This is a genomic window from Xanthomonas sp. MLO165 (genome assembly GCF_018831305.1).
In the GTDB taxonomy this organism is placed as follows: domain Bacteria; phylum Pseudomonadota; class Gammaproteobacteria; order Xanthomonadales; family Xanthomonadaceae; genus Xanthomonas; species Xanthomonas arboricola.
In genome coordinates, this window is the sequence record NZ_CP029263.1 from 2,296,777 (window position 1) to 2,758,149 (window position 461,373).

The window sequence follows — 461,373 nt, forward strand, 5'->3', positions numbered from 1 at the left end:
ACAACAGCTTGCCGCCGATGGTCTCTTCCACCTGCAGGAAGCGCCCGTCGCGCACCACCACGGTGGCTACGGTGACATCCGGATGCCAGCGTTGGTCGGAAGCGCTCATCGCTGCGGGTCCTGCGTGATCGGGGCGGCGCTCGCGCTAGCGGCGAACCGTACGGTTTGAAGCCAGGTCAAGCGGCGCTGCGACCCGGCAAGGTGCACGGAGCTGGACAAGTCGGCAGTGAACGACGGCGCCAGCAACCGCGCGGTCAGGGAATCGGTCATCAAGGGCCAGCCATGGAATCGGAGACAAATTGTGCGGGGCGCGGCGTAAATCGTCCAATGCGTGCGGCGATGAACCGTATAATGCCCGGATGCCTCGTAAGACCTCACACGAACACGATCACGGCCTCACCGTCGAAGCCAGCAAGCCTGAAGTGGCGCCACCGCCGCGCTACCAGGTGCTTTTGCTGAACGACGACTACACCCCGATGGACTTCGTGGTGACGGTGCTGCAGCAGTTTTTCAACCTCGATCTGGAGCGGGCCACCCAGGTCATGCTGCATGTCCATACCCGTGGACGCGGCGTCTGCGGGGTCTACAGCCGCGAAGTCGCCGAGTCCAAGGTGGCGCAGGTCAATGAATTTTCGCGCATGAACCAGCACCCGCTGCTGTGCACGATGGAACAGACCTGAGGCGTCAATCCGATCATTCCAGCAGCGCAACACTGTGGCTGCAATCACATGCTAACGCCGTCTGAACATGCCTATCCGATAGGGTTGTGGTAAATCCCAACAAAAGCCGCATATTGTTGGCAACAGCCGTTCGGAGTTACCAATGTTCAGCAAAGACCTAGAGCAAACCATCGGCCAGTGCTACAAGCGAGCACGCGAGGCGCGTCATGAGTTCATGACCGTCGAGCACCTGCTGCTCTCGCTGCTGGACAACCCGTCCGCCCAGGCCGTCCTCAAGGCTTGCGGCGCCGACCAGGTGCGTTTGCACAACGATCTGGAGCAGGCGATCGAGGCCTCGGTCTCGCGCCTGGCCGAAGACGATGGCCGCGACACCCAGCCCACCCTGGGCTTCCAGCGCGTGCTGCAGCGTGCGGTCTATCACGTGCAATCCTCGGGCAAGAAGGAAGTCACCGGCGCCAACGTGCTGGTCGCGATCTTCGGCGAGAAGGATTCGCACGCGGTGTACTTCCTGAACCAGCAGGACATCACCCGTCTGGATATCGTCAATTACCTCTCCCACGGCATCGCCAAGCTGGGTGAGGACGGTGAGCAGCCGTCCGCCTCCGATGGCGAGCCCAAGAGCGAGGGCGGGGAGGGCGAGGCCAAGGGCGATGCGCTGGCCGAGTTCGCCACCAATCTCAACGAGCAGGCCCGCAACGGCAAGATCGACCCGTTGGTCGGCCGTGGCGACGAAATCGAGCGCACCATCCAGGTGCTTTGCCGCCGCCGCAAGAACAACCCGCTCTACGTGGGCGAGGCCGGCGTGGGCAAGACCGCGATCGCCGAAGGTCTGGCCAAGCGCATCGTTGACAACGACGTGCCGGAGGTACTGGCCGATGCGGTGATCTTCTCGCTGGACCTGGGCGCGCTGGTGGCCGGCACCAAGTACCGCGGCGACTTCGAAAAGCGCCTCAAGGGCGTGCTGGCGGCGCTGAAGAAGGTGCCCAACGCGGTGCTGTTCATCGACGAGATCCATACCATCATCGGTGCCGGATCGGCGTCGGGTGGCACCATGGATGCGTCCAATCTGATCAAGCCGGCGCTGTCGTCGGGCGAGCTGCGCTGCATCGGCTCGACCACGTTCCAGGAATACCGCGGCATCTTCGAAAAGGACCGTGCACTGGCGCGTCGCTTCCAGAAGATCGACATCGTCGAGCCGACCGTGGGCGAGACCTTCGAAATCCTGCAGGGCCTCAAGCCCAAGTACGAGGCGCATCACGGTGTGACCTATGCCGATGACGCGCTGCAGGCGGCCGTAGACCTGTCGGTCAAGCACATCGGTGACCGCCTGCTGCCGGACAAGGCGATCGATGTGATCGACGAGGCCGGTGCGCGTCAGCGTCTGCTGCCGGAAGGCAAGCGCAAGGAACTGATCGATATCGAGGAGATCGAGACCATCGTCGCCAAAATGGCGCGGATTCCGGCCAAGCAGGTCAGCGCGACCGACAAGGACGTGCTGCAGCATCTGGAGCGCAACCTGAAGATGGTGATCTTCGGGCAGAACCCGGCAATCGAGACGCTGGCCGGTTCGATCAAGCTGGCGCGCTCGGGCCTGGCCAATCCGGAAAAGCCGATCGGCAACTTCCTGTTCGCCGGCCCCACCGGTGTCGGCAAGACCGAGGTCACCAAGCAGCTCGCGCTGCAGCTGGGGATCGAACTGGTGCGCTTCGACATGTCCGAGTACATGGAAGCGCATTCGATCAGCCGCCTGATCGGTGCGCCTCCGGGTTATGTGGGCTTCGATCAAGGCGGTCTGTTGACCGAGAAAATCGTCAAGACGCCGCACTGCGTGCTGCTGCTGGATGAGGTGGAGAAGGCGCATCCGGACATCTTCAACATCCTGTTGCAGGTCATGGATCGCGGCATTCTGACCGACACCAACGGGCGCGAGGCGAACTTCAAGAACGTGATCCTGGTGATGACGACCAATGCCGGCGCCACCCAGGCGTCGCGGCGGTCGATCGGCTTCACCAAGCAGGATCACTCCACCGATGCGATGGAGTCGATTCGCCGCGGCTTCACGCCCGAGTTCCGCAACCGCCTGGATGCGATCGTGCAGTTCCAGCCGCTGGGCTTCGATCACATCCTGCGGGTGGTGGACAAGTTCATCATCGAGCTGGAAATGCTGCTGCAGGAAAAGCACGTCTCGCTGTCGGCCACCCCGACTGCGCGCGACTGGCTGGCCCAGCACGGCTTCGATCCATTGATGGGCGCGCGCCCGATGTCGCGTGTGATCCAGGAGAAGATCAAGCGTCCGCTGGCCGACGAACTGTTGTTCGGCAAGCTGGTGGAAGGCGGTCGGGTCAGTATCGACGTCAAGGATGGCGAACTGGTGGTGGAAGCGCACCCGGAACCAGAGCGTCTGCTGCCGGCAACGGTCGACTGATCGCCTTGCGGTCCTGAAACGAAAGAACCGCTCGAAAGAGCGGTTTTTTTATGCCCTCAGAACTTGTGGCCCGAGTGAGGGGCGCGCAGAAGCCGGGCGGCGGTCGCGGCTCGCGAGGAGCAACGACAGCGCGCTTCCGGAGCTTGGGCAGGGTAGCGATCGAGGCGTAAGCGCCGGAGGCAAGGTGCAAGCGAAGACAGACGCAAGCCGACACTGCCGGATCGCCGCTGCCAACCCGATACGCAAATCTCGGGAACGACAAAAAGCGGCCATTGGCCGCCTCGCGTCTCACACCAGAACCGCTTACTTCATGCGGTAGGTAATACGACCCTTGGTCAGGTCGTAGGGAGTCATCTCAACTTTGACCCGGTCGCCGGTCAGGATGCGGATGTAGTTCTTGCGCATGCGGCCGGAGATGTGGGCGATGATCTCATGCCCGTTTTCCAGCTTGACCCGGAACGTGGTGTTGGGGAGCGTCTCGCTGACGCTGCCTTCGAATTCAATGGAGTCGTCTTTCGACATGTAATCCTGTGCAATCACGGCTGGCCCGGAAGGGCCGTAAGGGACGGCATTTTACGCCCCATCTCCCCGCGGTGCAAATTTTATGTTAAGCGGACTTCAGCGAGTGCGCTGGCAGGCCGCTCGCCGTAGCGTTCGGACCAACTGCCGGGTGCCGCCGCCTGGCCGACCTGCAGCCGCACCTGCTGCAGGAACTCTGCACGTGGCAGGCGTTGCGCCCCCAGGCGCATCAGGTGCGGATTTTCCACCTGTGCGTCGAGCAACGGCCACCCGCGGGAGTGCAGGTGCGCGGCCAGCGCCGCCAGCGCCACCTTGGAGCCGCCGCTGTCGACACTGAACATGCTCTCGCCGAAGAACATCCGGCCGACCGCCACGCCGTAGATGCCGCCGACCAGGCGTGTGCCATCGAATACTTCCAGCGAATGCGCATGGCCCAGCCGATGCAGTTCGAGATAGGCCTGCTGCATCGGCGTGGTGATCCAGGTGCCATTCTGGCCGGCACGCGGAATCGACGCGCAGGCATCGATCACCTGCGCGAAGGCGGTATCGGCGCGCACGATCCAGTGGCTGCTGCGCAGCTGGCGACGGAAGCGCGAGGACAGGCGCACGCCATCGGTGCGAAACACCGTGCGTGGGTCCGGGCTCCACCACAGGATCGGCTGGCCTTCCGAGAACCACGGGAACACGCCACTGGCATAGGCGTTGAGCAGGCGCTGCGGCGACAGGTCGCCACCGATGGCGAGCAGGCCGTCCGGCTCGCGCAACGCGGACTCGGCCGGCGGAAACGGGGCGGCCGGATCGGCCGCCAGCAGGTAGGGAAGGGCGCGGGACATGCGCGCAGTGTAGAGCGTGGCGTACATGCTGCACCCAGGGCGACGACCATCGCCGGCGCGACGAACCGCGTGTGTGGTCGACACACTTTGCGGCATGCGTCCGCGAGCACCGCGGTGCCGGGCGCGTGGTTCGCACTCGCCAGACGAGTGTTCTCTGGGTGGATTTGGCCGCCTTGCTCCGACGTCCGCAAGACGCCCGGCCGGCGATCAGCGGCGGCTACGCCCTACGTCGCCGCCGCGCGGCTCAGTCGCGAAACGGGCTGTGCTCGGACAGCTCGCGTGCGTGCCGGGCCACCGCCTGGCGCTCGTCGGCACACCATTGCGCCAGCGGCTCGCGGAAGCCGGGGTCGGCGATCCAGTGGCGGCTGCGGACCAGGGTCGGCAGAAAGCCGCGCGCGATCTTGTGCTCGCCTTGCGCGCCGGGCTCGAAGCGAGCCAAGCCCTCGCGCAGGCAGTATTCGATGCCCTGGTAGTAGCAGGTTTCGAAATGCAGCCCCGGAAGGGCTTCACCGCCCCAGTAACGCCCGTACAGCGTGTCGCGCCCGCGCAGACAGAGCGCGCCGGCGATCGGTTTCCCGTCCAGCTCGGCCAGAAACATCACCAGTTGGCGCGGCAGGTGCCGGGCCAGGTGATGCAGGAATTCCGGCGTCAGCGCGGGCGAATTGCCGTATTCGTTGAAGGTCTTGAGATAGAAACCGTACATCGCTTCCAGGTCGGCGTCGCTGGCTTCATCGCCATGCACCACGCGCAACTGCACGCCGGCCCGCTGCACCTTGGCGCGCTCCTGGCGGATGTTCTTGCGCCGTTTATGGTCCATCGCGGCCAGGAAGCTTTCGAAATCGCTCCAGCCACTAGCGTTGTGCCAGTGGTACTGCAGATCGTTGCGCTCCAGCCAGTCGGCGTCGAAGGCGGTGTCTTCGTCGGCCGGGTGGAAGTTGACGTGCGCCGACGACAGCCCGCTGCGCTCCACCAGCGTACGCATCGCCGCGAGCAACTGCGGGCGCCAGCGCGCTGCGCCCAGCAGGCGCGGTCCGGTCACCGGCGAGTAGGGCACCCCGCACAGCCACTTGGGGAAGTACTCCTGACCGTAGCGCGCATAGGCGTGCGCCCAGGCGTGGTCGAACACGAACTCGCCATGCGAGTTGTTCTTCAGGTACCCCGGCGCGGCGGCGACCAGCGTGTCGCCATCCCATAGTGTCAGGTGCAGCGGGTTCCAGCCCCAGTCCGGGCGCAGGCAGCCCTCCTGCTCCAGGCCTTCCAGGAACGCATAAGAAATGAATGGGTGCGCGCCGTCGTGCAGCGTATCCCAGGCCTCGGCCGGAAGCTCGTCCAGCCGGCGGCACCAGCGGGCGGTGACGCTCATGCGCACGGTCCGCTGGTTTCGGCGCTGCCCGCGCGGCGCGGCCGGCGGTCAGCAGCCACCTCAGGCGCTCTTGTCGAGGTAGCGCTCGGCATCCAGCGCGGCCATGCAGCCGAAGCCGGCCGAGGTGATCGCCTGGCGGTAGTGCTGGTCGGCGACGTCGCCGGCGGCGAACACACCGGCCACCGAGGTCTCGGTCGCCGCGCCGTTGAGGCCGGAGCGGATTTCCAGGTAGCCGTTGTTCATCGCCAGCTGGCCGTCGAACAGTTGCGTGTTGGGATGATGGCCGATGGCAACGAAGAAGCCGTGCGCGACGATCTCGCGGGTGCTGCCGTCGAGGGTGGACTTGACCCGCACGCCGGTGACGCCGGCATCGTTGCCCAGTACTTCATCGATGGCGTGGTGCCAGACGGTTTCGATCTTGCCGGCGGCGACTTTGGCGAACAGCTTGTCCTGCATGATCTTTTCGGCGCGCAGCGTGTCGCGGCGATGCACCAGGTAGACCTTGCGGGCGATGTTGGACAGGTACAGCGCTTCTTCGACCGCGGTATTGCCGCCGCCGACCACCACCACGTCCTGGTCCTTGTAGAAGAAGCCGTCGCAGGTGGCGCAGGCGGACACGCCGCGGCCCTTGAAGGCTTCCTCACTGGGGATGCCCAGGTACTTGGCGGTGGCGCCGGTGGAGATGATCAGTGCGTCGCAGGTGTATTCGGCACCGTCGCCGGTCAGACGGAACGGGCGCTGCGACAGGTCGGCGGTGTGGATGTGGTCGAAGATCACCTCGGTCTCGAAGCGCTCGGCATGCGCCTGCATGCGGCTCATCAGGTCCGGGCCCATCAGGCCGTGGGGGTCGCCCGGCCAGTTGTCGACTTCGGTAGTGGTCATCAGCTGGCCGCCTTGCTGCAGGCCGGTGATCACCACCGGCTTGAGGTTGGCGCGGGCGGCGTAGACCGCGGCGGTCCAGCCGGCCGGGCCGGAGCCCAGGATCAGCAGACGGGAATGCTTGGCGGGACTGGCAGAAGAGGCGCTCATGTATACTCGCGATCTAGGAATTGGCAGGGCAGGCGGGTGAATTCGCGCCCCTGTGGCGGCATAGAGTGGCGGTCCCCACCCGGTGAATCAAGGCGGCGCGATGGAACTGCTTGAACCGCAGATGGCATGGTCCACCCAGTACGCGTAATCAACGCCGCCCCGTGCGGCGTTTTTTGTTGACCATCGCATGCCTGGGCAGGCGATGCGCATGCAACAGCTGAAACCGTGGCCTCAGTCGTTTATTATCAACCACTAACAGCATTTTTCTAAGGTCTGGCTACAGGTGGCAAAGCAGGTTCCCGAACGCAGCAAGCCCGCTGAGGGCAAGACGTCCTCGCGCAAGACAGCGGCGGCGGACAATCCGCGTCGGCAAAAGCTCTGGCGCGATCTGGCATTGATCGCGGTGGCGCCGCTGCTGCTGTATCTGCTGGCCAGCCTGTTCACCTATTCGAGCGCCGATCCGGGCTGGTCGCAGACCGGCAGCGTGGTCGCGCCGGTGCACAACATGGGCGGCCGCGTCGGTGCCTGGACGGCCGACGTGCTGCTGCAGCTGTTCGGTTATGTGGCCTTCCTGCTGCCGGTGGTGCTGGGCGCGGTGGCCTGGATCGCCTTGTTCGGCATGGACAAGGAAGGACAGGCCGAGGCCGACCTGGGGCCGGCATTGCGGCTGGTCGGCATGGTGGGTTTCCTGATCGCTTCGACCGGCTTCCTGCATCTGCGCCTGTTCAGCGGCGACGTGGCCGCCGCTGGCGGGATCCTGGGGCGGTTGGTTAGCAATTCGCTGAGCGCCGGGTTCGGGGCCTTGGGCGCGAACCTGTTCGTGCTGGTGCTGCTGCTGGTGTCGATCACCCTGGCCACCGGCCTGTCGTGGTTTGCGGTGATGGAGCGCATCGGCACCTGGGTGCTGGCGCTGGGGCCGCTGATGCAGCGCAAAACCCACCAGGCCACCGAGTGGCAGCAGACCCGTGTGATGCGCGAAGAGCGCGAGGAAGTGCGCAAGGTCGATGCGGTCAAGCAGGCCAAGCGCGAGCCGGTCAAGATCGAGCCGCCGCCGGCACCGGTGGTGGAAAAGAGCGAGCGCGCCAAGCGCGATACCCAGATCCCGATGTTCCAGGGCGTGAGCACCGACGGCTCCGACCTGCCGCCGCTGGCCCTGCTGGACGACCCCAAGCCGCAGGCCAAGGGCTATTCGGAAGAGACGCTGGAGACGCTGTCGCGGCAGATCGAGTTCAAGCTCAAGGATTTCCGCATCGAGGCGCAGGTGGTCGGGGCCTATCCGGGCCCGGTGATCACCCGCTTCGAGATCGAGCCGGCACCGGGCATCAAGGTCAGCCAGATCAGCTCGCTGGACAAGGACATCGCGCGCGGGCTGTCGGTCAAGTCAGTGCGTGTGGTCGACGTGATCCCGGGCAAGTCGGTGATCGGCCTGGAGATCCCCAACGTCAGCCGCGAGATGATCTTCCTGTCCGAGCTGCTGCGCTCCAAGGAATACGACAAGTCGGCCAGTCCGCTGACCCTGGCCCTGGGCAAGGACATCGCCGGGCGCCCGACGGTGGCCGACCTGGCGCGCATGCCGCACTTGCTGGTGGCCGGCACAACCGGCTCGGGCAAGTCGGTGGCGGTCAACGCGATGGTGCTGAGCCTGCTGTTCAAGGCCTCGCACAAGGAACTGCGCATGCTGATGATCGACCCGAAGATGCTCGAATTGAGCGTCTATCAGGGCATCCCGCATCTGCTGGCGCCGGTGGTCACCGACATGAAGGAGGCCGCCAACGGCCTGCGTTGGTGCGTGGCCGAGATGGAGCGCCGCTACAAGCTGATGAGCGCAGTGGGCGTGCGCAACCTGGCCGGTTTCAACAAGAAGATCAAGGACGCCATCGACGCCGGCCAGCCGATGATGGACCCGCTGTTCAAGCCCAATCCCGAACTGGGAGAGGCGCCGCGGCCGCTGGAGACGCTGCCGTTCATCGTGATCTTCATCGACGAATTCGCCGACATGATGATGATCGTCGGCAAGAAGGTCGAAGAGTTGATCGCGCGCCTGGCGCAGAAGGCGCGTGCGGCCGGTATCCATCTGATCCTGGCCACGCAGCGGCCGTCGGTGGACGTGATCACCGGCCTGATCAAGGCCAATATCCCGACCCGCGTGGCGTTCCAGGTCAGCTCCAAGATCGACTCGCGCACCATCCTGGATCAGTCCGGCGCCGAAGCGCTGCTGGGCAATGGCGACATGCTGTATCTGCCGCCCGGCACTGCGCTGCCGGACCGCGTGCATGGTGCCTTCGTGAGCGACGAGGAAGTGCATCGGGTGGTCGAGCACCTCAAGGCCAGCGGGCCGGTGTCCTACGTCGAAGGCGTGCTGGACGAAGTGCAGACCATGGGCGATGGCACCGTGGTCGGTGCGACCGGTTTGCCGGAGAGCAGCGGCGGTGGCGGCGACGAGTCAGACCCCCTGTACGACGAAGCCTTGCGCATCGTCACCGAAACCCGGCGTGCCTCGATCTCCGGCGTGCAGCGGCGCTTGAAGATCGGCTACAACCGCGCCGCACGCCTGATCGAAGCGATGGAAGCGGCCGGCGTGGTCAGCCCGCCCGAGCACAATGGCGATCGCACCGTGCTGGCACCGCCGCCGCCCAAGTAATCGGCGGCCGGCGACGCGGCGCGTATCGGCCTGGTCGACGCCGCGTTCCGTGCTGATGCGGAGTGTGCGCGCGTATGCACATGCGCATGGATGCGGCAATGTTGGAGGCCGGTGCCTGACGCTGCGGCGCACACCGGCTACCCTGATGCCCGAGGGCCGCTCCGGCCCGCCGCGATCGAGACCCATGCTGCGTCGTTCCGTGTTGCTGTTGCTGCTGCTGATCTCACTGCCATTGCTGGCCCAGGCCCAGGCCCAGCAACAGCCCGCGCCTGCTGCCGCTGTGGCGCGCACGCAGGCCGACACCAACTACAGCTTCGTGCGCTATCGCGCCGACTACGAAGTGCGTGCCGATGCCAGCAGCGTGGAAACCGACGAGTACGAGATCCTGCTCAAGACCAAGTCGGCAGTGGAGCAGTTCAGCCAGGTGCGGCTGAGCTACAGCGAGAAGATGGAAACCCTGGAGGTGCTGCAGGCCTACACCGTCACCGCCGAAGGACTGCGCCAGGATGTGGCGCCCGACAAGATCTACACCCAGGAAAGCTACTCCAGCGCAGCGGCGGCGATGTATGCCGACCGCAAGGTCAAGGTGGTGGTGTTCCCGAATCTGGCCCCGGGCGCGCGCATCGTCTATCGCGTGCGGCGTGCGCAGAACACCCCATACTTCCCCGGCTACTTCAGTCTGTGGGAGACCTTCAGCGTGTTCGCGCAATACGACGATGCGGTGGTCACGCTGGTGGCACCGAAGGCATTGCCGATGCATTTGTCGGTGCGCGGCTTGCAGGGCGGGACCCGGCCGGTGGTGCGTGGCGATCAGGCGCGCTGGGAGTGGCGCTATCAGCGCACCACGCCGATGAAGAACCAGAACTGGAGCGCGGCGACCTGGGAGTTCAGCCCCACCTTGATGGCCAGCACCTTCGACAGCTGGGCGCAGATGGGCCTGGCCTATCACGTCAAGGGTGGCCGCGCCGCCGCGGTGACGCCGGCGATCCAGTCGCTGGCCGACGAGGTGACCCGCGGCATCGACGCGCCGCGGGCGCAGGCCGCTGCGCTATACGCGTGGGTGGCGCGCAATATCCGCTACGTGGCGGTATACCTAGGCAATGGCGGGCTGGAGCCCAACAGCGCCGACAGCATTCTGTCCAACCACTATGGCGACTGCAAGGACCACACCGTGATCCTGGAAGCCTTGCTGGCGGCCAAGGGCATTGCCAGCACACCGGTGCTGATCGGTGCCGAAGGCGGGCCGACGCTGCCGCCGATCCCGGTGCTCGGCCGCTTCAATCACGCCATCACCTACATCCCGGCGTTCGATCTGTATGTCGATTCGACCAATCCGTACGCGCGCTTCGGCCAGTTGCCGGCCGGCGACCTCGGGGCGCCGGTGGTGCATACGCTGGACGGCAAGGTCACGCATACCCCGCCCAACGACCGCAAGGTCAACCGCTACGTCGCGCGTACCGAGTACCGCTTTACCCCGCAGGGCGGGCTACACGGCCTGACCACGCTCGACAGCGGACAGACCGGCGAGGTGGGGCTGCGTGCGATGTTCGTGCAGCTCAATGCGCAGAACCGCAATCGCATCGAGGAGTCGATCATTGCGCAGTCCGGCTTCGACGGCACCGGCGATCTGTTGATCCAGGGCGACCCGCTGGATCTGGATGCGCCGTTCAACTATCGCTATTCCTTCCAGGCCGAGGATGCGGTGGATTTTTCGGTGGTCGGCGGTATGACCTTGCCCGATATGCCCGGTGCCGAATCCACCCGAGGCATCTATACGACCACCTCGGCCGACGACAACCTGACCCCGTTCTACTGCAACGACAGCGTGCGCGAAGAGACCTATGTGGTGAGCTTCCCGGCGACGGTGCCGATCATCGCGATTCCGCGCAGCAGCCGCTTTCGCAACGCTGCTGGCGAGTACGCGGTCGAGTGGGCGCGCCAGGGCCAGACGGTGACGGCGGTGCATCGCTTGCAACGCGCAGCAGTACGTGGGCCGCAGGCGCTGTGTCAGCCGCAGGATTACCGTGCGTTTCGCGAGCTCTACCAGCAGGTGCGGCGCGGCTTTCGCGGGCAGATCGTGTACGGCGATCTGTCCAGGGTACAGACGGCGCAGTGAGATGAATCGACTGGCAGCGGCCGCGATCTGAACGCCTTGTGCGATAGCGCTCGCCCATTCATCTAGGAAGTATCAGAATTCCCGCATACCCTTTCTGGAACACCGCGATGCATCGCCAGCTCCGTTATGCCGTTCTCGCCACCGCCCTGTTCGCCGGCACCGCGTTTGCCGGTGCGCGTCAGGAGCTGGACACGTTCACACGCGGCCTGAAAGGCCTGGACGGGCAGTTCAGTCAGCAGGTCTCCGATGCCAACGGCCGGGTCAAGGAACGCGCGAGCGGGCGGGTGGCATTGTCGGCGCCGCGCCAGTTCCGTTGGGAATACGCCAAGCCCTACAAGCAGCTGATCGTGGCCGATGGCAAGAAGGTGTGGGTGTTCGACCCGGACCTGGAGCAGGTGACCGTGCGTGCGCAGGGCAGCGAAGAACAGAACAGCCCACTGGTTGCATTGATCGACCCGGCGCGCCTGGACAAGCAATACGACGTCAGCGAAGAAGCGGCGCCACGTGACGGACTGCAATGGCTGTCGCTGACGCCCAAGGTCGACACCGAAGCCAGTTTCCAGATGGCCTCGCTGGGGTTCGGCAAGGATGGCCTGGCCAGGATGGAAGTGGTGGATGCGGTCGGCCAGCGCACTGCGATCAGCTTCAGCGGCTGGAAGCGCAATCCGGCATTCGCGGCCGACACCTTCCGCTACACGCCGGGCAAGGGTGTGGACGTGGTCGGCGACGCGCAGTAAGCCGTTGCTTGCAGCAGTCGTGCAGCCAACGGCCGTGTTCGCAGAAGGTCGTTGGCTGACGCGATACAATGCCGCGTGGCACGAACCAAGCTCCCCATCACTCCCGAAGCCGATCTGCTCAGCGTAGACGGCGAGCACCTGCGCCCGCTGGCCGAGCGCATGCGTCCGCGCACCCTCGACGAGATGGTCGGGCAGAAGCGACTGCTCGCGCCCGACAGCGCATTGCGACGCGCGGTGGAATCTGGCCGCGTGCATTCGATGATCCTGTGGGGTCCGCCCGGTTGCGGCAAGACCACCCTGGCGCTGCTGCTGGCGCATTACGCCGACGCCGAGTTCAAGGCGATCTCGGCAGTGCTGTCGGGTTTGCCCGAGGTGCGCCAGGTGCTGGCCGAGGCTGCGCAGCGCTTTGCCGGCGGGCGCCGCACGGTGTTGTTCGTCGATGAGGTGCATCGCTTCAACAAGGCGCAGCAGGATGCGTTCCTGCCGCATATCGAGCGTGGCACGATCCTGTTCGTCGGTGCGACGACCGAAAATCCCTCGTTCGAACTGAATTCGGCATTGTTGTCGCGCTGCCGCGTGCACGTGCTGGAAGGCGTTTCGCCGCAGGACATCGTTGAGGCCTTGCAACGTGCGCTGCATGATCCAGAGCGCGGGCTGGGGCAGGAGAGCATCCAGGTCAGCGATGCCTCGCTGCTGGAAATTGCCAGCGCGGCCGACGGCGACGTGCGCCGTGCATTGACCCTGCTGGAGATCGCCGCGGAACTGGCAGGCGGCGAAGGTGGCCAGATCACTCCGCAGACGCTGCTGCAGGTGCTGGCCGACCGCACGCGTCGTTTCGACAAGAACGGCGAGCAGTTCTACGATCAGATTTCGGCGCTGCACAAATCGGTGCGCAGCTCCAACCCCGATGCCGCGCTGTACTGGCTCACGCGCATGCTCGACGGCGGCTGCGACCCGGCCTATCTGGCACGGCGGCTGACCCGCATGGCGATCGAGGACATCGGCCTGGCCGATCCGCGCGCGCAGAGCATGGCGCTGGAAGCCTGGGATATCTACGAACGTCTGGGCAGCCCGGAGGGCGAGCTGGCGTTCGCGCAACTGGTGCTGTATCTGGCCAGCACCGCCAAGTCCAATGCCGGCTATGCCGCCTTCAACCAGGCCAAGGCCGAGGTGCGCGCCACCGGCACGCAGGAGGTGCCGCTGCATCTGCGCAACGCGCCGACCAAGCTGATGAAGACGCTGGGCTACGGGCAGGACTATCAGTACGACCACGACGCCGAAGGCGGGATCGCGCTGGACCAGACCGGCTTTCCGGATGCGATGGGCGAGCGGGTCTATTACAACCCGGTGCCGCGCGGGCTGGAGATCAAGCTCAAGGAAAAGCTCGACCGCCTGCGCGCCGCGCGCGAACAGGCGCGGGCTGACAAGGGCGGCAAGCCCACGGCATAATCGGCCGCACAGGAGATGGCATTCCTCCTTGAACCGCACGCACCTTGCGCGCTGATGATGCCTGCCCACCCCCGCCGGGGCGGCAGGTCTGTGCCCCGGCATCCTTTCTCGCTCAGAAAACCGGATGATGCCGACATGCACGACACCTTGTTGAAACCCCCTTTGGCCGCCTGCGGAGTGCGCGCATGAACGCACCGGTGTGGTGGCAGCAATTGCTGTTGGCGATGATCGGCGGTGCGCTGGGCTCCGGCCTGCGCTTTGCCATCGGTGCTTCGTTGCTGCAGCGCTTCGGCAACGGATTTCCGTGGGGCACGCTGACCGTGAATCTGCTCGGCTCGTTCGTCGCCGGCGTGCTGCTGGTCTGGCTGGATGCGCGCGGGCCGGCAAGCTGGCCGTTGCGGGCCTTGTTGATCGTCGGTGTGATCGGCGGGCTGACCACGTTCTCCTCGCTGATGATGGAATGCCTGGTATTCGCACGCACGGATCGGTCCGCGATGATCGGCGTGTATCTGGCCATCACGCTGGTGGCCGGGCTGGCGCTGGTGTTCGCCGGTGCGCGTGCCGGTCAGTGGCTGGTGGCGCGTTAGGCGCAGCTCTGCCGTGTAATCGCGGCAGTGAAGCCAAGGCCGGGATGCGGCGACGTTGCGAGCGTAGATACACGCCGACGATTGAATGGCTGGCATGTGTTGGCGCCGCCGGGCAACGGTCAACCTGCCATCAGGAGCCATGCTCGGACGCGACGCCTGGTCGCGTGCCTGTCGGGCGCGCCGACGGATGCATGGTGTCGCTGGCATTCGCTGACGACTGTTTGCACTGGCGCATAAAAAAGGCGTGCTCGCGCACGCCCTGATTGACTGACAGCCTGGTCGGCGTTGCGGGATCGGCCCGGCGGCCGATCCCGCAGTGCATGACTTACAGCGCTTCGATGATGCCTGCCGCGCCCATGCCGGTGCCGATGCACATGGTGACCATGCCGTATTTCTGCTGACGACGGCGCAGACCGTGCACCAGGGTGGCGGCACGGATCGCACCGGTGGCGCCCAGCGGGTGGCCCAGGGCGATGGCGCCGCCGAGCGGGTTGACCTTGGACGGATCCAGCTCGCTGTCGCGGATCACCGCCAACGCCTGTGCGGCGAAGGCTTCGTTGAGCTCGATCCAGTCGATCTGGTCCTTGGTCAGGCCGGCCTGCTTGAGCGCCTTGGGAATCGCCGCGATCGGGCCGATCCCCATCACCTCCGGACGCACGCCGGCCACCGAGAAGCTGACAAAGCGCGCCAGCGGGGTCAGCCCGTAATCCTTGATCGCCTGCTCGGAGGCCAGCAGCACCGCACCGGCGCCGTCGCTCATCTGCGAGGAGTTGCCGGCGGTGACGCTGCCGCCGAACTGGCCGTTGCGGAACACCGGACGCAGCTTGGCCAGGCCTTCGAGCGAGCTGTCGGGGCGCGGGCCTTCATCGGTGTCGATCAGCCGCTTGCGCAGCGCGATGACATTGCCGGCCAGGTCGGGCTGGTGCGAGAGGATCTCGTACGGAGTGATCTCGTCGCGGAATTCGCCGGCGGCAATGGCGGCAATCGCCTTCTGGTGCGAAGCGAGCGCGAATGCATCCTGATCCTCGCGCGAGACCTTCCATTCCTCGGCCACTTTCTCGGCGGTGATGCCCATGCCGTAGGCGATCGCGACGTGGTCGTCGGCAAAGACGTTCGGCGACATGGCGACCTTGTTGCCCATCATCGGCACCATCGACATCGACTCGGTACCGCCGGCCAGCATCAGGTCGGCATTGCCCAGACGGATCTGGTCGGCGGCCATCGCCACGGCCTGGATGCCGGACGAACAGAACCGATTGATGGTCTGGCCGGCCACGCTGTTGGGCAGGCCGGCGAGCAGCACGCCGATGCGCGCCACGTTCATGCCTTGCTCGCCCTCGGGCATCGCGCAGCCGATGATGGCATCGTCGATCCGCGACAGATCGATGCCCGGCGCCTGCGCCACGACTGCACGCAACACGTGCGCCAGCATGTCGTCGGGACGGGTATTGCGGAACACGCCCTTGGGCGCCTTGCCGACCGGCGTACGGGTGGCGGCGACGATGTAGGCTTCTTGAATCTGCTTGCTCATGGCTATCTCCGATAGCCGGGATTGGGGAGTCGGGATTGGGGATTCGCAACTGCGGATCCTGATTCCTGAATGGTCCTGCCCGGCGGATGAATTTGGTGGAAGCGAGAATGTTGGAGGGCAGGGGAGCCGCTGTTACGAATCCCCAATCCCGAATCCCGAATCTCAGTTCCTCAACGGCTTACCCGTCTTGAGCATGTGCCCAATCCGCGCCTGGGTCTTTTCCTGCTGGGCCAGTTCGACGAAGTGCTTGCGCTCCAGCTTGAGCAGCCATTCTTCGTCGACCAGTGCGCCGCGATCGACTTCGCCGCCGCACATCACCGTGGCGATGCGGGTGGCGATTTCATAGTCGTAGTCGCTGATGAAGCGGCCCTCCAGCATGTTGACCAGCAGCATCTTGAAGGTGGCGATGCCGACGTCGCCGGCGACCTGGATGCGACGTGCCGGCAGCGGGGCGCGATAGCCGCCTTCGGCCAGTGCGCGCGCTTCGGCCTTGGCGATGTGCAGCGCCTCGAAGCTGTTGAACACCACCTTGTCGGTGGCGCGCAGCAGGCCCAGCTCCTTGGCATTGACCGCCGAATTGGACACCTTGGCCATCGCGATGGTCTCGAAGGTCTTCTTCAGCTCGGCGAACACATCGCCGCCCGGACCTGCGGCCTGCGAGGCACGCACGGCGATTTCCTTCAGGCCGCCGCCGGCAGGCAGCAGGCCAACGCCAGCTTCGACCAGACCGATATAGCTTTCCAGCGAAGCCACGGTCTTGGCGCTGTGCATCTGGAACTCGCAGCCGCCGCCCAGCGCCAGCCCGCGCACGGCCGAAATCACCGGCACCTGCGCGTACTTGATGCGCTGGCTGGTGGCCTGGAAGTTGGCGACCAGCGCTTCGAATGCATCGACCTTGCCGGCCTGCAGCAGACCCAGCGCGCCGGCCAGATCGGCGCCGGCGGAGAAGGGCTCCTTCTGCTGCCAGATCACCAGCCCGGCGAAGTCCCTCTCGGCGCGGCCAACGACCTCCTGCAGGCCATTGAGCACGTGATCGGAGACGGTGTTCATCTTGGTCTTGAAGCTGACCACGGCGATGTCGTCGCCGTCATGCCACATGCGCACGCCGTCGTTTTCGAACACCGTCTCGCCCGGCGAGAACTGCTCGCCCAGCAGCGGATCGGGGAAGCGCTGGCGCTTGTACACCGGCAGTGCCGAGCGCGGCAGCTTGGCGTCGCGCGCCGGGCTGTACGAGCCTTCGGCCGCATGCACGCCGTCGCGGCCGTCGAACACCCAGTTCGGCAGCGGCGCGCTGCTCATGCTCTTGCCGTTGGAGATGTCTTCGGCAATCCACTGCGCTACCTGCTTCCAGCCGGCGGCCTGCCAGGTCTCGAACGGGCCGAGCGACCAGCCGTAGCCCCAGCGGATCGCCAGATCCACGTCGCGCGCGGTTTCGGCGATATCGGCCAGGTGGTAGGCGCTGTAGTGGAACAGGTCGCGGAAGGTGGCCCACAGGAACTGCGCCTGCGGGTTCTGGCTTTCGCGCAGCTTGGCGAACTTCTCGGCCGGGTTCTTGATCTTGAGGATCTCGACCACTTCCGGCGCCGCGCTGCGATCGGCGGTTCTGTAATCCTGCTTCTCCAGGTCCAGCACCACGATGTCCTTGCCGACCTTGCGGAAGATGCCGGCACCGACCTTCTGGCCGAGCGCGCCCTTGCCGATCAGCGCCTCCAGCCACTTGGGCGACTTGAAGTACTGGTGCCACGGATCGTCGGGCAGGGTGTCGCCCATGGTCTTGATCACGTGCGCCATGGTGTCCAGGCCGACCACGTCCGAGGTGCGGTAGGTCGCCGACTTGGGGCGCCCGACCAGCGGGCCGGTCAGCGCATCGACTTCATCGAAGCCCAGCCCGAACTCGGCGGTGTGGTGGATGGTGGACAGGATCGAGAACACGCCGATGCGGTTGCCGATGAAGTTCGGGGTGTCCTTCGCATACACCACGCCCTTGCCCAGCGTGGTGACCAGGAAGCTTTCCAGTCCTTCCAGCACGGCCTTGTCGGTGCCCTTGGCCGGAATCAGTTCGGCCAGGTGCATGTAGCGCGGCGGATTGAAGAAATGCACGCCGCAGAAGCGGTGACGCAATTGCTCGGGCAGCACGTCGGAGAGCTTGTTGATGCCCAGGCCGGAGGTATTGGAGGCCAGCACGGCGTGATCGGACACGAACGGGGCGATCTTCTTGTACAGGTCCTGCTTCCAGTCCATGCGCTCAGCGATCGCTTCGATGATCAGGTCGCAATCGCGCAGCTGCTCCAGACCGCTTTCATAGTTGGCCGGCGTGATCGCCTCGGCCAGGGCCTTGCTGGCGAGCGGGGCAGGGCTGAGCTTGCCGAGGTTGGCGATGGCCTTGAGCACGATGCCGTCGGCAGGACCTTCCTTGGCAGGCAGGTCGAACAGCACGGTGTCGACACCGGCATTGGTGAGGTGCGCGGCGATCTGCGCGCCCATGACGCCGGCACCGAGCACGGCAGCACGACGGACTAGCAACGGATTGGACATAGCGATGAGCCTTTGGTGTGAGCGACTACGGTGTGGAATGGGTACGGAAACCGGGTTCCGCAAAACGAATCAGTTCGCGCGCGGCGCGCGCGCGGTGGTCGGCCTCGCTGACCCCGGCCGGGCGCTTGATCAGCCCGAAATCGGCCATCGCATAGGTGAGCGCACCGGCGAGGAAATCCAGGCGCCAGTACAGCTCTTCCTTGCTCAGGCCCGGCACGCAGGCAGCGATGGCCTTGCCGAACTCGCGCAGCACATGCCCGTAGTGGTCGGACAGGAACTTGCGCAGGTTGTCGTTCTTTTCGGCGTAGGCGCGTGCGATCACCCGCACGAACGCGCCGCCGCTCTGGCGGTCCTGCGCCATTGCCAGGGCCGGCTCGACGAAGGCCGCCAGCACCGCGGTGAGCTCGCCCGGCTGTGACTTCCTGGCCGCCTCCAGTTGCTGCAGGCGCGCGGCGGTCATCTCGTCCATGCGGCGACGGAACACCTCGTTGACCAGGTTTTCCTTGGACCCGAAGTGGTAATTGACCGCCGCGATATTGACGTCGGCCTGGGTGGTCAGCTGGCGCAGCGAGGTTCCCGCGAAGCCATGCTGGGCGAACAGCTCCTCGGCCGCGCCGAGGATGCGGTCCTTGGTGGAGAAGTGGGCGGGCTTGGGCATGCGCGGGGCGGAACTCAATCAAACGATTGTTTGAGTCTACGGGCTGGACGCTGCAGCGGTCATGCGGCAACGCAGCACGATTCAGGGGGCGGTGTGCAAATGCAGCGACGAAGGGATAGAATTGACCATCGCAAAGAAGCCTAAGCCCGCGTTTTGACGCGGGTTTTTTTCATGATAACCTCGGGCCTTCAGTGGCCCGCCCAACGGAGATCCTCCCATGGCGCTGGAGCGCACCCTGTCCATCATCAAGCCCGACGCCGTTGCCAAGAACGTCATCGGCGAAATCTACAGCCGTTTCGAGAAGGCCGGCCTGAAGATCGTGGCGTCCAAGTACAAGCAGCTGTCGCGTCGCGAAGCCGAAGGCTTCTATGCCGTGCACCGCGAGCGTCCGTTCTTCAACGCGCTGGTCGAGTTCATGATCTCCGGCCCGGTGATGATCCAGGCGCTGGAAGGCGAGAACGCCGTTGCCGCACACCGTGACCTGCTGGGCGCGACCAATCCCAAGGACGCTGCGCCGGGCACCATCCGCGCCGACTTCGCCGACTCGATCGATGCCAATGCCGCCCACGGCTCGGATTCGGTCGAGAACGCTGCCAACGAAGTCGCGTATTTCTTTGCCGCCACCGAAGTGGTCTCGCGCTGAGGCCGAGAGAGTCGAATCGTGAATGAGGTCGTGATCCCCTCCGTGCTGCAGGACGTTCCCGTCCGTACCCCGGAACTGCGCAAGCAGAACCTGCTCGACCTCGACCGCGAGGGACTGGAGCGCTTCTTCGCCGACACGCTCGGCGAAGCGCGCTACCGTGCCCATCAGGTGATGAAGTGGATCCACCATCGCTACGTCACCGATTTCGACCAGATGACGGACCTCGGCAAGGCGCTGCGTGCGAAGTTGCACCAGCACGCCGAGGTCCTCGTCCCGAATGTCGTGTTCGACAAGCCGTCCACCGACGGGACCCACAAGTGGCTGCTGGCCATGGGTACCGACGGCAAGAACGCGATCGAAACCGTCTACATCCCCGACAAGGGCCGCGGCACGCTGTGTGTGTCGTCCCAGGTCGGCTGCGGTCTGAACTGCACCTTCTGTTCGACTGCCACCCAGGGCTTCAACCGTAACCTCACCACCGCCGAGATCGTCGGGCAGGTGTGGGTGGCGGCGCGCCATCTGGGCAACGTGCCGCACCAGCAGCGCCGCCTCACCAATGTAGTGATGATGGGCATGGGCGAGCCGCTGATGAATTTTGACAACGTCGTGCGCGCGATGAGCGTGATGCGCGACGACCTGGGCTACGGCCTGGCCAGCAAGCGGGTGACGCTGTCGACCTCCGGCCTGGTGCCGATGATCGACCGGCTCTCGACCGAAAGCGATGTCTCGCTGGCGGTCTCGCTGCATGCGGCCAACGACACGCTGCGCGAAAGCCTGGTGCCGTTGAACAAGAAATACCCGATCGCCGAGCTGATGGAATCCTGCGCGCGTTATCTGCGCGGCAACAAGAAGCGCGATTCGGTCACCTTCGAATACACCTTGATGAAAGGCATCAACGACCAGCCCGAGCATGCGCGCCAGCTGGCCAGGTTGATGCGTCAGTTCGACAATGCGGTGCAGTCCAAGGACGCCGGCAAGGTCAACCTGATTCCGTTCAATCCATTCCCGGGCACGCGTTACGAGCGCTCGGGCGAGACCGAGATCCGCGCGTTTCAGAAGATCCTGCTCGACGCACAAGTGCTGACGATGGTCCGGCGGACCCGTGGCGACGATATCGACGCCGCCTGCGGGCAGCTCAAGGGGCAGGTCATGGACCGCACCCGTCGTCAGGCGGATTTCCTGCGCACCCTGGAAGGGCAGGCCGGTCGAGATGCGGCAGCGTGATCTAGCAGCCATGGCGGCTGTGGCGATCGCACTGTGCGCGGTCGGCTGCGGTGGTCGCAATGCCAAGGCCGGCTCGGTCCAGACGGTCGAGGAGGTCGCGCAGGTGCATTCGTTCCGCGACAGCACCGCGACAAAGAATCGTCTGGCGGTGCAGGAGAAGCTGGGCCTGGCCAATAACCGGCTGCAGACAGGCGACTACGTCGCTGCCGAAGAGCAGGTCCGTGCAGCCTTGAAGAAAGATCCCCAGTCGGTGGATGCCATTGGTCTGCTGGCGCTGATTCAAGGCGCCAAGGGCGATGTTGCCGGCTCCGGTGCGTCATACCGCCGGGCCGCGGAGCTTGCGCCGCAGCGCGGCGATGTCCTGAACAATTACGGCGCGTGGTTGTGCGCGAACGGCTCGCCGGCCGAATCGCTGATCTGGTTCGATCGCGCCCTGACCGACAGAAACTACGCATCGCCAGCCTCCGCGTTGGGCAATGCAGGTGGCTGCGCACTCAAGGCCGGGCAGCCGCAGCGGGCGGTCGGCGACTTGCGCAAGGCGCTGGAACTGGATCCGCGGAATCCATACGCACTCGAGTCGATGGCGCGCTCCGAGGTAACCAATCGCAATTATTTCGAAGCGCGTGCGTTTATTGAACGACGGCTTGCGGCTGCACCGGCAACCGCTTCCGTGTTACAACTCGCCATTCAGATTGAGCAAGGGCTAGGCGACAAGGTAGCTGCCAGCCGTTATCAACAGCGGTTGGTCAAGGAATTTCCTGACGCAGCGACCGCTAACCCCGGGGCCAATGCATTGTGATCAGTGATTCCAATCCGAACCCTTTCGAGCAGGAAAAGGGCTGCGGACAGCATTTGCGCGATGCGCGCGAAGCGGCAGGTCTGAGCGTGGACGAAGTCGCCGGCAAGCTGCGCATGCCGGCGCATGTGGTGCGCTCGCTGGAGCAGGAAGACTGGCAACGCCTGGGTGCGCCGGTCTTCGTGCGCGGTCAGTTGCGCAGCTATGCGCGCTTGCTGCATGTGGACCTAGAGCCGCTGCTGCAGCAGGCGGCGATTGCGCCGATCGAGCCGGTCAAGCTGGTCAGCCACACGCATACGCCGCGGGCACGGCGCATCCTGGAAAGCACGGCGCGCAAGGCGATGTATGTGGTGATCACCGGTGTGTTCGCGGTGCCGGTGTGGTACGCAACCCGTTCGCATCTGGATGGCAAGGCGCCCAGCACGGTGTCGCTGGACAGCATGCCGGAAGCGCCCGGGACCGGCACCCCGGCCAACGCTGTCACGCAGCCGGCCAGTGCGCCGCGCGAGCAGCCGGCGCCTTACATTGCGTCGATGACGCCGGTGCCACGGGCCGCGCCCGAGGTCGAGACCCCTGCAGTGTCGGCCGCCAGTGGCGGCAGTTTGTCGTTGAGTTTCAGCGGCGACAGCTGGGTGCAGATTCTGGCACCGGATGGCAGCGCGGTCGAAAAGGCACTGGTGCGTGCCGGCGAGCGTCGCAGTTATTCGCCAGGGCAGGTGGGTCGCATCGTGCTGGGTAATGCGTCGGCGGTAGAGGTTCAGCAAGGCGGCAGTATCGTCGATGTGAAACCGTTCCAGCGCGCTAACGTGGCCCGTTTTGCGGTATCCTCCGACGGCTCCGTGGTACCTGCTTCCGAGTGAAGCGGACTGCGGTTTTTCATTTTTCCCTATTGATGTTCCGCGCCTCCGGGATGACGGAGCGAGAGTACGCATGGCGATCGACGATCTGCTGGACGAACACGAACAAGGCGAACGCGTTCGTTCCTGGTTGAGAAAGAATGGCGCAGGGCTGGTAGGCGGCGTCGTTGTGGGCCTGGCCCTGATCCTGGGCTGGCAGTGGTGGCAGAAGCACACCGCCACCCAGTCGGTGGAAGCCAATACCCGTTACGAGGCGGTGGTCAAGTCCATCCAGGGCAAGGACCTGGACAAGGCGGCCAAGGACATCGTGGCGCTCGATGACGGCAAGGGCGGTGTCTACGCCGAACTGGCTGCATTGCGTCTGGCCAAGGCCCAGGTGGATGCCGGCAAGCATGCCGAAGCGATCAAGACCCTGCGCGACGTGCCGGCCGAAGGCGAGCTCAAGCAGATCGTGCAGCAGCGCCTGGCGCGTGTGTTGACCGAAAGCGGCAAGCCGGACGAAGCGATCAAGCTGCTGGCCGATGCGCAGGACCACACCAGCCTGGAGATCCGCGCCGATGCGCTGGTCGTGCAGGGCAAGCCGGACGAAGCGCGTGCGCTCTACGCCAAGGCCCTGACCACGGTGGACGTGGCCTCGCCGCAGCGCCGTTTGCTGGAAACCAAGCTGATGGATGTGGGCGGCAAGGTGCCCGATCCGGCGGAGCAGATTTGATGAAGCAGGTTGATATGTACAAGCGCATTGCATTGATCGCCCTGATGGGCGTGTCGCTGGCTGGTTGCAGCACCATCAAGGGCTGGTTTGCCGGGAAGGACGCTGCTGCCAAGAAGGCGCAGGAACCTGCCGAGCTGGTCAAGTTCGAGCCGTCGGTCAAGGTCGACAAGATCTGGTCCACCGGCGTGGGCAAGGGCGAAGGCCATATCGGCGTGCGCCAGCGTCCGGCGGTGGCCGATGGCAAGGTGTACGCCGCGGCGATTACCGGCGGCGTGCAGGCGCTGGACCTGCAGACCGGCAAGCGCGTGTGGGAATACAAGCCCAAGAAGGAAGAGCGTAACGACCGCAAGTTCAAGCAGCGCCTGTCCGGCGGCCCCGGCGTCGGCGAAGGCCTGGTGGTGATCGGTACCCTGTCTGGCGACGTGATTGCCTTGAACCAGGCCGATGGCACCGAAAAATGGCGTGCCAAGGTGCCGAACGAAGTCATCGCCGCACCGGCGATTGCACAGAACCTGGTGTTGGTGCGCAGCAACGATGGTCGCGTCAGCGCCTTCGACGCGGCCACCGGCGAGCGTCGCTGGTTCCATGCCGAAGAAGGCCCGACCCTGTCGGTGCGCGGCAATGCGCCGATCGTGACCGGCCCGGGCGTGCTGTTCGTCGGCAACGACAGCGGCACCTTGAGCGCCCTGGCGCTGCAGGACGGCCGCCCGTTGTGGGAACAGGCGATCGGCGTGCCGGAAGGCCGCACCGAGCTGGAGCGCATGGCCGATGTGGACGGCGCCCCGGTGCTCGATGGCACCACGCTGTATGCGACCAGCTTCAAGAACGAAACCCTCGCACTGGAAGGCCCGAGCGGCCGTCCGCTGTGGACGCGCGATCACGGCGGCGCCGGTGGCGTTGGCGTGTCTTCGGCGGTGGTGGTGGTCTCCGACAACGCCGGCTCGGTGTGGGGCCTGGACAAGAGCAGCGGTGCGGCAATGTGGTCGCAGGCTGCGCTGGCGCGTCGCTCCCTGACCGGCGTAGCTATCCAGGGCGATTACGCTGTGGTCGGCGATTACAAGGGCTATCTGCACTGGCTGAAACTCAGCGACGGTGCACTGGCCGCGCGCGCTCGCGCTGGACGCGACACGCTGCTGGCGCAGCCGATCGTCGTGGACGGCATTCTGTTGGTACAAAACACCGATGGCGATATCACCGCCTTTCGGTTGGCACAATAAGGACTTCGCGATGCTGCCCCTGGTCGCCCTGGTCGGACGGCCCAATGTCGGCAAGTCCACCATCTTCAATGCGCTGACGCGCACCCGTGACGCGCTGGTCCACGACCAGCCCGGCGTCACCCGCGACCGTAACTACGGGGTCTGTCGTCTCGACGAGGAACGCCCGTTCATCGTCGTCGATACCGGCGGTATTGCCGGTGACGAGGAAGGCCTGGCCGGCGCCACCGCGCGGCAGGCCCGCGCCGCTGCCGGCGAGGCCGATCTGGTGCTGTTCGTGGTCGACGGCCGCGAAGGCGCCTCCTCGCTGGACGACGAGATCCTGGCCTGGCTGCGCAAGCTGGCGCGGCCGACCGTGCTGGTCATCAACAAGATCGACGGCACCGATGAGGAAACCGTGCGCTCGGAATTCGCGCGCTACGGGTTCTCCGATGTGGTGGCGTTGTCTGCCGCACATCGGCAGGGCATCGACGAACTGCTCGAGGAAGTCGGCGCACGTCTGCCCGAGGAAGGTGCCGGCGAGTTGCTGGATACCGACCCGGCGCGTGTGCGCATCGCCTTCGTCGGCCGCCCGAACGTGGGCAAGTCGACGCTGGTCAATCGCCTGCTCGGCGAAGAACGCATGATTGCCTCGGAAGTGCCGGGCACCACGCGCGATTCGATCGCCGTGGACATGGACCGCGACGGGCGCCAGTACCGATTGATCGATACGGCCGGCCTGCGTCGCCGCGGCAAGGTCGAGGAGGCGGTGGAGAAGTTCAGCGCGTTCAAGACGCTGCAGGCGATCGAGCAATGCCAGGTTGCGGTGCTGATGCTCGATGCCGGCGAAGGCGTCACCGACCAGGACGCGACCATTCTGGGCGCCATCCTGGACGCTGGCCGCGCCCTGGTGGTGGCGATCAACAAGTGGGACGGGCAGAGCGACTACCAGCGTGCGCAGGCCGAAGACCTGCTGGCGCGCAAGCTGGGCTTTGTCAGCTGGGCCGAGGCGGTGCGGATTTCCGCGCTGCACGGCTCGGGCATGCGCGAGCTGTTCCAGGCGATTCACCGTGCACATGCGTCGGCCACGCACGAATTCAGCACCAGCGAAGTCAACCAGGCGCTGGAAATCGCCTACGAGACCAATCCGCCGCCGAGCATCCGTGGCCACGTCTCCAAGCTGCGTTACGTGCATCCGGGTGGCGCCAATCCGCCGACTTTCATCGTGCACGGCACGCGCCTGAAGGTGCTGCCGGAGTCCTACAAGCGCTATCTGGAAAACTTCTTCCGCAAGCGCTTCAAGCTGGTCGGCACGCCGGTGCGTTTCATCTTCCGCGAAGGTGCCAATCCGTACGAGGGCAAGAAGAACACGCTCACCGAACGGCAGGTGGCGCGCAAAAGGCGGTTGATGAAGCACGTCAAGGGCAAGTAAGCAGGGAACGGCCCGTGCCTGGCCAATGATCATCAGATGGAGTGGCCACAGCGCCTGCACCTGCCGTGGTCCAGTGCCGCGAGCTACGCCAGGAAGGTGCAGTGATTCCTTCTGGCATCTGCACTGGCAGTGCCTGGCATTCTGAGTCGTCGTGGTGCACTGTTATCCTGCGTGCCATGACCGACTATCCCTCCCGCATTCCCTATGCACAGGCGCTGCAGATCCTGCAGGCCGTCGCTGCCAACAGCCGTCCGCCCGACGAGAACATCGCCACCTCGCGTGCCGACGGGCGGATCAGCGCTGCCGATCTGATCGCACCGATCGCGTTGCCGCCCTTCGCCAACAGCGCGATGGACGGCTTCGCGTTGCGGCATGCCGATGTCGCTGGCGGCGATGCGTCGTTGCAACTGGTCGGCGAGCAATTCGCTGGCGAGCGCTGGACCGGAACGCTGGGCGCCGGCCAATGCCTGCGCATCACCACCGGTGCGCCGCTGCCCGATGGTGCCGATACGGTGATCCCGAAAGAGGATGCGCAGGAACGCGATGGCGTGGTGCGTTTCCATAGCATGCCTGCGCCGGGTGCGGCGGTGCGCCAGGCTGGCAGTGACGTGCGCGCGGGCGATCTGGTGGTGCAGAGTGGCCAGGTGTTGACGCCTGCCCGGATCGGACTGGCGGCTGCGCTCGGTCTGTCGCGGCTTGCGGTGGCGCCGCGGCCGACCATTGCGGTGCTGGCCACCGGCGATGAACTGGTGGAGCCGGGCATGCCGTTGGGACCAGGACAGATCTACAACAGCAACCGCGACATGCTGATGGCGCAGCTGCGGGCACTGGGCTACGCGCCGACCGCATGGCCGACCCTGCCGGACGATCCGCAGCGCATCCGCACCATGCTGGAGGACGCGGCTGCGGCGTTCGATGTGGTGATCACCTGCGGCGGCGTGTCGGCTGGCGAAAAGGATTACCTGCCGCGCCTGATCCAGGAGCTGGGGCGGATCCATTTCTGGCGTGTGCGCATGCGCCCGGGCATGCCGGCGGTACTGGGCCAGATCGGGCGCTGCCTGGTGCTGGGTCTGCCAGGCAATCCGGTCTCGGTGCTGGCGACGCTGATCGCCTACGGCGTGCCGCTGCTGGATGGCCTGCAGGGACGTAGCGAGCCGCGCCCGCTGTGGCATGCGGCCCTGGCCAGTCCGTGGGAAAAACGCCACGAGCGCCTGGAGTTCCTGCGCGGGCGGCTGGAGTGCGGCGAAGACGGGCGTCTGACGGCGTTGCCGCATCGTGGCGATGCATCGCACCTGCTGCGTGGCGCGGCCGACAGCAATGCCTTGATCGTGTTGCCCGAGCAGGCACGGCGCTTCGAGGCGGGCGAGAGCGTGCGGGTGATTCCTTACGCGCTTTGAGCGTTTGGTACAGCACGCGCGACAAACAGCAGGGGCCGCGCTCGCCGTCAGGCGGGCGCTATCGGATGCAGGCCGGTCCTGAACGCCGACGGTGCGTGACGTGATGGCAGCCACGGAGGGCGCACGCAGTGGCGCACTGCCCCGTCCACGTCACGCGCAGGAACGTGGCGGCCTGATGCGAAGCGACAACCAGCGCCGATCGGTCGCGCTCAGCCGACGGCGCTGCCGCAGAAGGCGGCGTAATCGGCATATCCGGTGAATGCGACACCGGGAGCACACACCGGGCAATGCGGGTCGGGCGGCAGCCGGATTTCGCGAAAGCGCATTGCCAGCGCATCGAAGCTGAGCAGGCGCCCGGTGAGGGTATCGCCGATGCCCAGCAGCAACTTGATCGCCTCGGTGGCCTGCAGCAATCCGATCACCCCGGGCAGCACGCCCAGCACGCCGGCCTCGGCGCAGCTTGGCGCAAATTCGGGCGGTGGCGGCTCGGGAAACAGGCAGCGATAGCACGGTGCATGGCCGCGCTTGCGGCCGGCATCGAACACGCTCAATTGCCCTTCGAACTGCTGTACCGCGCCGTAGACCAGCGGTTTGCCGAGTTTGACGCAGGCATCGTTGAGCAGATAGCGCGCAGGAAAATTGTCGGCGCCGTCGACCACGACATCCACGTCCTTCAGCAGGGCTTCGACATTGCCGGCAGTCACGCGTGCCTGCAGCGCTTCGACCTGCACGCGTGGATTGAGCGCGGCAATGCGTTGCGCGGCCGAGCTGACCTTGGCAACGCCGACGCTGTCTTCCACATGCAGGATCTGGCGCTGCAGATTGCTGCGGTCCACCACATCGTCATCGGCGATCCGCAGGTGGCCGACCCCGGCGGCAGCGAGATAGAACGCCGCCGGCGAGCCGAGCCCACCTGCACCGACCAGCAACACGCGCGAACGCGCCAGACGCTGCTGGCCTTCCAGACCGACCTGTGGCAGGCGCAGATGGCGCGAATAGCGCTCGAGAAAATCCTGTTCGTCCGGCGGCAGGGTAGGGCGCACTAAGGGAAGGCCGGCGCTGGTCCATGCGGCGGTGCCACCGAGTACCGAAGACACCTGCGTATAGCCTTGCGCGCGCAAGATCTCCGCCGTGTGTGCCGAGCGCTTGCCGCTCTGGCAGATCAGCACGATCTCGCGCGCCTGCTCCGACAGATGCTGTGCGGGTGCGGTTTCCAGATCGTGTTGCGCAATCGCCAACGCGCCTTCGGCCTGGCCGCCGGCACGCTCGTGCAACTGCCGGATGTCGATCAGCAAGGCGCCTTGCAGAGCGCGCATGCGGGCATTTGCAGGGGAGATGTCGTGGCTGCTCATGGCGCCATTGTCGCGCAAACACAGGCGATGCGATGCACAGACTGCCATGTTGGCATCAGGCTCACCAGCACGGCGGTAGCGTGGGCACACAAGGAGACCCCCAATGACCCCCGATATCGACGCGCAATTGAAACAACTTGCCGATGCATTGCCTGATATTCGTCGCCAGCATCCGGACGATTTCTGGGATGTATTCCACGCACGTGCAGAGAAGATCACCGCTGCCGCAGAGTCGCAGGAGCAGGCGGCGCAAATCGTCAAACGCATCGACGAAATCCTGTCGGCGCATCAGCTCGGACCTGCGGATCCCGGTGCCTGACCCGGCGGGCCTCGCTTTACGGGCAGTCTTGCAAGTGCGCATTCGCGGTCCTGAATGCTGAGTATTCCAAGTCAGCCGGACGGCTCGAGCCATGGTCCTTCGAAACAGGAGCTGGTTGCTCAGTGTGCCAGCACCGTCCGAAGTCACCCAACACGGACGCCATGCCACCTTCACTCCATGTGAAGCGCACTGCGGTGCAGCACGGTTTCCTCTCCAGCTTTCGACGCCGGTACGACGATCGGGTCACGCGACGAGGTCCAGCATGCAGGCACACCTTCTGGCTGGAGATCCATATGGAAGTACGTCACCCGATGTTTGCGGCGCTGACCCTGTGTCTAGGCATCACCGCCGCTGCGCATGCGCAGAACGCAACGCAGGCCGGCATGCCCGCCACTGCCCAGCAACAGGCGGGCACTAATTCCCCGAGCGCGAAGGAGCGTGAGGCGCTAGGCACCCTGAGCGCCATCAACACCAGTGAAATCGGTGCGGCCAATCTCGCGCTGCAGAAGCAGGTGCAAGGTGGCGTGCGCGACTATGCGATGCAGATGGTCAAGGAGCATACCGACAACAATCAGAAGCTGGCCAAGTGGTCGCCGGACCTGTCTGCTGCCGCTGCCAAGGCGCAGATGAGCAAGGGCAAGACCGAACTGGCGATGTTGCAGAAGCTCGATACCAAGGCCTTCGAGGCTGCGTACGTCACGGCAATGGTCAAGGACCACACCGATGCGCTGGCGGCGCTGGACAAGCAACTGATTCCTGCGGCCAAGACGGCACAGGTGCTGGCGCATCTGCAGACCACGCGCAGCCATGTCGCCGAGCATCTGGCGGCTGCCAAGACGCTGCAGGCCAGCAGCAAGGGTGCTGGGCGCTGAGGCATGCCTGGCTTGCCGGCAATACCGGTTGCCGTTGTTGAAGACCCGATGCTGCGGATACGTCGCCTGATCATCCGGGCCGAGCCGCACCAGATCCTGGATGCGTGGTGCGATGCCAATGTGCAGCGACGCATCCTGCGTGGAGTGGCGGAGCTGGTCGCTGGCGATGGGCATGCATCGCGCTGGGCGCCGCAGGCCACCTGGTGCCGGCGCGGTATTGTCGGGTTGCAGCGTGGTGAGGCGCGCCTGGGTGAATCGGTGCGTTACCAGGTTGATGGCGGTCGCGGCCTGCAGCTGGGCGTGTTGCTGCATGTGCAGACTGCGCCTGGATGCGAGGGCAGTTGTGTCACGTTGAGCCTGCAGGGTGCAGATGAGCGAGAGCGCGCTGGGCCATCGGTCGAGCGCATGCAGCGTGTCCGGCATCTGTGGATGGGCAAGGCGTTACGGCGCCTGCGTGACGGTATGGACGTGTGAGATCGCGTCCGCTCGTCCGCACCTTGTCGATGGACTTCGAATGCCTGGCCCCGATTGCAGTTGCTACGGGCGGCCAGGTTTTGAGGGTTCAGTCGGATGGGGTACTTGCGTCGACCACCCCGGGGATCGGTTCGGCATTGCCGAAGTGCGGCCGCAAGGCATCCACTCCGTGCTGCGGCCTGGCCACCGGGGTCAGGTCCTGGCGATTGGCGCGACGTTGCGCGGTAGAGAACGTGGCCAGCTTGTCGCGCTGATCGATCAGCGGTTGCTGCACCTCGCCATCGCGATTGAACGACCAGGCCAGCATCGGCTCGCCCAGCGGCAATGCATCGCCCGCGGCGGTGCCGTTGCGCGAGTGCCAGGTGTGCCAGGTCTTGCCATAGCTGTTGAGCTTGCTGCGCATCAGTTCTTTCTCCGCAACCAGCGGCAGGTTGGGCGCGGATAGCTGGCCCGACAGGATTTCGCCATTGTGCGGATGCCAGAAGCTGCGCTCGTGCTCTGGCAACTGTGCGAACAGTTGTTCGGAAATGATGTACTCGATACCGGTGAGGTTGGCCTGATCGGTGTTGCCGTCGTAGAGCGCGCATTGCGCCAGGTCTTCATTGACCTGATGGCAGTAGTGATGCGCTTCCATCTGTACATCCGGTGCGTCTTTCATCGGATGGAAACCCACCAGGTAGATGTCGAGCTTGCCGACCGGCCCGGTCGGTTGCAGGACCCTGGCGCCGGCTTCCAGCACATTGGTCTTGGCGCTTTCAGGCGCGCCCGGCGGGGTAACCGAAGGCGGGCTGCGCGAGCAGCCGGCGCACAGCAGGGCAATCCAGAGCGCGGACTGTCGCATGCGATCTCCAACAATGAGTGGTGGGGCCAGCCTACGGAGGCTGATGGTTTGCGAGGCGTGAGCGCGTGCGCAGATATCCAACGGAGCTTCACCTCGCTTGAGCATCTGCTTAATGCCATGGCGGCGATGCTGCGCAGCTACGCATGCCTGGTCGCTCACCCATGTCCGCCACCGCCCGCAAGATCGCGACATTCAACGTCAATGGCATCACTAGCCGGCTGCCGCATCTGCTGGAATGGCTACAGCGCGAGCAACCGGACATCGTCGGCTTGCAGGATTTGAAAGCCACGCAGGACGCCTTTCCGGAACAGGCGATCCGCGATGCCGGCTATGGCGTGATCTGGCAAGGCGAGAAGTCGTGGAACGGTGTGGCATTGCTGGCGCACGGCGCCGATCCGGTGGAAATCCGTCGCGGGCTGCCGTGGGACTGCGGCGATACGCAGAGCCGTTATCTGGAGGCTGCAATTCACGGGGTGGTGGTGGCCTGCCTGTATCTGCCCAATGGCAATCCGCAGCCCGGGCCGAAGTTCGACTACAAGCTGGCGTGGTTTCAACGCCTGATCCGGCACGCCAGGACGCTGGTGGACTTACCGCACCCGGTAGCACTGATCGGCGATTTCAACGTGGTGCCGACCGATGCCGACATCTACGACCCCAAGGGCTGGCGCAAGGATGCGTTGCTGCAGCCGGAGAGTCGCCAGGCGTACCAGACCCTGCTCGAGCAGGGCTGGACCGACAGCCTGCTTGCAGTGCATGGCGAAACGCCGATCTACACCTTCTGGGACTATTTTCGCCAGCATTTTGCGCGCGATCGTGGTTTGCGCATCGACCACCTGCTGCTCAACCGCACCCTGGCGCCTGGGCTGCAGGACGCCGGCGTGGACAAGTGGGTACGTGCACTGGAAAAGGCCAGCGATCATGCGCCGACCTGGATCAGCGTGCATGTGCCCGAAGCGGTAGTCGAGCCAGCAACGCAGGCCGAGGCCGTGCCCAGGCCACGAAAACGTGCCGTGGCGAAGGCAAGCCCGGCACGCACGTCCACGACGAAGAAAACGCCCAAGACCGCGGCGAAAAAGGCCGCAACGCGGTCTGCCGCCAGCAAGTCAATCGTACCCGCCAAGCCGCGCAAGCTGGCGAAGAAAAGCGCCAAATAACGCGGCAGCGCTAGCCGATACTGCCCGCGTGACGCGCCATCCGACGCTGCTTGATCCGGTGCAGCACATGCCCGGTGAGGGCGGTCAGCAGGATCAGCACGTTGCTGACGATAAACACGGCATTGCCGACCAGGTAGCTGTAGAGGATGAACAGCACCGAGGCGCTGATCTGGCCGATGAACAGCCAGCGCGAAACGCCCTGTGCCGCATCCGAGCGCCATTGCTTGTAGATCTGGCGGATCAAGGTGGCAATCAGGACGGCACTGGCGAGCCAGCCCACAAGGTCAACGAGTTGCATGCGGCATGAATACCGTGGGGGAACTGGGTGTCACTTTGCGATCTGCCGTGTAGGCGCTGCGTTCTAGCGGCTTCAAGCGACGTGCGCCCTGGTCGAGACGAGGGAATGCGTGCAGCAGGGTGCGGTGATGCCGCGATCGCTGCGCCTGTACCGGCCACGTCGGGGGCCGGTATCCTAGCCAGGTCATCCACCGGTCGACCGTGCCTTGCTCATGATCAGCTACGCCGACGCACTTGCGATTGTCCATCGGCAGATCGCCGTGCTTGCCGGCGAGTGGGTGGACAGTGCCGATGCCGAAGGGCGTGTGCTTGCGCAGGCGTTGTCGAGCCCGGCGGAGTTGCCGGCGTTCGACAACAGCGCGATGGATGGATTTGCGTTGGTCACCGCCGGCCGTGGCGCGATCGCCGGCAGCGAACATGTGATCGGTGGCAGCGTTGCCGCAGGCGAAGATGTAGGTGGCATTGCGGCGGGCAGCGCGTGGGAAATCATGACCGGCGCCGGTTTGCCCGCGGGCGCCGATGCCGTAGTGCCGATCGAGCAGGTGGACGTGCTGGCGCACGATGACGCGCGGCCCGGTCGCGTCCGGCTGCGCGCCGATATCCGCGCCGGTCAGCATATTCGTCGACGTGGGGAAGATGTGGCCTTGCACGACCGCGTGATCGAGGCCGGCACCGTCTTGCGCGCCGCACACCTGATGCTGCTGGCCGGGCTGGGCTGTGCGCGGGTGCAGGTGGTGCGGCGTCCGCGTGTGGCCTTGATTGCGACCGGCCGCGAGTTGATTGGCGATCCGGCGCAGCCGTTGCGGCCTGGCCAGATTCGCGATGGCACCAGCAGTTATCTGCTCAGCCAGCTGCGGGCAGCCGGTGCCGAACTGGTCTGGCATGGACAGGTGGGCGATGACGATGCCGGTTTCGATCTCGCGCTTGCACAGGCGCGAGATGCGGGCGCCGAGGTGATTCTGAGCACCGGTGCGGTGTCGCGCGGTCGCTACGATTTCGTGCCCGATGCCTTGGCACGGCATGGCGCGGCGGTGCTGTTCCACAAGGTTGCGGTGCGGCCGGGGAAGCCGGTGCTGCTGGCGCGCTTCGCAGACGGTGCGTTGTATGTCGGTTTGCCGGGCAATCCGATGGCCAGCGCTGCCGGGCTGCGCTTTTTCGTGGAGCCGGCGCTGCGCGGTTTGCTTGGCATGCCGGCCGAGCGCGGCGTGCAGGTTGCGCTGGAAACCGCGATGCAGGCACGACCGCTGTGGCGGCAACACCTGCGCGCACGTTTGACCTGCAGCGCTGCCGGAGTGCTCTGCGTGCAGATCCTGCCCCAGCAGGAGTCGTTCCGCGTGGCGCCGTTGTTGCAGGCCAATGCGTGGGCGGTACTGGAGCCGCAGGACGAAGGCGCCGCGCCCGGTACGACAGCGCAGGTGTTCGGGCTGGGCCATCTGCAGCCGGCTGCACCGGCGATCGCGCCGTGAGCCAGCACTTGCACGTCGTGCGATGCCGTGCCGGCGAGCAGGCGGCATGAACGCGAGGCCTGCATGGACGGGCGTGGTGCTGGCCGGCGGCCGTTCCTCGCGGATGGGGCAGGACAAGGCGCTGCTGCAGTGGCGCGGACGTCCATTGCTGGAGCACATGCAGGCGTTGCTGCGCGATGCCGGCGCACATAATGTGGTGATCAGCGGCGATCGCCCGGACTACGCCGGGATTGCCGACGCGCAGCCGGACCTGGGGCCGCTTGGTGGCCTGGCCAGCGTGATCAATCAGCTGGCCGATGCAACGACACTGGTGGTGGTGCCGGTCGACATGCCGCTGCTGTCCCGGTCATTGCTGGAGCGGCTGCTGGCGCCACCGCATCGGCGCTGCGTTACCTTTGAAGACCAGATGCTGCCGATGCGCCTGTCCGTGGATGGCGTGGTGCGTGAGGCGCTCACTGCGCTGATGGCCGGCCCCGGTTCGTCACGTTCGCTGCGCGCTCTGCAGGCTGCGCTGCAATGCCATCGCATCGCTGTCACCGCCAGCGAACGCGCCGCGTTCGTCAATTGCAATACGCCCGAGCAGTGGAGTCAGCTCATTCATGAAAATCCAGATTGAAGCTCAGCAGCTGCGCTTCCGCATCGACGAAGCCGAATTGGCCGATTTGCTTGCCGGACGCACGGTCGAGAATCTGAGCCGCTTGCCGAGCGGGCAGGGCGCGCGACTGCTGCGCCACAGCGTCAGCCTGAGCGACGGTGACGCGGCCTGCAATTGCACTGCGGAGCATTGGCAGTTGTCGGTGCCGCGCCATGCGCTGGAACAGCATGCACGGCAATTGCCCAGCCGCGAGGGATTGCGCTTCAGCTTCGATGCCGGTGCTGGCGATGCCGAACCGACGGCGTTGCAGGTGACCTTCGATATCGATGTGCGCGACAGTGCGCGCAAGCGCTTTCCGAAGGCCTGAAGTGTCATCAGCGCACACGCGCAGCGCTCACGCGTTGATTTCAAGCCCCGCAGCAATGCCGGGCACCCGATCGCAGGCCAGGCCGCGCGCCTGCAGCGCCGCTTCGATGGCCGCAGCATCGGCATCGCTGTAACCGGCGCCACTGCGCAACGCGACCACATGCAGGCCTTCTGTGGCCAGTTCCAGCACCAGATGCTGTTGGGCGTCGGCCTGCTGCGGCAAGGCGCGGCGTGCGGCATCGCGTCTTGCCAGTTCCAGTACCGCGTCGGGGATGTCGTCGCCGATCAGCAGGACGTCGGCCAGATTCATCGCACGCAGCGCCTTGATGGTGAGCAGGCCGGGATCGCCCGGGCCAGTGCCGACCAGTTGCACGCTGCCGCGCGCCGGCACCGCGCCGGCATCGTCCAGCGCCGCGATGAAGGCGCTTTCGGCTGCGTCGTCGTTGCCGGCCTGCAGCAGCAAGGGCACGTCGCCGTCGATGACGCGATCGAACCAGCGCCGGCGCCGGTTCATGTCGGGGAACTGGCTGCGGATGCGCTCGCGATGACGCGCGAACATGCCGGCGAAGCGGCCGACCGAGACATCCAGTTCGCGTTCCAGCCGTTCGCGCAGGCGGCGCGCCAGCATCGGTGCGGCACCGGCGGAGGAAATGGCGATGACCAGCGGGTCGCGATCCACGATGGCGGGCACCTGATAGGTCGACAACTCGGCATCGTCCACCACATTGACCAGGCGCCGACGCGCGCCGGCAGCAGCGGCGACGCGTTGATTCAACTCGCCATCGTCGGTGGCGGCGACCACCAGCCACACGTCGTCGATCCAGGCGGGATCGAACTCGCCGTCCAGTTGTTCGAAACGGCCAGCCTGCATCAGTTCCGCCAGTTCGGGCGAGAGCGCATGCGCATACAGGCGGATCTGCGCACCCGCCTTGAGCAGCGCCAGCACCTTGCGCGTGGCGACCTCGCCACCACCGATGACCAGCACGGCACGTGCTTGCAGGTTTGCGAACAGCGGGAACAACGGCATCAGACGTACTCCGAAAGGATGGCTCGCACCGACGGCATGTTGCATGGCACCATCAGGCCACGTCCACGCCTCGCTGCCGCCAATGCGTGTCTTGCTGGTCAACGATACCGAAAAGCCGATCGGCGAACTGCGTCAGGCACTGACGCGCGCCGGTTATACGGTGCTCGACGATGTAGCCTCGGTCGGTGCATTGCTGCACGCGGTACAGAGCCAGCAGCCGGATGTGGTGGTGATCGATGTCGACTCGCCCTCGCGCGATACCCTGGAGCAACTGTCGATGCTGCATGCACATGCGCCGCGGCCGGTGGTGATGTTTTCCGGCGATGGCGACGATGCGTTGATCCATGCGGCGGTCGGTGCCGGCGTCACCGCCTATGTGGTCGATGGCCTGGCGCCGGCGCGGCTGGCGCCGATCGTGCAGGTGGCGCTTGCGCGGTTTGCGCAGGAGAGCAGCATGCGCAAGCGCCTGGACGATGTGCAGCAGGCGCTGCAGGACCGCAAGCTGATTGATCGCGCCAAGGGCCTGCTGATGGAAAAACGCGGCCTGAGCGAGGCCGATGCCTACGCGGCGCTGCGCCAGCAGGCGATGAAGCAGGGCGTCAAACTGGCCGAAGTGGCGCGACGCATCGTGGCCATGGCCGAGTTGCTGGGATGAACACATGAGCCAAGCCGACCTCCCCGTATTGCGCGTGGCCTACATGCCGCTGATCGATTGCGCGCCCCTGGTCGCGGCGCAGCGGCTGGGCCTGGATCGCGTCCATGGGCTGCAGTTGGACTTGCAGCGGCAGGCCTCCTGGGCCGGCGTGCGCGACCGTCTGCTGGCCGGCGAGGTCGATGCGGCACATGTGCTGGCCAGCCTGGTGTATGCGATCGACCTGGGCATTGCCGGGCCGCAATGCCCGATGGCGCTGTTGATGACGCTCAATCACAACGGCCAGGCGATCACGCTGGCGCCTGCGCTTGCGCAGGCCCTGGAGGAGGGGCAGAACTTGCCGCAGGCGCTGGCCAGCCTGGGCCGCCGCGCCGTGTTTGCGCAGACCTTCCCGACCGGCACGCATGCGCTGTGGCTCTATTACTGGCTGGCGGCACGTGGCGTGGACCCGATGCGCGACGTGGAGGTGCTCAGCATCCCGCCACCGCAGATGCCGGACGCCCTGGCCAGTGGCTTGGTCGACGGCTATTGCTCCGGCGAGCCATGGGCTGCGGTTGCGCAGGCGCAGGGCAGCGGTCGCCGGGTAATCCGCAGTGGCGAGCTGTGGGCTGGCCATCCGGAAAAGGTGTTGGCCTGCCGACGCGAATTCGCCGCGCTGCAACCCGAGTTGAGCGAACGCCTGACCGCGTGCGTACTGGATGCCTGTCGCTGGCTGGATGCGGACCCGGCAAATCGGGCGCAGTGTGCGCAATGGCTGGCCGAGCCGCAGCATATCGGGGTATCGGCCGCGCATCTGGCCGCTTGCCTGGATGCCGATGCCGAAGCCGAGGCACATGCGAAGGATGTGACAGCGCTGGCCTTCCATGGCGATGGCGCGGTCAACATGCCGTGGCTGTCGGACGGTGAGTGGTTCCTGACCCAGTTCCAGCGCTGGGGCTGGCATGACATCCAGGAAGACGACATCGCGCGGCTGCGCGACATTCATCGACTGGACAACTATCGGCGCGCTGCCGCACGCGTGGGCGTGGTTTCCCCCGAGGACGACCACCGCAGCAACCGGTTGTTCGATACGCCCTGAGCCCGGATGCCGAGCGCATCAGGCGGTAAGTCAGGCTGGGGTGCGCTGGATGCATTGGATCTTGCGGACAGAAGCCGAGGCGACGGCAACGGCGCGAGGCATGTAGTCTGCGGCTTGGTTGCAGGGCCCTTGCCTGCCCACCATCGCAGGACACGCCGCAAGTACGTCCCTGTAGGCTCTTACGCGGCATCCATGCCGCGTAAGGTCCCGCGACGGTGGGCGGGCAAGGACCAGTCGAGATGGTCGGTGTGCGTAGCTCTTCTCAAAGCAACCAGCAAAATCTCTGGTGCGGTGTCCTCGCCGATTGCGGGACCGTGTGGCGGCATGGATGCTGCCACCGAGCCTGCACGGACGGATTCACGCCGTGTCCCGCGTGCGGCGAGGGCACCGCGCGCTCGACTGACACGGCTTTTGACCTAGATATTTGATCGGTATGCACGCGTCCTAGATGAGGCTTCCGAGCACAGCCGTGCAGTAGCTCTGTTGGGCGCTGTTAGTCATGCCAAGCGACAGAGCCTGCGATACAGGGTGCACGCTGTTGGTGCAAGGCTGCACGAAAGACGGGACTGGTGAGCTGCAATGGCGTGTCGGTAGGCTGTCGCGAAATCGGACGAACTGCATCAAAAACGCTATTTTTCAATGACTTGTATCGTCGCGATGCTCAGGTGAGCAAGTTGGCACGTTGATTGCGTAGTCACTTCGTGCAGGTGCAACGGCGTGCCTGCCACAACACGAACACGATGCAGCGGATCAACGGCGATCCGCACGCATCCAGGACAACGGCGTCCTTCCGGTTTTACCGGAGGGGCGCCGTTTTTTTTTGGCCATCGCATTCGAAGAGGTCTCTATGCAGCGCTCGTTCTGGCGATCCGGGCACACGCCCACCTTGTTCGCATCCTTCCTGTATTTCGACCTGAGCTTCATGGTGTGGTATCTGCTCGGTCCGCTGCAGGTACCGATTGCGCAGTCGCTGGGGCTCGATACGCAGCAGCGTGCCTTGATGGTGGCGGTGCCGATCCTGTGCGGCGCGGTGCTGCGGCTGGTGCTGGGCATGCTGGCCGACCGTATCGGTGCCAAGCGCGCGGGCGTTGTCGCACAAGTTGCGGTGATCGCTTCGTTGTTTGGTGCCTGGCAGTTCGGCGTGCACAGCATGGGGCAGGTGTTGTTGCTGGGCGTGTTGCTCGGCATTGCCGGCGCTTCGTTCGCGGTTGCGCTGCCGCTGGCCTCGCGCTGGTACCCGCCCGAGCATCAGGGCACCGCGATGGGGATTGCCGGGGCGGGCAATTCCGGCACCGTGCTGGCGGCGTTGTTCGCACCGATGCTGGCGTTGGCGTTCGGTTACCAGAACGTGTTCGGACTGGCATGCATTCCGCTGCTGCTGACGCTGGTCGTATTCGCCCTGATTGCGAAAGAAGCGCCAGTACCGGTCGCGCGCAAGCGCTGGTCCGACTATGGCCGCGTGTTGGTGGCTAATTGCGACGCGTGGCGCTTCATGTTTTTCTATTCGGTGACCTTTGGCGGTTTTTCCGGATTTGCCAGTGCATTGCCGGGCTACTTCCACGACCAGTTCGGCTTCGATACGCGCACTGCAGGGTGGGCGACGGCTGCCTGCGTATTGGCGGGTTCGGTGATGCGTCCGTTGGGCGGCGTGATTGCGGACCGCATTGGTGGCACGCGCGCCTTGCTCACCGTCTATCTGCTGGTGGCTGCGCTGGTGGGCATCGCAGGCTTCGGCGCAGGCGGGGCAATGGTGACGCTGGCCTTGTTCGTACTGACCCTGTTGTGTCTGGGTGCCGGCAATGGCGCGGTGTTTCAGCTGGTGCCGCAGCGGTTTGCGCAGGACATCGGCGTGATGACCGGCTTGATCGGCATGGCCGGCGGCATCGGCGGGTTTGCGCTGGCTGCGGGCCTGGGCGTGCTCAAGCAGCACACCGGCAGTTATGCGATGGGCATGTGGTTGTTCGCTGCGTTCGCACTCGGTGGTTGGGCGTTGCTGGCCGGGGTCAAGACACAGTGGCGTAGCGAATGGTCCAGCGCCGGCGCGGCGCGGGTCTGACATGTCGACAGGAATCCAGGCAATGAAGCAACCCAGACTCGTCGTCATCGGCAATGGCATGGCCGGCATCCGCACCGTGGAGGAACTGCTCAAGCTGATGCCGGGCATGTACCAGATCACCGTGTTCGGGGCCGAGCCGCATCCCAACTACAACCGCATCCTGCTGTCGCCGGTGTTGGCCGGCGAGCAGGAGTTCGACGATATCGTGCTCAATCCGTTGCAGTGGTATCAGGACAACGGCATCCGCTTGCATCTGAACAAGGAAGTCACCCGCATCGATCGGGTGCGTCGCCGCGTGATCGCCGCCGATGGCACCGAGGCGGAATACGACCGCTTGTTGATCGCCACCGGTTCGGTGCCGTTCGTGTTGCCGATTCCCGGTAACGAGCTGAAGGGCGTGATCGGCTACCGCGATATCCAGGACACCCGCACGATGATCGAGACCGCGCGCAGCAAGCGGCACGCGGTGGTGATCGGTGGCGGTCTGCTTGGGCTGGAAGCGGCCAATGGCCTGAAGCTGCGCGGGATGGACGTGACCGTGGTGCATCTGGCCGGGTGGTTGCTGGAGCGCCAGCTCGATCCGGTAGCCGGCAATCTGCTGCAGCAGGCCCTGCGCGCGCGCGGGCTGGAGTTCAGGCTGAGCACGGCGACCAGTGCAGTGCTGGGCAATGCGCAGGGCGAGGTGATTGGCGTGAAGTTCGCCGATGGCAGCGAGATCCCGGCCGATCTGGTGGTGATGGCAGCGGGCATCCGCCCGAATACGCGGCTGGCCGAAGAAGCCGGCATCCACTGCGCGCGCGGCATCGTGGTCAACGACAGCCTGCAGAGCTTCGACCCACGCGTGTACGCAGTGGGCGAGTGCGCAAACCATCGTGGCATTGCCTACGGCCTGGTGGCGCCGCTGTTCGAGCAGGCCAAGGTGTGCGCGAATCACCTGGCGCAGTTCGGTATCGGCATCTATCGCGGTTCGGTGGCGTCGACCAAGCTCAAGGTCACCGGGATCGATCTGTTTTCCGCCGGCGATTTCATGGGCGGCGATGGCTGCGAGGAGATCGTGCTGTCCGACCCGGCCGGCGGGGTCTACAAGAAGCTGGTGATCCGCGACGACGTGCTGGTCGGCGCCTGCCTGTACGGCGACACCAGCGATGGTGGCTGGTACTTCAAGCTGCTCAAGGACGGCACGCCGATCCGGGCGCAGCGCGATCAACTGATCTTCGGCGAAAGCGCGCTGGGCGATGCCGGTACCGGCGGACAGGATCGCGCCAGTGCGATGGCCGACAGCGACGAGGTCTGCGGCTGCAACGGCGTGTGCAAGGGCACCATCGTCAAAGCCATCAGCGAGCAGGGGTTGTTCACCGTCGACGAGGTGAAGAAGCACACCAAGGCCGCCAGTTCCTGCGGGTCGTGTACCGGCCTGGTCGAGCAGATCCTGATGAACTGCCTGGGCTCCAACTTCCAGGAAACACCGAAAACCAAGGCGGTCTGCGCCTGCACCGATCTGAGCCATGGCGATGTGCGGCGCGCCATTGCCGAACACAAGCTGCTGACCCATGCGCAGGCCTATGCCTTCATGGAATGGCGCACGCCCAACGGCTGCGCCACCTGCCGGCCGGCGATCAACTACTACATGTTGTCGAGCTGGCCGCATGAGGCCATCGACGATCCGCAATCGCGTTTCATCAACGAGCGTGCGCACGCCAACATCCAGAAGGACGGTACCTTCTCGGTGATTCCGCAGATGAAGGGCGGGGTGACCAATGCCGGCGAGCTGCGCCGTATTGCCGATGTTGCCGACAAATACGCGGTGCCGATGGTCAAGGTGACCGGTGGCCAGCGCATCGACCTGCTCGGGGTCAAGAAGGAAGATCTGGTCGATGTCTGGCGCGATCTGGGCATGCAGTCCGGGCATGCGTACGGCAAGTCGATCCGCACGGTGAAGACCTGCGTGGGCAGCGAGTTCTGCCGCTTCGGCACCCAGAACAGCACGCAGATGGGCATCGACCTGGAAACCATGCTGGCCAATATGTGGAGCCCGCACAAGGTCAAGCTGGCGGTGTCCGGCTGCCCGCGCAATTGCGCCGAATCCGGCATCAAGGACGTGGGCATCATTGCGGTGGATTCGGGGTGGGAGCTGCATGTTGGCGGTAATGGCGGCATCAAGACCGAGGTCGCCCGCTTCCTGGTCAAGGTGAGCACCGCCGAGGAAGTGCGCGAATACACCGGTGCGTTTCTGCAGCTGTATCGCGAGCAGGCGTATTACCTGGATCGCACCGTGCACTACATCGCACGGGTGGGGCTGGATTACATCCGCGCACAAGTGGTGGATGACGCGGCCAACCGGCGTGCCTTGTACGAACGCCTGCTGTACTCGCTGGAAGGCCTGGTCGACCCGTGGAAGGCGCGTATCGCCGGCGAACGGAAGCAGGAGTACCAACCCTTGCGCATCGCCGCGCCGGCCGCAACGGTGGAGGAATGAGCATGCAGCAGACCGCGTGGATTCGCGTGTGTGCGCTGCAGGAGCTGCCTGCATTGGGTGCGCGCGTACTCGAGATCGAGGGCATTGCACCGATCGCCTTGTTCCGCACCGCCAGCGATCAGGTGTTTGCGTTGCGCGACCGTTGCCCGCACAAGGGCGGGCCGTTGTCGCAGGGTATCGTGGCCGGCGACACGGTGACCTGCCCGTTGCATGGCTGGGCGATCGCCTTGCAGAGCGGCCAGGCCTGCGCACCGGATGTGGGCTGCGCGCCGCGTTACCCGGTCAAGGTGGAAGCCGATGCGGTATGGATCGTGTTGCAGCCGGTATCGCTGCCGGATGCAGTCGCCGAGCCGGCCGCATGAGCGACGGCCAGCAGCTACCTTTGATCGCTGCGGCGGTACAGCCGCATACGTCTGCGCCGATGCATCGCATCACCCGGTCGACCTGCTGCTACTGCGGGGTGGGCTGCGGGGTGCTGATCCACAGCGAGCACGACACGCATGGCGAACGCATCGTCGGCATCGAAGGCGACCCGCTGCATCCGGCCAATCATGGCCGGTTGTGCAGCAAGGGCCTGGCCTTACCGCAGACCGCCGCCGGTACGCAGGGGCGCGTGCTCGCGCCGGAGCTGCGTCGTCATCGGCAGGCACCGCGGGCGGCGGTGAGCTGGGATCAGGCGCTCGATCACGTCACCGGCAAGCTGGCGGCGATCGTCGAGGAGCACGGCGCGGACGCGGTGGCGTTCTATCTCTCGGGACAGCTGCTGACCGAGGACTATTACGTCTTCAACAAGCTCGCCAAGGGCCTGCTGGGCACCAACAACATCGACACCAACTCGCGCCTGTGCATGTCCAGCGCGGTCACCGCCTACAAGCTGGCGCTGGGCGCCGATGGCCCGCCCACCTGTTACGAGGATCTGGAGCTGGCACAGACGGTACTGTTTGCCGGCAGCAACATGGCGTATGCGCATCCGGTGCTGTTTCGCCGACTGGAAGAGGCGCGGGCGAAAAATCCCGCCATTCGCTGGATCGTGATCGATCCGCGTCGCACCGACACCGCGGTCATGGCCGACCTGCACCTGGCGATCGAACCCGGGACCGACGTCGCCCTGTTCAACGGCATGCTGCACCACCTGATCTGGGAGGGTCTGGTGGATGCGCGTTTCGTTGCAGCGCACACCGAGGATTTCGACGCCCTCAAGCACATGCTGCGCGAGTACACCCCGCGCATGAGCGCCGAGATCTGCGGTATCTCGCACGAGGACCTGGTGCAGGCGGCCGAGTGGTTTGGACGCAGCCCGGCGGCATTGTCGCTGTACTGCATGGGCCTGAACCAGTCCGTGCAGGGCACCGACAAGAATCTGGCCCTGATCAATCTGCATCTGGCGACGGGGCAGATCGGCAAGCCGGGCGCAGGGCCGTTTTCGCTGACCGGCCAGCCCAATGCGATGGGCGGGCGCGAGGTCGGCGGCATGGCGACGATGCTGGCGGCGCATCGCGAGATCGGCAATGCCGACGATCGTGCGGAACTGGAACGTCTGTGGCAGTTGCCCGCCGGCCGTCTGAGTGCCACGGCCGGTACACCGGCCGTGCAGTTGTTCGAGCGTCTGCGTGCGGGCACGTTGAAGGCGGTGTGGATCGTCTGCACCAACCCCGTGCATTCAATGCCGGAGGTGGATGGCATTCGCGCCGCACTGGAACAGGCCGAACTGGTGATCGTGCAGGACGCGTTTTCCGGCACCGACACCGTGCCGTATGCCGACGTGCTGTTGCCGGCCGCCAGTTGGGGCGAGAAGGACGGCACCGTGACCAATTCCGAGCGCCGCATCACCCGCGTGCGCAAGGCGGTGGACGCGCCGGGCCAGGCGCGCGCGGACTGGTGGATCGCCCGCGAAGTCGCACGCCGGCTCGAAGCGCGTCTGGCACCTGCCAGCGGGGCGGGGCTGTTCGGGTTCGACAGCACCGTGCAGATCTTCGACGAGCATCGCGCGTTGACGGTGGGGCGCGATCTGGACATCGGCGGGCTGGATTACCCGCTGCTGGATGACGCGCCGCAGCAGTGGCCGTTCCCTGCCGGTGCCGCACACGGGCAGGCGCGGCGCTATACCGATGGCGTGTTCGCCACCGGCACCGGGCGCGCGCGCTTTCACGCCACGCCGTATCGCAAGGTGGCCGAGCCGACTTCGGCCCGCTTTCCGATGCGCTTGCTGACCGGCCGCCTGCGCGATCAATGGCATGGCATGTCGCGCAGCGGACGCGTGCCGGCAGCGTTTGCGCATAGCCCCGAACCCGCGTTGCGCATGCATCCGGACGACGCAGCGCGGCGCGGCCTGGTCGCCGGCGAGCTGGTGCAGATCGCCAGCAAGCGCGGTGCGCTGGTGCTGCCGCTGGAACTGTCCGACGAACTGCGCTCGGGCAGCGTGTTCGCCGCGATGCATTGGAGCGGGCAGCACCTGTCCAGCGGCGGCATCAACCAAGTGAGCAGCCCGGCGGTGGATGCGCGCTCGCAGCAGCCCGAGCTCAAGCATGCGGCGGTGCGGGTGGAGAAGGCGGTGTTCGGCTGGCATCTGCTCGCTGCCCGGCGCGGCGATGCGTTGGCCTTGCAACAGGCACTGCAGCCGCTGTTGCGCGATTGCGGCTATGCATCGCTGCGGCTGCATGCCGAGCCGCTGGCCGAGGCCGGCGGGCACTGGGCGGTCCTGCATGCGGCCTGCGAACGCGCGCCGGATGCGCATTGGCTCGATCGCCTGATCGCCGCATTGCAGTTGCCGGCCGGCGCAGACGTGCTGGAGTACCGCGACCTGCGCCGCGGGCTGCTGCGTCGTGTGGGCTGGCGCGTGCAGGACGGCCACAGCCATATCAACGGCCTGCTGCTCAGCGCGGCGCAGCCCAGCGAGGCGAATCAGGCGTTGCTGCACAGCGCATTGGCAGGCCGGCCCTGGCGCGGCCCGCGGCTGGCCGTGTTTGCGCAGACGCAGGGCGCACCCTGCGACCCGATCGTCTGCAGCTGCATGCAGGTGTCGACTGCTGCGATCCATGCCGCCATCGACGACGGCGCCGACCTGCACCAGCTCAAGCAACGCCTGGGCTGCGGCACGGTCTGCGGCTCCTGTGTTCCGCAACTCACCCGGCTGTGCCGGCAACCCCGACACGCCTGAGTGCCTGTCCCGACCTCCACATATTGCGAGACCTGCTCATGTCAGTCATTCCGTCCTGCGCGCGTGATGTGGTGTTGTTGTCCGCCGGCCCCGGCGATCTGGATCTGCTCACCATCAAGGCGGTCAAGGCGCTGGCTGCCGCGCAGGTGCTTCTGCTGGACGATCTGGCCAACCCGCAGATCGTCGAACTCGCACCGCAGGCGCGGGTGATCCGGGTCGGCAAGCGCGGTGGCTGCCGCTCGACGCCGCAGGACTTCATCTGCCGGCTGATGCGGCGCTACGCCTTGCAGGGCTTGCGCGTGGTGCGCGTCAAAGGCGGCGATGCACTGCTGTTCGGGCGCGCGGGCGAGGAGATCAGCTTCTTGCGCCGCGCCGGAGTGGGCGTGCAGATCATCAATGGCGTCAGTGCCGCATTCGCCGCCGCATCCGTGCTGAAAGTGTCGCTGACCCATCGCAGCCATTGCCACGGCATCACCTTCGTCACCGCGCATACGCACGATCACGGCGAGCCGAATTGGGGCGCACTGGCCGCCAGCGGCACCACGCTGGGCATCTACATGGGCCTGCGGCGTGCCGATGCCTTGGCCACCGCGTTGCTGGCGCATCTGCCGGCCAGCACCCCGGCGGCCATCGTGCAGGCCGCCACCCGGCCCGAGCAGCAACGCCGGCTGACCACCCTGGGCGAGCTGGGACTTACCGCCGCCGGCATGCTGCCGGGCTTGCCGACCTTGCTGCTGGTGGGCGCTGCCTTGTCCGAGGCAGCAATGCAGTGCGACGACCGCTTCGGCATGGCGCTGGAGCAGGCAGCGGGGTGAGCGCGATCTGCTGAGCGCCGCGTGCGGCGATCAGCGCACCATCGTCGGCGCGTCTCAACGGGCAACGCGGTGTGCGAAGCACGCCCGTGCGGGTGTCGCTACGTGATGCGCGCGCGCTACAGGCGAGAGATGTAGCCGCATCGCTTGCCGCTTCCGGTTCCGGTTTGCTGGCGCATTGGACAGCAGTGGACAGGGCAGGACAGTGATTGATCAGACCCATGCTGCATGCCCGGTGGAGCGGCGACGGCTGCACAGTCAGTTCGCCGTTATGGCCGCATTGGTAGCGCTACCGATGGATAAAACGCGGACCCTCACGCGGCGCGTGGCAGGAGTGCAAGATTTGCACAGCGAGCGCAGCTGTTTTTTCCTGCATTGTGGCGCTTGGCGCCGTCTCGCATGGCTGCACGGCTTGGCACGATAGTTGCGTTACCCCTCCTACCAGTGGCGTGATCGACGCATCGAGAGGAGGCACAGTGGAAGACGGACAAAGCAGTACTCGTAGCCGGCGCGGTTTTGCCGCATTGGATCCTGAAAAGCGCCGCGTGTTGGCGAGCAGCGGCGGCAAGGCAGCACATGCCAGTGGGAACGCACACGAATTCACCAGCGACGAGGCACGCGAAGCTGGCCGCAAAGGCGGCCAGGCCGTGAGCCGCGATCGCGATCATATGTCGCGGATCGGCAGCAAGGGTGGGCGTTCCAAGCAAGCCAAACCTCAGGAAGAGGCCGTCTAGGCGAGCGTGCGGCGCGCATCCGGCGCGCCGTTCTCGCTGCAGCGGACCGCAGGCCCTGCACGTCACGTGCAGGGCCTGCGGCGTTTTTGCGGACACCTCCGCCGCGTCAGCAGATCGGCCTGAACAATCGATTGCAGTTGTGTGTGTTCTTTGAAGCATCTGCGTCTTGCCTTGCTCGGCTAAGCAGTGGCGCAGAGGTTGATGTGCAATGCATCGTCAGAACCTCGGAAGTTTTTTCACTCGTCCTCGCGCGCACGCGATCGATTGCAGGGAAATATCTGCCCATTCCGCGGCGGGCTTACCCAGGCGACTGCAGGATTTGCATCCATTGCAGAATTTTCGTGATCGGCGGCCCGGCCTCGCTCCCTGGGGATTGATGGAAGGCTCGGGATGCCACCGCATGGCAGCGCGTCTGCGTTGGCCCTTGCGACCGACAAGCATTGCAGCCGTGTCATCGCATACGCAGCGTCAAGCCAACGACCGCCTCGTCACGACATTGCGCCTGCCGAGGGTGACGCGCCCGTTGTCGCGGGACTTGTCGACGCGCAGATTCGAAAAGTCGGCCCTGACCGGACTCGACCTTACGGGCGGTCGCCATCATCGGGTTCGTCGTCGAATGGACCGCCATGCACGGAGCGCTTACGCTGGCCGTCTTTCATTGGACGGCACCGGTAATGACACAGCGCATGGCGTATCCGATCGGCACACCACGGCAGCCCTGGGGCGCAGCAGAGCGCGCCGCATGGCGCGCACGCCAGCTACGTCAGCGCAGTCATGCTGACGATGTGGTGCAAGTGATCGATGCACTGGATGCCAGTTATGAGCGCGTGCATTACGGAACGATCCTGGCGGCATCCGAGCAATACCCGTTGATCGCGCTGCGCAGCGTGGCGTGGGACGCCGCTTTGCCCTGCGCGCTGGTGACCGGTGGCGTGCATGGCTATGAAACCAGCGGCGTGCAGGGCGCGCTGCAGTTTCTGCAGCAACGCGCGGCGGCCTATGCAGGCAAGCTCAATCTGCTGGTGGTGCCTTGCGTCAATCCATGGGGCTACGAGCGGATCCAGCGCTGGAATGCCGATGCCATCGACCCCAATCGTGCGTTTCGGCCGGACAGCCCGGCCGCCGAGTCGGCGGCCTTGATGCAACTGGTCGCCACAGTGGCCGGACAGATGCTGGTGCATATCGATCTGCACGAAACCACCGACAGCGACGAGAGCGAATTTCGTCCGGCCCTGGCCGCACGTGACGGCGTCGATTTCGTGCCCGGCAGCATTCCCGATGGCTTTTACCTGGTGGGCGATAGCGAGGATCCGCAACCGCAGTTTCAGCAGGCAATCATTGCCGCCGTCGCCGAGGTCACCCATATCGCACCTGCCGACGCGAACGGCCAGATCATCGGCGCAGCGGTGGTCGCTCCTGGCGTCATCAACTACCCGGTGCGGCGTCTTGGCCTGTGCGCGGGCGTCACCGACGCGCGCTATCGCACCACTACCGAGGTGTATCCGGACAGCCCGCGCGCAACGCCCGCACAGTGCAACGCCGCGCAGGTGGCTGCGATCTGCGCGGCGCTGGACTACGCGCTCGCCCAGCGCTGACAGCATGGACTGGCGCCAGATCGACGCTGGCGTCGCGGCGATGTCAGCCATCTGCAGCACGGCCCACGCATGCATGCCCTGAGCCACCGCACGGCTAGACTATGCAGTTCTTCAAGCGCATGGACGACCCCGAATGACTCACGATGCGATAGACGGTGCACGCAGACGCCTGCTGGGCGGCGCGATGGGAATGGCCATCAGCGGCGGCGTGCTTGCCAGGCAACCCAAGACGGAGAACACGATGGCGCAGGACACGCAGTGGCAGGACGGCAGCTGGCTCAATCGGCCACGGACCGTCGCAATCAGCGGCGGCACCTTGGACGTGGTTACCGACAAGGCCACCGACTTCTGGCGCAAGACGCATTACGGGTTCACGCGCGATAGCGGGCATTTTCTCGGTATCACCGCCGCAGCGCGCTTCACTGCGCAGTTGCGGGTGCGCGCGCAGTACGAGTCGCTCTACGATCAGGCCGGCATCATGGTGCGCGTGGACGAGCAGCACTGGGTCAAGGCGGGCATCGAGCTTAGCGATGGCCGTGCCATGCTCAGCAGCGTGTTGACCAACCCGGTCTCGGATTGGGCGACCGGCCCTTACGAGGCCGACCCCAAGGATTTCTGGATACGCGCCACCGTTGCCGATGGCGTCCTGCGTCTGCAGGTATCGGCCGATGGCCGGACCTGGCCACTGGTCAGGCTTTGCCCGTTTCCCGTCGCCGACGCGTACCAGGTCGGGCCGATGTGCTGCACGCCGGAGCGTGCCGGGCTGAAGGTGCGGTTTTCCGACTGGACGCTAGGTCCGCCGCTGGACAAGGACCTGCACGATCTGAGTTGATGGCCGCGTGGCAACGCAGCGTGCGCGCTGCGTTGCCACGCACATCACTGCAGGAGGCGAGGGCGGCGTAGTGTGGGTCGATCAAGGACGATGCACGCGCCGACTGCACGCGGGCAGCTCGGATCACGGCAAGCGCTGTTCTGCCACCGCGCTTGCCACATAGGCCGCCACCAGCTCCGCCTCCATCGGCCGGGCCAGCAGATAGCCCTGCGCTTCATCGCATCCCCAACTGCGCAGCAGCGCGATTTCGTCGGCGTGTTCGATGCCTTCTGCAACGGTGCGATATCCCAGCGCGCTGGCCAGGCGTACCACCGCCTCGGCGCGCAGCTGCATGCCGGTCTTGGTGGCGATGCCGGTCACCAGGGAGCGATCGAGCTTGAGCACGTTGACCGGCAGCTCGGTGAGGTAGCCGAAGTTGCTGTAGCCGGTGCCGAAGTCGTCGATGGCGACATTGACTCCGGCGTCACGCAGGGCGCGCAGCCGTGGCACGGCCTCCACATTGCTGCGCAGCCAGCGGCCCTCGGTGATCTCCAGCTCGATGCGCTGGGTGGGGATGGCCAGCTCCCTGCAGCGATGGATGACGTCTGCGGCGAGATTGCGGTTGCCAAAATCGCGCGAAGACAGATTGATCGACATGGAGAAGTCCAGCCCCTGCGCACGCCAGCTGGCCAACTGCACCAATGCGTTTTCGATCACCCAGTTGGTGACGGTGCACATCAAGGCGGTCTTTTCGAACAAGGGGATGAATTCGTCCGGACCGATCGGGCCGAGGCTGGCATGCCGCCAGCGCAACAGTGCCTCGAAGCCGGTCACCGACAAGTCTTCAAGGTTGATCCGTGGCTGGAACACCAGCCGGAAATCGCCTGCTTCCAGCGCCTTTTCGGCATCCAGTGCCAACCGGTACGAACGCTGGATCGCGTCGTCGTGCGAGGCGCTATACCAGCATACGATGGCGTGATTGCTGATCGCATCGCCCAGTGCCACCAGCCCCTTGCGCATGACGTCGTTGGTGTCCGGTTGTTGCGGTGCAAAGCGCACGACGCCAGCGTGAAAGGTCAACGACATCGGGATGCCGGCCGCGTCCATCGGCGCATGCAGCATGTCGCGCAGATCGAGCAACAGGTCTTCCATCTCGTCGGGCGCGGAATTCAACAGAAAAAACGCAAAGCGCATCGGTGCCACGTGATAGACGGTGGCCTTGCCGCGCAGCGCGCGCGTCAGTACATAGCTGGCGTGGCGCACCAGTTCTTCCAGCGGCTGCATGCCCAGTGCCTGACGTGCTTCATTGGCTGCCTGGGTGTCGTAGACCTCGATGAAGGCAGCGATGGTCGGTACGCAGTGGCTGCCGAAGGCGAGGGCATCCAGGTCCGACTGCAACTGGCGTGCATTGAGCAGGCCGCTGTGCGGTTCGCGCCGCCCGGCGCCGAACTGCAGTTCCAGTTGCGCCGCGGCCACATTGGCGAACATCAGCAGCTGTTGGTGTTCCTGGCTGGCCAGGCGACGCTCGCGCGTATCGATCACGCACAAGGTGCCGGAGACGCCGGTCTGCGGTGCACCGACCGGGACGCAGGCAATAAAGCGCGCCGGCAAGCCCGGGAAGGCGGCGTCGCCCAGTTGGATCGGGGCAAGGGCGGCAGGTTCGATCAGTTCCGTGACGCCATTGGGCGCCGCAGACGCATGCCGGCACAATTCAATGGCCTGCTCGACATGGGCGGCACTGATGCCGCGCGCCGCCAGCACGCGCACGCGGCCGCCCTCGACGATGGTTAGTGCGGCCGCAGGCGCAACCAGGGCATGGCACAGCAGACGCGCGATCTGATCGAGCGGCTCCATGCCACCCAGGTCGATCGGCACGCCCGACCAGTCGAACTGCTGTTGCTGCCGTTTGCTGTCCAAAGCGAGCGTCATGTCGTCAGTTTCCGTGTTGAAGATCACACACTGCCTGGCTACTACAAACAAACCGAGGTCGTTGACAGGTGACGATCATCGGGCACTAAAAACTTTTCGAATAAGCCGGCCTCTTCAATAAACTCCATCGCAGGATATCGAGCGCGACAATAAACTGGACGGGCGGAGTGGCTGCACACAAATACCGCAATCAATGAGCGGCGTCGACAGTTGGTGGTGGTCTTAATGGTAAAAGCGGGCTCATTAAATCAAATGACGGCACTGCATTGATCAGGTTTTTACTCCTGCACCGCAACATTCCACACAAAAGTTGTAGTCGAAATGGTTCGGCTCGCTAATGTTCGGGTGGCCGCATCAGATCGCTTTAAATCATTCGGACTCATCCAGCAATATTCCGCTTTACCGCTGAATTATGCCATGTTTTTATTTGAATTCTGCCGCACATGATCTGTGGCGCCTGCCGCATGAGGTAGCGCGATAACGCTGACGGGCACGAGTAAACCAGTCGACAGTTTGGGCGTGTGTCATGGATAGTTTCTTGGTTAGTGATATTCGGCACAGTTTCAGGCATGGCGCTTTCCCTATTAATCTCCCACTATTATTCGCAGGGAATGGTATTAAACGTCCTCATCCGTAGGCGATACCGGTTGGTACGGCACAAGCTGTTTTAAACCGACTCGACAGTAAATTTTAAACTGACTCGACAGTAAATCAACTTTCTGCTGTTGGAGAGCGCGTGTGTGTGTGCGTGAGTCTCTGCACGGCGATACAGGGGGAATAAAATGAATCGTGCATTTGCGCTGGTCTGGAACGCGGCGATTGGTAATTGGGTGGTGACGCACGAGCTGGTACGTCGGCGGCGCAAGCCCGGCGCAACCCGCCGCAGTGTGGCGAGCCTGGTCGTGCTGGCGGTGGGAGCCGCCGTACCGATGCTGGCCTGGGGGGCGTGCACACCTGCACTTCCAGCGGCGGGCGCCACCGTCACCTGTACGGGGTTGCCAATCACCAGCAACAGCTTCGCAAGCAGCGCAAACAACCTGACCATCAACGTTGCGGCAGGCACGCAGATGACCGCCGGGCTGCTGGGCGGCACCGCCATTGCGCTCACCGGCACCAATGCCACGCTCAACAACAGCGGTACGATCGATCCCTCGGCGCTCGGCCTGTTGTCGGTGTTGAGCACCGGCGTCAGCATGGGCAATGCCAGCTCCACCACGGTGACCGCCAATAATCTCGCCACCGGCGCGATTTACGGCACCGGCGGCCTGCTGGGGGCGAACCTGCTCAATCTCGATGGCATGGCGCTTGGCATCACCTCGGCCAGCAATGGCGTCGTGCAGATCAACAATGCCGGGCTGATCGATAGCCGTGCATTGTTGAACCTGTCGGTGCTGAGTGCGGATACGCCGGTGATAGCAGTCAGCGGCGGCGGTACCGTCAATGCGGTCAACACCGGCACCATCAACGGGCGCGTCGGCTTCCAGAGTTCGGCCACCGGCAACAGCTTCGTCAACGCCGGCACCATCAACGGCAGCGTGTCGATGGGGGCGGGCAGCACCAACAGCTTCACGGCGGTGACTGGCGGCAGCGTCAACAGCGGCGGCGGGCTGGCGCTGGAACTGCTTGGGCCGGGGGGCTTGCTGAGCTTCGCGCAGACCGGTGTGGTGGATGGCGGCGCAGGCGGCACCAATACGCTGATCCTGCAGAATTCGGCCACCGGCACTGGCAGCGGCAGCACCGGCGTCGGGACGCTCAGCACCGCGCAATACATCAATTTCGGCAGCCTGCGCGTCAATAGCGGCACCTGGTCGGTCGGGGGCGGAAGCAACTTCGGCAGCAGCGCGCTCAATGGCGGCGTACTGCAGTTCGCCAATCCTGCGCAGCTAGGCACTGCCATCACCGCCAATGGCGGTGCGCTGGAGGCGACAGCCGCCGGCCTGAGCCTGTCGCCTGCCGGCGGCATCACCTTGGGAGCAGGTGGCTTGACCCTGCAGGGCGCCAATGCCCTGACCATTGCCAGCCCAATCGTCGGTACCGGTGCGCTGACCAAGACCGGGAGCGGTGCGTTGGGCCTGACCGGCAGCAATACCTTCAGCGGAGGCGTCAACCTGCTCGGCGGCTCAGTGACGGTGGGAACCAATGGCGCACTGGGAACAGGCGCCGTCAACGTGTCAGCCGGCAGCGTGCTTTCCAGTGCGGCGGTCGACTTGCCGAACGCGTTCGTGCTCAACGATTTCATCGGCATCGGCGGCGCCAACACCTTGCGGATTGGCGGCGGCATCAGCGGCGCCGGCGCGTTGAACAAGATCGGCACCGGCACGCTCACCCTGGGCGGCAGCAATACCTATGCAGGCGGCACGACGCTGGGCGCGGGGACGCTGCGGATCGAAACCAATACCGCGCTCGGAGCGGGCACGGTGACAGCCGCCGGTGGGCAGCTGGATACCAGCGCTCCACTGACCCTGGCCAACAATGTTGCCTTGACCAATACGCTGGGCCTGGGCGCCAGCGGCAACGCGCTGACCCTGACCGGCACGCTTGCCGGCGCGGGTGGTGTCAACAAGACCGGCACCGGCACGCTCGCGCTCAACGGCGCCAACACCTTCGCTGGCGGAACCACGCTGGCATCGGGCACCTTGCAACTGGGCAGTACCTCGGCACTGGGAACCGGCGGCTTGAACGTCACCGGCGCGTCCAACCTCAGCAGCAGTGCGCCACTGACGGTGGCCAACGGCATCAGCCTTGGCGGACCCTTGAACTGGACCGGCGCGCAGGCGCTGACATTGAGCGGTGCCATCAACGGTGGCGGCAGCCTGATCAAGAGCGGTGCGGGCGACCTCACCCTGACCGGTAACAACGCCTACACCGGTGGCACCAGCTTGAGTACCGGGCGCCTGGTGGTGGGCTCGAACGCGGCCCTGGGCACCGGCACCCTGACCGCAAGCGGCGGCGAGCTGGATGCCATCGCTGCGGCAACCCTGGGCAACACGATTGCACTCACCGGTAGCTTGGGCGTGGGCAGCAGCGGCAATGCCTTGAACCTGAGCGGCGCCATTGGCGGCACCGGTGCGTTGAACAAGCTCGGCACCGGCAGCTTGACCCTGGGCGGCCTGAACACCTATGCCGGCGGCACCAACCTCACTGCCGGCACCTTGCAGGTGGCCAGCGGCACCGCGCTGGGCACGGGTGCGTTGAACGTCACCGGCAATGCGGCCCTGCAAAACACGGCGGCCACCTCGCTGAGCAACGCGATCGCGTTGACTCCAGGTGCGCTGACACTGAGTGGGGCGCAAGCACTGACACTGAGTGGCGCGATCAGCGGCACCGGGAGCCTGATCAAATCCGGCAGTGGCGACCTCACGCTGAGCGGCAACAATCTGTACAGCGGCGGCACCACGCTCAGCGCCGGCACACTGACGGTGGGCAGCGACACCGCGCTCGGTGTTGGCGCGCTCAGCGCAGCAGCCGGTACCACCCTGAACAATGCAACCGTCAGCACGCTGGCCAATGCCATTGCCTTGGCCGGCCTGGTCAACGTGGGTGGCAGCAACGCGCTCACGCTTACCGGCGCCATCACCGGCGTGGGCAGCCTGGACAAGCTGGGCCCCGCCAGCCTGACCCTGGCCGGTAACAATAGCTACACCGGCGGCACCCGCCTGAGTGCAGGCAGCCTGATCCTGGGCAGCGACACCGCCTTGGGTCTTGGCACCCTGACCGTCGGCGGCGGACTGCTCGACAGCACCGCCGCACGCGTGCTCGCCAACAACGTGGCGCTGGAAGCGGACCTGCAGCTCGGCGGCAGCCAGGATCTCACCCTCACCGGTGCGGTCAGTGGCGTGGGTGGCGTGGTCAAGGACGGCAATGCTGCATTGACGCTGGCTGGACCCAACAGTTTTGCCGGTGGCGTGGATCTCGATGCAGGCGCGCTGCTGATCGGCGACGGCGCAGCACTGGGCACCGGGGCGCTGACCGCTGCCGATGGCACGCAGCTGCAGGCCACTGCCGCGACCACGATCGGCAACGCTGTGGTGCTCAACGGTGCGCTTTCGCTCACCGGCAACAACGATCTGGGCGTCACCGGCATCGTCAGTGGCGCAGGCAGCCTGCTTAAGCAGGGCGCCGGTGCGTTGACCCTCACCGGCAACAATGTCTATACCGGCGGCACCTTGCTCGACACCGGCATCCTGTCGGTCGGCAGCGACAGCGCACTCGGCACCGGCGCGCTCACCGCTGCCGATGGCACGCAGCTCACTGCCAGCGCGGCGGTGACCTTGCAGAACGCGGTCAATGTCGCCGGCCAACTCGCCATCGATGGCCAGAACCTCACCCTCGATGGCGTGGTCGACGGCGCCGGTCGCCTGATCAAGAATGGCACGCAAACGCTCACGCTCAATGGCAACAACACCTGGGCGGGCGGACTGCAACTGCAGGGCGGCGCAGTGGTGGTCGGCAGCGACACGGCACTGGGCTTGGGCACGCTGAGCACCGCCGCGGGCACCACACTGGATGCCAGCACCGCGGTGACGCTGGGCAATGCGCTTGCCTTGAATGGCGCACTCACCTTGCCTGGCACGCAGGACATCACGCTCAATGGCGTCGTCAGCGGCAGCGGCAGTCTCGACAAGCAAGGCGCTGCCACGCTGACCTTGGCCAATGCCAATACCTTCAGCGGCGGCGTTGCGCTGAATGCGGGGCGTGTGGTGCTCGGCAACGACGCTGCGCTGGGCGTGGGTGCGCTGCTGGTCGGCGGCCCAGCCGAACTGGATGCCGCTGCCGCGCTGACGCTGGGCAATACGGTGCAGTTGAACGATCAGCTCACGCTGGTCGGCAGCAACGATCTCGGCTTGAACGCTGCGATCACCGGCACCGGCAGCCTGATCAAGAATGGCGCCACCACGTTGTCGCTCAACGCGGGCAACAGCTATAGCGGTGGCACCACGTTGACGGCCGGCACCATTGCGGTCGGCGCCAACGACGCACTCGGCACCGGCAGCCTGTCGGTGGTCGGTAATGCAGCGCTGAGCAATGCGATTGCGGTGGCGCTGGGCAACGACATCGCGCTTGGCGCAGCGCTCACCGTGGATAACGGTGCGGACATGCTGGTCAGCGGCAGCATCAGCGGTACAGGCGACTTGATCAAGACCGGTGCCGGCACCCTGACCTTGAATGGCAGCAACACCTACACCGGCCCGCTGGCGATCCAGGCCGGCACGCTGGTTGCGAGCACCGCTGCGTCGCTTGGCAACGCCAGCAATGTCGATGTCGCTGCAGGTGCGGTGCTGAATCTCAGCAACGGCGGCCTGATCAGCGCGCTCAGCGGCGCCGGCAATGTCAACACCGATGCCGGCGGCACGCTGCAGTTGGGCGGTGGCGTTTTTGGCGGCAGCCTCGGCGGTGGCGGCAATCTGGACAAGGTCGGCGCCGGCACGGTGCGCCTGCTCGGCAACAGCGCGATCGGCGGTGCCACCCAGGTCAGCGGCGGTACCCTGGATGTGATCGGCACCCTGGGCACCAGCGCAGTGAACGTGGCGCTAGGCGGCACGCTGACCGGCACCGGCACCACCGGCAACGTGGGAAGCAATGTGACCATCGCCGACGGTGGCCGGCTTGCATTGACCAGTGGCTCCTCGCTCAGCGTGGGTGGCCTGACCCTGGCACCGGGTGCGTTTTTGGATGTCGCACTGGCAGCGCCGAGCAATACGCGGCTGCTCGCGGTCAATGGCGACCTCACCCTGGACGGCACGCTCAACATTACCGACATCGGTGGGTTCGGCACGGGTGTGTACCGGCTGATCGACTACACCGGCCTGCTCACCAACAACGGTCTGGCGATCGGTCTGTTTCCGGGCAGCGTGGATCTCAGCCAGCTCGCACTGCAGACCGCCATCGGCCAGCAACTCAACCTGGTGGTGACGGCACCGGGCAGCATCGTGCAGTTCTGGGATGGCGCGCAGACCACCGCCAACGGCACCATCGATGGTGGTGCAGGGACCTGGGGGGCGGCGACCAACTGGACCAACCAGGACGGCAGCGCCAACAGCACCTGGCAAGGCGATTTTGCGGTCTTTGCCGGCAACGCAGCCGCCGTCGGCGTGGTGGGCACGCAGAGCATCGGCGGCCTGCAGTTCGTCACCGATGGCTATCAGCTGACCGATGCCGGCGCGGGTGGATTGGCTGTGACTGCGCCGTTGACCGCGATCCGTGTGGATCCGGGTGCAACCGCCAGCATCGATGTCGCTATTTCCGGCAGCGGTGGCGTGGAAAAGCTCGACACCGGCACGCTGGTGCTCGATGCGGCCAACAGCTATACCGGCGGCACCGCCCTCAGCGGCGGCACCCTGGTGCTGGGCGACGCGCAGGCGTTGGGCACCGGCACCCTGACCGCAGCAACCGGCACCAACCTCGATAGCAACCAGGCATTGGCGGTCGGCAATGCAGTGGTACTCGATGGCGCGCTCAACCTGGTCGGCAGCAACGACCTGCGCCTGTCCGGCCCGATCAGCGGCGCGGGCAGTGTGATCAAGAACGGCGCGTCCACGCTCACGCTCGACGGCGCCAACAGCTACGTCGGCGGCAGCGTGTTGAACGCAGGCACCCTGGCGGTTGGCAGCAACACCGCGCTCGGTGTCGGCAGCCTGTCGGTGCTGGGCAATGCCACCTTGAGCAACGCGATTGCGCTGGCACTGGGCAATGCGGTCAATCTCGGAGCCGATCTGACCATTGCCAGCGCGGACGATCTGGGCCTGACCGGAGTGCTGAGTGGCGCGGGTGCGTTGACCAAGACGGGCCTGGGCACCTTGACCTTGTCCGGCGGCAACACGTTCACCGGCCCGGTGTCGGTGCAGGCCGGCGTGCTCGCCACCGCCGCCCCCGGCGCGTTGGGCAACACCAGCGTCGTGGATGTGGCCGCAGGTGCCGGGCTCTCGCTCGGCAGCAATGCGGCCTTGGGTGCAGTGACCGGGCAGGGCAACGTCGCGGTGCTGGGCGGCACCACGCTGCAGCTTGGCGCCAACAACGTCGGCAGTACGTTTGCCGGCAGCCTGAGCGATGCAGGCAATCTGGACAAGGTCGGCACCGGCACCTTGCAGCTCACCGGCACCAGCGCGCTCGGCGGCACCACCCAGGTCACCGCCGGCACGCTGGACGTGGATGGCACGCTGGCCAGTGCAGGTGGCCTGACCGTGGGCAGCGGTGCCAGCTTGAGCGGCAGCGGCGTGGTCGATGCGGCGGTCACGGTGAATGACGGCGGCCGCCTGGTGGTGACCAGTGGCGCAGTGTTGACCACCGGCAGCCTGAGCCTGGCTCCCACTGCCACGCTGGACGCGTTCCTGGGCATCCCCAGCCAGACCGGCGTGTTGGCGGTCAATGGCGATCTCACCCTGGACGGCACGCTCAACATCACCGACATCGGCGGCTTCGGCACCGGCGTGTACCGCCTGATCGACTACACCGGTGGCTTGACCGACAACGGCCTGGGCATCGGCACGCTGCCAGGTACGATCGATCCCACCCAGCTGACGTTGCAGACCGCGCTGGCCCAGCAGATCAACGTGGTGCTGCTGGCGCCCGGCAGCAACGTGCAGTTCTGGGATGGTGCGCAGACCATTGCCAATGGCAGCATCGATGGCGGCGCAGGCGTGTGGGCCGCAGGCCCCACCAACTGGACCTCGATCGATGGGCTGAGCAACAGCGACTGGCAGAACAGTTTTGCCGTGTTCGCCGGCACCGCAGGCAATGTAGGCGTGCAGGGCACGCAAGGCATTACCGGCATGCAGTTCATCAGCGACGGGTATGTGCTGAGCGATGCCGGCGGCGGTGCATTGAGCGCCAATGCGGCCACCACCATCATCCGTGTCGACCCTGGCGTCACCGGCACCATCGATGTGGGCATCGGCGGCACTGGCACGCTGCAGAAACTCGACACCGGCACGCTGGTGCTGAGCGCCGCCAATACCTACACCGGCGGCACCGCGCTCGGCGGCGGCACGCTGGTGCTGGGCGATGCGCAGGCACTGGGCACCGGCACGCTGACCGCGGCAGCCGGTACCAGCCTCGATACCGACCAGGCATTGGCCGTGGGCAATGCGGTGGTGCTCGACGGTGCGGTGACGCTGCTTGGCAGCAACGATCTCGCCCTGACTGGCGCCATCAGCGGTGCCGGCAGCGTGATCAAGACCGGTGCATCCACGCTCACGCTCAGTGGCAACAACAGCTATGCCGGCGGGACCGCGCTGAGCGATGGCACCTTGTCGATCGGCAGCAACAACGCGCTGGGCACCGGCAGCCTGTCGGTGGTCGGCGCTGCGGTGCTGACCAACCCTGTTGCCGCAACTGTGGGCAATGCGGTCGTCCTCGGCGCTGCGCTGAGCGTCGACAATCCGGCAGACCTCACGCTTGCCGGCGATATCAGCGGCAGTGGCGCCTTGATCAAGACCAACACCGGCACGCTGACACTGGACGGCAGCAACAGCTACACCGGTGGCACGACGGTCAACGCCGGCACGCTGGTCGGCGACAGCGCCAGCCTGCAGGGAGCCATCGTCGACAACGCGACGCTGGTGTTCAACCAGGTGGCCGATGGCGTGTTCACCGGCTCGATCACCGGCACCGGCAGCGTGATCAAGGATGGCGCCGGCGCACTATCGCTCAACGGTGCGAACGGGTACACCGGCGGCACCACGATCACGGCCGGTATCTTGATCGGCGACACCACCAGCCTGCAGGGCGATATCGCCAACAACGCGGCACTGGTGTTCAACCAGAACACCGGCGGCGTGTATGCCGGCACGCTCAGCGGCGCCGGCTCCCTGCAGAAGGCCGGCACCGGCGCGCTGCAACTGCTCGGGCCCAACACCTATACCGGCGGCACCGTGATCAGCGCCGGCAGCCTGATCGGCAACACCACCAGCCTGCAAGGCAATATCGTCGACAACGCCACGCTGGTGTTCGATCAGGCCAGCGATGGTGTGTTCGCCGGCGCGGTCAGCGGCACCGGCAGTGTGGTCAAGCAGGGGACGGGTGCGTTGACGCTTGCCGAAGCCGGCAACTACAGCGGCGGTACCGTACTTGCCAGCGGTAGCTTGGTGCTGGGTGATGCACAGGCGCTGGGCACCGGAACGTTGACCGCCGCGACCGGAACCGCGTTGGATACCGATCAGGCACTGACAGTGACCAACGCAGTCGAGCTGGCAGGTGCAGTCGCGTTTGCGGGCAGCAACGATCTCACCTTGACCGGTGCTGTGACCGGCACCGGTGGATTGATCAAGAATGGGGTTTCCACGCTGACACTGGACGGCAGCAACAGCTACACCGGTGGCACGACGGTCAACGCCGGCACCCTGGTCGGCGACAGCGCCAGCCTGCAGGGAGCCATCGTCGACAATGCGACGCTGGCGTTCAACCAGGTGGCCGATGGCGTGTTCACCGGCTCGATCACCGGCACCGGCAACGTGATCAAGGATGGCGCCGGCGCACTAGTGCTCAACGGTGCGAACGGGTACACCGGCGGCACCACGATCACGGCCGGTACCTTGATCGGCGACACCAGCAGCCTGCAGGGCGATATCGCCAACAACGCGGCACTGGTGTTCAACCAGAACACCGGCGGCGTCTATGCAGGCACGCTCAGCGGCACCGGCTCGCTGCAGAAGGCCGGCACCGGCGCGCTGCAACTGCTCGGACCCAACACCTATACCGGCGGTACCGTGATCAGCGCCGGCAGCCTGATCGGCAACACCACCAGCCTGCAGGGCAATATCGTCGACAACGCCACGTTGGTGTTCGATCAGGCCAGCGATGGCGTGTTCGCCGGCGCGGTCAGCGGCACCGGCAGTGTGGTCAAGCAGGGGACGGGTGCGTTGACGCTGGTTGCGCCCAATACCTACAGCGGTGGCACCACCATTGCCAGCGGCAGCCTGATCGGCAACACCACCAGCCTGCAGGGCAACATCGTCGACAACGCGACACTGGTGTTCGACCAGGCAGGCGATGGCACGTTTGCCGGCAACATCACCGGTAGCGGTACGTTGATCAAGAACGGCGCGGGCGCGTTGACGCTGGATGGTGTCAACGCCTATCTCGGTGGCACCACGATCAATGCGGGCACATTGATTGGCGATACCGACAGCTTGCAGGGCAATATCGCCAATGCCGGCGCACTGGTGTTCCAGCAGACCGCCAATGGCACCTACGCAGGGATCCTGTCGGGTACCGGCAGTCTGCTCAAGGATGGTGTGGGCACCTTGCTGGTCACCGCAAACAGCAGTGGCTTCACCGGGCCGACCACCATCGTCGCGGGCACCCTGAGCGTGGGTAACCCGGCCAATCCGGGCGCCGCGTTGGGCGGGCCGGTCACGGTGGGCCCGGGCGGCACGCTCACCGGCAGCGGCAGCATCGGCGGCCTGACCTCCGGTGGCACCGTGGCGATCGGCGGCAGTACGGGCACGATCAGCGTCGGCGGCAATGTCGCGCTTGCAAATGGCTCCACCCTGCAGGTCACGCCGGGTGCGGGCGGCACGGTGACACCGATCAGCGTGGGCGGGGCGGCCACGCTGGCACCTGGCAGCACCCTGCAACTGGTACGTGCGACGGACCTGCCGTTGTTCACCGAGATCCCGGTCATCAGCGCCGCCGGCGGGCTGACCGGTCGGTTTACCAACGTCGTCTCCGACTACGCCTTCGTCACGCCGAATGTCAGCGCCAGTGCCACGGCGCTGTCGGTGTCGTTTGGCCGCAACACCGTGGCCATGGTCGATGCAGTCACCGCGCCAAACCAGCAGGCTGCCGCAGCTGCGGTGGATGGCTTGCCGACCACCAGCCCGGTCTACCAGGCAGTGGTGCGCCTGCCCGACGACCCGCAGGCGATCAGCACGGCGTTTGCCTCGCTGTCGGGCGAAAGCCACGCCAGCACGGCGACTGCATTGCTGGATAGCCGTTTCCTGCTGAGTGGCGTCGGCAATCATCTGCGTGGCGACAGTCAGGACGCGCAGGTAGGCGACACCACGGTCTGGATCACCGGCCGTAGCCTGCCCAATCGTGTCGATGGGGATGCCAACACCGCTTCGGTGCGGCGCGAGGACAACGGCGTCATGGCCGGTGCAGAACGGCGCATCGGCGAGCGCAGCGTGGTCGGTGTCGCGGTCGGTAATCAGGACATCGAAACCCGCTCGCGCGAATCCTTGGATCGTTCCGACATCGATGGCACCCATGCCGGCATCTATGCCCAGGCCGACTGGTCCGCGTTCGCTATGCAGGCTGCGGTCGACTATGCGGACTACAGCGTGGACAGCAGCCGCCGGGTGATGCTGCCCGGTGTGCTCGAAGAGCGGCTGACCAGCAACTACGATGCGAAGGCCGTCACCGTGTCGCTGGAAGCGGCCTGGAACCTGCGCACCGGCAATGCGGTGTACAGCCCCTTCGTTGCGGCGGACTACACGCACCTGAAGACCGATGGCTTCGACGAGCGCGGCGGCATTGCCGGGCTGTCGGTGGACAGTGCCAAGGACGAGTACACCACCAGCACGGTGGGTGTGCGCGGGCGTTGGCAGCTGGGTGCGGCGGCCGGGGTGTACGCCTCGGTGGGTTGGCGGCATGCGTTCGGCGACCGTGCCGTGGAGCGGTCGGCCGGCTTTGTCGGCAGCGGCTCGCAGTTCTCGGTGCAGAGCGTCACGCTGGCCAAGAACGCGGTGGTCGGCGAACTGGGCGTCAGCCTGATCACCTCGCCCAACAGCCGCATGGCGTTGTCGTTGCAGGGACTCAACGGTGATGGCCAGACCGCATACGGCGGCCAGGTCACCTGGGGCTGGAGCTTCTGATTCACCGCAGACCAAAAAGCCCCGGCATTGCCGGGGCTTTTTTTTGCCTGATGCACAGTGCTGCATGGCATCGGTGGTTACAGTGACCAAGTGCGGTCGGGTGCCGGTCGCGATCAGAACTGCCAGCGCAAGCCGACATTGGCATTGATGCTGTTGGCATCGGAACGACCGCGCTCGGCGCCCACATTGCCATAGATGGAGAAGGCATCGTTGAGCTGGTAGCGCACGCCCACCGACGCACGCGCCGACTGCTTGGACACCGGCTCGCCGGCCACGTTGAAGCGCGCTTCCGGCAGACCGGTGAACCAGGCGGTGAAGTCCGAGTTCGGATTGCCGAGCAGCGAACGGTAGGCGATCAAGCCATCGAAGCCCCACTTGCCGCGCACCAGATGACCGCGCACACCCACCTCGCCATAGCCGGCACGCAACGTGTCGCTGTTGGCGCTCAACCCCAGCCCGGTGGCCGAGGCTTCGCTGAAGGCATCCTGGGTCTGGCTGACCACGCCTGCGGCAATGAACGGCGACAGCCCTGCCTGCGGCATCAGGCCGACTTCGGCACGCAGCGACCAGTTGGTGTCGTGGCGGCGATCCTGCAGGCGCTCGCCGATGCTGCCGGCCTGCACCGTGCGTTCGGTGTCCACATTGCTCATGCCGTAGGAACCGATCCCCGACACATAGGCCTGGCCGATCGGTTGATACAGATACGCGGTCATCGCATAACGGTCCGAGCGCAGGCGACTGGCCGACGCATCGATGTGCGCACGGTCCTGACCCGAACTCAGCGCCGCACCCACGATGGTGCCAGCGTTGCCCATCGGCAGATCCACACCGACGGTGGTGGCCTGCTGGGTGTAATCGGCCGAGTCGAAACCCTTGCCGCCCAGTTCGCCGTCCAGATAGCTGCCCTGCATCCAGGTGGTCAGCGTGGTGGTGTCGGCCAGGTAGGGCAGGCGATCGGCCGCCACGCGTGCATCGTTGAGTGCCGACTGGAAGCCCAGCGTGCGCTCGATGCCGTGTACCTGGCCGGCCAGGGTCGGCAGCGATGCGGCAACCTGCGCATCGTTGGCGGCCAGCAGCGCGCCGGTGGCGCTGATCAGGCCACCCAGATTATCCGTATCGCCGGAGGCCACACGCGTATCCAGCACCTTGACCAGCGTATCGGCCTGCGTGGCACCGTTGACCACCGACTGCGGCGCACCGGCCGCCTGCGCGCTGGCAGCGGAGGCATTGCGGGTCAACGTGGCGGTGACGGTGGTGGGGTCGTAGGCGAGCGAAGCAGTCCAGAAGAAGTTGTTGGCGTACTGCACCCGGTCGAAGCTGCCCTGCAACGTGCCGGCCGTGACGATCTTCTCGCTGCTGCCGACGTTGTAGCCAGCCGCTTCCGGCAGCAACAGCAGGTTGCCCTTCAGGCTGGCCTGGCCGGTGACGGTCAAGCCCTTGCCCAATTCGATGGCGGTGGTGCCGGTGTTGTTGGCCAGGCTGTAGCCGCCGTTGATGACACCGCCGCGCGATTCGAACGTGGCCGAGTTGAGCACAATGACATCCGAACGCAGGCTGCCGGACAGTGCGAGCACGCCGTCGCTGACGCTGGTGCCGCCGGTGTAGGTGTTGTTGCCGCTGAGCGTGAGCCTGCCGGCGCCGTTCTTGGTCAGGCCGCCGGCGCCGGAGATGTCATTGCTGAAGGTGCTGTCGTAGCCGGAGGTCACATTTGCCGCCCAGTTGCTGGCGAACTGGCCCGGGCCCTTGATCGCCTTGGCCGCATTGACTAGGCCGAAGCCGTACAGCGCATCCACGCCGGGGTCGCCCAGGTCAGTGGCGGTGGTCAGCAGGGTCTGCTGCAGGTTGGAAGCGCTCATCCACGGATACACGCCCAGCACCTGCGCCGCGATGCCGCTTACAGCGGCCGTGGAGAACGAGGTGCCGGCGATCTGGCCCTGCAGCTCGGTGCCGGCCAGCGCGGGTGCGAAGTAGCTGCCCGGCGCCACCAGGCACCACTGTGCGGCGGCGCCGCAATGGTTGGAATAGCTGGTCAGGCCGGCGGCATTGCCGGCGCTGTCGATGTTGACCGCGCCCACGGCCAGCCAGTTGTTGCGCAGACTGGCTTCCTGCACCGGCGTCGCCGCCGGGTAGGAGGCTTCTGCCGCGCCTTCGTTGCCGGTGGCGGCCACGATCAGCGCATCGGCCTGCACCAGCGGGGTCAGCGCATACTTCCAGGCCAGTGCGGCATTGGCACTGCTGGCTGCATCTGCATACGAGGCGCCGATCGACAGATTGGCGATGCGCACGCCGGCTGCCGCCAGGTCCACCGCCGCGCGGCGGGTCTGCTGGGTACCGCAGGAGTTTTCGGCGCAGATGCGCGCATAGAACAGGTCCGCATCCGGCGCGACACCGCCGGCGAAGCCGTCCTGGGCGGTGCCCAGCACCAATGCCGAGACGACGGTGCCGTGGCCGCGCAACGCGTTCGATGCGGATTCCGGGGTGCCGGGGGTGTCGGTGTAATCGTTGGAGGTATCGACCTTGCCGCTGATCGGCGCGTAGCTGCCATAGAGGTTGTCGTCCAGCACCGCCAGCTTGACGCCCTGACCCTTGGCGCCGGCCTGTTGTGCCAGATCCGCATTGGTCGGCACCAGCAGGTTGCTGGCCAGGCCCTGGTAGCGGGCGGGGGCAGGTGCCGGCGTCGGCGCGGTGTTCGGCAGCGGGTCGGCCGCGGTGGTGTCCGGCGTCGTTGGAGTCGTTGGAGTCGTGGGCGTGGGCGTGGGCGTGGTGGGCGCTGGGGGAGTGGACGGCGTCGGGGCGACCACCGTGGTCTGCGGTGGGTCACTGCGGACATTGCCGCCACCGCCGCCACAGGCAGTCAGGACAAGGCAGGAGGCGATCGTGGTTGCGAGTAGCGAGCGATTCATGGGTTGGTCGATTCCGGTAATTAGCGCGCCGCAACTGCAAAAATTCTAAAATTTGGCGCAGACGATTCCAGCACCGGGAAAAGCCGGTGTGGCGTTGGATTTCACGCGTTATTCACTTTATCCGCCGCGAATCTGTCCCCTCAGATAAGCGCTCCGGATAACACGGTGATGCGCCGATGCATCGAACCATGTGCTTGCGAGATTGTTTAACGGCGCTACCGGTAAACTCTAAAACATGAACGGACAGTTGCTATTCAGAGAAAAATGTCCTGCATAGGACTTCACGATTTAATCCATAGCCAAAACAGATTAAAAAGCGCCTTATCAGGCTCGACTGCAAGGAAATGTCAGAGCGAACGCGACAATAAGTCGTCACGAATCTCCGGGGGCGGCAATCCTAAATGCGATGACTATCGCAGGTAATCAGGAAATGCGTCGAAGATGTCGGTAAATTGCCCACACGGTGTAGCGGATTCGACTGTAAGTTAGCAGCTCTAACGGACTCGTCTGTATCAGGCCTGATCGGATGAGTTTTATCGCAGTGACATCGAAGTTATATTAAATTTTCTGCTGCAGAACGAATATATCCACCGCATTTATATTGACCAAAATCGAGCGAACCCTGCCATTGTGCCCAATTCCCCGCTTTTCCTGCATGAAATGCGCAAAGGGACATGCTCGAAGAAACGCTGGATATTCAGTGCGCCGAATGAAACGTCGAGACAGGCACGTCCTCGCTTCAGGCCATCAAGCTGAATGCTGGGAGAATATTCAAGCCGATCTTTTTGGGGGAAGAACCAACATTCGGCGTTCCCCTACAGCCGATTCCTCTGATTCTGTTCTTATCGGCGCCGCTGCGTGCGCCACGCAAGGTGCGACATCGGTGTCATCGCTGCATGGCCGAGCCTGTTCAGGCCGCAGCGGTCTGTCGGGAGTGCGCCGCTGGCGCTGCGCTAGCGTCTGCATAAATTGTTCAAGTTGCCGCGCCGCCAAATTTGGGCATCACAGCTATGCTCGAGCCCGATGAGTACCCACTGCACCGAAAGAATGTCCACGGAAGGCACCGACCAGGGCCTGCCGTACCGCGTGGTCGCTCGACAGCTCGGGCATCGGCGCATCGTGTTGGAGACCTTGCAGGTCTGTGGGCATCCCGTACCGCTGCCGGCCGCGCCCACCTTCGGCTCGCTGCAGACCGCGCTGGAGATCGGCACCAGGCTGGCCGAGCAATACATCGGTCAGTTGATCGTCAAGCAGGCCGGTGGGCGGCCGGGGCTGGCGGCTGGCCCGGCGCCGCTTTAGCGGGGCCCGATCGGTTTCGACGTGCTGCCGTCGGCAGCCGCATTCGCGCCGGCAGAATGCGCTGCGGTTGTCGAACCCCGCCGCAGGCTCACTGGGCCCTGGCTTTGGCCAGTGCCGCCTTGGCGCGTGTGCCGGCGGCCGCACCGACGCGCTTGTCCAGCACCTGGGCCAGTTCGTGCAGCTGCGCCTCGGTCACGCCGATGTTCAAGCCGATCTTCAAATGCGATTGCAGTTGCGCCTCCACGCCTTCCAGGGCGGCGAGCACGCTGATCGTGGCCAGTTCACGGCTCACCCAATCCAGGTTGTCGCGGGCAAAGATGTCGCCGAACAGATGCGTCTTGAGGTACTGATCGATTGCCGGCGCAAACGCAAACAACGGCCCGGTCACCGGCGCACCGGCCAGACGGGTCTGGTTGGCGGTGCCCAGCGCCAGCAGCGCATCGCCGCTCGGTACCGGGCCGGGCTCGTGTCCCGGCGCATCGGCGATGCCGCGCTGCTTGCGTGCATCGACGACCTGCATCAGCGCGGCCAGTGCATTGAGGCTGCGCGGAAACCCGGCATATGCATACAGCTGGACCAGTACCTCCTTGCAGTCGCTGATGCTCAAGCCAGCATCGAGGCCCGCCTCCAATGCGGTGTTCAAGCGGTCGATATCGCCGGTGGCCGCAAACGCGGCAATCGGCGCAATGGCCTGCTGCCTGGGCGACAAGGTGGCGTGTGTCGTCATGGACGTGATCTCCGAAGGATGTGCTGCCGCGGGGGAGGGGGCAACAGAGAGCAGGGCAACTGCGCCCAACAACAGCGCAGCCATGGAGGGGAGCGCGCGGCGCAGCGCGCTCGCGCATGGCATCGCATCTCTCCACCGATCTAGGGGCAAGGCAACGCGAATCCAAGCATCCACTGCCGCATCCACTGCCGGACCGTACGATGCAGATGGCGCCCCAGCTGCGCGCAGACCTTGTCGAATCGAACGCACCACGCTTGCGTTCTTCATCGCCGTCTCCTTGCCGTACATGCCGGCAACGAGCATGACGCAGATGCAACGCCGCTCCATCCATCCAACTTGCATGGTCCTATGAATGGCGCTCATCACTGCGAACGCGCATTGGAATTCAAGCCATCCTGGATGCGTACTGCTGTGCGATCGAAAACGCAGTTGGTGCCGGAGAAGTTTTTCCGCGCCAGCCGATTGCTAAGGTTTTCATCTGTCTGTTCCTCCGGTGGATGGAGCCCAGCGTAGAGAGCGTCCTGGAGCACGCACATCTTTCTATGAAATAGGGTCATGGCAGCGGTCCAGCGGTCGCTCGGCAGGATGAGTGGTTTGGGGTCCCGATGCTTGTCCGTGCAGCCCATCGCGCAGAGAAGACCCAGCATCACCGCGCTCATCACGTGGCAGCTGGCAGCATCGGGGCACGTTTCACCAACGCGCCCAATGAGTCCGCCATGAATTCAACTGCCATGCCCGCCCGATCCTGGGCCATCCATCCGTTCCATGCAGCCGTGCTCGGCGGTGTGTGGCCGCTGTTTCTCGGTGCCTTGCTGAGCGACTACGCTTACTGGAGCAGTCATCAGATCCAGTGGGCCAACTTTGCTGCGTGGCTGCTGATCGGCGCGATGGTATTGACCACCATCGCCTTGCTGTGCGCGATCGTCGGCTTCGTTCGCGGAAGCCGCAACCTGATCTATGTGATTGCGCTCGGTGCCGCATGGATTGTCGGCTTCTTCGACGCCCTGCATCATGCACGCGATGCCTGGGCCATCATGCCGGCGGCACTGGTGTTTTCTGCGATTGCGACCGCATTCGCGCTCGTTGCAACCTGGTCGGGGCTATCCAGCCTGCGCGTGGGAGGTGCCCGATGAAGCGTCATGCCGTTACCGTCCTGTCGGTTTCCATTCTCGCCGCCGCACTCGCTTCCTGCGGCAAGGCGCCCGAGCTCAAACAACACGGCGCCAGTCCCGAGCTGCCTGCGCCGGATCGCGGCCTGCTGCCCGACATGACCATCGCCGAGCCGGCAGCCTGGGGCGAGCGCAAGCCCACCGTGCCCGCGGGTTACCGCATCACTGCAATCGCCACCGGTCTGGGCATCCCACGCCAGACGCTGGTGTTGCCCAATGGCGACATCCTGGTCGCCGAAGGCCGCGGCGGCAATGCACCCAACCTCAAGCCCAAGGACGTGATTGCCGGTGCGATCAAGGCCAAGGGCAACACCTCGGTCAAGAGCGGCAACCGGCTGACGCTGTTGCGCGATGCCGATGGCGACGGCACCTATGAACTGAAGACCGTGTTTGCCGACAAGCTCAATGCGCCGTATGGCCTGGCGCTGATCGGCAACGCGCTGTACGTGGCAAATCAGGACGCGCTGGTGCGTTTTGATTATCAGCAAGGGCAGACCAAGGCCAGCGCTGCACCCAGCAAGGTCACCGACTTGCCGTCGGCCATCAACCATCACTGGACCAAGGCCCTGACCGCCAGTGCCGATGGACGCTATCTGTATGTCGCGATCGGCTCCAACAGCAACATCACCGAGCGCGGCATGATTGCCGAAGTCGACCGCGCCCAGGTCTGGCAGGTGGATCCGGCAACCGGCGCCCACAAGAGCTATGCCACCGGGCTGCGCAATCCCACGGCATTGGCGATCCAGCCCGGCAGTGGCGCACTGTGGGCGGTGGTCAACGAGCGCGACGAGATCGGCCCGAATCTGGTGCCCGACTACCTCACCTCGGTACGTGAAGGCGGCTTCTACGGCTGGCCCTACAGCTACTGGGGCAAGAACGTGGACACGCGGGTCATGCCGCAGGATCCGCAGAAGGTCGCATCGGCCATCGTGCCCGATTACGCGCTGGGCTCGCATGTGGCCGCACTCGGTGTCGCGTTTTCGGCGGCCACGATGGGAACGCAGTTTGCCGACGGTGTGTTCGTCGGTGAGCACGGCAGCTGGAATCGCGACCCGCCGGTGGGCTACAAGGTGGTGTTCGTGCCGTTCCGCGATGGCCGCCCGGCGGGCGACCCGATCGACTTCGTCTCCGGTTTCCATGGCGACGATGGCCTGACCCGCGGCCGCCCGGTCGGCGTCACGCTCGATCCACGTGGTGCATTGATCGTCGCGGACGACCTGGCCAATACGATCTGGCGAGTGACGCCGGATGCGGCGCCCGTCGCGCCGCAAGCGGCTGCACAGTAAGCCTGCCTGTCTACCCGGTTCTGCAAAGAACCGGGCAGTATTTGATGCTACCTGCACCGGGCTGCGGGGCAGGGCTACCTGTAGGCCTTATCGGGAACAACCCAACTTTTCAGAGGCGCAGGTCTTCAAGGCACGAGCCTCTGTTGGCCGTCTATCAGCATCGCGATTGATCGGCCTCGAATGCAACTGTCAGGGATGTGCGTCGATGAATACCGAGCGCCGCACTGTCTTGGCGGACCAGCACAAGGGATAGGCATCGCCGTCCAGTTGACATACAGTGCCGGCCCCGCGTCGACCTGGACGACGCAGGCATCAGGGCAAGGGACCTCTAGTGAGCCAATCGGCTAGACGCAATCACCAAGGCAAGAACAGACGGACCACGCTCTGCCGATCACCCGAGGCTTGTTGTTGATGTTGTTCAGATGTTCGGTAGTTGTTGTCGTGGCGCTCTTCGCTTCACCTCTTATCGCAGCGGAGTTGGTCGGCCGGGCAACCGTGACCGATGGCGACACCATCACTGTCGCGCAGAAACGTATCCGCCTGTGGGGTATCGATGCACCGGAAAGCGCGCAGCAATGCACCAGCAACGCTGGCAGCGCATGGCCTTGCGGCCGACGTTCGGCTGCCGCACTGGATGGCTACCTGCTCGACAAGACGGTTCGCTGCCAACCCAAGGACACCGATCGCTATGGACGGATCGTGGCCGAGTGCTATGTGCAGGGGCAGTCGGTCAACCGCTGGATGGTGCAATCCGGTTGGGCGGTGGCCTACCGCGAGTACGCCACCGCGTTCGTTGCCGACGAGCGCAACGCGCAGCAACAACGGCGTAACCTCTGGGCCGGCAGCTTTCAGATGCCTGCTGATTACCGACGCGGCAAGCGCACGCAATCGGCACAGCGGGCTCAGGCCGCAGTGCAGACGCAAACGCCTGCGCACTGCGCCATCAAGGGCAATATTTCCAGCAAGGGCAGCAAGATCTTCCATATGCCCGGGCAACGCGATTACACGCGGACCAGCATCTCACCTGCCAAGGGCGAGCGTTTTTTCTGCACAAGCCAGGAAGCGATCAATGCAGGCTGGCGACGCGCGGCGCGCTGATGGCTGGCAAGGTGTGCGATCCAGCGTCGAGCAGCTGATCGCGACGCCTGTCGATCCTGCTGGGGTGTTTTGGTCAACCAACCCAGCGCGGCGCAATCACCACACCTGAAACATGCACATGCGCCGCAAGGTGTGAGCTGCGTGCTGACCGTCACGCCAAGAGCGGCTGACAAAACATAGCCAACGTTCGTCGGTGCTATGGACGAGGGACTCTGAACCCCAAGCGTAGGAGTGATGCCGATTCCGAGCACCGGGCGCGCCCGCCTGACGGCCGCGCAGTAGTTCTGTTGGCCGCTCTAATGCCCGACAAAAGCCTCGATATTCTGCACCAAGCTGCGGCGTGTGTAGGGCTTGCTTAAAAACGTCGTCCGGCTGGGTAACCCATTGGGGGAATGCCCCAGACCCGATGTCAGGATCGCCGGCAGATTGTTGCCATCCGCGCGCAGATACGAAATCAGGCCGTATCCATCCAATAGCCCCGGCATCTGCAGATCGGTAAAAACCAGCGCAATCGCCGGGTGCTTATCGATATGCTCCAGCGCGCCCTGCGCATCGGTTGCGGTGACGACCGCATAACCGCTCTCGGTCAGCAGCAGCGTGGCCAACTCGAGCGTGTCAGCATCGTCCTCGACGACAAGAATCAGTTTTTCGTTTGTAGAGCCCATAAAGCAGGTTTTCTGAGGATGCATGCATCACACTACGTTTCCCACGCGAAAAACACGTGATCGATTTGAGAACCATGAACAGCACGCAGGACTTTCCCGACCATCGCTACCGACAGGTCGTCGAGCTGTCGCTGGATTCCATCAAGGAAATTGCCTTGGACGGACGCGTCAGGTTCGTCAACGCGCATGGTCTGGCGCGTGTGGCGTTTGTCGATGCCGCCTCTGTGGTGGGTCTGCCCTGGGTGTCGTTATGGCCGAAGCGATTCAGGCCGCGCGTGCGGCAGGCGCTCGCTGCTGCCGAGCGCGGCGAGTCGCAGCAGTTCGAAACCGAATGTACGAATGCAGACGGGCAGCTCCAGAGCTGGTTGGTGTCGACAAGCCCGCTGCGTAACGCGGATGGCCGGATCGAGGGGGTGCTGGCGGTCAATCGCGACATCACCGAACGCCGGCAGTCGCAACTGGCACTACGCACGCTCAACCAGACGCTGCAGGCCCGCACCGAGTCTGCAATCCATCACGTTGAGCCTGCTGCAGCGGCGACGCACGACCAAGTACGTGCAGAGGCGCATTCTCCAAGCATCGAGGTCGAGCTGGATATTGCACGTGCCGCGCAGCGCCTGGCCAAGCGCGTGGCCGAGCGAGCGCAGGAGGGTGAGGCTGTGGGGCAACTGTTGGCCGGTGTCGTTCACGACCTGAACAACGTGCTGCAAACTGCGGGCGCTGCCATCGATGTGGTTCAGTCGCGCGGCGCCCTTGGCGAAGCGGATCAGAAGATTTTGCGCATGGCAGAGACCGCTCTGCAGCAGGGCTCGGTCATGGCGCAACGCCTGCTGGGCTTCGCGCGCAAGCATCCTTATGCTCCCGAACGCGTCGAGCTCAATGCGCTAGTCGCGCGCCTGCTGCCCCTGCTTCAACAGGCGGCAGGCGCTGCGGTATCGGTCGAGTGGGAGACCACGACTTGCGACAGTGCCGTACTGGCGGATCCACACACGCTGGAACGGGCCTTGTTGAACCTGGTGATCAATGCGCGCGATGTCTGCGCGGTGCGTGGCAGGGTCTGCATCACGGTGGCGACGCGGACGCTAGCAGATGTGGATGCTGCCGGTCGTCGCGCCGGCGATTATGTCACCCTCTCTGTCCAGGACAATGGCAGCGGCATTGCACCGGAGATCCGCGATCAGCTGTTCGACGCCTACTTCACCACCAAACCGGCAGGCAAGGGCACCGGGCTGGGCTTGGCACAAGTGGATGGGGCGGTCAGGCAGGCCGACGGCTATATTGAAGTGCAGTCGATGCCAGGGCAGGGCGCCTGTTTCACGCTTGGCTTCCCGGCGGCGGAGCCGACTGGTTGCTGACATCAGCGGTGACGGCGACGCCTAGATACTCTCGAGAATACCTAGCGGCGTTACGGTGCATCTGCCCATCCATTGTCTGGCATAGTGGTGCGCGGCAAGTTGCGTGTCGAATCGCATCTCGCGCCTGTGCCCATACAAGGTGATCCCATCGTCGAACGACACCAGAATCTCCGGGAAGAAGACGCCGTCCAACGGAACCGTATGTGCAGTCAATCGATAACGACCAATCTGCCGGAACATCGTGGAGTCCATCATGACCTCGGTAGCGGTAATGGCCGGCTTGAAGCGATTGCATTAAGCCGAGGAGCAATTGCACCCTGATCGCTATGTTTTCGATTTGCAAGCAGCGCGGATAATGATCTGCAGGTAGCCTGGAATCGGAAGAGCACAATCGCGGTGGTTTATGCACAGCCCGCTTATGCAAATAAATGCGGGCTCCAAAGTCGCGATTGCTTGTCGCGCCGAAACGATTGAGCAACGGCAGTGGCGGGGTTATCTGCGATGTTTCCGCGGGGCGTTCGTCTCCAGCACCGGCCATCACTACGTGTGCTTGTTGCTGGACACATCTGACGATGTACCCGATGGCTAGACCTGACGCTCCAGTACCGGCTCGCCAGCCAGGACGGCCATTTCCAGGCGGGCCAGGTGATCGCTGAATCCGCCGCTCGCGCGGGCAATACGGCGAGCGCTGGTATTGACGACCGGCTTGACCAGGCGGGCAATCTGCATGCCTGCGCGCTCCAGCGCCGAAACCAGCGCCACGTCTTCGCTGCACTTGAGCGCAGAAAACCCACCGGCGGTCACGTACGCAGCCACACTCATGCCGAGATTGGCGCCATGCACATGCGGATGCCCGTCGCGGCGGATTTCCTTGGCCAGGAAGGCCTGCCGTGTTTCGGGACGGAAATCGTGCCAGTCGGTCACCTCCACCACGCCGCAGAACACATCCGCCGCGCAATCGAGCTGCGCCGAAAGCCAGTCCGGCGGCACGCAGGTGTCGGCATCGGTAAACGCAAGCCAGCGTGCCCCGCGCGCAATCGCGGCCGATGCCGCCGCTGCACGGGCAATGCCGACACCGCCTGCGGTAGTGACGGTTCTTGCGCCGTGCGCGCGTGCAATTGCGCCGGTGCCGTCACTGCAGCGGTCGAGCGCGACATGGATTTCCACGCGCTCTCCCGCCAAATGCGGGTGCGCGGCTGCCACCAGAATGGACTGCAGGCACTTGCCGATCAGATCCGCTTCGTTATGCGCCGGAATGGTGACCGCGATCATCGCAGCTGCTCCTGTTGCGCAATCGACGGCCCGGACATCCAGGCCTGCAACACGAAGTCCGCATCCTGGTAACAGCACAGCGTGTCCATCGCCAATGCCTGGTTCAGCGCGCTGTGGACCTGCTCGGCGCTGCGCAACGCGCCATCGAAGTCGTGCCGCCAGTGACATGCCACAAGGCAGCCGTTGGCGGTGAGCGAGCGGGCGAACAACGCCACGGTTTTTTCGAAAGCTGCGGCGTCCAGGTAATACCCCACCTCACTGAAGACGATCAGGTCGAACAGCTCTTCCGGCCAGTCCGACGGATGCGCGGCCTGCTGCAGCGTGACCGCAGGCAGTGCCTGCAGCCGCACGCTCGCCAGCTCGACCGCCTGCTGCGACAGATCCGTCGCCAGCAGCGTGTCACAGCGCTGCGCCAGCTGCGCGGTCAGCTCGCCATTGGAACAGCCAAATTCCCAGCCACGCGCGAACCTCGGATAGGGCAGGGCACCGAGCAGGATGTCGCGCTTGCGCTGCTCGTACCAGCGCGAGCGATAACCGAACGGGTCTGCATCGGCGTACATCTGCTCAAAGTGCTCAACGCTCAGCGCGGTCATCGGATGAAGACCTCGAACGGCCGCGCAAAGCGCTCCAGCACCGGCGGCGGCAGAATCGGCTCTGCAACGGGTGGCGTGCAGTGGCCCAACTGGGTGGCAAAGCACGCAATGGCGCGCTGCTTGGCACTCAGCACTGCGGGCGATAGATCGAAGCGCACGGCAGCGCCATCGGCAAATACCCCATCTTCCGGACGCGACCAATGCCACGCCCATACCGGATATTGCAGACGCCGCGCCGACTGCGCCTTGCACGCGGCATGGGTCGCACGCGATGCGGCTTCATGATCCGGATGGCCATCGCGCTCCCAGGTCACCAGCACGGTGTCATGCGCAGTGATCAGATCGCCGAGGACCTGTGCCATGCGCGCTTCGCATGCCGCCAGCGCGCCATCGCCCAGTGCGAGGTGGGTCGATGCGCCAGGCAATACACCCAACTGCTGCACGGCGGCATCCAGTTCAAGGCGCCGCGCCGGGCCCAGCACCTGCGGCTGCCAGCCGGGTTCGTCGGGGTAGGCCTGCTCCCCATCGGTCAGCGCGACGATCATTACCGGTACGCCTGCGGCACGCGCAGCGGCTATCAACCCGCCACATCCAAGCACCTCGTCGTCCGGGTGCGGTGCCACCACCACCAGGCGCTGGCTACCTTGCATCAGTTGCGACAGCGTGACGCGTGGCAGCTCGCTCAGGTACGGCGCGGAGCGCCATGCTGTTTCCGGCGTGCCTGTGCCCTCGATGGGCTGCCCGGCTAGATCTTCCAAGGCGATGTCTCCTGTTGGCATAACTCGCCCAGCGCCTGCAGGTCGCGTTCTGCGTGATGCTGCCGAATGAACACCGACAGGTCGGCGCAACGCTGCGCATGTGCGCGGTTGCCGCACAGCGGGCCTGGCCCCAACGCACGCGCAACCCGATCCAGCGTGTCGCGCGCCACCGCTTCGACCACGCTGCGTACCTGCAGGACGCCACGCAGATGTGCCTGTTCCGGCTGCGCGTCGATGCGCGTTGCCAGCTGACGCAACAACGCAGCTGCAGATGCCAGGCCTGTATCGATGGCGCCCAGATGCGCGGCGGCATGCGGATCCTTGCTCACACGCGCAGAGGCACGCAGCACATCGGCAACCGCAACGGTGGCGCCGAACCAGCACGCGGCGATGCCGGCACCGCCGTGCCAGAATCCAGGTCGGGTCAAGTACGCATCACCTGCGCCAATCTGCCGCGCTGGCGTATCGGAGAAGCGAACATTGGCCGTCTCGATGCCTTGCATGCCGACTGCCTGCCACGCACTGCTGTCGATCTGAATGCCGGGCTGATCCAGCGCCACGGCAAACAGGCAACTGGCGCCTGCATGGCGCGTCGTCACCAGCGCATGCGTCACTTGGGCGGCACCCGAACACCATGCCTTGGTGCCGTTAAGCACTTGTCCGGAAAAACGCATATCCGAGCCAGGCGGCTCGGCCGCCCACACCGCCCAACGCTGGGTCGGCGTGATGAGGTCCACACCCAGATCGGCACAGATGGCTTGCGCGTCGTAATGCGCTTCCAGGAACTTGGCCGCGCACAGGTCGTCTGCCGCGATATCGGCAAGCGTCTGCCAGCGCCCCAGGGTGCGACCACGCCCGGGAAGTGGCAGCGTCGGATGTATGTGTAGCCACTTGTCCGCAATCGACTGCTTGAGTCCGTCGGTGCGGGCTGAGCCCGTGTGCGATGCAAAGGCAAGGGTGTGCGATGAAATACGTGCGCTCATCGGGCCACGCTAAGCAGCGCAAGGTGCAAGGGGTGTGACGCGTGACAACGGTTCTCGACGTGAGAAGCGAACAGAAGCGCAAGGAAATCACTGCAACTTGCTGCGCAAATCGATATTCAGAAGGCAACCGCGGCCCTGCCGCAGCCCGACGACGCGAGCGCATTCTCGGATCTGGATGGCGCTGCGCCCACCGCCGATTGGACGGTGCATGCCGGCGCGTCGATCCTGGTGCGGCCCGACGGCCGCATCGCCTTCTGCAGCCATGCCGATGCGCCGGAACGTCTGCACGTGGATTGCAGGCATGTCTTCGGCCAGGCGACAGAGGACGCTGCAAGTTACGCCTGCCGTGATCGGTTTCTCCCACCGCACGATGGCGCTGCGCAGGCGGGCACACCGGGAACGCTGCTCCCGCTTTGCTAGGATGCGCGCACATGCTATCCAGGAGGCCAAGCGCATGACGCCCACAGTGTTTCCCGAGCCCGAGCTGTTCCTGCCGCAGCGTGGCGAGCCAGCGTTGCGGTGGGGAGTGCTGGGGCCTGGAGCGATCGCCTCGGCGTTCGTGAGCGCGCTGCGCCGCCATACCGGGCAACGACCATTCGCAGTGGCCTCGCGCACGCGTGCGCGTGCCGAGGCCTTTGCGAGCACCTGGGCGATGCAGCGCGCCTATGACAGCTACGAGGCGCTGGTCGAAGACCACGATGTCGACATCGTCTATATCGCCACCCCGCACAGCGAACATCTGCAGCAGGGCTTGCTGGCGCTGCGCGCGGGCAAACATGTGTTGATCGAAAAGCCCATGACCACCTGCGCCGACGATGCACGCGTGCTGGTGCAGGAGGCGCGGCAGCGCGGTCTGTTCCTGATGGAAGCCATGTGGAGCCGCTACCTGCCGCATACCTCGGTGCTGCGGAAACTGCTGGCCGATGGCGCGTTGGGCGAGCTTCGCCATGTGTTCGCCGATCTGAGCCAACGCGGCCCTGACGATGCGACGCACCGCCAGCGCAATCCTGCGCTCGGCGGCGGCGCGCTGCTGGACCTGGGCGTGTATGCGGTGCAGTTCTCTTCGATGATCCTGGGCGCACCGACCGCGATCACGACCACCGGCGCGCTGACCGACACCGGCGTGGATGCCTTCTCGACCATGGTGCTGTCGCACGGCGGCACCGCGCAATCCACGCTGATCAGTTCCATCGTGGCCCGCAGCAGTTCCACCGCCTATGTCACCGGCAGCCAGGGCCGCATCGACCTTGCCGGCGAGTTCCACAACCCGACAGCGCTGAGCCTGGTCGGCAGCGACCACGCCGGCACGCCCGCAGTGTGGATGGATCCGACCGGAATCAGCGGCTACGGGGGCCTGTCGTGGCAAGCGACAGCCGCGGCGCGTTACATCGGGGAAGGGCGCAAGGAATCTCCACTCCATCCGCTGGATGAAGTGATCCAGATCATGACCACCCTGGATGCGGCGCGGGCACAGCTGGGGTAGCGGGCGGGGCGTCTGCAGCAGCCAAGGCGCGCTGGCAGAAGCGGCGTACGATCATGCACCCTGTTCACCGCCGCATTGCCAATGCAGCAGGTATTGCAGCTGATGCGAGCCCGCCTGTCTGCCAAGTTGCGCAGGCGAGCGACGATCAACGCGTAGCGTGCCGCAATGCGGTTTTTCACTAACAGGAAGGGATCGACGCTCTTCAAGCGCCGCCCGACGCGCAGGGCCGGCCGCAGCAAAAACAAAGCCCCGCGTCTGCGGGGCCTTGTGGTGATCTATGTGCTCGATGCGCGATGGACGCGCTTCGGCACTGCCAGGCGCGTTGTGTTGGCCGCGCTTAGGGCAGATCGCATTTGATTTTCGCGTCGACATAATAGGGCTTTGGGACGTCCGGGTTCTTGCTGGTCCTCTCGAACACCACCTCGAACGAATCCAGATCCACGGTACCGTTGCGCGACTTGCAGGCGTCCTGCAATTTCTGCTTTACCGCCGCGATACCCGCGTCGCGATTGGCGCCATCGGCGCTATTGGTCAGATTGGCGGTCTCGGCAAATGCAGGCGAACTCAGACCCAGCAGGCAACCGACAGCCATAAGCGTGTGCAGCTTCTTCATACAGTCTCCTTTGCGATGTCTATGATCTTCCGGGGGCATGGACGACAACGGCGATCGATATTCAGCGCAACAGAGCGCCGCGTGCGGTCCAGCCCGGCGCAGCATAGGCCGGGCGGGTTAAGGCCTCGTGCACGTGCCGTACCTGCGGTAATGGAGCGCTTTGGCGCATGGGTCGGTTGCAGATGCGCTCAGCGCTCAAACGCAAACGGCCCGGACGAGCCGGGCCGTTTGCGATGCCGCAGATCAGAACTCCTGCCAGTCGCTTGCATCGTGCGAGGTGCCTGCAGCCACTGCGCGTTTCGCTGCAGGTGCCTGGCGTGGCAAGCTTTTGACGGCGGCGGGCCGGCCGGCAATCTCGCTGAGCTTGGCCGCAACCGGCGGTGCCGGCCGCGTGGTGCGCGTGCTGCCCTCGCTGATCTTGAACACCGATACCGCCTGCGTCAGCTGCACGGCCTGCTCTTCCATCGAGCGTGCGGCGGCGGTGGCTTCTTCCACCAGTGCGGCGTTCTGCTGCGTGGTTTCGTCCATCTGCGTCACGGTGGTATTGACCTGCTCGATACCGGCCGACTGTTCCTGCGACGCCGCGGAAATCTCGCCCATGATGTCGGTCACGCGCTGCACGCTGGCTACGATCTCGGCCATCGTGGCGCCTGCGGTATGCACCAAGGTCGAGCCTTCGGCGACCCGCTCGACCGAATCGTCGATCAGGCTCTTGATCTCCTTCGCCGCAGCGGTGGAGCGCTGGGCCAGGGTGCGGACTTCCGATGCCACCACCGCAAAGCCGCGGCCCTGTTCGCCGGCACGTGCCGCTTCCACCGCCGCATTCAAGGCCAGGATGTTGGTCTGGAACGAGATCCCGTCGATGACGGAGATGATGTCGGCAATCTTCTTGGACGAGGCCTCGATACCGGCCATGGTGCCCACCACCTTGCTCACGATCTCGCCGCCCTGCGATGCCACGCCTGCCGCACCGATCGCCAGTTGATTGGCCTGACGGGCGTGTTCGGCATTCTGGCGCACGGTGGAGGTCAGCTCTTCCATCGACGCGGCGGTTTCTTCCAGATTGGCGGCCTGCTGTTCGGTACGCTGCGACAGGTCCTGATTGCCTGCAGCGATTTCGCTGGCGGCAGAATTGATCGACACGGCCGAGTGCTGGATACGGCCGACAATCTCGGCCAACTGCGCGGCAGTGGCGTTGGCATCATCACGCATCTGCGCGAACACGCCCTTGAAGTCGCCGGTCATCCGCGCGGTGAGGTCGCCTGCGGCGATGGACTGCAGCAGCGACGACAGCGATTGCAGGTTGCCGTCGGCAGTGGCCATCAACTGGTTGAGGCTATCGACCATCACATGGAAGTCGTACTGGAAACGCTCGGCATCGCCGCGTGCGCTGAAGTCGCCGTTGGCTGCGGATTGCGCCAGCTGCTTGATCTCGCGGTTCATCGCAGACAGGTTGGCCTTTACCTCGTCCATGGTCTGCGTCAGCACCGCCTTCTCGCCGGGCAGGCGGTCCATGCTCTCGCTGAGGTCGCCGATGGCGTAGCGCCCCATGATGCGTGCCAGGTTGGTCTGCACCGCCAGATGCGACGCCACCAGCGTATTGGTGTCCTTGGCCATGCGGCCGTAGTCGCCAGGAAACGCCGCGGCATCGATGCGGAAACTGGTCTGGCCATCATCGTGGCGCCTGGCCATGTCGCTCTGCGCGTCGAGCAAGGATTGCAACTGCTTTTGCATGCCACGCATGGCACGCAACAGGCGGCCGGTTTCATCCTTGGCGTCGCTTTCCACGTCGTTGTCCAGCTGGCCGTTGGCAATCGCCTCTGCGGCGTTGGTGGCGCGTGCAAGCGGCTGGGTCAGGCTGCGGGTGATGAGCCAGGCGAGCAGGCTGCTGATCACCACCACGGCAATGCCACCGAAGATGATCAGCAGCTTGCCGCGATTCATCGACGCCACCGCATCGGCATAGGCTTGCTGGCTCTGGCCTTCCTGACGGGTCACCAGTTCGCGGATCTTGTCCTGCCACGCCATCGTCGCCGGGCGTGCCTTTTCGCTGAGCAAGGCTTGCGCAGGCGCGTTGTCGTTTTGAGCGGCAAGCGCCATGACCTGGTCGTTGATCTTGCCCGAGATGGCGCGTCGCGCGTCCATCTCGGCGCGAATCTTGCGACCTTCCTCGGAGCTGGGCAGCGTATCGAGCTTGGCCCGCAGGTCGTTGTAGCGCTGGCGCTGCGCCTTGATGGTGGCCAGCGCTTCGTTGTTGAGTTCGTCGCTGGTGGCCATGGCATAGGTGCCCAGCGCGATCAGGATCGATGAGTTGGCATCCAGCATGCCGTTGCCGATCTGGATCTTGGCCATGCGGTCAAGCACGATGAAATCGAATTGCTGTCGTGCTTTGGCCATGGTGACCAGGCCGGTTGCCACCAGCAGGCTCGACAACAGAATCAGGATGCCGAAGGCGACGCCGAGACGGCGCCCGACGTTATAGCGTTGCAAATAGGCGGTCATGCGGGTCGTCCTGATGTCCAGTAGGTGGCACCGGCGGCAGGTCGCGTGATGTTCGCGTGAATGCCTCGGCAACGTGATAACGACGCAAGAATCGGAAACTTGAACCAATCATCTCGGCTCGTATTTAGCGTGCGTTTTTATTCACGCCGGTCAGGAAAAAACCGACTGGTAGCGCGACGACGTCAGCACGATACTGAAGACGCTGCTCGCATCCGCGCAGCTCTTGATGTCTGCTCTGTGCCGATTGACAGGCAGCCGCTGCATGAATGACTCATCTGATCATTCCGTCGTCGGCGGCGCGCGATGCAGCGTCCAGCGCAAGCGTTGCTGGCGCGATGCGCATCGATCTGCCGCTGCGTCGCCTGGCCGGCATCTTGTGTCTGCAGGCAGTGTCGGCAAAGGCGAACTCGCAAGGACGTCGGCAACGTTGCCGGCACGTCGGAAGAAACGTGCCAGTGCGGTTGCAACGGTTGGCACCATCGCTGGTGTCAGGCATGCGCGCTGGCCGGTGTCTCGATACGTTGGTCAGTCGGCGCTTCCGCTCCGGATGTCATGTGGTGCCATCACCGGCTCACTCCGCCACCACGTCCCAAGCGTGATCATGGTCGGCATGAACAGCAGTCAGATCACCGCGCGAACGATCACGGTCACCCCGGCAAGCACCGCATCTGCCGGCAGCGAGGTGATGGTGCAGTTGTCGGCCAGCCCGGACCCGCGCTGGCAGGCGTGTTTCCATTTCGTCGTGCAAGGCCGCGATGGCTTCTTCCTGCAGGGCAGGCCGGTATTCGACAACGCAAGCTTTCACGGGATCTTGCAGGCCGGGCAAGCCGAGGCCTTCCGCCAGGAACTGCCGGATCTGCTGGTATCGGCCAGCGCGCTCGCACGCGCGCAGGTGAACAAGGACGCAGCGCGATAGGCGTGCCGCTTCAGCGGTAGGAAATTCTCAGAGAGTCGTGTCCGGTGGCGGGCACTGGTGACCAGCCCAAAAAAGCGATGGGACGGCGAGGCTGCTTGTCTGCACGACCGCCGGGCATCCATACGCCGTGAACAACATCGCTACTGCACGGCCCCAACGCTACCTGCACGTGGCACGCAGCACGACAGATCGAGCGCCATATCCCAGCGCTCCAGTCCGGGCGCATAGCCGTCCACCGTCACTTGCTGCACCACAAAGCCGAAGCGGGCGTAGAACAGCCGGGTATGTTGACTGGTATCCAACAGGACACGCCGGACATCCGGCATCTGGCGCAATGCTTCAAGCCGGGCCAGGAGCAACTGCGTCCCCACGCCGCAACGGTGCAGACTCGGGTGGACCATGCCCCAGCACAAGCTCGCCGTGGTGCCATCGGCGCCGATCGCGTAGCCGGCGGCGCCAGCGACAGCGTTGCCGCGCTCCAGTAGCTGGTAGTGCCACGCCGCGGCGTGATGGCTCAGGAAGCTGGCGAAGTCGGCACGCTCCCCGGCGCTGAAGAACACCGGCACATTCGCATCGAAGAGCGCCATGCAGGCGTCGAAGTCCCGAGGTTGATACGGCCGAATCGTGTCCATCTGCATAGTCTGCCTCAGACGCGCAGATGCCATGCAGCGGCATGACATCCTGCCCCGTGACCGCCACGCCTGCCGCGCCACCTGCGCTCAGGCCCGGGCCGTCGCCTCGCGCACGAAGTCTTCGTAGGTGCGCAGCGGACGCCCCAGCATGGCCTGCAGCTTTTCTACCGCGCCGTCGGCCGCCCGCATGCCGTGGGTCTGGATGCCGGCCATCATCAGGCGCATGTCATAGGCCAGCCAGGAGGGGCCGTAGGCGGCCATCTGCGCTTCGAAGGCAGCCACGTCGTCGCCCGCGTAGGCGATCTCGCGCCCAAGCGCCGCACTCCAGACCTTCGCGGCGGAAGGGCCCGTCACTGCATGTGGGCCGACCAGTTCGAGCGTGACACGCTCAAGTGCGGCGGTGGCGCGGTCGCGGCGTAGCAACTCGGCAACCGCGATGTCGGCGATGTCGCGCGCATCGATCATGGCCACACCTGCCGAGCCGATCGGCATCGGGTAGACGGCGTACTGTTGAATCGTCTGCTGGATCATCGCTTCGTTCTGCATGAAATACGCCGGGCGCAGAATCGTGGCAGCAATGTCGAGGCTTTCGATCATGCGCTCGACCGTGTGCTTGCCGGTGAAGTGCGGCACGTTGGTGAACCTGTCGGCATGGATCACCGACAGGTACACGATGCGCTCGATCCCTGCTTCCTTGGCAAGATTCAAGGCGATCAGCGCCTGCGTCACTTCGTCGGGAGTGACCGCATTCAACAGGAACAGTGTGCGCGCCGACGACAACGCGGCGCGCATCGACGCGACGTCGGTGAGGTCTGCGACCACCTCGGTGACACCGGTCGGGAAAGTGTGCTTGCCGGGTTGGCGAACCAGTGCCTTGACCTTGGCGCCTGCGTCGGCCAAGCCCTGGGTGATCAGAGAACCGATGGTGCCGGTGGCACCGGTAACGAGAATGCTCATGTGAATCTCCTGCTATGGATGGAAAGAGGCGTCATTGCGACATGTCCGCTGCGCTTGGCGTTGCGGTGACGAGACGATAGGCCGTTGCATCGCCAATACGAAGACGCCAAGATGTAGACGCCTGGTTTCAAATCTGGAACACCATGGATCTCAATGCATTGATCGATTTCGCGCTGGTCGCAGCGAACCAGGGCCTCGGAAAGGCAAGCCGTGCCAGCGGCAGATCCAAGGCGACCCTGTCGCGTCGCATCGCCGAGCTGGAGGAGCAACTGGGAGTGCGACTGGTCGAGCGCAGCGCACGTGGCCTCAGGCTCACCGAGGCCGGGCAGCTGCTGATGGAGCGCACCGAAGTGCCGTTGAGCGAGGTGGCCGAGGCCATGGCAGCGGCACGCGAGGGGCTCTCGAGCCCGCGTGGGCGCTTGCGGGTGGCATCACCGGTGCTGTTCTCGCAACTGGCGATGGGACGTATCGGCGCAGAGTTCTGCGCGGCCTATCCGGAGATCACGCTGGAGGTGGTGGCCGAGGACCGCACGGTCGATCTGGTGGAAGAGCAGTTCGATGTGGCCATCCGCATCAACCCCAGCCCGGACAGCAGTCTTGTGGGGCGCTGCTTCGCCAAGGATCGGCTGGTGGTCGTGGCCGCCCCCGGCATCGCCATGCCGACCGGCAGCGCGGTCACATCACTGCCCGCCGTGGTGATGTCGAGCTTCCAGCCAACCACGTGGACGCTCGATGACGGGCGTCTGGTCCTGGAACCCATTCCAAGACTGCGGTTTTCCTCGTTCCTGATGGTCCGCGACGCGGCGATGGCAGGCGGTGGCATCGCGCTGATTCCGCAGTCGATCGCCTGGAACCAGCTCGCGCGTGGCGAACTGGTGCAGTGGGGCACCATCGCTGGCGCGAAGCCGGCGCTGTGGGTGTTGCACACGTCCAGGCGCCTGGCTGCCCCGAAGGTGCGTGCCTTCGTGGACTTCATGTGCGACAGGTATCCGGATGCGTCGCTTGTGTTGAAGGGGTAGGGCGCTGCATCCGGCTTATGCGCGCCAGCCTGCGTGGCGGCCAGCGTGGACGCGTTATCGCCTGGACAGATCCACCGCCGAGGTCCAGACAGCGTTGCGAAAGTGCTGATCGACAAGCCGGTCCACACGCTGATGGCAGGCTTTGCGCGTCCTCGAATATGCTCGTTCGGGGACGCGTGGCCGCGTCATGACTTCGGTAAAACCGCCTCGCGCTCAGGGATGCATGCCGCGATGAGGCAGGCTCTCCCTTGCACAGCTGACGACTGCAGATGCGCACTCAGCCGCGCGCCGAGCACTTGGTCCCTCACACGCGCAATAACCGCCTGGCCAGGCGGCGGCCGGGCGCGGCATCGGCGTGGTCGCTACCAGCGCCCAGGATCGGGCGGCGTAGATGGGGTGGCGGCAGGCAGATCAGCACGCATGGCGTCTTTGCCAGTGCCGACTGCAGCGAGGAACGCCAGACGCCACGGCGGACGACGGCGTCGTGTTCGACCACCAGCACGTCGGCGCAGGCGCGTTTAAGCAGGCCGGCGATCTCGCGCCGCGGATTGCCCACGGCGACGTGGATGCGCACGCGCAGGTCCTCGTCGGGCAGTTGCTGGACCAGGTCGCCGAGCCAGCTGGCAGCCGCGTCTTCGCTCAGCGGCTTGTCGTTGAACAGGCTGTCCACCAGCAGGCCTTCGCTGACTTCCGGCACGACGTGCAGCAGGTGCAGGTCGGCGCCGCGGCGACGCGCCAGGGCCGCGGCATCGCGCAGCGATTCCAGGCTGGTTTCGCGGCCGGTGATCCAGCAGGCCACGTGACCGCCGACAGCGCCATCGCGCGGGATCGCATCGGCGTAGGGCAGGGTGAGCATGGGCGTGGCCACGCGCTGCAGCACGCGCGCGCGCAGCGAGACATGCAGCGGACGCGGCAGGCCGGTGCGCTCGGACGGCGGCATGATCAATAACGCGTCGTCGCGGCTGCGGCAGAACGAGACGATGCCGGCGGCGGCGGAGCCACCGGCAAGTGCACGCTCGCAGCCCGGGTAGTTGGAAGCCTCGGCAAAGAAGGCATCCAGCGACTGCTGGGCCTGCGCACGCTTGCCCTTGGCATGCACGTGCAGGATGGTCAGGCGCGCGCGCAGGCGGTCCACCAGTTGCGCCACGGTCGGGATGGCGGCATGGCAGGTCTCGGAAAAATTGGTGGCAAAGATCAGGTGGGTGGGGGTGGTCTGCATGGCTGGCTCCGTGGTCAGTAGATGAAACCGTCGATGGCGCGCACTTCGCGCAGCGGTACGCGCTGACCCAGCATTTCGCGCAGGGTGAGTTCGATGCCGCGCGACAGTGCGGTCATCGGGGTGTCGTGCACGGTGTTCTCGAACGGGTCTTCGATGGCGCTGCTGGCGCTGTCGATGGCGATCAGGGTGAAGCTGATCAGCACCGAGGCGATCGGCATGGCCAGGCCCATGCCGGCGATCAGGCCCAGCGGCACCAGCCAGCAATACATGTTCACCAGCGTGCGCGGCAGCGAGGAGAACTGCCGCGGCAGCGGGGTGTTCTTGATGCGTTCGCAGGCGCCCTGGATATTGGCCAGCGTGGTGAGGTTGGCGTCCAGCGACGACCAGCGCAGGCTGTCGAGCATGCCCCAGTCGCGCGCCTGCTGCAGTTGCTGGCCCAGCCGCAGGGTCAGCGCGTTGGGGATGTTGGCATAGCCGCGCAGGTCGTCGGCGCGTGCCTGGCCGAGCAGCCCGGCCAGCTCGGGGAACGGGTTCTGCCGGCGCAGGTGACAGCGCAAGGCGTGCACGAAGGCGACCTGGTGCACCACGATATCGTCGCGCAGTGCGGCTTGGCGCGGGTCGGCCGGGTCCACATCCAGCGCGGTCAGGGCCTGGCGTGCGATGGCGCGCGAGGTGTTCACCAGCGCGCCCCAGAGTTGGCGCGCCTCCCACCAGCGGCCATAGGCCGCATTGGCGCGGAACGCCAGGAAGATGGTGAGCGCCGAGCCGAGCTGGGCCAGCGGCAAGGCTTCGATCGACAGCCACTGCCAGCCGAAGAAGGTGTAGAGCACGGCCACGGCGCAGTCGAACGCCAGCAACACCAGCAGGCGCTTGTAGGTCTTGGGCCAGATGCGTCGCAACGGAAACGTATCGCGGGTGATCATGGGAGAGGCAACATCGACGTGGGGTGGATGCATTACACCCAGCCTCCACGGTCGTGTCTGCCATCCTTGCGCCAGCGTTGGACAGTGCGCGCACCGTCCGAACGATGCGGCCGGCCTATCTTTCGATAGGTGAAATCCGCAGCCCTGGCCACGATGCTGTGGCATCAACCACCGCAATAGAGGAGCGGCATTGCAGCGCAGGTGCATGGGTAGGCAATGGACAGACTGAGACTGCCATTCAAGTGGCGCGGACAGGTGGTCAAGCTCAATCGCGGCCCGACGCTGTGGGCGTCGCTGGCGATGCTGGCCTCGCTGGTGTGGGCGGAGTGGTACTCGCACCTGGGCGTGTCGCTGGGGCTGCTGTACATCCTGCCGGTGGTGCTGGCGGCCACGGTGCTGTCGCGGCGCGACATCGTCATCGCCGCGATCGCCTGTGCAGTGCTGCGCGGCTTGTTCGTCACCGACGAAACCCTGGTCGAACAGGCACTGCGCTTTTTCATGGCGACGGTTGCCTATGCCGGCTGCGGGCTGCTCGTGGCTGAAATCAGCCGCACCCGCCGGGTGATCCTGGCCCATTACGTGCAGCTGCGTGCCGAACAGCGGCTGCGCCGGCGGCTGGAGCGGCAATTGCGGCTGCTTGCCGAGAGCAGCCCGGCGGCATTGCTGACCGTGGCCGGCGACGGCCGCATCGTGGCGGCCAACCGCGCCGCGCACGAAATCCTGGACATGGCCGAGGAGGGCGGGCTGGAAGGCCGCGCGGTGCGCGAGTTCCTGCCGCTGCTGGACGATGCGCTGAGCATGAGCGCCAATCTGGATGGCATGCGCACCTCCGCCAGCACCTGGGGCTGCCGCAGCGACGGCACCCGCTTTCCGGCCACCACCTGGTTCTCGGTCTACGAAGACAGCGCCGAGCGTCACCTGGCCGCGATCCTGGTCGACACCAGCGAGGAAGTGCGCGCGCGCGAATCGGCGCACTTCGACGATGTGCTGAAGAACAATCGCCTGCTGGCCGGCGCGGTGTCGCACGAGATCCGCAACCTGTGTTCGGCGGCGGGTGTGGTCACCTCCAACCTGGCGCGGCATCCGGCCATTGGCGCTGATCCGGACCTGGCCGCGTTGCGTAGCCTGGTGGCGGCACTGATGGAGCTGGCGTCCTTCAACCTGCGTCGGCAGTTGCCCGACGATGCGCATGAAACGCGGCTGCAGACGCTGTGCAGCGAGCTGGATGTGATCATCCGTTCGGACTGGGAGGACGTCGATGGCCAACTGGTGATCCAGATCCCGGCCGATTTCCCCTCGGTGCACGGCGACCGCCATGCATTGCTGCAGGTGCTGCTCAATCTGGCGCGCAATTCGCTGCGCGCGGTGCAGGCGCTGCCACCGCAACGCCGCCAGTTGATCGTCAGTGCGCGCCTGGAGCAGGAGCGTGCGGTGCTGAGCGTGCGCGACACCGGGCCCGGCATCGCCGAGCCGGGCCGCCTGTTCCAGCCGTTCCGCAGCGACAGCGACGGCTCCGGGCTGGGGCTGTACATCTCGCGTGCGCTGATGGCCAACCAGGGTGGTCTGCTGCGTTACGCGCCTGGCGGCGAAGGCGCCTGTTTCGAGCTGCATCTGCCGCTGGCGCACGCAGCATATGCGGAGGCGCTGGATGGATGAGTCGCGGCGCGCACCGGTGCGCCTCTATCTGCTGGACGACCACACGCTGTTCCGCGAGGGCCTGCTGCGCCTGCTCGGTGCCGACGCCCGCTTCGAGGTGGTCGGGCAGTCCGGCGCATTGGCGCAGGCCATCGTACAGATCGCCTCGCTGACGCCGGACGTGGTCATCCTCGACTACGACATGGGCGAGTACAACGCGCTGGACTACATGCGGCGCCAGGCCGAGCAGGCGCGCCGTCCGGCCACGCTGGTCGTCACCGCCGGCCTGCCCGAGCGCGACGCACTGGCCTTGATCCGGCTCGGCGTGTCCGGCATCTGCCGCAAGGATGTTTCCACCGATGAACTGATCGACAGCATCCATGCGGTGGCGATGGGCCGGGTGCTGATCGACCAGCGTTATCTGCAATCGCTGGTCGCCCAGGGCACCCAGGAAAGCCGGCCCAGTTTTACCGACCGTGAGCGCGAAGTGCTGCGTGGCCTGCTGCGCGGGCAGTCCAACAAGTTGATCGCACGCCAGCTCGGCAGTTCGGAAAGCGCGATCAAGGCCACCTTCCAGCAGCTGTTCAACAAGCTCGACGTGCGCTCGCGCAGCCAGTTGGTGATGGTGATCCTGCAGGATTATCGCGACCTGGTGTGAGGCGTCTTGTTCCTTTGAAAGACATCGGGCGAGCGATGCAGATGCAGATGCTTATCCGCTGAACCCGATGCAGTTGCAACGGCACGCTGGCATGTAGGGCGTGCGACAAGGCCGCATGTGTGACGCTGATCTGCCGCCTTGCAGGCATGCCGATCGGGATGCGCTGGGTGGTGTTCCCGGACAAGCGCCGAGCCTCACGTCATCACACGATGTCGGACTCATCTGCACGAGGCATGGACAAAGCGCCGGTCATCATGCGCGCCTGATGGAGAGAGGTGTTACATGGCGAAGCCGACGCTGTTCTTCCTGCACGCGCTTGGGTCCAGCAGCAACGAGTGGTCTGGCGTGATCCAGCGACTGGAGGCGCGTTTCGACTGTGTGGCGCTCGATATTCCCGGCTTTGGAGACGCGCCGCCGCTGCAGCATGTCGACACCGCCGCACTGGTTACCTGGTTTGTCGAAGAGGTAATCCGGCGGCAACCGACCTGCTGGTTTGTGGTCGGACACAGCATGGGCGGAAAGATCGCCACCCTGGCAGCGGCGCAGGCACGCGAGGGCGTGGCCGGGCTTGCCGGCCTGGCCGGCGTGATCCTGGTCGCGGCGTCACCGCCAGCGCCGGAGCCGATGGAGGAGTCACGCCGACAGACCATGCTGGCTTGGTTCGAAAAAGGCCATCCCACCCGGCAAGAGGCCGAGCAGTTCATCGACGACAACTGTGCGGCGAGGTTGCCTGCGCCTGTGAGGGACGCGGCCGTAAACGATGTGCTGCGAACCAGTGCAAAAGCGTGGATCGCCTGGCTCTCACACGCCAGTCGTGAGGACTGCAGTGCGCAGGCCGGCTGCATGCACGTGCCGGCGTTGATCCTCGCCGGCAGTGAGGATGGCGACCTCGGCGAAGCCGCGCAAACAACGCTGAACGCGCCGCATTATCACGATGCGCGTCTCGCCATCGTGGCCGATGCCGCGCACCTGATCCCCTACGAACAACCGCAACACCTGGCGCAGCTGATCGCAGCGCATGTGGAGCGCAGCAAGGACACGTGCCTGCCCGATGACTTCGTCAGGCTGCTCAATGCAGACCGGGTTGCCCCGCGCATGCGCAAGCTGCTGCTCAGCCGGCACGCTGGCCCACCCGCAGATGCGCAAGGCGTGCTGAGCCAGCATCAACTGGAGATACTCGGCGCAGTCGTTGCGCGCGTATTGGATGGGGAAAGCGATGCGCGCGCGATTGCACGGCGGATCGACGTCCAGCTTGCCGAAGGCGCAGGAGATGGTTGGCGCCATGCCGCGTTGCCACTCGATCGGCTGGCGATGCCGCTGGGGCTCGACACGCTCGACGCGCTGAGCAATGGCTTCGTCGGCTTGTCTGCCGATATCCAGGACCGTTGGCTGCGCGAGGTGTCGCGCGCGACGGCTGGTGATTCCTCGGCGCATGGGCTGGATGCAGCGCAGCTGGCGCATTGGTTCGAGGATGTGCGCGCCGAAGCAGTGCGGACCTGGGTCAGCCTTCCCGCCACGATGGCCGCATTGGGATACGACGGCTTTGCGGTTGGCGGTGTCGGTATCGACAGCCTGGGCTATCAGCACACTGCAGCCGACCGGCAAGAAGCCTGGCAGCTTCCCGCCGAAGGCCTGCGATGAGCCGGGGCATCAACGACGCTGCGGTCGATGTGGTGGTGGTAGGCAGCGGAGCAGGCGGCGGCCCGCTGGCCGCACGGCTTGCACAGGCAGGTCTGTCGGTGGTGGTGCTGGAGGCGGGTGCGGCCTTCAGCCCTGCCTCCCATCTGCCCGATGAGCTGACCACCGGCATCTACTGGATGGAGGAGCGCCTGAGCGGCGGGCAGACGCCCACCGCATTCGGCGCCAACAATTCCGGTTCTGGCCTGGGTGGTTCGACCCTGCACTGGGGCGCCTTCTGCCCGCGTCCGGACAAGCGCGATCTGAGCCTGTCGACGCACACCGGGCAGCGCAGCATGGACTGGCCGATCGCGCATGAAGAGCTGCTGTCCTATATCCGCCGCGTGGAGGAGTTCATCGGCGTCTCCGGGCCGGCGCACTATCCGTGGGATCCCGAGCGCAGCTACGCCTATGCGCCGCCGCAGCGCAATGCGTCGGCCAACGCAATGGAGCGCGGTTGCCGCACGCTCGGCATCACCGCCACCGACGCGCCTGCCGCGTTGGTGACCAGGGCGCATGCGCAGCCGCACTACGGCATGCGCGCGGCCTGCAACAATTGCGGCGCCTGTCATCAAGGTTGCAGCAATGGCGCCAAGGTGAGCGTCGATACCACCTGGCTGCCGCTGGCGCGCGCGCACGGTGCCCAGTTGCGACCCGGCTGCCGGGTCATCGATATCGAGCGCGATGCGCGTGGCATGGTCAGCGCGGTGGTCTATCAACAGCACGGACGCGAACTGCGCCAGCGTTGCACAAGCCTGTTCCTGTGCGCAGGCGGCGTGGAAACACCGCGCTTGCTGCTCAACCTGGGGCTGGCCAACTCCAGCGGTCAGGTCGGGCGCAATTTCATGGCGCATGTGGCCACTCAGGTGTGGGGAGAGTTCGATGCGGACATGCGCATGAACCGTGGCTACCCCTCGTCGCTGATCACCGAGGACATGCTGCGCCCGGTCAATGCCGATTTCATCGGCGGCTATCTGGTGCAGAGCCTGGGCGTACAGCCGATCACCCTGGCCAACACCCTGGCACGTGGCGCAGGCCTGTGGGGGAGGGAGCTCGTCTCGACCATGGCGCGCTACAACCGCCTGGCCGGCATCGGCATCAATGGCGAATGCCTGCCGCAGGACGCCAACCGGCTGACCCTGTCTGATGAGCACGATGCCTTCGGCCAGCGCAAGGCGCGTATCGACTTCAGCTACGGACCCAACGAACGCGCGATCGATGCCCACGCCCGCACATCGCTGCACGCAATCTGGGAGGCGGCAGGTGCACAACGCATCTTCGCCGCCGCCCGCTCCGCACACACATTGGGTACCTGCCGCATGGGCACCGATCCGGAGCAGGCCGTGGTCGACCCGGACGGCCGCGCATTCGATATCGCCAACCTCTACATCTGCGACAACTCGATTTTTCCAAGTGCGCTGGCAGCCAATCCCGCGCTGACACAGATGGCACTTGGCCTGCGCACGGCGGAGCGTTTTCTCGCCCGCTAGTTGCGTGCATACCACCACCTCTCTCTACCACCAGGAGTTCAGCATGGATCTCGGAATCAACAATCGGATCGCCCTCATCAGTGGCGGCGACTCGGGAATGGGCAAGGAGACTGCGCGGCAGCTGCTCGAAGCTGGCGTGCGCGTGGCGATCACTGATCTTCCGGACGGCACGCTCGACCAGGCAGTGGCCGAGCTGTCGGGCCTGGGGCAGATCATCGCCATCGAGGGCGATGTCACCCGCAAGCAGGACGTCGCCGCCATCTGGACGCAGGTGCGAGAACAACTGGGCGACCCCGACATCTACATCAACGCAGCGGGCGTCACCGGCGCAACCGGCGACTTCCTGGAGGTCAGCGACGCCGGCTGGCTTGAAACGCTGGACATCAACCTGATGGGCGCAGTGCGCATGTGCCGCCAGGCCATCCCCGCGATGCGCCGCAATCAATGGGGCCGGATCGTGCTGTTCGCCTCCGAGGATGCCGTGCAGCCTTACGTGGACGAGCTGGCCTATTGCGCATCGAAGGCAGGAATCCTGAGCCTGGCCAAGGGCCTGTCCAAGGCCTACGGACCGGACAACGTGCTGGTCAATACGGTGTCGCCCGCCTTTATCGCAACCCCGATGACCGACAAGATGATGCAAAAGCGCGCCAGCGAAAACGGAACCACGTTCGAGCAGGCGATTGAATCGTTCCTGGACGAAGAGCGTCCCGGCATGGTGCTCAAGCGACGTGGCCGCCCGGAAGAAGTGGCCTCGGCGGTTGCCTTCCTGTGCTCCGAGCGCGCCAGCTTCATCAACGGCGCCGGGATCCGGGTGGATTCGGGATCGGTCTTTACCATCGCGGGTTGAGGCGGGCGTCGTTCCGAGATGCGGTGAGCCCATAAGCTGCCGCGTCCTGTCTCTGCACCCGGTACCAGGTGCGGACAAGTAAGCGTATGTGTAATCGGCTGCAGGAATACTGCAGCCGCGTTGCCCAGGAAACCAGCTCGTTCAGCGGAGTGGGGCGCCTACGTTTACGGCGACGCGTTGCCTGCATGCTGGGCTACCACCGGCGGCGCGCGGCCGCTCAAAGCCCCTCGATACCCCTCACACGCCGCATCGCAGACATCGCCTTCGGCAAGGCAGAAGGCGCTACTTTCTGCTTCTCGCTGCGGCATCGCTCTCACCGGCCGCCGCCAACGCTTTCGGCGCGAACTGATACCCCATCGAGCGCCAGGACGATGCGATGCCCAGGTCATAGCCATAGACCAGGGTGACGTGGATCGCCGACATGGCGGCCGCCTTCTTGTCGTTGGCGAGGACGACTTTGGCAATGTGCTCCGCCAATGCTTTGTCGTCGATGCGCCGTTCGGACAGGTTAACCTGCACAACCACAGATTCGACATTCGGCGTGCCGAACACCGTGTTGTGCACGACGCGCGCGGACTGCACGCCCGGCTCGGCACTGACGGCTTCATGGGCCGCCAGCAAGTCCTTGAAGTAGTCACTCTGCGCAAGTTGCCCGGTAAACGCCGGGACTGCTGCGGCTGCGATCATCAACACAGCGACCACCACCAGGTGCACACGCCACACCGGCATCGGCCTGACGGCGGCGAGCGGTGTCTGCGCGGTGACCACCGTGCTTCCCACCACAAGGTCGTGCAACGACCGGCGGCCGTGGCGATTGAACAGATACAGATAAAGGATCGAAAGCGTCCCGCCAAAGATCAGCAGCGTCAACACATACTGCAGCGGCGAGAGCAACACATCGCGATCGAACTGTGCGCCGTTGAGGAAGAACGGGACACCCAATACCGAATAACGCAGCAGCGATTGCGGAAGTGCCAGCAGGGCATCGTCCCTGCCAGCGACGCGCACGCCCAGCAGGCGCTTGCCCAGGGTCTGCCCCTTGCAAAGCACGCTGTTCATGACCCCGAAGTAAGTCAGTGCAACGAAGAATCCGAACAAACGCCCATAACCGCCCATCCGCACGAACACATCCAGCAACGCCCAGCCAGCCAACGCGCCAGCCATGCCAAGCACGAGGCAATCGACCAAGAACGCAGCAGACCGCCGCCAAAAACCCGCCGCGCCAGGCGCAGTATCAACTTCCATGTAGTTCCCCGTCAGGTGTTCTCCCGGACGCGATGATGCCATGCTGCAGTCAAGGAGACCACGAGTCGGCAGCTTTACCTGGCGATTTCCGGAAATTTGGTGGCAGGCAAAATCTTCGTTTCTGGTCGACAGCGGGCGTGGCTGGGGAGAAAAGCTTGAGGAAATATGGCTATCGATTAGGGAGCGTTATCGGGGGTAGGACAGAAGTCAGCTGTTGGCAGGTGGCGCGTGAGGGCGCTGTGGGCCGAATGGGCAGTTGCGAGCGTTCACGACTGCTGCCTATGATTGCGATTTCCTTGGAGGCACTGGCCATTATGCTGAACCCCTATGCGATAGAAATGAGTAGGGATGCCTTGATAGACGCCCTGCGCTATCTGGACGGCTTGAAGTTTGGAAGCAAGACCTGCTACGCGCAGGTACCGGTTTCTGTGTCAATCGCCGGAAGGTGTTAATCGACATCGAATCCTGCCTGGTGCGATTCGTTCACGACACGAACCACCACAAAGTTCAGATCGACGACCTTGTCGATCATGACTTCTATGGCGAGTTCTCGGTTGCCTGGCAGGAAATGAGCTTTGATGAAGATGATGGCGTTCTGCTGATCGAAGGGACTGAGCAGAGCACAAAACAGAGGTACAAAACGTATCTCCACTTTCATGGCGAGCAGGCTTTTCGCAACCTCTGATATCTGACCGATTTCATCACCCAGCTTTGCTGTACGTGCTGTCGTCCGATTCAAGGTCAATTGCCGGTGCCGATGGCACGACGACAACATGCGCCCAGCCAAATGCCAACGCGGCACAGTCACAGAGACCTTGGGGGCGGCGCTAATACGCTCGAAAAATATCCTTCACTCGTCATCCCGCAGCGAATTCGACTTGCGGAGCAAGAATCGGTAGGTGGCAAATGCGGAAAGGGAATTGAACTTGAAGTGATTGTACTTCTTTAAGATGCCGCCTGTTCCTTTTTCGGACATTTCGAACATTTTCGCAGAATTTATTCGTTTATATTTCCGCGCAAGCTCTTCGCATTCACTGCTACCCAATACACCCTGAAAGTACGTGGGCAAGTCAATTTCGGAGCCGTCGGACAGGTTGCAGATATATGAGTGGTCGATGTCCTCACCGCCGTAGCTATCATCAAGCAGCACATACCACTGGAACGTACTGAAGAGATCCACGTGACAGTAGAGCAGGTGCTCTTTGCGTGATCCTACGAGCACAAGCGCATGGACAGGGTAGCTCGCACTCCTGAACACATTGACCTCAAAATTGAACTCAACCGGGCTAACTGGCAGCGACGGCACAAGGATAATCTTGTCCCGGAATGAACTTTTTTCAGCATCAATGACCAGCTTTAAATTATCGCGAGATACGCCATTGTACGTTGCAAATCCAGCGGCTATTTTTGCAAATCCCTGCTTGAATATTTTTTTATCAAAACCGAAGGGGAGCGTCACTTTTCCCGCCATGTCGTCATAGATGACAACATCTTCCCCTTGCGCAATCACATTAGTGTTTAGTAGGTGCTGCCTGTAGTTCCGTCCAGTCTTCATTGAATTCGCATATATCACTCGCTTGACCTTATCGAAGTAGGGTTTTCTCGGAAAGAATCTGTCATTCTTGAAGATGACGTCTACAAGATAGTCACCGTGCGAGCCTCGCGCGCTCGAAGCACCCGGCCGGTCCCTATCAAAACCAAGTCGCAAGGTTAATCCTTCAAAGATCTTCAAGAATTCCTTGTCGATAAGCTCATTGAGATCCTGGTTGGCGCGATGCGACAGTATTTTCCTTGAACTGAGCGTGCCGCTCAGCGCATTGTGGATGATGTGCTCGAGCGATTCGCAGTCGTCGTCGGTAGGATGATTTCCATGCGACATCTTCAGCTGCACGCCCCTGAGATAGCAGATTCCCGATGCTTCCTTCATGCTTGTCCTGTCACTCGGCCAGTGAATGCAATCTTCTCACGCTATTAAGCTGAGCTGCTGGCCATTGCGGACAACAGGAGTGCCATTGCCCGTGCAGAGCAGGTGCCTCTCGCCCGGCGCGTGACGATGACTTTTCTGGACGCTTCGTCGCGCACCAATGCTCGGCGAAAGAGCAGCAGCGACAGCATCTGTGCGGGCCATGGCTGCGCTGGCGTCGCAGCGACCTCCTGCAATGACGAACCCGCGACACGCATCTGAACCCAGCCGAAGATAGCTGTCGGGGCTGGGTGGTCATTAGGGAGGTTTATCAGTACTAGGAGAGGGGGAGCTTCCGACCCCTCGTGGACCTTGAGATTCGCAGCAGGTCCGACTCCTGAGTCGTACTAGCTAGCCTGGAGAACACTCTTGGCGCCAGACCATTCCTCACTAGGTGGACCGACTGAGGAACTCCGAATATCGAAGCCGCGTGGCGGATCAGCGAGGCGTTGTTGCGAAACATCACGGTGTCGATCAACTTGGTCGCGAACGCCATCTGCGACTGATGGTCGATCAGCACGAACGCGTGTTCAGACGGGTCGAGAAGTTACTGCGAAGGAACGGGATGGTCAGTTGGCATGGCGGCCTCCCGGCGCGATGAGCCAACCCTACGCCCGCAACACGCCCCGCATCGCTCGCTGCTAGCGCCGGCTGATGCATTCTTACGCCCTGATCGCGTCGCGTGATGCGGGCGCCGCGCGACCTAAGGGAGTTCGATCAGGTACCGGGACACCGGCACTGGCCGAACTGCGCCCCAAACTGATCCAGATCGCCGACGAATGTGCCTTCCAGCGCCGGGATGGATGCGAACTGCATCGGCACGAGGCCGGCCACGAGCAGGCACGACCTGATCTTCGGCGCCGCGACGCCCGTGAAGCGAGCGACAGCGGGCAGGTGAGAGGCAGCGCACTCCACCCGCATCAAGTGGCGCTTGAGCTTGTCGGGCTTGCCATTCTTGAAGCCGCCTTGGTAATCCGACAGCAGCGCTGCAATTTCAGAATAGTTCCGACGAAACGACAAGTCCTTGCACTCGACTACGAAGACATCTTCGCCGCCGGGGCACCAGGCGAGAACGTCCACATCACCGTAGTCACGGTCGAGCTTGGCATTGAGAACGGCCGTCAGCTCGATCCCGGCGCGGACCTCCCAGCCCGCTGCGCGAAGCTGATCGGCGACTAGGGCATTGAAGGTATGTCCCTCGTTGGCTTTTCCCCACCACGCGTCGCGCATCGCAGGGGTCTGGAAGAAGCTCTGGTCCAAGGTGCCATGAAATGCGCCGCGAAGAAGATAGAAAAAGCCGCTTCTGACCAGACGGGGGGCGAGCATATACAGGGCATCATCGTCGTCGTTCATCTGCACGATCGGGCGAGTGACGATCGAGAGGCGGCGCCCGAAGCGCCAAGGAAGAATTTCGCGCGACTTGAAGCCTTGGGGTGGCTGCGCCCAGCGAGGGCGTCGAGCTAGGAGGAGCTGATCGATGAATCTCTCGGCGGTCGCCGCGTCGCATCGGCTAGCCAGAAGCGCAACGAGCTCGCCGTGCCTGATTTGCAAGGTCGGGGCACGACGCTTGATCGCGTAGTCCTCGATCGCGTCGAGAAGGTGGCGTGCCTCATCAACGCCGAAGCCCATTTCCCCCTGCCAGGCTTCCAGGAACTCAGAGTCCAGGAGGTGTTCCGTGCGGTCGACACCCTCTTGGGGTCCGTAGTGGCGACGGAAGCCGCCGGCCGAGTCGACGTAGTTGCTGCCCACGGCCTGGCTGAGCATAGGGGCCACGACTTCGCGCCCGAACTCGTCGCGAAGGAGGATGTCGCCGAGCGCGGACACGCGCAGGTGTGGCCGCAATACCCCGTAGTGGATTCCGTCCGACAGTCCGCCCAACCGGGTCACGAGCTCGACCTGGGCTAGCAGCGCCTGAATTTGCAAGTCATCCGGCAGGCGCCCACCGGTGAGCGGTGCCTCGCAGGCGGCGATTTCAACAAGAACGCGGCTGGTGATCGCGGCCCCGGCCAACTTGGAAAGCTGCCCGACCACGGCATCGCGCACGTCCTGCAAATCGCCGTGCAGGCCAAGGACCGCCGCCGACGTCCGTTGCCACTGCAGCTCCCGGACATGGGCGGCTTCGTGGTTGAGCAGAAGCCGTTCAACCAACGCGGTTCGATCGAGCTCACCAAGGCGGCTTGTCAGGTCGCCCACCTGCGCGTCGACCAGCCGATTCAGCAGTCCGACGCAGGCTTCCGCGCCCTCGACGTTGTTATCGCCGTCATGGACTGACCAGCCTAGCCCGATGCGCTGCGTCGCGCTCTCGATCTCGTCGATTCCCAAGACCTCGCCCGGCAGCGCATCGCGGACGAAATCGGTGAAATCATGCGCGTGGAGAACGTGGAAGTGCCGGCCCGTCTCGTTGGGCAGAAGCGACGCCACGAGCCCGTCGACTTCCGCTTCGGAGTATTCGACGTAGTGGATCCGAAAAACCGCCTGGAGGATCGCGGTCACCAGAGCGCGCTCGCCGGCGTTGGTCGGTTCCCTCCATGCATTGAGGAACCCGCGTGCTGCGTGTACGGTGACGGCCTCTGTACCGACCACTTCAACCCGCAGGAGCTCGAGCGGATCGGTCGGGACCTGAGCGTCCACAGCGTCCAGTTCTGACTGGACGTCCTCGAATGCGATGGTGATCTCTACCGCACCTTCGATGTCGGTGCCGTCCTCGAGCGCTGCCGCGACCGACGCACCCCAACGGCCGACCATGTCCCAGAGCCGGAACTCGGTATCGCGCGAGGACACGCCCGGTGAATCGACACGGAGCCACAGCGTCGTGCGCCCCTCGCAGGCGGCCAACAACGTGCCGGACCGGAGGCACTCGGTGCATGCGTAAAGCCGCTCGGCTGCGGGATGGGAGAACAGCGAACCGCGATCGACCCGGTGTAGATGATGGGGTTCGCTCCGCGGATCGAGCCCGACGTGAGCGTCGACGTTCCGATCGGCGTCTGCCCTGAGATCCCGGAGCAGGTTCAGCGGCAGGGACACCATCAGCCGCTGCTCCGGGGAGATGCGCCCATCGTCGAGGTCGCCGTGCGGGACCAGGTGCCCGTCGTTCTCCTGCATCCAGGCGAAGAGGTTGAGCACGCCGTTGACGTTCATCAACTCGACGCCGGCGTCCACCAGCGCCTTCTCGGCGGAGACCAGGCGCCACAAACGCTGGATCGACATGTCTTCCACGCTGCTGGCGCGGACGAGGTCAGCCACCGACATCGCCTCGCCACGCCAACGCGCGTCGTCAGGGCGCGTCACCGGGACGACCATGCCCTGACCCCATCCGCACATGACGACGAGATGCATCCCACCCCGGAAGTCATCCTGACTCTCGAGTTGCTGGGTATTGGACGCGATCGAGTAGTTGAGGGCCTTCTGCAGCGTCGGATGGATGTCGATGGGACGCTTGAACCAGGTCAGCTCATGCGATGCCACGGACGGCAGCACAAAGTGGAGTACGACGAAATGGCCGCGGTCGAAGGGAACGACGACTCCGGCGAGCGCGCCTCCCTCGATTGGGTGCCAGAGCACCGGGCAGCCTGACTTCCATCCCAGCAACGTCGTGTCCGCGATAGCACTCGATAGTGCCCGCGCGTAGTGACCGTCGAAGTGCCCGACCTGACGGGTGCCCAGCACGAGGTCGATGACCCGTTGGCGGATCGCCACGCTGACGGCTGTAGGGAGCGCCAGAACCACGCCATCCGGCACGCTGATCAGCGGCCGACGTTCGAGCTCGCTGACTCCGGGTTCTTGGTCCATGAGCTCCGCGATGTGCTGGGACTGCAGCAAAAACGGCGCGAGTTCCTCGAGTGCGACGTCGCGTTCCTGTAGTTCCGCGTGCGTGATCGTGGCGCGGGCGCACAGGTCGCCGGCCGTGGGGAGGGAGGCGATGTCGAGTGCATCAGGCCGTGCATCGGAGCCAGTCTGATACCTCTGCAGCCCGGCTCGCATGCACATGATTTCTGCGACGCTAAGTAGTGCGCGTACGCTGTCGCGCACGCTTCGATAGATCCCCGTGTCCGGCATGCCGGACAGGACGTCGAGTACGCGCTGCGTGTAGAAACCGGCGGACTCCCACAAGCCCTCCAAAATTCTGAATTGCTCGCTTGAGGTGGTGACCAAGGTCACCATGACGTCCTCGGCCGCGTCCTCGCCTGCGGCGGCGCCCGATGCGCCGATCATCGCGAACCATCGTGCAAGGTCTTCGAGCGTCGCCCGGCGCTTGCCGCGTGCATGCAGCACCACGAGGCCGGCGAGCAGCTCGATCCTCAAGCCGGACGACTGGTACGCAGGTACTGTGAGCAGACCTGCCACGAGGGCAGAGCTGGTGTCCCGGTCGAAGGCGGCCATATCGGCCACTAGCTGCGGAACCACGTCGCTCAGGGCGCGAAATGGCACCTGCACACTGGCCCCGCGCATTTGCTCCTGCATGAACGCCTCGAAGGCGTGGATATCAAAGGGTGCGTCTTCGGGTTCGGTCACGGGGAAGGGCTCGCTTTGCTAGGTGCATTATGCCGAAGGGGACTGCGATCGGATCGGAGTCTGAGGTTTCCCCACTTTTTCAAGTTACGAACCGCATGTTCTGGCTGGCCTCCGGTGAAAGCTGACGTAGCGCGTGAAGCATGGCGTGGAGCGGTCGTTCCAACCATCTGGCACCGCGGAGCGCAACAGATGCCAGCGGCCATCGCCCTTAAAGCGACACCAATCGCCCGCGATCACCGGCGTGGATGAGCGCACCAGCCAGCGCACCATGCCGCCATACAGGCGCTCACGTTCGGCGTGCAAGCGTGGGTTGCTCAGCAACCGATCCAGTCGCTTCAGCGGCGCACGGATACGTTCGACTCCCAACCAGCTTCGGGCCAGATCGATCAGCACCAGGCGGCGACCCGCCAGCAGCGACTCGACCGCCTGCAGCAACGTTTGCCGGCGTAGTGCAAGCATCGGCGAAAGCGCCGACTTCAGGCATCTTTGCAATACTTGGCTCGAGCGCATGTCTCCGATCCTCATTGGTATGGTAAACGCGAAGATCGCGCCATGTGCGCGCTTTTGCAAACCAAAGCCGCTGCAAACTCTTGACTGCTAAGAACTAAAGCTGGGGAAACCTCAGGGTCGGAGTGATTTCCGATGGTCGAGAGCGGGCATCGGGAGGGGAAGGATTTAGATGGGTTTATCCGGAGTAGGAGGGAGCAGCTTCAAACCCAGAACGAACCCGCATGAATTTTCGGCTGCCTGCGGAAGGTGCTTGATATTCTGAAGCTCTCGTCTAGCCTCTAAACATCATTGGCTATTTGCTCGGCGCTCAAAATGCGACTGGTTAGGCGCCGGACATCCGCAGGATCATATTTTGGATCTTTTGATTCTTCAATGTGCCGAATGATTTCGTCACGTTCGCTCTCGAATTCTACGATGATGTAGTTGATGTCGTTAGGCTCAAAGTACAATGGAATCTTTCCGCATTCTCCGTTTAGATAAGCCTTCTTATCAGAGTCATCCATTGCCTGCGCCGCCGCAAGCGGCCAGACAGTGTTCCACGGCGGAACGAACCGCCATTCGCGCTCATCCGCGAAGCGGTAATTCTCGTTCTTGAGCTCTCCTTGCCTATACAGTGGAGCTTCGTAATTCTTCATGTAACGATGCAGCTCCATTAGCTTGGAGTGCGTGCCGTCCATATCAAACTGATCAGGCAGGGCAGGTGCTACCTGTTGGTTCTCTTGTATGAAGGGGGAATCCGAAGCCCTGGGGTGCAAGTGCTCTCGCAACCTCCAAATCTCCCGTACGGCTGCAATGTAGTCACCAGGAAGACTAGCTTGTGAGCTAATGTAATACACAGGATTAACGCCATTACGCGCGGCCCACTCCTTCTTCATGCCAAGGCCGTAGCATCCGTAATTCGTCATGTGACTTCGCAATTCCGACAGGCGAAGGTCACAGAAGGACACCATGGGGGCTGCAAATTCGATCTGACCCCCTCTATGTATGACTCGCTCGCGCGAGTATGCGATGCGGAAATTCGATTGGAGGATTCCGCGCAGTGCTTGCTTGTTGGTAAAATGAAAAAGCGTCTGCGGTGCAAGACCTGGAGCCTGACAGTTCTGGCAGATGGCGGGTGCTGCTCCCGTCTGTTGGATGTCTTTAGTCATCGTTCTCCCTGATTGTTTATTCGGCAACCGAATTCTATCTGGATGTTTGCTTTCCGGAAGAGCTTGTTTAGCGCATTCCATTAAGTATGCGGTACCCGCGGCCGGATGAACCGATACCGTAGCAGATATTCAAATTTACAAGTTTGATGCAACAATTACATGATCCCGACGATCTCCGACTTGAGTCATATGCGATTCGGGAAATTTATTGAGGGTAGGGGGGGCACGCAGGTTGCGTTACCGAGCAGAAATGAACAGTGATGACACAACTGACATTAACCATTATCGATTATGCGTTTGGTGAAGCCTTCAAGCTCCGCTTGCGCAGGGTAGTCAGGTCTTCTCAGGCTCGACAAGTTCCATCATGCTCAAGAATCGCACGAGCTCCCACTGCAACGTGCGCGTGATCGCAAATGTCGCCTCTTTGCGTTCTTCCGTTGAACCCCTCTCCATCAGTTCTGTGATTTCAATCGATGCATACACCGCCATTGAGGAGCTGAAATTCAGAAGCGACACTACTTCCTCAGGCGGTACATCGAACTCCCCTGATCTCCTGATGAGCGATTGGTAGGAGTGGTGCACATAGTTATGTAGGGTTTTCTTCGATTCCTGCCATATGGCAAGCATGTCGGAGTAGCGTGTCTCTCCCGAGCGAGCGACGATCAACTTGATAGCTTTTTCAAGGTTCAAGCTATCTTCGCCTTGCTGGAAACGATGAAGCTCGCTGTCGTCGGCCCATTGCAACCAAAGACCTCTGACGAATGCCTCAAAGGAAGGTCGCATTAGCGCCATCGCCGAGCCTAGAAGGCCAGAGTAGGTCAATTGGCAGCAGGCTCTTTGATGTTCATGAACGACCGTAAAGGCCGTAACGGCCATGTGCCCGGGATCGTTGGTGTGAATCTCTACTCCGTAGATTCGCTCAGCGTTCCAAATGGCCACGTCCTTGGCAATGCCAAGCGCCTCTTGTACGGCATCATCGGCAAGATACGGTGGCCATATCCGATTCTGTGCGTCGTCTGATAAAGACATGCTCACTCAGTCATCTAATGTCGTGGATGGGGCAGCAGATGGCGATTCCACCTGCAGCAGAAGCGGCAGGCTATTGGGCATTCTAGCCGAGAAGGACAATCGGGCGGTCGCTTCTGTTGGTGAGCAAGAATCTGAACAAACAGCGGCTTGGAAGATTTATCGGTGTAGGGATGTCTGCTTTCGACCCAAGGCAGACATCGATTGGGCGTCGGTCATGGGTCTAGGATGCTGGGTGAGGTCGATGTCCCTCCGTCAACCTTAGCTCGGACGACCTAAGGCCGTTGCTCAGCGTTTCTGCAACGCTTCTAGTGCTGCGTCTAATGCAGTGACGGACTCCACTATTGTGCGCACAGTGGCACGGTCAAATTCGTGGTCACGCTGGGCGTCGTGTACGCCGCTGTTGAGGTATCCCCACTCGATACTGGCGCCGTTGACATTGAGCAGTGCGGCGAGCGCGGCGACCGCCTGCGGCGCCCCGACGTGCTGTGCCGCGATCCGATCGACCGCCGATCGCAGCTTGCTGCACTTGTTGTTCAACTCCCAGGGTGAGCGGGGTCCACCCAGCGTGATCTCGACTCGACCGTCCGCCCGCCGGCGCAGCCAAGTCCAGAGGCGATCCGTCAGACTCTCCAGAGCCGGCCGAGCCTGGCGCAGTGCCTCGCGCTTCTCGTCGGCCTCTAATGCCTGCTGGGCCAGCAGAACATAGTTCTTCGTGGGCGGATCGCTGTCGACGCGCAGTTCGTGTTCCCCCTGATGCGGGAGGAACTTGTAGCGCTTGATGAGCGCGGCGCGGCGCGCGCCCAACTCCTGCTGGATGCGGTGCAGGAATTCCTCGGCGTGCGAGGTGAGGATGACCTGCTTGCCGTCGAGCAAACCGTCCTCGAAGAAGGTGCGCCAGATGCCGTCGCGGTGGTCGTCGTCGATCGCGTTGACGACGTCGTCGAATATGACCACGGGACAGCCCTGCGCGATGTTCTTGGCGAGCAGGATCGCCAACCCAAGGCATTTGATATGCCCTTCGCTGAAGATGATCAGCGCGTCGTAGCGCACGCCCGGCTCGCCGGCGAACTCCACCTCGATCTTGCCGTTTTCGGCCACAGGCAACCACAGCGCATGCAGTAGATCGCCGGGCGGATCGGCCCGATTGAATGCGTTATATAGATGGCGAGCCTGTTCTCCTAGCCCCTGCAGCAGCACACCCGGCAGAGCGGTCAGATAGGCCTGGATCTCGGGTAGAAATCCGTCGTAGGCGGCCTTTACCCGCTGGTGGTGCGCCACCAGCGGCACTTCGGCCGCGACGGCCTGGATCAGGTCGCGGTTTGACTCGTAGAACTGGGCCACGGTCTGGCGAGCGGCCGTCAAATCTTGATCAGCAGCCGTGCGCATGGTCCGTAGCCGTTCGATCTCCAGCTGATGCTGCTGCAGGCGGTCCCGCTCTTGGGCCAGCGCACCGCGCTGAGCATGCACCTCGCGCGCCTGCGCGTCGAAGCCCTGGATGGTTTCGGCGATCCGCAGCAAGGCTTGCCAGGCGCGCTGGTCTCCGTCGACCCAGGCCCCGAGCCAGTTGCCCGCAGCCGTGGGAGGCAGTAGCGGTAGGCCTGCGGCCTGCATTTCGGCAGGACAGGTGACCACAGCAGCCGCTACCACGCGTCGCATCTCGTCCCATAGTGCCCGGACCGCCTCGCTCAACTGCGTCCGAAGCCCGGCCTCCTGCTGTTGCTGGATGGCCAGCTGCTTGAGCTGCTCTAAGCCCGCCCGTGCCCTAGCGAATGGATCCTGCGCCACGGCAGCCAGCCCGGTTCCGCAAGCCGGACACGCGGTCGCCCCGTTGGCCAGCGCCAGCACGGCCTCGTAGAGCTTCGCGTATGACACTTCGCCGGCGCGGGCCGCGAGTTGTGCGGACGCCGTCTGCCACAGCCCCTGGACGCGGTAGGCCTCCGCCAGCGACATCTGCAGCCTGGCCTGGGTCACCTCGTGAATGACCGGCGGCCTGGCATCCAGCTGAGCCTGGATATACGGCAGCCGCCCCTGCTGTTCCGGCGTACCCAGCAGCCAGTCGACGCAAGCCTGATAGGTCGCGCCAGACGACACACGCTGCGCCAAGGCCTGTTCGAGACCCTCGACCGCTGCGATCTTCTGCGGGTAGGCAGCGATGGTCTGTTCAGAGTTCATCAACTGCAGACGACGCTGTGCCAGCTGCGCCGCCTGCACGCCCGCAAGCATCAGGTCCTGATCGAGGGAAGGATTGAAGCCACGCACGAACTCGCTGAACTGGTCCACGCCGAACAGGGTCGCGATGAGCTGACGCTGATCGCCTGGTGTTCGCGCGGCAATGCGGGCGAAATCGTCGAGGCGATTTTTCTCGATGAAGCAGAAGCGATACTCGGCTTCGTCGGGCTGGACGGCCTGTGCTTCCTCCGCCGACCTGGACGACAGAACCGGTGCGACGTGGCGGCGCAGACGAGCGTTGTTGCAGTAGATCCGCTGGTCGACCCGCTTGGCCTGCGCTTCGCTGATCGAGCCGAGCATCGCCACTTCCAAGGCTTCGCAGAAGCTGCTCTTGCCGGTACCGTTGGCGCCGTAGACCAGGGTGATGTCATGGCTGAGGTCGAATGTCTCCTGCCGCATGAATCCGCGAAACGGACCGACTTCGAGCTGATGCAGCCTCCCCAGAGCCGGCCCGGCATCGGGGTCGCACCCGTCCCTGTTGTAGGCGACAGGCATCTGCGCCAGATGCGCCACGGCGAGCGGTGCCAAGCGCGTTGATCGCCCGCGGCGCACAGCGCCAACCTCGGCCAGTGGCTGCAGGTGATAGAGCACTAGGTGCGCGAGCCGGCGCACGTCGTCGTGCACATGTTGCTGCGCCAAGTGCGCTAGAAAGCGGTGGTACTCCGAAGCGATGCTTGCCATGCAGCCCCCTTACACAGAAAGACGCTCTGTTTGGCGTCTTTGGCGGTATTGATCGGCCATCCGCGCCCCTGCGGCGGCTGGGTCGTGCTTCCCTTCGGTTATGGCGTGTGGAAGTTCTCTGTGAAATAGTCGATAACCTGGGCCGCCTGCGTTCCCTGGCGGAAGCGCTTCTGCTCGTCGAAATCGATCGAGGGCAGCATGTGGATCAGCTGGTGATCGGCATACAGCGCCATGACCTCCCGGGCGTCCAGCGCCCCGGCACGTTGTCCCGTGAGCGTGTTCGCCGCCTCGATGGCCGCGCCGATCATCACGTCCGCCAGCTGCACGGCGGGACAGTTCCGGGAGTCGACCTGCGTAACCAACTGGAGCTTGAGCGGGAAGGTGATGCTGGCGATCTCCGACTGGCGGAACGTGACCACGTCCTCGTGGCAGATGTAGCGCTGCAGTAAGTCGTGATAGGTCAGAAGGTTTTTCGACTGGTCGTGCTCGACCCGATACGGACCGTCAGCCATGGCCTCCATCCGGCTGACCAGGGACTGCAGCACCACCAGGGCAGCATCCGTGTTGACGCCGGGCGTGGCGATCGCTCGCAGGCACTCGGGGGCGGCATACTGCGCCAGAGGCCCCAGCGCTTCCGGTAGTTCCTGCCAGCGTGAGGCGCGCGCAGTCTGGACCAGGTCGGCGAGCGCCGACGGGCTCTTCTCCTTCACCGCTCGCTGAAAACTCGCCAGCAGGCCGTCGAGGGCGCCTTGCCCGAGCATCGTTGGCCCCACCGTGTACAACAGGGATGCCAGCGAGTAGTTCTGCCCGTCCTCGTAGAAGTCCATCCCACGCTCGTAATAGAAGGGCTCGACGGCGTAATCCAGGAACATCAGCAGCAACAGGTAGCGCTTGTCGCAGACGTAGGTCACGCACTTGTGGTGGCCTAGCAAGTCGCGTTGTAGCGCCATCAGGCGGGGCCGGTTGGCTGGCCGTCGCGCCAAGGCCCGGTACTTGAGCTCGTCCGCCTGCAGCTTGGGAAAGTGCTCCCGGATTAGTTGCCTGGCCTCGTCGTCATTGATGGCGATCGCCGTCGCACCTTGAAACCTCTGCTCCGGGTTCAGCAGGTCAAAGCCCGTGTAGCCGCTTTCGTCGATTCGGAAGCACTCCAAATTCTAGCCCCCTATAGCAAGACGGATTCAGATGATGATACGGTCATTAGAGACATCGGACTGCGTGCAAAGACCGCTCTTAGCCGGAGGCGGACATCAGCGGGGCAGGGGTTAGGGAGATCTATCGGAGTAGGGGGGGGCTGGGTTCGTCAACTGAGGCTGGTACCGAGGAATCAATCCCACCCGTTCGCCTGGCTTGGCCGCGTCACCCGCGAACCACTGATAGTGGACCTTCTCGGCCACGTCTTGGGGCGGTTCTTTGTTCTCGACGATGATCACTTGGATCCCATAGTCGAGGCGCGTGAGCGACTCCCAGAAGGAGGCCTCGATTCCCGGATCAACTGGGCCGTCGCCGCTGAAACTGGACTTACCTTTTTTGTAGCTCGTCAGCGGTGAGTCAATAATCAGCATGCCGGGGTGGGGCTTGCCTTTAGTCTTGCAGTAGCGAAGAAGCCCTATCGCGAAAGCTGCATAGAGGACCGCGCGAACGCCCTTGCCATGCGATTGACGAGACTGACCATCCACAACAATGTCGTATTCCTTTTGGTCAAAATCCACTCGCCCCGGACCCTTCCAGCTCCACTCGCCCAGAATGGCCTCAATCTCGGAGCATAGTTCTCGCAGTGCCTTTGCGGGCAACTGCTCCCAAGTTTCCTTCTCTTCCTTAACGCGCAACGCAGTCTCGATCTGACGCTTGAGCTCGCTTAGGGTGTGAATCTGATCTCGCTCAATACTGGCGCGCTCAAGCTCGATCCTCTGATTGATCAGGCTGTCGAGAAGGGCGGCGACTTCGGAGAAGGACGGAATCACTGCATGAGAAAGTCTATCTTCGATTCGCGATATGTTTGCCTTAGCTGAAGCCGCCTGCATGGCCCGGTCTTGCATGCGTGAAGTCACGGCTTCAATAGTCGCCGCCAAGTCCACGCGATGCCCGAGAATCTTTCCCGCTTCCGCCCGCGCTGACTGGTGGACGCTCTCCGCAGATACTTCAGTGGAGTGTTCATGAGCGTTGTCCATGACCTGATCGCAAAGCGGGCAATGCGTCTCCTGCAGCTCTTTGAAGTAGTGAGCACCCTCCGCCACGAAATCAAGGCGCTCCAAATCCGAGGCATAGCGGCCATCAAGCAAGTGGTACCGCGATAGCAGCTCATCCAAGGCAATGATCTGTGACTCAGTCCGGTTCAGCTCTTCGGCGGACGCCTCTTTCTCTAAATAGAGATTTTTCCTCCCCTCGGTGATCGACGTGATTTGATCACTAATCGTGCTAATTGCCTCCTCAATTTCTTCTGAAGTCGCGGGCCCGAAAAACTGACGTCTTGCCGCGCGCTCTTCAAGAGGTGCTAGAAGTTCCGTGATAACGCCAAGTTGCGCAGTAGAGCGCGCCTTTACGAGCTCCTGTTCTTCACTGGTTACAATTCCTGCGTCATCTTCCCCGGAAAGCATGAAGGAGAAAGTTCGCTTGTGTGCGGTCTCGCCAAAGCCACTCTTTCCAAGGACCGGCGACCGCTCATCAATTACAGCGATCTCGTCGACTAGAAGCACCGGAAGAAACATGCGCATGGAAAGGCGCTGAGTCACTCCGCGGTCATTCTTGCGGAGCACTGCCTCAGGGATCCCGGCGAAAGGAAAAAGGATAGACGAGATGTCTTTGACGCCTTTGCCATTTCCGCGTTTCGAAGTCACGGCTTCGGGTTGGGTTACGCCAATGGATTCGAACTTGGATCGGTAGACGGCGATCTTTCCTCCGGTCAAGCTGCGCTTGAGTGTAAGGAAGTCTGCGTTTGAGTTCTCAAGCTCAACAAAAATATCCGAATATGCATCGGCCTCGGGAATTCGCTTCCTTAGTTCATCTGCACCGAAGACGTAGTCAACGCAGTGAAGCAGGTAACTCTTTCCGGTGTCAGACTCCCCCGCAAGAATGTTTCCGCCAGGTTCAAAACTTTCCGTGGCATCCATAACGCCAGTGCCACGCAGTACAAGCTTTCGCAGCTGAAACATCGCTCTACAACTCCAAATCGCGTAGCGCCGTGAGCCGCTCAAACTCGGCCCCCCACTTGCCAACATTGGCCGACATGAAGGCATTTATCTCTTCGTCAGACTGGCTTCCGAAGTTCGATACGATCCACTCGGATCTGTGGCGAAGTGCTTTGGCATATTCGGACTTGAGCAGGCCTACAAAGGCTGTGGTTAGCGCGGTTGCTCGATACATGATTCCCGTGCGGTCGAAGCTCTTCATGAGCAACTCACGAGAGAACATCTGATTCAATCCGGCGCGCACCAAATCACGTTTAACTAGTAGCTCTGTTCCACGAAGGGGCACTGCTGGATGCAGGCTGGGCGGACCATCGGGTATGTCGCCAGAGTGAACAAGGAGGTAGTCATATGAAACGAGCCGCTGGAGATCTGACGGCGCTCCATTGGTCGCGTTCAGTACAAATAGCGTTCGAAGGCCGCATTCCAAGGGCGTGTTGAAAGGACGAGTGGACCGTGGTGAGTCTGGATCGTTGTTCATCATTTGCCGCACCACTTCAGAATACCCTCGTTCGCCATCTGGTGACACATGCCTTCGCGGTCCTTTGCTTGCACATGAGGGGCTAACACGTGCCCGCCAAGCTGCAGCGACTGCGCTGCCTTCACAGTGTCTTTGAGGCGATTTAATCCGGTCTGACCGCTTGTTGTGTATGTGTAATACAGACCCTCACGGAATTCGCCGAGCAACGTTTGAAAGAACGCTGGATCAGCCATCTGATCGCGGGCCAGCTCCTTAAGGCCTTCTGCGCAATAGAAGGTAATGCGAGAGCGCTCAAAGATGCCATTGTAAGAGGCCAAATGTGAGAAGTCGCTGGGATCGCTGATAGTTGTCTCCATGACTTCCCCGATAACTTCGAACAACTGAGTGATGTAGCCTGACTCTGTCGGTGCAGCGGATGACGGGGGCTCCGGCGGAGGCGGCCTTTCAATCAGCGGCGCACCGAATACTGTTAAGTGGTACCTGGTTTGCGCATGCTCGGAGATGAGTTCAAGCGGCTGCTTCGCTTTGAAAATGCTGAAATCAAACGATGCAATGTGGTCTTTCATCTCTTCAGTGAGGTCCACTGTCGCCTTGGAAGTGATTTCGCCCGCGCAATATTTATCCCAGTTCTCAGTTACGAAATCGCACAGCTTCTTTGGATCATCCAAGAGATCCTGAAGAGTAGAAGTCGTGCCCTTATGCGTGACAAACCAATACTCTTCAGGCGATGTGTAGTCGCCCTTGAGCGTGTAATAGAGAACTTTAGCAATCTCACCGGCTGCGACGCCGGGTCCCAGACGATCGCTGTAGTGCTTGCACTGATATAGCTTCCAGCGGCGCGACTCAGCCCCCGAGGGATCAAGCCACACGACGACGTCTCGTCCCTTATCGCCGGCACCGCCGCGCTGCTGAACCTCAACGACCTCGACTTGTGCAGAGAGGTAGTCAGAGGCCCATTCAAGGGTGAAGCGTTCGAAATTTGCCGCACTGAACTGAGCCAGCCGATCCAGCGGTTGTACGGGCAGTCCCGCTCCCACGCCAAGAAGGCGTGCATTGGCATTAGGCCAAGGGGTTGGCGGCGATAGCGCTGATAGCGGCACACCGGCTCCCTTGCTCGATTTACTTGAGGCCACGCCCCCTCCCTTGGTCGTAGTAATAAGTCCAGCGGCTGCAGGATAAGCCATTGGAAGACCCAAGGGCGCACCAGTTAACGCGTGTCCATAGTCCGCTCAGGCAGTCAGTCTTCCAGCAAACGGGCAGCAGGGTTTGAGGAAGTGCTTCCGGTCTGGAAATACCCCATGACACTCGACACTGACCGGTGCTCGGTCAGCTGCATGATCGCCGGAAGCGCCACGCCTTGGCGACTGGCCTCGGTCACGAACCCCGACCGCAGGCTGTGCCCGCCAAAATCCCCCTTCAGCCCAGCCAGACGCGCCCGTCGCTGCACGATCTCACCGACCGCAGCGGGGGACAGGGCAGGACCTACGCGCTGTTTCCATAGCCGTCGGAAGATCGCCCCTTCGGTGATGCCGGCCGCGCCTAGCCAGTCCTGCAGGGCGAGGGCGGCCCGATCGAGGACCGGCTTGTCCGGCGTCGAGCTCGCGGTGACGCCGGCCTGCTGGGTCTTGCTGTGCTCGAGTCGGTAGATATAACCCTGATCGCCGATCCGGCGCAGGTCACGTAAATCGGCGGCAGCAATCTCGCTGCGCCGACGTCCGCCACTGGCAAACCCGAAGCAGAGTAGGGCGCGGTCGCGGATCCCTTCCAGGTTGTCGTCACAGGTGGCCAGCATTGCCTCCAGCTCGGGCAGGGTGATCGCCGTCTTCTTGCGAGGCCGTTCACCACGTTTAACCGCCGCCCGGGCGGCCCGGCTCAGCACCGTGCGGATCGCCGGCTGCTCGCACGGGTTAGTCAGCTGCTTGAGCCGGTGCGCGGTCGACAGCACGGCAACCCGATGCCGCACGGTGGCCAAGGTCCAGGGCCCAAGCTTGGCCTTCAGGCCGGCCGCCACCAGGGTCTGGTCCACGATCGGCGGCAGCTCCCACGCCAGTTCACCGTCAGTCGAGCGGCGCTGCACGTGGTCGACCACAAACTGCAGCACAGTGGCTTCGGGCACCGGCAATGCGAGCTCGATGCCGTAGCGCGCCGCATGCCAGCCGGCCCAGTAGCGTAGGGCACTGGTGTAGCTGCGGGTGGTGTTCTCGGCCGCTGCTTCGGCTAGCAGCTCGCGCACCGCGTCCGCCGCCTGTTGCGCCAGCTGTTCGGGCAGTACTAGCTGGTGGACGGTCTGGACGAGGGCGGCACTAGTGGAATTGGCATTCATAGTATGTAATTTACGCTACGAATAAGTAGGCCTAGCCACGATAATCATCACTTATCGCGAGTACGTCAACTGCGGGGCAGGGCGCCAAGACGGGAGATATTTTTGATGGCCAGAGGCATCACCGAATCCGACGTGCACGGCGCTGCTGATGCGCTCGTTGCAGATGGCGAACGACCTACGGTTGAGCGTATTCGCGCCCATCTGGGTACAGGGTCACCGAACACAGTTGTGCGCTGGCTGGAGACTTGGTGGCAAGGTTTGGGGCCTCGCTTGGCAACGGACCGTCATGTCCGGATCGCAACGGCCAATGTGCCCGAGGCCGTCGCAGCCCTGGCAGGGCAGTGGTGGACGTTGGCGCTAGACCACGCCCGAGTCCAGGCCGATGACGCAATGGCTTCTGATCGTGCATCCCTCTTAGACGCCCGAGAAACGTTGGAGCGAGACCGGCAGGCTATGCAGGCCGAGCTTGCCCGGCTAGGAAGCGTAACCCACGCTGCTCAGCAAGCCGAACAACTCGCCGCCGCGCGGACGTCTGAGTTAGAGCGCTTTGTCGAGCAGCTGCAGCGTCAGCTGGCCGAACTTAGCCAGCAGCGTGACGCCTCAGCTTTACGCGCCCTCGGCGCAGAAAGCGCCAATGAAATGCTGCGTACCCATATCCAGGAATTGCAGGATGCGGCGCGTGCCGAGCGCGACACATTGACCCAACACATGCGTGCCACTGAGGACCGGGCCCACGCTGAGATTGATCGTGCGCGTCAGGAGTCCAAGCAGGACAAGCAACAGCTAGCTGCCAGCCAGCGAGAGGCAGCGCTGGATAAGCGCCGACTTGAGGAAGCGCTAGAACACGCGCAAGGCGATGTTTCAGCGCTCCGCCAAGACCTCACGATTCAGCAGGCACGGGCAGATGCACTTGAGGCGCAACTCGTCAAATTGAACGATCTGCCGGCAGCACTCGAAGCAGCGTGGCAGCAACATGTGGGACGGAGTCCACCTAAGCGCCCAAAACCCGAACGGTCTAAGCGAGATCGCAGTAAGGCGGTTAAGTAATGCACAGCAAGCGCCATTCCGTGTTACCTAGGAGCATGTCTAAGAGCTCGGTAACCAAACGCGGCCCGCCATTCGCGTAATCGCCGCTGGAACGCGAGCAGGGTCAAGCGTTACGCTAAGAATTCCTTAGCATTGGTGAGCAGTCACATGACCCTGCCTGACGAGCGCACTCGCAACCTGCTTCAAGCCGGAGCGTTTCTTAAGGAACTCGCTGGCAGCCAAGCCGTGCCCAAGTCTGTGCGCCAGGAAGCCTACCGGCTGTTGCGTCACTACCCAACACTCAGTGATGTGGAAGCCATCGCCCAGCATGAAGAGCGGTTGCTGGACCTCACCCAATCGGCGTTTGTGCGGCCGTATCTGACCTCGCAGTTCGAGGAGGACTGGTTCCGCGGCTACCCCAAAGGTCCTCATCGGATTTGAGTGACGGCGCGTATCCTCGTAGGTAATCCCCTGAAGCGCTAGCGCCACGGGCGCCTTCGCCTGCAAAAAACGCCTGGACGGGCAACTGGCGATTCTCGCTTGATAAGGGTGTCAACCCGCGGTCTCAAACTCAATGCGATCCAGCAACTCCTGCAGGACTGTAGTTGTCGACTCAAACTGACGGTCTTTGATCATAAATCTTGATCCTCGGAACGGCTCTTCACCGGTTGGTTTTGGTGCCACTTGGGGCACATGCTGGCTGCCAGTGGGGCGATTCAGTGTCCGCAATCAGCGTTGAAACTGGGGATTCCAGAGCGCGGCGTTAGGGCAAAAGCTAACGGGAGGCGCAAAACCTGTGACTTGCCCGAACTGGACGCCGGACCTGTGACTTGGCCGGTGGTGGGGTGAAAAGTCACAGCTTTACCGAGCCCGGTTAACGGGGGCATTTCCTCCGCGGCAATCACCGGTTGCAATGCGAAGATAGGCCGCCAGGGCGTACAGGAGCGTCAACACCACATTTCGCATAATGTATATTATGTCAAAACGCCTGCGGCGCTGGTTGCGTTCGTTTGCTGCTGCGGTCACGCCGCGGCGGCGACGATGGCACGCCAAATGGAGATTGGCAGATGCGTGATCGACAACTGACCGGCCCCTGGGCCGGTTTTTCGTTCGTACGGGGCGAGCTGGTGACCCCGGAGGGAAAGGCGTTCACAGCCACCCAGCTCACCTGGCTGGCGCTGACATCAAGCCTGGCGCGGGAATGGTCGGCGATGATGGACGAAGCAAAGCTAAGGACCTGTAACCCTCAGTACAGACGCCTGTACGTGCCCAGTCCGCCACATCGGTCATCAGCGGCCAACGTGATCTACCTTCGGGACGTGATCCAGCGCAAGCATGACGAGCGGTCATCAGTGGTGGATGGCGCGGGGTCCGCCGATCGAGCGCAGGTGGTGCGTAGAACGCGTGGGCCTCGAGCTCCACGGCGCGGGTGAGGCGTTATCCGTAGGGGCATTGCCCCTACACCCCTTTCTTGGCTGCTGCCAGGCGTCTGGCACGCCGGCGGTGCATCACGTTCTCGATCTCAGCCCACACGATGGCGATGATGCAGGCGGCGAGCCAGAACAGGCAGACAAACGTCAGTGCGTCCTTGTTGATCATCAGGGATACCTACGAGCGAGCTCGGCGACGTACCTGGCCACAGTGCGCTTGGTGGAGCCGTTAACGATGGTCTGGCGGATCTGCTCGAGCAAGAGCGCATCGGTCAGCTCCTGCAGGTTACGGCGACCCTTGACCAGGCGCTTGGCCTGGCTCTCACGGTAGCGCCTGGCGCGCTCAGCATCGGTCATGGCAGCCAGGCCGTTGGCAGGCGGCCGGCCTGGTCGGCCAGGCAAGGGCAGCTGCAGCGTGGATCGGTCCTTGTCGTCGCGCATGGGATCAGCCCTTACGCCGGCGGAGAGATGACAGCGGCCAGAAACACAAGACCAGCGCCAGCAGCACAGCGATCGCGAACAGTGTTTCGGTATCCATGCCCTACTCCCCTTGTTGATGAGTGAATCATATCGTGACGCGTCACGGAATCAAAGCTGCGCTGTTGTATCTGGGATGGTGGTCGAAGTTTGATACGGCTTCGACTCCGGGAACGTACCTGCAGCCCGCGACGTAGACCCGATGACAGTGCCAGGCACAGCGGCCACCTGGTCGTGCACCTGGTCAGCTGGCGGGACATACGGAGGCGGCGGTGCAACCGGCTGCTTATACGGGTTGTACGGCGTGCTGTTCCTGGCCACCGTGCGGCATTCTGGCTGGCTCATCTCGTACTTAGTGCCCTGCTCTGTCATGCAGCTGCAGGAGGCTTCCTGGTGCTTGCCCATGGCATCTGTGCCGGCGAGGCTGGACATGCAGTAGAGCTGGGGCTGACCTGCAGGAGATCCACCGTCATAAATCGGTGCTGTCCAGGGCATCGTAGCGAACCGCGCGACATGTGCCTTTGCGTAGTCGGTGGGTGTGTCGTAGGTACGCGGCCCCGGTGCGCCCTTCGCTGAAGCTCCAGTCACCCCGGTGCCGCTGTGTGTCGTGGCGGCTTCCTCGTTGATTTTCTCAATCTTCGCGCTGTAGCTGTGCTTCAGGTAGTACATCGCGGTGAGGATGATCAAAAGGCCAATGCCGACCATCTTCACCCAGGTCGGAATGCTGCGCTTAGTGGTCACCAGAGTGGTGGAGGTGTAGTAATCGAAGACGTATTTCGGCCTCACCCAATCGACGATATTCCCGCACGGGCCAGCGACGTTGCCCTGGTAGGCGTCCCACTTCTTCAGCTTGGTTTTGCTCTTCATGATCGAGGTCTGCCGCACATGGCAGTGCTCTTCGTAGAGGCCACGCAGGAACGGATCGAGCTGCAGGCCTTGCTGCGCGATCAAGATGAAGTCGAAGCCGCGATGACGATGGCGTGCCATCGGCTCAACATGCTCAGGCACCTTCGCACCTGGGTTGCGGTTCGGAAACACGGTGTAGCACTCGTCAAGGATGATCACCGCACCATCTGGGCAGTCCTGCCACTTGGTGGGGTCTTCGAGGTGCTTCCACCCTGCCCGCTCGTAGTCGAAGTCCTTGATGCCGTGGGCGTATATCTCGCGCCCTTCTTTCTTGAACGCGAATGCCTTGTCGATCGCGTAAGCGGTCTTGCCGTGGCCTGGTTGGCCGGTAACGAGGTAAAGGGCCATTAGGATTTCACCAACTTGGAGAGGATGGCTTTCTGCGACACCGCTGCGGCGATCGCGGACAGGATCATGGTGACGGACACGCCGATGCCGCTGGCGTCCCAGTAGGCGACGCCGACAGCGCCGAGGCCGGGCAACCAGCCGGCGATAAACGACTTGAGCGACGGCAGTGCAACTTCGTGTGCAACGAACCCGATGCCGAAGGCGATCAGCACGCGGCCGACGATGCCAGGCAGATATGTACGCAGACCCTGCAGGAGCGCGCTGATCAGCGCGCCGATGATCATAGGCATGTCAGCCCACTCCTCTAGCGAGAATGAAGACGGAGACGCACGCAGAGACGGCAATGAGGCCGGCGCGTAGGCGTGCGATGAAGGTGCACCACATCGGCGGTGGCGAGGCGAACGTGGCCGAGTAGGCGCTGGCGATCACACCACCGCTTGCAGCTTCGAAACCTGGGCAGGTACCACCGCCACCGAAGCCGGATTGGTCGAGGTCGTCGGTGCTGATCTTCTTGGTGGTGAGCACCTTGGTGTCAGCGTCAGACGCGCCTGCGCCCGGGTCCTGCGACATGCCGCCGACCTTAGTCCAAGCGGGTTGCTCACCATTGCTGCCGCCATCGCCGGTGCCCTTAGCGAGCAGCTTTTCTGCAGCACAGGCACTGCGCCACTGGAACAGCATGGAGTTGTACTCAACAGCGTCGCACTTCTCGCCAGTGCACACAGGCATGGCGGCGCAGGTTCCCCCGCTGACGTTGCGGTTCTTACGCGTGTTGCAGTCAATGCGCCACTGAATCCTAGCCTGGCCGCACATGATCGCGTCGCCGCTGCAGCTCGGAGGTGTATTGCAATCATCGCCGCCGGAGAACTGGCTCTTATCGGGGTCGCCCTCTCCATCACCTTCACCGTCTGGCTCGCCGTCACCGTCACCGTCTTTCTTGCAAGTGCCATCAGCGCCGCGCACCTCTCCTGCAGCGCACTGACCATCGCCAGGCAGGCAGCTGCCAGTGGGCGATTTGATCTGCCCTGCGGGGCACTCGTTATCCTTTGGCTTACAGGTGCCGTCCTGGCCCAAGACCATGCCCTCGGGGCACGCGTTAGGTTCGCAGTTGCCCTTCGCGTTCTTGGACTGCCCCTCAGGACACTTGTCAGGCGGCGTAGGCTCGCAGACGCCAAGGTAGGCGTTCCAGTTGTAACCCTTCATGCCCTCGCACGTCTTAGGCGGGTCATTAGGGCACACCGCTCCAGTGCCTTTCCAGGTCATGCTGTCATCAGCGTTGCCAAACCACACGCCATCGCATCCGTTTCGGCAACCAATGCTTCCAGACCGTGCCGAACCGACGTAGGTGCCCCATGGTCCACCGCCGGTGTAATCCGGTTCGTCCTCACAGCCTGCGAGGTACCTATAGTCGTTGGGAAAATCGGCATTGAGGTTGGCAGGGATGCGAGTGTCTGATGCGATTCGGCGACTCACCAGGGAAGACTCGTGGACGTCAATGCACAGATAATTGGCGCTGCCGGGATTTTCTGATTTCCACTTCGAGGTATCAGCGTTACACGCCGCGATAGCATCACCCACCTTTGGGTATGTGGCAGCCTGTGCACGACTGACGCCGCAAAAACCTAGGGCGATAGCGACCAGGGCATAGGCGAGTCGGCGCGCGATCGCAGACGCGAACACGCGGCCGAGAAAGCTCAACTGTCCAGTGCGAGCCATAGCGCCCCCAAGATGGCGATCATGACGAAGTAACCGACGTATTCCATAACTCCCCCTTTTCGTGTTGCGTCACAAAAAAGGGCGGGGAAATCCCCGCCCTGCCCTGTCTGCCTGGCTGGCCGATTACTTGGCCAGACGACGACCGAGGCCGATCATGGCGATCACGGCGCAGGCGCCGAGAACGATCACGCCACCGGCCAGCAAGTCGGACTTGTCGATGCCGTCGGTCATGGCTGCGGCGACTTCACCGGCAGCGAAGGCGGAGCCAGCCATCACCGATGCGGCGGCAGCAGCGACGGCTGCAGAGGCCTTGGCGGCGATCGAGGTCGAACGAGTGGTGTTGGTCTTCATGTGGTGCTTTCCTTTGATGGTTGGTTGGTCAAGCGAGAGAGATACGACGCCCCTGCCGAATCATGAAACCGATGGCCCAGCAACCCGCGATGATTCCGGAGATTGCCAAGCCCTCGCCCGCGTCCATCGGCGGAGGAAAATTGGACGCAGGTGCGTAAAACGGGGCCGCACATTGCTGCGTGGAAGCGTTGTAGTCGGCTTCCTTGCAGTGCAGGACAAAGACGGCCATAGCGGCTCCTTAGGCCGCCTTGACGGCGGGCTTGTCGACGCGGACCAGGGTGGGCTTGCGCGGCAGCTCGAAATCGCCGTAGCGATTGACGCCTACGTTGTCCTCGAGGTTGTACTCGTAGACGCCGTTTTCGTAGGGCGGTTCCTTGCCAAGATCCAGGCGGACCGTCTGGCGGAACTTCGGGGTTTCAGCACTGGCTTCCTGGGTGCGGATGATTCCGCTACGACCCTGCTTTTCCCAGTGTTTTTCGTTGACGTGCTGGCTGGTGATCGTGATCTTCATTGCGATGGTTACCTTGATGGTGATGGTGCGGAATTCCGTGACGCGTCACGGTGCGGTGGCGGTGAAGTGGTTGGGCCCCGCGCCGCAAGCGACACGGTGCCCCGGAGGGTTAGGCGCAGTCGGGGAATAGCTCGTCCAGCTGATTGCTGATGCGTACCTCTAGGTCGAGCTGCTGCAGGTTCTTGAAACGGCCAGGCACGCCGTCGTGGCTCAGGTAGCGCTGCAGGACTGACACGGCGTATTCGGGGCTGCGGCTGTTCAACGCGTTCCAGAGGACGCGGAGCGCTGTACCGGCTTGCGTGTCGATGAATTCGATCATGGCCTTGACCGAGGGGTTGACCATGCGTTCCTTGAGCTCGAGGCGTTCAAGTTCGCCAAGCACCAGGTCAGCGAGGATCGTGTAGGCACTGGCAAAGTGCTTGCCTGGATCGACCATCGCACTGAGCGGAAGAATCATGCGCTTGGCGTAGAGGCGCACCTCGCAGCGGGTCCACTCGCTTTCTGGGTCACCAAGCTGCTTGCCTTTCTCGTAGATGCACAGCTCTTTGTGGCCCTTCTGGCCGACGTAGAACGAACAGCCCTTATCGGTGCCTTCGTCGCTGATGTGCTTAGCGTGCGGAGGCCGGCCATTCATGGTGAAGCCACCCTCATGGTAGGCGTCGCGGAAGTGCTCCACGTCGAACCACTTGCCCATGTGGTCGTCGATAGCGATATCGATGCGGGTCAAGTGCGCACCAAGATCCTGCGCGACGCGCTCTGCATAGGCCCAATTGGGCACGTGAGTGCAGCCCTGCCCTGTCAGACTGATGCAGACCTCGCCAGCATCCGAAATGCCGATGCGACCACAGACGCTTGAAGTCTCATCGATGAGGATGGCGCTGCGCTGGTAGCGGAAGTTCCACAAGCGATCGACCAGGGCGCCGGCGACAATGCTGCCGGAGGTGCCAAAGACGTAGGAGACCATCTCCTGGGCGCTCATTCGCTTCAGCAGCTTGATGGCTTTATCGGTGTCGAACACCAAGGTGCAGAAATCGATGATCGGCTTCGAGAGACCTTCGAGGGTCTGAGACTTTTGGCCCGTGTTACTGCTCGGGCCACCCGGCTGCGCCGGGCCTGCACCGGCCTGATTGCAGGCTGCGACCGGTGAAAAGGGTAGGCAAAGGGCGAGCAGCGGGGTCACAGAGCCACCGCCGGGGTGTTGCCGATTAGCTGGATGCGCTGCTCGATGAGGGCGTCATAGACAGAGACCAGCAGCTGCTGGCGGGCAAGTGCGGCGCGAGCGCGCAGGGAGTAGAGCTCATGCAGCTTCGGACCGGGCAAATCAAGCACGGCGCACCTCACGCTTGGCATTAGCAACCAGGGCGGCGGCGCGGTAATCGGAGTCGAGGCGGTTGAATCGAGCCTGGCGGCGATAGGCGATCGACACGAACACGGCGCGCAGATATGCGCACGCGATCAGGACCAGCCAGATGGCCAAGATATTGTGATGCGTCACGAAATGTCCCCTGTTCCAGATCCCCTACCCTGACCCGTGACCCCCGGGGGGTACCGGGGGGCGGGGCGCTTAGCCACACTAAACGCAAGCGCTTGTATAGTTCAGCGAAACAGGAATGTAAAGGTCAGCTAAACATGAGCGCGGAAAACGAACTGATCGACCTGGTGCGAGCAGGCGGAAAATTCAGTTCAGACAATGCGTTAGCTCAAAAGCTAGGGGTGACCAGAGCGATGGTTAGTTCTTGGCGCTCGGGCAGATATGCCCTGCCAGACGAACGAATTGCGCAGCTTTGTGCGCTTGCCAAGCTGGACGGAGCGAGCTGGATGGCGAGGATTCACACTGAGCGTGCAGCCTCAGCAACAGAGCGTGCGCTCTGGCAATCGATCCTGGACAGACTGACCCCGATCACTGCGGTGGTCGGGGCGTTGATCCTGGCCATCGGCATGATGCCGGCGACGATTCAGAAAAAGCCAATTGAAATCAATAACTTGCACGCTCCTAGCGCGCATAGTCTGTATATTATGTCATATGCTATTTCGTGTCTGGGCTTTGGTTGCTGCCGTAACCACGCAGCAATGTCCGTGGATCCAGCAAATCTAAGTCCCTTCTGACCCCCATATCCACTGGCAAGCGCGGTCGGCACCTGGCTTAGGCTAGCTGGCGGTGACGACGGGTTCATCTGTTGGCGATAGTCTTGGCCGACAAAGCCAATCTTGCTTGAACTGCGGTCACAGCACCCCTGCGCCGCTTCACAGGGCCTGGTGGCTCGATCAACCTGAAAAAAGCTCCTTCTTGCTTCATAGGCCAAGTGCGGTCGCTCAAATCCGATAAGGAGGTCATGATCTGAGAGCACCGGTGGCAGAAGCCTCCCGCGCGGACCTCGATCAACCTGGACCGAGATGGACGGTCTTCTTGCCGTACAAGCGTTCGGCCGGAATTCCCCTCCCCTCGCAAGCTTCGAGCATGCGTCCTGTTTCGACCATCTGCGCGGAATGCTCGTCGTACTCGATCCCCATGAAGTACTTGTACCAGGGCTCCAGCCCCAGCGCGTAGAGAAAAATCCGTGACGGCTGAAGCATGTCGGCGATACGTGCGGCTTGTTCGTAGCCAGAACCGTTGAGGCGACGCGACTCCTTGATCTTGCGGCTGACCAGTTTGGTGTGCAAGGCGCCGTACAGCCAAGTGTACGGGGCGCCGACACATTCCATGCCAATCGCCATGATATCCAGCGCGCCAAGTTGATCGGCGATGTGTCGGTACATGCGCGGCTCTAGGTTGGACGAATCGGCCGCCAACAGTATTCGCTTTCCGCCAAGCTCGACGAACCACGCGGCTTTGGTGCGCACGTTGAGGTCGCCGTGCTCGCCCAGGAACGGGATGCTGACGATGCGTCCGCCCCGAACCGATAGTTCCTCCATGTCATCCATCTCGACTGCGTGGAAGCCAAATTGACGCAGCAGCAGGCGTAGCGAGGGATCGGCCAAGGTGCCGCCATTATTTCGCGGGACCAGCACCTTGCCGGTCTTGTGGCGCAGCTGCAGCAGCGTCTCCAAGTTGGCGTGGTCCTGATGATGGTGGGTGATGCAGATATAGTCGATGTGCGGCGGCAACTCACTAAAGCTGATGACGTCGTCGGCGAAGGATTCGCCACGTGAGGCGATCACCGGGTCGATCAAGATCGACACCTCGGCGGTTTCGATCAGAAAGCCGGCGTGGCCGAGATACTGCACACGTACGCCCTCTGCAACTGCCTGATGTTTCCGCTGTGGGGCTTGCGCGGTAAACAGCTCGCGATAATCGAGCCCGCCGCGCGTTGGACGATCGGCGAACAGTGCATCGACCTCCGCCGGGCCTAACGCTTCGGTACGTGCGCGGAACAGCTTATCGATCAGTGGATCGTTGTAGTCGGCTGCGAGCTGCAGATTGTCGCCGGCCGGCAACCTCGGCGTGCTCATTACGAACGGGCGATCGCCCTTGGCGTCGAGACGACCGAACAACAGATTCTGGAGTCGCGGTTTGTAATACCGGCTACGGTACAACAGGCCCTCGATCAACCGATAGGAGGGACGGTGTTCCAGATCCATGGTCAGTTCAACGTAGCCCTTCAGCGATTCGGGTACACGCTCGTAGAGCGGCTCGACCGACTCGCCGCTGGTGTGTTCGCGCAACATCTCGTCCAGCTGACGCACGGCGTCAGACAGTTCGACTAAGTCGGCATGATCATTGTCGATTGTATCCACCATTGCGCGGATAGCGGGGAGCTGATCCTCGCTGCAGTCCAGGTACTCGGAGCCGGCCATCCCCGGCTGCTTGACTGCCATCATGTGCAGCTTATGGTTCTTGACGAACGAGTTCATGATTCGGCGATGGGTGTGGACCATGTGCCGCGCGCCAGTCACTGGCGGCAGCAGGTAGGGCCAGGCATACCAGCCGTTGATCAGCGGTTCGAAATAAACGTCCTCGCGCAGGTACAGCGAGTCGGATGAATCAGACATGGGCATTGCCTTCCTGATGTTCTGACTGGTGTTCGAGCTTGTTTTCATGCCGGTGCTCCGGCGTGCGGTGCGGGTTGTGCGATGCTGGATCGGGCGAGAGTCGTTCAGCGCCTGCGATCTGCTCACCGCGCAGCGTGCGTCCGACGAGCGCGATCAGTTCGTGCATGTACCTGTGAATGAAGAAATGACCGCCGGGCATGCGATGCAGAGTTGCCGGTCGCAACAGCCTCTGTTGCCAGGCGCGCGTGCGCTCGATCTCGAAACTATCCTCTTTGCCGTGCACCAGCGTCGTTGCGACATCCAACGGGACCGGGTGCTCGAACCGGTAGCTCTGGCCTTGAGCAAAGTCTGCGCGCAAGCCAGGCATTACCACCTTCAATAGCTCACGGTCGGCCAACACCTCTTCAGACGTGCCCTGCAGTTCGCGCAGCACCTGCACGAACGCTTCGTCGGGTATCCGAAGATAGTCACGTTCTTGGATGCGCGTCCATGGCGCGGGACTGCCGGTCAGGATCAGGTGCCGTGGCATGGGCAGGCCACGTTGCTGCAAACGGCACGCCAGTTCGAATGCGATCACCGCGCCGTTGCTGTGGCCGTAGAAGCTAAAGCTACGCTGCGCCAGCATCGGTTCGATTACCGGCATCAGCCCGTCTATCAGCGCCGCGATCGTCTGGCATGGAGGCTCGAGGATTCGTGCCCCCTTGCCTGGCGCCTGCAAGGCGAAGAGCTCGTAAGCATGGTCCAGCAGGGCTGGCCATTCGCGGAACAGATAAGGGTTGCCGCCGGCATACGGGAAGCAAAACAGCCGTTCCCCTGCGCTGGGTGCTGAGCACCGCACCAGCCAGGATCCGGGAGCGCGATTGGCTGCCGCGTTCATGCGGCCGCCTCGTGCGGACGGGCCATGCCGACCAGAACCTGGCGGTTGCCGGCGAAGGTGCCGCGACCATGCGAATAAAGCATATTGTCGAGCAGGAGCAGATCGTTGCGTTGCCATTCGAACGCGATCTGGTGCCGCTGGTAGACCCCTCGCACTTGGTCCAGGGTCGCCGGGTCGATCGGCTCGCCGTCGCCGTAGTAGGTATTGCGTGGCAGCTCGCTCTCGTCCATGACGCTCAGCAGGCTGGCGCGCAGTTCCGGTTCCAAGTTGGTGACGTGGAACAGATGCGCCTGATTGAACCAGACCTGTTCTCCACTGTGCGGATGTGTCGCAGTGGCCTGATTGATCTGCCGTGTACGCAACCGTTCTTCATCGAGCCATTCCCATTGCAGACCGTTGGCTGCGCAGAAGGTCTCGACCTCGGTGCGGCTACTGGTCTGGAACACCTCGCCCCACGGGATGTCGATGTCCGAGTAGTTGCGTACATACATCACCCCATCGCGCTCGAAACGCACGCGCACGTCATCGGGAATATCAGCCAGCACCTTGCGGCTATCGCAGATTGGCGTTGCGCCGCCGTGGCTGGCCGGCATCGTGCAGAGAAAACCGATCCGCATCGCCCAGCGGTTCGAGTACGAGTTCTCGTTATGCTGGGGAATCACTTGATCAGGATGATATTCGGTCGCCGTATAGACACTGCCTCGTAGCTCGGTGCGCGGGGTGGACCGGTATGAGTATTGGATCAACTCTTCGCCGAACAGCGTCGTCAACACAGTACCGAACTGCTGGCTACCCAGAAAACGGAGCCCGCGGATCAGCAGCGCGCCATTCGCCTGGAGCAGGCGTTCGATCTGGCTGTGATTGTGCTCGGCCCAGTCGGTCACCCGCACCGTGCCGGTATCGACTTCTAGCAACAACCGGGTGCCCTGGATTGACTTCAGATCCTCGCATCCCACCTGACTCAGGTCTTGCATGTCTCTTTCCCCTAGCGGCCAGTTCCAAGTATCCAGTCCAGTGCGATACGCCAGCCGGAATTGTCGACGACGTCATTGCAGACAGCCAAAGCGCGGATAGACGTGAGCACGTGCTCATGCAGGCGCCGGCTGCGGCTGCAGCGCATCGAGCAATGCAGCGGCCAGGGCGTCGACGTAGGCCTCCTGCAGCATGCTCAGATGTTCACCGGGCACCACGGCGTGTCGTGGCGGACGAAGGAAATGGCTGCAATCCTGCCGCGCCAGCTCGTCACGCGGCAACGCGATCGCACGCCCCCGCTCGGCACGAAGGTGCCAAGCCACGCCGCCAAATCGGGTGCTTGGACGATAGTCCAGCATGATCTGTCGCTGGGCCTGATAAACCTGCGCGAGTTGCACAACCACCGCGTGCGCAAGCTCCGGCACTGCCCCCTGCTGCTCCTGCAGCCACTCTCGACGCAATTCCAGCACGCTGTCGAGGAGTATCAGCTGCACCTCGATGCCCTCGCGTTCCAGCGTGCATGCCAGTTCGAACGCCAGCGCCGCGCCGAACGAATGGCCGACCAAGACGATGGGAGCACCGCCAATGGCTGCTTGTGCGCGTAGCGCCGGTAGGCAGACCTCCAGCATCGAGATCAAATCCTCGTGCGGCCGGTGCGCACCATCCAGTCCGCGCGGTTCGAACACCTGCATCTGGACCTGTTGACCGAGCGCGCGTGCCAGTGCCAGGTAAGACGCCGCCCCCAGGCCAGCGGCCGGCAACATAAACAGCGGGCGGCCGCCATCGCCGCCGAACGACACCCATGCAGTCCCCTGCTCGCTTTGGGTGGGATGGTCCTCGCGCAAGCGCTCGGCCAGCTCGCGTGGCGTGGGATGCTGGAACACATCGCGTACCGACAGCGTATGACCGAAACGCGCTTCCAGCATCGCAATCAGGCGGATCGCCAGCAGCGAGTGGCCGCCAAGCTCGAAGAAATTCGACGTGGCGCCGACCGGTACCGTTTCGCCCAGCAAGGCCGCCCATAGTGCCACCAGCGTGGCCTCGTCCTGGTCGGCCGGCGGTTCAACATCGGCTGCCAGGGCGAAGTTCGGTGCCGGCAGTGCGCGCAAGTCGATCTTGCGGTTGCTAGTTAACGGAATGCTGTCCACCGGCACGATCGCTGCCGGCACCATGTACTCAGGCAACTGTTGGCGCAGCATCGCCTTCAGGCCCAACACAAGCCTCATATCGGCGCTCTCCTCGCCATCGCGGACGACATAGGCGACCAATCGCCGTGTTACTCCGTCGCCACACGCGGTGACGACAGCAGCTCGGACGCCATCGGCCTGGCGCAAACGGGCTTCGATTTCCCCCGGCTCGATGCGGAAGCCGCGGATCTTGATCTGGCTGTCGATTCGGCCAAGGAACTCCAACTCGCCCGTCGCCAGCAGCCGCACCAGGTCACCGGTTCGGTACATGCGCGTATGCAGCGCATCCGGGTCGTTGACAAAACGCTCTGTGGTCAGGTCCTCACGCCCCAGATAACCGCGTGCCAGTCCGGCGCCTCCCACCCAGAGCTCGCCGGCAACGCCGATCGGCTGGCGGCGCCCGTGCGCGTCGACCACTGCGCACGCGACGTTAGGCAGCGGCCGACCGATTGTGATCCGTTCGCCTGGGCGCACCTGCGCCGAGGTCGCGCAAACCGTGGTCTCCGAGGGGCCATAGGCGTTATGCAGCGGCACATACTGCGACCAGGCCCAGGCGTCGTGCGGATCACACGCCTCGCCAGCGACGATCAGACAACGTAGATCCGCGTGCGCGGCCGGCGACATCTGCGCGAGCAGCGCGGGTGGCAGGGTCGCATGCGTGATGCCGCCGTCCGCAACCAGGCGCTGCAATGCGCGTACCGAGAGCCGCTCATCCTCATCGCAGACATACAGCGAGGCGCCGTGTGCCAACGCCATCAGCCATTCCCACGCGGCGGCATCGAACGAGATCGAGGCAAACGCCAGTACCCGGCTGTGGGGGGCAAGAGCGTAAAGCTCGTTCTGCGCATGGGCCAGGTTGACCATGCCGCGATGTTCGACCAACACGCCTTTGGGGGTACCGGTGGAGCCGGAGGTGAACACGACATAGGCCAATGCATCGGCAGCGAGCTCGCGTTCCGGGTTCTGCGTAGATCGTCCGCCCAGCAGCGCGTCTCGTAAAGGCTCATCCAGCGGCAGCAGGCAGCGCTCGCCCAGGCACGGCAGCGCTTCGACCAGGTCCATGCGCGTGACCACGAATTCGGCGGCGGTATCCTCAAGCATTGCCTCGATCCGCTCTTCCGGATACGCGGGATCCAGCGGCAGGTAGGCGGCGCCGGCCTTGAGGATGCCGAGGATGCCCACCAGCAGATGGGGGCCGCGATCCAGGCACAGGCCGATCACCGCCTCCGGTTGCACGCCCTGCTCCAGCAGGTAGTGCGCGACTTGGTTGGCGCGACGATTGAGCTCGCCGTAGCTCAGTGACTCCTCGGCACCAAGTACGGCGACGGCATCCGGATCACGACGCACGTGTTGCTCGAACAATGCATGCGCCGTGCTATGCGGATATTCGCGCCGCGATGGTCGGGTCAATGCCTGCAGAGCCTCCATCCCCGGACCGTCCAGCAACGGCAGCGAAGCCACCGTGGCATCTGGGTTGCGTGACAGCGCATCGAGCAACACGCACAAACTGTCCGCCAGCCGTTGCATCGTTTCCGGCGTAAACAGGCTACTGGCGAAGAGCCAGCTGAACTCGATGCCGCGGTCGCTTTCGCTCGCGTGCAATTCAATGTCGTAACGGGCAACGTCCTCGCTTGCGCGCGCATCGGACACGTTCAGACCCGGCATCGCGAACTGCGGCGAGGCCAGGTTGTGCAGGGTCAGGCTGATCTGGAACAGGGGCGAATGGCCGAGACTACGTGCCGGATTGAGACGGTCCACCAGGGTCTCGAACGGCAGATCCTGGTGTGCAAATGCCGCCAGCGTGGTTTCACGGGTGCGCGCCAGCAGCGTATGGAAATCCGGGTCGCCCGACAGATCGTTGCGCAGTACCAACGTGTTGATGAAGAAGCCCACCAGCGCCTCGGTGTCGGCATGAGTGCGACCGGCGACCGGCGAGCCGATCACGATGTCGTCCTCGCCGCTGTAGCGGCTCAGCAGAGTGCAGAAGGCGGCCTGGATTACCATGAACAGGCTGGCGTCGTGTCGGCGCGCAAGCGCGTGCAGGCGCGCCAGGCAAGCGGCGTCCACGCGGGTACGTAGGCGGGTTCCGGCGAACTCGGGTTGTGCAGGACGCGGTAGATCCAGCGGCAGGCCGTGCACAGCGGGCAATTCGGCCAGCTGGCGCTTCCAGTAGTCCCACTGTCGGTCAAGGCGCGCGCCGTCGAGGATGCGTCGCTGCCACGCTGCGAAATCGGCGTATTGCAGAACAGGCGTTGGCAGCATCGACGGTCTGCGTTCTAGCGCAGCCGTGTAGATCTCGGCCAATTCGCGCACCAGCACGCCGACCGACCAGCCGTCGCAGGCGATGTGATGCACGGTAAGCGACAGCACGTGGCGGTCGTCGGCTTCGCGGCATAGCAGTGCACGCAGCATGAGGTCGCGTCCCAGATCGAACGGACGAGTGGCTTGTTCGCGCAGTAGCGCGCCTACCCGTTCGCCACGCGCCGCCTCGTCCAGTCCGCGCAGGTCGATCCGCTCCAGCACATGTGGAGGCACCGGCAACGGTTGCTGCACCGGCTCACCATCGTGCTCGGCGTAGACGGTGCGCAGGACCTCATGGCGTTCGACCAGACTGCGTACTGCGTGCGCCATTGCCTCGGCGTCGAGCACGCCCTGCAGGCGGACGGCGGTCGGGACATTGAATTGGCGACTATCGCCGCCGAGGCGATCAACGAACCACAGCCGCCGTTGTGCAAACGACAGCGGCAAGGGGCGCTCACGGCCGACCGGTTCGATCCGCCCATCGCCGGCTGTGGCGGCCTGTTCCAGCCGCTTCGCCAGCGCCCGGATAGTGCCGTCCTCGAACACTGCGCGAATCGGCAATTCCAGGCCCAGCACGGCGGCAACCTGGGCTGCCATTCGGGTCGCCAACAGCGAATGGCCACCGAGGTCGAAAAAATTGCTTTCCACGCCGACCCGTTCGATTCCAAGCAATTCGCGCCAGATGTCAGCCAGCGCATGCTCGGCGGGCGTGGCGGGTTCGACATGCGCGGTTGCGTCTTGAATGGCCGGTTCCGGCAATGCGCGGCGATCGACCTTGCCATGGCGGGTCAGCGGCAAGGCCGCCAACGTTGCCCATGCCGACGGCACCATGTAGGCCGGAAGGCGGCGGCGCAATTGTTCACGCCAAGGCCCGACCGCACCGCCCTCTCCCGCCGCATCGGTCGTCGGCACGACCCAGGCCGCCAACTGCCGCGATTCGTCGGCACCGACCACCGCGGCCACCGCATCGGCCACGCCGTCGCAGGCGCGTAGCGCGGCCTCCACCTCCCCCAGCTCGATCCGGAAGCCGCGCAGCTTGACCTGATGGTCATCGCGACCCAGGAACAGCAGGCTGCCATCGGCATGCCACATTGCGCGGTCGCCACTGCGATACACCCGACCGCCGCCGCTCTGCACGAAGCGTTGCAAGGTCAGTTCAGGCTGGCCCAGATAGCCGCGTGCAAGACCCTTGCCGCCAATGCAAAGCTCGCCCGGCACGCCCATCGGCACGCGCTGGCCATGCCGATCCAGGACCTGCACCAAGACATTCGGCAGCGGTCGTCCGAGCGTAAGACGTTCGCCGACCGCGACGTCGGTCCCGGTGGCGGCGACGGTTGCCTCGCTCGGGCCGTAAGAGTTGACCACGCGGCAGCGCTGCGCCCAGCGCCAGGCCAGGCGTTCGTCGCAGGCCTCGCCGGCGACTACCAGCACCTCGGGCACGTGTTCCAGAGCCGGATCGAGCTGGGCCAGCAGTGCTGGCGGGATGGCGGCATGGGTGATCCGGTTACGGACCAGCAGGTCGGCCAGCAGCGCTGGCGCGTGCCGGTGCTCTTCATCGCAGATGTGCAGCTCGGCACCAGAGGTCAGCGCCATCATCCACTCCCACACCGCGCCATCGAAGCCGATGGATGCAAACGCGAGCACCCTCGACCCGGGACCAGCGCCGTACAACTCGGCCTGCGCCAGCGCCAGGTTGACTATGCCGGCATGCGTGAGCTGCACGCCCTTGGGTCGGCCAGTCGAGCCGGAGGTGTAGACAACATATGCCAGACGCTCGTCGCCTTCGCGGTCGTCGACTGGCTCCGGCAACGACACCGGGGACGCGGCGGCGCGCAAGGCGCGCAGGTCCCAACAACGGCACATGCTGTGCCATGGCGGCGGCGCCCCCGCACCGACTAAATGCACGACGCCGGCGTCTTCGAGCATCGCTGCGGCGCGTTCGGGCGCCTGAGTCGGGTCGATCGGCAGATAGGCTGCGCCGGTCTTGAGGATGGCCAGGACGCCCACCGGCATCGTTGCATCGCGCGGCGTGCTCAAGGCGACCACCTGACCGGGCCCGATTCCCGCCGCACGCAGGTGCAGGGCCGCGGCCTCAGCCCAGCGGTCCAGCTCCGCATAGCTCAGCGAGCAGACTGCATCGACTACCGCGGTCGCGTTGGGTGTCCGTCGCGCAGCCGCTTCGAACAACGTCTGCGCCTGCAGATTGGGGCGCGCCGACACGGGACCGCACTCCAGCTCACGTAGCCGCGCCAGCTCGGCGGTGCCACATACCGGCAGACGATGCACCGGCTGCGTTGGGTTGGCGACGATCGCATCCAGCAGGACTTCCAGACCATCGGCCAGGCGCTCGACGGTAGCGCGCTCGAACACACTTTCGGCCCAGCTCCAGGTGAGGTTTAGACCATCGCCGGTTTCGGCGGCCACCAGCGCCAGTTCGCCGTCAATGCCGGCCGCGCCAAGTTCCCACGGTTCGATCTCCAAGTTATGCAGGTTCAGTGCGGCGCGTTCGTGGTTCTGCAGCGCGAAGGCGATCTGGAAGAGCGGACCATGACTGGTCGCGCGTTCCGGTGCCAACGCTTCCACCAGCGCCTCGAATGGCGTCGCCTGATGCGCGAACGCGTCGAGTACCATTTCGCGATTGCGCTGCAGCAGTTCGCTGAAGCTCGGTTCGCCCGACAGATTGCTCCGCAGCACCAGCGTGTTGACGAAAAAGCCGATCAACGGCTCGACTTCGGCCTGCAGACGGCCGGCAATCGGTGTGCCAATGACGATGTCTTCGGTGTCGCTCCAGCGACCCAGCAACAACGCGAATGCGGCTTGCAGAGCCATGAATAGCGTGGCATCGCCGTCGCGCGCGATCCGCTGCAACCGCTCGACGCGGTCACGGTTCAGTTGTCGCTGCAGGCGGCCAGCGGCGAATGCGCGTTGCGCCGGGCGCGGACGATCCAGCGGCAGCCCGTGCACCGGCGGCAGCCCATCGAGCTGACCGCGCCAATACGCCAGCTCGCGGGCAAGCGTCTCCTGATCGAAGGTCTCACGCTGCCATCGGGCGAAGTCGCCGTATTGCACCGGCAAGGGCGGCAGCGCGTTGTCGTCGCCTACGCGAAACGCTTCGTACAGGGTCACGAACTCACGCAGCAAGATGCCCTTCGACCAACCATCGGAGGCGATGTGGTGGGTATTGACCACGAGCACGTGATCGTCCTGGTCCAGATGCGCCCACAGCGCACGCAGCATTGGTGCCGCGGACAGGTCGAACGGCGCGGTCGCCGCCTCGCGTATTGCTTCCTGCAACCGAGCTTGGCGGATGTCGCCATCGAGTTGGCGCAGGTCGACCCGGCGCAACGGCGCTGGCATCGGCGCACGCACGATCTGATGCGCCTGCTCGGCATTGCCGGCAAAACTGGTGCGCAGCACGTGATGACGCTCGATCAGCGCATCCAATGCACGTTGCAGTGCCGTTGCGTCCAGCTCGCCACGAAGCCGCACTGCAATAGGCAGGTTGTAGTGCGCGCTGCCGCCTTCCAGGCGATCGAGGAACCATAGCCGCTGCTGCGAGAACGACAGCGGATGCTCGCTTTGATCAACGACCGGGCACACAGGCGGCAGCGCCGCTGCGGCTTTGTGGTCGACGTAGGCCGCCAGTTCGCGCACGGTCGGATGCTCGAACACCGCACGCACTGGCACCCGCCGTCGCAGGCGTGCAGCGATGAGTCCGGCCATGCGCGTGGCCAGCAACGAATGGCCACCCAAGTGGAAGAAGTTCGCGCGGGCATCGATGGGGCCGCTTGCAAGCAGTTCGTCCCATAATGCTGCGATGGCCTGTTCTGTGGCGCCGGCCAACGGGACCTCGCTCGCCGATGCCTGCGGCGGCGGCAGTGCGCGACGGTCGATCTTACCGTTGGCGGTCAGGGGCATGCGTTGCAGCAGTACGAATTCGGAGGGCTGCATGTAATCCGGCAGCCAGCCACGCAGGCTTGCGCGTAGGGCCTCGCTCCACGTCAGCGGATCGGTTGGCGGCGATTCCGCAACGACATGGGCCAGAAGACGCGCACCGTCGCCCTCCCCCACCACGCTCACCACGACCTCCCTGACACCGTCCGCGCGCAGCAGGCGTGCCTCGATTTCGCCCAGTTCGATGCGGAAGCCACGCAGCTTGACCTGGTAATCGGTGCGGCCCAGGCATTCGATGCTGCCGTCGTCCAGAACGCGGCCCAGGTCGCCAGTACGATAATGACGCAGCGTGCGGCCGGGAGCGATGTCGACGTCGACGAACCGAGCTGCGGTCATTTCCGCCTGGCCGAGGTAGGCGGCGGCGAGGTTGGCGCCGGCTACGCAGATCTCACCCGGCAGGCCGTGCGGCACTTCGCGCAGGCGCTCGTCGAGGATTCGGATCGAGGTTGAGTCAATAGGCCTGCCGATCGGCACGAACGCGCGTTCTGGAATACCGTCGACAACCTGGAAGCTGACGTCGGACATCGTCTCGGTCGAGCCGTACAGATTGCACAGCACTGTATCGGGCAAGGTTTGGCGCAGGCGTGCGGCAACGTCGGATTTCAACGGTTCGCCGCTGACGAACCAGTAGCGCAGTCCCTTCAGCCGTACGGAGGCGCCCCCCAACTCGGTTAGCGCGCGCGCTAGCGATGGCGCTGTCACGATCCGGGAGACGCCCTGCGCCGCAAGCAGATCGGCGAAGGCCTCCAGATCGATGACGGTATCGGCCGGCACTACCAGCACCGGCATCCCGGCGGCCAGGGGCACGAACAATTCCCACACCGCGCGCACGAAGGCAGTACTGGTGATCAGGCAGGCAATCTCATCGTCGGCAACCGGGAAGCGCCGGTGCATCCAGCCGATCCGGTTGGCCAGCGCGCCGTGGGTACCGAGCACCGCCTTGGGCTGTCCGGTCGAGCCTGAAGTGAACAGAATGTGCGATGCATCGTCGGCGGCCATCGTCGGCCACGGACGCGCCGGTCGGGCGTCCCGCGGAGAATCGACGATTACGATCGGCATGGCGACGGCGAGGCGCGTGCGCAGATCGCTCCGCACCAGCAGGGCGCGGACCCGCGCCTCCCCAAGCATATAACCGAGGCGTTCATCGGGCAGCTCCACCGCTAACGGCACGTAGACAGCGCCGATCCGCAATGTCGCCAGTACCGCAACGGCATAGTCGATTCCGCGCGGCGCGAATATCGCAATTGCGTCGCCGCGGCCCAGGCCGTGCGCATCGAGTTCCTGCGCCAGCGCCTCGACCCGCTGTTCGAGCTCGCCGCGCGAGATTCGCGCGTGCTCGTCGATCAAGGCAAGCGCGTCCGGCGCCTGCATCGCCAGCACACGGATCTGCGCATGAGCAGCGCCATCGAATGTCCGTTCCGGCTCCGCGCTCGACGCCTCCGGCGGTGTTGCGGGCGCCGGATTTGACTGCAGCGGCAGGTCGGAAATCCTCTCCGACGGATCGACGACTGCCGCCTCCAGCAGGCTTAGGAAGGCGCGGTTGAAACGGGCGATGGTCGCCTCTTCGAACAGCGAGGTGCGGTACGACCATTTCAGGACCAGGCGCTCTCCGACCACACGCGTGTACAGGGTCAGATCGGCCTTGGACAGGTCTTCTGCATCATCGCCTTGCAACGGCGACACTTCCAGATCTTCCGGCGACTCCGGTGACGGCGCGCTGGCCTCGAAACCGTTGATCAGAATTTGCACCAACGGCTGATGGCTCAGGCTGCGCTCGGGTCTGAGCTCGTCGACAAGCATGTCGAAGGGAATATTCTGGTGGCTGTGTGCATCGAGCAGCACCTGCCGGTTGCGGCGTAGCAGTTCGATGAATTCCGGATCGCCAGACAGATCCGAACGCAGGACCACGGTGTTGATGAACAGTCCGACCAGTCCCTCGAGTTCGTGGCGTTCACGCCCGGCCATCGGCATGCCAACAACGATGTCGCTCTCGCGACCGATCCGGCGCAATAGCACGGTAAAAACACTGTGCAGCAGTGCGAACAAGGTGGCATCGTGCTGCCTGCAAAACGCGCGCAGGGCCGCGGTCCACGGCGCGTCCAAGACCTCGAACAAGGTGCGACCGGCAAAGGATTGGCGCGCCGGGCGTGGCCGGTCCAGCGGCAGGCCGTGCAGGACCGGCAGCCCGGCCAACTGCTTGGTCCAGTACGCCAGTCCACCGGCTTGGGCCTGCTGCGCCAGTTCGAGGCGTTGCCACGCGGCATAGTCGGCGTACTGAATCGGCAACGGGGGCAGCGCAGCCGGTTCGCCACGCCGATGTGCGGTGTAGCTGGCGAGGCATTCGCGTACCAGCACCTCGTTGGACCAGCCGTCGGAAGCGATGTGGTGCAGGGTCAGCAACAAGGCGTGGTCCTCGCTGCCCAGGCGGACCAACGTGCAGCGCAACGAAGGATCGCGCTCCAGGTCGAAGCCGCGCCGCGCCTGCCCACGTGCCAGCGAGGCCAGCTCGCGTTCGCGCTCCGCGGCGGCTAGCGCCGTCAGATCGACACGCTCGATGCGCAGCGGACGTGCAGCGTGTACGACCTGTACGGCGCCATCGTCGACGGCATGGTAGGTCGTGCGCAGTATTTCGTGGCGCTCGACCACGCTGTCCAGCGCCGTCTGCAGCGCGACCGGATCGAGCGCACCACGCAAGCGCAGCTGCATCGGCATGTTGTACTGGGCGCTGTCGCCTTCCAGACGATCGATGAACCACAACCGCTGCTGTGCGTAGGACAGCGGCAGCGGCTGCGAGCGGTCGGCCCCGGGGATCGTCTCGGCGGCTGTCTCCGGAATCGCCTCCAGCGCCGCCGCGAGGGCCTGCAGGGTCGGGTGTTCGAACAACATGCGCACAGGCACCCGCCGTCGCAGCAGCTTGCTGGCTTCGCCGACCACGCGCATCGCCATTAGCGAATGACCGCCCAGCTCGAAGAAATGGGCGCCGCGACCGATCGGTGCGAGTCCGAGGACACGCTCCCAGATCGCCGCCAGCTCTCGTTCTATGGGTGTCTCCGGCGCTGCCGAGTCGTCCCGGGAGCGTTCCGGCGCCGGCAGGCGTTTGCGGTCGAGCTTGCCGTTGGCTGTCAGCGGCAGGCTCTCCAAGGGTACGTAGACCGACGGCTGCATGTACGTCGGCAAGCGCGACGTGGCCACCGCGCGAAGCGCCTCCTCCCAGCCCTCGCCCGAGACACCGCTTACCCAGGCCACCAGGCGTGCCGTAGCACCCTCCCCGTGCACCCCCACCGATATCTCGCGCACCTGCTCCCGCAGCACCGCCTCGATCTCGCCCGGCTCGATCCGGTAACCGCGCAGCTTTACCTGCCCGTCCATCCGGCCCAGGAATTCCAGCGCCCCGTCCGCTCGCCAGCGTACCCGGTCGCCGCTGCGATACATTCGCCCACCCGCCTCGAACGGATCCTCCAGGAACCGCTCTGCCGTGCGTGCCGCATCGTTCACGTAGCCGCGCGCCACGCCCGCACCGCCGATGTACAACTCGCCCGGCACCCCACGCGGCAACAACTGACCCGACGGCCCCAGCACGTAGAGCCGCGTATTGCTCATCGCTCGACCGATCGGCAGTGTGCCCTCGCCCGACAGCACTGCCTGGTCCAGCCGCTGCCATGTGCAGCCCACTACCGTCTCGGTCGGACCGTAGTGGTTCACCAGCCGCGCCTGCGGATACTTGGCCTGCAACGCACGCGCCAGCGACGCCGGGAACGCCTCGCCGCCGATCACGAACGCATGCGCGCCTGCACGTGGCGATGCGTCGGCCAGCTGCAGCAGCCCCTGCACGTGCGAGGGCGTCAGCCGCAGCAGCCATGCTCCGTCTGCCTGCTCCAGCCGCCGCGCCAGCGCCGGCAACTCCTCTCCCGCCGGCAGCAGCTCCACGCACCCGCCTACCAGCAGCGGCACGTACAACGACGGCACCGTCAGGTCGAACGCGTGCGAACTCGCCACCAGCGATCCATCCAGCGCCTGATCGTAGTAACTCTCGCGCGCGAATGCGCAATAGTCGGCCAACCCGGCATGGAACACCTCCACCCCCTTGGGTTCGCCGGTCGAGCCGGAGGTGTACAGCACGTAGGCAATCGCATCATCGGCCAGCCTCGTCTCCAGCGGCTGCGCGGGGTACTCGCCAAGCCAGTCCGGATCGGTGCCGGCGCCGTCCAGATACAGCATGTCCACCCCGCCCAGCGAGGCTGGCGCCGAGCTGCTTTCGACCAGCACCACGCTGATGTTGGCGTCGGCGATGATCCGTGCCAGGCGTTCACTGCCCTGCCGCAGGTCCAGCGGCACATACGCAGCGCCGCTGGAGAGCACCGCCAGCAGCGCCACCGGCAGTGCCAGCCCGCGCTCCATGCAGATCCCAATGCGATCGCCTGGGCCAAGGCCCTGTTCGCGCAACGCGTGGGCCAGGCGGTTAGCGTGCGCGGCCAGGGTCGCGTAGTCGGTGCTCTCCCCGCTCTCGGTCGCGCGCAGTGCAATCGCCTGCGGGCTCCGCGCAGCCTGGGCCTGGAACGCGTCGATGAGGCCATGTGCGCGCGTGCGCGCCTGTGACCTGCCGCGGCCCAGCGCCAGCAACTGTTCGCGCTCCTGCGCGTCGATCAGCGCCAGCGAGTCGATCCGCTGCTGCGGATCGGATAGCAGTGCCGCAAGCACCTGCTGGTAGGCCTCAGCAATACGGTCGATGGTTGCGCCGTCGAACAGGTCCTTGTAGGTCCAGGCCAGGGTCAGCCCGTCGCGGCCTTCGCCGACACTGAGATCCAGATCGAAATGCACCTGCTCGACATTGTTGACGAATGGTTCGATCTGCAGCCCGGGCAAAGCAAGCTCTCCGGCCTCGTGGTTCTGGACCACGAATTTCACCTGGCACAGAGGGTTGTAAGCCATGCTCCGTTCGTGGCGCAGCGTGTCGTTGACTAGGTCGAAGGGCACATCGGCCGCAGCGAATGCATCCAGCGCAGTGGTGCGTACGCGGGCGATCACCTCCACCAGCGTCGGATTGCCTGACAGGTCGCTACGCAGCACAAGGGTGTTGATGAAGAAGCCGATCAGCGGCGCCAGCTCGGCGCGATCGCGGCCGGCGTGCGGCACCCCGACCACGACATCGTCGGTCGCGCCGAATCGACCGAGCACGATTGCCAGTGCCGCCTGCAGCAGCATGAACAACGAGGCCTCATTCGCCTTCGCCAGCATGCGCAGGGCCTCGGTCTGGCTGGCGTCGACGCGGCGACTGGATTGCCGTGCATCGAAACGCTGGCGCGCTGGTCGCGGACGGTCTAACGGCAGCGAGTGCACGACCGGCAGGTCCTCCAACTGGCGGGTCCAATAGGCCAGTCCGCGTTGCAGCACACCTTGCCCCGCTTCTTCGATCTGCCAGGCGGCAAAGTCGGCGTACTGGATCGGCAATGGCGGCAGCGGATCGTCGAGCCCGGCGACGCGATTGCGGTAGAGCGCGACGAACTCGTTGACGAGCACGCCGCTGGACCAGCCATCGGAAGCGATGTGATGCAGTGTCAGCAACACCACATGGTCCGCGTCGGCCAAGCGAATCAGCACGCAGCGCAGCATGAGGTCAGCTGAAAGATCGAATGGCCGCGCCGCTTCCTGCATCGCTAGGTCGCGCGCGCGCGACAGCGCGACCTCGGGCGCCAGCGCCGACAGGTCAGTCTGCGCTAGCGGGATCGGCGCAGGCGCCAGCACTTGCTGCACCGGTGCGTCGTCCTGGAATCGATAGACCGTACGCAGGATCTGGTGACGGGCAACGATGCGGTCGAGCGCTGCCTGCATCGCTTGTACATCAAGCTGGCCACGCAGGCGCATGGCGGTCGGGATGTTGTACTGGCGGCTGCCGCCTTCGAGCTGATCGATAAACCATAGGCGTCGCTGCGGAAACGACAGAGGGGCTTGCCTGGCGTCACGGCGCGGAATCGGCACAAGGCTGCCTGCGCCGCTGTCGCTTTGCAGCCAGGTCAGGATCTCGGCTTTGTGGGTAACCAGCCGTTCGCGCAGCGCAGCGGTCAAGCGCTTATCCGGATCGTCCAGCAACAGCTTTCCATCGCGGGCCTTGACCCGAATTCCGCTGTCTACACACGCCTTCAATACTTCGCGAAAACTCATAGCTCGATAAATCCCTGATCGCTACTGTCGGTGTTGTCCATCACCAAAGCGTCACGCAACGCCGTCTCGCCCAACCGTTCGTCAAGATACGTCGCCAGTGCCGTGATCGTGGTCTTCTCGAACACGTCTCGGATCGATAGCTCAATGCCGAAGTGCTGCTTGATCTCAGCCAGAACCTTCACCGCCAGCAGCGAGTGACCGCCGATCTCGAAGAAATGATCGTATCGCCCGATCCTCTCCACCGCCAGCGTCTGCTGCCAAATCCTGGACAGCACGCGCTCGCTGTCAGTGCGTGCCGGCTCGAACGCGCGCGCCGCCGTGGCCGCGCCGTCCGGTGCTGGCAATGCGGCGCGGTCGAGCTTGCCGTTGATCGTCAATGGCAAGGCGTCAAGCACGACAAAGGCAGCCGGTATCATGTAAGCAGCCAACGTGGCGGCGAGCCGCTCCCGCAAGTCTGCGATCTCCAACGTCACGCCCGGCGCGGAGACCACGTAGGCGACAAGACGACGATCGCCGCGATCCTCGCGCACCGCCACCACCGCCTCGTCGACGTCCGGGGCGGCAGCCAGCGCCGCTTCGATTTCGCCCAGCTCGATGCGGAAGCCACGGATCTTGACCTGCTGATCGTTGCGACCGAGATACTCGATCGAGCCATCCGACAATCGTCGGCCGAGGTCGCCAGTACGGTACAGCCGATCGTTGTCAGGTAGCGTCAGGAAACGTTCGGCGGTCAGCGCTGCGCGATTCAGGTAGCCACGTGCGACACCGCCGCCGCCGACATAGATCTCCCCGGTCATCCCAAGCGGCACCGGCTCACCCCGATTGTCGAGCAGGCGCAGCGACAGATCCGCCAGTGGCAGGCCGATGGGACTTCCACTGCCGCCGCGTACCTCTGTCTCGCTGATCTCCCGGTAAGTCACGTGCACGGTGGTTTCGGTGATGCCATACATGTTGATCAAGCGTGTGCGATGCAGAGCGTTGCGCTCGATCCACTGCAGCAGCGCATGCAGCTCCAGCGCCTCGCCGCCAAAGATCACCATCCGCAGTTGGTGGTTGTGGCTCTGGTCCTGGGCGGCGGTCAATGCACGGAACGCGCTCGGAGTCTGGTTGAGCACGGTCACGCCCTCATCCGCCAGCAGGCGCAGGAATTCTTTCGGTGACTGCGCCACCGGCGCTGGCACGATCACCAGGCGGCCACCGTGCAACAAGGCCCCCCAGATCTCCCACACCGAGAAATCGAACGCGAAGGAATGGAAGAGCGTCCAGACATCGCGCGTTCCAAAGTCGAAGTGGCGCGCGCAGGCGGAGAACAGCCGAACCACGTGGCGATGTTCGACCATCACCCCCTTCGGTCGACCCGTCGAACCGGAGGTGTAGATGATGTACGCCAAATGCGTGGGATCCAGGCCCGGTACGCGCGGATCGTGTTCGTCCGCTGGCGCACCTGCCATGATCGTCAGCAGTGGACAGGACACGCCGACGTCCGCATCTGCTCCGTTGCCGGTGTTTTCGGCTGGCTCATCAACCAGCAGCGCGACCGGTGCGCTGTCTTCGAGCATGTAGGCCTGACGCGCTGCTGGGTAGGCCGGGTCGATCGGCACGTAGGCGGCACCGCTTTTCAGGACGCCCAACAGGCCGATTAGCATCGGCAGGCCGCGGGCCGCCCGAACCGCAACCCTGTCGTCCGGCTTCACTCCCAGGGTCAGCAGCCGGTGCGCGACCCGGTTCGCCGCGCGGTTCAACGCGTCGTAGCTCAGGCTGTGTCCCTGGAAGCGTAGTGCTTCAGCCTGCGGCGTGCGTCGTACCTGCGCCTCGAACAGCGCCGACAGGGTGTCGACGACCTCGAAGCGCTCAGCCGGTTGCTGCCACGCCTCAAGCTCGGCACGCTCGACAGCGTCGAGCAGGTCGATGCGGCAGCCGTCGCGCATGGCGGCCGGCAGTTGTTCCAGCACCCGTTGCATGTGGCCAATCGTCCGCTCAATCAGCCGGCTGTCGAAGGTCTCGCTGCGATAACCGAAACGGATCGTCAACCGACGGTCGAGCAGTGCGCTGAGCACCAGTGGATAACTGGTCTGCTCGCTGCTATCGGCGCGTTCGATCGTCAGTTGCGGCGTTGACGCATCCCTATCGCTGCGGTTCGCTTCCTCGACCGCATCCAATGGATAGTTCTCAAAGGCCAGCAGGCTTTGAAACATCGGTATGCCCTGCACCTCCGACATACCCTGGATCTCTGCCAATGGCAGGTAGCCATGCCCGCTGGCGCGAGTGAAGCCGTCGTGCAGCGTCGCCAGTGCCTGTTCGAGCGCTTGGCCATCGACGAAATCGACTCGTACAGGAATGGTGTTGATAAACAATCCGACCATGGACTCGATGCCCGCTACTTCGGCTGGCCGGCCCGCGACCGTCGCGCCGAATACCACGCTGTTCTCCCCGCTATAGCGGTGAAGCAGATAGGCCCAGGCCCACTGCACGAGCGTATTGGGCGTTGTGCGCAGTTCGCGCGCCAGCGCGCTGAGCGCTGCGGTTGCGGTCTCGTCCAGTTCCATCAGGCGTTCGCGGTAGCCAGCAACACCAGCCTCGGATGTCAGGCCGCGGCGATCGATGCTTAGCGGCGTCGGCGCCGAAATGCCGCCCAGATAGCCGCGCCAGAAGTCGCGCGCGACGTCGCGGTCACGGCTCTCCAGCCACGCGATATAGCGCTCGTAAGGCACCGCGACCGGCAGGCTTGGGCGCTCGCCAGCGATGCGTGCGCGATAACAGGCCATCACATCGCGGTACACCAGCGGCATGCTCCATCCGTCGAGCAATACGTGGTGGAGGCTCCACACTAGCAGATGGCGGTCTTCGCCCAGGCTCACCAGGGTCACGCGCATCAACGGTGCATGGGCGAAGTCGAAACCTCGCGCGCGATCGCTGGCCAGCAAATGGTCGATGCACTGCTGTTGCGTAGTCGCATCCATTCCCCTCCAGTCCTCTTGCCGCCATTGCAGTGGGGCCTGCTTCAACACCACTTGCTGCAGCGCCTCGCCCGCGCCGGCGAACGCAGTCCGCAAAATGTCATAGCGGTCCACCACGTCTTGCCAAGCGGCCTTGAAGGCATCGACCTCCAGCGGACCGCACAGCCGCGGATGCACCTGCACCACGTAGGCCGAGGCGTCCACCTGGGAGTGGAACCACAGACCGCGTTGCATCGGCGTCGCGGCGTACAGGCGGACCAGATTCGGATAGTCGTGCAGCACGGCATCCAGCGTCGATGCGTCGAGGTGCGCAAGTGGAAAGTCCGAGGGCGTGAAAGCGCCAACACCTGGCTCCTGGCAATGGGCGATGATCCGCCGCAATGCAGCCATCGCCGCGTCTAGCACCACGCGTACTTTCTGCTCGTCGTCGCGACGTCCATCGAAGTCCAGCGAAAGTTGCAGGCAGTTGCCGAACACCATCGCGTTGATCGCGTAGCGTGCCGAACGTTGACGCGATGCACTGCCCTGCACGCCGGCTGGTTCCGGTGCGATCTGGAATGCACTACCGGGGGTGATCACCTGATCAAACTGACCCAGATAGTTGAATGCGAGCAGGCATGCTCCGCCGTCGTCGCGACCACGCAGGCCGTGCCCGATTCCACGGTGCGGGACGGCGCGACAGCTCTCCTTGACCCCTTTGATGACCTCGCCCGTCGTGCCGCCGTGCCAGCGCAGCGGGAGTGGGTACACACTGGTAAACCAGCCGACCGTGCCGGTGGTATCAAGGGTCGGGAACAAATTCTCGCGCCCGTGGCCTTCGATCAGCACGTCGAGCGCGCCGGCCCGCCCAGGATGCGGCAACGCCATGCAGACAGCTGCTAGCAGCAGTTCGTCGACACGCGTGTGGTAAGCCGCATTGCAGGACTGCAGCAGCGCGGCGGTTTCCGCATCGTCGAGCGTATCGGTCAGCACGCGGCTGTCGCCCAATCGGCCATGGTCTTCGCGAGGTGCGGCTCCGGTTCCGTCGAGATGGGCATCCCACCAGGCAGCGTCGAGGCGGCCCGGTTGTGTCTCACGCCATTCCTGTAATGCTGCGCCCCATTGTGCGAAGGAGGAGGTTTTCGACGCCAGCGTCACCGTTCGGCCGTCGCGATGCAGCGACCACGCCTGTTCCAGGTCGGAGAGCAGGATGCGCCAAGACACCGCGTCGACGACCAAATGGTGCGCGACCAGCAGCAGACGACCCTCGCCTGCATCGGCCTGGAACCAGACTGCCCGGAACAACGGCCCCTGCGCCAGATCGAAGCCACGTTGCCAGCGGTCGCATTGCAGGACCAGATCCTCGCCCAACGGCTCCACCTGCGCAGCCTGCTCCAGCATTGCCGCGTCCCAGGGCCGGTAGCGGCCCTGCCAGGTGCCGTCGTCGTCGCGATAGAAGCACAGCCGCAGCGCGTCATGGCGCTTGTAGACGGCGGTAACCAGCACGTGCAGCGCGTCGGCGTCGAACGTTGCCGGCGCAACCAGCAGAAGCGCCTGGTTGAAGTGGTGGATCTGCTGGTCTTCGCCGGCCAGGAAATCTCGCTGGATCGGCAATAGCACTTGCAGGCCCTGCACCGCATCCTGCGGCGCATCGGCACGGGCCGCGGTACCGGCCACGGCGGCCAGCGCGGCGATCGTGCGCGCCTCGAACAGCTGGCCGGTGGTGATCGCGATACCGTCCTGGTTGGCACGCGCAACCACTTGGATCGCCAGGATCGAATCGCCGCCGCGTTCGAAGAAGTCGTCGTCAATGCCGACCTGCTCGACCCGAAGTACCTGCGCCCAGATGTCGGCCAGCGCCTGTTCGAGAGGATTGCGTGCAGCCACGAAGTGCGTCGCTGATGCGGTCGGCGCGGGTGCCGGCAGGCGACGCCTGTCGACCTTGCCATTGGCGGTGACCGGCAGACGCTCCAGCATCACCACCGCCGACGGCAGCATGTGATTGGGCAGGCGATGGGCCAGGCGCTGGCGTAGCGTGCGCGCCAGGTCCTCGCCGCCGTTTGCGGCGATCACATAGGCGACCAGGCGTTGTCCATGGCCATCGTCGTCGCGGGCAATTACCACTGCCTCGGCGACATCCGGTTCGGCGGCGACCGCGGCTTCGACCTCGCCCGGTTCGACCCGGTAGCCGCGGATCTTGACCTGCTCATCAACGCGGCCAAGGAAACGCAGCTCACCGGACTCGCTCCAGCAGACCCGGTCGCCGGTGCGGTAATAGCGTACTCCCTCGCTCTCGACGAAGCGCTCGGCCGTTAGTGAGGTGCGGCCGAGATAGCCGCGCGCCAACGCGACGCCCCCCAGCCACAGCTCGCCCGGTACGCCGCGCGGCTGCAGGGCCCCGTCCTCGGCGCACACGCGAAGATGCACACCCGGCAGTGGCGCACCAAGTCGCACCGGTTTGCCGGCGACGACGCGCGCGCAGGTCGCTGCGACGGTGTTCTCTGACGGGCCGTAGGCGTTGAACAGCGGCATCCGCACCGCCCAGGTCCAGGCCAGATGTTCGTCGCAGGCCTCGCCGGCGACGATCAGCACCCGCAACGCGTAATCTGCCTGCGGGTTGAGCTGGGCCAGCATCACCGGCGGCAGGGTCGCGTGGGTGATGCGCTGCTCGACCAGCAATTCGGTCAACGCCTGCGCCGACAGACGGGTCATCTCGCTGCACAGATGCAGGCTGGCGCCTGCGCCCAGCGCCATCAGCCATTCCCAGGCCGCGGCATCGAACCCGATCGAAGCAAAGCCCAGGACGCGGCTGTCGGGAGTGGTGGCATACAGGGCCTGTTGCGCATCGGCGAGGTTGGACAGGCCGCGATGCTCCAGCATCACTCCCTTGGGCCGGCCGGTCGAACCGGAGGTATAGACCACGTAAGCCAATCTGTCAGGGGTGGTGGCCACCGCCGGCGTCGAATCGGCAGCACGTGCGGCGATGCGTTCCAGCGCGACCACCGCGTGCCGGCCCGCCAGCGCCTCGCGCCCGGACGCATCGGCGAGTACCAAGCGTGCGCCGGCGTCCTCAAGCATGAAAGCGATCCGTTCGGCCGGATACGCCGGGTCGATTGGCAGATAGGCAGCTCCCGCAATCAACGCTCCGAGCATCGCCGCGATCGTGTCGGCGTGGCGCCCAGCGCAGATCGCAACGATCTGCTCCTGGCCAACCCCGCGACCAGAGATCTCTGCAGCGATTGCCATCGCCCGTGCGGCCAACTCGGCGTAGCGGGTCTGGTGCCCGTCGATTCCGATCGCGAGCGCATCGGGTTGACGCCGCGCCCAGTCGAGCACGCGTTCGTGCACTGCGTAGAACACCGGTGCGGGGGGCGCCACGGTCCCAAGCTTGAGCAAACCCGCTCGCTCCTCCTCTTCCAGCAGATCGACCGTGTCGGCTTTCAGCGCGTCCGGCAACCGCCGCAGCACTGAGCAAAGGTGAGCGATCAGGCGGGTGGCGGCGGCCGGCGCGATCTGCTCGGCGCGGTAGCCAAGGCGCAGCGTCAATACCCGTCCCAGACTCGCGCTGAGGCTGAGCTTGTAGCTGGTGCGTTCGGAATGACCGCTGCTCTCCATGCGCAGGCCGGCGGTCTGCGGAGTCAGCGCCGGATCGGCCATCGCATCCAGCGGGTAGTTGTCGAACGCCATGATGCTGTCGAACAACGGCGAGCCGGGCGCGATCTCGGACTCGCGCTGGATCTGCGCCAGCGACAAATAGCCATGGTCGGTGGATCGCTGGAACTGTTCATGCAATGCAGCCAGAGACTCGCCGATCGAGCCGCCGTTGAAGTCCACCCTGACCGGCAGCGTGTTGATGAATAACCCGACCATCTCGCCGATCGCCGCCACGTCGACGTCGCGGCCGGACACGGTCGCGCCGAACACCACCTCACGCTCGCCGCTGTAACGATGTAGCAGCCAGGCCCAGCTCCATTGCAGCAAGGTGTTGACCGTGGTGCGGCGATGCTGGGCCAGCTCGCGCAGCGCCTGGCTGGCCGCTGCATCCAGTTCGACGGTGAGCTCGCGATGGCCGCTCTGGCCGCTGTCTTCGCCGCGGTCGATCGCCAGCGGCGTCGGTGCCTCGATGCCGGCCAGACGCTCGCGCCAGTAGTCGCGCGCTTGGGCCGGATTCTGGCGTCCCAGCCACGCCACGTATTCCTCGTAGGGCGCCGGCTCGGGCAACGGTGCGGAGGCGACTCCACGCAACGCCGCGTAGGCGTGCATGACGTCGCGGTAAACCATCGGCAGACTCCATCCGTCCAACAGCAGATGATGCTGCGTCCACAGCAGTTGCCAGCGCTCATCGCCTACCCGCAAGAGCGTTACCCGCATCAGCGGCGGAGCCTCCAGCGCGAATCCGATCGCGCGGTCGGCTTCGCGGAATGCGTCGAAGCGCGCGCGCCAGTCACTCTCGTCGAGACCGCGCCAATCCAGTTCCTGCCAAGGCAGTTTGACGTCGTCGGAGACGACCTGTAGCAATCCATCGCCAGCGGTGTGGAAGCCAGTACGCAAAATCGCATGCCGGTCGACGGTTGCCTGCCAGGCAGCGCGGAAGGCGGCCACGTCCAACGCGCCGCACAGCAGAGGATGGATTTGCACGACGTAAGCGGAACGATCCAGGGCCGCGTGGTAATGCAGCCCCGTCTGCATCGGCGTCGCCGGATAGGCGCGGCGGAGGCGCGGATAGCGCGCCTGCAGCGCGTCGACCGCTGCCTGGTCCAGTGACAGCAACGGAAAGTCCGAGGGGGTGAACCCTCCGCTGCCGGCCTGCAAACAATGCGTGATGACCGTACGCAGGCCATCGACGATGCAGTCGAGCAGGCGCGCCGCGCTGGCGGAATCGTCGCGCGCCGGATCGTGGCCGAGCGAGAGGCGCAGGCGGTTGCCGGCAACCAACCCACTCAATGACCAGCGCGCCGAACGCCGCCGCGTTGGCGCCACCTGCATACCGGCTGCGCCTTCGGCGGCGCGCAGACCGGCCTTGCCCTGCAAAACCTGGTCGACTTGGCCCAGATAGTTGAATTCGAATTCCGGCTCGGCCATCGCCCGCAACAACGTATCGCCGCGCAGGTCGCGTAGCACGCCAAAACCCAGCCCGTCGCCCGGCACGGCGCGGCAACGTTCCTTGATTGCCTTGATCACCTCCGAAGGTTCGGTGGTGGCGGCATGCAGGGTCAGCGGATAGACGCAGGTAAACCAGCCGACGGTCTGGGTCAGATCGAATTCGCCGTCCGGCGCTGTGCGGCCGTGTCCCTCCATCCGCAGGGCCACTCGGTCGCAGCCACTCCATGCGCGCACGCCTAGATAGACTGCGGCCAGCAGGAGGTCATTGATGCGGGTACGGTAGGCGGCATTGCAGTGCTGCAGCAGATCGCGGGTGCTGTCCTCGTCCAGTACGTGGTTGATGCTGCGCGCAGTGCCATGGTCGCCATGGTCGGGCATTAATGCGGGAGCGTTCGCGTCCGTCCCAGCATCGCGCGCCTGCTCGCGCCAATAGTCCAGTTCGGCCGTGGCGGAATCACTTTGAGCCCAGTGCGTCAGCCGCTCGGCCCACAGCTGGAACGACCGCGTCTTCAGCGGTAACGTGATCGGCTCACCGGCACGCAGGCTCGCATGACCGCGTTCGATGTCTTCCAACAGGATGCGCCAGGACACACCGTCCACAACTAGGTGATGCGCGACGAGCAACAGGCGCCCCTCCTGGCCAGCCGGCGGCACGAAATGCACTGCGCGCAACAGCGGCCCGCGCTCCAGATCGAAGCTGCGCTGCCAGCGCTCGCAACGTGCGTCCAACCCGTCCAGTCCTGGTTCCAGCACGACCGCTGCATCCAGGAGTTCCGTGTCCAGCGGTGCATAGCGCGCGTGCGGCGTGCCGTCCACAAGCGTGAAGCGTAATCGCAGCGCGTCATGGCGGAGGTACAACGCTCGCATGATCGGCGCCAGCACGCTCGGATCGAAGTCGACTGGCGTAGTTAGCCAAATCGACTGGTTGAAATGGTGACGGTCGACCGGGTCGTCGAAGAATCCACACTGGATTGGCAGCAGGCGTTGAGAGCCTTCGCTATCGCCCTGCGGTACCGCCTGGGTCACGCCCTCCCGCACGCGCATTGCCAGGGTGGCGATGGTTTGTGCCTGGAACAAGTCGCGGGTGGTCAGCGCAAGGCCATTCTGGCTGGCGCGGGCCGCGACCTGAATCGACAAGATCGAGTCGCCACCCAACTCGAAGAAGTTGTCGTGGATGCCGACCCGCTCCACCTGCAAGATCGCGCGCCAGATCGAGGCCAGGGTACGTTCGGTTTCGTTCCGGGGGGCCTGATAGTCGCCCGCCGCCAGCGACGCGGCGTCCGGCTCCGGCAATGCGCGGCGGTCCAGCTTGCCGTTGGCCGTCAGCGGCAGTGCCTCCAGCGACACCAACGCCGAAGGCACCATGTAGTCCGGCAACTGTGTGGACAGTGTCTGCCGCCAGTCCGACACACGGCCCTGGCCGCCCACGACATAACCCACCAGACGACGCCCGCCCTGTTCGGTCTGCCCAACCGTTACCACCGCCTCGCGCACGCCCGGCAGCCGCTGCAGCGCCGCTTCGATCTCGCCCAGCTCGATCCGGAAACCGCGCAGCTTCACCTGGCCGTCGTTGCGACCGGCAAACACGATGGTCCCATCCGCACGCCAGCGCCCCAGGTCCCCGCTTCGGTAGTAGCGCCCCGGGCCGCCCAGCGGATCGGCCACGAACCTCGCAGCACTGAGCTGGGGCTGGTTCAGGTACCCGCGCGCCACTCCCGCCCCGCCGATGTACAGCTCCCCGATCACGCCTACCGGCACCGCACGCCCCTGCCCGTCCACGATCCGGATCGTCGTGTTGCCGATCGGGCGACCGATCGGAATCGCATGCCCCGCCAGGTCTGCCAGGACGATCTCGTGGGTGGTGGCGAACGTCGTCGTCTCGGTCGGACCGTAGCCGTTGATCAGCCGCCGCGGGCGCTGCGACCGCGACAGCAGTCGTCCCACCGTGTGCACGTCCAGCGCGTCGCCTCCGATCAGCAACTGGTCCAGCTGCCCGAACGCGACTTCCAGCGCGTCCACGTAGGCGTTGAACAGTCCCACCGTCAGCCACATCGCACTGACCCCGAACCGCGCCAGTGCCGCCGACAGCGCCGCCGGATCCAGCACTGTCGCAGGATCGATTACCGCCACCCGGGCACCGTTCAACAACGGTGCCCACAGCTCCCAGGTCGAGGCGTCGAAGGCCGGGTTGGCGCAGTGCGCCACCACGTCGTGATCGCCCAGCGGCGCAAACCCGCCGTTGACCGCCAGCCGCAGCACCGCGCCCTGCTCGACCATCACCCCTTTCGGTGTCCCGGTCGAACCAGAGGTATACATCACATAGGCCAAATCGCTGGCCTGGCCTGCCACCACCGGCGCCGTATCCGGATAGCGGGCCCACGCCGATGGCGCCAGCGGCAGGGTTGCTTGGAACCCCGCGCCTTCCAGCGCCCGGTCGGACAGCACCACCGTCGCACCGCTGTCGGCCACCAGGTCAGCCAGGCGGCCGATCGGTTGCTCGGGATCCAGCGGCACATAAGCCGCCCCGGCCTTGAGCACGCCCAGGAGCGCGACCACCAGATCCAGGCTGCGGGTGGCGATCAGCGCAACGCGCTGCTCGCGATCCACCCCATGCGCACGCAAGCCGTGGGCCAGACGATTGGCGCGTGCATCCAGCTCGGCATAGCTGAGCGCGTGATCAGCATCGCATAGCGCGATCGCCTCGCCGCGACGGGCCGCGCAGGCGGCAAACACCTCGGCGATGGTGGACTGGGCCGGATACGCACGGGCGGTGGCGTTGAAGCCGTGGACCAATTGCTCGCGCTCGCGCTCGGACAGCATCGGCAACGCCGCCACCGGCTGCCCTTCGGCATCGGGCAGTGCCTGCAGCAGCCGCTGCAGATAGCCGGCCCAACGCTGGATCGTTGCCGCGTCGAACAGGTCGGTGGCGTATTCGAGTACACCGCGAATACCACGCGCGTCGTCGGACAACGACAAGGTCAGATCAAAGCGCGTGCTGGCATGGGCCTGTTCGAGACTCGACAGGCTCAGCCCCGGCAACTCGCCTGTGGCCCCTTTGGGTGTGTTGTCGAACGCCAGCGCGACCTGGAATAGCGGGCTGTAGGCCAGCTGCCGCGAAGGTTTGAGCACATCGACGATCTGTTCGAACGGGACGTCTTGATTGGCCAGCGCGGAGAGCACGCCGGTTCTGACCTGCTCTAGCAACACCCGCACCGGGGCGTCGGTGTCGACCCTCACCCGCAGCGGCAAGGTGTTGACGAAGAAGCCGATCAGCACCTCGAGTTCTGGTGTCGGCCGGTTGGAAACCGGGCTGCCGATCACCACTTCGTCCTGCCCGCTCAGCCGCGAGAGCAAAATTGCCCATGCCGCGATCAGCGCCATGTAGGTGGACGCGCCATGCGTTCGCGCCCAATCGCGCAGACGTGTGCTCGCTGCCTCGCCCAGTTCGAAGGGCAACATCGCCCCAGCGTGCGAAGGCTGCCGGGGACGTTCGCGATCAGTCGGCAGTTCTAGCAGCTCCGGCGCTCCGTGCAGGTGCTCCCGCCAGAAGGTCAGTTGCGCTTCTAACGCGACATCATCGATCCGGCTGCGCTGCCAAGCCGCGTAATCGGCGTATTGCAGCGGCAGCGGCGGCAGGGGGTCGGACGCGCCCTTGACGAAGGCACGATACAGCGCGCTCAGCTCTTGGGTCAGGATGCCGTTGGACCAGCCATCGGACACGATGTGATGCAGGGTCAGAAACAGCGCATGCTCATGTGCGCCAAGGTGCACCAGACGCGCCCGGATCGGGCACCCAGCGCCTAGATCGAACGGAGTGAGTGCTTCCTCGCGTGCAATTGCGGCCAGGGCTTGAATGCGCGCCTCCGGGTCTAGCAGGCTCAGGTCGTCCTTACGCAGTGGCAGGCCTTCGTCCATGGGCGCGATCCATGGGGTCGCGCAACCGTCGGTCTCGGCGAAGCGCATGCGCAACACCGCGTGTCGCGCCACGATGCGGTCCAGTGCCGCTTGCAGTGCCTGTAGTTCCAACCGCCCCTGCAGATGCAATGCCGAAGGCATGTGATATGCCGCCGACGCGGCGCGGTCGAGCCGATCGAGAAACCACAACCGCTGTTGGGCCAACGATAGTTGCGGCGGCTGCGCCGGATCGATGGGGACCGGCACCGTCGTTGATACCGCTGCGGCGGTTTCCAGGAAGGCGGCCAACCGTGCCGGAGTCGGATGCTCGAACACCGCGCTGACCGGTACCTGCCGCTGCAACTGGGCCGCCACCCGTGAGGCCAGCCGCGCTGCCAGCAGCGAGTGCCCACCCAACTCGAAGAAGTTGTCGTGGATGCCGACCCGCTCCACCTGCAAGATCGCGCGCCAGATCGAAGCCAGGGTACGTTCAGTTTCGTTCCGGGGGGCCTGATAGTCGCCCACCGCCAGCGACGCGGCGTCCGGCTCCGGCAATGCGCGGCGGTCTAGCTTGCCGTTGGCCGTCAGCGGCAGCGCCTCCAGCGACACCAACGCCGAAGGCACCATGTAGTCCGGCAACTGTGTGGACAGTGTCTGCCGCCAGTCCGACACACGGCCCTGGCCGCCCACGACATAACCCACCAGACGACGGCCGCCCTGTTCGGTCTGCCCAATCGTTACCACCGCCTCGCGCACGCCCGGCAGCCGCTGCAGCGCCGCTTCGATCTCGCCCAGCTCGATCCGGAAACCGCGCAGCTTCACCTGGCCGTCGTTGCGACCGGCAAACACGATGGTCCCATCGGCACGCCAGCGCCCCAGGTCCCCGCTTCGGTAGTAGCGCCCCGGGCCGCCCAGCGGATCGGCCACGAACCTCGCAGCACTGAGCTCGGGCTGGTTCAGATACCCGCGCGCCACTCCCGCCCCGCCGATGTACAGCTCCCCGATCACGCCTACCGGCACCGCACGCCCCTGCCCGTCCACGATCCGGATCGTCGTGTTGCCGATCGGGCGACCGATCGGAATCGCATGCCCCGCCAGGTCTGCCAGGACGATCTCGTGGGTGGTGGCGAACGTCGTCGTCTCGGTCGGACCGTAGCCGTTGATCAGCCGCCGCGGGCGCTGCGACCGCGACAGCAGTCGTCCCACCGTGTGCACGTCCAGCGCGTCGCCTCCGATCAGCAACTGGTCCAGCTGCCCGAACGCGACTTCCAGCGCGTCCACGTAGGCGTTGAACAGTCCCACCGTCAGCCACATCGCACTGACCCCGAACCGCGCCAGTGCCGCCGACAGTGCCGCCGGATCCAGCACTGTCGCAGGATCGATTACCGCCACCCGGGCACCGTTCAACAACGGTGCCCACAGCTCCCAGGTCGAGGCGTCGAAGGCCGGGTTGGCGCAGTGCGCCACCACGTCGTGATCGCCCAGCGGCGCAAACCCGCCGTTGACCGCCAGCCGCAGCACCGCGCCCTGCTCGACCATCACCCCTTTCGGTGTCCCGGTCGAACCAGAGGTATACATCACATAGGCCAAATCGCTGGCCTGGCCTGCCACCACCGGCGCCGTATCCGGATAGCGGGCCCACGCCGATGGCGCCAGCGGCAGGGTTGCTTGGAACCCCGCGCCTTCCAGCGCCCGGTCGGACAGCACCACCGTCGCACCGCTGTCGGCCACCAGGTCGGCCAGGCGGCCGATCGGTTGCTCGGGATCCAGCGGCACATAAGCCGCCCCGGCCTTGAGCACGCCCAGGAGCGCGACCACCAGATCCAGGCTGCGGGTGGCGATCAGCGCAACGCGCTGCTCGCGATCCACCCCATGCGCACGCAAGCCGTGGGCCAGACGATTGGCGCGTGCATCCAGCTCGGCATAGCTGAGCGCGTGATCAGCATCGCATAGCGCGATCGCCTCGCCGCGACGGGCTGCCCAGGCGGCAAACACCTCGGCGATGGTGGACTGGGCCGGATACGCACGGGCGGTGGCGTTGAAGCCGTGAACCAGTTGCTCGCGCTCGCGCTCGGACAGCATCGGCAACGCCGCCACCGGCTGCCCTTCGGCGTCGGGCAGTGCCTGCAGCAGCCGTTGCAGATAGCCGGCCCAACGCTGGATCGTTGCCGCGTCGAACAGGTCGGTGGCGTATTCGATCGCGCCGCCCACGCTGCCATCCGCATTTTCGACAAAGGTCGCAGTCAGATCGCAATGCGCGCTCTGGTGGGGCATCGACACCGACTGTACGTCCAGGCCAGGCAGCACCAAACCGCGGCCGCCGGGCGTGTTGTCCAGCGCCAGCATCGTCTGGAATACCGGATGGTGGCCGAGATCGCGCACCGGCCGCAGTTCTTCGACCACTTGTTCGAACGGCACATCCTGGTGGTCATAAGCGCGTAAGGTCGCATCGCGCACCTGAGTGATCAGTTCGGCAACGCTGCTAGCCGCCGCCGGGTTGACGCGCAATGCGAGCGTGTTGACGAAGAAGCCGACCAGGGTCTCGGTCTCGCGTCGCTGACGGTTGGCGACCGGGGTGCCGATCACCACCTCACCCTGCCCGCTCAGCCGCGACAGCAGAACCGACCAAGCGGCCAGCAACGCCATGAAGAGTGTCGCGCCATGCGCAGAGGCCCAGTTGCGCAACAGCTGCGCATGCTCCGGCGCCAAGCGCAACGGCAGGCTGGCGCCACGGTGACTTGGGCGCGCCGGCCGTGCCCGATCGCCAGGCAGCTCCAATAGCGCCGGCGCATCGCGCAAGCCTTGGCACCAAAATCGCAACGAGGCGTCGAGGCTGCCATCGGCCAGTCGCTGCTGTTGCCAACAGGCGTAATCGGCATAGGTCAGGCTCGGCGCCGGCAAGGGGTTGTCGCGGCCTTCAACAAAGGCCGAGTACAACACGGCCATGTCCTGCACGAGCAGCCCCATCGACCAGCCGTCGCCGGCGATGTGGTGTGTAGAGAAAAACAGAACATGATCGTCCTCACCCATATGAGCCAGTGCGACCCGCAACAGCACGTCCCCTGACAGGTCGAAGACGGCGCTGGCCTGCGCCTGCAGCAGTGCGTCCAGCGCGCTTGAGCGCGCGCCCTCTTCAAGCCCATCCAGTGCGTGCCGAACCATGGTCAGCGATGTCGCCGGCAACACACGCTGTACCGGCTCTCCGTCGTGGTCGGCATAGACGGTACGCAGGATCGCATGTCGTTCCAGCAGCGCTTCCAGCGCACGCTGCAATGCGGCCACGTCAAGTCGGCCGCGCAGGCGCAGCGCACCGGGCAAGTTGTATTGCGGGCTGCCGCCACCAAGGAGATCAACGAACCACAACCGACGCTGCGCGAATGACAGCGGGTAGCACGACGCCTTCGCTGCCGGTTGGATCGCAGCTAAGGCACCATTGCCGCGGCCACGCTCGAGAACGGCGATCAACGCGTCCTTGTGCGAACGGATGGCGTCCGCCAACTCCGGCGTGATCGCGCCGCGCGGCGCATTGCTGCGCAAGCGTCCTTCTTCGACAGAAAGCATGACCTGCCGTCGGCCGAGTTCATGCAGCAACGCGGCCAGATCCATGCTCACCATTCGGTCATCTCCATTGCGTCGTTCTCTTCCACCGTACCCGTTGCGACTTGTGCCCCAGCCGCAGTCAACGCATCGATCCAGGCCGCCAGCTCGACGATGGTCGAGCGAGCGAACAGATCGGCGATGCGCAGTTCGCAATCGAATTCGGCCTGCAGCGCGACCACCACCCGGGTCGCGAGCAGTGAGTGCCCACCGACCTCGAAGAAAGTACGACGGGTGCCAACCGATTCGCGTTCGAGCACTTCGCACCAGACCCGGTGTACGCGGGTTTCGGTCGCCGTCTGCGGCAAAGTGTCGCCTTGATCCAGGCTCCAGTCGGGGGCCGGCAAGGCGGAACGATCGACCTTGCCATTGGTAGTCAACGGAAGTCCCGGCAGCACCACGATCGCCGCCGGCACCATGTAATCCGGCAGCACGGCTACCAGCGAAAGACGCGCCTGCAATGGATCGAAATCCTCGCCAGCCACTGTGTACGCGACGAGTTGACGGTCGCCGCGCTCATCTTCGCGAGCGACCACGACTGTCTCGCGCATACCCGGAAGTGCCGCAAGCGCCGATTCGATCTCACCCAGCTCGATACGGAAGCCACGCAACTTGACCTGAGCGTCACGACGGCCAACGAACTCGACGGTTCCGTCAGGCAACCAGCGACCGAGGTCGCCGCTGCGGTACAGGCGGCCATGCGCGCCGGTGTCGACGAAGCGTTCGGCAGTGAGCTCTGGCTGATTCAGGTAGCCCCGGGCCAGCCCGTCGCCACCGATCCATAGCTCTCCGACCACACCGATCGGCACCGGCTGCATCCGCTCATCCAGCAGATGTACGGTGGTATTGGCGATTGGCCGCCCGATTGGAATCGCACGCTCGCCATCGACTGCTCCAGTGATCGCATAGGTCAGCGCAAACGTGGTGCTTTCGGTCGGTCCATAGCCGTTGACCAGTCGTGCCGGCGCATACGGCGACTGCGCCAACTCGGCGATCCGACGCGGGTCGAGTGCATCGCCGCCCACCAGCAAGTGGCCCAGCTGTGCCAAGGCCGGTCCAAGCACCGGCAGATGGCTGTTGAACAGTCCCACTGTCATCCACATCGCGGTGACGCCGGCACTCAACAGCGCGTCGCGCAAGGCCGCAGCATGCAGGACGGTCTGCTGGTCGAAAACGACCACGCGCGCGCCTTGCAGCCAGGCCGACCAGATCTCCCAGGTGGATGCATCGAACGCTGGGTTCGAGCAATGGGCGACGCGATCAGCAGGCGAGAGCGGCGCAAAATCGGTGCCAAACACCAGGCGCACAATGCTTCGGTGTTCGACCATGACCCCTTTGGGCTGCCCGGTAGAGCCGGAGGTATACATCACGTAGGCAAGTTCGCGGCCACTGGCTGGCTGGCGCGCAAGATTGAGCTGCGACTCATGCGACCACGCCTCTTCGTGCAGCGACAGGCGTTGCCCCACCCATGCTGCTGCGTCATCTGCGGCAAGAACGGCAACCGGCGCAGCGTCCTCGAGCAGATAGCTCACGCGCGCGTCCGGCTGGGCCGGATCGATCGGCACATAAGCACCGCCTGCCTTGAGCACTGCCAGCATCGCCACCAGCATCGCGACACCGCGTGGTGCCACGATCGCGACCCGTGCATCTGTCACAACGCCGCGCTCGCGCAGACCATGGGCGATGCGGTTGGCGCGGGCATTGAGCGTCGCGTAGTCCAGCATGATTCCGTCGGCCTGGACCGCGATCGCATCGGGCGTGCGCGCAGCCTGCGCCTCGAACAGGTCGGCCAGCGAGCTATCGTGAGGATACGGCGCGCGAGCGCCATTCCAGCCAGCGATCGTCGCGCGCTCAGCAGCATCGTGCAGCGCCGGCTCGCGTCCTGCGGCAACCGCTGCGGGCAGATCCTCGAGCACCCGCCCCAGATGCGCGACCAGGCGGCCGATGGTGGCCTCGGCGAAGTGCTCGGCGCGATAGCCCATGCGCAGCAGCAAGGTGTCTTCCAGCACCGCAATCAGCGTCAGGCGGAAATGGGTGAACTGCGGTGCCGAATCACGCTCGATTCGCAGCTGGCCCGGCAGGGCTGCCGCTTGGTCGCGGGCATCGGTCGGCAGATTCTCGAACACCAGCAGGCTGTCGAACAGCGGCATTCCGCCGGCCTCCAACTGGATCTGCGGAAGCGGCAGGAAACCGTGCTGTGTGCTTTCGACAAATTCGGCATGCTGGCGCGCCAGCATCGATGCTGTATCGGCGTCGCGGCCAAAGCGCACCGCCACCGGTACAGTCTGAATGAACAGCCCGACCATCGATTCGATGTCCGGCACCTCCGCCGGGCGCCCCGACAAGGTGGTGCCGAACACGACCTCGTCCTCTCCGCTGTAGCGATGCAGCACATAGCCCCAGCTCCACTGCAGCAGGGTGTTGAAGGTGACCTTCAAGCGTTGCGCCATCGATTCCAGTGCACGCGTGGCCGCCACCGACAGACGCAACCGGCGCTCGCGGGAACCGTGTTCGCCGTCGGTAGGCAGACGGTCCACTCCCAGCGGGGTCGGCAGCGACAGTCCCGACAGTGCTGCGCGCCAGTAGCTGCGCGCCGCGTTGGTGTCCTGGCGCGATAGCCAGGCGATGTAGTCGCGGTACGCGGCCGGCGCCGCAAGCGTATCCGGGCGACCTTCGCTCAGTGCGACATAGCGCTCCAGCACATCGCGATAGACCAGCGGCCCGCTCCAGCCGTCGAGGGTGATGTGGTGCTGGGTCCACAGCACGCGATGGTGATCGTGGCCCAGACGGAACAGCGTCAGCCGCAGCAAAGGTGCGTTGGCGAAGTCGAAGCCGGCGTCGCGGTCGGCGGCCAGGAAGGTGGCAAAGCGCGCCTCCTGCTCGGCTGGTGCCAGATCGCGCAGATCTTCTTCGCGCCATGGCAGCTGGACCCGATCGAGCACGATCTGTTGCAGCGTTCCGCCGGCCTCGGAGAACGCGGTGCGCAGGATGTCGTGGCGGGCCAGCGTGTCTTTCCAGGCGCGGCGGAACGCTTCTATGTCCAGGGGACCGTGAAGGGTCGGATACGACTGCACCACGTAAGCGGAACGTTCGAGCTGACTGTGGAAATGCAGGCCCGCCTGCATCGGCGTTGCCGGATACACCTGCGCGATCGCCCCATAGCGGCGCTGCCATGCGTCCAATTGCGCCTGGTCGACCGTGGCCAAGGGAAAGTCCGACGGCGTGCGCGTGCCGGCTCCGGGCGTGCTGCAATGATCGATAACTCGGTCCAGACCTTGCACGATCGCCTCGATCAGCGCTTGCGCCGTTTCGTCGCGATACTGGGCACGGCTGTAATCCAGCACCAGCGTGAGTTCGCCGCCGAACACACGTCCGGTCAAGCCAATCCTGCGCACCCTCCGGCGACGCGGGCTGACCTTGTCACCCACACCTTCCGGCGCGGCCTGGAAGGCAGTCTCCTCGTTGATCACCTGATCGAACTGGCCGAGGTAGTTGAACTCCAGGTCGGGCGGACCGAGCCGTCCGGCAGCCTCGACGAGTTCCGGGTCGTTGCCCAGCTGATGGGCGATGCCGAACCCGATGCCGTGATCGGCCTCCCGATACTGCTCCTTGACCGCCTTGATGACCTCGCCTACCTCGTCGCTAGCCGCGCTGATCACCAACGGATAGATGCCGGTGAAGTAACCAACGGTTTGCGTGACATCGAGCTCGTCGAACAGGTCCTCGCGACCGTGTCCTTCCATGCGCACGCGGAATGCGCTCGCGCCACTCCACGCGCGCAGTCCGAGGTAGACGCCCGCCAGCAGCAGCTCGTTGATCTGGGTCCGGTAGGCGGCCGCACAGTCTTGTTGCAGCCGACGAGTACGCGTCGGGTCGAGGCTGGCAGTCACCAACGCGTTATCGCTCATTCGCCCGACATCCTCGGTGCCGAAGTCGTTCGGCCACGGCTCCACGTGGAGTCGGCACTGGCGCAGCCAAAACGACCGTTGCGCCACCTGGCGCGACGAACCCACATGCTCGAGCAGGGCTTGACCCCATTGTTGGAACGAGGACGTCTTGGCGCCCAGTTCGATCGCTCGACCGGCCACGGCCTGGCCGTAGCCGCGCTCGATATCGGCGAGCAGGATTCGCCAAGACACCCCGTCCACGACGAAGTGCTGGGCCAGCAGCAAGAGACGCCCACTCTCGCCCGCACGGGCAGGCGCGAAATGGACCACCCGAAGCAGCGGCCCCCGCGCAAGATCGAAGCAGCGTTGCCAATGATCGCAACGCGCCGTCACGAACGCGGTTGCGTTGGTTTCGGGTAGGCGTTCGCGCACAATCGTTGCCGACAGCATTGCCTCGTCCAATGGCGCATACCAGGCCTGCCAGTCGCCATCGCGCTCGGCGAAGCGTAGGCGCAACGCATCGTGACGGCGATAGACCGCCGCCACCACGTCCCGCAGGATCGCTTCATCGACATCTGCAGGTGTCCTCAGCAGCACCGCTTGGTTGTAGTGATGGCGGTCCGTCTCGTCCAGGCCGATCAATAAGCGGTGCACCGGCAACAGCACCTGCCCACCTTCGATCGCCTGCTGCGGCGCCACGGCTGCAGGCGCGTCCAGCGTGGCGGCCAGCGCGGCCAACTCGGCCACGGTCTGGGCGACGAACAGATGGCGGGTAGTGAGCGCCAGCCCGGCCCTGTTCGCGCGCGATACCACTTGGATCGCCAGGATGGAATCGCCGCCGATCTCGAAGAAGTTGTCGTGCACGCCGACCAGCTCCAGCCGCAGCGCTTCCTGCCAAATCGCCACCAGCGTGATTTCATGTTCGTTGCGCGGCGCGACGTGCACGGCCTGGGACTGGTAATCAGGCTCCGGCAGTCGGCGCAGGTCGATCTTGCCATTGGCGGTCAATGGCAGCGCATCGATCGCTACGAATGCCGCCGGCATCATGTAATCGGGGAGATGCCGTTTGATTCGCTCACGTAATGCGCGCACCAGCAGCGCTTCGTTGACCTCTGCTTCGTTGGCGACGGCTGGCACCACGTAGGCGACCAAGCGACGCAGAGCGCCGTCGCCACGGACCGCGACCACGGCCTCGGACACGCTCTCGTGGGCGCGCAGCAACGCGGCGATCTCACCCGGCTCGACACGATGTCCACGAATCTTGATCTGGCCGTCGACGCGCCCGAGGAACTCCAACTCACCCTGCGCATTCCAACGCACACGGTCGCCGCTGCGGTACAGACGGCCACCGTCGGCGGCGAGTCCATCGATGAAGTTGAGCGCGGTCAGTGTTTCGTTCCCCAGATAGCCGTCAGCCAGGCCTGGACCACCGATGTAGAGCTCACCAGGCACGCCGACCGCCACCGGCGCGCCCTGTGTGTCGAGGACGCGTAATTCGACGTTTGGAAGGCCGCGGCCCAGGGTCAGCGGACGGCCGGGCACCACCTCGGCGCTGGTCGCAGCAACGGTGATCTCGGACGGGCCATAAGAATTGACCACGCGACAACGCTCGGCCCAGGCCCAGGCCAAGCGTTCGTCGCAAGCCTCGCCGGCGACGAACAGCACGCGCGGCGCCGGTGTAGAACCGATATCCAGTTGCGCCAGCAACGCCGGCGGTATGGCCGCATGGGTGATCTCGGCCGTGCTCAACAAACGTGCCAGTCGTGCTGGCGAGCGCCGGTCTTCTTCCGCGCAGACATGCAGGGCCGCGCCATTGGCCAGCGCCATCAGCCATTCCCAGACGGCTCCGTCGAAGCTCACCGACGCGAATGCCAGCACGCGGTCGCCCTCGCCCACCTGATACAGCTCGCGCTGCGATAGGGCCAGATTGATCATGCCGCAGTGCGGCACGATGACGCCCTTGGGGCGTCCAGTCGAGCCGGAGGTGAACACCACGTAGGCTGGATCCTGCGGACGCACGCCTGTCTGCGGGGCACCCGGATCGGCCGCGTCGGATGCGCCGAACAAGGCGTGGGCGAGAGCGCCATCGACCGGTACCACACTGTGCTCGCCCAACGCCGGGACCGCTTCCAGTACGCCCTGCTGGGTCAATACCAGTGCCGGCGCGGCATCCTCCAGCATCGCGGCGATACGCTCTTCGGGATAGGTCGGGTCGATCGGTACGTAGGCGGCGCCCGCCTTGAGGACAGCCAACAGACCTGCAAACAAATCGTGTGACCGCTCCATGCACACGCCAATCCGCGCCCCTGGCCCGATCCCCTGCGCATGCAAGAACGCGGCTATTCGGTTCGCGCGGCGGTCCAGGTCGGCATACGTCCACGCGTGGCCGTCGCAAACCACCGCTGCTGCGTACGGTGTCGCGCGCGCGCAGTGCTCGAACAACTGGTGCGCGCACAGTGCCGGACGCGGCAGGAGCGATGGTGCGCCGAGCGCAAGCACGCGCGCAGCATCGTCGGCTGACATCGCCGCCGACGCGAGCAATGGCGCCTGCGGATCCTTGGCGGCGGCCGACAAGCACGCCAGTAGCGCGTCGGCCAGGCGTTCGACGGTCTTGGCATCGAACAATTCGGTCGCATACAGCACGGTCATGTCGAAACCGTCGCCCAAATCGCGCACATGCAGTTCCAGATCGAAGCGCGACACGTCGATACCGGATTCCAGACCGCCCACGTTCAGGCCCGGCAGCGCGAGGTCTGCAACTTCGTCCTGGTGCATCGTGAAGCTGATTTGGAATATCGGGCCGTGGCCAAGACTGCGCGGTGGATTGATCGCCTCCACCACCAGGTCGAAGGGAATGGCCTGGTGTGCGAATGCATCCAGAACGGTGGTCCGGACGTGGCCTAGAAGTGTCTCGAAGCTTTGCGCAGTGTCCACGTGGGTGCGAATGGCCACGCTGTTAACGAAGCATCCGATCAGTGGTTCGGTGGCCGAATGATGGCGTCCGGAGACCGGCGAGCCGACCACCACATCGTCTTCGCCACTCCAGCGCGCCAGCACTGCGGCGAATGCCGCGTGCAGCAGCATGAACGGGGTCGCTGCGCGCGCCCGGGCAAGTTCGCGCAGGCGAGCGGATAGCGATGATTCCAGTCTGCGTTCGATCCGGCCGCCGGAAAAGGTGCGCTGTGTCGGCCAGGGTCGATCCAGCGGTAGGCCATGCACGGGCGGTGCCCCCTCCAGGCGCTCGCGCCAGTAATCCAGCCCCTGTTGCAGTCGCGCCTGGTCCAACACGCGTTGCTGCCACAAAGCGTAGTCCCCGTACTGCACCGCCAAAGGTGGCAAGGCCGGCCGGCGTCCTTCGCAGGCGGCGGCATACAGTTCGACGAACTCCTTGACCAGCAATGCGCTGGAGCCGCCATCGGAAGCAATATGATGCACCGTCAGCACCGCGACCCATTCCTGTTCGTCGATACGCAATAGCGCCGCGCGCAACAACGTGTCGGTCCCCAGGTCGAACGGCCGTTCGACCTCCTCGCGTATCCGTGCGGTCAACACGGCCTTGCGCTGGCTGACCGCGCTTTTGCGCAGGTCATGGAGTTCCAACGGCGCGTCCGCCAGGTCGACGACCTCGCACCGCCCATCACCATCGCCGGCCAGGAAGCGCGTGCGCAAGACCTCGTGGCGGGCCACGATACCGTCCAGCGCAATCCTGCAGGCCTCCATGTCCAGATCACCGCGCAGGCGCAGCGTCACGGCGATGTGGTATTGGCGGCTGCCGCCCTCGACCTGGTCGAGAATCCACAAGCGCTTCTGCGCGTGCGACATCACCGGCGCGGTGCCCGGCGGGCGCGGTCGCAATTGGATGCGCTGCTCGCCGTGGCTGTCGACGTGGGCGGCCAGACGACGCACGGTCGGATGCTCGAACAGGGCGCGCAGGGGCACGCTGCGCTCCAGGCGACGACCGATATCGGCGATTGCCCGGGTGGCCAGCAGTGAGTGACCACCGAGGGCGAAGAAATCCTCGTCCAGGCCGATCTTCGCGTGACCGAGGATGGCGCACCAGGAGTCGTGCAGGACCTGCTCGCTGACAGTCGTCGGCGGGGTCAACTCGTGTTTGGCCCCGGCATCGCTCCGCCATGCCGGCAACGCCGCGAATTCGCGCTTGCCGTTGACGGTCAGCGGCATTCGCTCGATCCAGACCACCGCTTCGGGCAGCATGTAATGCGGTAATTCGAGGGCTAACGTCGCACGCAGGCGCGCATCCTCCATCACTGGCGCGCCGTCGGCAGAGACCGCATAGGCCACCAGACGCCGATCGTGGTCGTCGCCGACAGCGACCACCGCGGCATCCTGCACGCCCGGCAGCGCCATCAGACGCGCTTCGATCTCCGCAGGCTCGATCCGATACCCGCGAATCTTCAGCTGCGCGTCGTCGCGACCGAAAAAACGCAAGCGGCCATCGACGCCCCAGGCCGCAAGGTCGCCGCTGCGATAGGCGCGGCAGCCATCGGCCTTGACGTAGAAACCACCGGCGTCGGCGCCGCCCCGATAGCCTTGGGCCAACTGCGGACCGACGATATGGAGCTGTCCGCGCACGCCGATTGGTACCGGCTGTCCATGGCGGTCGACGACGTCAATGCGCATGCCAGGGAACGGCCGCCCGATCGGCACCCCGTCCTCACTGGGCAATGCATCGGCAGGCCCAATGGCGTGGACCATGCAGCCGACCGTGGCTTCGGTCGGTCCGTACTCGTTGACCACCGTCGCCTTCGGTGCGACACGTTCGCGGAATCGGGCCAAGGTCGAGGTCGATAATGCTTCGCCACCGACGACCACGCGATGGGGCGCCTGTCCCGGGACCGTGGCCAGATTCGCCAACGCCTCCAGATGTGCAGGAGTGAGTTTGAAAAGCAGCGGTTCGGCGCCGACCATCAGGCTGGCCAGTATGGCCAGCGAGGCGTGCGGATCGGGTGGCAGCAAGTGGACCGGGCGACCGGTGGCCAGGGGCAGGATGAGCGAGGTGACGGTGGCGTCGAACGCGAGCGTGGTCGCAACTACGCCGGCAGCCAGCGCATCGGCGTCATAAAGGCATCGCGCACGATCCAGATAGTGCGCCAGCGCGGTATGACCAACGACAACGCCCTTGGGACGGCCGGTCGAGCCGGAGGTGTAGATCAGGTAGGCGGTGACGCCAACCGCATGCTCCGGTCTGCTGCTGGGGGCAGCGGTCGCGCGCGCAACTGCCAGCGCGTTGACATCGATGACCGCCATGCCGCTCGGGCAATGGACCGCTTTTGCCACATCGTCGCGCGCGGTCAGCATCGCGGCGGGCGCGGCGTCGATGAGGATCGCCGCGATGCGCGCTGGCGGTGATGTTGTGTCGACCGGCACATAGGCGGCGCCGACCTTCCATGCGCCCAGTATCGCGGCCACCATCCAGGCATCGCGCTCCAGCAACAGGACGACCCGGTCGCCCTCGCCGACACCGGCCACGCTCAGTGCATCGGTCACTGCATCGGCAGCGGCGCCAAGCTGCGCCCAGCTCCATTGCTGGTGGCCGGCGATCACTGCCACCGCGTCGGATCGCGCGTCGCAATGGCGCTGGATCTGCTTCAACGCCGTCTCGGGGACAGCCTCGGAGACTGCCCGACCAGCAGCCAGCGCGACCATCTGTTGGCGACCGGACGCATCCAGCAGATCCAGCGTACTGACCCGGACGGTATCGTCAAAGGCCATTGCCCGCAGCAAGCAATCAAAGTGGCCTAGCCAGCGGTCGATGGTGGTGCGATCGAACAGGTCGCAGGTGTACACCAACTCGCCACAGAACCCGCCCGCTTCATCGGCCAGTGCCAGCGCCAGGTCAAATTGCGCGCTGTGCCGCGGCGGCTGCAGCGCCTCTACCCGCACGCCCTGCAGGTCGGGTGCGGAGGTGCCTGCGCCGGATACGGTAAGGCTGGTCTGGAACAGCGGTGAGTGGCTGAGACTGCGCTGCGGTCGCAGCGCATCAACGACCTGCTCGAACGGCACATTTTGATGGGCGTAGCCGTCCAGGGTCAGCTCGCGGACCCGGCTCAGCAGGCCTGCCACAGACGGATCGTCTTCCAGATGCACATGCAACGGCATGGTATTGGCGAAAAAGCCGATCAGTGGTTCGACCTCCGGTCGCTGACGATTGGCGACCGGGCAGCCGACCACGACCGAGTCCTGGCCCGAGAGCCGGTGCAGCAAGGCCGCCCAGGCCGCCAGGAGGACCATGAATGGCGTCACCCGATGGCGCCAAGCCAGGTTGCGCAGCGCGTCGCTAGTCCCCTGGTCGATTCGTACCGGCACGCGTTCTCCGGTATAGCGTTGGTGCGCCGGCCGCAGACGGTCACTCGGCAGTTCCAGCAGCGCTGGTGCGCCTGCCAGATGCTGTTTCCAGTAGCTGATCTCCGTCTGCAAACGCGCCTGGTCCAGGCGTTCGCGCTGCCATGCCGCATAGTCGGCGTACTGGATGGACGGCAACGGCAGCGGATCGGGCTGGCCAGCAACGGTTGCGGCATAGATTGCGCCCAATTCGCGCACCAGCACCGCGTTCGACCAGCCGTCCGAGACGATGTGATGCATCGTGACCACCAATACGTGCTCCTCCTCGCCGGTATGCAGCAGGCGCATGCGCAGTGGTCCGCCGGTAACGAGATCGAAAGGTGCCTCGCCCTCGTCGCGCAGGTGCTCCCATATCCGCGATGCGGCATCCTCGCCGCGCAGGTCGAACAGCGGCAACGGTGGCACCGCGTGAGCCGGCAGGACCCACTGCACCGGCTCGCCGTCCTGATCGACGAAACAGGTCCGCAAGACCTCGTGGCGTTCGACAATACGAGCCAGCGTCAGCCGCAGCGCGTCCACGTCGAGGGCGCCGCGCAAGGCCAGCGCCGCGCCGACGTGGTAGGCGGCGCTGGCGGCCGGGTCGAGCTGGTGCAAGAACCACAGCCGCTGTTGCGCGAACGACAGCGGCGCTGGCCGCTGCGGCTGCCCGCGTCGGGGAATCGCCTCCGCGATCGGTAAGACAGCACTGTCCGAGAGGAATGCGATGAGGGCGTCACGGTTCTCGCGCAGCAACGCGACCGCACGTGGTGAAATGTCCGCGGAGGCCGAACGAGTTTTGAGCCGGTCCTGGTCGATGAAAGGAAATACGCCTTCGGCGTTGAGCAACGTCACGATCTCTGCAGGCCGCATCTCACCACTCCATTTCGATTTGCGTTGCGTCCGTTACGGCACCGGAGAGGTTCTCGCTGCGGATACGCTGATCGCTCACCAGCCGTGCCAGCGAGCGAATGTCGGGATTTTCGAAGAGACGTCGCAGCGGCAGTTCGATCCCGAACTCACGCTGCACATCGTTGATGACGCGCATCGCCAGAAGCGAATGACCGCCGAGCGCGAAAAAATCAGCGGTCGCGCTGACCCGCTCCAGATCCAGCGCCTGCGCCCAGATGCGCTCGAGCAGGCATTCAATCTCGCCTTCTGGCGCACTCCAGGGCAACTCGGCAACGGACGGCGCCGGCAGGCGTTTGCGATCCAGCTTGCCGTTGGCTGTCAGCGGCAGGCTCTCCAAGGGTACGTAGACCGACGGCTGCATGTATGTCGGCAAGCGCGACGTGGCCACCGCGCGAAGCGCCTCTTCCCAGCCCTCGCCCGAGACACCGCTTACCCAGGCCACCAGGCGTGCCGTAGCACCCTCCCCGTGCACCCCCACCGATATCTCGCGCACCTGCTCCCGCAGCACCGCCTCGATCTCGCCCGGCTCGATCCGGTAGCCGCGCAGCTTTACCTGCCCGTCCATCCGGCCCAGGAATTCCAGCGCCCCGTCCGCTCGCCAGCGTACCCGGTCGCCGCTGCGATACATTCGCCCACCCGCCTCGAACGGATCCTCCAGGAACCGCTCTGCCGTGCGTGCTGCATCGTTCAAGTAGCCGCGCGCCACGCCCGCACCGCCGATGTACAACTCGCCCGGCACCCCACGCGGCAACAACTGACCCGACGGCCCCAGCACGTAGAGCCGCGTATTGCTCATCGCTCGACCGATCGGCAGTGTGCCCTCGCCCGACAGCACTGCCTGGTCCAGCCGCTGCCATGTGCAGCCCACTACCGTCTCGGTCGGACCGTAGTGGTTCACCAGCCGCGCCTGCGGATACTTGGCCTGCAACGCACGCGCCAGCGACGCCGGGAACGCCTCGCCGCCGATCACGAACGCATGCGCGCCTGCACGTGGCGATGCGTCGGCCAGCTGCAGCAGCCCCTGCACGTGCGAGGGCGTCAGCCGCAGCAGCCATGCTCCGTCTGCCTGCTCCAGCCGCCGCGCCAGCGCCGGCAACTCCTCTCCCGCCGGCAGCAGCTCCACGCACCCGCCTACCAGCAGCGGCACGTACAACGACGGCACCGTCAGGTCGAACGCGTGCGAACTCGCCACCAGCGATCCATCCAGCGCCTGGTCGTAGTAACTCTCGCGCGCGAATGCGCAATAGTCGGCCAGCCCGGCATGGAACACCTCCACCCCCTTGGGTTCGCCGGTCGAGCCGGAGGTGTACAGCACGTAGGCAATCGCATCATCGGCCAGTCCCGTCTCCAGCGGCTGCGCGGGGTACTCGCCAAGCCAGTCCGGATCGGTGCCGGCGCCGTCCAGATACAGCATGTCCACCCCGCCCAGCGAGGCTGGCGCCGAGCTGCTTTCGACCAGCACCACGCTGATGTTGGCGTCGGCGATGATCCGTGCCAGGCGTTCACTGCCCTGGCGCAGGTCCAGCGGCACATACGCAGCGCCGCTGGAGAGCACCGCCAGCAGCGCCACCGGCAGTGCCAGCCCGCGCTCCATGCAGATCCCAATGCGATCGCCTGGGCCAAGGCCCGCAGCCACCAGCCGATGTGCCAGGCGGTTGGACAAGCGCCCGAGTTCCGCATAGCTGAGCGTCGCTGCACCGGCACGCACCGCGGGCGCGTCCGCACACCCACGTACCACCTGCGCGATCGCCAGCGGCAGCGGTTGCCCGCGTCCCTGCGCACGATCCGGCCCTGTGCCCAGCGTCAGCAATTCGCTGCGCTCATCCGCATCGAGCAGGGTGTATTCGCTCAGCTTCCTGCTTGGATCGGCGGCGATCTGTGCCAGCAACGACACCCAAGCGTCGGCCATTCGTCGCACTCTTTCGGACGAAAACAGCTTCGGAGCAGCCAGCCAGTCAAGCAACAGGCCATCGTCGCACTCCTCGGCGCCGATCTGCAGGTCGAACTTCGCCAGTGCGGCTTCTTGCTCCTGCACGGTGATGGACAGCCCTGGCACGTGCAGATGCACGCGCTCGTTGTTGCGCATGTTGAACTGGATCTGGAACAGCGGCGCATGCAGCAGACTGCGGACCGGATTCAGCTCCTCGACCAGCATGTCGAACGGAACCTCGGCATGGCCATAGGCTTCCAGATCGGTGCTGCGCACCCGCGCCAGCGCGGTTTCAAAATCGGGGTCGCCGGACAGATCACTGCGTAACACCAGGGTGTTGACGAAAAAGCCAATCATCGGCTCCAACGCGACGTGGCCGCGCCCGGCTACCGGCGTCCCGATCGCCAGATCGGTGCCGGCGCCGAAGCCGGCCAGCACGGCCGCCAACGAGGTATGCAGCAGCATGAACAGACTCGCGTCGTGGCGCCTGGCCAAGTCGTGCAGCGCCTGCAGAGTTGTCACCTCGAGCCGCACGGCATAGCGTTCGCTGCCTCCAGCTGCAGCCGCCGAACGTGGCGCATCCAATACCAATGAATGGGTCGGCGGCAAATCCTCCAGCTGCCCGCGCCAATACCCCAGTTGGGTTTGCAGCGCCGGACCATCCAGGCGCTGCCGTTGCCAGGTGGCATAGTCCGCATACTGGACACGCAGCGGCGGCAGGTGCGCACCGGCGTAGATCGCCATGCATTCGCGCACGAGCACTGCGTAGGACCAACCGTCGAAGGCAATGTGATGTGCGGTCAGCCACAGCAGGTGCTCGTCGTCGGAGATCACCGCCAACCGTCCCCGCAGCATGTGATCCCGGCCCAGGTCGAACGGATGCGTCGCTTCCTCGGCAGCAATCGCCAGACAACGTCCGTCACGGATGGTCGGCTCCATCCCGCGCAGATCGTCGATCGCAAAGGGCAACCCATCGCTATCAGCGATCCGCTGTACAGGTTCTCCATCAATCTCGCCATAGGTCGTGCGCAGCACTTCGTGGCGAGAGACAACCGCGCGCAGTGCCGCATGCAGGCGCTCGACATCCAGACGACCGCGCAGGCGCAGGGAGCCGCTCATGCGATAGGCGTCGCTGCCTTGCAGGCGGTCGATGAACCACAGCCGCCGCTGTGAGTACGACATCGGCAAGCGTCCATCGCGTGGCGCCGGTTCAATCGACGTCGCCTCTGGCGGTGGCAGCGCAGCCGATTCGGTGTCCTGCGCATCCAGCCAGGCGGCGACCGCCGCAGGAGTTGCGCCTTCAAAAACCACGCGCACTGGAAGAGTCCGTCCCAATCGCGCCGCGACCGCGCTGGTCATCCGCATTGCCAGCAACGAATGACCACCGAGCTCGAAGAAGTTGTCCTCGACACCGACCCGTTCGACGCCAAGCAGCTGTTGCCAGATGTCCGTGAGCGTGCGCTCGGTGTCAGTGCTCGGCTCGACATGGCCACGGGTGACCTGGGTTTCCTGGCCGCAGTCCGGTAGCCGGCGGCGATCGATCTTGCCGTTGGCGGTCAGCGGCAGCCTGTCCAGGCGCACATAGGCAGATGGCAACATATGTGCGGGCAGCCGCACCGCTAGGTGGTCATGCCAGCCAATCGCCTCGTTTTCGGCGCTGGCGACGTACGCGACCAAGCGTGCGGCGCCAGCCGCGTCGCGACCCAGCAGCACCGCGGCTGCTTCAATGCCGGGCACGGCCGCCAGTGCGGCCTCAATCTCGCCCAGCTCGACCCGATGGCCACGCAGCTTGACCTGTTCGTCAGCGCGACCGAGGTATTCCAGGCGCCCGTCATCGCGCCAGCGGCCCAGATCGCCGCTTCGGTAGAAACGCCCGCCGTGCAGTTCGACGAAGCGTTCGGCGGTTAGCTCGGGGCGACGCCAATAGCCCCGAGCCAGGGCCGCGCCGCCGATGTGGATCTGGCCGCGCACGCCAACTGGCACCGGTGCACCGAAGGCGTCCAATACACGAATCTGCACGTTGGCCAGTGGCCGGCCGATATGCGGAGCGACCACAGACTCGATCCGCGCGCAGCTGCTATCCACCGTGCATTCGGTCGGGCCATAGACGTTCAGCGCCAGCGCATCCAGCGCCGCCAACGCCCGCCATAGCCGCGGTGCGATCGCTTCGCCGCCGACCAGCCATGTCCGGGGTCCTCCCTCCTTCACGTCGGGCAAGCCATGCACCAGCAGGGCCTCCAGTTGCGCAGGAGTGGTATCGCAGACATCGATGCGTTCGTCGCGCAGGAACGCGCGCAACGCCTCTGCGTCGCGGCGGACCGCTGTCGGCACCGCCACTACGCAACGCCCGGATAGCCACTGCACGATGCCCTGCAGCGAGGCATCGAAGGACACGCCGGCATTGAGGGTGACCCTCGCCGTTGCCGGACAGGCTGGTGCGAGCCACGTCTCCAGTGCCCGCCACAGATTGACCACGCTGGCGTGCTCGACCATCACCCCCTTGGGCTGGCCGGTCGAGCCGGAGGTATAGATCACGTAGGCCAGATGCTGCGGCCGCAGCCCCGGCACCTGCGGGTTGTCCTCGCTTGCCGGTTCGTCCGACGCGATCGCCAACTGCGGGCAAGCGGCCGTCCCGGCGACGCCGATCGCATCGACCAGCAATGCCGCCGGTGCACTGTCGGTCAGCATGTAGTCCTGGCGCGCCTGTGGGTAAGCAGGATCGATCGGCACGTAGCCGGCACCGCTTTTGAGGATGCCCAGCAAACCAATCAACAGCTCCAGCCCGCGCTCGGCCCGGATCGCGACGCGGTCGTCCGGCTTGACTCCCAGGGCCAGCAACCGGTGCGCGACCCGGTTCGCCGCCCGGTTCAGCCCCGCGTAGCTCAAGCTGCGTCCTTCAAAGCGCAGCGCCTCGGCCTGCGGTGTGCGCCGTACCTGCGCCTCGAACAGGGCCGGCAGGGTCAATGCCGGCCACGACCATGCAGCATCGGGTAGGCTCCAGGCCTGCAACTGGGCCAGCTCCTGTTCTGGCAGCCACGGCAGCTGCGCCACCGCGCAGTCCTCGGTGGTCGCCAGTGCCTGCAGCAGCCGCTGCAGATAGCCGGCCCAACGCTGGATCGTTGCCGCGTCGAACAGGTCGGTGGCGTATTCGAGTTCGCCAGTCAGTGCGCCGGCGTGTTCGTTCAACGCCAGCGACAGGTCGAACTGGGTCGTGGTGCGCGGTTGTGGCTGCGGTTGCAGACGCACCCCTGGCAAGGACAGCTCACGTGCACCCGGCGTGTTGTTCAGCGCCAGCATCGTCTGGAACACCGGGCTGTGGCCCAGGCTGCGCTCCGGCCGCACGTGCTCGACCACTTGGTCGAACGGCAGTTGCTGATGCGCAAACGCGTCCAGCGCTTGCGCCTTCACCTGCATCAACAGCGTCGCCGCATCCGCCATGCCGTCCACCGGCACCCGCAGCGCCAGCGTGTTTACGAAAAAGCCCGCCAGCCCCTCAAGCTCCGCACGTGGGCGGTTTGCCACAGGCGTGCCGATCACCACCTCCTCCTGCCCACCCAGCCGTGACAGCAACGCTGCCCAGCCGGCCGTCAACGCCATGAACAAGGTCGCTCCGTGGCGCGAGGACCAGCTGCGCAGTGCCTGGACCAGCTCAGGCTCCAGGCGTAGCGGCAGACTCGCACCGCGATAGCTTTGCACCGGCGGACGCGGACGATCGGTCGGCAGTTCCAGCAGCGACGGCGCGCCAGACAAGGTCTGCTTCCAGTGATCGATCTGACGCTGCCAGACCTCACCAGCGAGCTGGCTGTGCTGCCAGGCCGCATAGTCGGCATATTGCAACGCCAGCGCTGGCAAGGGATTGGCCGCACCCTCGGCAAAGGCGCGGTACAACACCCCCAGCTCGCCGACCAGCACCCCTACCGACCAGCCGTCAGAAATGATGTGGTGCTGGGTCAGCAGCAACACATGGGTGTGCGCGTCCAGACGCAACAGGCGACCACGCACCAGCGGGCCGGCGGCAAGATCGAATGGTACGGCAGCGGCCTCACGGGCGTGGGTGGCCACCGCCTCCGCGCGCTCATCGGCCGGCAGCAGCGACACATCGAACTCACGTAGCGCAAAGCCGCGATCGGCCGGATCGATCACCTGCTCGGGCTCGCCATCGCGCGCCAGGAAACGGGTACGCAAGCTCTCATGCCGCGCCACCAGCGCATCGAGCGCGGCGCGTAATACTGCAACGTCAAGCTCGCCTTCCAGGCGCAGCGACACCGGCATGTGGTAAGCCACACCGGCGGCGCCGTCGAGCTGGGAAAGGAACCACAGCCGACGCTGGGCCAGCGATGGCGGCAACGGGCGCGAACGGTCGACCACCGCGATCGGCGCCGTGTCGGCGTCATCGGCTGCATCCAGGTACCGCGCCAACGAACGTGGCGATGGGTGCGCAAAGAGTTCACGCAACGGAACTTCACGGTGGAACGCGGCACGCAAGCGCGCGACCGCCTGGACCGCGGTCAGTGAATGACCACCCAGGACGAAAAAGTCATCGTCACGGCCGATCATTTCGATCTTGAGCAGTTCGCTCCAGATGGCTGCAATGCGCTGCTCGCATGCGCCCTGCGGCTGCTCGTGGAGGGTGGCGTCCCGGGAGAGTTCCGGCGCCGGCAGGCGTTTGCGATCGAGCTTGCCGTTGGCTGTCAGCGGCAGGCTCTCCAAGGGTACGTAGACCGACGGCTGCATGTACGTCGGCAAGCGCGACGTGGCCACCGCGCGAAGCGCCTCCTCCCAGCCATCGCCCGAGACACCGCTTACCCAGGCCACCAGGCGTGCCGTAGCACCCTCCCCGTGCACCCCCACCGATATCTCGCGCACCTGCTCCCGCAGCACCGCCTCGATCTCGCCCGGCTCGATCCGGTAACCGCGCAGCTTTACCTGCCCGTCCATCCGGCCCAGGAATTCCAGCGCCCCGTCCGCTCGCCAGCGTACCCGGTCGCCGCTGCGATACATTCGCCCACCCGCCTCGAACGGATCCTCCAGGAACCGCTCTGCCGTGCGTGCCGCATCGTTCACGTAGCCGCGCGCCACGCCCGCACCGCCGATGTACAACTCGCCCGGCACCCCACGCGGCAACAACTGACCCGACGGCCCCAGCACGTAGAGCCGCGTATTGCTCATCGCTCGACCGATCGGCAGTGTGCCCTCGCCCGACAGCACTGCCTGGTCCAGCCGCTGCCATGTGCAGCCCACTACCGTCTCGGTCGGACCGTAGTGGTTCACCAGCCGCGCCTGCGGATACTTGGCCTGCAACGCACGCGCCAGCGACGCCGGGAACGCCTCGCCGCCGATCACGAACGCATGCGCGCCTGCACGTGGCGATGCGTCGGCCAGCTGCAGCAGCCCCTGCACGTGCGAGGGCGTCAGCCGCAGCAGCCATGCTCCGTCTGCCTGCTCCAGCCGCCGCGCCAGCGCCGGCAACTCCTCTCCCGCCGGCAGCAGCTCCACGCACCCGCCTACCAGCAGCGGCACGTACAACGACGGCACCGTCAGGTCGAACGCGTGCGAACTCGCCACCAGCGATCCATCCAGCGCCTGATCGTAGTAACTCTCGCGCGCGAATGCGCAATAGTCGGCCAACCCGGCATGGAACACCTCCACCCCCTTGGGTTCGCCGGTCGAGCCGGAGGTGTACAGCACGTAGGCAATCGCATCATCGGCCAGCCTCGTCTCCAGCGGCTGCGCGGGGTACTCGCCAAGCCAGTCCGGATCGGTGCCGGCGCCGTCCAGATACAGCATGTCCACCCCGCCCAGCGAGGCTGGCGCCGAGCTGCTTTCGACCAGCACCACGCTGATGTTGGCGTCGGCGATGATCCGTGCCAGGCGTTCACTGCCCTGCCGCAGGTCCAGCGGCACATACGCAGCGCCGCTGGAGAGCACCGCCAGCAGCGCCACCGGCAGTGCCAGCCCGCGCTCCATGCAGATCCCAATGCGATCGCCTGGGCCAAGGCCCTGTTCGCGCAACGCGTGGGCCAGGCGGTTAGCGTGCGCGGCCAGGGTCGCGTAGTCGGTGCTCTCCCCGCTCTCGGTCGCGCGCAGTGCAATCGCCTGCGGGCTCCGCGCAGCCTGGGCCTGGAACGCGTCGATGAGGCCATGTGCGCGCGTGCGCGCCTGTGACCTGCCGCGGCCCAGCGCCAGCAACTGTTCGCGCTCCTGCGCGTCGATCAGCGCCAGCGAGTCAATCCGCTGCTGCGGATCGGATAGCAGTGCCGCAGCCAACGCCTCGACGACGCGAACCAGATGCCCGGCCAGCGCCGGGCCGTCGATATCACCAATGCTCAGCGAGGTCAGGCCGAAGCCGGTTCCGTCATCGTCCACCGACATCGTCAGTGGATAGTTGTTCCGCGCTTGAGCGCCGCCAACCCGTATGCCCTCGCCCAGCGATGAAACAGCATCGGCATCGGTCTGGCTGCTGTGCTGACGATAGTTCAACAGCACGGTAAACAGCGGTATGCCCGCCGCGACCGCACTGCAGCGCTGAGCCAAGGCAAGCGAGGCATGTTCGTGAGCGAGCAGTTCGGCTAGACGCAACCGGGTTTCGTCGAGCGCCTCGGCGACGCCGCGTCCGGCCAGATCCAAACGCAGCGGCAAGGTGTTGATGAACATGCCAACGGTGCGCCCTGCCTGGGCCATCCCCTGCAGGCGACCGGTCAGCACTGTGCCAAAAACTACGTCGCTGCGGCTGGCATGCTCGGACAGCACGCGCGCCCATGCTGCATGAAACAGAACCGATGGCGCCGTGCCCCCGGCCGTGGCAGCGCGACGGATCAGAGCGACGACGTCGTCCTCGAGGCGCAGGACCGACTGGCGGATCGCGGCGCCGTCATGGCGCACGTCGACGATACCGCCGATTGCGGTGGTTTCATCGACGCTGCCCAGGCGTTCGCGGAAATACGCCTCGTGCACGCTGTCGTGGAAAGCGCCAGTGCGGGCGATAAAGTCGCGATAGGGCGCCGGCGGCGGCAATGCCGACGCATCGGTGAGCAACAAGTTGCGCACCTCATCCAGGATCACTCCCATGGCCACCGCATCAGACACGATGTGGTGCCACAGCACGGTCAGGATCAAACCGTCGTCGCCGGTATCGGCATGACGCCACAGTTGCAGCAACGGCGCGGCGCTCAGGTTCATGCGTACGGCGCCTGGAACGCCGTCGAACACGGGCAGCGACACCTCGCGCAACACGACCTGCACAGGCCGTTCCAGTGCCTGCCAGAACAAGGCAGTGCGCAGCACGTCGTGGCGTGCGACCACCGTCTTCAGCGCGTCGATGAAGCGCTCCATGCGCACGATGCCATCGAATTCCAGACTTACCCGCAGGACGTAGGGATCGGCCGCGTCCTCGGCGTGCAGCAGATGATGAAACAGGATGCCATCCTGCAATGGCGCAAGCGGATAGATATCCTGCACATTGGCCGCGCCGCCCGGGACCGTGTCGATAATGCGGTCGATCGAAGCCTGAGACAGCGCTACCAGCGGCAGCAGGTCAGGGGTGATCGCGGTACGACCCGGCTCGATCAGGTTCGGTGGCACTGGCTGCGTAGTCCCGCGCGATACCTGTGCGGCGAGATCGGCCAATACCGGCGATAGGAACAGATCGCGAACGGGGAGCTCGATGCCCTCGCCTGCCAGGCGCTCGATCATGGCGATCGCCAGCAGTGAGTGACCGCCAAGCTCAAAGAAATTGTCACGGCGACCGACTTGCTCCAAGCCGAAAAGCCCGGCCCAAACCCGCGCGATCGCAGATTCGACCGCGCCTACCGGCAATTCGTGTTCGGAGTTCGTCCTGGCAGAAGCGTTCGGCACCGGCAGCGCGGCACGGTCGATCTTGCCTGACCGGGTCAGCGGAAAGTTTTCCAGCAAGACGTAGCAGGAAGGCAACATATAAGCAGCGAGCTTTTCGGACAGCGCCGAATGAAGCATCTGCTCTGATGGCGCGTTGGCCTCCGCGGCAACTACATAAGCAACCAGTCGGCTCGCGCCAGACGCATCGTCATGCAGCAGCACGAGCGCGTCGGCGACTCCGTCGCAGCGGCGTAACGCGTACTCGATCTCACCAGGCTCGATGCGGAAGCCACGGAGTTTGATCTGCGCATCGCGGCGGCCTGCATAAGCGATGTTGCCATCGCCCAGCCAGCAACCGAGGTCGCCGGTGCGGTACAGGCGCGCGTCGCCGGCTGCGTCCTGATCATGCACAAAGCGCTCTGCAGTCAGCGTAGGCTGCCCGAGATATCCACGTGCAACTTGCACGCCGCCAATATGGATCTCACCAATCACGCCCTGCGGCACCGGAGCACCGCAAGAATCGAGAATGCTGATCTTGAGGCCTCGCAGCGGACGTCCTATGGGCACCTGGCTTTCGCACTGGGGCACGCTTTCCAGGGCGATGGACGTCGCATACACGGTCGCTTCGGTCGGCCCGTAAGTATTCAGTACGGTGGCGTACCGCGCGGAAGGGTGCGCGAACCAGCCCGCCAGCGCACCGCGTTCAAGCTTTTCGCCACCGACCACGACCAAACGTACCTGCTCTGGCAGGGCAGGACGGCGTTGCGGAGCCTGCTGCGCCCAGACGTGGAAAAACGCGGTCGGCAAATCGAGGATGGCGATACGTTCGACGGCGAGGAGTTCCACAAAGTGCGTGTCGGGCGACACCATCCAGGAAGGCCGCACGACTACCGTTGCCCCGGACACCAACGCCGGAAAGATTTCCTCAATCGAGGTATCGAACGAACACGAGGCGAAGTGCAGCACGCGATCGCCCGGCTGAAGACGACAGCTTGTCGCATGTGTGCGCACAAACGCAGCGACGCTGGCGTGCTCAACCATCACCCCCTTTGGCTGGCCGGTCGAGCCGGAGGTATAGATCACGTAGGCCAGATGCTGCGGCCGCAGCCCCGGCACCTGCGGGTTGTCCTCGCTTGCCGGTTCGTCCGACGCGATCGCCAACTGCGGGCAAGCGGCCGTCCCGGCGACGCCGATCGCATCGACCAGCAATGCCGCCGGTGCACTGTCGGTCAGCATGTAGTCCTGGCGCGCCTGTGGGTAAGCAGGATCGATCGGCACGTAGCCGGCACCGCTTTTGAGGATGCCCAGCAAACCAATCAACAGCTCCAGCCCGCGCTCGGCCCGGATCGCGACGCGGTCGTCCGGCTTGACTCCCAGGGCCAGCAACCGGTGCGCGACCCGGTTCGCCGCCCGGTTCAGCCCCGCGTAGCTCAAGCTGCGTCCTTCAAAGCGCAGCGCCTCGGCCTGCGGTGTGCGCCGTACCTGCGCCTCGAACAGGGCCGGCAGGGTCAATGCCGGCCACGACCATGCAGCATCGGGTAGGCTCCAGGCCTGCAACTGGGCCAGCTCCTGTTCTGGCAGCCACGGCAGCTGCGCCACCGCGCAGTCCTCGGTGGTCGCCAGTGCCTGCAGCAGCCGCTGCAGATAGCCGGCCCAACGCTGGATCGTTGCCGCGTCGAACAGGTCGGTGGCGTATTCGAGTTCGCCAGTCAGTGCGCCGGCGTGTTCGTTCAACGCCAGCGACAGGTCGAACTGGGTCGTGGTGCGCGGTTGTGGCTGCGGTTGCAGACGCACCCCTGGCAAGGACAGCTCACGTGCACCCGGCGTGTTGTTCAGCGCCAGCATCGTCTGGAACACCGGGCTGTGGCCCAGGCTGCGCTCCGGCCGCACGTGCTCGACCACTTGGTCGAACGGCAGTTGCTGATGCGCAAACGCGTCCAGCGCTTGCGCCTTCACCTGCATCAACAGCGTCGCCGCATCCGCCATGCCGTCCACCGGCACCCGCAGCGCCAGCGTGTTTACGAAAAAGCCCGCCAGCCCCTCAAGCTCCGCACGTGGGCGGTTTGCCACAGGCGTGCCGATCACCACCTCCTCCTGCCCACCCAGCCGTGACAGCAACGCTGCCCAGCCGGCCGTCAACGCCATGAACAAGGTCGCTCCGTGGCGCGAGGACCAGCTGCGCAGTGCCTGGACCAGCTCAGGCTCCAGGCGTAGCGGCAGACTCGCACCGCGATAGCTTTGCACCGGCGGACGCGGACGATCGGTCGGCAGTTCCAGCAGCGACGGCGCGCCAGACAAGGTCTGCTTCCAGTGATCGATCTGACGCTGCCAGACCTCACCAGCGAGCTGGCTGTGCTGCCAGGCCGCATAGTCGGCATATTGCAACGCCAGCGCTGGCAAGGGATTGGCCGCACCCTCGGCAAAGGCGCGGTACAACACCCCCAGCTCGCCGACCAGCACCCCTACCGACCAGCCGTCAGAAATGATGTGGTGCTGGGTCAGCAGCAACACATGGGTGTGCGCGTCCAGACGCAACAGGCGACCACGCACCAGCGGGCCGGCGGCAAGATCGAATGGTACGGCAGCGGCCTCACGGGCGTGGGTGGCCACCGCCTCCGCGCGCTCATCGGCCGGCAGCAGCGACACATCGAGCTCACGTAGCGCAAAGCCGCGATCGGCCGGATCGATCACCTGCTCGGGCTCGCCATCGCGCGCCAGGAAACGGGTGCGCAAGCTCTCATGCCGCGCCACCAGCGCATCGAGCGCGGCGCGTAATACTGCAACGTCAAGCTCGCCTTCCAGGCGCAGCGACACCGGCATGTGGTAAGCCACACCGGCGGCGCCGTCGAGCTGGGAAAGGAACCACAGCCGACGCTGGGCCAGCGATGGCGGCAACGGGCGCGAACGGTCGACCACCGCGATCGGCGCCGTATCCTCAGCGTCAGCTTGTTGTAGATAGCCCGCCATGCGCACGATGCTTGGATGACTGAACACCGCGCTGACCGGTACCTGCCGCTGCAACTGGGCCGCCACCCGTGAGGCCAGCCGCGCTGCCAGCAGCGAGTGCCCACCCAACTCGAAGAAGTTGTCGTGGATGCCGACCCGCTCCACCTGCAAGATCGCGCGCCAGATCGAAGCCAGGGTACGTTCAGTTTCGTTCCGGGGGGCCTGATAGTCGCCCACCGCCAGCGACGCGGCGTCCGGCTCCGGCAATGCGCGGCGGTCTAGCTTGCCGTTGGCCGTCAGCGGCAGCGCCTCCAGCGACACCAACGCCGAAGGCACCATGTAGTCCGGCAACTGTGTGGACAGTGTCTGCCGCCAGTCCGACACACGGCCCTGGCCGCCCACGACATAACCCACCAGACGACGGCCGCCCTGTTCGGTCTGCCCAATCGTTACCACCGCCTCGCGCACGCCCGGCAGCCGCTGCAGCGCCGCTTCGATCTCGCCCAGCTCGATCCGGAAACCGCGCAGCTTCACCTGGCCGTCGTTGCGACCGGCAAACACGATGGTCCCATCGGCACGCCAGCGCCCCAGGTCCCCGCTTCGGTAGTAGCGCCCCGGGCCGCCCAGCGGATCGGCCACGAACCTCGCAGCACTGAGCTCGGGCTGGTTCAGATACCCGCGCGCCACTCCCGCCCCGCCGATGTACAGCTCCCCGATCACGCCTACCGGCACCGCACGCCCCTGCCCGTCCACGATCCGGATCGTCGTGTTGCCGATCGGGCGACCGATCGGAATCGCATGCCCCGCCAGGTCTGCCAGGACGATCTCGTGGGTGGTGGCGAACGTCGTCGTCTCGGTCGGACCGTAGCCGTTGATCAGCCGCCGCGGGCGCTGCGACCGCGACAGCAGTCGTCCCACCGTGTGCACGTCCAGCGCGTCGCCTCCGATCAGCAACTGGTCCAGCTGCCCGAACGCGACTTCCAGCGCGTCCACGTAGGCGTTGAACAGTCCCACCGTCAGCCACATCGCACTGACCCCGAACCGCGCCAGTGCCGCCGACAGTGCCGCCGGATCCAGCACTGTCGCAGGATCGATTACCGCCACCCGGGCACCGTTCAACAACGGTGCCCACAGCTCCCAGGTCGAGGCGTCGAAGGCCGGGTTGGCGCAGTGCGCCACCACGTCGTGATCGCCCAGCGGCGCAAACCCGCCGTTGACCGCCAGCCGCAGCACCGCGCCCTGCTCGACCATCACCCCTTTCGGTGTCCCGGTCGAACCAGAGGTATACATCACATAGGCCAAATCGCTGGCCTGGCCTGCCACCACCGGCGCCGTATCCGGATAGCGGGCCCACGCCGATGGCGCCAGCGGCAGGGTTGCTTGGAACCCCGCGCCTTCCAGCGCCCGGTCGGACAGCACCACCGTCGCACCGCTGTCGGCCACCAGGTCGGCCAGGCGGCCGATCGGTTGCTCGGGATCCAGCGGCACATAAGCCGCCCCGGCCTTGAGCACGCCCAGGAGCGCGACCACCAGATCCAGGCTGCGGGTGGCGATCAGCGCAACGCGCTGCTCGCGATCCACCCCATGCGCACGCAAGCCGTGGGCCAGACGATTGGCGCGTGCATCCAGCTCGGCATAGCTGAGCGCGTGATCAGCATCGCATAGCGCGATCGCCTCGCCGCGACGGGCTGCCCAGGCGGCAAACACCTCGGCGATGGTGGACTGGGCCGGATACGCACGGGCGGTGGCGTTGAAGCCGTGGACCAGTTGCTCGCGCTCGCGCTCGGACAGCATCGGCAACGCCGCCACCGGCTGCCCTTCGGCATCGGGCAGTGCCTGCAGCAGCCGCTGCAGATAGCCGACCCAACGTTGGATCGTTGCCGCGTCGAACAGGTCGGTGGCGTATTCGAGCTCGCCAGTCAGTGCGCCGGCGTGTTCGTTCAACGCCAGCGACAGGTCGAACTGGGTCGTCGTGCGCGGTTGTGGCTGCGGCTGCAGACGCACCCCTGGCAAGGACAGCTCACGTGCGCCCGGCGTGTTGTTCAGCGCCAGCATCGTCTGGAACACCGGGCTGTGGCCCAGGCTGCGCTCCGGCCGCACGTGCTCGACCACCTGGTCGAACGGCAGTTGCTGATGCGCAAACGCGTCCAGCGCTTGCGCCTTCACCTGCATCAACAGCGTCGCCGCATCTGCCATGCCGTCCACCGGCACCCGCAGCGCCAGCGTGTTTACGAAAAAGCCCGCCAGCCCCTCAAGCTCCGCACGTGGGCGGTTTGCCACAGGCGTGCCGATCACCACCTCCTCCTGCCCACCCAGCCGTGACAGCAACGCTGCCCAGCCGGCCGTCAAGGCCATGAACAAGGTCGCTCCGTGGCGCGAGGACCAGCTGCGCAGTGCCTGGACCAGCTCAGGCTCCAGGCGTAGCGGCAGACTCGCACCGCGATAGCTTTGCACCGGCGGACGCGGACGATCGGTCGGCAGTTCCAGCAGCGACGGCGCGCCAGACAAGGTCTGCTTCCAGTGATCGATCTGACGCTGCCAGGCCTCACCAGCGAGCTGGCTGTGCTGCCAGGCCGCATAGTCGGCATATTGCAACGCCAGCGCTGGCAAGGGATTGGCCGCACCCTCGGCAAAGGCGCGGTACAACACCCCCAGCTCGCCGACCAGCACCCCCACCGACCAGCCGTCAGAAATGATGTGGTGCTGGGTCAGCAGCAACACATGGGTGTGCGCGTCCAGACGCAACAGGCGACCACGCACCAGCGGGCCGGCGGCAAGATCGAATGGTACGGCAGCGGCCTCACAGGTGTGGGCGGCCACCGCCTCCGCGCGCTCATCGGCCGGCAGCAGCGACACATCGAACTCACGTAGCGCAAAGCCGCGATCGGCCGGATCGATCACCTGCTCGGGCTCGCCATCGCGCGCCAGGAAACGGGTGCGCAAGCTCTCATGCCGCGCCACCAGCGCATCGAGCGCGGTGCGTAATACTGCAACGTCAAGCTCGCCTTCCAGGCGCAGCGACACCGGCATGTGGTAAGCGGCCGAGGCGGTGGCGTCGAGTTGGCATAGGAACCACAGTCGGCGCTGGGCCAACGACAATGGCAGCTCCGCATCACGCGGCCTCGCAACGATCGCGTCGTCGTCCGCATCGCGCGTGCGCGTCGCACGGCGCGTGCGGTTAAGCAGGATTGCCTGCATAAGACGCTGGCGCTCGTCGAGGGACTCAGTCATCGATTGCTTCCTTGCTTAGTATCTCCCTGAGCTCATCCTCGCTGAGCCCATCCAGCTCGGCGAGCATCGACTGCATGTCCTGGCTCGCCAATGCCGCAGCCTGCGCCACGGCGACTCGTTCAGCCATGTATCTCAGTTCCGGGGCGTCGAACAACTCCGCCAGGGGCACCGTAACGCCGAACTCGCTTCGCAGGCGTGCAGTCAGTTGCATTGCCAGCAGCGAGTGACCGCCGAGATCAAAGAAATTGTCGTCGCGACCAATGCGGGAGACCCCCAGCAGTTCCCCCCAGATCTGAACAATCTGCTGTTCGATCTCGCCGGTGGGCGCGCGATAGGCGCGGTCGCTGGAAAATTCCGGTATCGGCAACGCGGCGCGATCGATCTTTCCATTTGGAGTCAGTGGCAGCCGCTCCAGCGGGACGAACCCCGCCGGCACCATGTGCGCCGGCAGCGACATGGCCAACGCGTCGCGCAACGAGTGCGGCGTCACGTGAACCTGCGGGCTCACGACAACATAGGCAACCAGCCGCTGGTTTCCGGTCGCATCGCCGCAGGCGACCACCACGGCGGCCTCGACGCCGTCGAGGCACAGCAGCGCCGTCTCGATCTCCCCGAGCTCGATCCGGAAGCCGCGAATCTTGACCTGGTGGTCGGTGCGGCCGCGGTACTCAATATTCCCGTCGGCAGTCCAGCAGCCGAGATCGCCAGTCCGATACCAGCGGCCGCCCTCGACAAAGGGATCGCTGCCGAAGCGCTCTTCCGTTAGATCGGGACGGCCGAGATAGCCGCGCGCCACGCCTGCGCCTCCGATATAGATCTCGCCCTGCACTCCAATCGGCAGCGCTTGTTCAGCGCGATCGACGATGTAAATCCGGGTGTTGTCGATCGGGCGTCCGATATGGGCTGCAAATGCGTCGCCGCGCCCGATCCGCACGCCCGTCGAATAGGTGGTGGTCTCGGTGGGTCCATACAGGTTATGCACCGTCTGCGCTGAGGAACCGGCAAAGATGCGCTCCACCAGTTCGGCACGCAGTGGCTCGCCGGCCACATTGACCCGCCGTACCGATGCCGGCACTGCTCGGGCGTGCAGCAGCGCCGACATCCCCGAGGGCACCGTATTGATCAAACTGACCGGGCCGCACGGCGCTTCGAGCACATCGCGGACGATCTCCAACGTACCGCCCGCTGCCAAGGTCGCGAAGATTTCATAGACCGCCAGATCAAAGCTGATCGAGGTCGCGAACAAGGTGTGCGCGAACGCGTCCGTTCCACCGTCGCGCAGTGCCCAGGCGATGAAGTTGCAAGCATTGGCATGTTCGATCATCACGCCCTTCGGCGTTCCAGTCGAACCGGAGGTATAGATGACGTACGCCAATCCATTGGGATGCACGTGCGGTAATGGCCACGGCACTTCCTGCGCTAATGTCGCATCGTCGATGTCCAGCGCTGCCAGGTTTGCCGGCAGCGCAGCGGCCAGCGCCGCAGTGACAATGCACACGCGTGCACCGCAGCTACCCAGGATGGCGGCTATACGCTCTTGCGGGTAGGTAGGGTCAAGCGGCACATAGGCAGCCCCCGCCTTCAGCGTCCCCAACACTGCAATAATCAGCCCAGGCCCACGGGGCAGCTGGATTGCGACACACTCCTGGGCACCCACTCCAATGCGTTGCAGGCGCGCAGCGACGGCGTCAGAGCGTCGGTCCAACTCGCTGTAGCTCAGGGTCTGCGCACCTGATCGCAAGGCGATCGCCTCAGGAAATGTGCGGGCGCTGCACTGGAACCAGCCATGCAAGGTCTCAGGGCCTTGCTGGTCGACGCGCGTTGCATTGAAGGCCTCCAGCACCTGGATGCGCTCGTCGGCGCTCAGCAACGGCAATGTCCGTACCTGTGCGCCCGGATCGGCGAGCATTGCCTGCAGCACAGTTTCGAAATTAGCCGTCATCCGCGCGATAGCGCCGGCATCGACGCGAGTCTCATCGTGTATGAAATCGCAGCGCACCCCATGTTCGAACTCGATCGCATGGACTGCCAGCGCCATCCTGTCCAGCGCAACACGTTGCTGGATCGGGAATGCACTCAGCGCAACCTCGCCCCACCGCGTGATTGTCTCGCCCTCTCGGCGAGGATTCCATAACTCGGTCAGCGGGCCTGATTCGCGCGCATTCTGGAAAACCAGACTGGCATCGAAGGGGGTTCCACCCAACTCGAGACGACGGATCAGGGTGGAGATTGGATAGTCCTGGTGACGTACGCTTCCGCGCACTGCCGCGCGCGCGCGCTCAACAACGTCTGCTACACGACTGTCATCGCCGAACCACGCACGCAACGTGACCATGTTGACGAAATCACCGACCACACCACGCCACGCAGCTCTACTGCGACAAGGCATCGGCGCGCCGACCGAAATCGTGGAATGGCCGCTATAGCGGTGCAACAGGATTTGCAACGCGGCCAGCAGCACACTGAACAGGCTGGCATCGTGATCGGCGGCGAAGCAGCGCAAGCGTTGGCACAGTTCGCGACTCAGCAATAGCGTGTGCGCCCGCTGCACACCGCCACCTCCACCGCCAACATCGGCTGCGGGCAATTCAAGAGGAGACTGCGGCCGACCCACTATGTCACGCCAATAGGCCAGTTGACGTTCGCACGCCGGACCTTGCAGCCATTGCTCCTGCCAGTTTACGTATGCGCTGTAATCGTGCTCGTCCGCACCTATCTTGCCGATCGTCTCGACGTCGGAGCCCAACGCAGCAGATAGCTCACCGAGTAGTCGCCAATATGACCAACCATCGCAGATGAGGTGATCCAGTGCCAACAGTAAAACCGCACCGCCCGCACGGCGGCGATAGAGGCAGGCACGCAGCAGCAATTGCTCATCTTCAAAAGCGCGCCAGGCATCCTCGCTCACACGCCGCTGCAGCGTTTCCAGATCCATCTCGCGCGCGTCGACTTCCTCCAGGATTTCTCCACGAGGCTCAGTGATTGTTTGCTCAACATGACCCTCCTGATCACTGCAAAAACGTGCGCGCAACATCGGATGACGCGCAACCAACGCATCGATCGCCGTCGCTAGCCGACCTGCGATCGTGTCGGTATCAAGCGCTACCACGAATACATTGTTGTGATCACCGCGCGAAACGGGATTCAACTGATACTGAAACCAGCGCGCCTGCTGACCTTGTGAAAGAGGGAAACGTCGAGACATCCTTGTATTCCTTTCACGCTGTAATCCCCGCCCGCCCCGACTCGGCCCTACCCGAGTCGCCCCATTGAACGCTGGCTCCGGCCGCAAACGGGAGCGGCTACATTTCAGTTCTCAGTCTCAGCCACTAGCGGATCTGATGTCCGTACATCCGGGCTGCCAATCATCATGCCGTCCCCCATCACCACGACTCGATCTGCACCGGTGAAGTAGCGATCGTCGTGCGAAATCACAACCACTGCCTTGCCGCGCGTCTTTAGTGATTGCAGAATCTTGCCATAGAACACCTGCTTGAAAGTCGGATCCTGGTCCGCTGCCCACTCGTCGAACACATACAGCGACGCATCCTCCAGAAAACCCACAAGTAATGCCAAACGCCGGCGCTGTCCATCAGAAAGAGAGAGCGTACTGAAACGACCCTCCGCAAACCGGACCTTGCCAGACAGGCCCAACAACTCAAGGTACTGCTCGATCTCAACCTTTGCGGCATCGCCATCAATTCCCAGCGGACGGTCGAACAGATAATAGTCTGAATAGATGGCGCAGATTCCATTGCGGAATCCGCTGACAGTATCAGCATCGACAACAACGTCGTCAAACAGCACCTCGCCAGAGGCGGCGCGGTAGTGCAAGCTCAACAGTTTGGCCAGCGTCGATTTTCCCGACCCATTACCGCCGACGATAAACACGATCTCGCCACGGTTGATTTCCAAGTCGATCGGGCCGATATGGAACCCAGGCTCTTCACCCCGCCCCGGATACCGATAAACCACCTGCCGCAGCCGCAGGTGCTGCCAGTCCCGGCGAGGTGCGCTTCCTTCTGCGGCGTCCTCGCGGGCAAGTTGCCCGAACAGCTCGTGGACCTTGCGTTGAGCGACCCTTGCCATGCTCAGCTGCGGCACGAAATTAAGCAAGGCAGCGACCGGGGCAGTAACGTACAGAAGGGCCATGATCACACCGGCCAGCGTGCCACTCCCGATAGCGTGATAATTGACGAATACGAATGCAATTGCGCCAATCACAAACAGCACGATCAGGTTGCCGTAATTCTGCGCCACGGCCATGACGCTCATGCCGGTCTTGGCGCTATTTCGAACCAGCCGTTCGTTCACTGCAAGCACATTCGCTGCATAGTCCTGACGTTTTGCGTGACTGAGCTTGAGTTCCTTGGCGCCGTGTACGAGACCCCGGATGCCTTCGTGGAGATGGTCAAGATGACCGCGTGCACGGACGAGATAACGGCGCGCAATCAACATCGGCAGCTGGTAGGTCAGCACACCCAGTGCGATGCAGCTGAGCACAAACCAGAACACGCTGGGGCTGAGAAACAGCAGGAAGCCAAGCACACCGGCCAATGTCACCGCGTTCGTCAACAGATCCGGCAGCAAGCGCGCGCCGGCGACAATGACCGGCACATCGGCAGTGATCGATGCCACTAGCCTGGCGAGGCCGACTCGCTCCAACTCGGCGATCGGCGCCTGCGAGATGCTTGTATACATGCGATTGCGCAAGTCAGTAGTCACATCCAGCGCTACGCGGGAGAGGATCACTTGCGACGCGGTGCGCGCGACCAAAATGAACACGCAATTGGCCACGAACAAGGCAGCAAATCGGTAATGCGACACCTGCCAACCGAAGAGCCTGACAGTTTCCGGCTCGGTCGTGGAAAATGCCGCCGGACCTTGATCGAGCACGGTCATCACCAACGGAATGACCATTGTGTATGCCATCCCGGCCAAGGTACCCAACACCATTGCGATGAACACCTTGTTGGGTGCACGCCGGGAAAATGAAGACAGGATGCTCATCGATCAATGCCCCGCCTTTTTTGCAGACTGCGCGGGTTCGAGCCAGAGTCGGCGGCGATCATCGCTCGTAGCGGTCATCGGGAGGTAGCGCACATCGCGAAACCCCTCGACCATGTCGTCGTAATGTGGGCTCATCGCGTTGGAGGACTGCCCGGTAGAATTCATTTGCAAGTGTGTAACAGCGGCAGGCGACAGCGAGAAGATCTGGCGGAAACCAGCACCAAACGTCTGCTCGTACCGACCGCTATCGCCCAAGGTGTAGTCGGCCACGTTGAGCGTATCGGGTGAACCACCGTTGGATATTCTCCGCTCGAACCAGACCTTGGCTACATTGACCGCACTAAAGGGCACGTGGCGATAGACCGTTTCATGGACGTCTCCCCATGCCCAGCCATCACTACTATCGCCGGCCATCTTGTGCAGCTCACTGAGCGCGTCGTCGAGTGCGGCGCCGGTGACATCAGCGCAGGGTACCGGCTTGCTGTCCTCCAGGTCGCGGCACCACTGGCCCGACTGTCCAGACAACATCGCGGCAACGGTATCTGGATCGATTCCGTCGATCATTCCCTGCAGCACGCGACTCTGCCGTGCACGGTTCCAATACCCCTGGAATGAGGCGCCGACCAGACGGCGCTTGAGCTGACGCAGCCAAGCATTGAATAGAGTAGCCGCGTGGCTGTCTCGATCCATGCGCCCGTTCCAGTCGCGTAGCGTGTCGTGGGCCCACCGCTGCGCTCTATCGCCCGGCGGATAATTCAACAGAACCTTGGAAAGCCGCACTGCGGAGGCGCTGTATTGATCGGCCTGCATGCGCTGCATCAACGCCACATCGACCGGTTTACCGGCGGAAACAGCACCAGTGATCATCTCTTCAATTCGCCTCTTTCGAGTCGGCGGCGCCCAGTCGTTGGAAATCAGCCAGCGATAAGAGGGAGGCGTAGGATCATCATTGGCCGAGGCCACGAAGCCTGACGGCGGATCGTAGACATGTGGCATCTCCTCATACGGGATGCGACCAGTCCAAACGTATTCATCGTTCCATCCAGGTACCGGCGCGCCGCCATCACCTGCCGCGCGTACCGGAATACGTCCTGCCGCCAGATGGCCGACATGACCGGCGCGGTCCGCATACACCATGTTCAAGGCGGGTGCGACCAAATACGCGAGCGATTTGTCGAACTCGCTCCAATCCTGTGCATAGCCGATCCGGTAGAAGGCTTCGTAAGAAGTATCGTCCTTGTCCAGAGCGGTCCAGCGCAGAGAGGCTGGCTGCTCAAACACCTGGAACATATCGTTGATGATCGGGCCGTGCCGCGTGGAACGTACGCTGATTCGCAGTGGTTTGATCGGAGCGTGCAGAAACGAAGGGAAACTCTCCCGAACCTTGATAAGCTCCTCACGTTGCAGGAACGGTACCCACTTCCCATTGGCGAGATAACGCGACGCATCGTCGGGCTTGGCTTGTTCCAGATAGATGTCCTGGCTATCTGCCATCAGGTTGGTGCCTCCCCACGCAATGCTGGCATTGCGTCCGAATACCACGACGGGCAAGCCGACCAATGTTGCGCCGGAAACATCGAGGTGATCGCCTTTGAGTGCGGCCATATACCAAAGCGATGGCATCTGCAAACCCAGATGCGGATCGTTGGCGAGCAGCGCCGAACCATTACCCGTCAGACGAGACGACACCGCCCATGCATTGCTGCCGACATAATGCCCCCCAAGTCCGGTGTTTTGTTCCAGCTTTGAGAAGAACTCGAGCATTTGCACGCAGCTCTCCACTGTCATTGGGTCGAACGCAGAGCTCGATGCGAGATCCGGCTTGTTTGCGATGCGCATCGGATCGTCGGCGGCGTCAGGGAACAGTGTCTGCAAGCGCTCGGTATCGAGCAGTTGGGCTGCGAGCATACGGTCGATTTCTCGACGGTAGTTGCCCCCCAAATCAAGCGCGAACACCTTTGACCAAGCTAGCGAGTCATAAACGGTCCAGGGGTCAGGCCGAATTCCCAGCGCAACGAACTCCACAGGAAGGGCCGTGCGTGCGTCGAGCCATGCGTTGATGCCGTCGGCATAGGCCTGCAAAGAATCGCGTGCCTCCGGGCTCAGCGCATCCCAGGCCTCGTGCGCCGAACGCATCAGTCCGAGCGTGCGAAACCAGATGTCCTGTTGCACTGCATCCTTGCCGAGCAACTCGCTCAAGCGGCCCTGCGCCATCCGCCGCTGCAGTTCCAACTGCCACATGCGGTCCTGCGCATGCAGATAGCCCACGGCGAAATAGGCGTCGCGATCATTGCGCGCTACCACGTTGGGCACTCCGTAACCGTCACGCTCAACGCTGACGGGGGCACGCAATCCTTCTACTTCAAGACGGCCCTGCTCGTTTGGAAGGCTTTCATGCAGGCGCCACCATCCGGCGGACACCGCGACTACAAGCGGACCTACGACAAAAAACAGGATACGAGAAAGCAGTGGGTGCTTTTTGAGCATCGAACATCCTGTCCTGTCTTAGCAAGGAAACGGTGAACTGGTGTAGATCGCTGCTAACGCCAACGCACGCGCGGCCCAGACCTAGAGGACCTTACATGGTGCGCTAGAAGCGTCCCCACTCGCTTCTTCATGCACGTGCGAAACCCCTGACAAGATCCTCAAAAAAAAAGAGGACGTCAAGCGTTTCACGCGTAGTTCCGAATACTGACTGGCCCGCGATCGCTCGAAGTATGAATTGTTAGAAATCGCCTAGGAGCACGGGCCTGAATTGGCAGTCTGTCACGGCTATGCCTCGTTCGGAGGTCCCGCGCATGACGATGCAAGGACCTCTTCCGTTCCGTTATTCAGAACGCAGCACCCTCCGCTGAACGCGCGTGATGCTCAATTCCGGACAGCATTGGAGATCATTCAGAGGACTTGATCGGCCCATTCCGTACCAGAAATGGTGTATCAGACACCCTCACCACTGGCCGCGACCCGGCTACGGCGTAACTTGCGCAGGCGTTCACGTACGCGTACGCGTTTGTGCAGCGCACGATCATGCAGCCACAGATAGATCGCAGGGGTACTAAGTAGTGTCAGCAATTGCGACACTATTAGCCCCCCGAGGATGGCGATACCCAAGGGGCGACGCATCTCTGAGCCAACACCAAACCCGATTACCAGGGGCAGCGCGGCTCCCATGGCCGCGAGCGTCGTCATCGTAATCGGACGAAAGCGCACCAGGGCGGCCTCCGTGATCGCAGCCACCGGATCGAGTCCGCGCTCGCGCTCGGCGACTAATGCGAAGTCGACCATCATGATGGCGTTCTTTTTGACAATGCCGATGAGCATGAGTACCGCAATCACGGACAGCAGGGTCAGTTGGGTCTGCGTCACGAGCATTGCCAGAAATGCTCCCATGCCTGCCGCAGGCAGTGTCGACAGAATTACGAGTGGATGGAAGAGACTGTTGTAGAGCACGCCCAACAGCACGTACATGAGAACGATCACCGCAATCAACATGGTCGCGGCACCCACGACCGCTTCCATCAACTTTTGATTGGTGCCCGCGTAGTCGTCCTGGACGCCGGGGGGAAGGGGCGTCTTGGCGATCAGCTCGTCGACAACACGAATTCCTTCGATCTGGCTGACTCCAGGGGCCACGTTGTAGCTGATGCTCGATGACTCCAACTGGTTGTAATGCATGATACTGGAGGGGGTAATCGCGGGCTTGATCGTCGCGACCGCCGATAACGGAACCATTTGCCCGGTACCTGTGCGCAGGTAGGTTTGCAGCAACTGCTCGGGTCCCGAGGCACGCGCCTGTTCGGAGGTCAGCACGACGCGGTATTGATTGATGTGCGAATAGATCACCGATACCGGCCGCTGACCGAATGCGTTGTAGAGCGCGTCATCGACATCGGCCATCGAAACGCCCATCCTGGCCGCAGCCTGCCTGTCGACAACCACCGACTGCTGTTTGCCGACGCCATCAAAACTTGTTTCCACGGCACGCAGCTGCGGCATGGCCCGTAAGCGCTCGGCCAGCTTCAACGTTGTTTCCTGCAAGCTTACGCCTGCCGAACTGGTGAGCTGAAGCTGATACTGCCCTCCCCCGGAACGGGTATCGCCACCTCCGCCGAAAAACTGCACAGCATTCATGACTACCGCCACCTCCGGCAGGCGTATATATGTCTCGTTGAGACGGGCGATCACCTCGGCGACGCCAGCGTGTCTTTCACTGATCGGATAAAGCTCGACGTAAAGACTTGCGGAGCGACCTCCGCCTGCATCCAGCCCGCTGCCGTTAAGCACTGCGGTCACCTCGCGAACGGCTGGATCAGCCCGCATGATGGCAGCCACGCCACGTACATCTGCTGAGAAACGATCGGAGGCCACATTAGCGTCGCCGCGGACCATGGCTTGGATCATGCCCAGATCCTCTTCCGGCATGACTCCGCCACCTGCGGTCATCGCGACGGCGGCGCCCAGTACGCCGGTCAAGACAATCAAGCATATCGGCTGCCAGCGCATCAGCCGCCGATGGCGCATTGCCCAGCCCAGCGTTCGTCGATAGACGTTCAGAACGACGTCGTCCATTCTTTGCAGCGCTGCAACCAGGCGTGCGGTTGTCTGGCCACTGGCGGACTCTGCTTTCAGATCCAAGTACTTTCCGCACAACGCGGGCGTCACTGTTAGCGAAACTACCGCGCTTACAATGATGGCCGCTAGCAGGGTGACCGAGAACTCCCGCACCAATGTGACAAAAATGTTGTTGCCAAACACCATCGGCGCAAACACCGCGACGAGCGACAACGTAATTGAAACGATGGTAAACCCGATCTCTCGGGTACCGCTGAGTGAAGCCGCTAGCGGCGAATGCCCGAGCTCCATGTGCCGAACAATGTTTTCAATTACAACGATTGCATCGTCGACCACAAAACCGATCGCAAGCACAAGAGCAATCAGCGACAATGTGTTGAGCGAAAAATCCATGCACCACATCGCGATGAAGGCACCTGCCAGCGACAACGGCACGCTTGCCATCGCGATCAAGGTCGGACCGACCCTACGCAGAAACAACAGCATTACTGTGGCCACCATCAGAATGCTGAGCAGCAGAGTGAACTCAACCTCGTGCAGGCCACTTTTGGTGGTCTGGGTGAGGTCGAAGATCGGATGAACGGCGACATCAGCGGGCATGATGGAGCGCAACCCTGGCAGTGCCGCTCGAATCGCTTCCACGGTCGCCACCGAGTTGGCGTCCGCGCGCTTGCTTATTTGCATCACCACCGTGCGTTGGCCGTTGTACCAAGCCCCCTGAAACGCGTCCTCCTGGCCATCGTAGACACGGGCCACATCGCCCAGCTTGATGGGCGCGCGACCACGCACTGCGATGACAAGTCCGGCAAAGTCCGCCGCGCGCATCAACGCGGAGGTGGTGACCAGCAGCAACTGTCGCGGGCCCTGTTCCACCGCGCCCAGCGCCGACGAGGAATTAGCCGCAGCCAGGGCATTCTTGACCTCATTGGCAGTGATGCCCTTGGCCGCTAACGCATGGTTGTCCAGCTCGACGCGCACCGCACGCGGCGATCCGCCCGACAACTGGACTGTTGCCACGCCGTCAACACGCGCGACGGCAGGTTTGGCTAGATTGTCGGCTACGTCATAAAGCTGGTCAGGGGCCAGCGTTGGCGAGGTCAGTGCCACGAGCAGCACAGGCAATTGCGCAGTGTCAAACTTGAAATACTGCGGTGGCGTCGGCATGCCCGCAGGCAGATCGACCAACGAAGTGTTGATCGCCGCCTGCACCTCGCGGGCTGCCGAGTCGGCATTGATACCGAACTCGAACAGAATCTGTATCTGGACAGAGTTCTCGCCTGCGATGCCAACCATTTGCTTGACCCCTGGGATCCGGCCCAGATGGCGCTCCAAGGGGGTCATCACGGTATTGGCCATGGTCTCTGCACTGGCGCCAGACATCTGCGCAGCTACTGCCACCGCGGGGAGATCCAGCGAAGGCAATGCGGCCACACCAAGCAGGAAGTACGACCACAGACCCACCAGCACGAGGCCGACCCCCGCCAAGGAGGCGCCAATCGGGCGGCGGATGATCGGTGCGAACAAATTCATATGCCGGCACCGCGTTCAACGCGTGCGAGGGCTTGCATGCTGCGATGCGCATCCCTCTTCATGCGTGCACCACCGGGGCTTGCGTGCGCTGCTGTCGGCGCCGCCGCAGCCACGCCTGATAGCGCTCCATGTACAAATAGATCACCGGCGTGGTGTACAGGGTTACCAACTGCGACACCAACAGTCCCCCGACGATCGACAGACCCAGGGGACGGCGCAACTCGAAACCGATACCGGTGCCCAGTGCCAGTGGCAACGCACCGAGCAGCGCTGCCAGGGTAGTCATCATGATCGGACGAAAACGCAACAGGCAGCTGCGGCGGATCGCTTCGTGCGGACTGGCGCCGGCACGCTGCGCCTCGATCGCAAAATCGACCATCATGATGCCGTTTTTTTTTACGATGCCGATCAACAACACGATGCCGACAATGCCGTCGACCGACAGGCTCAACCCGCAGACCATCAATGCCAACAATGCGCCGACCCCTGCTGGCGGCAGCGTCGAGATGATGGTGATTGGATGGATATAACTCTCATAGAGAATGCCGAGGACAATATAGATCACCACTAGCGATGCCAGCAGAAGCCAGATCACATCGGTCTGGCTCTGGGTAAACTCGGCCGCCTTGCCGACAAACTGGCCGTGTACCTGAGACGGCCAGGCCAACTGCTTGCGTACCTGTTTTACCGCACTGACCGCATCGGAGAGCGAATGGCCTGGAGCAACATTGAACAAGATCATCGCCGCCGGTAGCTGCTGCTGATGACTGACTACCAGAGGCGTGCTAGTAACTCTCGACTTGACCAGTGACGACAGCGGAATAGTGCCTCCAGCACCCACGGGGATACCGGTATCGCGGTTGCCGATACCGGTGGCCGTGGAGGAATTGCTGGAGGCAAGCTGGCCGAATGCGGTTGCATTGCTGCCGACCAAGGCGCCGGACCCGTTTGAAGCGACTGCAAGTTGCTGCAGCAACGCCTTCTGCGTGCGGAATTCAGGAGCCACCTCCAAGACCACGCGATACTGGTTGATCTCGGTGAAAATCGTCGAAATCTGCCGCTGTCCAAATGCGTTGTAGAGCGTATCGTTGATACTCTGCATCGGCACGCCGAGCAGGCTGGCATTTTCTCGGTCCACGCTCAGCTCTAGCGCGCCTCCCTGATTGGACAAATTATTGTCCACATCGGCGAGCTCAGGACGCGCGCGTAGCGCCTGGGTCATCCGCTCGGCCTCAACGGCCACTTCTTCCGCGTCCATGCCAGACAACGCGTATTGATACTCGGTTGGGGCCACTCGGGTATCAAGGGTGACATCCTGTACCGGCTTGAGATACAGAGCCACGCCCGCAACATCAGTGGTAGAGCGTTGAAGACGCGGCAGGATCTCGTCAAGGCTCTGGCGCTCGCCGCGCTCTTTGAGCACGATTGAGATCCGGCCCTGGTTGAGCGTCGGATTCATGCTTCCGGCTCCAACGAAGGCGGCAACTGCAGCGACGGCCGGGTCGCTTCGCAGTGCCTGGGCTACCGCCAGCGTTCGCTCGCGCATCTGTGCAAAGGCAATGCTCTGATCGGCTTGGACAACGCCCACGATCAGGCCCGTGTCCTGTTCGGGGAGCAGGCCTTTCGGTATCGCCACGTACAGCAACACCGTCAGTACAACCGCCATCCCTGCCGCACCCAGGGTCCACTGTGGATGCGCCAACACCCAATCGAGACTGCGCTCATAGGCTGCGACCATGCGGCTCCATACGCTGGAGCGATTGTCACGGCCGTCGCGCCCACGAGAAGCCTCGCTCTCCGGCAGCCCATCGGGCTTGAGCAGGTAAGCGCACATCATTGGCGTCAGCGTCAGGGACACCACCATCGATAGCACCACCGCAATGCTCAGCACCCAGGCGAACTCGTGGAACAGGCGTCCGGTCACCCCCGGCATCATCAACAAGGGCAAGAACACCGCGACCAGCGACACAGTGAGAGAAAGTACCGTAAAGCCTATCTGACGCGCGCCAATTTCAGCCGCTTCCTGCCCGCTCTTGCCCTGCTCTATGTAGCGCACGATGTTTTCGATCATCACGATTGCATCGTCGACAACAAAGCCGGTTGCCACCACCAATGCCATTAGCGACAAGTTATCCAACGACATGTCGGCAAACGCCATTACCGCAAAGGTGCCAGCCAGCGACAGCGGTACTGCAACTGATGGGATCAACGTTGCCCATAGACGGCGCAAAAAGGCAAAGATCACGGCCACTACCAGCCCAATGGTCAGCAGCAACGTAAACTGTACTTCGTGGACTGATGCGCGAATGGTCTCGGTTCGATCGGAGAATATCTCCAGTTGCACGTCGGCAGGCAGCAGGCTGCGCAATTCGGGGAGCAGATCCCGAATGCGCTCGACGGTCTGCACGATATTGGCGCCAGGCCGCCGGCGCACCTCCAACAACACGGCCTCCCTGCCGTCTGCCCATGCTGCGAGCTGGTCGTTCTCGATGCCGTCGATGACATTGGCAACGTCGGCAAGCCTGACCGGCGCGCCATTTTTGTAGGAGACGATGATCTCGCGGTAATCGGCGGCATCGACCAATTGGTCGTTTGTACTGATGCTGTAGGACTGGGTGGCCCCATTGAGTGAGCCCTTCGGCGCATTGACGTTGGCGCGAGTCAGGGCCGCACGCAGGTCTTCTAGCGTCAGCCCCATATTGGATAACTGAGCGGGATTGACCTGCACTCGCACCGCCGGCCGCACATTGCCGGCAATCAAAACCAAGCCAACGCCCTTTACCTGCGACAGCCGTTGGGCCAGGATTGAATCAGCGAAGTGACTGATCTCGCGTAGCGGTCGGGTGTCAGAACCCAGTTTCAGTGTGATGATCGCTACGTCAGCCGGATTGACCCGGTTATAGACCGGTTGGTAGGGCAATGAGGACGGCAGCGTGGCTTGGCGGATCGCTGCCTGCACGTCCTGTGCGGCGACATCAATGTCGCGATCCATGGAGAATCGCAGCGTCACCGTGGATAGACCGGCCGATGAATCGGAGGTCATTAGTTCCAATCCGGAGATCTGCCCAAACTGGCGTTCCAACGGAGTGGTTACCAGCGCGGCCATCGTCGTTGCATTGGCGCCGGGGTATTGGGTCGTCACAACCAGACTGGGGACATCAATTTCAGGTAGCGCTGCCACTGGCAACTGGCGATAGCCGAGAAAGCCCAGCATCAGTACGCCCGCCATCAACAGCACCGTGGCGACCGGACGGCGGATAAAGATCGACGAGAAGCTCATGGAAAACTCGTCCGAGGAAGCGTCAATGGCGATTCCGCCGGACTGGGGCACTGCCACCCCCCCTTTTTGCGGCGGAGGCCGTTGTGGCGACCTTGCGATCGGCGTTGAGCCGGAAGTGACCATCGACAGCGACGCGCTCACCCGCCTTCGGGCACGCGGCGGTCTGAATCTTGGCACTGTCGATCTCGACACCGGCGCGCACCGGCTGGCTGCTCGCCTCGATCGGGATGACTGGAACTGGAGCCCTGCTCTCGCCGGCGGCGTCCGTTGCGTTCTCAGTGCTGCCCTCCCCCGCCACGGCTAGTTTTACCGCAGCCACCACCACCACCGCCCCCGACAACAACGCCACCTTGGCCAGCCTGCGCATGTACAACTCCCTACCTTGAGCGAAGATTAGGCAAATCTCACCAGTCAGAGCAATGCACTAAAATCAAACTCGCCCACCGGCTGCAGGACCAGGGACGCAGGACAGTTATTCGACAGCGGGCAGTTGCCTTCGGAATGAGGCCTCGGCCCATGGTGCGATACAGTTATCTACCACACTGTTCATCGTAACCGACCCAGAAGACAGGGTGAAGCCGCCCCCCCCCCCAGTCTTCGCGCCTCATGCGCTGTTAGAGCGCAACTGGAGTCCGACGCGCCAGCGCCGCAGCGGACACGTACGCTTCCTGTAGCAGGAAGCGCACTGGTACGACCGTCCCCCGCATCCAGTCCGGGCTCCAATGCTCGCTCAGCTGCAAACTCAGCTCCTTGTCGTTGGCATCGACCAAGCGCGCAGCGGAAAATTCCATGAAGCGTCTTGTCGATGGGTAAAGCGCCTTGAATAGCGCCTCCTTGGCCGAAAACAGCAGTGTCAGTGCTCGCTCCGGCGGCAGCGCGACCAGAAGTTCCAGCTCTGCCTGGCTTGCAATGAGGCGACAGATTTGCCCGGCCTGATCTGCATTGATCCAATGCTCCACGTCCAGGCCCAAGGCCGTCCCTGGAGCGCGAGCGACAACTGCAGCTGCTGCGATGCCATCTGCGTGACTGATTGAGCCGGTCCATCCGGGCGGCCAGATGGGGAGACGATCGCTTCCCCGCGGGAGCCAACAGCCAGCTTCAGCACCTGCGGCCGCTAGCGCGCGCTCGGCGCAATAACGTCCAGCCAGGTATTCAGTAATCCGCTTGGGACTAACCTGTCGCATGTCGGCCGGAAGACGATCGGCAAACGCTGCAAATGGCATTTCGCCCTCGAAGCCGACAGCATGCCAAAACATCGTGAAGCCTGCGCCTGACCTCAGCAGCGGGCTCAACTCACTTGCTGGGCGGTCGCGGTAGTATGAATGTATTTCCGTCCCCGCGATCGGCTCCGCTCCGACATCAAACGGCGCTGTCATTTTTTGTGAATGCTCTGATGAGATTCTGCTGCCGATTCAAAATTGACTGCTTTCCGGTCGCCATACTACCGATAAATCCTTGGAGCCTTCTAGTCCGCTTGCGTTCCTGATTGCCCGAAGAGATTAAGGCATGAGGCGAGCCATCTCGGCTGACCCAATCAGCGCAACCAGCAGGACGAAGAATCCTCGACACTTGGATGATGCCTACGGCGGCGAGCGCAACCTTGCAAGGTCAGTCATCGATCCAATGCAAGCCCTTCTGTTGTTGCCTTGAATACCATGCAGGACCAGCCGTCATGGCAGATGGCAATCGACGGTGTAGAACGGCCTCACCCAGGTTGCGGCGCCTGATTGGAGCACGTACGCCCAGGAGTGGAGATCGGACATCGGGGAATATTCAATCGACACTGCTTCCGAGCGTTTGCCTCGCCCGGCTCAACTGGCGATGGCAAACACCGAGCCTGAGTCTATGCACACGCCGGCCCCATCGATGAAGCTGGCCCGCTCCGAATACAGGAATACGACCAGCGAGGCCATTTCCTATGACCGACCGAGCCGCCTGAGCACGATCCCGGAGCGCTCATAGAACCATTCGATGTGGGAATCGAACTCGAGGAAGAGCCATGCCTCGTACTGACCAGGGCATAGCTCGACGCGTATGCCAGTCGCGGAGAATGGGCAATAAGGATATTGAAGCGATAGAACTCTGGTGAGCTCATCTCTCTTAAAGAGTACGCTTGCGCATCCCGACATCCTCCTGCAGCTCCGGCTTGAACGGCACATCCGGCGGCGGTCTGGCTGTTGCCGGTTGATCGTTGAGGTTCGGGTCGCTCAGGCCGCAGCCGCCGCCGAACTGCAGCAACGACACCACGCAACTGATCTTGGTGGTCGTTCCCGGGATCGGGATTTCGATCTTCTTCAGGCCGCGCCGCACCCATTCCTGCAGCAGCGACTGGTTCGGCATCCAGTACTTGTCCAGCGAGGTCGGTGTGTAGCCGTACGGCGGACGTTTGAGCCAGGTGCCGCCCTGGGCGATCTGGTCGCGGGTCCAGGTATCGGTTTCGCTGCCTGGCGGTCCGCGATCACCGGCGCCGTTGCCGGCATCGCCGGCTCCGGCGGCGACGTGAACGCTGCCGTCTGCATTGAACATGCCGTTGCGTGCTCCATTGGCGCCTGTGGTTTCGCCGGCGCGACGACGGTCGGATTTGCTCCAGTCGTCCGCGTTGGCCGCGACATCCCAGCCGCCGCTGCGGTCTGCTGGCGCCGGACCGGCATTGCTGGTCGCCGGCTTGGCTGCCGATGCGGCTGCCGCCGTGGTGCTGCTGGGTTGCGCCGATCGCGCCGAATTCGCCTGTGCCTGATTGGGCTGCGTGGGGGCCGCCGATGGCTGGGTTGCTGCAGCTACCGACGTCGACGATGTCGGCGCTGGAGTCGTCGGCGTCTGCTGGGCTGGCGCTGCCGGTGCCGGTTGGGGCGTCGGGTCCGGCACGCTTGGCAACTCGGCCGTTCGAATGGCCACCTCAGGCATGCGCACCGTCGGTGTGATCTCGCGGCTGCGCACCGACGGCGCAACGACCTGGGGCCGGTCCGGCACGACGATTTCCCGCTCGCGCACCGTCGGTGCGGTGGCAGTGCGCATCGCGACGGTCGAAGCGGGACGCTGCAATTCGCGTAGCTGCGGTTGCTCGGTCACGGTCTGGACATCGCGCTGACGCACCTCGATCTGCGGTGCGGCCGGCGCGACCGGACGCGGCGCCACCGTGATCGTCGGCGGTGGCGGCACGACAAAGTCGTTCGTGGCCACCAGTGTTTCGGTGACCTGTAGCGGCGATTCGATCGTCACCGGCGGCACCTGCACGGTCACGCGTGGTACCTCCGGCGCCACCGGTTCGCTGGCAGCGGCAGCCACCGGTTCCGGCGCGGTGTCCTGGGCCTGGGCTGTGCTTGAAGGAGGGTCGACGGACTCGACAGGCGCAGGCACCGACGGCGCTGCGCTTGGCTTGTCGGTCGCAGCGGATGCACTGGACTGCGGCGCCGAAGCCGCATCGCCCGAGGCGGCCTGCGCAGCGTCAGCGGGCTGCCCTTGCCCACCGCCCTGCTCTGCCGCACCGTCGCCGATGAAGGTCATGCGCACCCGTGATTCGTCGCCGGTCTGGGTGTCATCCGGCGCCCAGCGCACCGTGACGACCCAAATGAGCAGTGCGATGAAGCCAAGATGGATCAACAGGCTGCCGAGCAGCGCCAGCCAGTGCTGTGGTCGCTGGTCTTTTGGTCGCGGCTCCCAGTGCTGCCACCACAGGCTGCGAAATGCCTGAAACGGCGACAACAACGCCACGCCAGCGCCTGCAGGCGGTGCTGGCCGTGCCAGCAGCACGCCCAACACCTGGTCATCGTCGAACGCAGCCGCCGGCCCGAGGCGGCTGCTCATCCAGGTTGCCCAGCCGTAAGGCAAACCGGTGCGCCGATCCAGGATGAGCTTGCCCGGCATGCGCGCGCGCAGTGCCTGCAGCAGATCGGCGGCCGTGGTCACCGGTGGCGCGGAATCAGGCCGCGCTGTCGCGCGGGATATACGGTGCGTCGCCGGTGGCGTGGTCGGTCGCGTCGCGCACCGCAATCACGCCGGGCACGCGCCCCATCAGGGTCTTCTCGATGCCCTGCTTCAAGGTCACATCGGCCATGCCGCAGCCGTGGCAACCGCCGCCGAAGCGCAGCAGCACGACACCCTCTGCCGAGACCTCCTGCACCGCCACGCGGCCGCCATGCGATGCCAGCTGTGGGTTGATCTCGTTCTCCACCACCCAGCGCACGCGCTCCACCATCGATGCGGACTCGGCCGGCGCTTCGCCCTTGATCTTGGGTGCCTTGATGGTGAGCTGCTGGTTGCCGGTGGACTGGGTGACGTAGTCGATCTCGGCGCCATCCACCCAGGGCACGCTGGCGGCGACGATATATAAGGTGAAGCCGTCGCAGTCGATCGCCCATTCGTCGCCGCTCAGGTCCGCCGGTTCGGCGAACTCCAGCCGGGCGTCGGCGCGCGGGGTGCCCGCATCCACCGCGCTCAGGCGCACGCCCATGCCGGGCACGCCCTCGCGTTCGATGAGCTTGCGGAAATAGGTTTGGGCTTTGTCGGATATCTGGATCATGCGGGTTATTCTACCGCTCAATGCGCCTGCGCTCATGGAACACCGTGATCCTGAGTGAACGCGCTGTCCGCCACCCCTGCGAGACTGTCATGACCGATCTGATTCCCCTGGAACAGGCCCATTGCCTGCCGCGCAAGGGCAGCGACCACAAGCTTGGCGAAGCGCGTCTGGCTGAACTGCTGCCGCAGGTGCCGGGCTGGGAGCTGGCCGAAGTGGGCACGGCAATTACCCGCACCTTCCGCTTTGCCGACTATTACCGCACGCTGGCCTTCGTCAATGCGCTGGCCTGGATCGCCCACCGCGAAGACCACCACCCCGACCTGGGCGTGCATTACGACCGCGTGGTGGTGCGCTATTCCACCCACGACGTTGGCGGATTGAGCGAAAACGACTTCATCTGTGCGGCCAAGACCGCCCAGCTTTACGATCAAGGAGCCACCCCATGACCCTGTCTCGCGCTGCCCTCGCCGGCCTGTTCCTTGCCGTCGGCATCAGCGGGTGTGGCAAGTCGTCGCAGCAGCCCACCGCCCCGGCGGTGGCACCGACCGAACTGGCCGCCTTGAAGACCCCGCCGCCGGAATACTCCCCGCAGCTGGCCTGTGCCGGCATCGGTGGCACCTCGGTGCTTCGGGTCGTGGTCGGTGTCGAGGGCACCCCGACCGACGTCTCGGTATCGCAAAGCAGCGGTCAGCCGGTGCTGGACGAAGCCGCGCAAAAACGCGTGCGCGAATGGAAATTCCGGGCCGCCACGCGCAATGGCCAGGCAGTGCCGCAGACGATCCAGGTGCCGGTCGCGTTCAAGCCGCCGGTGCCGCGCCCGGACGAATGCTTCGCCATCGAAGAGCGTGCGCGTCGAGGCGGCTAAGCCGCCTTCGATGCCTTGCGCGTACGGCCGCGGCAACGCGCCGGCGCGCAGCGCGCAAGACTGAGCACGGCGAACGGCCTGCATCAGCTCCAGCTACCCACGGTGCGCGCCTGATGCCAGCGTGCACGCGTCGGGGTTATCGCGCCAGACACCACGCGTTCGTCATCCAGGCATGGCCATCCTGCAGCCGCAGTGTGGTCATGCGCAAAGTGCGCAGCAGCAGTCGCCACGCTCCCCGCCGAGTACGTTCTATTCCACGAGGTCGTGCGTCACATGCTCGAAGTGTCATCCCACAATGTCTGGACCGCATTTGCGGTCACGCTGGCCGCTGGCCTGGCGACCGGACTCGGCAGCCTGATGGTCGTGTTCTCCAAGAAGCCCAACCCGCGCCTGCTGGCATTCGGGCTGGCATTCGCCGGCGGTGCGATGGTGTATGTGTCGCTGTCGGAGATTCTCAACAAGTCGATCGCCTCGTTCTCCAACGCCTACAACGACAAGCTCGGCTTCACCTTCGGCACGCTGGCGTTTCTGGCCGGCATGCTGCTGATCATGGTGATCGACCGCCTGGTGCCCAACCCGCACCAGAGCCTGTCCAGCGACGATCCGCTGTTCCGCGACGACAACCGTGCCTATATCCGCCGGGTCGGCTTGATGACCGCCATCGCCATCACCGCGCACAATTTCCCCGAAGGCCTGGCGACCTTCTTCGCCACACTGGAAAGCCCCGCGGTCGGCATGCCGCTCGCGTTCGCCATCGCCATCCACAACATTCCCGAGGGCATCGCCATTGCGGTACCGGTGTACTTCGCCACCCGCAACAAGTTCTACGCCTTCGGCGCCAGCCTGCTCAGCGGACTGGCCGAGCCGATCGGCGCCGGCATCGGCTATCTGGCCTTGTCCAGCGTGCTGTCAGAAGCGGTGTTCGGCACGGTCTTCGGCCTGATTTCCGGGGTGATGGTGTTCCTGGCGCTGGACGAATTGTTGCCGGCGGCCAAGCGCTACGCGCAGGGCCACGAGACGGTCTACGGCCTGGTGGCCGGCATGGGCACACTGGCGATCAGCCTGGTGTTGTTCCGCTTCGCCACGCCTTAACACCCGGCCGAACCGCAGCCGCAGTGCCGGCACGACCATCGGCTCGACCGCCAGGACACATCGGCGACGCGCTGGCGGCCACGACCGGGACGGATGCGTCGCCGCGGCGCCTCAGCGCCCCAGCCGGTCCAATGCCTCGGCCAGTTCCGGCGCCAGCGGCGCGCTCAACACATAGGGCGTCTTGCCGGCATCCAGCGCAAATTCCAGCGAAGCAGCGTGCAGGAACAGGCGCTTCAGGCCGAGCTGGTCGCGCAGGCGCTTGTTGACCTCCGCTTCGCCGTACTTGTCGTCGCCGGCCACCGGGTGCCCCAGGTGCTGGGCGTGCACGCGGATCTGGTGGGTGCGGCCGGTTTCGATACGGACTTCGCAATAGGAGTGCCCGCCACGTCGCTCCAGCAGCTTGAAATGGCTCAGCGAGGGCTTGCCGATCGCATTGACCTGCACATGCCGCTCGCCGCCCTGGCGCAGCCCGATGTGCAGCGGCGCATCGACCGTCATCACCCCGTCCGGCATGCGGCCGACCAGCAAGGTCAGATAGCGCTTGGTGATGCCGCGCCCTTCGACACGGTCGTCCTCGCGCATCAAGGCCTGCAGCTCGGTCAGCGCCGAACGCTTCTTCGCCACGATCAGCAGGCCGGAGGTATCGCGGTCGAGCCGGTGCACCAGCTCCAGGGTCTGGTTCGGCCGCAGGGCGCGCAGGGTTTCGATGGCGCCGAAGCTGATCCCGCTGCCGCCATGGCTGGCGACCCCGGACGGCTTGTTGAGCGCCAGCAGGCGCGCGTCCTCGAACACGATCGCCGCTTCCAGCCGCGCCAGGAACGATGCCGGTGGCGCCGCTTTGTCGCCCTCCTCGGCCACGCGCACCGGCGGGATTCGCACTTCTTCACCACCCTCGAGCTTGCGCTCGGCCTTGGCCCGCCCGCCGTTCACGCGCACCTGTCCGCTGCGCACCAGCTTGTAGATCAGGCTGCGTGGCGCGCCCTTGAGCTGGCCGAGCAGGAAATTGTCCAGCCGCTGCCCAGCACGGTCTTCCGGAACTTTGAGAATGCGCACGCCCACACGGTCGGTGGGCGGCTTGGGGGTCTGGGGGTCGGTCATCCGGCTCTTTATTCTGTTACACTCGGCGAGCGAGATAAGGGTTTGATTTCGTTGGAAGTTGATTGGCCAGAAGCCTGCCTTCCGATGATTCCGGCACAGTGCGCGACCACCGCCCCCGGGGCGGCCATGTTAGCGGCTCACCGGCCTACCCGGCCATCGCCGGCGGTTTTTGACCGTCGCGCTGAACATGTCCCGTGCGCTGCCCCGGTTCGTCCGGACGCGGCTGCCGGCCCTGAAACACCTATAAAACTTAAGACAAGCGCTCCCGCGGCCTGCCGTGGTGTTGCAGCGCTGGAAACCCTGGTCAGGCCTGTCCGCGCGTTGCGCGAAGGGCCGACAAGCTGTTCCAGAGGCGAAACGTCACGGCGTTCCGCGCGGTAGAGCGCGAGAGGAACGCAACAATGAAGCGAATGCTGATCAACGCAACGCAGGCCGAAGAGCTGCGCGTGGCGATTGTGGACGGCCAGACCCTGTACGACATCGACATCGAACAGCCGTCCAAGGAACAAAAGAAGTCCAACATCTACAAGGGCCGTATCACCCGGCTCGAGCCCTCGCTGGAGGCGGCGTTCGTGGACTATGGCGCCGAGCGCCATGGCTTCCTGCCGCTGAAGGAAATCTCCCGCGACTATTTCCAGGCTGGTGTCGACCACAACAAGTCGACCATCCGCGAGTTGCTGCGTGAGGGCCAGGAAATCGTGGTGCAGGTCGACAAGGAAGAGCGTGGCAACAAGGGCGCCGCCCTGACCACGTTCATCTCGCTGGCCGGCCGCTACATGGTGCTGATGCCCAATTCGCCCAGCGCCGGTGGCGTCTCGCGCCGGATCGAGGGCGAAGACCGTGCCGCGCTGAAGGAAGCGCTGGACAAGCTCGACATCCCCGACGACATGGGTGTGATCATCCGCACCGCGGGTGTCGGCCGTGACGCCGAAGAGCTGCAGTGGGATCTGGACTACCTGCTGCAGACCTGGAAGGCGATCGCCGAGGCGGCGCTGAGCAAGCCGGCCGCGTTCCTGATCTACCAGGAATCGCGCCTGATCATCCGCGCCCTGCGCGACTACCTGCGCGCCGACATCGGCGAAATCCTGGTCGATACGCCGGAGCTGTATGCCGATGCCCAGGAGTTCATGCAGCAGGTGATGCCGCAGAGCCTGCGCAAGCTCAAGCACTACACCGACGACATTCCGCTGTTCAACCGCTTCCAGATCGAATCGCAGATCGAAGGCGCCTACGAGCGCAACGTGCGCCTGCCGTCGGGCGGCTCGATCGTGGTCGACCAGACCGAGGCACTGACCGCCGTCGACGTGAACTCCTCGCGCGCCACCAAGGGCAGCGACATCGAAGAAACCGCCTTCCAGACCAATCTGGAAGCGGCCGAGGAAGTGGCCCGCCAGTTGCGCCTGCGCGACCTGGGCGGCCTGGTGGTGATCGACTTCATCGACATGTCCTCGACCAAGCACCAGCGCGAAGTGGAAAACAAGCTGCAGAACGCGCTCAAGTACGACCGCGCACGCGTGCAGTTGGGCCGCATCTCGCGCTTCGGCCTGATGGAAATGAGCCGCCAGCGCCTGCGTCCGAGCCTGGGCGAATCCAGCCAGATCGTGTGTCCGCGCTGCGACGGCCATGGCCGCATGCGCAGCGTCGAGTCGCTGTCGCTGTCGATCATCCGCGTGGCCGAAGAGCACGCTATGAAGGAAAACACCGGACAGGTGCTGGTCCAGGCCCCGGTGGAGATCGCCAACTACCTGCTCAACGAAAAGCGCAGCGCGCTGCGCGAGATCGAGCAGCGCCACGAGTCGCCGATCATCATCGTCGCCGACGAACAGCTGCACACCCCGCACTACGAAGTCACGCGGTTGCGTGAGAACGAGCTGGGCGAAGACAGCGGCAAGCCGAGCTACCAGCGCGGCACCCCGCGCAAGCTGCCGGTGCATGCGCTGACCAAGGCACAGTTGAATATCCCGGCTGCGCCGGCAGTGACCTCGATCAAGCCGAGCCAGCCGGCTCCGCTACGTGAAGAGGCCCCTGCCCCGGTTGCCGCTGCACCTGCACCGGCTCCGGTCGCACCACTGCCGCTTCCCGCGCCGGTCACCGGTGTGGTCGGCTGGCTGAAGCGCATCTTCGGCGGCGTCGAGCCGGTCGCGCCTGCGCCCGAGTCGACCCAGCGTCCGCGTCAGAACGATGCCGGCCGCAGCAGCCGCAACGAGCGTGGCGATCGTGGCGGCCAGCGTCGCGACGGCCGCGATGCCCGCAATGGCGGCAACGGTGGCAATCAGCACCGCGGCAATGGCGGCAACGGCAATGGCGCCAACAAGGAGCGTCGTGACGAGCGTCGCCAGCCGGCCAACGGCCAGGCTGCGCAAAACGGCGGTCAGGCGCAGCAGGTGCAGGTGCCCAAGCCGCCGCGCAACGAGGCACAGCAACAGCCCAAGCAGCCGCAGCAGGCCCAGCAGCAGAAGCAGAAGCCGCAGAACCAGGCACCGCGCCCGCCGCGTGCAGCTGCGCAGCAGCAGGACGGCGCGCCGTCCGAGCGGCAGCAGCGCCCTGCGCGTCAGGAAGAAGGCACTGCCTCGGCGCAGACGCTGACCTCCACCGCTGCAACCGCAACGACTGCCACCGTGGTCGCGGCAATTGCCGACACCGCAGCACCGGCAACGCCGGCAGCGGCAGCTTCGGCCACCCCGGCGCACCCGGTCGAGGTCATCGTGACCGAGTCGCAGGCCGATCGCGGTACCGATGCAAATGCGGAGGGTCAGCCGCCGGAGGCAGCAGGCGATGATGCGGCAAATGGCGAGGGCGGCAGCCGTCGTCGTCGCGGTCGTCGCGGTGGCCGTCGTCGTCGTCGTGGCGCTGGCGCAAACGGTGAAGGCGGTACCGGCGTCGATGGTCTGGAGACGGACGATCTGGACGGCGATGCCGAAGGCGATCTCGATGGCGACAACGAGAGCGACGAAGCCGGTGCGCAGGTCCACACCTCGGCTGCCCCGCGCGCCGGTCAGCCGGAGTTCGACTTCGACGATGACGCGAGCACGCCCGCGGTATCGGTACGCGCCAAGCCGGAATCCAGCGTTCCGGCCGCAGTGAAGCCGCGTCCGGTTCCGAAGGAACGTGCGGAAGCACCGCTGGCGGCCGACACGACGTCGACCACGGCGCCGGTTTCCAATGCCACGCCGTCGTTCGAGCAGCAGGCTGCAACGCCGTCAATCACCGCAGCCGAGCAGGCACGTGGCGATGCATCGGCGGCCTCCGCGGCACCGGCTGCAACCGCCTCGGCCAGCAACACGGCGTCGGCTGCATCGGCACCGGCTGCGCAGGCTTCTGCCGTTGCATCGACGAGCCCGCAAGCGCCTCAGGCTTCGGTTGTTGCGCAGGAATCGGCGACCTCGCCGGCTCAGGCTCCGGTTGTCGCTTCGGCTCCGTCCGCTGCCTCGACGCAGGTTGACACCTCGGCTCCGGTCGCGACGCCAGCTGCGGCTCCTGCAGCTCAGCCGGTCGAGCGTGCGGCTCCTTCGGTCGTGCGTTCGCCCGAGCCGGCTGTGCAGTCAACGTCGGTGCCGTCGGCATCGTCGGCATCGTCGGCATCCGCCGACGCTGCAGCGCCTGCGGTTGCTCGGCAGGAACAGGCAGCACCGGCTGCAACTGCGGCAGCAACGCAAGCGGAGCCGGCGAAAACCGACGCAGCACCGGCAGCCGTCAGTGTGCCCAAGCCGGTCGCTGCTGCGCCTTCCAGCGCGCAGGCAGACGTCGTGACATCCAGGCCGCCGCATGCCGAGCCGTCAACGGCGGCAAGCCCGGCTGCCGATGTTGCTGCGACGTCCACCGCCACGGTGCCGCAGACCTCGCCGGCTGCCGATGCTGCGCCGGCACGCAAGCCGTACGCTCCGGTGCAGACCACGCTGCTTGACGCATTGGCTCCGGCCGACGCAACAGCAGCAGCGACCGCGACATCGACGCAGGCCGAAACGCCGGTGCCGTACAAGGCGCCTGAGCGGCCTGCAGCGGTCACGCCCGTGCTGTCTGCAGACGCCAACGAGCACACTGCCGACAAGCCGACGCCGACGGTCGTCGTGTCAGAGGCAGCAAAGCCGGCAGATGCAGCGCGCAATGGCGATGACGCGCAGGAGCAGCAGGACGACACCAACAAGCCGCGTGGCGATCACTGATCGTTTCCCAGCCGGTTGAAACCGCCTGCGTGAATCCAGGCGGGCAGTGTCAAACAAGGCGGCCTTCGGGCCGCCTTGTTTTTGCGTGCGGCAGTGTCATGCCGATAGTGGGTGACCAGGCCTTGCAGGAATCGCAACGAAACAGTTGCTGCGCTCGCAGTCGCGCTTGACCCGGGCACTGTTTCCCGCCGCATCAACGAGCGCCGGGGCGATTGCCGCCAAAATCAGGACTCAGGCAGAAGCCAGCGCCATCATGGCCCTGCGCCGTAACTGCATCCACGCCAGCAGACCGAAATGTCCGCTGCTGCGCATCGGCAACCGCTCGTCATCGAATGCAGCGGCGTTCAAACCGATTCAATCGCCCTGCTCCAATGGCGCGGCGCACTGCGCTGTAGCGACACGTCGTCATCGGCAGCCGTCGCAAGCGAAGCGCCTCTCGGGCAGTGAATGCCGACGTGAGCACGCGCGTTCGCTTGCACGCCGGAGTGCCGCTCCTGCGCAAAACAGCGTATGCCTGTTTTCATCGACGCGTTGTGCAGCAGCATCTGACGGCTATGTCTGCGAGCGCGAAAATCCGAAGGCGCGGTTTACAAGGTCCGCGCCGGATCGGTCAGGCCGTACTGATTGGCCAGACGCGCCAGGGCGATGTTGTCCTGGATGCCGACCTTCTCGAACAGGCGCGCCTTGTGCGTGTTGATGGTCTTGGCGCTGAGGTTCAAGCGCTTGGCGATGTCTTCCTGGCGCAGACCCTGGGTCAGCAACAGGGCGACCTCCAGTTCGCGCGGCGACAGTGCATCGAAGGGCGAGCCGCCCCCCTCCAGGTTGGACAGGGCCAGATTCTGCGCAATGGTATTGCCGAGATAGCGCCGGCCCAGGGCGACTTCGCGCACCGCGCGCAGCAGTTCCTGCGCATCGCCGCCCTTGCCGACATACCCCGATGCGCCGGCTTCGAGCAGACGCTTGGGCAATGGGCCATCTTCCAGCACCGAGACAATGATGACGCGGGTGCCGTAATCGCCCTTGACGATGCGCTCGGTGATTTCCAGGCCGCTGACACCGGGCAGGTGCAGATCGCACAGCACGATCTCGGGCTTGAGCTGACGAATTTGCGGCAAGGCCGCTTCCCCGCTCTCCGCTTCTCCCACCACATCGATGTCCACTTCCTTGGACAGGATCATCTTCATGCCGGTACGCACGAGTGCATGATCGTCGATCAGAAAAACTCTGATGGTCATCCTTGTTGTCCTCGCTGTGCGGCTGGCTGGTGCAGCCTATCTCCGTGAATAATTCAGGGCAAGCTCGATGCGACGTATTACGTTCGAGTCAGAACGCGAAGTACTCTGCCGCCGCGTGTCATGGTAGGCATTGCATGCACTATCGCGGCGTGATCGGATGATGCGAGCGGGCCCAATACGCGAACATCGGGCATTTCACTCGCGCTCGGTCAGATTTTTCCTGCTTCGGTGCTGCGCTCGGCATCCACCAATGGGCGCAATTGCGCATCGAGTGCAACGCGTTCGTCGAACACGAAGCAGCGGCCGTCATAGCCTTCGCCACCGACTTCTTCGAAATAGCCGAGGATGCCGCCTTCGAGCTGCAGTACGTTGTCCATGCCGTCGGCCTGCATCCACAACGCCGCCTTCTCGCAACGAATGCCGCCGGTGCAGAAGCTGACCACGGTGGCGTCGGCCAATGCAGCGCGATGCGCTTCCAGCGCCGCCGGCAGGTCGGTGAACTTGTCGATCGGCAACGTCAGCGCGCCCTGGAACGTGCCGTACGCCACTTCCTGGGCATTGCGCGTATCCAGCAGCACCAGCGGGCGGCCGCGATCGTCGCGCCCTGCCCGCATCCACTCGCGCAGCGTGGCGGGCGTCACCGCCGGCGCACGGCCCTGCAGCGGCGAGGCATCGTCGCGGCGAAAGCTGATGATCTCCAGCTTGACCTTCACCTTGAGCCGCGCGAACGGCTGCAACGCGCTCAGGCTGTACTTGATGCGCATCTGCGCAAAGCGCGCATCGGCCTGCAGCCACGCATAGAACGTGTCGATCTGCTCGGCTTCGCCGGCCAGAAACAGGTTGATCCCTTCTTCGGCCACCAGCACCGATCCCTTCAAGGCCTGCTGCCCGGCGTGTGCCAGGACGCTGTCGGCGAGCGACTGCGGGTCCTGGATGGTGACGAATTGGTAGGCAGCGGTATTGGTGATCATGCGGCCATTTTAAGCCGATGCGGCCGCAGGTGCGATCAGCCGCGCAACAGCAGGAACGGCAGCAGGACCAGCGAGGCGACAACCAGCATGCCGATCAACGTGGCGATCACGAACAACGGCCGCTTGCGCAGCAGCGCGCCGAAGGTTTCGGCCGTGCCGGCAGCGAGCGCATCCTGGCGCTGCGCACGCGCCACGGCGCCGCGCTGGGCCTGATACGCATCCATCAGCGCCTTGGCGCGCGGGTGATCGGCATCGTCACTGAGCCAGATGCCGCCGGCGGAGATGCCCCAGTTGCTGGGCCGGGTTTCGTAGATCTGCAACAGATGCTCGCGCATCAGTGCCCGTACCTCGTCGGCTTCGTCATCGGGAACATTGCGCAGATTGAGCAGCAGCTTGGCCATGGGCGCGATGATACCGGGAGCCAGGTGCGATAATGATGCACTCCCTTTGCTGGACCATCCCATGCGCCTTCTGTCGACGCTTTGTGCTGCCCTGCTGCTCGCGGGCTGTGCGCCTGCCCTGCCGCCGTCCGGCGGCACCATCGCCACGTTCGAGCGGATCGACCGCAACATAGGCACCGGTGCCGAAGCCACACCGGGCGCGCTGGTCACCGTGCACTACACCGGCTGGCTGTACGACGAAAAAGCCGCCGACAAGCATGGCAAGAAGTTCGACAGCTCGCTCGACCGCGCCGAGCCGTTCCAGTTCGTGCTGGGAGGCCATCAGGTGATTCGCGGCTGGGACGAGGGCGTGGCCGGCATGCGTGTGGGCGGCAAGCGCAGCTTGATGATTCCGCCCGCGTACGGCTATGGCGACAACGGCGCTGGCGGCGTGATCCCGCCCGGCGCATCGCTGGTGTTCGATGTGGAATTGCTCGGCGTGCAGCCGCGCTGAAGGGCTGAGCAATGACGGATGCGAGCAAGCGGCGGCTGGCCATCATCGGTGGTGGACCGGCCGGCCTGATGGCGGCAGAGGTGGCATGTGCGGCAGGCCTTGCGGTCGACCTGTACGAAGCCAAGGGTTCGGTCGGGCGCAAGTTCCTGATCGCCGGCAAGGGCGGCTTGAACCTCACCCACTCCGATCCGATGCCGTTGTTTGCGCAGCGCTATCGCGAGCGCAGCGAGGCCGTTGCATCGTGGTTGCAGCAGTTCGATGCGGACGCGCTGCGCGCCTGGGCGCGCGACCTGGGCGTGGAGACCTATGTCGGCACCTCGGGGCGCGTGTTCCCGATGGATCGCAAGGCCGCGCCGCTGCTGCGTGGCTGGGTACGTCGACTCAAGGAACAAGGCGTTGTGTTTCATGTGCAGCACCGTTGGCTTGGCTGGAGCGATGACGGTGGCTTGCGTTTCCACTCGCCCACCGGTGATGTCGAACGCACCGCAGATGCGGTGGTGCTGGCGCTTGGTGGCGGCAGCTGGCCGCAGCTCGGCTCCGATGGTCTCTGGCAAGGCGTGCTGCAGGATCGCGGCATTGCGGTGGCGCCGCTGGTGCCGGCCAACTGCGGCTTCGACATCGCCTGGAGCGCGCACTTTGTGCAGCGGCATGCCGGTGCGCCGCTCAAGCCCGTGGTCGCACACTGGCAGGATCGCAGCGGCACACCGCAGCAACTGCAGGGCGAGTGCGTTGCGACCTCCACCGGCATCGAGGGCAGCCTAATCTATGCGCTGGCTGCGGATCTGCGCGCGCAGATCGATGCCGATGGCGTCGCCGAGCTGGGCCTGGACCTGCTCCCGGGACGCTCGCTGGAACGCATCAGCGCCGAACTGGAAAAACCGCGCAAGGGACGCAGTTTCAGCGAGCATCTGCGCCGGCAGGTCGGCATCGACGGCGTCAAGGCCGCCTTGCTCTACGAACACCTGGGCAAACAGGCGGGCGACGATCTTGCGCTGGTGGCGCGTACGCTCAAACGCCTGCCGTTACGCCTGTTGCGAGCGCGTCCGCTTGCCGAGGCGATCAGCTCGGCCGGTGGCGTGCAGCTGGAGGCGCTGGATACGCAGCTGATGGCGCGCGCGCAGCCTGGCGTGTTCTGCGCCGGCGAGATGCTCGACTGGGAAGCACCGACCGGCGGCTATCTGCTGACTGCCTGCTTCGCCAGCGGATTACGTGCCGCGCATGGCGCGGTGCAATGGCTGCAGCAGACCGACCGCGCTACAGACGATCGCTGACCGCCTCGCGCGGCCACACTGATTTGACGTCGTAAATCACCGCACCCGGTTTGCCCAGTGCGGCAATACGCTGGGTGTCGTAGTCGCGGTATTGCGCATGCGCGACTGCCAGCACGACGGCGTCGTACGCACCCTCGTCCGCAAGCTCGCACAACTGCACGCCGGCGTGTTGCAGCGCTTCTGCGGGGTCGGCCCACGGGTCGCAGGTGTCGACCTGCACGCCCGCGGCTTGCAGCAGCTGCACCAGCTCCAGCGCGCGGCTGTTGCGCAGGTCCGGGCAGTTCTCCTTGAAGGTGGCGCCCAGCACCAGCACCCTCGCCTGCGCAAGCACCACGCCACGCGTGGCCAGCATGCCGCAGACGCGCTCGGCCACGTGCCGGCCGACGCGGTTGTTGACCTGGCGCGCGGTGTGGATCAGGTCCGGGTGATAGCCCACGCTTTCGGATTTGTGCATCAGGTAATACGGATCCACCCCGATGCAGTGACCACCCACCAGGCCGGGACGGAACGGCAGGAAATTCCACTTGGTTCCGGCGGCTTCCAGCACCTCCAACGTATCGATGCCCAGCTTGTCGAAGATCAAGGCCAGCTCGTTGACCAATGCGATATTGACGTCGCGCTGGATGTTTTCGACCACCTTGGCGGCCTCGGCCACGCGTATCGACGGCGCCCGCCAGGTGCCGGCAGTGATGATGCTGGCGTACAGCGCGTCGACCGCATCGGCGGCTTCTGCGGTGGAGCCGGAGGTGATCTTGCGGATATCGCGCAGACGCCGCTGGCGATCTCCCGGGTTGACGCGCTCGGGGCTGTAGCCACAGAAGAAGTCGTCATTGAAACGCAGCCCCGATGCGGCTTCGAGCAAGGGCACGCAGACTTCTTCGGTAGTGCCCGGGTAGACGGTGGATTCGTAGATCACCAGATCGCCGGGTTTGAGCGCAGCGGCGATCAAGCTGGTGGCACTGCGCAGCGGTTCCAGGTCGGGCTGCTCGAAGCTGTCGATCGGCGTCGGCACTGTGACGATGAAGATGCTGCACGTAGCCAGGTCCGCAGCATTCGCGGTGTAGCGCAACCGGGTGGCGGCAGCCAGCTCGGTGTCGTCCAGCTCCAGTGTGGCATCGTGGCCGTCGCGCAGCTGCGCGACCCGCTGCGCATCGATGTCGAAGCCCAACGTATCGCGTTGCTCGCCGAACGCGACGGCCAACGGCAGGCCGACATAGCCCAATCCAATCACCGCGATGCGGGCCTGCTGCGGAGCGAGTAGCGTGGTGCTGGACATGCGGTTCCTTCGATCGTGCGCAGCCGGTTGCTGCGCGCCTGCGCGGTGGGAGCATAGCGCAGGCAACCATCGGACCATGAGTGCGGCGAACTGGCGACGCGGCGATTCACAATCGGCGCGCAATCAGGCACGCTATCGCAATGCCCGGGTGGCGAAACTGGTAGACGCAAGGGACTTAAAATCCCTCAGCTGCAAGGCTATGCGGGTTCGATTCCCGCCCCGGGCACGCTCTAGTGGCACTGCAAAGTGCGCAACGCCATCGACGCGTCGACAAACCTTGCCTGCTGCGATGTCGCATCGCTCTCGCATTGAGCAGTCCAGCCTCTGCGTTGCGCTTATCAAGTGCATGACGCGCCCTCAGCCCGCTCCCCTGTCTCGGATATCACCGCAATCCTCAGCGCAGCGCAGGCTGAGGTGGAACAGCGCGAGCAGATTGGTGATCACGGCTGCGCTAGACGTGGACAGCGATGCCCGACGAGATGGAACGGCGCGCCATTGCATAGCATGCAGGCCGCAGTGCCCTCCCGTGCGCCTGGAGAGCACCAACCGCAGCATCTATGCAGCGCCACGCACAACGATGCGATCTTGTTTACGACAGAAGTCCTGGCGCCAGCGGAGCACCAGGCGCAATGCGCATCTGGCATCAAGCACGCCGCACTACGTCAGCGAGAAGAAGGCCAAGAGTTGCCCTCCTCAAGTGCTAGCCCGACCGGCATCGGCCAATAAAAAACCCCGTATATCGTTCGATATACGGGGTTTGAATTTGGAGCGGGAAACGAGACTCGAACTCGCGACCTCAACCTTGGCAAGGTTGCGCTCTACCAACTGAGCTATTCCCGCGTGGAGCAAAATTGTACAGCTTGTTACTTCGTTGCGCCAGTCCTGTCGTCGTTGCCGACGCATGAAACAACGCATGCAATGTGGAGGCCTGGGCCGGAATTGAACCGGCGTACGCGGATTTGCAGTCCGCTGCATAACCACTCTACCACCAGGCCGAAACATCAAACCCAAGGCATCCTGCCTTGAAACAACGAGACCTCCGGCAAGGGGCCTTGTCTACATCTGGAGCGGGAAACGAGACTCGAACTCGCGACCTCAACCTTGGCAAGGTTGCGCTCTACCAACTGAGCTATTCCCGCTTGGGAGGCGAAATTCTACAGCGAACAGCATCGCTGTCAACTATTGCTTTCGACTTTTTTCGGTTTGCTGGTGATCGCGGCTTTTTCGTCGGCGCGTAGGCTCGGCCAGGCGGCCTGCAGGTACTGGAATCCGGACCACAGCGTCAGCAATGCGGCGATCGCCAGCGTCCAGTATCCGGCGCGGAAAATCAGGTTGCCGAACCAGATTCCGTGCGTGGGCATCTGCCCCGGCGTCACCGAATACAGCAGACACAGCAGCGCGACCATCTGTGCGGTGGTCTTGACCTTGCCGATCACCGCCACACGTACCTTGGCGCGCTGGCCGATTTCGGCCATCCATTCCCGTAGGGCGGAGACTGCGATTTCGCGGCCGACGATGACCGCCGCCCAGAACGCCATCCATGGTGTGGGGTGGCCCTGCACGATCAGGAACAATGCCACTGCGACCATCAACTTGTCGGCCACCGGGTCCAGGAATGCGCCGAAGGCCGAATACTGGTGATAACGCCGCGCGACCCAGCCATCCAGCCAGTCGGTGATGGCGGCCAGCGCGAACACGCCGGCGGACGCGAAATTGGTCCAGGTGTACGGCAGGTAGAACACCACGACCAACACCGGGATCATCACGATCCTCAGCAGTGTCAGCCACGTGGGGATGGTCAACTTCATTACGGACTCGACTCGCCTGCCGCATCGGGAAGCGCCAGCCCGTGCAGGTTAGCGTAGATTCGCGCGGCAAGTGCGGCATTGACGCCCTCCACCCGCGCAATCTCGGCCTCGCCGGCGGCCTTGAGCCCGACCAGGCCACCGAAATGCTTGAGCAGGCTCGCGCGTCGGCGCGGACCGATGCCGGGGATATCCTCGAGTTTGCTGGTCATGCGCGCCTTCTGGCGGCGGCCGCGGTGACCGGTGATCGCAAAGCGGTGCGCCTCGTCGCGCACCTGCTGGATGAACTGCAGTGCCGGCGATGCCGCACCCGGCCGCAGCTCGCGGCCGTCGGCCATGATCAGCGCCTCGTGCCCTGCCCTGCGCTCCTCGCCCTTGGCCACGCCGACCAGCAGCACATTCTCGATGCCCAGATCGGCCAGCGCGCCCTTCGCCTGTGCGAGCTGACCGGCGCCACCGTCGATCAGCAGCACATCCGGCAGCACGCCGTTTTCTTCCACCGCGCGTCGAAAACGCCGTTCGATGGCCTGACGCATCGCCGCATAGTCGTCGCCTGGCGTGATTCCGGAAATATTGAAGCGCCGGTATTGGCCGCGCACCGGGCCGCTGGCATCGAACACCACGCACGAGGCCACCGTCGCCTCGCCCATGGTGTGACTGATGTCGAAGCACTCCACTCGCCTCACCTGCTCGGCCAGCCCCAGCATCTCGCGCAATGCCTCGCTGCGTGCATGCTGCGCGCTCTGGCTGGTGAGTTCGGTGACCAGGGTCAGCTGTGCGTTGCGTGTCGCCAGCAGCAGATAGCCGGCACGCTCGCCGCGCACGTTCCACTTCAACGTCACCTTGTATTCGGCGGCGGCGCTGAGTGCGGCCTCGATCAGCTCGGCATCGGGAATTTCTCGATCGAGCAGGATCTCGCGTGGCGGCGAATGTTCGGCGTAGTACTGCGACACGAACGCAGCCAGGATTTCGTCCGCGCTGTCTTCGCCGTTGGTCTTGGGAAAGAACGAGCGCGTGCCCAGGTTGCGGCCGTCGCGAAAACTCAGCAGCAGCACACAAGCTTGGCTGGCTTGCGTGGCGCAGGCCAGCACGTCCAGATCCGCCGCGCGGCCGTCCACGTACTGGCGGTTCTGCATGCTGCGCAGCGAGGACAGCAGATCGCGCAGGCGTGCGGCGCGCTCGAACTCCAGCGCCTCGCTGGCCTGCTGCATCGACTGCATGATCTCTTCGCCGAGCTGATCGCTCTTGCCCTCCAGAAACATGGTGGCGCGGCGTACCGATTCGGCGTAATCGGGCGCGGCGACCAGCTCCACGCAGGGCGCGCTGCAGCGACCGATCTGGTATTGCAGGCACGGCCGCGAGCGGTTGCGGAACACGCTGTCTTCGCAACTGCGCAGCTTGAACAGCTTGTGCATCAGGCTCAGCGTTTCGCGCACGCCGGTAACGCCGGTGTACGGGCCGAAGTAACGCCCCTGCACGGCACGCGGGCCACGATGCAGGGCGATGCGCGGCCACTGCTCGCGGGTCAGCAGCACGTAGGGATAACTCTTGTCGTCGCGCAGCGACACGTTGTAGCGCGGCGACAGCGACTTGATCAGCTGGTTTTCCAGCAGCAGCGCTTCGGCTTCGCTGCGGGTCACGGTGACGTCCATCCGCGCGACCTGCGACAGCATCGAGGTCAGCCGCGCATTTTTCGGCGTGCCGTTGAAATAGCTACCCACGCGCTTGCGCAATGCACCGGCCTTGCCGACATACAGCAAGGTGTCGTCGCCCGCGTACATGCGGTAGACGCCGGGCGCGGTGCTCAATTGCGCAGCAAACGCCTTTCCATCGAAATCGGATTGGGGCCTTGCGTTCATTCTTCTATCGAAACATCGCGCAGTTCGCCGCTCGCCAGGTCGTAGCGCAACACGGCATGGGCATCGGTCTCGGCAATCCACACCGCGCCGGCGGCGGCCGCCAGCCCGGCCGGGCCATGCAGGCGGCGTGGCAGCGCGACCGTGGTCAGTTCGCCGCCACCCAGACGCAGGCAGCGCAGGCGGCCGTTGCCGGTGTCGGCGATCCACAGCATCGGCGAATCGGCCGCCAGCGCGATGGCTTGCGGAAACTGCAGCCGCGCAGTGCCGCGCGGGCCGTCCTCGTCGCCGAACTGCCAGGTGCCCTGCCCGCCGACCAGGGTCTGCACCAGATCGCCACGCAATTGCATGGTGCGGATCGACGAGCCCAGCCCATCGCAGATGTAGGCCACCTGCTGCACCGCGGCCAGGCCGGCCGGCTGTGCGAATGCGGCCAGGTGCCCGCTGCCATCGCGAATCTCGAGCGCGCCGGTACCGGCGCGTGCGCTCAATGCGGCGCGGCCCAGGTCATAGCTCCAGATGCGGTTGTCGCCCGCCATGGCGATCAACACCTGATTGTCGGCAACGGCCAGGCCTTGCGGGTAGTTCAGCGCCGAGGCACCGGCGAACGCCAGCGGCCCCTCGACCGGCTCGCCGGAGCGCCCGGTGCCGCACAAGCTGTCGACCTGCCCACTGCGCAGGTTGATGCGACGCAGGGCGTGATTGCCGGTGTCGGCGACATACAGCTGGTCGCGCTCCAGCGCCAGGCCTTGCGGACGCCGGAACGCCGCCTCACCGACGCCTCCATCGATGAAGTCCGCATTACCGTGGCCGAACTGGCGCAGCACGCGGCCGCCGTGCGTGCATTCGAGCACGCGGTGATGGCCGGTGTCGGCGATGTACAGGCGGTCCTCGGTGGCGGCCAGACCGGTTGGAAACCGCAGCTCCAGGCGCGGCTCGGGATCGCGCTCGGCCACCCCATGCAGGTCGGCATCCGATGGCGGCTGCTGGCCTTCGCACAGGGCGACCAGCGCCTTGTCGAGATCGCCGGTCACGCCGACCAGACGCTGACGCTCGCGGCCGTAGGCATCGAGCAGCACCAGCGTCGGCCAGGAGTCGATGCCGAAACGGCGCCAGGTCTCCCAGTCCCTGTCGAGCAAAATGGGCGCACTGACACCATGGCCGCGCAGCTGCTTGAGCGCGCGTTGCGGCTCGCGTTCGCTGTCGAAGCGCGGCACCTGCACCACGATCACCTGCAGCCGGCCGGGGCTGCGCGCCTGGAACTGCGCCAGCTCGGCCAGGCGCTCGGCGCACCACACCGAGCTGGCATTGACGAATGCCAGCACCAGCGCCCGCCCGCGATGCTCCTGCAGGGTGGATGGCCTGGCATTGAGCCAGGTAGGAAATTCCGGCAATTCCTGGGTAAGCTGGGCAGTCATACCGTAATTATGCCCAAGCCCGATTAGCTGCGGGTGAGTCTGGCCACGGTCTGGCGCGCAGCGGTATCGACCAGTTGCCAGGCACGCTCGAAATCGTCCATGCCGCCGGTGTAGGGGTCGGGGATATCGTCACGCTCTTCCACACCGGCCCAGGGCAGCCAGAGCGCGACCTTGTCGCGCAGCGGCGCCGGGGCGAGGCGTTGCAGATCGCGCAGATTGCTGCCATCGGCGCACAGCAACCAGTCGAAGTGTTCGAAGTCGGCGCCGCGCACCTGGCGCGCGCGCAACCCGGAGATGTCCACGCCATGGCCGCGTGCGCAGCGAATCGCGCGTGGGTCCGGCGGATCGCCGGCATGCCAGTCGCCGGTGCCGGCGGAATCGACCTCGATCCGCCGCGACAGCCGCGCCTCGTCCAGCCGCGCACGCAGGGCGCCCTCGCCCATCGGCGAGCGGCAGATATTGCCCAGACACACGATCAGCACCCTCATGCCGCCGCCACGCGGGTTTGCGCGCGCGCCAGATCGTCCGGGGTATCGATGCCGGCCGGAAACTGCTCCGGCGTCAACGCCACCGCGATACGGTAGCCGGCCTCCATCACGCGCAATTGTTCCAGCGACTCGATGCGCTCCAGCATGCCGGGCGGCATTGCCGCGAAGCGCTGCAGAAATCCTGCGCGGTAGGCGTAGATCCCGATATGGCGCAGCCATTGCCCGTCACCGGGCAAGCTGTCGCGCTGACTGGCGAAGCTGTCGCGATGCCAGGGAATCGGCGCGCGACTGAAGTACAAGGCGTCGCCACCTGCGTTACGCACCAGCTTGACCACGTTCGGATCGAACAGTTCGTGCGCGCCGTCGACCTGTGCGGCCAGCGTGGCCATTTCGGCGCCGGAGTGCAGCAGCAGCTCGGCCACCGCACGGATGCCGGCGGCCGGCGCGAACGGCTCGTCGCCCTGCAGGTTCACCACGCAGGTCTCGGCTTCCCATCCGGCGATCCGCGCGCATTCGGCAAGCCGGTCGGTACCCGATGCGTGCGCGTCGCCGGTCATCGCCACATGCACGCCGGACAGGCCTTCGACCACCTCGGCAATGCGTGCATCGTCGGTGGCCACCCAGACCTCGCGCGCGCCGGCCAGCAGCGCCCGCTCGGCCACATGCTGGATCATCGGGCGATCGCCGATCAACTGCAGCGGCTTGCCCGGCAAGCGCGTGGAAGCGTAGCGTGCGGGAATGGCGACGACGAAATCTGCAGGCGTTGAGTTAGTCATGCGTGCGCGCTCTGGAAAACAGGAAGAGTGGAAGAAACGAGATAATCGAATCGCATGATGTCGTGGTGTGATTGAGCGAAGTCGCGGTGTTCAGTTGAGCAGCGATGCCCTACATCAGCACTACGCGCCGCTGCATGCACTGCTCGCACAGGCACACCGACATCTTGATTGGTCTTTGCCCACCCACCGTCGCGGGACCTTGATGTTCTTGCGGCGTGTCCCACGACGGTGAGTCGGCAAGGACCCTGCAACCAAGCCGCAGATCGCCCTGCCGGCGCAGCGTTCACACGCCCTGCCGGCTGGCCAACTTGTCCAGTCGATCCAGCAGGCTCACCCAGAACGCCGCCGGCAGCTCCGCCTTGAGCGGCACGCTGTACAGCCATTCGTCGGCAAATGGCCTGCATTTCACCGCATCCTTTTCGGTCATCAGCACTGGCAAACGGCTGCCGAAACTGAAATCCGCCGCGCGATACACGTGATGATCAGGGAAGGCATGCGGCACTACACCGATGCCGCGCGCACGCAGCATCGCGAAGAAGCGTTCCGGGTGCGCGATCCCGGCCACGGCATGCACGCGCTGGCCGGCCAGCCGGCTCAATGGCTGAGCGCGCTTGCCATCCATCGGCTGCACGCTGTCGATGCTCAGGCGCATCTGCCATTCGCCGAATCCGGTGTCATCAGGCGCGGGTGCGGTCGCTGCTGCGCTGGCCTGGCCCAGATTGACCACGCGGAAATCGCAGTCGCGTGCACGTGCAGCTGGCTCGCGCAGCGGCCCGGCCGGCAGCAGACGCCCATTGCCGTAGCGGCGCTGGCCATCGACCACTTCGATCTCGACATCGCGGGCCAGCCGGTAGTGCTGCAGCCCGTCGTCGCAGACGACGATGTCGCAGCCCGCTTCGACCAGGGCGCGCGCCGCAGCCAGACGATCGCTGTCCACGCGTACGCGGGCACCGGTCTTCCAGGCGATCAGGACCGGCTCGTCGCCGCCGAGCGCGACCGGCGTGTCCGCCTCGACCCAGCGCGCCGTGCCCGATTCGTCACGGCCATACCCGCGGCTGGCCACGCCGGGCGTCCAGCCGGCCTCCTGCAACTTGGCGACCAGAGCAATCGTCAACGGCGTCTTGCCGGTGCCGCCGGCAGTGACGTTGCCCACCACGATCACCGGCACCGGCACGCCGTGGCGCTTGCGCCAGCCGCGGCGATACAGGGCGCGTCGCAGCGCGATGGCAGCGCCGTAGACCGGCGCCAGCAGGCGCGCCGACAGCGGGATCGGCGCATTGTCGTACCAGTAACCCGGCGTGCGGGTGCCGCGCTTGCTCATGCCTGACGTTCGCGGAACTGCATGCCGTGCAGGTGCGAGTACAAGCCGCCCTGCTCCAGCAATTGGTGATGGGTGCCGCGCTCGACGATACGGCCCTGGTCCATCACCAGCACCTGGTCGGCATGCTCGATGGTAGACAGGCGGTGCGCGATCACCAGCGTGGTGCGGTCCGGCATCAGCTTGTGCAAGGCGTCCTGCACCAGGCGTTCGGATTCGTTGTCCAGCGCCGCGGTGGCTTCGTCCAGGATCAGGATCGGCGCGTCCTTGAGCATTGCGCGCGCGATCGCCAGACGCTGGCGCTGGCCGCCGGACAGGCGCCCGCCCTTGGTGCCCACATGCGACTGCAGGCCTTCGGGCAGCTGCGCGACGAACTCCATCGCGTTGGCGCCCAGGATGGCGCGTTCCAGCTGGCCGGCATCGGCACTGCGCATTTCGCCGTAGGCGACGTTGTCGGCGATGCTGCCGTCGAACAGCATGACCTGCTGGCCGACCAGCGCGATCTGCCGCCTCAGATCGGCCAGCGCGTACGCCTGCACCGGGTGCCCGTCGAGCAGGATCTGCCCGGACTCTGCTTCGTAGAAGCGCGGGATCAACTTGATCAGGCTGGACTTGCCGCTGCCGGAACGCCCGACGATCGCCGTCACCGTGCCCGGTTGCGCCACGAAACTGACCTCGGCCAGGGCCGGGTTCACCTGGCCCGGATAGCGTGCAGTGACATTGCGGAATTCGATCAGGCCCTTGGCGCGCGTCAGCGGCACCGCGCCCTGGTCCGGCTCGTCGGGACTGTCGAGCACCGAGAACAGGCGCTCGGCCGAGGCCAGGCCGCGCTGCACCATGTTCTGCACATTGGTGAGCTGCTTGAGGCCCGGGATGATCGTCAGCATCGAGGTCATCAGCACCACGAAGTCGCCGGCGGTCAGCCGCCCGGCCAGTGCCTGGGCCCCGGCCACGAACAACAGCGCCGACAGGCCGATCGCACCGATCATCTGCACCGTGGCGGTGGAAATGCCCCGCGTGGATTCGACCTTCATTGCCAGACGCAGATTGCGGTCGGCCAGCGCGCCGTAGCGCTCCATTTCGGTCTGCTGGGCACCGTAGATCTTGACCTCCTGATGGCTGGACAAGGTCTGGTCGGCCGCCTGCAGCAGATGCGCGCCGCTTTCCTGGATGCTGTGGCTGATGCGCCGATAGCGCCGCGCCACCTTGTCCATCACCCAGGCCAGCACCGGCGCCAGCACCAGGATGGTCAGCGTGACCTGCCAGCTATGCCACAGCATCAGCGCCAGCGCACCGATCACCTGCAGTGACTGCTGGATCATCACCTTGACCGCATCCACCGCCGCCTGCGCCACCTGATCCGAGTCCGAGCCCAGGCGGATCAGCATCGACGGCACCGGTTCGGAGTCGAAGCGCGATCCCGGCAGGCGCAGATATTTGGACATCACCTTGACGCGCAGGTCGCGCGCGATGCTGCGTGCGGATTTGCCCATCGCCATATCGGTGATGTAGCCGGCGACGCCGCGCACCACGAACAACAGGATGATCTGCACCGGCAGCCAGCGACTGACTTCGGCATTCTTGTAGATGAAGGTCTCGTCGGTGATCGGCTTCATCAACGCCAGGAAGCCGGTCGTGCCGGCCGCCTCGATCAGCGCGGCAATCAGCGCGGCAACCAGCAACAGGCGATACGGCTTGGCGAAGGCCAGCAGGCGACGGTACGTGCGCCAGGACGAAACTGGCGCCGGGCGGTCGTTGGAGGTGGTCACTGGCGGGTTCCGTTAGTGCGGGTCTGGCCGGTCGTGGATGTCGCCCCGGCTTGAGGCGCTGTGGCGATCGCGATGCGGCGGAAGCCGAGTTGCCCCAATGCATCCTGCGCGGTCACCACCGCTTGATACGGCGTGCGTGCATCGGCGCGCAGCAACACCGTCTGCTCGCGGTCGTCGCCGGCGAGCTGGGCGATGGTCTGCTTGAGCGAGTCCACGTCCGAGCGCAGCACTTCCTGATCGTTGATGAAATAACGCCCATCGGCATTGACCAGCACGCTCAGCGAACGTGGCGGTGTGCTGCTGTGCTGGTCGCTGGCGGTCGGCAGCTGCAATTGCAGCGTGGAGCGTGCGTCGAAAGTCGTGGTCACCACGAAAAAGATGATGAGGACAAGGATGACGTCAATCAATGGCACCAGATCGATATGCGGCTCGTCCTGGCCTCGGTCACTGCCGATGCGCATCCGTCAGCCCTTTGCCATGACGGGTTTGCCAGCTGCCGCGACCGGCGCCGTGGCGGCTGGCACCACGCGGCCGTCCATCGTGTCCAGCAACAAGGTGGCTTCCTGCTCCATCTCGATGATGTAACCGGCGATGCGGCCCTTGAAGAAGCGATGCGCCATCAATGCCGGTACCGCGATGATCATGCCGGTGGCCGTGCACACCAGCGCCTTGCCGATGCCGCCGGCCAGCTGGTTCACATCGCCCACGCCGTGATCGAGGATGCCCAGGAACATCTGGATCATGCCGACCACCGTGCCCAGCAGTCCCAGCAGCGGCCCGGCCGAAGCGATCGTGCCCAAGGCATTCAGATAGCGCTCCATGCGGTGCACCACATGCCGGCCGGTGTCCTCGATACGCTCGCGAATCAATTCACGCGGACGACCGCGCACGTCCAGCGCTGCGGCCAGCAAGGCGCCCAGCGGCGAATTGCGCCGCAGCGACTCGATGTGGCTGGGATCCAGTTTGCCGCGCGCGGCCCAGTTGCGGACCTCCTCGCCCAGACCTGGCGGGGTCACCTCGTTGCGGCGCAGGCTCCACAGACGCTCTAGCACGATCGCCAGCGCAATCACGCCCAGCAACAGCAACGGCACCATCGGCCAACCGCCTGCCTTGACCAGCTCCAACACGATTCGATTCCTCCGGCAACGCGGCCGCCTATTCGCTGGTCGATAGGATAGCAGCCGACCGCCGCCGTTCCGCAGCATCCCAGAGCCGTGGCTGCCAGCGCCGCCGCTCGCGTACCTGCAGGCCGTCGGCGCCCAGCCAGACCCGGATTGCCCCGGCCCGGGCCGTGTCGAGCAACTCGGCGCCACTGCCCTGCCAGCGCTGCACCACCTCGGCACGCGGGTGACCGAAGCGATTGCCGTGCCCGGAGGACACCAGCGCCAGCCGCGCGCCGGTGGCGGCGATGAAAGCGGCATGCGAGCCGTCGGCGCTGCCGTGGTGCGGGACCACCACCAGATCGGCACGTAACTCCGCGGCATGTTCACGCAGCAGGCGGCGCTCGACGAGCTCGCCGATATCGCCCGGCAACAAGGCGCTTCCATATCGCGTCTCGATGCGCAGCACGCAACTGGACTGATTGCGCAGATACGGAAAGCCGGCGCTGGGGTGCAGGAAGCCAAAGCGCACCCCGTCCCATGCCCATTGCTGGCCGGCACGGCAGCGGGTGCTGACGTCCAGTGGCGCCTGTGGCGGTGCCGCAGTCATCGCCACGGGTAATCCCGCACGCACCGCTGCATAGCCGCCGGCATGGTCGGCGTCGGCGTGACTGAGCACGATGGCATCCAGGCGGCGCACCCCGAGCGCGCGCAAGGCCGGCAGCACTACCCGCTCGCCCGCATCGAAGCCATCGCGCACCGCCGGGCCGGTGTCGAACAGCAATGCATGCCGTTGCGTGCGTACCAGCACGGCCAGACCCTGCCCCACGTCCAGCACCTGCACGTCGGCTTCGCCGGCCGCGGGCAGCTCGCGGTCCGGCCACAGCAGCGGCAACCACAACAACAGCGCCATGGATTTGCCGGGCGCGCCGCGCGGCAGCAGCAACCAGAACGCGCCGAGCAAGGCCGCGACCAATGCGAGCGCATCGGACTCGGGTACCCACCACAACGCCACCGAGGTCTGTCCAAGCCAGACCAGGCCTGGCCAAGTCAGCTCGAAGCACCAACCAGCCAATCGCCATGCCCACACGCCCGCTCCCGGATGTACTGCTTCCAGCCCGGTGCCCAGCAAGGCGAGCGGCACTACTACAAAAGTCCACCAGGGAATGGCGAGCAGATTGGCCAATGGCCCCACCAGCGATGCCTGGCCGAACAGGCTGACGGTCAACGGCAGCAGGCCAACAGTGGCGACGGTCTGGGCGGACAGGAAGCCGCGCACGACCGCGCGATCGTCCGCTGGCAGGCACCACACCAGCCAGGCCACCCCGGCAAAGCTGAGCCAGAAGCCCGCCACCAGCACGCTGAGCGGGTCCCACAGCAGCACTGCCAACAAGGCCAGCGCGAGGATCTGCACGGTGCTGACGCGCCGCCGCAGCACCCGCGCCAGGGCGACCACGGCAATCATCAGCACGGTGCGCACCGTCGGCAGCGCCAGGCCCGCCAGCGCCGCATAGCCTGCGGCACCGAACAAGGCGGCGACCGCAGCTACATGGGACCGCGGAATCCGCGTTCCAAGCACCGGCCAGGCTCGCCAGAGTCCGGCGACCAGCAGGGCGACGAATGCAGCGACCAGCCCCACATGAAATCCCGAGATCGCAATCAGATGGCTGAGCCCGGTCGCACGCAGCGTGGCCCAGGCTGCGTCGTCCAGCCCGCGCGTGTCGCCCAGGGCGAGCGCGCGCAGGTAAGGCGCCGATGATCCAGGCACGCGGTCGGCAATGCGCTGCGACATCGCTTCGCGCCAGGCATCCACGCCGCGCGGTGCAGCGGTCTGCCGCGCCGCAATCGGCACCCGCACATAGCCGCTGGCGGCAATGCGCTGCGCCAGTGCCTGCCGCTCGGCATCGAAGCCACCAGGGTTGCGCAAGCCGCGCGGCGCACGCAGCTTGAGCCGCAGCTGCCAGGCGGCGCCCGCGCGCAGCGCGGCACGCGGCCCGATGCGCTCGGCACCGAAGTCGTCATACCAGGCCAGCTGCAGCAGCTTGCCGCGCAGTGCGGCAGGCTGTGCGGGATCGTCATCCACGCGCAGCTGAAAGCGCGTGCGTCGTGGCTCGGCGACCGGCAGTTCGACAACCTGCCCGCGCACGGTCAGTTCCCGCGCTTCATCCTGCGGGTGCAATTGTGCCTGCAGGACGCCGGTGACCTGCCAGCCCATCAGGCCGAAACCGAACACCGCGCTGGCCAGTGTCCCCACCAACACGATCCGCCGCGGACGCAGCCATGTGCCGAGGCCGATGCCCAGCACCGCTGCAGCAAGGCATGCCGCATAGACCGCACGCGACAGCAGCGCAGGCGACCACGCGCACACCACGATGCCCAGCAACAAGGCCGCTGCCGCGGTCATCGTCGGTATCCGCCGCGGTGTAGGCGGTGCCTGTGCTGACGCATCCATGCTGTCGGTCGCCATCCCGGCCGTGGTCCATCCACCGACTCAAGTTAGACCAGCGTCTGCGTCGGGCACAGCAGCGAGCGGCGCATTGCGCGGTAGGAATAAGACTGCGACTGCCGTGGTACATCCAGCCGGTGGAAGGTGCTGCCGCACGCGTGCGATGCGCCAGGCAGGACAGCGTCTGCAGGCCGCACAGCAACCGTATCAGACTGCATTCGCCTCGATTTCATGACTGCCGCGTTATGTTCGCCACTGTTTCTGAGGAGCTTCCCCCATGCGTAAAGGCACTGCACTGATTGTCGGCGTGACCGGCATTTCCGGTTACAACCTCGCCAATGTCCTGGTGGCCGATGGCTGGACCGTCTATGGCCTGGCACGGCGCCCGCTGCCTCAGGACGGCGTGATCCCGCTTGCGGCCGATCTGCTGGATGCCGACAGCACCAGCACCGCGCTGCGTGGCCTGCCGATCACCCACGTGTTCTTCTGCACCTGGACACGGCGCGACACCGAGCGCGAGAACGTCGAAGCCAACGGCGCGATGATGCGGCATCTGTGCGAAGCGCTGAGCGATGCGCCGCTGCAGCACATGGCGCTGGTCACCGGCACCAAGCATTACCTGGGCGCGTTCGAGAACTACGGCAGCGGCAAGGCGGAAACGCCGTTCCGCGAAAGCGAGCCGCGCCAGCCCGGTGAGAACTTCTACTACACGCTAGAAGACCTGTTGTTCGCACATGCCGAGCAGCATGGCTTCGGCTGGAGCGTGCATCGCTCGCACACCATGATCGGCATGGCCAATGGCAGCAATGCGATGAACATGGGCGTGACGCTGGCGGTGTATGCATCGCTGTGCAAGCACACCGGCCAGCCGTTCGTGTTTCCCGGCTCGCAGGCGCAGTGGAACAGCCTCACCGACCTGACCGATGCCGGCCTGCTCGGCAAGCAGTTGGCCTGGGCCGGCCTGAGCCCGGCCGCACGCAATCAGGCCTTCAACACCGTCAACGGCGACGTGTTCCGCTGGCGCTGGATGTGGAGCCAGATTGCCGACTTCTTCGGGCTCGACGCTGCGCCCTGCCCCGAGACCCCGCAGCCGCTGGAGGCACGCCTGAGCGAGACCGCGCCGGCAATATGGAGCGAGATCGCCAGCCAGCATGGCCTGGTGGAGGCCGACGTCAATCGATTGGCATCCTGGTGGCACACCGATGCCGACCTGGGCCGCGAGATCGAGTGCGTCAACGACATGACCAAGAGCCGCGAACTGGGCTTTACGGATTTCTACGACAGCCGTGCATCGTTCCTGGAACTGTTCACGCGCCTGCGCGCGCTGCGCATCATTCCCTGATGCGCTGGGTCGTCGCCACACCCGTGGCGGCGACCGTTCTTCCTGTCAACGCAATTCCTGTCGACGCGAGCATCGGCGCGTTGCTGCGCGCGGGCACTTTGTGCTGAGCGCGCATGCTGTGGCCACCGCCAGTCGATGCATCACGCGAATGCACCCGCAATCAGCCCCAGGATCTTCAATCTGAGACCGCGGGTTCACCGCCGCCCAGCCGCCAGGAATTCCGACGGCCAGGCAGTGCTTCTTACACCGCAGAAGGTGCCAGTTCGCGCAGCCTGCCCTGATGCAGCTCGAGCACGCGGTCCAGGCGTCGCGCCAGACTGCGATCGTGCGTCACCAGGACCAGACTGGTGCGCTGTGCACGGTTGAGCTCCAGCATCAGCTCGAACACGGTCTCGGCGGTCTTGTCGTCCAGGTTGCCGGTGGGCTCATCGCCCAGCACGCAGCCCGGCTTGTTCACCAGTGCGCGCGCCACCGCCGCACGCTGACGCTCGCCGCCGGACAATTCGCTGGGCTTGTGCTCGATGCGGTGTCCGAGCCCGACCGATTCCAGCAACTGCAAGGCCTGCGCCCGCGCCACTGACACTTCTTTCCCGGACAACAGTACCGGCATCATCACGTTTTCCAGCGCGGTGAATTCCGGCAGCAAATGATGGAACTGGTAGACGAAACCCAGGGCCTGATTGCGCAGCTTGCCGCGCTCGCCATCGGACAACGCTGACATGCGCCGGCCGGCCACGTACACCTCGCCCGAGGTCGGAATGTCCAAGCCGCCGAGCAGATGCAGCAGCGTGCTCTTGCCCGCCCCTGAGGCGCCGACAATGGCCACGGTTTCGCCTGTCGCCACGGTCAGATCCAGACCGTCGAACACCGGCGTGCGCATCTTGCCCTCGGCGTAGGTCTTGCCCAGACCCTCGGCGCGGATCACCGCCTCTGCATGGTTTGGCGTTTGCACGGCCGATTCCCTGATCTCATTCATAACGCAGCGCCTCCGCCGGCTGCGTGCGCGAGGCGCGCCATGCCGGATACAAGGTCGCCAGGAAACTCATCACCAGCGCGACGACGGTGATCACCACCACGTCCTGGGTCTGCATGTCGGTCGGCAAGCCGGTGATGTAATACACGTCCTCGGGCAGCAGCTTGACGCTGAAGATGGTCTCGATCACACCCAGGATGCGCTCCAGGTTGAGCGTCAGCACGATGCCGCCGATCACGCCCATGATCGTGCCCATGAAGCCGATCAACGAACCCTGCACCATGAACACCTGCATCACCCCAGCAGGCGACAGGCCCAGGGTGCGCAGGATGGCGATATCGGCCTGCTTGTCGGTGACCAGCATCACCTGCGAGGACACCAAGTTGAACGCGCCCATCGCCACGATCAGCGACAGCAGGATGCCCATCACGGTCTTTTCCATCTTCAACGAGTGGTAGAGATTGGCGTTCTCCTGGGTCCAGTCGCTGACCCGGTACGGGCCATGCAACTTCACCGCCAGATCGCGTGCCACCGGCCAGGCCTGATCCATGTCGTGCAGGCGCAGCCGCACGCCGGTGACGCCGTCCATGCGCAGCACGCGTGCCAGGTCCTGCATGTTGACCACGGCCAGGCCGCGGTCGATCTCGTTGTAGCCCGCCTCGAAGATTCCGCTGACGGTGAAGCGCTTGAGCCGCGGCATCGCGCCCAGCGGCGTGGCCTGGGTATCGCTGAGCAGCACCACGATGCTGTCGCCCATGTCCACGCCCAGCCAGATCGCCAGCTCCTTGCCGATGACGATGTTGTAGGAGCCCGGGGTCAGGCTGTCGACCGACCCCTGCTGCATCTTCTTGGCCAGCACCGATACCTTGCCCTCTTCGGCAGGAACGATGCCGCGCACGATCGCCGGCTGCTTGCGCGGGCCCTGCAGCAGCGATTCGGTTTCGATGTAGGGCGCGGCACCGGCGATGCGCGGATCGGCCATGGCGACCTCGACAGCATGCTGCCAGTCGTGCATCGGCGCGCCGTCCGCACTGACCGTGGCATGCGCGGCCATCTGCAGCAGGCGGTCGCGGATTTCCTTCTGGAAACCGCTCATCACCGCCAGCGTGGTGATCAGCACGGTCACGCCCAGGGCGATGCCCAGGATCGATGCCATCGAGATAAACGAGATGAAGCCATTGCGCCGCTTGGCACGCAGGTAGCGCAAGCCGATGGCAACCGGGATAGGTTTGAACATGCGGTTCAACCAGGAAAGGGACGCTATGGTGCCACTTGCGGCCGCCGGGACGAAATGGCGTGTGCCTGAGCGGCCAGACGCAGTTCACGTCGCTGCGCTGCGGGCAAGGTATCCGGCCAGAAAAGCAGGCGTTGGCGACGTGCATCCAGGCCAGTCCACGCCACCACCGCGATCGGCCCGCGCCACGCCACCTGCAGGCCCTGCACCTGCACACCGTCAACGCTGGCGGGCGTTTCGCTCCAGGGCACGATCACTTCCCGCGCTGGCGAGCGCAACAGCAGGCGCAGTGATCGTCCACCGGTCAACACCGTATAGACAGACAACAGCATCGCCAGCCATGGCGGCACCCCACTCCGCCAGAGTGCCCACAATGCGAGCGCGCTCAGCACGCCCAGCGCGCAGGCAAGCCCGCGCGAGGGTCGCCATTCAAGCCGGCATGGCGCGAATATCGGCGATGAGTGCGGCGTTGACGGCATCGGGGCAGGCCTCGTATCCCATGAACCAGCGCCACAACTTATCGTCTTCGCAATCCAGCAGCTGTAGGAAAACCGCGCGCTCGGATTCGGAAGCCTGCGCCCAGCGTTGATCCAGATAGCGCCCGAACAATTGATCGAGCTCGCGCATGCCGCGCCGGCAACGCCAGCGCAGTTTCTTCAACAGCGTTTCTTCATCCATCTCACTCTCCACCTCGCCTTGCCGGCACCGAAAACGACAGCGGCACCAGACCAAGGGCCGGTGCCGCTGTGAACCATCTCCCCGCCGAAGCGGGGCCGCATTGCCCTGCGATCAGGCGCGACGCGCCATCATCAGCTTCTTGATCTCGGCAATCGCCAGCGCCGGGTTCAGGCCCTTGGGGCAGGTCCGCGCGCAGTTCATGATGGTGTGGCAGCGATACAGCTTGAACGGATCTTCCAGGTCGTCCAGGCGCGCACCGGTGTCTTCGTCGCGCGAATCGATGATCCAGCGATACGCCTGCAGCAGGATCGCCGGGCCCAGATAGCGCTCGCCATTCCACCAGTAGCTCGGGCAGCTGGTCGAGCAGCAGGCGCACAGGATGCACTCGTACAACCCATCGAGCTTGCGGCGGTCTTCCGGCGACTGCAGGCGCTCGCGGTCCGGCGGCGGCGGGGTCTGGGTGCGGATCCACGGCTTGATCGACGCGTACTGCGCGTAGAAATGCGTCAGATCCGGCACCAAGTCCTTGATCACGCTCATGTGCGGCAGCGGATAGATCGGCACCTCGGCCTTGCCGCAGGCGGCAATCGCCTTGGTGCAGGCCAGCGTATTGGTGCCGTCGATGTTCATCGCGCACGAGCCGCAGATGCCCTCGCGGCAGGAGCGACGGAACGCCAGCGTCGGGTCGATCTCGTTCTTGATCTTGATCAGCGCGTCCAACACCATCGGACCGCACTTGTCGAGATCGATCTCATAGCTGTCGGTACGCGGGTTGGCTTCGCCATCCGGATCCCAGCGGTAGACCTTGAAGGTGCGCGTGTTCTTGGCGCCCTGTGCAGGGTAATGCTTGCCCTTGCCGATCTTTGAATTCTTGGGGAGGGTGAACTCTGCCATAGCTGCTCTCGTTGGCTCAGGCGATGCGCGGTGCGAACGACAACCGCACCGTGCGCATGAAGGTAAAGATGACGGATGCCACCGCCGCGGCGGTGGCGCAACCGCCGGCGGCTTGCCGGCGTTGCCCCTGCGTCATGAGGCGATCCGGCTGTCGCGGTGCACGGCTGCGGTACCCGGACAGGCCGGCCAGCAGAGGCAATGCGAAAGCGGATCGATCCATGCGCATCGATCAGTAAACGCGCGGCTTCGGCGGGACCACGTCCACGTCCTTGCTCAGCGTGTACATGTGCACCGGACGATATTCGAACTCGCACTTGCCCTTGTCGTCGACGGTGACCAGCGTGTGCTTCTGCCAGTTGACGTCGTCGCGGTCCGGAAAGTCTTCGTGCGAATGCGCGCCGCGGCTCTCATGCCGCTGTTCGGCCGAGTTGATCGTCGCCACTGCATTGAGCAGCAGGTTGTTCAACTCGTAGGTTTCGATCAGGTCCGAGTTCCACACCAGCGAGCGGTCCGAGACCTTGACGTCCTCGAAGCTGGCGAAGATCTCGGCCATCTTGTCGACGCCCTCTTTCAGCGTCTTGCTGGTACGGAACACTGCCGCGTCCGACTGCATGGTGCGCTGCATGTTGTCGCGGATCACCGAAGTCGGCGTGGAGCCGTTGGCGTAGCGCAGCTTGTCCAGCAGGCCCAGCGCCTTGTCGCAGGCATCGGACGGCAGCGTCTTGTGCGGCTGGTTGGGCTTGACCGTCTCGGCGCAGCGGTTTGCCACCGCACGGCCGAACACCACCAGATCCAGCAGCGAATTGGAACCCAGGCGGTTGGCACCGTGCACCGACACGCAGGCAGCTTCGCCGATCGCGTACAGGCCCGGCACGACTGCATCCGGGTTGTCGCCCTGCTTGCGCACGACTTCGCCATAGAAGTTGGTCGGAATGCCGCCCATGTTGTAGTGCACGGTCGGCAACACCGGAATCGGCTGCTTGGTCACGTCCACACCGGCAAAGATGTGCGCGCTCTCGGCGATGCCGGGCAGCTTTTCGTTGATGACTTCCGGGCCGAGGTGGGTCAGGTCGAGCAGGATGTGATCCTTGTGCTCGCCCACGCCACGGCCTTCGCGGATCTCCACTGTCATCGAACGCGATACCACGTCGCGCGATGCCAGATCCTTGTAATGCGGTGCGTAGCGCTCCATGAAGCGCTCGCCGTTGCTGTTGCGCAGGATGCCGCCTTCGCCACGCACGCCCTCGGTGATCAGGCAGCCCGCACCGTAGATACCGGTGGGATGGAACTGCACGAACTCCATGTCTTGCACCGGCAGGCCGGCACGCATCACCAGGCCGCCGCCGTCACCGGTACAGGTGTGGGCGGAGGTGGCGCTGAAGTAGGCACGGCCATAGCCGCCGGTGGCCAGCACCACGCCGTGGGCGCGGAACAGATGCAAGCTGCCATCGGCCATATCCAGCGCCAGCACGCCGCGGCAGACGCCTTCCTCGTCGAAGATCAGGTCGAGTGCGAAGTACTCGATCATGAAGCGTGCGTTGTGCGCCAGCGACTGCTGGTACAGCGTGTGCAACATCGCGTGACCGGTACGGTCGGCCGCCGCGCAGGTGCGCTGCGCGGACGGGCCTTCGCCGTACTTGGTGGTCATGCCGCCGAACGGGCGCTGGTAGATCTTGCCCTCTTCGGTCCGCGAGAACGGCACGCCGTAGTGCTCGAGCTCGATAATGGCCGGAATCGCCTCGCGGCACATGTACTCGATCGCGTCCTGGTCGCCCAGCCAGTCCGAGCCCTTGATGGTGTCGTAGAAGTGGTAGCGCCAGTCGTCTTCGCCCATGTTGCCCAGCGCGGCGGAAATGCCGCCCTGCGCCGCAACGGTATGCGAGCGGGTCGGGAAGACCTTGGTCAGGCAGACCGTCTGCAGGCCCTTCTGGGCCAGGCCGAACGTGGCGCGCAGGCCGGCGCCGCCGGCGCCCACCACGACCATGTCGTACTTGTGTTCTGTGATCTTGTAAGCGGACATCGAATTATGGATTCCTGTTTGGTCGCGGACGACTCAGCTGATGCCCAGCGCAATACGCGCCACGGCAAACACGCTGACGATGGCGCCCAGCACGGCGACGAAGCGCACGATGGTCTGCGCAGCAAGCGCGAGCAGCGAGTTGTGCACGTAATCTTCCAGCACCACCTGCATGCCCAGCTGCGCATGCCAGAACGAGGCGATCAGGAAGCCGACCAACAGGATCGCGTTCCAGGGCTTGGCCACGGCAGCGCTGGCCGCAGCGTGATCGGCACCGATCAGGCTCAGCACGAAGATCAGGAACCAGATCGACAGCGGCACCAGGGCGGTGGCGGTCAGGCGCTGCACCACGAAGTGCTCGGTGCCGGTCTTGGCGGCACCCAGGCCACGCACGTTCTTCAGCGGGGTACGGTAGCGGTTCATACGGCACCTCCGGCCAGCAGTACATAGGCCCAGATCGCAGCGGTGAGCACGAAGCTCAGGATTAGCGACAACCAGCCAAGACTGACGAACGAGCGCACTGCATAGCCCTGTCCGAAGTCCTGCATGATGTGGCGCAGTCCACCGAACAGGTGGAACGCGAAGCACCAGGTCCAGCCGAACAGGAAAACCTGGCCGTACCAGGCGCCTGCGTGCTCGCGGAAACAATTCCAGTGGTCGGGGCCGAGCATCAATGTCAGCAAGGCGGCAGCAATCGCCAGGGCGCCGATGGACAGTACGATGCCAGTGGCTCGATTGAGAATCGAGGTCACCATCTGTATCTGCCAGCGGTACACCTGGAGATGCGGGGAAAGAGGACGTTCGCGGATCGCCATTCGCTGGGCTCGTTTTCTCGGCTGGGCGGCACTAGACCGCTGTGGCTAAAAGCTGCTCAAAAATCGATGCAGCGTCCATTTTTTTCCCAGTCGCCGTAGCGCGTTGGCTCGGGGCCGTCGCGTCCACCAATCTCCTTGGGCAGTGGCTGCTTCTCGGGAAGATGCTCCTGAGGAGAAGGCTGCGTCTCGGAATCCTGCGCTGGGGTGGGGGTTGGATGGCCTATCATAGTGGTCTCACAACATTGCGATTTTAGTCCTCCCCTTCCATGGCTGACAACCTGAATCTTATTCCACAGGGTTTTGGCTCCCTGCACGACATGCAATACGTCCGCTTGATCGGGACGGATGCAGTGGCGTTCGCGCATGCGCAATTTGCCAACGACGTACAGGCGCTGGCGATCGGGCAGTGGCAGTGGAATGCGTGGTTGACGGCAAAGGGGCGCGTGATCGCCATCTTCGCACTCCTGCGTGAGGACGACACCCACCTGCTGATGCTGTTGCCCGATGGCAATGCGGCCGAGATCGCAACGCAACTCGGCCGTTTTGTGTTCCGACGCAAGCTCAAGATCGGCGTGGCGGCGCTTTTGGCGTTTGGCGGCCTTGCCGCGCCCGCGCGCGCCCAGGGCGCGCAGGCCGATATCGGAACGCAGCGTATCGAATTGGACCTGGGCAGCCCTGCCCTGCCGCGCACGCTGATGTTGCTGACGAACGATGAGGCATTGGCCGCGCCTATCGAAGTACCGCGCATGGACGCCGAGTGGCGCCGTACGGACCTACAACTGGGGCTGGCGCGCCTGCCCGATGCGCAACGCGAGCAGTGGACGCCGCAGCAGCTGGCGCTGGATCGCCTGCAGGCCTTCAGCGTCAAGAAGGGCTGCTACCCGGGCCAGGAGATCGTGGCGCGTACGCATTTTCTAGGCAAGGCCAAGCGTGCGCTGCAGCTGCTGCAGGTCGATGCCGTTGGCAGCGATGCGCTGGCCGAGGCCGGCCAGGCCGTGCTGCTGGGCGATGCCACCGTCGGCACGCTGGTCAGCGTGGCGGGCGATCTTGCACTGGCGGTGCTGCCGCTGGAGCTGACCCTGGAGGCCGACGCCGTGCTGCAGGCGGGCGCGCATGCCGCCCGCCCGCTTGCATTCGTGCAGGGACTGGCGCGTTAGGCCAGCGCCAGCCGTTCGCCGCTGGCCGGGTCGAAGAAGTGCAGCGCCTCGCTGCGCAGTGCCAGGCGCAGTTGCTCCCCCACCGCCGGCAAGGCCTGCGGTGCGACCCGGATCACCAGCGGCTGGCCGCCACGGTCGAGGTTGAGGAAGATCTCGTTGCCGACCGGCTCGATCACATCGATACGCGCGTCAAAGCCCAGCGCGGCGTCGTTTGACGGCTGCAGGTGCTCCGGACGCACGCCGACGATCACCTCGCGACCGAACCAGCTGCGCTCGACCCGCGCCGCACCCAGCGGCACACGCCAGCCATCGGCCATGACCAGATGCAGGCCGTCCTGCTCATCCAGGCGCCCCTGCAGCACGTTCATCGCCGGGCTGCCGAGGAATCCGGCCACGAACAGATTGGCCGGGCGGTCGTACAGCGCCATCGGGCTGTCGATCTGTTGGATCACCCCATCCTTGAGCACCACGATGCGCTGGCCCAGCGTCATCGCCTCGACCTGATCGTGCGTGACGTAGATCATCGTGGTGCCGAGCTTGCGATGCAGCTGCGCGATCTCGGTACGCACGCTGTGGCGCAGCTTGGCATCCAGATTGGACAGCGGCTCGTCGAGCAGGAACACCGACGACTCGCGCACCATCGCCCGCCCCAGCGCCACGCGCTGACGCTGGCCGCCGGACATCGCCTTGGGCAGCTTGTCGAGCATCGGGGTCAGCCCCAGCAGCTCGGCGGCGTTGTTGACGCGCTCGGCGATGACCTGCTTGGGGTGGCCGCGCAGCTTGAGCCCGAAGGCCAGGTTCTCGGCCACGGTCATGTGCGGGTAGAGCGCATAGCTCTGGAACACCATGGCGATGTCGCGGTCCTTGGGGGCCACGTCGTTGACCACGCGCTCGCCGATCTTGAGCGTGCCGGCGCTGATGTCCTCGAGCCCGGCGATCATGCGCAACAGGGTCGACTTGCCGCAGCCGGACGGACCGACCAGCACCATCAGCTCGCCATCGGCGACCTCGAAGCTCGCACCCTGCACCGCGACCTGGCCGTTCTCGTAGACCTTGCGGACACCTTCCAACTGCACTTTCGCCATCTTCGGCCTCAACGTAAGTTGTGCGCCCTGCCCTCGGCCCTCCCGACGGCGGTGACGCCGCATGCGCCTGCAAGGAAATCCCCTGCAAACGAATGCATTGGTTTATTCTGACATGTAATCGTTTTCACATGGCAACATCGATCTCGGGAGGGACCATGCCGCCACCGACCCAAGCCGCTGTCTTAAGCGGTGCAGCCTACCTTGCGAGGCCCGCCATTCGGCCACGCATGTGCAGGTCAACCGCCGCGGCGCTAACCGCTGACGGCCACTTGCTGCAACAATCGGGGATTGGGCGTACGCGTCCATCCCCCGCTGCGCGCACACCAGTGTCGCTCAGGAACAGACATACCGACCGCCGGCTGTCCGGCGCCTTTCCGACCAGCTGCTGATCACGATGTCTCCAGAATCTGAAATTCGGTCCATGCACAACACCCTGATCCTGTTCGGCGCCACCGGCGATCTCGCCCAGCGCTATCTCTTCCCGTCCCTGCTGCGATTGTTCGTCGATGGCCTGCTGCCGGAGGATTTCCGTATCCGTGCGCTGGCATTGTCGCCGCACGACACCGAGGCGTTCCGCGAGGTCCTGCGCCCGCGCCTGGCTGCCGCGCTGCCGATCGCCACGCCCGAGCAGATCGAAACGCTGCTGCAGCGGGTCGACTATCGCTCGGTGGATCTGCGCGATGCCGAGTCGGTGGCCAATGCCGTACGCGAGCTGGCCAGCCGCCAGTGCGTGAGCTACCTGGCGATTCCGCCGGGCCTGTACATCAGCACCTGCCAGGGCCTGGCCCTGGGCGGTGCGCTGGCCGCGCCGCACCGGCTGATGCTGGAAAAGCCGATCGGCCACGACTCGGACAGCGCCCGCGAGATCCTGCAGTCGATCGGCGCGCTGATCGACGAAGACCGCGTGTTCCGCCTGGACCATTACCTGGGCAAGGCGGCGGTGCAGAACCTGATCGCGCTGCGCTTCGGCAATACCTTGCTGGAAGCGGTGTGGAACCGCACCTATATCGAGTCGGTGCAGATCCTGGTGGCCGAGAGCGAAGGCGTGGATGGGCGCGATGCCTACTACGCGCGCTCCGGCGCGCTGCGCGACATGGTGCAGAGTCACATCCTGCAGTTGTTGTGCCTGGTGGCGATGGAGCCGCCAGCCTCGCTGGAAGCCGATCGCATCCGCGACGAGAAGGTCAAGGTGCTGCGCGCGCTGCGCCCGATGACCGCCGAGCATGCCGCCCACGACAGCGTGCGTGGCCGCTACACCGCCGGCAGCATCAACGGCCAGCCGGCGCAGGCCTATCACCCGCCGGAAGGCAGCGACGTGGAAACCTTCGTCGCGGTGACCGCGCATATCGATAACTGGCGCTGGGCCGGGGTGCCGTTCCACCTGTGCACCGGCAAGCGCCTGGCCGAGCGCTCCACCCGTATCGTGGTCACGCTCAAGCCGGTGACGCATTGGCTGTTCGAGCGCCCGGACCGGCAGAACGCGGTGCCCAACCGCCTGACCTTCCAGCTGCAGCCGCAGGAAAACATCGAGCTCGGCCTGATGAGCAGCCTGGCCGGCCCGGAATGGGGTGCGATCGAACTGCAGCCGCTGGAACTGGAACTGTCGGTGCCGACCGGCCTGCACCGCCGCATCGCCTACGAGCGCCTGTTCGTGGATGCCTTCAACGGCAACCCGGCGCTGTTCGTGCGCGACGACGAGGTCAAGGCCGCCTGGTCGTGGATCGACAGCGTCAGCGATGCGTGGAAAGACGCGCAGCTGCCGCTGCAGCCCTACCCGGCCGGCAGTTGGGGCCCCGATGCCGCGGCGCCCTTCCTGCCCCCGGCCACCGACGCACAGGGACACACCGCATGACCGCTCCTTCCAAGCCGGTGCTGGTTGCCGATATCGGCGGAACCAATGCGCGCTTCGCGCTGGCCGACGTCGACGCCTCGGTGCCGCTGCTGGATGACACCTCGCGCGAATTTGCGGTGGTCGATTTCGGCTCGCTCGGCGAAGCCGCGCGTTATTACCTCGACCAGATCGGCGTGCAGGCCACCCAGGGCGTGTTCGCCGTGGCCGGCCGCGTGGACGGCGACGAGGCGCGCATCACCAACCATCCGTGGGTGATCTCGCGCTCGCGCACCGCGGCGATGCTGGGCTTCAGCACCCTGCACCTGATCAACGACTTCGCCGCGCAGGCCATGGCGATCAGCCTGCTGCGCCCGCAGGACGTGGTGCAGGTCGGCGGCGCCAGCTGGCGGCCGGCGCCGATCGATCAGCCGCGCAACTACGGCGTGATCGGCCCGGGCACCGGGCTGGGCGTGGGTGGGCTGATCATCCGCAACGGGCGTTGCTTTCCGCTGGAAACCGAAGGTGGCCACGTCAGCTTTCCGCCCGGCACGCCAGAGGAGATCCGCATCCTGGAGATCCTTTCCGAGCAGTTCGGCCGGGTCTCCAACGAGCGCCTGATCTGCGGCCCGGGCCTGGTCAACATCCATCGCGCGCTCAGCGAGATCGCCGGGGTCGACCCGGGCCCGCTGCAGCCCAAGGACATCACCGCGCGTGCGGCGGCGGGCGACCCGCGCTCGTCGCGCACCATCGATCTGTTCTGCGCCATCTTCGGTGCGATCGCCGGCGACATGGTGTTGATGCAGGGCGCATGGGACGGCGTATTCCTCACCGGCGGGCTGGTGCCCAAGGTGCTGGATTCGCTGCAGCATTCCGGCTTCCGCCAGCGCTTCGAACACAAGGGACGCTTCTCCGCGATCATGTCGCGGGTGCCATCGCTGGCGGTCATGCACCCGCATGCCGGCCTGCTCGGCGCCGCCGCCTATGCGGTGGATGCGCAGCGTCAGCATCCAGGGGAGCAGCGATGAACCTGCAGGACAATCCGCGCATCACACTGGTGCGTTACGAAGACCCGGCCGAATGGACCGAGGCGGTGGCCAGCGAAATGGCCGACCTGCTGGAACAGGAGATTTCGCGCCGCGGCCAGGCGCGCATGCTGCTGTCCGGCGGCACCACCCCGGCGCCGGTGTACGAATCGCTCGCCCACCGTCCGCTGGACTGGTCGCGGGTGGAAGTGGGCCTGGTCGATGAGCGCTGGCTCTCGCCGCAGGATCAGGACAGCAACGCCTGGCTGGTCAATCACAGCTTTCTGACTCACGCATCGGCGGCGACCTTCATCCCGCTGGTGCGCCCGGGCAAGCAGTTGCCCGAGTGCGTGCACACCGCGAACCTGCAGGCCAGGCACGCCGAGCCTGCGTGCCTGGCGGTGCTGGGCATGGGCGGCGACGGACACACCGCCTCCCTGTTTCCGGGCTCGACCGACCTGAGCAAGGCGCTGTCCAGCCCGCAGCCGTACGCGTCGCTGGATGCCACCGGCTGCCCCGGCTCGAATCAGTGGCCGCTGCGGATCACGCTGACACCGGCCGGACTGGCCGCCATCCCGACCCGCCTGCTGCTGTTGCGCGGCAAGCAGAAGCTGGACGTGCTGCAGGCTGCATTGGCCGGTGACGATGTCAGCGAGTATCCGATCCGCGTGGCGCTGCAGCCGCCGGGCCCGAAATTGCGGGTTCACTGGTGTGCTTAGGTGCGAGTCCCTCGCAAAAGCCGATTTTGTGCGAGTCCTTCGCAACAGCCCGCACATCCATGTGCGGGTATCAAGAAGAGCGTGCTTACTTTCTTCCCCCCCGTTTCTCATAGCCGGTAGCCAATGAGCCTGCATCCGAACATCCAAGCTGTCACCGACCGTATCCGCAAGCGCAGCGCGCCGTCGCGCGCGGCGTATCTGGCCGGTCTCGATGCCGCCCTGCGCGAGGGTCCGTTCCGTAGCCGTTTGAGCTGCGGCAACCTGGCGCATGGTTTCGCCGCGTCCGAGCCGACCGACAAGTCGCGCCTGCGCGGTGCGGCCACGCCCAACCTGGGCATCATCACCGCCTACAACGACATGCTGTCGGCACATCAGCCGTTCGAGCATTACCCGCAACTGATCCGCGACACCGCGCGTACGCTCGGTGCCACCGCGCAGGTGGCCGGCGGCGTGCCGGCGATGTGCGACGGCGTGACCCAGGGCCGCGCCGGCATGGAGCTGTCGCTGTTCTCGCGCGACAACATTGCCCAGGCCGCGGCGATCGGCCTCAGCCACGATATGTTCGACAGCGTGGTGTACCTGGGCGTGTGCGACAAGATCGTGCCGGGCCTGCTGATCGGCGCGCTGGCGTTCGGGCATCTGCCGGCGCTGTTCATGCCGGCCGGCCCGATGACGCCCGGCATTCCGAACAAGCAGAAGGCCGAAGTGCGCGAGCGCTACGCCGCCGGCGAAGCCACCCGCGCCGAACTGCTGGAAGCCGAGTCGTCCTCGTATCACTCGCCCGGCACCTGCACCTTCTACGGCACCGCCAACTCCAACCAGGTGTTGCTCGAGGCGATGGGCGTGCAGCTGCCCGGTGCCTCGTTCGTCAACCCGGAGCTGCAGTTGCGCGATGCGCTGACCCGTGAGGGCACCGCGCGTGCGCTGGCAATTTCTGCGCTGGGCCAGGACTTCCGTCCGTTCGGTCGCCTGATCGACGAGCGTGCCATCGTCAATGCCGTGGTCGCCCTGATGGCCACCGGTGGTTCGACCAATCACACCATCCACTGGATTGCGGTGGCGCGTGCGGCCGGCATCGTGCTGACCTGGGACGACATGGATCTGATCTCGCAGACCGTGCCGTTGCTGACCCGCATCTACCCCAACGGCGAAGCCGACGTGAACCGCTTCCAGGCCGCGGGCGGCACTGCCTTCGTGTTCCGCGAGCTGATGGACGCCGGGCTGATGCACGACGACCTGCCCACCGTGGTCGAAGGCGGCATGCGCGCCTACGCCAACGAGCCGCGCCTGCAGGACGGCAAGGTCGTCTACGTGCCCGGCACTGCAACCACCGCCGACGACAGCGTGGCGCGTCCGGTCAGCGCCGCATTCGAATCGCAGGGCGGCCTGCGCCTGCTGCGCGGCAACCTGGGCCGCTCGCTGATCAAGTTGTCGGCGGTCAAGCCGCAGCACCGCACGATCGAAGCGCCGGCAGTGGTGATCGATACGCCGCAGGTGCTCAACAAGCTGCATGCCGCCGGCGTGCTGCCGCACGATTTCGTGGTGGTGCTGCGTTACCAGGGCCCGCGTGCCAACGGCATGCCGGAACTGCATTCGATGGCGCCGTTGCTGGGCCTGTTGCAGAACCAGGGCCGGCGTGTGGCCTTGGTCACCGACGGCCGTCTGTCCGGCGCCTCGGGCAAGTTCCCGGCGGCGATCCATATGACGCCCGAAGCCGCACGCGGCGGGCCGATCGGGCGTGTGCGCGAAGGCGACATCGTGCGCCTGGACGGCGAAGCCGGCACGCTGGAAGTGCTGGTCTCGGCCGAAGAATGGGCATCGCGCGAAGTCGCGCCCAACACCTCGGTGGCGGGCAACGACCTGGGGCGCAACCTGTTCGCCATCAACCGCCAGGTGGTTGGCCCGGCCGACCAGGGCGCCATCTCGATTTCCTGCGGCCCGACCCGCCCGGACGGCGCGCTGTGGAGCTACGACGCCGAGTACGAACTCGGTGCCGATGCAGCGGCCGCCGCCGCACCGCACGAGTCCAAGGACGCCTGATTCCCCTTCCCTCTGCGCGACCGCCCCGCGGTCGCCGTCTAACGGAGTTGCAATGACGATTGCCCAGACCCAGAACACCGCCGAACAGCTGCTGCGCGATGCCGGCATCCTGCCGGTGGTCACCGTGGACACGCTGGACCAGGCGCGCCGCGTGGCCGATGCGCTGCTCGAAGGCGGCCTGCCCGCGATCGAACTGACCCTGCGCACCCCGATTGCGATCGAAGCGCTGGCCATGCTCAAGCGTGAGCTGCCCAACATCGTGATCGGCGCCGGCACCGTGCTGAGCGAGCTGCAACTGCGTCAGTCGGTGGATGCCGGTGCCGACTTCCTGGTCACCCCCGGCACGCCGGCGCCGCTGGCGCGCCTGCTTGCCGATGCGCCGATCCCCGCCGTGCCCGGCGCGGCCACGCCGACCGAGCTGCTGACCCTGATGGGCCTGGGCTTCCGCGTGTGCAAGCTGTTCCCGGCCACCGCCGTGGGCGGCTTGCAGATGCTCAAGGGCCTGGCCGGCCCGCTGTCCGAACTCAAGCTCTGCCCCACCGGCGGCATCAGCGAGGCCAACGCGGCCGAGTTCCTGTCGCAGCCGAATGTGCTGTGCATCGGCGGCTCGTGGATGGTGCCAAAGGACTGGCTGGCACAGGGCCAGTGGGACAAGGTCAAGGAGAGCTCGGCCAAGGCGGCGGCGATCGTGCGGCAGGTGCGTGCGGCCTGATTCTCTGGCCGCTGTATCCAGCGGCTTGGAACCCAGGTTGCCGGGAAAGCTGGATGGCTGAGGACAGCTGATCAGTTGGCGCTTTGGTTTTGAATGAGGAAAGCCCGGTTTGCTGGCGCTTTCACTTTGGTTGAGGAAAGGCTGCTGGCAGGCGCCTTGTTTCATGCGTGCGAGCGGCCCGCGGGCGCCGGGCAGGACACGCCGTGAACCCATCCATGGGGGCTCTTACACGCGCCATGTCGTGTAAGGTCCTGCCCCGGCGCCCGCGGACCACTCTTCGAATGTTCCTGTGTTGGCGGAACGGAGAGCAGCCGCTGCCGCAGGGCATGCTCGACCTAGGTTTTGATCGTTGCCTCGGCTATTGGGGCAGAGGCCTCTTCGCATCCCTCTTGAAGGCAGCGGATTGAGAGCGCTGGAAACCGTGCACTTCTGAGTAGTTGGTATCTGGGCGGTGTGTCTGGGAGCTACGAAGTCGAAGGTTCAGAAGACGTGCAGCGACCTTGGCGGATGATTGGCACCAAAATCGACCACTGAATCGGCTGTCGTTTTTCGTCGCTCAACGTCACGGAAACGACTCGCCGAGGCGGCAGCGTGGCCGGGGATTGGCGGAGAGCGGCACAGGGATGTGCCGCGGCGGCGAGTCAGACAGGATGTCTGACCGAGCCGAGGAGCCAGTCCGCGGACGCGCTGTCGCCCTCACCAAAGCCAGCGAAACACAGCCGCGTGCTTGGCAGTGCCCCGGAAGAGAAACCGTACCCTCACCCCAACCCCGCTCCCGGCCCACGCTTGCGGCGCGGTAGATCCAAGGCACGCGCGTCCATGGCGCGTAAGCCGTGCCTTCTCGCCCCACCGGGAGAGTGGCTTGCGCCTTGTCACTCACGGCCTCAGTGCGCTGGTGAATGCCTTAGGCCGTGGAAACTTCAGCAGTGTTGGCGCTCACGATTCCAGCGCAACGCTTGCCGGCGGCGTCTTCGGCACGCCACGCGCACGTCGTACCAGCGCGGCTGCGCCGTTGCTCATGTCATCGAGAATTGCGTAGATCGTCGGCAGGAACAGCAGGCTCACCACCGTCGAGAACGCCAGTCCGCCGGCGATCGCGCGGGCCATCGGGAAGTACGGCGGGCCATCGCTGAACATCGTGGTGCTGGTCAGCGAGATCGGCACCATCGCCAGGATGGCGGTGCCCATCGTCATCATGATCGGCCGCAAGCGCTCGCGTGAGCCTTCGATCAAGGCCTGCGTGCGGCCCATGCCGCGGCGGCGCAGGTTGTTGATGTGCTCGATCATCACGATGCCGTTGTTCACCACCACGCCCATCAACACCAGGATGCCGATGAATGACATGATCCCGAACGAGGTGCCGGTGATCCAGAACAGCCAGAACACCCCGAAGATCGAAAACACCACGCCGCTCATGATCGCCGCAGGAAACAGCAGCGATTCGAATACCGCTGCCATCACTACATAGATCATCACCAGCGCGATCACCAGGTTGAACACCATCTGGCCCATCGCTTCGCCGTCGTTCTGGTAATCGCCGCCGTCGAAGGTATAGCTGTAACCGGCGGGGAAACTCATCGCCTTGAGCGGCTTTTCCATTGCCGCGCGTGCTTCCGGCACGGTGACCTTGCTGGCCAGATTGGCCTTGATGGTCAGCGTGGTCTGGCGATTGGTGCGGCCGATCTGGGTGGCGGCCGGGCGAATCTGCACATCGACCAGACTGAGCAACGGCACGCTGCGGCCATCCTTGGTGCGTACCGTGAAGCTGGCCAGGTCTTCCGGCTTGCTCTGTTCGGCGCCGGCAAAGCGCACCCACACCGGTACCTCGTTGTCGCCGCGGCGGAACTCGCGCAACGGCGTGCCACGCAACGCCAGACCGACGAAACTTGCTACCTGCTCGGCACTGAACCCGAAGGCTGCCGCACGCTCGCGATCGACCCGGATCGCCAACTCGCTGGTGCGGTCGCCGGTGTCCACGTGCACGTCGCGCAATTCCTTGCGCTGCGCCAGCAGCGGCATCACATCGTCGGCCAGGGCCTGCAAGGCCTGGGTCGAATCGCCGACCAACTGCACCTGCACGCCTTGATTGCCGCTGCCGCCATCGCCCTGGTTGCCGATGCTGTAGTCCGCACGTGCCGAGCGCGGCAAGGCCTTGCGGATCTGTTCCAGCAACGCCGGCAGCTCCTTGACCTTGCCCGCGTCGAAAGTCACGGTGGTGCTGCCGCCTTCCGCTTCGCTGAACCACGAATAGATCTGGGTGATGTGGTACTTGTCGCGATTGGCTTGCAGGTAACGCTCGACCCGCCCCACTTCCTCACCCATCTGCTCATGCGTGTACGAGCCTTTCCATTGATACTGGATGAAAGCCTCGTTGCCGCCATCGCCGCCGAACATGTCGACCTTGGTCAACTTCATCGGCACCAGGCTGATCGCACTGACCAACACGATGCCGGCCACGCTCCAGCCGCGATGGGCCAGCGTCCATGCCAGCACTTTGGCATAACGGCGCTGCAACCGCGCGATCACGCCGCGCTCGGAGCTCACCATCGGCGGTGTCTTCATACGCGCCGACAACATCGGAATCAGGCTGATCGCCACCAGCCACGAGGCCAGCAGCGACACCGAAATGGTGATTGCGATCTGCGCCATGAAGATGCTGATGTTGTTGGTCTCGCCGAACAGGTTCGGCACGAACACGATGCAATGGCACAAGGTGCCGGCGCTGAGCGCGATCGCCACGCTGCGCGTGCCGAGCAGGGCCGCCAGCTGCGGTTGACCGGGCATGCGCTCGCGTTCCTGGTAGATGCTTTCCACTACCACCACCGCGTTGTCGACCAGCATGCCGACCGCCAGCAGCAGGCCCATCATGGTCAGGATGTTGAGCGTGACGCCGACGAAGTACATGAAGCCCAGCGTGATCGCAAAGCAGATCGGAATCGCCAGCGTCACCATCAGCGTCGATGGCCAGTGGCGCAGGAAGAAGAACAGCACCGTGATCGACAACAACAGGCCCACCGCGCCGGCTTCTGCCAGTTCCGCCAGCGACGAGGTCACCGCCTTGCCCTGGTTGTCGATCACCTTGATCTGCACATCGCGCATCGCAGGTTCGGCGCGGATGTCCTCGACCTCCTTCAACGCCGCCTTGGACACATCCACCAGGTTGGCGCTGCGCTCCTTGTAGATGTCGAGCCCGATCGCCGGGCGCCCATCCAGGCGACGGCCGTAATTCATCCGCGTCGGCTTCAACCGCACCTGCGCGATATCGGCCAGCCGCAGCCCCTTGGCATTGAGCACCAGGTCGCGCAGTTCCTGCAGGTCGCGCAATTCGCCGATCGGCTGTACCCGAATGCGCTGGCCGTTGTCGTCGATCTGGCCTGCCGACACCGAAAAATTGAGCTTGCCCAGGCGCTCGCTCAAATCATTGAGGCTGAGGTCGTGCGCGGTGAGCCGATCCGGCGCGATGGCAATCTCCACTTCGTTCGGCGGTGCGCCGGAGATCTCCACCTTGGCCACGCCGGGAATCCGTTCGATGCGCCGCTTGAACTCGCGGTCGAGCATGTCGTACGCGCCGGTCAGATCGGTCTGGCTGGCCAGGCGCACCTTCAGCACCGGCTCGTCGCTGCTGGACCATTTGTAGATGTGGAAGCGCTGCAGATCTTCCGGAAAATCGTCGCGGATGGCATCCAGCCGCTCGCGCGCATCCGATGCGGCGATGGCGATGTCGCGGTCCCAGTCGGAGAACTCGATGAAGATGTTGGCGCCGTCGGCGGTGGCGGTCGAGCGCATGCGCTTGATGCCGGTCATCGTCGCCAGCGCCTCTTCGGCCGGCCGCACCAGGTTGCGTTCCACCTCGTCCGGGGTGGAACCGGTGTACGGCAGTTGCACGAACAGGAACGGTGCGGAAATGTCCGGCAGCGCTTCCAGCGGCAACCGGAACGCGGCAATCAGCCCCACCACCACCAGCGAGACGAAGCACATGATGGTGGTGACCGGCCGACGGATGCTGAAGGCGGCAACGCTCATAGCGCCTCCAGCCCGTCGGAGTTACCGGTCGCCTGCGCACGTTGGCCGGCCGTGCGCCGGCCACGCTCCAGGTAGTACGCATCGGCGCGACGGTCCAGCAGGTCGTACACCACCGGGATCACCAGCAGGGTCAGCAGCGTGGACACCAGCAACCCACCGATCACGGTGATCGCCATCGGCGCGCGCACCTCGGCGCCCTCGCCCATCGCCACCGCCAACGGCAGGAAGCCGAACAAGGTGCACAGCGTGGTCATCACGATCGGCCGCAAGCGCGAGCGCGCGCCCTCGATCAAGGCCTCGCGCTTGGGCACGCCTTCCTCGCGCAGCTGGTTGACCTTGTCGATCAGGATGATCGCGTTCTTGGTCACCAGCCCCACCAGCAGGATCAAGCCGATGAACACCACCACCGACACCGGCTTGCCGGTCATCAGCAAGGCCAGCACCGCGCCGACCATCGCCAACGGAATGGTGAACAGGATGACGAACGGATGCAGCAGCGATTCGAACTGCGAGGCCATCACCAGATAGACCAGAAAGATCGCCAGACCGAACGCGAACAATAGCGACTTCACCGATTGCGCCAGTTCCTCGCCCTGCCCGCCGATATGCATGCCCACGCCAGCGGCCAGCGGATCGTTGCGCACCATCGACTCGACCTCGCGCACCGCGCCGCCCAGATCCATGTCATGCAGGCTGGCCGAGACGATCGCCACGCGGGTCTGATCGGCGCGATGGATCTCGCTCGGCCCGGTCGTCGCCACTACCTCGGCCACCGCCGCCAGACGCACCGGCCGGCTGCTGCCCGGGTTGACGATCAGCTGCCGGATCGCATCCACACTGGCGCGGTCGCTGTGTTGCGCACGCACCAGCACATCGATCTTGCGATCGCGAAAGCTGTAGCGCGTGGCCACATCGCCGCGCACCTTCTTGACGATCACATCGGCGATCTGGCGGGTGGTCAGGCCCAACGCAGCGGCGCGTTCCTGATCGAAACGGATCTGGATTTCCGGGAAGCCCTCTTCCACCGTCGACTTGACGTCGGCGTAATGGCCATTGGCCCGCAGCATCGCCGCCAGCTTCTGCCCGGCACGTTCCAGCTCGCCCAGATCCTGCCCGCGCAGCTCCACTTCCAGCGGCGTGGAAAAACTGAACAATGCCGGCCGTGCAAAATCCACCTGCGCTCCCGGATGGTCCACCATGCTGCTACGCAGCCGCCTGGTGGCCGCCGCTTCCACTTCCGGGCTGCCGCCGCCGGCCATCACCACGGTGAGCTTGCCGATGTTCTCGCCGCTCTCGGTGGGGTTGGCGTCCAGCCGCGTACCGCTGCCGCTCACCCCATACAACGAGGCGATGCCCGGATCCTTGTCGTGCGCCAGCTGCAACTCGCGCACCAGGGCGTCGGTCTGCGCCAGCGGCGTGCCGGAAGGCAGTTTCACCGTCATTTCGAAGCGGTCCTGTGCCAGCTGCGGAATCAAATCCGCACCCAGCATCGGCACCAGCAACACGGTGCCGATAAACGCGGCGGCCGCCAGTCCCAGCACCAGGCCGGGCCGCCGCAATGCCGCCGGCAGCATCGCCAGATAACCACTCTCGGCGCGGGCATACGGCGCCATCGCCAGGTCGCTGGCCTTGCGCATCACCGGCGATACCACCCGTGCGATGCCGCGCCACAGCTTGACCACCGCCCACGCCACCGCGAAGAACGCGTAGCGCACGCTCGCGCCGGCCCCGCGCCGGCCGGCAGCCACCGGCTTGAGCCAGCGCTGCTGCGGCTGCCACTGCGGCTGGCTGGGCTCGTCCGGGAATGCCATCGGCGGCGCACCCTTGAGCGAACTCAGCATCGGGATCAGCGTCATCGACACCACCAGCGAGATCGCGATCGCGATCGCCACGGTCAGCGCCTGGTCGCGGAACAGCTGCCCGGCGATGCCCTCGACGAACACCAGCGGCAGGAACACCGCGATTGTGGTCAACGTGGACGCCATCACCGCCATGCTGACTTCACGGGTGCCGGCGATTGCCGCATCCAGCACGCTCAGGCCACGTTCGCGCGCCTTGGCGATGCTTTCCAGCACCACGATCGAGTCGTCCACCACCAGCCCGGTGGCCAGTGCCAGCCCGCCCAGCGACATCACGTTGAGGCTCAGGCCCAACTGGCCCATGAAGAAGAAGGTGGTGATGATCGACACCGGCAACGACAGGCTGATCACGAAGGTGCTCCAGCCATCGCGCAGGAACAGGAAGATGATCAGGATCGCCAGCACGCCGCCAATCACCGCATCCTTCTTGACGTCGCTGATCGCGTGCTCGATGAAGTGCGACTGGTCCTCGATGGTGGTGATCTCCACATCGCCGGGCACGGTCGCCTGCAACTGCTCCAGCCGCTTGCGCAGCGCCGCGGCGGTGGACACGGTATTGGCGTCGCCTTCCTTGTAGATCGCCAGCTCCACCGCTTCCTTGCCGCCCAGGCGGATGATCGCCTCGCGTTCCTTGTAGCCCTGGCGCACCTCGGCCACATCCTTCAATCGCACCGGCATGCCGCCGGCGATGCTGCTACTGGACGCCGACGAGGTGCTCTGCACTTCGGCCGCTGCGGCCAGCGCCGCCTGCGACCCGGTGGACGCGGCGATCGCATACATCTGCTGCATCGCCGCTTCCGCGGCGCTGCCGCTGCTGCTTTGCGTGGTCACCAGCATGTTGCGGATCTCGTCCAGATCCACGAACTGGTTGACCGTGCGCACCAGATACCGCTGCGAGCCTTCTTCCAGCCGGCCGCCGGAGATATTGACGTTCTCCTCCTTGAGCCGGGTGATCACGTTGTCGATCGGCAGGTTGAGCTGCGCCAGTTTCTGCTGATCGATATCGACCTGGATCTCGTCTTCCAGCCCGCCGCCGACCTTGACCGCGGCCACGCCGGCCACCGGTTCGAGCTTCTTCTTCAGGTCTTCGTCGGCGTAGCGACGCAGCCCGGTGAGCTGGCGGATCGCATCGTTGTCGGAGGCCGGCGCCTGTTTGGGCGACAGCGCCAGCCGCATGATCGGCTCGGTGGATGGATTGAAGCGCAGCAGCACCGGCGGCTTGGTTTCCAGCGGCAGCGACAGGGCTTCCATCTTGTCGCGCACTTCCAGGCTGGCCTGGTCCATGTTGGTGCCCCAGGCGAACTCCAGCACCACATCGCTCTGCCCGGTGCGCGAGATCGACTTGAGCTTGCGCAGGTTCTTGACCACGCCGACGGCTTCTTCCACCGGCTCGGTCACCAGCGTTTCGATTTCCGCCGGCGCCGCGCCGGTGTATTCGGTGCGCACGGTCAGCGTGGGGTAGCTCAGGTCCGGCAACAGGTTGACCTTGAGACTGCGCAACGCGATCAGCCCGAACAGCAGCATGGTCACGGTGATCATCGCGATGGTCACCCGCCGCCGCGTGGCGAAGGCCACCAGACCGCCGCCGCCGGGCAAGGGGGCATGCGGGTCGTGCACGGGTGCGTGCGGGTTGCCGTGCTCGCTCATGAGCGTTTCCCGTCGCTGCCGGCTGCCGGTGCCGCAGCGGCAACCGGCTTGCGGTCGGGCTGGCCGATGACCTGCACCGCAGTGCCATCACGCAGTGCCACCTTGCCGGCGGTCACCACCTGGTCGCCTTCCTTCAGCCCTTGCCGCACTTCCAGCCACGGGCCTTCGGCATAACCAAGTTTCACCGGCACCCGGCTGGCCTTGCCGTTACGCACCACGAACACCGCCGGCTCGCCATCGTCCAGCAGCGCCAGGCGCGGGATCACCAACGCGTCCTTGCGCTGGTCGTAGTCGATGCGGATGCGCCCGAACATGCCCGGCTGCAGCGCTTCGGCGCCCTGGCCGAACGCACAGATCACCCGGAAGGTACCGCTGCCCGAATCCACCACCGGCGCAATGCGGTCGACCTTGCCGATGAACTGCTGACCGGGCAAGGCATCGGCCAGCAAGGTCACCGGCTGGCCGGACTTGAGCGTGGCCAGTTCGCGCTCGGGCACGTTGAGCGTGGCTTCCAGCTGCGAATCGTCGACGATGCGGAAGATCGGCGTATTGATCTGCACGAAGTTGCCGGTCTTGATCGAGCGCGAGGCGATCACCCCGGAAATCGGCGCCTGCACCGTGGTGTAGGACAGCTCCAGCGATGCCAGGCGATGCTGCGCGCGGCTGTTTTCGACATCGAACTTGAGCTGGTCGACATCGGCGGCACTGACCAGCTGCTGCCCCACCAACTGGGTGGCACGGCGGTAACTGTTCTCCAGTTTGCGCAGCTGCGCTTCGCTTTGCGCCACCGCCAGATGCGCACGGTCCGGATCCAGGCGAACCAGGGCCTGACCCGCGGACACCTTCTGGCCCTCTTCCACCATCACCGCCAATGCAACGCCGGAGGTCTTGGCCACCACCTGCGCTTCGGCACGCGGCTCCAGGGCGGCGGTGCCGGTATAGCTGGCCGCCACCGCACGGCGTGCGGCCTTGGCAATTTCCACCGGCACCGCATCGACGGTTTTCTTCTCCTCGGCGGCCGTGGCCTCGCCATCTCCCGCCTTGCAGCCGCCCAGCAACAGGCTCGTGGTGATCAACAATGCAGCGGCGCAGGTTCCGCTGCGGCCGGGCAGGAAGGAGAGTGGCGACATCGTCGTGTCCTAGTGGATGCGTGAACAGGTGTTGTAGGCAAGTAGACCACCAGAACGATCATGTCGCCAATGCGCCAAAGGTCATGGTCTGTTCAAGTTCGCGTATTCACCCCGTTTGCGCCACGCCAAATCGCAGGCATACTCGGACCGGTTCCGCCACGCCCCCACGTGCGGACGTTCAATCAGTCTTCCGGATACGAAACCATGCGCCCGCAGCCGCTCGCCGCTTGTCTCGCTCTGGTCGTCTTCCTGCCGTTTGGGGGCGCATCAGCGACACCGTCAGTCACGCCAGCCGCACCCGCCACCCCTGGGCCCGCCGCGGCAGTGGCTACACCCGCAGCGCCCACCGGCAATCCGTCCAACGGCCGCTTGCTGGCCTACACCTGCCAGGGCTGCCATGGCGTCACCGGCTACAAGAACGCCTATCCCAGTTATCGCGTGCCCAAGATCGGCGGCCAGTCCAGCCAGTATCTGACCCAGGCGCTGACCGAGTACCGCCAGGGCAAACGCAAGCATCCCACCATGCAAGCGCAGGCGCAGAGCTTTTCCGAGCAGGACATCGCCGATATCTCCGCCTACCTGTCCACCCTCAAATAAGCGCCCACATGCCGAACGCCCTGCACGCTCCGCGTCTAGCCATCGCCCTGGTCGCTGCCCTGATGTTGGCGGCCTGCTCCCAATCCCAGGTCGAGTCCACCGACCATTCCGCCGGCGATGCCGGCCACGCCAGCGGCGAACATGGCTCCGGCTCGTCTGCCGGCCTGCCGACCGGGCGCGCCGACGCCGGCGACAAGCTGGCGCACGCGAAAGGCAAGGCCACCGGCCAGAGCTGCGTCGATTGCCACGGCGCCGACGGCAATGCCCCCATCGACCCCAGCTATCCCAAGCTCGGCGGCCAATACGGCGATTATCTTGCGCACGCCTTGCAGGCCTACCGCAGCGGCGATCGCCAGCACCCGTTGATGACGGCGCAGGCCACTGCCCTGAGCGATCAGGACATCGCCGACCTGGCCGCCTACTTCGGTGCTCGACAGACGCAGCTGCGCGACCTGCACGGCGTCAACTGAGTTGCCGATGCGCAGCGTGCCCCGCGCACGCTGCGTCTCATGCGAAATGAAAAAGCACTTGCGCGAACATTAACAGGCCGCTATCATTTCGTTCTCAGTTTCGTGGGGCCATAGCTCAGCTGGGAGAGCGCCTGCATGGCATGCAGGAGGTCGGCGGTTCGATCCCGCCTGGCTCCACCACTCCTGACTTAGGCCGTCAGGGTGACAACTCAGGTTTTGATACGCGTCCCCATCGTCTAGAGGCCTAGGACACCACCCTTTCACGGTGGACACCGGGGTTCGAATCCCCGTGGGGACGCCAATCATCTGAAAGCCCCGGCACTGCCGGGGCTTTTTTTTTGCGTGTTTTTCAGCATCGATTGCGTGCGCGGCTATCTGCACGCAGTGCTCGTGGTGTGGCGTGTCATCTGTCGATATCGATGATGCAACAGCTCCTCATCAACGTAGTGCGCCTTGGAGCTTTGCACCTCACCTGCTGCAGCTGCCGGCACGGCTACGCGTATGCCGGTGCAAGCAAACGCGGGATGTTGCGATGCGGATCGAATGTTGTGCGCAGACTGTTGCATATGACCGACGTGCAAAAACTGCCACGGCCACTGCATCGCCACACCTTACGCAATCAGACACTCGTGCATGCAGACGACATCTAGGTCGATCAGTTTGCGACGCGCGCACTCATCAAGCGCTCGCAAAGGCACGCGCCACATTGGTCCCAGCCACTGGCGAATCGGTCGCGCAAACTTTTTTGCACACACCACTTCCCAAGTGTCATCGATGTCGCTATGATTGCCGGCTCGCAGCATCGTGGGGCCATAGCTCAGCTGGGAGAGCGCCTGCATGGCATGCAGGAGGTCGGCGGTTCGATCCCGCCTGGCTCCACCAAATTCCGGACATAGGCCGTCTGGAATCTACAACCAGGTTTTGATACGCGTCCCCATCGTCTAGAGGCCTAGGACACCACCCTTTCACGGTGGACACCGGGGTTCGAATCCCCGTGGGGACGCCAATCATCCGAAAGCCTCGGCACTGCCGGGGCTTTTTTTTGCATCTAACTCAGAGCGCCCTGTTCCACCGCATGCAGTCGGTGGCGGCACGATACGAGCGCATCGTGTCACTCCATCCACACTCACGCATACGCGGATCGACGGTGTAATGCACTCCGCGATGAAGCCCCTGCCGCACTCGCGCGTCGAACGAATCCGCACAACGACGGATCAGGTCTGGCCGGCATCCAGCGCCTTGCGGCCTTCGTGGGTGAGATCGATGTCGCCGTCTTCGGCCTGGGTCGCATAGCCGGCACGCACTGCCCAGTTGGCCTCTTCGTCGGCGACCGGCGTGGTGTCATGGATGTCGCGCAAGATGCGCAGTTGCTGCGAAGAATCGAAATCCATGGGAAGCCACCTGCTTGAAAAGAGCTTTCCAAGGTACGCATCGCGCGTGATGGCTGCGTGCCTGCAGACGCATGGTGGCAATTCATGCTCATCCCGGCGGAATTTTCAGCAACCATGCTTCATCGATAAGAGGCAATGGAACACGCCGCCATGCGGTGAAGAAAGGTGACGCCGCTGCATCAGCAGCTGCGCCACGTCCACGGCAAAATGCTCTATTTTTGACGGCATCCTCAGGCGCGACGATGCAGCAGCTGCCAACGTTCGCCGGTTCCGGCGACTATCGAGCGCACAAAAGAAAAGCCCCTCTGACCGTCGCCAGAAGGGCTTTGCTTGTACCGCTACATCCTGGTGCCGAAGGTGGGACTCGAACCCACACGCTTTTAAGGGCGGCGGATTTTGAATCCGCTGCGTCTACCGATTCCGCCACTTCGGCTTGGCCGCGCAGTATAGCGACTTACGCATGAAACGAACAGTGTCAGAACGCGCCTGACGAATTCAGCTGCAAGCAATGGCGTCAGCGCTGCGGTGGAGCAGTGTCGATATACTGGCCGACTTAGGTGAAGGAGTAAGCAATGTCGGTGTTGCGTGGAGTTCGGGTGCTGGTGGTCGAGAACGACCAGATGAATGCCATGCTGCTCGATCTGCAGCTCGTCCAGGCTGGCGCGGTGGTGCTGGGTCCGGTCGGGGAAGTTGCGCAAGCGCTGACCCTGATTCAGGCCGATGCGCCGGAGATCGCAGTGCTCGACTACCGCCTCGGCAATGGCGAGACCAGCGAGCCGGTCGCCCGGTTGCTGTCGGAGCTCGGGATTCCGTTCGTACTGGCGACCGGTGTTGCCAGTGGCACCATCCCCAGCGGCTTCGAGCGCGGCGTGATCCTGACCAAGCCCTATTTGTCAGACGAACTGATCAGCGCTTTGGCTAGGGCACGGCAGCTGAGCGGCGCCGCCAGCTGAAAGCTCCGACCAGCCCCTGGGTCGCCAGCATGCGGGCCCGGCCGATGCCCTCATTCATCGCCAGCCACACCTGCAGACCGCCCGCCTGCTGCGCTTAACGTAGGCTCATCGCGCGGTCGCGCCGGCTGCCACACCCCCTCGATCACGGCCCGCTTGCCACTAGAATCGTGCATCCAGGCATGATGGGCAGGTCACCAATGGATATCGCCGTGTCGCCGTTTGCCGGTCTGTTGCCGGAGACGTGCGAGACAGCCGGGCTGTTGCTGGCATCGTCCGCATGCGCCGCCGACCCGCTGCTACGCGACAGCCCAGCGCTGCGCACGACGCTTTCGCTGTGCCTGCATGCACAGGCGCCAATGTTGCTGGTCTGGGGCGAGCAGTCGCGCTGCATCTACAACGATGCCTGCGCCGCGCTGTTGGGTGAACGCCACCCGGCAGCATTCGGCCAACCCTTCGCGGAACTTGCAGACGGCGCTGAAGCCAACCACAGCGATGCCGATGCGCGTGCAGCATTGACGCTGTCGACGTGGTCCTGCAGCCCGGTGCTGCAGGCGGGCAAACCTCTGGGCATGCTGTATGTCGCCGGCACGCCCGCCCCTGCTGCAGGGCCGCCCCGTCGCGAGTCCGCGCCCGCAGCGGTGTCGCCTTCGCTCGACCAGGCGCCGGCCTTCATGGCGGTGCTGCGGGGACCCGGCTACATCATCGAAAGCGCGAACCAACGCTTCCACGAGCTGGTCGGCCAGCGACCGTTGCTCGGCCGTCCGTTGCTCGAGGCGATGCCGGAAGTCGCAGACCAGGGCTATCTCGAGCTGCTCGATGAGGTGCGGCGCAGCGGCCGCCCCTTCATCGGCGAGTCGATGTCCGCCTATCTGCAGCGCACGCCTGGCAATGTGCTCGATCAGACCTTCGTTGATTTCCTGTATCAGCCGATGCGCGAGCGCGACGGCCGTATTGACGCGATCCTGGTGCACGGATTCGATGTCACCCAGCAACGCAGCATGGCAAGTCGCGACAGTTTCCTGCTGATGCTCGAAGACGCGCTGCAAAACGTTTCCGATCCGCGTCAGATCATCGACACCAGCGTGCGCTTGCTGGGCGAGCATCTGCAGGTCAATCGCTGCGCGTTCGGCCTGGCGGCGGCCGACGGCAGAACCATGCACGTGATCAGCGACCATGTGCAGGACATGCCTAGCCTGCAGGGCGATTTTCCGCTGGAAGTGGCGCAGGGCCTGCGCGACGCCTTGCTGGAAAACCGCCCCTGGTTCACCACCGATGCGATGGCGCCCGGCGCACCGGACTACGTGGCGCAGCAGTACCGACGCTCCGGCCTGCGCGCGTCGCTGGCGATTCCGCTGCACAAACACGGCCGCCTGGTCGCGGCCATCGGCGTGCATCAGCGCGCACCGCGGCGCTGGCTGTCCGCCGAGATCGAGCTGGTCCGCCTGGTTGCGGCGCGCTGCTGGGAATCCATGCAACGCGCCAAGGCGCAGCAGCAACTGGCCGCCAACGAGGCGCGGCTACGCCGACTGGCCGATACGCTGCCACAGATCATCTTCATTGCCGACCCGGAGGGTGAGCCGCATTACTTCAACCGGCGCTGGTACGAATACACCGGACTGGATCCTGCCGACCACCAGACCGCCGCGTGGCATCAGGCACACACCGCCGATGGCCTGCAGCTGTCCGCGCAGGCCTGGGCGTTGGCCATCGAGGGCGAACGCGCCTACGAAATGGAGTGCGAGCTGCAACGCCACGATGGCCAGCGGCGCTGGCATCTGGCACGCGCCCTGCCCGTGCGCGGCGACGACGGCAGCATCAGCGAGTGGATCGGCACCTACACCGATATCCATGACCGCCGTGCGTTCGAGCAACAGCTGCGCGAAAGCGAAGTGCGCTTCCGCGCCTTGTGCGAGACGGTGCCGGCAATGATCTGGATGGCCGATGCGCAGGGCGACTGCGTGTACTGGAATCCGCGCTGGTACCACTTCACCGGGCAGGCCGAAGACCAGGCAATGGACCAGGGCTGGTGGGATGTGATGCATCCGGACGACGCCGAACGCGTGCGCCACGCGTTCGGCCAGGCCTTGGAGCAGCGAGGCGAGTTCCTGGCCGAGTACCGCGTATGTCGTCACGACGGGCAATACCGTTGGTGCATCGATACCGCGTCGCCGCATTTCGCCAGCGACGGACGCTTCCTCGGCCATATCGGCTCGCTGACCGATATCTCCGAACGCAAGCTGATCGAGGATGAAACCGCCTCCGATCGCGCCATCCTGAGCCTGATCACCACCGGCGCGCCGCTGCCGGTGGTGCTGGACGCCATCGCAGCGAGCGTGGAAGCGCGTGGCGAGATTGCGCTGTATTGCGCGGTGATGGTGCTGGATGACGTACGCAAGATGCTGAGCTTCGGCTCGGCGCCGCATTTTCCGGTCGAGTACCGCGGGCATTTCGAAGCCTCGCCGATTGGACCGAACGGGCCGCCCTGCGCGCGCTCGGCCTATCTCGGTCAGCAGGTGATCTGCGAGGACATCCAGGCCGACCCCAGCTTCAGCGACCACCACGCGATTTCGGCGGCGCTGGGCATCGTCGCCTGCTGCGTGACGCCCATCCTGGACAGCAACGGCCAGGTGCTGGGCACGCTCAACATCTACTACGACCGCGTCCACCTGCCCTCGCTGCGCGAACAGGCGATGGCGCGCTCTGCATCGCATCTGGCCGGCATCGTCATCGAGCGCACGCGCGTGGATGCCAAGCTCAAGCAATCGCTGCAGGCCGAGACTGTCGCACGCAGCCAGGCCGAGCATGCCAACCGGGTCAAGGACGAGTTCCTGGCCACGCTCAGCCACGAATTGCGCACGCCGCTCAATGCCATCCTGGGCTGGTCGAGGTTGATGCAGTCGGAGGTGTTCGAGCCGGCCAATCTGGGCAAGGGGCTGGTCATCATCGAACGCAGTGCGCGTGCGCAGACGCAGATCATCGACGACCTGCTCGACATGAGTGCGATCCTGTCCGGCAAGATCCGCCTGCAGGCAGAGCACTTCGATATCGCAGGACTGATGCGCAGTACGGTGGAGTTGATGCAGCCGTCTGCACTGGCGCGCGACATCGCGCTGGAACTGGATGCACCCGGCGAGGGCGAGCTGTGGTTCTTCGGCGATGCCGGGCGGCTGCAGCAGGTGCTGTCCAACCTGCTCAGCAATGCGCTCAAGTTCACCTCACCCGGCGGAACGGTGCGGGTGGCGCTGGACATCGAGGACGAACGGCTGCGACTGTGCGTGCAGGACACCGGCATCGGGATTGCGGCCGAGTTCCTGCCGCATGTGTTCGACCGCTTTCGGCAGGCCGATGCCGGCACCACGCGGCGCGTGGGCGGGCTGGGGCTGGGCTTGTCGATCTCGCGCCAGTTGGTCGATCTGCACGGCGGCAGCCTGGGTGCCTCCAGTGCGGGCGAAGGCAAGGGGTCGACCTTCACCATCGTGCTGCCGTTCCAGCACGGGGTCAGCGATCTGCGTCCCGCGTCGGCCGGGTCGCTGCAGGTCGGTCCGCTGCCGAGTGATTGTCTCGGGCGCCTGGATGGCGTGCGCCTGCTGCTGGTCGACGACGACCAGGATTCGCGCGAGGCGGTGGTGCAGTTTCTGATGCTTGCCGGCGCGCAGGTGCAGGCGGCCGGCTCGGTGGAAGCGGCCGAACAATGCCTGGCAGAGACGCCCTTCGATGTGCTGGTCAGCGATATCGCCATGCCGGTGCGCGACGGCTACGACTTGATCCGCACGGTGCGCTCCGGCCGCGCCGACCTGCCGCGGCACATCCCCGCGATCGCCCTCACCGCCTATGTGCGCGAAGAAGACCGCGACCGCGCTGTGGTCGCCGGATTCGATGCGCACATGGGCAAGCCGGTGGAACCACCCGGCCTGGTCGACCTGATCGAACGCCTGATCTTGCCGACGCGCGCGCTACGCAGCGAGGCGTGAGATCGCCTGGAAACGCAATAAAACAGCGTGGTCAACCACGTGCTGCTTGCAGCACACACACACAGACCATCCCAACAGGTCCTTGCCCGCCCACCGTCGCGGGACCTTACGCGGCATGGATGCCGCGTAAGAGCCTACAAGGACGTACTTGCGGCGTGTCCTGCGATGGTGGGCGGACAAGGGCCCTGCAGCAAGGCCTCAGACCAGCCGCCTTACGACTGATCGTATCTGCATAGGCGCACCGCGGTGGTCGGAGTGCACGGACCCGCAGCCAAGTTGCAGATCAGCCTGCCCAAGCGCGATCCAATCGCAGCCGGACCCGCCGCCTTGCGAGCGGGTTTATCTACACTGCCCGGCCACGCCAGGACAGCCGCCGGGCACGCTGGCTCAGCCGCGCTTGGCGCGCGCGAATGCCGCGGCCAGCGCGTTGTCGGCCGGCGGCGCAGTGGTGCGCGGCTTGCTGTTGCCCTGCGCCGGGCCACGCCCACCGCCACCCTCGCGCCGGCCCTGCCCCGCGCCGCCGTTGCCGCGCTGATCGCGCGATTGGGCTGCAGCATCGGCCGGCGGTGGCGTATCGGACAGACGGCAGGTCAGCGCGATGCGTTTGCGCGCCACGTCCACTTCCAGCACCTTGACCTTGACGATGTCGCCGGCCTTGACCACATCACGCGGATCCTTGACGAAGGTGTCCGACAACGCGGAGATGTGCACCAGGCCATCCTGATGCACGCCGATGTCGACGAACGCACCGAATGCGGCCACGTTGCTGACCACGCCTTCAAGCACCATGCCGGGCTTGAGGTGCTTGATGTCCTCGATGCCTTCGGCGAACTGTGCCGCCTTGAACTCGGGGCGCGGATCGCGGCCGGGTTTTTCCAGCTCCTTGAGGATGTCGCGCACGGTCGGTACACCGAACTGCTCGTCGGTGAACAGCTCCGGCTTGAGTCCACGCAGGAAGCTGCCATCGCCCAGCAGGGCCTTGATCGGCTTGCCGGTGCTGCCGACGATGCGCTCGACCACCGGATAGGCTTCCGGATGCACCGCCGACACGTCCAGCGGCTCGTCGCCATCGGCGATGCGCAGGAAACCGGCGCACTGTTCGAAGGTCTTGTCGCCCAGACGCGGCACCTTGAGCAGGTCCTTGCGGCGCTTGAACGGACCGTTGTCGTCGCGATGGCGCACGATGTTTTCCGCCACCGTGCTCGACAGCCCGGACACGCGCGACAGCAGCGCCGCCGACGCGGTATTGACGTACACGCCGACCGCATTGACGCAGTCTTCCACGCGCGCCTCCAGCGCCTTGGCCAGACGATATTGATCCACGTCGTGCTGGTACTGGCCCACGCCGATCGCCTTGGGCTCGATCTTGACCAGCTCGGCCAGCGGATCCTGCAGGCGCCGCGCAATCGACACCGCACCGCGCAGCGACACGTCCAGATTGGGGAACTCCTTGGCAGCAAACTCGGACGCCGAATACACCGACGCACCGGCTTCGCTGACCACGATCTTCTGCAGCTTGCTCGCCCCGCACAGCGCGATCGCCTCACCGGCGAGCTTGTCGGTCTCGCGGCTGGCGGTGCCATTGCCGATCGCGATCAGCTCCACGTTGTGCTGCATGCACAGCTTCTTGATCGTCTGCAGCGACTGCTCCCATTGCCGCTTGGGCTCGTGCGGGTAGATCGTCTCGGTGGCCACCAGCTTGCCGGTGGCATCGACCACGGCGATCTTGCAACCGGTGCGGATACCCGGGTCCAGCCCCAGCACCACGCGCGGGCCGGCCGGCGCGGCCAGCATCAGGTCCTTGAGGTTGTCGCCGAACACGGCGATCGCCTCGGCCTCGGCCTTCTCCCGCGCCTGGTTGAACAGGTCCAGCAGCAGATGCATGTGCAGCTTGGCGCGCCAGGTCAGCCGGCAGGCATCCAGCAACCAGCGATCGGCCGGACGGTTCTGGTTGGAGATGCCGGCATTGCGCGCCACACGGCCTTCGGCGTACTGATGGCCGGCCTCGGCATCGTTGCCCGGCTCCAGATCCAGGTACAGGAACTCCTCGCGGCGCGCACGAAACAGCGCCAGCAAGCGGTGCGAGGGAATCTTGGACAGCGACTCGGCATGATCGAAGTAATCGCGGTACTTGGCACCGGCCTCTTCCTTGCCCTCGGCAACGCGCGCGCGGATCACGCCGTTGTCGTTCAACCAGCTGCGCAGCTCGCCCACCAGGGCGGCGTCTTCGCCCCAGCGCTCCATCAGGATGGCGCGTGCGCCTTCCAGCGCTGCCTTGATATCGGCCACGCCCTTTTCTGCGTCAATGTACGCCGCAGCAGCGACTTCCGGCGCCTGGTTCGGGTCGGCCATCAGGCCATCGGCCAGCGGCTCCAGACCGGCTTCGCGCGCAATCTGCGCACGCGTACGGCGCTTGGGCTTGTAAGGCAGGTACAGGTCTTCCAGCCGCGACTTGCTGTCGGCCGCCACGATCTCGGCGCGCAATTCGTCGCTGAGTTTGCCCTGCTCGCCGATGCTGGACAGGATCGCCGCGCGGCGCTCTTCCAGCTCGCGCAGATAGGTCAGGCGCGTTTCCAGATTGCGTAGCTGGGTGTCGTCCAGCCCGCCGGTGACTTCCTTGCGGTAGCGCGCGATGAACGGAACGCTGGCGCCTTCGTCGAGAAGGGCAATGGCGGCGCGCGCCTGGGCGGGTTGGGCACCGATCTCGTCGGCGATGGTGCGAGCGATTTGCTGGGCAAGCTGGCTGTCGTGCATGGCGGCGCGGCCGGAGCCGCTTCACTGAAAAAAGCATTTTCGCAGTGCTGGCCCGCCGCGGGAACCCGTTGACAGGATCGCCATAACCCTATGCCGGCGCGCCCGTCGATGGCTGACAAGCGCTAGCGGGCGATCGTCAGGTGGTTACCGATGGTGCGGAAGCGCTGAAGTACCGTTGCGATACCTGCAGCAGTGGACACTTGGCGCCCACTGACGGTGGGCGCACTCGTCCGGTCGGCTGCGCTTAGCTGGCGCGACCTGCGTAATGCGTGGCCGCACGCTCGACCAGAATGCTTTCGTGCAGCGATTCCAGTGCCATCACGCGGATCTTGCCGACGTCCTTCAACGGCACCATGCGCTCGACATAGATCTCCGGGCCGGCGTCGGTCATCGCGCGCGACTTGCTGAACCCGTAAGGCACAACTCCCTTGTCGCCATCTTTGCTGCCACCGACATACAGAACGATCGACATGCCCACACCCTCATTAACAACTGTGACTACGTTAGTGGCGCGAGCATAACGACCGTGCCGTGAGGAGCTTTCCACGCACGTTAACGCCGGCTGTTTGCGGTTTGGTGACGGCGGGATCCCCTCGCCTGTCTGCACAACCGCTTCACCCGACCTGCCGGTCCAATTGCGCTCCTCCCGCACGTACGACACCGCATGGACCTCAAGAGTGGCTACCCGTTCTGGTCGATCCGCAACGGGTTGATGCGCGCCTATCCGCGTCTGGAGCGGGACACCGATTGCGAGGTGGCCATCATCGGCGGCGGGGTCACCGCCGCCCTGATCGCGCACGAACTGCTTAAGCACGGGCACGAGGTGGTGGTGGTCGAGCAGCGCGAGATCGGCTGGGGCAGTACCTCGGCCAGTACCGCCTTGCTGCAGTACGAAATCGACACACCGATGATCGAGTTGGCCAGGCATTACGGCATGCCGGCGGCAGCGTTGGCATACGCTGCGTGCGCGCAAGCCATCGTCGACCTGCAAGGCCTCTGCAATACGCTGGGCGGTTGCGACTTCAGCCGTCAGGACAGCCTGTACTACGCCAGCCGGTCGCGGGATCTCGACGACCTACGCAGCGAACTGCAGGTGCGAAAGACCCACACCCTTCCGGTCGAATGGATCGAGCGCGCGCCGTTGTGGCACAACTACGGCGTACGCTCCGAGGGCGCGATCCTCAGCCGCCTGGCCGCCAGCGTCGATCCGTATCGGCTGTGCTACCGCCTGTTTGCAGAAGGCGAGCACTACGGCGCGCGCATCTACGACCGCACCACGATTGCCACCCTCACACCCCACGACCGGCATGTCGCGTTGCGCACCCGCGACGGGGTCACGCTGCGCGCCCGGCACGTCATCATGGCCGCAGGCTACGCAAACCAGCAGTGGCTGTCGCAGCGCGTGGCACGTAACCGCAGCAGCTACGCATTCGTGACCGATCCGCTGCACGACGGCGAGATGGGCGCGCTCAAGCACACCATGATGTGGGAAACCGCGCGTCCCTATCTCTACCTGCGCAGCACGCCGGATGGACGCGTGGTGGCCGGCGGCGAAGACGACAACATCGATCTGCCCGCACGTCGCGACGCACGTGTCATGCGCAAGCTGAAGACGCTGCTGAAGAAGATCCACCAGACGATGCCGGACATCAGCCTGCGCCCGGTGTTCGCCTGGGGAGGCACCTTCGCCGAAACCGCCGATGGACTGCCATTCTTCGGCCCGCATCCGCAACATGGGCCGCGGGTGTCGTTCGCGATGGCATACGGCGGCAACGGCATCACCTATAGCGCGATCGGCGCAGGCTTATTGCGCGCGCAACTGGAAGGCAGGCCTCACCCGTTGTCGGACCTGTTCGGTTTCTCGCGGTTGCGCTGAGATCCCCACGGCCACCAGCCGTGGCCATGCAGAGCATATGCGTCGGCGGCCCGTTCCAGCGGATTGCGTACGTGGATGCCGCCGCACAGCAGATACACCGGCAAAAACAACGGTCCGAGCAGCATGTACTGGTAGACATGCGCACGTTCGTGGTCGCCCAGGCGCACCGGCGGGTGCTGACAATGCCCTGCCGCATGCGCATACGTGCTGCACTGCAGATCCAGTGAGGCGCCCTTGAGCAGGATCACATTGCCTAGCGTCATTGCCCCGCCCGGTCCCCATGGCCAGGCATGGAACACCACGGCCAGTTCCTGCCCGGACCAGCGCGGACGCGCGCCGAAACAGCTGCCGGCGGCACCGATGGCAAGGCCGAGCAAGGTATTGGGCAGGGTCCACAACGCGCCCAGCACCTGCACGGACGACCACCGGCGCCGGGCGGGCGTCAGTCGGCCTGGTTGGGGATCAGCAGCCACAGGATCAGATAGACCAGGATGCCGGGGAACGCGGCCGAGGCGATCGACACGATCACGAACAGCACCCGCAACAGCGTGGAGCTCCAGCCGAAGCGGCGGGCGATGCCGCCGACCACGCCGGCGATCATGCGGTCGTTGAGGGAACGGGACAATGCGGTGGTCGTGACCATGGAAGGCTCCTTCAAACGTGATGCCCAGTCTAAAAAGCGCAGCGGCTGCGCCTTGTGACGGCTGCGGCTGCTCGCTGTAGGCACAGCGCACCCCCAAGCCGCGTCACGCGTTGTCGCCACGCTCCTGCAACCAGCGGTGGATCGCCACCGGCACCTCGCGCTGCGCACGTCCGGAGACGTAGATGCCGATATGCCCGCCGCGGAAACTCAGCTCGGTGTAATCGTCGCTGCCGACCAGGCCGCGCAATGCACGCGAGGCGTCGGGCGGCACCAGGTGATCGTGTTCGGCGTAGATGTTGAGCACCGGCATGTCCACCGCCTGCAGGTCGACCACCTCCCCGCCGATGCGCACCTGCCCGGTCACCAGCCCATTGCGCTGATAGAACTGGGTGACGAACTCGCGGAAGGCCTCGCCGGCCAGATCGGGCGAATCGAAGATCCACTTTTCCATGCGCAGGAAATCTTCCAGCGCCTGCTTGTCGTCGAGGATGTCGAGCAAGCCGACGTATTTCTGCAGGTTCAGCCGGAACGGCTTGAGCATCAGGTAACTGGCGTTCATCAGATCCGCCGGCACGTTGCCCATGGTGTCCACGAACAGATCCACATCGACCATGCGCGCCCAGTTGGAGAGCATGTTGTCGGGGGTGTGGAAATCCACCGGCGTGACCATGGTGATCAGATTGCGCACCTTCGGCCGCTGCAGCGCCGCATAGCACAGCGCAAACGTGCCGCCCTGGCAGATGCCGAGCACATCGACTGCCTCCAGCCCCGACTGCGCGCGCAGGTGATCTACCGCGCCATCGATATAGCGCAGCAGATAGTCCTCCAGGGTGAGGTAACGCTCGGAGCGGTCCGGGTAGCCCCAATCCAGCACGTAGACGTCCTGGCCGTGGCCCAGCAAGCCCTTGACCAGCGAGCGGTCGGCCTGCAGATCGACCATGTAGGGGCGGTTGACCAGCGCGTAGACGATCAGCAGCGGCGTCCTGGCCACCGGCGCCTGCTCGCCGACAAAGCGGTACAGCACCACCTTGCCGTCGCGCCAGATTTCCTCGCGCTCGGTCACGCCGTAATCCACGTCTTCCACGCCGGGCAGCAGCTTGAGCCCCTCGCGCAGCTTGCGCTGCATCGACAGGGTTTCCTGCATCAGGTCTTCGGCGCTGAATCCCAACGGGCCTTTCATGTCTGCGCTCCACGTGGCTTGCGTGCGGTCGACTTACCGGAAGCTGTGCCGGCCGATGGCCTGGCGGCGCTTTTGGCCGCCTTCGTATTCTTGGCTGGGGCGGTTTTCGCTGGTGGTTTCTTGGCCGGGCTGGTCGCCGCTGCCGGCTTGGGCGCAGTGTCCGCCCTGGATGCCGGCGCGCGCCTGGCCGTGGCCGGCGCAACCGGGTCAGCCGCCGCTGCAGCCGGCTTGCCGGCCGGGCTGGCCGCAGTGCGCAGCATGCGCCGCACCGCACGTTCCAGCTCGGCGATGCGGCGATGCGCGGCGTCCATCTCAGAACGCGTCGGCATCCCGAAACGCTCGCTCAACTGCTCCACTTCTTCCTGCAACGCGGCGCGCAGGCGCATATGCGCATTGGCAAAGCCGCCGTACACCTCGCGAAACTGGTCGGACAAGGCGACGTCGGCATACGACTCTTCGGCGGCCTCGATCCACAGATCGAACAAGGCACGCGCACTGGTCAGCTGACTGCCGCTGCTTTCGTGCTCCCCCAACTTGGAGGCGAATCGGCCGAACGCCTGCTCGATGGCCGACTTGAGTTGTTCGCCATAGGCCTGCGATTGCGCCTGGTACTCCTGCTGCGCACGGGCCAGCGTCTGCAGGCGTGCCTGGTGATTGCGGCTCACGCCGAATGCCGGCATGTCCAGCCACGGCGCGTTTTCTTCCCGCCACTTCGCCAGCGCCTGCGCGGCGTCCTGCAGCCACGGGTCGAAGCCGCCCGGGCTGCCGCCACGCAGCGAGCCCAGCGTCCACTGCATCAGCTGCTCGCCCTGCCCCTGCACGGCGCGCCGCCAGGCTTCGGAGACCTCATTGGCCGAGGTGTCGCGCCCGGCAAACTGCGCGGCCACCTGCTGCATGGTGCCGAACCAGTCGCCGGCCTGATGACGGAAGCGGTCGATGGCCTCCTGCGCCTGCGGTGCGGCCTGGGTGGGCAGCAGTTGCGACCACCAGTCCATCGCCTTGCGCCAATCCTGCGGTGCGTCACTGCCCGGCCCCGCCCCGGGAACGGCACCGGGCTGTGCAGCGGCGCCGGACTGGCCGTGGCGCATGGCATCTCCCCAGGCGCTCCAGTACTGGCGCGCCTTGTCTTCGAAGTTGCCGTTGTCCGAACCGCTGGTTGCCATGATCCCTTCCCGTGACTGTCCACCAGCCATCCTACCGCGTGTGCCCGGCCGTACCGGTCAGGGTTTGGGGATGCGCAGCGTCTTGCTGATCATCAACGAGCCGGAGACTGCAAACAGCAGCACCAGCGGGTGCAACTGCCACGGCCCCAGCTGCCATTGGCCCCACCACAAGGTCTGGCCGATATGGCCGCTGCTGGCGGCCACCGCCAGCAGGATCACCAGCAGCAGGCTGGTGGGAATCGGGGTGCCTTCGAAGTACGGCACCTTGTCGGCCTCGCCGGCGATCTCTTCGGCAGTCACGTTGTAGCGCGCCAGCCGGCTCACGCCGCAGCAGACGAAATAGCTCAGCACCAGCCAATCCCAGCCGCCGCGCATGCCGCAGGCATAGCCCAGCGCTGCCGGCGCCACCCCGAACGAGATCACGTCGGCCAGAGAATCCAGCTCGCGACCCAGCGTCGAGGACGCCTTGCGCCAGCGCGCCACATGCCCGTCCAGCGCATCGAACACGAACGCCAGCGGGATCAGCGCCATGCCCAGCAGCAGGTCGCCGCGATGGCCTTCCTGCAGGAAACGCATCGACGCGAACACCGCGCCGGTACCGCAGAAGGCGTTGGCCAGGGTGAACCAGTCCGCGAGTTGGAAATCGCGCAGCATCGAGAAATGGCGTTTCATGCGGAACCTGAGAAGAGCAAGGCGCAAAGGGTAACGCGCGCACGCCATGCAGGCGACCGTTTCGCGCTATCGGCTAGGCTGGCGATCAGCGTGGCCGCTCCGGCCGGGCACGATCGACACCGAGGACAGCATGAAGCGCAGCATCCTGATCACCGGCGCAGGCAGCGGCATCGGCGCCGGCATCGCCACCGAGCTGGCCGCCGGCGGCCACCATCTGATCGTCAGCGATATGGACCTGGCGGCAGCCGAACGCACCGCGCAGCGCCTGCGCGACACCGGCGGCTCGGCCGAAGCACTGGCGCTGGACGTAACCGATGACCACGGCATCGCGCAGGCTTTGGCGCGCGTGACGCGCGCGCCGCAGGTGCTGGTCAACAATGCCGGCCTGCAGCAGGTTGCCGCGCTGGAAGACTTCCCGATGCAGCGCTGGGCCTTGCTGGTGGATGTGATGCTGACCGGCGCCGCACGGCTCAGCCGCGCGCTCCTGCCCGGCATGCGCGCGGCCGGCTACGGGCGCATCGTCAACATCGGCAGCATCCACTCGCTGGTCGCCAGCCCGTACAAGAGCGCGTATGTCGCCGCCAAGCACGGCCTGGTCGGCCTGGCCAAGGTCATCGCCCTGGAAACCGCCGACTGCGACATCACCGTCAACACGCTGTGCCCGAGCTATGTGCGCACCCCGCTGGTGGAGCGCCAGATCGCCGACCAGGCGCGCACGCGCGGCATCGCCGAAGAGGCGGTGATTCGCGATGTGATGCTCAAGCCGATGCCCAAGGGCGCCTTCATCGACTACGACGAACTCGCCGGCACGGTCGCGTTCCTGATGTCGCATGCCGCACGCAACATCACCGGGCAGGCGATCGCCATCGACGGCGGCTGGACCGCGCAGTGAGCACGGCTGGCGAAATTTTCACCAGCTTCCGTGGCCGCCTTACGCCGCAAGGCGCGCGCGCAGTTGTCCACAGACTTGCGCAGAATTCATCCACAACCGGTGTGGAGAAGTGCGTGGAGGCGAATGCAGGCGGCAGGTCGCCACAGCGTGCAGCGCCGGCTTGCGGTTGCGCTCGCCAGGTCGATCGCATGCGCATTGGCGCCAGCAGATCGAAGTCCATTAAGGGCGGCAGACGCTTAACTTCAGCACTGCGTTGACCGCGCCAGCCAGCAGTAACAGCCGCGCTCGCCTGGGCGGCGGCGCACTTCCTCAATCCCCGCTCAGATGCGCGAATACGTCCACGACTGCATGCGCCCGTCGCGATACGGCATCACGCCATGAAACGGACGCGGGTCGCCATCGAAGACCAGTGGCAGGAAATTGCGGTCGCCTTCCCACATCGGCACCTTGTCCATGCGGTCGATCGCCACCCATTCCAGCGTGCCTTCCGGGTTGGAGGCCTGCGGCTCGCCTTGGAAGCTGCGGATCAGGAACACGAAGCCCAGCCAGTCCTCGCCCTGCTTGCCGAAGCCCGGCCAGCTGATGGTGCCGCGCAGCTGCATGTCGCCGCACTCCACGCCGGCCTCTTCGCGGATCTCGCGGCGCATGCCGGCCAGTACGTCCTCGTCCGGCTCCACCTTGCCACCGAGCCCGTTGTATTTGCCCAGGTGCTGATCGCCGGGGCGGGCATTGCGATGGATCATCAACACCTGTGTGCCGTCGGGCGACAACAGGTAGCCGAGCGTGGCGACGATGGGGGTATAGGGCATGGCGGGCGAGCTGGAATCGAGCGCATCAGTATGACCGATGCTGTGCAAGCGGCGTGGCGCAGCCTCAGCCGACCGCAGCCTGCGAGCCCGGGCGCGGTGGCGCAACGTAGTCGGTATCCAGACGCAAGGTAGCCACGCCATGGCCGCGCTCGGCCAGATAGTCCAGCCACTTGCCCAGGAACGTATTCATCCGCATGCGGTGGCTGATCAGCTCGGCCGGCGGCGGGAACATGCCCATCACGTCCTGCCAGCGACGGCCGACGTAGCAATGGGTGGTCTCGGCCTGGCGCGCATCGCGGTACAGGCGCACGTAGGCCGACGGGTCAGGCTCGCCGGTGACGGGATCGCACAGGTCGTAGGTCAGCCGCAGCTCGACCGTGTAGCGGTGGCACTCGATCACGTCCAGACGCAGGTCCAGGCCATCGCCGATCGACGAGACATAGGAGCCGGGAGCGAGGTCGGCCGGTGCGAACAGCCGGGTCAGATGCTGGAAGTTTTCTGCGTACAAGCCCATCAGCCAGCCGAACCGGCTCAACTTGGGGATGCGTTCGAGTTTACTCAGTGCTTGCGCCATGAACCGATCCTACACGCTGCGCTGCCGCACGGGCAGCATTGACGACCGGCCACCGGCAGGCCTACCTTGGCGGAGCCCTGCCCCGCCCGCTTGATTTGCTTGACGCTCGCCGACCGACCGTGACACGTCACGGCAGCTCCGGATCGTGAATACGCTACGCGCGGCCCAATCCCCAATCCCGCCAACCAATTCCTGCCTCAAAACATCTCGCGCTGCAGCCCCAGCGTGGACAACACCTTGCTGGAAATTTCCTCGATCGAGGTATTGGTGGTGCTCAAGGTCGGGATGCGCTCCATCTGGAACATGCGCTCGGCGGTGGCCACCTCACGCCGGCAGGTCTCTGCCGCGCTGTAGCGTGAATTGGCGCGCCGCTCCTGCCGGATCTGCTGCAACCGCTCCGGGTCGATGGTCAGGCCGAACAACTTGCTGCGGTAATTGCGCAGGCGCGGCGGCAGGCGCTCGTTTTCCAGATCTTCCTCGGTCAACGGGTAGTTGGCGGCACGGATGCCGTAATGCAATGCCAGGTAGATGCAGGTCGGCGTCTTGCCGGCGCGCGACACCGCCACCAGGATCACGTCGGCCTCGTCGTAATTGAGTGCGATACCGTCATCGTGGCTCAGCGCGAAGTTCATCGCGTTGATGCGGCGGTGATAGGTCTCGAAGTCCACCATGCCGTGCGCACGGCCCACGCGCGAATGCCGCGGCGCATTGAGTTCGCGTTCCAGCGGCTCGATGAAGGGCGCGAACACGTCCAGCATCAAGGCGCCGCTTTCGGCCAGGATCATGCTCAGCTGGGGATCGACGCAAGAATTGACCACCACCGGGCGCACCTGGTACCGCTCACCTGCCGCGCGCACCCGCAGCGCCGCATCGCGCGCTTTTTCTGCATCATCAATGAACGACATGCGGTCGGTGACGAAGTTGAATCCACTGAACTGCGTGAGCAGGCTATGCCCAATCGTTTCAGCGGTGATACCGGTTCCATCGGAGACGTAGAACACCGGTCGAATTGTTGACATCAAGACCACCTCTTTGAACTGGTGTCCAAAACTTACGGGTTCATGCTTGTGCAGATTCCGCTGTGCACTGCATCATAGCGGCTTCTTCCTACGGACGCGGCCATCCAGCCCGCTCGGGCGATGGCCATACGGAGCATCGCGCTTGAACGAGAATATCCTGTGGTTGCATGAGCTACGCCTGGCCGATCTGGCCCGCGTAGGTGGTAAGAATTCCTCGCTCGGCGAGATGATCGGCAACCTGGCCGGGCTTGGCGTTTCGGTTCCCGGTGGATATGCGACCACTGCCGAGGCTTTCAAGGACTTCATCGCGCATAACGATCTGTCCAAGCGCATCTTCGACAAGCTGGCGACGCTGGATGTCGAAGACGTGGCTGCCCTCACCGTTGCCGGCAAGGAAATCCGCGGCTGGGTGATCGATGCTCCGCTGCAGCCGGAACTGGACCGCGATATCCGCACCGCGTACGCACAGCTGTGTGCGGAAAATGGCGGTGGCGAAGTGGCCGTGGCAGTGCGTTCGTCGGCCACTGCCGAAGATCTGCCCGATGCCTCGTTCGCCGGCCAGCAGGAGACCTTCCTCAACGTGACCGGTGCCGACGATGTCGTGCACAAGGTCAAGGAAGTGTTCGCCAGCCTCTACAACGACCGCGCAATCGCCTACCGCGTGCATCATGGCTTCAAGCACGAAGACGTGTTCCTGTCGGCCGGCGTGCAGTTGATGGTGCGCTCGGGCGTCGGTGCGGCCGGCGTGCTGTTCACGCTGGACACCGAATCGGGCTTCCGCGACGTGGTGTTCGTCACCTCCAGCTTCGGTCTGGGCGAGATGGTGGTGCAAGGCGCAGTCAACCCGGACGAGTTCTACGTCTACAAGCCCACGCTGACCGCAGGCAAGCCGGCGATCCTGCGCCGCTCGCTCGGCAGCAAGGCGATCCGCATGGTCTACTCGGATGTGCCAGGCGAGCGCGTACGCACCGAAGACACGCCGGTGGAACTGCGGAGCACCTTCTCGATCAGCGACGAAGACGTGCAGGAGCTTTCCAAGCAGGCGCTGGTGATCGAAAAGCATTACGGCCGCCCGATGGACATCGAGTGGGCCAAGGACGGTGTCAGCGGCAAGCTGTTCATCGTGCAGGCGCGTCCGGAAACCGTGAAGTCGCGCAGCCATGCCACCCAGATCGAGCGTTTCTCGCTGGAAGCCAAGGACGCCAAGATCCTGGTCGAAGGCCGTGCGGTAGGCGCCAAGATCGGCAGCGGCGTGGCACGCGTGGTGCGCTCGCTGGACGACATGAATCGCGTGCAGGCCGGCGACGTCTTGATCGCCGACATGACCGATCCCGATTGGGAGCCGGTGATGAAGCGAGCATCGGCCATCGTCACCAACCGCGGCGGCCGCACCTGCCACGCGGCGATCATCGCGCGCGAACTCGGCGTGCCGGCCGTGGTCGGCTCGGGCAACGCCACCGATGTGATCAGCGACGGTCAGGAAGTGACGGTGAGCTGCGCCGAAGGCGATACCGGCTTCATCTACGACGGCCTGCTGCCGTTCGAGCGCACCACCACCGACCTGGGCAACATGCCGCCTGCCCCGCTCAAGATCATGATGAACGTGGCCAACCCGGAGCGTGCGTTCGACTTCGGCCAGCTGCCCAATGCCGGCATCGGCCTGGCGCGTCTGGAAATGATCATTGCCGCGCACATCGGCATCCATCCCAACGCGCTGCTGGAATACGACAAGCAGGACGCTGACGTCCGCAAGAAGATCGACGCCAAGACCGCCGGCTACGGCGACCCGGTGAGCTTCTACGTCAATCGCCTGGCCGAGGGCATCGCAACGCTGACCGCCTCGGTGGCACCGAACACGGTGATCGTGCGCCTGTCGGACTTCAAGTCCAACGAGTACGCCAACCTGATCGGCGGCTCGCGTTACGAACCGCATGAAGAAAACCCGATGATCGGCTTCCGTGGCGCCAGCCGCTACGTCGATCCGTCCTTCACCAAGGCCTTCTCGCTGGAGTGCAAGGCGGTGCTGAAGGTGCGCAACGAGATGGGCCTGGACAACCTCTGGGTGATGATCCCGTTCGTGCGCACGCTGGAAGAAGGCCGCAAGGTGATCGAGGTGCTGGAGCAGAACGGGCTCAAGCAGGGCGAGAACGGCCTGAAGATCATCATGATGTGCGAGCTGCCGTCCAATGCGCTGCTGGCCGACGAGTTCCTGGACATCTTCGACGGCTTCTCGATCGGCTCCAACGATCTGACCCAGCTGACCCTGGGCCTGGACCGCGATTCGTCGATCGTGGCGCATCTGTTCGACGAGCGGAACCCGGCGGTCAAGAAGCTGCTGTCGATGGCGATCAAGTCGGCGCGCGCCAAGGGCAAGTACGTGGGCATCTGTGGCCAGGGGCCGTCCGATCACCCGGAACTGGCCGAGTGGCTGATGCAGGAAGGGATCGAGTCGGTATCGCTGAATCCTGACACCGTGGTCGACACCTGGCTGCGTCTGGCCAAGTTGAAGAGCGAGAGCTGATGGGTATGTTGGGTGCGGTGTTGGCGGCGGCTGCGGGAGCAGTCGCCGCAAGGCCGGTGGCGGCGAAGACGGCGGAGCCGGCGTTCAACTGGGCCAATATCCCGTGGGCGCAATATGCGCTCAACTGGGGGCTGGCCCTGCTGATCGTGGTGGTCGGCATGTGGCTGGCCAAGCAGCTCAGCCAGTGGCTGCACCGTGCGCTGACCCGCGCGCGCATCGAGATCACGCTGACCAACTTCCTGCGCAACGTGCTGTACGCGTTGCTGCTGGTGCTGGTGTTCGTGAGCGCGTTGAGCAAGATCGGCGTGCCGCCGACCTCGCTGATCGCGGTGCTGGGTGCGGCCGGCCTGGCGGTCGGTCTGGCGTTGAAGGACTCGCTGTCCAATATCGCTGCAGGCGTGATGCTGATCGTGCTGCGGCCGATGCGCGATGGCGACCATGTGGTGATTGCCGGCCAAGAAGGCATCGTCGACGAGATCCGGATCTTCCAGACCCGGATCCGCTCGTTTGACGAGCGCATGATCACCCTGCCCAACAGCACCATCACCACCTCGCCGATCGTCAACTACAGCACCCTGCCCAACCGGCGCCTGGAAGTGACCGTGGGCGTGGGCTACGGCGACGATCTGAAGAAAGCCCAGCAGCTGTTGCTGCAGATCGCCAAGGACAATCCGAACCTCCTGGAGTCGCCGGCACCGTTCGTGCAGGTCACCAATCTGGGCGAAAGCACGGTGGATCTGATGTTGTTCGCGTATGCGACCAACGGCAATTTCGGCGCGGCCAAGAGCACCACGCTGGAACAGATCCGCAACCAGTTGCTGGAAAACGGGCTCAACATCCCGTATCCGCAGCGCGACCTGCACGTGTATCACCACGATGCCGACGGCAAGCCGATCTCCGACCTGCTGCTAAAAGGCATCGCCGACGACGGCGACCTGAGCAAGGGTCCGCCGCTGGCGCGCTGATGCATCGAATCGCTTGATGGAAAAGCAAAAGGCCGCATCGAACGATGCGGCCTTTTTATTGGATGCGTTGCAACTATGTGGCTTTTTGCCTGCCTGACCGGCAGCAAACGTTACCGGACATACACCTGCGCGTGATCCGCAACTGGGCGCCGTCAATCAACACGCCAACAGCGTGCAACGCCGCAGTGGCCAGCGCTCAGGCCGGCACGTCGGCCTGGGAATCGCCGCCCAGCGCGCCCATGAACTGGCGGTAGTGGCGCAGCTCGTCGATCGAATCGCGCACATCGCTCAACGCGGTGTGGGCCGAGCTCTTGGCAAAACCATTGGCCACCGTCGGCGCCCAACGCCGTGCCAGCTCCTTGATGGTGGACACGTCCAGGTTGCGGTAGTGGAAGTAGCGCTCCAGGCGCGACATCTGGCGGTGCAGGAAGCGGCGGTCCTGGCAGATCGAATTGCCGCACATCGGCGAGGCGCCGGCGCGGATCCATTCACTCAGGAAGGCCACTGTCTGCGCCTCGGCCTGGGCATGGGTGACCTGGCTGTCGAGCACGCGCTGCCACAGCCCCGAACGGCGGTGCTGATTGCGGTTCCACTCGTCCATGGCTTCCAGCGTCGCCAGCGGGTGGGCGATGGCCAGCTCCGGCCCTTCGGCAAGCACGTTCAACTGCGCATCGGTCACGATGGTGGCGATCTCGATGATGGAATCGCGATCGGTATCCAGGCCGGTCATTTCCAGATCGATCCAGATCAGTCGGTCGTTGCCTGCAAGGGTGTCTGCCATATCGCCGTCCTGTGGAGGGCCGTCGCCGGCCGGATGCTGAAGGGCGCGCATCATACCGCGGCCGCGCCGCTCAGGGCGCGAGGGGCGGCTTGCCGCGCTTGGCCCTGAAGTAATTGGTCAGGCGCAGACCGGCCTCGGCGGCCAGCACGCCACCGCTGACCTGCACGCGGTGGTTATGGCGCGGGTCGGCGGGCAGATCGAACACGCTGCCGCAGGCGCCGGTCTTGGGATCGCTGGCGGCGAACACCACCCGCGCAATGCGCGCGTGGATCATCGCCATCGCGCACATCGCGCACGGCTCCAACGTGACATACAGCGTGCAGCCGATCAGCCGGTGGTTGGCCAGGCGGCGGCCGCCTTCGCGCAGGGCCATGATCTCGGCATGCGCGCTGGGATCGTGGCTGGCGATATTGAAGTTCCAGCCCTCGCCCAGCACGGTGCCCCCGGCATCGATCAGCAGCGCGCCGACCGGGATCTCGTCAAAGTCGCGTTCGGCACGCTCGGCCAGTTGCAGGGCGCGTTGCATCCACTGTTGGTCGATCAGCGTCTGCGCCGCGTCTACCGACGTTTCCACCGGCATGCTCACGCGGCGCTGCCGCCCTGGCGATCCAGGAAGGCGGCGAACGCGGCCACGGTGGCTTCGCTGACATGGTGCTCGATACCTTCGGCGTCGCGGCGCGCGGTGGCCTCGTCGATGCCCAGGGCGAGCAGAAAGCGCTCGACGATCTGATGGCGCTGCCGGCTGGACGCGGCCAGCGCCTCGCCGGCCGGGGTCAGGAACACCCCGCGGTACGGGCGCTGCACCACCCAGCCGTCGCGCACCAGCCGCTTGAGCATCTTGGCCACGGTCGGCTGCGCCACGCCCAGGCGCGCGGCGATATCGACCTGACGCGCTTCGCCACCGTCGACCAGCAGATCGGAGATCAGCTCTACATAGTCCTCGACCAGCTCGGCGCGGCGCGCTTCGCGCACCTGACGGAAGCTCTCCATATGCACCTGTGCGTCGATCAGCGCCGGCGCGGCTGCTTCCAGCTTTTCGCTCTTGCCCACCCTCATCCCCGTCATCACGTCCGGCGCCAGTGCCGGGATGCGTAGTTTGAAGCACGCAGCCGATCATTACGATTTAAATTGCCAATGCTCAATAGCATAGCCCTTGCTATATCATCGGTGTGACTCCCAGCCTGCCTGCTCCGCATGTCCGTCGATCTCCGTCCTCAGCCAGCCTCGCCCCTTCCCCTGCCAGCCGCGGCCAATGGCGGGTTGGGCGATCACCACGCCAGCGTCGCCGTACCCAAGGGCGGCCACTGGTGGTTCCGGCTGCTGGCGTTCCTGGGCCCGGGCTACATGGTGTCGGTCGGGTACATGGACCCGGGCAACTGGGCCACCGACCTGGCCGGCGGCTCGCAGTTCGGCTATCTGCTGCTGTCGGTGATCCTGCTGTCCAACCTGATGGCGATCGTGCTGCAGAGCCTGTCGGCACGGCTGGGCATCGCGACCGGGCTGGACCTGGCGCAGGCCTGCCGGGCGCGTTACCCGCGCGGAGTGAACCTGGCGCTGTGGGGCATCTGCGAACTGGCGATCATCGCCTGCGATCTGGCCGAGGTAATCGGCACCGCCATCGCGTTGAAGCTGTTGTTCGGCATTCCGCTGACCGTGGGCGCCATCATCACTGCGGTGGACGTGGTGCTGGTGCTGTTGCTGATGAACCGCGGTTTCCGTGCGCTGGAAGCGTTCGTGATCGCGCTGCTGTTGATCATCTTCGTCTGCTTCGGCGTCCAGATCGCGCTGGCGGCACCACCGATCGCCGCCGTGCTGGGCGGCTTCATTCCTCGTGCGCAGGTGGTCACCGACCCGCGCGCGCTGTATCTGGCGATCGGCATCATCGGTGCGACGGTGATGCCGCATAACCTGTACCTGCATTCGTCGATCGTGCAGACACGTGCGTATCCGCGCACCGATGCGGGCCGCAAGTCGGCGCTGCGCTGGGCGGTGACCGACAGCACCGTGGCATTGATGTTCGCGCTGTTCATCAATGCCTCGATCCTGATCCTGGCGGCGGCGGTGTTCCATGCGCAGGGCCGCACCGATGTGCAGGAAATCGAACAGGCTCACGCCCTGCTCGCGCCGATGCTGGGCGTGGGCCTGGCCTCGACGCTGTTCGCAGTGGCGTTGCTGGCCTCCGGCGTCAATTCCACCGTCACCGCCACGCTGGCCGGGCAGATCGTGATGGAAGGCTTCCTGCAACTGCGCTTGCCGCCGTGGCTGCGCCGCCTGCTGACACGTGGCATCGCCATCGTGCCGGTGGTGATCGTGACCTGGTTGTATGGCGAGGCCGGTACCGCGCGGCTCCTGGTGCTCAGCCAGGTGGTGCTGTCGATGCAGCTGCCGTTTGCGGTGATCCCGCTGGTGCGCTTCGTGTCGGACCGTGAGTTGATGGGCGCATTGGTGGCACCGCCGTGGCTGGTGCGCATCGCCTGGGTCATTGCGACGGTGATCGTCGGCTTGAACCTGAAGCTGCTGTGGGACACTGCGCTGCAGTGAGTGGCGAGCACAACCGGCGTGGTCGATGCGATGCGGCAGCTGCGTGCGCTGCAGAGCCAGTCAGGATGCACGGAGGAGCGTTGATCGGCGCTGCATTGCGTTCGTGCGAGCTGGATGCCCGGATGATCCATCACGGCGCATCGACTGCAGCGAACGAGCTGATCCGCAACGCTTGGATAACCGCTGTAGAGCGCACGCAGATGCAATCTGCGCTGCGACGCAGGCGGTCTACTGCTCGCATGCACCGGCACGCCCGTGGCCTGCGTCGCACCGCGTGGCGCGGGCCCATGCAAGCACGATGCGTATCGCATCGTGCCATCGCCGGGCTGCATGCCCCTCGCCCCAGGAGTGTTTATGGATCCGTTCGAGGCGCATCCGGCCGACGCCGGACGCCGCAGCTTTCTCATCACCGGCACGGTCGCCGTAGCAGCGTTGTCGCTGCCCGCATTCGCCACTGCCGCACCTCCCGCACGCGCCCGCGCCACCACCCCACCCCACTCGTCCACTCACGGAGTCAACCCGATGTCCAATTTCGTCAAACGCCCCGACGGCGCCAATATCTTCTACAAGGATTGGGGCAAGGGCCAGCCGGTCGTCTTCGCACATGGTTGGCCGCTCAGCGGCGATGCCTGGGACCCGCAAATGCTGTTCATGGGCCAGCACGGCTACCGCGTGATCGCACACGATCGCCGCAGCCATGGCCGCTCGTCGCAGACCTGGGACGGTAACGACATGGACACCTATGCGGACGATCTGGCTGCAGTGATCGACGCGCTGGACCTGAAGGACGCGATCCTGGTCGGCCATTCCACCGGCGGTGGCGAAGTGGCGCATTACGTTGGCCGCCATGGCAGCAAGCGTGTGGCCAAGGTGGTACTGGTCGGCGCAGTGCCGCCGCAGATGGTCAAGAGCCCGACCAATCCGGGCGGCCTGCCGATGAGCGTGTTCGACGGCATCCGCGATGGCGTTGCCAAGGACCGTTCGCAGTTCTATCAGGACCTGACCACGCCGTTCTTCGGTGCCAACCGCGACGGCCACAAGGTCACCCGGGGCATGCGCGATGCGTTCTGGCTGCAGGGCATGCTGGGCGGTCACAAGGGTCAGTACGACTGCATCAAGGAATTCTCCGAGGTCGATTACACCGCCGACCTGAAGAAGATCGACGTGCCGGCGCTGGTGGTGCATGGCGACGACGACCAGATCGTGCCGATCGATGCATCGGGCAAGTTGTCGGCCAAGATCATCAGCAACGCCGAACTGAAGATCTACCCCGGCGCGCCGCACGGGTTGACCATTACCCATGCCGATCAGTTCAACAAGGATCTGCTGGCCTTCGCCAAGCGCTGATTCTTGCTTCACTGCGTAAAACAAAAGGCCGGCTCGTGAGAGCCGGCCTTTTGTTTTGGTGCGCGTTGCTTTGCTGCGCGCAGATCCGTTGTGATCAGGCTGGCGGCCTCAGCGTCGATAGGCCTGTTGCCAGTGGCGCCCCAATGCGCCCCCTGCAGGCGAGCTTGCGGACCCACGACGTGCGCGCAAAGATGCCGAAACAGCAAGCGGGATGGCGACGGTGCACCTTCGCAGCGTGGTCGCAACACCGCGCAACGGACCAGCTTCAGGCATGGACCGGCCAGCCACAGGTGAGCACAGCAACCAGTGCCCGCAAGAAACCGCCACGCAGCACGACCACCGGCAACGCGATGCTCAGCCATGGCGGTGCCAGCAATGGCAGGTCAGGCAGTCGCAGCCAATGTCGATCGGTAGCGCAAGCGATACGCCGACCGCTGAAGGACACGTGCGCTGCCCTGGCTGACCGTATGGCCGATCGGGCGCAGCCAGCAGGCAGGTTGCGCCCGCTCCGCTTGGCCAAAAGGCGCTCCAGCCCTGGGTCTGCGTAGGCCGGTTACCAGCGCCGGCAACCGGCCTCACGCACGGCAGGCGCAGCCGACCTGGCAGCAGAAAGCGACATCGATTTCAGCGCCGGGCCGATCGGGAGCGTCGTGCTGATGAAGTTCTCAGATATCGGCATGGGCGTGCGGCGGCACCGCCACACCGCCGCCACCGACGAAGTGGCGGACCACCGGCGCGCGCTCGCCTTGATGCAGGGCGCGGATCTGCTCCTGCAGCTGGCGGTCGTCGCCGGTGACGCGCTCGTGCTGACGCAGATGTTCCAGCCACGAAGCGACGATGAAGTATTCCAGTTGCACACCGGGTGTTGCCGCGTCTTCGGCGATACCCCAGACCACCGCACCATCACGACGCCGCGCGTTGCCCAGTTGCGTCATCAGCTGCAGGAAAGTTACGCGCGCATGGGCAGCGATGCGGTATTCGACCGTCACCAGCACCGGGCCGCGATCGTGTTCGACCGCATCCGATTGCGCCGGCACAGGCCAATGTCCGCCAGGGGCGAGGTCCAGCTGTTCGGTGCCGGCAATGCGCGCGCGCTTGACCAGCAGCGCCGCGATCACCGCGCCAACGGCGGCAATCTGCAGGGCTGTCGCGATCGAGGTGCGTTGCGCCAACGCGCCCCAGACCAGCGAGCCGGCCGCCATACCCGCAGCAAACACCACGATGTACAGCGACAATGCGCGTGCGCGCACCCAGGCAGGCACCGCCGTTTGCGCGGCGATCTGCAAGGACGACAGCACGGTGATCCAGGCCAGGCCGTTGACCACCATCACCACGCACAGCACTCCGATCTGACGCGACAATGCCAGCCCCAGCAATGAGGCTGCGCACACGATGGTGGCCACGAACACCAGTAGGTCGCGGTCGTAGCGCGCACGCAGGCGTGGCAACAGCAGCGCGCCACTGATCGCACCGATGCCGATGCAGCCCAGCAACACGCCATAACTGCCGGCACCCAACTGCATGTCGCGACGGACCACCAACGGCAGCAATGCGGTCAACGCGCTGGCGAACAGGAAGAACCCGGCGGCCTTGATCAGCACCGCCTGCAAGCGCCCGGCGCGTGCGGCGTAGCGCAGACCGGCACGCAGGCCCGCGCCGAAGCTCTCCGGCGGCAATGCAGAGACATGCGCATCGCGACGCCAACGCCACAACACCAGCAGCATCAGCCCGAAGGTCACGCCATTGAGCAAAAATGCCCACGGCGGCCCGAATTGCGCCACGATCAAACCGCCAACCGCTGGGCCGATCGAGCGGGCGATGTTCATGCCGATCGAATTGAGCGCTACCGCCGAGGCCAGCATCGGCCGCGGCACCAGCTCCGACACGATTGCCGCCTGCGCAGGCATCGCCATTGCCGCGCCCATGCCCATTGCAAAGGTCAATGCCACCAATACCCACGGGGTTAGCAACTGCAGATGCGATAGCAAGGCCAAGGCTGCGGCCACCAGCAACATCCAGCCCTGGGTGAGCATCAGGTAGCGGCGGCGGTCGACGATGTCGGCCAGCGTGCCGGCCACCAGTGCGAACAACACCACCGGCAAGGTGGTGGCCGACTGCACCGCCGCCACCATCAACGGCGAGCCCGTCCGTTCGGCCATCACCCAGGACGCGGCGACATCGTTGATCCAGGTGCCGATGTTGCTTCCTAAGATGGCCAGCCATAAGGCACGAAAGATCGGCTCGCGCAGCGGCGACCAGGCACCGCTATCGGCGGGTGCGGCAGAAGAAGTCATCGCGGCAAGGCTCCAGTGGACGGGGTGAGACAAACAAGGTGACGGGCCAGGATGCGCCGGCAGGCGCATCGCTGTGGTGCCGATCTCAGAACGCGAAACACGCGCAACCCAATGCGCCCCAGAAGCCGCGCAGGTCATCGCTGGGCGCAGCATGCTGCGCGGCATGTCCATGCGGCCCGTGCGCGCGACAGCCATGGCCATGCGTGTGCGTGGCACTGGTAAGCCCGCTGGACGTACCGCACACGTGATAGCCGCCGAACCGGTTGACCGGCGACCAGTCCGGCATCGCCGGCGGCAAGGTGGGCGCCAGTGCGGCGAAGTCGCCGTCGCCATGGACGACGCGCCCACCCAGCACGGTCAGCACGCTGGTGATGTCGGCAATGGCGGCATCGTCGACGCGGAAGTAATCGTCGGACAACACGATGAAATCGGCCAGTTGCCCCGCCGCCAGCGTGCCCTTGTGGCCCTCATCGCCGGAGAACCACGCGCTGCCCTGCGTCCACAGCCGCAACGCCTGCTCACGGTCGAGCAGGTTCTCTTCGCCGTACAACGCCAGACCGCCCACTGTGCGTCCGGTGACCAGCCACGACAGCGCCACCCACGGGTTGTAACTGGCCACGCGCGTCGCATCGGTGCCGGCGCCCACCGGCACGCCGGCGGCCAACATGCGACGCACCGGTGGCGTGTGCCGCGCAGCCTGTACGCCGTAGCGCTCGACAAACGCTTCGCCCTGATACGCCATGCGGTGCTGCACGGCGATGCCGCCGTTCAAGGCGCGAATGCGGTCGATATTGCGTGGCGTGATGGTTTCGGCGTGATCGACGAACCAATGCAGGCCATCGAACGGAATGTCGGCATTGACCTTTTCGTACACATCGAGAATGCGTCCGATGCTTTCGTCGTAGGTGGCATGGATACGGAATGGCCAACGCTTTTCGACCAGCAACCGCACCACCTGCTCCAGCTCGGGCTCCAGTTCCGGCGGCAGCTCCGGGCGCGGCTCGCTGAACTGCTCGAAATCCGCAGCCGAAAACACCAGCATTTCGCCGGCGCCGTTGTGCCGCAGCAGATCGTCGCCCTTGCGCACCGGCAGCATCTCGGTCCAGCCGCGGAAGTCGTCGACTTCCTTGCCCTTGTTCTGGGTGAACAGGTTGTAGGCGATGCGCACGCTCAACTGGTCGGCCACGTGCAACTGTTCGATGACTTGGTAGTCCTCCGGATAATTCTGGAAGCCGCCGCCGGCATCGATCACCGAGGTGATCCCCAGCCGGTTGAGTTCGCGCATGAAATGGCGTGTGGAATTGGCCTGATACTCCAACGGTAGTCGCGGGCCCTTGGCCAGGCTGGTGTAGAGAATCAGGGCATTGGGCTTGGCCAGCAGCAAGCCTGTGGGATTACCCAGCTTGTCGCGCTCGATGCGCCCGCCGGGCGGATCGGCAGTGGCCTTGTCGTAGCCACAGGCGCGCAAGGCCGCGCGGTTCAGCAGGGCGCGGTCGTACAGATGCAGCAAAAATACCGGTGTATCCGGTGCGATGGCATTGATCTCGTCCAGGGTCGGCAAGCGTTTTTCGACGAACTGATGCGCGGTGAATCCGCCGACCACACGCACCCATTGCGGCGCTGGGGTGCGGTCGACCTGCGCCTTCAACATCGCCATCGCATCGGCAAGCGAGCGCACGCCATCCCAGCGCAGCTCCAGGTTGTAGTTGAGCCCGCCGCGAATCAGATGGGTGTGGCTGTCATTGAGGCCGGGCAACAGGCGTCGGCCTTGCGCATCGATGCTGCGGGCGCCAGCTGCCAGCGCCATGATCTGCGCATCGTCGCCCACCGCCACGATGCGTCCATCGGTCACTGCAATGGCGGTGGCGCTGGGCTGACGTGGATTGAGGGTGGTGATGCGTGCGTTGCGAACGACCAGATCGACCATCGGAGACTTCCCTGAAGCAGACCAAGCGCCGGGCAAGGCGCCCAACGCAAGACCGGCGGCGGCGGCCTGCATCCACAGGCGCCGCCCGGCATCGTGATCATTCGGTACGCCGCTCATGCCGCACCACGCCTGTGCAGCCCATCCAGCGACCATGCGCCACCGCCAGCGGAAACCAGCCCCAGCAACACCAGCAGCCACATCAGCGGGTATTCCATCCCGCCGTGCATCCAGAACCAGCCCTTGGGCACGGCCACCACGACGGTGGTGGCGATGAACACCGCCCCCAGTGCAGCACTGACGCGCGTCCACAGACCCAGTAACACCGCCAGCCCAGAGAGCGTCTGCACCGAGGCCAGCAGCAACGGCAACGGTTGCGCAGACGGAAAGCCGAATTGCTGTAATTCAGCGGCAAATCCAGCCAGCCCCGGCCCACCAAACCATCCCAGCAACTTGCCCAGGCCATGCGGCAACAGGAAACCGCCGCCGGCAATGCGCAGCATCAGCAATGCCGCTGCAAGGCCGGCGTTGCCACGTGGTGCCGATGCGTTCAATGCCCGCCTTCCTGCGCGCCGAACATGGTTTTGGCGTACTGAATGCCGATGCCGTAGCCGCCCGCATGCGCACGCGCGATGCCGGTGGTGAGGTCGTAGGTGTCGCTGCGTGCCCAGTCGCGCTGCAGTTCCAGCAGGTACTGCACGCTGGTGATGGGCGCGGCGCCGGCCTGCACCATCCGCGTCACCGCGCGCTCGTGCGCTTCGTCGCTGACATCGCCGCAGGCATCGGTGATGACGTAGACCTCGAATCCCTGCTCGACCGCCGACAGCGTCGGGCCGACGATGCAGACGCTGGTCCACAGCCCGGCAATCACCAGACGCTGCTTGCCGATGGCGTTGACGCGATCGATCACACCCTGGTCTTCCCAGGCATTCATGCTGGTGCGATCAAGCACCGGTTCGCCGGCAAAGATCTCCGGCAGCTCGGGAAACAGCGGGCCGGAGAACGACTTCTCTGCAACGGTGGTCAAGATCACCGGCACCTTGAAGCCCTTGGCGCCCTTGGCAATCAGCGACACGTTGTTGCGCAGCGCCGAGATGTCGATGGTATGCGTGGCGAACGCCATCTGCGATTGATGGTCGATCAGGATCAGCGCGTGATCACCGGGCGACAACAGGGACTTACCGGGGACGGCGGTGGCGGTGGTCATGCGTGATGCTCCAGGGAGGATGAAAAAGAACCGGCGCTGTGCCGATGCGCACGCGGCTGGGCACGCGCGGCGCAGGGATCGTTCGCCACTTGCGCGGCAAAGCGCGCCGGCGTGCAGCCGGTGGCGTTGCGGAAGCTGCGGACGAAATGGCTTTGATCGAAGAAGCACAGATCGGTGGCGATCTGGCTGATGGTGTGGCCGCCTTCGCGCAGCATGGCCTGGGCGCGTTCGAGGCGACGACGACGCAGATACTCCATCGGGCTGGCGCCCAGCGCATCGCGAAACACGCGCGCAAAATGGAAGCGGCTCATGCAGGCGGCGCCGGCCAGTTGCGTGACGCCGATGGGCTCATACAGATGCGTGTCGATGTACTGCAGCGCTCTGGCCACGGCACGTGCGCGCGGGGCGTACAGTGCGTTGGTGTTGCCTGCATGCAGATCGAGGCGACCGGCGGCAGTCAGACGTGCCATGTGGCGTCTCCGGCGGGGAATGCCGCCATGGTGGGGCGAACCTGCCGATCGCCCCACCCCTGATGGTGAGGCCGATCGCTCACTCTTTCGGGTGAGCGACACGCGTGCTGCCACAAGCACGCATGGGATCACATGGGTGCATCGCCATGGCATGCACCGCGCATGCACGCCGATGCAGCGGCGATACCGCGCCGTTGTTTCTGTCGCGCTTTGCAGTGTCCAAGCCGACACCCGCACCACACGCAAACCAAGCGGACGCCAGCGCACGAATGGCACGCTACAAGGCGGCGTCATCACTGCTGCAGTCAACCGATGGCATCCGGCTCGGCGCACACTGCATCGCAGCGACACGCACGCACCCCACGCAACATGCCGGTCCATGCGTAGCCGATTTCCTGCCCGACCTGCCTCCCCCGAAAGAGGTGGTGGTGCTTGGCCCCGATCTCGCCCGACAATGCTGCAATGCCGCGCGAGCCCCCCATCCGATTCCACCTGCTCTGGCGCCTGTGCGCGGCGATGATCGTTGTGATGTGCAGTTGCGGGTGGCCGTGCAATCCCGTGTACGCCCAAGGCATCGCCGCAACGCGTGCGGGGCTGCTGCAATTCCACCACACCGCCTGGAGCACCGAGCGCGGCGCACCGGCCGATATCTGGGATATCCAGCAAGCCGAGGCCGGGCCATTGTGGCTGGCGACCGGATTTGGCCTGTTTCAGTTCGATGGCGACCGTTTCGCGCGGCAGGCGGCGCCGGATGGCGAGGCCTATGCATCGCACAACATGACCACGCTTGCGCTGGCGCCGGACGATACCGCCTGGATCGGCTACTTCAACGCCGGCATCGATCGCGTTGCCGACGGTCACCTGACGCACTTCAGCCCGGGCAAGGACGTGCCCGCCGGCATGGTGTTCCGCATTGAGCACGATGGCAGTGGGCGCTGGTGGGCCGCCATCGATGGCGGTTTGTGCTGGTTCGATGGGCAACGCTGGCAGCGTGCAGGCGCCGACTGGGGCTATACCGCCGAGCGCGCGCATTGGCTGCTGCGCGATGTGCGCGGCACGCTCTGGGTCAGCGACGGTACCCAGATTCTGTCGTTGCGGCCTGGCGCCAAACGCTTCGAACCCAGCGGCCAGCAGGTGGGTCTCTACGTCACCATGGCCGAAAGTCCGGGCGGAGCGATCTGGGTCGCAGACCCGTACCGCGGCGTGTTTGCGTTGACCGATGCGCAGGGCCACGTGCTGCCCGCCACGGCCCGTGCCCGGCTGCAATTTCCCGGGCTGTTCGCGCGGCGCATCCGGTTCATGCGCGATGGCGCGCTATGGGGCAGCGACTACGCGGCGCATGGCCTGTTCCGGATCGCCTTGCCCACATCGCCCACGCCGGTGCTGGAACGCTTCGGAACCGTACAAGGCCTGACCTCGGCCACTGCCGGCCCCTTGCTCGAGGACCGCGAAGGCAATCTGTGGGCCGGCACCAATCTGGGCCTCAACCGGTTCCGACATCGCGCGTTGCTGCCGTTGGCGTCCTTGCTGCCGGGCCAGGCGATGGCCGTGGCGACCTTCAATCCCGCCCCGGGCACCGCCGCACGCCCGCTCCTGGCCAGCCTGCGCGATGGCCGGCTGCTGGCCTTGAGCCGCGATCGCGTGGAAGGTTTGCAGCGTGGTGCGTCCCACCACATCCTGGATGTGCCGGCGACCGCCAATGGCTGGGTGCTTGGCGAGCACGCCTTGCTACGTCTGCAGGTCGGCCGCGTGCAACCGGTGGCGCTGCCGCTCGGCCTGGCGACCGGCGCCATCCGCGCCTTCGTCGTGGACAACCGCAACCACCCCTGGATCTGCCCGGATGCCGGCGGCCCCTACGCTTTCGACGGCAACGCCTGGCAGCCGCTGCCCGATCTGCAGGATAGCCCGTGCACGGTGCTCGCCAATACGCGCGATGGCGGCCTGTGGGTGGGCACCATCAAGGGCGATGCGCGCCTGCTGCAGGGCGGGCAGGTGACGCGTTACAGCGCAGAAAATGGCCTGTCGGTGGGGCCGATCACCGCCATCTGGCAAGGCCCGTCGCTCACGCTGGTCGCCGGCGAAACCGGGCTGGCAGCGCTGGGCGCCGACGGCCGGTTCCGGCAAGTGGCCGATCAGACCAATCCGCTCCTGCAGGGCATCACCGGCATCGTGCAGGACCGGCACGGCACGCTGTGGTTGAACGGCAACCGCGGCGTGGTGCAGATCGCTCAACGTGCGCTGCTACAGAGCGTGCAATCGGGCGTGGTCAGCCCGGCGCTGCGCCTGTACGACATCATGGACGGGTTGCCCGGTGTCGCCCAGCAGGCCACACCGGTCCCCACAGCCATCGCCGCCGACGACGGCCTGTTGTGGTTCACCACCAACCAGGGCCTGGCCTGGCTGGACCCGGAACAGACCTACCGCAACCCCACCGCGCCGGAGGTCTTCATCACCGACGTGGTCGCCGACGACCGTCCCTACCCGCGCACCGCCGGGCTGCGCCTGCCCAAGTGGACGCACCGCCTGCGCATCGGCTACGACGCTGTGAGCCTGACCCGGCCCGAACGCGTGCGCTTCCGCTACCGGCTGGAGGGCGTGGACGCGCAATGGCAGGACGCCGGCAACCGTAACGAGGCGTTCTATACCAACCTCGCGCCCGGCCGTTACCGCTTCCGCATTGCCGCCGCCAACAACGATGGCGTGTGGAACGCGCGCGGCGACACGCTGGATTTCGTCATCGAAGCGGCCTTCGTGCAAACCTGGCAATTCAAGGTGTGCGTTGCGCTCGCCCTGCTGCTGACGCTTGCGATGCTGTGGCGCATGCGCACCCGGCGTATTGCCGGACGCCTGCGTGCACGCCTGGAAGAGCGCTACCGCGAACGCGAACGCATCGCGCGCGAGTTACACGACACCTTGTTGCAGGGCACGCAAGGCCTGATCCTGCGGCTGCATGCCGCCAGCCGCTCGTTGCCGCAGGACGACCCGCGGCGGCTGGAGCTCGAACAGGCGGTCGACCTGGCCGAGAATGCGCTGGTCGAAGGCCGCGACCGCGTCAACGGCCTGCGCGACAGTTATTCGCTGCGCCAGGATCTGGCCGCCGCACTGCAGCGCGCACGCGAGGCCACCATGCCACCGCCGTCTGCCGAACTGCAGGTGTCGGTCGAAGGACGCCCGGTGGCGCTGCGTCCGATGGTGGCCGACGAAGTGTTCCAGCTTGGCCGCGAAGCATTGGCCAATGCCGATCGCCATGCAGGCGCCGCGCGCATCGCGCTGGAACTGCGTTACGGTTCACGTGACTTCGTGCTGCGCATCCGCGACGATGGCTGCGGCCTGGATCCGGACGTGCTGCATGGGCATGCACGCACCGGCCACTGGGGGCTGACCGGCATGCAGGAACGCGCCAAACGCATCGGCGCCAAGATGCAGTTGTGGTCGCGTCCAGGCAGCGGCACCGCAATCCAGATCACGCTTCCGGCCCGCACCGCCTATGCGACGCCACCGCGCTGGTGGTGGCGATTTCGACCTGCACGATCCACGGAGAGCTCCAATGGCTGAGATGGTCAAACCGACCGACGTGCTGGTGGTAGACGATCATCCGCTGCTGCGCGACGGTCTCAGTGCCATGCTCGCCGCCGAACACGACATGCGTGTGGTCGGCGAAGCCGAAGACGGCGAACAGGCCGTGGCCTGCTACGCCAGCCTGCGCCCGGACGTGGTGCTGATGGATCTGCAGATGCCGCGCGTGGATGGCGTCGAAGCCATCCAGCGCATCCGCCGTGTCGACCCCGCCGCCAAGGTCATCGTGTTGACCACCTATACGGGCGATGTGCGTGCGGTGCGCGCACTGCAGGCCGGCGCCTGCGGCTATCTGCTCAAGAGCGCGCTGCGCCGCGAGCTGGTCGACACCATTCGCGACGTGCGCCGCGGCCAGCGGCGGCATGTTCCGGCGTCGGTGGCCGAAAACATCGCCGCCCACGTGCTCGACGACGCGCTGTCCGCCCGCGAGACGGAGGTACTGAGCCTGGTGGCCACCGGATGCTCCAACAAGCAGATCGGCAATGCCTTGAGCATTTCCGAAGAGACGGTCAAGGCGCATATGAAGAACATCCTGGCCAAGCTCGGCGTGCGCGATCGCACCCATGCGGTCACCGTTGCCCTGCGCCGGGGAATCCTGTCGCTGGAAACCTGAGCCGCCTGCGACCAGGCAGATCGCAAGCGCAGGTCGCTCTTCAAACACCGCTGCATCTGGTCATCGCGGTAGCGCGGCAACGGCAGGCGTGACACAAAGACGCCACCGCGCGCATCGGCCGGCTCACCGACGGCGCCGCGATGGATCGCCCCTGGAGGGCTAGCCGATCTTGCCGCCCACCGCGCCCGCCAGCCCGAACTCTGTAACCCGGTCCACCATTCTTGAACACAAGGCGCACGATGCGATCGACGCGCACTGTCAAATCGATCGGCTTGAGCTATCGTATGCACCGCCAGCGGCGTGGGGGCCGCTTCAGCATCATGCGCAACAGCCGATAACGGCTAGGTCCGACCGCTGCCGGGGGCTGCGACGGCGTTCGATCCAATCACTAAACGCGTTCAGGGGAATTGCGATGCTTCGTCACTCTTTGCGGGTGCGCCTGCTGTTGCCGGTGCTGGCCTTGGTGCTGGTCGTGGTGGTGGCACTGACGGTCATTCTGGCCATTACCGAAGCGAACCGGGTCAAGTTCGAGACCGGCGACGCGATCGAGCGCCAGTCGGTGTCCTTGCAGACCCTGTTCTCGGTCACCCGCGCGATGATGCTCGATCGCGTCAATTCCTCCATGCGCCAGCTGCGCAAGGAAGCCAACGCACACGGCACCGCCAGCGTCGGCAACGAAGTGCGCGTGGGCGAGCGCAGCGCCAACGACCTGCTGCTGGGCCAGAAGGCGCAGGCCAACGTCTTCGACATGCTCGACGAGGTCACCGCCATCCACGAAGGCACCGCCACGCTGTTCTCGCGTACCGGCGATGACTTCGTGCGCATCTCCACCAACGTCAAGAAGGACGACGGCAGCCGCGCCATCGGCACCGTGCTCGATCCCAACGGCCAGGCCGCCGCCAAGCTGCGCAACGGCGAAAGCTTCTACGGCGTGGTCGACATCCTCGGCAACCCGTACGTCACCGGCTACGAGCCGATCTTCGCCGGCAACGACAAGCGCGTGATCGGTGCCTGGTACGTCGGCTACAAGGCCGACACCCAGGCGCTGGAAAACGTGGTCAGCAGCCGTCGCGTGCTCGACTCCGGCTTCATCGCCGTGTTCGACAGCAAGAACAAGCTGCGCTTCCAGTCCACCACCGGTGCCACCACCGACACCGCCACCATCGAGCGGATCGTCAAGGAAACGCCCAACGACTGGGTCGTCACCAAGCAGGAAGTACCCGATTGGGGCTTCACCCTGGTGTCGGCCTACCCCAAGAGCGACGTCAATGGCGTGATCGTGCGCCAGTCGCTATGGATCGCCGGCATCGGCCTGCTGGTGTGTGCGCTGTTGCTCGGCCTGCAGTGGGCGTTGATCTGGAGCCGCGTGTTGCGCCCGATCCAGCACCTGACCACCGTGGCCGAAGAGCTGAGCCTGGGCAAGTGGAACCACACCATCGACGAGGTCAACCTCAAGGATGAAATTGGTACCCTGGCGCGCGCCATCTCCCGCCTGTCCAACAGTGTCCGGCTGGCCATGGAGCGGCTCAGCAAACGCTGAGCTGCGCGCACCCATTCCGTACCAGATGATGCAAGGAAGACGCCATGTCCACTGAATTCCGTCCGCTGATCGAGGTCCTGCGCGAGCTCAAGGCGCTGGCACTGAAGAAGGCGTCCGGCTTTCTGTTCATCGTCACCGAGAAGAACCACTCCTGCATCATCCGCCTCAGCGCCGGGCAGATCGAGGAAGTGGTGTTCCGCATGCTGCGCAATGACGAGGCAGTGCAACGCCTCACCATGGTCAATGCAGCCAAGGCCCGTTTCCAGGCCGATCCCGGCGCCGGCATGGGCAAGCCCTCGCTGCTGAGCGACGACTCGCGACAATGGTTGATGGGCGGTTTCGAACAGGATCTGGGTGGTGTGCCGGCACCGCCGCGGGCAGCGGTTGCAGCGGCTCCGGCACCGGCCGCCGCACCGAACGCAGGACCTGCAGGCGCTGGGTCGCCACCGGACGAGCGCGTCCGCGATGCACTGGAAAAGGTCGCGCTGAATTATCTTGGCCCGATCGCCGGCATGCTCTGCGACGAAGCCTGGGACGCATCGAGCGACATCGAGCAGGTGCTCAACCAGCTCGGCGCCAACCTCTCCACGCCACAGGAAACGCAGAAATTCATGGCCGATGCGCGCGTGGCGCTGGCCAAGCTGCGCTGACAGGCAACTGCAGTGGATCCAGGATCAAACCGCGCATTGCGCGGTTTTTTTTCGCGCCCACTCGTGCGGAGATAGCTGAATTATCGCTGGCTAATCCAGACTTTTCACGCTTATGCCATTCAAGAACAAGTCGACGAAATGCCCGATACGCGATTTCGATGATTGGTCATTTTCGACTGCAAGGGAGATGGCAGTCACCACGCAAATGAAGTCCTCATACGTGACGTCGCCACGGATCGCACCCGCGTCCTGCCCGCGCTGAAGCAGCCGTCGCCCTTCCGCGGTGATCGCATGACAGCCGGGCGTCCCACATTGGATAACAGCCCCGATCGAAGCAGCAAGGCTCTGATAAATGCTCGTGTTCCTGGCAAGTTCTTCCAGGTACGCGCGTACCGCCTCGCCTGGAGCAAGGTCTCGGTCGCGCGCACGGCTGGCTTGCGCCAGCGACAGGAAACGCTCGTTGCTGGTCGCGGCTAACAGTGCCTCGCGCGTGGGAAAGCGACGATACAGCGTACCGATGCCGACACCTGCGCGCCTGGCAACTTCCTCGAGCGGGACACCAGCTCCTTTTTCCAGAAAGAGCGCTTCAGCTGCAGAAAGGATGAGTTCCCGATTTTTCTGCGCGTCAGCCCGAAGGGCAGGTTCATCACTCACACGTTTTCCTCCCTCTCTTGTCAAGTGGAGGTTACCTCCATATCATAAGTGGAGCAATCCTCCATATTTGAAAAAGGCGCTGGCAAATGACGAACCGTTTCGAGGACAAAGTGGTGGTGATCACGGGGGGCAGCGACGGCATCGGCCTGTCAACGGCGAAGCTGTTCGCCATGGAAGGCGCGCACGTGTACATCACCGGGCGTCGGCAGGACGCACTTACCGAGGCCGTCAAGGAGATCGGCCACGGAGCAGTCGGTGTGCAAGGCGATGTCACCAATTCCGACGACGTCGCGCGGCTTTACGAACGCATCCAACGCGATCACCACAAGGTCGATGTCGTGTTCGCCAATGCGGGCATCTACGAGGTCGTCCCCCTCGACGCGATCGACGCTACGCATTTCGACACGACCTTCGACGTCAATGTGAAAGGCATGGTGTTCACCGTGCAAAAAGCGCTACCGCTGATGACTGCGGGCAGCGCTATCGTCCTCAACGGCTCCATCGCCGGCAGCAAGGGTCTGCCAGGCCAGTCTCTTTACAACGCCAGCAAGGCCGCGGTGCGCTCGTTTGCCCGAAGCTGGACCACTGACCTCAAGGAGCGAGGCATCCGCGTGAACGTCGTCTCGCCTGGTGGCACGCAGACGCGCCTGATACGCAGCTACCTCGACTCGCAACCCGAAGTTGAAAAGGCGCTGAGCAAGAGTGTTCCGCTCGGGCGGTTGGCCGAACCGAACGAGGTAGCACGGGCAGTCCTCTTCCTGGCATCCAGCGAGAGCAGCTTTGTCGCCGGCCATGAGCTTTTCGTCGACGGTGGTGTCGCTGCGGTTTAGGCGTTGGGCAAGACGCGTGGGGTGCACGGCGATCCTGCGTGTCGAAGCCGTACTGATCGTGCAGACATGGCTGCGGCTCTGGTCGAAACGCTTCGTCGAGCGCAGGGTATCCCGCTGCGGTCTTGTTTGACGCAAAGGCGCAATGCAGCCCGCGCTTCTAGAGGGTGATCCTGGCATCCAGCAACGGCACGAGCGCAGACCAGCATCCCATCATCCGCGAAGGTCCAACGTACCTGAGTGCAGAACGCCTCACCCTCCCCCGCCAACGGCGGGGTCCGGGCGCATGCGCACCCGGTCTATTTCACCATCATCGATACTTGCGTCATCTTTTCGACGACTGGCGACAGTCACCGAAAACCTGATGTCACTCCCACTCGATCGTCGCCGGCGGCTTGCCGGAGATGTCGTAGACCACGCGCGAGACGCCGCGCAGTTCGTTGATGATGCGGTTGCTCACCGTGCCGAGGAAATCGTACGGCAGGTGCGCCCAGTGCGCGGTCATGAAGTCGATGGTCTCCACCGCGCGCAGTGCGATTACCCATTCGTAGGCGCGTGCATCGCCGACCACACCGACCGACTTGACCGGCAGGAACACCGCAAACGCCTGGCTGGTCTTGTCGTACAGATCGGCCTTGCGCAGTTCGTCGATGAAGATCGCATCGGCCTTGGCCAGCAGTTCGGCATATTCGCGCTTCACTTCGCCCAGGATGCGCACACCCAGGCCGGGGCCCGGGAAAGGATGGCGATACACCATCGTGCGCGGCAGGCCGAGTTCGACACCGAGACGACGCACTTCGTCCTTGAACAATTCGCGCAACGGCTCGACCAGACCCAACTTCATGTGCTCGGGCAGGCCACCGACGTTATGGTGACTCTTGATCACGTGTGCCTTGCCGGTCTTGCTGCCGGCCGACTCGATCACGTCCGGATAGATCGTGCCCTGCGCCAGCCACTTGGCGTTGGCCAGCTTGTTGGATTCCTCGTCGAAGATATCCACGAACAGGTTGCCGATGATCTTGCGCTTGGCTTCCGGGTCGCTGACGCCTTCGAGCTTGGCGAAGTAACGATCGGCCGCGTTGACGCGGATCACCTTCACGCCCATGTGCTCGGCGAACATCGCCATCACCTGGTCGCCTTCCTGCCAGCGCAGCAGGCCGGTATCGACAAACACGCAGGTCAGCTTGTCGCCGATCGCCTTGTGCAACAGCGCGGCGACCACCGACGAATCGACGCCGCCGGATAGGCCCAGGATCACTTCGTCATCGCCCACCTGCTCGCGCACGCGCGCGATCTGGTCGTCGATGATGTTGGCCGCCGTCCACAGCGTCTGGCAGCCGCAGACATCGACCACGAAGCGGCGCAGCAAGGTCTGGCCCTGCAACGTGTGGGTGACCTCGGGATGGAACTGCACGCCGTACCAGCGCTTGTCCTCGTTGGACATCGCCGCCACCGGGATGCGGTCGGTCACCGCGGTGACGGTGAAGCCCGGCGGCACCTGCGACACGTGGTCGCCGTGGCTCATCCACACATTGAGACGCGATGCGCCGGCATGATCGGTCAGCCCTGCGAACAAGGCATCGGCGGCCACCACATCGACTTCGGCATGACCGAATTCGCGCTGGTCCGCGGCCTCGGTCGCACCACCCAGCTGCGCAGCCAGCGTCTGCATGCCGTAGCAGATACCGAACACCGGCAAGCCGCTGTCGAACACTTCCTGCGGCGCGACCGGCGCACCCGGCAAGGTGGTCGACTCTGGACCACCGGACAGGATGATGCCCTTGGCGCCGAAACTGGCGATCTCCGACGGGTCATGATCCCAGGCCCAGATCTCGCAATACACCCCGATCTCACGGATACGCCGCGCAATCAGCTGGGTGTACTGCGCGCCGAAATCGAGAATGAGGATCTTGTCGCTGTGGATGTTGGTCATTGGCGCCGGGAATCGGGAACGGGGAATCGGGAATGGGCAAAGCGGCGCAGACGCTGGTTCATCGATTCCCGACTCCCGATTCCCCATTCACGCAGAGGCATCAGCCCATGCGGTAATTCGGCGGTTCCTTGGTGATCTGCACGTCGTGGACATGGCTTTCGCGCTGGCCGGCACCGGTGATGGTGACGAACTTCGGCTTGGTACGCATTTCCTCGATGGTCGCGCAGCCCACATAGCCCATCGTGGCGCGCAGGCCGCCGATCAGCTGATGGACGATGCCACCGACCGGGCCGCGGTACGGCACGCGCCCTTCGATGCCTTCCGGCACCAGCTTGTCGGCATCGCTGGAATCCTGGAAATAGCGGTCCTTGGACCCCTTCTCCATCGCGCCCAGGCTGCCCATGCCGCGGTAGCTCTTGTAGCTGCGGCCCTGGAACAGCTCGACCTCGCCCGGGGCTTCCTCGGTGCCGGCGAACAGGCCGCCGACCATCACCGTGGAGGCGCCGGCGACCAGCGCCTTGCCGATGTCGCCCGAATAGCGGATGCCGCCATCGGCGATCAGCGGAATGCGGTCCTGCAGCGCCTCGGCGACCATGTCCACCGCGGTGATCTGCGGCACGCCGACACCGGCGACCACGCGCGTGGTGCAGATCGACCCGGGGCCCACGCCGACCTTGACCGCATCGGCACCGGCGTCCATCAGTGCCAGCGCGGCATCGCCGGTGACGATGTTGCCGCCGATCACCTGCAGCTGCGGATACGCCTTCTTGACCCAGGCCACGCGATCGATCACGCCCTGCGAATGGCCGTGCGCGGTATCGACGATGACCACGTCCACGCCGGCCGCCGCCAGCAGTTCGATGCGCTGCTCGGTGTCGCCGCCCACGCCGACCGCCGCGCCGACCAGCAGGCGCGTGGAACCGTCCTTGGCCGCGTTGGGGTTGTCGGTCTTCTTCTGGATGTCCTTGACCGTGATCAGGCCGCGCAGCTCGAAGCTGTCGTTGACCACCAGGATCTTTTCGATGCGGTTGCGATGCAGCAGCTCCAGCACTTCCTCGTCACTGGCGCCTTCGCGCACGGTGATCAGGCGATCCTTCTTGGTCATGATGTGGCGGACCGGATCGTCGAGCTTCTTCTCGAAGCGCATGTCGCGGCTGGTGACGATGCCGACCAGTTCGCTGCCATCCACCACCGGCACGCCGGAGATGTTGCGCGCGCGGGTCAGCTTGAGCACCTCGCCGATGGTCGTGTCCGGGCTCACCGTGAACGGCTCGGTGATGACGCCGGATTCGAATTTCTTGACCCGGGCAACTTCGCCGGCCTGCTGCGCAGGGGTCAGATTCTTGTGGATGATGCCGATGCCGCCCAGCTGGGCCATGGCCACCGCCAGGCGGTGCTCGGTCACTGTGTCCATCGCGGCCGAGAGAATCGGCAGTTTCAGGCGCAGATCGCGGGTCAGCCGGGTTTCCAGGCTGACGTCCTTGGGCAGGACGATCGAATGAGCGGGGACGAGGGAAACGTCGTCGTAGGTGAGAGCTTCAGCCTGGATGCGTAGCATCGGCGGACCCGAGTTTGGGGAAGCGCGGCATTTTACCCTGAAAGCCTTCACGAAGACACAACGCGACTGCAATGCAGCGTTACGCGCGCCTCAGCCAGCCGCGTCGGCCGCTTCCAGCGTGTTCTGCATCAGCGTGGCGACCGTCATCGGGCCGACTCCACCCGGCACCGGCGTGATCCAGGCCGCACGTTGCACCGCTGCGTCGAAACCGACATCGCCGACCAGGCGACCGTCGTCCAGCCGATTGATGCCGACATCGATCACCACTGCGCCTGGCTTGACCCATTCGCCCGGAATCAGGCCCGGACGACCGACTGCCACCACCAGGATGTCGGCATTGCGCACGCTGGCTTCCAGCACCTCGGGCGGGGTGAACTTGTGGCAGCTGGTGACCGTGCAACCGGCGATCAGCAGCTCCAGGCCCATCGGCCGGCCGACGTGATTGCTCACGCCCACGATGGTCGCGTTGCGGCCGCGCACCGGCTGATCGGTGTGCCCCAGCAAGGTCACGATGCCGCGCGGCGTGCACGGACGCAGGCCGAACTCGCGCAGCGCCAGGTGCCCGACATTCTGCGGATGGAAGCCGTCGACGTCCTTGCGCGGATCGATGCGTTGGATCAGGCGATTGGCATCGGGGATGCCCGGCAGCGGCAGCTGGATCAGGATGCCGTGGATCTTGGGGTCGGCATTGAGCTGATCGATCAGCCGCGCCAGTTCGGCCTCGCTGGTGCCCTGCGGCAAATCGTAATCGAAGGCCTCGATGCCAACCTTTTCCGCGGCACGCCGCTTGTTGCGCACATACACCGACGAAGCCGGATCCCCGCCGACCAGCACCACCGCCAGCCCGGGGCGTGTCTTGCCGGCGGCCAAGCGCGCATCCACGCGCAGCTTCAGCCCGTCGAGCAGTTCCTCGGCGATGCGGCGACCATCGAGAAGGCGGGCCGGAGCAGAGGCAGCTGGCGCGGAAACGGTCATGGGGCGTCAGGTGTAGAGTCGAAGGCCGTCTATTGTCCCCGATTCCGTCATGACCGACACCACCTCGACACCCGATTCCATCGCCACGTCCATCGAAGCGGCCGCATTTCGCCGTCTGTTGCAGCATCTCAACCAGCAGCGCCCGGATGTGCAGAACATCGATCTGATGATCCTGGCCGGCTTCTGCCGCAACTGCCTGGGCGACTGGTACCGCGAAGCCGCCGAAGCGCACGGCCAGCCGATGAGCAAGGAGCAGGCGCGCGAAGCGGTCTACGGCATGCCGTTTGCTGACTGGAAACAGCAGCACCAGAAAGACGCCACGCCCGAGCAACTGGAAGCCTTCGCGGCCGCTCAACGCCGGCACGGCTGAGCCGGTCGACTTGTCAGCTCAGGCCGGCAGCTTGGTGCCGGCCGCTCTATCACCCCAGGTTTTTTTTCTCGACCAGCCGAGGCAATCCCAGCGCCGAACCCGCTTCGGTGCTCGCCAGCCACGCACGACTCAGTCGCGGGTCACGGCTTCGGGCTGAGTGGCCTGCGGCACCGCATCGGGATTGAGCGTGCGGCTCTCCCGCCGCGGCGGGGTGAACGGCGTGGGCTTGGGCACGGTCGGCGTGAGATTGCCGTACATCAGCCCTGCCACGGCGCCGGCACGCGTGTTGCCGGCCGCAATTTCCAGTTCGAACCGCTCGGCATCGCGACGCCGGATCTCGCGCGCGATGGTGACCGCCTCGTCCTCGTCCACGCCCAGCTCGACCAGGGCCGCCTGCCCGAACGCCACCGCCGACTCAAAGGTCTCGCGAATCTGGTAGTCCACCCCGGCGGCGACCAACTGCAACGAATGCTCACGGTCGAACGAGCGCACCAGCAACCTGGCGTGCGGGAACTCGCGCGTTGCCAGCTCGACGATGCGATTGGCCGCCTCGCGGTTGTCGATGCACACCGCGATCGCGCGTGCGCTGTGCGCACCGGAGGCATGCAGCACATCGAGCCGGGTGCCGTCGCCGTAGTAGATCTTGAAGCCGAACTGTTCCGCGCTCTGGATCATCTCGATGTCGTTATCGATGATGGTCACATCCACATCGCGCGCCAGCAGCGACTGGCTGGCAACCTGCCCGAAGCGCCCGAACCCGATGATCAGCACGCTGCCGGTCTGGCCATTGACGGCTTCCACGCCTTCCAGCGACGGCTGGGCGGCCGGCGTCAGCCGTCGCTGCAGCAGCACGAACAGCGGCGTCAGCGCCATCGACAACACCACGATCGCGGTCAGGCTGGCGTTGACCTGTGCGTCGATGACGCCGGATGTCGATGCCGCCGCGAACAGCACGAAGGCGAACTCGCCGCCCTGCGCCATCAGCACGCCCCGATCCAGCGCCTGGCGATGGTCGCTGCGCATCAGCCGCGCCACCGCGTAGATGCACGCGCCCTTGCCGAGCATCAGGGCCAGCACACCGGCCACGATCAGCCGCCAGTCGGCCGCAACCACATGCAGGTCCAGGCTCATGCCGACGCCCAGGAAGAACAGCCCCAGCAGGATGCCGCGGAACGGCTCGATATCCGCCTCGATCTGATGCCGGAAGGTGGATTCGGACAGCAGCACACCGGCCAGAAACGCGCCCATCGCCATCGACAGCCCACCGACCTGCATCAGCAGCGCCGCGCCCAGCACTACCAGCAAGGCCGCCGCTGTCATCACCTCGCGCGCCTTGGACGCGGCCAGGATGCGGAACAAGGGATTGAGCAGCCAGCGCCCCGCCACCACCAGGCCAACGATGCAGGCCAGACCGATGCCGATGTCCTGCCAGCGCTGCGTCGCCGCCTGCGGGTCGCCATTGGCGCCCATCCAGGCCACGATCGCCAGCAGCGGCACGATCAACAGGTCCTCGAACAACAGGATCGCCACGATCTTCTGGCCCGGCGGCAAGGCGACATCGCCCCGCTCTGCCAGCAACTGCATCACCACCGCCGTGGAGGTCAGCACGAAACCGGATGCGGCCACGAATGCCACCGGCGGCGCGAAGCCGAGCAACAGGCCGATGCCGGTCAGCACCAGCGCGCACACTGCGATCTGCAGCGTCCCCAGGCCGAAGATCTCCTTGCGCAGGCTCCACAGGTGTGATGGCCGCATTTCCAGCCCGATCACGAACAGGAACATCACCACGCCCAACTCGGCCACGTGCAGGATCGCCTGCGGGTCATCAAACAGGCCCAGGCCGAACGGACCGATCGCCAGACCCGCAGCCAGGTAACCCAGCACCGAGCCCAGGCCCAGACGTCGGAACACCGGGATGGCGACCACGGCAGCGCCCAGCAAGGCCACCACGTTGATCAGTTCGCTGGATTCGGCAGGCTGGCTCATGCCGAGGATTCTAGCCGCAGGCACGTACCACGGACTTGCACCAGCGTGCCGCGCTGGCAAAGCCGCCTGACGTGTCGATCAGCCAGCGGTACGGCATTCCCGCCCAGCGAGTCCCCAAACGACGAACGACGCCGGATGGCGTCGTTCGTGGATGCAGGCGATGGCCAGGCAATCAGCCGCGCGCGTCGGCCTCGGCCAATGCAGTGCGCAGGATTTCCTTGGCCGGCCCGCCATGCTTTTCGTGCTCGAGCGCGAAATGCACGGTAGCCTCGATCAGACCGATATGCGCGCCGCAATCGAAGCGACGGCCTTCGAAGCGATAGGCGTCGACGGTTTCCTGCTGCAGCAGTCCGGCAATCGCATCGGTCAGCTGGATTTCGCCACCGGCACCGGCGCCGGTCTCTTCGAGCAGTTCGAAGATCTTCGGGTTGAGCACATACCGGCCGACCACGGCCAGATTGCTCGGTGCCACTTCCGGCTTGGGCTTTTCGACGATGGCGTTGATGCGCCCCTTGCGACCATCAAACGCATCGGTGGCCACGATGCCGTAGCTGGCGGTCTTGTCGTGTGGCACATCCTCCACGGCGATGACGCTGCCGCCCGAGGCTTCGGCCACATCGGCCATTTGGGTCAGCGCACCGGCACCCCGGTTCCAGATCAGGTCGTCCGGCAGCAACACCGCAAACGGCTCGTCGCCGACCACGGCCTTGGCACACAGCACGGCGTGACCCAAACCGAGCGCTTCGGCCTGCGTCACGAAAATGGCGCGCACGCCTTCCGGCAAGGCATGCCGCACCAGCTCCAGCTGTTCGAGCTTGCCGGCGCGCTCGAGTTTTTGCTCCAGTTCGTAGGCCTTGTCGAAGTAGTCGGCGATCGAGTGCTTGTAGCGATTGGTCACGAAGATCAGCGTGTCGCAACCGGCCTGGATGGCCTCGTCGACGGCGTACTGGATCAAAGGTTTGTCGATGATTGGCAGCATTTCCTTCGGCACCGTCTTGGTTGCCGGAAGAAAGCGGGTCCCAAGACCTGCGACGGGGAATACGGCCTTGCGAATACGCTTGCTCATTAAAGTCTTCTGACCTCACGTGCGGGGAATGGAACGACCGTATCAGATCGCGCGTCGACTTTCCGTCGAGCAGCCGCAAAATCCGGCATCAGACTGCCCAGCACAGTCTCCATCGCCTTGATGTCGTAACGGTTAACCGCCTCACGCAAGCGCGTCACCAGCTGCAACACCTGCTCGTGCGAGAACTCGCGCACACCGGCTTCCAGAATCTTGGGATGCGCGGTGGGGCGATAGTCTTCGTCGGAATAGAACAGGGTTTCGTGCAGCTTCTCGCCCGGACGCAGACCGGTATAGAGGATCGCCACATCCTTGCCGGGTTGCTTGCCGGCAAGACGGATCATCTGCTCGGCGAGCAGGCGGATCGGCACCGGCTCACCCATGTCCAATGTATAGATCGCGCCATGCGAGGCAGAGGCCGCGGCCTGCACCACCAGCTGGCAGGCTTCCGGAATGGTCATGAAGTAACGCGTCACATCCGGATGCGTCACCGTGACCGGGCCACCCTGGCGGATCTGCTCGCGGAACAACGGCACCACGCTGCCGGCCGAATCCAGCACGTTGCCGAAACGCACGGTGATGAAGCGCGTTGGCGCATCGCGCGCGTCCAGGCTCTGGCAGATCATCTCCGCGTAACGCTTGCTCGCGCCCAGCACGTTGACCGGCTCGACCGCCTTGTCGGTGGAGATGAAGACGAAGGTCTCGATGCGTGCGCGCTGGCAGGCGCGCGCCACGTTTTCGGTGGCCAGCACGTTGTTGCGTACCGCCTCGCGCAACTGCTCTTCCAGCAGCGGTACCTGCTTGTAGGCGGCGGCATGAAAGACGGCATCCGGCAACGCGGTGTTCAAGGCATGCGCGACCACCGCCGGGTCGCCGCAATCGCCAAGCACGCGCACCACCTCGATATCGGGGAACAACCGACGCAGGTCCGAATCAACGGTCAGCAACGCCAGCTCATCGATCTCCAGCAGCACGATGCGGCGCGCACCGTGCCGGGCGCACTGGCGGCACACTTCCGACCCGATCGAACCACCCGCGCCGGTCACCATCACTGTCTTGTTGGTCAACCAGTCGCGAATCAGGCGCCAATCCGGGGTAACCGGCTTGCGGTTGAGCAGGTCCTCGATCGCGACTTCTTTCAGTTCGCCTGGCAACGAGCGCCCTTCCAGCACGTTGATCAGCTTGGGCACCATGCGGAACGGCAGCCCGGTACTTTCGCAGATGGCCACCACGCGCTGCATGCCCGAGGCATCCAGCGACGGGATCGCGATGACCAGCAGTTTGGCCGCCGTCTCCTTGGCGATGGCTGCAGCCTGGTCCAGGTTGCCCAGCACATTCAGGCCCTGGATCTTGGCGCCATGCAGATTGTTGGCATCGTCCAGATACCCGACCGGCACGAATGCACCGGTGCGGCGCAGATCACGGACCAGACCTTCGGCGGCACGGCCTGCGCCAAGGATCAAGACGCGTTGCGCAGCATCGCCGGAGTGGGCGATCTGGTAATCCTTCCAGGCGCGATACAGCAGCCGCGGCGTGCCCAGCAGCGCCGAAAGGGCAAAGGGATAAACCACCAGCACCGACAGCGGCACTCCGTCCAGGCGGTCATAGGACAGCGCCAGCACGATCGCGACCAAGCCGAGAAAACTCGACTTGAAGATGTTCCACAGGTCCGGCACCGAGGCGAATCGCCACAGCCCGCGATATAAGCCCATCTTCCAGAACACCAGGCCTTGCGCGACCAGGACCACCGCGGTGCGCCAATCCCATAACGGCAGATCGGGAGCCTCGCGCAGCATGGAGTAGCGGCCTGCATGCAGCAACTGCCAGCACACCCACACCATCAACAGGTCATGCAGCACCACCGCTGCTTGCGGCAGGGCCTTGGTCAAACGGTCACGCCAGGAAATCATAAAAGTCCGTTACTCAGGAATTGCGCAATCCATCGCGCAGGAAGTGCCAGATTGCGGTGGCACCCAGTCCCCATACCAGGGCTCCGGATACCTGCAGCCAAGTTGCATCATGACGAAGTAACACATACAAGCAGACGACGGCGACGCTGAAAGCGAAATAAATACCGGTTACCGGAACGTGCGTCTCAAGCCTGCGTGCCAGACGCTGATAGAGATGTTGGGCGTGTGGCTCCCACCACCGTTGCCCGGCGAGCATGCGAGACAGCAGCGTGAAGCCGGCGTCTACAAGAAATGCTGTCAGTGGCAACCAACTGATCCACCAGCTCACCTGGCCGCTGGCCACCGTCAGCGCCAGCAGCGCAGCCAGCACATATCCCAACGCACCACTGCCGCCATCACCCAGAAAGATGCGCGCACGCGGAAAGTTGAACGGCAAAAATCCCAGGCAGGACGCGGCGACGGCAAGACCGGCCCACGCCCAGGCACCAGGCAAGACCGCAGCAAACGCCAGCGCGGCCAGGGCCGCCTGGCTGCTGGCCAGGCCGTTGATGCCGTCCATGAAGTTCCAGACGTTGATCAACACTACCGACGCCATGGCGGTGAGCACGCCATCCCAGAGCCTGCCGGTGTAATGGCTGACCAGCCAGCCCAGCATGACCGACGCCAATAGGTGGATCGCAAAACGCAGCCTGGCCGAGAGCGGACGATGGTCGTCCCACCAACCCACGCCAGCCACCAGCACCAGCCCGGCCGCGAACCAACCAAGAATCGGGCCTGCAGCCGGCCAGATCACGCCGGCTGCCACGCACCCGGACAGCAGCGCCGCCACGATTGCCATGCCACCGCCACGTGGGGTCGCGACCACATGGCTGCGGCGTTCACCCGGATGATCGAGCAGCCGCCGATGCAGCGCGTAACGTCGCAACAACCAGGTTCCCAGTGCCGCGACCGTCAGGTGCAACAGACACCACCACAGCCAGGCCTGCGGCATCAGACCACCGCGTAGTTCAACAGCGGCTTGACCGTGCCCCATTCCTTGCAACTCGGGCATTGCCAGTGATGGGTCTTGGCGCCGAAGCCGCAGCGGGTGCAGCGGTAACTCGGGTTGCGCACCAGCAACTGGTCGGTGATGTGCTTGAGGTCCTGCAAGGTGCCGACCGGGTCGCTGCCTTCGGCCAGGGTCAGGTCGATCAACGCCGATTCGCCGCGGACCGAGGGCCGGTCCTTGAGCTGGCGGCCCAGGTAGGCCAACGCAGGTGCCACACCGTCCTGGGCTTCCATCAACTGGGTCAATGCCAGCACCGGGGCGATGCCGCGATAGTGCTCGGTCATCTCGGACAGGAAATTACGTGCGCCGGCGATATCGCCGACCCGGCGATAGGCCGCCATCAATGCGGGAATGATCTCCGGCAGGTATTCCGGATCGTGCCGCGCAGCGCGCTCGAACGCGCGCACTGCCGCTTCGTCGTGTCCGCGCTCGGCTTCGATGCGTCCCTCCAGAATGCCGGCGCGCACCGAGGTGCCATCGGCCTGGTAGGCGCGCGCGATCGCCTGCAATGCTTCGTCGGGCTTGCTCAGGCCACGATAGCGGTCGGCCAGCTCGCACTCGAATTGCGAAATCAGCTTGCCCATCGGCTCGCCGGTGACTTCTTCGTAACGGGTGGCGTTGTCGATCGCCTTTTCCCAGTCGCGCTCGGCCTGATAGATGCCGATCAGGTGACGCAGCGCCTGCGGCGCACGCTGATCCAGTTGCGCCAGTTCGGTGAACACGGTCTCGGCGCGATCCAGCAGGCCGGACTTCATGTAGTCCTCGCCCAGCGCCAGCAAGGCCTGCACCCGCTGCTGATCGGTCAGGTCGGCGCGTTGCACCAGGCCCTGATGCAGCCGGATCGCGCGGTCGACCTCACCGCGACGGCGGAACAAATGCCCCAACGCGACCTGGGTCTCGAAGGTTTCCTTGTCCAGTTCGGCGATATGCAGAAACAGCTCGATCGCCTTGTCCGGCTGCTCGTTGAGCAGATAGTTCAAGCCACGAAAGTAGGTGCTGGACAGGCGACTGACCTGGGTATCGCCGTGGCGTTGACCACCGCGGCGGCCAACGACCCAGCCCCCCAGCGCTGCCAACGGCACGAACAGGAAGAACCAGATCCACTCGGTCAGAAAGTCCATACGCGCTTACAGTCCATCAAAGGGGCGCGGCTCGACTGCGGCAGGCGCAATGGGCCTGGCGTCGGCGCGACTGACTGCAACCGCCTTGTTGGCCTGGCGCAGTTTGGAATAGAGGGGAATGACCACACTGACCAGCACCATGCCGGCGCCGATCAACACACCGACCAGCAGCGCGACGATGATCGCGATTCCGGAGGTCGTGTGCACACTAGAGAAAAGGAAGTCGAGAGTGACGTCCTGGGAATTGACCGCACCGATGATCAGACCGACCAGCAGGAAGGCCAACATCACCAGCAAGCGAAACACCTTCATGGCCAGACTCCGTCAAAAGAGGCTTAGCTTAACCGAGCCGACATAAACGCAGCGGCAGAATGACCTCAGTCAGCCGCATCCAGCAGATCGACCGGGACCACGGAGCTGACACGCTCGCGCAATTCCTTGCCAGGCTTGAAATGCGGAACATGCTTGCCCGGCAACGCGACCGACTCGCCGGTCTTCGGATTACGGCCAAGACGTGGCGGGCGGTAATGCAGCGAGAAGCTGCCGAACCCGCGGATTTCGATCCGATCACCATCGGAGAGCGCCTGCCCCATCATTTCCAGCAGCGATTTGACTGCCAGATCCACGTCGTCCGCCTTCAGATGCGCTTGACGTCGCGCCAGGATTTCAATCAATTCGGACTTGGTCATGGGAAGACTTGCTTTTTTCGACTGACACATCGGAATCGGCCCGGGCAAGCCCGGGCCGATCCATCACGCTCTTGCGAGCGCTACGCGCTTACTCGGACTTGTTGCTGTTCAACTGTGCACGCAGCAGCGCGCCCAGCTGGGTCATGCCACCGGATGCGGCCGAAGACTGGTATTCCTCCAGCGTTTCGCGCATTTCGGCATCGTCCTTGGCCTTGATCGACAGCTGCAGGGTGCGGCCCTTGCGGTCCATGCCCACGAACTTGGCTTCGATCTTGTCGCCGACCTTCAGGTGCTGGGTCGCGTCGTCCACACGCTCGTTGGCGATGTCGCGTGCAGCGACGTAGCCTTCGATGCCGTCGGCCAGGTCGATCGTGGCGCCCTTGGCATCCACTTCACGCACCACGCCTTCGACCTTCGAACCCTTCGGGTTGGACGCCATGTACTGGCCGAACGGATCCTGCTCCAGCTGCTTGACGCCCAGGCTGATACGCTCACGTTCCGGATCGACTGCCAGCACAACGGCTTCCAGCGTGTCGCCCTTCTTGTAGTTGCGCACGACATCTTCGCCGGTGGTGTTCCAGCTGATGTCGGACAGGTGGACCAGGCCGTCGATGCCGCCGTCCAGACCGATGAAGATGCCGAAGTCGGTGATCGACTTGATCTGGCCGGACACCTTGTCGTTCTTCTTGTGGGTGGCAGCGAAGGTTTCCCACGGATTGGCGGCAACCTGCTTCATGCCCAGCGAGATGCGGCGACGCTCCTCGTCGACATCCAGCACCATCACTTCGACTTCGTCACCCACCTGCACAACCTTGGACGGGTTGACGTTCTTGTTGGTCCAATCCATCTCGGAGACGTGCACCAGACCTTCGACGCCCGGCTCGATCTCGACGAATGCGCCGTAATCGGTGACGTTGGAGACCTTGCCGAACACGCGGCTGTTGGCCGGGTAGCGACGTGCGATGTTGTCCCACGGATCTTCGCCCAGCTGCTTCAGGCCGAGGCTGACGCGGTTACGCTCGCGATCGAACTTCAGCACGCGCACGTCCAGCTCGTCGCCGACGTTGACGACTTCGGACGGATGGCGCACGCGCTTCCAGGCCATGTCGGTGATGTGCAGCAGGCCGTCGATACCGCCCAGGTCCACGAACGCGCCGTAATCGGTCAGGTTCTTGACGACACCCTTCAGGATCGCGCCTTCCTGCAGCTTGTCCATCAGCTGCTCGCGCTCTTCCGAGTGCTCGCTCTCGACCACGGCACGACGCGAGACCACCACGTTGTTGCGCTTGCGGTCCAGCTTGATCAGCTTGAACTCGAGTTCCTTGCCTTCCAGGTAGGCCGGGTCGCGCACCGGGCGCACATCCACCAGCGAACCAGGCAGGAACGCGCGGACATCCTTGATGTCCACGGTGAAACCACCCTTGACCTTGCCACTGATGCGGCCGGTGATGGTTTCGTTCTTTTCCAACGCCTCTTCCAGCTCGTCCCACACCATTGCGCGCTTGGCCTTCTCGCGCGACAGCACGGTCTCACCGAAGCCGTTCTCGATGGAATCGAGGGCAACCTTGACCTGGTCGCCTACGCCGACATCGATCTCGCCAGCGTCATTACGGAACTGCTCGATCGGCACGATGCCTTCGGACTTCAGGCCAGCGTTGATCACCACCACGTCGCCGCGCACTTCCACGACGGTACCGGTGACAATGGAGCCCGGCTTCAGCTTCGCCAGATTGGCTTGACTGGCTTCGAACAGTTCAGCAAAAGATTCTGTCATTTGAATTTTACTCAGTTGAACACACGGGCGTTGATCGTCGAATGCGACAGATGCCAAGCGCCCAGCCTGTTGGTCGACTCCGGACAGCGAGTCGGTTAAGTAGTAGTAGAACCGCCACACGGGATGTGCGACGGAGCCTTGGAACGCCTTACGGTCGGCGGGACATGCCCGCTTGCGGAACGCTTACGACGACGTGCGAACGGTCAACAACCCGACCACACGCTGGACGACATCCTCGATCCCCATTCCGCTGGTATCGATCAGCACGGCGTCTTCGGCCGGCCGCAATGGCGCCACCACCCGCTGCGCATCACGGGCATCTCGAGCCATGATCTCGCGCAGCAGGTCGTCAAAGATAACCGAAACACCCTTTTCCATCAACTGTTTATGGCGACGGCCCGCACGTTCTTCGGCACTGGCGGTCAGAAACACCTTGAAGGCAGCATCGGGGAAGATCACCGTGCCCATGTCGCGCCCGTCCGCGACCAGGCCGGGGGCCTGCCTGAATGCGCGTTGGCGTTCCTTCAACGCGCTGCGCACCTCGGGAATGGCCGCAATCGCCGAGGCCAGCGCGCCGGTGGTCTCCAGGCGCAGTTCGCCGGTGGCGTCCACGCCATTGACCAGCACCCGCAGCCCTGCCTCGCCGGCATCGTCGAACTCCACCCTGGTGTCGAAGGTGCAGCGCACCAGCGCGGCCGGATCGGAGACATCCAGATCGGCCCAGCTCGCTGCCACGCCCACCGCGCGATACAGTGCGCCCGAATCGAGGTAATGCCAGCCCAGCCGGGCGGCCACGATCCGGCTCACGGTGCCCTTGCCGGCGCCGGAGGGACCATCGATGGTAAGGACGGGCGAAAGGTCGGTCATTCAGGTTTCCGGAAGGTCATCAGGCGGTAGTGTAGCGCCGCTCGCGGGGATTGCGATGCAACCACTTGAAAGCACGACGAAAAGCCGGTTAGAATTGCCGGCTTAATTCCGGGTGCACCCTCGATTGCGGGCACTCTTCCATCGAATCCAACCGTTTACGCCGAGGTGTGCCATGAAAGTCCTGTCCTCCCTGAAGTCTGCGAAGACCCGTCACCGCGACTGCAAGGTGGTCCGCCGCCGCGGCAAGGTCTTCGTGATCTGCAAGTCGAACCCGCGTTTCAAGGCGCGTCAGCGCTAAGCTTTCGCCGCGCGTGCAAGACCCGAGAAAGCCGCCTCCGGGCGGCTTTTTCTTGGCCGATCCTTCACGCCGACGATTGCCTGATGCAGGCTGGACTACTCAGATGCCCGGCCGGCTCCGCGTGACGGGTGTGCTGGCAGGCAATACGCCGCGGCGTTGTGTACCACCGATCTGCAAGCACGCCGGCCCTGGTTTTGCTGTAATCACCATCCGAATCTTGTCCACTGGGGAGTAGATGACATGCGCAACCGTTTGTTTGTCCTGCCGCTGATCGCGCTGATGGGGATCAGTGCCGCTGCGTCGGCCGATACGCTGCTGATCGACCGCGCACAGCAGAAGCCTGCCGCTGCCCTGCCCTTGCGCGGCGACAGCATGAGCCAGGTCGAAGGCCGTTATGGCGCGCCGCAGGAAAAGCTGCAGCCGCGTGGTGGCCAGAAGCGCCAGTGGCCGACAATCCACCGCTGGGTGTATCCGGCCTTCACCGTGTACTTCGAAAAGAGCCGGGTGATCGACGTGGTGGCCAACCAGGCCGATGCCAACGAGATCGGGCCCAAGCCGCCGATCAAGTGATCGCGGGTTGTTCGGGTTCCATCGGAGGGTGACTGCAACAGTGGTTTGATCCAATGGTGTGCGGGAAGCGATCGCTGCGAGTCGGTAAGGCGAGTCCCTCGCAAGGGGCGATTCGACGCGAATTCCTTGCAAGAGCCGATTCAACGCGAGTCCCTCGCAAGAGCCGACTTGATGCGAGTCCCTCGCAAGAGCCCGCACATCCATGTGCGGGGATTGAATTAACGGCCCGGCGTTGCCTGGCATTGATTAGGTAGTTGCAAGTTATGACCGATAGCGTTCGCTTTCCTGCCGAGTGGGAATCTCAGTCCGCCGTGTTGATTGCGTGGCCGCATGCGGGCACCGATTGGGCCGAGCGTCTTGCCGAGGTGGAAGAGACCTATATCGCGCTGGTCACGGCGATTTCCCGTTTCGAGCCGGTGATCGTGTGCGTGGCCGATGACGACCTGCAGATTTACGCGGAAGCGCGGCTGCGCTCGGCACGGGTGGACATGGCGCAGGTGCGCTTCGTGGTTGCAGCCTACAACGACACCTGGCTGCGCGATTCGGGCCCGATCACGCTGCGCCAGGACCGCGGTTTCCGCCTGATGGATTTCCGCTTTACCGGCTGGGGCGGCAAGTTCGAGGCCAGCCTGGACGATCAGCTGGTCACCTCGCTGGATGCGGCGCAGGTGTTCGTGCCCTCGCAGGTGCAGACGGTGGACTTTGCATTGGAAGGCGGCGCGATCGAGACCGATGGTGCGGGCACCTTGCTGACCACCTGGAAGTGCCTGCACGAGCGGCATCCGCAGCGCACGCGCGATTCGCTGAGTGCCGATCTTGCCGCGTGGCTGGCGCAGGACCGCGTGCTGTGGCTGGATCACGGCTATCTGGAAGGCGACGACACCGATGCGCATATCGATACGCTGGCGCGCTTCGCGGGCCCGGATGCGATCGTCTACCAGGGCTGTGATGTGGCCAGCGATTCGCATTACACCGAACTGCAGGCGATGGGCGCCGAACTGGCTGCGTTGCGCAAGGCCGATGGGCAGCCGTATCGGCTGTTCGTGTTGCCGTGGGCCGAGCCGATCCTGGACCAGGGCCGGCGTCTGGCCGCCTCGTACGCCAACTTCCTGATCGTCAACGGTGCGGTGCTGATGCCGGCTTACGGCGACAAGGCCGATGCGCGCGCGCAGGCAGTGCTGGCCGAGGCGTTTCCGCAGCACGTCATCGTGCCGGTGCCGTGCCGCCCATTGATCTGGCAGAACGGCAGCCTGCATTGTCTGACCATGCAGCTGCCCGCCGGTCTGCTGGCTGCCTGAGTCACTCCTGTTCCGGCCGGCAGGCCGGTGTTACACCATCGCGCGCTACCTTAGTGCGCCACTTCGCTGGACGAATCGCCATGACCCGTCATCTCCTTCCCGTCGCGCTGATCCAGGAGCGCAACCACGGCGACGCCGCGGCCAATCTGGCCATCATCGAATCGCGCGTGGCCGAAGCCGCCGCACAGGGCGCCAAGCTGGTGCTGCTGCAGGAACTGCACAACGGTGCGTATTTCTGCCAGCACGAGTCGGTGGACGAATTCGACCTGGCCGAGCCGATCCCCGGCCCCAGCACCGAGCGGCTGGGCGCGCTGGCCAAGCAGCACGGCGTGGTGCTGGTGGCCTCGCTGTTCGAGCGCCGCGCGGCCGGGCTGTATCACAACACCGCGGTCGTGTTCGAAAAGGACGGCCGCCTGCTCGGCAAGTACCGCAAGATGCATATCCCGGACGATCCGGGCTTCTACGAGAAGTTCTATTTCACCCCGGGCGATCTGGGCTTTGCGCCGATCGATACCTCGGTCGGCCGCCTCGGCGTGCTGGTGTGCTGGGACCAGTGGTACCCCGAAGCGGCGCGCCTGATGGCGCTGGCCGGTGCAGAGCTGCTGCTCTACCCCACCGCGATCGGCTGGGATCCGGATGACCAGCAACCGGAGCAGGAGCGCCAGCGCGATGCCTGGGTGCTCAGCCATCGCGGCCATGCGGTCGCCAACGGGGTGCCGGTGCTGTCGTGCAACCGCGTCGGCCATGAGCCCTCGCCGTTGGGCGCCTCGGGCATCCAGTTTTGGGGCAACAGCCATGTGCTGGGGCCGCAGGGCGAATTCATCGCCGAAGCCGGACAGGACCCGACGGTGCTGGTCTGCGACGTCGACCTGCAGCGCAGCGAACACGTGCGCCGCATCTGGCCGTTCCTGCGCGATCGCCGTATCGATGCGTATGGCGACCTGCTCAAGCGCTACATCGACTGACCGCATGCCTGTCGAGTTGCGCGAAGTCTGCGACGCGGACATCCCGGCCATCACCGCGATCTATGCGGAGCAGATTGCCGGGGTCAACAGCTACGAATACAGCGCACCATCGCGCGATGAGATGGCTGCACGGGTGCGCGCGAGCGTGGATGCCGGCTACCCCTATCTTGTTGCCGAGCGCGATGGCGTGGTGGTGGGCTATGCCTACGTCGGCGCCTATCGCGCACGCGCCGGCTACCGCTGGACCGTCGAGAATTCGATCTATCTCGCCAGCGCCGCGCAGGGCCACGGCATCGGCAAGGCCTTGCTCGGCGAGCTGATCGCACGCTGCCAACAGCGCGGCTATCGACAGATGATTGCGGTGATCGGCGATGCCGACAACCTGGCATCGCGACGGCTGCATGAACGTTTTGGTTTTCGCACGGTCGGAGTGTTCACCGGTATCGGCCGCAAGCATGGTCGCTGGCTGGACGGCGTGCAGATGCAACGCGCGCTCGGCTCCGGTGACACCGCCCCTCCTTCTGATGAATGACCCCATGACTGAGCAAACCACCCACGTTCTGGACGATGCGCTGTCCGGCCAGCCGCATCGCATCGTCGAACGCGATGGCGTGCGCTATACCCTGCTCGGCACCGCGCATGTCTCGCTGGCCAGCGTGGCTGCGGTGCAGCGGGCGATCGGCAGCGGCCGCTACGATGCGGTGGCGGTGGAACTGGACGCGCAGCGCCTGCAGGCGCTCAGCGACCCAGATGCCCTCGCCCGCCTGGACCTGGTGCAGGTGATTCGCAAGGGCCGGGTGGCCTTGTTTGCGGCCAACCTCGCCCTGGCCGCCTACCAGCGCCGCCTGGCCAAGCAGCTCGGTATCGAGCCGGGCGCGGAATTGAAGGAAGCGGTGAATCTGGCGCGCGCGCAAGGCCTGCCGGTGCACCTGATCGATCGCGAGGTCGGCCTGACCTTCAAGCGCGCGTCCGGGCGGCTGGGATTCTTCGGCAAGATGAAACTGGCCGGCGGCCTGCTCGGCGGTCTGTTCGCGGCTGACGAGGTGGGCGAAGAGGAAATCGAAAAGCTCAAGCAGGGCGACATGCTGGAGGCGAGCTTCGGCGACTTTGCCAGCGAAAGCCCGGAGCTATACGAGACCGTGATTGCCGAGCGCGACCAGTACATGGCCACGCGCCTGCGCGAGGAAGCCACCACCGATCAGCGCGAGATCCTGGCGGTGGTCGGTGCAGGACACCTGGCAGGTCTGGCACGCCACCTGGAGCAGGACACCGCCGCACCCGGCCCGTTGCGCGAGTCGCTGGAATACGTGCAGCAGCGCAAGCGCATTCCGTGGATTACGCTGGGCATCCTGGCGGTCATCATCACCGGCATCGGCATCGGCTTCTGGCGCGGCGGCCTGAGCATGGGCGCGGACCTGTTGTTGCAGTGGGCGATGTATACCGGAGGACTGGCCGCGCTGGGCTGCCTGCTGGCGGGCAGCCACCCGTTGAGCATCCTCACCGCGGCGGTGGTGGCGCCGTTCAAGCCGTTCCGCCTGAGCGTGCCGACCGGTGCGTTCGCCGCCCTGGTCGAAGTGCATATGCGCAAGCCGGCCTATGGCGACTTCCTGTCGCTGCGCGACGATGCGCAGACCTTGCGCGGCTGGTACCGCAATCGCGTCTCGCGCGTGGTGCTGACCTTCCTGCTGACCAACTTCGGCAGCATGGCCGGCGTGTGGCTGGCCGGTGTGCAGATCTTCAATCGCCTGCATGGGTGAGCGTGGCGGCGCTGCAATCTGCAGCTTCTCGTAGGAGCGCACGTGGGCGCGATTGAGCGTTACCGGTAACGCCCCATCGCGCCCGGGTGCGCTCCTACGGCATTCGATCGCTTGCGCGCGGCTACGGCGCGGACTGCGCCTGTGGCGCGAGCTGCAGGCGCACCCAGACGCCGTAGTGATCCGAGGCCCAGCGCCCTTCGGCATACGGGGTGTCGAACAGGATGCGCGCTTCGCGCGCCAGCAGGCGGTTCTGCTGGAAGAACACGTGGTCGATCCGCGCCGGCGTGTCGAACACATGCAGGTTCAAGGTGCTGACGGTGGCATCGCTGTTGCGATGCACGCTGCCGTAGCTGTCGCCGTAGCCCTTGCGTAGCGCTTCCAGATCCAGGGCGTCGGCGGCGGTGTTGAAATCGCCGGCGATCACGACAGGGGCCTGCTCGCTGTTGGAGGCAATGAAATCCAGCAGGTCGGCGACCTGACGCGTGCGTGTGGCCGTGCCACGCGCATCGGCACGTTCGTTGAGGTGGGTGACGTAGACATTGATCGGCTGGCCGTCGACATCGACCTGCAGATGCGCGGCTACGCGGTAGTCGTCCAGCGGCTGCAGCAGGCGCTGATGCCGGGCCAGCACCGTGCGCCGGCTCAGCAACGCGTTGCCGTAGCGCTTGGGCGCGCCGACCGGATCGGCCGAGGCGAAGGTGTAGTCGTAATCCAGCTTGCGCGCCAACCAGGCGGCCTGGTTCTCCACGCTGCCGCGGCGCTCGATCACTTCCTGCAGCGCGATCACGTCCGGCGCCAGTTGCTTGAGCTGTCTGGCGATATAGGCGCGACGCGCCGGCCAGTCTTCGCGGTCGTGATGCAGGTTGAGCGTGACCAGGGTCATCTCGCGCTGCGCCGCGCCCGGCGACTGCACTGCCGGGGATGCGTGTGCTGCCTGATCGGTCTGCTCGAGTTGTGCGGGTTGCGCGGCCTGCGTGGCGTGTACAGCGACAAAGCACAGTAGCAACGCCAGCCACGCGACCGGCCATCCGCCGCCGCGCCGCACCGGCGCTGCCCGGGTCGGTCGAGCCGCGTCGTTCATTGCGAGGCGCGCTCGGCCCGCCGCACCGCGCTGGGCACATCGATCTGCACGTTGGCCGGCAGCTGTTGAATCCGCAGTTCGCCGTTCTGCCATTCGGCAGATTCACCGTTGATGCTGGCCTTGCCCGGCGTGCCCTGGTACGGCCACGGCAACACCACCCCGCCCGGCGGCAGGATCAGGCCCGGCTGCAGTTGCAGCACCAGCTGCTTGTCGGTGCGCTGCAAGGTGTAATTGAGGCGCCCGTACGGTGTGCGCAGTTCGGCAATGCCGATGCCCTTGCCCTCGAACCAGCGCGTCGGCGTGCCGGCAGCGATGACCAGGCTGGCGTCGGATTCGCGTCCGTAGGCGAACATGTCCAGCACCGAGCGCACGAAATCCGAGGCGACCCAGGCATGCGGCAGGTCGCCGACGAAGAACGGCGTGCGCGGCGTGCGCGAGACCACTTCCGCCCATTGGTTCCAGGGTTGCGGCGCACGGTCCTTGAAGAAGAACGCGGTGGCGTCCCAGGCGCGGTCGCGCCAGCCCAGACGCACGAACGCGGCCACGTTGCGCCATTCGTAGGGCGTGTAGTCCTTCCATGCGCGCTTGCCGTCGCGGCGATCGGAAAACTCCTTCCAGTAGCGCTCGAAGGTATTGGTCAACAGGTCCTGCGGCAGGCGTTGCTGCTCGCCGCCCGGGGCCAGCGCGATGGTGGTCGAGGTCGCATCGAAGTCGCCCAGCTCGGCCGAGCCGGGCAGGAAATCAAGACTGTGCTGGCGCACCGCCGCGCCCAGCGAGGCGACCAGGTCGCCACTGAATTCGTCGCGTGCGGCGCTGAAGCGGGCGACCTCGTCGGGCTTGTCGAGTGCGCCGGCCAGCATCGCCGCATCCTTGTAGCCGCGCAGCGCCCAGAAGTTGTCCCAGTACGAATGCACCGGCTTGGCCGAATAGCCTTCGTGGCTGATCGACACCGGCATCATTCCGTAGAAGGCCGGATTGCGCATGAAGTTGTCTTCGGTGCGTTCGCTGGCGCGCAGCTTTTCCATGTAGTCGTAGGCGCCGGTCACATGCGGCCACATCTTTTCCAGGAACGCCTTGTCGCCGGTGTAGCGGTAGTACTCGGCGATGTTGAAGATCAGCTCGCCATGGCTGTCGTTCTCGGGCACCGGGTCGCTGCCGCGGTCGTCCACGCAGCACGGCACCATGCCGTCGGCGAACTGATACGGGGCGAACCAGTCGACGTACTCGCGCACCACGTCTTCGCGGCCGAGCCGCAGCAGGCCTTCGGAAATCATCGCGCCGTCGCGGATCCAGCTGCGCGAATACGAGCGCGTGCCCGGCTGCAGGCGCGGGCCGATGCGCGAGATCAACATGTGCGCCAGCGCGGTGCGCAGGGTGTCGACCACCGGCTTGCCTTCGGCCGGCACGCTGATGCGCACGCGATCGAGCTTGCTGCGCCACTGTTGGGCCACCTGCTGCTGCGCCTTGTCGGCATCGAAGCCGGCCGGCAGTTGCGCGGTGCCGGTCTGCGGAATCACCAGCGCCACCTCGCGCTGTTGGCCGGGCTCCAGCTTCCAGCGATACAGCAGCACGCCCGAAGCCAGGCCGGTGTCGTCCTTGACCTGGGTGATCGTCGGCGGCGTGGCGGCGGTGAGATGGCTGACATCCATGCCGCTGTCGAAGGCGCTGGCAAAGCCGGCATCCGGACGTTGTGCGGCGAATACCCGCGGCTTGCCGTTGACGCTGACCTGCGCGCCCTCCACCGCCAGTTGTTCGATCCGGCTGACGCCGCCCAGGGTATTGAGGAACTGCGCCGGCGGGTTGACCTGGAACGGCCGCACCGCCAACGCCAGCGTGAAGTCGCGCGCCTCCTTGCCGGTGTTGTGCAGCTGATAGCGTGCGACCAGTTGCGCCTGATCCGGGGTGCCCTGCACGAACGCGGTCACGCGCAGGTTCATCAGGTCGTGGTGCCAGTCGACGATGGGAATCGGCAGGTAATCGTCCTGCAGGCTCTGTTCGCTGCTGACGTCGGACCAGTGCAGCAGCTTGCCGCCGGTGACCACGAACGGCTCGATGCTGAAGCCGCCCTTGCCCACTTCCACCGCGCCGTCCTCGCCGATCAGGCCCTGCTCGGTGCCGCCATCCAGACCCAGGATGGTCCAGTACGGCTGCTCGCCGGAGAAACCGCGCGGATAGCTGCCGCGCGGCATCTGCGCGGCCAGCGACTTGATGAAGTCGTTCGGGGTCGCCGCAAACGCCAGCGGCTGCAGCTGCACTTCCTTGATGCCGTAGCGCCAGTTGGGGCCGTCCTTGAGATCGAAGCGCAGGTAACGCGCCTCGGTGTCCGGCAGCGCCAGCCAATCGGTGCCGCCGGCACCGGCCGTGACGGTGCGCAGGTCGCGCCAGCCGCGCCCATCGCTGGACGCGCGCACCACGTATTGCGAGGCCTGCAGGCCGGGGACCCACTGCACCACCGCGCCGCCGAATTCGCGCACCTTGCCCAGGTCCAGCGTGACGGTCTGTTGCTTGACCGCGCCGCTGAGCCAGAAGGTCTCCGGCTTGCCGTCGGCCAGGCGTTGTTCCAGGGCGGGCGCGGTATCGGTGATGGCCTCGGCCTTCAACGGCGAGGTGTCTTCCGGCGGCAGCGGCGTGAGCGTCAGGCGGTCGAAGCACACCGTGCCCTTGCCGCCGACCTTGTTGTAGATGGTGAACTCGACATCCGCACTGCTGCGCAGCTGCTTGTCCTGGCCCGGGCCCCAGGCCTTTTCGATGTTGCGCTTGCGATAGCCGACGGTGGTCCAGTTCTTCGGGAAGTTGAAGCCGGGCCGGTTGACCCACCACACGTTGTCGCCGCTGGCATCGATCAACTTGACCTGCAGGTCGTTGGACGGCGAGTCGCCGCGCAGCGCAAAGCCGATGCGGTAATTGTCCGGATAGTCGATCGGCAGGTTGCGACGGATGCCGACATAGCCGGACACGCCGTTGAAGTTGTAGTCCAGGCACAGCGCATGCCCGCCGGCACTGGTGGCGACCGGCCGCAGCGAGCCGCTGACCTGGTTGGACACCACCAGGCGCCAGGCGCCGATGTCGTTGAAGCCGTCGAGCACGCGTTCCTGCGCCTGCGCCGTGACCGCAGAGGTGGCAACAGCGGTCATGGCAAACAATCGCAGGAACATTGGCTTCACCCCTTCACACTCCCCAGCAGAAGACCTTGGATGTAGTAGCGCTGCAGCGCGACGAACAATAGCAGCACCGGAATCACCGTCACCACTGCGCCGGCCATCATCAGCTCCACGTCCATGATGTGCTCGCGCGACAGTGCGGCCAGCGCCACCGGCAAGGTGTACTGCTCCTGGTCGGTCAGCACGATCAGCGGCCACATGAAATCGTTCCACGAGCCCATGAAGGTGAAGATGGTCAGGGTGACCAGCACCGGCTTGAGCATCGGCAGCACGATCTGGAAGAAGATCCGCATTTCGCTGGCGCCGTCGATGCGCGCGGCCTCGATCAGTTCATCGGGTATGCTGCGCGCGTACTGGCGCACCAGGAAGATGCCGAACACCGTCGCCAGCGCCGGCACCACCACCCCGCCGATGTTGTTGACCAGATGCAGCTGCTTCATCAACAGGAACAACGGCAGCATCGCCACCTGAGCTGGAATCACCAACGCGGCCATCAGGATCTTGAAGATGCGCTCACGGCCGACGAACTGCAGCTTGGCGAACGCATAGCCGGCCATGGTGTTGATCAGCAGCGAGCCGAGCGTGATCAGCCCGGACACCATCAGGCTGTTGGCGAAATTGCGCGCCATGCCGGTGCGCGCGAACAGCTCGTGGTAGTTGGCGGTGGTGAACGCCGAGGGCAGCATCGGCGGCGGAAAGCGGCTGGCCTCGCCGGTGGGCATGAACGACACCGACAGCATCCACAGCAGCGGCGCCAGGCTGACCAGCGCCAGCAGCAGCAGGCCACCGTTGATCAGCACGCCATTCCAGCGCGATTGGCCGACATCACGACTCATATCAAATCCCTCTTGCGGCCAAAGCGCAGCATCACGGTGGTCACCGCCAGGATGATCAGGAACAGCAGGAACGCCACTGCCGACGCGCGGCCGAGGTTCCACCACTTGAAGCCTTCCTCGAACATGAAATACAGCACGCTCACGGTGCTTTGCAGTGGGTCGCCGCGGGTCATCACGTAGGGCTCGGCGAACAGCTGGAAATAGCCGGAGATGGTGATCACCCCGACCACCATCAGCACCGGGCCGAGCATCGGCAGGGTGATATGCAGGAACTGCTTCCAGCGCGAGGCGCCATCGATGCGCGCGGCCTCGTACAGGTCCTGCGGGATCGCCTGCAGCCCGGCCAGGAAGATCACCATGTTGTAGCCGAAGTTCTTCCATACCGCGAACAGCATGATGGTCGGCATCGCCCAGCGTGGGTCGCCCAGCCAGTCGATCGGGGCGATGCCCAGATGGCTCAGACCGAAGTTCACCAGGCCGTACTTGATGTGGAACAGATAGCGCCAGATCACCGCCACCGCCACCAGCGTGGTCACCACCGGGGCGAACAAGGCGGTACGGAACAACGCCTTGAAGCGCGAGGCCTTGGCATTGAGCAGCAATGCCGCGCCCAGCGACACCCCGATCGACATCGGCACGCCCAGCAGCACGAAATACGTGGTGTTCCACAACGACTTCCAGAACAGCGGCGTCTGCAGCAGGTCGATGTAGTTGCCCAGGCCGACGAAGCGCAGATGGCCGCTGTCGGCCAGTGCGTACAGATCGAAGTCGGTGACGCTGAGCACCAGCGCGGCAAACACCGGCACGCCGAAGAACATGCCCAGCACCAGGATCGACGGCGCGGCGAACACCCAGCCGGCGACGGAATTACGCTTCATCATCGTGCCGCCCCCTCGCCCGCTGCAGGCGCTGCGGCAGGTGTCGCCGCAGGCGTTGCCGGTGCACCGGCCGGACCGACATGCCCGCCCTCCTGTTCGAAGATCCAGCGGCGCTTGGCCAGGATCTCGTCCACGCGTTTATCCAGTTCCTGCACGGCGGCCTCATGTGATTGGCCGCCACGCACCACGCGCTCGGTCACCAGGCGCATTTCCTGCACGATGCGCTCCCACTCCAGCACCTTGGGCGTGGCCTTGACCCGCTCCAGCTGGTCGCCGAAGGCATGCGCCAGTTCGTCGTTGGCCAGCGAGGGCAACTTCCAGGTGCTGCGACGCGGCGGCAGGTCGCCGATGATGGCGTGAAAGCGCGCCTGCACCTGCGGCTGCGACAGGTATTCGATCAGCTTCCAGCTGGCGTCCTTGTGCTGCGACGACTTGAAGATCACCAGGCTGGAACCGCCGGCAATGCCCGCGCCCAGGCCGTTGGGCCCCGGCAGCGGCGCAGTGCCCCACTTGCCTTCCATGCCCGGCGGCTGGCGCAGCTTGAACTCGCGCACGTTCCACGGGCCGGACAGATAGAACGCGTAATAGCCGTTGAAGAACTCGTACCAGACGTTGGAGACCTGGGTCTCGGAGACCTTCGGCGCCCAGCCTTTCTGATACATGGTGTCGTAGAAGCCCAGCGCCTTGCGGAAGCCCTCGCCGCGAAAGTTGCCGTAGTTGTCGTGGTCGCGCAGCAGGCGGTCGTCCTGCTGCAGCGCGAACGACAGCTGCTGCTCGAACTCGTTGAGCGGCATCAGGATGGCGTAGCGGTCCGGGCCGACCTTGCGCTTGATCGCCGCCATCACCTGTTCCATCTCGGCCCAGGTCTTGGGCATCTCGCTATAGCCGGCCTCGCGCAGCAGGTCCTTGCGATAGAACAGCAGCCGGGTGTCCACATACCACGGCACGCCATACAGGGTGCCGTCGACCAGATTGGTGTCCCACACGCCGGGAAAATAATCCTGCGGGTCGACGATCCTGGAACGCGCCACATACGGCTGCATCGGTTCCAGCGTGTCCAGCAGGGCGAACTCCGGCAGCCAGGTGTTGCCGAGCTGGCATACGTCCGGCAAGCCATCGGCGGCAAAGGCGGTCAGCAGTTTTTCGTGCGCCGCCGTCATCGGGATGTTCTGCACATCCACGTGGATATCGGGGTTCTGCTTCTCGAAGTCGGTCACCAGCTCGGCGACCACTTCGGCCTCCTTGCCCATGGCCCAGAAGCGCACGGTGGTCTTGCCGGGGTCGGAGCGTTCGCACCCCGCCACACCCAGACACAGTGCGGCGGAGATCATCAACAGTTTCAAAAGGCGCACGGATTACTCGGGTTTTTGGCGTTGCGAGGGGTCTTGCTGGGCCTGGGCGGCGGCGGCACGCGACTCGGCCATGCCCAGCGCGCGGGCGGCGGCCTTCTGCTCGTCCTTCTGCGGCGCCGGCTGCGGCTCGCCTTCGGGGGTGAGCCAGCCGCCGGTGAAGCCGGCGCGTTCCAGACCGGCCCGGATGTAGGGGTTCTTCTTCATCACGGTCCAGACGAATTCGTTCTGGTAGTTGGCGATCATCGCCAGGATCGGGCCCTGGTCGATGGCGATGTAGTCGCTGGCCACCCAGCCACGGTCCGGCACCATGCGCCCGGTCTTGAGCGGGATGTCGTAGTTGAAGCTGGGATTGAACGAGTCCAGAAAGCCGTAGCTGGAATACAGGAAGTCGCCATAGCGCTTGTGCATTTCCTCGGTGGCCGGGATCACCACTTCCGGGGCGAACACGATCGAGGAGATCGCCGCCGACGGCACGATGGTGCCGTCGTCGAAGTTCTCGCGCAGGCCGGCGCCGCGCGAGGAGTAGTGGCGGAACTGGCGCTGCTCGCCACGGTATTCCTGGCTGGTGTTCTGCGGGCCGTCGCCGGCGGTCAGGCCCCAGACGTTCTCGCCGTAGTCCTTCCACTTCATCGGGTTGTCGATGGCGTAGTCGCGCTGGGCCAGGGTGGCGCGGCGGCTGTTGAGGAAATAGTCGATGCCGCGTTCGCGCATGTACTGGTCCTGGATATCGCGGAAATCGATCCAGACATGGCTGTACTGGTGACCGAACAGCGGACCGAAGGACAGGTATTCCTGGCCCTGGTAGACGCCCCAGTCGTTGTTGTAGGTGCGGGTCCAACTGGTCCAGGCATCCACGTCCACGCCGTGGGTCGGCGAGCCCAGCGCGAGGATGTACAGCATCATCGCCTCGTTGTAGCCCATCCAGTCGTGGTCGATGAAGCCGCTCTCGGGGAACCAGCCCATCGAGATCAGCGGTGCGCGCTGCTGCAGCCAGCGCCAGTCCACGCGCTTGTACAGCGCATCGGCGATCTGCCGGATCTCCTTTTCGCGCGGGTCGTCGCCGTCGTAATACGACTGGGTGAACAACACGCCCATCATCAGCAGCGCGGTATCCACGCTCGACAGCTCGACCCAGCTGTCGTAACGGTTGCCCTGCTGCATGTCCAGAAAGTGGTAGTAGAAGCCCTTGTACCCGGCCCTACCGGTCCGCTGCGGCCCCATTGGCGCATCGCGGAAGAATTTGAGTGTGGTAAGGGTGCGGTCGATCGCCTGATTGCGACTGACCCAGCCGTTCTCGATGCCGATCGGGTACGCGGTCAGCGCGAACCCCACCGAGGCGATGCTGGCGAACGGACGTGACGGAAACCGGTCCGGCGACAGCCCATTGAGTTCGTTGGTGGTGTCCCAGAAAAACTGGAAGGTGCGGCGCTCGATGTCCGAGAACAGCGGTGGCAGCGCGGGTTTGACCGGCTTGGGTGGCAGCTGCGCTTCCACCAGGATGACTTTCACCGGCGCCTTCTTTTCAGCCACCTTGGGCTCCTCGGCCTGCTTGCAGGACGCCAGCACCAGCGCGCCCAGCAATAGTGGAATCTTCAACCAATACGAAGTCCTGCCCCTGTTCATCCGCCCCCCACTTGTGTAATCGATTACATCTCGCACGCCAACCTACCCTATCCAAGCGCCGAGTTCGACCGCCCCGGCAACTGCCGGGGCGGTCGAATACCTCACCAGTTCAGGCCGAAGGCCAGCCGGAAGGTACGCATCGGCGACGCCAGCACACCGGTCGGGGTGCCGTAAGCCGTGTTCAAGTCTCCGAGTGTCCCGGTCTCGCCGTTAAAGTTGGCGTAGTTCACCCAATTGAACACGTTGAGGATATCCGCACGCACGTTGAATTTGACACCTGCGCCGGTATCCCACTCTTTATTGGCGGCGATGCTGAACTCCTTGTAGCCCAGCGTGCCGTCCGGCTTGAACTGCACGATGTAGCACTGGTCGTTGCCGGCCAGGCAGTTCTGCCCGTAACGCGCGGTCTGGCTGGCCAGCGACAGCTTGCCGGACAGCTTGATCTCGTACGGCAGCTCGTAGATGCCGGTGACCACCAGGCGATTCTTCGGAATGCCGCCGGCCTCGCGCCAGCCGTAGTCCTCGATGCGTTCGCGATCCAGGGCGTAATGCTCGCCAAACTGGCGGTTCTCCTTGGCATCGGAATAGGTGTAGGCCACCGTCAGGCCCCAGCCGGACTCCTCGTCGAACGGCTTTTCGACCTGCAGGGCGAGCTGGTTGTTGCGGGTTTCCACGCCGTTGGTCCCCAGCACGATGGCGCTATAGCCATCCGGGCCGTCGGTCGGCGAGCCGGAGGTGGTACCCGGCTGGAAGAACGACCCGTCCGGCAGACGGTTGCCGCGCACGAACGCGAAACCGTCATGGCTTTCGATGCGGCTCAGGGTCACGTCGGTGAACCAGTCCTGGCCCCACAGCGGCACCATGTTGCGCATGCCGATGCTGAATTGATCGGAGTACGGGGTCTTGATGTTGTTGTCGATCAGGTAGACCTCGCGACCGCCGCCGCCACTGCTGCTGGCTGTCAGCGTGTTCAGGCCCTCCTGGGTGTTGTAGGCCGGATTCCATGCGGTGCACGGATCGCCCAGGCAGGCTGGATTGTTGGCGCTGGTGAAGTAGTAGCTATAGGAGTTGAACGAGTTGTTGAGCTGCTCGAGCGCCAGGTAATCGAAGATGTTGCGGTCGTAGGCACGGCCGGCACCGCCATAGATCACATGCGCCTGATCGCCGAACAGGTCATAGGAGGCGCCCAGGCGCGGCTGCCAGGCATTCTTGAATGCCTTGCGATTGTTGCCGGTGCTGATGAAGTTGTTGATGTCGTAGTTGGCGTTGCGCAGGTTGGTCCAGTTCTGCAGCGCACCGGCGACATCGGACGGGGTCACGAAGTCCAGGAACGCCGGGGTTTCTTCGTAGTCGTAGCGCACGCCCAGGTTCAGGGTCCAATGCTCGTTGACCTCCCAGTCGTCCTGCAGGTAGATGCCGTACTGCTTGTTCTCGGACACCACCGAACCGCCACCTTCGACCAGCGGCGCACCGAAGCGCACCCGGTACGGCGTTTCGACATCGCTGAGGATGTTGTAGTAGTACTGCGGGTTGGCCGGGTTGAACTGGGTGGAATCCAGATCGATGCTCTTGAACTTCACGCCCATCTTGACGGTGTGCGCGCCGTGCCATTCCAGGCTGTTCAGGGTCAAATCGTCCTGGAAGGTCCAGCCCTTCTGACCCTTGCGCTGGAAGCTGCTGCCGGCGCCTGCGGCAAGCACGTCGGTCTCGTTACCGCGGTTGGGCGTGTAGCTGAGGATGTAGCCGTTGCCGTTGTTGATCGGCGCCTGGTTCCAGAACGCGCTCTCGTAGCTGAGGTTGGCTTCGTTGAGGAAGTTGGCGCCGCTGTACTGCCAGCGCAGGTTGGCGCGCTTTTCTTCCTGGCCGTTGATGCTGCCGTGCTCGAGGGTCGAGGTGCCGCCGACGTCGTTGAGCTCGTCTTCCTTGCGGTACTTGCCGCTCAGCTCGAACAGGCTGTTGTCGCCGATGGTCCAGTCGATCTTGGCGAAGTACAGGTCTTCCTTGAACGGCGTGCTGTAGGTGGCGACCAGCGGCTGCAACTGCGTGGGCAGCTGATCGACGCGGTCCGAATAGATCGAACCGGGGATCACCACGTTCGGGGTGGTGTATTCCTTGGCTTCATAGGCGACGAAGAAGTGCGCCTTGTCCTTGAGGATCGGGCCGCTGAAGGTGGCGCCGTACTGGGTTTCCTCGAAGTCGTCACGCACGCCGGCGCGCTTTTCCAGCGGGCTTTCTTCGCGCCAGCTGTCGTTGCTGGTATCCCAGAAGAAGCTGCCGTGGAAATCGTTGGTACCGGACTTGGACGAGGCCACGATGGCCGCGCCGCTGACCTGGTCGAACTCGGCCTTGTAGTTGGAGGTGATGACCTTGTATTCGCCGATCGCCGACTGCGGGAACGGGTTGCCGCGGCTGGAATCCTGGCCGCTGACGCCGCCGGTCAGCACGTAGTTCTTCTGGCTCACGCCGTCGATGTAGACGTTGGTGCCTTCGGCCGAGGTAGCGCCCGAGCGCACCTTGGTGGTGCCGTTGGCCTCGCGGGTGAACTGCACGTTCGGCACGGTGTCGGCCAGTTCCAGGAAGTTGCGCGTGGCACGCGGCAGGTTCTGGATCTGCACGTTGGAGATATAGGTGGCGTTCTCGGAGGTACGGGTTTCCACCAGTACCGGCGGGGCCTTGACCTGCACCGCGTCCAGCGTGGTGGCGTTACCACCGTCAGCCGTGGCCGGTTCGCCGCCGACGCCCAGGTTCAGGGTCGCGGTCTGGCCGACCTGCACGGTGACGTTCTGCGAGGTGGTCTGGCCGTTGGCGGTGACGTCCAGGCGGTACGAACCCGGCGGCAGGCCGCCGAGCGAGTAGCCGCCGTTGCTGACCTGCACGGTGCGGGTCAGGCCGGTGGCGAGATTGGTCGCGGTGACCTGGGCCTGGCTGGCAGGCGCCGAGTCGACGGTGACCTGGCCGCGGATGGTCGCCGCAGCACTCTGCGCAAAGGCCGGTGCGGCACCAAGCAACAGGCAACTGGCCAGGGCGCAGCTGAGCAGCTTGCGCGCCGGACTGGCGGAATGGGGGTAGTGGTGGCGCATTGGTCCCTCCAGGGATCGGTACAGATTGTTGTTGTGGCGTTGCGACTTGCAGGAACGACCGCTGCGGGGGGCAGCGGGAGCGGACAGAACGTCCGCGAAAAGGGTCAGCGGGCAGGAAACCTCAGGGGCCGGGCTCGCCGGCGCCGCAGGAGGCGCGGATCACCAGCTCGGGCGTGAGCAATTGGCGGATGCCGTCGTCGCGGCCGGGCTGGTCCACCAGCCGCATCAGCCGGGACATCGCCTGCTCGCCCAGGCGCGCGATGCTGACCCGCATCGTGGTCAGCGCCGGATGGACGAAACGGGCCAGCGGAATATCGTCGAAACCGGCCAGTGCCACATCGCCGGGCACCGAGACATCGGCCTGGACAAACGCGTACAGGCAGCCCAGCGCGGTCATGTCGTTGGCGGCGAATACCGCGTCGGGCAGCGTGCCGCCGGCCAGCATCGCCTGGCCGGCGCGGTGGCCTGAGGCCTCGTCGAAGTCGCCGGTGAATTCGATGCCCTGCGCGCTATCGCCGTGGGCGGCGATCGCATCGCGGAAGCCACGCAGGCGTTCGCGCGCATCGAAATTCAGCGCCGGCCCGCCGATGAAGGCGATGCGCCGATGTCCGGCCGACAACAGATGTTCGGTCATCGCCATCGCGCCGGCATGGTCGTCGATGCTCAGCACCGGATAGGCGTCGCCGGGGAGATGCGCGTTGATCAATACCGTGGGCAGCGCCTGCGGCAGGTTGTCGGTGAGGAACCCGGGCTGCTCGGCGTACGGCGACAGCACCAGCAGACCATCCACGCGCCCGCGCATGGACTGCAGTGCCCTGCCCTGCGCTTCCGGGTCGCCGTGGTAACTGGACACCAGCAGATGCTGGCCGGCGGCACGCGCCGCACCATCGATTCCACGGATCAGCTCGGAAAAGAATTCGCCATACAGATCGGGCAGCACCACGCCCAGGGTCTGGGTGCGTCGGCTGCTGAGGCTGCGTGCTGCCGCATGCGGGCTGTAGCGCAGCCGCGCGGCCACGTCCTGCACCAGCTGGCGCACCGGTCCGGCGACGTTGTCATGCCCATTGAGCGCACGCGACACCGTTGCAACGGAGACCTGTGCTTCCCTGGCGACATCTTTGATGGTGACCGCACCCTTGGCCATTCGTGTCGCCCTCCGCGACCGAGTTCCCAAAACTGGCGCGGACTGTAAGCGTTTTCATACGAGGGCGTAAACCCCTGTCTTCACGCCCGTGAAAACGCTTACAGATCAAGCATCTGCAAGTGATGAATGCGTGAAGCGATGTGTTGCGACGCAACAAATACCGCTCATGTGTCCACGGATGAAGGTCGACGGCGATCACGGTTGGGCGGTTTGGCGCTCCGGAGGGAACGGTCCCCCGCGTAGGAGCGCACCCGGGCGCGACAGGCCTTACCGATAAATCCGTCGCGTCCGGGTGCGCTCCTACGACGGCGGCTTGAGTGGCCTGTTAGCCCGCCTCGCCGGGCGCGATCGCCTCGATCGACAGCGCGTGGATATCGGTCTGCATCATCTCGCCCACCGCGGCATAGACCGCGCGGTGCCGCGCCAGCGGCGGCTTGCCGGCAAAGGCGGCGCTGACCACGCGCACATTGAAATGCCCACGCCCGTCGCGCGCGCCGGCATGCCCAGCATGGCGATGGCTGTCGTCCACCACGTCCAGTTCGGTCGGCGCCAGCGCCGCCTGCAGCGCGGTGCGGATACGCTCGACCCGGCTCATGGCAGCACCCGGCGGAACGGACGCACCTCGGTGCGCACGTAGACGCCCGCCTCGACATACGGATCGGCATCGGCCCAGGCGCGGGCGTCATCCAGCGCGTCGAATTCGGCGATGACCACGCTGCCACTGAAACCGGCCGGGCCCGGATCCTCGGCATCGATCGCCGGACATGGCCCGGCCACCAGCAGGCGCCCTGCCGCCGCCAGCGCCTGCAAACGCGCCAGATGCGCCGGTCGCGCCTGCTGCCGGGCCGCCAGTGCGTCGGCCCGGTCATACCCTTCGATTACGTACCACATAGGCCACCTCGCCCAAGACGTGAAGAACAGCCCCGGGATTCTAGCCGCCTCGGCGCTGGACACCGCCCCCGCGCACGCATTACCCTTGCCACCACTGCACACGCAATCGGACGCAGCGGCCCGTCGGCCCAGGCCCCACGCCTCCTCGACGACCGATTCGCTGCCCACCGCCGACCCGCGTAGACGACCTCCTCGCTGTTCCGTCGCCGCATGCCACGCGGCGCACGTTGTATGTGGATTTGTAGGATCGTGCCGGCACGGGCACGACATTGATCGCAATAACTCAAGGCAAAGCCCTGCAGGCGCGGCTCCGACCGTGGCCGGCGACCGTAAGACCCGATGTCGACCTGATGAATTCCGAACTCGCGCACGACGCGAATCCGCCAGCCACGAGCGCGCCGCCACAGCAGCAGGAAATGCGGCTGGCGGTGGTGCATGGGCAAGCGGTGCTGCAGATCCCGCAGGATCTGTATATTCCGCCGGACGCGCTGGAAGTCATCCTGGATGCCTTCGAAGGTCCGCTGGACCTGCTGCTGTATCTGATCCGCCGCCAGAATCTGGACATCCTGGATATCCCCGTCGCCGAGATCACCCGGCAGTACGTGGATTACATCAACGTGATGCAGGAGCTGCGCTTCGAACTGGCGGCGGAATATCTGGTGATGGCCGCGATCCTGGCCGAGATCAAGTCGCGCATGCTGTTGCCGCGCCCGCCCAGCGAGGAAGGCGAAGAAAACGATCCGCGCGCCGAGCTGGTGCGCCGGCTGCAGGAATACGAACGCTTCAAGCAGGCTGCCGAGGATCTGGACACGCTGCCGCGCATGGGCCGCGACAGCGCGCCGGTACAGGCGCATCTGCCCGAGCGCGCCGCGGTCAAGCTGCCGCCGCCGGTGGAACTGAAAGAAATGCTGATGGCGCTGTACGACGTGCTCAAACGCGCCGAACTGTTCACCGGCCATGCGATCAAGCGCGAGGCGCTGAGCGTGCGCCAGCGTATGGGCGATGTGCTGAGCCGCCTGGACGATGGCAGGTTCTACCGTTTCGAATCGCTGTTCACGGCCGAAGAAGGCAAGCTCGGCGTGCTGGTCACCTTCCTGGCGCTGCTCGAACTGGCCAAGGAGCAGTTGCTGGACATCGTGCAGGAGGCGCCGCTGGCGCCGATCTACGTGAAGTCGCTGGCCTTGGGCAATACCAATGCGCCGCTGCAATTCTCCAGCGAATTCGACGACAGCGATGCCGCCAACGAACCCCTCTGAAGCCGATCACCGAATGGATCAAGCGCTGATCACCCGCATTATCGAAGCCGCCCTGCTAGCGAGCAGCCAGCCGCTGACGCTGGCGCAGCTGCAGGGCGTGTTTCCGGAAGAAGAACCGGCGCCGCCCGGCAGCGTCGAGCGCGCGCTGGAACTGCTGCGCGACGGCTGCGCCGAGCGCGGCGTGGAGCTGGTCGAGGTGGCCTCCGGGTTCCGCTTCCAGGTCAAGGCGGACGTGCATGGCTGGGTCGCCCGGCTGTGGACCGAGCGCCGCACCAAGTACACCCGCGCCACGCTGGAAACCCTGGCGCTGATCGCCTACCGCCAGCCGATCACCCGCGGCGAGATCGAGCAGGTGCGCGGCGTGGCGGTCAGCAGCAACATCATCCAGGCGCTGGAAGAACGCGAGTGGATCCGCGTGGTCGGCCACCGCGACGTGCCCGGCAAGCCGGCCCTGTTCGGCACTACCAAGGGCTTCCTGGATTACTTCGGGCTCAAGCGATTGGACGAGCTGCCGCCATTGTCTGAGTTGAAGGACATTGCCGAGCTGGAACCGCAGCTGCCGCTGGACCGCGACGGCCAACTGGACGGCGCGGTGCCGGCGTCGGCGGCGATGGGTGCGGAGCATGCTGAAGCGGGTCCGGATACGGATCCACACCCGGATAGGGCGGATGCAGATGGCGCCGGCGCCGATGCGGCGATTGCCGCCCGGACTGACGCGGCGTCGGATGCAGGTGCTGACGTGGATGCCGACCCGGGCGACGCCGCGCAGGAACAGCGCGATGCCGAGGAGGTGCTGCCGGCATCGGACAGCACCACCGATGCAACCAGCGACAGCGACGACGCAACGCACGCCGATGTCGATGTAGACGACAGCGACCAGATCGCCAGCCCAGGCACTGCAGTCGACGACGAACACGAACACCACGCCGACGCGGTCGATGACCACGCCAGCGCCGATGAATCGAGTGACGACACACCGCAACACCCCGAGCATGCCTCGGCGCAGGACCCGAATCCGTTGAACCCAGATGACGCCCGTGAGGGCGACCCCGACACCGCGCCGGGAACGCGCGCGGACGCAGTGAACGAAGACGAAGACAACGCCGTCGCGACGACGACCGTGGCTGTTGACGAAGCCGATTCCGAACCAGAGGCCGACCCAGAACGCGTCGGCCGGAGCCAGACACATGAGTGACACCCCCCGCAAGCTGTCGTTGAACAAGCTTTCCCTCAAGCGCGACAGCGCGCCCGAAGCGCCCAAGCTGGAAGAGCGCCTGCACAAGGTGCTGGCCCAAGCCGGACTGGGGTCGCGCCGCGCGCTGGAACAGCGCATTGCCGATGGCCTGATCAAGGTCAATGGCGCCGTCGCGCAGACCGGCATGTCGGTGCGCAGCGGCGACAAGATCGAGCTGGATGGCCGCAGTTTCGTGGCCAGCGCGCTGACCGAACCGGCGCGCGTGCTGATCTACAACAAGCCCGAAGGCGAAGTGACCACCCGCGAAGACCCCGAAGGCCGCCCGACCGTGTTCGAGTCGCTGCCGGCATTGAAGGGCTCGCGCTGGATCGCCATCGGCCGCCTGGACATCAACACCACCGGCCTGCTGCTGCTGACCACTGACGGTGAGCTGGCCAACGCGATGATGCATCCCTCCTACGAGGTCGAGCGCGAATACGTGGTGCGCGTACGCGCCCCGGAAGGCGAGGACAAGGTCTCCGACGCCATCATCGAGCGCCTGTCGCGCGGTGTGCTGCTGGAAGACGGCGGCGCCAAGTTCGACGAGATCGAACGCATCGGCGGCACCGACTCGCACGACTGGTTCCGCGTGGTGGTCAAGGAAGGCCGCAACCGCGAAGTGCGTCGCCTGTGGGAGTCGCAGGGCTGCCAGGTCAGTCGCCTCAAGCGCAGCCGCTACGGCAAGATCTCGCTGCCGCGCGAACTGCTGCGTGGGCAGTCCATCGAAGTGGCGCAGGACAAGGTCGACAGCCTGCGCGCCGAACTCAAGCTGGAAGAAGGCGCTCCGTCGGCGCTGACGCTGCAGCCGGTGATCGGCCAGCGCCGCGCTGCCAAGTCCACCGTGCACGTCTCGCGCGATGGCCGCAGCAATGCCTACGTCAACGGCCAGACCTCCGGCGCCGACGAAGGACGCGAACTGCGCCGCTTCGACAACCCGCGCGAAGATCGCGGCGGCCGTGGCCGTGGCAAGCCGGGCGGTTTCCGCGGCGGCCTCACCGTCAGCGGCGAAGCGGCAGCCAAGCAGTCGCAGCAGCGCCCATTCAAGCAACGCGCCCCCGCCAAGGGCGACCGCGGCCTTCCGGACGGCAACCCGGCCGCGTTCCGCAGCTGGTACGTGCCCGATGGCGTGAGCACCGGCCCGAGCGGCCACCGCAATGCCGGCCCCGGTGGCCCTGGCACCGGCCAGGCGCGCCCGTACGCGAAGAAGGGTCCGGGCGGTGCACGCCCAGGTGGCGGCGCGGGCAATGCACGCCCTGGCGCGGGCGGCGCGGGACGTGGCGGCGCCGGTAGCGGACAGGGCCAGTCGCAGGGCCAGGGTCAGCGCAAGCACCCGTACGGTCATCCGGGCAATGCGCCGAGCTTTCCGTCCGATCACGCCAACCCGGGTTTCAGCCCGTATGGCGCGGCACGTCCGGCGGCCGGTCGCCCGACCGGCGCACGCGCGGGTGGCCCCGGTGGCAACCGTGGTCCGGGCGGCAATCGCGGTCCGGGTGGTCCGAGCGGCGCGCCGCGTGGACCCGGCGGCCCGGGTGGTCGCCCGCCGGGCGGCGGCAATCGTCGTCCGCCAGGCGGTGGTAATCGCGGTCGCTAAACTGCGGCACGCGCAATAAAAAACGGCCCTGCAAAGGGCCGTTTTTTATTGGTGTTTCCGTTCGCGCCCGGCATCGCAGTTGCTGGAAACAGCAGCGACACCGAGTTCGTACAGCAACAGCGCAGAGCCCACTGTTTGGGGGCGCTGCGTGTTCACGCAGGCGTCGACCATTGGCGACGCTTGCGCTGCATGCACAGCGTCTTACTTGCGACGCTCGATGACGAAGTTGCCCACCGCCACGCCCAGATCGACGCCCTCGCCCGTGCCGGCCAGGGCCAGCGAAATGTCGCCCTTGGTGACCACCTGTGCCGTGCTGGACTTGACTACGCCGGCATGCGCTTCGGCCGCCGCGTAGGTGCCGAACAGATCATTGAGGCTGTAGGCGCCGGAGAAGGTGCCGCGGCCGCCGACGATCTTGGACTTGCCGACGGTCAGGCCGCCGCCCTTGCTGGAGATCTTGACCGGGATCACCGCGCCGTTGTCGCACTTGATGGTGCCGGTGCCGCTGGCGGTCTTGTAGAACACCGACCAGCCCGACAGGTTGAACGACAGCTGGCAGTCGATGTTGCCGGCGGCCTGCGCCTGCGGTGCAAGCGTTGCGGCGCCCAGCAGCGCGAAGAGGGAAAGGGACTTGATCATGCGGGCATTCCGGTTGGTGAACGTGGCGCCGAGCCTAGCAGCGCCGATGTGGCAGCCGCGACAACATGCCGGCACCACGCATGCGACCGTTCAGCGAATCATTATTTCGCCGGCCGGCGGCCTGCGCCCCCACAGTCTGCGATGGCGGCATGGGATGATTGTGGCATGCCACGCACCGCCTACAGCCTGCTCTTCGCCGCCTCGCTGCTGCCCACCCTCGCCCACTGCGGCGAGACCATCCCGACCCAGGGCTATACCGTCGTGCGCACCTATCCGCACGACACCGCCGCCTTTACCGAAGGCCTGTTCTATCTCGACGGCTACCTGTACGAGAGCACCGGCGAACTGGGCCAGTCCAGCGTGCGCAAGGTCGAGCTGGCGACCGGCCGCGTCCTGCAGCAGGCCACGACACCAGCGCCGTTTTTCGGCGAAGGCATCGTGGCCTGGCACGACCGCCTGATCCAGCTGACCTGGCGCAACCAGCGCGGGTTTGTCTACGACCTGGCCACGCTGACGCCGCGCACGCAGTTCAGTTATTCCGGCGAGGGCTGGGCGCTGACCCGCGACGACAGCAGCCTGTACATGAGCGATGGCACTGCCCGCATTCGACGGCTGGATCCGCAGACGCTGCAGCAGGTCGGCAGCATCAAGGTCACTGCCCACGGCAGGGCGCTGGAAAATCTCAACGAGCTGGAATGGGTCAACGGCGAGCTGTTGGCGAACGTCTGGCTGACCACCCGCATCGCACGCATCGACCCGGCCAGCGGCAAGGTGATCGCCTGGATCGACTTGAAGGCGCTGGTGCCGGACGCCGACACCCTGAGCGACCCAAGCAACGATGTACTCAACGGCATCGCCTACGACGCCGAGCACGATCGCCTGTTCGTCACCGGCAAGCGGTGGCCGAAGATCTACGAGATCAAGTTGGGTGAGTAGCCGGGATTGGGGATTCGGGATTGGGGATTCGCAACGGCGGGCAAGCAAAGAGCTGTGCCTTGCCTGCTTGCACCAATCCCTAATCCCTAATCCCGAATCACAAAGCCATCCGCATCCAGCATCGCCGGGAAGCGTGCGCGGTGTTCGGCCAGGGCGGCAGCGCTGAGGGTGGTGGTGACCACCTGTGGCTGCTCGCGGATTTCCACCTGCGGCTGGCCGAGGAAATCGATCACGGCGCTGTCGCCGGCGTAGTGCAGCTGATTGCCGTCGACGCCGACGCGGTTGACCGCTGCCACAAAGCACAGGTTCTCGATCGCGCGTGCGCGCAGCAACGTCTTCCAGGCATAGGCGCGCGCGGACGGCCAGTTGGCGACGAACAGTTGCAGATCGAAATCCAGCTGGCCCGGCCGCTCGACATCGAAGCGATTGCGGCAAAACACCGGAAAGCGCAGGTCGTAGCAGACCTGCGGATTGATCCGCCAGCCCTTCCACTCCACCGTCAGGCGATCGCGCCCGGCCGCGTAGCGCAGGTGCTCGTTGCCGAAGCGGAACAGATGGCGCTTGTCGTAATACTGCAGCGCCCCGTCCGGCGTGGCCCACAGCAGCCGGTTGAACACGCCTTCGGGCGTGCGCAATTGCACGCTACCGGTGACGGCCGCACCCAGCCGCGCCGCCTGCGCACGCACCCAGGCCACGGTTGGCCCCTGCATGTCCTCGGCCTTGTCGATGGCGTCGTTGGAGAACCCGCTGGTGAAGGTCTCCGGCAGGATCACCAGATCGGTCTGCCCGGCCAACGGCTCCAGCAACGCACCGTAATAGTCGCGATTGCCGGCCGGGTCATGCCAGCGGGTGTCGCCTTGGATCAGGGAGATGCGCAGGTCGTTCATTAAAGGCTCGGGATTCGGAAGTGGGGATTTGGGATTCGAACGGCGGGTTTCGGGTGGCTTCCTGTCATCGGCTTTCTGCGAACTCGTCAACAAACGACCAACCGCCGTTACGAATCCCGAATCCCGATTCCCCATTCCCAGCTCTTCAGAGCTGCTGCAACCGCGCGATCGCCGCATCCAGGGTTGCATCGTTCTTGGCGAAGCACAGCCGCGCCAGTCGTTGCCCTTGCGGCGCGGTCTCGTAGAACGGCGACAGCGGAATCGCGGCCACGCCCTTTTCCACCGTCAGCCACTTCACGAACTCGGTGTCGGGCAGGTCGCTGATCGCCGAATAGTCGACCAGCTGGAAGTAGCCGCCGGGCACCGGTAACGGCTTCAGGCGCGTGGTCAGCAACTGTTCGCGGAAACGGTCGCGCTTGGCCTGGTAGAACGCGCCGAGGTGTTCGTCGTGTTCGGGTTCGTCGCGAATCATCGCGGCGAACGCGTGCTGGGCCGGGCCGAAGCTGGTGAAGGTGTTGTACTGGTGCACCTTGCGGAACTCGGCGCTCAGTGCCGGCGGCGCGATCGCGTAGCCGATCTTCCAGCCGGTGCAGTGATAGGTCTTGCCGAAGCTGGAAATCACGAACGCGCGCTCGCGCAGTTCCGGCCAGCGCAACACCGATTCGTGGCGGCGGCCGTCGAACACGATGTGTTCGTACACCTCGTCCGAGAGCAGGAAGATGTCGCTGCCGCGCAACAGCTCGGTCAAGCGCTGCATGTCGTCGGCAGACAGCATCGCGCCGGACGGATTGTGCGGCGAGTTGATCATCAGCAGGCGCGTCTTCGGCGTGATCGCCGCGCGTAGCGCCGGCCAATCGATGGCGAAGGTCTGCGGGTCCAGCGACACGTGCACGGCGCGCGCGCCGGCCAGGTCGATCGCCGGCTCGTAGCAGTCGTAGGCTGGGTCCAGCACGATGACCTCCTCGCCTGCGCGCACCACCGCGTGGATGGCGTTGAAGATCGCCTCGGTGGCACCGCTGGTGACGGTGATCTCGCTGTCGGCATCGACCTGCGCGCCGTAACAGCGCTGCGCCTTGCCGGCGATGGCCTGGCGCAAGGCCGCAACGCCGGTCATCGGCGGGTACTGGTTGTGGCCGGCCGCCATGGCCTTGGCCAGTTCATCGACCAGCCGCTGCGGCACCGCGAAATCGGGAAAACCCTGGCCCAGATTCACCGCGCCGTGTTCGGCCGCCAGCTGCGACATGACGGTGAAGATGGTGGTGCCCACCTTGGGCAGCTTGGTCGTGAGGGGCATCGGGCCTGTCCGGGCAACAAACGGGGGGACCGCGAGTGTACGCAAAGCCGCCAGGCGGTTGCGCCCGGGCGATGCAAAACAGCGTTCCCGGACACATCACGCCGCCGAACGCGCCCCCGGCAGCGCGCCATCGTCGCTACAATGCGCGCCCTGCCTCGCCCACCCCATGCCGTCCTGCGACGGGAGCCCGCTGCGCCGATGATCGAACCGCTGCACACTGCGCCACCGCTGCTGGCGGCGCGCGCGCTGGCTTTCAGCCGCAACGAGGAGCCGGTGTTCGGCCCGCTGGATTTCCACGTCGATGCCGGCGAGGCGCTGCTGGTGCAAGGCGACAACGGCGCCGGCAAGACCACGCTGCTGCGGGTGCTGGCCGGGCTGCTGCATGTGGAGCGCGGGCAGATCGAGATCGACGGCAAGACCGCGCGGCGCGGCGACCGCAGCCGCTTCATGGCCTATCTGGGCCATTTGCCGGGGCTGAAGGCCGATCTCAGCACGCTGGAGAACCTGCACTTCCTGTGCGGCCTGCATGGCCGCCGCGCCAAGCAGATGCCCGGCAGTGCGCTTGCCATCGTCGGCCTGGCCGGCTACGAGGATGCGTTGGTGCGGCAGCTGTCGGCCGGCCAGCGCAAGCGCCTGGCGCTGGCGCGGCTGTGGTTGTCGCCGGCCCCGCTGTGGCTGCTGGACGAGCCCTACGCCAACCTGGACCTGGACGGCATCACCCTGGTCAACCGGATGATTTCCGCGCACCTGCGCGGCGGTGGCGCGGCGCTGGTCACCACCCACGGCGCCTATGCGGCGCCGCCGGTGCGCACGCGCATGCTCACGCTGGAGGCGGCGGCATGAGCCTGCATTCGCCACAACCCTCGCTGTGGCAGGCCGCGCGCGCGCTGCTCAGCCGCGACCTGCAGCTGCTGTGGCGCCGTCGCAGCGATGCCTTGCAGCCGGCGCTGTTCGCCCTGCTGATCGTGGTGTTGTTCGCGCTGGGCCTGGGCGGTCGCCCGGACCTGCTGGCGCAGGCCGCACCGGCGGTGCTGTGGCTGTCGGTGCTGCTGGCCGGCCTGCTGTCGCTGGATGCGCTGTTCCGCAGCGACGTGGAAGACGGCTCGATGGAGCAATGGTTGCTGGCGCCGGTGCCGTTGGCGTGGCTGATCGCAGTGCGCGTGCTACTGCACTGGGCGACCAGCGCGCTGCCGTTGATCGCGGTGACGCCGCTGCTGGGCGAATTGCTGCACCTGCCACATGACCAACTACCGGTGCTGCTGGCATCGTTGGCGCTGGGCACACCGCTTCTGAGTCTGCTTGGTGCCGTGGTTGCGGCGCTGACGGTGACGATGAAACGCTCTGGTATTCTCGTGGCGTTGCTGGCGTTGCCGTTGTACGTGCCGGTGCTGGTGTTCGGTGCCGGCAGTGTCGCGGCCAGCGGACAAGGGCAGGATGCGGTGGGTGCGTTGTTGTTGCTGGGCGCCGGATTGGTGATCGGCGTGGTGCTGGCACCGCTGGCTGCGGCTGCCGCGATCCGGATTTCCTTGAGTTGAGCCCTGCGGTCGATACGCTGTCGACAAGATGCTCCACTCATTGCGTTGTTGCTGTTTCGAGAGCCAATGCCACTCCAAAGGCTGCTGCCATCGCATGAACGTCGTCGCCCGCTGGTTCCACCAACTCGCCTCGCCTCCGATCTTCGACCGTTTCACTGCGCGCTGGGCGCCGTGGTGCTACGCGCTGGCCGCGGTGTTGCTGGGCGTGGGCATCTGGCAGGCCTTATTTGCGGTCCCGGCCGACTACCAGCAGGGCGATAGCTTCCGCATTCTGTATATCCATGTGCCGAGCGCGTGGATGAGCCTGTTCGTGTTCGGGCTGATGGCGGTGTACGCGGCGATCGCGCTGATCTGGCGCATCAAGATCTGCGAAATCCTGGCCATGGCCTGCGCGCCGATCGGCGCGGCGTTCACCGTGATCACCCTGCTGACCGGCAGCATCTGGGGCAAGCCGATGTGGGGCGCCTGGTGGGATTGGGACCCGCGCCTGACCACCGAGCTGATCCTGCTGTTCCTGTATCTGGGCGTGATCGGTCTGTACCAGGCCATCGACGATCGCCGTCAGGCCGCGCGCGCGGCCGCCTTGCTGGCGATCGTCGGCGTGGCGCTGCTGCCGGTGATCCGCTATTCGGTGGTGTGGTGGAATTCGCTGCATCAGGGCCAGAGCATTCGCCTGCTCGGCCCCTCCAGCATCGATGCCAGCATGCTGCTGCCGCTGTGGCTGATGGTGATCGGCACCAAGTTCTGGTTCGCCGGTTCGCTGCTGACGCGTGCGCGCGCCGACAACCTGCGCCGCGAGGCCGGCAAGGCCTGGATCGTGCGCGATGCGCCGGAGCGCGCGGCATGAGCTACCTGCCCTACGTCATCGCCGCCTACGCGGTATTCGTGCTGGTGCTGCTGTGGGACCTGATCGCCGGCCGCTGGCAGCTGCGCCGCGCGTTGAAGATCGCGCAGGCGCGGCGTTTGCGCGAGCGCAAGCGCGCGGTGCCCAGCGATGCGGAGCTGATCCGGTGAACCCGCAACGGCGCCGCCGGATTTGGCTGGTGATCGCGCTGGTGCTGGCCGGTGGCCTGGCGACCGCGCTGGTGGCGATGGCACTGCAGCGCAATGTGGCCTACCTGTACACACCGTCGGAAGTGCTGCGCGGCGACGCCGGCGAGCATGCGCGCTTCCGGCTCGGCGGCATGGTGGAGAAAGGCTCGTTTCAACGTGCGTCCGGTTCGCTGGAAGCGCAGTTCCGCGTCACCGATGGCGATGCACAGTTGCCGGTGCGCTACGACCGTATCCTGCCGGACCTGTTTCGCGAGGGACAGGCGGTGGTGGCGACCGGGCGCATGCAGAACGGCGTCTTCGTTGCCGAAGATGTGCTGGCCAAGCACGACGAGACCTACATGCCGAAGGAAGTCGCCGACAAGATGGGCAGCGCGCACCGCAAGCACGATGTGCCGGCGGCCGCAGACCAGGCCGGAGCGCTGCGTTGATGGCAGGGGTCAAAACGTTTGCCTTGCTGCGCTGTGATCGCTTGCAGCTTGCCTGCGTGGCCGACGATGTCGCGATGCCTGGGCAGGCGCATGCAGACGCTGCCCGGATGCAGCCCCTGCATTGCGCCGGCAAGCGTCGCACCACTGCCTGCCCGCCAACGCGCCAACCCGATGCTGCCTGAGCTCGGCACCTTCCTGCTGATTCTGGCCTTGCTGGTGGCCCTGGTGCAGGCCGCGCTACCGCTGGCCGGTGCGCAGCGTGGGCGCAGCAGCTGGATGGCGGTCGCGCGGCCGGCCGCGTTGCTGCAGCTGGGCCTGATCGCAGCGGCCTTCGCGCTGCTGACGCATGCCTTCCTGGTGCAGGATTTTTCGGTGCGCTATGTCGCCGAGAATTCCAACAGCCTGCTGCCGGTGATGTATCGCTACTCGGCGGTGTGGGGTGCGCACGAAGGCTCATTGCTGCTGTGGACGCTGGTGCTGGCGCTGTGGACCGGGGCGGTGGCGCTGTGGTCGCGGCAGTTGCCCGCGCAGGTGGTGGCGCGCGTGCTGGGGGTAATGGCGCTGGTCAGCATCGGCTTCCTGGCGTTTTTGCTGTTCACCTCCAATCCGTTCGCGCGCTTGTTGCCGGTGCCGCTGGAAGGCGCCGATCTGAATCCGCTATTGCAGGACCCGGGGCTGATCATCCATCCGCCGATGCTGTATTGCGGCTATGTCGGTTTCGCGGTGCCGTTCGCCTTCGCCATTGCCGCGTTGCTGGAAGGCCGCATGGATGCGCGCTGGCTGCGCTGGACGCGGCCGTGGACCAACGTGGCCTGGGCCATGCTCACCGTCGGCATCGCGCTTGGCAGCTGGTGGGCGTATTACGAGCTGGGCTGGGGCGGCTGGTGGTTCTGGGACCCGGTGGAAAACGCCAGTTTCATGCCGTGGCTGGTGGGCACCGCCTTGCTGCATTCGCAGGCGGTCACCGAAAAGCGCGGCAGCTTCGCCAGCTGGACCTTGCTGCTGGCGATCGCCGCCTTTTCGCTGTCGCTGCTGGGCACCTTCCTGGTGCGCTCGGGCGTGCTGACCAGCGTGCATGCGTTTGCGGCCGACCCGTCGCGCGGCCTGTTCATCCTGGTGTTCCTGCTGGCGGTGGTCGGTGGTTCGCTGCTGCTGTACGCGTTGCGTGCGCCGCGCCTGTCGCTGGTCGATGACCCGCGCCGCGCGTTCGCCGGCAGCTCGCGCGAAACCTTGCTGCTGTTGAACAACCTGCTGCTCGCCTGCGCCTGCGCGATGGTGTTGCTGGGCACGCTGTATCCGCTGCTGGCCGACGCCTTGGGCCTGGGCAAGCTGTCGGTGGGGCCGCCCTACTTCGGCACCTTGTTCCTGGTGCTGATGGCGCCGTTGGTGGCGCTGTTGCCGTTCGGCCCGCTCACCCGCTGGCAGCGCGAGCAGGCCTCGCGTCCGCTGGCGATGCTCGCACCATGGGCAGGCCTGGCGGTTGCCGCAGGCGTGCTGGCCTGGTTCGCCGCGCCGCAGGGCCAGTGGAAGGCGGCACTCGGCGTGGCCGGCGCGGCCTGGGTACTGCTGGGCACGCTGCGTTTCCTGTGGACGCGGCGCGCGGCCAAGGGCCGCAAGCTCACTGCCGAAATGCTGGGCATGCTGCTGGCGCACCTGGGCGTGGCGGTGTTTTTGGCTGGTGCGTTGCTGGTGGAATCACTGAGCCTGCAGCGCGAAGTCGCACTGGCGCCCGGGCAGCAGATGCAGATCGGCCGCTACGCGCTGCACTTCGATAATGTCGAAGAGCTGCGCGGGCCCAATTACGTCTCCGACCGTGCCAATCTGCAGGTGTTCAAGGACGATGCGCCGGTCGGCCTGCTGCATGCGGAAAAACGCCGCTACGCCAGCGGCGGGCAGACCTTGACCGAGGCGGCGATCCGTCCCGGCCCGTTCGGTGACCTGTATGTCGCGCTTGGCGAACCCCTGGGCAACCAGGCCTGGGCGGTCCGCGTCCACCTCAAACCGTTCGTCCGCTGGATCTGGCTGGGGGCGCTGCTGATGGCGCTTGGCGGCCTGGTCACTGCGGCCGACCGGCGTTTTCGTCGTTCTCCGGAGATCCAAGATGGTTGAGTCACGTTCACCCCGCCTGCCTACTGCGGTTCTGGTAGGTGCCATCGTGCTGCTGCTCGCGCTGGCAGCGCTGCTGGTCTATGCGGTGGTGCGCTCCGGTCAGGACGATCGCGATGCTTTGCCCTCTGCGCTGATCGGCAAGCCGGCGCCGGAGTTCGCGCTGCCGCTGCTGCACGACCCCAGCATCGTGGTGCATGCGCGCGAACTGCGCGGCGCGCCGTACATCATCAACGTGTGGGGCAGTTGGTGCCCGGCCTGCCGCGAGGAGCACCCGGTGCTGAGCCGCTTTGCGCTGACCAAGCGCGTGCGCGTGATCGGCTACAACTGGAAGGACGAGCGCAACGATGCGCTGCGCTGGCTCGAACAGCTGGGCAACCCCTACCTGCTGGTGGTCGCAGACAAGGATGGGCGGACCGCGATCGACTTCGGCATCGCTGCGGCACCGGAGACCTTTCTGGTCGACGGGCGCGGCGTGGTGCGCTGGAAGTACAGCGGCATGCTCACCCAATCCATCATCGACACGCAGCTGATTCCGGTGCTGAGCAAGATCGAGCGCTCGCCCAGTGCCGCTCCGGACCTGCACGCCACGCAATGATGCGCGCCTGGCTGCTGACGCTGCTGCTGTTGCCCTGGCTGGCCCTGGCCCAGCCGGTCGGCGACCCGGCGCCGCTGCGCTATGCCTCGGCCGAAGAAGAAGCGCGCTTCCATGCGCTCACCGCCGAGCTGCGCTGCGTGCAGTGCCAGAACCAGTCGCTGGCCGACTCCAATGCGCAGATCGCCCAGGACCTGCGCCGCGAAGTGCTGGCGCTGATGCACGCAGGCCGCAGCGATGCGCAGATCCGCCAGTTCCTGGTCGCGCGCTATGGCGAGTTCGTGCTGTACCGCCCGCGCGTGGAATCGCGCACCTGGCTGCTGTGGTTCGGCCCGCTGCTGGTGTTGCTGCTGGGTGCTGGCGCCATTGTGCTGCTGGTGCGCCGACGCAGCGTGGCTGCGCCCGCCCTGCCCGCCGATGAGCAGGAGTGGTGATGGTCGGCTTCGTCAGTGCGGTGGTGGTGCTGACCCTGCTCGTCTTCGGCGTGGCGCTGCGGCCGCTGTGGCGCGAAGCGCGCGGGCTGACCGCCAGCATCGCGGTGTTGCTGCTGGCGGCGAGCGCGGCGCTGTACTGGCTGGTCGGTACGCCGAGCGCGATTCAGGCGCCGGCCGAGCGGCCGGCCACGCCACGCTCGCTGGATGAGGCCATCGCGCAACTGCGCGCCGCACTGGCGCGCAATCCCGATCAGGCCGAAGGCTGGGTATTGCTGGGACGCTCGCTGTCCAGCCAACAGAAATTCACCGAAGCGCGCGATGCGTTTGCGCGCGCGGTCGCGCTGCGTCCGGACGAGCCGGATGTGCTGGTGGCTGCCGCGCAGTCGCGCATGCTCGCCGACGACAGCGGGCGCCCGGATCCGCAGGCCATGCGCCTGCTGGAACATGCGCTGGCGGTGCAACCGGACCATCAACGCGCACGCTGGTTCCTGGGCGTGGTGCAGCGCCAGGCCGGTCAGCCGGCCAAGGCCAGCGAGACCTGGGAGCCGTTGCTGCGCGTGGTGGATGCCTCTACCCGCCCCGGCCTGCTGGAACAGATCAACGCCGCGCGCCAGGAAGCCAGGCTGGCGCCGATCCAGACGCCGGCTACGTCTGCCGCCGATGCAGCCAGCGGCAAACGCATCCAGGTACGCGTGACGCTGGATGCCGAGTTCGCCAAACGCGCCGGGTTGCCGGGCGACACCAGCGTCTTCGTGATTGCGCGCGCCGCCGACACGCCGATGCCGGTGGCGGTGGAAAAACACGCGCTGCGCGAGCTGCCGTTGACCATCACCCTGGACGACGGCGACAGCCCGATGCCGACGCGCCGGCTGTCGTCGCTGGACACCGTGCAGGTACTTGCCAGGCTATCGCGCAGCGGCAACGCAATGCGCCAGGCCGACGATGTCGAAAGCGTGCCGGTGATGGTGGAACTGCCCACTGCCGCGCCGGTGGAGCTGGTGATCGGTCGCTGATTGCCCGCCACGTTTGGTGACTACGCTTGAGGCCAATGGACCAAAAGCGGTTAACAAAAAACGCAGGCGCGCCATCACGTTGTCAGCTGCCGTCAGCGTCATCTGGATAATCCAAGCCGCGTTGGTCGAACGCGCGATGCCCTCGCCGCGCCAGAGAGTGAATCGGTTGCGTTGTTGAAACCATGCACCCCGACAATCTCCACTGGTCCTTGCCCGCCCACCGTCGCGGGACCTTACGCGGCATGGATGCCGCGTAAGAGCCTACACGGACGTACTTGCGGCGTGTCCTGCGACGGTGGGCGGGCAAAGGCCCTGCAACCAAACCGCAGATCCGCCGCTCTGCAGAGTGGCATCACACAGAGCAACGACTCAAACCGATTCCCAATTCCCGAATCCCCAATCCCCAATCCCATCCTGCCCCCCGGCACCTGCCATGGCAGATAGAATTGCCGCATGAGCGAATTCATTCCCCCCGGCACGCTGTTCCACGCGCTGCCCTCGCCGTTTCCGATGAAGCGCGGTGGTGTGCTGCTGCAGGCGCGTGTCGCCTACGAGACCTGGGGCACGCTGGCAGCCGATCGCAGCAATGCGGTGTTGATCGTCACCGGCCTGTCGCCGAATGCGCATGCCGCGGCAAATCCGGCCAATCCGGAGCCGGGCTGGTGGGAAGCGATGCTCGGGCCTGGCAAGCCGATCGATACCGAACGTTGGTTCGTGGTCTGCGTCAATTCCCTGGGCAGTTGCAAGGGCTCGACCGGCCCGGCGTCGATCGACCCTGCCACCGGCACGCGGTATCGCCTGGGTTTCCCGGAACTGTCGATCGAAGATGTGGCCGATGCCGCAGCCGACGTGGTGCGCGCGTTGGGCATCGAGCAACTGGCCTGCCTGATCGGCAACTCGATGGGCGGCATGACCGCACTGGCGTTGTTGCTGCGCCACCCCGGCATCGCGCGCAGCCATATCAATATCTCCGGCAGTGCGCAGGCGCTGCCGTTCTCGATCGCGATCCGCTCGCTGCAGCGCGAAGCCATCCGCCTGGATCCGCACTGGAACGGCGGCCATTACGACGACACGCATTACCCGGAATCGGGCATGCGCATGGCGCGCAAGCTCGGCGTGATCACCTACCGCTCGGCACTGGAATGGGATGGCCGTTTCGGCCGCGTGCGGCTGGATTCCGAACAGGCCGCCGACGATCCGTTCGGCCTGGAATTCCAGGTCGAAAGTTATCTGGAAGGCCATGCGCGCCGCTTCGTGCGCTTCTTCGATCCCAACTGCTATCTGTATCTGAGCCGCTCGATGGATTGGTTCGATCTGGCCGAGTATGTCGACAACAGCCCGGCCATCGACGCGCGGGTCGATGGCACGCAAGCCGACAACGCCGCGGTCGCCGCCAAGCCGGATACAGGCATCTCGACCGACGCCACGGTGCTGGCCGGACTGGCGCAGATCCGCATCGCGCGGGCGCTGGCGATCGGTGCCAACACCGACATCCTGTTCCCGGTGCAGCAACAGGAACAGATCGCCGAAGGCCTGCGCGCCGGCGGTGCCGAGGCACACTTCATCGGGCTGGATTCGCCACAAGGCCACGATGCCTTCCTGGTCGATTTTGCGCGCTTCGGGCCAGCGGTACGCAACTTCCTGGATGCTTGCTGATTTCCAGACCTGCGCAACGGCGTCGCGGCACGTCCCAGCAGCAGAGCCTGCCGCGCAAGACGCTCGCCCTGCTGTTCCTGATCGGCATGACTGCCATGGTGGTTGCAGGCCACCTGCCGGCGCTGCTGGCGCTGTGGTACGCGGCTACAAGCTTGCTGGCGATGCTGATCTACCGGCTCGACAAGAGCGCAGCCCAACGCGGCCGGCAACGCACACCTGAAGCCACCCTGCACCTCATCGCACTGCTCGGCGGCTGGCCGGGCGCGTTGCTGGCGCAGGCGCTGTTCCGGCATAAATCCAGCAAGGCAGCCTTCCAGCTGCGGTTCTGGATCACTGTCGTAGCGAACGTCGCCGCCTTGTATTGGGCATGCCGCCAACCTGCGCTGCTGGCAGCACTCCACGCATTGCTGGGGTAAGCGGCGCATGCGTGATACATGCGCGCAACCGGTCAGTGCGAACCGGCAACAGCATCCTCAGGCCAACGGCTCCAGCGCACCGGCCCGCAGGCGATAACGTCGCTGCACCACGCCATCGGGCACGCTGTCGTGGGTGATCATCACAAGGCTGCGCTCGCCCAGCGCGGCAGCTAGATCCAGCAGCAAGGCGTGTGCGGTATCCACATCCAGGCCGTCGGTGGGTTCGTCCAGCAGCAGGATCGGCGCCTCGCGCAGCAAGGCGCGCGCCAGCGCCAGCCGGCGCGCCTGGCCGGCCGAGAGCGTGGCGCCGTTTTCGCCGACCCAGGTGTCCAGACCGTTCTGCGCGGTGGCCCAGGCGCGCAGGCGCACCTGGTCCAGCGCGTTCCACATGGCCGCATCGCCTGCGCCGGCATCGCCGATGCGCAGGTTGTCGCGCACCGTGCCGGCAAACACCGGGGCATTCTGCGGCAGCCAGGCGATGCGTTGATGCCATTGCGCCTGCGCGAAGTGGCGCAGGTCGATATCGGCGTAGCTCACCTGCCCGGCCTGCGGGTCCCACAGCCGCAACAGCACTGCGGACAAGCTGCTCTTGCCGCTGCCGCTGTCACCGCTGATGGCGATGCGCTCGCCAGGCGCCAGGCTCAGATCGAGCGCCTGCAGCAGCGGGCGTCCACTGCCCGGCCACGCAAAACTGACCTGTTGCAGGCGCAGCGTGCCGCTGCGTGGCGCATCCACTGGCTGCGACGGATCGACGACCGACGGCGCCTGATCGACGATGGACTGCAAGCGCCTGGCCGCAACGCGCGCGCTCTGCAGCGCCTGCAAGGCGAGCCCGGCGCCGGCCCAGACCTCCAGCAATGCCATGGTCAGGAACACTAGCCCAGCCGCCATTTCCGCAGCAATAAATCCACGTTCTGCCGCGCTCAACCCAAGCCACAACATGCCGGCCAGACCGATACCGCCGCAGACCGCATGCAGCAGGTTGCCGCCGATCAGGCGACGGCGCTGCAGGCGATCGCCATCGACCACCGCCGCCGCCGTTGCATCGACCTGATGCAGCCAGGCACCTTGCGCATCCACCGCAGCGAGATCGGCCGCACCTTCCAGGCCCTCGAACGCCTGCGTGCGCAAGGCGGTGCGTTGCCGGGCGCGCAGCTGTTCGCGCTGCGCACCGCCGCGCGCCACCTGCCACGGCACCACACCGCCGATGACCACGCCCAGCACCACCAGCAACACGCCAGCCGGCGGATAGATCAGCACCGCTGCCGCCACGCCGGCCACCCAGATGCCGAGCAATGCGCTCAACGGCGCCAGCGCGCGCACGCTCACGCCATCGACCTCGCCGATGTCGGACATCAGCCGCGCCAGCAGATCGCCGGTGCGCGTGGCCGACAGGCGGCCCGGCGCCAGCGGCAACGCGCGGCGGAAGAACCACACGCGCAGGTCGCGGGCGATGCGCAGCGTGGCATCGTGGCCGATCAATTTTTCGCCATAACGCGAGACGATACGCGCGAAGGTCAGCGCGCGAATGCCGGCCGAGGGCGAAAAGAAATTGAAGCCGCTGCCCATGCCGGCGACACCGGCCAAAGCAGCGGCGGTCAGGAAACTGCCGGACAGGCCGAGCAAGCCCACGCCGGCCAGCATGGTGACAAGGACCAACAGCGCCGACAGCAGCAGGCGCCAGGCATGCCGGCGAAACACATCGCGCAGACGGTCGGGCTGTGTGCCGTTCATGGCAGCTCCGCTGCGACGGTGGCGCCGCGCAGGTCGATCACCGTGTCGGCCCAGCGCATCACCGCGGCGCTGTGCGTGGCCAGCACCACCGCGCGGCCGCGTGCGAACACACCCAGGGTGCGCAGCAACTCCGCTTCGGTGTCCGGATCGAGAAAGGCAGTGGGTTCGTCCAGCAGCAACAGGTCCGGCTCGCGCAGCAACAGCCGCGCCAGGGCCACGCGCCGTGCCTCGCCACCGGACAAGCCGAAGCCGCGCTCGCCGATCTGCGTGTCCAGGCCCGCAGGCAGCTGCGCGGCAAAGCGCAGCACCTGCGCAGCATCGGCCACCGCGTGCAGGCGCGCAGCGCCGGCCTGCGGATCGGCCAGGCGCAGGTTGTCGGCGATGCTGCCGTGAAACAGATACGGCCGCTGCGTGGCATAGCCGATGCGGGTCCCCGGCCGCAGCACCACGCTGCCGGCCTCCGGCGCCAGCCAGCCGGCCAGGCCCTCCAGCAAGGTGCTCTTGCCGCTGCCGCTGGCACCGATCACCGCCACACGCTGCCCGGGCTGCAAGGTCAGCGAAAAATGCGCGACCACCGTGTGCGGTGCGCCCGGCGGCCGTAGCGCGAGATCGCACGCCTGCAGCAGCGGGGCGTGTGCCTGCGCCGGTTCCAGTGCGCGCAAGGCAGGCACCGTCACCGGTAGCGCTGCCGATGGCGGCGCGAAGCCTTCCAGCAGGCGCTCGGCTTCGGCCACCGCCGCCAGCGCATTGGCACGGTCGTGGTAATGCGCCGCCAGCCGCCGCAACGGCGCAAAGAATTCCGGCGCCAGCAGCAGGCAGAACATGCCCGCGCCCAGCGTCGGCAAGCCGTGCAGATCCAGCATGCCCAGATAGGTCAGGCCGAAGTACAGCGCCACGATCGCCACGCTCACCGAGGCGAAGAATTCCAGCACCGTGGACGACAGGAAGGCGATGCGCAGCACCTTGAGCGAGCGCTCGCGCACGCCTTCGGCCGCGGCGGCAATGCCGCTCAACTCGACCTCGCCGCGGCCATACACGCGCAGCAGGCCCAGGCCCTTGAGGCGATCGGCAAAATGCCCGCCCATGCGTGCCAGTTCGCTCAGCTGGTCGCGCCCGGCGGCTTCGGCGCCCCAGCCCACCAGCATCATGAAGAACGGAATCAGCGGTGCGGTCAGCAGCAGCACCAGGCCCACCACCCAGTCGACCGAAAACACCGCGACCAGGATCAGCGGCGGCACCAGCAGCATCTCGATGCGTGCGAGCTGGTAGCCGACGAAGTAGCCCTCCAGCGCATCGGTGTGCGCCAGGCTCAATTCGCCCAGTTCGCCGCTGCGCTGCCGGCGCAGCCACACCGGCCCGTGCTGCACCAGGCGGCGCGCGATGCGGGCACGCAGTTCGCGCCTGGCCACATCGGCTACCTCGCCGGTCAGCGACTGCGCCCAGGCATTGAGCAGCGCGCGCCCGACCAGCGCACAGACCAGCCCCGCCCCCACGTCGCGCAATTGCGCCAGCGCCAGATGCTGCACCAGCACGGCCTGCAGCAACCACGCGATCGCCGCCGCCTGCGCCAGCAGCAGCACGCCCGACACCGCCACCGCCACGCCGGCCAGGCGCCGCGCACGCGTGGCCGGGGCCGCCAATGCATCCAGCCATTGGCCGCGTTGACGGCGCTGGGCTGGCGTTTCGCTGGCTCGCACGCTGGGCTGGCTCACATCGCTCTCAAGGAAGACATCGTGTTGCAAGCGATTGTAAGTCGCCACTTCCCGCTACGGGCTGCGCATTGTGCCGCACCCGCCCGCCTCGGCATTGATCTGGATCAACGCGCGTGTCGCGGCAAGCGCAGATGATCGGCTGCATTCCTTCATCGACACCCAACCAGGCCCACCCGCCATGATCGACTCGACAGTTGTTGAACTGTCGCGGCTGCAGTTCGCAGTCACCGCGATGTACCACTTCATCTTTCCGCCGCTGACCATGGGCCTGTCGTTTCTGCTCGGCATCATGGAAAGCGTCTATGTGATGACCGGCAAGGACATCTGGCGGCGCATGACCATGTTCTGGGGCGTGCTGTTCGGCATCAACTTCGCCATGGGCGTGGGCACCGGCATCGTGATGGAATTCGAGTTCGGCATGAACTGGTCGTACTACAGCCATTACGTCGGCGACATCTTCGGTGCGCCGCTGGCGATCGAAGGCCTGATGGCGTTCTTTCTGGAAGCGACCTTCCTGGGCCTGTTCTTTCTCGGCTGGAACCGGCTGAGCAAGGTGCAGCATCTGGCCACCACTTGGCTGGTGGCGCTGGGCAGCAACTTCTCGGCACTGTGGATCCTGATCGCCAACGGCTGGATGCAGAACCCGACCGGCGCGGTGTTCAACCCCGACACCATGCGCATGGAAGTGGTCGATTTCATGGCGGTGCTGTTCAACCCGGTGGCACAGGCCAAGTTCGTGCACACCGTCAGCGCCGGCTACGTGCTCGGCGCGGTGTTCGTGATGGCGATCAGCGCGTTCTATCTGCTGCGCGGCACCCATGTGGAGATGGCGCGGCGTTCGTTCGCAGTGGCTGCCGCGTTCGGCCTGTTGTCCTCGCTGTCGGTGGTGGTGCTCGGCGACGAGAGCGGCTACGCCGCCAACGAACACCAGAAGATGAAGCTGGCGGCGATCGAGGCGATGTGGGAAACCGAGGCCGCGCCGGCCGACTTCACCGCATTCGGCATTCCCAACCAGCAGACCCATCGCAACGACTACGCGGTCAAGATTCCATACCTGATGGGCTTGATCGCCACACGTTCGCTGGACCAGCCGATCCCCGGCATCCTGGAGCTGGTCGGCCGTGCCGAACATCGCATCCGCGGCGGCCAGATCGCCTACGGCGCGCTGCAACGCATCCGCGCCAACAAGGACGATGCCGAAGCACGCAAGGTCTTCGAGGCACATTGGCAGGATCTGGGCCACGGCCTGCTGCTCAAGCGCTATCGCGACGATATCGGCAATGCCACGCCGCAGCAGATCGCCCAGGCCGCGATGGACACCGTGCCGCGGGTGCTGCCGCTGTTCTGGACCTTCCGCATCATGGCCGCCATCGGCATCTACCTGATCGCCTTCTTCGCCATCGCGTTCTGGTTCGCCTGCAAGCACAACTTCCAGGAAAAACGCTGGTTCCTGACCCTGGCGCTGTGGAGCCTGCCGCTGCCGTGGATCGCGATCGAGTGCGGCTGGTTCGTGGCCGAGTACGGCCGCCAGCCGTGGGCGGTGGAAGGCGTGCTGCCGACCTTCTATGCCGCCTCGGGACTGGATCTGTACGAAATCGTGTTGACCCTGGTCGGCTTCACCGCGCTGTACACCACGCTGTTGGTGATCGCGATCAAGCTGTCGCTGAAGACCATCCGCAAGGGCCCGGATGCGCTATTTCCACCGAGCCAACGCCCCCCGTCGCCGCACGGCAGCTCGCCCCACGCGTCCTCACCCGACGCCCCATTGAGCACCGGCGCGCTGGCCGGCGGCGCACCGTAAGCCAGGAGAGACAACCATGGATTTCATCTTGCTCGACTACACCACATTGCGCGTGATCTGGTGGCTGTTGCTCGGCGTATTGCTGTCCGGCTACGCGGTGATGGGCGGCTTCGATCTGGGCGTCAGCACCCTGCTGCCGCTGGTGGCCCGCAACGATGCCGAACGCCGGCTGGTGATCAACACCATCGGCCCGGTCTGGGAAGGCAGCCAGGTCTGGTTGATCCTGGGCGGCGGCGCGATCTTCGCCGCATTCCCGCCGTTGTATGCGGTGAGTTTTTCCGGGTTCTATCTGGCGATGTTCCTGATCCTGTTCGCACTGATCCTGCGCCCGGTCGGGTTCAAGTTCCGCGGCAAGCTGGCCGACCAGCGCTGGCGCAGCAACTGGGACTGGGCGTTGTTCGTCGGCGGCTGCATTCCGGCGCTGATCATGGGCGTGGCGGTCGGCAATGTGCTGCTCGGCGTGCCGTTCCACTTCGACGCCAGCATGCGCATTTTCTACACCGGCAATCTGTTCGGGCTGCTGACGCCGTTCGCGCTGCTCGCCGGCCTGCTCAGCGTGGCGATGTTGATGGCGCACGGCGCGGCGATGCTGGTACTCAAGACCGACGGACCGGTGGCCGAGCGTGCGGCGCGTTTCGGCAGCATCGCCGCGCTCTGCGCGGTGGCGCTGTTTGCCGCCGCCGGTGCATGGGTGGCGCTGGGTCTGCCGGGCTATGCAGTGACTTCGCTCCTGGCCACCGATGCGCCGACCAATCCGCTCGGCAAGACCGCCGCACTCACCGCGGCCGGCGGCTGGCTGCACAACTACAGCAGCATGCCGGCCACATTGATGGCACCGCTGATCGGCCTGGTCGGGCTGGCGATGAATGCGCTGCTGTTGCGTGTGCGTCGCGGCGGCCTGGCGTTCATCGCCTCGGGTTGCGCCATCGTCGGCATCGTCTTTACCGTCGGCTTTGCGTTGTTCCCGTTCCTGTTGCCCTCGTCCACCGCACCGAGCGCAAGCCTGACGCTGTGGGATGCCTCCAGCAGCCGCCTGACGCTGTGGATCATGCTGCTGGCGACCACGCTGTTCATGCCGATCGTGCTGGCCTACACAAGCTGGGTCTATCGCGTGCTCAAGGGCAAGGTCACTACCGACGAACTCTCGGCCAATCCAAACGCCTATTGAGCATGCCCGCTGCGCGTTGCGATGCACAGCTGCATCGCGCTCGCAGCAGGCCTCAACCTCGCACCTGTTTCAACGACTCAAGGAGAACGACAATGTGGTACTTCGCCTGGATCCTCGGCACCGGTCTGGCCGCACTGGCGGCCGTGCTCAACGGCATGTGGTTCGAAGCACGCGAGCCGGAGCGTGGCCAACCGCATCAGTAAAATTATTTTCGCTAGATGCTTGCCGATTCCGCATTCCCTATGTAACATACGCGGCTCCTTCGGGGTGTAGCTCAGTCTGGTAGAGCGCTACGTTCGGGACGTAGAGGTCGCAGGTTCGAATCCTGTCTCCCCGACCAGTTTCAAAACACAAAACCGGCCTTGTGCCGGTTTTGTGTTTTCAGGCGCTGGCGCATGCATGCGCGCAGTGCGGATGGTCTGTCATGTCTGTTGTCATTGCCGCTGCCTCCCCGTCCGCCCGGTTGCGTGGTCGCGGCTTGGTGCTGGCTGCCATTTTGTTGTCCGCCTTCAACTTGCGTACCGCGGTGACGTCGTTGACGCCGCTGCTGGAACGCATTGCCGACGAGTACGCATTCGGCGCGCCCACGATGGGTGCGCTCGGCATGTTGCCGACGGCTGCATTCGCACTGACCGGTGTGGCCACACCGGCCTTGCTGCGCCGCTTCGGCCTGCTGCGCACGGCGCTGCTATCGATGGCATTGGCCACTGTCGGCCTGGTGCTGCGCCCGCTGCTGCCGGGCACTGCCGGACTGCTGATCGGTTCGCTGGTGGCACTGGCCGGCATGGGCATGGGCAATGTGGTGTTGCCGCCGCTGGTGAAGCGCTATTTCGGCGATCGCGTCGGCGGCGTCAGCACGCTCTACATCACCGTGCTGCAGGTCGGCACCCTGCTGCCGGCACTGCTGGCGGTACCGGTGGCCGATGCGCTGGGCTGGCGCAGCTCGATGGTGGTGTGGGTGTTGCCGGCACTGCTGGCATTGGCGGCCTGGGCCATGGTGCACACCAGCCACCGCCGCATCCGCGCGACCGGGCCGGCACCGGTCACACCCACGCCCGAGGCCGAGGGCCGCGTGGCACGCACCGCCCTGGGCTGGAGCATGGCGGTGACCTTCGGCATGACCTCGCTGGTCACCTATTCGATGTTCACCTGGTTGCCGACGCTGCTGCGCGAAGCCGGCGCCTCGCCCGCGTTCGGCGGCACCATGGTGGCGCTGTTCGCGGCACTGGGCATGGTCGGCGCCTTGACCATGCCGGCGCTGGCGGTGCGCATGCGCAACCCGTTTCCGATCGTGCTGCTGTGCGCGGCCTGCCACCTGGTCGCGTTTGCCGGGCTGTGGTGGGCGCCGCTGGCTGCGCCGATCCTGTGGGTGACCCTGCTCGGCCTGGGGCCGAGCACGTTCCCGCTGGCATTGGTGCTGGTCAATCAACGCAGCCGCACCGCAGCCGGTTCGGCGGCCCTGTCCGGGTTCTCGCAGGGCATGGGCTATGCGGTGAGCTGCCTCGGGCCATTCCTGTTCGGCTGGCTGCATGCGCACCACGGCGGCTGGACCTCGCCGTTCGTCTTCCTGGTGATCTGCATCCTGGTGCAGCTGGCCGCCGCCTGGGTGGCCTGCCGTCCGCAGTTGCTGGAAGACGTCTGGGCGCCGCCGCCACGCGGCGCCCGCGCGGTCAACGTACCGGCAGACTGATGTAGCTGGGCTGCTCGGGGCTCACATAGACGCGCTGGGTGGCCTTTCGATAATCGCCGGGCTTGGCGAAGAAGATGTTGTCCACGTAGGTCTGCGGATTGCGGTCGTACAGCGGAAACAGGCTGGACTGCACCTGCACCATCACCCGGTGGCCCGGCTGGAAGGTGTGGTTGGCGGTCGGCAGGCCGAACTGGAACGCCAGCGGCTGATTGGATGCCAGCGGCTTGGGCGTGCTGAAACTCTCGCGATAGCGGCCGCGGAAGATCGCCAGCGACACCGGCAACTCGTAGCCGCCCATCTTGGGACTGGACGCCATCTCGTCCGGATACACGTCGATCAGTTTCACCACCCAGTCGCTGTCGCTGCCGCTGGTGGAGGCCTGCAGATGCACTTCCGGTGCACCGGCGATCTGCAGGGGTTCGGTCAGCGGCTCGGTGACGAAGGTCAGCACGTCCGGGCGGCCGTCGACGAAGCGCTGGTCCTGCACCAGCCAGGTGGTCCACATGCTGCGATCACCGAAGTCCACCGGGCGCGGCACGAACGGTACCGGCTTGGCCGGGTCGGCCACGTATTCCTCGAAACCCGGCTGCCCCGCCGCCGGCTGCTGGAACGACAGCTTGCCGCCGGCCTGCAGGTACAGCGGTTTGCTGCTCGACGCACAGCCCTTGGCGCAGCTGCGCGGCCAAGCCTGCAGGCGGTCCCAGTGATTCTCTCCGGTGTTGTAGATGAACACCGGTGGCGTGCTCGCCTTGGGCGCGCCATCGACCAGGTATTGATCGAAGAACGGGCGCAGCACGTCGTGGCGGAACTGGCGCGCGGTATCACCGTCGAAATTCAATGCGCCCAACGCGCTGCCGTCGTAGTTGACCTGGCTGTGCCGCCACGGCCCCATCACCAGGTAGTTGAGCGTATTGCTGCGGTCGCGTGGCTCCATCGCCGCGTAGCTATGGATGGCACCCCACATGTCCTCCTGGTCCCACAGCCCCTGCAACCACATGGTCGGCACCTTGAGCGGGGTGCGCGCCATCACCTTGTCCAGCGCCTGCTCCTGCCAGAACGTATCGTAGGCGGCGTGTTCGGTGAGCTTGTGCCACCACGGCAGCTGTTCCAGGCCGGCGGCCCTGGCGAAATCGCCGGCCGAGCCGGCGCGCAGCAGGTTGCTGTAGTCGTCATGGCCCTGGCGCGCGATGCCGCTGCCCTTGCCGCGCTGGGTGAGCTGGCCGGTGAAATAGTCGAAGTTGACCTGGCGGAACGCGCCGTAGTTGAACCAGTCGTCGCCCATCCAGCCGTCGATCATCGGGCTTTCCGGTACCGCGACCTTGAGCGCCGGGTGCGGGTTGGTCAACGCCATCACCACGGTGAAGCCTTCGTAGGACGAGCCGATCATGCCAACCTTGCCGTTGGATTCCTTGACGTTTTTCACCAGCCAGTCGATGGTGTCCCAGGCATCGGTGGCATGGTCGACCTCGCTGGGATTGAGCGCACCACGCAGCGGCCGGGTCATCACGTAATCGCCTTCGGAGCCGTACTTGCCGCGCACGTCCTGGATCACGCGGATATAGCCGCCTTCCACGAACACGTCGTCGCCCTGTGCGAGCAGGTCCTTCATATGCGGTGAGGCCATGCGCTCGGTGCGGCCGCTGGCGTTGTACGGCGTGCGCGTCAGCACCATCGGCGCATTGCGCGCGCCCTTGGGCAGCACGATCACCGTATGCAGCTTGACCCCGTCGCGCATCGGAATCATCACCTCGCGCTTGATGTAGTCGTTGGCGGCATCACCTGCCACGAACGGCTTGCCGGTGATGTCCGGCGTCATCGGCGAGGTTTGCGCCAGCGCGCTGCCGGTGGCGGCGGCAATGGCGGTGGCGAGCAGGCAGGCGGCAAAACGGCGCATCGACGACTCCGGAACGTGCGGGGGCAGTCGTCGACTGTAGGCAGAGCGCGGCCTGCCGGGGGAGTGTCAAAGGTCGTGGTTGCCGGGTAGGTCGTGATTGCCGGGTGGCTGGCCTGCGTATCGCCGATCAGTGCCGTATCTGGCCCTGGCCCCGCACCACGAAGCGCTCCACGGTCAGCGCCTCCAGGCCCATCGGGCCGTAGGAATGCAGGCGCGTGGTGGAGATGCCGATCTCCGCGCCCAGGCCAAGCTCGCCGCCATCGGAGAAACGCGAGGAGGCGTTGACCATCACCACCGCCGAGCGCAGCGACTGCACGAAGTTCTCCGCGTTGGCGGCGTCCTGGGTGGCGATCACCTCGGTGTGGTCCGAGCCGTACTGGCGGATATGCGCCAGCGCGGTGTCCAGATCCGGCACCACGCGGATGGCCAGGATCAGGTCGAGGAATTCGGCGGCGTAGTCGTCGTCGCTGGCAGCTGCGACGTCGGGCAACAGTGCGCGCGTGGCCGCATCGCCACGCAGCTCCACCTTGCGCTCGCGCAGGGCTTGCGCGGCCAGCGGCAGAAAGCGCGCCGCGATATCGGCATGCACCAGCAAGGTCTCCAGCGCATTGCAGGCCGACGGCCGGCTGGCCTTGCCATCGACCAATAGACGCACCGCCAGGTCCACGTCCGCCGATGCATCCACGAACAGATGGCACACGCCCTTGTAATGCTTGATCACCGGCACGCGCGCATGCTCGGCGACGAAGCGGATCAGCCCTTCGCCGCCACGCGGAATCGCCAGATCGACGATGTCGCTGAGTTGCAGCAGCTCCAGCATGGTCTCGCGGCGCAGATCCTCGACCAGGGTCAACGCCGCCTCCGGCACGCCGGCCTCGCGCAGGGCGCGCTGCAGGGCGCGCGCAATCGCGGTGTTGGAGTGGATTGCTTCCGAGCCGCCACGCAGGATCACGCCATTGCCGGCCTTGATGCACAGTGCTGCCGCATCGGCGGTCACATTCGGGCGCGCTTCGTAGATCATCGCGATCACCCCCAGCGGCACGCGCACCTTCTGCACGACGATGCCATTGGGGCGAACGTCCTCGCGCGTGACCTGCCCGACCGGATCGGGCAGCTGCGCCACCTCGCGCAGCGCGGCGGCGATGCCGTCCAGGCGCTTTGTGTCCAGCGCCAGACGATCGAGCATCGCAGCACCAACCCCCTTCTCACGCGCCGCCTCCAGATCGCGCGCATTCGCCGCCAGGATCACCGCCGCATCCTGTTCCAGCGCGGCCGCCATCGCCTCCAGCAAGGCCTGCTTGGCAGACGCGGACAGTTGCGACAGCACTTGCGCGGCATCACGGCATTGCAGGGCTAGGGTTTTGATGGTCATTGGAGGGCCGGGATTGGGGAGTCGGGATTGGGGATTGGCAAAAGCGGCAATACCGTTTTATCACCACAGGGAATCAGTCGTCGGGACACGGAGGCAACGTTGGGCAGACGCGGTGCATACGCGTTTGCAAATCCCCAATCCCGACTCCCAATCCCCGCTACAAAAGCACCAAATCATCGCGATGCACCACATTCTCGCCGTAGCTGTAACCGAGCACGGGCTCGATCTCGCGCGAGTGGCGGCGGGCGATGCGGCGGATATCCACCGCCGAATACTGGCTGACGCCGCGTGCCAGGCAGCGCTCGCCGGCGTCGTCGCGCAGGTGGATCTCCACCATGTCGCCACGCCGGAAGTCGCCCCGCGCACCGGCCACGCCGCCCGGCAGCAGCGAGGCGCCCTTGTCGGTCAGTGCGGCGGCGGCACCGGCATCGATCAGGATCGCGCCCGCTTCCACCGGCGCATGCCGCAGCCAGTACTTGCGGGCGGCGATGCGCGTGCGTGCGGCGTGGATACGCGTGCCGTGCAGGCGATCCTGCGCCAGGGCACGCACCACATCGCCATTGCGGCCGTTGAACAGATAGGTTTCGATGCCGGCCGCGCCGGCCTTTGCGGCGGCTTCCAGCTTGGTGCGCATGCCGCCGGTGCCCACGCTGCTGCCGCTGCCGCCGGCCATCGCCAGCACCTCGGCGGTGAGTTCGGTCACCTCGTCGAGCGGCCGCGCCAGCGGATTGCTGCGCGGGTCGGCGCTGTACAACCCGTCGATATCGGTGGCGATGAACAAGCCATCGGCATCGACCAAGGCGGCGACGATCGCGGCCAGGTTGTCGTTGTCGCCCAGCTTGAGCTCGTCCACCGACACGGTGTCGTTTTCGTTGATCACCGGCAACGCGCCCAGCCGCAACAACTCGCCCATGGTGGCGCGTGCGTTGAGATAGCGGCGGCGGTTACGCAGGTCGTCGTGGGTGAGCAACACCTGCGCCACCGGGCGCTCGAAAAAGCGCTGCCAGAGCGCGATCAACTGTGCCTGCCCCAGCGCAGCCAGCGCCTGGCGCGCGGCGATCGGCGCACCGGCCTCGGCAGCCTTCGGCAGGATCGCGCGGCCGGCGGCCACCGCACCCGACGACACGATCACCAGCTCGCGCCCGGCCATCAGGTTGGCCGAGACGAACTGCGCCAGCCCCAGCGCAAAACGCGGCGATAGGCCACCGCCATCGGCGGCGAGCAGGCTGCTGCCGACCTTGAGCACTGCGCGTCGCCACGGCGGCAGCGCCTGCTCGGTAAATGACGCAGCAGTGGCGATCGGCGTGCTCATGGCGACAACCTGCTCAGTGCGTGTTCCACTCATGGACGGTCAGCGTGGAGGCATTGCGCAGCGCCAATGGGTCGCGCGCGACGATCTGCTGTGCGTCTTCCAGGCTGGCGACGTTGATCAATACGTATGCGCCACCGCTGCCATCGCTGAAGCCGCCGGTCAGTTCCAGCTGCCCGGCCGCCCGCAGCGTGTCGAGAAATGCACGGTGCGGCTGCACCACATCGGCCGGAAAATCCGGCTTGCGCATCGCCAGCACCAGATAGCGTGTCGCCATCAGCCTGCCTCCTTGTCGGGTGTTGCCTCGCTACGGCCGAACGGCGTGGAAATCACCAGAAAGCGCGCTTCCATCTCGGACAGGTTGTGCATCTGATGGGTGGAACCGGGCGGCACATGCAGACCCTGCCCGACCCCGAGCACGTGCTGCTCACCATCCAGCTGCAGCATCACCTCGCCGGCCAGCACATAGAAGAAATGCCGTGCGCGGCTATGCCGGTGACGCAGCTCGGCCGCGCCGGGCGGCATGTGCTCTTCGAGCACGCTCAGGTTGGGGTCGCGCAACAGGTGCCAGCCGTCGCTGGCTTCGCCCCAGGGGTAATGCTCGGCGGTGTCGGTGCTGATCACGGCCATCAGACCAGCGCCTGCCAGCGGGCACGCAGGACGTCCAGCTGCAGATCTGCGGCGGCGCCTGGCGAGACGCGGGCGGCCAGGCTGCCTTCCGGCGTGCGCCCCTGCCCTGCGGTGTCGGCCGATTCCGCGGCCGCCTTGTAGGCCTCGCGGAACGGCACGCCGGCAACCGCCGCTTCCACCGCCACGTCGGTGGCGTACATGCCCGAATCGATCGCCGCACGCAGCTTGTCCGGACGCCATTCCAGATTGGCCAGCAGGGCCGGCAGCAGTTCCAGTGCCGCCAGGCCACGCCCGAAGCCGTGCACGATGGCGCCCTTGCTGCTCTGCAGGTCGCGGTGATAGCCCGATGGCAGCGACAGCAGCTGTTCGATCTCGGTCCGCGCGGCGGCCACGCTGGCGTGGGTGGCACGCATCAGTTCGATCACGTCGGGGTTACGCTTGTTCGGCATGATCGAGCTGCCGGTGGTGTATTGCGCCGGCAACGCGACGAAGGCGAACTCGCCGCTGGTGAACAACGACAGATCCCAGGCGATCCGGCGCAGGTCCAGCGTTGCGCTGCCAAGCGCCTCGAGCGCGGCCAGTTCGTACTTGCCACGCGAGAGCTGCGCATAGATCGGCGACACCTGCAGCCGTGCAAAGCCCAGCTCGGCAGTGGTGTGTGCACGGTCCAGCGGCAGGTTGACGCCGTAGCCGGCCGCAGTACCGAGCGGATTGCTGTCCACCAGGCGCAAGGTATCGGCCGCACGCACCGCGTTGTCGATAAAGGCCTCGGCCCAGCCCGCCCACCACATGCCGGCCGAGGACACTACCGCACGCTGGATATGCGTATAGCCCGGCACTGGCAACGCGGCTTCGGCATGCGCGCGGTCCAGCGCCACCTTGGCGATTTCCGCGCCGAGCTCGGCCACGCGTTGCAGCTTGTCCTTCAACCACAGACGCGTGGCGACCAGGATCTGGTCGTTACGGCTGCGCCCGGTGTGGATCTTGCGGCCGGCATCGCCCAGCCGTTCGGTCAGGCGCGCCTCGATCGCCGAGTGGCAATCCTCGTAGCGCTCGTCCAGCACGAACGCGCCACTGCGGAAATCGGCCGCCAGCAGGTCGAGCTGCTCGCTCAGTCCGCCCAGCTCCTGCAGCGACAGGATGCCGATGTGCTGCAGTCCCTGCGCATGCGCCTTGCTGGCAGCGATGTCGTACAGGAAGAACTCGCGGTCCAGGATGACGTCGTCGCCGGCCAGGAAGCTCTGGATCTTGGCGTCCACCGCCACGCCGGGTTTTTGCCACAACAGATTGGTCATCGGAAAGCGTCTCGAAATAAATTGTCAGCTTAAATCCCCGCACACGGAGGTGCGGGCTGTTGCGAGGGACTCGCATCTTTAAATCCCCGCACACGGAGGTGCGGGCTGTCGCGAGGGACTCGCATCTTTAAATCCCCGCACAAGGATGTGTGGGCTCTTGCGAGGGACTCGCATCATCAGCCAATCGCAGTCAATTCGTCCCAGCCCAACGCCAGGTTGAGATTCTGCATCGCCTGCGTCGCCGCGCCCTTGAGCAGGTTGTCCAGCGTTGCCACCACCACCACGCGCTTGTTGCCCGGCGCCAGCGTCACGCCGCCGATCTGTACGCCATGCCTGCCGGCGATGCGGCTGACCCACGGCGCTTCATCGACGATCTCGATCAACGGCTCGTCGGCGTAACGCTGCGTGTAGCGCGCCTGGACCTGCTCGCGCGTCAGCGCTTGCTGCAGCCACAGGTTGACGGTCATGGTGATGCCACGGAAATGTGGCGCCACATGCGGCATGAACTCTACCGGCACGCCGAGCTGCGCAGAGACTTCGCGCTCGTGCATGTGGTTGGTCAGCGCATACGGCATCAGGTTATCGGCCAGCAACTCGGGGTTGTTCTTGTCCGACGGCGTGGTGCCCGCGCCGGAATACCCGGACACGCCGAAACACTGCGGCGGGCCGGCCAGTTGGTCGAGCAAGGGCGCGATCGTCAGCTGCATCGCGGTGGCATAGCAGCCCGGATTGCTGATGCGTCGCTGCCCGGCGTAGCTGCCGCGCGTCAGCTCCGGCAGCCCGTAATACCAGGCCGGATCGAAGCGGTAATCGGCCGACAGATCGATCAGCAGCGTCTGCGGCCTGGCCGAGTCGATCGCCGCGACGAAGGGCTCGGCCTTGCCGTTGGGCAATGCCAGGATCACCACGTCGGCGGCCTTGGCGGCCACCGCATCGGCATCCAGGCTCTCGTAGCGCAGCTCGCCGCGATACGCCGCGTTGTGCTCGGCCACCGGTTGCCCGGCCAGCTCGCGCGAGGACACGAACAGCAGCTGCAGATGCGGGTGTGCCACCACCAGCTTGATCAATTCCGATCCGGTATGCCCGCGGGCCCCGACGATGCCGATGGTCGTTGTTTGAACAGTCATGCGTTTGCTTCCAGGCGGAACTGCAGGTGGCGTTTGACCCCAGCCCATTCCGTATCGATGATGGAGAACACCACGGTGTCGCGCGGCGTGCCGTCAGGGTGACGGGTGTAATTGCGCAGCACGCCGTCCTGCTTTGCACCGAGCCGCGCAATCGCCGCGCGCGAGGTGTGATTGAACCAACTGGTCTCGAACACCACGCTCAGGCAGCCCAGCGTCTCGAAGGCGTGCTGCAGCAGCATCCGCTTGGTGTCGGTATTGACGCCGCTGCGCTGCACGCGCGGCGCGTACCAGGTGTAGCCGATCGACAGCTTGGGCACTGTCGCATCCAGCCCGTAATAGCGTGTGCAGCCGACGACCTCGCCGGCCGCATCGCATACCACGTAAGGCAGCACCCGCCCGTCGGCTTGCGCATCCAAGGCCGCGCCCACGTAGTCGTCCACCTGCGCCGGTGCCGGCACGCCGGTGTACCACAGCCGCGACAAGGCCCCATCGCCCAGCGCAGCGCGCAAACCATCGGCGTGCGCAGCCCGCAATGGTTCCAGTGTTGCGTGTTGCCCGCGTAGCGTGGGCAGCTCGCGCCAAAGCGCTGGCAATGCGACGGGCGCCATCGTACTCAGCCCAGCAGCGTCGGCTGACGCGTCGCGCAATGCGCCACGCAGTGCTGGATCTGCTCGAAGTTCTCCAGCCCGTACCAGAACACCTTCCACTTCTCCTGCTTGATGCAGCCGTCGGACTCGGCGTAGTAGAAGATGTTGACCTGGTTGTTGTGACGCGAACGCCAGAACAGTTGCGGGGTTTCCTCGCGCATCACGTTCCACACTGCACGGCCCAGGCCTTCGCCCTGGGCGTCGTCGAGCACGGCGAACTTGTCCAGGTAGATCAGCGCGCTTGCACCCAGCATGCCTTCGTCGGTGAGGATCACCGCGGCGCGGTAGTTCTCGCTGACATAGGCGCGCAGCAACCTGGTGTTGCTGAAGTAATCGGGCACCAGCGTACGGCCGAAACTGGATTCGATCAGCGTCCTGAGCCGCGGCAGGTCCAGTTCGTCCCAGGAGGTCGCGCGCAGCACGCGCTCGCCGCGCCGCACCAGCGTGCCCGAGCCCTTGTGGGTGAACAGTTCCTTGGCCAGATCGGCCGGCCGGGTGATCGACACCGACGACTCCAGCGGCAGGCGATCGAGCAGATCCTTGATCTGTTCGATCTTCACCCGCATGCCACCGTTGATCCACGGCTGCTGCATCAGATGGTCGAACTCGGTGGACAGGTTGATCGAGTCGATCACCTTGCCATCGGCATCCAGCAGACCGCCGGTGCCGGTGAGGAAGATGATCTTGTACGGCTGCAGCTCTTGCACCAGTTCGTTGGCGGCAAAATCCGCGTTGACGTTGAGGATCTGCCCGCTCGGCGTCTCGCCTAGGCTGGTGATCACCGGAATCGAGCCGGCCTGCAGGCTGGCTTCGATCGGCGCCAGGTTGACCGCCTTGACCTCACCGACCAGGCCGTAGGTGTCGCGGTCCAGATACTGCGCTTCGAATACGCCGCCGGTGATCGAGGTCGCACGCGCGCCGTTCTGCTGCAGCGCCTCGACCAGCTTGAGGTTGGAGGCCTGGAACACCTTGCGCACGATCGCCAGCGCTTCCGGCGAGGTCACCCGCAAGCCGTTGACGGTGCGCTTCTCGATACCGGCCGCCGACAGTTCGGCATCCAGCTGCGGGCCGGCGCCATGCAGCACGATCGGGGTCAGCCCCACTTCCTGCAGGAACGACAGCGACGAGGTCAGCGCGTCCAGGTCGTCGCGCAGCACCGCGCCGCCCACCTTGACCACCGCAAAGCGTTTGGCATCCAGCTGCGAGAAACGCTTGAGGTACTGGCTGATTTCCTTGGCGCTGGCCATGCTCGAAAGCAGGCGCACGATGGTCTGGCGGGTCTGTTTGTGGGGCTGTGCGGAGAGGGACATTGCCGTGATCGAAGAGAGGGATGGCCGCGCCTGGGCGCGGAACGCGGCTTCAGTTTGAGCCGTTGATGATGCGATGTACCGACTCGGCGTAACGCTGCAGCTGCGCAAGCGTCACGAACTCGTCGGCGGTGTGCGCCTGGGCGATATCGCCGGGGCCATAGACCAGGGCGGTGTAACCGCCGGCCGAAAACAGCGAGGCCTCGGTCCAGAAATCCACTGCATTGCCGATCGGCAGGTCCAGCGCATCGGCCACATCGCGGGCGGCCAGGCGGCGTTCCTCGGCCCGTGCGATGTCGCCGGACGGCAGGCTGGGGCCGCGGAAGGTTTCTTCGAAATACGCCGCGTGTGGATCGGCAAATCCGGCAAACGTCGCCAGCAAACCGTCCACGTCCATCGACGGCAGCGGACGAAAGCCGAAACGCAGCTCGGCCGCCGGCGCGATCATGTTGGCCTTGATGCCGCCCTCGACCCGACCGATGTTGAAGCGCAGGCCGGTCAGGCCGCCGAAACGCGCATGCGCCAGCGACTCGACATGGTCCAGCGCCCTGCCGCCCCAGCGCATCGCCTGATGCAACGCACTGGCGGATGGATCCTGCTTGCCCGAGGCATGCCCGGCACGCCCGGCAAACTGCATCAGCACCGAGCTGATGCCGCGATGCGCCAGCACCGCCTCGCTCATGGTCGGCTCGGCGACCAGCACCGCCTCATACGGCACACCGCGCGCCAGGAACGCGGCGATGCAGCGCGGGTCGTTGGCTTCCTCGTCGGAGGAAAACAGGAAGGCCGCATCGCCCTGCCCGGCATTGGCTGCCGCCACCAGCGCCGCTGCCGCACCCTTGATGTCGCAGACGCCCAGGCCGATCACGCGATCGTCGGTACGCCGCATCACGTGCGGATCGGCGCTCCAGTGCGGCGAATCCGGCACCGTGTCCAGATGCACGTTGAACAGGTAGCTGGGCGTGCCGCGCACCGCATACAGGCTGACCGCACCGGCACCGTGGTCGATCACCTCGACCTGGAAACCGGGCAGCTGCGCGCGCAGATAATCGAAGATGCCGCCCTCGGCAGCGATCGCCCGCGGCGGATTGCGGGTGTCGAAGGACACCAGCTGTTCCAGGTGTTCGAGGGTGGAGGCAAGTAGATCGGTCATGTCGGTTTGATCAATGGTCCGAAGTGGCGGCTAACAGAAGTCACAACTGCACCGTGGTGCGAGGTTGCGCAAACAACACCTACAGCGCATCCAGGCCACCCTTCTCCCACCGGGAGAAGGTGCCCCGAAGGGGCGGATGAGGGGACGGGCGAAGCCGAGTGCACCGCACCCTGCGGGAGCTTCGCTCGCACCCTCACCTCACCCCCGCTGCGCGCCCCGGCCCGCGCTTGCGGCGCGGGCGCTCCAAGGCACGCGCGCCAGTGGCGCGTACGCCGTGCCTCTCGCCCCGGGGGAGAGGGGCTTTGCATACGTGCCCTGAAACTTCAGCGATTCACCTGGGCATACAGCGTCGAGCTCATCCCGAACAGCTTGATGAAGCCTTCCGCTTCCTCCACGCCCCAGTCGGCCGACTGCGCATAGGTCGCGCCCTTGGTGTTGAGCAGGTGCGGCGAACGCACCGCCACCGCATCGACGCGGCCGCCGCGGGTTTCCAGCGTGACCTCGCCATTGACCTTGGCCTGCGACGACTTCAGGAATGCCTCGATGTCGGTCTTGAGCGGGTCGTGATAGAAGCCCTCGTACACCAGCTCCACCCACTTGCGCGCCACATCCGGCTTGAAGCGATTCTGCTGCTTGGTCAGCACCGCATCTTCCAGCGCGCGGTGTGCGGTCAGCAGCGAGATCAGGCCTGGCGCCTCGAACACGATGCGGCCCTTCAACCCGATCACGGTGTCGCCGGTGTAGACGCCACGGCCCACGCCGTAGGGCGCGAACAATTTGTTGAGCTGGGCCAGGATCTGCTCGCCAGGCAGCGCCTTGCCATTGAGTTCAACGGCCTCGCCTTCGACGAACTTCAGGGTGACGGTCAGCGGCTCGGCCGGCCACTCGCTGCGCGGCGCGCACCAGCCACGCGCACCCTCGCCTGGCGCTTCCCAACGGTCGATCTCGCCGCCGGACATGGTCAGCCCGAGCAGGTTCTCGTTGATGGTGTAGGCCTGCTGCTTGGCGCGCACGCCGAAGCCGCGCTCTTCCAGGTACTTCTGCTCGTAGGCGCGGGTCTGGGTGTGTTCTTTCTGGATCTCGCGGATCGGCGCCACGATCTGGTAATCACCCAGCGCCTTCACTGCCAGGTCGAAACGCACCTGGTCGTTGCCCATGCCGGTGCAACCGTGCGCGATGCTGCGCGTGCCCAGTTCCTCGGCGCGCTTGAGCGCGGCGTCGACGATCAGGTAACGGTCGGACACCAGCAACGGGTACTGGCCCTGATAGCCCTCGCCCGCCCACACGAACGGCTTGACGAAGCCCTGCCAGATGGCCGGGCCGCCATCGACGGTGACATGGCTGGCGGCACCGAGTTCGGCCGCGCGCTTTTCGATGAAATCACGCTCCTCGGCATCCACCCCGCCGGTATCGGCAAACACGGTGTGAACCGCATAGCCCTGCGCCTGCAGATACGGAATGCAGAAGCTGGTATCCAGGCCACCGGAGAACGCCAGGACGATGTCCTTTTTTGTGCCGGGATTGGAGAGTGGGGATTCGGGATTGGTGGAAGCGGTCTGCTGCGACATGGGGGTCTCTTTAGAAGTTGACTAGGTTGGGTCGGGAGCCGGGTTCGCCGTTGCGAATCCCACATCCCCAATCACGAATCCCGGCTGCCCTGGCCCACCAGGGCAGCCATGATCGCCTTCTGCACATGCAGGCGATTCTCGGCTTCATCGATGGCGATGCAGTTGGGCGAATCCATCACCGCGTCGGTGGCCTTGACGTTGCGACGCAGCGGCAGGCAGTGCGAGAACACGCCGTTGTTGGTCAGCGCCATCTTGCGTTCGTCGACGATGAAGTGCTGGTACTGGTCGCGGATCGGCTTTTCCGGCTCCCAGTTGCCGAAGAACGGCAACGCGCCCCAGCTCTTGGCATACACCACGTCGGCACCGGCGTAGGCACTGTCGATGTCGTGGCTGACCTGCAGCGAGCCGCCGCTTTCGGCCACGTTCTGCGCTGCCCAGTCCATGTAGCGCGGGTCCAGGATGTAGTCCGGCGTCGGGCACAGCAGGGTCACGTCCATGCCCATGCGGGTGGCGATCGTCAGCGCGGAATTGGCCACCGCGGTGTTCAACGGCTTGGGATGATAGGTCCAGGTCAGCACGTACTTCTTGCCGCGCAGATCCTGGGTGCCGAAATGTTCCTGCAACGCCATCGCGTGCGCCAGCTCCTGGCACGGGTGGGTGATGGTCTCCATGTTGATCACCGGTACCGGCGAATACTTGGCGAAGCTCCTGAGCACCTGGTCCTCGCGATCCTTGGACCAGTCGACGAACTTCGGGAACGCGCGCACGCCGATCAGGTCGACATAACGGCCCAGCACCCGCGCCACTTCGGCGATGTGCTCCTCGGTGTCGCCATCCATCACCGTGCCCAGATTGAACTCGATCGGCCAGGCGTCCTTGCCCGGCTGCAGCACCACCGCATGCCCGCCCAGCTGGAACGCGCCCAGCTCGAAGCTGGTGCGGGTGCGCATGGACGGGTTGAAGAACACCAGCGCGATCGACTTGCCCTTCAGCTCGCTTCCCAGCTTGTTGCGTTTGAACAACGCGGCCTGGGTCAACAGCGCGTCCAGTTCGGCGCGGCTCCAGTCCTGGGTGTTCAAGAAGTGCTTCAGTGACATCGATCGATCCTTGTGCTGCGTGCTTCTGCTGCGTGGTCCGCCAGGAGCGGCGGGGTGCGCGACATGCGCGTTTCTTGCGGTTGAAACTTTTGTGACTTCAAAACGAAAAAACCCAGCCTGCGGGCTGGGTTTTCAACGGCGGAACAGCAAAACGCTCCGGTTACCCAGCGAAAATGTGGGATTCCGGTCGGCGGGCACGCGAGGTCATGCCGGAGGCCATTCGGGCGGCGCTGGTGTCGTGCTGAAAGGCGTTTGCGTACATAGGGCGCGAATCCTCGCATGCATGCGGGCACGGCGCAACCGCCGCGCGGCTCAGCGCGGCGGCGCGACGATGGCGTCGGGGATGTAGGGGGTGACCGACACGCGGACGCGCAGCCGGTTACCCGGGTCTTCCGGCAGCCGCGAACGGTACTTGGTGCCCTTGTAGACGTAATCCACATCGAAGGCGATCGGCCGCCGGAACTCGCGCGGCACTTCCACCACCCGGCAGTTGCGCCGTGTGCTGGTCGGCGGCACCGCCATCGGCACGGACGCCGGCTCGGGGCGACGGGAGAACATCTCCTTGACCGAATCCACCATCCGGTTGATACGGCCTTCGTCCTCGACCGGTGCCGCTGCTACCGGCGCAACCTGCTCGGCCTCGCACTGTTCCTCCATGCGGGTGGCACGCAGGGTCTGATAGACCGGCTCGACATTGAGCACCTGCGCGTAATCCAGCTTCACGTTCTCGATCACCACCACCCGGTTCTTGGGATCGGTTTCCGCCGCGTGCGCTGACGATGCCTGCCAGGCGAACACACAGAGCAGCAGGAAGAACGGGGAAGGTCGCATCAGTACCAGGAGGGCGCAGCCAGGCAATACGTAAGTGTATGGAGCTTGCGATCCCTTGGGCTGAACGCAGCCCATCCGGTCACCGGCGCTGCTGCGCGCGTGCGGTTGGTTCGCCACATCGCCGCGACCGGCTAGAATCGCCCGGTTATCCTTTTTCAGATGCCGATGAGCCTGCGCCTGCACAACAACCTGACGCGGCGGGTCGAGCCGTTCGCACCGCTCGATCCGTCCAGCCCCACCCTGTATGTGTGCGGCCCCACCGTCTACAACTACGCGCATATCGGCAACGCCCGCGGCCCGGTCGTGTTCGATGTGCTGGCCGCCCTGCTGCGCCGGCGCTACGGCGCGCTGCGCTACGCGCGCAACATCACCGACGTGGACGACAAGATCAACGCCGCCGCGCAGGCGCAGGGTGTGCCGATCTCGACCATCACCGACCGCTTCGCCGCGATCTACCGCCAGGACATGGCCGCGCTCGGCGTGCAGCCGCCGGACATCGAACCGGAAGCGACCGCGCATATCCCGCAGATCGTGGCGATGATCGAGCAGCTGATTGCCAACGGGCATGCCTATGCCGCCGAAGGCCATGTGCTGTTCGCGGTGGCCAGCTTTGCGCACTACGGCAAGCTCTCGCGCCGCGACCCGGACGAGATGCTGGCCGGCGCGCGCGTGGACGTGGCGCCGTACAAGCGCGACCCCGGCGACTTCGTGCTGTGGAAGCCCTCCAGCGACGAGCTGCCCGGCTGGGACTCGCCCTGGGGCCGCGGCCGCCCGGGTTGGCATATCGAATGCTCGGCGATGGCTGCCGCGCACCTGGGCCCGACCATCGACATCCATGCCGGCGGCGTGGACCTGCAATTCCCGCATCACGAGAACGAGATCGCGCAGAGCGAATGCGCGCATGGCGGGGCGACCTTTGCGCGGTTCTGGCTGCACAACGGCATGCTCAATTTCAGCGGCGCCAAGATGAGCAAGTCGCTGGGCAACATCGAGACCGTGCACGACCTGATCGCCCGCCACCCGCCCGAGGCGCTGCGCTACGCACTGCTGAGCGCGCATTACCGGCAGCCGCTGGACTGGTCCGATGGCCTGATCGACCAGGCCAAGAACACGCTGGACCGGCTGTACGGCACCTTGCGCGACCTGGCCGCGGCCGAACACGCTGCCGGGATCGCCCCCGCGCAGCCGGCCACGATTCCCGACGAGGTGGAAGCCGCGCTCGACGACGACCTCAACACCCCGCTTGCATTGTCGGTCATCGCCAGCATTGCCTCCGAGGCCCGCGCGCTGCGCACCCAACTCGCACAGGGCAGCGACGCATCGGCAGGTGTTGCCGCGCTGTCCGGGCTGAAGTCGCGGCTGCTCGGCGCAGGCCTGGCGCTGGGCTTGCTGCAGCAGGACCCGGCCGCCTGGTTCTCGCGCGGCACCGACGCCGGCGACGATGCGCGCATCACGGCGCTGGTCGAGGAACGCAATGCCGCCAAGAAAGCCAGGGACTTCGCCCGCGCCGACGCCATCCGCACGCAGCTGGCCGACGAAGGCATCGTGCTGGAAGACACCCCGCAAGGCGTGCGCTGGAAGCGCGCATGACGCTCCTCCCTTCTCCCTTCGGGGGAAGGTGCCCCGCAGGGGCGGATCAGGGTGCGAGCGCAGCCACATGCACCTTCCTTGCGGTAAGGGCGAAGCCACCCGCATCGAATTCCAGCGAGGCTTCGCCCGTACCCTCCCCGCTCCGCGCCCCGGCCCGCGCTGGCGGCGCGGGCGCTCCAAGGCACGCGCGCCAATGGCGCGCAAACCGCGCCTTCTCGCCCCGGCGGGTGAGGGGCGCCATTGCGGTGTCGCCGGGCAGCGCTACCACCGACCGAATCTGGATTTTTTGATGACCACCACCCCCTTCCCGCTTGAACCCACCGCCGTCGACGCACAGGCCGCCATTGCCGAGGAGTTCTCCTTCTTCGGCGACTGGTCCGAGCGCTACCAGTACCTGATCGACCTGGGCCGCAAGCTGCCCAGCTTCCCCGAACAGTGGAAGACCGAAGAACACCGCCTGCATGGCTGCCAGTCGATGGTGTGGATCGTGCCCGAGGGCAATGCCGAGCGGCTGGACTTCCACGCCGTCAGCGACTCAGCGATCGTCTCCGGGCTGATCTATCTGGCCTTGCGCGTGTACTCCGGGCGTAGTGCGCAGGAAATCCTGGCCACCGAGCCGGACTACATCGCCGGCATCGGGCTGGCCAAGCATCTGTCGCCGACCCGCAGCAACGGCGTGGCGGCAATGCTGGCCTTCATCCGCGACACCGCCCGCGCCCAGCAGTGAGCACGCCGACGCCCTCGCCTGCCGCTTCGCTGCGTACGCTGCTCGCCCACCCCGGCTTCGGCCTGGTGCTGCTGTATCGCGTGGCGGCGATGCTGTCGTACCAGATCGTCGCGGTCACGGTCGGCTGGCATATCTACGAGATCACCCGCAATCCGCTCTCGCTCGGGCTGATCGGCCTGGCGGAGATCCTGCCGTTCTTCTGCATCGCGCCGTTTGCCGGCTATCTGGTCGATCATCTGCCGCGCCGACGCCTCGGCATGGTCGCGGTGCTGGGCCTGGTCGCCACTGCGTTGCTGCTGTTGGCCATCACCCATGGCTGGCTGCCGGTGCAGGGCGTGTGGCCGATCTACGCGGCCATCGCGCTGACCGGTGCGGCGCGCTCGTTCCTGTCGCCGGTCTACAACGCGCTGTTCGCACGTGCGCTGCCGCGCGAGGCGTTCGCGCGCGGCGCCAGCATCGGCAGCGTCACCTTCCAGGCCGGCATGGTGATCGGCCCGGCGCTGGGCGGCGTGCTGGTCGGCTGGGGCGGCAAGGGCCTGGCCTATGGCGTGGCCGCCGGCGTGGCGCTGGTGGCGATCCTGGCGCTGGCGCTGCTGCGTGTCAGCGAGCCAGTCAACGCAGGCCCGCGTGCGCCGATCTTCCGCAGCATCGCCGAAGGTGCGCAGTTCGTGCTGTCCAACCAGATCATGCTGGGCGCGATGGCGCTGGACATGTTCTCGGTGCTGCTGGGCGGCGCGGTGTCGATGCTGCCGGCCTTCATCCACGACATCCTGCACTACGGCCCGGAAGGGCTGGGCATCCTGCGCGGCGCCCCGGCACTGGGCTCGATCGTGGTCGGCGTGTGGCTGGCGCGGCACCCGCTGCAGCGCAATGCCGGGCGCATCCTGATGCTGTCGGTGGCCGGCTTCGGGCTGTGCACCATCGCGTTCGGCCTGTCGCGGCATTTCTGGCTGTCGGCGGCGATCCTGCTGGTCTACGGCATGTGCGACGGGGTGTCGGTGGTGGTGCGCCAGACCATCCTGCAGCTGGCCACGCCCGATGCGATGCGCGGCCGGGTGTCGTCGATCAACGGCATCTTCATCGGCTCGTCCAACGAGCTGGGTGCGTTCTACGACGGCGTGATGGCACGCCTGGTCGGCCTGGTGCCGGCCGTGGTGATCGGCGGCTGCGTGACCCTGGGCGTGGTCGCCACCACCGCGTGGAAGGCGCCGAAGCTGCGCAAGCTGGATCTGCGCGACCTGCAGTGAGGTCTGCGGCAGTGAAGTCTGCGACGGTGCCCGCAGGTCTGATCGATATCACCTGATCGATGCCTGCCTGGCCGCATGACACGCGCCAGGCGTGTCGACCACTGCAACGTCCGTTGCGCTGGCACGATGCGCATAAAAAAACCCCGCACATGGCGGGGTCTTTCAGTCGACGGACAAGGCCTGGACCTGGTCGAACGATCAGTCGCCCTGCTGCTTCTGCAGGTGCTCCCAACGCTCCTGGGCGTCGATGGTGCGTTCGGCGGTCAGGCGCGCTTCCAGCCGATCCAGGCCAATTTCTTCGCCGGTGTCCACGCAGTAACCGTAGTCGCCGTCTTCCAGACGCTTGAGCGTGCTGTCGATCTTGCCGATCAGCTTGCGATGACGGTCGCGGGTGCGCAGCTCCAGCGAGTTCTCGGTCTCGCGCGTTGCACGCTCGGCTTCGTCGCCGATGTCGCGCACTTCTTCGCGCAGGTTTTCGATGGTCTGCTTGGACTCTTCGATCAGGTCGTTGCGCCAGCTCTGCAGACGCTGACGGAAGTACTCCTGCTGCAGCTTGCTCATGTACTCCTCATCGGCTGCAGGCTTGTAGCCCTGCGGCAGGATCGGACGACCGGTGGCCTCATCGGTCTTGTACTCGACCACCTTGTACTTGGTCTTGGGGGTCGGGCTGGACGGCTTGGAGGTCACGGCCACGGCCACCTTGCCGACCGGACGGGTCGCGGCGGGCTTGGCGGGGGCTTCGGTTTTGGTTGGCGTTTTTGCTGAAGATTTCGAAACGGGCACGGGATTCTTGAGTGACGGGGTCGCAGGCTTTGCCGGCTTCGCAGGGGCGGCCTTGGAGGCCGGTGCGGGCGCGGGCTTTTCAGCCTTGACCGGGACTGACTTGGCCGGAGTCGACTTGGTAGCCGGCTTCGGTACGGACTTGGGCGCCACCGGCTTGGCGGCCGGTTTGGCGGCAGCCGGAGCTGCCTTGTTCGCCGCCGGCTTGGCAGCACGCTTGGCGACAGAAGATTTTACAGGTTTGGCGGCCGCGGGTTTGGACGCTGCGGTCTTGGCGACCGGCGCCGGCTTGGCCGCGGTCTTGCTCGCAGCTGCCTTCTTGGCAACCGCTTGCTTGGCAGCCGGCTTGACCTGCTTGGCGGCCGGTTTTGCAGCGGCAGGCGCCGCTGCCTTCTTCGCAACGGGTTTGGCGGACTTCTTGGCGGCCTCTACGGCCTTTTTTGCAGGTTTTTTAGCAGCCACGAAACGCTCATCCTTGGTTCCCCCGGGGCCCGGGAAAGCGGGCCTTTATAGCTTACCCCACGGACCCCCGGCAACCACGTATTAATCCAAGTGGCATATCATTGGCAAGTGATCTCACGCCTGCTCATCGCGCTGCTGCGCTTCTACAAGCGGTTCATCAGCCCCCTGCTGGGGCCGCGCTGCCGTTTTGCGCCCAGTTGCTCGGAATACGCGATGACCGCGATCGGCCGCTTCGGCCCGCTGCGCGGTTGCTGGCTGGCCGCACGCCGGCTTGGCCGCTGCCATCCCTTTCATCCGGGCGGGTTCGATCCCGTCCCCGACGCGCCCGCGTCCTCGCCCGCTTCCCCTTCCTGTAGTTGCAAAGGACCTCATCCATGAGCCGAACCCTCATCGTCAACGCCCGCCTGGTCAATGAAGGCAAGGAATTCGACGCCGATCTGCTGATCGAAGCCGGCCGCATCGCCAAGATCGCCAGCAAGATCGCCCCAGCCGCAGGCGACACCGTGGTAGACGCGGCCGGACGCTGGGTGCTGCCGGGCATGATCGACGACCAGGTGCACTTCCGCGAGCCCGGCCTGACCCACAAGGGCGATATCGCGACCGAATCCGGCGCCGCGGTGGCCGGTGGCCTGACCAGCTTCATGGACATGCCCAACACCAATCCGCCGACCCTGGACGCGGCCGCACTGCAGGCCAAGTACGACGCGGCGGCCGGGCGCGCCTGGGCCAACTACGGCTTCTACATGGGCGCCAGCAACGACAATCTGGCCGCGATCCAGACGCTGGACCCGAAGACCGCCCCGGGCATCAAGGTGTTCATGGGCGCCTCCACCGGCAACATGCTGGTCGACAACCCCGAGACGCTGGACGCGATCTTCCGCGACGCGCCGACGCCGATCATCACCCACTGCGAAGATACCCCTACCATCGACGCGACGCTGGCGCAGTACAAGGAAAAGTACGGCGACGCGTTGACCCCGGAGATGCATCCGGACATCCGCTCACGCGAGGCCTGCCTGAAGTCCTCGCGGCTGGCGGTGTCGCTGGCGCGCAAGCACAACACCCGCCTGCACGTGCTGCATATCTCCACCGCCGACGAGCTGGCGCTGTTCGAGGCCGGCCCGCTGGTCGATGCAGAGGGCAAGCTGCGCAAGCGCATCACCGCAGAGACCTGCATCCACTTCCTGCGCTTTGACCGCAGCGATTACGCGCGGCTGGGCAACCTGATCAAGTGCAACCCCGCGATCAAGGACGCCGACGACCGCCTGGCGTTGATCCAGGCGCTGGCCGAGGACGTCATCGACGTGCTCGCCACCGACCACGCCCCGCATACCTGGGAAGAAAAGCAGAAGCCCTACGCACAGGCGCCCTCCGGCCTGCCGCTGGTGCAGTACGCGCTGGTCGCCGCGCTGGAGCTGGTGCACGAGGGCAAGCTGCCGATCACCCGCATCGTGCAGAAGTTCGCGCATGCGCCGGCGCAGCTGTTCGATGTGGAAGAGCGCGGCTTCCTGCGCGAAGGCTATTTCGCCGACCTGGTGATGATCGACAACACCCCGTTCACCGTGAAGCGCGAGCAGGTGCTGTCCAAGTGCGGCTGGTCGCCGTTCGAAGGCACCACGTTCCGTTCGCGTATCGCCGCGACCTGGGTCAACGGCCAGCAGGTGTGGGATGGCGAACAATTGATTGGCGCTGCCGCCGGTCAGCGCCTGACCTTCGACCGCTGATGCGCGCAGCCATGGTTGGCGCCTGGCTTGCGCTGGCGCCGCTCTCGCTCGCTGCCGGCAGCGTCGCTGCGCAGTCCGCCGACGCCGCGGAGGTGGTATTTCCGCAAAGCGCTTCGCAGGGCGCGCTGGTGATCGGCAAGGTGCCGGCGGGCAGCCAGGTGCAGTACGCCGGCCGCAGCTTGCGGGTCAGTGGCTATGGCAGCGTGGTGTTCGGCATCGGCCGCGACGCCAGCGGACCGTTGCAGGTGCAGATCACCCGGCCAGATGGCAGCAAACAGACCGCCAGCATCGCAGTGACGCCGCGCGACTGGCCGGTGGAGCGCGTCAACGGCGTGCCGCCCAAGACGGTCAATCCGCCTGCGGCGATCGCCGAGCGGATCAAGCGCGAGCAGGCGCAGGTCACCGCCGCGCGTGACCGCGACGATGCCCGCACCGATTTCGCCCAGGCCTTCATCTGGCCCGTGCAGGGCCGCATCAGCGGGCGCTTCGGCAACGCGCGCGTCTACAACGGCCAGCCCGGTGCCGGCCACTCGGGCATGGACATCGCCGTGCCCACCGGCACGCCGGTCAAGGCACCGGCTGCCGGCGTGGTGACCTTTGCCGCGCCGGACCTGTATCTGACCGGCGGCACCGTGTTGCTGGACCATGGCTTCGGGGTGAGTTCGAATTTTCTGCACCTGTCGCGCATCGACGTGAAGGTGGGCGACCGCGTGGAGCAAGGCCAGGTGATTGCGGCAGTCGGTGCCACCGGGCGCGCGACCGGGCCGCATCTGCATTGGGGGATGAACTGGTTCGATGTACGCATCGATCCGCTGCTGGTGCTTGAGCGCAGCAAATAGCTAGCGCGCGCGGTGTGCCGGCAGGGCCGGCGCGGCGGCATGGTGTCTGCGACCCACCCGTTGCGCTTGTGTTCGCCGCAGGGCTTTGGGGTATAACCGGGACGACCGTCGATCGTCACCGGGCATCGGTGGACGATCGGTCACTGGCCGTCGGTCCGGTACCTAGCCGCCGGACCTGCGTCATCTCCCCTCCCCCGACCGCAGGAGATGTGCGACATGCGCAACGAGCAACTCAAACCCACCCTGGGCACCTGGCAACTGTGGGGGATCGCCGTGGGTCTGGTGATTTCCGGCGAGTATTTCGGCTGGAGCTACGGCTGGGGCACCGCCGGCACGCTGGGTTTTCTGGTGACCACGCTGCTGGTCGCGGTGATGTACACCTGCTTCATCTTCAGCTTTACCGAGCTGACCACCGCCATCCCCAATGCGGGCGGGCCGTTCGCCTATAGCCTGCGCGCATTCGGGACCTACGGCGGCATGCTGGCGGGCCTGGCCACGCTGATCGAATTCGTGTTCGCGCCGCCGGCCATCGCGATGGCGATCGGCGCCTATCTCAACGTGCAGTTCCCGACCCTGGACCCGCGCATCGCCGCGATCGGCGCGTATGCGATCTTCATGGGCTTGAACATCGTCGGCGTGGCGATCGCCGCCACCTTCGAGCTGATCGTGACCTTGCTGGCGGTGATCGAGCTGCTGGTGTTCATGGGCGTCGTGGCGCCGGGCTTCAGCGTTGCGCGTTTTGCCGCCAATGGCTGGGCCGGTAACGATGTGTTCGGCCCGGCCGCCATTTCCGGCATCTTTGCCGCGATTCCGTTTGCGATCTGGTTCTTTCTGGCGATCGAGGGCGCGGCGATGGCGGCCGAAGAAGCCAAGGACCCCAAGCGCACGATTCCGCGCGCCTACATCGCCGGCATCCTCACCCTGGTGGTGCTGGCGTTGGGCGTGATGGTGTTTGCGGGCGGGGTCGGCGACTGGCGTCAGCTCTCCAACATCAACGACCCGTTGCCGCAGGCAATGAAGGCCGTGGTCGGCAACAGCTCGACCTGGCTGCATATGCTGGTGTGGATCGGCCTGTTCGGCCTGGTGGCCAGCTTCCACGGCATCATCCTGGGCTATTCGCGGCAGTTCTTCGCGTTGGCGCGTGCCGGGTTCCTGCCGCACGGGCTGGCCAGGCTGTCGCGCTTTCGCACGCCGCATCGCGCGATTCTTGCCGGCGGCGCGATCGGCATCGCAGCCATCTGCAGCGACAGCGTGGTCAAGATCCAGGGCATGTCGCTGACCGCGGCGATGATCACCATGTCGGTGTTCGGTGCGATCGTGATGTATGTGATGAGCATGCTCAGCCTGTTCAAGCTGCGCCGCGCCGAACCCGGGCTGGAGCGCAGCTTTCGTGCGCCGGGTTATCCGGTGGTGCCGGCAATCGCGCTGCTGCTGGCGCTGGTGTGTCTGGTGGCGATGGTCTGGTTCAACCCGATCGTGGCGCTGATCTTCGTGGGCCTGCTGCTGTTCGGTGCGCTGTGTTGCGTGCTGAGCTTGCGCAGCCAGGCCACGCCTGCGGCTAGTGCCAGATGAGCGGGTTCGCGTTTACCGCTGGCGGCGAGCGCTTCCAGTTTGCCGATCTCAAGACCTTGCTGGCCAAGGCCACGCCGCCGCGCTCGGGCGACCAACTGGCCGGGCTCGCCGCCGACTCCGGGCTGCAGCGGGTGGCCGCGCAGATGGCGCTGGCGGACCTGCCGCTGCGTCACTTCCTCGATGAAGCGGTGGTGCCGTACGAATCGGACGAGGTCACCCGCCTGATCGTCGACCAGCACGATGCGGCCGCATTTGCTGCGGTGGCGCATCTTACCGTCGGCGGCTTTCGTGATTGGCTGTTGAGTGCGCAGGCCGACGAAGCGGCACTGGCCGCACTGGCGCCCGGACTGACGCCGGAGATGGTGGCGGCGGTCTCGAAGTTGATGCGCGTGCAGGACCTGATCCTGGTCGCGCAGAAGACGCGGGTGGTCACGCGCTTTCGCAATACGCTGGGCTTGCGTGGCCGCCTGTCCACGCGCCTGCAGCCCAACCACCCTACCGACGATGCCACCGGCATCGCCGCCAGCGTGCTCGACGGCCTGCTATACGGCAACGGCGATGCGGTGATCGGCATCAATCCTGCCAGCGACAGCCTGGCCGCCACCACCGCGTTGCTGCGCATGCTCGATGCGGTGATCACCGGCTACCAGATCCCCACGCAGTCCTGCGTGCTGGCACACATCACTACCACCATCGACGCGATCAACCGCGGTGTGCCGGTGGACCTGGTGTTCCAGTCGATCGCCGGCACCGAAGCGGCCAATGCCAGCTTCGGCATCAATCTGGCGCTGCTGCAGGAAGGCCATGACGCCGGGGTGTCGCTGCGGCGCGGCAGTGTCGGCGACAACGTGATGTATTTCGAGACCGGCCAGGGCAGCGCGTTGTCGGCCAATGCGCACCATGGCGTCGATCAGCAGACCTGCGAGGTACGTGCCTATGCCGTGGCGCGGCAGTTCAAGCCGCTGCTGGTGAACACCGTGGTGGGCTTTATCGGCCCGGAATATCTCTACGACGGCAAGCAGATCATCCGTGCCGGGCTGGAGGATCACTTCTGCGGCAAGCTGCTGGGCGTGCCGATGGGCTGCGACATCTGCTACACCAATCATGCCGAAGCCGACCAGGACGACATGGACGTGCTGCTGACCCTGCTCGGCACCGCCGGCATCAACTTCATCATGGGCATTCCCGGCTCCGACGATGTGATGCTCAACTACCAGACCACCTCGTTCCACGATGCGCTGTATGCGCGCCAGGCGCTCGGGCTGCGCGCTGCGCCCGAGTTCGAGCACTGGCTGGAACAGCAGGGCATCCTGCGCCTGCGCGATGGCCGTTTCGAACTCGGCAGCGAGCTTCCCGCACCGTTCCGGCGTGCGCTGGAGCAATTGAACGCCGGCAGCGTGCAATGAGCAGCCCCACCACCCCTCCGCGCGATGCCTGGGCGCAGCTGCGTGAGCTCACACCGGCGCGCATTGCGCTGGGGCGCGTCGGCACCAGCCTGCCGACCGCGGCACATCTGGATTTCCAGCTTGCGCATGCGCAGGCGCGCGATGCGGTGCATCTGGCACTCGACCCACAGCCGCTGCAGGCAGCGCTGCAACAGCGCGGGCGGGACAGCATTCTGCTGCACAGCGCAGCGGTGGACCGGCACACCTATCTGCAACGTCCGGATCTGGGCCGGCGCCTGGGCGAGGATGCGGCCGCGCACCTGCGTGGCCTGACTGCGGTCCACGGCGGCGGGCACGATATCGCGGTGGTGGTCGCCGACGGACTCTCTGCATTGGCGGTGCATCGACATGCGGCGCAGATGCTGGAGCATATCGACGCGCTGGCCGCACACGAAGGCTGGTCATTGGCGCCGGTAGCGTTGATCGCGCAAGGCCGCGTCGCCATCGGCGACGAAGTCGGCGAACTGCTCAAGGCGCGCCTGGTGATCGTGTTGATCGGCGAGCGGCCAGGCCTGAGCTCGCCCGACAGCCTGGGCCTGTATCTGACTTACACCCCACGCGTCGGCCTGACCGACGCCGCGCGCAATTGCATCTCCAATATCCGCGCCGAAGGACTGAGTTACGCCGAAGCCACGCACAAGCTTGCGTACCTGCTGCGCGAATCGTTCCGGCGCAAGCTGTCCGGTGTGCAACTCAAGGACGAGGCCGAGCAACCGGCGCTGCCGTCGGCGGGCCCGTCCGATGCCGCGCCGCGGACGTTTCTGCTTCCTGATGGCGCGCCACCAGACGCTGAAGCTGGGTGCGGCTAGCCGACCTAATTAGGTAAGCGCGCCATCGTGCGGATCGCTGGCCGCATAGGTGCTGGTCGGCAACTCGTTGTCGTGCGGATGGCGCAGGGCATTGCGTACGTCTTCCGGCAGTTGCGCGACATCCAGCATCACCTTGCCGGAATGCACATCACGCACCACCGACGCAGGCAGCACGAAGTCGCCCCCGTTTTCGATATTGATGACCAGCTCGGCGCCATCCTTGCGCACCTCGCGGACGGCACCGACGCCGACTTCGCCATCGCGCAGAAACACCATCTGGCCGATTTCGATCTGTTGCATCTTGTGTCTCCTCTGTCAGGCAGCGCGTGAACGCGCAGTGCCATGAACGTTCTTGTCTGCAATCCAGGCTGACAACGCCGATCCAGCCTCACGACTGGATCGGCGCTTGCGCAAGCGACAGCAGTGAAATGAGAACGCCTACACCATCTCGAAGATCGTGCAGGCGTGCAGCAGGCCTCAGCGCAGCGGAACGTCCGCCACCTTGTCCTGGTAATCCTTTTTCGGATCGACGCCGAACAACACCTTGATACCGGCCAGCAGACTGGAACCGTTGAGCCAGATCTGCGCGTGATCGGTGTCCAGACGCAGCAGCGCCAGCTTGGGATCGTCCTTGCCGCCTTCGTACCAGGCAGCCACATGCGGGTTCCACAGGCGCTCGACCACGGCCGGATCGGTGTCTTCGCGCAACGAGCCGCTGATGCTGGCGAACAGGTCGTGCCCCTTGCTGCTGAAGGCGCCGATGACGCGGCGGCCCTGCCCCAGCATGGCAATCAGCGCATTGTCCTTGGAGGTGAAGAACCAGATCGGACCACCGCTATCGCCTTCGATCTGTGCGGTCATCGGGCGGGCATGCCCGTCTTCCACGCCATCCAGGCCAAGCATCACGGTGCGATCGGATTTCAGGGCTTTCCAGAATTTTTCCTGCAGCTCTTTGGGGTCTGCCATCTCGATGTCTCACATGCGCGTGTCTACGCGGGTGACTCAGTCTGGAAGTCTCCCCGCCCACGGCATGTGACGATGTGCACTCCTGCCTGCACATGGCGGCAACGCGATCGCCTCCGGTGAAATGGTGCACCTGCATAAATCACGCAAGCCAATGGCGCCTGTTTGCGACGCAGTCACGTTGCAGAGCGTGATGCCACCGAAGCTCTTGGACATTGCATCTGAACGCCAGACCGCCATAGCGACCACGTCAGTAAGATCGCCCCGCCGATTGCTCCGCCATCCAGGAACACCCGGACGCGGTGACCGGCATCCGCCGATCGCGTGCTGCGCCATGGTTGTGGCACATGCACGCGACGTGCGGCGGCTGAAGCGTATCCATCAATCGTCTGCGTCCCTTCCGAGAGAGCGCCACTCATGTCTGCATCGCCCTTGCGCACGACCTGTATCGCCGCCGTCCTGCTGAGCCTTGTCAGCGCCGATGCCACCGCCTTGACCGGCACGGCCAGCCGCCCACAACTCACCAGTAGCGAGGCGAGCACGTACACCATCTCCAAGGCCCTGGCCAAGGCCGGCCCGATCACCGCCCTGGTCACCGACAACTGGAATCCCACTGCAGGGGTGGCGCTGCTCAGTGCAGACTTCGCCGTGGCCGCCGATGGCTCCACGCGCTATCGCACCGTGCAGTCGGCAATCGATGCCGCTGTCGCTGCCGGCGGCAGCACCCGTCGCTACATCAGCATCAAGGCCGGCACTTACACCGAACTGGTCTGCGTGCCGACCAACGCGCCGCCGCTGACCGTGTTCGGCCTGGGCACCAACACCGCCGACACCGTCATCCGCTTCAACAACGCCAACCCCACGCCCAAGCCGGCCGGCACCGCAAGTCACCCCTGTGCCAGCAATGCAGCGGCAACCACGGTGGGCACCTCCAACAGCGCGACAGTGACCGTGCGCGCCGCCGGCTTCCAGGCGCGTCACCTGCGCGTGGACAACAACTATGTCGAAGACACTTACCAGGACAACAACCAGTCGGCAGTCGCGCTGGCGGTGCGTGGCGACCAGGCCAGCTTCGAAGACGTGCTGGTGACCGGCAATCAGGACACCTTGCTGATCAGTGCGACCAATGCCGCCAATGTGATCCGCGCCTATTTCAAGAACAGCACGATCGAAGGCGATGTCGACTTTATCTTCGGCTCGGGTGTGGGCGTGTTCGACAACGCCACCATCCGCTCGGCCGGTGCGCGCCTGGGCAGCAGCCGTGGCGGCTACATCTTTGCGCCAAGCACACGTCCGGGCAGTGCCTATGGGTTCCTGGCGATCAATAGCCGCTTCGTCGCCGGCTCCGGATCACCCGACAACCAGACCTACCTGGGGCGCGCCTGGGACGAAGGCATCAGCAGCCTGTCCGCCTACGTCAACGGCACCTCACCCAATGGCCAGGTCACGGTGCGCAATTCCAGCCTGGGCAGCCACATCCGCAAGACCGCACCGTGGAATGCCTCCACCGTCAGCCGCCCGTACTGCAGCAGCAACTGCGCCAATTCGGCCAACCGGTTCTACGAATACGGCAATAGCGGTGCCGGCAGCGCGGACTGATGGCTCGCCACGCCAGGTCGTCCTGGAGCACCACGTCGCAACGCGTTGACGTTGCCACCCCCGCCTGTCGGCAAGCCGTGTGATGCGGTACGCCGACAGGCGTTGTCGTTTCCTACGATTGCGGCACCATCGCCACGTCGTTGGTCGTGCAGTGACGGAACCAGATCCGCGCGCTCAGTCCGCGCCGCTGGCAGCACGCCAGCTATGCCACAACTGCTGCATGGGCGGTGGATAGGCGGCCTTGCCGGCAAACTCGCGCTGCAGGCGCAGGCGTGCCAGCCGCGACCATACCCGGTGCGGGCGCGCCAACGCCGGTTTGCGCGGCCAGGCGCGCAGCAATTGCGTGCGCCATGCGGCCAGCGTCATGTCGCCAGGTGCGGCGCTGTCGCCGGCCACACGCTGGCGTGCATCCAGCCATTGCAGCGCCACTGCGGTGGCATCGCCAGGCTGGGTGCGCGCAAACAGCGTGGCTTCCACGCCGACCACAGCCTCGGCGAAGGCACGCAATCTCGCCAATGCCTGCTGCAACGATTGCGGCTGCGCACGGGCGTCCTGCATCGCCGGCAAGGTGTCGGCCAACTGCGCCCATGGCGCAGGCACCGGCTCCAGCACGCGCCCCAGCGGATGGCGCGAACGCTGCTGCGACCAGTCGCGCAGCTCCTGCTGCCACCATGCCAGCTTGGCGTCGGCCGGCAACGGGTCGCCGGCGATGTTCATGATGTCTTCCCATTCCTGCAGCAGCGCAAACCAGGCCGCCGTGAGGCGTCGCTGCGGCTCGGGAATGAAGGGCTCGGCAACCGACCATTCCGGCCAGCGCGTGCGCCACTTGTCGAGAAAACTGTCGAGAGCGCTGGATTGGCTCATGGCGGGTCCAGAAGAAAACGAAAGAAGATCAGGTCTGCGGCCACGCCACGGCATCCCACAGCGTCTGCGGCTGCGAGACGAGGACGTCGGCCTGCCAGCGCGACGGCTCGTCGTCGTGCAGGCGATAGCCCCACAACACCGCCACCGACGGCATCGCCGCCGCGCGCGCGGCCAGGATGTCGCGCTCGTCGTCGCCGACGTAGACGCAGTGCGCCGGCGCAACCCCGATGCGCTCGGCCGCTGTCAGCAAGGGCAGCGGATGCGGCTTGCGCTTGGCCAGCGTATCGCCGCCGATCAGCACCGCGCAGCGCTGCTCCCATCCCAGTTGCGGCAGGATCAGCCGGGCCAGATATTCGGGCTTGTTGGTGACCACGCCCCAGACGCAACCTGCACGCTCCAGCCGCAGCAGCAGTTCTTCGACACCGTCGAACAGCTGCGACTGCGTGCCGATCAAGGCTTCGTAACGACGCAGGAATTCCGGCACCAACGTATCGCGCTCGAGCGCATCGAGGTCGGCAAACGCCACCGCCAGCATCGCGCGCGCGCCCTTGGACACCACCGGACGCAACTGCGCCAAGGCGATTGGCGCACGCCCGCGCGCATCCAGCATCGCGTTGACGGTCGCCAGCATGTCCGGCGCACTATCGAGCAAAGTACCATCCAGGTCGAACAACACCGCACGCGGAAACTTCATTGCCGCCCCGCTACTCTGCGCTTGCCTGCGGTCATCGGTAAATTGCGATTCGGCCGACATCAAACACGCACGTGCCGTTGCGAATCCCGAATCTCCACTGCCCAATCCCCGCCCGTCACGGCTTCACCGCATAAGCCAGGTAATTGACCTCGGTCCGCGACGACAGGCGCGCACGATTGCGCCACGGCTCGTACACCATGCCGCTGACATCTTCCAGCTGCAGTTCGGCACTGCGCAACCACGCCGCAAGCTCTGCCGGCTTGATGAAATCCTTGTAGTGATGCGTGCCCCTGGGCAGCAGCCGCGCGATGTATTCGGCGCCGACCACCGCCAGCGCAAACGCGGCCGGGGTGCGGTTGAGCGTGGACAAAAACAGCTTGCCGCCCGGCTTGAGCAGGCTGGCGCAGGCGCGGATGATCGCGGTCGGGTCCGGCACGTGTTCGAGCATTTCCATGCAGGTCACCGCATCGAAACTGCCCGGCTGTTCGGCGGCCAGGTCTTCCACCGACTGCACGCGATAATCCACCTGCACGCCCGATTCCAGGCTGTGCAGGCGCGCCACCTTGACCAGCTCCGGCGCCAGGTCGATCGCGGTGACCTGGGCGCCCAGACGCGCCATCGACTCGCTGAGCAGACCGCCGCCGCAGCCGACATCGAGCACGCGCGCGCCGGCCAGGCCCAGCCGCGCGGAGACATAGTCCAGACGCACCGGATTGAGCGCATGCAGCGGCTTCTGCGGGCCGTCGGCATCCCACCAGCGGTTGGCCAGCGCCGCGAACTTGTCCAGCTCGCTCTGATGGAAGTTGCTGGAATTGGATTGGGGATTCGGATTCATGCGGAGCTCCGTGATGGGGTGACGCGCGCTCAGGCGCGGACGGTGCGGATGCGCTCGCGCCACTGCCGCGCGTTGGCGACCAGGGCAGCGGTGTCCATGTCGATGAGCTCGCGCTGCACCAGTTTGGGCTTGCCGGCGATCCACACATCGGTGACCTGATGACGGCCGGCAGCGTAGATCAGTTGCGACAGCACATGATGCAGCGGTTGGGTCTCCAGTGCGGACAGATCCACGCAGACCAGATCGGCCTGCTTGCCGATTTCGATCGAGCCGATCCTGTCGCCGAAGCCCAACGCGCGCGCGCCGCCCAGCGTGGCCGCGCGCAGCGTGGTGGCCGCGTCCAGTGCGGTGGCATCGTTGGCCACTGCCTTGGCCAGGATCGCCGCCGTGCGGTTCTCGCTGAACATGTCCAGGTCGTTGTTGCTGGCGCAGCCGTCGGTGCCGATCGCCAGGTTGACGCCTGCACGTTGCAGCGCGCAGGCCGGGCAAAAGCCCGAAGCGAGCTTGAGGTTGGACTCCGGGCAATGCACCACGCTGACGCCGCGCTCGGCGCACAGGTGGATTTCCGCCTCGGTGAGCTGGGTCATGTGCACGGCGATTAGGCGGTCGTTGACCAGCCCCAGGCGGTCCAGCCGCGCCAGCGGGCGCTGCCCGTACTGCGCAACCGAATCGGCCACTTCCTGCGCGGTTTCGTGCGTGTGCAGATGCACCGGCAGATCCAACTGGTCGGCCAGCATGCGCACGCGTTCGAAGTTGGCGTCGTTGACCGTGTACGGCGCATGCGGCGCGAAGGCGGTGCTGATCAGCGGATCGTCGCGCCACTGGTCGTGCAGTTCGCCGGCCCGTGCGAAGTATTCGTCGTCCGACGATGCCCAGGCGGTGGGGAAATCGATGATCACCGCGCCGACCAGCGCACGGAACCCGTGCTGCTTGTACACGGCCGCCTGCACATCGGCGAAGAAGTAGTTCTCGTTGACGCAGGTGGTACCGCCACGCAGCATTTCGGCGATCGCCAGCGTGGTGCCGTCGGCGACGAATTCCGGCCCGATCACCGCCGCTTCCACCGGCCAGATGTGCTGCTGCAGCCATACCATCAGCGGCAGATCGTCGGCAACGCCACGCAGCAGCGTCATCGGGTTATGCGTGTGCGCATTGACCAGGCCCGGGATCAGGGCCGCCTCCGGGCGCGAGACGGTCTGCGTCGGCGCAAACCGCAGGCGCGCCTCGGCGGTCGGCAGGATCGCCACGATGACGCCGTTGTGCACCGCCACCGCGTGATCGTCGAGCACCACCGCATGCGGCTCGATCGGCACGACGTAGCCGGCTTCGATCAACAGGTCGCAGACTTCGGGAGGGGCATTGGTCATGAGCGGATCCATAAAAGGTTAGTTGTCGAACGGCCAGCTGGGATCGCCACCGGCCACAGGCACATAGCGCTGGCCGTCGTAGCGCAGCACCTGGCGCGCGCGACGGGTGTGTTCGGTATCGGTGTCGCTGCCAGCGGCGCTCTCCACGGTAGCCACGTTGGCTGTCAGCACGATGTCCGCATAGCCAGCGTGTACCTGCGGCGCCATGCTCACGCTCAGATTGGCCACTTCGGTGATCACATCGTCCTTGCCCAGACTGCACGGCTCGCCTTTCACACGTTGCCACGCATAGAGATCGCGTTGCAGCACCGGGCGCAGGCTGCGCCCCTCGCGCACCAGCAGGGTCAATGCCTGATTGCTGTAAAAATCCGGGCAGCTGGGCCCGCGCGCGGCACTGCGCACCACCACGCCGATCGCACGCACGCCCTTGGCCAGGTCGTAGCGCGCGGTGTCCAGGCGCAGGCTGTCGGCAGCCAGTTCGAAGGCGGCGTCCTCGCCCATTGCCTGCGCGTAGAACGCCAGCACCTTGCCGCTGGCGGCATCGAGCATGGCCACGCGCAACTCGAGGTCGCGCTCGCCAGGCACGGTCTCCGCGTCGCCGGCAAATGCGATTGCCGCCAGCCGGATCGCCGCATCGTTCGGCCACGGCTTGCAGCTCTGGGCCACCAGACGGTCGACCGGCACCGCGGCGGCAGCGCCGCCCACGACGCCGGAGGTTGCAATGGCCGCAACGGCGGCCACGTCATCGGCATCGCAGGTTGCGGCAGCCGATTGCGCAAACGCCGGGCACGCGAGCAGCGCGCCCCACAGCCCCAACACGACACTGGCACCGCGTCCCGCTCGATCAGGCCAGTGTCCCGGACGCATCGTCTTACTTGACGCGCGCCGAGTATTCGCCCGAGCGGGTGTCGACCTTGATGATTTCGTCCTGGTTGACGAACAGCGGCACGCGCACCACCGCGCCGGTTTCCAGCGTCGCCGGCTTGCCGCCGCCGCCGGAGGTATCGCCGCGCACGCCCGGATCGGTCTCGGTGATCTTCAGCTCGACGAAGTTCGGCGGCTGCACCCAGATCGGCGTGCCGTTCCACAGCGTCACGATGCAGTCTTCCTCGCCCTTGAGCCACTTGTCGGCGCCGCCCATGCCGGCCTTGTCGGTCTGCACCTGCTCGAAGGTTTCCGGGTCCATGAAGTGCCAGTACTCGCCATCGCTGTACAGGTAGCGCATGTCGGTATCGACCACGTCGGCCACTTCCACGTCGTCGGTCGCCTTCATGGTCATTTCGACCACGCGGCCGGACTTGATGAAGCGGTACTTCATGCGGGTGAAGGCCTGGCCCTTGCCCGGCTTGACGTATTCGGTCTCGGTGATGACCGCCGGCTCGTTGTTGACCAGGATCTTCATGCCGTTCTTGACGTCGTTCATGCCAACAGTGGCCATGGTGCAGCTCCTCGATAAGACCACGACCTGCCACAGGCCGTGGCAGGTCGGATTAGAATGGGGCGCCCGCCGCAACCGGCGGGCATTGGTTTTGTGACCGCACATGATACCCGCAGCCCCCCTCGCCTTGCAGCCATCTCCGCCGCCCACCCTGCAACCGCCGCGCTGGCAGCAGCAGTGGCGCGACGCCGTGCGCGACCCGCGCGCGCTGCTGGCGCTGCTGGGCCTGGAGGCGCAGGCGGCCGGGATCAGCGACGCGGCCGCCGCGCAGTTCCCGCTGCGGGTGCCGCAGGCATTCGTGGCGCGCATGCGCCGTGGCGACCTGCACGACCCGCTGCTGCGCCAGGTGCTGCCGCTGGACGATGAAATGCGGCCGGTGCCCGGCTTCGGCCTGGATGCGGTCGGCGATGGCGCCGCCAAGACCGCCGACGGTGTAATCCAGAAATACCGCGGCCGCGCGCTGCTGATCGCCACCGGCAGCTGCGCGGTGCACTGCCGTTACTGCTTCCGCCGCCACTTCCCGTATGCCGAGGAAACCGCCGCGCGCGACGGCTGGCGCGACGCGGTCGCCACGATCGCGGCCGACCCCGGCATCGACGAAGTGCTGCTGTCCGGCGGCGACCCACTGTCGCTGGCCACCGGCAAGCTGGCCGAACTCACCGATGCGCTGGCTGCCATCGGCCACATCAAGCGCCTGCGCATCCACAGCCGGCTGCCGATCGTGCTGCCCGAGCGTGTCGACGCGCCGCTGCTGGCCTGGCTGCGCAGCCTGCCGTGGCCGGTGGCCTTCGTGGTGCATGCCAACCATGCCAACGAATTCGATACCGCCGTGGACGATGCCATGCGCGCCCTGCGCGAGGCCGGCGCGCAGTTGCTCAACCAGGCCGTGCTGCTGCGCGGCGTCAACGACAGCGTGGATGCGCTGGCGGCCCTGAGCGAACGCAGCTTCGCCGCCGGCGTGCTGCCGTATTACCTGCATCAGCTCGACCGGGTGGCCGGCGTGGCGCATTTCGAAGTGGACGATGCGCGCGCGCGCGCCCTGCACACCGAGCTGGCCGCGCGCCTGTCCGGCTACCTGGTGCCGCGCCTGGTGCGCGAAATTCCTGGCGACACCGGCAAACGGCCGCTGTAACCACCAGCTCGAACACACCGGATCGTAGGAGCGCACCCGGGCGCGACGAAGCATGACCGGTAACGCCCGTCGCGCCCGGATGCGCTCCTACGCTGATCAGCCCGCGGCGATCAGCTTGACCATGTCGGCCGGGCTCAGCGGGCGGCTGAACCAGTAGCCCTGGCCCAGGTCGCAGCCACGCTCGCGCAGCAGGTTGAACTGCGCTTCCTGCTCGATCCCCTCGGCCACCACGGTGATGCCCAGCGAATGCGCCATGCCGATGATGGCCGTGGTCAGCGCCAGATCGTCCGGGTCGCGCTGCAGGTCGGCGATGAAACTCTTGTCGATCTTGACCCCGTCCACCGGCACCTGGCGCAGATGGCTCAAGCCGGAGAAACCGGTGCCGAAGTCGTCCAGCCACACCTTCACGCCGGTACGGTGCAATTGATCGAGCAGGCTGGCGGCCATCATTTCGTCGCCGATCACCGCCGTTTCGGTCAGCTCCAGGTGCAAGCGCGCGGCCGGCAGGCCGGACTCGGCCAGGCACTCGGCCACGGTGTCGATCAGGTCGCCACTGCGCAGCTGACGCGGCGAGACGTTGACCGAGATGAACAAGCCCTCGCCCACCACCGGCCATTGCGCCGCTTCCAGGCAGGCCGCGCGCAGCACCTTGGGGCCGATCACCTCGATCAGGCCGCTCTGCTCGGCGATGTCGATAAAGGTGGACGGCGCAATCGTGCCCAGCGCCGGGTGCTGCCAGCGCAACAGCACTTCCACCCCCACCAGCACCCGGTCGCTGGTCCGGTAGATCGGCTGATAGACCAGCCGCAGCTCGTCGCGCTCCCAGGCCCCGCGCAGCTCGTGCTCCATGTGCACGCGCCGCTCCACCGCATGATCGGCGGCACGGCTGTAGAAGCGATGGCAGTTCTTGCCGGCGACCTTGGCCTGGTACATCGCGATGTCGCCGTTCTTCAGCAACGCGGTGGCATTGCTGGCATCGTCCGGGAACAGCGTGATGCCGATCGAGGTGCCCAGGAACACCTCCCGGCCCTGCACGTTCAAGGGGCGGCTCAATTCGTGCACCAGCCGGTCCGCCAGCTGGGCGGCAAGCAGGCTGACATCGCCGTTCTGCAGCAGGATCACGAACTCGTCGCCGCCGAAGCGCGCCAGGATCGCGTCGTCGCCACCCAACGCACCGACCGCGCGGCTGATGCGGCTGGCGAACTGCAGCAGCGCCTCGTCGCCGGCTTCGTGCCCCAGCGTGTCGTTGACGCGCTTGAAGTCGTCGATATCGGCGAACAGCAGCGCCAGCTTGCTGTCGGTGCTGCGGGCGGTGTTGAGCAGATGGTCCAGGCCCTCGCGGAACCCCAGCCGGTTGGTCAGCCCGGTCAGCGCGTCGGTGTAGGCCATGTGGCGCACCTCGCGATCGTGCCGGGCGATGCTCTCGCTCATGCGGCCGAAGGCGGAAATCAACTCGCCGATCTCGTCGTTGCGCGGATGCGGCGGCAGCTGCACCGCATAGTCGCCACGCTCGATCTGGCGCGCGGCCGCCGCCAGCAGCCGCACCGGTGCCACCAGGGTGCGCTGCACGTAGATGGCCAACAGCACCCCCAGCGCCACCAGCGCGGCCAGCAGCACCAGCAGCCAGCCCAGATCGCGTTTGCCGATCGCGTTGAGGTTCTGCACCAGGGTCAGGTTGGCGCCGGATTCGACCCTGCGCACCCGCTCGCGCGACATGCCCACCCGCACCCCGCCGATGCGCTGGTCGCCGATCTTGATCGGCATCGTCACGTCCAGCACTTCCGGCGAGGACTGCGACAGCATGGCGCGCGCGGTCACCGCCCTGGCCGCGAGCGGGTCGGTCATGGGCTGGCCGTAATGCTGCAGATCGGGCGAGCCATCGTGCACCAGCCGGCCGCGTCGATCGAACACCAGCACGTAGCTCACCACCTGCTGCCGCGAGGCGTTGCGCACCAGCGCACCCACTGTGCCCAGGTCGGAGTAGTACAGCGGATTGGCCAGGCCGTTCGCCAGTTCGGTGGCCAGGGTCTCGCCACGCGTGCGCAGGCTGCGATCGAACAGCTCGTGCAGGATCTGCGCGCTGAGCCCGCGCACCTCGCGTTGCATCGCGCTCTGGCGCTGCAGCAGCGACGCCAGGATCGCACCGACCAGCAGCAGCGTCAGCGCCATCACCAACAGGAAGCGTGCCTGCAACCCGAAGCGCACCTGAGTCATTCCACTTGGTCCCTGACACGGTGCAAGCCGGCGCTCAGCGCATCCAGGCGCCGGCGGCTGGCAGCATCCAGCGGGTGGAAGGCGGTGGTGCCGAAGAAGCGTTTCAGGGCCGGCCCGGCCTTGGGGTCGGAGGCCGCCTGCAGCAGCACCACGCGCAGCCGCCGTTCCACCGCCGGATCCATGCCGGTGCGCACCATCTCCACCGCGCGCGGCACCGGCGCACTGCGATGGACGATACGGAAATCACGCTTGAACACCTGCGGCAGGTGGCGTTCGTCATCCCAGTCGGCGTTGCTGAAGGCGCCCGCATCGATCAGGTGCTGATGCACGAAGGCGGAGATATTCAGTTTCGACCCGACCATCAGGTAACCCACCGAGCCCGGTACCTGGCTGTCGTCCGGCGACAGCAGCACATCGCAGGCGATGCCGTTGCGCACCAGCTCCAGCATCGGCAGCAGGTAGCCGCTGGTGGAGGAGGCGTTCTGCAACGCCAGGGTGTGCCCGCGCAACTGCTTGAGCGACTGGATCGGGCTGTCGCGGCGGACGAAGAACACCGTGTGGAACTCGCGCAGGCCGCCGCGCTCGGTCATCACCAGCGGGTGCGCACTGCCGCGCTGTTCCAGCAGCATTGCCGCACCGGTGGTTTCGCTGACCCAGTCGACGCGGCCACGCCGCAGGTAACTGGACATCTGCCGCGCATCCGGCGCCATCAGGATTTCGCCACGGCGGATCCCGACCTCGCGCATGCGCGGCACCACGTAATCCAGCAGGGGCTTGAGTTGCGCGTAATGGGTGGCGGGATCGTCGCTGATCCGTCCAAGCACCAATACCGGGGAAGGCGCCGCTGTCGCCGTCGCGGCCAAGCCTGCCCCGGCCAACAGCCCGCAGGCAATCAGACACCATCGTAGACCGCGCAAAACGGACACTCCCCTAGAGCCGCCGACAGCCTAGCCGAATCTTTCCAGATGTGACAGACGTCAGTTTCCGTTGCGCTTTGCCAGCATGGCCATGCGCTGCGCATCGGACAGAATGCCGCGCAGCAGACGCACTTCCTGCTCGCTCATGTCCGCGCGCAACAGCAGCCGCCGCAGCTTGCGCATCGCCGACTCCGGCGCCCGCCCCTTGTGGAAGTCGATCTCGTCCAGGGTCTGGCCCAACTGGCCGAACATGCCTTCCAGCTGGGCATGGCTGGCCGGGCCCTCGCGCAGCGCGCCGGCCGCCGCGGCGGGCGCAACCTCCGCTTCGCCAGCCGCCAGCTGCGCCAGCCGCACCTCGTACGCCACGACCTGTACCGCCGCCGCCAGGTTGAGCGAGCTGAACGCCGGATCGGACGGGATATGCAGCGCCGCATGGCAGAGCTGCAGTTCGTCGTTGGTCAGGCCGGTGCGCTCGCGACCGAACACGATCGCCACCTCGGCCGGTTCGCCTGCCTTGGCCCAGGCACGGCGCGCGCCCTCGTCCGGCGGCAGCTCTTCCAGCGCGACCCGGCGCGCACGCGCGGTGCAGCCGATCACCAGGGTGCAATCGGCCACCGCCTCGGCCAGGGTGGCGAAGATCGGCGCCTCGCCGAGCACGTCCTCGGCACCGGCCGACCGCCGATAGGCGTCTTCGTCGAGCGCACGCTCCGGTGCCACCAGCACCAGGCGCGACACGCCCATCGTCTTCATCGCGCGCGCGGCGGCGCCGATGTTGCCTGGATGCTGGGTGCCGACAAGAACGAAACGGATGCGCTGGCTGACGGACATGAACGGAGATTGGGGAGCGATTCGGTCGTAGATGGTAAACTGCGCGGCCGGCTTTGGTGCCGGACCGCTCTTTTACCTTCGCCATTTTCGATTCTGCCTTCACGGGAGCTTTAACCATGCAGAAACCCGCCGTCACCGTCATGGTCAAAGCCGCCCGCCTCGCCGGCAATGTGCTGTTGCGCGGTATCAACAAGCTCGATGCGCTCAACGTGGTGCAGAAAGGCCGCATGGACTACGCCAGCGAAGTCGATGCCGATGCCGAGAAGGTCATCATCAAGGAACTCAAGCGCGGCTACCCCGAGTACGCCGTGTTCGGCGAAGAAGGCGGCGTGCAAGGTGGCAAGAGTGGCCGCTACACCTGGGTCATCGACCCGCTGGACGGCACCAGCAACTATCTGCGCGGCTTCCCGCATTACTGCGTGTCGATCGCGCTGGTGGAAAACGGCGAGCCCACCGACGCAGTGATCTTCGACCCGCTGCGCAACGAGCTGTTCACCGCCAGCCGCGGCGCCGGCGCGGTGCTCAACGACCGCCGCATCCGCATCGCCGAACGCAAGGACCTGGAAGGCGCGATGGTCCACACCGGCTTCCCGCCGCGCGAGCGCGCACGCACCAGTGCGCAGTTGAAGTGCGTCGATGCGTTGCTGGTGCAGGCAGAGGATGTGCGTCGTACCGGTTCTGCCGCGCTGGACCTGGCCTACGTGGCCTGCGGCCGCGCCGATGCGTATTTCGAGGCCGGCGTCAAAGCGTGGGACATCGCGGCCGGCGTGCTGCTGGTGCGCGAAGCCGGTGGCCGCGTCTGCGACTACAAGGGTGCCACCCCGCCGCGCATGGACAACATGGGCCCGGAAACGCAGCAGATCGTGGCCGGCAACATCAAGATCAGCGACGCGCTGCAGAAGGTCATCGTCAACACCGGCTACGCCCGCGAGTTCGACGCCAAGTTCTGATCGCTGCCCGACCCCAGCCCGCACACCGTAGGAGCGCGCCTGAGCGCGACGGGGCTTTCCCAGCAAAGCCCCTCGCGACCAGGGTCGCTCCTACGACAGCGCGCAGCAAAACACACAAGGCCGGGATCGCTCCCGGCCTTGTGCGTTTCAGCGCGACGCCAAGCCCATCGGCGCCGCACACCGTAGGAGCGCGCCCGAGCGCGACGGGGCTTTCCCGGCAAAGCCCCTCGCGACCAGGGTCGCTCCTACAACAGCGCGCAACAAAACGCACAAGGCCGGGATCGCTCCCGGCCTTGTGTGTTCCAGCGCGATGCAAAGCCCATCGGCGCCACACATCGTAGGAGCGCACCCGAGCGCGACGGGGCTTTCCCACCAAAGCCCCTCGCGACCAGGGTCGCTCCTACAACAGCGCGTAGTAAAACGCACAAGGCCGGGATCGCTCCCGGCCTTGTGCGTTCCAGCGCGATGCAAAGCCCATCGGCGCCACACACCGTAGGAGCGCGCCCGAGCGCGACGGGGCTTTCCCGGCAAAGCCCCTCGCGACCAGGGTCGCTCCTACAACAGCGCGCAGCAAAACACACAAGGCCGGGATCGCTCCCGGCCTTGTGCGTTGGGTGCCGCTGTCGCAGCGCTACGTGGAACCTAGCGCTGATGCACGACTTCAGGCGATCGCAGCGTGGTAGCGGCGCTCGACTTCTTCCCAGTTCACCGCGTTGTAGAACGCGCCGATGTATTCCGGACGACGGTTCTGGTACTTCAGGTAGTACGCGTGTTCCCACACGTCCAGACCCAGGATCGGGGTGTTGCCTTCGAACAGCGGGCTGTCCTGGTTGGCGGTGCTTTCCACCACCAGCTTCTTGTCCGGGGTCACGCTCAACCAGGCCCAGCCCGAGCCGAAACGGCTGACGGCGGCCTTGGTAAAGGCTTCCTTGAACTTCTCGAAACCACCGATGTCCTTGTCGATCGCTTTGGCGACCTCGCCCTTGGGCTCACCGCCGCCATTGGGCGACAGCACGGTCCAGAACAGCGAATGGTTGGCGTGGCCACCGCCGTTGTTGCGCACCGGGCCCTGCAGGTTTTCCGGCAGGCTCTTCAGCTTGGACACCAGCTCTTCCACCGGCAGGTCGGCGTACTCGGTCCCTTCCAGCGCCGCGTTGACGTTGTTGATATAGGTCTGGTGATGCTTGGTGTGATGGATTTCCATCGTCTGCGCATCGATATTGGGTTCCAGCGCGTCGTAGGCGTAGGGCAACTGCGGGAGGGTGTAAGCCATGCGTGTCTCCTGGACTTGCCGCCCGGCGAAGACCGGGCGTTGCGGGGTAGATGGTAAGGACGGCGGCGGCGCTTACCAAGGGTATTGGCAGGGAAACTTCATCCCATCGCATGCCGCGTCGTGTTCGCTGCATACCTTGCACCATGCCCCGGTTACTCGGGCGTGAACCGTCCCGCCGCCCGGCGCGTTCAAAGTCGACACAGTCGCGCAACGGCATACTTGCTCTGCCGTCCCAACACCCTGTTTCCGGAACCGTCATGCGCAAGCCCGCTTTGCTGATCGTCGCCATCGTGCTGCTCGTCGCCGGGTTGTGGGGCATGCGCGCGATGCAGACACCCAAGCCGCACTTCGCGCCGCAGCTCAGCGCGCCGATCGCCGCAGCAGCACCGGTCGAACGCTCACCGCAGCAGCAAGCGTTGCCGGGATTTCTGCCGACCGAGGCCATGGCCACGATCGTGCTGATCCAGCGCGGCGGACCATTCCCGCATCCGCAGGACGGCAGCGTGTTCGGCAATCGTGAGCAGCGCCTGCCCGAGCGTCCGCGCGGCTACTACCACGAATACACCGTGGAAACCCCAGGCAGTCCCGATCGCGGTGCGCGCCGCATCGTCACCGGCGGTACCCCGCCGCAGGCGTGGTACTACAGCGACGATCATTACCAGAGTTTCAGATCGTTCCAGGGCCCGGCTCCGGAGCAGGCGCCATGAGCGCAGGCGACTTCGCACTGGACCTGTCCGACCCGCAGCAATCGGGCGTCTACCAAGCCGAGACCGACGATCTGGACACCATGGCCGCGCTTGCCCGCGATGCCGGCCTGCACATCCTGCGCGTGGACCTGGCCAGCTGCAGCGACAAGCACAGGCTGCTGATGCGTCTGGCCACCCAACTGGACTTCCCTGCCGGCTTCGGCCGCAACTGGGACGCGCTCTCCGATGCCTTGCGCGATCTGGCATGGCTGCCAGCGTCGCATGGCTATGCGCTGCTGATCGACGGCGCCGATGCGCTGGCCCGCACTGCGCCGAACGACCGCGACACCTTGCTGGACATCCTCGACGAAGCGGCTACCGCCTGGGCCGCGCGCGGGCTCACGTTTGCGGCATTCGTGGCGCCTGCGAGCGCCTGCGACTAGGCGCTGCCTGCAAGACGCATCCCGCACTCGCCGGACACAGCACGATCAACACGGCGTGGTGGTGGTCGGTGATCACCGGTGCGTATCCAGCGCGTGTTTCACGCAACGCGCTGCCCCACGGCTGCCACCCCTGTAGTGGGAGGCGTGGTGCCAGTTATCGCTCCACACATCCACAAGGCCGGCACGCAGTCGGGCACCGGCCCGACCATCAACTATCCAGTTCGCTCCAGCGCGCGAACGCCGCATCCAGCCGAGCCTGCGCATCGCCCAATGCGGCCGTATGCGCGGCCATCGCCGCACTGTCGCGCTGGTAGAAGGCCGGGTCGTTCATCGCCTCGGTCAATGCCGCGACCTGCTGCTCCAGGGTTTCGATCAAGGCCGGCAATTGCTCCAGCTCACGCGCGTCCTTGTAGCTGAGCTTGCGCTTGGGCGCGGCATCGACCGGCAGCGCAGCCGCCACCGGCGTGGTTGCCGCCGCCGTCGCCGATGCCTTGGCAACCGCCATCGCATTGGGCGCCGGGGTGCGACGCTGACGCAGCGAATCGCTGTACCCGCCGACGTAATCGCCGATCAGGCCCTCGCCCTCCATCACCAGGGTGGAGGTCACCACGTTGTCGAGGAAGTCGCGGTCATGGCTGACCAGCAACAAGGTGCCGGTGTACTCGCCCAGCAGCTCTTCCAGCAGCTCCAGCGTTTCCACGTCCAGATCGTTGGTCGGTTCGTCCATCACCAGCAGGTTGGACGGCTGCGCGAACAGGCGGGCCAGCAGCAGCCGATTGCGCTCGCCGCCGGACAGCCGGGTGATCGGCGCACGTGCGCGCTCGGGGGTGAACAAAAAGTCCTGCAGATACGCATGCACATGCTTGCGCTTGCCGTTGATCTCGATGAAGTCGCGGCCTTCGGCCACGTTCTCGATCGCGCTCCAGTCCTCGCGCAGCGTGGAACGGTACTGATCGAAGTAGGCGATCTGCAGATTGGTGCCGATGCGGATCTCGCCCTGTTGCGCCTGCAGATCGCCCAGCAACAACTTCAGCAAGGTGGTCTTGCCGCTGCCGTTGGGGCCGATCAGCCCGATGCGGTCGCCGCGCTGGATGATGGTCGAAAAATCCTTGACCATCGTGCGCGCGCCGAATGCGAAACCGACTTCCTTGGCCTCGATCACCTTCTTGCCGGAGGACTCGCCCTGCGAGACTTCCATGCGCACGTTGCCGGTCAGGTCGCGGCGCTGCACGCGCTCGTTGCGCATCGATTCCAGACGCCGTACGCGGCCTTCGTCGCGAGTACGCCGCGCCTTGATGCCCTGACGGATCCAGATTTCTTCCTGCGCCAGCATCTTGTCGAAGCGCGCGTTTTCCTGCGCCTGCGCATTGAGCCGCTCTTCGCGGCGCCGCTCGTAATTGGCCCAGTCGCCCGGCCAGCTGGTGACCTGGCCACGATCGATCTCGACGATGCGGGTGGCCAACGCACGCAGGAAGCGCCGGTCATGGGTGACGAACAACACGCTGCCGTTCCAGTTCTTCAGGAACGACTCCAGCCAGTCGATGGCTTCGATGTCCAGGTGGTTGGTCGGCTCGTCCAGCAGCAGCACATCCGGCGAGGACACCAGCGAGCGCGCCAGCAGCACGCGCCGCTTCATGCCGCCGGACAACCGCGCAAACTCCGCATCGCCGTCCAGTTCCAGCTTGGTCAGCGTCTCGCTGACGCGCTGATCCAGCGCCCAGCCGTCGGCCGCGTCGATCTTGGCCTGCACCTTGCCGAACGCGTCGCCATCGAACACCTCGGCATGGCTGAGTTGATGGAACTCGGCCAGCCAGTGACCCAGCTCGCCCAGGCCGTCGGCCACCACATCGAACACGCTGCCGCCGGTGCCCTGCGGCACTTCCTGCTCCAGCCGCGCGATGCGCACGCCCTGTTGCACGCGCACTTCGCCATCGTCGGGCTTGAGCTCGCCGGCAATCAGTTTCATCAAGGTCGATTTGCCGGCGCCGTTGCGGCCGATCAGGGCGATACGCTCGCCCGGCTCGATCGTGAGGTCGGTTTTTTCCAGCAACAAGGGGCCGCCGACGCTGTAGTCGACGCTTTGCAGAGTGATTAAAGGCATGGGCTGATTGTACGGGAATCGGGAATGGTGAATCGGGAATGGAAAACGCCTCGCCGTCGCGAATCCCCAATCCCCACTGCCCAATCCCGGCTAAAATGCGCCATGAACGAATTCTCCGCGCTGCCGCTGTCGCCGGCCCTGGCCCCCGGCATCGACGCCCTTGGCTACACCGTCCTCACTCCCATCCAGGCGCAGAGCCTGCCGCCGATCCTGCAGGGGCTGGACGTCATCGCCCAGGCGCCGACCGGCAGCGGCAAGACCGCCGCCTTCGGGCTGGGCCTGCTGCAGAAGCTCGACCCGGCGCTGACCCGCGCGCAGGCGCTGGTGCTGTGCCCCACCCGTGAACTGGCCGATCAGGTCGGCAAGCAGTTGCGCAAGCTGGCCACCGGCATCCCCAACATGAAGCTGGTGGTGCTGACCGGCGGCATGCCGCTCGGCCCGCAGCTGGCCTCGCTGGAAGCGCACGACCCGCAAGTGGTGGTCGGCACGCCCGGCCGCATCCAGGAACTGGCCCGCAAGCGCGCCCTGCATCTGGGCGGCGTGCGCACGCTGGTGCTGGACGAGGCCGACCGCATGCTCGACATGGGCTTCGAAGAACCCATTCGCGAGATCGCCAGCCGCTGCGACAAGCACCGCCAGAGCCTGCTGTTCTCGGCCACCTTCCCGGACATCATCCGCACGCTGGCGCGCGAGATCCTCAAGGACCCGGTCGAAATCACCGTCGAAGGCGCCGACAACGCGCCAGAAATCGACCAGCAGTTCTTCGAGGTCGACCCGACTTACCGGCAGAAGGCCGTCGCCGGCCTGCTGCTGCGCTTCAATCCCGAATCCAGCGTGGTGTTCTGCAATACCCGCAAGGAAGTGGACGAGGTGGCCGGCTCGCTGCAGGAGTTCGGCTTCTCCGCGCTCGCCCTGCACGGCGACATGGAACAGCGCGACCGCGACGAAGTGCTGGTGCGCTTCGTCAACCGCAGCTGCAACGTGCTGGTGGCCAGCGATGTGGCTGCACGCGGGCTGGACGTGGAAGACCTGTCGGCAGTGGTCAATTACGAGCTGCCCACCGATACCGAAACCTACCGCCACCGCATCGGCCGCACCGCGCGCGCCGGCAAACGCGGATTGGCGCTCAGCCTGGTGGCCCCGCGCGAGACCGGCCGCGCGCAGGCGCTGGAAGCCGAACAGGGCCAGCCGCTGAAGTGGTCGCGCGCGCCCCTGGCCACCGCCCGCCCGGCGCAGCTGCCGCAGGCGGCCATGACCACGCTGCGCATCGACGGCGGCAAGACCGACAAGCTGCGTGCCGGCGACATCCTCGGCGCGCTGACCGGCGAAGCCGGACTGTCGGGCGCGGCGATCGGCAAGATCGCGATCTACCCCACCCGCTCCTACGTCGCCATCGCCCGCGCGCAGGTCGCCAAGGCGCTGGCGCATCTGCATGCGGGCAAGATCAAGGGACGCCGGTTCCGGGTCAGCAAGCTGTAATCACCGCGCGGCAGCGACCCTGCCGACCAACCGCTCGGGCGGCGGCGATAGCGCCTGCCGCACGATCCAACGGGATGCGCATGCTTGCGCATTCCCGTTTTCAGAAAGCCTCATCGGCGAGCTGCTCGATCGGCAAGACGCCTGGATCAATAGCTCAAGGTAGCCAGCAGCGGCACGTCATTGGCCCACTTCTCACGGCCCTGCAGCGCCAGCAACTCGACCAGCACCGCCGCGCCGACCACTTCCAGCTCCAGCTGTGCGGCCAGACTCAGGGCCGCGCGCAGCGTACCGCCGGTGGCAAGCACGTCGTCGACGATCAACACGCGCGCGCCGCGTGGCAACGCGTCCTCGTGCATTTCGATGCGGTCGGTACCGTATTCCAGCGCATATTCCTGGACCAGCGTACGCCCGGGCAGTTTGCCGGGCTTGCGCACCGGCACAAAGCCGGTGCGTAGCTCGCGCGCCAGCGCCGACCCCAGGATGAAACCGCGCGCCTCGATGCCCAGTACCGCATCCAGCGGTGTGGTGCGCCAGGGCTGCGCCATTTCATCCAGCGCCGAGGCGAAGTCCGGGCCATCGGACAGCAGCGGTGTGATGTCCTTGAAGACGATGCCCGGCTTGGGAAAATCGGCGATGTCGCGGATTCGCTCGGACCATTGGTTGGGTCCGGAAGAATTGGTGCCGGCGCAGCGGGTGCAGTCAGTCATGGTGGTGGTGGCGTCTAGGCCGGTGGGGACCACCCTATTCTAGGCTGCGCGCGCTCACGACGCCGCGTTTACGACATACCTGCATCTGAGCGCGTCAGGAACTGCAGGACAGCATCGAGCAACCGGCGCGGTCGCGCGCCCAGTCCGGCCGCCGCGCGGCAAACGCCTCGCGGCCCGGCTGTTCGTCGTACGGGTGCCGCATGACCTCCAGCAACTCTTCTACGCCGGACGGATCGCCCTGCTCGGCCAGATCGATCGCCTGCTGCGCCAGATAGTTGCGCAGCACATAGCGCGGGTTGGCCAGGCGCATGCGTTCGCGCCGCGCCTCCGGCGACAGCGTGTCCTGCTGCAGCCGCTCAGCGTAGCGCTGCAGCCATTCCTGCAGCTGCGCGGCATGCGCGAGACGCTTGTCCTGGTCATAGAACGCCTCACGCAACAGCTCAGGATCGGGATGCTCCGGCGCAAATGCGATCAGGCCGCGGAAGGTCAGCGTCATGTCCATTTCCGCGTTGTGCATCAGCACGCGCAGCGCATCGATCAGCTGTAGATCCTCGTCGCGGCAGTCGGCCAGACCCAACTTGGCGGCAGTGTCGCGGCGGTCGCAGGCCAGGTAGGTATCGCGGAAGCGGTCCAGCCCCAGCCGCAACTGCGCCTGGTCGGCGAACAGCGGCGCCAGCGCCTGCGCCAGGCGTCCCAGGTTCCAATACGCGACCTGGGGCTGGGTGCCGAAGCGGTAGCGACGGCCCTGCGCATCGGTGGTGTTCGGCGTCCAGTCCGGGTCGTAGTCGTCGACCCAGCCGTACGGGCCGTAGTCGATGGTCAGCCCCAGGATCGACATGTTGTCGGTGTTCATCACCCCATGCACGAAGCCCACCCGCATCCAGTGCGCCACCATCACCGCCGTGCGCTCGCAGACCTGTGCGAACCAGGCTGCGTACAGCGCCTCGCCAGCACCTTCCAGCTGCGGGAAGTCGCGCGCGATGGTGAAGTCCACCCATTGCCGCAGCAGCGCCAGATCGCCGCGCGCACCGGGCAGCTCGAAGTTGCCGAAGCGGATGAACGACGGCGCCACCCGGCACACGATCGCGCCCGGCTCGCGCTGCGGCCGGCCGTCGTAGAACATGTCGCGCACCACCGCATCGCCGGTGGTGACCAGGCTCAGCGCACGCGTGGTCGGCACGCCCAGGTGATGCATCGCTTCGCTGCACAGGAATTCGCGGATCGACGAGCGCAATACCGCCCGGCCATCGGCACCGCGCGAATAAGGTGTCGGGCCGGCACCCTTGAGCTGCAACTCGTAGCGACCGCCATCGACTCCGATTGCCTCGCCGAGCGAGATCGCCCGGCCATCACCCAACTGGCCGGCCCAATGTCCGAACTGGTGCCCGCCATAATTGACCGCCCAAGGCTGCATGCCCGGGTACAGCGCATTGCCGGCGAATACCTCGGCAAAGTGCGCGCTGCCGATCTCGGCCTCATCCAGCCCCAGCCGTTGGGCGACATCGGTCGAATACGCCAGCAGACGCGGCGCGGCTACCGGCGTCGGCATCACCGTCGACCATGCAGCGCGTACCTCGCGGCGGCGTGGACCTTGTTCGGAATCACCGGCCAGCTGCTGGCGCAGGCGGTTGTCAAACTGCAGAGTCGTCATGCGTGCCAGCGTAGGCCAACGACAGTGAACTTCGCATGGGCAACCACGCATCCGGCGTTGCGCACGTACCGTATCTTCGAGCAGCTGGCCGCCGGCGAACGGGCTCGTCCTGCACACGTTGGCGACAGCCTTAGCGCTATTCCTCCCCGCCCCTCACATGACATCGCCCATGCCCTCGCGCACTTCCCGCTGGTTTCGCCCCGCCCTGCTGCTGCTCGGCTCGCTGACACTGACCGCCTGCAGCAGCGTGTTCTTTGGTGGCATCAACGCCGCCTCCAGCCGCGACGGCATTGTCGAGCACCGCGACCAGGTGTTCGATCCGGCGCATGGTCTGGCCCTGGACGTCTACCAGCCGCGCGGCGCGGTGGATGCCCCGGTGGTTGTGTTCTTCTATGGCGGCACCTGGAAGCGCGGGACGCGCGCCAACTATCGCTGGGTCGGACGCGCGCTCGCGCGCCAGGGCGTGGTGGCAATGGTGGCCGACTACCGCAAGTATCCGCAGGTCGGCCTGCAGGGCTTCATGTCCGACGCTGCCGGCGCCACCGCCTGGAGCTATCGGCATGCGCACGACTACGGTGGCGACCCGACGCGCCTGGCGGTGATGGGCCACTCTGCAGGCGCGCATATGGCCGCGCTGCTGGGTACCGACGCGCGCTGGCTGCAGGTGCAAGGCCTGCAACCCCGGCAACTGTGCGGGGTGGTGGGTCTGGCCGGGCCCTACGACTTCCTGCCGCTGACCGACCCGGAGCTGATCGAGATCTTCGGCGAGGCACCGGCCGCGCAACAGCAATCGCAGCCGGTGCGCTACGTCGGCGGCGACGAACCGCCGATGCTGCTGCTGCACGGCGATGCCGATCGCGTGGTCGAGCTGCAGAACAGCACCTCGTTGCAGCACGCCCTGCAACGCAAGGGCGGCACGGCCGAGTTGAAGGTCTACCCGGGCATGGGCCATCTCGGCATCGTGCTGGCGCTGCGCAAACCGCCCGAGCGCTCGCCCGTGCTGCGCGACACGCTGCAGTTCCTGCGGCAATGTCGGGCGCCTTGATTGGGCGGTATGGGATTGGGGAGTCGGGATTGGGGATTCGCCAAACCCTGGCAGGACACCGTCAAGGCACGGTGACCTGCGGCTTCCCTGCGCGCATACCGCAACGTCACTCGGCGGGCTTGCGTCCCATCAGCTCGAATGGGCCGCCCTTCTTCAGCGCGGCCTGGTACGCCGGGCGCGCTTCGATACGCGCGAGAAACGCGCGCAGGCGCGGATAGCTCTCCAGCCCGCCGCCACGTGCAGCGGCGGCCTGTACCGGGAAGCTCATCTGGATGTCGGCTGCAGTGAAACGCTCACCGGCAAACCATTCGCTTGCCTGCAGCGACTGCTCCATCCAGTCCAGATGCAGCTTGAGCTGCGGACCGACGAAGCCGGACATGGCCTTGTCCACGATCGCACGTGCGATCGGCTTGGCGAAGAACGGCATCGGCGCACTGCGAATCCGCCCGAAGATCAGTGTCATCAGCAGCGGCGGCATTGCCGAGCCTTCGGCGTAATGCATCCAGTACCGGAACTTCAGGCGCTCCGGCGACTCCAGCGGACGCGGCGGCGGCGACAGCGCGCATTCGGTGTCGTAGCGTTCGGTCAGGAACTCCAGGATCGCGCCGGACTCGGCCACGGTCAGCTCGCCGTCGACAACCACCGGCGACTTGCCGAGCGGATGGATGGCACGCAATGCCGCCGGCGCCAGCATGGTCTTGGGATCGCGCTCATGCCGCACGATCTGGTACGGCAGCGCCAGTTCCTCCAGCAGCCACAGCACGCGCTGGGAACGGGAATTGTTGAGATGGTGGACAGTGATCATGGAAGAGGCTGCACGCGGAAAACGCACATGCTACCGATTGGCGTGTCGTCGCTGCGCTCACCTGGGCGGTTCGAACCGCCCGCACTCTCTATTGCACTGATCAAACCGCGCCCAATAAAAAACGCCGGTCGCTTGCGCAACCGACGTTTTTGGCAACCTTACGGTTGCAGACGGATTAGACCGCCTGCACCTGGTCAGCCTGCATGCCCTTCTGGCCCTGCACGGCGACGAAGGTCACCTTCTGGCCTTCCTGCAGCGACTTGAAGCCGGTGCCCTGGATGGCACGGAAGTGCACGAACAGGTCCGGGCCGCTTTCCGGGGTGATGAAGCCGAAGCCCTTGGCATCGTTGAACCACTTCACGGTACCGCTCTGACGATCTGACATTTACAAACTCCTGAACTATAGATGGATAAATCGCAGCGTCCGAAAAGCCGGAGCTGAGACTGAGTTGCAGGCGTTGGTAAAGCGGAACGATGAAGCGAGATCTGTAACGATCCGGCTGCATCAGGCCACGATTCACGGTGACCCTTGCAAACACAGTGCGTGCACAGTACTCGCGTTCCCAGCAAAAAGCGACACCTTGCGTCAAATTTTTTACTGTCAGGCCGAATCCGACCACCTGTCAGGCCCCTTCCCTCTCGATTTCAGCACATGAATACGCCTCCCCTGCCGTCCCGCCCGCATATCTGGGTCGATGCCGATGCCTGCCCCGCAGTCATCCGCGACATCCTTTTCCGCGCCGCCGCACGTACCGGCACGGCGGTGACGCTGGTCGCCAATCATTTCCTGCCCACCCCTCGCCTGGCCCACGTGCGAGCGCTGCAGGTGCCTGGAGGCGCGGACGCGGCCGACGATGCCATTGCCGCACGGGTGGCCGCAGGCGACCTGGTCGTCACCCAGGACATTCCGCTGGCCGCTCGCGTACTGGAGGCGGGAGCGGCCGCCGTCAGCCCGCGTGGCGAACCGTTTACCCGCGACAGCATCAACGAGCGCCTGTCGGTCCGCAGCTTTCTGGAGCAACTGCGCGGTGCCGGCGTGGTCACCGGTGGACCGGCGGCCCTGCACCCGCGCGACCGCCAGGCATTTGCCGCCCAGCTGGACCGTTGGCTGGCCGAGATGGCGCGGCGCTGACCGCAACACGCCGGCATTGCAACGGGGGCGTATCATAAGTGCCCTTTGCAACCGGCATCCTGATGGCCCTTACCGCCACCGTCCGCAGGGCGGAACTCCAGATCAGCGACATGGACCGTGGCTACTACGCCAACCATTCGTTGACCCTGGCCCAGCACCCCTCCGAAACCGACGAGCGCCTGATGGTGCGGCTGCTGGCGTTCGCGCTGTTCGCCGACGACCGCCTGGAATTCGGTCGCGGCCTCAGCAACGAGGACGAACCCGACCTGTGGCGGCGCGACTACACCGGCGACCCGGACCTGTGGATCGACCTTGGCCAGCCGGACGAAAGCCGGGTGCGCAAGGCCTGCAATCGGTCGCGCGAGGCGGTGGTGATCGGCTATGGCGGCCAGGCCACCGAAACCTGGTGGAAGAAGCAGGCCAACGCGCTTAGCCGCCAGCGCAACCTGCGCGTGATCGAGCTGGACTCGCAGGCCACCGAGGCGCTGGGCGCGCTGATCCAGCGCGGCATGCGCTTCGACGTGATCATCCAGGACGGCGAGGTGCAGATGCTGGCCGACCACGGCAGCGTCACACTGACCCCGATGGTGCGGCAAGCCCCGGCCGAATGAACATGCGTTGCGACGTGCTGGTCATCGGTGCCGGCGCGGCCGGACTGATGAGTGCCTTCACTGCGGGCCGGCGCGGCCGCCAGGTGCTGGTGATCGACCATGCCAACAAGGTCGGCAAGAAGATCCTGATGTCCGGTGGCGGCCGCTGCAACTTCACCAATACCGGCACCACGCCGGGCAACTTCCTCTCGGCCAACCGCCACTTCTGCAAGTCCGCCCTCGCCCGCTACAGCCCGCTGGATTTCGTGGAGATGGTCGAGCGCCACGGCATTGCCTATCACGAGAAAGAGCTGGGCCAGCTGTTCTGCGACATCTCGTCCAAGCAGATCGTGCGCATGCTGCTGGACGAGTGCGAGGCGGCGGGCGTGCAGGTGCGTACCGACTGCAAGGTGCAATCGGTGCAGCGCGGCAGCGACGGCTTCAGCGTGGAGACCAGCCAGGGACGCGTGCAGGCGCAGTCGCTGATCGTGGCGACCGGCGGGCTGTCGATTCCGAGCATGGGCGCCAGCGGCTTCGGCTACACGCTGGCCCAGCAGTTCGGCCACACCCTGTTGCCGACGCGTGCCGGGCTGGTGCCGCTGACCCTGAGCGGCAAGCACCAGGAACGGCTGCAGGACCTGTCCGGGCTGGCGCTACCGGTCCAGGCGCAGTGCAACGGGGTCAGCTTCCGCAACTTCATGCTGGTCACCCACCGCGGCGTCAGCGGCCCGGCCATCCTGCAGATCTCCTCGTACTGGCAGCCCGGCGACGACCTGCGCCTGGACCTGCTGCCCGGCCAGGATGCCGCGGCCTGGCTGCGCGACCAGAAAAATCAGCGTGGCGCCACCGAACTGCGCAACGTGCTGGCCGACGTGCTGCCGCGGCGGTTCGCCCAGCGCCTGTGCGAAGTGTGGTTGCCGGACAAGCCGGTCCGCCAGCTCGACCCACCGCAGTTGCAGGCCGCAGCCGACCTGCTGGCCGCCTTCCCGCTGATCGCCAGTGGAACCGAGGGCTATCGCACCGCTGAAGTAACGCTGGGAGGTGTCGATACCAACCAGGTCTCCAGTGCGAGCATGGAGTCTCGGCTGGTGGCCGGCCTGTACTTCGTCGGCGAGGTGCTGGATGTGACCGGCTGGTTGGGCGGCTACAACTTTCAGTGGGCATGGGCATCCGGCCATGCCGCCGGAAGCGTCGCCTGAGGTCGGCTTCGACACATGGAAACGTGGCCTGAGTCTCACCCCGGATGCGGCCGTGTCCACAGACATGGACGCAGCCGAGTTCCTTCGTGTATTAAAGCCCGTCGCTAGGGAAACGCGCATGCAAAAAGGCAAAGATCTCACCCTCCGCCTGATGATCGTCGACGACAGTGTCGAAAGCGCGGAGGCGATCGTGACCGCGCTGCGCAACGGCGGCATCGCAGTGCGTCCGTCGCGTCCGCAGACACCGGAAGAGCTCGCCAGCATGCTGTCGGGACAGATCGACCTGGCCCTGCACGGGCAGGCGCTGCAGATCCCGATGAGCGCGTTGCGGCAGCAGATCGCCGGCAGCGGCAAGGATATTCCGATCATCCTGCTGGCCGAGCGGATCGAGGAAAACGCGCTGGTCGAGGCCGCGGCACATGGCATTCGCGCCATCGCGCTGCGTCATCGCCCCGAACACCTGCTGTCGCTGGTGCGCTCGGAATGGGCTGACCTGCAGGCACGCCGTGGCCTGCGCCGCATCGAGGCACAGATGCGCGAGACCGAGCGGCGCTGCGACGCCCTGATCGCCTCCTCGCGCGACCCGATCGCCTACGTGCACGAAGGCATGCACATCCGCGCCAACGAGGCGTATCTGGACATGTTCGGCTTCGAGTCGTTCGACGATGTCGAAGGTGTGTCGCTGCTGGACATGATTGCCGCCCAGTACGTCGACGATTTCAAGCAGCTGCTCAAGGCCATGTCCAAGGGCGAGCCGCCGCCGGCGCAGTACAAGGTCGACGCGCGCCGGCTCGAAGGCGACACCTTCCCGGCGACGATGGAGTTCGCCACCGCGACCTACGAAGGCGAGCCGTGCATCCAGGTGGTGTTCCGCCGTCGCGAGGAATTCGACCCGGAGCTGGCGCGCGAGGTCGAGGACCTGCGCCAGCGCGACCAGGTCACCGGCCTGCTCAACCGCCCCACCTTCATGGTGGCGCTGGAACAGGCGGTGGCGCGCGCCGGCCGCAGCGAAGGCCAGTCCGGCTTCCTGTTGATCGAGCCCGACCACTATGCGCGCCTGCTGCCCGAGATCGGCCTGGATTCGGCCGATGCGCTGATCGCCGCGCTGGCCGCCCACGTGGCCAGCGTGAGCGATGACAGCGTGGTCGCCGCACGTTTCGGCGAGCACAGCTTTGCGTTGTTGATGGACGGCAATTACGCGCGCACGCATGCACTGGCGGAGCTGGTACGCGACGCCTTCGCGCAGCACGTCTTCAGCATCGGCGCGCGTTCGGCCACGGTGACGGTGAGCATCGGCGGCGTGCAGATCGGCGAGAAGATCGCCAGCATCGGCCAGGTGCTCAACCGTGGCACCGAGGCAGTGCGCACCACCGCCGAGCTCGGCGGCAATGCGGTCAGCATCTACGACCCGGCAGCAGCCGACCGGGCTGAAGAGGAACGCATCGAGCGCTGGGTGCAGCAACTGCGCGAGGCGCTGGTCGGCGACGGCTTCCTGCTGCATTACCAGCCGGTGCTCAACCTGCAGGGCGAGCCGCTGGAGCTGTACCAGGCCTTCCTGCGGCTGGAGCGCAACGGCGAGATGATGTCGCCGAACGCCTTCATGGCGATCGCCGAAGAACACGATCTGATCACCGAGATCGACCGCTGGGTGGTGGCACGCGCGATCCGCCAGCTCGGCGAGCGGCAACGTGCAGGACACAGGACGCACCTGCTGGTACGCATCGGGCCCAACTCGTTCTCCGATCCGCAGATGATCGACATCATCCGCGAGCAGCTGGCCGTGTACGGCGTGCCGGGCGAACGGCTGTGGCTGCAGACGCCGGAATCGAAGGTGTTCACCCATCTACGCAATGCCCAGCAGTTCCTGGCGGCGGTGTCGGCGATGGGCTGCAAGGTCGGGTTGGAACAGTTCGGCTCGGGCCTGGACTCGTTCCAGCTGCTGGCGCATTTCCAGCCGGCCTTTCTCAAGCTCGATCGCGGCATCACCGGCGAAGTGGCCTCGGCGCGCGAAAGCCAGGAGAAGATCCGCGAGATCACCTCGCGCGCGCAACCGGCCGGCATCCTCACCGTGGCCGAGTTCGTGGCCGATGCGCAGTCGATGAGCACCTTTTTCAGCGCCGGGGTGGACTATGTGCAAGGCGATTTCGTCGCCCCGACCGGGCCATTGATGAACTACGAGTTCGGCTGAGACCTGCAGCCGTAGCGCATCACTGCCGCCGCGCTCCAGCCAACAAAAAACCCGCAGGACGCGGGTTTTTTGTTGGACGGCACGCATCGGTTGGCGCTACTGTCTTACATCGCCGCACCGTTGGCGGCGCGCAGCGCGGCGATACGCTCGGACAGCGGCGGGTGGCTCAGAAACAGCCGGCGCAACCCATCGCCACCACCGCCGGAAATGCCGAACGCCTGCACCTGCGAAGGCAGGCTGTTCTGGCCATGGTTGAGCGACAGGCGCTCCAACGCGGCGATCATCTTGCCGCGGCCCGCCAGTTGCGCGCCACCGGCATCGGCGCGGAATTCGCGGCGCCGCGAGAACCACATCGCGATCATCGTCGCGAACAGGCCGAACACCATCTCCAGCACGAACACGATGATGAAGTAGGCAAAGCCGCGGCCACCGTCGCGGTTGCCCGACATGGCGCTGTCGATGACGCCGCCGACCACGCGCGCCAGCACGATCACGAAGGTATTGAGCACGCCCTGCAGCAAGGCCATGGTGACCATGTCGCCATTGGCGACATGCGCGATTTCATGGCCCAGCACCGCCTCGGCCTCGTCCTGGCTCATGTTCTGCAGCAGCCCGGTGGACACCGCCACCAGCGCGTTGTTGCGGTTGGCGCCGGTGGCGAAGGCATTGATCTCCGGGCCGTCGTAGACCGCCACTTCCGGCATGCCGATGCCGGCCGCCTCGGCCTGGCGCCGCACCGTCGCCAGCAGCCAGCGCTCGGTTGGCGTGCGCGGCTCGCTGATCACCTGCGCGCCGGTGCTGCGCTTGGCCATGAACTTGGACAGCAGCAACGAGATGAACGAGCCGCCGAACCCGAACACGGCCGCCATCACCAGCAGGCCGCTCATCTGCGCGGGATTGACGCCCAGCACCGACATCACGATGCCGGCCAGCATCAGCACCGCAAAATTGGTCAGCAGGAACAGGAAAATGCGGTTGAACATGGTGCGACGACTCCACGCGAGCAGGATGGACTGCAGCGGATCTGCGGTCGTCAGCGCTTGAAATCAAGCGATCACCTGACCGACGATTCAGCCGATCATGCCAGCTCTCCCCTACCGCGGCCGCTTCGCACCCTCCCCGACCGGCCCGCTGCACTTCGGCTCCCTGCTAGCGGCATTCGGCAGCTGGCTGCTGGCGCGGCATGCCGGCGGTCAGTGGTGTGTGCGCATCGAAGACATCGATCCACCGCGTGCCGAACCCGGCGCCTCCGCACGCCAACTGCGCACGCTGGCCGCCTTCGGCCTGCACTCGGACTTGCCGGTGCTGTATCAATCCGAGCGCCACGCACAGTACGACGCCGCCGTCACCACCTTGCTGGAGGCGGGACTGGCGTTCGAATGCAGCTGCAGCCGGGCCGACCTTGCCGGCATGGGCGGCATCCACCACGCCTGCGTGGCGCCACTGGGCGCCCGCCGCGCGGTGCGCCTGCGGGTGCCGCCACAGCCGCCGGTCGGCTTCGACGACGCGCTGCAGGGCCATGTGGTGCAGGACGTGCATGCCGAGGTCGGCGACGTGGTGCTGCGCCGCGCCGATGGCTACTGGGCTTACCAGCTGGCGGTGGTGGTCGACGATGCCGCGCAGGCCATCACCGATGTCGTGCGCGGCGCCGACCTGCTGGACTCCACCCCGCGCCAGTTGTTGCTGCAGCGCGCGCTGGGCCTGCCGCAACCGCGCTACCTGCACCTGCCGCTGATCCTGGATCACACCGGCCGCAAGCTGTCCAAGTCGCACGCTGCGCCCGCGCTGGACGATGCCGATCCGCAACCGGCCCTGCACGCAGCCTGGGCCGTGCTGGGACAGCAGCCGGCAGCCTTGCCGCGCCGGGCGGCGCTGGACACCTTGCTGCAGCATGCGGTGCAGCATTTTTCGCCACAGCGGTTGCCCCGGCACCTGCATCTGGACGCGGACGGACGCGCATCGCAGCCCCGGCGTGACTAGAATTGCGCCCCGGCACTGGCGTCGGGCCAGGCAGCGCGCCTGTGCCCCGCCCGCCCCCAGTCTTACCTGTCCATTGGAGTCGTCATGACATCTCGCGTCGTATTGGTCACCGGCGGCACCGGCGGTATCGGCACCGCCATCTGCAAGCGCCTGGCCGACCAGGGCCACCGGGTGGCCAGCAACTTCCGCAATGCCGAAAAAGCCCAGGCGTGGCAGCAGCGCATGCAGACCCAGGGCTACGATATCGCCCTGTTCCGAGGAGATGTGGCGTCCTCCGAACATGCGCGCAGCCTGGTCGAGGACGTCCAGGCAGCGCTGGGGCCGATCGAAATACTGGTCAACAACGCCGGCATCACCCGCGACACCACCTTCCATCGCATGACTGCCGAGCAATGGCATGACGTCATCAACACCAATCTCAACTCGGTGTTCAACGTCACCCGCCCGGTGATCGAGGGCATGCGCCAGCGCGGCTGGGGACGGGTGATCCAGATCAGTTCGATCAATGGTCTGAAGGGCCAGTACGGGCAGGCCAATTACGCGGCCGCCAAGGCCGGCATGCATGGCTTCACCATTTCCCTGGCACGCGAAAATGCCGCGTTCGGAGTGACCGTCAATACCGTGTCGCCGGGGTATGTGGCCACCGACATGGTGATGGCGGTCCCTGAAGAGGTGCGCGCCAAGATCGTTGCCGACATCCCCACCGGCCGCCTGGGCCGGCCGGAAGAAATCGCCTATGCGGTCGCATTCCTGGTCGCGGAAGAGGCCGCCTGGATCACCGGCTCCAACCTGGATATCAACGGCGGCCACCACATGGGCTGGTGAGCTTTGCTGCAACTTTGCGATGCAGCATAAAAACCCTTGAAAATCATGCTGCGCAACATTTTTTATGTGTCTACTTAAGAAAATAAGGCCTTGTGGCGGTTGCAAGGGCTGCTGCGGTGCGCCATCCTGCGCGCACTATCGTTGTGAGTGAACGTTCCATGGCCGGACTTCGCATCATCAAGAAGTATCCCAATCGCCGTCTCTACGACACGGAAATTTCCAGCTACATCACCATCGAGGATGTGCGTCAGCTCATCATCGACGGCGAAGAATTCGAGGTACGCGACGCCAAGAGCGGCGAAGACCTCAGCCGCGCAGTCTTGCTGCAGATCATTGCCGACCGCGAGCAGGACGGCGAGCCGATGCTGTCGACCCAGTTGCTGAGTCAGATCATCCGTTTCTACGGCGACTCGCTGCAGGGCTTCATGGGCAACTACCTGGAGCGCAGCATGCAGGTGTTCCTGGATCAGCAGCAGCAGTTCCGCCAACAGATGGGTAACCTGCTCGGGCAGACCCCGTGGGCGATGATGAACCAGCTGACCGAGCGCAACCTGGAGTTGTGGCAGGAGTTCCAGCGCAACTTTGGTGCCGGCTTCGGCCGTCCTGGCGGCCCCGGCACGCCGCCGACCCCGCCGGGTGCCAGCGGCATGGGCAGCGGCCCGATGGGCACCGGCACGCACGGCACTGCCGGCAGCGCCGGCAAGGCCCGCAACCGCGGGTAACCCACGCGCGGCGCCGGGAGCCGTGACACGCTCCGCGGCGCCACCGATCAGCGGCTTGCCTGCCCCGCGCAGGCCGAGCAGATCCGCTCCACGTGATAGCCCCGTGCGCGCAGACGCTCCACCACGCCATCGCTTCCCAGCAGGTGCAGCGCACCGACCACCACCAGCGTGGTCCCGCTGCCTTTGCCGAGCCGCTGCTCCAGCCGCGGCACCCAGCGCGCATTGCGCTCGACATTGATGTCCTGGTACAGCGCCGGGTAGTGCTGCCGCATTTCTTCGGCCATCTGCGTGGACAGGGTACGCACATCGCCACTGCGCCAGGCCGCGTGCAGCTGACGTAGCTGATCGTTGCCGCCGGCATCGTCCAGCGATTCCTCCAGCAGCTGATGCTGTTCGGTGGGCGACATGCCATCGAGCAAGGCAATCTGCTCTTCGGCACGCTCCAGCCCATCGGCCGGTTTGCCACCGGCCTGTGCCTGCGCCATCAGGTAATGATCCAGACCGGCGTTCGGGTCCATGCCTTGCCGGCTCATCTCCGCCAGGCTGATCGTCAGCGCCACGAACCAGGGTTCCAGGGTCTGCAAGCTGTCCACCGGCATCCCGTGTTTGCGGGCATAGGTGGTCAGCGCCTGCCAGGTCTTCGGATCCAGTGCGTCCTGCAGGCGACGCCCGTCGCTGCGCCGCGCCGCCTGCAGCATGCGGCCGGCCAGCTCGGGCGACTGCGCATCGGAGGGCGGCAGTTCGAACACCAGCCGGTCGGCCTTGGCGAAAGCCTGCATCACATCCGGCGACAACGGGTAATCACTGGGCTTGAGCACATGGAACGAACCCAGCAGATACAGCGTGCCGCCCTTGCCATCCACCTTCCACAACAGCGGCACCGGCGGACCGGCCGGCGCCTCGTTGCCGGCGCGCGCCCAGGTCGGCGCGACCGCCCCGCTCCATAACGCCAGAGCGATGACCGCACTGCTGGACCAGGCTATCAACCGGGCGCGCATGCTTGCCTTCACCACGTTGGTCTCCACGTCAGTGCGGCACCTTGTAGGTCTTCTCGCCGGCCGACACCGCCAGGTCGATGCGGTTTTCCGGCGGCGGCAGCGGACAGGTCGCAAACGGAGTGAACGCGCACGGCGGGTTGTAGGCACGGTTGAAATCGACGACCACATGCCCGGAGGCGTCGGGCACGTCCAGGTCGAGAAAGCGCCCGGCCGGATAACTGCCGTGCCCACTGGTGCGATCGGCGAACACCACGAACATCGGCCGCCCGGGTTCGCCGATGGTCTCCAGCCGGTACGCCTTGCCATCGCGCTCGAAGGTGATTGCCCCGGCGTTGGGCTGTTCGCTACTGATGCCGACGATGTCCACGATCGGAATGGTCTTGCCGACATCGTTGGGCACATAGCGCGCGCTGATGCGCCAGGACGGATCGACCGGCCAGTAGTCCAGCCCGGCAAAGTGGCTGCGCGATGGCGCGTCGGCATGCTTGACCCGCAGCGCATTGCGGTCGCCGCGATGGATCAGGCTCAACACACCCTTGCCGTCATCGAAATGGATGAAGGTCGGCTGCGGGTCGCGATCGGACTGGAAGCGGATCCTGCCGGTCAGCGGCTTGCCGTCGACGGTCAATGCTGCGCCGCGCTCGGGCACGAACCAGACCGTATCGGCCTCGGTCGCGACCATGCCCATCTTGGGTGGCCCGACCGCCAGCCTGATGCCGCTGTCGGCACTGCTGCCGATGTAATGCGCCTTCAGCGACAGCCAGTGCAGGCCGACCAGGCTGGTCCAGCCATCGGGCGCGCGCAACTCGGTCAGGCGCGCTTCGCGCCAGGCCGCGTTGTCGGCCAGGAAGGCCTTGTCGAGTGCGGCCGGCGCTGCCGGTGGCGATGCATCCTTGCCGCAGCCGGCCAGCGCCGCACACACCAGCATGCCGAGCAGCCAGCGGTTCCCCTTGTGCAATACAGCCATCAGCGCCCCCTCAGGAACCAGCGATCGATTTCGCCCAGCGTAAACCGTGCCCAGGTCGGTCGGCCATGGTTGCATTGGCCCGAGCGCTCGGTGATTTCCATATCGCGCAGCAGTGCGTTCATTTCAGGCACGGTCAGGCGCCGGTTCGCGCGCACCGCGCCGTGGCACGCCATCGTGGAAAGCAGTTCGTCGCGCGCACTGGCAATGCGCCGGCTCTGGCCATGCTCGCGCAGATCGCCGAGCACATCGCGCAACAACGCCTCCGGGTCGGCATTGGCAAGCAGCGCGGGAATGCTGCGCACATGCAGCGACTGCGGGCCGGCGCGGGTGATCTCGAAGCCCAGGCTGGCCAGCGTGTCGGCCTCGCGCTCGGCGGTGTCGGCCTCGCGCTCGCCCACCGCCAGCGTCATCGGCACCAGCAGCGGTTGTGCGTGCAGGCCGATACTGTCGTGCGCGTTCTTGAGCCGCTCGTAGCCGATACGTTCGTGCGCGGCATGCATGTCCACCACGATCAGGCCTTCGGCGTTTTCGGCCAGGATGTAGATGCCGTGCAACTGCGCGACGGCATACCCCAGCGGCGGCACGCCACTGTCCGCGGCAGTCGCCGGCAGGCCCATCCCGCTGCCCTCCGGCAAGGCGGCAGACTGCTGCTGCGTGCCACTGGACGGCGGCGCATACAGCGCGCTGTAGGCCGCACGCGCCTCGTCCACGCGCAGGCCCAGTGGAGTCTGCGATGGCGTCCACTGACCATAGCCGGCACCGCCGCCACCGCCTCCGCCTCCGTAGTTTGGTCGGTCGAGCATGCCGCCCGGCGCCGCAACCGCGTCGCTGGCGCCCTCGGTGCCAAGGCTGTTGGGCATCGCACCGGCACGCGTATGCGCCAGCGCGTCCTGCAAGGTGCGGTAGACGAAGTCGTGGATCAGCCGCGCCTCACGGAAACGCACCTCGTGCTTGGCCGGATGCACGTTGACGTCCACACGCGCCGGATCCAGTTCCAGGAACAGCACGTAGGCCGGCTGGCGCCCATGGAACAGCACATCGCCATAGGCCATCTTGACCGCGTGCGCGACGCTGCGATCGCGCACCGAGCGGCCATTGACGTAGAGATACTGCTGGTCGGTACTGGCGCGCGAGTAATGCGGCTGCGCGACCCAGCCATGCAGCCGCAGGCCGGCGCCACTGTGATCGACGCGCAAGGCCTGCCGCGCGAAATCCTCGCCCAGGGTTTCGCCCAGCCGCGCATCCGAATACAGATCGCCCGGCTTGTAGCGACGCGACGGTTTGCCGTTGTGCGAGACCCGCAATTCCACATCCGGGCGCGCCAACGCCAACGAGCGCAGCCATTCTTCGATATGCCCCAGCTCGGTGCGCTCGGCACGCAGGAACTTGCGCCGCGCCGGCACGTTGAAGAACAGCTCGCGCACTTCGACCGTGGTGCCGGGCGCGTGTGCACGTGGCATCACCTCGCTCAGGCGCCCGCCATCGATCTCCAGTGCGGAGCCGTGTTCGGCATCGTGGCGCCGCGAGATCAGCGTGAAACGGCTGACCGAGGCGATCGACGGCAGGGCTTCGCCGCGGAATCCGAGCGTGGCCACGGTCTCCAGATCGTCCAGCGATGCGATCTTGCTGGTGGCATGCCGCGACACCGCCAGCGGCAGTTCGTCGGGGGCGATGCCGCCACCGTTGTCGCGGATACGGATCAGCCGCACGCCGCCCTCTTCCAGCTCGATATCCACGCGGGTGGCGCCGGCATCGAGTGCGTTTTCGACCAGTTCCTTGACCACCGACGCAGGCCGCTCGACGACTTCGCCGGCAGCAATCTGGTTGATCAGGATCTCGGGGAGCTGACGGATCGCCATCAGCACAGGCGCTCGCACTGGACGCAGACTGCGGAGGGCATCGGGGGTGTAACAGGCAAGACAGACGTCGGCACGGCAATCCGGCGGCGCGCAGGCGCCGTCATCAAGGAATCAGTGCGGAATGATAGCCGAGCGGCTCAGCGGCTGCCGCCGGCCACGGTGCCAGCGCTGGCATCGGCTTCGGCTTGCGCGCGCGCGGCAAACAGGGTGCCCGGCGGCGGCTGGCGGGTGAAGAAGGTATCGATGCCATCCAGCACTGCCGAGGCGATCTTGCGCTGGTAAGCCGGGTCGATCAGCCGGCGCTCTTCGTCCGGATTGGAAATGAAGGCGGTTTCCACCAGCATTGCCGGCATGTCGGAGGTGCGCAGCACCGCAAAGTTGGCGCGTTCCAGCTGCGGTTTGTGATTGTTGCCGATCCGCTTGAGGCCGCCGAGCACGTGCCCTGCCGCATCTTCGGAGGCCTTCATGTGGCCACTCTGCGCCAGGTCCAGCAACACGTTGGCCAGCGTGCTTTCGGTCTGCTGCAGACGCACGCCGCCGACCAGGTCGGCGGCATTTTCCTTGTCGGCCAGCCAGCGCGCGCGCTGCGAGGAGGCGCCCTTGGTCGACAGTACATAGACCGACGAGCCGGTCGCACTGCGGTTTTCGGCAGCGTCGGCGTGGATGGAGATGAAGATGTCGGCCTTGGCGGCGCGTGCCTTCTGCGCGCGCATCGGCAGCGGAATGAACACGTCGGTATCGCGCGTCAGGTAGGCCTTCATGCCGGGCGTGGCATTGATCTGGCGCGCCAGTTCGCGGCCGACTGCCAGGGTGACGTCTTTTTCGCGCTTGCCGGTCGGGCCCATGGCGCCAGGATCCTGGCCGCCGTGTCCCGGATCGATGGCAACGATCAGCGGCCGCATGCCCGGTGCCATCTTGATCCGCGAGGCCTCGCTGGGCAGCACCGGACGCGGCGGCAGGTCATCGCTGTCCGCCGAGGCCATACTGCCGGCAGCCGCATTCGGCATGGCAGCCATGGCATTGGCGGATGCAGCACCCAGCGGCGCGCTGCCGCCATTCAGGATCGCAGCCGGCGATGCGGCGTTGCCTGGCAGCGCCGAGCCGGGCGCGGCACCGGCGGTGGGGACGGTGACGCGGTTCGGGGTGCCGGCGGTGCTTGCTGGCGCGGCCGTGCTGGTCGTCACCGCGGTCGTGGCGGTGCCTGGACGCGGTGTCGGCACGCCGGTGGCGACCGTGGTCGGTACCGGTGCCGGAGTCACACTGGGCATGGCCGACGCAGGCACATATGGTGCGGGCGCCGAAGCAGGCGGCACCACCGACGCGCGCTGCGCAGACGCCGCCAACGCAGCGGTTGCGCGGGCGGCTTCCGATTGTGCATTGGCCGGGCGCGGCGGCGGCGCGGCAGGCGCGGCGGCCACCGTGCCGGCAGACGGCGGATCGCCCGGCCACTCGATAACCAGGGTGGATGCACTACCCAGCGTCTGCATCTGCGGCTTCAACGGCGTCACCGGCGTTGCCAGCTCGAATACCACCCGGAAGGTGCCCGGTACCGGTTGACCGGTACGCACCGACGTCACCAGGCCGGCAGCCGGCGGCAGCTTGAGGCCACGCACACCCGAGGAATCAGGAAAGTCCACCACCAGCCGATTGGGGTTGGCCAGCGACAGCGTCTTGAATCCGCCGCTACCGGCGAGCTGGATCTCCGCACGCGTGCCGGTGGCACCGGTGCTGACGCCCACGCCCTTGATTTCGCCGGCCCACGCAGCAAAAACCGCCAGGCTGAGGCTGGCGGTCACGGTGGAAACACAGAACTGGCGGAACCCCGGTGTCATGGCGCTGGATTCAATCACCCAAACGTGTGAATTGCAAGGTGATTTCCCTTAATAATCCACAACCTGGCGTTCATTCTTCCTGTGAGCTGGCACAAAGGGACTGCAACTGAGGCAAGTCCGACAGCCGCCTCAGCCAGTCGCGGCCGGTTTCGCTGCGGCCCAGCAACGTCACGCTGCGCCCCTCGCCGTCGACTGCCAGTTCCACGTCCAGATCCACCGGCGGCAATGCACCAGCGCCGCGTTCCGGCCATTCGACCAGCCACAGGCTGGCGCTGCCCTCGTCGAGCCCGAGAAAATCCAGTTCCCCGGCCTGCCCGATGCGGTACAGATCCAGATGCCAGGCCTCGTCGCCAGTGCCGAGCGGATAGCGCTCGACCAGCGTGTAGGTGGGGCTGCGAATCGGCCCGGTGACGCCGAGTGCGCGCAGCAGGGCGCGCGCCAGTGTGGATTTGCCGGCGCCGAGATCGCCGTGCAGTTGCACCATCGCGCGGGTGGGCCGCACCGCGGCCAGGGCCTGCCCCAGGGTTTCGGTGGCCTGCGCATCGACCAGGTGTGCGCTGAGTGGGCTCATGCAATGGCTCCGGCATTGGCGAGGCGGCGCAGTTCGGGCAGCAGATCGGTCGGCAGCAGGCCGCGCTCGCCCGCGCGCGCCGCCGCATCGCCGGCACAGGCATGCAACAAGGCGCCCAGGCTGGCGGCATCGAAGGGCGACCAGCCCTGGGCCAGCAAGGCTGCGATCACGCCGGTCAGCAGGTCGCCCATGCCGCCGACAGCCATGCCCGGATTGCCGGCATCGATGATGCGCGGCACTGCGTGCGGCGCGGCGATCACGCTGCCGGCGCCCTTGAGCACCACCACTGCATCGAAACGTTTGGCCAATGCGTCCGCGGCAGCCAGTCGATCCTGCTGAACCTGCCTGGTCGACATCCCCAGCAGACGTCCAGCCTCGCCGGGATGCGGGGTCAACACGCGCGGGCCGCGCGCCGGCACCGGGTTGGCAGCCAGCAGATTCAGGCCATCGGCATCGATGACCACGGCGCTGTGCGAGGCCAGCACCGCGCGCCACAACTGCTGCGCCCAGGCGTCCTGCCCCAGGCCCGGACCCAGCGCGACCACGTCGGCGGCGTCAGCCAACGCGGCGATGTCGTCTTCGGCCTGCACAGAACGCACCATCGCTTCCGGGCAACGCGCCAGCAGCGGCGCGACGTGCTCGGCGCGGGTGGCGACCTGCACCAGCCCTGCCCCGCTGCGCAGGGCTGCTTCGGCGGTGAGCATGATCGCGCCGCCGCTGCCGAGGTTGCCGCCGACGCATAGCACGCGACCGGACTCGCCCTTGTGCGTATTGCGTCGCCGCGGGCGCAACTGCGCGGCCAGGGCGTCGATGTCCCAGCTGTGCGCGGCCGGCGCCAGGCCGTCGAACGCGGCATCCGGCACGTCCAGCGACGCGGTTGCGCGCGTGCCGGCATGCTCCAGCGCATCACCGGTATAGAGCCCCAGGTGCGGCACGATGAACTGCAAGGTGGCCTGCGCGCGCACCGCGGCACCGAAGGCCACGCCATGATCGGCATCGATGCCGCTGGGCACATCCAGTGCGAGCACCGGCACACCGGCGGCGTTGATGGCGTCGATCAAGGCGGTGATCTCGGCGTCGGGCGCGCGGTTGAGGCCGATGCCGAACAGCGCATCGACGATCACATCGGCCTGCGCCAGCGGCGAGGGAAACAGCTCGATCGCACCGCCCACGCCCAGATAGTCGGTACAGGCGCGCTGCGCCAGCGGCGATGCCGGGCCGTGCTCGGCAAGATGCACCACCTGCACCTGGCGCCCGGCCCGCTGCGCCAGGCGTGCCAGCACATAGCCGTCGCCGCCGTTGTTACCGGTGCCGCAGACCACCACGATGCGGCGCGCCTGCGGCCAGCGTTCCAGCAGATGCTGCCAGGCGGCCTGCCCGGCGCGCTGCATCAAGATGTAGCCGTCGCCGCCGAGCAGCGTGGTGGCCTGCGTGTCCAGCCTGCGCGCGGCGGCGGTGTCGTAAAGATCGAGCGGTGCGTACATGCCGGGAATTCTATACTTGTCGCCATGTCTGCCGTCCTTGCCCGCCCCGACCCCACCGACGCTGCCGCGCGCATCCGTGCGCTCGCGCGCGAGGCCGGCTTCCAACGCTGCGGCATCACCGGCATCGAGCTCGGCGAAGACGAGGCGCATCTGCGCAGCTGGCTGGAAGAAGGCCTGTACGGGACCATGCACTGGATGGCCCAGCACGGCGACAAGCGCTCGCGCCCGCAGGAACTGGTGCCGGGCACCTTGCGCGTGCTGTCGGTCGGCATGGACTACGGCCGCAAGGACGACACTGAGGCCTGGAACACCTTGCACGACGGCCGCCGCGCCTACGTGGCGCGCTACGCACTGGGGCGCGATTACCACAAGCTGATGCGCAACCGGCTGCAGAAACTGGCCGAGCGTATCCAGGGCGAAGTCGGCGCGTTCGGCTATCGGGTCTTCGTGGATTCGGCACCGGTGCTGGAGCGCGCACTGGCGCGCAATGCCGGGCTGGGCTGGATCGGCAAACACACCTGCCTGATCGATCGCAATGGCGGCTCGTGGTTCTTCCTGGGCGAGATCTACCTCGACCTGCCCTTGCCCATCGACACCCCGGCCACTGCGCATTGCGGCACCTGCACGCGCTGCATCGACGTCTGCCCGACCCAGGCCATCATCGCCCCGTACCGGCTGGATGCGCGCCGTTGTATCGCCTATCTCACCATCGAACACGAGGGCGCGATTCCCGAGCAGATGCGCAAGCCGATCGGCAACCGCATCTTCGGTTGCGACGACTGCCAGCTGGTCTGCCCCTGGAACAAGTTCGCCCAGCGCACCGACGAAGCCGATTTCCGCGCCCGCAACGAGCTGGATGTGGCGACGCTGCCGCAGCTGTTCGCCTGGGACGAAGACGAGTTCCTGCACCGCACCGAAGGCAGCCCGATCCGTCGCAGCGGCCATCAACGCTGGCTGCGCAACATCGCGATCGGCCTGGGCAATGCGCCCGGTACGCCGGAGGTGTTGGCGGCGCTGGAAGCGCGCCGCCACGACGCCTCGGAGCTGGTGCGCGAACACGTGGGTTGGGCGCTGGCGCAACACGGCTTGTGAGGTCCCGCCCGATGCGCTCACGCATGCGCATCGCCGCTGCGGGATAATGCGGCGATGGCCGACCGCAACGAACAGATCCTCACCCCCAGCCAGCTCAATACGCTGGCACGCGACCTGCTGGAAGGCAGCTTTCCGCTGGTCTGGGTGGAGGCAGAGCTGAGCAGCGTCACGCGCCCGTCCTCGGGCCATCTGTACTTCACGCTCAAGGACGCGCGCGCGCAGATCCGTTGCGCGATGTTCAAGCCCAAGAGCACCTGGCTGAAGTTCCAGCCGCGCGAAGGGCTGCGCGTGCTCGCGCGCGGACGTCTCACGCTGTACGAAGCGCGCGGCGACTACCAGCTGGTACTCGACCACATGGAAGAGGCTGGCGAAGGCGCCCTGCGCCGGGCCTTCGACGAACTGCGTGCGCGCCTGGCCGCCGAGGGCCTGTTCGATGCCGAGCGCAAGCAGCCGTTGCCGGCGCATGTGCGACGGCTGGCAGTGATCACCTCGCCCAGCGGTGCGGCGGTGCGCGACGTACTCAGCGTCCTGGCGCGCCGCTTTCCGTTGCTGGAAGTGGACCTGCTGCCCTCGCTGGTGCAGGGCGACAGCGCCGCGGCGCAGATCACCTCGTTGCTGCAGCGCGCCGATGCCTCCGGGCGCTACGACGTCATTCTGATCACCCGCGGCGGTGGCTCGCTGGAAGACCTGTGGGCCTTCAACGACGAACGCCTGGCCCGCGCGATTGCCGCCGCGCAGACGCCGGTGGTGTCGGCGGTCGGGCACGAGACCGACTTCAGCCTCAGCGATTTCGTGGCCGACGTACGCGCGCCCACGCCCTCGGTGGCGGCGGAGCTGCTGGTGCCCGATCAGCGCGAGCTGGTCGCGCGCGTGCGGCGCGCCCGCGCCCGCATGGCCCAGCTGCAGCAGCACGCGCTGGGCAATGCGATGCAGCGCGCCGACCGGCTCGCCCTGCGCCTGCGTGCGCACAGCCCGCAGGCGCGGCTGCAATTGCTGCAACGCCGGCAGCAGGACGCCGGCCGCCAGCTGCGCGCGCGCATGACCCAGGTGCTGGAGCGTCTGCAGGCACGCCTGCAACGGACGCAGGCGCGCCTGCACGCGCACAACCCGCAACGCGATCTGGCCAGGCTGCAGCAACGACTGCGCGCACTGCATCCGCAGGCAGCGATGCAGCGGCGCCTGCAGCATGACCAACTGCGGCTGCGCAGCCTGGCACGCTCGCTGGAAGCGGTCAGCCCGCTCGCTACCGTCGCGCGTGGCTATGCCATCGTGACCCGCCCCGCCGATGGCAGCGTGGTGCGCAGCGCCGCCGAGGTCGGCGCCGGCGAACGCCTGCGTGCGCAGCTGGCCGATGGCAGCATCGAAGTGCGGGTCGAGCCAGGCAACGAGGACTGAGGGCGGCAACCACGCTTGCTGCCTGGTTGCCGCGGGCAATCGCCAAGGACACATGCATCGCAGTGCCGCGACGACGATGCGCCTACCGAGGTCGCCCGCGCATCGTCGTGGATTGGGACGGAGGGAGCGCCGATACGGCGTCACCCGCTTTACCCGGGCGGGCCATACCTGGGGCGGGCCCTTCGACGCGCCACCGACCGCTCCGCATGCCCGCCGGCAGGCCTCGCACGCTTTTTATCCATGACTGGGCGTCTGCGCCGCCTGCTGCCAGCCCTGCAGCAGCAGCCCGGCCAGCACCACCGGATCGTGGTCGAAGTGATGCCCGCCCGGACGCGCCACCACCTGCACGCCACGCGCGCGCAACTCCGGGCACAGCGTGTCCTTTTCCTGATCGCCATAGATGCATTGCAGGCGATGCGCGTCCAGCGACTGGATCGCCGGCTCCACATCGCGCTCGGCATCGTTATGCCAGCCAAGCCAGCCACCGACACGCACCTTGAAATCGGCTTGATGGGCAAGGCCGAGCAGGCTGACAAACTGCACCGATGCGCGCTGCTGCGGCGACAGCTCGGGATAGGCAAACGGCAGCACATCGGCGCCGAACGAGTAGCCCACCAGCGCGACATGGTGGATATGCCAACGCTGTTGATAGGTCGCAATCACCCGATCCAGGTCCGCCCCGACCTGCTGCGGCGTGCGGCTGGCCCAGAAGTAGCGCAGGCTGTTCCAGCCCACCACCGACACGCCCTGCTGCTGCAGTCGCGCGGCAATGCCCTTATCGAGTTCGCGCCAGCCGCCGTCGCCGGACAGCATGACCACCATGCGGTCGCTGCCGGGCGCATGCAGTTCGACCAGCGGCAGATCGCCCACGCCCTGCGCCTGGGCCGTCAGGAAATGGCCCCGGGTGGCCGCTGCGATCTGCATGGGGCTGGCAGCGTCGACCAGGTCGTCAAGGAAGCCTTGATTGGCATCGGGCACGTCGCGCGAGCAGGCCAGGCCACCATCGCTGGCGTCGCCATCGGCGACAACCGCGCCGCCCAGCACGTCGGGCGCGGCCGAGGCCAGCGCCTGCCGCGCCAGCACCGCGCCATCGCCCTGCCCCACCAGCACCGGCGGCAGGAACGCGTCGACATGCTCGGCGCGCAGCAACTTCTTGCCCAATCGCTCGGCATCGTCGGCCAGGGAGCTGCAGGCTGCGTGATGCGCGCGCACCCGTTCGCGATAGCTGGCGGTATCGACCACCGCGACCAGCGCGCCGTCGCTGCTCAGCATCTCGGCAAGCCGCTGGCCGTCCTGCGCATGGCCGCTGTCTGGCAACAGCACCACCATGGCCTTCGGCGTGCCTTCCGGACGCAGCACCTCCACCGAGCGGTAATGCCCGGCAGTATTTCCGTCCTGCAGATGACGCGCCACGGCGTAGCCACTGCCGCCGATCAGCAGTGCCGCGATGACCCAACGAAACACCTTGATTCCCCAGTCCATCACCGCAATCCTCGCAAGCGCTGGCGCTTGGACCGCGGCCGAGGCGGCCGGTTCCATGGCGATTGCGGGCAGCGTTCGCTGCGGTTAAGCCTGCGCGTCCTGGTCCTGCGGCGGTAAAGGCTAGGCCCTGCCTAGGGCGTTGCGGCGGACGGGCACTGCGGGGGGCGCAAGCCACCCGGACGGCACGGCGATCGATCTGCGTGCCGGCGCAAAACGCGCATGCGCACGGACTTGCAGCTGCGCCCTAGATCCCGCGCGCTACGCGGAAGCCGATCCGCGCACTGGTGCTGTCCGAGTCCTGCGACTGCCGCCAGGCCGCACGCGTCTGCTGCGGCGAGTTGGCCCAGCTGCCGCCGCGGATCATGCGCTGCCGGCAGCCGGGATTGAACCAAGCGGCACCGTCGGCCGGCGCGCGACGATAGCTGGCATGCCAGCAGTCGGCCACCCACTCGCTCAGGTTGCCGCCCATGTCGTGCAGCCCCCAGGCATTGGCGCGAAAGCTGCCGACCGGCGCCGGACCCCAGAAGCCGTCGCCATAGCCGACAAAGCCGTTGTTCCAGTGCCGGCCGCTGCGCGAGACATCGTTGCCGCCGGTGAAGTTGCCCGCATCCAGCGGCGGCGAGCCGGCATTGCCCCAGGGATAGCGCCCGCTGGTGCCGGCGCGCACCGCGTATTCGAACTCGGCCTCGCTGGGCACGTGGTAATGACGGCCGGTCTGTTCCGACAGCCAGCTCGCATAGGCTTCGGCGTCGCGGATGCTGACGTGCATCACCGGGCTGTTGGGCGCGGCCTGCGCACCGTTGTAGTCGGACTGCCAATCCACCCCGCTGCGGCGGATGAAGTTGCCGCTGCGCTCGTCGTACACCACCGAGTGCCCGCGCCGGGTGGCACGCGGGCGCGCGCCGGTCGCCTCGACGAACTGGCGGAACTCGGCAACCGTCACTTCGGTGATCGACAACGCAAAGCCGCGCGCGAAACGCACGTAATGCGCCGGGCGCTCGTTATCGGAGGCGCCGGGCTCGGCATCGCCGGCGCCCATCTGGAACGCGCCATGCGGCACCACGATCATCTGCGGACCGCGCCCGCCGACCTTGAGCCCGTCGGTGAACACCTGCCCGGGGCGGAAGCTGCCGTAATGGGTGGCCAGTTCCAGCCGCCGCCGCAGATCGCCGGCCACCGCATCGCCCGGGTCGGCGATGCGCAGCACCTCGGCCAGTGTTTCGCCAGCCGCCTTGAGGCCGCGGGGCGAGGTGAGATCGTGAAGGCCGGCGTCGTGCAGGGCGGCGATCTGGGCACGACGCATGCGCTCGATGCGCGCACGTGCATCGGCAATGGTCGGTGCGCGCTCACGCACCTGCCCGGCCATCTGCAACCAGTAGCGTGCGCCGATGAAGTCGCTCGCCTCGGCCGCCTGCTCGGCGCGTGCCAGCAGGCCGCTTTCCACTGCAGCCAGCCCCTGGCGCGTGCGCGGGTTGTCCGGATCCAGCTGCGCCGCATCGCGAAAGTTCACCAGCGCCCCATTGCCGTCCTCGCCCAGGCGGCCGCCACGCAGATCCTCCTCGCCGGCACGGTTGAAGCTCAGCACCCGCTGTGCGGTTTCCACTGCGCGCTGCAGTGCGCGCACCTTCGGGTCCTGCGGAGCGAGCGCCAGCGCCACGATGGCCAGCTCACGCGCCTGTTCCAACGCGCTGTCCTGACGGTCGGTCTGCGCGATCAGCGCCTGGCCGCGCTCGATCAACCGGCGCCGCGCCTGCTCCAGTCCGCGCCGGCTGGCCGCGTCCTTGCCGTCGGCGCGTTGCTGGATTGCCAGATACAGCGGAATCGCATCGTCGGCGTCGCGATAGAGCCGATCGTCCTTCAATGCCTGGTCGGCGCGCTTGCGCACCTGCGCCAGCGGCTCATCGCCCAGGTCCACTGGCGGCGGCTGCCATTGCGTCACGGTTTCGGCGGATTCTTCGCCACCGATGGACACATTCGGCTTGCTCGGCACCGCGGCGGCGGCGGCAGGTTGCGGCGCAGCGGCAGGCGCCGGCGTCGGTGTCCGCGAACAGGCGCACACGCTTAGCGCAACCAATGCCCATGCTGCGATCCGGTTACCGCACTCACCCACCACCTGCTCCTTCCAGTGCTCTGCCGCACGACAGGCGATCGCGACGTTAGGCTATTCTGCGCGTTCTGCGCAAACCCTTGCTGTCGACGGAAATCACGTGCCCCATTGGATCACCCACCCCTCCGAGCTGAGCGAACGCCTGCAGGCATCGCGTCCGTCCCGCATTGGCCTGGATACCGAATTCATTCGCGAACGCACCTACTGGCCGCAACTGGCGCTGGTGCAGATGGCCATCGGCGAGGAGATCCTGCTGATCGACCCGCTGATCCCGGGCATGAACGAGGCGCTCAGGGAATGGTTGACCGCCACCGACATCGTCAAGGTGATGCATAGCGCCAGCGAGGATCTGGTCACCTTCAAATGTGCGTGCGGGGTATTGCCGCGGCCATTGTTCGATACCCAGATCGCCGCCGCGCTGGCAGGTGTGGGGGGTGGCATGGGCTATCAGAAACTGGTGCAGGAAGTGACCGGCACCTTGCTGACCAAGGGCGAGACGCGCTCGGACTGGATGCGTCGCCCGCTGTCGCCGGCGCAGCTGGAATACGCCGCCGACGATGTGCGTTACCTGTTCGCCATCCACGACGAACTCACCCGCCGCCTGACCGAGCAGGATCGCCTGGGCTGGCTGGCCGAAGACGCCGAGCGCCTGCTCGCCACGGTGGAGCATGACGATGGCGAGCGCTGGCCGCATGTGAGCCTGCGCACCGCGCAGTTCCTGGAGCCTGCAGCGCAGCGCCGCCTGTTGCGCCTGTTGCGCTGGCGCGACCTGCAGGCGCGCCAGAGCGATCGCCCGCGCAGCTGGATCCTGGACAACGAACTGGCCAGCCAGCTGGCGCGCTTTCCGCCCGCCGATCTGGACGCCTTGCTGCGCCAGTTCGACAAGTTTCCCAAGGCGCCGCGCAAGCTCGCCGCCGCAGTGTGGGAAGCGCTCAGCACGCCGTTGCCCGACGAGGACCATGCACCGCTGGCGCAAGCCGCCACCGACGGCAACAAGGCCGTGCTCAAGCGCCTGCAGGATGCGGTGGCCCAGCGCAGCCGCGAGCTGGGATTGCCCGACGGCATCCTGGCCTCGCGCCGGCATCTGGAAACCCTGATCGAACAGCGCAGCTGGCCCGCACCGCTGGGGCAATGGCGCCGCGAAGCGCTGGAAGCGCAGCTGACGCCGCTGCTGGAAGACGCTGCAGCGCAGTGAGGTGATGTAGTGGTCGCTAGGCCGCGCATCCCACGCGGCCGTGGTGATGCGGGCAAGGCGCAGACGGCCGTACGCCAGCTGCGTCTGCACATCGCCGACCGCGGATCAGATCAGAAATTCAAGCAGCATCCTCTTTGCATTGCCGCATCTGCCCTTGCACAGCGCGCTATCGAAACCGGCGCAGTCCATCGGACATGGTTGGCCATCATGCAGTCAATCTCTGGCCGGCGCCGCACGGAGATGTCATCCCGCCTGGCCTGCTGCTGTATCGTTACGGCCGGGGTCGCCGCCTGCGCAAGCATGCTCGGCGACCTCGCCAGGACACTGCGAACCCGCGACCAGACCCTGTGAATAGCCTGCTCGCGTCATGTGCAGGTGCAGGCACACGCAACGGCCGCCCCCGGGCCACATGCCATAATGACGCGTGCCCATCGGGCAACGTCTCCACCCCCTTATTCCGAGGCCATACCTCTGTGAGCAATACCACTTCCAAACTGGATTCCATCGCACAAGCCAAAGCCAAGCTGCTGGACGAGCTGCAGAAGCTGGAAGAACAGGAAAAGACCGAGCGCGCGAGCGAGGCATCCTCTGCGCATGCCACCATTGTCTCGCTGCTTGAGCAGTTTGCCGGCCATTTCAACACCAAGCAGCGCAACGATATTGCCGCTTACCTGGGTACCACCGCTGCACGCAAGGAAGTGGTCAAGAGCGGCCGTAGCGAAGTCAAGCCGAAGTACGAACTGCCGCACACCGGCGAGACCTGGTCCGGCCGCGGCCGCACGCCCAAGGCCTTCGCCGCCTGGGAAGGCTCGGTGTCGTACAAGGAATGGAAGGCCAAGAACCCGGACCTCAAGTTCCCGCTGGTCCGCGAGTGATTGCCGCAGGATCGCGCCTGCGGGCGGCGATCCAGGTCGCCGGACTGCTTGGCGAATCGCGCGACATGTGGTTAGAATCCAGGCACGTGGGGCGGTAGCTCAGCTGGGAGAGCGTCGCGTTCGCATCGCGAAGGTCGAGGGTTCGATCCCCTTCCGCTCCACCATTGCTTCAATCGTAAAGGCCTCGGAAACGTCATGTTTCCGGGGCTTTTCCGTTCTGGGTCCCTGCACCGGCAGCGCGTCGGCCTGGTGCATACCAGGCCCCGGTACGGCCATGTCGCTAGGATCACATCGCGCGCGCTAACGTCCGTTTCATCACCATCCCGGACGTAAGCCATGAGCAACAAGCAGAGCCAGCCCGACAAGGCCGCCGACAATCAGCACGGTGTTTCGGAGAGCCAGCAGGATCGCAAACAGGATGAGGCCGCCAAGCAGCGCCCCGGGCAGAAGGACATGCAGATCCATGACGAACAAACCCGCCGCCCCAAGGGCAACGACGGCCAGGGCGAATGAGGCGCCCGGCGAGGCGGCCCTGCAGCGCGTCAGCGTGGAGTCGCTGCCACTGACCTGCCCTGCCCGATGTGGCAAGATCGGTGACGGGCGTCATCCGCTGGGGTGGATGAGGTCTGCGCCAACCAACGCGTGCGACGGTCCAAGACACGGTATCGCCATGCGCACATCCATCGCCTGACGGCGCCTTGTTCCGGTGGTCTATCCATGCAGATTCCTGACGCGTCCGCGTTGCACCTCTTCCACGCAACGCTGCTGCCGCGCAACGCCGCCGTTGCAGCGCAGCTGCCGGCGAACGAAGACGAACGTCTGGCCGCATTGCAGGACTACCAGCTGCTGGACACTGCACCGGAGCCGGTCTACGACGCCTTCGCCTCGAGCGCGGCCGAGGTCTGCGGGACGCCGATGGCCCTGATTTCGCTGATCGACACGCAGCGCCAGTGGTTCAAATCGAAACTGGGCATGGCGCCACGCGAAACCCCGCGCGAACTGTCGTTCTGTGCGCACGCGATCCTCGAACCCGATCAGGTGATGGAGGTTGGCGACACCCACCAGGATGCGCGCTTCGTGGGCAATGCGCTGGTCACCGGCGAGCCGCAGATCCGCTTCTATGCCGGCGCCCCGCTGCTGACCTCCGATGGGATCGCGCTGGGCACGCTATGCGTGCTGGATCGCACACCCCGGCGCCTGTCGGCAGCCGAGCGCGACGCACTGCAGGCGCTGGCACGGCAGGTCGTCGACACCATCGAGCTGCGCCGTGCGGCCAAGCTGGTCGAGCTGGACGCGCTGCGCGACGAACTCACCGGCATGTGGAACCGCGCCGGTCTGGAACATGCGCTGCAGACACACGCACAGAGCTCGCCCACTGCCGCCACGCCATCGCTCGCCCTGGCGCTGATCGAGCTGGATGGCTTCAAACGGCTGAGATTGCAGGCGGGCGCCGCGGCAGCGGATACAACGCTGATCCAGGCTGCCAGGGTGATCGAAGCGCAGTTACCGGATGCCGCCACGGTGGCACGATTGAGCCGGGATCAACTCTGTATTGCCTTGCCGGAAACAGCGGCAACCACGGCAATGGAGCTGATCGAGGCTGTGCGCAAGGCGATCGAAGCGGCCAGCTGGCCAGCCGGCGCACTGACGATCAGCGCAGGGCTGGTCGAGGTGGCAGCCGGTGCCTCGCTCGACAGCAATGCCTTGCTGGCGCGCGCGCGGCACGCCCTGCAGGGCGCGATCGGCAATGGACGCAACCGCGTGCAGCGCTTCAATGGCTGGCATCTGCAGGACTGAGCGGCAGACCGCGCGTGGGCTCGGCGAGGTAGGCCAGCAGGGCGCTGATCGACACGACTGCGCAACCTTGAATCGCTAGATCGATGCCTGTGTACGGCTGCAGGCTTTCCACTTACGACCGCAGTGCACACACACCCGCCAGCGCGCCTGTCTTGCGTGGCTAACGCGTGTAGCGATCAGCTGCCAGGCGGCAGCCGTATCGCCAGCTGCGCTTGGCCAGGCTCAGGCTGCCAGGGCATCGGTGGTGCCGGCGATTTCGTCCACCTGCAGCACCTGCTCCATCTCCAGCAGCACCACGAAGCGCTCGCCCACCTTGCCCATGCCGCGCAGCAGGTCGCGGCGGATATGCGTGCCGAACGATGGCGCCGCTTCGATGTCCTGATCGGCCAGTTCGATCACCGCGTTGACCGCATCGACCAGCACCCCGATCACCTGCGTTCCCTGCGCCTGCTCGGTGGCCAGGATCACGATGCAGCTGCGCTTGCCGATCGCGCTGTCGGCACGCCCCAGCCGCGACTGCAGATCCACCACCGGCACCACCGCACCGCGCAGGTTGATCACCCCGCGCACGCAGGCCGGCATCGACGGCACCGGCGTGGGTGCGCGGTACTGAATGATTTCGCGAATGCCAAGAATGCTGATGGCGAAGGTTTCGCCATCCAGCTGGAAGGTCAGGTACTGGGCCGCCGCATCGGCGTCGCCAGGCATCACATCGGGGGTCTGTGCAGTCATCGATCGGTCTCTCAGAAGCGGGCGAACTGGCCTTCGTCCGGGCCCTCGGACATCGCATAGGCCGGTGCTGCGTCACTGCGCCAGCCGCGCGCACCGGGCGCACGTGCCGGGCGTGCGGCCGCCACCTTGCCGCGCTTGGGCGGCGTGCTCGCCGGCCCCTGCCCGCCCAGGCGGAAGAACGCCATGCTCTGCTGCAACTGCTCGGCCTGCGCGCTCATTTCCTCGGCAGTGGCGGCCAGTTCTTCGGATGCGCTGGCGTTCTGCTGGGTGGTCTGGCTCAGCTGCACCACCGCCGAATTGATCTGGCTGACACCGGAGGATTGCTCTTCGGAAGCCGCCGAAATCTCCTGCACCAGGTCCGAGGTGCGCTTGATGCTGGGCACGATGGTGTCGAGCAGACGGCCGGCGCGATCGGCCAGTTCGACGCTGGAACTGGCCACCTCGCCGATCTCCTGCGCGGCCACCTGGCTGCGTTCGGCCAGCTTGCGCACCTCGGCGGCCACCACGGCAAAGCCCTTGCCGTGTTCGCCGGCGCGCGCCGCTTCGATCGCTGCATTGAGCGCGAGCAGATTGGTCTGATACGCGATGTCGTCGATGATGCCGATCTTCTGCGCGATCTGCTTCATCGCCTGGGTGGTGGCGACCACCGCTTCGCCGCCTTCGATGGTCTCCTTCGCGGCCTGCGTGGCCATGCCATCGGTGATGCGGGCGTTTTCGGTGTTCTGGCTGATCGATGCGGTCATCTGCTCCAGCGAGGCGCTGGTTTCCTCCACACCGGCGGCCTGTTCGCTGGCGGCCTGCGACAACGACTGCGCGGTGGCGCTGACTTCCTCCGACGCGCTGGCCAGGGTTTCGGCACTGGTGTTGACCTCGCCGACCACCTGCGACAGCTTCTGCACCATCGTGCGCATCGCTTCGAGCAGCTGCGCGGTTTCGTCGCGGCCATGCACGTCGATGCGCATGGTCAGATCGCCTTCGGACAGCCCGTTGGCCACCGTTACCGCGCGGCGGATCGGGCCGGTGACGCTGCGGCTGATCACCACGCCGAGAACCGCGCCGAGCAGCACACCGCCGCAGATGATGGCCATCAGCAGCTTGGAGCTGCGCGCGTGGATGCTGCCGGCCTCGGCATTGGCCGAGGCAGCGCTGCGCTCGCGCAGGCCGCTCAGATCGGTCATCAAGGTATCGACTTCATCCGAGCTGGCACGCACCGCACGCGAGAGTTCGGCCAGTTCCGGGTTGGCGTCACGCAAGGCTTCGCGGTTGGCGGCGTCGATGAAGCGGCCGCGCTCTTCCAGGTATTTCTGCCAGGCGCGGTCGAACTGCGCCAGCTTGTTCCTGCCTTCCTCGGTCTGGAAGCTGGAACGCGCGCGCGTCATGTAATCGACCACCTTGGCGGTGTACTTGTCGATGTTCTGCACATGCGACTGGCGCTCTTCGGCGCTGCTGGCCAGCAACAGATTGGCACGTGCGCGGCCGGCGTAGATCAGATTGATATTGGCCTCCTTGACGTTCGACAAGCCGAGCAGCTCGCGCTCGTAAAGCGAGGTCGACAGGTCGCTGATCCGACCGGAGTTGGAATAACCCACCCACCCGATGCCTGCGCCGATCGCCGAGACGATCAGGAACGCCACGATCAGCCTGGTTCCGATTCTGAAGTTGCCTAACATTGGGGAGTTCTCTTGAAGGTGGTGCATGCGCGACCTGCGTTGCAGGGTCGCCCGGTGGCCTGGTGCGGGTGCCGCTCACTGTGTGCGGCTTGTCTAACCAATCGCTAATGGCTATCGGCGACGGCAAAACGCGCTTGAGACGCAAACGGCACTTAACCGCGTATTCACACCATCGGATATGCGCTTTTGTGACCGGTCACGCGCTCGTACGGATCGCGTTCGGAAAATTCCTACCCCTGGTTCCTGCCGTGTCCGGAACAGTCCGCTGGGACATCACGACTGCGCGGTTAGGCTTGGCGCATGTCATTACAAGCACTTCCACGCAGCTTCTATGCGCACGATGCCCGCCAGGTCGCGCCGCGCTTGCTCAACAAGGTATTGGTCAGCGCGGACGGACGCCGCGGACGTATCACCGAGGTCGAGGCGTATTGCGGCAGCGAAGATCCGGCCGCGCATTCGTTTCGCGGCATGACCCCGCGCACGCAGGTGATGTTCGGCGCACCGGGGCATCTGTATGTGTATTTCATCTACGGCATGCACTGGGCGATCAACGCGGTGTGCGGTGGTGCGCCCGGGCACGCGGTGCTGATCCGCGCACTCGAACCGCTGGCCGGGATCGCCACCATGCAGGCCGCGCGCAACGCCGCTCCACTCAAGAGCTTGACCACCGGTCCCGGTCGCTTGGCCCAGGCGTTCGCGGTGAGCGCGACGGACAACGGGCTGGATCTGACCGACGCAGGCGCACGTCTGTGGATCGAGGACGACGGCATGCCACCGCCCTCCGCAGCGCTGGCGACGCCGCGCATCGGCATCCGCAAGGCGGTGGATGCGCCGTGGCGCTGGGTGGTCCCAGACAACCCCTATCTGTCGCGTCCGCTACCGCGCGCGACCGGCGCACGCGCGGTGCTGCCGGGCGACTGAGCCAGCCATTGCTCCATCGGCGTCTGCTCGGCGGCGCCCGGCCCACGCTGCAGCAGGCGCAAGGCCTGCTCGGCCTGTTCGTCGCTCAGGTCCTGCAGCGGCTGGAAGCGATCTGCCACCCACACCGCCATCGGCAGGCCATCGAGATACGCCACACGGTTGCCCGGTACGCGCGCCACGCGCTCGCCCGGCAGGACGCTGCCCAACAGATTGCTCGGGTCGCTCGCACTGACGCACACCCACTGCTGCGGCAAGGCTTGCGCACGCACGCGGCGCAGCGCCGCGATCGCATCCGGCAACGCGAACTGCTCGCCGGACAGCCCGGCGATGAAACGCCCGCCACGGATCTCGCCACGCGCTTCCAGCCGTTGATACATGCGCAGCAACTCGCGCCAAGGCGGCAGCCACGCCGCCTCGCGCTCCAGCAGCCGCCAGCAGACCACGCCGTAGCGCCGCAACAAGGTATGCGCCACATGTTCGAGCATGTCCTGGTGGCGCTCGCCGGCTTCGGCCAGCGGCAGCTCCGGCAGCGCGCGCACCGGCGCCCAGCGGCCGGCATCGCGAATGCCCAGCGCGCTGGCGCGGCGTCGGTGGCGCGACAGCGCCGAGGGCCGCTTGGAGGCCGGCACCAGCAGCGCGCGCAGCCCGGCATAGCTGTCGCAATGCGCACGCCCGCGCATCACCAGTTCGCTCAGGGCATCTTCCAGCTCGGTGCTCATCAGGCGGGCCGCATCGGCAATCTCGTCGAAGAACAAGGCGCCCTGCTGCCGCAGCACCTCCGCCACCCGTTGCGCGCGCGAGCCCAACGGCGCGTCGTCGGCATCGCGTGCCAGGCCACTCCAGCGCTGCGCCTCGCGACGCGGCAGCAACACGATCGGCGTGCTGCGCAACGCGGCACCGCTGCGGCCACCACCGGGCCGCAGCCGCGCCCACACGGTGCGCCCGGCGGTGCACAGCTCGTCCAGCCAGGCCGGTTGATAGTCGCGCACGCGTGCCGGCAGCAGCTCGCTCTCCCACAGCACCGCAGGCGCCTCAAAACCTTCCAGCTGCCCGACCACGCCAGCCAATGCGTCCGGCCCCGCCACCCGGCTGGCACTGTCGAGGTGCTGCCACTCGAACAGGAACCGCGCGTAATCGCGTTGTGCCACCGGCTCGATCTCGCGGCGCAAACGTCCCAGGGTATAGCGATGGATGCGCGCCAGCAGATGGCGTTCGCACCACTCTTCCGCCTGCGCCTGCGCGTTGAAATGGCCGGCCATGACATAGCCCTCGCGCTGCAGGGCGGCCAGGGCAAGCACGATCTCGGACTCGGGCAAACGCAAGGCGCCGGCCAGGGCCGACACCTGCGCCGGGCCGACCGCAGACAGACGACCGCGCAGCAGCTCGCGCACGGCCCAGTCGCGCTGCCAGTCGGCAACGCGGCAATCTGCCGGCGCCTGTAGCGGCGGCTGTGCGGATGCATGCGCATATAGTGGCGCAAACCAGTCGATGCGCTCGGCACTGATCCACAGCGCGGGCACACCGTCGAACGCAAGACAGCTGGCACGCCCATCGCCTGCGAGTGCAGCCAGCCAGCCCTGCCAGTGCGCATCGCCCGCCTCATCGACCGGAAGCACGCCAAGCCCGACCAACGCTTCGTGCATTTCTTCACCATCGCGCGGCTGCGGCCACGCCTGTTCGCGCACCGAGGCGATCGCCTCGGGATCGAGCTGCCCCAGGTCGTCGCTGCTCTGCGGGGTATAGCGACGGCTTTGCACGGCCTGGGTGCGGCGTTCTTCCAGCGGTGCGTCGTCCAGGAATGCGTACGGACGCGCATTCAAGGCTTCGGCCGCCAGCGGCGACGGCGCCGCCAGATCGCGCGCCACCAACGTGATCGACCCCGACTCCAGCCCGCGCAGCACCTGCAACCAGCCCTCGCTGTCCATGGACTGATGCAGGCAGTCTTCCAGTGTCTGCGCCACCAACGGATGATCCGGCACCTCGCGCTCGCCGACCAGATTCTCCGCGCAGGCGACCTGATCGGGGAACACCGTCGCCAGCAGATCTTCCGACTTCATCCGTTGCAGTTGCGGCGCGACCTTGTTGCCACCGGCAAAGCGCGGCAGCGCCATCGCATTGGTCGCATTCCAGCGCCAGCGCACGCCGAACAGCGGCGCATCCAGCAAGGCCTGGATCAACACATGCTCTGCCGATGACGAATGCAGGTAGCGCGCCACCTCCTCCAGGGCAAAACTATGACTGGTGGACAGCGACAACACGATCGCATCCTCGGTCGCGGCGGCCTGCAGTTCGAAGTTAAAGGTGCGGCAGAAGCGCTTGCGCAACGCCAGCCCCCAGGCACGATTGATGCGGCTGCCGTACGGCGAGTGGATCACCAGCTGGGTGCCGCCGCTGGCATCGAAGAAGCGCTCCATCACCAGGCACTGCTGGGTGGGCATCGCGCCCAGCGCGGTGCAGGCATGGGCGAGATACTCGACCAGCTGGCGTGCCGCTTCCACCGAGAGATCCAGCACGGTGTGCAGCCAGTCGCAGGCCGCCTGATGTGGCGGGCTATCCAGCCGCAGCGCAATCTCGCCACGCAAACGCGACACCGCCGCCGACAATTCGTCGCTACGGCCGGGCGCCTCGCCCAGCCAGAACGGGATATTCGGTGGCGCGCCCTTGGCGTCCTCCACCCGGACGCGCCCGGCATCCACGCGTAGGATGCGGTAGCTGGCATTGCCGAGCTGGAACACGTCGCCGGTAAGACTTTCGACCGCAAAATCCTCGTTCACCGTGCCGATCTTTTCGGCCTGCGGTTCCAGCACCACGCTGTAGTCGCCGGTTTCTGGGATGGTGCCGCCGGAGGTCAGCGCAGTCATGCGTGCGCCGCGGCGCGCATGCAGGCGTCGATGCACCGCATCGCGATGCAGGTAGCCTGCACGCGGCCCGAGCCGTGTGCTGAAGCCGTCGCACAGCATGCGCACCACGTCATCGAAGCGCGCGCGGCTCAACTGCGCGAACGGCCAGGCGCGGCGCACCAAGGCGAACAGCGCATCTTCGTCCCAGTCCTCGCACGCGGCCTCGGCCACGATCTGTTGTGCAAGCACATCGATCGGCGCCAGCGGAATGCGCAAGGCGTCCAGCTCACCGCGGCGCACGCTGTCCAGCAATGCAGCACATTCGACCAGTTCGTCGCGGGTCTGCGGAAACAGGCGCGCCTTCGGCGTGCCGCCAACCGCATGCCCGGAGCGTCCGGCACGCTGCAGGAAGGTGGCGATCGAGCGCGGCGAACCGAGCTGGCAGACCAGGTCCACATCGCCGATATCCAGGCCGAGTTCCAGCGATGCAGTGGCCACCAGCACGGTGAGGCCGCCGGCCTTGAGTCGCTGCTCCGCCAACAGACGCGTTTCGCGCGACAGGCTGCCGTGGTGCGCGGCGACGCGCTGCTTGCCGAGCAGATCGCCAAGATGGCGCGCAGCGCGCTCGGCCATGCGCCGCGTGTTGACGAACACCAGCGTGGTGCGATGCTGCTGCGCGAGCGTGGCGACATCGGCATACACCTGCAGCCACTGATCGTTGGACATCACCACGCTCAGCGGCGTCGGCGGCAAGGCCAGGGCCAGATCGCGCCGGCGGGTGTAGCCGATATCGACGATCTCGCACTGCGGCGGCCGGCCGGCATCGCCCGCCCCGACCAGGAACTGCGCCACGGTCTCGATCGGCTTCTGCGTGGCCGACAGCCCGACGCGCGTGATCGGGCGCTCGGCCAGCCGCTGCAATCGCTCCAGGGTCAGCGCCAGATGACTGCCGCGCTTGTCCGCCGCCACCGCATGGATCTCATCGACGATGACGGTGCGCACATGCCGCAACGCAGTGCGCCCGGAGGCCGAGCCCAACAGCACATACAGCGACTCCGGCGTGGTCACCAGGATATGCGGCGGCGTGCGGCGCGCCTGCACCCGCTCGCGTTGCGGGGTGTCGCCGGTACGCACCGCCGTGCGCACCGCGACATCCGGCAGACCGCTCGCGACCAGCGCCGTGCGGATGCCCTGTAACGGCGCATCCAGATTGAGGTGGATGTCGTTGGACAAGGCCTTCAGCGGTGAGACGTAAACCACGCGGGTTTCGTCCGGCAGCGCGCCGCCATTGGCCAGGCCGTCGCGGATCAAGGCATCGATGGCCGCGAAGAACGCGGTCAGCGTCTTGCCCGAGCCGGTCGGCGCGGCCACCAGCGTGTGGCGTCCGGCCTGGATCGCCGGCCACGCGGCAATCTGCGCCGGCGTGGGCGCAGCGAAGGTCTGCGCAAACCACGCAGCCACGACAGGATGGAACTGCTGCAGGACAGGATGCATAGGCGATGCCGCAGGCCGCGATGCCAGGCCAGAAGCGGCGTGTGGATTCAACGGGGCGAAGCCCAATGAATGGGGTTGCGCTGCGCCCGACACAAGCCGAGCGCGGGAATGGCGGTGAATGGTTAAAGCGGCTGTCGACCTGACTGCGCAGCGGCCAAGCCCGGTGCGTCCGCTGCACCGGATCGACCTGCTGCAACCTTCCCGTCAACTCCAGTTCGACCTGGCGCGATGCCGAGCACTTGCGCGACGTGACGACAGCCGTTGCTGGTGCAGCGAAGGGATGCCTGCACGAGCGGCGGATGCCGGCCGGTGCATCAGGTCGCCAGCCACTAGCCGTCAACGCAACGCTGCGGCCCGGCGCGACGATTGTCGATCGGGCGCAGGCCATGGCACATTGACGCCATGCCCAGCCTTATCCTCTTCATGATTGCCGGCGCCGCGCTGTACGCGTTCTGGAACTCCTCGCGCGCAGCGGCCGAACGTGCCGATATCCTCGGCCGCAATGCCTGCCGCGCCGCCGATGTGCAATGGCTGGATCAGAGCGTGCATTCCACCAACATCCGCATCTGCCGCAAGCCCAATGGCTGGCTGGGCTTCGAGCGGACGTTCCGGTTCGAGTATTCCTACGACGGCATCGACCGTCATAGCGGCCGCCTGGTACTGCGCGGCGACCAATTGATCGCCTTCACCGGACCGCAGGTGGCCACGGTAACGCCGTTGAGCCCGGACCATCAGCGCCTGAACTGACCGCGATTGGGTCGATATATGCGTCTGCAGGCACTTGGCCTGCATGCAGTGCCGCGCGACTGAAGATCAGCGTTGCTGCCACTATCCACGACGCCGATGCACACATGCAACGGCGTGCTTTGGTGGAAACACGTGCGATGCGAGCCACACGAGTACATGGCGCAACAACGCACGGACGCGCGATGCGCGTTCGTGCGTGCAGCTACTTGACCACGCGCAGATGCGGACGCTTGCCCGCGCTCGGCGGCTCGTCCGGCGTAGGCGCGCTTGGCGGCGGTGCACCCGGATCCGGCGGCTCGGTACTGGTGCCGGGGATATCGTCCGGCAAGGCCATGCCCTGCCCGGTCTCGCGTGCATACACCGCCAGGACCGCGGCCATCGGCACCATCACCGGGTAACTGACGCCGCCAAAGCGCGCGGTGAACTGCACGCTTTCGTTGTCGACCTGCAGCCCGACCACAGCGCGCTCGGCGATGTTCAGCACCACGCGGCCGTCCTTGACGGCACTGGCAGGCACCTGCACGCCGGGCAGCCCGGCGTCCACCAGGACGTGCGGGGTCATGCCGTTGTCGTTGATCCATTCGACCAAGGCCCGCAGCAGGTACGGGCGATGGCTGGTCATGCGGGGGAAATCTTCGCTCATGACGTCATTTTACCCGCACACGGCCCGCAGCGGCGGCTGCGCGTTGGGGCATCGGTCTGTTGGCATACAGCCGTCGCATCAGCCCGGCAGGTCGCGCAGTTTCTTTTCCTGATCGGTCAGGCTGCGGATGAAGCCGGGATTGCGGAAGATCCGGTTGCCGTAGTCTTCGATCGCCTTGCCGTCCTTGGGCAGGCCGATCTCCAACGCGTCCAGTCGCCAGATGATCGGCGCCATCGCGCAATCGGCCAGACTCATTTCCGGATTGAGGAAGAACTTGCTGGCCTTGAACAGCGGCACCGACGCGGTGAGCAGTTCCTTCAGGCGCTTGCGGCCGGCCTCGGCCTGGGTCTTGTTGCCGAGCTGGATGGCCTGCACCTGCGGCACCCAGTCGTGCTCGATCCGCAGCATCGCCAGACGCAGACGCGCGCGCGAGAGCGGATCGACCGGCATCAACGGCGGATGCGGGTAGCGCTCGTCCAGGTATTCGCTGACCACCGATGCCGCGTACAGCACCAGGTCGCGTTCGACCAGGGTCGGGACCGAATGGTAGGGATTGAGATCGATCAGATCTTCCGGGGGATTTTGCGGGTCGACCGGCACCAGGTCGTAGGTCACCCCTTTCGCCGCCAGGACCAGACGGACCCGGTGGCACAACACGTCGTCGTTGGACGAAAACAAAGTCAAGGTATTCCGCATACGCACACTCGTCGCCATTCAAGGCTCTCCGACGACCGGAATCCGCCGGCCGCATCGGCGCGGCCGGCCCAACGCCGACCGTCACCACGGTCCTTCGAGTGTGCAATCACGTCACGCAAAAGCCAAGAGTGATAGGGCCGATTAATGCCCGGACAGGCCGCTTGTTGCGCCGAGATGCAGCTTCCGGTCACGTGCGCGTGTCGCAACGGTGCGACCGCCGGTGCACGACATCGGATGAGGCAGAGGCGATTTGTCGTCAACCGACACGTTGATTGCTTGCCGACCCTCACCCCAACCCCTCTCCCGCGGGAAGAGGGGCTCAGCGGTCGGTTTGCTGCAGCCGTTGCATGATTTGCGCATGCATGGTCGATGCGCTCTGCAGCCGATGACCGGCCTGCAGACCAGTCAGTGCACGTCCTTCCAGTATTCCTTCTTCAGCAGGTAGGCCATGAAGGTGAGCAAGGCCAGGAACAGGATCACCCACACGCCCATGCTCTGCCGCTTCAGGGCCGCCGGTTCACCGGCGTATTCGAGGAAGTTGGCGATATCGCGCACGGTCTGATCAAACTCGACCGGCGTCTGTCGCCCTGGCTGACCGAGTTTGAGCGCCTGCACCGGCTTGTCGCCGGTCGCCTTGTCGGGCGGGCCGAACTGCGCCTGCTGCAGGCCCTGCAGCTCCCACAGCGGGTTGGGCATGGAGGCATTCGGAAACAGCTGGTTGTTCCAGCCCAGCGGGCGGGTCTGATCCAGGTAGAACGACTTGAGATAGGTATAGACCCAGTCGGTGCCACGCACGCGGGCGATCAAGGTCAGATCCGGCGGCGCCTTGCCGAACCACTTGGTGGCCGCATCGTGCGGCATGGTGCCTTCGATGTGTTCGCCGATCTTGGCGCCGGTGAAGTTGAGGTTGGTCATGACCTCTTCTTCGCTCAATCCCAGATCGCTGGCCATGCGCGAATAGCGCAGGTACTTCAGCGAGTGGCAGCCGGAGCAGTAGTTCATGAACAACTGCGCGCCACGCTGCAGCGAGGCTCGGTCGCTCAGGTCGTTGCCGGCCTGCTGCACCTTTCCGCCTTCGGCTGCCAGCGCCCCTGCGGCCAGGGTCAGCCCGCACAACAGGGCGACCACGCGCAACGTCCATGACTTCACGTTGGAATTAGTCATGGGTGGTCACCCGCTCCGGCACCGGCTTGGTCTTGTCCAGCCGCGTCCACACCGGCATGGTGATGAAGAAGGCAAAGTATAGGAAGGTCAGCACGCGCCCGACATAGGTTTCGTGTGCGTCGGTGCCAGGACCGGAGCCGATCACGCCCAGCCACACGAAGCACACCACCAGCACGCCGAGCGCGACCTTGGAGATCCAGCCGCGGTAGCGGATCGAGCGCACCTTGGCCCGATCCAGCCATGGCACCAGGAACAGGATCGCGATCGCCGAGAACATCACCAGCACGCCGCCGAGCTTGTTGGGGACCACGCGCAACATCGCGTAGTACGGCGTGTAGTACCAGACCGGCTTGATGTGCTCCGGGGTCACCAGGCGATTGGCCTCGGTGAAGTTGTCGTGTTCCAGGAACAAACCACCGAACGCCGGCGCGAAGAAGATGATGAAGGCAGCGATCAGCAGCAAAAAGCCGACCCCGACCAGATCCTTGACCGTGTAGTACGGATGGAACGGGATGCCGTCGGCCGGCTTGTGCGCGTCCCAGCGGTTGCCCTTGGGCCCCTTCTTGATCTCCACGCCGTCGGGATTGTTGGAGCCCACCTCGTGCAGCGCGCCGATGTGCAGCACGATCAGCAGCAACAGCACCAGTGGCAGTGCGATCACGTGCAGCGCGAAGAAGCGGTTGAGCGTGGCATCGCCAGGCAGATAATCGCCCATGATCCATTCGGTCAGCCCGTTGCCGATTACCGGGATGGCGCCGAACAGCGAGATGATCACCTTCGCGCCCCAGAACGACATCTGCCCCCACGGCAGCACGTAGCCCATGAAGGCTTCGGCCATCAGCACCAGGTAGATCAGCATGCCGAGAATCCACACCAGCTCGCGCGGCTTCTGGTAGCTGCCGTACATCAGCCCGCGGAACATGTGCAGATACACCACGATGAAGAACAGCGAGGCGCCGGTGCTGTGCATGTAGCGGATCAGCCAGCCCCACTCCACGTCGCGCATGATGTATTCGATCGAGGCGAACGCATCGGCGGCGCTGGTCTTGTAGTGCATCGTCAGGAAGATGCCGGTGACGATCTGGTTGACCAGCACCACGATGGCCAGCGAGCCGAAGTAGTACCAGAGGTTGAAGTTCTTCGGCGCGTAGTACTCGCTGACGTGCTTGCGGTACATGGGCATCAGCCCGGGCGCGCGTTCGTTGACCCAATCGAACACACCGTTGGCGGTACGGACCAAAATATTGCTCATCAGGCAGCCCCCGTGCTGTTGGCCGACGTACCGGCAGCGTCGGGATCGACGCCGATCACCAGGGTGTTGTCGTCCACGTAGTGGTGTGGGGGCACCAGCAGATTGATCGGTGCCGGCACGCCGTCGAAGACGCGGCCGGACATGTCGAAGCGCGACTTGTGGCAGGGGCAGAAGTAGCCGCCCTTCCACTGCGGGTCGTAGGGCTCGGGGCGGATCTCGGCGACCATTTCCGGCGAGCAGCCCAGATGCGTGCACAACCCGACCAGCACCGAGATGTCGGACTTGATCGAGCGGTACTCGGGGTTCTTCAGCACGTAGTCGGGCTGCTGGTCCTTGTTCTCGGACTTGGGATCCTTGAGCCGGTCATCCAGCGATGGCAGTGCGTCGAGCATCGCCTTGGAGCGCTTGACGATCCAGATGGGCTGACCGCGCCATTCCAGAACCAGCCGTTGCCCTTCCTGCAAGGCGCTGATGTCGGCGGTCACCGGGGCACCGGCCAACTTGGCGCGTGCGCTGGGATTCCACGACTTCACGAACGGAACTGCGACAAATCCTGCTCCGACCGCACCGACCACGGCCGTTGTCGCGGTCAAGAACCGACGACGCCCGATATCAGCAGGTGCGTTAACCCCATCGTTGGCCATCCGGCTCTCCGATCTTGATTAGGTAGCGTGAGGCTGCCAACGGCTGGCGGGGGTCCAGCCGCGATGAATCGACCGCAGTGTAGCGGAACGCTTAATGCACAGACAACGCAATGTACGCAGTCGAACCGGCGCAGTGCAAACACTGGATGCAGGCACGCTTCGATCACGTCACGCGCCAGGCCTGCACAAGGAGTACAGCTGTGACCCAGTGCTGACAAAAAAGACCGCGCCAGTTGCAGACATGCTGCGCGTTGGCTGCACTATCGCGCCGGTGCAACGGCGGCCTGCGCGGCCTGGTGGCCGCATGACGTCCGTTTCGGCGCGCGACTGTCAAAGCAGGCCGCAGCGCGCGCAGATGCATGCAAAGCACACGGCTCAGTTGGCCGCCGTGGTCTGCCCACGATAGCGTCCGGCCAGCACGCCGACGCGTTGGACGTAGCGCTGGGTCTCGCTGTAAGGCGGCACGCCGCCATAGCGATCCACCGCGCCCTCGCCTGCGTTGTAGGCGGCAGCGGCGAGCGTGAGATCGCCATTGAAGCGCTTCAGCAACCACGAAAGATATTGCACGCCACCGCGAATATTTTGCGTTGCATCATAGGCATCGCTGACGCCGAAGCGGCGCGCGGTGCCGGGCATCAACTGCATCAGCCCCTGCGCGCCGGCCCGGCTCAGTGCCAGCGGGTTGTAGGCCGACTCGGCATGGATGATCGCGCGCACGATCGCTTCCTCGACCCCGAACTCGCGCGCGGCTGCGGTGATTTCCTGCTGATAGGCATTGGTGTTGAGCCGGATCGCGCCGAAATTGACGCCGGGCTTGGCCGCGCAGGCGTAACAGGTTTCGATGAAGCTGTAATGGATGGTGCGCAGGCCTTCGATGCTGGCGACCTGACGCGGGCGCGCACTGGTGTAGTGACGCACGCCGTCCTTCATATACGAATAGACCTGCCCGCTGACCACCCGGCGCGGATTGACCGCGGCGGCGGGTGCCTGCACGACCGAGGTCTCCGCCACCGGCAGCGCGCGCGGCGTCACCGCCGAGGCGACCTCGGCAGCGCGGCGTGGCGCTTGGCCAACCGGCTGACTGATGATGGTGGCCGGCGCGCCGCTGTCGATCGAGGTGCTGGCGCGCTCCGGGCCGGCGGCCATGCCCTGCGCCGGGCGAGCCATGGCCGCCGGCGCGCGGCGCGCGGATCGCTCCGGGGTGTAGCTGCTGATGACGCTGCAGGTCGCGCCGCTCTGGCGCTTGCTCAGGTAGCTGGTGATTCCGTCGCCGCTGACACACTTGTACAAGGTGCCGGCGCAGACCGGCGCTGCCGGCAACGTGACGAGTAACAGCCCCAGCAATCTTGACATCCCCTTCATGCGGCGGAGTGTCCCAGCTTGGCCGGGGCTTGCCAAGTGGCCGCCACGGTTATCCGGGCAGCGGCTCCAGCCGCGTCCGCAACGCGTTCAGCGCCTCGGCCAGCGGCACGCGCACGGCGTCCGGGCAGATCGCATCGAACGGCAGGTCGAGCAGCAGCAGGTTGGCCGCCAGCGCCGGCATGCTCGGCGCACCCAGGCCCAACCAGCAATGCGCCGGCCCGTCGGCTTCCAGCGCGCCCAGCCAGGGCGGGATGCGCGCGGCGAGTACCTCCAGCGTGCCGTGCAGGCGTACCCGGGCCCGGCACGGAAACGGCGACTCGCCGATTGCCTTGCGCAGGAGTTGCAGTGGTTCTTCCGGCAGTGCGCGAGCGACGAATTGCGCGCCGGTCGTCTCGGCCCGGTCGATGCGGTCGGCGCGCAAGGTGCGCCAGTCCTGGCGCTCGCAATCCCAGGCCAGCAGATACCAGCGCCGCCCGTAATTCACCAGCAGGGCCGGCTCGACGCAACGCGTGATCGGGGCACCGGAGTGGCGGCGATAGTCCAGCCGCAGCGTGACCCGGTCGCGGCAGGCGCTGGCCAGTTGCGCCAGCAGCGCCGCATCCACCAGGGCACCCACCTCCCCGGTGACCGGCAGACTGGCGGTGGCCGCGTGCGCCGCACTGGCACGCTGGCCGCTGCGCCGCGGCAACAGCGGATCGAGCTTGCGCAGCACCCGCGCCGCCGCCGCATCCATGCCGCGTATCGCCGGAGCCGCTGCGCGCAGCGCGATCGCCACCGTCAGCGCCTCGTCTTCTTCGAACAACAGCGGCAGGGCGGCCGCACCCTGCCCCAGCCGGTAGCCGCCACCGGCGCCGGGCACGGCATGCACCGGGTAACCCAACTCGCGCAGGCGCTCGATCGCGCGCCGCACGCTGCGCGGATGCAGTTCCAGCCGCTCGGCCAGCGCCACGCCCGACCAACTGCGGCCGCCCTGCAGCAGCGCAAGCAGACGCAACAAGCGGGCAGCGGTCGAGGCCATCGCGTTACCGTATTGCGGACAGAAACTGTCCGCAATAGCTGCGTAGGATTGCCTGGCACCTCGTTCTCTATGCCTTCCGCATCCACCAAGGAAACCGCAATGTCCGACCAGCGCCACATCACCCTGTTCCACAATCCCCGTTCGCGTTCGCGCGGCGTGCTGGTGCTGCTGGAAGAGCTCGGCGCCAGTTACGACCTGCAGATCGTCAATCTGGAAAAGGGCGAGCAACTCGCGCCCGCGTACCTGGCGATCAACCCCATGGGCAAGATTCCGGCGATCCGGCATGGCGACAGCGTGGTCACCGAACAGGGCGCGATCTACCAGTATCTGGCCGAGCTGTATCCGGAAGCCGGGCTGTCGCCGGCGCCGGGCGATGCCGATCGCGGCGCCTACCTGCGCTGGCTGGCCTTCTACGGCTCGGCGTTCGAGCCGGCGATCATCGACCGCGCGATGAAGCGCGATGCGCCGCCGCGCTCGATCTCGCCCTACGCCGACTGCGCCACGGTGCTGCAGGTGATCGATGCGCAGCTGGCCAAGGGCGACTATCTCCTGGGCCAGCGCTGCAGCGCGGCCGATGTGCTGTGGGGCGGCGCGCTGGGCTGGATGGTCGATTTCGGCCTGATCGACCCGCCTGCCAGCACCCGCGCCTACATCGCCCGCATGGCCGACCGGCCGGCGTTCGCGCGCGCCGAGGCCACCAACGCCAAGGCCTGACCAAGCGGACGGGCCCGGCGCAAGCGGGTAAACTGTGCGGCTATCTTCTACCCGCCTGGAATAAGCGCCATGCCCGGGACATCCGTTTCCGACCTGTCCGCGGCCACCGCCGTGGACGCACCCGCCCTGTTGCCGCTGCCGGTGGCCCGCCCGTCGGCGCCTGCCGTGGTGCGCGGCAAGCTCTACATCAAGACCCACGGGTGCCAGATGAACGAGTACGACTCGGCCAAGATGGCCGACGTGCTCGCCGCCTCCGAAGGCCTGGAGCTGACCGACAACCCCGAAGACGCCGACGTGGTGCTGGTCAACACCTGCTCCATCCGCGAGAAGGCGCAGGAAAAGGTGTTCAGCCAGCTGGGCCGCTGGAAGGCGCTGAAGGCAGGCGGCAAGCCGGTGATCATCGGCGTGGGCGGCTGCGTGGCCTCGCAGGAAGGCGAGGCCATCGTCAAGCGCGCGCCCTATGTGGATCTGGTGTTCGGCCCGCAGACCCTGCATCGCCTGCCGGAGCTGATCCGCGCGCGGCGCGAATCGGGCAAGTCGCAGGTGGACATCAGCTTTCCGGAAATCGAGAAGTTCGATCGCCTGCCCGAGCCGCGCGCCGAGGGTCCGTCGGCGTTCGTGTCGATCATGGAAGGCTGCTCCAAGTACTGCTCGTTCTGCGTGGTGCCCTACACCCGTGGCGAAGAAGTCAGCCGGCCGTTCGAGGACGTGCTGGTGGAGGTGGCGCAGCTGGCCGCGCAAGGCGTGCGCGAGATCAATCTGCTCGGCCAGAACGTCAACGCGTATCGCGGCGCGTACGGCGCCGATGCCGGCGACGCGGCGCAATACGCCGATCTGGGCCTGTTGATCCGCACCATCGCGCAGATCGAGGGCATCGGCCGTATCCGTTTCACCACCTCGCATCCGCTGGAATTTTCCGACTCGCTGGTGGATGCGTACCGCGACGTGCCGCAGCTGGCCAATTATCTGCATCTGCCGGTGCAGGCCGGCAGCGACCGCATCCTGTCGGCGATGAAGCGCGGCTACACCGCGCTGGAATTCAAGTCCAAGATCCGCAAGCTGCGCGCGGTGCGTCCGGATATCTCGATCAGCTCGGACTTCATCGTCGGTTTTCCCGGCGAGACCGAAGCGGATTTCGAAAAGACCATGAAGCTGATCGAGGACGTGGGCTTCGACCAGAGTTTCTCGTTCGTGTATTCGCGGCGTCCCGGCACGCCGGCCTCGGACCTGCAGGACGACACCCCGGAAGCCGTCAAGCAGGCACGGCTTGCGCGTTTGCAGGCACAGATCAACGCGCACGCCACGCGCATTTCGCAGTCCATGGTCGGTAGCGTGCAACGGGTGCTGGTGGAAGGCCCGTCGCGGCGCGATCCGAACGAATTGACCGGCAAGAGCGAGAACATGCGCCCGGTGAATTTCCCCGGTAACCCGCGCCTGATCGGGCAGTTCGTCGATGTCCTGATCACCGAGGCGATGAGCAATTCGCTGCGTGGTCTTATCCAGGTGGACGACAGCGACAGCTGATACCGCATAGGTGCCGGGGCGCGTGGCGCCACGGCATACATCGCGTCGTGCTGACTGGAAGGTGCGCGTTGGTTGGTCACTACTTCCGTAGTGCTGCGGCCGGGCACGCGATGCTGCGTCTGCCTGCGATTGTTGTTGCGTTGCTTTGCGCAGCTGCGTGCGTGCAACACGCTGGCAATTGCGTTGAGGTCACGCGCGTCGTGCCTCGCACCTCGATCTTCGGCAAGCACGCAGCTGCGTGCTGCCGCACTGCATTCGCCGATCGGCGCCCCAGCATCTGCGCGCTACGAAGCCGTGGTCGGTCTAGGTCAACAACGGCGCGCATTGCTCGCATACGCCAAGCATGGTCGTGATCGCGCACAGCAACGACACCGACGTCCCTGGTCACACGGCACGCAAGGCAAGTGATCAAAATTTCACCACTTGTCTGCAACACCTTGCGGCATAAGGCGTGCGAGCACTTACCCACAGGCTTTGCCGAATTCGATCCACACCGCTTGTGGACAACCGCCATCGCAGTGGTGATTTTTTCACCGTGTCCCTGCCGGACCTTGTGCGAGTAGGCGCCACGATTTTTATCCACAGGTTAGTGATGCGTGACTCCACAGCGATTGTGGAAAACCCGTGCACACCACCGGGGACCGGCCATGACCATGCGCTTGCGGCAGCCGGGCGTGTTGGTGGGATCACGCGCTGCGCGCTACCCTCGTCTGCCGCCCAACCGACCAGCGCATGCGTGCGCGGTCCGATCCGACCATGAATTCACCTGCACATCGCGACTTCACCCTGGACCCCGACGACACCGAGCGCCTGGCCAACCTGGCCGGCCCGTTCGACGCGCACCTGCGCCAGATCGAACTCAAGCTGGGCGTGGAGATCGCCAACCGCGGCAACGTCTTCCGCGTCACCGGCCCGGAGCCGGCGATCACCGCCGCGCAGACGCTGCTGACCGCCCTGTACGAGGAAGCCGCCTCCACCACCTTCGACAACCACGCCATCCACCTGCGCCTGAACGATGCCAATGTCGAGCAGGTGGTCGATCGTTCCTACGTGGCCCAGGACGTGGCGATCAAGGTCAAACGCGGCACCGTGCGTGGCCGTGGCGCCAACCAGGCCAAGTACCTGCATGCGATCGCCACGCACGACATCAATTTCGGCATCGGCCCGGCCGGTACCGGCAAGACCTTCCTGGCCGTGGCCAGCGCGGTCGAGGCGCTGAACGAGTCGCGCGTACAGCGGCTGATCCTGGTGCGCCCGGCGGTGGAAGCCGGCGAGAAGCTGGGCTTCCTGCCCGGCGATCTTAGCCAGAAGGTGGACCCGTATCTGCGCCCGCTCTACGACGCGCTCTACGAAATGCTGGGCGTGGAAAAAGTGGTCAAGCTGCTGGAAAAGAACGTCATCGAGATCGCGCCGCTGGCCTATATGCGCGGCCGCACGCTCAACGATGCCTACGTGATCCTGGACGAGGCGCAGAACACCACCATCGAGCAGATGAAGATGTTCCTGACCCGGCTGGGCTTCGGCTCCACCGCGGTGGTCACCGGCGACCTGACCCAGATCGACCTGCCCAAACACGTCAAGTCCGGCCTGCGCGACGCAATCGAGGTGCTGCGCGATGTGGACGGCGCCAGCTTCACCTTCTTCGAAGCGCGCGACGTGGTGCGCCACCCGCTGGTGCAGCGCATCGTCACGGCCTATGAAAAGCGCGATCAGCAGGACGCTGCCGCCAAGCAACAGTCTGAGTGAGTTCGCGCCCTGTCAGCCTGGCGCTGACAGACGCAGTCGTCGCCGTCGCCGGGCATCCCGATCGCGTGCGGTCTGGCTGCATGACCAGCCAGGATTCGTTTCAAGCTTGCGGGTGCGGGATTACAATCGCGGCTGCGGGCGGGGCCCGATCGGCAGTTCGAGCTACCGCGTGGCCAACGGGCCTGCGGTGATTCTGCTGATCACCTGCACGCGCTGACCCTCTGCCCAGGAAACTCTCGCCATGACCCGTGGACCTGTCCGCCTCGACGTCGCTGTCAGTTATGCGCTGCCGCGCGCCGGTCTGCCGTCGGCGGTGAGTTTTCGCAAGTGGGTGGCCGCTGCGCTGAAGGGACGCATCCGCGAGGCCGACCTGGCGGTGCGGATTGTCGACGAGAAGGAAGGCTGCTCGCTCAACCATCATTACCGGGGCAAGGATTACGCCACCAATGTGCTGAGCTTCCCGGCCGATTTACCCGAAGGCCTGCCCAAGGGCGTCAAGATGCCGCTGCTCGGCGATCTGGTGATCTGCGCGCCGGTGGTGGCGCGCGAGGCGGCCGAACAAGGCAAGTCGCTGGCCGCGCATTACGCCCATCTGACCGTGCACGGCACGCTGCATCTGCTTGGCTGGGACCACGAAGACGACAAGGAAGCCGATGCGATGGAGCAACTCGAACGCGAGATCCTGGCCGATCTCGGCATCGACGACCCGTACGCGGGAGAGCGCTGATGCAGGCCTGCCTCGCCACCGCGTCGCTGTTGCTGGCCTGCTCCAGCGCCTGGGCGCAGGCCGCGCCGGCACGCCCCGACCTGCCGGCCCTGATCGAATGCCGCCAGCGTATTGGCGACTTCAACGCGCTGGCACCGGTGCTGGCCGACCCGCTCAAGGCGGTGGCGCTGGGCTGGACGCCGCTAGACCAGGCCAACCTGTTCATGACCGAGTACACGCTCAACACGCCGATCAGCGTGTTCGGCCACAGCACCACCCACATCGCGTTCTCCGGGGCCAGCGTCATGGCGCTGCTGGACCTGCCCGACCCGCGCCCGCTGGCCAGACAGCTGAACCTGGAACTGGGCGTGGATAACGCCGACAAGGTCATGTACGGCCGTGAGCTGGTCAGCGAAGACACCACCAACCCCAAGACCGGCGAGGCGATGATCGAATCGATCGTGCTCAGCGTCTCCAACGTGAAGTCGCATCCGGGCAAGACCGTGGTCGGCTGCGGCTACAGCCTGGACCTGCCCTGAAGCGCAGCGCCCACCCCGGCCCCGTCCACAGCGCCTTAGCGGCTTCCTGTTAGACTGACGGCTATCGCCTGGTTTGCCGGGTGCCGTCCCACGTCACGATGTCCGAAGACGACAGTAGCCAATCCCAAGAAACACCCGAAAAACGCCGTAGCTGGCTCGAGCGCCTGAGCGCTGCCTTCTCTGGCGAACCCCATACCCGCGACGAACTGGTCGCGCTGCTGCGGACCGCCGAACAGGACGGTCTCATCGCTGCAGACACCTTGCGCATGATGGAAGGCGCAATCTCCGTGTCCGAGCTCACCGTGGGCGACGTGATGATATCGCGCTCGCAGATGGTCTCGCTGCCGGTGGAGGCGCGCTTCATCGACCTGATGAAGCAGGTGGTGGAATCCGGCCATTCGCGCTTCCCGGTGCACGGCGAGAACAAGGACGAAGTGCTCGGCATCCTGCTGGCCAAGGACTTGTTGCGCGGCGTGGTTGCCGACAACGGCCCCGGCAACGTGCGCGAACTGCTGCGCCCGGCGGTGCTGATCCCCGAGTCCAAGAAGCTCAACGTGCTGCTCAAGGAATTCCGGCTGTCGCGCAACCACATGGCGATCGTGGTGGACGAGTACGGCGGCGTCGCCGGGCTGGTCACCATCGAAGACGTGCTGGAGCAGATCGTCGGCCAGATTGACGATGAGCACGACGATGCCGAAGACGAGAATTCGCTGATCGCGATCCAGGCCGACGGCCGCTATGTGGTCGATGCGCTGACGCCGATCGAAGACTTCAACGAGCGCTTTGGTGCCGACTTCCCCGATGACGAGTACGACACCGTCGGCGGCCTGGTCACCGATGCGATCGGCCACCTGCCGGAAACCGGCGAAGAGCTGACGCTGGGGCGCTTTGCCTTCCGTGTGGCCAAGGCCGATGCGCGGCGTGTGCACGCCTTCCACGTGACCATTCTGCCGCCAGACCCGCAGGACGACGCTTGAACCGTTGGTACCGCGTCACTGCTGCAGCGCCAGCCCGCGGCAGCATCCGGCGCTGCGCGGCGGCGTGTCTGCTGCTGTTGCTGGCGTGGTTGGTGGCACCTGCCGCCATGGCCCAGGCCACCGGGCAGGCGCCTGCCCAGCCCAATGTGCCGGCACCGCGGGTCGGCGTGGTCACCATGCAGCCGGGCGAGGTGTTCTTCGAGCGCTTCGGCCACGATGCCATCGTGGTGGTCGATCCCGTCACCGGGCAGGCCACCTCGTACAACTTTGGCTTCTTCGACCCCGGCGAGCCGGATTTCGTCCCCCGCTTTGCGCGCGGCGAGATGATGTATTACCTGGTCGCGTTGCCGCTGGAAGAAGACCTGCAGCAATACCGTGCGGTCGGCCGCGGCGTCAGCATCCAGTGGCTGGACCTGCCACCGGACCAGGCGCGCGCGCTGGCTGACGGGCTGGCCATCCGCAGCCAGCCCGAGAACGCGCGCTACCACTACGATTACTTCGTGGCCAACTGCGCCACCATGGTCCGCGACACGCTGGACCGCGCCATGGGTGGCGCGTTGAAATCGCAACTGGCCGGGCGCTCGCGCGGCAACACCTTCCGCAGCGAAGCGGTGCGCCTGGCCTCCCCTGCCCCATGGATGTGGCTGGGCTTCGACCTGGGCCTGGGGCCGTATGCGGACCGCCCGCTGTCGCGCTGGGAGGAAGCCTTCGTGCCGATGCGCCTGGCCGACAGCCTGACCCAGGTGCACAACGGCGCCGGCCGCCCGTTGGTGCAGTCCACCCAGGTCCTGCTGCCGCATCGCATCGCACCGGAGCCGGCGGAACAGCAGCGCCACTGGTGGCCATGGCTGCTGACCGGGCTGATCGTCGCTGCCGGCGTGCTGGCACTCGGTCGCCGGCAACGCGTGCTGGCCGCCCTGGCCCTGCCGTACTGGCTGCTGTGCGCGATCGGCGGCGGCTTGCTGGTGTATCTGTGGGGCTTCACCGCGCATCAGTCGGCCTGGGCCAATCGCAACCTGTTGCTGGTCAACCCGCTGTGCGTGCTGCTGTTGATCGGCGGCATCGCCGTGCTGCGCGGGCGCCGGCCCGGGCGCTGGTTCGATGTGCTGCGCTGGGTGGTGGCCGCCGCGGCACTGCTGGCGCTGCTGATCCACTGGCTGTCGTTCCAGGCGCAGGACAACCTGCAGTGGGTGCTGCTGCTGTTGCCGATCCATGCCGCGCTCGCCATCGCGTTGCGGCGGCGTGACTTGTCCGTCCGCACGCGCTGATCCAGGATGCGCCCATGAACCACCACGGCCGCCATCCGGACAACCCCTCCTGCGTCATCACCTGCGCCTATTACGACGGCCAGGGCGAGCGCCACGACATCAGCCTGGAGCAGATCAGCGACGTGCTGCAGCGCCCGGATGGCTTTGTCTGGGTCGGCCTGTACGAGCCGCAGGAGTCGGTGCTGCACAAGCTGCAGGATGAGTTCGGCCTGCACGATCTGGCCATCGAGGATGCGCTCAAGGCGCACCAACGTCCCAAGGCCGAGAGCTACGGCAATTCCTTGTTCGTGGTGGTCAACACAGCACAACTGGTCAACGAGCGCATCCGCTACGGCGAGACGCATGCGTTTCTGGGCGCGCGCTTTCTGTTGACGGTGCGCCATGGCGCATCGCTGTCGTACACGCCGGTGCGGCACCGGGTCGAACGCGAACCGGCGATGCTGCGCATGGGCGCCTCGTTCTGCCTATATGGCGTGCTCGACTTCGTGGTCGACAACTACCTGCCGATCATGGACGAGTTCCGCGACACGCTGGAAGGCCTGGAAAAGGACATCTTCGCCGACAACTACAAGCGCGAAACCGTGGTGCGCCTGTACGAGCTCAAGCGCGAACTCAACAAGATGCGGTTGGTGGTGGCGCCATTGCAGGACGTGCTCTCGCACCTCAAGCGCAACCCCGGCTCGCTGATCCACGACGAGGTCGGCATCTACCTGCGCGACGTACTCGACCATGCCGTGCGCATCAACGACGCCATCGACACCTTGCGCGAAATGTTGGGCACCGCGCTGAGCGTCAACTTGTCGATGGTGACCCTGGCCCAGGGCGAAACCGTCAAACGCCTGGGCGCCTGGGCCGCCCTGCTGGCCGCGCCCACCCTGATCACCAGCTGGTACGGCATGAATTTCACCCACATGCCCGAGCTGGACAAACCTTATGCCTACCCGCTGCTGGTAGCCGGCGTGGTCGCCTCGTGCCTGGTGTTGTATCGCCTGTTCAAGCGAGCGCGGTGGCTTTAGGCCGCTTTGCGGCCGGGATTTGGGAGTGGGGATTGGGGATTGGTTGGAGCAGGACGAGTGACTTCTGCTCGCTTGCTGCACGTATCCTCATCCGCTCTTCCGGTACCTTCTCCCGAGGGGGAGAAGGAAGGCTGCCTGCTTTTATGAATCCCCAATCCCGAATCCCCAATCCCCGCACTCAAGCCACATAGATCGTCTTGATGTTCATGAACTCGTGGATGCCGTGCTCGGCCAGCTCGCGGCCGAAGCCCGAGCGCTTGATGCCGCCGAACGGTAGCCGCACGTCGCTCTTGACCACCGAATTGACGAACGCCGCGCCGCACTGCAATTGCTGCGCGACGCGCTCGCCGCGCTTGGCATCGGAGGTCCACACGCTGCCGCCCAGGCCAAAGCTGGTGTCGTTGGCCACGCGTACTGCTTCTGCTTCATCCCGCACGCGAATGACCGATGCAACCGGGCCGAAAAACTCCTCCTCGTAGGCCGGCATGCCCGGGGCGACATGATCGAGGATGGTGGCCGGATAGCCTGCATGCGAACCGGGTACCGGTTCGCCGCCCAGCAGCACCTTGGCACCCTTTTCCACGCTGTGTTGCACCTGCTTGTGCAGCTCGTCGCGCAGATCCGCGCGGGCCATGGGCGCCAGCGTGGTGCCCTCCTGCTGCGGGTCGCCGAGCACGCGCTGAGAGGCAGCGGCAACGAAGCGTTCGATGAAGCGATCGGCGATGGCGTCCACCACGATGAAGCGCTTGGCGGCGATGCAGGTCTGCCCGCTGTTGTCGAACCGCGACTGCACGGCGGAGGCGACGGTGTGCTCCAGGTCGGCGTCCTCCAGCACCACGAACGCATCGCTGCCGCCGAGTTCCATCACGCACTTCTTCAACTGATCGCCCGCATTTGCAGCCAGCGAACGTCCGGCGCGCTCGCTGCCGGTCAGCGTCACTGCGGCAATGCGATCGTCACGCAACAAGTCTGCAGCCTGGTCATTGTCGATATGCAGCACATCGAACACGCCGGGCGGAATACCGGCGGCATCCAGCACCTCCTTCATCGCATCGGCGCAGCGCGGCACATTGCTGGCGTGCTTGAGCAGCGCGACATTGCCGGCCATCAGACCCGGGGCGAGGAAACGGAACGCCTGCCACAACGGAAAATTCCATGGCATCACCGCAAACACGCAGCCCAGTGGCTCGTAGCGCACATAGCTGGACTGCGCCTCGGTCGGGATATCGCGCGGCGCCAGGTAGTCGGCTGCATGTTCGGCGTAATAGGCGCAGCCCTGCGCGCACTTGTCCACCTCGGCCAGCGCCTCGTGGCGCAGCTTGCCCATCTCGGCGGTCATGATGCGCTGCAGGTCGTCGCGCCGCCGGGTCAGCTCTTCGCCGACCCGGCGCAGCAGCGCGCCGCGCTCGGCCAGCGGCAGCGCCGCCCACTGCGGAAATGCCTTGGCGGAAGCAGCCAGACGCGCCTCGATGGCGGCGGCGTCCAGGGTGTGCTGGGTATGTTCGACCTGGCCATTGGCCGGGTTGACGGTGTCGTAGGACATGACGGTCTCCTGTTACAGGCCCGCCATGCTAGTCGTCGGCAAGTTGCAGCCGCGTCACAACCGCGGCAAATCGCTGCAACGCTGTGTTTACCCACGCCGCGACGCAATGCCGCACCTCCATCGCACCGCTCGCGGATCACTGGCAACCGGAACAACGCTCCCAGCCACGCGAACGAAAGCGTCCCTGCCCTGTCCCGACCGTCCCACCGCACAAAAATGCTCTAGCATTCGGCACTTGGCAGCTTCATCCATTCACGGAAGACCACCACGATGCGCCGGGATCTGATTGTTCTAGTTGTACTTGGCATCGGCGCCTGCCTGCCGGGATGCGCCGTCCTGCAGGACATGCTGCACGGCCCGCGTCCCGGCCCGAACGGATTTGTCACCGTGAGCTGCACCAACACGCTGCCCAATCCCAGCCAACCCTGCGAGGAACAGGCACTGCGGGCCTGCTCGGAGACTGCCATCCGCCAATTCGTCACCGCGCACTCGTCGCCGAACATGGTCACGATCTATCCGAGCAAGCAGAAATCCAAGGACGACGGCGACAAGAACGGCAAGAACAGGGACAAGGATCGCGCCGACGAACAACCCAAGGTCGAGCAACAGGGCTACGACATCAGCGCCGAGTATCAGTGCTACCTGACCAAGCCGCAGCCCTGGGACAGCGGGTACACGCCTCCGGCCAGGTAACAGCGGCCCAACCAACTGCCGTGCCCGGCGTCCGGTGGCCGAATCAGGCGTCCGCAATCGGCGTGCAGCCATCGTGGATGTCTGTGGCGTCGGCGTTCGCAGCCGTCTGGCCGCCGCTGGTGGCGATGCATTCGCCCCCCCCATGTTGGTGCCTGCTCAGGAAGCAGCTTGCAGCGCCAGTTGCGCATCGCGCTGGCGGCGTCTTTCGCCACGCGCCAGCAGCCACCAGCCGATCACTGCGGCGATCGACACCGCCAGCACCATCAGCGTGGCAAGTGCGTTGATCTTGGGGCTGATGCCCAGCCGCACCGACGCAAACACCTTGATCGGCAAGGTGGTCGAACTGGGCCCGGCCAGAAAGCTGGCGATCACCACGTCGTCCAGCGACAGCGTGAATGCGAGCAGCCAGCCCGATACCAATGCCGGAGCGATGATCGGCAAGGTGATCAGGAAGAACACCTTCAGCGGTGTCGCGCCCAGATCCATCGCCGCCTCTTCCAGCGAGCGATCCAGTTCCTGCAGGCGCGAGGAAATCACCACCGTGACGAACGAGACGGTGAAGGTGACATGCGCCGCCCAGATCGCCACCGCGCCACGCGGTGCGATCCCGAGTACACCGCCCATCGAGACCAGCAACAACAGGATCGACAGGCCGATGATCACTTCCGGCATCACCAGCGGTGCGGTGATCAATGCACCGAACAGGGTCTTGCCGGGAAAACGCCGCATGCGCACCATCGCCAGCGCCGCCATCGTCCCCAGCACCGTCGATGCACAGGCGGTCCAGAACGCGACTTGCAGGCTGACCCAGGCCGCTTCCAGCAACTGGCGATCGCGCAGCAATTCGCCGTACCAACGCGTGGAAAAGCCACCCCACACCATCGCCAGCCGCGAGGCGTTGAACGAGTAGACCATCAGCAACAGGATCGGCAGATACAGAAAGCCGAAGCCCAGCGCGAGCACGCCAGCGCCCAGCAGGCGCGTGCCGGGAGAGGCGCGCATCATGTCAGCCGCCCTTCCAGCTCGCGCTGATAACGGTGGAACAGCACGATCGGCACCAGCAACAGCAGCAACATCACCGTAGCCACCGCCGCGGCCACCGGCCAGTCGCGATTATTGAAGAACTCGCCCCACAGCACACGGCCGATCATCAAGGTGTCCGGCCCGCCAAGCATTTCCGGAATCACGAATTCGCCCACCGCCGGGATCATCACCAGCATGCAGCCGGCAACGATCCCGTTGCGCGACAGCGGCAAGGTGATGCGCACGAAGGCCTGCCACGGCCGCGCGCCCAGATCGTAGGCGGCTTCGAGCAATCGCTGGTCGTGCTTGACCAGATTGGCGTACAACGGCAACACCATGAACGGCAGATAGCAGTAAACTATGCCGATGTAGGCGGCGAGCGGCGTGTACAGCAACTGCAAGGGCTGGCGGATCACTCCCAGCGCCAGCAGCGCCTGATTGAGCAGGCCGTTGCCGTCGAGGATGCCGATCCAGGCGTAGACGCGGATCAGGAACGAGGTCCATGACGGCAGCACCACCAGCATCATCGCCACATTGCGCGTGGCCAGCGGCAGACGCGCAATGACATAGGCCATCGGGTAGCCGATCAACAGCGCAAACACGGTCGACAGCGCGGCGATCCTGATCGAACTCGCATACGCCGCCAGGTACTGGCTGTCGCGCAGCATGACCAGATAATTGCCCAGATGCAGCTTGAGGCTCAGCGCCCCATCGGCCGCAACGGCGAACAACGGCGTGTACGGCGGCATCGCGGTGGCACGCTCGGCGAAGGAGATCTTCAGCACGATCAGGAACGGGATGGCGAAGAACACCAGCAGCCACAGATACGGTGCGGCGATCACGCCCCAGCGCGCGCCCGGCAATGCGCGGATCAGGCGCCTCATGCGGTGAGTACCACGCCGTCGTCCTCGCCCCAGCTCAGCCAGACGGCGTCGCCCCAGGTCAGCGCTTCGCTGGCCCAGCGCTGACGGTTGGCGAAGTTGGCCATCAGCTTGAAGCCGCCGGGCAGGCGCACGTGATAGACCGAATGGCTGCCGAAATAGGCGATGTCCTCGATCACGCCCTGCGCCTTGTTGCAGGCCTGGGCCGGTTCGTCCTTGCCGATGACCAGTTTTTCCGGGCGCAGCGCGAACGCCACTGCCTGCCCTTCGAAACCGGTGATGCCGTGGCCGATCCGGATATTGGCGTCGAAGGCCGACGCCTTCAGGCCGACGTAGTCGGGTTTGTCCTCGACGATCACCGCGTCGATCAGATTGACCGAGCCGATGAAGTCGGCAGCGAACCGGTTGGCCGGTTGTTCGTAGATTTCGTCCGGGGTGCCGACCTGCTGGATCCAGCCCTGGTCCATCAACGCGATGCGGGTGGCCATGCTCATGGCCTCTTCCTGATCATGGGTGACCATGACGCAGGTGACGCCAGAGGTCTCAATGATGTTGACCAGTTCCAGCTGCATCTGCGCGCGCAGCTTCTTGTCCAGCGCGCCCATCGGTTCGTCCAGCAGCAGCAGCTTGGGCCGCTTGGCCAGCGAGCGCGCCAACGCCACGCGTTGCTGCTGCCCGCCGGACAATTGATGCGGCTTGCGCCTGGCCAGGTTGCCAAGCTGCACAAGCTCCAGCATTTCGCCCACGCGCGCCGCGATCGCCGGCTTGGAAAGCGCCTCCTGCTTCAGCCCAAAGGCGATGTTCTGTTCCACGCTCATGTGCGGAAACAGCGCATACGACTGGAACATCATGTTGATCGGGCGCTCGTACGGCGGCAACCCGTCGATCGGCTGGCCATCGAGCACGATGCGGCCTTTGGTCGGCCGCTCGAAGCCGGCCAGGCAGCGCAGCAGGGTGGACTTGCCGCTGCCCGAGCCGCCCAGCAGCGCGAAGATCTCGCCCTTGCGGATCTGCAGGCTGACCTCGTCGACCGCGACGACGCCATCGAATTCCTTGCGGACCTCGCGGATGCTCAGATAGGCGTTGTCGCCAGGGGAAAGCGGCGGCGCTGCGGCCTCGGTAACTGCCATGGATCCTCTCGATTGCGAAGCGTGGCCCGGCACCGACTGTGCACCTCAGAACGCTGGCGCCGCCAGTGCTTGGTGCGACATCAGCACTCGTCCATTTGCGTCCAGGCGTCTCGCCTGCAGCGAGCCGACGACGAGCTGCTACATCGGGTGACCGCCTGCCGGCGCGGGCGCTGCAGCAACACTCTGTCTGCAACGGCAGAGCGACACCCCAGCGCGAACAAAGCGCCGACGCCCGCCGCGACGGCTATCGATCAGCGTGGCTCCGGCACCGGCGCGCTCCAGCCCAGACCCAGACTCTTCTGCAGCGCGACGTAGTTCACCAGCAACTGCACCTGTGCCTGTGCGGCGGCGTCCTGCGCGGACAGCTGCTGGCGCTGCACGTCGAGCAGATCGATCGACGAGGTGGCACCGGCATCGCGCCGTTGCTGCATCAAGCCGGCCGAACGCGTGGCCGAGGCTTCGGCCTGCCGCGCCACCACCAGCTGCTTGCGCGCCGAGCCGAAGCGCGCCAATGCCGAATTGGCATCCTGCAACGCAGCCAGCACCGCGCCCTCGTACGCCGCCTCGCGACCGGCGTTGCCGGCACGCGCCTGCTCCACCTGTGCCTTGGTGCGGCCGAAGTCGAAGATCGACCAGCGCAGCATCGGCACCGCCAGCGTGGTCAAGGCGTCGGAATTGAAATCGCTGGGCGAGCCGGCGACCCAGCTCAGGCCGCCCAGCAGGCTCACCTGCGGAAAATACCCGTTCAACGCCTCGCCGATCTGCGCGCTGGAGGCAGCCAGTTCGCGCTCGGCCTTGCGCACATCGGGGCGGCGACGGATCAGGGCGCCGGCATCGTCCACGCGCACCTGGGTGGGCAGCATCGGCAACGGCTGCGGCGCGCTCAACTGCGCGTCCAGCGCGCCGGGCTCGCGCCCCACCATCAGCGCCAGTTGATCCAGCGCTTCCTGCGATTGCATCTCCAACGGCAGGCGCTGCGCCTGTTGCTGCTGCACTTGCGTGGCGATCTGTTCGACCTGCAGGTCCGAGGCCGCGCCGCGCTCGCGGCGCTGCTGGGTCAGGCGCAGGGTCTGCCCGATCTTGTCCAGGTTCGCATCGGCGATCGCCAGCCGCGCCTGCAAGCCGCGGTAGTTCAGGTACACCTGCCCCACTTCGGCTGCCAGCTGCACCTGCGCATCGGCCAGCTCGGCTTCCGAGGCCTGCGCCTGCGCCAGCGCGCCTTCGGCCGCGCGACGGCGGCGGCCGAAGAAATCCAGTTCCCAGCTGGCATCGAAACCGGCGCTGTAGATCTGGGTCTTTTCCAGATCCAGCGCCTCGCTATCCTGTGCCGGTGGCTGGCCGTTCTGGCCGTTCTGCAAGCCGCCCAGCGTATCGCCGATGGTCTGCGGCGGCTCGGCATACGCATACACCGCGCTGGCGTTGAGCTTGGGCAGACGTTCGGCACGGCGCTGGCTGGCCAGTGCACGGTTGGCACGCAGCCGCGCCTGCGCCGCACGCAGGTTGGGACTGTCGGCCAGGGCCTGGGTGACCAGTTGGGTGAGGGTCGGGTCCTGCAGTTGCTCCCACCAATGATTCAATGGCGCGGCAGCGACCACGTCGGCGCCAGCAGCGCGATGCAGGGCCGGCGCCTGCACCGCCGTGTCGGCCACTGCCGGGGGCTTGGTGTAGTTGGGGCCGAGCATGCAGCCGCCGAGCAAAACCACGCTCAACGCCGCAGCCAGGGGCATGCGGATCAAGCGCATGGAATCAGTGCATTGCAAGGTGCGCCCCCTTGGGTAACGGCTTGAGCAAAAAGGCCAGCGGAATCGTGCAGACCACGATCACGCCGAAGATCCAGAACAGATCGCTATAGGTCATCACCAGGGCCTGCTGCTGCACCAGGCGCGCCAGCTGCGCGACCGAGCGAATGGCCGCCTCGCCGCCGGCGCTGCCCTGCATCTGCGCAGTCAGCCCGGAAAGAAAGTCCTGCGCGCGCGAGGAATTGGCGGTGATCGCGCTGCCGATGGTTTCGGTATGGAAGGTCATGCGGCGCTCCTGGAAGGTGGAGATCAGCGCAAGCCCCACCGAGCCGCCCAGGTTGCGGCCGGCGTTGAACAGGCCCGACGCATCGCCGGCCAGTTCGGGCGGCACAGATGAAATGGCCGCCTGGTTCAACGACATCATCGCCAGCGCCAGGCCGCAGCCCTGCAACAACTGGCCGGCGACAAAATGCATGCCCACGGTGTCGGCGGTCAGCGACAGATTGGCGAAGCAGGCCGCGGCAAAGCAGATCAGCCCGGCGATCACCAGGATGCGCACGTCCACCACCTCCAGCAGCTTGGGCATCATCGGCATCAACAGCACGGTCGGCAGGCCTGACAGCAGCAGCACGTAGCCGGCCTGCTCGGTGTTGTAGCCGGAGATCACCGCCAGGAACTGAGGAATCATGTACATGACGCCGAACAGGATCATGCCCACCGCCATGATCATGACGAACACCGCGCCGAAACTGCGATGCAGCAGCAGCGACAGGTGGATCACCGGCGGCCGCTTGCGGAACTGGCCCACGACCAGTGCAGCGAATCCGCTGAGCGCGATCACGCTCAGCGCGTTGATCTCGCTGGATTCGAACCAGCGCTCGCGCTGGCCCTCTTCCAGCACCACGGTGAGCCCGCCCAGGCCGGCGGTCAGGCCGTAGATGCCCAGCCAGTCGGCATTGAGCAGGCCGGCCCAGTCGCCTTTTTCATGCTTGAGGCCAAGCAGCAGCAAGGCCACCAGGCCGACGCAGATCGGCACGTTGATGAAGAAGGCGTAGTGCCAGCTGACGTTCTCGGTGAGCCAGCCGCCGAGCAGCGGGCCGATCACCGGGCCCATGATCACGGTCATGCCGAACAGCGCGGTGCCCATCGTTTGTTGGCTCGGCGGCAGCCGGGTCGCAACGATGGTCAGCGCGGTCGGAATCAGCGCACCGCCGGCCAGGCCCTGCCCCACGCGGCCGATGATCATCATCGTCAACGAGGTCGACAGCCCGCACACCACCGAAAACGCGGTGAACATCAGCGCGCAGATCAGCAGGAAGTTGCGCAGGCCCAGCGTGCGCACGAACCAGCCGGTCAGCGGGATCATGATGATCTCGGCAACCAGGTACGCGGTGGAGATCCAGGTGCCTTCGGTGCCGCTGGCGCCGACCTCGCCCTGGATGGTGGGCAGCGCCGCGTTGACGATGGAGATGTCCAGCGTCGCCATGAACGAGCCGATGGTGCCGGCCAGCACCGCCAGCCAGGCGCCCGGCTCGGCCTTCTCGCGTTGCGCGCTGCCGCCGGCACGCGGGCCGGTGGCTGCCGTTGCATTCATCGCGCGCGCTCCTGCGCCTGCACGCGATCGGATTCCTCCTCGGCCCGTTGCTTGGCGTCCTTGGCCGAGCGCGTGTCCACGGTGACCTCGACCGACATGCCCGGCACCAGCACCTTGCGCGCCTCGTCGCCGGCCAGCACGCGGATGCGCACCGGCACGCGCTGCACCACCTTGGTGAAGTTGCCGGTGGCATTTTCCGGCGGCAGCAACGCGAACTGCGAGCCGGTGCCCGGCGACAGGCTCTCGACCTTGCCGTGCAGCTTGACGCCCGACAAGGCATCGACCTCGATCTCGGCCGGCTGGCCAGGACGCATCAGGCCGACCTGGGTTTCCTTGAAATTGGCGATCAGATACAGCGATTCCTGCGGCACGATGGTCATGGTGCGGGTGCCGGCCCCGAGGAACTGGCCGACCTGCACGGTCTTGTCGCCGACGCGGCCGTGGATACGGCTGGTCAGCAAGGTGTCTTCCACCGCCACACGGGCCTGGTCGGCATCGGCGCTGGCCTGCTTGAGACCGGCCTGGGCCTGCTCCAGCTGCGCGTTGCTGGCCAGGATCTGGCTCTGCGCGCCCTTGGCCTGCGCCTGCGCGGCCTGGTACTGGGCGCGTGCACGTTGCAGCTCGTGCTGCAGGCTTTCCTGGTGCTCGTGGGTGTCGGCGCCGGAGGCGGCCAACGGGGCGAAGCGCTTCACTTCGGCTTGGGCGAAGGTCAGGCTTGCCGCTGCCGAGGTGACCTGGCTACGCGCCTGCACCAGCGCTGACTCCTGCCCGGACACGTTGGCGGTGGCCGCGGCGATATCGGCCTGGCGCGCGGCGATCGCGGCTTCGGCCTGCTGCAGGTTCGCCTGGTAGGTGCGGTCGTCGATCTGCAGCAGCGGCTGGCCGGCTTCCACGATCTGGTTGTCGCCCACCATCACCTTGGTCACGTAGCCGCTGACCCGCGGCGCCACGGCGACCGAGTCGGCCTGCAGGTAGGCATTGTTGGTGTCCTGCATGTAGCGGCCCTTGATCAGGTAATAGGCCAGCCAGATCACCAGCAGCACCACCACCAGCACCCCGACCACGATCAGCGTCCATTTGACCTTTGGGTTCTTCAACGGCGAGGGCTTGGGCGGCTCCTGCTCGTTGTGCGCGCCGGTGCCTTGCGCATCCGTGC

Annotated in this window: 348 protein-coding genes, 11 tRNA genes, 5 pseudogenes and 1 riboswitch (2 of these 365 cut by a window edge); of the genes and pseudogenes, 157 read left to right on the forward strand and 207 right to left on the reverse strand. The window is 65.5% G+C overall.

Annotated elements, in window-relative coordinates:
* Positions 1-109, reverse strand: partial view of an NUDIX hydrolase gene (locus DGN21_RS09880; protein ID WP_024940110.1) — the beginning only. The gene continues 350 nt to the left of window position 1, outside the view; the window shows 109 of its 459 coding nt (coding positions 1-109); it begins with the start codon at positions 107-109; its stop codon lies beyond the left edge, outside the window.
* 250 nt (positions 110-359) lie between these two features.
* Between DGN21_RS09880 and clpS the strand changes: the two genes are divergently transcribed.
* Both clpS and clpA read left to right on the forward strand, forming a co-directional pair.
* The gene (clpS, locus tag DGN21_RS09885) at positions 360-680 is read left to right on the forward strand and encodes an ATP-dependent Clp protease adapter ClpS (RefSeq protein ID WP_016901748.1); all 321 of its coding nucleotides are present in this window, start codon (positions 360-362) and stop codon (positions 678-680) included.
* 142 nt (positions 681-822) lie between these two features.
* Positions 823-3,105, forward strand: coding sequence for an ATP-dependent Clp protease ATP-binding subunit ClpA (clpA, locus tag DGN21_RS09890; RefSeq protein ID WP_039527343.1), 2,283 nt, complete (start codon positions 823-825; stop codon positions 3,103-3,105).
* 303 nt (positions 3,106-3,408) lie between these two features.
* Here clpA and infA read toward each other — a convergent pair whose 3' ends face one another.
* The 4 genes from infA to trxB all read right to left on the reverse strand — a co-directional run bounded on the left by infA (position 3,409) and on the right by trxB (position 6,849).
* Positions 3,409-3,627, reverse strand: a complete 219-nt coding sequence (gene infA / locus DGN21_RS09895; protein ID WP_002813418.1) for a translation initiation factor IF-1 — start codon at positions 3,625-3,627, stop codon at positions 3,409-3,411.
* A gap of 80 nt (positions 3,628-3,707) precedes the next feature.
* Positions 3,708-4,457, reverse strand: coding sequence for a leucyl/phenylalanyl-tRNA--protein transferase (gene aat / locus DGN21_RS09900; protein ID WP_126966710.1), 750 nt, complete (start codon positions 4,455-4,457; stop codon positions 3,708-3,710).
* Between the two features lie 244 nt (positions 4,458-4,701).
* On the reverse strand, positions 4,702-5,820 hold the full coding sequence (locus DGN21_RS09905; protein ID WP_126966711.1) for a GNAT family N-acetyltransferase: 1,119 nt from the start codon (positions 5,818-5,820) through the stop codon (positions 4,702-4,704).
* A gap of 60 nt (positions 5,821-5,880) precedes the next feature.
* Positions 5,881-6,849, reverse strand: a complete 969-nt coding sequence (gene trxB, locus DGN21_RS09910; protein WP_016901755.1) for a thioredoxin-disulfide reductase — start codon at positions 6,847-6,849, stop codon at positions 5,881-5,883.
* 283 nt (positions 6,850-7,132) lie between these two features.
* Here trxB and DGN21_RS09915 point away from each other — a divergent pair, with 283 nt between their 5' ends.
* The 5 genes from DGN21_RS09915 to crcB all read left to right on the forward strand — a co-directional run bounded on the left by DGN21_RS09915 (position 7,133) and on the right by crcB (position 14,379).
* The gene (locus tag DGN21_RS09915) at positions 7,133-9,490 is read left to right on the forward strand and encodes a DNA translocase FtsK (protein WP_104574548.1); all 2,358 of its coding nucleotides are present in this window, start codon (positions 7,133-7,135) and stop codon (positions 9,488-9,490) included.
* A gap of 184 nt (positions 9,491-9,674) precedes the next feature.
* Complete coding sequence (locus tag DGN21_RS09920) at positions 9,675-11,606, forward strand: DUF3857 and transglutaminase domain-containing protein (protein ID WP_126966712.1); 1,932 nt, start codon at positions 9,675-9,677, stop codon at positions 11,604-11,606.
* 107 nt (positions 11,607-11,713) lie between these two features.
* Positions 11,714-12,343 carry an outer membrane lipoprotein chaperone LolA gene (lolA, locus tag DGN21_RS09925; protein ID WP_016901760.1) on the forward strand — a complete coding sequence of 210 codons (630 nt, stop codon included), beginning with the start codon at positions 11,714-11,716 and terminating at the stop codon, positions 12,341-12,343.
* A 159-nt stretch (positions 12,344-12,502) separates the two neighbouring features.
* Positions 12,503-13,792: a replication-associated recombination protein A gene (locus DGN21_RS09930; RefSeq protein ID WP_226427869.1), complete on the forward strand. Its 1,290-nt coding sequence runs from the start codon at positions 12,503-12,505 to the stop codon at positions 13,790-13,792.
* Between the two features lie 2 nt (positions 13,793-13,794).
* A riboswitch (Fluoride riboswitch) is annotated at positions 13,795-13,863 on the forward strand.
* 114 nt (positions 13,864-13,977) lie between these two features.
* A complete protein-coding gene (gene crcB / locus DGN21_RS09935) occupies positions 13,978-14,379 on the forward strand; it encodes a fluoride efflux transporter CrcB (RefSeq protein ID WP_126966713.1) in 402 nt (133 codons plus the stop codon).
* Between the two features lie 325 nt (positions 14,380-14,704).
* Here the strand turns inward: crcB and DGN21_RS09940 are convergent, their stop codons facing one another.
* The 3 genes from DGN21_RS09940 to DGN21_RS09950 form a co-directional block, all read right to left on the reverse strand.
* Positions 14,705-15,910, reverse strand: a complete 1,206-nt coding sequence (locus DGN21_RS09940; RefSeq protein ID WP_102256773.1) for an acetyl-CoA C-acyltransferase — start codon at positions 15,908-15,910, stop codon at positions 14,705-14,707.
* Positions 15,911-16,072: 162 nt separating this feature from the next.
* Entirely contained in the window at positions 16,073-18,445 is a 2,373-nt protein-coding gene (locus DGN21_RS09945; RefSeq protein ID WP_126966714.1) for a 3-hydroxyacyl-CoA dehydrogenase/enoyl-CoA hydratase family protein, read from the reverse strand.
* A gap of 25 nt (positions 18,446-18,470) precedes the next feature.
* The gene (locus DGN21_RS09950; RefSeq protein WP_024940119.1) at positions 18,471-19,103 is read right to left on the reverse strand and encodes a TetR/AcrR family transcriptional regulator; all 633 of its coding nucleotides are present in this window, start codon (positions 19,101-19,103) and stop codon (positions 18,471-18,473) included.
* A gap of 217 nt (positions 19,104-19,320) precedes the next feature.
* Between DGN21_RS09950 and ndk the strand changes: the two genes are divergently transcribed.
* The 8 genes from ndk (at position 19,321) to glp (ending at position 27,357) form a co-directional block, all read left to right on the forward strand.
* Positions 19,321-19,746, forward strand: coding sequence for a nucleoside-diphosphate kinase (gene ndk / locus DGN21_RS09955; protein ID WP_024940120.1), 426 nt, complete (start codon positions 19,321-19,323; stop codon positions 19,744-19,746).
* 30 nt (positions 19,747-19,776) lie between these two features.
* The gene (gene rlmN / locus DGN21_RS09960) at positions 19,777-20,970 is read left to right on the forward strand and encodes a 23S rRNA (adenine(2503)-C(2))-methyltransferase RlmN (protein WP_226427823.1); all 1,194 of its coding nucleotides are present in this window, start codon (positions 19,777-19,779) and stop codon (positions 20,968-20,970) included.
* A 10-nt stretch (positions 20,971-20,980) separates the two neighbouring features.
* Positions 20,981-21,769 carry a type IV pilus biogenesis/stability protein PilW gene (gene pilW, locus DGN21_RS09965; protein ID WP_065031392.1) on the forward strand — a complete coding sequence of 263 codons (789 nt, stop codon included), beginning with the start codon at positions 20,981-20,983 and terminating at the stop codon, positions 21,767-21,769.
* Complete coding sequence (locus DGN21_RS09970; RefSeq protein ID WP_184614491.1) at positions 21,766-22,626, forward strand: helix-turn-helix domain-containing protein; 861 nt, start codon at positions 21,766-21,768, stop codon at positions 22,624-22,626. Before pilW ends, DGN21_RS09970 begins: the two co-directional genes overlap by 4 nt.
* Positions 22,627-22,696: 70 nt before the next feature.
* Complete coding sequence (locus tag DGN21_RS09975; RefSeq protein ID WP_016904423.1) at positions 22,697-23,335, forward strand: tetratricopeptide repeat protein; 639 nt, start codon at positions 22,697-22,699, stop codon at positions 23,333-23,335.
* Complete coding sequence (bamB, locus tag DGN21_RS09980) at positions 23,335-24,552, forward strand: outer membrane protein assembly factor BamB (RefSeq protein ID WP_184614493.1); 1,218 nt, start codon at positions 23,335-23,337, stop codon at positions 24,550-24,552. The genes DGN21_RS09975 and bamB overlap by 1 nt, the downstream gene beginning before the upstream one ends.
* A gap of 10 nt (positions 24,553-24,562) precedes the next feature.
* Positions 24,563-25,960, forward strand: a complete 1,398-nt coding sequence (der, locus tag DGN21_RS09985; RefSeq protein WP_024940126.1) for a ribosome biogenesis GTPase Der — start codon at positions 24,563-24,565, stop codon at positions 25,958-25,960.
* A 176-nt stretch (positions 25,961-26,136) separates the two neighbouring features.
* Positions 26,137-27,357, forward strand: a complete 1,221-nt coding sequence (gene glp, locus DGN21_RS09990) for a gephyrin-like molybdotransferase Glp (RefSeq protein WP_184614495.1) — start codon at positions 26,137-26,139, stop codon at positions 27,355-27,357.
* A 209-nt stretch (positions 27,358-27,566) separates the two neighbouring features.
* On the opposite strand, the gene moeB is transcribed toward glp, so the two are convergent.
* Positions 27,567-28,757: a molybdopterin-synthase adenylyltransferase MoeB gene (gene moeB, locus DGN21_RS09995; RefSeq protein ID WP_345776755.1), complete on the reverse strand. Its 1,191-nt coding sequence runs from the start codon at positions 28,755-28,757 to the stop codon at positions 27,567-27,569.
* 55 nt (positions 28,758-28,812) lie between these two features.
* On the opposite strand from moeB, the gene DGN21_RS10000 reads away from it, so the two are divergent.
* The 3 genes from DGN21_RS10000 (at position 28,813) to DGN21_RS10010 (ending at position 30,374) form a co-directional block, all read left to right on the forward strand.
* The gene (locus DGN21_RS10000) at positions 28,813-29,028 is read left to right on the forward strand and encodes a hypothetical protein (RefSeq protein ID WP_016904861.1); all 216 of its coding nucleotides are present in this window, start codon (positions 28,813-28,815) and stop codon (positions 29,026-29,028) included.
* Positions 29,029-29,321: 293 nt separating this feature from the next.
* Entirely contained in the window at positions 29,322-29,900 is a 579-nt protein-coding gene (locus tag DGN21_RS10005) for a DUF4142 domain-containing protein (RefSeq protein ID WP_126966718.1), read from the forward strand.
* Positions 29,901-29,948: 48 nt separating this feature from the next.
* Positions 29,949-30,374: a hypothetical protein gene (locus tag DGN21_RS10010; RefSeq protein WP_126966719.1), complete on the forward strand. Its 426-nt coding sequence runs from the start codon at positions 29,949-29,951 to the stop codon at positions 30,372-30,374.
* An 88-nt stretch (positions 30,375-30,462) separates the two neighbouring features.
* Here DGN21_RS10010 and DGN21_RS10015 read toward each other — a convergent pair whose 3' ends face one another.
* Positions 30,463-31,215 carry an OBAP family protein gene (locus DGN21_RS10015; protein WP_126966720.1) on the reverse strand — a complete coding sequence of 251 codons (753 nt, stop codon included), beginning with the start codon at positions 31,213-31,215 and terminating at the stop codon, positions 30,463-30,465.
* A 161-nt stretch (positions 31,216-31,376) separates the two neighbouring features.
* On the opposite strand from DGN21_RS10015, the gene xth reads away from it, so the two are divergent.
* Complete coding sequence (gene xth, locus DGN21_RS10020) at positions 31,377-32,369, forward strand: exodeoxyribonuclease III (RefSeq protein WP_215825217.1); 993 nt, start codon at positions 31,377-31,379, stop codon at positions 32,367-32,369.
* Between the two features lie 10 nt (positions 32,370-32,379).
* On the opposite strand, the gene DGN21_RS10025 is transcribed toward xth, so the two are convergent.
* Entirely contained in the window at positions 32,380-32,667 is a 288-nt protein-coding gene (locus tag DGN21_RS10025; RefSeq protein WP_104606617.1) for a PQ-loop domain-containing transporter, read from the reverse strand.
* 211 nt (positions 32,668-32,878) lie between these two features.
* Between DGN21_RS10025 and DGN21_RS10030 the strand changes: the two genes are divergently transcribed.
* From DGN21_RS10030 to DGN21_RS10040, 3 genes are read left to right on the forward strand one after another with little or no spacing between them, the layout of a single operon-like run.
* Positions 32,879-34,132 carry a molybdopterin molybdotransferase MoeA gene (locus DGN21_RS10030; RefSeq protein WP_160954738.1) on the forward strand — a complete coding sequence of 418 codons (1,254 nt, stop codon included), beginning with the start codon at positions 32,879-32,881 and terminating at the stop codon, positions 34,130-34,132.
* A gap of 46 nt (positions 34,133-34,178) precedes the next feature.
* Positions 34,179-34,748: a molybdenum cofactor guanylyltransferase gene (locus DGN21_RS10035; RefSeq protein WP_054592682.1), complete on the forward strand. Its 570-nt coding sequence runs from the start codon at positions 34,179-34,181 to the stop codon at positions 34,746-34,748.
* Positions 34,732-35,094 (forward strand): hypothetical protein, encoded by a 363-nt coding sequence (locus DGN21_RS10040; RefSeq protein WP_160954737.1) that lies wholly within the window; start codon positions 34,732-34,734, stop codon positions 35,092-35,094. Before DGN21_RS10035 ends, DGN21_RS10040 begins: the two co-directional genes overlap by 17 nt.
* A 27-nt stretch (positions 35,095-35,121) precedes the next feature.
* Here DGN21_RS10040 and DGN21_RS10045 read toward each other — a convergent pair whose 3' ends face one another.
* A complete protein-coding gene (locus DGN21_RS10045; protein ID WP_160954736.1) occupies positions 35,122-36,120 on the reverse strand; it encodes an NAD(P)-dependent oxidoreductase in 999 nt (332 codons plus the stop codon).
* A gap of 82 nt (positions 36,121-36,202) precedes the next feature.
* Here DGN21_RS10045 and DGN21_RS10050 point away from each other — a divergent pair, with 82 nt between their 5' ends.
* From DGN21_RS10050 to DGN21_RS10095, 10 genes are all read left to right on the forward strand, one after another.
* Complete coding sequence (locus DGN21_RS10050; protein WP_024940396.1) at positions 36,203-36,775, forward strand: ANTAR domain-containing protein; 573 nt, start codon at positions 36,203-36,205, stop codon at positions 36,773-36,775.
* A gap of 4 nt (positions 36,776-36,779) precedes the next feature.
* Positions 36,780-37,850 (forward strand): CmpA/NrtA family ABC transporter substrate-binding protein, encoded by a 1,071-nt coding sequence (locus DGN21_RS10055; protein ID WP_160954735.1) that lies wholly within the window; start codon positions 36,780-36,782, stop codon positions 37,848-37,850.
* An 886-nt stretch (positions 37,851-38,736) separates the two neighbouring features.
* Positions 38,737-39,906: a nitrate/nitrite transporter gene (locus DGN21_RS10060; RefSeq protein ID WP_184429168.1), complete on the forward strand. Its 1,170-nt coding sequence runs from the start codon at positions 38,737-38,739 to the stop codon at positions 39,904-39,906.
* A gap of 58 nt (positions 39,907-39,964) precedes the next feature.
* Positions 39,965-42,382, forward strand: a complete 2,418-nt coding sequence (gene nirB / locus DGN21_RS10065) for a nitrite reductase large subunit NirB (RefSeq protein WP_228911806.1) — start codon at positions 39,965-39,967, stop codon at positions 42,380-42,382.
* A complete protein-coding gene (nirD, locus tag DGN21_RS10070) occupies positions 42,379-42,744 on the forward strand; it encodes a nitrite reductase small subunit NirD (RefSeq protein ID WP_081008620.1) in 366 nt (121 codons plus the stop codon). The genes nirB and nirD overlap by 4 nt, the downstream gene beginning before the upstream one ends.
* Positions 42,741-45,539: a nitrate reductase gene (locus DGN21_RS10075; RefSeq protein ID WP_184429144.1), complete on the forward strand. Its 2,799-nt coding sequence runs from the start codon at positions 42,741-42,743 to the stop codon at positions 45,537-45,539. Before nirD ends, DGN21_RS10075 begins: the two co-directional genes overlap by 4 nt.
* A 68-nt stretch (positions 45,540-45,607) precedes the next feature.
* Positions 45,608-46,354, forward strand: coding sequence for a uroporphyrinogen-III C-methyltransferase (gene cobA / locus DGN21_RS10080; RefSeq protein ID WP_184429165.1), 747 nt, complete (start codon positions 45,608-45,610; stop codon positions 46,352-46,354).
* Between the two features lie 473 nt (positions 46,355-46,827).
* On the forward strand, positions 46,828-47,085 hold the full coding sequence (locus tag DGN21_RS10085; protein ID WP_024940389.1) for a KGG domain-containing protein: 258 nt from the start codon (positions 46,828-46,830) through the stop codon (positions 47,083-47,085).
* 674 nt (positions 47,086-47,759) lie between these two features.
* Positions 47,760-48,680 (forward strand): M14 family metallocarboxypeptidase, encoded by a 921-nt coding sequence (locus tag DGN21_RS10090; RefSeq protein WP_160954732.1) that lies wholly within the window; start codon positions 47,760-47,762, stop codon positions 48,678-48,680.
* Positions 48,681-48,813: 133 nt separating this feature from the next.
* Positions 48,814-49,512, forward strand: a complete 699-nt coding sequence (locus DGN21_RS10095; RefSeq protein WP_160954731.1) for a DUF1349 domain-containing protein — start codon at positions 48,814-48,816, stop codon at positions 49,510-49,512.
* Between the two features lie 123 nt (positions 49,513-49,635).
* Here DGN21_RS10095 and DGN21_RS10100 read toward each other — a convergent pair whose 3' ends face one another.
* Entirely contained in the window at positions 49,636-51,447 is a 1,812-nt protein-coding gene (locus tag DGN21_RS10100) for an EAL domain-containing protein (RefSeq protein ID WP_160954730.1), read from the reverse strand.
* Positions 51,448-52,202: 755 nt separating this feature from the next.
* Here DGN21_RS10100 and DGN21_RS10105 point away from each other — a divergent pair.
* Positions 52,203-63,233, forward strand: a complete 11,031-nt coding sequence (locus DGN21_RS10105; protein WP_215825218.1) for an autotransporter-associated beta strand repeat-containing protein — start codon at positions 52,203-52,205, stop codon at positions 63,231-63,233.
* Between the two features lie 113 nt (positions 63,234-63,346).
* Here the strand turns inward: DGN21_RS10105 and DGN21_RS10110 are convergent, their stop codons facing one another.
* A complete protein-coding gene (locus DGN21_RS10110; RefSeq protein ID WP_160954728.1) occupies positions 63,347-66,136 on the reverse strand; it encodes a S8 family serine peptidase in 2,790 nt (929 codons plus the stop codon).
* 1,023 nt (positions 66,137-67,159) lie between these two features.
* On the opposite strand from DGN21_RS10110, the gene DGN21_RS10115 reads away from it, so the two are divergent.
* Positions 67,160-67,435 carry a hypothetical protein gene (locus DGN21_RS10115; RefSeq protein ID WP_024940668.1) on the forward strand — a complete coding sequence of 92 codons (276 nt, stop codon included), beginning with the start codon at positions 67,160-67,162 and terminating at the stop codon, positions 67,433-67,435.
* A gap of 88 nt (positions 67,436-67,523) precedes the next feature.
* Here DGN21_RS10115 and DGN21_RS10120 read toward each other — a convergent pair whose 3' ends face one another.
* Together DGN21_RS10120 and DGN21_RS10125 are read right to left on the reverse strand one after the other, a co-directional pair.
* On the reverse strand, positions 67,524-68,162 hold the full coding sequence (locus DGN21_RS10120) for a carboxymuconolactone decarboxylase family protein (protein ID WP_102581659.1): 639 nt from the start codon (positions 68,160-68,162) through the stop codon (positions 67,524-67,526).
* A 362-nt stretch (positions 68,163-68,524) separates the two neighbouring features.
* On the reverse strand, positions 68,525-68,821 hold the full coding sequence (locus DGN21_RS10125; RefSeq protein WP_126966734.1) for a hypothetical protein: 297 nt from the start codon (positions 68,819-68,821) through the stop codon (positions 68,525-68,527).
* A gap of 57 nt (positions 68,822-68,878) precedes the next feature.
* Between DGN21_RS10125 and DGN21_RS10130 the strand changes: the two genes are divergently transcribed.
* The 3 genes from DGN21_RS10130 (at position 68,879) to DGN21_RS10140 (ending at position 71,715) form a co-directional block, all read left to right on the forward strand.
* Positions 68,879-69,295 carry a hypothetical protein gene (locus tag DGN21_RS10130; protein WP_046345946.1) on the forward strand — a complete coding sequence of 139 codons (417 nt, stop codon included), beginning with the start codon at positions 68,879-68,881 and terminating at the stop codon, positions 69,293-69,295.
* Positions 69,292-70,617 carry a sorbosone dehydrogenase family protein gene (locus DGN21_RS10135; protein WP_102256753.1) on the forward strand — a complete coding sequence of 442 codons (1,326 nt, stop codon included), beginning with the start codon at positions 69,292-69,294 and terminating at the stop codon, positions 70,615-70,617. The genes DGN21_RS10130 and DGN21_RS10135 overlap by 4 nt, the downstream gene beginning before the upstream one ends.
* 411 nt (positions 70,618-71,028) lie before the next feature.
* Positions 71,029-71,715 carry a thermonuclease family protein gene (locus DGN21_RS10140; RefSeq protein ID WP_102256752.1) on the forward strand — a complete coding sequence of 229 codons (687 nt, stop codon included), beginning with the start codon at positions 71,029-71,031 and terminating at the stop codon, positions 71,713-71,715.
* Positions 71,716-72,011: 296 nt separating this feature from the next.
* On the opposite strand, the gene DGN21_RS10145 is transcribed toward DGN21_RS10140, so the two are convergent.
* Positions 72,012-72,380 carry a response regulator gene (locus DGN21_RS10145; protein ID WP_024940662.1) on the reverse strand — a complete coding sequence of 123 codons (369 nt, stop codon included), beginning with the start codon at positions 72,378-72,380 and terminating at the stop codon, positions 72,012-72,014.
* A 74-nt stretch (positions 72,381-72,454) separates the two neighbouring features.
* Here DGN21_RS10145 and DGN21_RS10150 point away from each other — a divergent pair, with 74 nt between their 5' ends.
* Positions 72,455-73,735, forward strand: a complete 1,281-nt coding sequence (locus tag DGN21_RS10150) for a PAS domain-containing sensor histidine kinase (protein ID WP_126966735.1) — start codon at positions 72,455-72,457, stop codon at positions 73,733-73,735.
* Positions 73,736-74,320: 585 nt separating this feature from the next.
* Here DGN21_RS10150 and DGN21_RS10155 read toward each other — a convergent pair.
* The 5 genes from DGN21_RS10155 to DGN21_RS10175 all read right to left on the reverse strand — a co-directional run bounded on the left by DGN21_RS10155 (position 74,321) and on the right by DGN21_RS10175 (position 77,644).
* Positions 74,321-75,007 (reverse strand): glycosyltransferase family 2 protein, encoded by a 687-nt coding sequence (locus DGN21_RS10155; RefSeq protein WP_102252124.1) that lies wholly within the window; start codon positions 75,005-75,007, stop codon positions 74,321-74,323.
* Positions 75,004-75,600 carry a class I SAM-dependent methyltransferase gene (locus DGN21_RS10160; RefSeq protein WP_126966736.1) on the reverse strand — a complete coding sequence of 199 codons (597 nt, stop codon included), beginning with the start codon at positions 75,598-75,600 and terminating at the stop codon, positions 75,004-75,006. Before DGN21_RS10160 ends, DGN21_RS10155 begins: the two co-directional genes overlap by 4 nt.
* The gene (locus tag DGN21_RS10165; protein WP_126966737.1) at positions 75,597-76,358 is read right to left on the reverse strand and encodes a PIG-L deacetylase family protein; all 762 of its coding nucleotides are present in this window, start codon (positions 76,356-76,358) and stop codon (positions 75,597-75,599) included. The genes DGN21_RS10160 and DGN21_RS10165 overlap by 4 nt, the downstream gene beginning before the upstream one ends.
* The gene (locus DGN21_RS10170; protein WP_184429139.1) at positions 76,346-77,341 is read right to left on the reverse strand and encodes an acyl-CoA dehydrogenase family protein; all 996 of its coding nucleotides are present in this window, start codon (positions 77,339-77,341) and stop codon (positions 76,346-76,348) included. Before DGN21_RS10170 ends, DGN21_RS10165 begins: the two co-directional genes overlap by 13 nt.
* 87 nt (positions 77,342-77,428) lie before the next feature.
* A complete protein-coding gene (locus tag DGN21_RS10175; RefSeq protein ID WP_024939951.1) occupies positions 77,429-77,644 on the reverse strand; it encodes a hypothetical protein in 216 nt (71 codons plus the stop codon).
* Positions 77,645-77,795: 151 nt separating this feature from the next.
* On the opposite strand from DGN21_RS10175, the gene DGN21_RS10180 reads away from it, so the two are divergent.
* Entirely contained in the window at positions 77,796-78,824 is a 1,029-nt protein-coding gene (locus DGN21_RS10180) for a Gfo/Idh/MocA family oxidoreductase (RefSeq protein ID WP_126966738.1), read from the forward strand.
* Between the two features lie 337 nt (positions 78,825-79,161).
* On the opposite strand, the gene DGN21_RS10185 is transcribed toward DGN21_RS10180, so the two are convergent.
* Both DGN21_RS10185 and DGN21_RS10190 read right to left on the reverse strand, forming a co-directional pair.
* Entirely contained in the window at positions 79,162-79,437 is a 276-nt protein-coding gene (locus DGN21_RS10185; protein WP_126966739.1) for a hypothetical protein, read from the reverse strand.
* A 243-nt stretch (positions 79,438-79,680) separates the two neighbouring features.
* The gene (locus DGN21_RS10190; RefSeq protein ID WP_102256747.1) at positions 79,681-81,939 is read right to left on the reverse strand and encodes a methyl-accepting chemotaxis protein; all 2,259 of its coding nucleotides are present in this window, start codon (positions 81,937-81,939) and stop codon (positions 79,681-79,683) included.
* 610 nt (positions 81,940-82,549) lie between these two features.
* Here DGN21_RS10190 and DGN21_RS10195 point away from each other — a divergent pair.
* Entirely contained in the window at positions 82,550-82,855 is a 306-nt protein-coding gene (locus DGN21_RS10195; protein WP_126966751.1) for a hypothetical protein, read from the forward strand.
* 140 nt (positions 82,856-82,995) lie between these two features.
* On the opposite strand, the gene DGN21_RS10200 is transcribed toward DGN21_RS10195, so the two are convergent.
* Together DGN21_RS10200 and DGN21_RS10205 are read right to left on the reverse strand one after the other, a co-directional pair.
* Complete coding sequence (locus tag DGN21_RS10200) at positions 82,996-83,442, reverse strand: GNAT family N-acetyltransferase (RefSeq protein ID WP_126966752.1); 447 nt, start codon at positions 83,440-83,442, stop codon at positions 82,996-82,998.
* A gap of 132 nt (positions 83,443-83,574) precedes the next feature.
* Positions 83,575-84,444 carry an NmrA family NAD(P)-binding protein gene (locus DGN21_RS10205; protein ID WP_126966740.1) on the reverse strand — a complete coding sequence of 290 codons (870 nt, stop codon included), beginning with the start codon at positions 84,442-84,444 and terminating at the stop codon, positions 83,575-83,577.
* Between the two features lie 143 nt (positions 84,445-84,587).
* Between DGN21_RS10205 and DGN21_RS10210 the strand changes: the two genes are divergently transcribed.
* Positions 84,588-85,463 (forward strand): LysR family transcriptional regulator, encoded by an 876-nt coding sequence (locus DGN21_RS10210; protein WP_126966741.1) that lies wholly within the window; start codon positions 84,588-84,590, stop codon positions 85,461-85,463.
* Positions 85,464-85,767: 304 nt separating this feature from the next.
* Here the strand turns inward: DGN21_RS10210 and DGN21_RS10215 are convergent, their stop codons facing one another.
* On the reverse strand, positions 85,768-86,682 hold the full coding sequence (locus DGN21_RS10215) for a universal stress protein (RefSeq protein ID WP_184577979.1): 915 nt from the start codon (positions 86,680-86,682) through the stop codon (positions 85,768-85,770).
* A 14-nt stretch (positions 86,683-86,696) separates the two neighbouring features.
* On the reverse strand, positions 86,697-87,605 hold the full coding sequence (locus tag DGN21_RS10220) for a bestrophin family ion channel (protein WP_024939959.1): 909 nt from the start codon (positions 87,603-87,605) through the stop codon (positions 86,697-86,699).
* 216 nt (positions 87,606-87,821) lie between these two features.
* Here DGN21_RS10220 and DGN21_RS10225 point away from each other — a divergent pair, with 216 nt between their 5' ends.
* From DGN21_RS10225 to DGN21_RS10245, 5 genes are all read left to right on the forward strand, one after another.
* Positions 87,822-89,261, forward strand: a complete 1,440-nt coding sequence (locus DGN21_RS10225; protein WP_104574319.1) for a PAS domain-containing sensor histidine kinase — start codon at positions 87,822-87,824, stop codon at positions 89,259-89,261.
* Complete coding sequence (locus DGN21_RS10230; RefSeq protein ID WP_024939961.1) at positions 89,254-89,898, forward strand: response regulator transcription factor; 645 nt, start codon at positions 89,254-89,256, stop codon at positions 89,896-89,898. The genes DGN21_RS10225 and DGN21_RS10230 overlap by 8 nt, the downstream gene beginning before the upstream one ends.
* A 282-nt stretch (positions 89,899-90,180) precedes the next feature.
* Entirely contained in the window at positions 90,181-91,539 is a 1,359-nt protein-coding gene (locus DGN21_RS10235) for an alpha/beta hydrolase (protein ID WP_184578051.1), read from the forward strand.
* On the forward strand, positions 91,536-93,065 hold the full coding sequence (locus DGN21_RS10240; RefSeq protein WP_184577977.1) for a GMC family oxidoreductase: 1,530 nt from the start codon (positions 91,536-91,538) through the stop codon (positions 93,063-93,065). Before DGN21_RS10235 ends, DGN21_RS10240 begins: the two co-directional genes overlap by 4 nt.
* Before the next feature lie 43 nt (positions 93,066-93,108).
* On the forward strand, positions 93,109-93,912 hold the full coding sequence (locus DGN21_RS10245; protein ID WP_215825239.1) for an SDR family oxidoreductase: 804 nt from the start codon (positions 93,109-93,111) through the stop codon (positions 93,910-93,912).
* A 282-nt stretch (positions 93,913-94,194) separates the two neighbouring features.
* Here DGN21_RS10245 and DGN21_RS10250 read toward each other — a convergent pair whose 3' ends face one another.
* The 14 genes and pseudogenes from DGN21_RS10250 to DGN21_RS10310 form a co-directional block, all read right to left on the reverse strand.
* On the reverse strand, positions 94,195-95,076 hold the full coding sequence (locus DGN21_RS10250; RefSeq protein WP_252374709.1) for an RDD family protein: 882 nt from the start codon (positions 95,074-95,076) through the stop codon (positions 94,195-94,197).
* 529 nt (positions 95,077-95,605) lie between these two features.
* On the reverse strand, positions 95,606-95,965 hold the full coding sequence (locus DGN21_RS10255; protein WP_215825219.1) for a hypothetical protein: 360 nt from the start codon (positions 95,963-95,965) through the stop codon (positions 95,606-95,608).
* A 42-nt stretch (positions 95,966-96,007) separates the two neighbouring features.
* Positions 96,008-97,084: a hypothetical protein gene (locus tag DGN21_RS10260; protein ID WP_184577970.1), complete on the reverse strand. Its 1,077-nt coding sequence runs from the start codon at positions 97,082-97,084 to the stop codon at positions 96,008-96,010.
* Between the two features lie 472 nt (positions 97,085-97,556).
* A pseudogene (locus DGN21_RS20165) lies at positions 97,557-97,640 on the reverse strand (hydrolase); the annotation flags it as partial.
* Between the two features lie 197 nt (positions 97,641-97,837).
* Positions 97,838-101,632, reverse strand: a complete 3,795-nt coding sequence (upx, locus tag DGN21_RS10265) for an anti-phage protein Upx (protein WP_252374704.1) — start codon at positions 101,630-101,632, stop codon at positions 97,838-97,840.
* Between the two features lie 84 nt (positions 101,633-101,716).
* Positions 101,717-102,142: a hypothetical protein gene (locus tag DGN21_RS10270; RefSeq protein ID WP_184577967.1), complete on the reverse strand. Its 426-nt coding sequence runs from the start codon at positions 102,140-102,142 to the stop codon at positions 101,717-101,719.
* Between the two features lie 278 nt (positions 102,143-102,420).
* The gene (locus DGN21_RS10275) at positions 102,421-103,290 is read right to left on the reverse strand and encodes an abortive infection system antitoxin AbiGi family protein (protein WP_184577964.1); all 870 of its coding nucleotides are present in this window, start codon (positions 103,288-103,290) and stop codon (positions 102,421-102,423) included.
* 333 nt (positions 103,291-103,623) lie between these two features.
* A complete protein-coding gene (locus tag DGN21_RS10280; RefSeq protein ID WP_215824902.1) occupies positions 103,624-104,319 on the reverse strand; it encodes a hypothetical protein in 696 nt (231 codons plus the stop codon).
* Between the two features lie 285 nt (positions 104,320-104,604).
* Positions 104,605-107,229, reverse strand: a complete 2,625-nt coding sequence (locus DGN21_RS10285) for an ATP-binding protein (RefSeq protein ID WP_215824903.1) — start codon at positions 107,227-107,229, stop codon at positions 104,605-104,607.
* Between the two features lie 98 nt (positions 107,230-107,327).
* The gene (locus tag DGN21_RS10290) at positions 107,328-108,380 is read right to left on the reverse strand and encodes a DUF3800 domain-containing protein (RefSeq protein WP_215824904.1); all 1,053 of its coding nucleotides are present in this window, start codon (positions 108,378-108,380) and stop codon (positions 107,328-107,330) included.
* 111 nt (positions 108,381-108,491) lie between these two features.
* Positions 108,492-110,336: a hypothetical protein gene (locus tag DGN21_RS10295; RefSeq protein ID WP_215824905.1), complete on the reverse strand. Its 1,845-nt coding sequence runs from the start codon at positions 110,334-110,336 to the stop codon at positions 108,492-108,494.
* Between the two features lie 46 nt (positions 110,337-110,382).
* Positions 110,383-110,892 carry an ABC-three component system middle component 2 gene (locus DGN21_RS10300; protein ID WP_215824906.1) on the reverse strand — a complete coding sequence of 170 codons (510 nt, stop codon included), beginning with the start codon at positions 110,890-110,892 and terminating at the stop codon, positions 110,383-110,385.
* A complete protein-coding gene (locus tag DGN21_RS10305; protein WP_215824907.1) occupies positions 110,892-112,025 on the reverse strand; it encodes an ABC-three component system protein in 1,134 nt (377 codons plus the stop codon). The genes DGN21_RS10300 and DGN21_RS10305 overlap by 1 nt, the downstream gene beginning before the upstream one ends.
* Positions 112,026-112,129: 104 nt before the next feature.
* Positions 112,130-113,215, reverse strand: a complete 1,086-nt coding sequence (locus DGN21_RS10310; protein WP_184579198.1) for a site-specific integrase — start codon at positions 113,213-113,215, stop codon at positions 112,130-112,132.
* Positions 113,216-113,320: 105 nt separating this feature from the next.
* Here DGN21_RS10310 and DGN21_RS10315 point away from each other — a divergent pair, with 105 nt between their 5' ends.
* The 3 genes from DGN21_RS10315 (at position 113,321) to DGN21_RS10325 (ending at position 115,674) form a co-directional block, all read left to right on the forward strand.
* Entirely contained in the window at positions 113,321-114,262 is a 942-nt protein-coding gene (locus DGN21_RS10315; RefSeq protein ID WP_184579195.1) for a DNA-binding protein, read from the forward strand.
* 147 nt (positions 114,263-114,409) lie between these two features.
* The gene (locus DGN21_RS10320) at positions 114,410-114,682 is read left to right on the forward strand and encodes a BPSL0761 family protein (protein WP_016903417.1); all 273 of its coding nucleotides are present in this window, start codon (positions 114,410-114,412) and stop codon (positions 114,680-114,682) included.
* A 626-nt stretch (positions 114,683-115,308) separates the two neighbouring features.
* A complete protein-coding gene (locus DGN21_RS10325) occupies positions 115,309-115,674 on the forward strand; it encodes a DUF3653 domain-containing protein (protein ID WP_215824908.1) in 366 nt (121 codons plus the stop codon).
* Between the two features lie 25 nt (positions 115,675-115,699).
* Here the strand turns inward: DGN21_RS10325 and DGN21_RS10330 are convergent, their stop codons facing one another.
* From DGN21_RS10330 to DGN21_RS10380, 11 genes are all read right to left on the reverse strand, one after another.
* The gene (locus tag DGN21_RS10330) at positions 115,700-115,840 is read right to left on the reverse strand and encodes a hypothetical protein (RefSeq protein WP_215824909.1); all 141 of its coding nucleotides are present in this window, start codon (positions 115,838-115,840) and stop codon (positions 115,700-115,702) included.
* Positions 115,840-116,112 (reverse strand): hypothetical protein, encoded by a 273-nt coding sequence (locus DGN21_RS10335; protein WP_215824910.1) that lies wholly within the window; start codon positions 116,110-116,112, stop codon positions 115,840-115,842. The genes DGN21_RS10330 and DGN21_RS10335 overlap by 1 nt, the downstream gene beginning before the upstream one ends.
* 147 nt (positions 116,113-116,259) lie before the next feature.
* Positions 116,260-117,402 carry a zonular occludens toxin domain-containing protein gene (locus DGN21_RS10340; protein WP_215824911.1) on the reverse strand — a complete coding sequence of 381 codons (1,143 nt, stop codon included), beginning with the start codon at positions 117,400-117,402 and terminating at the stop codon, positions 116,260-116,262.
* Entirely contained in the window at positions 117,402-117,686 is a 285-nt protein-coding gene (locus DGN21_RS10345; RefSeq protein ID WP_046935694.1) for a DUF2523 domain-containing protein, read from the reverse strand. Before DGN21_RS10345 ends, DGN21_RS10340 begins: the two co-directional genes overlap by 1 nt.
* A gap of 7 nt (positions 117,687-117,693) precedes the next feature.
* Complete coding sequence (locus DGN21_RS10350) at positions 117,694-119,097, reverse strand: hypothetical protein (RefSeq protein WP_215824912.1); 1,404 nt, start codon at positions 119,095-119,097, stop codon at positions 117,694-117,696.
* A gap of 141 nt (positions 119,098-119,238) precedes the next feature.
* Positions 119,239-119,466 carry a hypothetical protein gene (locus tag DGN21_RS10355; protein ID WP_087910976.1) on the reverse strand — a complete coding sequence of 76 codons (228 nt, stop codon included), beginning with the start codon at positions 119,464-119,466 and terminating at the stop codon, positions 119,239-119,241.
* A gap of 28 nt (positions 119,467-119,494) precedes the next feature.
* On the reverse strand, positions 119,495-119,695 hold the full coding sequence (locus DGN21_RS10360) for a hypothetical protein (protein WP_046935692.1): 201 nt from the start codon (positions 119,693-119,695) through the stop codon (positions 119,495-119,497).
* 9 nt (positions 119,696-119,704) lie between these two features.
* Positions 119,705-119,977, reverse strand: coding sequence for a hypothetical protein (locus DGN21_RS10365; RefSeq protein ID WP_046935691.1), 273 nt, complete (start codon positions 119,975-119,977; stop codon positions 119,705-119,707).
* A gap of 109 nt (positions 119,978-120,086) precedes the next feature.
* Positions 120,087-121,157, reverse strand: coding sequence for a replication initiation factor domain-containing protein (locus DGN21_RS10370; protein WP_215824913.1), 1,071 nt, complete (start codon positions 121,155-121,157; stop codon positions 120,087-120,089).
* Positions 121,154-121,306 (reverse strand): hypothetical protein, encoded by a 153-nt coding sequence (locus DGN21_RS10375; protein WP_184622980.1) that lies wholly within the window; start codon positions 121,304-121,306, stop codon positions 121,154-121,156. Before DGN21_RS10375 ends, DGN21_RS10370 begins: the two co-directional genes overlap by 4 nt.
* Positions 121,299-121,454: a hypothetical protein gene (locus DGN21_RS10380; RefSeq protein WP_181120860.1), complete on the reverse strand. Its 156-nt coding sequence runs from the start codon at positions 121,452-121,454 to the stop codon at positions 121,299-121,301. Before DGN21_RS10380 ends, DGN21_RS10375 begins: the two co-directional genes overlap by 8 nt.
* A gap of 152 nt (positions 121,455-121,606) precedes the next feature.
* On the opposite strand from DGN21_RS10380, the gene DGN21_RS10385 reads away from it, so the two are divergent.
* Positions 121,607-122,083 carry a DUF3693 domain-containing protein gene (locus DGN21_RS10385; protein ID WP_252374659.1) on the forward strand — a complete coding sequence of 159 codons (477 nt, stop codon included), beginning with the start codon at positions 121,607-121,609 and terminating at the stop codon, positions 122,081-122,083.
* A gap of 273 nt (positions 122,084-122,356) precedes the next feature.
* Here DGN21_RS10385 and DGN21_RS10390 read toward each other — a convergent pair whose 3' ends face one another.
* The 4 genes from DGN21_RS10390 to DGN21_RS10405 form a co-directional block, all read right to left on the reverse strand.
* Positions 122,357-123,967 (reverse strand): MBL fold metallo-hydrolase, encoded by a 1,611-nt coding sequence (locus DGN21_RS10390; RefSeq protein ID WP_160954704.1) that lies wholly within the window; start codon positions 123,965-123,967, stop codon positions 122,357-122,359.
* Positions 123,960-124,844 carry a thioesterase gene (locus DGN21_RS10395; RefSeq protein WP_160954703.1) on the reverse strand — a complete coding sequence of 295 codons (885 nt, stop codon included), beginning with the start codon at positions 124,842-124,844 and terminating at the stop codon, positions 123,960-123,962. The genes DGN21_RS10390 and DGN21_RS10395 overlap by 8 nt, the downstream gene beginning before the upstream one ends.
* Positions 124,841-125,818 carry a TauD/TfdA family dioxygenase gene (locus DGN21_RS10400; RefSeq protein WP_104553440.1) on the reverse strand — a complete coding sequence of 326 codons (978 nt, stop codon included), beginning with the start codon at positions 125,816-125,818 and terminating at the stop codon, positions 124,841-124,843. Before DGN21_RS10400 ends, DGN21_RS10395 begins: the two co-directional genes overlap by 4 nt.
* A 114-nt stretch (positions 125,819-125,932) precedes the next feature.
* Positions 125,933-138,076: a non-ribosomal peptide synthetase gene (locus DGN21_RS10405; RefSeq protein ID WP_252374710.1), complete on the reverse strand. Its 12,144-nt coding sequence runs from the start codon at positions 138,074-138,076 to the stop codon at positions 125,933-125,935.
* Here DGN21_RS10405 and DGN21_RS20170 point away from each other — a divergent pair.
* From DGN21_RS20170 to DGN21_RS20185, 4 genes are all read left to right on the forward strand, one after another.
* Entirely contained in the window at positions 138,071-138,220 is a 150-nt protein-coding gene (locus DGN21_RS20170; RefSeq protein WP_252374718.1) for a hypothetical protein, read from the forward strand. The two genes, DGN21_RS10405 and DGN21_RS20170, sit on opposite strands and share 6 nt — an antisense overlap.
* A 162-nt stretch (positions 138,221-138,382) precedes the next feature.
* Entirely contained in the window at positions 138,383-138,580 is a 198-nt protein-coding gene (locus DGN21_RS20175) for a hypothetical protein (protein ID WP_252374719.1), read from the forward strand.
* A gap of 60 nt (positions 138,581-138,640) precedes the next feature.
* The gene (locus DGN21_RS20180) at positions 138,641-138,880 is read left to right on the forward strand and encodes a hypothetical protein (protein ID WP_252374720.1); all 240 of its coding nucleotides are present in this window, start codon (positions 138,641-138,643) and stop codon (positions 138,878-138,880) included.
* A gap of 120 nt (positions 138,881-139,000) precedes the next feature.
* Complete coding sequence (locus tag DGN21_RS20185) at positions 139,001-139,177, forward strand: hypothetical protein (protein WP_252374721.1); 177 nt, start codon at positions 139,001-139,003, stop codon at positions 139,175-139,177.
* 236 nt (positions 139,178-139,413) lie between these two features.
* Here the strand turns inward: DGN21_RS20185 and DGN21_RS10410 are convergent, their stop codons facing one another.
* The 13 genes and pseudogenes from DGN21_RS10410 to DGN21_RS10470 all read right to left on the reverse strand — a co-directional run bounded on the left by DGN21_RS10410 (position 139,414) and on the right by DGN21_RS10470 (position 200,936).
* Positions 139,414-154,956, reverse strand: a complete 15,543-nt coding sequence (locus tag DGN21_RS10410; RefSeq protein WP_215824915.1) for a non-ribosomal peptide synthetase — start codon at positions 154,954-154,956, stop codon at positions 139,414-139,416.
* A gap of 2 nt (positions 154,957-154,958) precedes the next feature.
* Positions 154,959-166,046: a non-ribosomal peptide synthetase gene (locus DGN21_RS10415; RefSeq protein ID WP_215824916.1), complete on the reverse strand. Its 11,088-nt coding sequence runs from the start codon at positions 166,044-166,046 to the stop codon at positions 154,959-154,961.
* Between the two features lies 1 nt (position 166,047).
* Positions 166,048-182,025: a non-ribosomal peptide synthetase gene (locus tag DGN21_RS10420; protein ID WP_215824917.1), complete on the reverse strand. Its 15,978-nt coding sequence runs from the start codon at positions 182,023-182,025 to the stop codon at positions 166,048-166,050.
* Positions 182,018-185,230: a non-ribosomal peptide synthetase gene (locus DGN21_RS10425; protein ID WP_160955137.1), complete on the reverse strand. Its 3,213-nt coding sequence runs from the start codon at positions 185,228-185,230 to the stop codon at positions 182,018-182,020. Before DGN21_RS10425 ends, DGN21_RS10420 begins: the two co-directional genes overlap by 8 nt.
* Positions 185,231-185,334: 104 nt before the next feature.
* A complete protein-coding gene (locus tag DGN21_RS10430) occupies positions 185,335-187,035 on the reverse strand; it encodes a cyclic peptide export ABC transporter (protein WP_024938655.1) in 1,701 nt (566 codons plus the stop codon).
* Positions 187,036-187,038: 3 nt separating this feature from the next.
* Positions 187,039-189,522, reverse strand: coding sequence for a penicillin acylase family protein (locus DGN21_RS10435; RefSeq protein WP_102256595.1), 2,484 nt, complete (start codon positions 189,520-189,522; stop codon positions 187,039-187,041).
* Between the two features lie 450 nt (positions 189,523-189,972).
* Positions 189,973-193,137 (reverse strand): efflux RND transporter permease subunit, encoded by a 3,165-nt coding sequence (locus tag DGN21_RS10440; protein WP_184577282.1) that lies wholly within the window; start codon positions 193,135-193,137, stop codon positions 189,973-189,975.
* Between the two features lie 58 nt (positions 193,138-193,195).
* Positions 193,196-196,417 (reverse strand): efflux RND transporter permease subunit, encoded by a 3,222-nt coding sequence (locus tag DGN21_RS10445; protein ID WP_160955139.1) that lies wholly within the window; start codon positions 196,415-196,417, stop codon positions 193,196-193,198.
* Between the two features lie 22 nt (positions 196,418-196,439).
* Positions 196,440-196,784 carry a hypothetical protein gene (locus tag DGN21_RS10450; RefSeq protein WP_184551171.1) on the reverse strand — a complete coding sequence of 115 codons (345 nt, stop codon included), beginning with the start codon at positions 196,782-196,784 and terminating at the stop codon, positions 196,440-196,442.
* A gap of 247 nt (positions 196,785-197,031) precedes the next feature.
* On the reverse strand, positions 197,032-197,388 hold the full coding sequence (locus DGN21_RS20190) for a 4'-phosphopantetheinyl transferase superfamily protein (protein ID WP_049818077.1): 357 nt from the start codon (positions 197,386-197,388) through the stop codon (positions 197,032-197,034).
* Positions 197,389-198,228: 840 nt separating this feature from the next.
* A pseudogene (locus tag DGN21_RS10460) lies at positions 198,229-198,375 on the reverse strand (SDR family oxidoreductase); the annotation flags it as partial.
* Between the two features lie 142 nt (positions 198,376-198,517).
* A complete protein-coding gene (locus tag DGN21_RS10465) occupies positions 198,518-200,323 on the reverse strand; it encodes a transmembrane repetitive protein (RefSeq protein ID WP_160955142.1) in 1,806 nt (601 codons plus the stop codon).
* Between the two features lie 13 nt (positions 200,324-200,336).
* Positions 200,337-200,936 (reverse strand): NfuA family Fe-S biogenesis protein, encoded by a 600-nt coding sequence (locus DGN21_RS10470; RefSeq protein ID WP_024938663.1) that lies wholly within the window; start codon positions 200,934-200,936, stop codon positions 200,337-200,339.
* Between the two features lie 89 nt (positions 200,937-201,025).
* On the opposite strand from DGN21_RS10470, the gene DGN21_RS10475 reads away from it, so the two are divergent.
* From DGN21_RS10475 to zupT, 3 genes are all read left to right on the forward strand, one after another.
* Positions 201,026-201,382 carry a 4a-hydroxytetrahydrobiopterin dehydratase gene (locus DGN21_RS10475; protein WP_039815276.1) on the forward strand — a complete coding sequence of 119 codons (357 nt, stop codon included), beginning with the start codon at positions 201,026-201,028 and terminating at the stop codon, positions 201,380-201,382.
* Complete coding sequence (locus tag DGN21_RS10480) at positions 201,379-201,801, forward strand: energy transducer TonB (protein ID WP_039527161.1); 423 nt, start codon at positions 201,379-201,381, stop codon at positions 201,799-201,801. The genes DGN21_RS10475 and DGN21_RS10480 overlap by 4 nt, the downstream gene beginning before the upstream one ends.
* A 273-nt stretch (positions 201,802-202,074) precedes the next feature.
* Entirely contained in the window at positions 202,075-202,893 is an 819-nt protein-coding gene (gene zupT, locus DGN21_RS10485) for a zinc transporter ZupT (protein WP_016904561.1), read from the forward strand.
* A gap of 111 nt (positions 202,894-203,004) precedes the next feature.
* Here the strand turns inward: zupT and DGN21_RS10490 are convergent, their stop codons facing one another.
* Positions 203,005-203,991, reverse strand: a complete 987-nt coding sequence (locus tag DGN21_RS10490; protein ID WP_016904562.1) for an RluA family pseudouridine synthase — start codon at positions 203,989-203,991, stop codon at positions 203,005-203,007.
* A gap of 410 nt (positions 203,992-204,401) precedes the next feature.
* Between DGN21_RS10490 and DGN21_RS10495 the strand changes: the two genes are divergently transcribed.
* On the forward strand, positions 204,402-208,154 hold the full coding sequence (locus DGN21_RS10495; RefSeq protein ID WP_160955150.1) for an Rne/Rng family ribonuclease: 3,753 nt from the start codon (positions 204,402-204,404) through the stop codon (positions 208,152-208,154).
* Positions 208,155-208,741: 587 nt separating this feature from the next.
* On the opposite strand, the gene DGN21_RS10500 is transcribed toward DGN21_RS10495, so the two are convergent.
* The 3 genes from DGN21_RS10500 to DGN21_RS10510 form a co-directional block, all read right to left on the reverse strand.
* Positions 208,742-209,389, reverse strand: coding sequence for a response regulator (locus DGN21_RS10500; RefSeq protein ID WP_024938667.1), 648 nt, complete (start codon positions 209,387-209,389; stop codon positions 208,742-208,744).
* A 209-nt stretch (positions 209,390-209,598) separates the two neighbouring features.
* A complete protein-coding gene (locus DGN21_RS10505; RefSeq protein ID WP_126966127.1) occupies positions 209,599-210,360 on the reverse strand; it encodes a sulfurtransferase in 762 nt (253 codons plus the stop codon).
* Positions 210,361-210,395: 35 nt separating this feature from the next.
* Positions 210,396-210,761 (reverse strand): DUF6164 family protein, encoded by a 366-nt coding sequence (locus DGN21_RS10510; RefSeq protein ID WP_126966126.1) that lies wholly within the window; start codon positions 210,759-210,761, stop codon positions 210,396-210,398.
* A gap of 61 nt (positions 210,762-210,822) precedes the next feature.
* Here DGN21_RS10510 and DGN21_RS10515 point away from each other — a divergent pair, with 61 nt between their 5' ends.
* Together DGN21_RS10515 and DGN21_RS10520 are read left to right on the forward strand one after the other, a co-directional pair.
* Positions 210,823-211,254, forward strand: coding sequence for an FKBP-type peptidyl-prolyl cis-trans isomerase (locus DGN21_RS10515; protein ID WP_160955143.1), 432 nt, complete (start codon positions 210,823-210,825; stop codon positions 211,252-211,254).
* A gap of 11 nt (positions 211,255-211,265) precedes the next feature.
* Positions 211,266-212,525: a TIGR03862 family flavoprotein gene (locus DGN21_RS10520; protein WP_126966125.1), complete on the forward strand. Its 1,260-nt coding sequence runs from the start codon at positions 211,266-211,268 to the stop codon at positions 212,523-212,525.
* On the opposite strand, the gene DGN21_RS10525 is transcribed toward DGN21_RS10520, so the two are convergent.
* Positions 212,509-213,801: a nucleotide sugar dehydrogenase gene (locus DGN21_RS10525; RefSeq protein WP_126966124.1), complete on the reverse strand. Its 1,293-nt coding sequence runs from the start codon at positions 213,799-213,801 to the stop codon at positions 212,509-212,511. The two genes, DGN21_RS10520 and DGN21_RS10525, sit on opposite strands and share 17 nt — an antisense overlap.
* 142 nt (positions 213,802-213,943) lie before the next feature.
* On the opposite strand from DGN21_RS10525, the gene DGN21_RS10530 reads away from it, so the two are divergent.
* Positions 213,944-214,027: transfer RNA gene (locus tag DGN21_RS10530), tRNA-Leu, on the forward strand.
* A gap of 538 nt (positions 214,028-214,565) precedes the next feature.
* Here DGN21_RS10530 and DGN21_RS10535 read toward each other — a convergent pair.
* From DGN21_RS10535 to DGN21_RS10595, 13 genes and pseudogenes are all read right to left on the reverse strand, one after another.
* Positions 214,566-214,641: transfer RNA gene (locus tag DGN21_RS10535), tRNA-Gly, on the reverse strand.
* An 81-nt stretch (positions 214,642-214,722) separates the two neighbouring features.
* A tRNA-Cys gene (locus DGN21_RS10540) sits at positions 214,723-214,796 on the reverse strand.
* Positions 214,797-214,864: 68 nt separating this feature from the next.
* Positions 214,865-214,940: transfer RNA gene (locus tag DGN21_RS10545), tRNA-Gly, on the reverse strand.
* Between the two features lie 36 nt (positions 214,941-214,976).
* Positions 214,977-215,609, reverse strand: coding sequence for a CDP-diacylglycerol--glycerol-3-phosphate 3-phosphatidyltransferase (gene pgsA, locus DGN21_RS10550; protein WP_024938673.1), 633 nt, complete (start codon positions 215,607-215,609; stop codon positions 214,977-214,979).
* The gene (gene uvrC, locus DGN21_RS10555) at positions 215,609-217,465 is read right to left on the reverse strand and encodes an excinuclease ABC subunit UvrC (protein ID WP_054592960.1); all 1,857 of its coding nucleotides are present in this window, start codon (positions 217,463-217,465) and stop codon (positions 215,609-215,611) included. The genes pgsA and uvrC overlap by 1 nt, the downstream gene beginning before the upstream one ends.
* The gene (locus DGN21_RS10560) at positions 217,462-218,880 is read right to left on the reverse strand and encodes a hypothetical protein (protein ID WP_160955144.1); all 1,419 of its coding nucleotides are present in this window, start codon (positions 218,878-218,880) and stop codon (positions 217,462-217,464) included. Before DGN21_RS10560 ends, uvrC begins: the two co-directional genes overlap by 4 nt.
* Before the next feature lie 23 nt (positions 218,881-218,903).
* Positions 218,904-219,368 (reverse strand): low molecular weight protein-tyrosine-phosphatase, encoded by a 465-nt coding sequence (locus tag DGN21_RS10565; protein WP_047125313.1) that lies wholly within the window; start codon positions 219,366-219,368, stop codon positions 218,904-218,906.
* Positions 219,365-220,144 carry a 3-deoxy-manno-octulosonate cytidylyltransferase gene (gene kdsB, locus DGN21_RS10570; protein WP_126966122.1) on the reverse strand — a complete coding sequence of 260 codons (780 nt, stop codon included), beginning with the start codon at positions 220,142-220,144 and terminating at the stop codon, positions 219,365-219,367. The genes DGN21_RS10565 and kdsB overlap by 4 nt, the downstream gene beginning before the upstream one ends.
* A gap of 283 nt (positions 220,145-220,427) precedes the next feature.
* Positions 220,428-221,465, reverse strand: coding sequence for a tetraacyldisaccharide 4'-kinase (lpxK, locus tag DGN21_RS10575; RefSeq protein WP_102581629.1), 1,038 nt, complete (start codon positions 221,463-221,465; stop codon positions 220,428-220,430).
* Positions 221,462-223,231, reverse strand: a complete 1,770-nt coding sequence (gene msbA / locus DGN21_RS10580; protein ID WP_016902580.1) for a lipid A export permease/ATP-binding protein MsbA — start codon at positions 223,229-223,231, stop codon at positions 221,462-221,464. Before msbA ends, lpxK begins: the two co-directional genes overlap by 4 nt.
* On the reverse strand, positions 223,228-223,692 hold the full coding sequence (locus DGN21_RS10585) for a biopolymer transporter ExbD (protein WP_024938679.1): 465 nt from the start codon (positions 223,690-223,692) through the stop codon (positions 223,228-223,230). Before DGN21_RS10585 ends, msbA begins: the two co-directional genes overlap by 4 nt.
* A 3-nt stretch (positions 223,693-223,695) precedes the next feature.
* Positions 223,696-224,358: a MotA/TolQ/ExbB proton channel family protein gene (locus tag DGN21_RS10590; protein WP_039514427.1), complete on the reverse strand. Its 663-nt coding sequence runs from the start codon at positions 224,356-224,358 to the stop codon at positions 223,696-223,698.
* Positions 224,252-226,798, reverse strand: a pseudogene (locus DGN21_RS10595) (DNA internalization-related competence protein ComEC/Rec2); the annotation flags it as partial. The pseudogene DGN21_RS10595 and the gene DGN21_RS10590, both read right to left, overlap by 107 nt.
* A 256-nt stretch (positions 226,799-227,054) precedes the next feature.
* Here DGN21_RS10595 and DGN21_RS10600 point away from each other — a divergent pair.
* The gene (locus DGN21_RS10600) at positions 227,055-228,119 is read left to right on the forward strand and encodes an SDR family oxidoreductase (protein WP_039521715.1); all 1,065 of its coding nucleotides are present in this window, start codon (positions 227,055-227,057) and stop codon (positions 228,117-228,119) included.
* Between the two features lie 241 nt (positions 228,120-228,360).
* Here DGN21_RS10600 and lolD read toward each other — a convergent pair whose 3' ends face one another.
* The 10 genes from lolD to DGN21_RS20305 all read right to left on the reverse strand — a co-directional run bounded on the left by lolD (position 228,361) and on the right by DGN21_RS20305 (position 235,095).
* Complete coding sequence (gene lolD / locus DGN21_RS10605; protein ID WP_160955145.1) at positions 228,361-229,095, reverse strand: lipoprotein-releasing ABC transporter ATP-binding protein LolD; 735 nt, start codon at positions 229,093-229,095, stop codon at positions 228,361-228,363.
* Complete coding sequence (locus DGN21_RS10610; protein ID WP_024938683.1) at positions 229,088-230,329, reverse strand: lipoprotein-releasing ABC transporter permease subunit; 1,242 nt, start codon at positions 230,327-230,329, stop codon at positions 229,088-229,090. The genes lolD and DGN21_RS10610 overlap by 8 nt, the downstream gene beginning before the upstream one ends.
* 23 nt (positions 230,330-230,352) lie before the next feature.
* On the reverse strand, positions 230,353-230,805 hold the full coding sequence (locus tag DGN21_RS10615) for a hypothetical protein (protein WP_104542253.1): 453 nt from the start codon (positions 230,803-230,805) through the stop codon (positions 230,353-230,355).
* Positions 230,756-231,004 carry a succinate dehydrogenase assembly factor 2 gene (locus DGN21_RS10620; RefSeq protein WP_016902588.1) on the reverse strand — a complete coding sequence of 83 codons (249 nt, stop codon included), beginning with the start codon at positions 231,002-231,004 and terminating at the stop codon, positions 230,756-230,758. The genes DGN21_RS10615 and DGN21_RS10620 overlap by 50 nt, the downstream gene beginning before the upstream one ends.
* A gap of 111 nt (positions 231,005-231,115) precedes the next feature.
* Positions 231,116-231,898 carry a succinate dehydrogenase iron-sulfur subunit gene (locus tag DGN21_RS10625; protein ID WP_024938686.1) on the reverse strand — a complete coding sequence of 261 codons (783 nt, stop codon included), beginning with the start codon at positions 231,896-231,898 and terminating at the stop codon, positions 231,116-231,118.
* 16 nt (positions 231,899-231,914) lie between these two features.
* Complete coding sequence (locus DGN21_RS10630) at positions 231,915-232,124, reverse strand: hypothetical protein (protein ID WP_024938687.1); 210 nt, start codon at positions 232,122-232,124, stop codon at positions 231,915-231,917.
* A gap of 3 nt (positions 232,125-232,127) precedes the next feature.
* The gene (sdhA, locus tag DGN21_RS10635) at positions 232,128-233,918 is read right to left on the reverse strand and encodes a succinate dehydrogenase flavoprotein subunit (protein ID WP_016902591.1); all 1,791 of its coding nucleotides are present in this window, start codon (positions 233,916-233,918) and stop codon (positions 232,128-232,130) included.
* Positions 233,919-233,951: 33 nt separating this feature from the next.
* On the reverse strand, positions 233,952-234,338 hold the full coding sequence (gene sdhD / locus DGN21_RS10640; RefSeq protein WP_016902592.1) for a succinate dehydrogenase, hydrophobic membrane anchor protein: 387 nt from the start codon (positions 234,336-234,338) through the stop codon (positions 233,952-233,954).
* Positions 234,335-234,730, reverse strand: a complete 396-nt coding sequence (sdhC, locus tag DGN21_RS10645; protein WP_026064344.1) for a succinate dehydrogenase, cytochrome b556 subunit — start codon at positions 234,728-234,730, stop codon at positions 234,335-234,337. The genes sdhD and sdhC overlap by 4 nt, the downstream gene beginning before the upstream one ends.
* Positions 234,731-234,786: 56 nt before the next feature.
* Positions 234,787-235,095, reverse strand: a complete 309-nt coding sequence (locus DGN21_RS20305) for a DUF1674 domain-containing protein (protein ID WP_228599687.1) — start codon at positions 235,093-235,095, stop codon at positions 234,787-234,789.
* On the opposite strand from DGN21_RS20305, the gene DGN21_RS10655 reads away from it, so the two are divergent.
* Positions 234,997-235,887 carry a folate-binding protein YgfZ gene (locus DGN21_RS10655; RefSeq protein ID WP_126966120.1) on the forward strand — a complete coding sequence of 297 codons (891 nt, stop codon included), beginning with the start codon at positions 234,997-234,999 and terminating at the stop codon, positions 235,885-235,887. The two genes, DGN21_RS20305 and DGN21_RS10655, sit on opposite strands and share 99 nt — an antisense overlap.
* Here DGN21_RS10655 and ugpC read toward each other — a convergent pair.
* Positions 235,884-236,972 (reverse strand): sn-glycerol-3-phosphate ABC transporter ATP-binding protein UgpC, encoded by a 1,089-nt coding sequence (ugpC, locus tag DGN21_RS10660; protein WP_024938691.1) that lies wholly within the window; start codon positions 236,970-236,972, stop codon positions 235,884-235,886. The genes DGN21_RS10655 and ugpC overlap by 4 nt on opposite strands.
* 421 nt (positions 236,973-237,393) lie before the next feature.
* Here ugpC and zwf point away from each other — a divergent pair, with 421 nt between their 5' ends.
* The 5 genes from zwf to DGN21_RS10685 all read left to right on the forward strand — a co-directional run bounded on the left by zwf (position 237,394) and on the right by DGN21_RS10685 (position 243,296).
* Complete coding sequence (zwf, locus tag DGN21_RS10665; protein WP_016902596.1) at positions 237,394-238,824, forward strand: glucose-6-phosphate dehydrogenase; 1,431 nt, start codon at positions 237,394-237,396, stop codon at positions 238,822-238,824.
* The gene (glk, locus tag DGN21_RS10670; RefSeq protein ID WP_016902597.1) at positions 238,821-239,828 is read left to right on the forward strand and encodes a glucokinase; all 1,008 of its coding nucleotides are present in this window, start codon (positions 238,821-238,823) and stop codon (positions 239,826-239,828) included. The genes zwf and glk overlap by 4 nt, the downstream gene beginning before the upstream one ends.
* Positions 239,825-240,544, forward strand: a complete 720-nt coding sequence (pgl, locus tag DGN21_RS10675) for a 6-phosphogluconolactonase (protein WP_126966119.1) — start codon at positions 239,825-239,827, stop codon at positions 240,542-240,544. The genes glk and pgl overlap by 4 nt, the downstream gene beginning before the upstream one ends.
* Positions 240,545-240,667: 123 nt before the next feature.
* Complete coding sequence (edd, locus tag DGN21_RS10680; RefSeq protein WP_024938694.1) at positions 240,668-242,584, forward strand: phosphogluconate dehydratase; 1,917 nt, start codon at positions 240,668-240,670, stop codon at positions 242,582-242,584.
* Between the two features lie 52 nt (positions 242,585-242,636).
* Positions 242,637-243,296, forward strand: a complete 660-nt coding sequence (locus DGN21_RS10685; RefSeq protein ID WP_102256618.1) for a bifunctional 4-hydroxy-2-oxoglutarate aldolase/2-dehydro-3-deoxy-phosphogluconate aldolase — start codon at positions 242,637-242,639, stop codon at positions 243,294-243,296.
* Positions 243,297-244,232: 936 nt separating this feature from the next.
* Here DGN21_RS10685 and DGN21_RS10690 read toward each other — a convergent pair.
* The 3 genes from DGN21_RS10690 to DGN21_RS10700 are packed head-to-tail and all read right to left on the reverse strand — an operon-like array spanning position 244,233 to position 251,955.
* The gene (locus tag DGN21_RS10690; protein WP_065031465.1) at positions 244,233-247,319 is read right to left on the reverse strand and encodes an efflux RND transporter permease subunit; all 3,087 of its coding nucleotides are present in this window, start codon (positions 247,317-247,319) and stop codon (positions 244,233-244,235) included.
* Entirely contained in the window at positions 247,316-250,825 is a 3,510-nt protein-coding gene (locus tag DGN21_RS10695; protein ID WP_126966118.1) for an efflux RND transporter permease subunit, read from the reverse strand. The genes DGN21_RS10690 and DGN21_RS10695 overlap by 4 nt, the downstream gene beginning before the upstream one ends.
* Entirely contained in the window at positions 250,822-251,955 is a 1,134-nt protein-coding gene (locus DGN21_RS10700; protein WP_160955147.1) for an efflux RND transporter periplasmic adaptor subunit, read from the reverse strand. The genes DGN21_RS10695 and DGN21_RS10700 overlap by 4 nt, the downstream gene beginning before the upstream one ends.
* 204 nt (positions 251,956-252,159) lie before the next feature.
* On the opposite strand from DGN21_RS10700, the gene DGN21_RS10705 reads away from it, so the two are divergent.
* From DGN21_RS10705 to DGN21_RS10730, 6 genes are all read left to right on the forward strand, one after another.
* Positions 252,160-252,552 (forward strand): cytochrome c, encoded by a 393-nt coding sequence (locus DGN21_RS10705; RefSeq protein WP_215824918.1) that lies wholly within the window; start codon positions 252,160-252,162, stop codon positions 252,550-252,552.
* Between the two features lie 8 nt (positions 252,553-252,560).
* Positions 252,561-253,022: a cytochrome c gene (locus tag DGN21_RS10710; protein ID WP_160955148.1), complete on the forward strand. Its 462-nt coding sequence runs from the start codon at positions 252,561-252,563 to the stop codon at positions 253,020-253,022.
* A gap of 104 nt (positions 253,023-253,126) precedes the next feature.
* Positions 253,127-253,202: transfer RNA gene (locus tag DGN21_RS10715), tRNA-Ala, on the forward strand.
* A 45-nt stretch (positions 253,203-253,247) separates the two neighbouring features.
* Positions 253,248-253,323, forward strand: a tRNA-Glu gene (locus tag DGN21_RS10720).
* 505 nt (positions 253,324-253,828) lie between these two features.
* Positions 253,829-253,904 (forward strand) — tRNA-Ala (locus DGN21_RS10725).
* Positions 253,905-253,952: 48 nt separating this feature from the next.
* Positions 253,953-254,028, forward strand: a tRNA-Glu gene (locus DGN21_RS10730).
* 208 nt (positions 254,029-254,236) lie between these two features.
* On the opposite strand, the gene DGN21_RS10735 is transcribed toward DGN21_RS10730, so the two are convergent.
* Both DGN21_RS10735 and DGN21_RS10740 read right to left on the reverse strand, forming a co-directional pair.
* Positions 254,237-254,413 carry a hypothetical protein gene (locus DGN21_RS10735; protein ID WP_043889232.1) on the reverse strand — a complete coding sequence of 59 codons (177 nt, stop codon included), beginning with the start codon at positions 254,411-254,413 and terminating at the stop codon, positions 254,237-254,239.
* A gap of 346 nt (positions 254,414-254,759) precedes the next feature.
* Positions 254,760-254,846, reverse strand: a tRNA-Leu gene (locus DGN21_RS10740).
* A 139-nt stretch (positions 254,847-254,985) separates the two neighbouring features.
* On the opposite strand from DGN21_RS10740, the gene DGN21_RS10745 reads away from it, so the two are divergent.
* From DGN21_RS10745 to DGN21_RS10750, 4 genes and pseudogenes are all read left to right on the forward strand, one after another.
* Positions 254,986-255,366 (forward strand): response regulator, encoded by a 381-nt coding sequence (locus DGN21_RS10745; RefSeq protein WP_046342825.1) that lies wholly within the window; start codon positions 254,986-254,988, stop codon positions 255,364-255,366.
* 197 nt (positions 255,367-255,563) lie between these two features.
* Positions 255,564-255,956 (forward strand): annotated as a pseudogene (locus DGN21_RS20310) (histidine kinase); the annotation flags it as partial.
* 81 nt (positions 255,957-256,037) lie between these two features.
* Positions 256,038-256,301: pseudogene (locus tag DGN21_RS20315) on the forward strand (hybrid sensor histidine kinase/response regulator); the annotation flags it as partial.
* Positions 256,296-259,337 (forward strand): PAS domain S-box protein, encoded by a 3,042-nt coding sequence (locus DGN21_RS10750; RefSeq protein ID WP_345776757.1) that lies wholly within the window; start codon positions 256,296-256,298, stop codon positions 259,335-259,337. The pseudogene DGN21_RS20315 and the gene DGN21_RS10750, both read left to right, overlap by 6 nt.
* Before the next feature lie 387 nt (positions 259,338-259,724).
* On the opposite strand, the gene DGN21_RS10755 is transcribed toward DGN21_RS10750, so the two are convergent.
* Complete coding sequence (locus DGN21_RS10755) at positions 259,725-262,091, reverse strand: Tex family protein (protein ID WP_126966116.1); 2,367 nt, start codon at positions 262,089-262,091, stop codon at positions 259,725-259,727.
* A gap of 244 nt (positions 262,092-262,335) precedes the next feature.
* Positions 262,336-262,563 carry a hypothetical protein gene (locus tag DGN21_RS10760; RefSeq protein ID WP_016904406.1) on the reverse strand — a complete coding sequence of 76 codons (228 nt, stop codon included), beginning with the start codon at positions 262,561-262,563 and terminating at the stop codon, positions 262,336-262,338.
* A gap of 192 nt (positions 262,564-262,755) precedes the next feature.
* Between DGN21_RS10760 and DGN21_RS10765 the strand changes: the two genes are divergently transcribed.
* Positions 262,756-263,967: an FAD-dependent oxidoreductase gene (locus DGN21_RS10765; protein ID WP_126966115.1), complete on the forward strand. Its 1,212-nt coding sequence runs from the start codon at positions 262,756-262,758 to the stop codon at positions 263,965-263,967.
* Here DGN21_RS10765 and DGN21_RS10770 read toward each other — a convergent pair.
* From DGN21_RS10770 to DGN21_RS10790, 5 genes are all read right to left on the reverse strand, one after another.
* Entirely contained in the window at positions 263,925-264,440 is a 516-nt protein-coding gene (locus DGN21_RS10770; RefSeq protein ID WP_104574702.1) for a hypothetical protein, read from the reverse strand. The two genes, DGN21_RS10765 and DGN21_RS10770, sit on opposite strands and share 43 nt — an antisense overlap.
* Positions 264,410-264,610 carry a PspC domain-containing protein gene (locus DGN21_RS10775; protein WP_102256626.1) on the reverse strand — a complete coding sequence of 67 codons (201 nt, stop codon included), beginning with the start codon at positions 264,608-264,610 and terminating at the stop codon, positions 264,410-264,412. Before DGN21_RS10775 ends, DGN21_RS10770 begins: the two co-directional genes overlap by 31 nt.
* A gap of 103 nt (positions 264,611-264,713) precedes the next feature.
* Positions 264,714-265,790 carry a class III poly(R)-hydroxyalkanoic acid synthase subunit PhaC gene (locus DGN21_RS10780; RefSeq protein WP_160954524.1) on the reverse strand — a complete coding sequence of 359 codons (1,077 nt, stop codon included), beginning with the start codon at positions 265,788-265,790 and terminating at the stop codon, positions 264,714-264,716.
* On the reverse strand, positions 265,787-266,956 hold the full coding sequence (gene phaE / locus DGN21_RS10785; RefSeq protein ID WP_215825240.1) for a class III poly(R)-hydroxyalkanoic acid synthase subunit PhaE: 1,170 nt from the start codon (positions 266,954-266,956) through the stop codon (positions 265,787-265,789). Before phaE ends, DGN21_RS10780 begins: the two co-directional genes overlap by 4 nt.
* 54 nt (positions 266,957-267,010) lie before the next feature.
* Positions 267,011-267,673 (reverse strand): CDP-alcohol phosphatidyltransferase family protein, encoded by a 663-nt coding sequence (locus tag DGN21_RS10790; RefSeq protein WP_024939180.1) that lies wholly within the window; start codon positions 267,671-267,673, stop codon positions 267,011-267,013.
* Between the two features lie 82 nt (positions 267,674-267,755).
* Here DGN21_RS10790 and DGN21_RS10795 point away from each other — a divergent pair, with 82 nt between their 5' ends.
* A complete protein-coding gene (locus tag DGN21_RS10795; RefSeq protein ID WP_184551161.1) occupies positions 267,756-268,517 on the forward strand; it encodes a 3-hydroxybutyrate dehydrogenase in 762 nt (253 codons plus the stop codon).
* A gap of 320 nt (positions 268,518-268,837) precedes the next feature.
* On the opposite strand, the gene DGN21_RS10800 is transcribed toward DGN21_RS10795, so the two are convergent.
* The 3 genes from DGN21_RS10800 to DGN21_RS10810 all read right to left on the reverse strand — a co-directional run bounded on the left by DGN21_RS10800 (position 268,838) and on the right by DGN21_RS10810 (position 270,919).
* The gene (locus tag DGN21_RS10800) at positions 268,838-269,326 is read right to left on the reverse strand and encodes an 8-oxo-dGTP diphosphatase (RefSeq protein ID WP_215824919.1); all 489 of its coding nucleotides are present in this window, start codon (positions 269,324-269,326) and stop codon (positions 268,838-268,840) included.
* Positions 269,327-269,390: 64 nt separating this feature from the next.
* Positions 269,391-269,900, reverse strand: a complete 510-nt coding sequence (locus DGN21_RS10805; RefSeq protein ID WP_016904415.1) for a DUF1249 domain-containing protein — start codon at positions 269,898-269,900, stop codon at positions 269,391-269,393.
* Positions 269,901-270,097: 197 nt separating this feature from the next.
* Positions 270,098-270,919: a pyruvate, water dikinase regulatory protein gene (locus DGN21_RS10810; protein WP_024939184.1), complete on the reverse strand. Its 822-nt coding sequence runs from the start codon at positions 270,917-270,919 to the stop codon at positions 270,098-270,100.
* Positions 270,920-271,061: 142 nt separating this feature from the next.
* Here DGN21_RS10810 and ppsA point away from each other — a divergent pair, with 142 nt between their 5' ends.
* Both ppsA and DGN21_RS10820 read left to right on the forward strand, forming a co-directional pair.
* Complete coding sequence (gene ppsA, locus DGN21_RS10815) at positions 271,062-273,440, forward strand: phosphoenolpyruvate synthase (RefSeq protein ID WP_154832099.1); 2,379 nt, start codon at positions 271,062-271,064, stop codon at positions 273,438-273,440.
* Entirely contained in the window at positions 273,440-274,405 is a 966-nt protein-coding gene (locus DGN21_RS10820; protein WP_016905101.1) for a mechanosensitive ion channel domain-containing protein, read from the forward strand. Before ppsA ends, DGN21_RS10820 begins: the two co-directional genes overlap by 1 nt.
* A 196-nt stretch (positions 274,406-274,601) precedes the next feature.
* Here the strand turns inward: DGN21_RS10820 and orn are convergent, their stop codons facing one another.
* The 3 genes from orn to mntR all read right to left on the reverse strand — a co-directional run bounded on the left by orn (position 274,602) and on the right by mntR (position 276,236).
* On the reverse strand, positions 274,602-275,186 hold the full coding sequence (orn, locus tag DGN21_RS10825; protein WP_024939185.1) for an oligoribonuclease: 585 nt from the start codon (positions 275,184-275,186) through the stop codon (positions 274,602-274,604).
* Positions 275,187-275,256: 70 nt separating this feature from the next.
* Positions 275,257-275,766, reverse strand: coding sequence for a tRNA adenosine(34) deaminase TadA (tadA, locus tag DGN21_RS10830; RefSeq protein ID WP_102256631.1), 510 nt, complete (start codon positions 275,764-275,766; stop codon positions 275,257-275,259).
* 2 nt (positions 275,767-275,768) lie between these two features.
* A complete protein-coding gene (gene mntR / locus DGN21_RS10835) occupies positions 275,769-276,236 on the reverse strand; it encodes a manganese-binding transcriptional regulator MntR (RefSeq protein WP_024939187.1) in 468 nt (155 codons plus the stop codon).
* Positions 276,237-276,380: 144 nt separating this feature from the next.
* Here mntR and DGN21_RS10840 point away from each other — a divergent pair, with 144 nt between their 5' ends.
* Entirely contained in the window at positions 276,381-277,727 is a 1,347-nt protein-coding gene (locus tag DGN21_RS10840; RefSeq protein WP_184551157.1) for an Nramp family divalent metal transporter, read from the forward strand.
* Positions 277,728-278,249: 522 nt separating this feature from the next.
* A complete protein-coding gene (locus DGN21_RS10845; protein WP_184551192.1) occupies positions 278,250-279,074 on the forward strand; it encodes an alpha/beta hydrolase in 825 nt (274 codons plus the stop codon).
* Between the two features lie 665 nt (positions 279,075-279,739).
* Here DGN21_RS10845 and DGN21_RS10850 read toward each other — a convergent pair.
* From DGN21_RS10850 to DGN21_RS10870, 5 genes are all read right to left on the reverse strand, one after another.
* Complete coding sequence (locus tag DGN21_RS10850; protein ID WP_184551156.1) at positions 279,740-281,368, reverse strand: MFS transporter; 1,629 nt, start codon at positions 281,366-281,368, stop codon at positions 279,740-279,742.
* A gap of 85 nt (positions 281,369-281,453) precedes the next feature.
* The gene (locus DGN21_RS10855) at positions 281,454-283,295 is read right to left on the reverse strand and encodes an amidohydrolase (protein ID WP_184551191.1); all 1,842 of its coding nucleotides are present in this window, start codon (positions 283,293-283,295) and stop codon (positions 281,454-281,456) included.
* Between the two features lie 113 nt (positions 283,296-283,408).
* Positions 283,409-283,846, reverse strand: coding sequence for a DoxX family protein (locus DGN21_RS10860; protein ID WP_184551155.1), 438 nt, complete (start codon positions 283,844-283,846; stop codon positions 283,409-283,411).
* Complete coding sequence (locus DGN21_RS10865) at positions 283,843-284,499, reverse strand: hydrolase (protein ID WP_039521767.1); 657 nt, start codon at positions 284,497-284,499, stop codon at positions 283,843-283,845. The genes DGN21_RS10860 and DGN21_RS10865 overlap by 4 nt, the downstream gene beginning before the upstream one ends.
* The gene (locus tag DGN21_RS10870) at positions 284,496-284,969 is read right to left on the reverse strand and encodes a helix-turn-helix transcriptional regulator (RefSeq protein ID WP_184431203.1); all 474 of its coding nucleotides are present in this window, start codon (positions 284,967-284,969) and stop codon (positions 284,496-284,498) included. The genes DGN21_RS10865 and DGN21_RS10870 overlap by 4 nt, the downstream gene beginning before the upstream one ends.
* Positions 284,970-285,485: 516 nt before the next feature.
* On the opposite strand from DGN21_RS10870, the gene DGN21_RS10875 reads away from it, so the two are divergent.
* From DGN21_RS10875 to DGN21_RS10890, 4 genes are all read left to right on the forward strand, one after another.
* Positions 285,486-288,524, forward strand: a complete 3,039-nt coding sequence (locus DGN21_RS10875; protein ID WP_345776752.1) for a triple tyrosine motif-containing protein — start codon at positions 285,486-285,488, stop codon at positions 288,522-288,524.
* Positions 288,517-289,158: a response regulator transcription factor gene (locus DGN21_RS10880; RefSeq protein ID WP_024939195.1), complete on the forward strand. Its 642-nt coding sequence runs from the start codon at positions 288,517-288,519 to the stop codon at positions 289,156-289,158. The genes DGN21_RS10875 and DGN21_RS10880 overlap by 8 nt, the downstream gene beginning before the upstream one ends.
* A gap of 412 nt (positions 289,159-289,570) precedes the next feature.
* Complete coding sequence (locus DGN21_RS10885) at positions 289,571-290,698, forward strand: Cache 3/Cache 2 fusion domain-containing protein (protein WP_215824921.1); 1,128 nt, start codon at positions 289,571-289,573, stop codon at positions 290,696-290,698.
* A gap of 44 nt (positions 290,699-290,742) precedes the next feature.
* Entirely contained in the window at positions 290,743-291,348 is a 606-nt protein-coding gene (locus DGN21_RS10890; RefSeq protein WP_215824922.1) for a hypothetical protein, read from the forward strand.
* 90 nt (positions 291,349-291,438) lie between these two features.
* Here DGN21_RS10890 and DGN21_RS10895 read toward each other — a convergent pair whose 3' ends face one another.
* The gene (locus DGN21_RS10895) at positions 291,439-292,002 is read right to left on the reverse strand and encodes a TetR/AcrR family transcriptional regulator (protein ID WP_024939198.1); all 564 of its coding nucleotides are present in this window, start codon (positions 292,000-292,002) and stop codon (positions 291,439-291,441) included.
* An 86-nt stretch (positions 292,003-292,088) separates the two neighbouring features.
* Here DGN21_RS10895 and DGN21_RS10900 point away from each other — a divergent pair, with 86 nt between their 5' ends.
* Complete coding sequence (locus tag DGN21_RS10900; RefSeq protein ID WP_215824923.1) at positions 292,089-292,832, forward strand: glucose 1-dehydrogenase; 744 nt, start codon at positions 292,089-292,091, stop codon at positions 292,830-292,832.
* A gap of 364 nt (positions 292,833-293,196) precedes the next feature.
* Here DGN21_RS10900 and guaA read toward each other — a convergent pair whose 3' ends face one another.
* The 3 genes from guaA to folD all read right to left on the reverse strand — a co-directional run bounded on the left by guaA (position 293,197) and on the right by folD (position 297,295).
* The gene (gene guaA, locus DGN21_RS10905) at positions 293,197-294,762 is read right to left on the reverse strand and encodes a glutamine-hydrolyzing GMP synthase (RefSeq protein ID WP_160954527.1); all 1,566 of its coding nucleotides are present in this window, start codon (positions 294,760-294,762) and stop codon (positions 293,197-293,199) included.
* 100 nt (positions 294,763-294,862) lie between these two features.
* Positions 294,863-296,320 carry an IMP dehydrogenase gene (gene guaB, locus DGN21_RS10910; protein WP_016903541.1) on the reverse strand — a complete coding sequence of 486 codons (1,458 nt, stop codon included), beginning with the start codon at positions 296,318-296,320 and terminating at the stop codon, positions 294,863-294,865.
* Positions 296,321-296,410: 90 nt separating this feature from the next.
* Entirely contained in the window at positions 296,411-297,295 is an 885-nt protein-coding gene (gene folD / locus DGN21_RS10915; protein ID WP_039521785.1) for a bifunctional methylenetetrahydrofolate dehydrogenase/methenyltetrahydrofolate cyclohydrolase FolD, read from the reverse strand.
* 49 nt (positions 297,296-297,344) lie between these two features.
* Between folD and DGN21_RS10920 the strand changes: the two genes are divergently transcribed.
* On the forward strand, positions 297,345-297,665 hold the full coding sequence (locus DGN21_RS10920) for a DUF1244 domain-containing protein (RefSeq protein ID WP_184613815.1): 321 nt from the start codon (positions 297,345-297,347) through the stop codon (positions 297,663-297,665).
* A gap of 129 nt (positions 297,666-297,794) precedes the next feature.
* On the opposite strand, the gene DGN21_RS10925 is transcribed toward DGN21_RS10920, so the two are convergent.
* The 9 genes from DGN21_RS10925 to cmk all read right to left on the reverse strand — a co-directional run bounded on the left by DGN21_RS10925 (position 297,795) and on the right by cmk (position 308,123).
* Positions 297,795-299,651, reverse strand: a complete 1,857-nt coding sequence (locus DGN21_RS10925) for a monovalent cation:proton antiporter-2 (CPA2) family protein (protein WP_215824924.1) — start codon at positions 299,649-299,651, stop codon at positions 297,795-297,797.
* 172 nt (positions 299,652-299,823) lie between these two features.
* Positions 299,824-300,717 (reverse strand): UTP--glucose-1-phosphate uridylyltransferase GalU, encoded by an 894-nt coding sequence (galU, locus tag DGN21_RS10930; protein WP_016903544.1) that lies wholly within the window; start codon positions 300,715-300,717, stop codon positions 299,824-299,826.
* On the reverse strand, positions 300,717-302,624 hold the full coding sequence (locus DGN21_RS10935; RefSeq protein WP_024939212.1) for a nucleoside-diphosphate sugar epimerase/dehydratase: 1,908 nt from the start codon (positions 302,622-302,624) through the stop codon (positions 300,717-300,719). Before DGN21_RS10935 ends, galU begins: the two co-directional genes overlap by 1 nt.
* Before the next feature lie 13 nt (positions 302,625-302,637).
* Positions 302,638-303,615 carry a glycosyltransferase family 4 protein gene (locus tag DGN21_RS10940; RefSeq protein WP_104568392.1) on the reverse strand — a complete coding sequence of 326 codons (978 nt, stop codon included), beginning with the start codon at positions 303,613-303,615 and terminating at the stop codon, positions 302,638-302,640.
* Positions 303,615-304,793 carry a lipopolysaccharide assembly protein LapB gene (lapB, locus tag DGN21_RS10945; RefSeq protein ID WP_016903547.1) on the reverse strand — a complete coding sequence of 393 codons (1,179 nt, stop codon included), beginning with the start codon at positions 304,791-304,793 and terminating at the stop codon, positions 303,615-303,617. Before lapB ends, DGN21_RS10940 begins: the two co-directional genes overlap by 1 nt.
* A 6-nt stretch (positions 304,794-304,799) precedes the next feature.
* Positions 304,800-305,105 carry a LapA family protein gene (locus DGN21_RS10950; RefSeq protein ID WP_024939214.1) on the reverse strand — a complete coding sequence of 102 codons (306 nt, stop codon included), beginning with the start codon at positions 305,103-305,105 and terminating at the stop codon, positions 304,800-304,802.
* A 65-nt stretch (positions 305,106-305,170) separates the two neighbouring features.
* The gene (locus DGN21_RS10955) at positions 305,171-305,482 is read right to left on the reverse strand and encodes an integration host factor subunit beta (RefSeq protein ID WP_016903549.1); all 312 of its coding nucleotides are present in this window, start codon (positions 305,480-305,482) and stop codon (positions 305,171-305,173) included.
* An 88-nt stretch (positions 305,483-305,570) separates the two neighbouring features.
* The gene (gene rpsA / locus DGN21_RS10960) at positions 305,571-307,256 is read right to left on the reverse strand and encodes a 30S ribosomal protein S1 (protein WP_016903550.1); all 1,686 of its coding nucleotides are present in this window, start codon (positions 307,254-307,256) and stop codon (positions 305,571-305,573) included.
* Positions 307,257-307,439: 183 nt separating this feature from the next.
* Positions 307,440-308,123: a (d)CMP kinase gene (gene cmk, locus DGN21_RS10965; protein ID WP_024939216.1), complete on the reverse strand. Its 684-nt coding sequence runs from the start codon at positions 308,121-308,123 to the stop codon at positions 307,440-307,442.
* Positions 308,124-308,295: 172 nt separating this feature from the next.
* On the opposite strand from cmk, the gene ykgO reads away from it, so the two are divergent.
* The 6 genes from ykgO to DGN21_RS10995 all read left to right on the forward strand — a co-directional run bounded on the left by ykgO (position 308,296) and on the right by DGN21_RS10995 (position 313,011).
* On the forward strand, positions 308,296-308,421 hold the full coding sequence (gene ykgO, locus DGN21_RS10970) for a type B 50S ribosomal protein L36 (RefSeq protein WP_005913193.1): 126 nt from the start codon (positions 308,296-308,298) through the stop codon (positions 308,419-308,421).
* A 240-nt stretch (positions 308,422-308,661) separates the two neighbouring features.
* Positions 308,662-308,991 carry a hypothetical protein gene (locus tag DGN21_RS10975; protein ID WP_102251925.1) on the forward strand — a complete coding sequence of 110 codons (330 nt, stop codon included), beginning with the start codon at positions 308,662-308,664 and terminating at the stop codon, positions 308,989-308,991.
* 263 nt (positions 308,992-309,254) lie between these two features.
* A complete protein-coding gene (locus DGN21_RS10980) occupies positions 309,255-310,289 on the forward strand; it encodes an agmatine deiminase family protein (RefSeq protein ID WP_126966101.1) in 1,035 nt (344 codons plus the stop codon).
* Positions 310,290-310,369: 80 nt separating this feature from the next.
* Positions 310,370-311,254, forward strand: coding sequence for a carbon-nitrogen hydrolase (locus DGN21_RS10985; RefSeq protein WP_016904714.1), 885 nt, complete (start codon positions 310,370-310,372; stop codon positions 311,252-311,254).
* A gap of 4 nt (positions 311,255-311,258) precedes the next feature.
* Positions 311,259-311,786, forward strand: coding sequence for a GNAT family N-acetyltransferase (locus DGN21_RS10990; RefSeq protein ID WP_104595230.1), 528 nt, complete (start codon positions 311,259-311,261; stop codon positions 311,784-311,786).
* 4 nt (positions 311,787-311,790) lie between these two features.
* Positions 311,791-313,011 carry a TraB/GumN family protein gene (locus tag DGN21_RS10995; protein ID WP_039527050.1) on the forward strand — a complete coding sequence of 407 codons (1,221 nt, stop codon included), beginning with the start codon at positions 311,791-311,793 and terminating at the stop codon, positions 313,009-313,011.
* A gap of 121 nt (positions 313,012-313,132) precedes the next feature.
* On the opposite strand, the gene DGN21_RS11000 is transcribed toward DGN21_RS10995, so the two are convergent.
* The 10 genes from DGN21_RS11000 to DGN21_RS11045 all read right to left on the reverse strand — a co-directional run bounded on the left by DGN21_RS11000 (position 313,133) and on the right by DGN21_RS11045 (position 327,057).
* A complete protein-coding gene (locus DGN21_RS11000; RefSeq protein WP_237474879.1) occupies positions 313,133-314,092 on the reverse strand; it encodes an endonuclease/exonuclease/phosphatase family protein in 960 nt (319 codons plus the stop codon).
* A complete protein-coding gene (locus DGN21_RS11005; RefSeq protein ID WP_164738904.1) occupies positions 314,089-317,226 on the reverse strand; it encodes a discoidin domain-containing protein in 3,138 nt (1,045 codons plus the stop codon). Before DGN21_RS11005 ends, DGN21_RS11000 begins: the two co-directional genes overlap by 4 nt.
* Positions 317,227-317,252: 26 nt before the next feature.
* Complete coding sequence (locus DGN21_RS11010) at positions 317,253-318,089, reverse strand: carbohydrate ABC transporter permease (protein ID WP_016904891.1); 837 nt, start codon at positions 318,087-318,089, stop codon at positions 317,253-317,255.
* Positions 318,086-318,970 (reverse strand): sugar ABC transporter permease, encoded by an 885-nt coding sequence (locus DGN21_RS11015; RefSeq protein ID WP_024940601.1) that lies wholly within the window; start codon positions 318,968-318,970, stop codon positions 318,086-318,088. The genes DGN21_RS11010 and DGN21_RS11015 overlap by 4 nt, the downstream gene beginning before the upstream one ends.
* Positions 318,967-320,319, reverse strand: a complete 1,353-nt coding sequence (locus tag DGN21_RS11020) for a sugar ABC transporter substrate-binding protein (protein WP_126966099.1) — start codon at positions 320,317-320,319, stop codon at positions 318,967-318,969. The genes DGN21_RS11015 and DGN21_RS11020 overlap by 4 nt, the downstream gene beginning before the upstream one ends.
* 3 nt (positions 320,320-320,322) lie before the next feature.
* Positions 320,323-321,942, reverse strand: a complete 1,620-nt coding sequence (locus DGN21_RS11025; protein WP_126966098.1) for a glucoamylase family protein — start codon at positions 321,940-321,942, stop codon at positions 320,323-320,325.
* Positions 321,943-322,043: 101 nt separating this feature from the next.
* Positions 322,044-325,022, reverse strand: coding sequence for a TonB-dependent receptor (locus tag DGN21_RS11030; protein WP_102581593.1), 2,979 nt, complete (start codon positions 325,020-325,022; stop codon positions 322,044-322,046).
* A 121-nt stretch (positions 325,023-325,143) separates the two neighbouring features.
* Positions 325,144-326,166 (reverse strand): LacI family DNA-binding transcriptional regulator, encoded by a 1,023-nt coding sequence (locus DGN21_RS11035; protein ID WP_102251918.1) that lies wholly within the window; start codon positions 326,164-326,166, stop codon positions 325,144-325,146.
* A gap of 325 nt (positions 326,167-326,491) precedes the next feature.
* Positions 326,492-326,761: a BolA family protein gene (locus DGN21_RS11040; protein WP_039521812.1), complete on the reverse strand. Its 270-nt coding sequence runs from the start codon at positions 326,759-326,761 to the stop codon at positions 326,492-326,494.
* The gene (locus tag DGN21_RS11045) at positions 326,758-327,057 is read right to left on the reverse strand and encodes a YciI family protein (protein WP_016904541.1); all 300 of its coding nucleotides are present in this window, start codon (positions 327,055-327,057) and stop codon (positions 326,758-326,760) included. The genes DGN21_RS11040 and DGN21_RS11045 overlap by 4 nt, the downstream gene beginning before the upstream one ends.
* A gap of 350 nt (positions 327,058-327,407) precedes the next feature.
* On the opposite strand from DGN21_RS11045, the gene DGN21_RS11050 reads away from it, so the two are divergent.
* The 3 genes from DGN21_RS11050 to DGN21_RS11060 are packed head-to-tail and all read left to right on the forward strand — an operon-like array spanning position 327,408 to position 331,138.
* Positions 327,408-328,313, forward strand: coding sequence for a ScpA family protein (locus DGN21_RS11050; RefSeq protein WP_024940608.1), 906 nt, complete (start codon positions 327,408-327,410; stop codon positions 328,311-328,313).
* A gap of 13 nt (positions 328,314-328,326) precedes the next feature.
* Positions 328,327-329,508, forward strand: coding sequence for an SMC-Scp complex subunit ScpB (gene scpB / locus DGN21_RS11055; RefSeq protein WP_160954536.1), 1,182 nt, complete (start codon positions 328,327-328,329; stop codon positions 329,506-329,508).
* Positions 329,501-331,138 (forward strand): pseudouridine synthase, encoded by a 1,638-nt coding sequence (locus DGN21_RS11060; RefSeq protein WP_184577270.1) that lies wholly within the window; start codon positions 329,501-329,503, stop codon positions 331,136-331,138. Before scpB ends, DGN21_RS11060 begins: the two co-directional genes overlap by 8 nt.
* 201 nt (positions 331,139-331,339) lie before the next feature.
* Here DGN21_RS11060 and DGN21_RS11065 read toward each other — a convergent pair whose 3' ends face one another.
* Positions 331,340-331,777 (reverse strand): hypothetical protein, encoded by a 438-nt coding sequence (locus DGN21_RS11065; RefSeq protein WP_016904973.1) that lies wholly within the window; start codon positions 331,775-331,777, stop codon positions 331,340-331,342.
* Between the two features lie 165 nt (positions 331,778-331,942).
* Between DGN21_RS11065 and DGN21_RS11070 the strand changes: the two genes are divergently transcribed.
* Positions 331,943-332,713, forward strand: a complete 771-nt coding sequence (locus DGN21_RS11070) for a glutaminyl-peptide cyclotransferase (protein WP_252374661.1) — start codon at positions 331,943-331,945, stop codon at positions 332,711-332,713.
* Positions 332,714-332,799: 86 nt separating this feature from the next.
* Here the strand turns inward: DGN21_RS11070 and DGN21_RS11075 are convergent, their stop codons facing one another.
* The gene (locus DGN21_RS11075) at positions 332,800-333,600 is read right to left on the reverse strand and encodes an amidohydrolase (protein WP_184551145.1); all 801 of its coding nucleotides are present in this window, start codon (positions 333,598-333,600) and stop codon (positions 332,800-332,802) included.
* Positions 333,601-333,745: 145 nt separating this feature from the next.
* Positions 333,746-334,894 (reverse strand): pyridoxal phosphate-dependent aminotransferase, encoded by a 1,149-nt coding sequence (locus DGN21_RS11080; RefSeq protein ID WP_104574746.1) that lies wholly within the window; start codon positions 334,892-334,894, stop codon positions 333,746-333,748.
* A 198-nt stretch (positions 334,895-335,092) separates the two neighbouring features.
* On the opposite strand from DGN21_RS11080, the gene ccmA reads away from it, so the two are divergent.
* The 11 genes from ccmA to DGN21_RS11135 all read left to right on the forward strand — a co-directional run bounded on the left by ccmA (position 335,093) and on the right by DGN21_RS11135 (position 344,130).
* A complete protein-coding gene (ccmA, locus tag DGN21_RS11085) occupies positions 335,093-335,737 on the forward strand; it encodes a heme ABC exporter ATP-binding protein CcmA (RefSeq protein ID WP_039527017.1) in 645 nt (214 codons plus the stop codon).
* Positions 335,734-336,429, forward strand: a complete 696-nt coding sequence (gene ccmB / locus DGN21_RS11090; RefSeq protein WP_006452115.1) for a heme exporter protein CcmB — start codon at positions 335,734-335,736, stop codon at positions 336,427-336,429. The genes ccmA and ccmB overlap by 4 nt, the downstream gene beginning before the upstream one ends.
* A 94-nt stretch (positions 336,430-336,523) precedes the next feature.
* Positions 336,524-337,276, forward strand: a complete 753-nt coding sequence (ccmC, locus tag DGN21_RS11095; RefSeq protein ID WP_046342978.1) for a heme ABC transporter permease CcmC — start codon at positions 336,524-336,526, stop codon at positions 337,274-337,276.
* Positions 337,273-337,443 carry a heme exporter protein CcmD gene (locus DGN21_RS11100; RefSeq protein WP_024939981.1) on the forward strand — a complete coding sequence of 57 codons (171 nt, stop codon included), beginning with the start codon at positions 337,273-337,275 and terminating at the stop codon, positions 337,441-337,443. The genes ccmC and DGN21_RS11100 overlap by 4 nt, the downstream gene beginning before the upstream one ends.
* Positions 337,440-337,910: a cytochrome c maturation protein CcmE gene (ccmE, locus tag DGN21_RS11105; RefSeq protein WP_039515161.1), complete on the forward strand. Its 471-nt coding sequence runs from the start codon at positions 337,440-337,442 to the stop codon at positions 337,908-337,910. Before DGN21_RS11100 ends, ccmE begins: the two co-directional genes overlap by 4 nt.
* 171 nt (positions 337,911-338,081) lie before the next feature.
* Positions 338,082-340,019, forward strand: a complete 1,938-nt coding sequence (locus tag DGN21_RS11110) for a heme lyase CcmF/NrfE family subunit (protein WP_046342982.1) — start codon at positions 338,082-338,084, stop codon at positions 340,017-340,019.
* Positions 340,012-340,614, forward strand: coding sequence for a DsbE family thiol:disulfide interchange protein (locus tag DGN21_RS11115; protein WP_026064701.1), 603 nt, complete (start codon positions 340,012-340,014; stop codon positions 340,612-340,614). The genes DGN21_RS11110 and DGN21_RS11115 overlap by 8 nt, the downstream gene beginning before the upstream one ends.
* Positions 340,611-341,045 (forward strand): cytochrome c-type biogenesis protein, encoded by a 435-nt coding sequence (locus tag DGN21_RS11120; protein ID WP_024939985.1) that lies wholly within the window; start codon positions 340,611-340,613, stop codon positions 341,043-341,045. The genes DGN21_RS11115 and DGN21_RS11120 overlap by 4 nt, the downstream gene beginning before the upstream one ends.
* Positions 341,045-342,058, forward strand: coding sequence for a tetratricopeptide repeat protein (locus DGN21_RS11125; protein ID WP_184551144.1), 1,014 nt, complete (start codon positions 341,045-341,047; stop codon positions 342,056-342,058). The genes DGN21_RS11120 and DGN21_RS11125 overlap by 1 nt, the downstream gene beginning before the upstream one ends.
* Before the next feature lie 453 nt (positions 342,059-342,511).
* Positions 342,512-343,714, forward strand: a complete 1,203-nt coding sequence (locus DGN21_RS11130; protein WP_184577261.1) for a homoserine O-acetyltransferase — start codon at positions 342,512-342,514, stop codon at positions 343,712-343,714.
* The gene (locus DGN21_RS11135) at positions 343,708-344,130 is read left to right on the forward strand and encodes a DUF1294 domain-containing protein (protein ID WP_104574760.1); all 423 of its coding nucleotides are present in this window, start codon (positions 343,708-343,710) and stop codon (positions 344,128-344,130) included. The genes DGN21_RS11130 and DGN21_RS11135 overlap by 7 nt, the downstream gene beginning before the upstream one ends.
* A 57-nt stretch (positions 344,131-344,187) precedes the next feature.
* On the opposite strand, the gene cydC is transcribed toward DGN21_RS11135, so the two are convergent.
* Together cydC and cydD are read right to left on the reverse strand one after the other, a co-directional pair.
* A complete protein-coding gene (cydC, locus tag DGN21_RS11140) occupies positions 344,188-345,864 on the reverse strand; it encodes a thiol reductant ABC exporter subunit CydC (RefSeq protein WP_184551141.1) in 1,677 nt (558 codons plus the stop codon).
* Positions 345,861-347,606, reverse strand: coding sequence for a thiol reductant ABC exporter subunit CydD (cydD, locus tag DGN21_RS11145; protein WP_184551139.1), 1,746 nt, complete (start codon positions 347,604-347,606; stop codon positions 345,861-345,863). The genes cydC and cydD overlap by 4 nt, the downstream gene beginning before the upstream one ends.
* Before the next feature lie 148 nt (positions 347,607-347,754).
* Between cydD and DGN21_RS11150 the strand changes: the two genes are divergently transcribed.
* The 5 genes from DGN21_RS11150 to DGN21_RS11170 all read left to right on the forward strand — a co-directional run bounded on the left by DGN21_RS11150 (position 347,755) and on the right by DGN21_RS11170 (position 352,235).
* The gene (locus tag DGN21_RS11150; RefSeq protein WP_126966088.1) at positions 347,755-349,377 is read left to right on the forward strand and encodes a cytochrome ubiquinol oxidase subunit I; all 1,623 of its coding nucleotides are present in this window, start codon (positions 347,755-347,757) and stop codon (positions 349,375-349,377) included.
* 16 nt (positions 349,378-349,393) lie between these two features.
* Positions 349,394-350,545, forward strand: coding sequence for a cytochrome d ubiquinol oxidase subunit II (gene cydB / locus DGN21_RS11155; protein WP_126966087.1), 1,152 nt, complete (start codon positions 349,394-349,396; stop codon positions 350,543-350,545).
* A gap of 92 nt (positions 350,546-350,637) precedes the next feature.
* Positions 350,638-350,748: a cytochrome bd-I oxidase subunit CydX gene (gene cydX, locus DGN21_RS11160; protein WP_024939993.1), complete on the forward strand. Its 111-nt coding sequence runs from the start codon at positions 350,638-350,640 to the stop codon at positions 350,746-350,748.
* A gap of 60 nt (positions 350,749-350,808) precedes the next feature.
* Positions 350,809-350,885 (forward strand) — tRNA-Pro (locus DGN21_RS11165).
* A gap of 123 nt (positions 350,886-351,008) precedes the next feature.
* Complete coding sequence (locus tag DGN21_RS11170) at positions 351,009-352,235, forward strand: MFS transporter (RefSeq protein ID WP_039516030.1); 1,227 nt, start codon at positions 351,009-351,011, stop codon at positions 352,233-352,235.
* On the opposite strand, the gene DGN21_RS11175 is transcribed toward DGN21_RS11170, so the two are convergent.
* From DGN21_RS11175 to DGN21_RS11235, 13 genes are all read right to left on the reverse strand, one after another.
* Entirely contained in the window at positions 352,216-354,129 is a 1,914-nt protein-coding gene (locus tag DGN21_RS11175) for a CocE/NonD family hydrolase (protein WP_054591568.1), read from the reverse strand. The two genes, DGN21_RS11170 and DGN21_RS11175, sit on opposite strands and share 20 nt — an antisense overlap.
* Before the next feature lie 127 nt (positions 354,130-354,256).
* Positions 354,257-355,501 carry a glutamate-5-semialdehyde dehydrogenase gene (locus tag DGN21_RS11180; protein WP_126966086.1) on the reverse strand — a complete coding sequence of 415 codons (1,245 nt, stop codon included), beginning with the start codon at positions 355,499-355,501 and terminating at the stop codon, positions 354,257-354,259.
* Between the two features lie 157 nt (positions 355,502-355,658).
* Entirely contained in the window at positions 355,659-356,813 is a 1,155-nt protein-coding gene (proB, locus tag DGN21_RS11185; protein WP_126966085.1) for a glutamate 5-kinase, read from the reverse strand.
* Between the two features lie 13 nt (positions 356,814-356,826).
* A complete protein-coding gene (locus DGN21_RS11190) occupies positions 356,827-357,087 on the reverse strand; it encodes a YciI family protein (protein WP_126966084.1) in 261 nt (86 codons plus the stop codon).
* A complete protein-coding gene (locus DGN21_RS11195) occupies positions 357,087-357,440 on the reverse strand; it encodes a cupin domain-containing protein (RefSeq protein WP_039521854.1) in 354 nt (117 codons plus the stop codon). The genes DGN21_RS11190 and DGN21_RS11195 overlap by 1 nt, the downstream gene beginning before the upstream one ends.
* Complete coding sequence (locus tag DGN21_RS11200) at positions 357,440-358,735, reverse strand: argininosuccinate lyase (protein ID WP_046343005.1); 1,296 nt, start codon at positions 358,733-358,735, stop codon at positions 357,440-357,442. The genes DGN21_RS11195 and DGN21_RS11200 overlap by 1 nt, the downstream gene beginning before the upstream one ends.
* Positions 358,736-358,911: 176 nt before the next feature.
* Positions 358,912-359,862 carry an N-acetyl-gamma-glutamyl-phosphate reductase gene (gene argC / locus DGN21_RS11205; RefSeq protein WP_046343008.1) on the reverse strand — a complete coding sequence of 317 codons (951 nt, stop codon included), beginning with the start codon at positions 359,860-359,862 and terminating at the stop codon, positions 358,912-358,914.
* Positions 359,859-360,470 carry a GNAT family N-acetyltransferase gene (locus DGN21_RS11210; RefSeq protein WP_046343010.1) on the reverse strand — a complete coding sequence of 204 codons (612 nt, stop codon included), beginning with the start codon at positions 360,468-360,470 and terminating at the stop codon, positions 359,859-359,861. The genes argC and DGN21_RS11210 overlap by 4 nt, the downstream gene beginning before the upstream one ends.
* 5 nt (positions 360,471-360,475) lie before the next feature.
* A complete protein-coding gene (locus tag DGN21_RS11215; protein ID WP_024940003.1) occupies positions 360,476-361,819 on the reverse strand; it encodes an acetylglutamate kinase in 1,344 nt (447 codons plus the stop codon).
* A gap of 49 nt (positions 361,820-361,868) precedes the next feature.
* Entirely contained in the window at positions 361,869-362,969 is a 1,101-nt protein-coding gene (locus DGN21_RS11220) for an acetylornithine deacetylase (RefSeq protein ID WP_126966083.1), read from the reverse strand.
* 323 nt (positions 362,970-363,292) lie between these two features.
* Positions 363,293-364,537 (reverse strand): argininosuccinate synthase, encoded by a 1,245-nt coding sequence (locus tag DGN21_RS11225; protein ID WP_126966082.1) that lies wholly within the window; start codon positions 364,535-364,537, stop codon positions 363,293-363,295.
* A 71-nt stretch (positions 364,538-364,608) separates the two neighbouring features.
* Entirely contained in the window at positions 364,609-365,634 is a 1,026-nt protein-coding gene (locus DGN21_RS11230; RefSeq protein ID WP_104569960.1) for an N-acetylornithine carbamoyltransferase, read from the reverse strand.
* Positions 365,635-365,946: 312 nt separating this feature from the next.
* Positions 365,947-366,444: a hypothetical protein gene (locus DGN21_RS11235; RefSeq protein ID WP_024940007.1), complete on the reverse strand. Its 498-nt coding sequence runs from the start codon at positions 366,442-366,444 to the stop codon at positions 365,947-365,949.
* A gap of 186 nt (positions 366,445-366,630) precedes the next feature.
* Between DGN21_RS11235 and cysS the strand changes: the two genes are divergently transcribed.
* The 3 genes from cysS to DGN21_RS11250 all read left to right on the forward strand — a co-directional run bounded on the left by cysS (position 366,631) and on the right by DGN21_RS11250 (position 370,029).
* Complete coding sequence (gene cysS, locus DGN21_RS11240; RefSeq protein ID WP_160954543.1) at positions 366,631-368,055, forward strand: cysteine--tRNA ligase; 1,425 nt, start codon at positions 366,631-366,633, stop codon at positions 368,053-368,055.
* Between the two features lie 289 nt (positions 368,056-368,344).
* A complete protein-coding gene (locus DGN21_RS11245) occupies positions 368,345-368,782 on the forward strand; it encodes a SufE family protein (protein WP_016903219.1) in 438 nt (145 codons plus the stop codon).
* Complete coding sequence (locus tag DGN21_RS11250) at positions 368,779-370,029, forward strand: MFS transporter (protein WP_039521872.1); 1,251 nt, start codon at positions 368,779-368,781, stop codon at positions 370,027-370,029. Before DGN21_RS11245 ends, DGN21_RS11250 begins: the two co-directional genes overlap by 4 nt.
* Before the next feature lie 198 nt (positions 370,030-370,227).
* On the opposite strand, the gene dksA is transcribed toward DGN21_RS11250, so the two are convergent.
* Positions 370,228-371,271, reverse strand: a complete 1,044-nt coding sequence (gene dksA / locus DGN21_RS11255; RefSeq protein WP_080689536.1) for an RNA polymerase-binding protein DksA — start codon at positions 371,269-371,271, stop codon at positions 370,228-370,230.
* Positions 371,272-371,361: 90 nt separating this feature from the next.
* Between dksA and yidD the strand changes: the two genes are divergently transcribed.
* The 6 genes from yidD (at position 371,362) to eutC (ending at position 377,660) form a co-directional block, all read left to right on the forward strand.
* A complete protein-coding gene (gene yidD / locus DGN21_RS11260; RefSeq protein ID WP_046343020.1) occupies positions 371,362-371,649 on the forward strand; it encodes a membrane protein insertion efficiency factor YidD in 288 nt (95 codons plus the stop codon).
* Positions 371,646-372,995, forward strand: a complete 1,350-nt coding sequence (locus DGN21_RS11265; RefSeq protein WP_160954544.1) for a dihydroorotase — start codon at positions 371,646-371,648, stop codon at positions 372,993-372,995. Before yidD ends, DGN21_RS11265 begins: the two co-directional genes overlap by 4 nt.
* Positions 372,995-373,834, forward strand: coding sequence for a M23 family metallopeptidase (locus tag DGN21_RS11270; RefSeq protein ID WP_160954545.1), 840 nt, complete (start codon positions 372,995-372,997; stop codon positions 373,832-373,834). Before DGN21_RS11265 ends, DGN21_RS11270 begins: the two co-directional genes overlap by 1 nt.
* A 207-nt stretch (positions 373,835-374,041) precedes the next feature.
* Complete coding sequence (gene eat, locus DGN21_RS11275) at positions 374,042-375,406, forward strand: ethanolamine permease (protein WP_024940405.1); 1,365 nt, start codon at positions 374,042-374,044, stop codon at positions 375,404-375,406.
* Positions 375,403-376,812 (forward strand): ethanolamine ammonia-lyase subunit EutB, encoded by a 1,410-nt coding sequence (locus DGN21_RS11280; protein WP_039521883.1) that lies wholly within the window; start codon positions 375,403-375,405, stop codon positions 376,810-376,812. The genes eat and DGN21_RS11280 overlap by 4 nt, the downstream gene beginning before the upstream one ends.
* Entirely contained in the window at positions 376,809-377,660 is an 852-nt protein-coding gene (gene eutC, locus DGN21_RS11285) for an ethanolamine ammonia-lyase subunit EutC (protein WP_160954546.1), read from the forward strand. Before DGN21_RS11280 ends, eutC begins: the two co-directional genes overlap by 4 nt.
* Positions 377,661-377,669: 9 nt before the next feature.
* On the opposite strand, the gene DGN21_RS11290 is transcribed toward eutC, so the two are convergent.
* A complete protein-coding gene (locus tag DGN21_RS11290; RefSeq protein WP_104589885.1) occupies positions 377,670-377,960 on the reverse strand; it encodes a hypothetical protein in 291 nt (96 codons plus the stop codon).
* A gap of 177 nt (positions 377,961-378,137) precedes the next feature.
* On the reverse strand, positions 378,138-378,626 hold the full coding sequence (locus tag DGN21_RS11295; RefSeq protein ID WP_024940409.1) for a pyridoxamine 5'-phosphate oxidase family protein: 489 nt from the start codon (positions 378,624-378,626) through the stop codon (positions 378,138-378,140).
* 414 nt (positions 378,627-379,040) lie between these two features.
* On the opposite strand from DGN21_RS11295, the gene DGN21_RS11300 reads away from it, so the two are divergent.
* On the forward strand, positions 379,041-380,222 hold the full coding sequence (locus DGN21_RS11300; protein WP_160954547.1) for a putative acyl-CoA thioester hydrolase: 1,182 nt from the start codon (positions 379,041-379,043) through the stop codon (positions 380,220-380,222).
* A 174-nt stretch (positions 380,223-380,396) separates the two neighbouring features.
* Here the strand turns inward: DGN21_RS11300 and DGN21_RS11305 are convergent, their stop codons facing one another.
* From DGN21_RS11305 to efp, 6 genes are all read right to left on the reverse strand, one after another.
* Complete coding sequence (locus DGN21_RS11305) at positions 380,397-381,086, reverse strand: squalene/phytoene synthase family protein (RefSeq protein WP_160954548.1); 690 nt, start codon at positions 381,084-381,086, stop codon at positions 380,397-380,399.
* Positions 381,087-381,114: 28 nt separating this feature from the next.
* On the reverse strand, positions 381,115-381,780 hold the full coding sequence (locus DGN21_RS11310; RefSeq protein WP_160954549.1) for a phosphoglycolate phosphatase: 666 nt from the start codon (positions 381,778-381,780) through the stop codon (positions 381,115-381,117).
* A gap of 115 nt (positions 381,781-381,895) precedes the next feature.
* Complete coding sequence (gene ubiG / locus DGN21_RS11315) at positions 381,896-382,615, reverse strand: bifunctional 2-polyprenyl-6-hydroxyphenol methylase/3-demethylubiquinol 3-O-methyltransferase UbiG (protein WP_024940414.1); 720 nt, start codon at positions 382,613-382,615, stop codon at positions 381,896-381,898.
* Between the two features lie 29 nt (positions 382,616-382,644).
* Entirely contained in the window at positions 382,645-383,982 is a 1,338-nt protein-coding gene (locus DGN21_RS11320) for a TRZ/ATZ family hydrolase (RefSeq protein WP_024940415.1), read from the reverse strand.
* 18 nt (positions 383,983-384,000) lie between these two features.
* Complete coding sequence (locus tag DGN21_RS11325) at positions 384,001-384,849, reverse strand: hypothetical protein (protein WP_215824925.1); 849 nt, start codon at positions 384,847-384,849, stop codon at positions 384,001-384,003.
* Between the two features lie 4 nt (positions 384,850-384,853).
* The gene (gene efp, locus DGN21_RS11330) at positions 384,854-385,420 is read right to left on the reverse strand and encodes an elongation factor P (protein WP_007962665.1); all 567 of its coding nucleotides are present in this window, start codon (positions 385,418-385,420) and stop codon (positions 384,854-384,856) included.
* 103 nt (positions 385,421-385,523) lie between these two features.
* Here efp and epmB point away from each other — a divergent pair, with 103 nt between their 5' ends.
* Positions 385,524-386,552 (forward strand): EF-P beta-lysylation protein EpmB, encoded by a 1,029-nt coding sequence (epmB, locus tag DGN21_RS11335; protein WP_104568357.1) that lies wholly within the window; start codon positions 385,524-385,526, stop codon positions 386,550-386,552.
* 96 nt (positions 386,553-386,648) lie between these two features.
* On the opposite strand, the gene DGN21_RS11340 is transcribed toward epmB, so the two are convergent.
* From DGN21_RS11340 to DGN21_RS11350, 3 genes are read right to left on the reverse strand one after another with little or no spacing between them, the layout of a single operon-like run.
* On the reverse strand, positions 386,649-388,766 hold the full coding sequence (locus DGN21_RS11340; RefSeq protein WP_024940418.1) for an EAL domain-containing protein: 2,118 nt from the start codon (positions 388,764-388,766) through the stop codon (positions 386,649-386,651).
* Positions 388,763-389,692 (reverse strand): phosphate/phosphite/phosphonate ABC transporter substrate-binding protein, encoded by a 930-nt coding sequence (locus DGN21_RS11345; protein WP_024940419.1) that lies wholly within the window; start codon positions 389,690-389,692, stop codon positions 388,763-388,765. Before DGN21_RS11345 ends, DGN21_RS11340 begins: the two co-directional genes overlap by 4 nt.
* Positions 389,693-389,743: 51 nt before the next feature.
* Entirely contained in the window at positions 389,744-390,511 is a 768-nt protein-coding gene (locus DGN21_RS11350) for an RNA methyltransferase (RefSeq protein WP_054593068.1), read from the reverse strand.
* A 116-nt stretch (positions 390,512-390,627) separates the two neighbouring features.
* On the opposite strand from DGN21_RS11350, the gene DGN21_RS11355 reads away from it, so the two are divergent.
* Entirely contained in the window at positions 390,628-391,461 is an 834-nt protein-coding gene (locus DGN21_RS11355; RefSeq protein ID WP_039521909.1) for an inositol monophosphatase family protein, read from the forward strand.
* Positions 391,462-392,122: 661 nt separating this feature from the next.
* On the opposite strand, the gene DGN21_RS11360 is transcribed toward DGN21_RS11355, so the two are convergent.
* Positions 392,123-392,734 (reverse strand): superoxide dismutase, encoded by a 612-nt coding sequence (locus DGN21_RS11360; RefSeq protein WP_016904847.1) that lies wholly within the window; start codon positions 392,732-392,734, stop codon positions 392,123-392,125.
* Between the two features lie 257 nt (positions 392,735-392,991).
* Between DGN21_RS11360 and DGN21_RS11365 the strand changes: the two genes are divergently transcribed.
* Together DGN21_RS11365 and DGN21_RS11370 are read left to right on the forward strand one after the other, a co-directional pair.
* Positions 392,992-393,441 (forward strand): ribonuclease, encoded by a 450-nt coding sequence (locus tag DGN21_RS11365; protein ID WP_016904848.1) that lies wholly within the window; start codon positions 392,992-392,994, stop codon positions 393,439-393,441.
* The gene (locus tag DGN21_RS11370) at positions 393,438-393,863 is read left to right on the forward strand and encodes a barstar family protein (RefSeq protein WP_024940420.1); all 426 of its coding nucleotides are present in this window, start codon (positions 393,438-393,440) and stop codon (positions 393,861-393,863) included. The genes DGN21_RS11365 and DGN21_RS11370 overlap by 4 nt, the downstream gene beginning before the upstream one ends.
* Positions 393,864-394,071: 208 nt before the next feature.
* Here DGN21_RS11370 and DGN21_RS11375 read toward each other — a convergent pair whose 3' ends face one another.
* A complete protein-coding gene (locus DGN21_RS11375) occupies positions 394,072-395,964 on the reverse strand; it encodes an ATP-binding cassette domain-containing protein (protein ID WP_160954555.1) in 1,893 nt (630 codons plus the stop codon).
* A gap of 102 nt (positions 395,965-396,066) precedes the next feature.
* Between DGN21_RS11375 and dbpA the strand changes: the two genes are divergently transcribed.
* A complete protein-coding gene (dbpA, locus tag DGN21_RS11380) occupies positions 396,067-397,443 on the forward strand; it encodes an ATP-dependent RNA helicase DbpA (protein ID WP_053045141.1) in 1,377 nt (458 codons plus the stop codon).
* Positions 397,444-397,589: 146 nt separating this feature from the next.
* Here the strand turns inward: dbpA and DGN21_RS11385 are convergent, their stop codons facing one another.
* Positions 397,590-398,150, reverse strand: a complete 561-nt coding sequence (locus DGN21_RS11385; RefSeq protein WP_024939306.1) for an adenine phosphoribosyltransferase — start codon at positions 398,148-398,150, stop codon at positions 397,590-397,592.
* Between the two features lie 94 nt (positions 398,151-398,244).
* A complete protein-coding gene (locus DGN21_RS11390) occupies positions 398,245-399,801 on the reverse strand; it encodes a YdiU family protein (RefSeq protein ID WP_184577242.1) in 1,557 nt (518 codons plus the stop codon).
* Positions 399,802-399,970: 169 nt separating this feature from the next.
* On the opposite strand from DGN21_RS11390, the gene DGN21_RS11395 reads away from it, so the two are divergent.
* A complete protein-coding gene (locus DGN21_RS11395) occupies positions 399,971-400,846 on the forward strand; it encodes an alpha/beta hydrolase (RefSeq protein WP_160954558.1) in 876 nt (291 codons plus the stop codon).
* A gap of 106 nt (positions 400,847-400,952) precedes the next feature.
* On the opposite strand, the gene DGN21_RS11400 is transcribed toward DGN21_RS11395, so the two are convergent.
* Both DGN21_RS11400 and DGN21_RS11405 read right to left on the reverse strand, forming a co-directional pair.
* Positions 400,953-401,651 (reverse strand): glutathione S-transferase, encoded by a 699-nt coding sequence (locus DGN21_RS11400; protein ID WP_024939303.1) that lies wholly within the window; start codon positions 401,649-401,651, stop codon positions 400,953-400,955.
* A 175-nt stretch (positions 401,652-401,826) separates the two neighbouring features.
* On the reverse strand, positions 401,827-402,036 hold the full coding sequence (locus DGN21_RS11405; RefSeq protein ID WP_006451993.1) for a cold-shock protein: 210 nt from the start codon (positions 402,034-402,036) through the stop codon (positions 401,827-401,829).
* A 267-nt stretch (positions 402,037-402,303) separates the two neighbouring features.
* Here DGN21_RS11405 and DGN21_RS11410 point away from each other — a divergent pair, with 267 nt between their 5' ends.
* The 4 genes from DGN21_RS11410 to DGN21_RS11425 all read left to right on the forward strand — a co-directional run bounded on the left by DGN21_RS11410 (position 402,304) and on the right by DGN21_RS11425 (position 406,760).
* Positions 402,304-402,783 carry a YaiI/YqxD family protein gene (locus tag DGN21_RS11410; RefSeq protein ID WP_160954559.1) on the forward strand — a complete coding sequence of 160 codons (480 nt, stop codon included), beginning with the start codon at positions 402,304-402,306 and terminating at the stop codon, positions 402,781-402,783.
* Between the two features lie 62 nt (positions 402,784-402,845).
* Complete coding sequence (locus DGN21_RS11415) at positions 402,846-403,394, forward strand: YaeQ family protein (RefSeq protein WP_024939301.1); 549 nt, start codon at positions 402,846-402,848, stop codon at positions 403,392-403,394.
* A complete protein-coding gene (locus DGN21_RS11420) occupies positions 403,391-404,572 on the forward strand; it encodes an NAD(P)/FAD-dependent oxidoreductase (RefSeq protein ID WP_160954560.1) in 1,182 nt (393 codons plus the stop codon). Before DGN21_RS11415 ends, DGN21_RS11420 begins: the two co-directional genes overlap by 4 nt.
* A gap of 118 nt (positions 404,573-404,690) precedes the next feature.
* Positions 404,691-406,760, forward strand: coding sequence for an EAL domain-containing protein (locus tag DGN21_RS11425; RefSeq protein WP_046343058.1), 2,070 nt, complete (start codon positions 404,691-404,693; stop codon positions 406,758-406,760).
* A 104-nt stretch (positions 406,761-406,864) separates the two neighbouring features.
* On the opposite strand, the gene htpX is transcribed toward DGN21_RS11425, so the two are convergent.
* Complete coding sequence (gene htpX / locus DGN21_RS11430) at positions 406,865-407,743, reverse strand: protease HtpX (protein ID WP_160954561.1); 879 nt, start codon at positions 407,741-407,743, stop codon at positions 406,865-406,867.
* A gap of 97 nt (positions 407,744-407,840) precedes the next feature.
* Here htpX and gluQRS point away from each other — a divergent pair, with 97 nt between their 5' ends.
* The 3 genes from gluQRS to phaR all read left to right on the forward strand — a co-directional run bounded on the left by gluQRS (position 407,841) and on the right by phaR (position 410,287).
* The gene (gene gluQRS, locus DGN21_RS11435; protein WP_160954562.1) at positions 407,841-408,740 is read left to right on the forward strand and encodes a tRNA glutamyl-Q(34) synthetase GluQRS; all 900 of its coding nucleotides are present in this window, start codon (positions 407,841-407,843) and stop codon (positions 408,738-408,740) included.
* A gap of 84 nt (positions 408,741-408,824) precedes the next feature.
* Positions 408,825-409,565 carry a beta-ketoacyl-ACP reductase gene (locus tag DGN21_RS11440; RefSeq protein WP_024939297.1) on the forward strand — a complete coding sequence of 247 codons (741 nt, stop codon included), beginning with the start codon at positions 408,825-408,827 and terminating at the stop codon, positions 409,563-409,565.
* 158 nt (positions 409,566-409,723) lie between these two features.
* Positions 409,724-410,287: a polyhydroxyalkanoate synthesis repressor PhaR gene (phaR, locus tag DGN21_RS11445; protein ID WP_024939296.1), complete on the forward strand. Its 564-nt coding sequence runs from the start codon at positions 409,724-409,726 to the stop codon at positions 410,285-410,287.
* Between the two features lie 47 nt (positions 410,288-410,334).
* Here the strand turns inward: phaR and DGN21_RS11450 are convergent, their stop codons facing one another.
* The 6 genes from DGN21_RS11450 to DGN21_RS11475 form a co-directional block, all read right to left on the reverse strand.
* Positions 410,335-411,285 (reverse strand): TraB/GumN family protein, encoded by a 951-nt coding sequence (locus DGN21_RS11450; protein ID WP_160954563.1) that lies wholly within the window; start codon positions 411,283-411,285, stop codon positions 410,335-410,337.
* 28 nt (positions 411,286-411,313) lie between these two features.
* Entirely contained in the window at positions 411,314-412,252 is a 939-nt protein-coding gene (locus DGN21_RS11455) for a DUF1684 domain-containing protein (protein ID WP_104552612.1), read from the reverse strand.
* Positions 412,252-414,111, reverse strand: a complete 1,860-nt coding sequence (gene mutL / locus DGN21_RS11460; protein ID WP_184551111.1) for a DNA mismatch repair endonuclease MutL — start codon at positions 414,109-414,111, stop codon at positions 412,252-412,254. The genes DGN21_RS11455 and mutL overlap by 1 nt, the downstream gene beginning before the upstream one ends.
* Positions 414,112-414,248: 137 nt before the next feature.
* Positions 414,249-415,943: an N-acetylmuramoyl-L-alanine amidase gene (locus DGN21_RS11465; RefSeq protein ID WP_184551109.1), complete on the reverse strand. Its 1,695-nt coding sequence runs from the start codon at positions 415,941-415,943 to the stop codon at positions 414,249-414,251.
* A gap of 70 nt (positions 415,944-416,013) precedes the next feature.
* Positions 416,014-416,514: a tRNA (adenosine(37)-N6)-threonylcarbamoyltransferase complex ATPase subunit type 1 TsaE gene (gene tsaE / locus DGN21_RS11470; RefSeq protein WP_104574821.1), complete on the reverse strand. Its 501-nt coding sequence runs from the start codon at positions 416,512-416,514 to the stop codon at positions 416,014-416,016.
* A complete protein-coding gene (locus DGN21_RS11475; protein ID WP_184551107.1) occupies positions 416,511-417,998 on the reverse strand; it encodes an NAD(P)H-hydrate dehydratase in 1,488 nt (495 codons plus the stop codon). The genes tsaE and DGN21_RS11475 overlap by 4 nt, the downstream gene beginning before the upstream one ends.
* Positions 417,999-418,022: 24 nt before the next feature.
* Here DGN21_RS11475 and queG point away from each other — a divergent pair, with 24 nt between their 5' ends.
* Positions 418,023-419,090 carry a tRNA epoxyqueuosine(34) reductase QueG gene (gene queG, locus DGN21_RS11480; RefSeq protein ID WP_184551105.1) on the forward strand — a complete coding sequence of 356 codons (1,068 nt, stop codon included), beginning with the start codon at positions 418,023-418,025 and terminating at the stop codon, positions 419,088-419,090.
* Positions 419,091-419,144: 54 nt separating this feature from the next.
* Entirely contained in the window at positions 419,145-420,485 is a 1,341-nt protein-coding gene (gene xseA, locus DGN21_RS11485) for an exodeoxyribonuclease VII large subunit (protein ID WP_184551103.1), read from the forward strand.
* A 234-nt stretch (positions 420,486-420,719) separates the two neighbouring features.
* On the opposite strand, the gene DGN21_RS11490 is transcribed toward xseA, so the two are convergent.
* Positions 420,720-421,967 carry a virulence factor gene (locus DGN21_RS11490; RefSeq protein ID WP_184551101.1) on the reverse strand — a complete coding sequence of 416 codons (1,248 nt, stop codon included), beginning with the start codon at positions 421,965-421,967 and terminating at the stop codon, positions 420,720-420,722.
* 244 nt (positions 421,968-422,211) lie between these two features.
* On the reverse strand, positions 422,212-423,957 hold the full coding sequence (locus DGN21_RS11495) for a formylglycine-generating enzyme family protein (protein WP_308632369.1): 1,746 nt from the start codon (positions 423,955-423,957) through the stop codon (positions 422,212-422,214).
* Between the two features lie 217 nt (positions 423,958-424,174).
* On the opposite strand from DGN21_RS11495, the gene rnd reads away from it, so the two are divergent.
* From rnd to DGN21_RS11520, 5 genes are all read left to right on the forward strand, one after another.
* On the forward strand, positions 424,175-425,269 hold the full coding sequence (rnd, locus tag DGN21_RS11500; protein WP_160954568.1) for a ribonuclease D: 1,095 nt from the start codon (positions 424,175-424,177) through the stop codon (positions 425,267-425,269).
* Between the two features lie 473 nt (positions 425,270-425,742).
* The gene (locus tag DGN21_RS11505) at positions 425,743-426,144 is read left to right on the forward strand and encodes an H-NS family nucleoid-associated regulatory protein (protein WP_039516171.1); all 402 of its coding nucleotides are present in this window, start codon (positions 425,743-425,745) and stop codon (positions 426,142-426,144) included.
* A gap of 88 nt (positions 426,145-426,232) precedes the next feature.
* Positions 426,233-426,308: transfer RNA gene (locus DGN21_RS11510), tRNA-Ala, on the forward strand.
* A gap of 172 nt (positions 426,309-426,480) precedes the next feature.
* The gene (locus tag DGN21_RS11515) at positions 426,481-426,657 is read left to right on the forward strand and encodes a hypothetical protein (protein ID WP_162839012.1); all 177 of its coding nucleotides are present in this window, start codon (positions 426,481-426,483) and stop codon (positions 426,655-426,657) included.
* Positions 426,658-426,861: 204 nt separating this feature from the next.
* Positions 426,862-427,941 carry a diguanylate cyclase gene (locus DGN21_RS11520; RefSeq protein WP_160954569.1) on the forward strand — a complete coding sequence of 360 codons (1,080 nt, stop codon included), beginning with the start codon at positions 426,862-426,864 and terminating at the stop codon, positions 427,939-427,941.
* A gap of 222 nt (positions 427,942-428,163) precedes the next feature.
* Here DGN21_RS11520 and DGN21_RS11525 read toward each other — a convergent pair whose 3' ends face one another.
* Positions 428,164-428,673, reverse strand: coding sequence for a chemotaxis protein CheW (locus DGN21_RS11525; protein ID WP_160954570.1), 510 nt, complete (start codon positions 428,671-428,673; stop codon positions 428,164-428,166).
* Positions 428,674-428,684: 11 nt separating this feature from the next.
* Positions 428,685-430,343: a methyl-accepting chemotaxis protein gene (locus tag DGN21_RS11530; protein ID WP_160954571.1), complete on the reverse strand. Its 1,659-nt coding sequence runs from the start codon at positions 430,341-430,343 to the stop codon at positions 428,685-428,687.
* Positions 430,344-430,643: 300 nt separating this feature from the next.
* Here DGN21_RS11530 and DGN21_RS11535 point away from each other — a divergent pair, with 300 nt between their 5' ends.
* Positions 430,644-431,264 carry a DNA-3-methyladenine glycosylase gene (locus DGN21_RS11535; RefSeq protein ID WP_160954572.1) on the forward strand — a complete coding sequence of 207 codons (621 nt, stop codon included), beginning with the start codon at positions 430,644-430,646 and terminating at the stop codon, positions 431,262-431,264.
* Here the strand turns inward: DGN21_RS11535 and DGN21_RS11540 are convergent.
* Complete coding sequence (locus DGN21_RS11540) at positions 431,204-435,598, reverse strand: DEAD/DEAH box helicase (protein ID WP_184551099.1); 4,395 nt, start codon at positions 435,596-435,598, stop codon at positions 431,204-431,206. The genes DGN21_RS11535 and DGN21_RS11540 overlap by 61 nt on opposite strands.
* A 366-nt stretch (positions 435,599-435,964) precedes the next feature.
* On the opposite strand from DGN21_RS11540, the gene DGN21_RS11545 reads away from it, so the two are divergent.
* Positions 435,965-436,345, forward strand: coding sequence for a DUF3301 domain-containing protein (locus DGN21_RS11545; protein ID WP_039516191.1), 381 nt, complete (start codon positions 435,965-435,967; stop codon positions 436,343-436,345).
* A gap of 202 nt (positions 436,346-436,547) precedes the next feature.
* Here DGN21_RS11545 and DGN21_RS11550 read toward each other — a convergent pair whose 3' ends face one another.
* The 7 genes from DGN21_RS11550 to DGN21_RS11580 all read right to left on the reverse strand — a co-directional run bounded on the left by DGN21_RS11550 (position 436,548) and on the right by DGN21_RS11580 (position 443,124).
* Positions 436,548-436,988, reverse strand: coding sequence for a ClpXP protease specificity-enhancing factor (locus tag DGN21_RS11550; RefSeq protein ID WP_016901612.1), 441 nt, complete (start codon positions 436,986-436,988; stop codon positions 436,548-436,550).
* Between the two features lie 78 nt (positions 436,989-437,066).
* Positions 437,067-437,702, reverse strand: coding sequence for a glutathione S-transferase N-terminal domain-containing protein (locus tag DGN21_RS11555; RefSeq protein WP_024939278.1), 636 nt, complete (start codon positions 437,700-437,702; stop codon positions 437,067-437,069).
* Between the two features lie 387 nt (positions 437,703-438,089).
* Positions 438,090-438,848, reverse strand: a complete 759-nt coding sequence (locus DGN21_RS11560) for a cytochrome c1 (RefSeq protein WP_180969728.1) — start codon at positions 438,846-438,848, stop codon at positions 438,090-438,092.
* On the reverse strand, positions 438,841-440,100 hold the full coding sequence (locus DGN21_RS11565) for a cytochrome bc complex cytochrome b subunit (RefSeq protein WP_024939276.1): 1,260 nt from the start codon (positions 440,098-440,100) through the stop codon (positions 438,841-438,843). The genes DGN21_RS11560 and DGN21_RS11565 overlap by 8 nt, the downstream gene beginning before the upstream one ends.
* The gene (gene petA / locus DGN21_RS11570; RefSeq protein WP_024939275.1) at positions 440,100-440,744 is read right to left on the reverse strand and encodes a ubiquinol-cytochrome c reductase iron-sulfur subunit; all 645 of its coding nucleotides are present in this window, start codon (positions 440,742-440,744) and stop codon (positions 440,100-440,102) included. Before petA ends, DGN21_RS11565 begins: the two co-directional genes overlap by 1 nt.
* Positions 440,745-441,119: 375 nt before the next feature.
* Positions 441,120-442,106, reverse strand: coding sequence for a lytic transglycosylase domain-containing protein (locus tag DGN21_RS11575; RefSeq protein WP_215824926.1), 987 nt, complete (start codon positions 442,104-442,106; stop codon positions 441,120-441,122).
* Between the two features lie 49 nt (positions 442,107-442,155).
* Positions 442,156-443,124, reverse strand: coding sequence for a WYL domain-containing protein (locus tag DGN21_RS11580; protein ID WP_160954575.1), 969 nt, complete (start codon positions 443,122-443,124; stop codon positions 442,156-442,158).
* A 99-nt stretch (positions 443,125-443,223) separates the two neighbouring features.
* Between DGN21_RS11580 and DGN21_RS11585 the strand changes: the two genes are divergently transcribed.
* The 8 genes from DGN21_RS11585 (at position 443,224) to DGN21_RS11620 (ending at position 451,614) form a co-directional block, all read left to right on the forward strand.
* A complete protein-coding gene (locus DGN21_RS11585; RefSeq protein WP_016901619.1) occupies positions 443,224-443,838 on the forward strand; it encodes a glutathione S-transferase family protein in 615 nt (204 codons plus the stop codon).
* Positions 443,839-443,907: 69 nt separating this feature from the next.
* Positions 443,908-445,362 (forward strand): tRNA (N6-isopentenyl adenosine(37)-C2)-methylthiotransferase MiaB, encoded by a 1,455-nt coding sequence (miaB, locus tag DGN21_RS11590; RefSeq protein WP_046343089.1) that lies wholly within the window; start codon positions 443,908-443,910, stop codon positions 445,360-445,362.
* Between the two features lie 756 nt (positions 445,363-446,118).
* Positions 446,119-447,108 (forward strand): PhoH family protein, encoded by a 990-nt coding sequence (locus DGN21_RS11595; protein ID WP_160954576.1) that lies wholly within the window; start codon positions 446,119-446,121, stop codon positions 447,106-447,108.
* 241 nt (positions 447,109-447,349) lie between these two features.
* Positions 447,350-447,835, forward strand: coding sequence for an rRNA maturation RNase YbeY (ybeY, locus tag DGN21_RS11600; RefSeq protein WP_016901623.1), 486 nt, complete (start codon positions 447,350-447,352; stop codon positions 447,833-447,835).
* A complete protein-coding gene (locus tag DGN21_RS11605) occupies positions 447,835-448,353 on the forward strand; it encodes a hypothetical protein (RefSeq protein WP_160954577.1) in 519 nt (172 codons plus the stop codon). The genes ybeY and DGN21_RS11605 overlap by 1 nt, the downstream gene beginning before the upstream one ends.
* 98 nt (positions 448,354-448,451) lie before the next feature.
* Positions 448,452-449,330: a transporter associated domain-containing protein gene (locus tag DGN21_RS11610; RefSeq protein WP_024939270.1), complete on the forward strand. Its 879-nt coding sequence runs from the start codon at positions 448,452-448,454 to the stop codon at positions 449,328-449,330.
* 44 nt (positions 449,331-449,374) lie between these two features.
* Positions 449,375-450,598, forward strand: a complete 1,224-nt coding sequence (locus DGN21_RS11615; protein WP_252374711.1) for a DUF4105 domain-containing protein — start codon at positions 449,375-449,377, stop codon at positions 450,596-450,598.
* Between the two features lie 14 nt (positions 450,599-450,612).
* Positions 450,613-451,614, forward strand: coding sequence for a magnesium and cobalt transport protein CorA (locus tag DGN21_RS11620; protein ID WP_016901627.1), 1,002 nt, complete (start codon positions 450,613-450,615; stop codon positions 451,612-451,614).
* 178 nt (positions 451,615-451,792) lie between these two features.
* On the opposite strand, the gene DGN21_RS11625 is transcribed toward DGN21_RS11620, so the two are convergent.
* A complete protein-coding gene (locus tag DGN21_RS11625; RefSeq protein ID WP_160954579.1) occupies positions 451,793-453,157 on the reverse strand; it encodes an NAD-dependent succinate-semialdehyde dehydrogenase in 1,365 nt (454 codons plus the stop codon).
* A gap of 270 nt (positions 453,158-453,427) precedes the next feature.
* Here DGN21_RS11625 and DGN21_RS11630 point away from each other — a divergent pair, with 270 nt between their 5' ends.
* The gene (locus DGN21_RS11630; protein WP_054592748.1) at positions 453,428-453,850 is read left to right on the forward strand and encodes a hypothetical protein; all 423 of its coding nucleotides are present in this window, start codon (positions 453,428-453,430) and stop codon (positions 453,848-453,850) included.
* A gap of 156 nt (positions 453,851-454,006) precedes the next feature.
* Here DGN21_RS11630 and DGN21_RS11635 read toward each other — a convergent pair whose 3' ends face one another.
* The 6 genes from DGN21_RS11635 to DGN21_RS11660 form a co-directional block, all read right to left on the reverse strand.
* A complete protein-coding gene (locus DGN21_RS11635) occupies positions 454,007-454,855 on the reverse strand; it encodes an ABC transporter permease subunit (RefSeq protein WP_126966054.1) in 849 nt (282 codons plus the stop codon).
* Positions 454,852-455,757, reverse strand: a complete 906-nt coding sequence (locus DGN21_RS11640) for an ABC transporter permease subunit (protein ID WP_160954580.1) — start codon at positions 455,755-455,757, stop codon at positions 454,852-454,854. The genes DGN21_RS11635 and DGN21_RS11640 overlap by 4 nt, the downstream gene beginning before the upstream one ends.
* Complete coding sequence (gene potA, locus DGN21_RS11645; RefSeq protein WP_160954581.1) at positions 455,754-456,884, reverse strand: polyamine ABC transporter ATP-binding protein; 1,131 nt, start codon at positions 456,882-456,884, stop codon at positions 455,754-455,756. The genes DGN21_RS11640 and potA overlap by 4 nt, the downstream gene beginning before the upstream one ends.
* Before the next feature lie 251 nt (positions 456,885-457,135).
* Positions 457,136-458,626, reverse strand: coding sequence for an efflux transporter outer membrane subunit (locus DGN21_RS11650; RefSeq protein ID WP_160954582.1), 1,491 nt, complete (start codon positions 458,624-458,626; stop codon positions 457,136-457,138).
* A 4-nt stretch (positions 458,627-458,630) separates the two neighbouring features.
* Entirely contained in the window at positions 458,631-460,217 is a 1,587-nt protein-coding gene (locus DGN21_RS11655; protein ID WP_024940507.1) for an MDR family MFS transporter, read from the reverse strand.
* Positions 460,214-461,373: the 3' portion of an HlyD family secretion protein gene (locus tag DGN21_RS11660; protein ID WP_126966051.1), read on the reverse strand. The gene runs 43 nt beyond the window's last position; 1,160 of the gene's 1,203 nt are visible here — the last part of the coding sequence; the start codon falls outside the window, past its right edge; it ends in the stop codon at positions 460,214-460,216. The genes DGN21_RS11655 and DGN21_RS11660 overlap by 4 nt, the downstream gene beginning before the upstream one ends.

Bases quoted from the DNA above. Each gene is read 5' to 3' on its own strand.
- DGN21_RS10565 (WP_047125313.1), bottom strand. From the start codon at position 219,368: ATGAGGGTGCTGATCGTGTGTCTGGGCAATATCTGCCGCTCGCCGATG.
- DGN21_RS11415 (WP_024939301.1), top strand. From the start codon at position 402,846: ATGGCCCTTACCGCCACCGTCCGCAGGGCGGAACTCCAGATCAGCGAC.
- DGN21_RS10075 (WP_184429144.1), top strand. From the start codon at position 42,741: ATGAGCGACGGCCAGCAGCTACCTTTGATCGCTGCGGCGGTACAGCCG.
- dbpA (WP_053045141.1), top strand. From the start codon at position 396,067: ATGAACGAATTCTCCGCGCTGCCGCTGTCGCCGGCCCTGGCCCCCGGC.
- DGN21_RS10105 (WP_215825218.1), top strand. From the start codon at position 52,203: ATGAATCGTGCATTTGCGCTGGTCTGGAACGCGGCGATTGGTAATTGG.
- DGN21_RS10935 (WP_024939212.1), bottom strand. From the start codon at position 302,624: ATGATTTCCTGGCGTGACCGTTTGACCAAGGCCCTGCCGCAAGCAGCG.
- trxB (WP_016901755.1), bottom strand. From the start codon at position 6,849: ATGAGCGCCTCTTCTGCCAGTCCCGCCAAGCATTCCCGTCTGCTGATC.
- DGN21_RS10055 (WP_160954735.1), top strand. From the start codon at position 36,780: ATGAGCCAAGCCGACCTCCCCGTATTGCGCGTGGCCTACATGCCGCTG.
- DGN21_RS11530 (WP_160954571.1), bottom strand. From the start codon at position 430,343: ATGTTAGGCAACTTCAGAATCGGAACCAGGCTGATCGTGGCGTTCCTG.
- eutC (WP_160954546.1), top strand. From the start codon at position 376,809: ATGAGCAGCCCCACCACCCCTCCGCGCGATGCCTGGGCGCAGCTGCGT.
- DGN21_RS10215 (WP_184577979.1), bottom strand. From the start codon at position 86,682: ATGCAGACCACCCCCACCCACCTGATCTTTGCCACCAATTTTTCCGAG.
- DGN21_RS10875 (WP_345776752.1), top strand. From the start codon at position 285,486: ATGATCGTTGTGATGTGCAGTTGCGGGTGGCCGTGCAATCCCGTGTAC.
- sdhC (WP_026064344.1), bottom strand. From the start codon at position 234,730: ATGGCGATCCGCGAACGTCCTCTTTCCCCGCATCTCCAGGTGTACCGC.
- DGN21_RS10280 (WP_215824902.1), bottom strand. From the start codon at position 104,319: ATGTCTTTATCAGACGACGCACAGAATCGGATATGGCCACCGTATCTT.
- DGN21_RS11640 (WP_160954580.1), bottom strand. From the start codon at position 455,757: ATGAGGCGCCTGATCCGCGCATTGCCGGGCGCGCGCTGGGGCGTGATC.
- DGN21_RS09950 (WP_024940119.1), bottom strand. From the start codon at position 19,103: ATGCCCAAGCCCGCCCACTTCTCCACCAAGGACCGCATCCTCGGCGCG.
- queG (WP_184551105.1), top strand. From the start codon at position 418,023: ATGTCTGCCGTCCTTGCCCGCCCCGACCCCACCGACGCTGCCGCGCGC.
- DGN21_RS09940 (WP_102256773.1), bottom strand. From the start codon at position 15,910: ATGAGCAAGCAGATTCAAGAAGCCTACATCGTCGCCGCCACCCGTACG.
- DGN21_RS10310 (WP_184579198.1), bottom strand. From the start codon at position 113,215: ATGAATGCCAATTCCACTAGTGCCGCCCTCGTCCAGACCGTCCACCAG.
- DGN21_RS11110 (WP_046342982.1), top strand. From the start codon at position 338,082: ATGCTGCCTGAGCTCGGCACCTTCCTGCTGATTCTGGCCTTGCTGGTG.
- guaB (WP_016903541.1), bottom strand. From the start codon at position 296,320: ATGCTACGCATCCAGGCTGAAGCTCTCACCTACGACGACGTTTCCCTC.
- DGN21_RS10690 (WP_065031465.1), bottom strand. From the start codon at position 247,319: ATGAGCGTTGCCGCCTTCAGCATCCGTCGGCCGGTCACCACCATCATG.
- cmk (WP_024939216.1), bottom strand. From the start codon at position 308,123: ATGACCGACCTTTCGCCCGTCCTTACCATCGATGGTCCCTCCGGCGCC.
- cydX (WP_024939993.1), top strand. From the start codon at position 350,638: ATGTGGTACTTCGCCTGGATCCTCGGCACCGGTCTGGCCGCACTGGCG.
- DGN21_RS10335 (WP_215824910.1), bottom strand. From the start codon at position 116,112: ATGCGCGACGACAAGGACCGATCCACGCTGCAGCTGCCCTTGCCTGGC.
- DGN21_RS11520 (WP_160954569.1), top strand. From the start codon at position 426,862: ATGCAGATTCCTGACGCGTCCGCGTTGCACCTCTTCCACGCAACGCTG.
- DGN21_RS10240 (WP_184577977.1), top strand. From the start codon at position 91,536: ATGAGCCGGGGCATCAACGACGCTGCGGTCGATGTGGTGGTGGTAGGC.
- DGN21_RS11555 (WP_024939278.1), bottom strand. From the start codon at position 437,702: ATGGCGACGAGTGTGCGTATGCGGAATACCTTGACTTTGTTTTCGTCC.
- DGN21_RS10175 (WP_024939951.1), bottom strand. From the start codon at position 77,644: ATGCCTGCAATCCACGTGCAGACGTTCCGGCGCATCGGCATGGCTGCA.
- DGN21_RS11080 (WP_104574746.1), bottom strand. From the start codon at position 334,894: ATGCCCCTCACGACCAAGCTGCCCAAGGTGGGCACCACCATCTTCACC.
- DGN21_RS10220 (WP_024939959.1), bottom strand. From the start codon at position 87,605: ATGATCACCCGCGATACGTTTCCGTTGCGACGCATCTGGCCCAAGACC.
- DGN21_RS20305 (WP_228599687.1), bottom strand. From the start codon at position 235,095: ATGCGCGAACGCCACTGCATCCGTCCCGATCAAGCGGACGTATTGCAT.
- DGN21_RS10480 (WP_039527161.1), top strand. From the start codon at position 201,379: ATGACCCTGTCTCGCGCTGCCCTCGCCGGCCTGTTCCTTGCCGTCGGC.
- DGN21_RS10225 (WP_104574319.1), top strand. From the start codon at position 87,822: ATGGACAGACTGAGACTGCCATTCAAGTGGCGCGGACAGGTGGTCAAG.
- bamB (WP_184614493.1), top strand. From the start codon at position 23,335: ATGAAGCAGGTTGATATGTACAAGCGCATTGCATTGATCGCCCTGATG.
- ccmC (WP_046342978.1), top strand. From the start codon at position 336,524: ATGAACGTCGTCGCCCGCTGGTTCCACCAACTCGCCTCGCCTCCGATC.
- DGN21_RS11525 (WP_160954570.1), bottom strand. From the start codon at position 428,673: ATGACTGCACAGACCCCCGATGTGATGCCTGGCGACGCCGATGCGGCG.
- DGN21_RS11440 (WP_024939297.1), top strand. From the start codon at position 408,825: ATGACATCTCGCGTCGTATTGGTCACCGGCGGCACCGGCGGTATCGGC.
- DGN21_RS10525 (WP_126966124.1), bottom strand. From the start codon at position 213,801: ATGTCCAGCACCACGCTACTCGCTCCGCAGCAGGCCCGCATCGCGGTG.
- DGN21_RS10135 (WP_102256753.1), top strand. From the start codon at position 69,292: ATGAAGCGTCATGCCGTTACCGTCCTGTCGGTTTCCATTCTCGCCGCC.
- DGN21_RS09975 (WP_016904423.1), top strand. From the start codon at position 22,697: ATGGCGATCGACGATCTGCTGGACGAACACGAACAAGGCGAACGCGTT.
- DGN21_RS10010 (WP_126966719.1), top strand. From the start codon at position 29,949: ATGCTGCGGATACGTCGCCTGATCATCCGGGCCGAGCCGCACCAGATC.
- ubiG (WP_024940414.1), bottom strand. From the start codon at position 382,615: ATGAATCCGAATCCCCAATCCAATTCCAGCAACTTCCATCAGAGCGAG.
- moeB (WP_345776755.1), bottom strand. From the start codon at position 28,757: ATGGCAGTCTGTGCATCGCATCGCCTGTGTTTGCGCGACAATGGCGCC.
- DGN21_RS11410 (WP_160954559.1), top strand. From the start codon at position 402,304: ATGAATACGCCTCCCCTGCCGTCCCGCCCGCATATCTGGGTCGATGCC.
- DGN21_RS10495 (WP_160955150.1), top strand. From the start codon at position 204,402: ATGCTGATCAACGCAACGCAGGCCGAAGAGCTGCGCGTGGCGATTGTG.
- DGN21_RS10155 (WP_102252124.1), bottom strand. From the start codon at position 75,007: ATGATCGCGGTCACCATTCCGGCGCATAACGAAGCGGATCTGATCGGC.
- DGN21_RS10235 (WP_184578051.1), top strand. From the start codon at position 90,181: ATGGCGAAGCCGACGCTGTTCTTCCTGCACGCGCTTGGGTCCAGCAGC.
- DGN21_RS10445 (WP_160955139.1), bottom strand. From the start codon at position 196,417: ATGAGCTTCTCGTCGATCTTTATCCGCCGTCCGGTCGCCACGGTGCTG.
- DGN21_RS10005 (WP_126966718.1), top strand. From the start codon at position 29,322: ATGGAAGTACGTCACCCGATGTTTGCGGCGCTGACCCTGTGTCTAGGC.
- DGN21_RS10520 (WP_126966125.1), top strand. From the start codon at position 211,266: ATGACGGATGCGAGCAAGCGGCGGCTGGCCATCATCGGTGGTGGACCG.
- xseA (WP_184551103.1), top strand. From the start codon at position 419,145: ATGGCCGACCGCAACGAACAGATCCTCACCCCCAGCCAGCTCAATACG.
- DGN21_RS10820 (WP_016905101.1), top strand. From the start codon at position 273,440: ATGGGTATGTTGGGTGCGGTGTTGGCGGCGGCTGCGGGAGCAGTCGCC.
- lolD (WP_160955145.1), bottom strand. From the start codon at position 229,095: ATGAATGAGATCAGGGAATCGGCCGTGCAAACGCCAAACCATGCAGAG.
- DGN21_RS11320 (WP_024940415.1), bottom strand. From the start codon at position 383,982: ATGACCAATGCCCCTCCCGAAGTCTGCGACCTGTTGATCGAAGCCGGC.
- clpA (WP_039527343.1), top strand. From the start codon at position 823: ATGTTCAGCAAAGACCTAGAGCAAACCATCGGCCAGTGCTACAAGCGA.
- DGN21_RS11395 (WP_160954558.1), top strand. From the start codon at position 399,971: ATGCCCTCGCGCACTTCCCGCTGGTTTCGCCCCGCCCTGCTGCTGCTC.
- DGN21_RS10340 (WP_215824911.1), bottom strand. From the start codon at position 117,402: ATGGCCCTTTACCTCGTTACCGGCCAACCAGGCCACGGCAAGACCGCT.
- DGN21_RS11540 (WP_184551099.1), bottom strand. From the start codon at position 435,598: ATGCATCCTGTCCTGCAGCAGTTCCATCCTGTCGTGGCTGCGTGGTTT.
- DGN21_RS10415 (WP_215824916.1), bottom strand. From the start codon at position 166,046: ATGCGGCCTGCAGAGATCGTGACGTTGCTCAACGCCGAAGGCGTATTT.
- DGN21_RS10685 (WP_102256618.1), top strand. From the start codon at position 242,637: ATGACGATTGCCCAGACCCAGAACACCGCCGAACAGCTGCTGCGCGAT.
- ccmB (WP_006452115.1), top strand. From the start codon at position 335,734: ATGAGCCTGCATTCGCCACAACCCTCGCTGTGGCAGGCCGCGCGCGCG.
- tadA (WP_102256631.1), bottom strand. From the start codon at position 275,766: ATGCCGGTGGAAACGTCGGTAGACGCGGCGCAGACGCTGATCGACCAA.
- htpX (WP_160954561.1), bottom strand. From the start codon at position 407,743: ATGTTCAACCGCATTTTCCTGTTCCTGCTGACCAATTTTGCGGTGCTG.
- glk (WP_016902597.1), top strand. From the start codon at position 238,821: ATGACCGCTCCTTCCAAGCCGGTGCTGGTTGCCGATATCGGCGGAACC.
- DGN21_RS10015 (WP_126966720.1), bottom strand. From the start codon at position 31,215: ATGCGACAGTCCGCGCTCTGGATTGCCCTGCTGTGCGCCGGCTGCTCG.
- DGN21_RS11150 (WP_126966088.1), top strand. From the start codon at position 347,755: ATGATCGACTCGACAGTTGTTGAACTGTCGCGGCTGCAGTTCGCAGTC.
- DGN21_RS11620 (WP_016901627.1), top strand. From the start codon at position 450,613: ATGAACCACCACGGCCGCCATCCGGACAACCCCTCCTGCGTCATCACC.
- DGN21_RS10810 (WP_024939184.1), bottom strand. From the start codon at position 270,919: ATGTCAACAATTCGACCGGTGTTCTACGTCTCCGATGGAACCGGTATC.
- DGN21_RS11425 (WP_046343058.1), top strand. From the start codon at position 404,691: ATGCAAAAAGGCAAAGATCTCACCCTCCGCCTGATGATCGTCGACGAC.
- DGN21_RS10490 (WP_016904562.1), bottom strand. From the start codon at position 203,991: ATGACCGACCCCCAGACCCCCAAGCCGCCCACCGACCGTGTGGGCGTG.
- DGN21_RS11400 (WP_024939303.1), bottom strand. From the start codon at position 401,651: ATGATCACTGTCCACCATCTCAACAATTCCCGTTCCCAGCGCGTGCTG.
- DGN21_RS11560 (WP_180969728.1), bottom strand. From the start codon at position 438,848: ATGACTAATTCCAACGTGAAGTCATGGACGTTGCGCGTGGTCGCCCTG.
- DGN21_RS10840 (WP_184551157.1), top strand. From the start codon at position 276,381: ATGTCCGTCGATCTCCGTCCTCAGCCAGCCTCGCCCCTTCCCCTGCCA.
- DGN21_RS10500 (WP_024938667.1), bottom strand. From the start codon at position 209,389: ATGACCATCAGAGTTTTTCTGATCGACGATCATGCACTCGTGCGTACC.
- DGN21_RS10355 (WP_087910976.1), bottom strand. From the start codon at position 119,466: ATGAAGACCAACACCACTCGTTCGACCTCGATCGCCGCCAAGGCCTCT.
- ybeY (WP_016901623.1), top strand. From the start codon at position 447,350: ATGACCCGTGGACCTGTCCGCCTCGACGTCGCTGTCAGTTATGCGCTG.
- DGN21_RS11015 (WP_024940601.1), bottom strand. From the start codon at position 318,970: ATGATGAAGCGTAATTCCGTCGCCGGCTGGGTGTTCGCCGCGCCGTCG.
- glp (WP_184614495.1), top strand. From the start codon at position 26,137: ATGACCGACTATCCCTCCCGCATTCCCTATGCACAGGCGCTGCAGATC.
- kdsB (WP_126966122.1), bottom strand. From the start codon at position 220,144: ATGACTAACTCAACGCCTGCAGATTTCGTCGTCGCCATTCCCGCACGC.
- DGN21_RS11550 (WP_016901612.1), bottom strand. From the start codon at position 436,988: ATGAGCGAAGATTTCCCCCGCATGACCAGCCATCGCCCGTACCTGCTG.
- cydB (WP_126966087.1), top strand. From the start codon at position 349,394: ATGGATTTCATCTTGCTCGACTACACCACATTGCGCGTGATCTGGTGG.
- DGN21_RS11475 (WP_184551107.1), bottom strand. From the start codon at position 417,998: ATGTACGCACCGCTCGATCTTTACGACACCGCCGCCGCGCGCAGGCTG.
- cydC (WP_184551141.1), bottom strand. From the start codon at position 345,864: ATGAACGGCACACAGCCCGACCGTCTGCGCGATGTGTTTCGCCGGCAT.
- orn (WP_024939185.1), bottom strand. From the start codon at position 275,186: ATGGCAGACACCCTTGCAGGCAACGACCGACTGATCTGGATCGATCTG.
- DGN21_RS11130 (WP_184577261.1), top strand. From the start codon at position 342,512: ATGAGCGAATTCATTCCCCCCGGCACGCTGTTCCACGCGCTGCCCTCG.
- DGN21_RS10325 (WP_215824908.1), top strand. From the start codon at position 115,309: ATGCGTGATCGACAACTGACCGGCCCCTGGGCCGGTTTTTCGTTCGTA.
- xth (WP_215825217.1), top strand. From the start codon at position 31,377: ATGTCCGCCACCGCCCGCAAGATCGCGACATTCAACGTCAATGGCATC.
- DGN21_RS10760 (WP_016904406.1), bottom strand. From the start codon at position 262,563: ATGTCGATCGTTCTGTATGTCGGTGGCAGCAAAGATGGCGACAAGGGA.
- DGN21_RS11225 (WP_126966082.1), bottom strand. From the start codon at position 364,537: ATGTCGCAGCAGACCGCTTCCACCAATCCCGAATCCCCACTCTCCAAT.
- DGN21_RS10250 (WP_252374709.1), bottom strand. From the start codon at position 95,076: ATGGCTGGCGCGTTGGCTGGCTGGGCGTTGCTGGATGTGTTCGTGCGG.
- DGN21_RS10630 (WP_024938687.1), bottom strand. From the start codon at position 232,124: ATGCGCATGGATCGATCCGCTTTCGCATTGCCTCTGCTGGCCGGCCTG.
- efp (WP_007962665.1), bottom strand. From the start codon at position 385,420: ATGGCCACTGTTGGCATGAACGACGTCAAGAACGGCATGAAGATCCTG.
- uvrC (WP_054592960.1), bottom strand. From the start codon at position 217,465: ATGAACGCAAGGCCCCAATCCGATTTCGATGGAAAGGCGTTTGCTGCG.
- DGN21_RS10585 (WP_024938679.1), bottom strand. From the start codon at position 223,692: ATGCGCATCGGCAGTGACCGAGGCCAGGACGAGCCGCATATCGATCTG.
- DGN21_RS10145 (WP_024940662.1), bottom strand. From the start codon at position 72,380: ATGGGCTCTACAAACGAAAAACTGATTCTTGTCGTCGAGGACGATGCT.
- DGN21_RS10880 (WP_024939195.1), top strand. From the start codon at position 288,517: ATGGCTGAGATGGTCAAACCGACCGACGTGCTGGTGGTAGACGATCAT.
- DGN21_RS11420 (WP_160954560.1), top strand. From the start codon at position 403,391: ATGAACATGCGTTGCGACGTGCTGGTCATCGGTGCCGGCGCGGCCGGA.
- DGN21_RS10205 (WP_126966740.1), bottom strand. From the start codon at position 84,444: ATGAGCATTCTCGTTACCGGTGCCACCGGCACCATCGGTTCTCTGATC.
- DGN21_RS11635 (WP_126966054.1), bottom strand. From the start codon at position 454,855: ATGATGCGCGCCTCTCCCGGCACGCGCCTGCTGGGCGCTGGCGTGCTC.
- DGN21_RS20170 (WP_252374718.1), top strand. From the start codon at position 138,071: ATGCACCTGCTCGACATTGTTGACGAATGGTTCGATCTGCAGCCCGGG.
- DGN21_RS10395 (WP_160954703.1), bottom strand. From the start codon at position 124,844: ATGAACGCGGCAGCCAATCGCGCTCCCGGATCCTGGCTGGTGCGGTGC.
- DGN21_RS10040 (WP_160954737.1), top strand. From the start codon at position 34,732: ATGAAAATCCAGATTGAAGCTCAGCAGCTGCGCTTCCGCATCGACGAA.
- rpsA (WP_016903550.1), bottom strand. From the start codon at position 307,256: ATGACAGAATCTTTTGCTGAACTGTTCGAAGCCAGTCAAGCCAATCTG.
- DGN21_RS10775 (WP_102256626.1), bottom strand. From the start codon at position 264,610: ATGGTCACGACCACCGCATTGTCCCGTTCCCTCAACGACCGCATGATC.
- DGN21_RS10600 (WP_039521715.1), top strand. From the start codon at position 227,055: ATGCGTAAAGGCACTGCACTGATTGTCGGCGTGACCGGCATTTCCGGT.
- gluQRS (WP_160954562.1), top strand. From the start codon at position 407,841: ATGCCAGCTCTCCCCTACCGCGGCCGCTTCGCACCCTCCCCGACCGGC.
- DGN21_RS10200 (WP_126966752.1), bottom strand. From the start codon at position 83,442: ATGGCGCTCTTCGATGCGAATGTGCCGGTGTTCTTCAGCGCCGGGGAG.
- DGN21_RS10185 (WP_126966739.1), bottom strand. From the start codon at position 79,437: ATGAAGAAGCTGCACACGCTTATGGCTGTCGGTTGCCTGCTGGGTCTG.
- DGN21_RS10620 (WP_016902588.1), bottom strand. From the start codon at position 231,004: ATGGATGAAGAAACGCTGTTGAAGAAACTGCGCTGGCGTTGCCGGCGC.
- nirB (WP_228911806.1), top strand. From the start codon at position 39,965: ATGGCCGGCATCCGCACCGTGGAGGAACTGCTCAAGCTGATGCCGGGC.
- DGN21_RS11350 (WP_054593068.1), bottom strand. From the start codon at position 390,511: ATGTCCGTCAGCCAGCGCATCCGTTTCGTTCTTGTCGGCACCCAGCAT.
- DGN21_RS10990 (WP_104595230.1), top strand. From the start codon at position 311,259: ATGCCTGTCGAGTTGCGCGAAGTCTGCGACGCGGACATCCCGGCCATC.
- scpB (WP_160954536.1), top strand. From the start codon at position 328,327: ATGGATCAAGCGCTGATCACCCGCATTATCGAAGCCGCCCTGCTAGCG.
- DGN21_RS10270 (WP_184577967.1), bottom strand. From the start codon at position 102,142: ATGCGCTCGAGCCAAGTATTGCAAAGATGCCTGAAGTCGGCGCTTTCG.
- DGN21_RS10900 (WP_215824923.1), top strand. From the start codon at position 292,089: ATGACGAACCGTTTCGAGGACAAAGTGGTGGTGATCACGGGGGGCAGC.
- DGN21_RS11630 (WP_054592748.1), top strand. From the start codon at position 453,428: ATGCGCCGGGATCTGATTGTTCTAGTTGTACTTGGCATCGGCGCCTGC.
- ykgO (WP_005913193.1), top strand. From the start codon at position 308,296: ATGAAAGTCCTGTCCTCCCTGAAGTCTGCGAAGACCCGTCACCGCGAC.
- DGN21_RS11405 (WP_006451993.1), bottom strand. From the start codon at position 402,036: ATGTCAGATCGTCAGAGCGGTACCGTGAAGTGGTTCAACGATGCCAAG.
- DGN21_RS10470 (WP_024938663.1), bottom strand. From the start codon at position 200,936: ATGATCCAGATATCCGACAAAGCCCAAACCTATTTCCGCAAGCTCATC.
- DGN21_RS11310 (WP_160954549.1), bottom strand. From the start codon at position 381,780: ATGAAGTTTCCGCGTGCGGTGTTGTTCGACCTGGATGGTACTTTGCTC.
- DGN21_RS10210 (WP_126966741.1), top strand. From the start codon at position 84,588: ATGGATCTCAATGCATTGATCGATTTCGCGCTGGTCGCAGCGAACCAG.
- DGN21_RS10940 (WP_104568392.1), bottom strand. From the start codon at position 303,615: ATGCCGCAGGCCTGGCTGTGGTGGTGTCTGTTGCACCTGACGGTCGCG.
- DGN21_RS11455 (WP_104552612.1), bottom strand. From the start codon at position 412,252: ATGGCTGTATTGCACAAGGGGAACCGCTGGCTGCTCGGCATGCTGGTG.
- DGN21_RS10300 (WP_215824906.1), bottom strand. From the start codon at position 110,892: ATGAACAACGATCCAGACTCACCACGGTCCACTCGTCCTTTCAACACG.
- DGN21_RS11360 (WP_016904847.1), bottom strand. From the start codon at position 392,734: ATGGCTTACACCCTCCCGCAGTTGCCCTACGCCTACGACGCGCTGGAA.
- DGN21_RS11215 (WP_024940003.1), bottom strand. From the start codon at position 361,819: ATGTCCCTCTCCGCACAGCCCCACAAACAGACCCGCCAGACCATCGTG.
- DGN21_RS11390 (WP_184577242.1), bottom strand. From the start codon at position 399,801: ATGACGACTCTGCAGTTTGACAACCGCCTGCGCCAGCAGCTGGCCGGT.
- DGN21_RS10050 (WP_024940396.1), top strand. From the start codon at position 36,203: ATGCGTGTCTTGCTGGTCAACGATACCGAAAAGCCGATCGGCGAACTG.
- der (WP_024940126.1), top strand. From the start codon at position 24,563: ATGCTGCCCCTGGTCGCCCTGGTCGGACGGCCCAATGTCGGCAAGTCC.
- DGN21_RS11535 (WP_160954572.1), top strand. From the start codon at position 430,644: ATGTCATTACAAGCACTTCCACGCAGCTTCTATGCGCACGATGCCCGC.
- lapB (WP_016903547.1), bottom strand. From the start codon at position 304,793: ATGGACTTTCTGACCGAGTGGATCTGGTTCTTCCTGTTCGTGCCGTTG.
- DGN21_RS10615 (WP_104542253.1), bottom strand. From the start codon at position 230,805: ATGCCGTCAACGCCGCACTCATCGCCGATATTCGCGCCATGCCGGCTT.
- DGN21_RS10130 (WP_046345946.1), top strand. From the start codon at position 68,879: ATGAATTCAACTGCCATGCCCGCCCGATCCTGGGCCATCCATCCGTTC.
- DGN21_RS11290 (WP_104589885.1), bottom strand. From the start codon at position 377,960: ATGCAACAGATCGAAATCGGCCAGATGGTGTTTCTGCGCGATGGCGAA.
- DGN21_RS10975 (WP_102251925.1), top strand. From the start codon at position 308,662: ATGCGCAACCGTTTGTTTGTCCTGCCGCTGATCGCGCTGATGGGGATC.
- DGN21_RS10345 (WP_046935694.1), bottom strand. From the start codon at position 117,686: ATGATCATCGGCGCGCTGATCAGCGCGCTCCTGCAGGGTCTGCGTACA.
- DGN21_RS11585 (WP_016901619.1), top strand. From the start codon at position 443,224: ATGTCCGACCAGCGCCACATCACCCTGTTCCACAATCCCCGTTCGCGT.
- DGN21_RS10385 (WP_252374659.1), top strand. From the start codon at position 121,607: ATGAGCGCGGAAAACGAACTGATCGACCTGGTGCGAGCAGGCGGAAAA.
- pgsA (WP_024938673.1), bottom strand. From the start codon at position 215,609: ATGAAGTTGACCATCCCCACGTGGCTGACACTGCTGAGGATCGTGATG.
- DGN21_RS11060 (WP_184577270.1), top strand. From the start codon at position 329,501: ATGAGTGACACCCCCCGCAAGCTGTCGTTGAACAAGCTTTCCCTCAAG.
- DGN21_RS11065 (WP_016904973.1), bottom strand. From the start codon at position 331,777: ATGATCAAGTCCCTTTCCCTCTTCGCGCTGCTGGGCGCCGCAACGCTT.
- DGN21_RS11305 (WP_160954548.1), bottom strand. From the start codon at position 381,086: ATGAGCCAATCCAGCGCTCTCGACAGTTTTCTCGACAAGTGGCGCACG.
- DGN21_RS11100 (WP_024939981.1), top strand. From the start codon at position 337,273: ATGAGCTACCTGCCCTACGTCATCGCCGCCTACGCGGTATTCGTGCTG.
- DGN21_RS10625 (WP_024938686.1), bottom strand. From the start codon at position 231,898: ATGGCAGAGTTCACCCTCCCCAAGAATTCAAAGATCGGCAAGGGCAAG.
- DGN21_RS10475 (WP_039815276.1), top strand. From the start codon at position 201,026: ATGACCGATCTGATTCCCCTGGAACAGGCCCATTGCCTGCCGCGCAAG.
- DGN21_RS10110 (WP_160954728.1), bottom strand. From the start codon at position 66,136: ATGAATCGCTCGCTACTCGCAACCACGATCGCCTCCTGCCTTGTCCTG.
- proB (WP_126966085.1), bottom strand. From the start codon at position 356,813: ATGAGCACGCCGATCGCCACTGCTGCGTCATTTACCGAGCAGGCGCTG.
- DGN21_RS11300 (WP_160954547.1), top strand. From the start codon at position 379,041: ATGTCTGCATCGCCCTTGCGCACGACCTGTATCGCCGCCGTCCTGCTG.
- DGN21_RS10295 (WP_215824905.1), bottom strand. From the start codon at position 110,336: ATGGATGCCACGGAAAGTTTTGAACCTGGCGGAAACATTCTTGCGGGG.
- DGN21_RS11450 (WP_160954563.1), bottom strand. From the start codon at position 411,285: ATGCGCGCCCGGTTGATAGCCTGGTCCAGCAGTGCGGTCATCGCTCTG.
- eat (WP_024940405.1), top strand. From the start codon at position 374,042: ATGTGCGACATGCGCAACGAGCAACTCAAACCCACCCTGGGCACCTGG.
- DGN21_RS10000 (WP_016904861.1), top strand. From the start codon at position 28,813: ATGACCCCCGATATCGACGCGCAATTGAAACAACTTGCCGATGCATTG.
- DGN21_RS11605 (WP_160954577.1), top strand. From the start codon at position 447,835: ATGCAGGCCTGCCTCGCCACCGCGTCGCTGTTGCTGGCCTGCTCCAGC.
- DGN21_RS10400 (WP_104553440.1), bottom strand. From the start codon at position 125,818: ATGCAAGACCTGAGTCAGGTGGGATGCGAGGATCTGAAGTCAATCCAG.
- DGN21_RS10510 (WP_126966126.1), bottom strand. From the start codon at position 210,761: ATGGCCAAGCTGCTGCTCAATCTGCGCAATGTTCCCGATGACGAAGCC.
- lpxK (WP_102581629.1), bottom strand. From the start codon at position 221,465: ATGAGCAAGCGCGGCACCCGCACGCCGGGTTACTGGTACGACAATGCG.
- DGN21_RS10245 (WP_215825239.1), top strand. From the start codon at position 93,109: ATGGATCTCGGAATCAACAATCGGATCGCCCTCATCAGTGGCGGCGAC.
- DGN21_RS11385 (WP_024939306.1), bottom strand. From the start codon at position 398,150: ATGACTGACTGCACCCGCTGCGCCGGCACCAATTCTTCCGGACCCAAC.
- DGN21_RS11625 (WP_160954579.1), bottom strand. From the start codon at position 453,157: ATGTCCTACGACACCGTCAACCCGGCCAATGGCCAGGTCGAACATACC.
- DGN21_RS11370 (WP_024940420.1), top strand. From the start codon at position 393,438: ATGAGCGCAGGCGACTTCGCACTGGACCTGTCCGACCCGCAGCAATCG.
- DGN21_RS11245 (WP_016903219.1), top strand. From the start codon at position 368,345: ATGACCACCACCCCCTTCCCGCTTGAACCCACCGCCGTCGACGCACAG.
- miaB (WP_046343089.1), top strand. From the start codon at position 443,908: ATGCCCGGGACATCCGTTTCCGACCTGTCCGCGGCCACCGCCGTGGAC.
- DGN21_RS11355 (WP_039521909.1), top strand. From the start codon at position 390,628: ATGCAGAAACCCGCCGTCACCGTCATGGTCAAAGCCGCCCGCCTCGCC.
- DGN21_RS10885 (WP_215824921.1), top strand. From the start codon at position 289,571: ATGCTTCGTCACTCTTTGCGGGTGCGCCTGCTGTTGCCGGTGCTGGCC.
- DGN21_RS10980 (WP_126966101.1), top strand. From the start codon at position 309,255: ATGACCGATAGCGTTCGCTTTCCTGCCGAGTGGGAATCTCAGTCCGCC.
- DGN21_RS10700 (WP_160955147.1), bottom strand. From the start codon at position 251,955: ATGTCGCCACTCTCCTTCCTGCCCGGCCGCAGCGGAACCTGCGCCGCT.
- DGN21_RS11040 (WP_039521812.1), bottom strand. From the start codon at position 326,761: ATGAGCCGGGTCGAGCGTATCCGCACCGCGCTGCAGGCGGCGCTGGCG.
- DGN21_RS10425 (WP_160955137.1), bottom strand. From the start codon at position 185,230: ATGTCTCGACGTTTCCCTCTTTCACAAGGTCAGCAGGCGCGCTGGTTT.
- DGN21_RS10950 (WP_024939214.1), bottom strand. From the start codon at position 305,105: ATGAAGGTGTTTCGCTTGCTGGTGATGTTGGCCTTCCTGCTGGTCGGT.
- DGN21_RS10315 (WP_184579195.1), top strand. From the start codon at position 113,321: ATGGCCAGAGGCATCACCGAATCCGACGTGCACGGCGCTGCTGATGCG.
- lolA (WP_016901760.1), top strand. From the start codon at position 11,714: ATGCATCGCCAGCTCCGTTATGCCGTTCTCGCCACCGCCCTGTTCGCC.
- DGN21_RS11000 (WP_237474879.1), bottom strand. From the start codon at position 314,092: ATGAACGACGCGGCTCGACCGACCCGGGCAGCGCCGGTGCGGCGCGGC.
- DGN21_RS10655 (WP_126966120.1), top strand. From the start codon at position 234,997: ATGGCTGACAACCTGAATCTTATTCCACAGGGTTTTGGCTCCCTGCAC.
- DGN21_RS10795 (WP_184551161.1), top strand. From the start codon at position 267,756: ATGAAGCGCAGCATCCTGATCACCGGCGCAGGCAGCGGCATCGGCGCC.
- DGN21_RS09945 (WP_126966714.1), bottom strand. From the start codon at position 18,445: ATGTCCAATCCGTTGCTAGTCCGTCGTGCTGCCGTGCTCGGTGCCGGC.
- DGN21_RS11280 (WP_039521883.1), top strand. From the start codon at position 375,403: ATGAGCGGGTTCGCGTTTACCGCTGGCGGCGAGCGCTTCCAGTTTGCC.
- DGN21_RS10035 (WP_054592682.1), top strand. From the start codon at position 34,179: ATGAACGCGAGGCCTGCATGGACGGGCGTGGTGCTGGCCGGCGGCCGT.
- DGN21_RS10330 (WP_215824909.1), bottom strand. From the start codon at position 115,840: ATGATCAACAAGGACGCACTGACGTTTGTCTGCCTGTTCTGGCTCGCC.
- zwf (WP_016902596.1), top strand. From the start codon at position 237,394: ATGCACAACACCCTGATCCTGTTCGGCGCCACCGGCGATCTCGCCCAG.
- edd (WP_024938694.1), top strand. From the start codon at position 240,668: ATGAGCCTGCATCCGAACATCCAAGCTGTCACCGACCGTATCCGCAAG.
- petA (WP_024939275.1), bottom strand. From the start codon at position 440,744: ATGGCCAACGATGGGGTTAACGCACCTGCTGATATCGGGCGTCGTCGG.
- DGN21_RS11325 (WP_215824925.1), bottom strand. From the start codon at position 384,849: ATGCGTCCGGGACACTGGCCTGATCGAGCGGGACGCGGTGCCAGTGTC.
- DGN21_RS10505 (WP_126966127.1), bottom strand. From the start codon at position 210,360: ATGATCACCAATACCGCTGCCTACCAATTCGTCACCATCCAGGACCCG.
- DGN21_RS11340 (WP_024940418.1), bottom strand. From the start codon at position 388,766: ATGACTCAGGTGCGCTTCGGGTTGCAGGCACGCTTCCTGTTGGTGATG.
- DGN21_RS11650 (WP_160954582.1), bottom strand. From the start codon at position 458,626: ATGCGCTTGATCCGCATGCCCCTGGCTGCGGCGTTGAGCGTGGTTTTG.
- infA (WP_002813418.1), bottom strand. From the start codon at position 3,627: ATGTCGAAAGACGACTCCATTGAATTCGAAGGCAGCGTCAGCGAGACG.
- argC (WP_046343008.1), bottom strand. From the start codon at position 359,862: ATGACTGTTCAAACAACGACCATCGGCATCGTCGGGGCCCGCGGGCAT.
- DGN21_RS11200 (WP_046343005.1), bottom strand. From the start codon at position 358,735: ATGACCAATCTGTTGTGGCAAAAACCCGGCGTGGCGGTGGACGCCAAG.
- galU (WP_016903544.1), bottom strand. From the start codon at position 300,717: ATGAGCAAGCGTATTCGCAAGGCCGTATTCCCCGTCGCAGGTCTTGGG.
- zupT (WP_016904561.1), top strand. From the start codon at position 202,075: ATGCTCGAAGTGTCATCCCACAATGTCTGGACCGCATTTGCGGTCACG.
- DGN21_RS10285 (WP_215824903.1), bottom strand. From the start codon at position 107,229: ATGGCAAGCATCGCTTCGGAGTACCACCGCTTTCTAGCGCACTTGGCG.
- DGN21_RS10870 (WP_184431203.1), bottom strand. From the start codon at position 284,969: ATGGCACGTCTGACTGCCGCCGGTCGCCTCGATCTGCATGCAGGCAAC.
- DGN21_RS10150 (WP_126966735.1), top strand. From the start codon at position 72,455: ATGAACAGCACGCAGGACTTTCCCGACCATCGCTACCGACAGGTCGTC.
- DGN21_RS10125 (WP_126966734.1), bottom strand. From the start codon at position 68,821: ATGAGCGCGGTGATGCTGGGTCTTCTCTGCGCGATGGGCTGCACGGAC.
- DGN21_RS10925 (WP_215824924.1), bottom strand. From the start codon at position 299,651: ATGAGCCAGCCTGCCGAATCCAGCGAACTGATCAACGTGGTGGCCTTG.
- DGN21_RS11220 (WP_126966083.1), bottom strand. From the start codon at position 362,969: ATGACCGATCTACTTGCCTCCACCCTCGAACACCTGGAACAGCTGGTG.
- DGN21_RS11175 (WP_054591568.1), bottom strand. From the start codon at position 354,129: ATGCGCCGTTTTGCCGCCTGCCTGCTCGCCACCGCCATTGCCGCCGCC.
- DGN21_RS10790 (WP_024939180.1), bottom strand. From the start codon at position 267,673: ATGGCGTGCGCGCGTTACCCTTTGCGCCTTGCTCTTCTCAGGTTCCGC.
- DGN21_RS10855 (WP_184551191.1), bottom strand. From the start codon at position 283,295: ATGGTCGATCTGGTCGTTCGCAACGCACGCATCACCACCCTCAATCCA.
- DGN21_RS11010 (WP_016904891.1), bottom strand. From the start codon at position 318,089: ATGAGTCGTGATGTCGGCCAATCGCGCTGGAATGGCGTGCTGATCAAC.
- DGN21_RS10745 (WP_046342825.1), top strand. From the start codon at position 254,986: ATGTCGGTGTTGCGTGGAGTTCGGGTGCTGGTGGTCGAGAACGACCAG.
- DGN21_RS10260 (WP_184577970.1), bottom strand. From the start codon at position 97,084: ATGAAGGAAGCATCGGGAATCTGCTATCTCAGGGGCGTGCAGCTGAAG.
- DGN21_RS11490 (WP_184551101.1), bottom strand. From the start codon at position 421,967: ATGGACTGGGGAATCAAGGTGTTTCGTTGGGTCATCGCGGCACTGCTG.
- DGN21_RS11580 (WP_160954575.1), bottom strand. From the start codon at position 443,124: ATGGCCTCGACCGCTGCCCGCTTGTTGCGTCTGCTTGCGCTGCTGCAG.
- DGN21_RS11025 (WP_126966098.1), bottom strand. From the start codon at position 321,942: ATGAACAGGGGCAGGACTTCGTATTGGTTGAAGATTCCACTATTGCTG.
- DGN21_RS10695 (WP_126966118.1), bottom strand. From the start codon at position 250,825: ATGAGCGAGCACGGCAACCCGCACGCACCCGTGCACGACCCGCATGCC.
- DGN21_RS11210 (WP_046343010.1), bottom strand. From the start codon at position 360,470: ATGGCGCCCGTCGCATTGCCAGCGCTTTGGCGCGAGCTGCCCACGCTA.
- nirD (WP_081008620.1), top strand. From the start codon at position 42,379: ATGAGCATGCAGCAGACCGCGTGGATTCGCGTGTGTGCGCTGCAGGAG.
- DGN21_RS11465 (WP_184551109.1), bottom strand. From the start codon at position 415,943: ATGACACCGGGGTTCCGCCAGTTCTGTGTTTCCACCGTGACCGCCAGC.
- mutL (WP_184551111.1), bottom strand. From the start codon at position 414,111: ATGGCGATCCGTCAGCTCCCCGAGATCCTGATCAACCAGATTGCTGCC.
- DGN21_RS10190 (WP_102256747.1), bottom strand. From the start codon at position 81,939: ATGACCGCCTATTTGCAACGCTATAACGTCGGGCGCCGTCTCGGCGTC.
- DGN21_RS10195 (WP_126966751.1), top strand. From the start codon at position 82,550: ATGAACAGCAGTCAGATCACCGCGCGAACGATCACGGTCACCCCGGCA.
- DGN21_RS10090 (WP_160954732.1), top strand. From the start codon at position 47,760: ATGACACAGCGCATGGCGTATCCGATCGGCACACCACGGCAGCCCTGG.
- DGN21_RS11180 (WP_126966086.1), bottom strand. From the start codon at position 355,501: ATGACCATCAAAACCCTAGCCCTGCAATGCCGTGATGCCGCGCAAGTG.
- DGN21_RS11375 (WP_160954555.1), bottom strand. From the start codon at position 395,964: ATGCCTTTAATCACTCTGCAAAGCGTCGACTACAGCGTCGGCGGCCCC.
- sdhD (WP_016902592.1), bottom strand. From the start codon at position 234,338: ATGAACCGCTACCGTACCCCGCTGAAGAACGTGCGTGGCCTGGGTGCC.
- DGN21_RS10780 (WP_160954524.1), bottom strand. From the start codon at position 265,790: ATGAAAGGCCCGTTGGGATTCAGCGCCGAAGACCTGATGCAGGAAACC.
- DGN21_RS11230 (WP_104569960.1), bottom strand. From the start codon at position 365,634: ATGTCACTGAAGCACTTCTTGAACACCCAGGACTGGAGCCGCGCCGAA.
- DGN21_RS10275 (WP_184577964.1), bottom strand. From the start codon at position 103,290: ATGACTAAAGACATCCAACAGACGGGAGCAGCACCCGCCATCTGCCAG.
- pgl (WP_126966119.1), top strand. From the start codon at position 239,825: ATGAACCTGCAGGACAATCCGCGCATCACACTGGTGCGTTACGAAGAC.
- DGN21_RS10735 (WP_043889232.1), bottom strand. From the start codon at position 254,413: ATGGATTTCGATTCTTCGCAGCAACTGCGCATCTTGCGCGACATCCAT.
- ndk (WP_024940120.1), top strand. From the start codon at position 19,321: ATGGCGCTGGAGCGCACCCTGTCCATCATCAAGCCCGACGCCGTTGCC.
- DGN21_RS11655 (WP_024940507.1), bottom strand. From the start codon at position 460,217: ATGAATGCAACGGCAGCCACCGGCCCGCGTGCCGGCGGCAGCGCGCAA.
- DGN21_RS11075 (WP_184551145.1), bottom strand. From the start codon at position 333,600: ATGAACGACCTGCGCATCTCCCTGATCCAAGGCGACACCCGCTGGCAT.
- DGN21_RS10140 (WP_102256752.1), top strand. From the start codon at position 71,029: ATGTTGTTCAGATGTTCGGTAGTTGTTGTCGTGGCGCTCTTCGCTTCA.
- DGN21_RS10095 (WP_160954731.1), top strand. From the start codon at position 48,814: ATGACTCACGATGCGATAGACGGTGCACGCAGACGCCTGCTGGGCGGC.
- DGN21_RS10435 (WP_102256595.1), bottom strand. From the start codon at position 189,522: ATGCTCAAAAAGCACCCACTGCTTTCTCGTATCCTGTTTTTTGTCGTA.
- DGN21_RS10410 (WP_215824915.1), bottom strand. From the start codon at position 154,956: ATGGATCTGGCCGCGTTGCTGCATGAACTCGGCCGACGGCAGGTCATG.
- potA (WP_160954581.1), bottom strand. From the start codon at position 456,884: ATGGCAGTTACCGAGGCCGCAGCGCCGCCGCTTTCCCCTGGCGACAAC.
- DGN21_RS10320 (WP_016903417.1), top strand. From the start codon at position 114,410: ATGACCCTGCCTGACGAGCGCACTCGCAACCTGCTTCAAGCCGGAGCG.
- DGN21_RS10230 (WP_024939961.1), top strand. From the start codon at position 89,254: ATGGATGAGTCGCGGCGCGCACCGGTGCGCCTCTATCTGCTGGACGAC.
- DGN21_RS11295 (WP_024940409.1), bottom strand. From the start codon at position 378,626: ATGGCAGACCCCAAAGAGCTGCAGGAAAAATTCTGGAAAGCCCTGAAA.
- DGN21_RS11125 (WP_184551144.1), top strand. From the start codon at position 341,045: ATGGTCGGCTTCGTCAGTGCGGTGGTGGTGCTGACCCTGCTCGTCTTC.
- DGN21_RS10800 (WP_215824919.1), bottom strand. From the start codon at position 269,326: ATGCCCTATACCCCCATCGTCGCCACGCTCGGCTACCTGTTGTCGCCC.
- DGN21_RS11045 (WP_016904541.1), bottom strand. From the start codon at position 327,057: ATGTGGTACGTAATCGAAGGGTATGACCGGGCCGACGCACTGGCGGCC.
- DGN21_RS11265 (WP_160954544.1), top strand. From the start codon at position 371,646: ATGAGCCGAACCCTCATCGTCAACGCCCGCCTGGTCAATGAAGGCAAG.
- DGN21_RS10025 (WP_104606617.1), bottom strand. From the start codon at position 32,667: ATGCAACTCGTTGACCTTGTGGGCTGGCTCGCCAGTGCCGTCCTGATT.
- DGN21_RS10170 (WP_184429139.1), bottom strand. From the start codon at position 77,341: ATGAGCGCACGTATTTCATCGCACACCCTTGCCTTTGCATCGCACACG.
- epmB (WP_104568357.1), top strand. From the start codon at position 385,524: ATGATACCCGCAGCCCCCCTCGCCTTGCAGCCATCTCCGCCGCCCACC.
- DGN21_RS11005 (WP_164738904.1), bottom strand. From the start codon at position 317,226: ATGACCGCTGTTGCCACCTCTGCGGTCACGGCGCAGGCGCAGGAACGC.
- DGN21_RS10440 (WP_184577282.1), bottom strand. From the start codon at position 193,137: ATGAATTTGTTCGCACCGATCATCCGCCGCCCGATTGGCGCCTCCTTG.
- DGN21_RS10160 (WP_126966736.1), bottom strand. From the start codon at position 75,600: ATGACCGCGCTGAGCGTTGAGCACTTTGAGCAGATGTACGCCGATGCA.
- phaR (WP_024939296.1), top strand. From the start codon at position 409,724: ATGGCCGGACTTCGCATCATCAAGAAGTATCCCAATCGCCGTCTCTAC.
- DGN21_RS11610 (WP_024939270.1), top strand. From the start codon at position 448,452: ATGTCCGAAGACGACAGTAGCCAATCCCAAGAAACACCCGAAAAACGC.
- DGN21_RS10030 (WP_160954738.1), top strand. From the start codon at position 32,879: ATGATCAGCTACGCCGACGCACTTGCGATTGTCCATCGGCAGATCGCC.
- DGN21_RS10995 (WP_039527050.1), top strand. From the start codon at position 311,791: ATGACTGAGCAAACCACCCACGTTCTGGACGATGCGCTGTCCGGCCAG.
- DGN21_RS10450 (WP_184551171.1), bottom strand. From the start codon at position 196,784: ATGCGCAGGCTGGCCAAGGTGGCGTTGTTGTCGGGGGCGGTGGTGGTG.
- DGN21_RS11595 (WP_160954576.1), top strand. From the start codon at position 446,119: ATGAATTCACCTGCACATCGCGACTTCACCCTGGACCCCGACGACACC.
- clpS (WP_016901748.1), top strand. From the start codon at position 360: ATGCCTCGTAAGACCTCACACGAACACGATCACGGCCTCACCGTCGAA.
- DGN21_RS11515 (WP_162839012.1), top strand. From the start codon at position 426,481: ATGAGCAACAAGCAGAGCCAGCCCGACAAGGCCGCCGACAATCAGCAC.
- DGN21_RS10985 (WP_016904714.1), top strand. From the start codon at position 310,370: ATGACCCGTCATCTCCTTCCCGTCGCGCTGATCCAGGAGCGCAACCAC.
- DGN21_RS10365 (WP_046935691.1), bottom strand. From the start codon at position 119,977: ATGAAGATCACGATCACCAGCCAGCACGTCAACGAAAAACACTGGGAA.
- DGN21_RS10765 (WP_126966115.1), top strand. From the start codon at position 262,756: ATGGACCTCAAGAGTGGCTACCCGTTCTGGTCGATCCGCAACGGGTTG.
- DGN21_RS10180 (WP_126966738.1), top strand. From the start codon at position 77,796: ATGACGCCCACAGTGTTTCCCGAGCCCGAGCTGTTCCTGCCGCAGCGT.
- DGN21_RS09920 (WP_126966712.1), top strand. From the start codon at position 9,675: ATGCTGCGTCGTTCCGTGTTGCTGTTGCTGCTGCTGATCTCACTGCCA.
- aat (WP_126966710.1), bottom strand. From the start codon at position 4,457: ATGTCCCGCGCCCTTCCCTACCTGCTGGCGGCCGATCCGGCCGCCCCG.
- DGN21_RS10890 (WP_215824922.1), top strand. From the start codon at position 290,743: ATGTCCACTGAATTCCGTCCGCTGATCGAGGTCCTGCGCGAGCTCAAG.
- guaA (WP_160954527.1), bottom strand. From the start codon at position 294,762: ATGACCAACATCCACAGCGACAAGATCCTCATTCTCGATTTCGGCGCG.
- DGN21_RS10955 (WP_016903549.1), bottom strand. From the start codon at position 305,482: ATGACCAAGTCCGAATTGATTGAAATCCTGGCGCGACGTCAAGCGCAT.
- folD (WP_039521785.1), bottom strand. From the start codon at position 297,295: ATGACCGTTTCCGCGCCAGCTGCCTCTGCTCCGGCCCGCCTTCTCGAT.
- DGN21_RS11195 (WP_039521854.1), bottom strand. From the start codon at position 357,440: ATGGCCGTGATCAGCACCGACACCGCCGAGCATTACCCCTGGGGCGAA.
- DGN21_RS10560 (WP_160955144.1), bottom strand. From the start codon at position 218,880: ATGACTGCCCAGCTTACCCAGGAATTGCCGGAATTTCCTACCTGGCTC.
- DGN21_RS10920 (WP_184613815.1), top strand. From the start codon at position 297,345: ATGACCGACACCACCTCGACACCCGATTCCATCGCCACGTCCATCGAA.
- crcB (WP_126966713.1), top strand. From the start codon at position 13,978: ATGAACGCACCGGTGTGGTGGCAGCAATTGCTGTTGGCGATGATCGGC.
- ugpC (WP_024938691.1), bottom strand. From the start codon at position 236,972: ATGGCGAAAGTGCAGTTGGAAGGTGTCCGCAAGGTCTACGAGAACGGC.
- DGN21_RS09905 (WP_126966711.1), bottom strand. From the start codon at position 5,820: ATGAGCGTCACCGCCCGCTGGTGCCGCCGGCTGGACGAGCTTCCGGCC.
- DGN21_RS10845 (WP_184551192.1), top strand. From the start codon at position 278,250: ATGTCCAATTTCGTCAAACGCCCCGACGGCGCCAATATCTTCTACAAG.
- DGN21_RS11270 (WP_160954545.1), top strand. From the start codon at position 372,995: ATGCGCGCAGCCATGGTTGGCGCCTGGCTTGCGCTGGCGCCGCTCTCG.
- DGN21_RS11575 (WP_215824926.1), bottom strand. From the start codon at position 442,106: ATGAAGGGGATGTCAAGATTGCTGGGGCTGTTACTCGTCACGTTGCCG.
- DGN21_RS10865 (WP_039521767.1), bottom strand. From the start codon at position 284,499: ATGACCACCGCCACCGCCGTCCCCGGTAAGTCCCTGTTGTCGCCCGGT.
- DGN21_RS10390 (WP_160954704.1), bottom strand. From the start codon at position 123,967: ATGTCTGATTCATCCGACTCGCTGTACCTGCGCGAGGACGTTTATTTC.
- sdhA (WP_016902591.1), bottom strand. From the start codon at position 233,918: ATGTCCGCTTACAAGATCACAGAACACAAGTACGACATGGTCGTGGTG.
- tsaE (WP_104574821.1), bottom strand. From the start codon at position 416,514: ATGAGCCCACTCAGCGCACACCTGGTCGATGCGCAGGCCACCGAAACC.
- DGN21_RS09930 (WP_226427869.1), top strand. From the start codon at position 12,503: ATGCGTCCGCGCACCCTCGACGAGATGGTCGGGCAGAAGCGACTGCTC.
- DGN21_RS10115 (WP_024940668.1), top strand. From the start codon at position 67,160: ATGAGTACCCACTGCACCGAAAGAATGTCCACGGAAGGCACCGACCAG.
- DGN21_RS11050 (WP_024940608.1), top strand. From the start codon at position 327,408: ATGAATTCCGAACTCGCGCACGACGCGAATCCGCCAGCCACGAGCGCG.
- DGN21_RS11115 (WP_026064701.1), top strand. From the start codon at position 340,012: ATGGTTGAGTCACGTTCACCCCGCCTGCCTACTGCGGTTCTGGTAGGT.
- DGN21_RS10420 (WP_215824917.1), bottom strand. From the start codon at position 182,025: ATGACTGAGTCCCTCGACGAGCGCCAGCGTCTTATGCAGGCAATCCTG.
- DGN21_RS10120 (WP_102581659.1), bottom strand. From the start codon at position 68,162: ATGACGACACACGCCACCTTGTCGCCCAGGCAGCAGGCCATTGCGCCG.
- DGN21_RS11070 (WP_252374661.1), top strand. From the start codon at position 331,943: ATGCCACGCACCGCCTACAGCCTGCTCTTCGCCGCCTCGCTGCTGCCC.
- DGN21_RS11035 (WP_102251918.1), bottom strand. From the start codon at position 326,166: ATGGCCAAGGGTGCGGTCACCATCAAAGATGTCGCCAGGGAAGCACAG.
- DGN21_RS10515 (WP_160955143.1), top strand. From the start codon at position 210,823: ATGCGCCTTCTGTCGACGCTTTGTGCTGCCCTGCTGCTCGCGGGCTGT.
- DGN21_RS10850 (WP_184551156.1), bottom strand. From the start codon at position 281,368: ATGACTTCTTCTGCCGCACCCGCCGATAGCGGTGCCTGGTCGCCGCTG.
- DGN21_RS10750 (WP_345776757.1), top strand. From the start codon at position 256,296: ATGCGCGAGCGCGACGGCCGTATTGACGCGATCCTGGTGCACGGATTC.
- DGN21_RS10430 (WP_024938655.1), bottom strand. From the start codon at position 187,035: ATGAGCATCCTGTCTTCATTTTCCCGGCGTGCACCCAACAAGGTGTTC.
- DGN21_RS10045 (WP_160954736.1), bottom strand. From the start codon at position 36,120: ATGCCGTTGTTCCCGCTGTTCGCAAACCTGCAAGCACGTGCCGTGCTG.
- DGN21_RS11120 (WP_024939985.1), top strand. From the start codon at position 340,611: ATGATGCGCGCCTGGCTGCTGACGCTGCTGCTGTTGCCCTGGCTGGCC.
- DGN21_RS10360 (WP_046935692.1), bottom strand. From the start codon at position 119,695: ATGGCCGTCTTTGTCCTGCACTGCAAGGAAGCCGACTACAACGCTTCC.
- DGN21_RS11030 (WP_102581593.1), bottom strand. From the start codon at position 325,022: ATGCGCCACCACTACCCCCATTCCGCCAGTCCGGCGCGCAAGCTGCTC.
- DGN21_RS11365 (WP_016904848.1), top strand. From the start codon at position 392,992: ATGCGCAAGCCCGCTTTGCTGATCGTCGCCATCGTGCTGCTCGTCGCC.
- DGN21_RS11565 (WP_024939276.1), bottom strand. From the start codon at position 440,100: ATGAGCAATATTTTGGTCCGTACCGCCAACGGTGTGTTCGATTGGGTC.
- pilW (WP_065031392.1), top strand. From the start codon at position 20,981: ATGGCGGCTGTGGCGATCGCACTGTGCGCGGTCGGCTGCGGTGGTCGC.
- DGN21_RS10755 (WP_126966116.1), bottom strand. From the start codon at position 262,091: ATGCACGACAGCCAGCTTGCCCAGCAAATCGCTCGCACCATCGCCGAC.
- ccmA (WP_039527017.1), top strand. From the start codon at position 335,093: ATGATCGAACCGCTGCACACTGCGCCACCGCTGCTGGCGGCGCGCGCG.
- DGN21_RS10805 (WP_016904415.1), bottom strand. From the start codon at position 269,900: ATGGCGCAAGCACTGAGTAAACTCGAACGCATCCCCAAGTTGAGCCGG.
- DGN21_RS10610 (WP_024938683.1), bottom strand. From the start codon at position 230,329: ATGTTCAAACCTATCCCGGTTGCCATCGGCTTGCGCTACCTGCGTGCC.
- cysS (WP_160954543.1), top strand. From the start codon at position 366,631: ATGAGCCTGCGCCTGCACAACAACCTGACGCGGCGGGTCGAGCCGTTC.
- DGN21_RS11190 (WP_126966084.1), bottom strand. From the start codon at position 357,087: ATGGCGACACGCTATCTGGTGCTGGCGATGCGCAAGCCGGATTTTCCG.
- DGN21_RS10705 (WP_215824918.1), top strand. From the start codon at position 252,160: ATGCGCCCGCAGCCGCTCGCCGCTTGTCTCGCTCTGGTCGTCTTCCTG.
- DGN21_RS10710 (WP_160955148.1), top strand. From the start codon at position 252,561: ATGCCGAACGCCCTGCACGCTCCGCGTCTAGCCATCGCCCTGGTCGCT.